Source organism: Microbacterium sp. NPDC078428 (assembly GCF_044542535.1).
In the GTDB taxonomy this organism is placed as follows: Bacteria; Actinomycetota; Actinomycetes; order Actinomycetales; family Microbacteriaceae; genus Microbacterium; species Microbacterium limosum.
In genome coordinates, this window is the sequence record NZ_JBITUP010000001.1 from 512,731 (window position 1) to 865,055 (window position 352,325).

Consider the following 352,325-nt stretch of genomic DNA (forward strand, 5'->3'; position numbering starts at 1 on the left):
CATCCAGGGCGCCGACCCGGCGTCGAGCTGGACGACGATGGCCGGCAACATCGAGGGCAAGATCGGCTGACCGGTCGGGTGGGGGATGCCGCGACAGGCGTCCCCCACCCGCCGGTCCGCGCGACCCGGAGCCACGATGACGACTCCCACTCTCGAGCACCCCAGCCCCCCTCAGCCGGCGCCCGACCGGGCCACTCTTCGTCGCCGCCGACGCGCCGAAGCCTGGGCGGAGGCCGCCGCGGCCGGATGGAAGGTCTGGCTGGTCAAGATCGTCGCGCTCGGCATCATCGACGCGCTCGCGATCTACGCCGTCCTCGTCCTGATCACGCAGCAGCAGTGGTTGATCGCTGCGCTCGTCGTGGTCGGCGCGGTCGCGATCAACGCCGTCTACCTCGTCCCCGGCCTCCTGCCGGCGAAGTACCTCACGCCGGGATTGGTGTTCCTGCTGATCTTCCAGGTGTTCGTCGTGATTTACACGGTCTACATCGCGTTCACCAACTACGGCTCCGGTCACATCTCGACCAAGGAGGATGCGGTCAGCTCGCTCCTGCAGCAGTCGCAGACGCGCGTGCCGGACTCGCCCGCCTATCCCGTCGACATCCTCGAGCAGGCGGGGCAGTTCTTCCTGCTCGTTCCCGACCCCGACACGGGCGAGCTCAGCGTCGGCGGCGCCGAGCTCCCGCTCGAGCCGCTCGACGACCCCGAGGGCTCTGGCTTCACGGTGCTGGACTTCCCGGCGATCATCGCGAACCAGGGCGAGATCGGCGCGCTCGCCGTTCCCCTCTCCGACGATCCGAACGACGGATACCTGCGCACGACCGACGGCTCCAATGCCTACGTCTTCACCTCCAGCCTGGAGTGGGACGAGGGGGCCGACACGATGACCGACACCACCACCGGCGTCGTCTACCGCGACATCGGCACGGGAGCCTTCACCGCCGACGACGGCACCGAGATCCTGCCCGGGTGGCAGGTGTGGGTGGGCGGCGACAACTTCGTTCGCGCCTTCGCGACGGAGTCGATCCGCGGGCCCTTCGTCGCCGTGCTCATCTGGACGTTCGTCTTCGCCGTGCTCTCGGTGGCCACAACCTTCGTCCTGGGACTCTTCCTCGCGATCGTGTTCAACGATCCGCGGATGAAGAGCAAGAAGTTCTACCGGACGATCCTGATCCTGCCCTACGCGTTCCCGGCGTTCCTGTCTGCGCTCGTCTGGGCCGGCATGTTCAACCAGGACTTCGGCTTCATCAACCAGGTGCTCCTGGGCGGTGCCCCTATACCCTGGCTGCTCGATCCGACGCTCGCGAAGGTGGCGATCCTCATCGTCAACCTGTGGCTGGGCTTCCCCTACATGTTCCTGGTCTGCACGGGTGCGCTGCAGTCCATCCCCGACGACATCCAGGAGGCGGGGCGCGTGGACGGGGCCGGTGTGTGGCAGATCTTCCGCCATATCAAGTTCCCGCTGCTGCTCGTGTCGGTGGCGCCCCTGCTGATCGCGTCGTTCGCGTTCAACTTCAACAACTTCAACCTCGTCTACATGCTCACCGGCGGCGGGCCGAGGTTCGCGGATGCCGCGATCAACGTCGGCTCGACCGACATCCTCATCTCGATGGTCTACAAGGTGGCCTTCGTCGGAGCCAACCGCGACTACGGGCTCGCGAGCGCGTTCTCGATCATCATCTTCGTGCTCGTCGCGGTGATCTCGTACGTGAGCTTCCGCCAGACCAAGGTGCTCGAGGAGCTGAACTGACATGGCAATGAACTCGACCCCGCTCACCGGAGCGCCCGCCCCCGTCGTGGCGGAGGCGATCGAGGATGCCGGGGCGCGGCCCGCCCCTCCCGCCCCGCAGCCGCGGCGGCCGTTCCCGCGCTACTTCCGCGAGACCGGCTGGCGCCACCTCGTCGGCATCGTCATGCTGCTGTTCGCGGCGTTCCCGCTCGCGTACGTGCTCTCGGCATCCCTCAACCCCGGCGGCACGCTGCTGACGGCGAACGCGCTCTTCCAGAGCGTGGACATCGGCAGCTACATCCGGCTCTTCGAGGACCCGCGGCAGCCCTTCGGCGCCTGGTTCGTCAACACCCTCTTCATCGGGCTCACGACGGCGGCGGGCACCGTCATCCTGGGGGCTCTCGCCGCCTACGCGTTCTCACGGATGCGGTTCACGGGGCGTCGGTTCGGGCTGCTGACGCTGCTGCTGGTGCAGATGTTCCCGCAGCTGCTGGCGTTCGTGGCGATCTTCCTGCTCATGTCGGCGATCGCCGATATCTTCCCGGTGCTGGGGCTGAACTCGCAGCTGGGGCTGATCATGGTCTACCTCGGCGGCGCGCTCGGCGTGAACACGTACCTGATGTACGGGTTCTTCAACACCGTGCCCTCGTCCATCGACGAGGCGGCGAAGATAGACGGCGCCGGGCACGCGCGCATCTTCTTCACGATCATCCTGCGGCTGGTCGCGCCCATCCTCGCCGTCATCGGGCTGCTGTCGTTCATCGCCAGCACCAGCGATTTCATCCTCGCATCGGTGATCCTCGTCGACCCCGACAAGCAGACACTCGCCGTGGGCCTCTACCAATTCGTCTCGCAGGAGACCGCGCGCAACTGGAGCGTCTTCGCTGCGGGGGCCGTACTCGCCGCGATCATCCCCGTCGCCCTGTTCCTCGCGCTGCAGCGCTACATCGTGGGCGGCCTGACGGCGGGGAGCGTGAAGTGAGCTTGCCTTCGTAGACTGGTCGGCGGCTACCCATCCCCGGAGGTGACATGCGGCCGCTGACCCGCGAAGACGTCCTCGCATCGTTCGTGAACGCGACACCGGAGGAACTGCGGCTGATCGAGCTGCCGCACGACTTCCTGCTCACCGACTGGGACCACCTGGACTTCTTCGCGTGGCGCGATCCGCACACGCGGGGTCTCGCCTACGTCATCACGGAGGAGGACGGTCGGGCCCGCGGCGTCATCATGCGTACCGCGTCGGCGACCTCTCGCGCGCGGTCGGCGATGTGCGACCTGTGCCACACGATGCAGCCGGCCGACCAGGTGAACCTGTTCACGGCCAAGAAGGCCGGTTCCGCGGGCTCGGCGGGCGACGCGGTGGGGTCGTACATCTGCGCCGACCTCTCCTGCCACGAGACCGTGAGGCTGGCGGCCCCGCTCGCCCCCTCCGAGATTCGCGCGAGCGTCGATCGTCGCATCGACGGCGTGAGACGACGCACGGAGCGGTTCGTCGAGCGCGTCCTTGCCGCGTGACCCGCGGCGCGACAGGATCGAGCTGGATAGGAAGGCTGCCATGAGCACCACACGCACGGTCGTCGTCGGCGACGCCCTCATCGACGAATTGCGCGACGACCGGGGGGTGCGGGAGTTCGTCGGTGGAGCCGCCCTGAACGTCGCGGTGGGTCTTTCGCGACTGGGAGTGCCGACCACGCTCATCGCGATGGTGGGCGACGACGAGGCGGGACAACGCATCCGCGCCTACCTCCGCGACTTCGATGTGGAGCTGCTGGCGTCGCCCTCGCCGCACGGGAGCTCGCGGGCGGTCAGCACGAGGGTCGGCGGAGCCGAGCCGCAGTACGTGTTCAACGAGGCGGCACAGGGCCGCCGCATCGTTTTCGGAGACGCCGAAAGGGCCGCGATCGCCGACGCGCCGTTCACGGTCGTCAGCTGCTTCCCGTTCGACGACGAGCCCCAGGCCGCGGAGTTCGCCGATGCGCTCGCCGCTTCGCAGACGCGACTGGTGATCGACCCCAACCCTCGGACGGGGATGATGCGCGATCTCGCGGCGTTCGTCGCCGGGTACGAGGCGCTCGTGCCGCGAGCCGACCTCGTGAAGCTGGGGGACGATGACGCGGCGCTGCTCTACGCCTCCCCTCTCAGCGAGGCGGTCGATGCCACTCGGGCGCTCGGTGCGCCGGTCGTGCTCTGCACTCGCGGCGGCGCCGGAGCGGGCATCGTCGCCGAGGGTGTCGACATCGCGGTGCCCATCGCGTCCATGCCCGGGCGCATCGTCGACACGATGGGGGCGGGGGATGCGAGCCTGGCGGCGACGGTCGCCGCGCTCGCCGGCGAGAACGTCCCGAGCAATGCCGCGTTGTGGGAGATGGCGCTCGAGGGGGCGATGCGGATCGCGGCCGCGACCTGCCGCTTCGAGGGGGCGCTGCTGCGCACCCCCGACGAGCTCGCCGACGTCGACGTGGACAGACTCAGCACCTGATTTCTACCGTGGCGGGGAGACCGGGTAAGATCGTTTCTTGCGCCTCCGGTCGTCTGAGGAAGTCGGACGGGCGCGCACTGGCGAGTTACCCAAGCGGCCAAAGGGATCTGACTGTAAATCAGCCGGCGTAGCCTTCGGGGGTTCGAATCCCTCACTCGCCACCGATGTGAACGGCCCGGTACGACTGAGCAAGCTCGGTCTCCGGGCCGTTCTGCGTTCCGGCAGAAGGCACGGGATCTCGACGCCCTGGAGAATCCCCGGTATCGCCTGAGACGCGCCGAGCTCGACCGAGGCCCGCGTGAAGGCGCCTCCTATACCGTCGAGCCCCGGACGATCAGGGTGCACTCCACGCGGTGCTCTCCCGGAGAAGCCTCGCCGGCGATGGCCTCCGTCAGGAGACGGGCGGCGACATCACCGACCTTCGTGAGGTTCATATCGATACTCGTGATGGGGGGTCGGCTCGCGAGCGTCATGATGTCCCAGTTGTCGAATCCGACGACCGCTACGTCATCGGGCACGGAGACCCCCGCCGACGAGAGCTCGTCGATCAGACCTCGAGCGATCTGATCGCTCGCACAGAACACACCGTCGAACTCGTCGCCGCGTCGCAGTAGCATCCGCGCCGCTTGGCGCCCGGCTTCTTCCTCCCATGACACGAAGAGCGGGGCGGTGGTGAGGTCGAGCCCCGCAGCGGCGAGAGCTTCGCGGAACCCTCTCAGACGAAGGTGCGATGCGGTGTAGCTGGCGGGACCGCCCACATAGGCCAGTCTCGTTCGCCCGACTTCCAGGAGGTGGTCGCCAGCGAGGCGACCACCCTGCGCATCATCCGGGACCACGGAAATATCGTCCGGTCGTTCCGAAGGCGAGTAGGCGTAGACCACGGGAACGGAAACGAGGTCGCTCAGTGAGGGCCGTGGATCGCTGCGCAACGACGTGACCAGGATGCCGTCGACGTTGCGAGCGGAGAGCGTGCGAATCCAATGGCGTTCGCGCACGGGATCCTCGCGGGCATCGCAGAACAGAATCGCCATCTGACCGGTGGCGAGTGAGTCCTCCGCGCCTAGCATGACAGGCACGCTGAATCGCCCGAGCTGGTCGGACGTGATGAGCCCCACGGTGTACGAGCGGCCGGAGACGAGCCCGAGCGCGGCGACGTTGGGCTCGTAGCCCAGCTTCTCCGCGGCGGCAAGCACACGTTCGCGTGTATCTCGGCGGAGGGCGCCGCGTCCGGTCAAGGCCTTGGACGCAGTGCCGGTCGAGACACCAGCAACGCGCGCGACATCGGCGAGCTTCGGCCGCGGAGTGTTCGTCATGTGTCCTCCTGATTGACACTGACCATAGCACTTTCGGAAACTTTCCTAAGTCCGCCCCGAATTTCCGGTTGAGATTGCACGCCCGGAGATTCGGATATCTCCGAAAATCGAAGAGAAATTCTCCATTGCGCAGGGGTAGGCATATGGGTAGCATCGAGGCAGTTTCCGAATGAGAAACCGTTTGCCTAACATGAAGGATGTCGATGCACGTCATGAATCTCGCGAAGGGTGACCTCACGGTTGCTCTTGTCGGACTACGGTTCGGCGCAGAGTTCGCTCCGATCTATCAGGCCCATCCCGACGTACGCGAAGTCGTGCTCTGCGATTCGGATCCGGAGCAGCTGGAGACCGTCGGCACTCGGTTCGGAATCAGCCGCCGGATGTCATCGCTGGAGGACGTCCTCGCTGCGCCCGACATTGACGCGGTGCATCTCGTCACACCGTTGACGTTGCACGGGAGCCAGTCCATCCAAGTGATGGAGTCGGGCAAGCACTGCGCAGTGACGATTCCTGCCGCACTCTCCATGGAGGAACTCGACAGCCTGGTCAACGTCGAGAAGCGGACCGGGATGCGGTACATGATGATGGAGACCGCCGTCTATACGCGCGAGTTCTTGTTCGTCCGCGAGATGTTCGAACGCGGCGAGTTCGGCGCGCTCTCATTCGCCCGTGGTGCGCACCTTCAGGACATGGAAGGTTGGCCGGCTTACTGGCGGGGCTTCCCGCCCATCGCACACATCACGCATGCACTTGCTCCGGTCCTCGCGCTTACCGGTACGGGAGCCGACCGGGTCCACTGTTTCGGATCCGGGCGGCTGAGCGACGAAATGGCAAGTGCGTACGGGAACCCCTTTCCCGTGGAGACCGCCATCTTCCGCCTCGACGACGTTGACATGGCGGTAGAGGTGACGCGGTCGATGTTCAGGACCGCCCGCCCGTACACCGAGAGTTTCGCCGTCTATGGCGACAAGCTGGGTTTCGAATGGCCGCAGCTGGAGGACGAGCAGCCGTTGCTCTTCGAGATGGGTGCCCTCTCGACCGAACGAGGGAGGCCGATCGACGTGAAGCGTCTCGATGTCCCCGACCGCGCCGACCTCCTTCCGGAAGAGATCCGCGCGTTCACGCGGGAATCCGTATATCAGGGCGGCGACCACTTGTCGTTCGTCCAGGGTGGCGGCCACGGCGGCTCCCATCCCCACCTCGTGCACGAATTCGTGCGTGCAGTGGTGGAAGATCGCCCGTCTGCCATCGACGCGGCCACGGCGGCCAATTGGACAGCGGCCGGCCTGGCGGCTCATGAGTCGGCGATGCAGCAAGGCGCTGTAGTGGCGATCCCACGGTTCGATCAACAACTGGTCGCTTGACGCTCCACCTCACCACCCACAAGAAGGACGTGCAATGAAGCTCGAAACTACTCACCAATCGTGGCGTGCCGCCGCCGCTGTCGGCATCGCCATCGGGGTCACGCTCTCGCTCGGGGCATGCTCCTCAGGTTCTGGGACATCCACTGACGAGGAGAAGCTGATCCTCTGGGACTACCAGCAGGAGCCTGGCGCGGAATACCTGAAACGACTGACCGATTACACCGCCGAGACGGGGATCGAAGTAGAGCGGGTAGCGATCAAGTACGAGGACTTCCTCGGAAAAATACTTCAGGCAGCGGCCGCGAACTCTCTTCCCGACGTCATCATGATCGACAATCCGTGGAACTCTGCCATGGCCGCCGAGGGTGTTCTCTTGGACCTGACGGATCGCGTGGAGGAGTGGGGGCAGTGGGACCAGTACTTCGACGGCCCCGCTGAGTCCGCGACCTGGGACGGGAAGATCTACGGGGTTCCCAACGAGAGCAACGATCTGATCATGTACTACGACAAGACGGTCTTCGACGAGGCGGGCCTCGCGGCTCCGACCACGTGGGAGGAGCTGAGAAGCGCCGCCGAGCAGCTGACCACAGCCGACCGGTACGGCTTCTCGACATCGATGATCAAGAGCGAGAATTCCGTCTTCGTCTTCGAGTCCTTGCTCTGGCAAGCCGGTGCCGACCTGGACTCGCTGGACTCTCCGGAGGCCCTCGAAGCAATGGAGTTCCTGAAGTCCCTCCAGGACAGCGGCGCGATGTCCAAAGAGGTGCTCAGCTGGGATCTCCGAGGAGGAGTGACCGAGTTGGTGAACGGCCGGTCAGCGATCGCATTCGGCGGCACCTGGGACGGCGGGTGGATCGAAGAGAACATGGACAATGAGCTCGGCATCGCCCTCCTGCCCGCCGGTCCTGCGGGCCAGGCTTCCAATCTCGGCGGCGAGAACTGGGCCATCACGGCAACGTCCAAGCATGCCGATGCGGCATGGGACCTGGTGACCTTCGCCGTTGATCCCGAGCAATCGCTGCCGTACCTCGTGGAATCGGGACAGCTGCCGTCACGTCGGGACATCGCTGAGGAGCAGGCGTTCACGCAGGAGCCCTTCGCAACCTACATCGAGCAGCTCGCCGTGGCTCGCGCGCGTGTGTACGGCCCCGAGTATCCCCGAATGGCAGACGCGCTCACGACGGCATTCCAGTCTGTCCTGAGCGGTCAGGAGGGATCTGAAGCGGCCCTGCAGGAGGCGGCCAACACCATTCAACCTCTGCTCGCAGAGTAGGCAGTGGGCGCCCGCTGCGACCGGCGGGCGCCCACTTTCGTTCGAGTCGAAGAGGAGATTGAACGAGTGTCAAGAATCACAACCGGTGCGAGCTTGCCCGGGACCGAAGCGGTTCCCGCAGAGGCGGCGGCTACGCGCGCTCCCGGCCCTGACCGGGACGGCGCGCATTCGGCCTCGGTTTCCACGCGCGGCCGAGCCAGTAGCGCGAGAACGCGGGGATATCTGCTCCTCGCAGCTCCCGCGATCCTGTTCCTCATCGTGTTCGCGGCGTACCCGATCGTCATCACGATCGTCAACAGCTTCCGAGACGTGACCGTGGTGGGGCTCGTCACCGGGATCATGCCCTTCGTCGGGCTCGACAACTACGTCGAGGTGCTGACCGATCCGCAATTCGCTCATTCCACGTGGCTGACGGTGGTCTTCACGGTATTCAGCGTGGCCTGCCAGTTCCTGCTCGGGCTCGGCATGGCGCTACTTCTCAATGGGCGCTTTCGGGGCAGGCGGGCACTCGCAGGGCTGCTCATGGTGCCGTGGGTGCTGCCCATCGTCGTCATCGCTGCGACATTCAAGTGGATGTTCCAGAGCGGCAACGGGCTGGTCAATACCGTGCTGCGCGCGATCAACCCCGATCTCGCTGTGGGATGGCTGGAGCAGGCCACCCCCGCGATGATCGCCATCATCATCGCGAACATCTGGTTCGGATTCCCCTTCGCGATGACCAACCTGCTGGCCGCGCTCCAGACGATTCCGACCGCAGTGACGGAGGCGGCGACCGTCGATGGAGCGAACGGTTTTCAACGCCTGACGAGAGTCACGCTTCCCATGATCCGAGGGCCGATCGCCATCCTTCTCACCCTGCAGCTGATCTACACCTTCAACGTCTTCGAGTTGATTCTCGTGATGACGGGCGGTGGGCCGGCAGGGGGAACTTCCGTCGTGACCTATTACGCCTACCAACTCGGCTTCGAGTTCTTCGACCTCGGCCCGGCAAGTTCCGTCACCGTTCTGATGCTGATTTTCCTGAGTCTCATCTCCGCGCTCTACATCCGCCTTTCGACTCGATCGGAGTCCCGACGGTGACCGCTCTGCAATCTCCGATGCTCTCGTCCCGTGGGCGGCCCCGTCGGGCCTGGCTCGGCGTCGCGGGCGCGTACACGGCGTCCGCCATCCTCGTCATCCCGATCTACTGGTTGCTGGTCACCTCCATCCGCCAGCCGGCCGAGCTGCAGTCGGCGACGACGCTGTGGCCGACCGAGCCGAACTTCGAGGGGTACGCCAGCGTCTTGGGCGATGCCGCCTTCGGGCAGAACCTCATCAACAGCCTCATCTACGGTGCGGGCGCGGCGGCGATGGCGGTCCTCCTTGGTGCCGGCCTCGCGTATGCGCTCGCGCGGTCCGAGGCTCGGTGGACTCGCTGGGTGCTGTTCGGCATGCTCGTGCTGCAGACGTTCCCGGGAATCATGCTGGCGATACCGCTCTTCGTCATGTTCTCGCAGCTACAGCTCATCGATTCCAGATGGGCCGTGGTCATCGCTCTTGCGACGAAGACCGTGCCGTTCACGGCATTGATGCTGAGACCGTACTTCCAAGCCATCCCGGTCGAGGTCGAGCACGCGGCCTGGCTCGATGGGGCGACAAGGCTCCAGACTCTAGTTCGAGTCGTGCTCCCTCTGACTCTGCCCGGACTGGTGACGGTCTCCGCGTTCAACTTCGTCGCCGGCTGGGGCGATCTGCTCTTCTCGATCACGCTCCTCACCGACCCGGCTCTGCAACCGATCAGCGTTGGTCTCTACCGATACATCGGCCAGTACGCGGTCGACTGGAATCAGCTCATGGCTGCCTCGGTGATCGCATCCATTCCGGCAGTTGCCGTCTTCTTCTTCGCGCAACGCTTCCTCGTCTCGGGAACGACGGCAGGGGCGACGAACGAGTAGTCCCGGTCAGTGCACGCGTACGTGACCGCGTTGTGGCGAGGATCGTTCGAGCTCCTGCGCGGACCAAGTCCGTCCGGCGGAAAGCTCCGTAGCCGTCCCATCAGGGCGGATGATCGCCTTAGGCGAGGTGGGGTAGCGGGCAGCGCCAGCTCCCACCTCGGCCGCGGCAGGGGGGTGCTCGGTGTATCCCAGCGCCGCGCCGACCGGCGCTCGCATTCGACTCGCAGATGAGCACGCGGGCGACCTCGGTCACCGCCGCCAGGTCGCCAAAGCTGGTACTGGTGATTGTGAGCCGACGCGCCTCTGCGTGCGGCGAGGGTCGTGGCGCTTGACAGTGCGTCCGCAAGACCATATTGTACGAACTAGTTAATACGTTATGGAGTCGACGGAGACATGCCACATTTGCTCATCCTGCACGGCCCGAACCTCGGGCTGCTCGGTTCGCGGGAGCCGAAGGTGTACGGGACGATGACGCAGGACGAGCTCATCCGCTCGGTCAGTGATCGCGCCGCGCACCTCGGGTGGGAATCCGACTTCATTCAAAGCAACCACGAGGGTGTGCTCATCGACGCGATCCTCGACGCGCCAGGGCGTTATGACGCCATCCTTCTCAACCCATCGGCCTTGACGCACACTTCTATCGCGCTCCGTGACGCGGTCGGTGCGGTGCCCGTCCCGGTGGTGGAGGTTCACCTGAGCAATGTGCATGCGCGAGAGCCATATCGCCGCGTGTCCTACGTCGCCGAGACTGCCGCCGCGACCGTGTCGGGTGCGGGACTCGACAGCTATCTCGCCGCGCTCACCATCCTCGAAAGTCGACACCGGGGAGTGAACGCGTGACTCTCGTCGGGCTCCTCGGAGAAGGAATCACCACTTCGCTCACTCCTCCGATGCATCGTCGCGAAAGCAGCCGGCTGGGTCTCGATTACGAGTATCGGATCATCGATACCGCGATCAGCCGGCGCCCGATGGCCGAGCTTCCTCGCATCATCGCCGAGGTCGCCGATGAAGGTTATGACGCTCTGAATGTGACACATCCGTTCAAACAGCGGATCATCCCGTATCTCGACGAGCTGACCCCGGATGCTGCAGAACTCGGTGCGGTCAACCTCGTCGTATACACCGACGGCCGCACGACGGGACACAACACGGATTGGACCGGATTCAGCTTTGCGCTGCGGGAAGGCCTCGGCTCCGTCCGCGGGGATCGGGTTCTGCAGGTCGGCGCCGGCGGGGCCGGTGCCGCGACATCCTTCGCTCTGCTTCGATCGGGCGTAGCCGCTCTTGCCATCATTGATCGCGACGATCAGCAAGCGAATCTGCTCGCGGCCCGCCTCAACGATCTCTTCCCCGGCACCGACGTGCTCGTCATATCGATGGGGGAGTTCGACCGCGCGATCCGCGGGGTCGACGGTGTGGTTCATGCGACACCCACCGGAATGCTCCACAACCCCGGTCTGCCGTTCTCCCTCGACGCGGTTCCACGGGACGCTTGGGTTTCGGACGTGGTCTATCTGCCGCTCGAGACGGCCCTGGTGCGCGGGGCGCGGGAGCGCGGTCACCGTGTGCTGGACGGAGGGTTGATGGCCGTGGGGCAGGCTGTCGACAGTATCCGCATCATCACCGGTCGTGAGCCCGACGCATCACGCATGCGTGCCGACTTCCTCCAGCTCGTCGAAGAGGAGATGGCGCCGTGAGAGCGACGTCCATCGCCACTGTGTGCCTGAGTGGCGCGCTAGACCAGAAGATCGACGCGATCGCGCGCGCGGGGTTCGACGGGATCGAACTTTTCGAACCGGATCTGATCGCCAGCTACTCCTCCCCTGAAGAGATCGCTCGGCGGGTTGCGGACGCCGGCCTGCGCATCGACCTGTATCAGCCGATCCGCGACGTCGAAGCGACGACACCCGACGCCTTCGCGCGCGCTCTACGACGAGCGAAGTCGAAGTTCGACGTGATGCGCCAACTCGGAGTCGACACCGCGCTGTTGTGTTCGAACGTGGCGACCGCCGCCACCGATGACGACGACGTGATGGCCGAGCAGCTGTATGAGCTGGCGCAAGCTGCCGCCGACAGCGGCGTCCGTGTCGCGTACGAGGCGCTCGCCTGGGGCCGCCATGTCTCCACGTACGATCACGCCTGGCGAATCGTCGAGAGCGTTGATCACCCCGCGCTCGGTGTGTGCCTCGACAGCTTCCACATCCTCGCCCGCGGCAGCGACCTTGACGGCATCGCCCGGATTCCTGGCGAGAAGATCTTCTACCTGCAGCTCGCCGACGCCCCCCGCATGAACCTCGACCCCCTCAGCTGGAGTCGCCATCACCGTCTCTTCCCGGGCGAAGGCGATTGGGATCTCGTGGACTTCACGGGGAGGGTGCTCGATGCCGGGTACTCCGGCCCGCTCTCGCTCGAGGTGTTTAACGATGTGTTTCGCCAGTCTCAGCCCGTGCTCACGGCTCGCGACGCGTGGCGCTCGCTGGCTCGCCTGGATATGCAGCTGGATGCGCGCACGGCCACGTCCGCGCCGAATCCCGCGGTGAGGGGAGTGAGCTTCGCTGAACTTCAGCCGGGCGACGTGGGACAGCTCGAGTTGCTGCTCAAGATGCTCGGGTTCGCCCGCCGCGGGGTCCACCGGCGTAAGGACCTTTCGCTATGGGTGCAGAATGAGGCCCGGGTCGTCGTGAACCGATCGCTGCTCGGTGCGACGACACGCATCGCCGCGATCGGGCTCGATGTCGCCGATGCGGAGGTGGTGCACCGGCGCGCGGCGGCGCTGCGCATCCCCCGAGCTCCGCGCGACCGTGCAAGCGACGAGGCGCCCCTGGACGGATATGTCGCCCCAGACGAGACGATCGTCTTCGCGGACGGGGATGTCGCGGGCTGGCTGGGCGAGTTCGAGCACCCGGCTCCTGTGGAGCCTGTCGGAATCACACGGATCGATCATGTCTCCCTTGTCATGCCGTGGCAGCGGGCCGCTGAAGCCCAACTCTTCTTCTCGTCACTGCTCGAGCTGCGACGCTCCGCGAGCGTTGATGTGTCGAGCGATAGGGGCTTGATGTCGAGCACCGCGCTGACACCCGCAGCTCCCGGCCCCGGCGTCATCATCAACGTTCCCCCAGCGCCGGGAATGGAGTCGATGTTCGTGAACCATCTGGCGTTCACGTGTACCGACATCCACAGCACGCTGGAGATCCTTCGCGCGCGCAACATCCGGACGCTGTCCGTACCCGACAACTACTACGACGATCTCCTCGCGCGCGGAGATCTGTCCGAGAAGGCCGTGGCACGTCTGCGTGCACTGGATCTGCTCTACGACCGGGACGACGACGGGGAGTTCTTCCATGCCTACCTCCCGGCCATGGACGGCGTCGAGTTCGAGCTTGTGCAACGCACGCACGGCCATCGAGGGTATGGCGCGGTCAACGCGCCCGTGCGTCTGGCGGCGCTTCGCGCCGAAGCCTCCCCTCACCGCTACGCCTGGCGGGAAGGGGTGCGCGCCGCGAACTGAGAATCCGATGACCCGTCGTGGAGCCGATTTGTGCCGCGATGGACAGCACCACACCACGTGCAAAACTGCACACGCACCAACACCTGAAAGGGAATCAAAGGTGAACCCTCGAATCCACAACACCCGCCGCCGCATGGCAGCGGCACTCGCCCTCGCCGCCGGCATTGCGCTCGTCGCGACCGGTTGCGCGTCCGCGGAACAGGGTGGCGGAGCGGCCGCCGACGACCAGATCGTTGTCGGTTACTCCGGCTACACGCTCACGAACCCGTACTTCGCCGGCCTGGTCAAGGGCCTGGAGGAGGGGGCGGAGGAACATGACTTCCGCCTGATCCAGACCAACTCCAATGGCGATAACAACACGCAGGCCAGCGACATCCAGAACCTGGTGAGCCAGGGAGCGGACTACATCGTGGTCAGCCCGGCGGATGCCTCTGCCATCGTCCCGGCAGTGGAGGCCGCCGCCCAGGCGGGTGTGACGATGATCGCCATCTCGGACACGATCGACTCGGAAGCGATCACATTCACCGTTGCCATGGACCACGTCACGATCGGTGAGCAGAGTGCCCAGGGCATGGTCGACTTCCTCATCGAGAAGTACGGCGAGCCGCGCGGCAAGGTCGTCGAGATGCAGGGCATCGCCGGAAGCGCCGCGGGCGCTGATCGCACCACCGGGTTCGACAACGTCATCAGCCAGTACCCCGAGATCGAGGTCGTCGCGCGCGCGGACGGCGGATTCGATACGGACAAGACCTTCCAGGCCATGTCGACGATCCTCCAGGCACACCCCGACGTCGACGCAGTCATGAACGCCAACGACAGCGAAGCCCAGGGCGCCACCAAGGCGATCGAGGCTGCTGGACTGTTCTTCCCCGTCGGCGACCCGAACCACATTTTCGTCACCGGGAACGACGCCCCGGCGCCGGCGATTGCCGACATCCGCGCGAACCGGCAGGACATGACGGTCGCCTCGAACCCGATCCAGCTCGCCGCCCTGGTCATGGACAACATCGCCGCGCTCGTCGCCGGAGAGACCGTCACCGGATTCATCGAATGGCCCGGTCAGATCATCACCCCGGCGAACATCGATTCGGACGAGGTGCGCGAGTACGGAATCTGGGCGGATGAAGTCGGCTGACATTGTTCGCGTCACCCTCGAGGGCGTTTCCAAGACCTACGGATCGAACACCGTTCTGAAGGATGTCGGATTCACCCTCGAGGGGGGCACGGTCACCGGACTCGTCGGCGAGAACGGCGCCGGTAAGTCCACGCTCATCCGCACCCTCTCGGGTGCCGTCGAGCCGACGGCAGGGCGCGTCAGCATCGATGGCGAACCGCTGCCTCGCTCGACCGGCGCCGTCATCGAAGCGGGTATCAGCGTCATCTATCAGGAGTTGACCGATATCCCTGATATGTCGCTTCTCGAGAACGTGCTGCTCGGAAACCTCACCTCACGCGTGGGCGTGAAGCGTCGGAGCGAGAACCTCAGACGTGCCCGCGCCGGCCTCGCTCGTGTCGGGCTCGACGGTCTCGACCTCGACACCCCGATCCGGAACCTCACGATCGCGCAGCGCCAGCTCGCGGAGATCGCGCGCTGCCTGATCCGCGACGCGCGCGTGCTGATCCTCGACGAGCCGACCTCGTCGCTTCCCGAGCATGACGTCGAGACTCTGCTGCGCGTGGTGACCGACCTGCGCGCGCAGGGGATCGCCGTGCTGTATGTGACGCACCACCTGGACGAGCTGTTCCGCATCTCGGATCGCCTCGTTGTGCTGCGAGACGGCGAGAAGGTCGCCGAGGGACCCACCTCCGAATGGGACGAGCGGAGGCTCGTTCGCGCGATGCTCGCCAAAGATCTGGAACAGGCCTACCCGTGGCGCGAGCGGGAGGTCGGCGATCGTGTGCTGCAGGTCGAGGACCTCACAGCGCCCGGCATTCGCGGGGTGTCGCTGAACGCACATGCGGGCGAGGTCGTCGGACTCGTCGGTCTCGCCGGCGCCGGCCGCACTGAGACGATGCGTGCCATAGCGGGCGCGACACCGGCCGAAGGCGGCACGATCACCATCGACGGCTCGGCCCTGCGCCGCCGCGCTCTGCGCAACGCGCTGCGGGCCGGAGTCATGTATGCGCCCGAGGACCGCAAGCGGGACGGTCTCGTTCTCGACGGAAGCATCGAGTCGAACCTCGTCTACGGCGATTACCGCACCGTCTCGAGGTGGGGAATCCTGATGCCCCGAGCGCTCGCGCGGAAGGCACGCGATGTCGCCACGCGCTACGACGTTCGGATGCATTCGCCCGGTCAGGCCGTGGGCGAGCTCTCGGGTGGCAATCAGCAGAAGATCGTCGTCGCTCGGATTTCTGAACGCGCGCCGCGAGTCGCCCTCTTCGACGACCCGACGCGAGGCGTCGATGTCGGCGCGAAGGCGGGCATCTACGACGAGATCTTCGCCCTTGCCGAAGCGGGCGCCGCCGTCATGGTGTGCAGCTCTGACACTGATGAGGTCCTCGCCGTCGCCGATCGCGTCTACGTGCTCGTCGCGGGATCGGTCGTGGCCGAGATACCCCGCGAGAGATTCGAACGAGAAGACATCCTCCACCTCTCCGCGGGTGGGAACGCAAGGAACGGAACGCCAGCCCCATGACCTCCCCCAACGCCGCTGCCACCGCGCGCAGCCCCTGGGCCGACCGCGGTCGCGCAGCCCTCAACAGCACCCTGCTGCCGATCGTCGCGGCGCTCGTCATCGTGTCCGTTGTGCTGTCGGTGCTCACGCCGACGTTCCTGACGGCGAGCAACCTCACCAACATCGTCACACAGAGCGCCGTCGTCGGCATCGCCGCCATCGGCGCCACCTTCGTCATCATCACGAGCGGGATCGATCTCTCGGTCGGCTCGAACATCGCCCTGTCCGGCATGATCGGTGCCATCGCCGCCCAGATGACGGGCAGTGGCCTGGTCGGCATCGCAGTCGTGCTCCTGGTCTCCTCCCTCGTCGGGGCGTTCAACGGCGCGTCCGTGGCCTGGCTGCGTCTCGCCCCCTTTATCGTCACGCTCGCGGTCATGGGGATGGCGCGAGGCCTGACCCTGCAGATCAGCCAGGGCCAGTCCGTGTACGGGCTTCCCGAGTCGCTGAACTGGCTGGGCGCATCCGCGATCTTCGACGTGAAGACATCGGCGCTGGTCACCGTGCTGCTGTTCGTCATCGCTCATCTGGTGCTCTCGCGCACGACCTTCGGCCACCGCATCTACGCGGTCGGCGGCAACGCCGAAGCGGCGCGTCTGGCGGGGATCAACGTGCGAGGCATCGTGTTCTCGACATACGTCATCGCGGGTGTCACGGCCGGCATCGCCGCCCTCATCTTGCTGGGCCGTCTAGACTCGGCGACGCCCAACGCCGCCACGGGCACCGAGCTCCAAGTCATCGCAGCCGTCGTGATCGGCGGAACGAGCCTCTTCGGTGGCAAGGGCAGCATGATTGGCACCTTCGTGGGTGTGCTCCTCATCGGCGTGATCAACAACGGCCTGACGCTGCTGAACGTCTCATCGTTCTGGGTGCAGTTCGTCCAAGGCGCGCTGATCTTCCTCGCGGTGCTGCTCGACTCGGTCAATACACGCCGCCGCTCGCGGCGTTCGCGATCCTGACCCGCAAGATGGAAGGCGTGGAACACCGCACCCTGGGACGAGAGCTCTCCAACTGGGGTCGGTGGGGCGAGGCTGACCAGCTCGGCACACTGAACCTGCTCACTCCGGAACGCCGCGTCGAAGCAGCTCGCAGCATCCATGTCGGCATCAGTATGGACCTCTCTCTACCACTCGACGAGCACGGTCCGCAGCTGACGACCGGCTCTCGAGGCAACCCGGTGCACGTGATGACCCGATTGCCGAGCGCTCCCGCGGACGTCGGCGGCTTCCACTACTTCGACGATGCGCTGTTCCTGCATCTGCAGGGCGCGACACAGCTCGACGCGCTCGCACATGTCGCCTACGACGGGCTGCTCTACAACGGGGTCGATCTCGGGGTGGTGACGACTTCGGGAGCTACGCGTCTCGGCGTCGAGAACCTCGTGGGGCGGATCTCGGGGCGCGGAGTGCTGCTCGACATCCCGCGCTCACAGGGCCGGGATTCGCTCGGGCCCGGTGAGCCGGTCACGGCAGCCGATCTCGACCGTGCCGAGATGCACGCGGGAGTCGCGGTGGGCCCGGGTGATCTGCTGCTCGTGCGCACCGGATGGCTCGCGACCTTCACGGAGCGAGGCGATCGTGAGCGCTTCTTCGCCGCCGAGCCGGGGCTCGATCTGAGCACAGCCCGCTGGCTGCATGAGCGAGATGTCGCGTTCGTCGCCTCCGACAACTGGGGCGTCGAAGTGTCGCCCTCCGCATCGGGCGATGCCATGCCGCTGCACTGCGTACTCGTGCGTGACATGGGCATGCCGCTGGGGGAGATGTTCGTACTCGACGATCTCGCTCGCACGGCAGCCTCACTGGGCGCCTCCACGTTTCACCTGTCGTGCGCGGGCCTGCGCGTGACGGGCGGGGTGGGCACACCCGTCAGCCCCGTCGTGACATTCTGATCTCGGCGGGCGGGAAGAGACCATGACGAACACCACCGACACGACGCGCAGGAAGCGCGACCCCGAGCAGACGAAGCGCGACATCCTCGAGGTTGCGACGACGGAGTTTGCAGCCCAAGGCCTTTCCGGTGCCCGCGTCGACGAGATAGCGGCGTCGACCCGCACTACCAAGCGGATGATCTACTACTACTTCGGCTCAAAAGAGGGTCTCTACCTCGCCGTCATGGAGTCGGCCTATCACGTGATCCGCCAGTTGGAGCGCAATCTCGATGTCGAGGCTCTCGCGCCGCTCGACGCGCTCCGATCGCTCGCCGAATCGACGTACGACCACCACACCAGCCACCGTGACTTCGTCCGCTTGGTCTCGATCGAGAACATCCATCGCGCCGAGATGATCTCGAAATCGGCCGTCATCCCCGATCTCAACCGGACGGCGATCGACACCCTCTCGAGGGTCCTGAGGCGCGGGGTCGAGGCCGGCGACTTCCGCACCGACATCGACGCTCTCGACCTGCACATGCTGATCAGCTCTTACGCTGTGTTCCACGTCGCAAACCGCTACACCTTCCGCACGCTCTTCGGTCGAGATCTGCTCGCCGATGAGCGTCATGCGCACTATCGGCGGCTCGCGGGCGACATCGTGGTGTCGACAATGAGAGCCTGAGCGCACAACTCGGCCGAGGCCGATCGAGGGCGAGATCTATACGCGCACTGCGACCATTCCGGGCGCGGGTGGGCTCGGGCGCCGCTGCTCCCCGATCGTATGTCCCGCTTCCTCCCAGGCGGGTGGGGTGAAGTGGTCGAGAACCACGAGGGGGACGGATGACGCGACGGGCTCCGGGGCGCACACGCCGGGTCGTCTTCGGCGCCGCCGCCGCGGGTGCGCTCGTCGTAGGTGGGGCGGTCGCCGCAGTTCAGGCGCTCGCCGCACCGGCGGAGCCCGTCATCCCGGTCGTCTGCGTCGACGGCGTTCCGCACGAAGACGCGTCCGTCGCCGGGTTCCGAGGCGAGCAGCTGCACAACGCAGTGGCGATCATGGCGGCGGGCCACGAGCTGGGCCTCGGCTTCGACACTCAGCGCCTCGGCGTGATGGCGGCGATGGGGGAATCGGGGCTGCGCAACATCGACTACGGCGACTGGGAGACCTCGGGCCAAGGCAACCCCGACGGCACGCCCACGTCGTCGATCGGCCTGTTCCAGCAGCAGGAGTGGTGGGGGAGCGCCGAGGAGCGGATGGACCCGCACACGGCCGCGTCCCGGTTCTATGCTCGCCTGGCGCAGACAGCGGGGTGGCAGCAGCTCGAGCCTTCCCACGCCATCCACCGGGTGCAGATCAACGACGACCCGAACCACTACTCGCGCTGGGAGCGCGCCTCGATCGATGTCGCGGCGGCGCTCACCGCGGGCGGCTGCCTGATCCCTTAGCGGGCCCGCGTCCGATCAGCGCGACTCGTCCCGCCACGAGTGACGCGGCTCGTACCCGAGTAGGCGCCGCGCCTTCGTGATGGAGAGCATCGTGTCGTGTGCGCCGAGGTCGCCGTGCACGGGGACGTCGGGGAAGACTTCGGCGACGAGCTCGGCGTTCGGCCGCGTCGTGACGGTGTCGGCCGCCGCGATGATGAAGCGGTCGAAGCCGGCCGGCGCGGCATCCAGGGTCCGCTCGATGGCCTGCGCGCCGTCGCGGGCGTCGATGTATCCCCAGAGGTTCCACTTGCGGTCGCGAGCGTCGTCGTCGTAGGGGAACGCGGCGTAGTCCTCGGGCACCATCACGTTGGAGAAGCGCAGCGCCGTGATCGAGAGGTCGGGGTGCCAGCGCACGAGCTCGGTCGCGAGCTGCTCCTCGAGGTGCTTGACGAGCGAATACACCGACTCGGGTCGCGCGGCGTACTCCTCGTCGACGGGGATGTAGGGCGGCGGCACGTCGAAGGGCAGGCCCAGCACGGTCTCGCTGGAGGCGTACACGATGCGCCGGATGCCGAGGCGTATCGCGGCCCAGAAGACGTTGAACGTCGCGGCGATGTTGTTGTGGAAGGTCGCGACGTCGGAGCGGATGCCCGGCGCGGGCACGGCGGCGAGGTGCACGAGCGCGTCGACTCCGTCGTGGGTGTCGTTTACTCCCGCGAGGGCGTCGATCACCTGGCCGTAGTCGGTCAGGTCCACCTGCACGAACCCCGGTTCGCGGACGCCGACGACGTCGAGTCCGATGACCTCATGGCCGGCGGCGCGCAGTTCGCGCACGACGACCGAGCCGAGCTTGCCGGACGAGCCGGTGAGTGCGATGCGCATGCCCCCAGGCTCGCACACGCACGTCGTGCCCGAGGCCGTGGCTACGCTGAAGCCCGAACCGGAGGAGAAATCGGATGTCGCAGCCGCCTGTCGCCCGCGCCGTCGGCGTGCGCGATGTCGCCGTTCGTGCCGGGGTGTCGACGCAGACCGTCTCGCGGGTACTCAACGCACACCCCCACATCCGCCCCGAGACGCGCCAGCGGGTGCTCGACGCCATCGAGGCGCTCGGCTACCGCGTCAACAACGCGGCCCGAGCGCTCGGCACGAGCGTGACGCGCACGATCGGCATCATCGCCTCCGACGCGAGCCTGTACGGGCCGTCGGTCGGCATCGCGGCGCTCGAGCGGGCCGCGCGCGCAGCGGGCCGGTGGGTGACGACGGCCTACGCCGACGCGGCCGACGAGGACTCGGTGCTGGCGGCGGCCGCCCACCTGCGCGAGCAGGGGGTGGACGCGATCGCCGTCGTGGCCGCGCACACCGGATCGTTCGCCGCGCTCGTGCGGCACGGCGGAGTCGCGATCGTCGCCCTGCACGGCGACGCGGCGGCGCACCGGCAGGGCGCGGCCCTGGCCGTGGCGCACCTCGCCGAGCTCGGCCACGAGCGCATCGCCCTGCTGGCCGGCCCCGACGACTGGACGGAGGCGGTCGCCCGCGAAAGAGGATTCGACGACGGGCTGGCAGCGCGAGGACTCGTGCGTGCCGGCCGGTGGCGGGGGGATTGGACGGCCTCCGCGGGCGCGGCCGCCGCGGACGAGATCGCGGGGCTGCTCGGCGCCCCCGGCGCCCCGACGGCCGTCTTCGCCTCGAACGACCAGATGGCGCTGGGGCTCGTCGCGGGCCTGCGGCGCGCGGGCGTCGACGTTCCGCGCCAGCTGAGCGTCGTCGGCTTCGACGACAACCCCGACGCCGCCTTCTACACCCCCGCGCTCACGACGGTGCGGCTGGACGTCGAGGCGGAGGCGCGGCGCTGCATCGCGGCGCTGCTCGGTTCGGCGGATGCCGAGGCATCCGCCCCCGCCGCGCCCGTCCTCGTCGTGCGGGAATCCGTCGGGCCACCCGACGCGTGACAGAAGACACCTGTTACCGGTAACATTCCGGGCATGAGCACTGCCGCCCAGACGACGCCGTCCGCCCCCGATCTCGAGGAGGCGATCCGCGCTACCCGCGCCGAGGTTGCCCGGTTGCATGGGGAGTTGGTGCGGTATGGCCTGGTGGTGTGGACGGGTGGGAATGTGTCGGGTCGTGTGCCGGGTGCTGATCTGTTCGTGATCAAGCCGTCGGGGGTCTCGTATGAGGATCTGGCGCCGGAGAACATGATCGTGTGCGATCTGGACGGGAACGTCATTGCGGGGACTCCGGGCAGTGAGCGGTCGCCGTCGAGTGACACGGCGGCGCACGCGTATGTGTATCGGAACATGCCGGATGTCGGGGGTGTGGTGCACACGCATTCGACGTATGCGGTGGCGTGGGCGGCGCGGGGTGAGGAGATTCCGTGTGTGATCACGGGGATGGCGGATGAGTTCGGGGGTCCGATTCCGGTGGGTCCGTTCGCGGTGATCGGGGATGACTCGATCGGGCGGGGGATCGTGGAGACGCTGACGGGTCACCGGTCGCGTGCGGTGTTGATGCAGAACCACGGCCCGTTCACGATCGGGGTGTCGGCGAAGGATGCGGTCAAGGCCGCGGTGATGTGCGAGGACGCGGCGCGGACGGTGCATATCGCGGCGCAGGCGGGCCCGTTGATCCCGATCCCGCAGGAGAAGATCGACGCGCTCTACAACCGGTACCAGAACGTCTACGGCCAAGCCACCGACGACCGCCGCGACGAGAGCGAGGACGCCCGGTGAGCGCCGACGCGATCCGCGCCGGTCGCACGGCGCTCGGCATCGAGTTCGGCTCGACCCGCATCAAGGCCTGCCTCGTCGACGCCGCCGACCCCGGCACCGTGCTCGCCGTCGGTTCGCACGAGTGGGAGAACCGGTTCGAGGACGACACCTGGACCTACGCGCTCGAGGACGTCTGGTCGGGCGTGCAGGATGCCGTCGCCGGCCTCCTCTCCGACGCCGAGCGTCGCCACGGCGAGCGCCCGGCCACCTTCGGGGCGATCGGCGTCTCGGCCATGATGCACGGCTACCTCGCGTTCGGCGCCGACGACGACCTCCTCGTGCCGTTCCGCACGTGGCGCAACACGTCCACGGGGCCGGCCGCCGCCGAGCTGACGGATCTGTTCGGTGTGAACATCCCGCTGCGGTGGTCGATCGCGCACCTGCACCAGGCGGTGCTCGGCGCGGAGGCGCACGTGCCCGGCATCCGCTTCGTCACGACCCTCGCCGGCTACGTGCACTGGCGCCTCACCGGGCGCCGTGTGCTCGGGGTGGGGGATGCCTCGGGCATGTTCCCGATCGATCCCGCGACCGGCGGCTACGACGCCGCCATGGTCGCGGCCTACGACGCGCACGTCGGCGAGGCGCTGCCCGGCGACCTGCTGTCGCTGCTGCCCGAGGTGCTCCCCGCCGGTGCGCCGGCCGGTGCGCTGACCGCCGAGGGTGCCACGCTGCTCGACCCGACCGGCGGGCTCGCCCCCGGCATCCCGTTCTGTCCGCCCGAGGGCGACGCCGGCACCGGAATGGTCGCTACGAACGCCGTCTCGCCGCGCACCGGGAACGTCAGCGCCGGCACGAGCATCTTCGCGATGGTCGTGCTCGAGCGGCCTCTGGCGCGCGTGCACCACGAACTCGACGTCGTGACCACGCCCGCCGGCGACCCGGTGGCGATGGTGCACTGCAACAACGGCGCGAGCGAGCTCGCCGCATGGGTGGGCGTCTTCGGGCGGTTCGCCGCGGCGGCGGGCACGCCCCTCGACGCCGACGCCGTGTACGAGGTGCTCTTCAGCGAAGCACTCGACGCCGAGGCGGACGCCGGCGGCATCCTCGCGTACAACCACCTGGCGGGGGAGCCCATCGCGGGGCTCGACGCGGGGCGTCCGCTCGTCGTCCGCACCCCCGATTCGCGCCTGACGCTCGGCAACGTCTTCCGCGCCCAGCTCTACGGCGTCTTCGGAACCCTGAGCCTCGGGATGCGGGTGCTCCGGGGTGAGGGCGTCGTGATCGAGACGATGTACGCGCACGGCGGCATGTTCCGCACCGCCGGCGTCGCGCAGCGCTTCCTCGCGGCCGCGATCGAAGCCCCCGTGGCGGTCGCCGCGACGGCGTCCGAGGGCGGGGCGTGGGGCATCGCCGTGCTCGCGGCCTACCTGGACGCGGCCGCGGAGCTGCCCCTGGACGCGTATCTCGCGCAGCGCGTGTTCGCGGACGAGGAGTTCGCCACCGCGACCCCCGACGCCGCGGATGCCGCGGGCTACGCCTCCTACCTCACCCGCTACGAGGCGGGGCTCGCGATCGAGCGCGCCGCCGTCGCCGCCCTCTGAACCGACCGAAGGAAGAACCCCATGACCCGCACCCCTCTGTCCACCTCGCTCGAGCCGTACGAGGTCTGGTTCGTCACCGGCAGCCAGAACCTCTATGGCGAGGAGACGCTGCGGCAGGTCGCCGACCAGTCCCGCGGCGTCGTCGCCGAGCTCGAGGGCAACGTGCCCGTGAAGGTGGTCTGGAAGCCCGTCCTGAAGGATGCCGACAGCATCCGCCGTCTCGCCCTCGAGGCGAACGCCGACGACAGCGTCATCGGTCTCATCGCGTGGATGCACACCTTCAGCCCCGCGAAGATGTGGATCGGCGGGCTCGATGCTCTGCAGAAGCCGCTCCTGCACCTGCACACGCAGGCGAACGTCGAGCTGCCGTGGGCCGACATCGACTTCGACTTCATGAACCTCAACCAGGCGGCGCACGGCGACCGTGAGTTCGGGTACATCCAGACCCGCCTCGGCGTCGCGCGCAAAACCGTCGTGGGGCACGCCTCCGACGCCCGTGTGCGCGGGGAGATCGCGTCGTGGCAGCGCGCCGCCGCGGGCTGGGCAGCCTCGCGGAGCCTCAAGCTCGCGCGCTTCGGCGACAACATGCGCTACGTCGCCGTGACCGAGGGCGACAAGACCGAGGCCGAGCTGCGCTTCGGCGTGCAGGTCAACACGTGGGGCGTCAACGAGCTGGCGGATGCCGTGGCCGCGGTGTCCGCGTCCGACATCGACGCCCTCGTGGCCCTATATGAAGAGGAGTACGACGTCGTGCCCGAGCTGCGCGCCGGGGGCGAGCGCCACGAGTCGCTCCGCGACGGCGCCGCGATCGAGCTCGGTCTGTGGTCGTTCCTCGAGGAGGGCGGATTCGGCGCCTTCACGACGAGCTTCGAGGACCTCGGCGCATTGAAGCAGCTGCCGGGCCTGGCGGTGCAGCGACTGATGGCCGAGGGTTACGGCTTCGGCGCCGAGGGCGACTGGAAGACGGCGATCCTCGTGCGTATCGCGAACGTCATGGGCGCGGGCCTGCCCGGCGGGGCGAGCCTCATGGAGGACTACACCTACGACCTCGTGCCCGGCAACGAAAGGATCCTCGGTGCGCACATGCTCGAGGTGTCGCCGTCGCTGTCGTCGGCGAAGGCGCGGCTCGAGATCCACCCGCTCGGCATCGGGGGCAAGGACGACCCCGTGCGCCTCGTGTTCACCGCCGACCCCGGCCCGGCGGTCGTCGTCGCGATGAGCGACATGCGCGACCGTTTCCGGCTCGTCGCGAACGTCGTCGAGAACGTCGAGGCTCCGGATCTCCCCAAGCTGCCGGTCGGCCGCGCGATCTGGAAGCCGCAGCCGGACTTCGCCACGAGTGCGGCGGCGTGGCTGACCGCCGGCGCCGCGCACCACACCGTCATGACGACGGCGGTCGGAATCGAGGTCTTCCGCGACTTCGCGGAGATCGCGAAGACCGAGCTGCTGGTGATCGACGACGACACGACGCTGCGGGACTTCCAGCGCGAGGTGCGCTGGAACCAGGCCTACTACCGCCTGGCGCAAGGGATCTAGGTCGCGCGCAGCGCACCGACGGGGTCGTCGAGGAGGGCCGTGAAGGCCGCCTCGGCGGCCCCGATCAGCAGGCGGTTCTCGCCCAGTGCGGCCGGGCGGATCTCCACCTCCTCCGCCGCGGCGGGCATCGCCTGATCGCGCACCGCGTCCAGCAGCTGATCGGTGGCGCCCTCGCCGAGGGTGGCGATCGTGGCGAGGAACCCGCCGAGCACGATCAGCCTCGGGTTCAGGACGTTGACGGCGTTGGCGAGGGCCGTCGCCAGGATTCGCCGCTGCCGGGCGATCTCCGCCGCGGCATCCGGCACGTCCCGCTCGGTGAGCGCGGCGGCGAGCGTCGGGTCGTCGGCGACGGTGAGCCGGGCGACGGCGAGCAGCCGAGCGCGGCTGACCTCGTCCTCGAGCACGCCGTCACCGGCGCGGCGGTCGGCGGTCGAGGGGATGCCGGGGCGGTTCTGCCCGAATTCTCCGGCGTACCCCGACAATCCCGACAGCAGCGAGCCGCCGACGATGACCCCGCCGCCGATGCCGCTCGCGCCGCCGTTGAGGTAGACGAGGTCGTCGATGCCGCGGCCGGCGCCGAAGAGATGCTCTGCGATGGCTCCGAGGGAGGCGTCGTTGCCGACGGCGACCGGCAGCCCCGTGGCGCTCTCCGCGAGCTCCCGCAGCGCGACATCGCGCCACCCCAGGTGTGGCGCGATGCGCACGGCGCCGTCGCTGGCGCGCACGAGGCCGGGCACCGCGAGACCCACCCCGATCGGCCGCGCCTCGCGCAGCTCGTCGGCGCGCCACTGGGCCATCGTGTCGACGACCATCCCGACCGCCTCTTCGGGGCTGAGCAGATGGTCGACCTCCACACGTCGTCGAACCACGACGGTGCCGTCGAGGCGCACGGCGCCCAGCGTGATCGCATCGACCTCGGGGTTGGCGGCGATCGCCACGATCGCAGGATCGGCCGCGACGACGGGAGAGGGTCGGCCGGCGCGCGTCGCGGGTGCGGGCGGGAGCTCGGCCACGACGCCCAGCGACACCAGCTCCGCGACGAGGTCGGCGATGGTCGATCGGTTGAGACCCGTGGCCGCGGTGAGGCGGGCGCGGGACTGCGGGCCCTCGAGGTGCACGATGCGCAGGAGCCGCGCGAGGTTCGTACGGCGCACGTCCTCGAACGTCCTCGCGCGATCGGTCACAGCTCCAGCGTAGGGGGTCGCGTGCGCGGTGCGCATGAGATAGGTTGTCACTACCAACTTTTCCGTTCATCGAGGAGCAGGACCATGCCCACACCCACCCCCGCCGACAAGTTCACCTTCGGCCTCTGGACCGTCGGCTACACCGGTGCCGACCCCTTCGGCGGCCCCACCCGGCCCGCCCTCGACGTCGTGCACACCGTCGAGAAGCTCGCCGAACTCGGCGCGTACGGCGTGACCTTCCACGACGACGACCTCTTCGCCTTCGGCTCGACCGACGCCGAGCGCCAGACGCAGATCGACCGCCTGAAGGGCGCGCTCGCAGACACCGGCCTCGCGGTCCCGATGGTGACCACCAACCTCTTCACCGCCCCCGTGTTCAAGGACGGCGGCTTCACCTCCAACGACCGCGGCGTGCGCCGGTTCGCGCTGCGCAAGGTGATCCGCAACATCGATCTGGCCGCCGAGCTCGGCGCCAAGACCTACGTCATGTGGGGTGGCCGCGAGGGCGCCGAGTACGACTCCGCGAAGGACATCCGTGCCGCGCTCGAGCGCTACCGCGAGGCCGTCAACCTGCTCGGTGACTACGTCACCGACAAGGGCTACGACATCCGCTTCGCCATCGAGCCCAAGCCCAACGAGCCGCGCGGCGACATCCTGCTGCCGACCCTGGGCCACGCCCTCGCGTTCATCAACTCCCTCGAGCGCCCCGAGCTCGTGGGCCTGAACCCCGAGGTCGGCCACGAGCAGATGGCGGGCCTGAACTTCGCCGCCGGCATCGCCCAGGCGCTGTACCACGGCAAGCTCTACCACATCGACCTCAACGGGCAGCGCGGCATCAAGTACGACCAGGACCTCGTGTTCGGCCACGGCGATCTGCACAACGCCTTCGCGCTCGTCGACCTGCTCGAGAACGGCGGACCCGGGGGCATCCCCGCGTACGACGGACCGCGTCACTTCGACTACAAGCCGAGCCGCACCGAGGACGAGGCCGGGGTCTGGGCCTCTGCCTCGGCGAACATGCGCACCTACCTGCTGCTCAAGGAGCGCGCGGCTGCGTTCCGCGCCGACCCCGAGGTGCAGGAGGCCCTCGAGGCCGCGCGCGTCGCGGAGCTGTCGGTGCCGACGCTCGGCGAGGGCGAGTCGTACGACGACCTGCTCGCCGACCGCACCGCGTTCGAGGAGTTCGACACCGGTGCGTACCTCGGCGGCAAGGGCTTCGGGTTCGTCCGCCTGCAGCAGCTCGCCACCGAGCACCTGCTCGGCGCACGCTGAACGGCATCGGCGTCATGACTCTCGTGGCGGGGGTCGATTCGTCGACCCAGTCGTGCAAGGTCGTGGTCGTGGATGCCGAGACGGGGCGGGTGGTGCGCGAAGGGCGTGCCGCCCACCCCGCCGGCACCGAGGTGCCTCCCGCCGCGTGGTGGGACGCCCTGACGGCGGCGATCGCGGACGCCGGCGGTATCGCCGACGTGGCCGCGGTCTCGGTCGGCGGTCAGCAGCACGGCATGGTCGCGCTGGATTCCGAGGGCCGCGTCATCCGCGATGCCCTGCTCTGGAACGACACCCGCTCCGCCCAGGCGGCGCGGGATCTCATCGCGGAGGTCGGCGCGGAGGAGTACGCGCGGCGCACCGGCGTCGTGCCCGTCGCGTCGTTCACCGCGACGAAGCTGCGCTGGCTGCGCGACGCCGAGCCGGAGAACGCCGCGCGCGTGGCCGCGGTCGCGTTGCCGCACGACTGGCTCACATGGCGCCTGCGGGGTTTCGGCCCCGACGATGAGTCCCCTCTGGGCCCCGTGCTCGAGGAGCTGACGACCGACCGGTCCGACGCCAGCGGCACGGCCTACTGGGGCGCCTCGGGCTACGACGTCGACCTCTTCGTGCGCGCTCTCGGGCACGACGCGGTGCGCCCGCGGGTGCTCGGGCCCGGCGAGTCCGCCGGGCGCACGCCCGAGGGTGTCCTCGTCGGCCCGGGCGCCGGCGACAACGCCGGGGCGGCGCTCGGCCTGGGCGCCGGCGAGGGCGACGTCGTCGTCTCGATCGGCACTTCGGGAACCGTCTTCGCCGTGACCGCCGATCCCGTGGCCGACGCCTCGGGCACCGTCGCCGGGTTCGCGGATGCCGCGGGAGGGTTCCTCCCGCTCATCGCGACCCTCAACGCCGCGCGCGTGCTCGACGCCGTCGCGGGGCTTCTCGGAGTCGACCACGACGAGCTCGGGCGCCTCGCGCTCGAGGTGGACGCCGAGGCATCCGTGCCCGTGCTCGTGCCCTATTTCGAGGGCGAGCGCACGCCGAACCTGCCCGAGGCGACCGCGACGCTGGCCGGCCTCACGCTCGCGTCGACGACGCGACCGGCCGTCGCGCGCGCCGCGATCGAGGGGATGCTCTGCGGTCTCGCCGACGGTCTCGACGCCATCCGCGCACTGGGCGTGCAGGCACGCCGCGTGATGCTCGTCGGCGGCGCCGCCCGCAACCCCGCGGTCTCGGCCATCGCCGCGCAGGTGTTCGATGTGCCGATCGTCGTCCCCGATCCCGGGGAGTACGTCGCGCTCGGCGCCGCCGCGCAGGCGGCCTGGGTGCACACGGGTGAGCGGCCGGGCTGGTCGCCCGAGTCGAGCGCCGAGTACGCATCCGACACGCGGCCGGCGATCCGTGCGCGATACCGCGTTGTTGCGGCAGGATACGACGAGTGATCGACGAACCTCGCCGCCCCGCGTCCGGAACCCAGCACATCCTCCGATCGGGCACTTACACCGCCGTCATCGCGAGCGTCGGCGCCTCGCTGCGCTGCCTCACGATCGAGGAGGAGGGCGGACCTCGCGACCTCGTGGTGCCGTTCGAGGCCGACGAGGTGCGCCCCGCCTATCGCGGCACGACCCTCGTGCCCTGGCCGAATCGGGTGGTGGACGGTCGATACCGCTTCGACGGCGTCGACTACGAGCTCGCGCTCACGGAGCCCTCGCGGGGCCACGCGCTGCACGGTCTCGGCGCGTGGCTCGACTACGACGCCATCGACAAGGGTGCCGACCACGTCACGCTCCAGGCGGAGATCGAGCCGCAGAGCGCCTACCCATGGCGTCTGTCCATCGAGACCACGTTCCGGCTCGGCCCCGACGGTCTCACCCAGACGGTGCGGGCGACCAACCTCGCGTCGTCGCGGGCGCCCTACGGCACCGGTCCGCACCCGTACCTCGTCGCCGGAGCGGGGAAGGTCGACGACTGGATCCTCGAGCTGCCCGCGGACGAGGTCCTGACCGTGACCGAGGACCGCCTGATACCCGTCGCGCTGGAGCCCGTCGACGCGTCGGACCCGCGCCGGTTCGACTACCGGACTCCCCGCCCGATCGCGGACGCCAGGATCGACCACGCGTACACGGGTCTGCACACGAGCGACGACGGCTCGGTGACCGTGACCGTGACGGATGCCCCAGGAAGCGGCGCGGGAATCGTGTGGGACGACGCCTGCAGCTGGGTTCAGATCCACACGGCCGACCGCCCCGGGGAGCCCGCGGATCGCGCAGGCCTGGCCGTCGAGCCCATGACGTGCCCGCCCGACGCATTCAACAGTGAGAAAGCTCTCATAGTGCTTGACCCGGGAGCCTCGGCGGAGGCTGAATGGACCATCTTCGCGATCGCGCGGAGGGCAGCCTGAGCTTTCTGCGTGTCCCCCGAAAAGGGGACACGCCAGTGTGCCCCGTGTGATCTAAACTATTCACAGCCCCTCCTGTTAGCGGCCGGAACGTCGTCCCCAGCGACGTGCACATCGATACCCCAAGCGGTGTTGCGCCCGGCCAGGGAGGATGCAGGGCCCCCTCGAGTCGTCCAGTCCCCAATGGGCCACCCGAGGGGGCCAATTCATTTCTCCGGCAGGCCGCCTCGGCTGTCCCGACGCGCTGTGTGTCGATAGCGTGGGACGGGTGACAGATCCTCTCGACCTCCAGTCGCTCGCCGTCGACATCGCCCGTGAGGCGGGTGCGCTCGCGGCTCGGCGCCGATCGGAGGGCGTCGCCATCGCCGCGACGAAGTCGACGCTCGCCGACATCGTCACCGAGGCCGACCGCGAGGTCGAGCAGTACATCCGCGGCCGCCTGCAGGCGGAGCGACCGGACGACGGCTTCCTGGGAGAGGAATCCGGCGCCGCCGAGAGCGGGTCCGGGCTGACGTGGGTCGTCGACCCGATCGACGGCACCGTCAACTACGCCTATGGCATCCCCGCCTATGCGGTCTCGATAGCCGCCGTGGCGGGGGAGCCCGACCCTGCACGGTGGGAGGCCCAGGCCGGGGCCGTCTTCAATCCCGCGACGGGCGAGATGTTCCGCGCCGCGCTCCATCACGGGGCGTGGATGAACGATCGACGGATCGAGGTGAGCGGCTCGCCCTCGCCAGCGGGGGCGCTGATCGCCACCGGCTTCTCCTACGACCCCGACCGGCGTACCAGCCAGCTGGCCATGCTCGCGCACGTGATGCCGCTCGCCCGCGATATCCGCCGCATCGGGGCGGGCTCGCTCGACCTCGCCTCGGTCGCCGCCGGCCGTGTCGACGCCTACTACGAGCGGGGACTATGGCCGTGGGATCTCGCGGCCGGGGCGTTGCTGGTGCGGGAGGCAGGGGGTCGCGTCGCCGGCGTGGGGGGTGCTCCGCTCGGTCGCGAGACGATGCTCGCGGGATCCGGGGAGTTCTTCGATCGCCTCGACGCGGTGCTCGCCCCGCTCGTGCGTGCGGAGTGACCGCACATGGCTTTCCCAGGTCGAAACGGCTAGTGTTTACCTATTCGTTATCTCCGCTTCGACGGCGAGATCGATAGCCCCCCGAAGAAACCGCGTCTTCCGACGCGCAGTCGAACGAGAGCTCTACCGCTTGCATTCCGAAGCCCCCCGGACGGATGCCGGCCTCACCCGCCGTGCTCGCCGTGCAGAAGCCGCTGCTCGATCGGCGACGCCCGCGAACCCGGGGGAGGGTGTACCCCAGCCGCATCGTTCGGCTCGTCTGGATGCCCCGTCGATGGTCATGCCGGAAGGCGTGGTCGAGGTAGGCCCGCTGGCTCCCGCCGGCCCGGCGCCGTCGGCCGCCGTCGCGCCCGCCGTCAGCGGGATCCCGACCTCCCGCCGCGCCGCGCGAACGGCCGCCACGGGCCCGCTCGCCGCTCCCTCCCTCGTGACGGACGAGGCGCCCGAGGCCGAGTCGCCGGCGACGGCGTCACCGGCGGCATCCGCGTTCGTGGCCGATCCGTTCGAGGCCGCGGCGCGCGTCTTCTCCTTCACGGGCGAGACGCCCGTCGTGAAGACGAAGGACAGCCCCGGCGAGAGCGCGCTACCCGTGGACGCCATGCCCGCAGAGCGGCGGCGCTTGCCGCTGAAGCGGCTGACCGCGGCATCCTTCTCCGTCGGCGTCATGGGTGTCGTCGGACTCATGACACTGTCGATGGGTGCGCCCGCCGAGGCTGTCGCGGCCGCGACGAAGGCCGAGGCCGTCACGAGCATCGAGGCCCCGGCCGAGACCGGGGGCGACGGCGCGGCAACCGAGATCCAGGCGTACACCGCTCCCGACACAGCCGACACCGACCTCAGCCGCGACGAGAAGTACACGACGACGACCTTCTCCGAGATCGCGGCCGCGACGGGCATCACCCGTCACACCAACTTCTTCGTCAACGACCCGGCCGCCCCCATCCAGTGGCCCTTCGCCGCGGGAGTGCCCATCTCGGACGGCTACGGCCCGCGCTGGGGATCGTTCCACTACGGCCTCGACTTCACGCCCGGCGAGGGCGCGCAAATCCAGTCGGTGGCGGCGGGTACCGTGCGCGTGGCGAGCGAGAGCGGCGGCGCGTTCGGCGTGCACGTCATCATCGATCACGAGATCGACGGCGAGGTCTTCTCGACGCACTACGCGCACATGCAGTACGGCTCGCTGCAGGTCAAAGCGGGAGACGTCGTCCCCGCCGGCACGTTCCTCGGCCTCACCGGCAACACGGGCCTGTCGTATGGCGCGCACCTGCACTTCGAAGTGTTCGTGAACAATCAGCGCATCGATCCTCTGGCCTGGCTGCGCGAGCACGCGGGCGGCTGACACGATTCTCGGGGGATGCCGTGGCTCTGGTATTCTCTTCTGGTTGCCTGCATGCAGGCAGCACGCCCCGATAGCTCAGTGGCAGAGCACTTCCATGGTAAGGAAGGGGTCGTCAGTTCAATCCTGACTCGGGGCTCGCAGCATCCGGTTTCGACCGTCGGGTGCGGTGCGGCAGGGTAGCTCAGTTGGTGAGAGCGCACGACTCATAATCGTGAGGTCGCGGGTTCAAGCCCCGCTCCTGCTACAGTCCGACTCCCCCGCAAATGCGGGGGTTTCGTTGTGTTCGGCCGGGCTCTGCTGAGCCCCGTCGACCTAGTGGGGCAGGTTCTGCGCAGTGGGGCAGGTTGTGTCGTGCCCCACTGCGCAGAACCTGCCCCGCAAGGAAGCCCATGGGGCGCGCGAGGAGGTGAGGGGCCCGGGCGGGCCCCCTCACCATCGTTCAGCCGTTGACGCGGCCCGTGATCGCCAGGTCGGTCATTTCGACCGTCGCGGTGTGGACGGGGGAGTACGGATACACGCGGATCCGCACCTCCTTGCCCTCCAGGCCGAGCCCGGTGGCGCTGAACGGAGTCAGCCTCGGGCGCTGCGTGGGCAGCGACTGCGTCAACACGGTCTTCGCGACGCCGTCGACCACCGCGACGACAACAAGGCCGCGCGGCTGCGCGTCTCCGCCGCGCGTGGCCTTGAACTGGATCGACTCGACCCTCACAGTCGACGACGGCGCGGATGCCGTGAGCACCGTCTCCACGTAGGCGGCGTCGATGCGGGGCGACGTCGTCGAGGGGTTCGTCTGGAGCACCTTGCGCCCGTAGGCCGGCGAGAAGTCGGCGAACTTGGGCGCCGTGCGGAAGCCGACTCCGGTGACGGGCGACACCGTGACCCCCGAACCGGTCGTGGTGGGCGCCGCGCTCGTGAGTGAGAACGACGCGAGGGTCTGCGTCGCGCCGGGCTTCGGCGCCATGGGCGCCGTAGGGGCCGACGCCGGCGCGGGCGCGGGAGTCGGTGTCACGACCGGGGCGGGCCCGACCTGCCGGGCGTCGGCGGACTTGGTCGAGGCGTACAGATTGCGGATCGCCTGGACGGCCGGCTTCTCTCGCGTGATCGTGCCCTGCGAGTCGTTCGCGAAGATGCCGAAGTGGGCTTCGAACCGGTCGGAGGACTTGCGGGAGGGAATGTCCTCGTCGGCGTAGACGAAGGCGTGGGTGATCCACGGAACCTCGTCGCGCAGGAACGACAGGACGCTCGTGATCCGCGTGGCCTGGCCGGCCTCGCTCTGCGCCGCCCGTCCGGCGGCGGCAGAGCCGTTGCCCTTCGCGCCGGGCACCGTGGTCGTGCCGAACTCGGTCAGCCACACCATCGCGGGCCAGTGCCCGTGCTGCTTCATCAGGCTCTCGAGGAAGTCGTACTTGGAGCGATCGCCCTGCGGGTCGTAATTGTGGAAGCTGACGCCGTCGGAGGCCTTCGCATAGCCGGCCTTGTAGACATCCTGCAACCAGGTCTTCCAGTTGGATGCGTAGACGTTCTCGCTCGCGCCGATGATCTTGAAGCCGGGGTCGACGGCCTTGAGCTTGGGGTAGGCGTTCTTCGCCGCGGCCGCGTAGTCGGCTCCGGAGACCAGGCCGTTGCTCTCATTGGGGTGCTCGAACACGACGTCGTCGGGGGTGAGGCCGTGTTTCGTCTTGACGTAGTGGGCGAGGTCGCGCACGAAGTCGCCGTACCGGGCCTGCTCGGCCGCGTTCAGCGGCACCTTCTTGTTGTAGACCGCGCCTCGGAACGATGCCCGCAGGAGCACCTTCATGCCGGCCTGGTGGATGGTACCGAGATACTCGTCGACGTTCTTGCGCCAGTCGCCGTCGCCGTTGAAGCCCACTCGAGCCCACACCGTGCCGGGCGACATCTCGGACAGCGTGCGGTAGTGCGCGGGCGACACGGGACCGGACAGCGCCTTGCCGTTCAGGGAGAACCCGAGGTCGGGGAGGGTCGAGGCCGTCGACGCCACGGCGGGGGCTGCCGGTTGCAGTGCCGAGCTGGCGGTCGGTGCGGTGAGCACCCCGGCGGTCAGTGCGAGCGAGGCGCCGGTGGCGAGGGCGGCGCCCATGGTTCTGAACAGAAGAGGGGGGATCTTCATGGGGGAGCGAGTCTCCAGTGATGAATGTGACACCCGAACCGATCGGGGCACAGGCTAGCGGGGGAAGATGACGGGCGTGTGTCGCACGCAAAGAGAATTGCGTCGCCGGCGTCCGGCGTCCATCCTGTGTGCCGTCAGCGGCGCGGGCTCCGATGAGCCGGGGATTCGCCCGCAACCCACCCACGTGTCACCCGAGCTCAGCGGGCTCTCCCGGACTCCGGGGCGCCCCGACCCGCGCCATCGTGACCTCACCGCCGGCCGTCGCACACGCCGGTCGAGCGCTGAGAGTGTCCCCGCTCACGCGAAAGGTCGCGCCGCGTCCAGGATGCGGCGCAGGCTCTCGACCGCGGTGAGATCGGTTGCCGCGTCCGCGGGATGCTCCTCCAGCCGGATCCGCAGGCTGGAGGCGTAGTCGGTCAGTATGCGGTCCGCGGTGTCCCTGGCCGCCGCGGCCCTGGGGTCGCCGATCGGCTGGGCGATGAAGCCGGCGGTCGCCCTGATCGCTTCCGCGAGGTCGTCGCGGTGGTCGGTTGCCAGGAGCGGAGACGCGCGCTCTTGCATGCGGGCGAGAACGTCGGCGAGGTCTCGGGTGAAGAACGCGATGCGCTCGATCGCCCGGAACCGGCGCGCGTTCTCGCGCTGTTCTTCGGCATGCCGCACGCCGCGCGGATTGCCGCGCTTGCTGAGATCTCCTTCGCTCACGTCCTCGGCGACGGAGGCGGCCATGTCGGCAAGGTGCGACATCTCTTGGGCGAGGCTCGCCTCGTCGAGGGAACCAGATTCCACGGCATCCGCCATCTCGCCCAGCTGCGACACGATCTCGTCGCGCAGCTGCGAGAGCCGGTCGCCTGCATGGCGAAGGTGCAGTGGGGGGACGATGACGAGATTGATGATGACGCCCACGACCGCGCCGAACGCCATCGTGACCAGGTACGTCAGCGAGAAGCCTCCCGTGTCGGCGTCGCCGATGAGCAGGACGATCAGGCCGGCGATCGCGATCCAGTCACGCCCCGCGCCCAGCACCCGGATGCCCCCGACGAGAACGCCGACGCCGACGACCAGGGACACCCCCACGAGTCCGGGCGCGCCCGCCCGGACGAGGGCGAGCGCGCCGATGCCGGCGCCGATGCCGAACGCCAGGCCCAGGAGCGCCTGCAGGCCCGATCGCGCCGATCCCGCCAGCGTGGGATACATGGACACGAGCACCCCGAGCGGCGCGTAATACGAGTACGAGTCGTCCGCGAGGGGGATGAGCGGCGCGAAATACCACGCGATGCCGGCGGCGAGAGCCGCCTTGCCCGCCAGCAGAAGGCGGCTCGCATCGAGTGCCTGCGCGACCGCGGCTCGCATCGGCCCCGGTGCAACTTTCGAAGGCTGCCTGTCCACAGGGGTATTTTCGCGTGGCGCGGGTCAGCCCGCCCCCAGAGTGCGGCTGCGGCGCTCGAGGAGTAGGGTGTCGCGCCATCGGCCGGCATGCGGGCCGACGACCGCGCGTGCGATGCGCTCCCGTCCCCCCCCACCCCTCGATCGCGCTGTCCGCGTCCTGCGCGACGAGACGAGGAGCCGGAACCTTCGTTTCGTCGAAGTGCTCCCATCCGGGAACGTCCGACTCGAATGTCGCATCGCCGTCGAGTATCCCCTCGGCGTAGATCCGCGCCACGGCCGGCCAGTCGGACTCCGCGAGCGGGCGCAACACGCTCACGAGCAGCAGCTTCCGCCCAGGTCGGTCGAGCACACGCCGGTCGCCGGCAGGGTCAGGCTGACCCGTGCCGCGGACTCGGTATCGCCCGCAAGCCACGCCGCCACCGATCGGACCTGCTCGTACCCGGTCGCGAGGAAGAACGTCGGCGCCCGCCCGTAGCTCTTCATTCCGACGACGAAGAAGCCGTCCTCGGGATGCTGGAGCTCCCGGAATCCGTGGGGCTCCACGGTGCCGCACGTGTGCACGTTCGGGTCGATCAGCGGCGCGAGCCGCCGCGGCGCCTCGACGATGTCGTCGAGGTCGAGGCGGATCTCCCGCAGCATGCCGAGGTCGGGTCGGAACCCCGTGGCGGCGACGACGACGTCGGCGTCGAGGCTGGCGCGCTCACCCCGTCGGCGACCGTGCAGGTGCACTCCCGACTCGGTGCGGTCGATGCGGTCGATCTCGAACCGGTCGACGAGGTCGATGACCCCCTTTGCGACGAGCGCCTCGACCCGCCCGCCGAGCTGTGCACGCTCGACGAGCTCGTCCTCGGACGACGAGGTGACGCGCACGGCGCGGGAGTTGCGCACCAGCCACGTGATGCGCGTGCCGGGTTCGGTGCGGGCGAGGTCGGCCAGGGCGAGGGGGGTGTTCGCCGCAGAGTGCCCGGCGCCCACGACGACGGTGTGCGCGCCTGCGAACCGAACGCGGTCGCGGCCCGACACGTCGGGGAGGGCGTGGGTGACGGATGCCGCGGCATCCTGCCAGCCGAGGGGATCGAGCCCGCCGGAGCCGAGAGGATTGGGGGAGGAATAGGTGCCCGACGCGTCGATCACGGCGCGGGCGCCGGCCTCGCGCACGGTGCCGTCCGCGTCGCGCAGGCGCAGGGCGAAGGGCGTTGCGGAGCGTCCTGCGCTGCGCGTACGGTCCATACCCTCGCGGGTGACCGCCTCGACCGTCACGCCGGTGTGCACGACCGAGCGGATCGCGTCGAGGCGCGAGAGCGGGTCGAGGTATCGGTCGACGAGCTCTGCACCCGAGGGGACCGCGTCTTCGGCGGGCATCGTCCAGCCCGACGCCTCGAGCAGCCGTCGCGCGGCGGGGTCGACGAGGTGTCGCCAGGGCGAGAACAGGCGGGTGTGGCCCCAGGCGCGCACGGCGGCGGCGACGGCCGTGCCCTTCTCGAGCACGACCACGTCGAGGCCGCGCTCGATCAGGTGGGCGGCGGCGGCGAGGCCGACGGGTCCCGCTCCGATGACGGCGACGGGCAGCGCCGCGAGGCGGTCGCGGGCGGCGGGGCGGGGGGACAGGCCGATGAGTGTCACTCGAACAACCTGCACCTTGTATCGATGGTTGTCAATATCGACTACGGTCGATGCATGACCATCGCCCACGTGCCGCTGCTCGCCGCCACCTGCTGTGCGCCGCTCGTGAAGGAGCCGCTGGATGCCGGTGCGGCCGACGACCTCGCGCGAACCCTCAAGGCCCTCGCCGACCCCGCGCGCCTGCGCCTGCTCTCGATCGTGGCGTCCTCGGTCGGCGCCGAGGCCTGCGTCTGCGACCTCATCGAACCGGTGGGGCTCAGTCAGCCGACCGTCTCGCACCACCTGAAGGTGCTGACCGAGGCGGGTTTCCTCACCCGCACCAAGCGCGGGACGTGGGCGTACTACGCCCTCGTGCCCGGGGTGCTCGAGGAGGTGGCGGGGTGGCTGAGCGCGCCGTGATGGCGCGGGCCCTCGTCGGTGAATTCCTCGGCAGCGCCCTGCTCGCCGTCGTCGTCGTGGGCTCGGGGATCGCCGCGGCATCCCTCTCGCCGAACGACGTGGGACTGCAGCTGCTCGAGAATGCCTTCGCCACGGCCCTCGGCCTGGCCGTGCTGATCCTCGTCTTCGCCTCCGTGTCGGGGGCGCATTTCAACCCCGTCGTCACGCTCGTCGACGCGGCGCTTCACGGTGCGCGCCCGTCGGCCGTCGCGTCATACATTCCGGTCCAGATCGTCGGCTGCGTCGCGGGCGCCGTACTGGCGAACGTGCTCTTCGACGTCTCGTTCGCCTGGAGCACGACCGACCGCGCGAGCGTGCCTCGCCTCGTGAGCGAGGTCGTCGCGACCTGGGGCCTCGTCCTGGTGATCTTCGCGCTCGTGCGCACGGGCCGATCGCACCTTGCGGCGCCGGCGGTCGGCGCCTACATCGGGGCCGCCTACTTCTTCACGTCCTCGACCAGCTTCGCCAACCCCGCCATCACCGTCGGCCGTGCTTTCAGCGACACCTTCGCGGGCATCGCGCCGGCATCCGTCCTCCCCTTCATTGGGGCTCAGCTTCTGGGCGGTGCGATCGGCTGGGCGACGGTGCGGCTGCTCTTCCCGCGCGTCCAGCCGGCGGTCGGCTGAGTCCTCGCGAGCGATCCCGGGCCGGAGCCGACGGCTGTGGGGCCTGTCGCACCGCGCACAAGAGGGTCCCCTCGCGTCGTCGTCTTCCCCAGTCGTCGACGCAAGGGGACCTGTCCTGTTTCCCCCCGAAGCTGTTGTCGTTCCCGCGCATGGCGAAGGAACACGGCGTTCAGTCCCCACTTCACACCGTCGGAATCGGGTCGTTTCGACGCTAGCGGAGCGATTGCCTTCGTGTCCACCGTTTGGGGGACATCTGTGGATAAGTAGTTAGTCTCGCCGCATCGGAGGGAGTGGCGGCGGGGCATCGGGGCGTCGCCGCCGGTGCACTCTAGAGTGCGGTTCATGACCGAGGAACGCTGGCAGGCGCTGACGAACTGGCCCCTCATCGTCGCGTCGCTGCTGTTCACCGTCGCCTACTCGTGGCAGGTCATCGCCGAGCTCAGCGGGCCCCCACGGATCGTGACCGGGGTCGTCATCGTCGCCACCTGGCTGCTCTTCGTGATCGACTACCTCGTGCGGCTGTGGATCGCGCCGCAGCGGAGTCGGTGGTTCCGGCGCAATCTCGGCACGCTCGCGATGGTCGCGATCCCCGCTCTCAGGCCCCTGCGACTGCTGCGGGTCCTGACGGTGCTCCACGTGATGCGCCGCACCGCCGGCGCCGCGCTGCGCAGCCGGATCATGATCTACGGCGCGGCGGCGGCCCTCCTGCTCATCTACCTCGCGGCGCTGAGCGTGCTGGAGGCCGAGCGCGCCTCACCCGAGGCGAACATCACGAGCTTCGGAGACGCGCTCTGGTGGGCGTTCGTGACCATCACCACGGTCGGCTACGGCGACTACACGCCCGTCACGGTCCCCGGACGACTCGTCGCGGTGGGACTCATGGTCGGCGGCGTCGCGGTACTGGGAACCGTCACGGCCACCCTGTCGTCGTGGGTGCTCGAGAGGGCCGCCGCGGGCCACGACGACGAGCAGCCCGCGACGAAGGCGCAGCTGCAGGGGATCTCGACGCAGCTCGAGCAGGTCGCACGGGGATTCGGTGCACCCGCACCCCTCCCGGCGCGCTCCGACGACGGGACGCCGCCTGCCGCTCCGATAGGGTGACTCGGGCGGTTCCACCCGGGAACCCCCGGGAAGGTGCCGCATGGGTCCCGCGAACGACGTGACCACACCCACGTGGGGGGTCTCGCGCGTGCTCGTGCACGTGGCGATCGGCCTGGCCGCCGGCATCCTCTCCGGCATGTTCGGCGTCGGCGGCGGAACGGTCATCGTCCCGCTTCTCGTCCTGCTGCTCGGATACCCGCAGCGCCTGGCCACGGGCACGTCCCTCGCCGCGATCGTGCCGACCGCGACCGTGGGGGTCATCTCGTACGGCGTCAGTGGCGATGTGGGGTGGGTGCAGGCACTCATCCTCGCCGCCGGAGCGGTCATCGGCGCCCAGGTCGGATCGTGGCTGCTGCCGCGCGTTCCCGTGCGCGCCCTGCAGTTCGGCTTCGCCGCGTTCCTCGTCGCCGTCATCGTGAGCCTGTTCTTCATCATCCCCACCCGTGGCGAGCCGTTCGAGCTCACGTGGTGGGCGGTGCTCGGTCTCGTGGGCCTCGGGCTCGTGACCGGTGTCCTCTCCGGGCTGCTGGGCGTCGGCGGCGGCATCGTGGTCGTTCCCGCGCTCATGCTCCTCTTCGGCACGAGCGACCTGATCGCGCGCGGCACGAGCCTGCTCATGATGATCCCCACCGCCGTCTCGGGCACGATCGGCAACATCCGGCGCGGCAACGTGAGCCTCCTCGGCGCCGCCATCGTCGGCTTGTCGGCGTGCACGACGACGGCGCTCGGCGCGTGGATCGCCAAGTCGATCGACCCCTTCACGGGCAACGTCGTCTTCGCGGTCTTCCTCGCCTTCATCGGCGGCCAGCTCGTGTGGCGGGCGGCGCGGCGCCGCTCGAAGTGAGACCTGCGGCGCTCGGTAGACTGACCGGGTGCCAGTGAACCCCGAGCTGGTCGGGCGTGTCTTCCCCCCGACCGATCCGTACCTCGTGGGCCGCGAGAAGGTGCGCGAGTTCGCGCGCGCCGTCTTCGCGACCGACCCGTCGCATACCGATCCCGAGGCCGCCCGTGCCCTCGGCTATGCCGACGTCGTGGCGCCTCCCACGTTCGCGATGGTCATCCAAGACCTCACGCTGCAGCAGCTGCTCGCGGAGCCCGACTCGGGCATCGCCCTCGAGCGCACCATCCACGCCGAGCAGCGCTTCCGCTACACGCGGCCGATCGTGGCGGGCGACGAGCTGCGGGCGAGCCTGTCGGTCGTCGGCGTGCGCGCCGTGGGCGGCAACGCGATGGTCACGAGCGAGGCCGAGATCACCGATGCCGCCGGCGAGCACGTGGTGACCGCGACATCCGTCCTGCTGATCGGAGCCGAGTCATGACGCGGGGGAGCGTCGAGGTCGGCACCGTCGTCGCCGACCTCACCGTGCATCTCACGCGCGAGTCGCTCGTGCGGTACGCGGGCGCCAGCGGCGATTTCAACCCCATCCACTACCGCGACGACGTCGCCGCCCGCGTGGGCCTGCCCGGCGTGCTCGCGCACGGCATGCTCACGATGGGGCTGGCCGGGGCGGCCGTCGTCCCGTGGCTCGGCGACGCCGCGCGCATCCTCGAGTACGGCGTGCGGTTCACGCGGCCGGTGGTCGTCGACGCCGACAGCGGAGCCGACGTGAGCGTGCGCGCGGTCATCGCGCAGGTGGATGCCGAGGCGGGCACCGCGCGAGTGGACCTCACCGTCACGCACGCCGACCAGACGGTGCTCGGCAAGGCGCAGCTGCGCGTGCGCCTGGACTGACATGCCCGCGATCGAACCCCTGCCGCTTGCGCGGCTGACCACCCTGCGGACGGGCGGGACACCCGAGCAGATGCTCGAGGCGCGCACCCGGGACGAGCTGATCGACGCCCTGCGCGAGACGTGGGACCGCCGCGAGCCCTGGCTGGTCGTGGGTGGCGGGTCGAACCTCTTCGTGGGCGACGACGAATACGACGGCACCGTCGTGCTCGTGCGCACGAGCGGCATCCAGCGCCTGCCCGCGCCCCGGCCGGGGCGCGCCCTCGTGCGCGTCGAGGCCGGGCACGACTGGGACGCGCTCGTCGCCTACACGGTCGCCGAGGGGCTCGCGGGGATCGAGGCGATGTCGGGCATCCCCGGAACGGTGGGGGCGGCCCCCGTGCAGAACATCGGCGCCTACGGCCAGGAGCTGGTGCAGACGCTCGTCGAGGTCGAGCTCATCGACGAGTCGACGGGAGAGGTGTCGGTCGTGCCCGCGGCCGAGCTGGGTCTCGGGTTCCGCACGTCGGTGCTGAAGGCGCATTACGGCTCGGTCGCCGCGCGCTCCGCCGTCATCCTCTCGGTGACTCTGGATCTCGCCGACGTCGGGCACGGCGAGTTCCCGGTGGCGGGCGAGCAGCTGCGCCGCGCGCTGGGGCTGGATGCCGCGGCGACCGTCTCGCTCGCCTGGGTGCGCGATCACGTGCTCGCGACGCGCGCCGCGAAGGGGATGGTGCTCGATGACGCCGACCCGGACACCCACAGCGCGGGCTCGTTCTTCCAGAACGCCATCGTGTCCGAATCGTTCGCCCGCACCCTTCCGCCCGAGTGCCCCCGTTGGCCCGTCGCGCCCGACATCGACCCCGTCACGGTCATCCCGCTCTCCGCGTACCACGGCGTCGTCCCGGCTCCGGTCGGGTCCTCGCCCGACGTCAAGATCAGCGCGGCCTGGCTGATCGAGCACGCCGGGCTCCGCCGCGGCTTCAGGCTGCCTCGCTCGAGGGCGGCGCTCTCGAGCAAGCACGCACTGGCCCTGACCAATCGCGGTGGCGCGAGCGCCGCCGAGCTCGCGGAGCTGGCCCGGTTCATCCAGGGCCGGGTCGCCTCCGAGTTCGGGCTCATCCTGCAGCCCGAGCCCGTGCTGGTGGGCGTCGAGCTCTAGCCGCGCCCACGCCGTAGCGCCGGGCGCACGGGGTGCGCCGCGCCCGGCGCGCTCAGGCGAACAGTCGCTGCAGGCGCTGGATGCCTTCGAGAAGTGCCTCGTCGCCGAGCGCGTAGGACAGGCGCAGGTAGCCGCTCGGGCCGAACGCCTCGCCGGGCACGACGGCGACCTCGGCCTGCTCCAGGATGAGGTCGGCGAGCTCGAGCGATGTCGTCGGCGTCGTGCCCGCCCACTCGCGACCGAGCAGGCCCGAGACGTCGGGGTAGACGTAGAAGGCGCCGAGCGGTGTGGGCACCGTGATCCCGTCGATCTTCGACAGCTCGGCGACGATGAGCGAGCGGCGCCGGTCGAAGGCGGTGCGGAACGCCTCCGGCTCGTCCTGCGGGCCGGTCAGTGCGGCGAGCGCCGCGCGCTGGGCGATGTTGTTGACGTTGCTCGAGAGGTGGGACTGCAGGTTCCCGGCCAGCTTCATCGCGTCCTTGGGTCCCGTCATCCAGCCCACCCGCCAGCCGGTCATCGCATAGGTCTTCGCGACGCCGTTGACGAGAAGGGTCTGGCCGGCGACCTCGGGAACCGCCTCCACGATCGACACGGCACGGGCGCCCTCGTAGACGAGGTTCTGGTAGATCTCGTCAGTGATCACCCAGATGCCGTGCGCCAGCGCCCATTCGCCGATCGCCTTCGTCTCCTCGGGCGTGTAGACCGCGCCGGTGGGGTTGGAGGGAGAGACGAAGACGAGCACGGTCGTGCGGTCGGTGCGGGCCGCCTCGAGCTGGTCGACCGTGACCTTGTACTCCTGGTCGGCGCCGGCGAACACCTCGACCGGCACGCCGTCGGCGAGGGCGATCGCCTCGGGATAGGTCGTCCAGTAGGGGGCGGGCAGCAGGACCTCGTCGCCGGGGTTCACGACGGTCTGGAACGCCTGGTAGACGGCCTGCTTGCCGCCGTTGGTCACGACGATCTGCGAGGGGTCGACCTCGAGACCGGAGTCGCGGAGGGTCTTGGCGGCGATCGCCTCGCGCAGCACGGGGAGCCCCGCTGCGGGGGTGTAGCGGTAGTTGGCCGGGTCGTGCAGGGCCTCGGCCGCGGCATCCACGATGAACTGCGGCGTCGCGAAGTCGGGTTCGCCCGCCGCGTAGGAGATGACCGGGCGCCCCGCCGCCTGCAGGGCCTTCGCCTTGGCGTCGACCTTGAGGGTCGCCGATTCGGCGATCGCGGACAGCTTGCGGGAGAGAGGAGCGCGTTCGGTCACGCAATGAAGCGTAGTCGGCCGCGTATGCCGCGGCGGTGGTACACCGCGCGCTCGCGCCGGCCCGGGAGCGCGGGCTGCGCCCGGCGCGCCGCACGAAACACCGCTTCTGCGGCGAAACCCCACGCGTCGCGTGGTGGCTCGCCGCAGAAGCGGTGTCTCGGTGCCCGGTCAGAGCTCGACGAGGTGCCGCGCGTAGGCCGTCAGCGTCAGGAAGGCGGGGAACTCCTCGCGGAGGGCCACCTCCCGGAAGATGTCGGCGGCGTCGTCGAACCGATCGCCCTCGGCGCGCGGCGCGGCATCCAGCACGTCGTCGATGAGCCCCTCGACGTACTCGCGGGTGATGCGCGTGCCGTCGGCGAGCTCGCGGTCCTGGTGGATCCACTGCCAGATCTGCGAGCGGGAGATCTCGGCCGTCGCGGCATCCTCCATGAGGTCGTCGATCGCGACGGCGCCCTGACCCCGCAGCCACGCCTCGAGGTAGCGGATCGCCACCGACACGTTGCCCCGCACGCCGGCCTCGGTGATGGGCAGGCCGATGTGCACGTCCAGGAGATCGGATGCCGTCACGGCGACGTCCTCGCGCCGGCGGTCGAGCTGGTTCGGGCGGTCGCCCAGCACCGCGTCGAACTCCGCCATCGCGGTGGGGATGAGGTCGGGGTGCGCGACCCAGGTGCCGTCGAACCCGTCGCCCGCCTCGCGCTTCTTGTCCGCGGCGACCTTCTCGAACGCCCGCGCCGTCACCTCCGGGTCGCGACGGTTCGGGATGAACGCGCTCATGCCGCCGATCGCGTGCGCGCCGCGGGCGTGGCATGTCTTCACCAGCAGCTCGGTGTACGCCCTCATGAAGGGCACGGTCATCGTCACCTCGCTGCGGTCCGGCATCACGAACCGGGCGCCGCGACCCCGGTAGTTCTTGATGATCGAGAAGATGTAGTCCCAGCGGCCGGCGTTCAGCCCCGCGCAGTGGTCGCGCAGCTCGAACAGGATCTCCTCCATCTCGAACGCGGCGGGCAGCGTCTCGATCAGCACCGTGGCCCGCACCGTGCCGTGGGGCAGGCCGACGTAGTCCTCGCTGAAGGTGAACACGTCGTCCCACAGCCCCGCCTCCTCGGACGATTCCAGCTTCGCCAGGTAGAAGTACGGTCCGCGCCCGGCATCCACGAGCGCGCGGGCGTTGTGGAAGAAGTACAGCCCGAAGTCCACGAGCGAACCGGATGCCGTCATCCGGCGACCGGCGCGGTCGGTGTACTCCATGTGGGCCTCGCTCAGGTGCCACCCGCGGGGGCGCATCACGATGGTCGGTGTGCGCTCGGCCGTGACCTCGTAGCGCTTGCCCTCGGGGCTCGTGAAGGCGAGCTGCCCGCGGATCGCGTCGCGCAGGGCGAGCTGGCCCCCGACGACGTTCCGCCAGGTGGGGCTCGTGGCATCCTCCTGATCGGCCAGCCACACCTTCGCACCCGAGTTCAGGGCGTTGATCGTCATCTTCGGGTCGGTCGGCCCGGTGATCTCGACCCGGCGGTCCTCGAGCCCGGGGCCGGCGCCGGCGACCCGCCACTGCGTGTCCTCGCGGATGTGGGCGGTGTCGTCGCGGAAGCCCGGGTCGCGGCCGTTGCCGATCTCGAACCGGCGCCGCATGCGGGCCGCGAGCCGGTCGTGGCGCCGACCGCCGAAGCGGGCGTGCAGCGCCGCGACGAAGGCGACGGCATCCGGGGTGAGGATCTCGTCGAAGCGCTCGTGCATGGTCCCGAGGATCTCGAACCCGGCGGGTGCCCCAGTGGTCGGGGTCGTCGGTGCGGTCGGGGGAGGGGCGATGAGGGTCATGGTCGTTTCCTGTCGAGTGGGAGGACGTCTGCACGGGCCGTGGTGCGGATGGCGACCCGCGGGAGCGGCGAGGCGCCGCGGCGTCGTGCAGACGTCCTCGATGAGTCGGATCAGTGGAACTGCTGGGCCTCGGTGGATCCCACGAGGGCGAGGGTCGCGCTGTCGGGGTTGAGCGCGGTGGAGACGACGTCGAAGTAGCCGGTCCCGGCCTCCCGCTGATGCCTGGTCGCGGTGTATCCGCGCGCCTCGGCGGCGAACTCGGCCTCCTGCAGCTCGACATAGGCGCTCATGGCGCGCTCGGCGTAGCCCTGGGCCAGGTCGAACATGGAGTAGTTCAACGCGTGGAAGCCGGCGAGGGTGATGAACTGGAACTTGTAGCCGAGGTCGGCCAGCTCCTGCTGGAACGTCGCGATCTGCGCGTCGTCGAGGTGCCGCTTCCAGTTGAAGCTCGGCGAGCAGTTGTAGGCCAGCAGCTTCCCGGGGTACTCCGCGTGGATCGCCGCGGCGAAGGCGCGGGCGAGCTCGATGTCGGGCTCTCCCGTCTCGACCCAGATCAGGTCGGCATAGGGCGCGAACGCCAGACCGCGGCTGATCACGGCATCCAGCCCGGGGCGCACGCGGTAGAAGCCCTCGCTCGTGCGCTCGCCGGTGGTGAACTCCCGGTCGCGCGGGTCGACGTCGCTCGTGAGGAGGTCGGCCGCGAGCGCATCGGTGCGGGCGATGATGACGGTGGGCACTCCCGCGACGTCGGCGGCCAGGCGCGCGGCGTTGAGGGTGCGGATGTGCTGCTGCGTCGGCACGAGCACCTTGCCGCCCAGGTGACCGCACTTCTTCTCGCTCGCGAGCTGGTCCTCCCAGTGGATGCCGGCGGCTCCGGAGGCGATGAGCGACTGCGCCAGCTCGAAGGCGTTGAGCGGTCCGCCGAAGCCGGCCTCGGCATCCGCGACGATGGGCGCCATCCAGTCCTGCGTGACCGAACCCTCGGCGTGCTCGAGCTGGTCCTGCCGCAGCAGGGCGTTGTTGATGCGGCGCACGACCGCGGGCACCGAGTTGGCGGGGTACAGCGACTGGTCGGGGTAGGTCTGGCCGGCCAGGTTGCCGTCGGCGGCGACCTGCCATCCGCTCAGGTAGATGGCCTTCAGCCCGGCCCTGACCTGCTGCACGGCCTGCCCGCCCGTGTATGCCCCGAGTGCGCGGATGTAGTCCTCCGTGTGGAGCAGGTTCCAGAGGCTCTCGGCTCCCCGGCGGGCCAGGGTCGCATCCTCGCGGACGGTGCCGCGGATGCGGATGACGTCGTCGGCCGAGTAGGTGCGCGAGACCCCGTCCCACCGCGGGTCGGTGTCCCACTCCTGCTGCAGCTCGGCGGCGGTCTGGGTCTGGTCTCCGGCGCGCAGCGGCGGGTTTCCGGGGGTGGCCTGGATCGACATTCGAGCTCTCCTTCGTTGGATGCGGGGGCGGTGAGGCTCCGCGCAGGTGGTCGTGAAGCCACTATCTGTGAAGTCGCGGGGCGAGAATGAAGATTCGAGGGGAGAAGTTTGCGCATTCTTCTTCGTCCGTGACAGAATCCCCGCCATGGCGATCGCAGAAGTCACCGAAGACGAGGATGCCGAGGCCGACGCGCTCACGATCGGTCGCCGCATCCGGCAGCTGCGCACTGCGCGCGGGATGACCCTGGAGTCGCTCGCCGGCGCCGTCGAGCGGGCCCCGAGCCAGCTGTCCATGATCGAGACCGGCAAGCGTGAGCCGAAGCTCACGCTGCTGCGGGCGATCGCGAAGGCGCTCGGGGTCAGCATCGACGCGCTGCTGGAGGCGGAGCCCCTCGATGAGCGCGCGTCGCTCGAGATCGCCCTCGAGCGCGCGATGAAGGGGCAGACGTTCCAGGCCCTCGGCATCCCGTCGTTCCGGATCGGCAAGGCGGTCCCCGACGACATGCTGCGGGCGATGCTCGCCCTGCAGGGGGAGATCGATCGCCTCCGCGACGAGCGGGCCGCGACACCGGAGGAGGCCCGGCGCGCGAACGTCGATCTGCGGCACCTGATGCGCAGGCAGGACAACTACTTCGCCGAGCTCGAGGAGCAGGCGGGGCGGATCCTCGAGGCGGTGGGCCACCCCGGCGGCCCGTTGACGCAGCGCACGGCGTCCGACATCGCCGCGCACCTGGGATTCACGCTGCACTACGTCCCGGATCTCCCGCAGACGACCAGAAGCGTCGCCGACCTCCGCCACGGGCGCCTGTACCTGTCGAGCAGGATCGCGGCGAAGGCCGACCCGCGCACGGCGGTGCTCCAGGCGCTCTCGAGCAGGATCCTCGGCCACTCCGAGCCGCGCAGCTACGCCGAGTTCCTGCGACAGCGGGTGGAGACGAACTACCTCACGGGCGCCCTGCTGATCCCCGAGGCGCACGCCGTGCCGTTCCTGGCCGAGGCCAAGGCCGCCAAGGCCATCTCGATCGAGGACCTCCGCGACGCCTACTCCGTGTCGTACGAGACGGCCGCCCACCGGTTCACGAATCTCGCGAGCGTGCACCTGGGCATCCCCGTGCACTTCCTGAAGGTGCACGAGTCGGGCACGATCACGAAGGCCTACGAGAACGACGACGTGAACTTCCCGACCGACCGGCTGGGATCGATCGAGGGGCAGATGTGCTGCCGCCGGTGGACGAGCCGCGTCGTGTTCGACGTCGACGACCGGTTCAACCCGTACTACCAGTACACCGACACCGGCAACGGCACCTACTGGTGCACGGCCCGCGTCGAGCACTCCAGCGAGGGCGCGCACTCCGTGAGCGTCGGCGTGCGCTTCGATGACACCAAGTGGTTCCTCGGGCGCGACACGAACAACCGCGGGGTCTCGAAGCACTCGGTCGAGGTGTGCTGCCGGCGGGCGCCCGCCGAGCTCGAGGCGGAGTGGCGCGATCAGGCCTGGCCCAACGTCCGCACGCCCCGCACCCTGCTGGCCACGCTGCCCACCGGCGCGTTCCCCGGCGTGGACACCACCGAGGTGTACGAGTTCCTGCGGTCGCACGCGCCGGCCTGAGGGCCGCCCCGGGCGGGCGGCGGTGGGGCGGTCGCCGTCACTCGAGCGCGCGCAGGTCGTTCCAGAGCTCGGCGCGCGCGGTGAACGAGGCGAGGTCGACGCCGAGCAGGCGCGACGCGAGCGCGACGTGGGCGCGGAGGGTGTGACGATGGATGCCGAGGGCCGCCGCGCTCGCCTGGCCGCTCCCGTCGTTCTCGAGCCACGCGCGCAGCGTACCCACGAGGTCGGTGCCGGCAGCCTCGTCATGATGCAGCACCGGGGCGAGCCGCGCGCGTGCGACCTCGCGGGCCGCGGTCCGATCGACGAGCGAGAGGATGCCGCCGCTGACGGCGTCGCCGAACCGCGCGACGCCGGTGCCGCTCACCCGCGCCCGGGCGATGCGCGCCTGTCCGAGGCCCGCCGCGAAGCGCTCCCACGGCACCGGATCGGACAGCCCGACGCTCAGCTCGTGCTCGGCCGCGGCATCCGCGATCGCCTGCTGCGCGGCGGTGTCGGCGGCGCCGCACGTGATGACCAGGCCGTCCTCGATCCTCCCGAAGAGCAGGCTGGGCCCCCCGTCTGCGCCCGCCCCCTCGAGGGTTTCGCGCAGGGCATCGCGACGCACGGGGGTCGTGTCCGTGAGTGCGACGACGACCGGGGCCGGGGGAAGGCCGCCCCAGAGCCCGCGCGCCACCCGCCGCGCGCCCGGGACGTGCCCCGCGATGAGCAGATGCATGAGGCTCGAGCGCAGCTGCGCCCGTGCACGGGACAGGTCTCGGCCCTGTTCGAGGGCCAGGTCCGCCATGGCGATCACCGCGGTGACGACGCCGCGGGCCTCCTGATCGAGGTCGCCCTCCACCGCGACGACGCCCCGCAGCTCGCCGCTGCGCCCCAGGGTCTGCAGGGTGAAGCCGCGCTCGCCGACGCGCAGGGTGGATGACGCGCGCGCGCCGCGCCGGAGCACACGCCGTGCCTCTTCCGCCACGTCGGGGGGCGCGGCGTCGTCGCTGTCGCCGTGCGATCGGCGCAGCTGCCCGGCGGCGTCGAAGAGCCCGACCCATGCGCCGATCTGGTGCGACAGCTCGGCGAGCGTCGCCCCGAGCCCGTCGCTGCGGAAGGCGGCGAGGGCGATGGCGTGCTGGGCGGACAGCGACCAGCTGCGTCGCGCGTACGCCTGCGCGGCGATGGCCTCGGCGTTCGCCCGCGCGATCGCGATGAACGGCGTGCGGTAGGGCACCTCGAACAGGGGGAGTCCCGCACTCTCGCACGCGGCGGCGAGCCGTTCGGGGATGCCCGCGCGCACGACCTCGGTGCCGAATCCCAGCGCGACGACGCCGCGCGCGGTGAGGCGCGTCACATAGGCGGCGTATCCGTTGTCCTCCTCGAAGTCGGCGAACTGCGTGCCCGTCGTGAGGAGGGCGAGGCCCTCGGAGAGGAAGGGAGTGGGGTCGGCCAGGTCGGAGCTGTGCACCCAGCGGATGGGGCGATCGAGCGAGTCGGGCGCCAGCGCGCTCGCCGGGATGGCGAGGCGCAGCGTCAACTCCGCACGCGACAGCAGCGCGCGAAGTGTCGGGGTGGGAGCATCCGTGGCCATGTTTCAGGTGTACACCCTGTACAGGTGTGGCGCGATATTCATACAGGATGGCGGATGCCGCGCGCGGTCGGTCGCCCTACGCTCGCGCTCATGAGCATCACCGACGCCCCCGTCACGGCCCCTGTCGGGGGCCCCTCTCTGCCTCAGGAGCGCCGGCTCGTCACCGGCCTTCCCGGCCCTCGATCGCGGGCCGTCCTGGATCGCAAGGCCGCCGCCGTCGCCGCGGGCGTCGGGCACACGGTGCCGATCGCGGCCGTCGCTGCGGGCGGCGGGGTGGTCGTCGACGCCGACGGCAATTCGCTCATCGACTTGGGGTCGGGCATCGCGGTCACGACGGCCGGGAACGCCAACCCGCGCGTCGTGGCGGCGGTGACCGAACAGGTCGCGCGGTTCACCCACACCTGTTTCATGGTGTCGCCCTACGAGTCGTACGTCGCCGTGGCGGAAGCCCTCAACAGGCTCACGCCGGGAGACCATGAGAAGCGCTCCGCCCTGTTCAACTCCGGCGCGGAAGCGGTCGAGAACGCCGTGAAGATCGCCCGCAAGCACACGGGGCGCCAGGCCGTCGTCGCCTTCGACCACGCCTACCACGGGCGCACCAACCTCACGATGGCGCTCACGGCCAAGAACATGCCCTACAAGCACGGCTTCGGCCCGTTCGCGGGGGAGGTCTACCGCGCGCCGCTTTCCTACCCGTTCCACGACCGGCTCACCGGGCCCGCCGCCGCGGCCCGCGCGATCACGCAGATCGAGAAGCAGGTGGGCGCCGAGAACGTGGCGGCGGTCATCATCGAGCCGATCCAGGGGGAGGGCGGGTTCATCGTGCCCGCCGACGGCTTCCTGAATGCGCTCGTGGACTGGTGCCGCGACAACGGGGTCGTCTTCATCGCCGACGAGGTGCAGACGGGCTTCGCCCGGACCGGCCGGTGGTTCGCGAGCGAGCACTTCGGCATCGTCCCCGACCTCGTCGTCACGGCGAAGGGCATCGCCGACGGCCTTCCGCTGTCGGCCGTCACGGGCCGCGCCGAGATCATGGATGCCGCCCACACCGGCGGCCTGGGCGGCACATACGGGGGCAACCCGCTCGCGTGCGTGGCGGCGCTCGCCGCGATCGAGACCTACGAGGAGGACGGCCTGCTCGAGCGCGCCGCCGAGATCGGCGCGCTGCTGACCTCGAGGCTGACCGCGCTCCAGGAGCGCGACCCCCGCGTCGGCGATGTGCGCGGGCACGGCGCCATGATCGCGGCGGAGTTCGTGGATCCGGCGACCGGCGAGCCCGACGGCGCCCTCACGGCCCGGGTCGCACGCGCATGCATCGCGGAAGGGGTCATCGTCCTGACGTGCGGCACGGACGGCAACGTCATCCGCTTCCTTCCTCCCCTCACCATCTCCGACGCCCTGCTGAACGAGGGGCTCGACGTGCTCGAGTCCGCCCTCGCCGCCGCTTGAGACAAGGGAGCGCGAACGCATGAACGAGATCACCCGTGACGTCGTCGTCATCGGGGCGGGCGCGGCGGGCCTGACGGCCGCGAACGACCTGCGCAAGGCCGGCCTCTCCGTCGCCGTGCTCGAGGCGCGCGACCGCATCGGCGGACGGCTGTGGACCGACGAGATCGACGGCGCGCTCCTGGAGATCGGCGGCCAGTGGGTCTCGCCGGATCAGGACGCCCTCATCGACACGATCGCCGAGCTGGGACTGGAGACCTACAGCCGGTTCCGCGAGGGCGACAGCGTGTACATCGGACCCGACGGCGTCGCGCGCCGCTTCCGCGGGGAGATGTTCCCCGTCGCGCCCGCGACCGAGCGCGTGATCGCCGAGATCACCGAGCGACTCGATGCGATGGTGGCCGAGATCGACCCCGACCGCCCCTGGGCGCACGAGAAGGCGGCGGAATGGGACCGGATCTCGTGGGACGCGTGGCTGCGCGCCCAGACCGACGACGACGAGGCCGTCCGCAACCTCGCCTTCGCGACCGGCTCGGCGATGCTGACCAAGCCCACGCACACGTTCTCCCTGCTGCAGTCCCTGCTCATGGCGGCCTCCGCCGGCTCGTACTCGCACCTCGTCGACGCCGACTTCATCCTCGACAAGCGGGTCGTCGGCGGCCTGCAGCAGGTGCCGCTCCTGCTGGCCGAGCGGCTCGGCGCCGACGTCTTCACCGGTCAGCCCGTGCGCACGCTGCAGACGACGGATGCCGGGGTCACCGCCATCGCCGACGGGATGACCGTCCGCGCGCGCTTCGCGATCCTGGCCCTCGCGCCCACCCTCTACGCGCGGATCTCCTTCGAGCCCCCGCTGCCGCGCCTGCAGCACCAGATGCACCAGCACCTGTCGATGGGCTTCGTCATCAAGGTGCACGCTGTCTACGAGACGCCGTTCTGGCGCGAGAAGGGGCTCTCGGGCACGGCGTTCAGCCCCTACGAGCTCGCGCACGAGGCGTACGACAACACCAACCACGGGGATTCCCGGGGAACGCTCGTCGGCTTCGTCTCGGACCAGACCGCCGACGATCTCTTCCGTCTGAGCGCCGAGGAGCGCCGCGAGCGCATCCTGGAGTCGCTCTCGCACTACTACGGCCCCGAGGCGAAGGACCCCGTCGTGTACTACGAGAGCGATTGGGGGGCGGAGGAGTGGACGCGGGGCGCCTACGCCGCGAGCTTCGACCTCGGCGGCCTCTCCCGTTACGGCGCGGACCTGCGCACGCCCGTCGGCCCCATCCACTTCGCGTGCAGCGATCTGGCCGGCGCGGGCTACCAGCACGTCGACGGTGCGATCCGCATGGGCCGCGAGGCGGCCGCCCACATCATCGAGGAGGCCCGCGCATGAGCGCACCCGTATTCGTCGTCGGCTACACGGCCACCGACGCCGGCCACGACGCCGCGCGGCTCGCCTTCCGCCTCGCCCGCGCGGCGGAAGGGCGGGTCGAGCTGGTCATGGTGCTGCCCGAGGAGGGACGGGGCGCGGTCGTGCCGCCCGACGCGGGGTACGACGCCTTCGTGCGCGAACAGGCCGCCCAGTGGCTCGCCGAGGCCTCGGCGCGGATCTCTGCCGGCATCGAGCACGGCACGCACCTGCGCTACGCCGAGTCGTTCGCGCAGGGTCTCGTGGATGCCGCGACCGACCTGCACGCCGACTACATCGTGGTGGGAGCCGCCCGCGGCACCCGCGGCGGACGGTTCGGCCTCGGCGCGGTCGCCAACGAGCTCCTGCACTCCTCGACGGTGCCGGTCGTGCTCGCGCCCGCGGGGGCCGCCGAGGTCGACGCCGCCGTCAGCCGCATCACGGCTGCGGTGGGCACGAAGCCCGGCGCCGACGCGCTGCTCGACGAGGCGGTGGCGCTGGCCGCCGCCACGGGGGCGCCCCTGCGCCTCGTCTCCCTCGTCGCGGTCGACATGCCCTCGGGCGTCGACACCGGCGTGATCCGGCTGGCGGGCACGGCGCACGCCGACCGCGTGCTGCAGCAGGCACGGGCGGAGCTTCCCGAGGGGGTGGATGCCACGGCATCCGTCGCCGCGGGCGAGAGCATCGAGGAGGCCGTCGCGAACCTCGACTGGGAGCCCGGCGAGATCGTGATGGTCGGCTCGAGCCGCCTCGCCCAGCCCCGGCGCCTGTTCCTCGGCTCGACGGCGGCGAAAATGCTGCGTGAGCTGCCCGTCCCGATGATCGTGGTCCCGCGCACCCGCACCCCCGAAGGAGCACACCGATGAGCACCACCGACAAGACGCCCCTGACGGGCGACCCGATCACCGGCGGGCTGTCGAAGAAGGGGCTGAGCGCCGGCGCCGTCGGACTCATCGGCGCGGTCGTCATCGGCATCTCGTGCATCGCCCCCGCCTACACCCTCACCGCGGCCCTCGGTCCGACGGTGTCGGAGGTGGGCTTCCAGGTGCCCGCCATCATCCTCATCGGCTTCATCCCGATGCTGCTCGTGGCGTTCGGGTATCGCGAGCTCAACCGGCAGATGCCCGACTCGGGCACCTCCTTCACCTGGGCATCGCGGGCCTTCGGGCCGTGGGTCGGGTGGATGGCCGGGTGGGGCCTGATCGCCGCGACGATCCTCGTGCTGTCGAACCTCGCGGGGATCGCCGTCGAGTTCTTCTTCCTGCTCATCGACCAGATCGCGCAGGCGGGAGGCTCCATCGCCGACCTCGCCTTCAACCCGGTCATCAACGTCGTGGTGTGCCTGCTGTTCATGCTGGGCGCGACGACGATCTCGTACCGCGACATGCAGACGACGCAGAAGTTGCAGTACTTCCTCGTGGGTTTCCAGGTGCTGGTGCTCGTGATCTTCGCGATCGCCGCCTTCGTGCACGTCGCGCAGGGCAACGCGTTCGACGCATCGCCGCCGAACCTCTCGTGGTTCGACCCGTTCGCCGTCGGCTCCTTCACCGCCGTCGTTGCGGGTCTGTCGCTGTCGATCTTCATCTTCTGGGGGTGGGATGTCACCCTCACGATGAACGAGGAGACGAAGGACCCGGAGAAGACCCCGGGCCGCGCCGCCACCCTCACCGTCATCACGATCGTCGTGCTGTACCTGCTCATCTCCATCTCGTTGCTCGCCTTCGCCGGGATCGGCGCGGGCGAGCTGGGCCTGGGCAACGAGGACATCCAGGCGAACGTGTTCTTCTTCCTCAGCGGCCCGATCCTCGGCCCGCTCGCGTTCCTCGTCTCGCTCGCGGTGCTCACGAGCTCCGTCTCGTCGCTGCAGTCGACGTTCGTCTCCCCGGCCCGCACGCTCCTGGCGATGGGACACTACGGAGCGCTGCCGAAGAGGTTCGCCGCGGTCAGCCCGCGCTTCTTCACGCCCGGCTACGCCACGATCGTCTCGGCCGTCATCGCGTCGGTCTTCTACGCGGTCATGCGGTTCGTCAACGAGAACGTGCTGTGGGACACGATCACGACGCTCGGCCTCATGATCTGCTTCTACTACGGCATCACGGCGTTCGCGTGCGTCTGGTACTTCCGCAAGCAGTGGTTCGACTCGACGCGCAGCGTCTTCTTCACGCTGCTCTTCCCGCTCGTGGGCGGGATCATCCTCGTCGCGCTGTTCGGCATCACCCTCGTCGAGAGCATGGACCCCGACTACGGCAGCGGCACGGAGTGGTTCGGCCTCGGCAGCGTCTTCGTGCTCGGTGTCGCCATCATCGGTCTCGGATTCGTGATCATGGTGATCCAGCGCTTCCGCAGTCCCGCCTTCTTCCGGGGCGAGACCCTGTCCCTCGATGCACCGATCAGCGCACGACGCGCACGCAAGGAGTCGATCCGATGATTTCCACCTCCCAGGCCGAAGCCGACCTGCTCGCCTCCGTCCCCTCGGGCCTGTTCATCGGAGGGGAATGGGTGGATGCCGCGGGCGGTCGCACGTTCGATGTCCGCGATCCCTCGACGAACGCCGTCGTGAAGACGATCGCCGACGCCGGTCCGGAGGACGGGATCCGCGCGCTCGATGCGGCGGTCGCGGCGCAGGAGGCGTGGGCGGCGACCGCGCCGCGCACGCGCAGCGACCTGCTCCGCCGCGCGTTCGACCTCGTCCGGGAGCGGGCCGACGACCTGGCTCTGCTGATGACGCTGGAGATGGGCAAGCCGCTCGCCGAGGCGCGGGGGGAGGTGACGTACGGGGGCGAGTTCCTGCGCTGGTTCAGCGAGGAGGCCGTCCGGATCAACGGCCGGTACGGACTCAATCCGGAGGGGACGGGCCGGATGGTCGTCTCGCAGCGGCCGGTCGGCCCCTCCTTCTTCATCACGCCGTGGAACTTCCCGCTCGCGATGGCGACGCGCAAGATCGCTCCCGCGCTCGCGGCCGGATGCACCGTGGTGATCAAGCCCGCGGAGCTGACGCCGCTGACGACGCTGCTGTTCGCGTCGATCCTGCAGGAGGCGGGGCTTCCCGCCGGCGTCGTCAACGTCATCACGACGACCGCGTCGGGGGACGTCTCGGCTCCGATCATCGCCGACCCGCGGCTGCGCAAGATGTCGTTCACGGGCTCGACCCCCGTGGGGCGCAAGCTGATCGCGCAGGCGGCCGAGGGCGTGCTGCGGGTGTCGATGGAGCTCGGAGGCAACGCGCCCTTCGTCGTCTTCGAGGACGCCGATCTCGACGAGGCCGTGGACGGGGCGATGGCGGCGAAGTTCCGCAACATCGGTCAGGCCTGCACCGCCGCCAACCGCTTCATCGTGCACGCGGACATCGCCGAGGCGTTCGCGGCGCGGGTCACGGAGCGCGTCGCGGCGATGCGCGTGGGCCGCGGTACCGAGGACGGGGTCCAGATCGGACCGCTCATCGACGAGAGGGCGGTGGTCAAGGCATCCGACCTCGTTGCCGACGCCGTCGACCGGGGCGCACGCGTGCTCACCGGCGGCGAGGCCATCGAGGGCGAGGGCACGTTCTTCGCCCCGACGGTCGTGTCGGACGTGGCGCCGGGGAGTGCGATCCTGCGGGAGGAGATCTTCGGGCCGGTGCTCGCGATCTCGACCTTCGAGACCGAGGAGGAGGCCGTCCGGCTCGCCAACGACACCGAATACGGGCTCGTCTCGTACGTCTTCACCCGGGATCTCGCCCGCGGCCACCGGATGATCGACCGTCTGGAGACGGGCATGATGGGCCTGAACGTCGGGGTCCTCTCCAACGCCGCGGCGCCCTTCGGGGGAGTGAAGCAGTCCGGGGTCGGCCGCGAGGGCGGCCTCGAAGGCATCCACGAGTACCTCTCGACCAAGTACACACTGATCCCCGTCGGCTGACGGCGATCGGGAACGGAGCGATCATGACCGACTACGCCGTCGTCAACCCGGCCACGGGGGAGACCCTGTCCACGTACCCGACGTTCACCGATGCGCAGGTCGAGGCGGCGGTCGGGGCCGCCGACGGGGCGTACCGCGGATGGGCGCGCGGGAGCGCCCCCGCCGAGCGCGCCGACCTGCTGCGACGGGTGGCCGAGCTGCACCGCGAGCGCCGCGACGACCTCGCCGCGATCATCGTGCGGGAGATGGGCAAGCCCCTCGCGGCGGCGGAGGGCGAGGTGGACTTCGCCGCCGACATCACGGAGTTCTACGCCGACAACATCGAGGCGATCACGGCCGACCAGCCGATCGACATCCTCGGGGAGGGGAGCGCGGTCATCCGCCGCTCGCCGCTCGGCGTGCTCCTGGGCATCATGCCCTGGAACTTCCCCTACTACCAGGTCGCCCGCTTCGCCGCACCGAACGTCGCCCTCGGCAACACGATCCTGCTCAAGCACGCCCCCCAGTGCCCCGAGTCGGCCGCGGCGATCGAGGCCATGTACCGGGATGCCGGATTCCCCGAGGGCGTGTACGTGAACCTCTACGTCACGAACGACCAGGCGGCGGCGATCATCGCCGACCCTCGCGTGCAGGGAGTGTCGGTGACCGGATCGGAGCGCGCGGGCTCGGCCGTGGCGGAGCAGGCCGGTCGCCACCTGAAGAAGGTCGCGCTCGAGCTCGGCGGGTCGGACCCGTTCATCCTGCTCGCCACCGACGATCTGGACGCGGCGGTGCGCGCCGCCGTCGATGCGCGCCTGGACAACAACGGGCAGTCGTGCAACGCGGCCAAGCGCTTCATCGTCGTCGACGGGCTCTACGACGCCTTCGTGGAGAAGTTCGCCGCGGCGATGGCCGCCTCGACGCTCGGCGACCCGTTCGCCGAGGACACCGTCCTCGGCCCCCTGTCGTCCCTCGCCGCCGCGGAGCGCCTCGACGAGCAGGTGCAGAGGGCCCTCGCGCAGGGGGCGGAGCTCGTGACCGGCGGCACCCGCGACGGGGCCTTCTATCCGGCGACGGTGCTCACGGGGGTGACCCCGGAGATGGATGCCTACCGGGAGGAGTTCTTCGGGCCCGTCGGGGTCGTCTACCGCGTCTCGGGCGAGGAGGAGGCCCTCGAGGTCGCCAACGGCACGCCCTTCGGGCTGGGATCGTACGTCTTCACGACCGACGAGGCGCAGGCCCAGCGCATGGCCGACCGGCTCGAGGCGGGGATGGTCTACGTCAACCTCGTCCTGGCCGACTCGCCGGAGCTGCCCTTCGGCGGCGTCAAGCGCAGCGGCACGTCGCGCGAGATGGGTCTGCTCGCGGCCGACGAGTTCGTCAACAAGAAGCTCGTGCGCGTCGGTCCGTAGTTTTTGCACGGCGCCGGGCGTAGCGGAGCCGCGGCATCCGCGCCACCATAGGGAGAGGAGGTCCGCCCATGGACGAGACGCAGGATGCCGTCGCCCGGCTCAACGACAAGGAGTGCTGGGAGCGGCTGCGCACGCAGCAGCTGGGCAGGCTCGTCACGAACGTCGGCGACGTGCTCGACATCTTCCCCGTCAACTACGTCGCGGACGCCGGGGCGCTGTACTTCCGCACGGCGGAGGGGAGCAAGCTCTTCGAGCTGACCGTCAACGACGAGGTGCTCTTCGAAGTCGACGACCATACCGACTCGGATGCCTGGAGCGTCGTCGTGCGAGGGTGGGCGAAGCGGCTCGACACCGCCGACGAGGTGGAGGCGGCCGGCGGCCTCGGGCTGCACCCGTGGGTCCCGACGCTGAAGTACAACTACGTGCGGATCACCCCCCACACCCTCACCGGGCGCGCCTTCGCGTTCGGGCCCGAGCCCGACCGCTACGGCATCGCCGAATACTGAGAGCGGTTCGCGACCGCGACGGGGCATGCCGTACACTGGAGCGTGCAGTGGAAAACTGCATTCTTTCGCCGTGCCCGGCGTTCGGGTCGATCCCTACTCCGTACGGCGGACGAGTGCGGGTCCGCGAGGTCGCAAGACCTCTAGGGCGGTAGCTCAATTGGCAGAGCAGCGGTCTCCAAAACCGCAGGTTGCAGGTTCGATTCCTGTCCGCCCTGCGCGTCAGCGTCGAGCTGACACACGAAAGGTATATCCAGGTGAGTGCAGTGGCCCAAGACGAGCCGAACGGCGAGATCGTCGCGGCGGGCGGGAAGTCGGCGGGCGGAAAGCGCCCGAACATCTTCTCGCGCATCGCGTTGTTCATCCGCCAGGTGTTCGCCGAGCTGCGAAAGGTCGTCACACCCACCCGTCAGGAGCTGCTGAAGTTCACGGCGGTCGTGCTCGCGTTCGTCGTGATCATGATGGCGGTGGTCTACGGACTCGACTTCGTCTTCTCCTGGATGGCCTCGGTCGTGTTCGGCGCCCCCGGCCAGCTGGTGGGCTCCTGAGACCTGGGTGCGACGCGCCCGATGAGACAGCGCGGTGGGCCGGTTGAACGGCGCCGCACGACGGAAGTGATCCTGTGACCGACAGACATCTCGACGACGCCGACTGGGCGACTGCCGCTGAGCAGTCCAGCGAGGACGACGAAGCCCAGGAAGGCTCGATCCTCGCCGACCAGGAGCGCTCGGTCGAGCCGGCCGAGCACGTCGCCCTCCACGTGGTCGACGAGGACGCCGAGCCCGAGAACGTCTCCGACGAGGATGACGTGGAAGTCAGCGACCCGGAGGCCGACGCGATCGTGAACGACGCTCTGAACATCGATGAGGCCGCCGAGGCCGAGGCCGCGGCCGAGGTCCTCACCGACGATCTGGCCGACGAGGCGGCCGAGCGCGACGCGGAGGCCGCCGACGAGGTGGCGCCCTACGACGGCCCCGAGCCCGAGGGCGACGTCGTCGCCGATGAGGAGCCCGAAGAGGTCGACCCGTACGAGGCGTTCCGCGCCGACCTGCGCGTCCTGCCGGGCAAGTGGTACGTCATCCACTCCTACGCCGGCTTCGAGCGCAAGGTGAAGGCCAACATCGAGCAGCGCAAGTCGACGCTCGAGGTCGAGGACGACATCTACCAGATCGAGGTCCCGATGGAGGACGTCGTCGAGATCAAGAACGGCCAGCGCAAGATGGTCACGCGCGTGCGCATCCCGGGTTACGTGCTCGTGCGCATGGATCTCAACGAGGACACCTGGTCGGTCGTGCGTCACACGCCGGGTGTCACCGGCTTCGTGGGCAACGCGCACAACCCCACGCCGCTGCGGTTCGAGGAGGCCTTCAACATGCTGAAGTCCCTCGTCGAGGTGAAGGACGTGCCCGCCGCCAAGTCGGGTGCCGCGAAGGGCTCGCCGACGCAGGCGCGCTCGATCCCGGCCGAGGTCGACTTCGAGGTCGGCGAGACGATCACGATCAAGGAGGGTTCGTTCGCGGGCCTTCCCGGCACGATCAGCGAGATCAAGCCCGAGAGCGGCAAGCTCACGGTCCTCGTCTCGCTGTTCGAACGAGAGACTCCGGTGGAACTGAGCTTCGATCAGGTGACGAAGCTCTAGTGCGCCGGTACCGCTGCCCGGAAAGGCCGGGTTCGCGGGAGACGCGGATGCCGCGGCATCCGTTTCGACGAAAGGAAAACACATGGCACCCAAGAAGAAGGTGACCGGCCTGATCAAGCTCCAGATCAAGGCCGGAGCCGCCAACCCGGCGCCGCCGATCGGGCCCGCGCTCGGTCAGCACGGCGTCAACATCATGGAGTTCTGCAAGGCGTACAACGCGGCGACCGAGGCCCAGCGCGGCAACGTCATCCCCGTCGAGATCACCGTCTACGAGGACCGCAGCTTCACGTTCATCCTCAAGACGCCCCCGGCAGCCGAGCTGATCAAGAAGGCCGCCGGCGTCGCCAAGGGCTCGCAGACGCCGCACACGACCAAGGTGGGCAAGCTCACCAAGGACCAGGTGCGCGAGATCGCCCAGACCAAGCAGCCCGACCTGAACGCGAATGACATCGAGGCCGCCTCGAAGATCATCGCCGGCACCGCCCGTTCCATTGGCATCACGGTTGAGGACTGAGGGGGATAACGACCATGGCTACCAAGTCCAAGGCCTACCGGGCCGCCGCGGCGAAGATCGCCGCTGACACGTTCTACACGCCCACCGATGCCGTCGCCCTGGCGAAGGAGACCGGTTCGGCGAAGTTCGACTCGACCGTCGAGGTCGCGCTCAAGCTCGCCGTCGACCCCCGCAAGGCCGACCAGATGGTGCGCGGCACCGTCATCCTGCCCCACGGCACCGGCAAGACCGCCCGTGTGATCGTCTTCGCGACCGGCCCCGCGGCCGAAGCGGCGATCGCTGCGGGCGCCGACGAGGTCGGCGGCGCCGAGCTCATCGAGAAGGTCGCGGGCGGCTACACGTCGTTCGACGCAGCCGTCGCCACGCCCGAGCTGATGGGCCAGGTCGGTCGTCTCGGAAAGGTGCTGGGCCCCCGTGGCCTCATGCCGAACCCGAAGACCGGCACCGTGACCCCCAACCCGGCCAAGGCCGTCGAGGAGATCAAGGGCGGAAAGATCGAGTTCCGCGTCGACAAGCACGCCAACGTCCACTTCGTGGTCGGCAAGGCCTCGTTCTCGGCCGAGCAGCTCGACGAGAACCTGAAGGCCGCGCTCGATGAGATCGTGCGCCTCAAGCCCTCGAGCTCGAAGGGCCGCTACATCCAGAAGGGTGCCGTGTCGACCACGTTCGGCCCCGGCATCCCGCTGGACGTCAACGCGCTCTGACGCATCGTCACGACAGGAAGGCCCTCGCTCCGGCGGGGGCCTTCCTGCGTGCGGGCGGTTCGCGCGAACGCCACCGTCCCCTGTCACGAACCGCCCGGGCCGCGGGACGCCGGGAGCGGTTCGTGACAGGGGAGCGGGACGCCGCGAGCGGTTCGTGACAGGGGAGCAGGGGTCAGGGGCGCCGCGAGCGTCAGGCGGGCCAGACGAGGCTGACGCCCAGGGCCACCATGACGACGGCGATGACGGCGTCGAGCGCACGCCACGCTGCGGGCGAGCGCAGGAGCGGCGCCAGCAGGCGGGCGCCGTAGGCGAGAGCGGTGAACCACAGCACGCTGCCGGCCACGGCCCCGACGGCGAACCACCACCGGTCGTCGCCGTGGGTGTTCGCGATCGACCCCAGCAGGAACACGGTGTCGAGATAGACGTGCGGGTTCAGCCAGGTCAGCGCCACGCACGAGAGGATCGCCGCCCTGCGCGTCTGCGGCGCCGTCCGTGTCGTTGCTGCGGGCGCGCCCGCCTGCGCCGCGGGCCGATAGGAGCGCTCGACCTCGGCCACGCCGGCATCCTCGCCGCGCCAGGCGCGTCGCGCCGCGAGGATGCCGTAGCCCACGAGGAAGAGCGCTCCCGCCCACCGCACGGCCGTGATCAGCCACGGCAGCTGGGCGAGGACGAGACCGATGCCGGCGACGCCCGCGATGATCAGCGCGGAATCGCTGGACATGCACACGAGCGCCACCGCGAGGGTGTGCTGCCGGCGCAGGCCCTGCCGCAGCACGAAGAGGTTCTGCGCGCCGATCGCGATGATGAGGGAGAGGCCCAGGCCGAGACCTGCGAGCGCCGAGGTGATCACGATGCGACGATACGGCGATCGCCCACTTCAGTGAAGCTCAGGTTACTTCATGTGCATTAGCGTGGCTTCATGAAGATTGCGCCGGATCTCGCCGCCACGGTGCTCGCCGTCGTGGACGAGGGATCCTTCGAGTCCGCCGCGCGCCGGCTGCACGTCACCCCGTCCGCCGTGAGCCAGCGGATACGGGCGCTGGAGGATGCCCTGGGTGCCGTCCTGCTCGTGCGCGCGAAGCCGCCGCGACCCACCGAGGCGGGGGCGACGATCGTCCGGCTGGCCCGGCAGCAGGCGTTGCTCGAGCAGGAGGCGCTCACGGAGCTCGGCGTCGAGGACCTGCTCGGCCGGGTGCGCCTGTCGGTGGCGGTGAACGCGGACTCGCTCGCCACGTGGTTCCTGGATCCGCTCGCGCGGCTCGCCGAGCGTCTGCCCGTCATGTTCGAGGTGCACCGCGACGACCAGGACTTCACCGCACGGCTTCTCTCCGACGGCACGGCGGTGGCCGCCGTCACCGCCCAGAGCGCGCCGGTAGCGGGCTGTTCGGTCTCCGCACTGGGGGCGATGGTCTACGAGGCCTACGCGACGCCCGCGTTCGTCCGGCGCTGGTTCCCCTCCGGCGCGACCGTCGAGGCGCTCGCGGACGCGCCCGTCGTCGACTTCGACCGCCGGGACGACCTGCAGACGCGCTGGATCCGGGAGCGGGGCGCGTCCGTCGCCTCCCCGCCGCGACACTTCATCCCGGCGTCGGCGGATTTCGCGACGGCGGTGCGCTCGGGGATCGGGTGGGGGATGCTGCCGGACGATCAGGCGCGAGACGCCGTCGCTGCCGGAGCGCTGCTGCCGCTCGGGGGCCCCGGCATCCGCGTGCCCCTGTACTGGCAGCAGTGGAACCTGCATTCGACGCTGCTGGCGGCGGTGGCGGACGAGGTCTCCCGGGCGGCGCGTTCGGCCCTCGCCCCGATCAGTCGTCGCTGACGCGGAGCACGATCTTCCCGCGGGTGTGCCCCGCCTCCAGCGCCCGGTGGGCGGCGGCGGCGTCATCCAGGTCGAAGACCTCGTCGATGTAGACCGCGACGGCGCCGGAGGAGAGCAGGCGCCCGATGGTGGCGAGCGCGCCGCCGTCGGGAATCACCTTGTACGTGCTCGCCCGCACGCTCGCGGCCGCGGCGTCTTCCGCGAAGGTGGGCCAGCTTCCGGTGGGGACGTTGATGATGAGTCCTCCCGGTCGCAGGACGCTCAGCGACCGCGATCCGACGCGGCCCGCCGCGTCGCCGACCAGGTCGATGACGACATCGACGTCGCCGACGACGTCTTCGAAGCGGGTCGTCGTGTAGTCGATGACGACCGCCGCGCCGAGCTCGCGCTGCCAGGCGGCGTTGCGCCCGGAGGCGGTGGTGGTGACGTGCGCGCCGAAGTACGCGGCGAACTGCACCGCGAAGTGCCCCACCCCGCCGCTGCCGGCGTGGATGAGGATGCGCTGGCCCTCGTGGGCGTGGGCCGTCTCCACCACCAGGCCCCAGGCGGTGAGGGCCGCCAGGGGCACCCCCGCCGCCTCGACGTGGGAGAGGGCGCTCGGCATCTTCGCGACCGAGAGCGAGGATGCCACGACATACTCCGCGTACGTGCCCGGTGTGCGGGGGAACGCGGCCATGCCGAACACGGCGGTGCCCGGCTGGAGCGGGTGGGTCTCGTACGGCGCCTTGACGACGACGCCGCTGAAGTCGAAGCCGGGCACGGTCGGGCCGGCGCCGAGCGCTGCGGCGACGCCCCGGCCCGCGCGCGTCTTGACGTCGATCGGATTCACGCCCGCCGCCACGACGCGGATGAGCAGCTCGCTGATGACGGGGGAGGGGGTGGCGACCCGCCCCGGACGCAGAACCGAGGCATCGCCCGGCTGATCGAAGATCGCGGCCCGCATCGTCTCCGGAACGGGCGGTGAGCCCGGCTCGATCGTGGCCATGCCCTGCGGCGGGTGGGAACCCATCGCCTCCCCCTTACTGCGCGACGTCGCGCGTGCCGCACGTTGCTGATGTGACACCAGTAAAGCCCGTCATTGTCTCCGCGGTGTTACGCCGGTGCTACCGCACCGTCAACGTCCCGGAGCCTCGCCGGATGTCAGCGCGTGGAGCAGGCGGGCGAGGGTGCGGATGTCGTCGACGTGCCAGTCCGCGAGCGTCGCCGCGAGCCCTCCGCCGTCGCGTGAGCGGGCGTCCTCGAGGCGGGCGATGCCCTCCGGCGTGGCGGAGATCAGGCTCGAGCGGCCGTCGCCGGGATCGGGGCGGCGCTCGACGAGGCCGAGGCTCTCGAGTTCCCGCACCGTGCGACTGACCTGCCCCTTGTCGGCCGTCAGGGCCTCGGCGAGGGCGGACGGGGTGAGGGGACCGTGGCGCACGATCGTGGTGAACGTCTTGTATGCGACCGGCAGCATCCCGGGGCTCAGGCGCTGCGCGCTGGCGTGGATGACCTTCCGGAATCGGGCGATCAGCTCGCCGAACTCGGATTCGAGAGCGCGCACCGCGTCGATCCGTTCGTCCGGCGAGCCGATTCCGTCCATGACCCACGACACTACCGGCGCGGGGGGCGAGCGGATGCCTCGGCATCCGTCGCGGCGATGCCCGCCGCCGAGCCCGCTGCGGCCTCGCCGGCCGCCTCGGTCGCAAGCCCCGCCTCGGACGCGGCCAGCCGCTCCTGGGTGGTCGCGCGGTGGAGGGACCTGTTGGGGAGGAACATCACCGCGATGAGGCTGATGACCGCGAGCGGCACGGCGATGAGGAACGAGTGGGAGATGCCCTGGGCGTAGATGTCCTCGACGATGACGCGCACCGAGGCGGGAAGCGTGTTCACCGCCGGCAGGGTTCCCGACGTCAGCTGCGCCGCCACGTCCGCGCCCCGCTCCCCGAGGCCCGCGATCGCCGCGCCGAGCCGCGCCTGGCTCGAGGCGAAGAGGTCGGTCACGCTCGCCGCGAGCGCCGCGCCCATCGCCGACACGCCGATCGTGCCGCCGAGGCTGCGGAAGAAGGTCACGCCGGAGCTGGCGGCGCCCATGTCCTGGGGGCGCGCGGTGTTCTGCACGATGAGAACGAGGTTCTGCATGGTCATGCCGACCCCCGCGCCGAGATGGAACATGTAGACGGACACGAGCACGAAGGGCGTGTCGTAGTGCAGGGTGGACAGCAGCGATGACCCGGCGATGAGCAGCACCGACCCGGCGACGAGGTAGGGCTTCCAGTGACCGTACCGCGTGATCAGCTGGCCGACGACGATCGAGGCGACGAGCAGGCCGCCGATCATCGGGAGGGTCATCAGGCCCGCCTCGGCGGGGCTCGCGCCGCGGGACATCTGCATGTACTGGCTGAGGAAGACCGAGGTGCCGAACATCGCCACGCCCGTCGCGATGGAGGCCACGACGGAGAGGGTGAAGGTGCGGTCGCGGAAGAGCGAGAGCGGGATGAGCGGCTCGCGGCTGCGGAGCTCGACGAGCACGAACAGCACCGCCCCGAGCAGCGCTCCGCCCACCATGAGCGCGGTCTCGACGCCCCACCAGGGGTAGGAGTCGCCGGCGCCCGTGATCCACACGAGCAGGAGGGACACGGATGCCGCGAGCAGCACGATGCCGACGTAGTCGATCGAGACCCGGTCGCGCCGGCGGCGCGGCAGGTGCAGCGTGCGCTGGAGGATGACGAGGGCGGCGATCGCGAACGGTATCGCGACGTAGAAGTTCCACCGCCAGCCGATGCTGTCGGTGATGAGACCGCCCAGAAGCGGGCCTCCGACGGTGGCCACCGCCATGACCGCGCCGAACAGGCCCATGTACCGGCCGCGCTCGCGTGGGCTCAGGATGTCGGCCATGATCACCTGGCTGAGCGCGGCGAGACCGCCGGCGCCCAGGCCCTGGACGGCGCGGAACGCGATGAGCGTTCCCGTGTCCTGCGCGAACCCGGCGGCCGCCGTCGCGAGCACGAAGATCACGAGCGCGAGCTGGATGAGCAGCTTCCGATCGACGAGGTCGGCGAGCTTGCCCCAGACGGGTGTCGAGATCGCCGTCGTGAGCAGGGTCGCCGTGACGACCCAGGTGAAGGCGGCCTGATCGCCCTCGAGGTCGTGGATGATGACGGGCAGCGACGTCGAGACGACGGTCGCGGCGAGCATCGAGACGAACATGCCCAGGAGCAGGCCCGACAGGGAGGGGAGCACGCCGCGTCGCGGAAGGGGCGCGGCGGAGGCGTCGGTGGCGGTGGTGCCGGAGGTCGTGGTCATGCGGGCCCTTCTTCACGTGTGCGGGGCGCGACGACGTCGGCGCGATGATTGATCCACGTCAAATATATGTGGATGTTTGACATGGATCAACAAGTTTCTCCGCGCGATGGCGCGCCGAACGGAGGCCGCTGCGCGCCGTGGCCACACGAGCGTCGCGATGCAGCCGCGACGCTCAGTCGGCGAGGGCGAGCGCGCGAAAGGCCTCTCGGGCGGGCGCCGGCTGCGGCATCCGTGCCCCCGTCGTCCGCCGATGCAGCTCGTTGATGAGAGAGGAGGCCAGGTGTACCAGTCGGTCGATCTCCCGCTCGTCGCGGTCGACCCACGCGCACCGGGGCTCGTCGCCGACCGGTACGAAGTCGGTGTGCTGCTCCCACGCGACGAGGGTTCGCTCCGCGCCAAGCACGTGCTGCTGCCACCACACCTGCCGGAGGTAGGAGCGGGGGATCGAGCGCCACGCCTTGTTGGTCGTCTTGATCTCCGCGAGCAGGATGCGGCCGTCGGTCGTCACGGCCACCCCATCGGGTGTCGCGAGGTGCCTCGGTTCGACCACCGCGTGGAAGAGCGCGCTCGACGGGCGGATGCCGTGGGTCGCCGCCACCCACGATGCGATCTCGGGCTCGCGGCGGCGTCCGTGGTCCGTGTACGCGTTGCCCGAGAACCGGGAGCCCAGGAGCTTCGCGTCGGCGGCCTTGCGGATCGCGTTCTCGCTCGTGAGCGTCGCCACGTCGGTGGCCGTGATGCCCCGCGACCGCGCCCGTACCCACGCGACCCGGTCGCGGCTGTCGGCCACGATCCGTGCGGCGAGTTCGGGGGTCACGCCCTCGACCCTAACCCCGCCCGCCGCGCGACGTCGGCCCGGCACGCGGGGCGCGGCGCGTGCCGGCGGGGGCGATCGTGGCGGGATTTGGCGGCGAGGCCGGCGGCGGGTAGAGTGGCCGAAGCCGAAGACCGCCGGTCGTCGGTGCGGACGAGAGTCCGCGCCGATCGAAGCACTGCACAGCAGGGGCCCGCGCAGGTGACACGAACGACATCCGATTCAGGATCGAAGCTCCGTGCGCTTGCGCTCGGAGCTTTTTTTGTGCGTGAGGGGGCCTCGGCCGGTGCCCCGCCATCGTGGGGCGCCTCGTACACACAAGGAGTGGCCATGGCGCAGAAGGATGCATCGGTCGCCGAGCTCTCGAAGAATTTCGAGGACTCGACCGCCGTACTGCTGACCGAGTACCGCGGCCTGACGGTTGCCGAGCTCAAGGAGCTCCGCAACAGCATTCGTCAGGACGCGGAGTACGCCGTGGTGAAGAACACGCTGACCAAGATCGCGGCGAACAAGGCCGGGATCTCGGAGCTGGATGACGAGCTGAAGGGCCCGTCCGCCATCGCCTTCGTCCACGGTGACCCCGTCGCCGTGGCCAAGGGCCTGCGCACCTTCGCCAAGGCACACCCTCACCTCGTGATCAAGGGCGGCTACTTCGACGGTGCCGCCCTGACCGCGGATGAGGTCAACAAGCTCGCCGACCTCGAGAGCCGTGAAGTCCTGCTGGCGAAGCTCGCCGGCGCGATGAAGGCCTCGCTGTTCGGCGCTGCCTATCTCTTCAACGCTCCGCTGTCGAAGGCCGTTCGCACGGTCGACGCGCTGCGTGAGAAGCAGGAGTCCGCGGCCTGAGGGCGCGCGGCGTGAACAAACCCCATATCAAGGAGACACATCATGGCAAAGCTCAGCACTGAGGAGCTGCTCGACGCGTTCAAGGAGCTCACGCTCATCGAGCTGTCCGAGTTCGTGAAGAAGTTCGAGGAGACCTTCGAGGTCACCGCTGCCGCTCCCGTCGCCGTGGCCGCCGGCCCCGCCGCCGGTGGCGCGGGTGGCGCCGAGGAGGCCGCCGAGGAGAAGGACTCGTTCGACGTCATCCTCGAGGCCGCCGGCGACAAGAAGATCCAGGTGATCAAGGTCGTCCGCGAGCTCACCTCGCTCGGCCTCGGCGAGGCCAAGGCCGTCGTCGACGGCGCCCCCAAGGCCGTGCTCGAGGGCGCGACCAAGGAGGCCGCCGAGAAGGCCAAGGCTTCCCTCGAGGAGGCCGGCGCGACGGTCACCCTGAAGTAATCAGGTTCCACGCGACGACGAAGGCCCCGGGCATCCGCTCGGGGCCTTCGTCGTCGGCGCATCACACCGCCGCAAGCGTGTGCGCGGGCGGAGCGGTCGACGCGCGCACGACGAGCCTGGCCGGGGCCGAATGGCGCACGGGCCGCGCGTCGGCGCCGGCGATCTGCTCGAGGAGCAGTCGCACGGCCTCCTCGCCCTGCGCGGCCGGATCCTGCTCGATGGTGGTGAGCGCGAACATGTCGGCGTAGTCGTGACCGTCCACCGCCACGACGCTGAGCTGAGCGGGCACCGCGATGCCGAGCCGGCGGGCCGCGATCATCGTCCCGATGCCGATCTCGTCGCAGGCGGCGACGATGCCGCTGGGCCGGCTCGTGCGGTCGGCCAGCAGAGATGCTGCGGCGGCGTAACCGTCGGGAAGCGTCAGCGTCGCGGGCTCCAGCCTCGCGCTCCCCGCGAGTCCCGCCTCCGTCATGGCGGCCAGATACCCCGCCGAGCGGTCGTCGACGTCGCGCGCCGAGGGCTCCGACGGCGGCGTCCGCCCGAGGAAGGCGATGTCGGTATGGCCGAGGGTGAGCAGATGCTCGGTCATCATCCGCCCGATCAAGAAGTTGTCGACCCCGAGCGTCGTGATTCCCGGCAGCTCGTTGCCGATGTGCAGGAAGGGCTTGCCGTAGTCCCGCAGGCGTTCGATGTCGTCGTCGTCCGGCTCGAGGGCGACGGCCAGGACGCCGTCGAACCGCTTGCGCGCGAGGAAATGGGCGTAGAGGCTCTCGCGGTCGCGGGAATCGGGTTCTGCGACGAAGAGGGTCAGGTCGAATCCGGCGCTGATCAGCGATCGCTCCACGCCCTCGATGACCGAGCCGAAGTACCAGCGATTGACGCGGGGAACGATGAGCGCAATGTTGTGCGTGCGGCCCGTGACGAGGCTCGCGGCGTTGGTCGATGCGACGTATCCGAGCCGCTCGGCGGCGTCCCGCACGCGCGAGCGGGTGTGCTCCGACACGTAGCCGCGGCCCGTGAGCGCCCGGCTGGCGGTCGACTTCGACACCCCGGCGGCGCGGGCGACGTCGGCGATCCCGCTCATCGCGCCTCCTTTGGCCGACTCCGACTGGTTGGGTATGGAAACGTTTCCATCCGATCGTGGCACCTCTTTGTGCCCTCTTGACGATCGAAGGTGACGTTAGCACGCGTGATTTCGTGCGGTTCCACGAGGTTATTAAGTTGTGATCTGCCGTCGTTGTGGCGGGCCAGAGCGCTCATCTACGGTGAGCATGGAATCGATTCCCTAACCGTGTCCTGCGGCAAGGTGATCCACAGCGCGAACAACACGCGTACTCGATGAGGAGGACCAGATGGCAAACATGCGACGGGGCAGGATCCTCGTTTCGGCGTCGGCACTCGCGGTGGGCGGACTCGTCCTCGCCGGGTGCACCGGCGGACCTGGCGCGTCCGACGGCGGCGGTGACGGCGGGGGAGGCGACAACGTCGTGACGATCTACGGCACGATCGTCGACACCGAGGCCGAGCTGCTCAACGAATCGTGGGCGGAGTGGGAGGAGGAGAACGGCATCGACATCGAGTACGAGGCCTCCCAGGAGTTCGAGGCCCAGATCGCGGTCCGCGCGCAGGGCGGCACCCCGCCCGACCTCGCGATCTTCCCTCAGCCGGGCCTCCTCGCCGACATGGCAGACCGCGGCTATCTCGTTCCCGCGCCCGAGGCGGTGGCCGACAACGTCGCGGAGTACTGGTCGGAGGACTGGGCGGCGTATGGCACGGTGGACGGCACCCTGTACGGAGCGCCGCTGATGGCGAGCGTCAAGGGATGGATCTGGTACTCGCCGTCGACCTTCGCCGAGAACGGCTGGGAGGTGCCGACGACCTGGCAGGGGCTGCTCGATCTCACCGCGCAGATCCAGCAGAGCACGGGGGCGCCGCCGTGGTGCGCCGGCTTCGGCTCGGACGCGGCGACCGGTTGGCCCGGCACCGACTGGATCGAGGACGTCGTCCTGCGCCAGTCCGGCACGGACGTCTACGACCAGTGGGTCGCGAACGAGGTTCCGTTCACCGACCCGCAGATCGCATCGGCGTTCGACGAGGTCGGCAAGATCCTGCTCGACCCGAACTACGTCAACGCCGGGTTCGGCGACGTCCAGTCGATCGGCACGACGCCCTTCGGCGACCCGGCCTCGGCGCTGGTGTCGGGCGACTGCCTCCTGCACCACCAGGCCTCGTTCTACGACGGCTTCATCACGGATGCCGGGGGCACCGTGGCCGAGGACGGCGACATCTGGGCCTTCCTGACCCCGCCCTTCGAGGAGGGTGCCGAGGGTGCTGTGGTCACCGGCGGTGGCGAGATCGTCGGTGCGTTCGACGACCGCGAGGCCGTCCAGATGGTGCAGGAGTACCTGTCCAGCCCCGAGTGGGCGAACAGCCGCGTGAGCCTCGGCGGCGTCATCTCGGCCAACAACGGACTCGACCCCGAGAACGCCTCGAGTGAGATCCTCTCGGCGGCCATCGCGATCCTTCAGGATCCCGAGACGACGTTCCGCTTCGACGCGTCCGACCTGATGCCCGGCGCCGTCGGCTCGGGAACGTTCTGGGCGGGCATGCGCGACTGGGTGGGCGGCACGCCCACAGCCACGGTGCTCGAGCAGATCGAGGCGGGCTGGCCTTCCAGCTGACCCGCGCGGCTCGTGGGGCCGCCCCTTTCCCGGGGCGGCCCCACTCCCTACCCTGGGGGCAGGCCGAGCACCTCTGCGCCGCCCCGAGTTCGACGAAGCACTCGAAAGGACCCTCGTGACCGCCTTCCTCCAGTGGCTGAGCACGATCTCGCCGTGGCTCGAGATCCCGATCATCATCGGTGCCTTCCTGATCGTGATCGCGCTGCTGCTCTTCTTCATCGAGATCGCCCCCCGCAAGGGGCGCATCTACACGGTCATCCGCCTCGCCGCCTGCGTCCTCATCCCCCTCGTTGTGCTGTGGGCGCTGCAGTCCTACGCGTGGGCGATCCTCGCCGCGGGGGTGATCGGTCTCCTCTTCTTCTGGCTCGATCTCCGGGCGAAGGAGGGTGCGGGGTACATGTTCCAGCTCGTCGGCTTCCTGAGCCCCGCGCTCGTCCTGCTCGTCATCGGGCTCGTGATCCCGTCCATCCAGACGGTCTTCCAGGCGTTCATGAACTCGCGCGGCACCGCCTTCGTCGGATTCGACAACTTCGCCTGGGTCTTCTCGACCCCGAGCGGCATCCGCACGATCATCAACACCATCGTGTGGGTGCTCATCGCGCCGGTCGTGTCGACCATCGCGGGCCTGGCGTACGCGTACTTCATCGACAAGACGCGCGGTGAGAAGTACTACAAGATCCTCGTCTTCCTCCCGATGGCGATTTCATTCGTGGGGGCGTCGATCATCTGGCGCTTCATGTACACGGCCCGTCCCAGCGATCAGAACCAGATCGGCTTCCTGAACCAGGTGATCGTGTGGCTGGGGGGCGAGCCGATCAACTTCCTCGCCGCGGAGCCGTGGAACACGCTGTTCCTCATCGTCGTGCTCATCTGGGTGCAGACCGGTTTCGCGATGGTCGTGCTGTCGGCGGCAATCAAGGGTGTGCCCACGGAACAGCTGGAGGCCGCCGAGCTCGACGGCACCAACGGGTGGCAGCGCTTCATCAACGTCGTCGTCCCCGCCATCCGGCCCTCCCTCATCGTCGTCCTGACCACGATCTCCATCGCCTCGCTGAAGGTCTTCGACATCGTCCGCACGATGACCGCCGGAGCGAACAACACCTCGGTCATCGCGAACGAGATGTACACGCAGTTCCGCAGCTTCGAGACCGGCCGGTCCGCGGCCTTCGCCGTGATCCTGTTCGTCCTCGTGATGCCGATCATCATCTACAACGCAAGACAGCTCTCCAAGCAGAGGGAGGTGCGCTGATGAGCGCAGTACAGCCCGTCGAGCTGCCCCTGGACAAAGACTCCCGCAGAGAGCTCGCCCGGGGCGAGAAGAAGGCCGAGCGGGAGGCGCTCGGTCGCACCAAGAAGCGCCTCACCTCGCGCTGGGCGACGCTCGCCGCGCTCGTCATCGCCGTCCTGTGGACGCTGCCGACGTTCGGCGTCTTCGTCTCCTCGTTCCGTCCTCGTGAGTTGATCCAGACCACCGGCTGGTGGACGATCTTCGAGAACTGGGGCTTCACGCTCGACAACTACGCGACCGCGCTGCAGTCGGGCAACAGCCAGCTGGACATGGCGGGCGCCTTCGTGAACTCGTTCGCGATCACGCTCCCCGCCACCGTCGTCCCGATCGTCATCGCCTCGCTCGCGGCGTACGCGTTCGCGTGGATGGACTTCAAGGGCAAGAACATCCTCTTCCTCTTCGTGTTCGCCCTGCAGATCGTGCCGATCCAGATGGCGCTGATCCCCCTGCTGCAGCTGTTCTCGCAGGGAACCATCTTCGGGGTGCCGGTGATCCAGGCGATCGGTGCGTCGGGCTACTCGCAGGTGTGGATCGCGCACACGATCTTCGCGCTTCCGTTGGCGATCTATCTACTGCACAACTTCACGTCGGAGGTCCCGGCCGACGTGATCGAGGCGGCCCGCGTCGACGGTGCGGGGCACGGGCAGATCTACTTCCGGATCGTGCTGCCGCTCACCGTTCCGGCGCTCGCGTCGATCGGCATCTTCCAGTTCCTGTGGGTGTGGAACGACCTGCTCGTGGCGTTGATCTTCGCCGACGGCAACGTCGCGCCCATCACGAAGCTCCTCGCCGAGATGACGGGCAACCGCGGTCAGGACTGGTACCTGCTCACGGCGGGCGCGTTCATCGCGATCCTGGTGCCGCTCATCGTCTTCCTGGCGCTCCAGAGATACTTCGTGCGGGGGCTGCTCGCAGGCTCGACGAAGGGGTGACACCCGCCGCGTCCGGCGGCTCGATGCAGGGGGGTGGCTCGCAGTCCGCCGGACGCGGAGGGTGCCGCATCAGTCGGCGCTGCACCCCAGGCGCTCGGATGCCGCGGCCATCGCGTCGATCTCGAAGCGCTGCGTGTCTTTCATGCCCTGTGCGACGTGGCGGACGCGGGGCTCGGAGCCGAGCTCCAGCACCGCGTCGACCATGTCGATCGCGCCCTCGTGGTGCGTCGTCATGAGATCCAGGAACATGCAGTCGGCGGCCGGCCCCGACGCCGCCTCGAATGCGGAGAGCTGCGCGTCAGTCGCCATGCCCATCTGCACGAGCAGGTCCTCTTCCCTCAGCGTCTCCCGGGCGGGCGCGCCGTGGCCGTGGCCCGAGGCATCCGTCATCCACGCCATCGTCGGACCCCCCGCCTGCGGGAGGCCCCACGAGACGAGCCAGGAATACATCTCGCCCTGCTGCGCCGACTGCGCCGTGGCGATGTCGTACGCCAGCGCCCGCAGCTGCGGGTCCTCCGTCTCCCGGTACAGCGTCATCGCCATGTCCACCGCCTGAGCGTGGTGCAGCTGCATGTCGCGCGCGAAGCCGGCCTCCGGCGACGTCGTGGTGGGGGAGGCGGCCTGGTCGAGGGCGCCGAAGGTCGTGAATCGGCCCGCCGCGAACGCCAGGGCGGCGACGGCGAGAGCGGCGAGCGTCGCCAGCAGCCACCGCGGCGGGCCGCTGCGGGTCGGCCGGGCGGCGGGGTCGGCCGTCACCTCAGACCCGGCTCTCGCCGTCGATCGCGCCGGTGCAGACCGCGTTCGGCTCGGGCGCCTGGTCGCTGCGCCAGTACTCCTCGAAGAACTGGGGGATGCGCTCGTCGTCGACCGAGTCGACCTTCAGCTGCGAGTTCCACCCGCTGAGGGTCACGGGGGAGTCCATCCCCTCGTACGGCGAGAGGATGTAGTAGCTGGAGGGCATGTAGGAGCGCAGCGTGTCGAGGTCCTCGCCCTGCACGAGCTCGGGGTCGTACGTCACCCAGATCGCGCCGTGCTCGAGGGAGTGCACCGCATACTCGTTCTGCTGCGGCTGGGAGTACTCGCCGCAGTTCAGCCAGTACTGGTTGTGCGGGCCGCCGGCGGGCGGCGACTGCTCGTAGTCGACGGTTCCCTCCACGTGGGAGGTGTCGTGCGAGAACGTCTCGACCCCCTCGATCTGCATCCCGGAGCCGACTCCCGCCTCGTAGGTCGGCCGCGGCGCCGGCTGGAAGACGATCGAGGCGACGACCACGCCCACGACGGCGAGCGCGGCGACGCCTCCGACGACCCACCACATGATGCCGGTGCGGCGCCGCTTGGCGACCTGCCGCTGGTATTCGGCGAGCTTCTCGGCCCGCTTGGCCTCACGCTGCTGCTTGACGGTCAGGGCCTGCTCGGCCTGCTTGGCGGGGTTGCCGCTGGGCTTCTTGGGGGACATGCTGCGGTGCTCTCGGCTCGACGGGTCGAAAGTGTGGCGCCGTGCGCCATCCCGCAAAGTCTATGTGCGCGCCTCGTGCCCAGCCTGGACGGCCGCTGCGAGCGCGCTAGACTGGGGATCGAATCGATTCGATCCGACTTTGGGATCAGGAGAACCTGCGTGCTCGATACCGCCAACGTCCCCGTCGTCCGTCCCGGTCAGGCGGCCGAGGCCGACCGGCGACCCCGCACGGATGCGATCCGGACCCTCGGATCCAATCCCGCCACCGCGCCGATCATGCTTCACCCGGGCGACAGCATCTCCGCGGGCCGCCGGCTCCTGTACGTCATCCTGCTCGGCGCCCTGACCGCCCTGGGCCCCTTCACGATCGACCTCTACCTGCCCGCGTTCCCCGTCCTGGAGACGGACTTCGACACCACCGCGGCAGCGATCCAGCTGACGCTGACCGGCACGATGCTCGGCTTCGGGCTCGGCCAGCTGCTGGTCGGGCCGCTGAGCGACAAGGTGGGGCGCCGCATCCCCCTCCTCGCGGTCACCGCGCTGCACGTCGTCTCGAGCGTCGCCGCGGCGCTCGCCCCGACGCTCGAGACGCTCGGCATCACTCGCGTGCTGATGGGCGCGGGCGCGGCGGCGGGCGGCGTCGTGGCGATGGCGATCGTGCGCGACCTCTTCGGGGGCCGGCGCCTCGTCGTCATGCTCTCGCGTCTTGCGCTCGTCTCCGGGGTCGCGCCCGTCGTCGCGCCTCTCATCGGCTCGGGACTTCTGCTGGTCATGCCGTGGCGCGGCCTGTTCGTGGTGCTCGCGATCTACGGCGCCGTCATGCTCGTGGCTGCGCTCATCTTCATACCCGAGACGCTGCCGCGCGAGCGCCGGTCCGAGCGAGGGACGACGACGGTGTGGCAGCGGTACGGCAGCGTCCTGACCGACCGGGTCTTCCTCGGCGTGCTCGTGATCGGCGGCATGACCTTCAGTGGTCTGTTCTCCTACTTGTCGGCCTCGTCGTTCCTCTTCCAAGAGAGCTTCGGCTTCGACGCGCAGCAGTACGGCCTCCTCTTCGCCGTCAACTCGATCGGGCTGGTGATCGGGGTGCAGGTCGCATCGCGGCTGGCGGCCCGCTTCGGTCCCCAGTGGGTGCTCGCGTATTCCACCGCGATGCTCTTCGTGTCGGCCGTGGCGATCATCGTCTTCGATCAGCTCGGTCTCGGCCTCTGGGGCATCCTGATCCCGCTGTTCGTCTTCATGGTGACGTGCGGTTTCACGTTCCCGTGCGCGCAGGTGCTCGCTCTCGACCGCCACGGCAAGGCGGCGGGAACGGCCGCCTCGCTCCTGGGCGCCGTCAACTTCGGCGTCGCGGGCCTGGTCTCGCCCGTCGTGGGTTGGTTGTCGGCCGATTCGGCGATCACCGGCACGACGATGGCAGCCGTGATGGCGGGCTGCGCCGTGATCGGTATCCTCGCCCTCTGGTTCGTCGTGCGGCCGCGCAGCGTCCAGGCGCTCACGCCGTGACCGGCGGCGGGCGTCCGCGCTGGCACAATGGCGCGATGGATGCCTCACACCTCGCCCGTATACGCACCTGGCTCGTCGTCGGCGCCGCGCTGGCCGTGCTCGGAATAGCGCTTGGCGCGTGGATCAGCATCGGGCGGGGCAACGATCCCTTCGCGGTGGACGCGGCGTGGTCCGCGTGGCTCGCGGCCGGTCGCACGGAGATCCTGCTCTCGTTCTCCTACGCCATGAACTTCCTCGGCGGCGGCTGGTTCGGCATCCTCGCCCTGCCGCTGGCGGTGGTCGCCGTCCTGCTCGTGCTGCGACGCCCGTGGGCGGCGGCGTACTTCCTCGTGGCATCCGCGGTGTCGGCGGGTCTCGTGCAGGTGTGCAAACACCTCTTCGGCCGCGCGCGGCCCGAGGAGATCATCGTCGTGTCCGACTTCGGATCGTTCCCCTCCGGTCACGTCGCCAACGCCGCGACGATCGCGGTCGCGCTCTTCGTCGTCTTCCCGGGTGTGTGGGTGGCCATCGCCGGAGCGGCATGGACGATGCTGATGGCGTTCTCCCGCACATACCTCGGCGCGCACTGGCTCAGCGACACTCTCGGTGGAGCCCTGCTCGGGGCGGGATCGGCGTTGCTGGTCGCGGTGCTCTTCGCGCGGCTGCTCGACAGCGAGTTCCGTCGGCGGGCGGGATCGCGCCCCGTCGCGGAGGTGGCGTCCTGAGCGCCCCGGGTTCACGGTCGGGCGCTGAGGGAGACCTGGCTCGGTCCCTATCGGCATAGGTAATCCGCCTCTCGGGGCGTACCATGGCCGCATGGCGACGAAGCCCCCCACCACAGACATCGACGAGTCCCGTCTCCACGTCACGCGACCCAAGAAGGTCGCCGTCGGCGTGCCCGCGGTGCTGCACGCCCTGCAGATCGCGAACGAGCAGATGGGCGTCACGCGCAGCATCCGCACGCTCATGCAGGTGAACCAGAAGGACGGGTTCGACTGCCCCGGGTGCGCCTGGCCGGAGGAGGACAAGCGCCACATCGCGGAGTTCTGCGAGAACGGCGCGAAGGCCGTCGCCGAGGAGGCGACGGTGCGCCGGGTGGGGCCCGATTTCTTCGCGACGCACTCCATGGAGGATCTGCGCGGCCACGACGACTGGTGGCTCGGGCAGCAGGGCCGGCTCACCCAGCCGATGATCCTCGACGAGGGCGCGACGCACTACCGCCCCATCTCGTGGGACGACGCGCTCGGCGAGATCGCGGCGAGCCTGCGCGGCCTCGACGACCCCGACGAGGCCGTCTTCTACACCTCGGGTCGCACCTCGAACGAGGCGGCGTTCCTCTACCAGCTGCTCGTGCGGGGCCTCGGCACGAATAACCTCCCCGACTGCTCCAACATGTGTCACGAGTCGAGCGGTTCGGCCCTCACCGAGACCATCGGGATCGGCAAGGGGACGGTGTCGATCGAAGACATCCACGAGGCCGATCTGCTCATCGTCGCCGGGCAGAACCCGGGAACGAACCACCCCCGCATGCTGAGCGCGCTCGAGAAGGCGAAGGCGCGCGGCGCCACGATCGTCGCGATCAACCCACTGCCCGAGGCGGGGCTGCTGCGGTTCGAGAACCCGCAGACGCCCAAGGGCGTCATCCTCGGCGGGACCAAGCTCGCGGATCAGTTCGTGCAGATCCGCCTCGGCGGCGATCAAGCGCTCTTCCAGGCGATCGGCAAGCACCTCCTCGAGGTGGAGGAGCGCGAGGGCGGCGTGCTCGACCGCGCCTTCATCGACACCCACACGGTGGGCTTCGACGAGTACGTCGACGAGATGAGCCGCGTCGCGTGGAGCGAGCTCGAGACCGCCACGGGCGTATCCGAGGCATCGCTGCGCCACGTCGCGGAGACGGTGCGCACCTCGAAGGCCACGATCGTCTGCTGGGCGATGGGGCTCACGCAGCACAAGCACTCCGTGCCGACGCTGCGGGACGTCGTGAACGTCCTTCTCCTGCAGGGGAACATCGGCCGGGCGGGGGCCGGTGTCTGCCCCGTGCGGGGCCACTCCAACGTGCAGGGCGACCGCACGATGGGCATCTACGAGAAGCCTTCCGAGGCGTTCCTCGAGGCGCTCGACCGGGAGTTCTCGTTCACCGCGCCCCGTGAGCACGGCTACGACACCGTCGAGGCCATCCGCGCGATGCGCGACGGCAAGGTGCGCGTCTTCCTCGGCATGGGCGGCAACTTCGTCAGCGCGACGCCCGACACGCGGGTCGTCGAAGACGGGATGTCGCGGTGCGATCTGACCGTGCACGTGTCGACCAAGCTCAACCGCTCGCATGTGGTCACCGGTCGGCGCGCGATCATCCTGCCGACCCTCGGACGCACGGATCGGGACGCACGGGCGGGGGGCGAGCAGCGCGTGACCGTCGAGGACTCGATGGGCGCGGTGCACGCGTCGCGCGGGCGGCTCGAGCCGCCGTCCTCCGACATGCTCAGCGAGGTCGCGATCATCGCCCGACTCTGCGCGCTCGTGTTCGCCGACGCGGCCACGGGGGTGAGCCCGCGGAACGCGGCGCCCGCCCACGACGGCGACGTCGACCGCGATCAGGTGGAGCGCACGGCCGCCGAGGAGGCGAGCGGCCCGGATCCCGCCGGCGTGGAAGCCGCGGCGAACATCCCGCGGGCCGACTGGGCGGCCCTGGAGGGCGACTACTCGCTCGTCCGCGCGCACATCGAGCGCGTCATCCCGGGCTTCGACGACTACGAGAAGCGCATCGCGAAGGGGCGCACGTTCTTCCTCCCGAACGGTCCCCGTGACGGGCGGCGGTTCGCCACGGCTTCGGGGCGGGCGCATTTCACGGCCAACCCGCTCGAGTACCCGCGCATCCCGGAGGGCCGCCTGCTGCTGCAGACCCTGCGCTCGCACGATCAGTACAACACCACGATCTACGGCAAGGACGACCGCTATCGCGGCATCCACGACGGACGCCGGGTGGTGCTCGTGAACGCGGAGGACATCGCCGCGCTGGGCTTCGCGGACGGCGACATCGTCGACCTCGTCTCCGAATGGCCGCGCACCGACGGATCGCTCGAGGAGCGGCGCGCGGAAGCGTTCCGCATCGTGGAGTACCGAACGCCTCGGGGCAACGCCGCGGCGTACTACCCGGAGACGAACGTGCTCGTGCCGCTGGATTCGACCGCCGACGTCTCGGGGACCCCCACCTCGAAGTCGGTGATCGTGCGCCTGGAGCGCCCCGCGGCATCCTGATCCCTCCGCGGGGACCCTCCCGCGTGCCGCGATGGACCGTGTCAAGCGGCTTGTCGGGGTCGGGGTCGGCGCGTACGGTTCGAGGCATGCTGGAGACATCCGCCCCCACGGGCCGCGAAGAGGCCCTGCGAGCCGCGCCGCGCGCGGACGGGGAGCAGCCGCGCGCGCTCGTGCTCGGCTCCACCGGGTACATCGGCGGCCGCCTCGTGCCGCGGCTGCTGGCCGCGGGCTATCGGGTGCGGGTGCTCGCCCGCGACCCGGCGCGCGTCGCGGCCTACCAGTGGGGCGACCGGGTCGAGATCGTCATCGGAGACGCGACGGACGTGGCGGCGGTCACCGAGGCCACCCGGGGCGCCGACGTGATCTACTACCTCGTGCACTCGATGGGCGGCGGGCGCTCGTTCGAGGAGACCGATCAGCGCGCGGCCCGGACGCTCGCGGATGCCGCGGCGGCCGCCCGGGCGGGGCGAATCGTCTACCTCGGCGGGCTCCATCCGGATGACGCGACGCTCTCACGCCACCTGCGCTCGCGCGTGGAGGTCGGCGAGATCTTGCTGGCCAGCGGCGTGCCCGCCCTCGTGCTGCAGGCGGGCGTCGTGATCGGCTCGGGGTCCGCATCGTTCGAGATGGTGCGCCATCTCACCGAGGTGCTGCCGTATATGCCCGCGCCGAGATGGGTGCGCAACCGCATTCAGCCGATCGCCGTACGAGACGTGCTGCACTACCTCCTGGGTGCCGCGAAGGTCGATGCCGACGTGAACCGCGCCGTGGACATCGGCGGGCCCGACGTGCTGCGGTACGGCCAGATGATGAACGGCTACGCCGTGCAGGCGGGCCTGCGCCAGCGACCCATCGCGGCGCTGCCGGTGCTGACGCCGGGACTGGCCTCGCACTGGGTCAACCTCGTCACCCCGATACCGCGGTCGATCGCCCGTCCGCTCGTGGAGTCGCTGCAGAACGAGTGCATCGTGAAGAACCGCGACGTCGACGCGCTCATCCCGCGCCCCGAGGGCGGGCTGACGCCCTATCGGCGGGCGGTGGCCCTCGCGCTCGGGCGCGAGCGGGCGGGCGGTGTCGAGACGAGCTGGCAGGATGCCGCCGTGCACGACGCCCCGAGCGACCCCCTGCCGGCAGACCCGGAGTGGGCGGGCCGGATGGTGTTCACAGACCTCCGCTCGGCGGACACCCGGGCGCCCGCCGAGGACCTGTGGGCCGTCATCGAGGGCATCGGGGGCACACGGGGCTGGTACTCGTGGCCCCTCGCATGGGCGGCGCGGGGATGGATGGACAAGATCGTCGGCGGCGTCGGGCTGCGGCGCGGCCGCCGGCATCCCGACCGCCTCGTCGTCGGGGACGCGCTCGATTTCTGGCGCGTCGAGCAGGTGGAGCGCGGCGGTGGCGAGCAGCCGTCGCAGCTGCGCCTGCGGGCGGAGATGAAGGTGCCGGGGCTCGCCTGGCTCGAGATGCGCGCGGTGCCCACGGCCGGCGGCGCCACCTACGAGCAGCGGGCCGTGTTCTTCCCCCGCGGCCTCGCGGGGCGGCTGTACTGGTTGGCGGTGCTGCCGTTCCACGGCTTCATCTTCGCCGGGATGGCCGCTCGCATCGTCGCCGCGGCCGAGGCTCGGGAGGATGCCGAGCAGGCCGACGCCGACCGCGCCGACGCGGCCTAGAGTGAGGGGGATGCATGCCCCTGACACCTCCGCGCCGTCCACCGCCGCGGTCATCACCGTCTCCGACCGCTCGGCCTCGGGCGAGCGGTCCGATCGCAGCGGCCCCCTCGCCGTCGCCGCTCTCCGGGACGCCGGGTGGGCGTGCGCGGAGCCGGCCGTCGTCGCCGACGGCGACGACAGCGTCGAGGCCGCGCTGCACGCCGCACTCGGGTCGGGCGCTCGCCTGATCGTCACGACGGGCGGCACGGGCGTCGGTCCCCGGGACCGGACGCCCGAGGCAACGGCGAGGGTGATCACGCGCGAGCTGCCCGGCATCGCCGAGGAACTGCGTCGTCGCGGAGCCGCGGAGAAGCCCGGCGGCATGCTCACGCGGGGCCTCGCCGGCGTCGTCGATCCCTCGGCGGCCCTCGTGGTCAACCTGCCGGGCTCCACCGCTGCGGTGGCCTCCGGGATGCCCGTCGTCCTCTCGGTCGCGCGGCACGTCGTCGATCAGCTCGCGGGCGGCGACCACTGATGGGCGGGGTGCGCCTGGCCCGGATCAGCGCCGATCCGCTCGATCTCGATGAGCACCTCCGCGCCGTCGACGACGCGGCGGCCGGTGCGCTGACGACCTTCGTCGGCCGCGTCCGCGACCACGATCCGGATGCCTCGGGTACGGTCGTCGCCCTCGAGTACACCGCCCATCCGGACGCCCCCGAGACCCTCGTGCGGCTCGCGGACGCCGCGATCGGCGACGGATCGGCGGTCGTCGCCGTCAGTCATCGCGTCGGCCGGCTGTCGGTCGGCGACGCCGCGGTGGTCATCGCCGTGGCCTCGCCGCATCGCGCCGAGGCCTTCGAGGTGTGCCGGGAGATCATCGAGACCATCAAGACCGACCTGCCGGTGTGGAAGCGTCAGATGGAGGCGGACGGCACGACCGCGTGGAAGGGGCTCGGCGGCTGAGGCTCACCCGCCGGCGAACGGCGGCAGCACGTCGACCGTGGCGTCGGCCGCGAGCGGTGCCGCGTCGTCCACCCGCGATCCGCCCACGAGCACGGCGCACCGGGGCAGGATGCCGGTGAGCGACGGGTACTCGGCGAGCAGCGCCGCCCGCAGGTCGCCGAGCGTCGTCTCGGGTCGGGACTCCTCGTCGCGACCCGTCGCCTCCTCGACGGCGGCGAAATAGCGCACCCGTGCCATCAGGACCCGTCCCGCTTCCACGCGGCGGCGAGGTCCACGACGGCGGCGACGGCCTCGCGCACCTGCTCCGGCGACCCGCCCGCGCGGCCGGCGACGAAGCCCGCGGCGAAGGCGCTGAAGGGAGCGGCGGGACGTGCGACGTCGTTGGCGACATCCCGCGCGAGGTCGAGCACGAGCGATACCGGCAGGTCGTCGCCGGTGAGGTCGAAGCGCTCGCGCAGGGCGGCGGCCCACGCGTCGAGGGCCTCGGGCGGAAGGGTGCGGGAATTCTCGCTGGACATGGTTCTCTCCGTCTCCGGCGCGGCCTGCGGCACCCCCTGGCGCCGCCGCGCCTCCTCCAGATCCTGCCACGTGTCCACGTCGAGGGCGCTCTCATCGGCGTCCTGAACATCCCTCACACGCAGGTCGGCCACGAGCGCCCGTACGGGCAGGTCGCGGCCGCCGTGGGGGAGCGCGGATGCCGCGGCCCGGAGCGCCTGCGCCCGGTAGATCGCCGTGAGGGGCTGCGCGCGGCCCCCGGCATCCACCATCCTGACGCCGTCGGGCCCCGGCCGCGCGGCCCGGAGGCGTGCGACCGCGTCGCGCGCGCGCGGAAGGTCTGCGGGCAGCACGAGGACCCAGGTCGCGTCGGTGTGAGGGAGCGCGGCGACGATCCCCGCCACGGGGCCGCCGAAGGGCGGGTCCTCCCGCACCCACCGCACGCGCGGGTCGTCCCGCAGCGGCGGCGCGGCGACGACGATGCGGCGCGCTCCGGCATCCGCGGCGGCATCGACCGCCAGGGTCAGCAGGGGGCGTCCGCCGACCTCGAGCAACGGCTTCGCGACGCCGCCGAGCCGCGAGGCCCGGCCGCCCGCAAGGATGATCGCGTCGAGCGAGCCGTCGATCATGCCGCTATGCGCCGGGCCGAGTCCAGGAGCCGGAGCGGCCGCCCTCCTTCGCGGTGATGCGCAGGTCCTCGATGGAGGTGGACTTGTCCATCCCCTTCACCATGTCGACGATCGCGAGGGCCGCGATGCTCACGGCGGTCAGCGCCTCCATCTCCACGCCGGTGCGATCGGCCGTGCGCACGGTCGCCTCGATCTCGACGCCGTCGTCGGTGATCGACAGATCGACCGCCGCACCGTGCACGCCGATGACGTGGGCGAGGGGCAGCAGGTCGGCGCACTTCTTGGCGCCCTGGATGCCGGCGATGCGCGCGACCGCGAGCACGTCGCCCTTGGGGGCCGTGCCGTCCCGGAGCGCGCCCACGACGTGGGCGGCGCAGCGCACGAAACCGCGGGCGGTCGCGGCGCGGACGGTGGGCTGCTTCTCGGTCACATCGACCATGCGGGCGTGGCCGGCGGCATCCAGGTGCGTGAAGCTCATGTGACCAGCATGACATCGACCATGTCGCCGACGTCGACGCCCTCGACGTCGGCCGCGACGATCGCGTAGGCCTCGGCGTGCGCGAGCCCGCCCGCCAGGTGCGAGCCGGAGCCCCCCGCGCTGGCCGGTGCGACCAGCCAGCGGGCGGGATCCGAGCGGTCGATGGCGGCGGGCAGGTACTGGCGCCGGCCGAGGGGAGTGCGCCACGCCGTCGCGGCCTGCAGGCGCAGGAGCGGGCGGTGCAGCGCGCGTCGCCCCTGAAGGGCCAGGAGCGCGGGCCGCACGAACGTCTCGAACGACACGGCGGAGCTGACGGGGTTGCCGGGAAGGCCGAAGAAGAGCTCCCCACCGCCGAGCACGCCGAAGGCCTGGGGCTTGCCGGGCTGCATCGCGACCTTGGCGAACTCGACCTCCCCTCCCCGCGAGAGCACCTTCTTGACGACCTCGTAGGCGCCTGCGCTCACACCGCCCGAGGTGATGACGACGTGCGCCCCGGCATCGCGGGCCCGCGAGAGGACGTCGAGGAAGGCGGCATCGCTGTCGTCGACGCTCTCCACCAGGACGACATCCGCGTCGGCGCCCCGCGCGAGGTGCTCGAGCAGGACGGAGTTGGACTCGGGGATCTGTCCGCGCCGCAGATCGGCCCCCGGGGGCGCGAGCTCCGTGCCGGTGGAGACGACGGCGACGCGCGGGCGCTCGTGGACCGTGACGGCCTCGACACCGGCGGCGGCAGCGGCGGACAGGGCGAAGGGGCCGAGCCGCTCGCCGGCGTCGATCACGACGTCTCCCGCGCGCAGATCCGTGCCGCGCCGGCGGATGTGGGCGCCGACGCCCCGCGGCGGGCGGACGACGGCGACGGGCTCCAGCCCGCCGCCCAGACCGGCCTCGGTGTCCTCGAAGGGGACGATCGCGTCGGCGTCGGCGGGGACGGGAGAGCCGGTCATGATGCGGGCGGCCTCCCCGGCCGCCAGCGCCGGGTCGAGCGCGGTGCCCGCGGGCAGGTCGGCGACGACGCGGAGGACGACGGGGCTGCCCGGCGCGGCGGCCGCGGCATCCGCGTATCGGACCGCGAAGCCGTCCATGGCGGAGTTGTCGAAGACGGGGATGTCGACGCGGGCGAGGACCGGCGCCGCGAGCGTCGAACCGGCGGCGTCGCGGAGCCGGCGCGACGATGCCGGAAGGGGGCTCGCCGCGGCGATGACCCGGCCCTGCTGATCCTCGACGCTTCGGAGCGCGGCCCCGCTCACGCTCGGATCCTCGTCCCCGTCAGCATCGCGGCCCACGCGTCCATCCCGCCGGTGAGGACGACGGCGTCGACCCCCGCGCCCCGCAGCGCCTCCGCCGCCCGGCGCGCGCGCATGCCCGCCTGGCAGATCACGATCGTCGGAGTGGTGCCGGAGGGGGGCGCCGCCGCCTCCGGGTCCGCGAGCACGGCGGCGAGGGGGACATGCCGGATGCCGTCGATCGTGCCGCGCGAGAGCTCGTGCTGCTCCCGGACGTCGAGCAGGTCCGGTCGCGCGTCGCCGGCGAGAGCGGCCCTCAGGGTCGCGGCGTCGATGTGCGGGGGAAGGGGCGGGGCGAGGGATGCCGCGGCATCGGCGCTCTCGCGCCCCGGGGCGGCGCCCACGAGCGGCACCTCGCGCTGCCGGGCCGCCAGCGCGTCGATCACGAGTACGCGTCCCAGCAGCGGCTCGCCGATGCCCGCGATGAGCTTGATCGCCTCCATCGCCAGCAGCGAGCCGACCTGCAGGCACAGGGCGCCCAGAACGCCGACGTCCGCGCACGTGGGGACGTCGCCCACCGAGCCCGGGGGGTAGAGGTCGCCGAGCACGACGGGGGAGGAGCCCGCGGGGGGCGCCGACCAGAACACCGTGACCTGCGCGTGCATCTCCTGCACGGTGCCCCATACCAGCGGCATGCCCGCCCGCTGCGTCGCCGCGGCGACGGCCTCGCGGGTGTCGAAGGTGTCGGTGCCGTCGATCACGAGGTCCGCGTCTGCGAGCAGGCGGGCGGCGTTCTCGGACGACAGGCGCTCGCACACCGCCACGACGCGCGTCTCCGGGGAGAGGCCGGAGACGGCCCTCGCGGCGCTGTCGACCTTGGGCCGGCCGACGTCGGCGTGGGCGTGGATGACCTGGCGCTGGAGGTTCGAGGGCTCCACGTCGTCGTCGTCGATGATCGTGAGCGTGCCGATCCCGGCCGCCGCGAGCGCGAGGACGACGGGGGAGCCGAGTCCCCCGGCGCCCACGACCGCGACGTGCGCGGCGGCGAGGCGCCGCTGACCGACATCGCCGAGGGCGAGCAGGCTCGTGTGTCGCGCGGTGCGCGCGCGCTCGGCGTCGCTGAGCGCGGCGACGGGCTCGACCAGCGGAGGCAGAGGCATCCCTCCAGGCTAGTCCGGCGCGCACGACGCGGCGCCGCTCGTGTTTCCGCGGATGCGGAGATAATCGCTCCTGAACCTTGCGGGCGCGGATATCATCGACGAGTGAGCGCGTTCAAGATCGCCGAGGCGGCCCGGCTGCTGGGTGTCAGCGACGACACGATGCGTCGCTGGGTGGACGCGGGCGTGCTGCCCACGACGGGGAGCTCACCCGCGCAGATCCCGGGCGACGCCCTCGCGGCGCGCGCCGTGGAGCTCGCCCGCGCGGCCGCCGACCCGGCCGACCGGCTCTCGAGCGCCCGCAACCGGTTCGTCGGGCTCGTGACGCGCCTGCAGGTGGACGGCGTGATGGCGCAGGTCGACATCCAGGCGGGGCCGCATCGGGTGGTCTCGCTGATGTCCGCCGAGGCGGTGCGCGAGCTCGGTCTCGAGGTCGGTGCGCTCGCCACCGCCGTGGTCAAGGCCACGACGGTGATCGTGGAGACGCCGAAGTGAGCCCTCCGCGTGCCCTCGGCGTCGTCGCCGCGCTCGCCGGCGTGGGCGTCGCGCTCGCCGCATGCGGGTCGGCCGGGGAGCCCCGGGCGGGGGGAGCGGATGCCGCGGCATCCGGAGCGCAGGTCGAGCTGACGGTCTTCGCCGCCGCGTCGCTGCAGGGCTCGTTCGACGAGATCGCCCGGCTCTTCGAGGCCGAGAACCCGGGTATCGACGTCCGGCCGATCGTCTACGACGGATCGAGCACGCTCGCGGCGCAGATCGTCGAGGGAGCGCCGGCCGACGTGTTCGCGGCGGCCGACGAGGCCACGATGGCCGGCATCGGCGACCTCGCGACGACGACCGACGTCTTCGCGACGAACACCCTCGTCGTCGCCGTTCCGGAGGGGAATCCCGGCGACGTGCAGAGCATCGGCGACCTGGGCGACCCGCAGCGCACCGTCGTGCTCTGCGCGCCGGAGGTGCCCTGCGGCGCCGCGGCCGAACGGCTCCTGGCGGGTGCCGGCGTCCGGGTGGACGCGGCCAGCTACGAGCAGAACGTCGCCGCCGTGCTGACCAAGGTGGCCACCGATGAGGCGGATGCCGGGCTCGTCTATGCGACGGACGTCGTGGGGCGGCCCGTCGAGAGCTTCGTCCCCGAGGGCGCCGCGGACGTCGTGAACCGCTATCCCATCGCGCCCCTCGAAGGATCCGCCGACCCCGCTGCCGCAGAGGCGTTCGTCGCGTTCGTCGTGTCCGGGCCGGGGCGTGCCGTGCTCGAGGACCGCGGGTTCGGAGCGCCGTGACCGATCCGTCGCACCGCCCCGCCGGGGGGACCCTCCCCTCGGTCCTCGTCGTCCCCGCGCTCCTCGGCCTCGCGCTGCTCGTCGTGCCGCTGGGAGCGCTCGTCGGCCGAGTGGAGTGGTCGACCCTCTGGGCGGACGTGGCCGCGCCGGCCTCCGTCGACGCCCTCGTCCTGTCCCTCGTGACGGGGCTGATCGCCACCGCCGTCTGCACGGTTCTGGGGGTGCCGCTCGCCCTCGTGATCGCCCGCGCCCGTCCGAGACTCGCCGGCGTGCTGCGGGTGCTCGTGACCGTGCCGCTGGTGCTGCCTCCCATGGTCGGCGGCGTGGCCCTGCTGTTCCTGTTCGGTCGCAGCAGCCCCGTGGGCGAGGCGCTGGCGCTGTGGGGCATCTCGCTGCCGTTCACGACGGCAGCGGTCGTCCTCGCCCAGGTCTTCGTCGCGCTGCCGTTCCTCGTCCTGGCGGTCGAGGGGTCGCTGCGCACGGCGGGGGTCGAGTACGAGCACACGGCCGCGACGCTCGGCGCGGGGCGGTGGCGCACCCTCTGGCGGGTCACGCTGCCGCTGGCCGCGCCCGGCCTGCTGGCGGGCGTCATCCTGTGCTTCGCGCGCGCGATCGGCGAGTTCGGTGCCACGGCGCTCTTCGCCGGCAATTCCCCGGGTCAGACCCAGACGATGCCGCTCGCGATATACACGGCGTTCAACGGCGCGGGGGTCGGGCAGGGCACCGCCGTGGCCCTGTCGCTGCTGCTGCTGGTGACCTCGCTCGTCGTGCTCCTGCTCGTGCGGGGCTGGCGACAGGGGGCGCCGCGATGACCGGCGCGACGCTCGATGCCGACGTCGTCGTGGCGCGCAGGGGCTTCCGGCTCGAGGCGCGTGTGACCGCGGGCGCGGGCGAGGTGATCGCCGTGATGGGACCGAGCGGCGCGGGCAAGTCGACGCTTCTCGCGGCGGTCGCGGGTCTTGCGCGGCTCACCGAGGGGCGGGTGCGGATCGGCGGGAAGGAGGTGGCCCGCGCGCCGCGACCGCGAGGCCGCGGGCGCGGGATGCACATGCGGCCCGCGCAGCGCGGGGCGGTGCTGCTCGGTCAGGAACCGCGGCTGTTCCCCCACATGAGCGCACGCGAGAACGTCGCCTTCGGTCCGCGGGCGCAGGGCATCGGTCGCAGCGTCGCCCTCGGGGAGGCCGACGACTGGCTGTGGCGCGTGGGGATGCCGGGGGCGGGGGACAAGCGCCCGGCACAGCTCTCCGGCGGCCAGCAGCAGCGGGTCGCGATCGCACGGGCGCTCGCGACCGCACCGCAGGTCCTGCTCCTCGACGAGCCCCTCACCTCGCTGGATCCGGAGACGGCGGCCGACATCCGCGCGATGATGCACGAGCAGCTGATGCTCACCCGCTCGACGGCGGTCATCGTCACGCACGACGCCGTGGATGCCGCGGGTCTCGCCTCGAGGCTCCTCCTCGTCGAGGAGGGCCGGGTGACGCAGGAGGGAACCGTGCGCGAGGTCCTGCGCGCCCCGGCGACCCGCTTCGCGTCGACGATCGCGGGACTCAACCGCGTCGTAGGCGTCGCCGACGGGCGCATGTGGCGCGCGGGGCGGGAGCCCGAGGTGCTGATCGAGGGGCCGGCGCCGTCCCCCGCCGTAGCCGACGGCGATGCCCTGGCCGCGGTGTTCCGTCCCGGCGCCGTGCGCCTCGAGCGGAGCCGGGAGGCGACGTGGACGGCGGCCGTGCGCGTGGCCGTCCGGGAATCGCCGAGACCCGGCGAATGGACGTCTCGGATCGTGCGGATCGAGCAGACGCCGGCCGGCGCCCGCGTGCACACCGCCGAGCCGCCCGTCGCCGTGGACGTGCCGGCCGATGTCGTCGCAGCGGAAGGGCTCACCGCAGGGGTGCCCGTGCGTCTGCGCGTCGCGCCGGCCGACGTCCGGCTGCAGCCCGTGCCCACCGGGTGATCCGCTGCCGGCACCGCGTCCTGACGGGCCGGGTCGGTCGACTCAGGTCCCTCGGACGATGCGGCCGCCCTCGAGTCGGACGACGCGGTCGACGGAGCCCGTCGGCGGGGCGACGTGCGAGATGAGCACGACCGCCCGATCGGGACCGACCGCGCCGAGCAGGTCGGTGAGCAACCGGTCGGACGCCTGCGGATCGACGCCGGCCGTCGGCTCGTCCAGGACGAGGACGGGGAATCCCCGCAGGAGGGCCCGTGCCAGCGAGATCCGTTGCGCCTGCCCGCCGGAGACGAGGGCACCGCGCTCGCCGACGCGTGCATCGAGACCGCCCCGCTCGGCGAGCCACGGGCCGAGGCCCACCCGCTCGAGGGCGGCGATCAGCTCGGCATCCGTGGCGCTCTCACGGGCGAACAGCAGGTTCTGGCGGATGTCCTCGTCGAAGAGCATCGGGTCCTGCTCGCAGAGCCCCACGGTGAGCCGCACGTCGTCGGAGGAGAGCTCCTGCACGGGGACGCCGCCGATCCGGTACTCCCCGCGCACGGCGAGGAAGCGCACGAGGACGTGCGCGAGGGTGGACTTGCCCGCGCCGCTGGAGCCGACCACGAGCAGGCGCTCGCCGGGTGCGACGTGGAGATCGACGTCGGACAGGGCGTCGTCGTCGGCGCCCGGCCAGCGCGCGGACGCGCCGCGCAGGCGCAGTCCCGCCTCGGTCCCCGTGCCCAGGGAGGGCGCCGCGCCGGTGGCGGGGACCGCGTCGCGGACGATCTCCTCCGGGACCCGGGCGGGCAGGGCCTCGGCGATCCGCGTCGCGCTCGCGTGCACCTGGCGCCACGCCGACGCCGCGAGCGGAACGGCGGCGAAGACCTCGAACACCGCGAGGGGGACGAGCACGACGACGGCCAGCGACGGCCCCGAGAGATCCTGGCCCTGCGTCGCGACGATCGCGAGGACGGATGCCGCTCCCGCCAGCAGCGAGACGAGGGCCGCCGAGCCCGCCTGGGCGGCGGCGCGGCGCACGACGGCGCGCCGCAGGAGCGCATCTGTCTCGCGGATGCGGGTGCGGCTCTGTTCCTCGGCGCCGTAGGCGACGAGGACGTCGAGGCTGCCGAGGTGGTCGAGCACCTGGTCGGCGAGGCGGGCCCGGAGGGGGGACAGGGAGCGCTCGGACCGTGCGCCGACCGCCCATCCCCACAGCAGGGCCGCAGCGGCCGCCGCGACGAGGCACGCGAGAAGGGTCAGCGCCGCAGGCCACGAGACCACCCCGACGAAGACGACGGCACCGAGGGCTACGAAGGCGGATGCCGCGAGGGGCTGCACGACGCGCAACGGGAGGTTCTGCAGGTCGTCGACGTCGTCGACGAGCGCGCCGAGCACGGAGCCCCGCCCGTGGCGCCCGAGGGCGTCGGGTGCCAGCGGGATGAGGCGGCGGACGAGGTCGGAGCGCGTCCGGGCGAGCCGCCGCAGGGCGGCGTCGTGACCCGCGAGCCGTTCCGTGTAGCGGAACACCGCTCGCGTGAGTGCGAACAGCCGGACGCCCACGACGGCGACCGAGATCGCGAGCAGGATCGGCTGCTCGCTCGCTCGGACGATGAGCCACGCGCTCACCGCCAGCAGCGCGACGGCCGAGGCCTCCGACAGGAAGCCCGATGCCGCGCCCGGCCAGAACCGGCGGGGTGGGGGCATCGCCGCGCGCAGCACCGACCCGGCGGTGACCGGCCCGGGCGCGGCGGCGGCTCCCGGGTGCACGGCGGGGTCGGCGCTCATGCGGCGACCTCCGCGTGGCGGAGCGAGACCACCCGGTCGGCGATGCCTCGCGCCGACGTGCGATGCGAGACGAGCAGGACGATCGCCCCGGCATCCGCCACCGTCCGCAGGTGCCGCCAGAGGCGGGCCTCCGTGTCGGCATCCAGCGCGGCGCTGGGCTCGTCGAGGGCGACGACGCGGGCGCGACCGCTCAAGTGACGGTAGAGCGCGCGCGCGACCGCGACGCGCTGCGCCTGGCCGCCCGAGAGCCCGCTTCCCTGGGTTCCGAGCGCGAGATCGGCCGGAATGCCGTCGGCGGCGGCGAGGCAGAGCGCGCGCGTGACGAGGGCGCGGTCGGGACGCGTGTCGCCGAGCGCCACGTTCGCCTCGACGGTTCCCGCGATCAGTCCCGGGCGCTGCCCGGCCCAGGCGAGCCAGTCGGCGGCCGCGAGGCCGCGCACGTCGTGGCCGGCCCACATCGCACGTCCCTCGAAGGCGGCGGCGCCGCGCAGTGCGGCGAGCACGCTCGTCTTGCCGGCCCCGCTGGCGCCGTCGATCACCACGACCTCGCCGGTGCTCGCGGACAGGTCGACGGGCGGCAGGATCCGGTCGCCGCGGCGCACCCGCACCCCCTCGAGCACGAGGGTCGCCTCGGGACCTGCGACCTCGACGCCGACACGATCCGCCGTCGGCGCCGCCCCCCGCGCGTCGACCGCGCCGCGCGCGGCCGCCGCCTCGTCCAGGACGGCGAACACGTCGTCGGTCGCGGCGACTCCCTCTGCCGCCGCGTGGAACTGCACGCCTACCTGGCGCAGCGGCAGGTACGCCTCGGGCGCCAGGAGCAGCACGAAGAGGCCGACGCCGAGCACCAGCACGCCGTCGAGCAGGCGGAATCCGATCGACACGGCGACGATCGCGACCGCGATGCTCGCGAGGAACTCGAGCGCGAAGCCCGAGAGGAACGACACCCGCAGCACCTTCATCGTCTCGCCGCGGTAGCGCTCGGTCACGCGGTCGATGGATGCCGCGGCGCGGTGCTGCCGGCCGAAGACCTTGAGCGTGGACAGGCCGTGCACGGTGTCGGCGAAGCGGGAGGCGAGCTGGCGCAGCGTGTCCCACTGGCGCTTCTGCACGGCGCGCGTGGCGAGACCGATGAGGATCATGAAGATCGGGATGAGGGGCAGTGTGAGCAGCACCGTCAGCCCGCTGATCCAGTCGGCCCACCACATGACGGCGAGGATGACGGGGGTCGCGATCACGGTCTGCACCAGTTGGGGCAGGTAGCGGCCGAAGTATGCATCGAGCGCCTCCAGGCCGCGCCCCGCCGTCACGGCCAGCGCCGCCGAGCTGCGCCGCTCGAGCCAGGCGGGCCCGAGACGGCCGACCGCGGCGACGAGTCCCTCGCGCAGCTGCGCCTGCGCCCTCGCGGCCGCGCGGGCGGCCGCCTGCTCCCGCAGCCAGATCAGGAGGGCCCGCACGAGCACAACGGCGGTGAGCGCGAGGAGCGTCTCCGCGAGGTCGGACCACGGGATGCCGTCGATCACCCCGGTGATCGCCCGGGTCAGCAGCGCCGCGAACGCGATGATGACGGCGGTCTGCGCGAGCGAGATGACCGCGAGGAGGGCGAAGAAGCCCCGCGCCGCCCGGGCGTAGCGCAGCAGGCGCGGGTCGACGGGGGGCGTGCGCCGCGGCCGCCGGGCCTCGCGCGGGGCGAGGGCGGCGGCATCCTTCGAATCAGTCACAGCACGTCGAGGCTATCGGCGCCTCGCATCAGTGCGCCTGCGCGGAGGCCTTCTCGATGTGCGACCGGGACACGCGCCGGCGGAACACCCAGTAGGTCCAGCCCTGGTAGGCCAGCACGAGGGGCAGGAAGATCAGCGCCGCCCACGACATGATCGTCAGCGTGTAGTCGGTGCTGGAGGCGTTCTCGATCGTCAGGCTGAAGGCGGGATCGGTCGACGACGGCATGACGAACGGATACAGCGCGAACCACAGCGTGCCCACGGCCGCGACGACCGTGACGGCGGCGAAGCCGAAGGCCCAGCCCTCGCGGTCCCGCAGGTTCGCGCCGACGGAGAGGATGAGGGCGAGCGCCGCGACGATCGCGAGCACCATGACGGGCAGTCCCGGGTGTGCGAGGACGGTCCAGAGCAGGAACACGGCCGCGACGGCGATGGTGAGGAACCCGGACCGCGCGGCCAGGCGGCGGGCGTCGTCGTGCACCTGTCCGTCGGTCTTGAGGGCGACGAAGCTCACCCCGTAGGTGAAGAAGAGCAGCAGCGTCGTGAGGCCGCCCAGGAGGGCGTAGGGGTTCAGGAGCGTCAGGAGCGTTCCCGTGAACTCGAAGTCCTGATCGATCGGCACACCCTGCACGATGTTGGCGAACGCGACGCCCCACAGCAGGGCGGGCACCGCGGAGCCGACGACGATCATCGTGTCGAAGCCCTTCTTCCACCGCAGGCTGTCGCGCTGGTGCCGGTACTCGAACGACACGCCACGGGCGATGAGCGCGAGCAGGATGAGGAGGAGGGGGAGATAGAAGCCGCTGAAGAGCGTCGCGTACCACTCCGGGAACGCGGCGAAGAGGGACGCGCCGGCGACGATCAGCCATGTCTCGTTCAGGTCCCACACGGGGCCGATCGTGTTGATGATCTGCCGGCGTCCGACGTCGTCCTTGCCGAGGAAGGGCAGCGACATCCCGACGCCGAAGTCGAATCCGTCGAGCACGAAGTACCCGATGAAGAGGAATCCGATGATCCAGAACCAGAGGTAGGCGAGATCCATGGCTGCTTCCTAGTAGACCGTCGAGGTGAGTCGGGTGCTGTCGTCGGCGTCGCCCTCGGGCGCGTTCGGATCGGGCAGCGGATCGGGACCCTTCTGCGCCGCCTTGAGGATCAGGCCGAATTCGACGACCGCGAGGCCGGCGTAGATGAGCGTGAACGCCACGAGGGAGATGAGCACCGTCCATCCGGGAACGCCCGGCGAGACGCCGTCCTCGGTCAGCATCAGGCTGAAGACGATCCAGGGCTGGCGGCCCATCTCGGTGAACACCCACCCCACGAGGCTGCCGAGCAGGGGCAGCGGCGCCGCCCAGATCGCGACCTTCCACATCCATCCGGCGACGGGACGGGTCGCCCTCTTGCGGGTCACCCACAGACCGGCGACGGCCACGAGCGCGGCGGCGCCGCCGAGGCCGATCATCCAGCGGAAGGACCAGTAGGTGACCCAGATGATCGGCATGTAGCTCACGCCCTCGCCGAACTGCTGCTCGTAGAGCGCCTGGAGGTCGTTGAGCCCCTCGACGCAGCCGTCCAACGAGTGGGTGGAGAGCAGGGAGAGCAGATACGGCACGCGCAGCGACCAGATCTCCTCCGTCCCGTCGGGGGTGCCGAGGGAGAAGATCGAGAAGGATGCATCGGCGCCGCATGCGCTGTCCCACATCGCCTCCGCCGCCGCCATCTTCATCGGCTGCGTCGCCACCATCACGAGGCTCAGCTGGTCGCCCGAGACGGCGACCCCGGCGAAGGAGACGATCATGAACCACAGGCCGAACCGCAGCGACGAGCGCATGGTCTCGAGGTGCTGGCCGCGGGAGAGGTGCCACGCGGAGACCGCGATCACGACGGCCGCCGCGAACATCCACGCGGCGAAGATGGTGTGGGGGAACGCCGCCAGGACGACGGGGTTGGTCAGCACCGCCCAGAAGTCGATCAGCTCGGCACGGCCGCCGTCCACCGCCATCTGATAGCCCACGGGGTTCTGCATGAAGGCGTTGGCGGCGAGGATGAAGTACGCCGAAAGAGTCGACCCCAGCACGACCATCCAGATCGAGGCCAGGTGCAGGATGCGGGGCAGCCGGTCCCACCCGAAGATCCACAGCCCGATGAAGGTCGCCTCGAAGAAGAACGCCATCAGTCCCTCGAAGGCCAACGGCGCTCCGAAGACGTCGCCCACGAACCGCGAGTAGGCCGACCAGTTCATGCCGAACTGGAACTCCTGCACGATGCCCGTCACGACGCCCATCGCGAAGTTGATGAGGAAGATCTTGCCGAACAGGCGGGTCAGGTGCAGCCACTTCACGTCGCCCGTGCGGTGCCACACCGTCTGGAAGATCGCGACCACGAGCGCGAGACCGAGCGTCAACGGCACGAAGAGGTAGTGGTACAGGGTGGTCAGCCCGAACTGCCAGCGGGCCAGCAACAGCGGGTCGAGGAGGTCCACGGGCGTTCTCCGATTCGCTCAGGCGGGGCGGTTGAGAGCATCGTAACCTGTGGTCAGACCACAGGGGAGCCGGGTCTCTCGATGACGAGATTCCTCCCTCTGTGCCGCTCTCGCGCGCACGCCGGCCGTGAAAAAGCGCGCCACCGGCCCGGTCGCGGCGGGCCCGCGGCTAGGCTCGATGGCATGCCCGCCGGAGTGAACGAAGGATCCGCATGAGTGCGGTTCCGGTCACGATCGGGGTGCGGGTACCCGCTCCCGGTCCGGTGGATGCCGCGGCATCCGGTCCTCTCGTCGACACGCACGGGCGCGTGCACCGAGATCTGCGCATCTCGCTCACCGACCGTTGCTCGCTGCGGTGCACGTACTGCATGCCGGAGCAGGGCAACGAGTGGCTCGCCCGCACGAGCATCCTGACGCTCGACGAGATCGAGCGCGCGGCGCGCGTCGCGGCCGCCGCGGGCGTCTCGACCTTCCGCCTCACGGGTGGCGAACCCCTGCTCCGGCGGGACATCGTCGACGTGGTGCGGCGTCTCGCCGCGATCGAGGGGCCGGACGGCCCCGTGCAGATCGCGATGACGACGAACGGCATCCGGCTGGGCGAGGTGCTGCCCGATCTCGTCGCGGCAGGTCTTCACCGCCTCAACATCAGCATCGACACGCTGCGGGCCGACCGGTTCCACGAGCTCACCCGCCGAGACCGCCTCGGGGAGGTGCTCGAGGGCATCGCGGCGGCCGCGGCATCCGGCCTGCGCCCCCTCAAGCTCAACGCCGTGGCGATGCGCGGGGTCAACGACGACGAGCTGGTCGACCTCGTCGCCTTCGCCGTCTCGCACGGGGCGCAGATGCGGTTCATCGAGCAGATGCCGCTGGATGCCGGCCACACGTGGGACCGCACGCAGATGGTCACGAGGGAGGAGATCCTCGATGCGCTCGCGGCGCGGTGGACGCTCGTGCCGATCCCGGGCAGGGCGGGTGCGCCGGCGGAGCGCTGGGCGCTCGACGGCGGCCCGCACTCGGTCGGCGTCATCGCGTCGGTGACGGCCCCCTTCTGCGGCGACTGCGACCGGCTGAGGCTCACGGCGGACGGCCAGCTGCGCAACTGCCTGTTCTCGACGACCGAATACGACCTCGTGCCCGCCCTCCGCTCCGGCGGCGACGATGCGGAGATCGAGTCGATCCTGCGCGCGTGCGTGCGGGGGAAGCTACCGGGCCACGCGATCAACGACCCCTCCTTCCTCCAGCCCGCACGCGGCATGAACGCGATCGGAGGCTGAGTCATGGGACGCATCACCGCCCGGCGACCCGTCACGCGGATATCCCTCGACGGGGCGAGCGTGCGCCGCTCGGACACCCTCGCCGTCGAGGAGCCGCTCGAGATCCGCGTCGCGGGCACCTCGCTCGCCATCACGATGCGCACACCGGGGCACGACGTCGAACTCGCCGCCGGGTTCCTCGTCTCGGAGGGCGTGATCGCCCGCGGATCCGATTTCCGTTCCGCGATCCACTGCGGCGGCCCCGGCACGGGGGGGCCCCTCGCGGGCAACACCGAGAACACCTACAACGTGCTGGATGTCTCGCTCGCGCCGGGAGTCGCGCCGCCCGACCCCGATCTCGCGCGCAACTTCTACACGACCTCCTCGTGCGGGCTGTGCGGCAAGGCGTCGATCGAGGCCGTCGAGACGGTCTCGAGCTACGACGTGTCGGTCGACGAGGCGTCGGTCGAGGCGGAGGCGCTCGCGGGGTACCCGGATCTGCTCCGGGCCCAGCAGGCCGTGTTCGACAAGACAGGCGGACTGCACGCGGCCGCCCTCTTCGACGCCGCGACGGGTGAGCTTCTCGTGCTGCGCGAGGACGTCGGGCGCCACAACGCCGTCGACAAGGTCGTCGGCTGGGCGATCCTGCACGACCGGCTGCCGCTGACCGGGACGGTTCTCATGGTGTCGGGCCGGGCGAGTTTCGAGCTCGTCCAGAAAGCGATCATGGCGGGCATCCCGATCCTCTCCGCCGTCTCGGCGCCCTCCTCGCTGGCCGTGGAGCTCGCCGCGGCGTCCGGGATGACACTCGTCGGGTTCCTTCGCGGTCGCACGATGAACGTCTACTCCCGGCCCGACCGCGTGCTCGTGCCCGAGGCGGGCGTGGGCTGAGCAGGCGGTTACGCGACCCGCACGTGCGTGTCAACCCCGGGCGCCGGCGCTCGCTGCCTGCCTAGCCTGGCGGGGACCGCGAGAGAAAGGCAGCCCACCATGGCACGCATCATCGAAACCATCGACGTCGACGTTCCCGTATCGTCCGCGTACAACCAGTGGACGCAGTTCGAGGACTTCCCTCGCTTCCTGAGCTTCGTCAAGTCGATCACCCAGACCGACGACACGCACACCCGATGGGTCGTGACGGTCGGCGGCGCGGAGCGCGAGTTCGACGCGGAGATCACCGAGCAGCACCCCGACGAGCGGGTCGCCTGGAACAGCATCGGCGGCGATGAGAACCACGCGGGCGTCGTGACGTTCCACAAGCTGTCGGATGCGGAGACCCGCGTCACCGTGCAGATCGACTGGGAGCCCTCGGGCCTGCTCGAGAAGGCGGGCGCGGCATTCGGTGTCGACGACCACGCCGTGAAGAAGGACCTGGCGAACTTCAAGGAGTTCATCGAGTCGCACCCGCGCGAGACGGGCGCCTGGCGCGGCGACGTCCAGAACTGAGCGGAGGGTCAGCGGGTCGTGAGCTGGACGACGCAGTCCTCCGGATTGCACGATGGGCGCATGCCGTCCACCAGCAGCGGCCCGCCGGCCTCCGTCAGCACCCCCTGCATGATCCCGAGGTGCACCGAGCACAGTGTGCCGCGATGATTTGCTTGCGCCGTCGCGTGCGGGCACGGAGAGAGATCGATCGTGAGGGCCGACTCGTCGATGAGGGGATCGAACCCCGATTCGCCCAAGTGGTCGATGATCGCGTCGAGCTGGTGGGTCGCGTCGGTTCCGAGATCTTCGGCACTGACGCCTGTCCACGGCATCACGCGGCGCATCAGGTCGCCGCGAGCGGCCGCCTCGCGAGCCTTCCGCCGGGCGATCGGGCTCGACGATTCCCCCTGTCCCGTGGCTGCGCTGTACAGAACACGCGGCCGGCCTCGGGTCATCCGGTGCTCCGTCTCCCGCACGATGTGCCCGGCATCCAGCAATCGCGCGAGATGCTCGCGGACAGTGTTCGGGTGCAGCCCCGTCGCTTCGGCGAGTTCGGCGACCGTTCGTCGGGGATGCGACTGGATGAGGTGCAGCACCTCGACCCTGCTGAAGCTGGAGATCGCGCTGTATCCGCCGCGTGTGCCGGCCATGCGCTCATTATCCACCCGGGCGCCCCGCATTCACCCGGCCGCCAGTCGGGTCGAGCGCGCTCAGCGCCGCTGCGCGAAGTGGACGGGGATCGCCAAGGCGAGCGAGACGAGGATGATTCCGCCGGCGAAGACGAGGGCCTCGAGACCCGCGACGTTGAAGGCCAGCCCGGTGAGCAGCATGCCTGCGACGAAGAGGATGAGGGCAATGATGAACATCGGGGCTCCTTACGGTGGGACGTATCAAGCCTACCGATTTCGCGCGGACCCTCCGATAAGCAAAGGTAGTAAGGCGAGCTAACTAGTCGCACATGATGACGATGGAGGATCGAGAGCGAGCGATGGCGACGGATGCAGTAGTTCTGGACGCGGCCCGATCGGTCGAGCGCCTGCGTTTGGCGGAATCGCAGCTCGCACGTCGCCGCCAGACGGCGTGCGGGCCGAGCGAGAACGCGCGCGCGGCGATGCGCCTGATTCTCGAGCGATCGGACGCCGGCGTCGACCTCACCCCGGGCGAGATCGCCGACCATCTTTCGATCTCACCGGCATCCGTGAGCGGCATCCTCGATCGCCTGCACACGGGCGGATTGATCACTTTCTCGCCGAACGAAAAAGATCGCCGAAGCAAACTGGTCAACCCGGTCGACCGGAGCGTCGACATCGAGGACATCGATCCCCTGACCGCGCGCATCCGCGACATGTCGGTGGGGCTCTCCGGCGACGACGTGCGGCTGATCGCGGAGTTCATCGAGGGCATCGCCGATGCCGTCGACGACGAGTGCCGCTGACGGGATCAGGCCTCGTCGGGCTCCGGTCCGACCGCAAGCCCGTTGGGGCTGCTCGCGTCGTCCATCAGGGTGTCGATCCATGCGCGGTTGATCGCGGGGGCGCGGCTGCCGAAGAAGTGCAGGGTCAGCGGAACGGCCGGGTGGATCCACACGCTGCGCGGGCCGGTTCCGTCGCCACCGCCGATGTGAAGGAAGAAGGGTTCCGAGCGGCGGAGCTTGTTGGAGAAGACGATGCGCAGGTGCGCGAGTGCCCTGTCCTCGACTTCGAACGACTGAGACTGAGCTCCATAAATCAAACGACCCACGGGAGAGAGCCTATCCCGCTCAGCGGCTAACTAGTGACGCAGCCGCGGCTCACTACTTCGCCTACGCTGCGGGAACGGCCCTCAGGGGGGCGGATGCCGCGGCATCCTCTTCGTGCCACGTCATGCTGATTCCGGCCGAAGAATTCGCGGAATGAGCGAGACGCTTCAGATATTCGGGATCGAGGGCCTCGGGTTCCGGGTTGTCGAAGACGAAGCGAAGCGGGATGGAGGGCTGCATCCACAGCGTGCTGCGGCCGGCGGGCTCGTCGTCGCCATGGCGCCACGACAGCGTGAAGCTCTCCCCCCGGCGCAGCTTGGTGGCAGTGACCACCTTCACGTGCGCGAGGACGCGGTCGGGGATGTCGATCGCCTGATCGAACGTTCCGTAATACAACTGGCCCATGAGATCTCTCCTGCCCGGTTGGTTGAGATCGAAAATGCGCGATCGCGCCGACCAGCATCCAGATTACTAGTTTGACTAGATATCGCAACTTCTAGTTTGTTACTCATGTGGTGCGAGCGCCCCCGGCGGCGCTGCGTACCGCTACCGGCGACAATCCGCAACCCGCGGGACGCGGCGGCGCCCGCCGAATATCTTCTTAGCCATGGTGTTCATGCTCGATGGAGGTCCGCGTGACGGACAGCTCGTCGACGACCTGCCCGTCGGGTACGAGCGCGCATCCCAGGGGAGGCGATCTCAGGTGGAGATCGTGGAGGGTCTCGTGGCCGAACGCGCGGGGTGGATCCCCCGGGACATGCGGGCGGTGTTCGGCCCGGATCTCTACGCGCTGCGTGACCGCACGTATCCCTTCCTGAAAGGCTCGGGGGCCTCCGACAGCCGATGAAGACGCCTACCATGGGCTGATGTCGGAGAGAGAGGCGTCATGCCGCAGGTGAGGGTCGCGGGCGTCGCGCTCGACCAGACCGGTCAGCACGTACTGCTCATCAAGCCGGTGGACGAGCTGCCGGGTTCCGGTTCGATGCTGCCGATCTGGATCGGCGAGCTGGAGGCGACCTCGATCCTCGTCGCGGTGCAGGGCGCGGTCGCTCCCCGCCCCCTCGCCCACGATCTGATGCGCTCGATCGTCGACGCGACGGCATCCCGCATCGAACGGGTGGAGATCACCCGGCTCGAAGAAGGCACCTACTACGCCGAGATCACCCTCGAGACGCCGGCGGGTCTTCGCGTGGTCGATGCGCGCCCGTCGGACGCCGTCGCGCTCGCCTCCCGCGTCGGGTGCCCGCTCTGGGTCTCGGACGCGGTGATGGAGGAGGCGGGGGTGCCCGATCTCACGGCGGACGAGGGCAGCACCGAGGAGAGCATCGACGAGTTCAAGCGCTTCCTCAACGACGTCGATCCCGAGGATTTCCGCGGCTGACGCCCGGTCAGGGTGGACAGTGACCCCGGGGACGGTCAGACCCGCGCGCCGCGCCACCCCAGGGCCGGCGCGACGTGCGTGGCGAACGACTCCACGATGCGGAGGTTGAACTCCACCCCGAGCTGGCTCGGGATCGTGAGCATGAGGGTGTCGGCGCTTCGGACCGCGGCGTCATCCAGCAACTGCTCGACGAGCACATCGGGTTCGGCGGCGTAGGTCTTGCCGAACGTCGAGCGCATGCCGTCGATGACGCCGATCTGGTCGCCGCCCTGGCTGCCGCCGAAGTACATCGCATCCTCGGCCGTCGTGATCGGGAAGATGCTGCGACTGACCGACACACGGGGGGTGCCGGGGTGGCCGGCCTCCCGCCACGCGGTCCGGAAGGCGTCGATCTGCTGCGCCTGCAGCTCGTCGAAGGGCGTGCCGTCGGCCTCGGTGAGGAGGGTGGAGGACATCAGGTTCACTCCGACGCGTCCGGCCCACTCCGCGGTGTCGCGGTTGCCGGCGCCCCACCACACGCGCGAGCGCAGCCCGGGGGAGTGGGGCTCGATCATCTGCTGACCGGTGCCGCCGCCGAAGGGGCTGTGGGGGTCGCGCTCGGCGAGGCCTTCGCCCTCGATGGCGCGGAGGAAGAGGTCGAAATGAGCGCGCGCGATGTCGGCCCCCCGCGGGTCCTGGCCGCCGGTGTAGCCGAACGTCTCGTATCCGCGCACGACGCTCTCGGGTGAGCCCCGGCTGACGCCGAGCGCGAGCCTGCCCCCGCTGATGAGGTCGACGGCGGCGGCCTCTTCCGCGAGGTAGAGCGGGTTCTCGTAGCGCATGTCGATGACGCCCGTGCCCATCTCGATGCGCTGGGTGCGGGCGGCGATGGCTGCCAGGAGCGGCATCGGCGATGACTGCTGCCGGGCGAAGTGATGCACGCGGAAATAGATGCCGTCCGCGCCCAGGTCATCCATCCCCTGTGCGAGGTCGATCGCCTGCAGCATCGAGTCGCCCGCGGTCAGGATGCGGCCGCCGCCGAGCGGGCCGTAGTGGCCGAACGAGAGGGTTCCGAAGCGTTCCATGTCGGCGACAACGCTACGCCCTCCCGTTCCATTCCGGTGAATGAAGTCGGGATGCCGGGGGCGGCGTGGGGGAGTGGCGGAGGATAGGGGATTCGAACCCCTGAGGGCTTGCACCCAACACGCTTTCCAAGCGTGCGCCATAGGCCACTAGGCGAATCCTCCAGGGCCCACGAGGGCCGCGGACCATCCTACCCTGCCGAGCGGCCGGCCCCTCGCGCCCTCGGCGACGCGGTGAACAGCGAGGCCGGCGCGAACGTCGCCGCGAAGCGTCCGCGGCTGTCCCCGCTCTCCCGGAGCGCGGCGCGGATCTCCTCCACCGCCGCGGCGAGGTCTTCCTCCTCGGCGGGGCCTCCCGCGGCGTAGCTCGCTCGCTCGATCGCCGCGACGATCCGCGACACGGGTGCCTCCGGCGCGCCGGCGTCGCGAAGCCGCACGCCGAAGGCGCGCGGGGTCTCACCCGTACCCGGGCGTATCCCGAGATCGGTGGCGGAATCCGACACCTCCGCCCAGGCCGCCGCGGCGTCCCCCTCCGCCGCGGCCCGCAGGCGGCTCCGCCGACGAATCACGCGGAAGAGGGCTGGGGCGATCAGCAGGGCAGCGACGGCGGCCACCAGACCCACGACCGGCGTCGTGTTGACGCGGGTGGCCGCGGCATCCGGTGCCGTCGTCTCATCGAGGGCCCCGGGGTCCTGAGCGTCCGGCGCCTCGCCCTCCTGTGGCGCGTTCTCGGGCAGGGGGCCCGTGTCGGTGCCTGCGGGGCCGCCGCTCGTGCTGGCCGCCGCGAACCCCGTCGGCACGCCCAGGCTGTTGGTCGGCTCGAACGGCACCCAGCCGATGCCCTCGAAGTGCACCTCGGGCCACGCGTGCAGCTGGGAGCTCACGACCGTGTGCACGGTCTGGTCGTCGACGCGCTCGTCCGAGGCGGCGCCGGGGAGGTAGCCGACGACGATCCTGGCAGGCATCTCGAGCGACCTCGCCATGATCGCGAAGGCGGACGCGAAGTGGACGCAGTAGCCGCTGCGCTCCTCGAGGAAGTCGGTGACCGCTTCCAGCCCGGAGCCGTCGAACCCGTCGGCGACGGGGGCGCTGAGCGAGTATTCGAAGCTCGTACCGCGGAACCAGCGCTGCAGTGCGACGAGTGTGTCGTAGTCGTTGCCCGCGTCGCCGGCGACCTCGACAGCCAGCTGGCGCACCTGTGCGACGAGGTCGTCGTCCCCGGGAAGCGCGAGCGTGCGCCGCGAGCCCTCGATCCACGCCTCGCTGCCGCGGATCTGCTCGAGCGTGGGGCGGGGCACCTCGTACGTCACCTCGTAGTCCTGGCCCTGCGGCGACGAGGACCGCGAGATCACGGTGCGGTTGTAGTCGTAGACCGACCACTCGCCGTCGAGCCCCTCGACCTCGGTCGCGGGCCCGGGGACCGGCAGCCACGGACTGACGAAGTTCAGGATGTCGATCGTCGCCGTGTACTCGTCGACCTCCACGTCTGCGCGGGTCGTCACGGGCTGCAGTCCCTGATCGAGCGGGCGGCGCGAGCCGCGATCGGCCTCCCAGTGCGCGCCGTCGAACGTCGAGAGGGTGACCGCGCGCAGATACGGAGGCGCCGGCGCGTCGCTGCGCAGGGTCAGCACGTCGACCTCCTGCGGGCGCCGCAGGTCCTGGCCGAGCTCGAGCGAGGGGTCGATCGAGTTGCCGCGCACGGCGACGACGGTCGACCCGGCGCCCGTCGGCGCGGGCAGCGCCGGTGTCACGACGAGCGCGGCGAGGATCGCGACCGTCGCGATGGCGGAGGGCGCAGCCGCCGACCCGCGGGGTCGCTCGGATGCGCCGGACACGGCCCGCCCGGGCACCCTGGATCGCTCGCGTGTCGCCGTCTCCACCGCCAGCAGCGCGAGGGCGCTGCCGGCGAACGCGGCGAAGCCGAGCGGGTCGATGGCGGAGGGAACGGCGATCGAGGGGATCAGATAGACCGCGACGAGCCCGACGATCGCGAGCATCGGCATCCGCGCGGTCACGGCGACGTGATCCATCGCGATGACGAGCAGGCCCGCCGCGCCGACGATCATCATGGCGAGGGGCTGCCCGACGTCGAGAGGCGCCGCCCCGTCGCGGATCTGGCCGAGCGCCGCGTCGACCGATACGGGCACCATGCGCAGCGTCTCCAGGCTCGGGATGACCCCGAGGATGGCGGTGCCGCCGGAGAAGAGCGCCGTCATCGCGACTGTCCAGAGGCCGACTTCGACGAGCGCGACCCCGTAGGCCGGGGCGCGCAGGCGGCGCGCGACGTAGCCGCCGGCCAGCACGAGGATCGCGATCCCCACGACCCCGCCGACCCAGCCGCCCGGCTCCACGACGCGGAGCAGGGGCAGGAGCGACGTGCACACCCCGAGGAAGACGGTCACGAGGAGCGCCGCCGACGGGGTCGGGCGCGCGGCGGGATCAGACCATGACATGACGGTTCCCGTGGTCGGCGAGCCCGGTCCACACCTCAGCGAGGTCGGTGTCCGGACCGATGGCGGCCGTGTGCCACCCCGCGTCGCGTGCGCGATCCAGCGCGCCGGCCTGCGGATGGGCCGAGAGCAGCACCGGGAGGGTCGAATGGTGCGCCGCGGGAGCGAGGGCGACGGCATCCGCGTCGTCGAGGTATCCCGTGATGACGGCGACGGGCCCCGTGGTGTCGCCGGTGAACAGGCTCGCGACACCCGTGAGCGTGTCGTCGCGGCGGGTGGTGAGGGTCGCGAAGCGCACGAGCATCGCCTCGATCTCCGCCGCCGCATCGGCGCCGGGCACAGGCTCGCACAGGGGGCGGCCGTCGCTGTCGCACACGTGCACGACGCAGCCGTCGTGGGCGAGGCGCAGCACGATCGACACGCACGCCGAGAGGGCGGCTTCGAAGGCCTCGGCCTCGCCGGGGGCGGAGCGCGCCGCGGCATCCCAGCGACGTGCGCTGAGGTCGATGAGCACGGTGGCGGCGGGGGTGGAGTCCTGCTCCTCCTGCCGCACCATGAGCTGGTCGCGGTGCGCGGTGGCCCGCCAGTGGATCCTCCGCATGGAGTCGCCCGGTGCGTAGGGGCGCGCGATGAGGTTGTCCGTGCCCTGGCCCAGCCTGTCTGACGCGCTCTGCTGCACCCCGCCGGACTCCGACACCGAGAGCGGTATCGCCGGCAGGGGGATCGTGGCGGGCACGGCGATGAGGCGCGTCGGCTCGCCGCCCGTGTGGCTGCGCCGGGTCAGGCCGAACGGGTCGCTGATCTGCACGGCGAAGGGGCCGAGGGAGTGGATGCCGCGGCGCTGCGCCGTCGCCTCGTAGCGCACGACCGACTCGCGTCCAGGGCCCGTGCGCGCGGCGGTGAGCTCGAGCGCGCCCTTCGACTCCCCGGACACGGCGGCGGGGAGTCGATCGCTCCACCGCGCGGCCGTCACGGGCATCGCCGCGCGGAGCGTCGTGTCTATGCGCACGTGGACGCTCTGGCCGACGGGGACGACGTCGGGGTGCAGCGAGCGGACGGCCCGGTCGAGGCGGGATCCGAGGCGAAGGGCGATCATGCCGGCCAAGAGCACCGCGAGGAGGAGGCAGCCGACGTACAGCAGCTCGACCGTGCCGAGCTCGCCCGCGAGCGCGAAGCAGGCGATGGCGAGCACGAGCGCGCCCGACCCCCGCGGGGTGAGGGGCCAGCGGCGTCTCATGAGCGCGGGGCGACCGGCACCCTGACGTGCGCGGCGAGGCGGTCGAGGACGGCGGTGACCGTGTCCGTGCCCCCGCGGGAGCGCGCTCCGGACACCGTCCGGGTGGGGATGAGGCGATGCGCCAGCACGGGGTGAAGGAGCGCGATCACGTCGTCGGGGATCACGAACGCCCGCCCCTCCAGCGCCGCCCACACCTTCGCGGCGCGCACGAGCTGCAGCGTCGCGCGGGGGCTGGCCCCGAGCCGGAGGTCGGGGTGAGAGCGGGTGGCCTGGGCGAGGGCGACGGCGTATTCCTCGACGGCGGGCGACACATGCACGGCGCGGGCGAACGCGATCAGCCGGGCGACCTCGTCCATGCTCACGACGGGGCGGATGTCGGCGAGGGGGTTCACGGCGTCGCGCTGGCGCAGCATGAGGGCCTCGGCGGCCGCATCGGGGTAGCCCATCGAGATCCGCATCATGAAGCGGTCGCGCTGGGCCTCGGGCAGCGCGTACGTGCCCTCCATCTCGAGCGGGTTCTGGGTCGCGACCACGAGGAAGGGCCGGGGGAGCGGATGCGAGTGCCCGTCCACCGTCACCTGCTGCTCCTCCATCGCCTCGAGCAGGGCGGACTGCGTCTTGGGGGAGGAGCGATTGATCTCGTCAGCGATCACGATGTGCGCGAAGATGGCGCCCGGCTTGAACTCGAACTCGCGGTGGACGGGGTTGAACACGGAGATGCCGGTGACATCGCTCGGGAGCAGGTCGGGAGTGAACTGGATGCGCCGGACCGTCGCATCGACGCTGGCGGCCAGGGCCTTCGCGAGCATCGTCTTGCCGACGCCCGGAACGTCCTCGATCAGCAGGTGGCCCTCGGCGAGGATCGCGACGAGAGCGGTGCGGACGGCATCGGGTTTGCCGTCGATGACGCCCGAGACGGACGAGAGGATGCCGCTGGTCGTCTCACGGAAGCGGTCCGCGTCCATGGCGGCCTGCGTCGCGTGACCGCCGGGGGCGTCCGACGCGCCCGCCACCGCTTCGTGCGTCGAAGCCTGGATGGTGCGTTCGTGCATGAGGCCCCCTGTCTCGACGGCCGGAGCTCGGGTCACCCTCGACGCCGTTATGCAATCGTAACCGCCGGGCGGCGTCCGGGGGCCGGGTCGCCTGACTGGGGCGTGGGAGCCGCTCGGGGTAGAGTGGAGGCAGCTCTCCGCGTGACGGCATCCAGGCCAACTCCCCCAGGACGGAAACGTAGCAAGGGTAACCGGGCTCTGCCGGGTGCGCGGAGAGTCTTACTTTTCCCCGGGGCGTGCGCCGCCGCGGCGGAGGGCGGACAGGAGATTCGCGGGCGATGGGGCCCGCGACGCGGCATCCGTCGACCTAGGCTGGACGATGTGGCGCAGAGCATCTTCATCACATCCGCGGAGGGCCATTCCGGAAAGTCCTCCATCGCCCTCGGGGTGCTCGACACACTGAGTCACGCGACCGCCCGGGTGGGCGTGTTCCGCGCGATCGCCCGGTCGACGAACGAGCGCGACTACGTGCTCGAGATGCTGCTCGCCCACGATGGCGTCGACCTCGCCTACGAGGACTGCCTGGGCGTCACCTACGACGATGTGCGGGCCGACCCCGAGGCAGCGCTCGCGACGATCGTGGAGCGCTACAAGGCGGTCGAGGCGCAATGCGACGCCGTCGTCATCCTCGGCAGCGACTACACCGACGTCGGCAGCCCGGCAGAGCTCGCGTACAACGCGCGCATCGCAGCGAACCTCGGCGCGCCCGTCCTGCTCGTCCTGGGCGGACGCGCAGGGCAAGGGCTGTCGGAGCAGCTCGGCTCGTCGACGCCGCGCACGCCGGCCGAGATGAGGCAGATCGCCGACCTCGCGCTCACCGAACTCGCGCACGGCCGCGCCGAGCTCTTCGCCGTCGTCGCCAACCGCGCCGATCCCCAGGCGCTCGAGGAGACGATCGCCGCCATCCGCTCCTCCGTCGCGGCCCACCGCCGCGGCTCCGTTCCGGTCTGGGCGGTTCCGGAAGACCTCTTCCTCGTCGCCCCGTCGATGCGCGGCATCATGCGCGCCGTCGGAGGCGCCCTGCTCAAGGGCGACCCGGAGTTCCTCACCCGCGAGGCCCTCGGCGTGGTCGTCGCGGCGATGAGCGTGCGCAACGTGCTCCCACGGCTGACGGAGGGCGCGGTCGTCGTGATCCCGGCCGACCGCACCGAGGTGCTCCTGGCGGTCCTTCTCGCGAATGCGTCGGGAAACTTCCCGTCGGTCTCCGGCATCGTCCTCAACGGCGGGTTCGAGATCCCCGACCCGATCCTCAAGCTGATCGACGGGCTCGGCTCGACCGTTCCGATCATCACCACCGACCTCGGCACGTACGAGACGGCCGTTCGGATCATGAACACGCGGGGGCGTCTGGCCGCCGACTCGCAGCGCCGCTACGACACGGCCCTCGCCCTGTTCGAGACCCACGTCGACACCGGCGAGCTGCAGAACGCGCTGGGCGTCGCGCGGGCCACCGTCGTCACGCCGCTCATGTTCGGCTACCAGCTCATCGAGCGCGCGCGGCGCGAGCGCAAGCACATCGTGCTCCCCGAGGGGGACGACGACCGCGTCCTCCGCGCGGCGGCGACCGTGCTCAAGCGCGGCATCGCCGACGTCACGATCCTCGGCGAGCCCTTCGAGGTGCACAACCGGGCGATCGAGCTCGGACTGGACATCCGCGCGGCTCAGATCGTGAGCCCCTTCGACGCCGTCCTCGTGCACCGCTTCGCCGACGAGTACGCCCGCCTGCGGGCGCACAAGGGGATGACCCCCATGCGCGCCGCCGACACCGTCACCGACGTGTCGTACTTCGGCACCATGATGGTGCACCTGGGGCTGGCCGACGGCATGGTCTCGGGTGCCGCGCACACGACCGCGCACACGATCCGGCCGGCCTTCGAGATCATCAAGACCAAGGAGGGCGTCTCGGTCGTCTCGAGCGTCTTCCTCATGGCGCTCGCCGACCGCGTCCTCGTCTACGGGGACTGCGCGGTCGTGCCCGACCCGACCGCCGAGCAGCTCGCCGACATCGCCGTCTCGTCGGCGGCCACCGCGCAGCAGTTCGGCATCGAGCCCCGCGTGGCCATGCTGTCGTACTCCACCGGCGAGTCGGGGGCGGGCGCCGACGTGGAGAAGGTCCGGGAGGCGACGGCGCTGGTGCGCACGCGCGCCCCCGAGCTGCTCGTGGAGGGCCCGATCCAGTACGACGCCGCCGCCGATGCCGCGGTGGCCGCGGCGAAGATGCCGGGATCGGATGTCGCGGGTCGCGCCACGGTCTTCGTCTTCCCCGACCTCAACACCGGCAACAACACCTACAAGGCCGTCCAGCGCTCCGCGGGCGCCGTCGCGATCGGGCCCGTGCTGCAGGGGCTGAACAAGCCCATCAACGACCTCTCACGGGGGGCGCTCGTCGACGACATCGTCAACACGATCGCGATCACCGCGATCCAGGCGCAGGACGCCTGACCATGGGTGCCGTCCTCGTCGTCAACAGCGGGTCATCGTCGTTCAAGTACCAGCTCATCGACGCCGACACCGAGCGCAGGCTCGCGTCGGGTCTCGTCGAGCGCATCGGCGAAGACATGGGGCACGCATCCCATACGGTGACCGGGGGCGGGGCGGACCAGGCCGGAGCGCCCGCCCTGCACGAGGCCACGTACGAGCGCGACCTGCCGATCCCCGATCACACCGCGGGGTTCCGCGTCATGCTCGAGGCGTTCGCGCAGGACGGCCCGTCGCTCGAAGCGCATCCGCCCGTCGCCGTCGGCCACCGCGTCGTGCACGGCGGGGCGCGCTTCTTCGAGCCGACCCTCATCACGGCCCTGGTCGAGATCAACATCGACGAGCTCTCGGTGCTCGCCCCTCTGCACAATCCGGCGAACCTGCAGGGCATCCGCGCCGCCAGGACGGCGTTCCCCGACATCCCGCATGTCGCGGTGTTCGACACCGCGTTCCATCAGACACTGTCGCCGGCGGCGTACACGTACGCCATCGACAAGGACCTCGCGGAGGCGCATCGCGTGCGCCGCTACGGGTTCCACGGCACGTCGCACAAGTTCGTCGGCGAGCAGGCGGCCGCCTACCTCGGCCGAGACCTCGAGGGGCTGCGCCAGATCGTCTTCCACCTCGGCAACGGCGCGTCGGTGACGGCGATCAAGGACGGCCGCTCGGTGGAGACCTCGATGGGGCTGACCCCCCTGGAGGGCCTCGTGATGGGCACGCGCTCGGGCGACCTCGATCCGGCGGTGCTCCTTCATCTCGCGCGCCGAGCCGATCTGTCCATCGCCGACCTCGACGCCCTGCTGAACAAGCGCAGCGGACTGCAGGGCCTGGCCGGGGTGAGCGACATGCGCGACATCGTGGCGGGTGTCGAGTCCGGAGAGGATGCCGCGACCCTCGCCTTCGACGTCTACATCCACCGGCTGCGGGCGTACGCGGGTGCCTACATCGCCCAGCTCGGCGGGGTCGACGTGATCTCCTTCACGGCGGGCGTCGGAGAGAACGCGCCGCGGGTGCGCGCGGAAGCGCTCGCGACGCTCGGCTTCGCCGGCATCGGCGTAGACCCCCGCCGCAACGCGGAGCGGGTCCGCGGCATCCGGCCGATCTCGCCCGAGGGCGCGCCCGTCGCGGTCCTCGTCGTGCCCACGGACGAGGAGCTCGAGATCGCGCGGCAGACGCTTCTCGTGACGGGATGAGGCCCTGCCGCCACGCGCGACACGTCCGCACGGGCGCACTACGCTTGCACCGAGGCGCGACGGGGAACCGCCCCGACTCACCGTGAATCGCCGCTCCCTGGAGACCCTGTGACCGCCGACGCCCTGCCCGACCTCGCGGCCTACGACGCCGTGCTCTTCGATCTCGACGGCGTTCTCACGCCCACCGCCGAGGTGCACATGCACGCGTGGAGGACGATGTTCGAGGACCTCTTCGCGGCATGGCAGATCACACCCCCGTACACCGATCGTGACTACTTCGATCATCTCGACGGCAAGAAGCGCTACGACGGCGTCGCGAGCCTGCTGCGCAGCCGCGACATCGAGGTGCCGTGGGGCGACCCGGCCGACCCTCCGACGGCGGACACCGTCTGCGGCATCGGCAACCGCAAGAACGAGGTGTTCTCGCGCGTCCTGCGCGCCGAGGGCATCGCCCCCTATCCGGGGTCGGTCGCGCTGCTCGACTACCTCGCCGAGCGGGGCACCCCCGTCGCCGTCGTCTCCAGCTCCAAGAACGCCGCCGAGGTGCTCGCCGTCGCCGGCCTGGCCTCGCGCTTCGATGTCGTCATGGACGGCGTGATCGCCGAACGCGACGGGCTCGCGTCCAAGCCGGCGCCCGATGTCTTCCTCGAGGCGGCGCGGATGCTGGGGGTCGACCCCGGCCGTTCGGCGGCCGTCGAGGATGCCATCTCCGGAGTGGAGTCCGCTGCCGCGGGCGGGTTCGCCCTCGTCGTCGGCGTCGATCGCGGCACCGGCGCCGACGAGCTGCGTGCCGCCGGCGCGCACGTCGTGGTGCACGACCTCGCCGAGCTCGTGCCGTGACCTCGGCATCCGTCTCCCCCGCCCCTTCTGTCTGACTCCGCCCCCCGAAGGAGACCGCCGACATGATCGATCGCGATCGCTTCCCCATCGACCCGTGGCGTCTGGTCGAGACGTCGTACTCCGAGGAGGACACGGGGGTCACCGAGACGCTCTTCGCCCTCGGCAACGGATACGTGGGCATGCGTGGCAACCACCCCGAGGGACGCCGGGCGTACGAGCACGGAACCTTCATCAACGGCCTCCACGAGACGTGGTCGATCCGTCACGCGGAGCAGGCCTACGGCTTCGCCGAGGTGGGCCAGACGATCGTCAACGCGCCCGATGCGAAGGTCATGCGGGTCTACATCGACGACGAGCCGCTGTCGCTCGACGTCGCCGACGTGAGGGAGTACCGTCGCGAGCTCGACATGAGGGAGGGCGTGCTGCGGCGCCACATCCTCTGGTGCACGCCGTCGGGCAAGCAGGTGGAGATCGACTTCGAGCGCCTCATCTCCTTCGAGGAGAAGCACCTCGCCGTCATGAAGCTCACGGTCACCGTGCTCAACTCCGACGCCCCCGTGGCGATCAACTGCCAGCTCATCAACCGGCAGGACGGCGAGGACGTCTACGGCGGCACCCCGAACGCGCCGCGCAGGGCGGGCTTCGACCCCCGCAAGGCCGAGCGCATCGCCGCCGAGCGCACGCTGCTGCCCCAGGAGTACTGGCAGGACGGCATCCGCTCCACGCTGAGCTACCAGGTCAACGCCTCGGGCATGACGGTCGCCGTCGTCGCCGATCACTTCATCGAGACCGACAACGAGCACGAACTGCGCACGCTCATCGAGCCCGACATCGCCAAGAACGTCTTCCGCGTTCAGGCCAAGGCGGGGGTGCCCACCACCGTGACGAAGATCGTGGCCTACCACTCCTCGCGCGGGGTGCCCGCGCGGGAGCTGGTCGACCGCTGCCGGCGCACGCTCGATCGGGCGGCGACCGAAGGGGTCGCGCACATCTACGAACGCCAGCGGAGCTGGATGGACGCGTTCTGGGAGCGCTCCGACGTGGTCATCGGCGGTCACGACGACCTGCAGCAGGCCACGCGCTGGTGCCTCTTCCAGCTGGCCCAGGCGGCGGCGCGCGCGGACGGGCAGGGCGTCCCGGCGAAGGGGGTCACGGGGTCGGGCTACAGCGGCCACTACTTCTGGGACACCGAGATCTACGTCCTGCCCTTCCTGGCCTACACGAGCCCGTTGTGGGGGCGCAACGCGCTGCGCATGCGGACGCTGATGCTCCCCGCCGCGCGCCGGCGGGCCTTCCAGCTCAACGAGGCCGGAGCCCTCTTCCCCTGGCGCACGATCAACGGCGAGGAGGCGTCCGCCTACTACGCGGCGGGCACCGCGCAGTACCACATCAACGCCGACGTCACGTATGCGCTGGCGAAGTACGTGCGCGCCACCGGCGACGTCGACTTCCTCCATCGCGAGGGCGTCGACATCGCGGTGGAGACGGCCCGGCTGTGGGCCACCCTCGGGTTCTGGCGGGAGGGCGACGAGCGTGCGACCTTCCACATCCACGGAGTCACCGGACCGGACGAGTACACGACCGTCGTCAACGACAACTTGTTCACCAACGTGATGGCTCGCTTCAACCTCCGCTTCGCCGCGCGGACGGTGCGGGAGATGCAGGATGACGATCCCGACGCGTACCGCCTCATGGTCGACCGGCTGGGTCTGGACCCCGCCGAGGCCGAGGGGTGGGACATGGCCGCGGAGGCGATGCACATTCCCTTCAGCGAGGCGCTCGGCATCCACCCGCAGGACTCGCTGTTCCTCGAGCGGGAGGTCTGGGACCTCGAGCACACCCCGGTCGAGCAGCGTCCGCTGCTGCTGCACTTCCACCCGCTCGTGATCTACCGCTTCCAGGTGCTCAAGCAGGCCGACGTCGTGCTCGCGCTGTTCCTCCAGGGCAACCACTTCACGCCCGAGGAGAAGCTCGCCGACTTCCAGTACTATGACCCGCTGACAACGGGCGACTCGACGCTCTCCGCGGTCGTGCAGTCGATCCTCGCGGCCGAGGTGGGGTATCAGGACCTGGCGCTGGACTACTTCGCGCAGTCGATCTTCGTCGACCTCGCCGACCTGCACCACAACGCCTCCGACGGGGTGCATGTGGCCTCGGCGGGCGGGGTCTGGACAGCCCTCGTCTCGGGATTCGGGGGGATGCGCGACCACTTCGGCGAACTGAGCTTCGACCCGCGTCTGCCGGCTTCCTGGCCGTCGCTGTCGTACTCGCTGCGGTGGCACGACGCCAAACTGGGCATCGTCATCACCGCCGACGCGTTCCGCCTGCGCGCCGACGACGCGGGGCCGGTGACGTTCTCGGTGCGCGGGGAGCAGTACACGGTCGAGGCGGGCGGCGAGCTCGTCATCCCCCTGAGCGATCAGGGGCCGGTGCTGGCGGGAAAGCCCACGCTGAAGCAGTTCGAGGACGTCCGCCGCGAGGACGGCACGCTGCTGTCGGCATCCGTTCCGACGGTCACGACGAGCCTGCCGCCTGTCACGGAGGCGATCCCGGTCGTCGTCGGCGGCGCGCCCGGCTCGGCGGACGATGCGGGGTACGGGGTGGACAGCTGAACCCGCCCGAGAGGAAGTCGGAGCCACGCCGTAGGCTGGGGGAGTGACCGCCGCCCTCTACCGCCGATATCGTCCCGAGACGTTCGGGCAGATGATCGGGCAGTCGCAGGTCACCGAGCCGCTCATGACGGCGCTGCGCAACGACCGGGTCGGCCACGCGTACCTCTTCTCGGGCCCGCGCGGCTGCGGCAAGACCACGTCGGCACGCGTCCTCGCGCGGTGCCTGAACTGCGCCCAGGGGCCGACCGACACGCCGTGCGGCACCTGCCCCAGCTGCGTCGAGCTCTCCCGCGCGGGTGGGGGCTCGCTCGACGTCGTCGAGATCGACGCGGCCAGCCACAACGGCGTCGACGACGCGCGTGATCTGCGCGAGCGCGCGATCTTCGCCCCCGCGCGGGACCGCTTCAAGATCTTCATCCTCGACGAGGCGCACATGGTCACGCAGCAGGGCTTCAACGCCCTGCTCAAACTCGTGGAGGAGCCGCCCGACCACGTCAAGTTCATCTTCGCGACCACCGAGCCCGAGAAGGTGCTCGGAACGATCCGCTCGCGCACGCACCACTACCCCTTCCGGCTCGTGCCGCCCGGGCCGATGCTCGAGTACGTGCAGCAGCTGTGCGGCGAGGAGGGCGTGGAGGTCGAGTCCGGGGTGCTTCCGCTCGTCGTCCGCGCCGGCGGGGGCTCGCCACGAGACACGCTGTCGCTGCTCGATCAGCTCATCGCCGGTTCCGACCAGGGTCGCGTCGTGTACGAGCGGGCGGTGGCGCTGCTCGGGTACACCCACGCCGAGCTTCTCGACGAGGTCGTCGACGCCCTCTCCGCGGGCGACGCGGCAGCGGCGTTCGGCGCGGTCGACAGGGTCGTGCAGACGGGCCAGGATCCGCGCCGCTTCGTGGACGACCTACTCGAGCGGCTGCGCGATCTCATCGTCGTCGAGGCGACAGGACCCGGCGCGTCCGCCGTGCTCCGCGGCATCCCGGCCGACGAGCTCGATCGCATGGGTCGCCAGGCGACCAACTTCGGGGGGACGCGGCTGTCCCGCGTGGCCGACCTCGTCAGTGCCACGCTCGATGACATGTCCGGCGCGACGTCGCCGCGCCTGCACCTCGAGCTCATGATCGCGCGCGTGCTGGCGGCGGATGCCGCGGCCGGCGCCGCACCGGCATCCTCCGCACCGGTCGAGCCGCGCGCGGACACCGTGCGCGCCCCGGCGCCCGCGACGCCTTCCGCGCGTCCCGTCGCGGAGCCCCCCGTGGTCCGGCCGGTGCCGTCGCACTCCGTGCGTCCCGAGATGCCCGCCGAGCCCGAGCCCGCGCCCGCCGAGCCCGCGCCCGCGGACGCCGCGCCCGCGCCCGCGCCCGCCGCGCCCGAGCCCGCCGACCCTCCCGCGAAGGCGGCGCTCCCCGAGGCCGTCGCGCCGGCCACCCCGGCCGCACCGGTGACGCACGCGCGCGTCAGGGATTCGTGGCCCGAGATCCTCGGAGTGCTCGAGACCATCAGCCGATCGTCCTGGCTGATCGCGAGCAACGCCCGCGTCGTCGCCTATGACGACGAAGTGCTCACGCTGGCGTTCCAGAGTCAGGGCGACGTCGCGAAGTTCCGCGAGCTGAAGGCGGGATCGGGCGCGAGCGAAGACCTCCGCCAGGCGATCGACCGCGTGCTCGGCGTGCGGGTGAAGTTCCTCGCGCGGGGCGAGGGCCCGTCGTCCCCTCCGCCGCCCGCCGACGATCCGCCGCCGGACGACGAGCCGCCGTACGACGACGAGCCCTCGCGTGATCGACGCTCCGGCGAACGGGCACCCCGCCAGGCGCCGCCCGCCGCGCCGCCGCCGCGCGCGTCGCGTCCGCCCCAGGGGAGCGCGGCACCCGCGGCCCCGGTGACGGAGTGGGCGGTCGCGACCATCCCCGCCGGAGAAGGGCCCGCGACGCCCGCCCCCTCCGCGGGCTACGCGCCGTTCCCCGTCGACGATGACCCGGAGGAGGCGGTCGCGGCGGCCGCCTTCGTCGCGACCATCCCCGCGGTCCGCGAGGGCGAGGTGCTCGCCGACGACGACGCGGCGGCGGTCGATGACGAGCCCGTCGACGACGTGGACACCCTCGGCCCCGCCGTCGCGGGCGGGAGCGCACCGGTGGCCACCGCCCCGACGCAGGCGCCCACCGCAGCCATGCGGGCGATGACGCCCGACGCGCGCCCGCAGCGCCCGGCGTCTGCGCTGCGCAGCGACGGCATCGACCGTTACGGCGAAGCCGTCGTGCGTCAGATCCTCGGCGCACGATTCGTGCGTGAAGAGCGCTACGAGCCCCCCGCGAGGTTCAGCTGATGTACGACGGCATCGTCCAAGACCTGATCGACGAGTTCGGCCGGCTTCCCGGCATCGGGCCGAAGTCGGCGCAGCGCATCACCTTCCACATCCTCCAGACGCCCGCTTTCGACGTGTCCCGCCTCTCGCAGCTGCTGGCGGAGGTGCGGGAGAAGGTGCGGTTCTGCGAGATCTGCGGCAACGTCTCCGAGCAGGACCGCTGCAGCATCTGCCGCGACCCGCGGCGCAACCCTCAGGTCATCTGTGTCGTCGAAGACGCGAAGGATGTCGCGGCCATCGAGCGCACCCGTGAGTTCCGGGGTCTGTATCACGTGCTGGGCGGGGCGATCAGCCCGATCGACGGCGTCGGCCCCGACGATCTCCGTGTCGCCGAGCTGATGACGCGTCTCGCGGACGGGACCGTGCAGGAGGTCATCATCGCCACCAACCCGAACCTCGAGGGCGAGGCGACCGCGACCTACCTCAGCCGCCTGCTGCTCAGCCTGCAGATCCGCGTCACCCGCCTCGCCTCGGGGCTGCCGGTCGGCGGCGACCTCGAGTACGCCGACGAGGTCACCCTCGGTCGTGCGTTCGAGGGTCGACGGACCCTGTAGCGTGTACCGCTCACGGGGTCCTCCCGGGGCATCCGATTCAGCGGAGGACTTCGACGAGCACGATCCAGGAGATCATCAACGCGACCGGGATCGCGACGATGGCCCCGACGGCTACCACCACGAGCCCCGCCGGCTCGCCCGCGATCAGCATCGCCGAACCCACGGCATAGATCGCGGCGGGCAGGAAGTTGATGGCCGCACGCGGCCCCTTGTAGCCGTTCTGCGGATCGGTGTTCTGGAGGATCGCACGCGCCGCGTGAGCGTTGAACATCATCGCGATCAGGGCCGATGCGAGCACCGCGACCCCGTAGGCGACCAAGGTGATCTCGGGGAACATGGCCAGGGCGGAGGCCGTGATCGCGAGCACGAGCGTCGCAATTCCGGCGCCCAGGCGCGCGGTCAGGGAACGCGACTTCACGATCTCCGCGATGTTGACGCTCGCCGCCACGATCACGAGGCCCGCCAGAGCCGCGGTCGCTCCGAGGATGCCGAGATTGAACTCGTTCCAGCCGAGATCTCCCACCATCATGCGCCGACGTTCGCGATCGATCGTTGCAGAGTCATGACCGCACCTTAGTGTGTGCGTCGGATGCGTCGCGTACCTCGACCTGACCGATGAGTCCTGTCGCCGGCTCGTCTTACGGGCGGTCAGCGCGTCCGGGCACGACCGAAGCCGCCCGCAACCGAGACGACCACGCCAGCCAGGAGAAGCGCGGCGGCGGACCAGAGAGCCGTGTGGTTGCCGTCGCTACCCGACCGCGCCAGCTCTCCGCGGGATACGGACGCGGCGGTGTCCGTCGGCGCGGCAGTGTCCGTCGGCGCGGGGGCGGGGGCGGGCTCGGAAACCCTCAGGGTGTAATCGGCGATTGTCGCGTTGCCGTACCGGTCCTCGGCCTCGACGCTGAATGCGAAGCTGCCGCCCGTGGTCGGGGCGCCCGTGAGCGACCCCGATGCCGTGTTCAGCACGATTCCCGGGGGGAGAGCGCCATTCATGACGGAGTAGGAGTACGGTGCCGTTCCCCCCTCCGCGAGGAGCTGAACGGAGTAGGCGGCCCCGGCATCCGCGTCCGGCAGGGTTGAAGGAGACAGCGTGATCGTCGCCGGAGTGACGATGAGCGTGTCCGCGGAGGTGGTGGCGCTCTCGGCCCCGGGCGACACCACCCTCGTGCTCACGGCTCCCGAGCGCAGGCTCGACGGCACGGTGGCGCTGATGAGCGTGTCCGACATGATCGTGAACGTCGTCGCCGGCTCCGAGCCGAAGAAGACGTCCGTGACGGCGCCGAAATTTTCTCCCGTGATGGTGACGGTGGGCGCACTGCCCTGCACGACGGTGGCGGGGGCCACGCTCGCCACGATCGGGCGCGGTACGTAGGTGAATGCAGCCACGGCGGGGAGGGTGACGCCGCCGGCCGTGGCGACCTCGATCGTCCGCGCGCCGGTGGGGAGGGGTGAGGCCTCGGGGACCGTGACGAGCAGTCGGGTGTCGGTCGAGGACGCCGCCGCCGCCGCTCGTCCGTCGATGTTCACCGTCGCATCGGCCAGGCCGCTTCCCTCGATGGCGAGCGACGAGCCGACGGCAGCGCTCGCGGGCGAGATGGAGGTCAGGTATGAGGTGTAGTAGATCGTGACGAACCCTCTTCCGAGGTTGTCGGCAGCCGCTCCGGTGAGCGAGCCGGCGAAGAACGACCCGCCGCCGCCTCCGCCTCCGCCATGGCCGTCTGCGTATCGTCCGCCGCCGCCTCCGCTGTACCCGCCGCCTCCGCCACCTCCCGTGGATCCTGTGCCGCCGCCGCCGCCGAAGCCGCCGGCGCCGCGCGTACCGACGAACGGCACGCTTCTGCCGGGGCCACCCGCCGCGCCCGCCGCAACGGACTGCCCGCCGCGGTTGCCTTCGACGCCGCTGCCGGTCAGTCCGCCGCCGCCTCCGCCGCCCGCAGATGGACCCTCGACGCCGCCCGCACCGTCAGTGCCGCCGGCGCCGCCTCCGTTGCCCCCGGTAGTGCCGGTGGTGGTGAGGCTCGCGGACAGACCTCCGCGGTCGGATCCGGCTCCGCCCCCGCCGCCAGCCGCGGCGAGGATGCCGTCCTCGTCGGGGGTCGTGTAGATGAAGGTTCCGCCACCCCCGCCGCCGCCGCGGACGTTCCGGACGCCGTTCTGGCCCTGGCTGCCGACGAGGATGTTGAGGGTCGCGCCGGGCACGACCGACAGTGTGCCTGTCAGCTGGGCACCTGCGCCGCGGTTGTCCGCCGCCCCGCCCTGTGCCCCTGCCAGGTGGACATAGATCTCGGTGACGCCATCGGGCACGGTCCAGGTCTGCACGGCTCCCGTGTCGGTGAAGGACTCAGACGTGTCCGCCGGCGCTGCGAAGGCCGGTGCGGGGACGAAGAGTGCGGCCATGGCTACAGCCCCGGCCATGCCGGCCGCGAAGCCGCGTGCTCGAAAGAGACTCATCAGGTGGGGAGCTTCCTGTGTGAGAACGGGGCAGCACGCTCGAGGGTGGTTGCTTTGCATTGAGCCCCGCCGTCTGCGGCCAGAGGTCCTCACGCTAGCGACGATGGTGAGCGCCGGGAGTATGGTCCAGCCACCATTTCTGGTGGTTGACATTTCGGGTGGTCGACGGTGCGCGCTCGACCACCCGCGCGACCCGGGCGGGACAGAACCTATCGGCGCAGCCGAGCGCGGGCGCGCACGACGCCGCCGAGGGAGGCGCGCACGGGCTGACCGAGGTAGATGCCCAGCGACGCCCCGACGGCGAGGCTCACACCGATGACCCCGGCGCCCGCGAGCGTGCCGAAGCCCTCGATCATGATCTGCGGGTCTTCGCCCGACTCGACGATCCCGAGCAGGCCGCGGAAGACGGCCGCACCGGGCACCATCGGCAGGATCGCCGCCGTCGTGATGGCGACCGCCGGCACGTGGAGCCGGTACGCGGCGATTACCCCGACGAAGCTTCCCGCGAACGCCCCGATGCCACTGGCGGCGGCGACTTCCAGACCCGCGCCGGACGCCGCGAGGAATCCGATCCAGGCGACCACGCTCAGGACGGTGCTCACGACGACGATGCGCAGCCCCGCGCCGTTGAAGACGGCGACGGCGACCGCGATGAGCGCGGCTCCCGCGAACTGCAGCGGCACGGGCCCGAGCGGCAGGGCCTCGCTCGGCGGTTCCATCGCGAGCCCGAGGACGCGCGCCGTCTGGAGACCGGCGAGGATGCCGAGCACGACGCCCAGTGTCTGAGTCGTCAGCTCGAGGATCCGCCCCGTCGCGGTCAGCGCGAAGCCGTCGATCGCGTCCTGGGCGGCACCCACGACGGTGAGTCCCGCGAGCATCAGGACGACGCCGGAGGCGACGATGACGGAGGGCCTGACGCTGTCGCCGCCCGGGATCGAGGTCATCGCGAGCAGCGGCGTGAGCGCCGCGACGAGGGTGAGCACGAGTGCGCCCGCGATCTGGCTGAAGAAGAAGGGCACCTTCGCGCGAGCGAGCAGGGCCTGGGTGACGGCGGCGGCACCCGCCGCGATGAACGCGACGGCGACGGCGAGGGGGCCGGCGCCGAACATCACGGCGACGCCCACCGCCAGCATCGCCTGGGCGACGATGACGATGCCCGGTCCGTAGCGGAACGGCGAGCGCCGGATCTCCCGCAGGCGCGTGCGTGCCCGTGAGAGATCGAGCCCCTGGCCGACATCCGCGACGAGGGACTGAAGGCGGCGCAGCTTGTCGTGGTCGGGGGCCGTCTGCCTCACGACGCGCAGGAGCGTGATCGGGCGGGGGGCACCGCCGCGGTGGTGCGACGCGGTGATCGAGTTGTAGGTGACGTCGACGTGCACCGGGTCGAGCCCGTAGGCCGCGCTCACCCGGACGATCGTGGCGGTGACGTCGCTGGCGGAGGCCCCCGTCGCGAGCATCGTCTGCCCGATGCGCACGGCGATATCGAGGATGCCGACGGCCATCCCGTCGTCGATCACCGGGATCGCCTCGGTCAGGGTGTCGGTGGACACCTCTGCTCGGACGAGCCCGCCGAGCGAGGCGAAGAGGCGACGGCGGCGCTGGTGCATGACCCCTCGATCGTAATCGCGGATGGCCCTTCCGTAAGATGGGACGTCGGGTGCGGCATCCGAGCGCCCTTCACCCCCGGGAGTTTCATCGTGGCTCTGATCGTGCAGAAGTACGGCGGTTCGTCGGTCGCCGACGCCGAGAGCATCAAGCGGGTGGCCAAGCGCATCGTCGACACCCGCCGCGCCGGCAACGACGTCGTGGTGGCCGTGAGCGCGATGGGCGACACGACCGACGAGCTGCTCGACCTCGCGGGGCAGGTCGCCCCCATCCCCGCACCCCGGGAGCTGGACATGCTGCTCTCGAGCGGCGAGCGCATCTCGATGGCCCTTCTCGCGATGGCCATCCACTCGATGGGCTTCGAGGCGCGCTCGTTCACGGGCAGCCAGGCGGGGATGATCACCGACTCCACCCACGGCGCCGCCCGCATCGTCGACGTCACCCCCGTGCGTCTTCGCGAGGCGCTCGACGAGGGGGCCATCGTGATCGTCGCGGGCTTCCAGGGCTTCAATCGCGACACGCGAGACATCACGACGCTCGGCCGTGGCGGGTCCGACACGACGGCCGTCGCGCTCGCGGCGGCCCTGAACGCCGACGTCTGCGAGATCTACAGCGACGTCGACGGCATCTTCACCGCCGACCCCCGCATCGTCCCGAAGGCGCACAAGCTCGACACCGTCTCCAGCGAGGAGATGCTCGAGCTTGCCGCCAACGGCGCGAAGGTCCTCTACATCCGCGCCGTCGAGTACGCCCGCCGTCACGGCGTGCTGATCCACGCGCGGTCCACGTTCAGCTCGGGCGAGGGCACCCTCGTCCTCGACGAGAAGCGCCGCGCGGCGCTCGCACAGCAGGGAGACGGCATGGAAGAGCCCATCGTCACGGGTGTCGCCACGGATGTGGGGCAGGCCAAGATCACCGTCATCGGCGTGCCCGATGTCCCGGGCAAAGCGGCCGAGATCTTCAACATCGTCGCGAAGTCGGGCGCGAATGTCGACATGATCGTCCAGAACGTCTCCGCTGCGGCGACGGGGCGCACCGACATCTCCTTCACGCTTCCCAAGGGGGATGCCGCCACCGCGCTCAAGGCGCTCGCCGGAGAGCAGACCTCGGTGGGCTTCGAGAGCCTCGTGCACGACGACCAGATCGGAAAGCTCTCGGTCGTCGGCGCCGGCATGCGCACCCACTCGGGCGTCTCGGCGACGCTCTTCGAGGCGCTCAGCGTGACCGGCGTCAACATCGAGATGATCTCGACCTCCGAGATCCGCATCTCGGTCGTCGTGCGAGCGAGCGACCTCGCCGAAGCGGCGCGGGTCGTGCACACGGCGTACGGCCTCGACGGCGACACCGACGCGACCGTCTACGCCGGGACGGGTCGCTGACACGACCGAGCGGCCCAGCCCGACGCAGGAGCTCGGCCGAGAACAGGACGGTCGTGGCCGGGCCCTCCTGTCCTCGTCGCATCGCCTGTCTTCGCATGGTCGGTAGAATCGACCGGATCCCCACTCAGAAAGCACCGTCATGACCCGTATCGCAGATTCCGGACTCTCCGTCGCCATCGTGGGCGCCACCGGCCAGGTGGGCACCGTGATGCGAGAGATCCTGATCGAGCGCTCGTTCCCGATCGGTGAGCTCCGGCTGTTCGCCACCGCGCGCTCGGCCGGCACGAGCGTCGAGTTCGGCGGCCACACGGTCGTGATCGAGGATGTCGCGACGGCGGACCCGGCCGGGATCGACATCGCGCTCTTCTCCGCCGGCGCGACCGGATCGCGCGCCCACGCGCCCCGCTTCGCGGAGGCGGGCGCCGTCGTGATCGACAACTCGAGCGCATGGCGGATGGATCCCGAGGTGCCGCTCGTCGTGAGCGAGGTCAACCCGCACGCGATCGCTCAGGCCGTCAAGGGCATCATCGCCAACCCCAACTGCACGACCATGGCGGCGATGCCGGTGCTGAAGCCGCTCGATGCCGAAGCGGGCCTGCAGCGCCTCATCGTCAGCACCTACCAGGCGGTCAGCGGATCGGGGCTCGCCGGAGCGAACGAGCTCCTCGGCCAGGTCGAGGGCGTGCTCGCGCAGCGCGACACGCTGCGTCTCGTGCACGACGGGTCGGCGGTCGACTTCCCGGCCCCGGAGAAGTACGTCGCGCCGATCGCCTTCGACGTCATCCCGTTCGCGGGCAATCTCGTCGACGACGGCGACAACGAGACCGACGAGGAGAAGAAGCTCCGCAACGAGAGCCGCAAGATCCTCGAACTGCCCGGCCTGAGGGTCGCCGGCACCTGCGTGCGCGTCCCGGTGTTCACCGGCCACTCGCTCTCGATCCACGCCGAGTTCGCGGGCGACATCACCCCGGAGAGGGCGCGCGAGATCCTCGCGGACGCGCCGGGTGTCGCGCTGGAGGAGGTTCCGACGCCGCTTCGGGCCGCCGGCAGCGACCCGAGCTTCGTCGGGCGGATCCGGGCCGACCAGTCGGCTCCGGAGGGCAAGGGCCTCGTGCTCTTCCTCAGCAACGACAATCTGCGCAAGGGGGCGGCGCTGAACGCCGTGCAGATCGCGGAGCTGGTCGCCGCTTCGCTGGGCGCCTCCACCGCCGCCTGAACACGCGGACGGGCCGCGCCCGCCACCGAAGGAGAATGAACTGGTGACCGAAACAGTCGATGTCGTGCTGATCGGTGGCGGAATCATGAGCGCCACGCTGGGCACGCTCATCTCCGAGCTGCAGCCCGACTGGAAGATCACCGTCTTCGAGCGTCTCGACGATGTCGCGATGGAGAGCTCCAACGCGTGGAACAACGCCGGGACGGGCCATGCCGCCCTGTGCGAGCTCAACTACATGCCGGAGGCGCCCGACGGAACCGTCGACCCCGCCAAGGCGATCGCGATCAACGAGCAGTTCCAGCAGAGCCGCCAGCTGTGGGCGTCGCTGGTGGAGCGAGGGGTGCTCGACGCTCCGTCGACCTTCATCAACGCGACGCCTCACATGACGTTCGTGCGCGGGGAGAAGGATGTCTCCTACCTCCGCAAGCGGTACGAGGCGCTCAAGGACGAGCCCCTGTTCGCCGGCATCGAGTACAGCGATGACTCCCGCGTCATCCACCAGTGGGCGCCCCTGCTGATGAAGAAGCGCCGGAAGAGCGACGAGCCGTTCGCCGCGACGCGTGTGCCCGCGGGCACCGATGTGGACTTCGGTGCCCTCACCCATCAGCTGTTCGACAATCTGCGTGAACGCGGCGCGAGGGTGCTCACCAACCGCGAGGTCAAGAAGCTGAAGAAGCAGTCGGACGGCTCGTGGCTCGTCACGTTCCGCGATTCGATCGGCCACACGCCCGGCCGCATCAACGCCCGGTTCGTCTTCGTCGGCGCCGGCGGGTGGGCGCTCAAGCTCCTCCAGCGCTCGGGCATCCCGGAGATCTCCGGTTACGGGGTCTTCCCGATCGGCGGCCAGTGGCTGAAGACCTCGAACCCGGCCCTCGTCGCTCAGCACCGGGCCAAGGTCTACTCCCAGGCATCCGTCGGTGCGCCGCCGATGTCCGTGCCTCACCTCGACACGCGCGTCGTCAACGGCGAGGCATCGCTGCTGTTCGGCCCGTTCGCGACGTTCAGCCCCAAGTTCCTGAAGAACGGGTCGATGCTCGACATCGTCACGCAGGTGCGGCCGGGCAACATCCTGCCGATGCTGAAGGTCGCGGTCGACAACCCCTCTCTCATCAGGTACCTCGTCGGTGAGCTTCTGAAGTCCCACAAGGACAAGGTCGAGAGCCTGCGCGAGTTCGTTCCCACCGCACGGGACGAGGACTGGGAGCTCCTCGACGCGGGACAGCGGGCCCAGGTCATGAAGAAGGACCCCGAGAAGGTGGGCGTCCTGCAGTTCGGGACAGAGGTCGTCGCGGCCGAGGACGGCTCGATCGCGGGGCTGCTCGGTGCCTCTCCGGGCGCATCGACCGCGGTGTCCATCATGCTCGGGCTGCTGCAGACCTGCTTCCCCGACCGAATCGAGGAGTGGGCGCCGCGCCTGCGGGAGCTGATCCCGAGCTACGGTCGCACGCTCAATCCGGATGAGGCCGCAGCGCGCACGGTGATCGAGGAGACCGCACGCGCCCTCGCCATCTCCCGCTAGGTCCCCGGCGTCATGGCGAAGCTCTACTTCCGCTACGGCGCGATGAACTCGGGCAAGTCGACGGCGCTGCTGCAGGCCGCGTACAACTACGAGGAGCGCGGGCAGAGCGTGCTGCTGGCCAAGCCCGAGATCGACACGAAGGGCGCGGCCCAGATCGAGTCCCGCCTCGGCGTGACCCGTCCGGTGGACTTCCTCATCGGAGCGAACGACGATGCCCGGGCTCTCTTCGCGGTCGAACGCGAGCGTGTGCGCCACGCCGGCGACGGCGCGCTCATCCCGGATGCCCGGCCCAGGGATGTGGCCTGCCTGCTGGTCGATGAGGCGCAGTTCCTCACACCGGCGCAGGTGGACGACCTGTTCCGCATCGCGGTGGAGGACGGCACTCCGGTGCTGGCATACGGCATCCGCACCGACTTCCTGACCGCGGCATTTCCGGGGTCGCGCCGCCTGCTCGAGATCGCCCACTCGCTCGAGGAGTTGAAGACCATCTGCCGCTGCGGGCGCAAGGCGGTCTTCAACGGTCGAGTCGTGGGTGGTCGGTTCGTCTTCGACGGCGACCAGGTGGCCATCGATGCCGCGGGCGCGGCAGTGCGCGACGACCACTTCTTGACGTATGAGTCGCTCTGCGGTACGTGTTACCTGCAGGAGTCCGGTGGCGTACTGGGCGAGGGGCGCGCGACCCACGATCAGTAGGCTAGGCGTATGCGAGTACTCCTTGCCGGCGGGGCCGGTTACATCGGCACGCACACCGCGGTGTCCCTGCTGGATGCCGGACACGACGTCGTGCTGCTCGACGACCTGTCCGGGACGCACGCCGTCGCGGCGGAGCGCGTCGAGACCATCACGGGCCGGGCCGCGCCGCTCGTCGTCGGCAATGCCGCCGACGACGCCGTCGTGACCGCCGCGTTCGATGAGCACGGGCCCTTCGACGCGATCATCCACTTCGCCGCGTTCAAGGCCGTGGGGGAGTCGACGCAGAAGCCGTTGGAGTACTACGCGAACAACCTGGACTCGACGTTCGCCCTCCTCCGCGTGGGACTCGAGCGCGGCATCCGCTCTTTCGTGTTCTCGAGCACGGGCACCGTCTACGCGGACCCGGACGACCTTCCCTTCACGGAGGAGTCGACGACGAGCGTGGACCTTTCGAACCCGTACTCGAAGTCCAAGCGGATGAACGAGGTCATCCTGGCCGACGTAGCCCGAGTGAACCCCGAGCTGAACGTCACGGTGCTGCGGTACTTCAACCCCGTCGGAGCCCACCGGAGCGGGCTCATCGGGGAGGACCCGGCCGGCATCCCGAACAACCTCATGCCCTTCGTCTCACGCGTCGCGATCGGTTCGCTCGAGCGCGTCGGGATATTCGGGGACGACTACGACACGCCGGACGGCACGGGGCTGCGCGACTACATCCACGTCGTGGATCTCGCCGACGGTCACGTCGCGGCCCTCCAGAAGGCCCAGCCCGGCTACGCCGTCTACAACCTCGGGACCGGGGTCCCCGTCAGCGTGCTCGAGCTCGTCGCCGCCTTCGAGGAGGCGGTGGGACGCGAGCTTCCCAAGCAGGTGCTCGCTCGTCGGCCCGGGGATGTCGCGGCCACCTATTGCGACCCGGGCAAGGCTCGCCGGGAGCTCGGCTGGTCCACCCGGCTCGGGATCGACGATGCCTGCCGGGACTACTGGCACTGGCAGCAGTCGAACCCGTCAGGATACGCGGGAGCCTGACCGCTCGCTGCGCGGGCTTGCGTGGTCTGACCACACGACCCTATCGTGGTCGGACCACAGAGCAGCGCGGAGGAGCATGCAGGAGAAATCGCCGGGCGCACCCAAGGCCTGGCAGGTCGTGCTCGAGCACATCGAGAGCGGTCTGATCGACGGACGCTTCGCGCCCGGCGATCGCCTCCCCGCCGAGCGCGAGCTCGCCGCGAGCCTCGGGGTGGGCAGATCCAGCGTCCGCGAGGCGATGCGGGTGCTGGAGGTGCTGGGGCTGGTCCGCACGGGCACGGGGTCGGGCCCCGCCGCGGGGGCGATCATCGTCGCCACCCCGCAGGGCGGCATGGCCGCACTCCTGCGGCTGCAGGTGGCCGCTCACGGATTCCCGCTGCACGACGTGGTGAAGACCCGCCTGATGCTGGAGACGGGCGTCGTCGAGACCCTCGCGTCGCTCCCCGACGCGCCTCTGGGCCCCGCGCGCGACGTCCTCGACGCGATGGAGCGGGACGATCTGAGCGCAGGGGAGTTCCTCGCCCTCGACGCCCAGTTCCACCTGTGCCTGGCGGAGGCATCGGGCAACGTCGTCGTCGCCGCCATGATGGCGGGCCTGCGCAGCTCGATAGAGTCGTACGTCCGCACGGGCGCGGGACGCATCGCCGACTGGGAGGCGACCGCCGCGCAGCTGCGCGCAGAGCACCGAGGCGTCTTGGAGGCGATCGAGCGCGGCGACGAAGACGACGCGCATCTGCGCATCCGGGAGCACATCACCGGGTATTACGCGGGGGCGGGCCTGGCCCGCGTCTGAACGCACCACACCTCGAGGGGGACACTCATGGTCACGCGGCAGCTGCCCAACCCGTCCGAACTGCGGGAGCTGATGCGCTTCAAGAAGCCCGATTTCAACGGGCGCAGGCGGCGTCTGGACTCTGCCCTGACGATCGCCGACCTGCGGAGGATCGCCCGGCGCCGCACGCCGAAGGCCGCCTTCGACTACACCGACGGCGCGGCAGAGGGGGAGCTCTCCCTGAACCGGGCCCGGCTGGCGTTCGAGGACATCGAATTCCATCCGTCGATCCTGCGGCCCGCGGTCGAGGTCGACACCTCCACGACGATCCTGGGCGGGCCCAGCGCGATGCCGTTCGGGATCGCCCCGACCGGTTTCACGCGCCTCATGCAGACCGAGGGGGAGGTGGCGGGCGCCTCGGCGGCGGGGGCGGCGGGTATCCCGTTCACCCTTTCGACGCTCGGAACCACATCGATCGAGGACGTCCGTGCGGCGAACCCCGCCGGACGCAACTGGTTCCAGCTCTACGTCATGCGTGACCGCGACATCTCCTACGGCCTGGCGAAGCGCGCCGCGGCAGCGGGCTTCGACACGCTCATGTTCACCGTCGACACCCCCGTGGCGGGCGCGCGGCTGCGCGACAAGCGCAACGGATTCTCGATCCCGCCGCGGTTGACGGTCGGGACCGTCGTCGACGCCATCCCGCGTCCATGGTGGTGGTTCGATTTCCTCACGACGCCCAAGCTCGAGTTCGCGTCGCTGTCGTCCACGGGCGGCACGGTGGGGGAGCTGCTGGATGCCGCGATGGACCCCACGATCAGCTACGACGACCTCGAGGTGATCCGCGGGCTATGGCCCGGGAGCATCGTCGTCAAGGGCGTGCAGAACATCGAGGACGCCGCGCGGCTGGTCGACCTGGGCGTCGACGGGATCGTCCTGTCCAACCACGGCGGGCGTCAGCTCGACCGCGCACCGATCCCGTTCCATCTGCTGCCCCATGTCGTGCGCGAGGTCGGGCGCGATGCCACCGTCATGATCGACACCGGGATCATGAACGGCGCCGACATCGTCGCCTCGGTCGCCCTCGGGGCGAAGTTCACCCTCGTCGGTCGCGCATACCTCTACGGCCTGATGGCCGGTGGTCGCGATGGGGTCGACCGCACGATCGCCATCCTGCGGGGCGAGATCGAGCGGACGATGCGGCTTCTCGGGGTCTCGGCCCTCGAGGAGCTCGAGCCGCGCCACGTGACGCAGCTGACGAGGCTCGTGCCGGTCTCCCCGGAGGTGGCGGGTGTGACCGCCGACTGATCAGCGGGCGGGGAGCGAGGGGATGAGCTCGTCGAGGTACCGAGCGGTCTCCTGCCAGCCCTCCACGGCCTGGCACGGCACACCCAGAGCGAGCACCGGATAGTCGTTGCCGCCCTCGTCGAGACGGTCGCCGATGAAGAGCATGTCGGAGAGAGGGATGCCGGTGTGCTCGGCAAGCCGCGTCATCCCGTACGCCTTGTCGATGCCGCGGTGCGTGATGTCGACCGATGTCGACCCTCCTGAGCGCACTTCGAGATCGGGGATGCGCGCGGCGACGGCATCGCGCAGCGACGCCTTCTTCGTACCCGCCGGATCCCAGGCCATCTTGGCGTCGAGCGGTGCGTGCTGGCCGAGGGCCGAGAAAGTGATCTGCGACCCCCGGTCCTCGAGGATGTCGCCCCAGGTCTCGCTCTCCCAGAACCCGAGCCGGCGCGCCTCCTCCTCGACGGCGGCCAGGGCACGGTCCTTCTCGTCCTGCGTGAGCGAGTGCGCATACACCGTGTCGAGCTCGCCGGACTCGGCGAAGCGGTAGTACTGGGTGCCGCATGTGGGCATGAGGTGTACTCGCGCGAGGGTGGATGCCGAGGCATCCGGCAGCCGCTCGACGACCTGCGAGCGGAACTGCTGGATCTGGCCGCCGGAGATGATGGCGACGTCGACGCGCTCGGCGAGGGCGAGCAGCAGGCGGCCGATGCGCTCCGGAATGGGGCTCTTGGAGGGAGCCAAGGTGTCGTCCAGGTCGAAGGCGACGAGTCGGGGCGCGATGGTCACGGTCTTCTTTCTCCATCGATGAGGGGATTCCGGTGGATATGGAAATGGGCCGACCTGCCGGTCGACCCAATTCCCGCTGTCGGGGTGACAGGATTTGAACCTGCGGCCTCGTCGTCCCGAACGACGCGCGCTACCAAGCTGCGCCACACCCCGTGGCAACCCTCCGAGTCTACCCGAACTCTTCCCTCGTGCCGAACCGGCCCGGCTCCGGCGCGCAGGGGGTCAGACGACGTCGGTGCGCGGGAGCAGGGTCAGGAGGGTGGTCTCGGGCGGGCAGGCGAATCGCACGGGCGCGTAGATCGAATGCCCCAGCCCCGCGCTGACATGAAGCGGCACGCGCCGGCCGCCGCGCTGCCATGTCGACAGACCGCGCACCTGGTCGAGGGGCAGATCGCAGTTCGCGACGAGCGCTCCGAGGCCGGGTACGCGCACCTGACCGCCGTGTGTGTGCCCCGCGAAGATCGCGTCGGCTCCGGCGTCGGTGAAGGCGTCCAGCACACGGCGATACGGCGCGTGCGTCACGCCGATCGTCAGGGCGGCGGGGGCGGACGGCTCCCGGCCGGGCGCCGCGAGCCCCGATGCCAGCTGGGGCACCAGGTCGAGCCTGTCGAGATCGTGGTGGGCGTCGTCCACCCCGAACGCGTCGATGCGTACGCCGGCGACCTCGAGGCGGGCCGAGGCGTTGTTCAGCCCGCTCCAGCCGAGGGTCTCGGTGAAGAACCGGTCCATCGTGTCGGTGTCGAGCTCGTCGACCTCGATACGGCGCCTGGAGGGGCCGAGGAAGTAGCGCATCGGGTTGCGCGGCTGCGGGGCGAAGAGATCGTTCGACCCGTGCACGTAGACACCCGGAATGCCGCGGAAGCCGGCGAATGCGGCTCGGATGCCGCGCAGTGCATCCGGGTGTCCCAGGTTGTCGCCGGTGTTGACGATCAGGTCGGGACGCAGCGAAGCGAGATGCGCGATCCACGCCTGCTTGCGGCTCTGCCACGGCGCCATGTGCACATCGGAGAGGTGCAGCACCCGCAGCGGAGTGGCGCCGGGAGGCAGCACCGCGAGCGTCGCATGCCGGACCGTGTAGAGATGGCGCTCGACGCCGATGCCCCATACGGCGGCGGACGCCGCGAGGGCCCCCAGCGCGACGAGCGCGCGGGGGCCCTTGGGCCTACGTGGCGACATCAGCACTCGCGGCGTTCGACGCTCAGCGTCACCGCGGTGTTGCGATTGGTCGAGGTCCCCTCGCCGGGCGAGACGCCCGTGACGCGGCCGTTCTCCGGTGCATCCTCGTTCTCGGTGCACTGGGCGCTGACGTTGCCGAACCCTGCCGAGCGGAGGGAGGATGCCGCGGCCTCCTGAGTCTGCCCCACGAGGCCTCCCGGAATGCTCGCGCCCTCGCCGTTGCTCGGGTAGATGGTCACGACCGTGGCGCCCGACACGCGACCCGCGCCCGGGTCCTGACGGACGATCGTGCCGGCGGACTCCGAGGCGTCGACGGCGTCGCCGACGTTCACGCTGAACCCTGCGGCCTGCAGAGTGGCACGGGCCTGATCGACGCTCTGGCCCACGACGCTCGGCAGGTCGATGAACACCTGGCGCGTGAGGTTCTGATCGGGGCGCGGGAAGTCGTCGCCGCCGTACTTGGCGTTCGCGGCGCGCTGCATGACGGGCCAGATCGAGTGGCGGATGGTCCACAGGGCGCGTCCGTTGGCCGAGTTGCGGTCGAGCCGGACCTCGCCCTTCACGTTGCCGACCCACACCACCGTGGCGACCTTCGAGCTCGCGCCATCCATCCACGTGTGGATCTGCTCGTGGATCCCCGTCTTGCCGAAGACGGGGACGCCGTCGTTGGTCCGCGACGACCCGGCCGAGCCGCCGTTGATGACGCCTTCGAGCGTGAAGGCGGCGGTCGCCGCCACCGATTCGTCGAGGACCCGGTTGCAGGTGGTCTGGGGGAGGGGAAGCTCGTTGCCGTCGGCGTCGATCACGCGGTCGATCGCCTTCGGCTCGCAGTAGATGCCCTTGTTCGCGATGGTCGCGTAGGCGCCCGCCATGTCGATCGGCGCGATGGCCTTGGAACCGAGGATGTCGTAGACGAAGTTCGTCTCGGTCACCGACCCGCCGTTGGCGAGCTCGACACCCATCCGCTCGGCGATCTTGTTGGTGTCGCAGACGCTGACCTTCTCGCTCATTGCCAGGAACCCGGTGTTGAGCGAGTCGGCGGTGAAGCGCATCGGGGTGCCGTTGTAGCCTCCGACGCCTTGGAAGTTCTTGATCTGGTTGGAGGTGATGCGCTGGGTTCCGCCGTCGCAGTCGGCCATGACGGTGAAGTTGCGCTGGCGTCCGTTCAGGACCTCGTTGACGGAGTGGCCGTGCTCGAGCCAGTTGAGGAGGGTGAACACCTTGTAGGTCGATCCCGGCAGGAAGCCGTTGGAGCCGCCGTTGATGTACGGGGTGTTGAAGTTCACCGACGTGAAGGCCGGGTCGTTCGCCGCCTTGTCGGCGTCCTGCGTGTAAGGGCGGTTCTGCACCATCGACAGCACTCGGCCGGTGGACACCTCGAGCTGAACTCCGGAGGAGCCGAGGTCGAGGTTCGGGTGCGTGGCCGGGACGATCGAGATCGCATCCTCGGCGGCCTTCTGCAGGTCGAGATCGATCGTCGTATAGATCTTGAGCCCGCCCCGGCGCAGCGCTGCCTGACGCTCCTCGGGTGTCTCGCCGAAGGCCTCGTCGGTCTCGACGATCGTGCGCACGTAGTCGCAGAAGAACGCCGAACCTCCCGCGTTCTCACAGCCCTGGGTGGAGGGGACGATGTTCGGGGCGATCGGCTCGGCGTACGCCGCGTCGTACTGCTCTTGGCTGATCTTGCCGTCGGCCAGCATCCGTCCGAGCACGTAGTTGCGACGATCGAGCGTCAGCTGGTAGCCGTTGGCGGCGCCGTTGGACTCGCTCTCGGGGCGGTCGATGCGGAACGTGTTGGGGTTCTGCACCATTCCCGCGAGCGTGGCCGCCTGGCCGAGCGAGAGGTTTGCGGACGAGGTGCCGAAGTAATACTGCGCGGCCGCCTCGACGCCGTAGTTCGTTCCGCCGAAGTTGGCGATGTTGAGGTAGCCGAGCAGGATCTCGTTCTTCGAGTAGCGCTGCTCCATCGCGATCGCGTAGCGCATCTCCTGCAGCTTGCGCTCGATGCCGTCCATGCCCGAGGCCGTGGTCGCCTCGACCCAGCACGCCTGGAGGTCCTCGGTCGTCGGCGCGTCCCGCTCGCAGCGCTGAACGAGCACGTTCTTGACGTACTGCTGGCTGATGGAGGAGCCGCCCTGCGTCGCGCCGCCCTGCACGTTGCTGATGACGGCGCGCGAGGTGCCGATGAGGTCGACCCCGCCGTGGTCGTAGTAGCGCGGGTCCTCGCTGGAGAGGATCGCGTCGTATACCACGGGGTTGATCTGCTCGTAGGTGACCGGGAGGCGGTTCTGGTCGTAGAACCGCGCGAGCTGCACCTCGGTGCCGTCGCTCGCGGTCGCGTAGATCTCGGTCGGCAGCATGAGCTCGTCGATCTCGAGATAGCTCGGCATGTTGTCGAACATCGTGATGGCGCTCGAGGCCGCGGCGCCGGACACGGCGATCGCCGGCGTGACGGTTGCGGTCACCAGAACACCCGCGACAGCGGAGAGGCCCACGAGGCCGGCGAGACCGCCGAGCACACCCGTAGCCGTCTTTTTCGAACCAGGCATAGGGTGAATGCTAAGGGAGTTCCCTGAGGGAAGCCCCAACACGGCCGCATGAAGGCCCTGACCCGAGCCCTGATCCGAGGAGATCGATGACCACCTGGGAGTACTTGACGACCCCGCTGCTGATCCACAACACGGCGGCGATCCTGAACAACTGGGGGAAGCAGGGGTGGGAGCTCGTCCAGGTGGTCCCGGGCCCCGAGGGAGGGCTCGTGGCCTACTTCAAGCGCCCCTCGGGTGGCGACCAGGGCCGGGGCAACGCCGGGCTCGCCGCGGCCGCCGAGGCATCCCGCCAGTTCGAGGGGCAGTGACGATGACCGTCTCCGCGCGCCTGGCCGAGCTCGGCATCGAACTGCCCGCCGTCGTCCCGCCCGTCGCGGCGTACGTGCCCGCCAAGGCGCACGGCGACCTCGTCTACACCGCCGGTCAGCTGCCCATCGTCGCGGGCTCGCTGCCGGCGACGGGCAAGGTCGGCGACGGCCCGGGCCTCGTCGCTCCGACGGATGCCGCGGCCTACGCGCGCCGGTGCGCCCTGAACGCGATCGCCGCCGCCGCAGCGGCCGTGGGCGGCCCCGACCGGCTCACCGGCGTTCTCAAGGTCACGGGCTTCGTCGCGTCCCCGCCCGACTTCACCGGTCAGCCGGGCGTCGTCAACGGCGCGAGCGAGCTGCTCGGCGAGGTCTTCGGCGAGGCGGGACGCCACGCCCGCTCGGCGGTCGGCGTGCCCGTGCTGCCCCTGGATTCGCCCGTCGAGGTCGAGGTCGTCTTCACCTGGGAGTGATCACCGCACCTGCGCGCTGATGACGCTCATCACCGCCGTGTCCGCCAGCGTCGTCGTGTCGCCGACCTCGCGGCCCTCGGCCACGTCGCGCAGCAGCCGCCGCATGATCTTGCCGGATCGCGTCTTGGGCAGCTCGCCGACGATGTAGACGTCGCGGGGGCGGGCGATGGGTCCGATCTGCTCGCTCACCCACGCGCGCAGCGCCTGCGCGAGCCCGTCGGGGGAGTGCTTGTCGAGGTAGCTCTGCTTGATGATGACGAAGGCGACCACCGCCTGGCCCGTCGTCTCGTCCGACGCCCCCACCACGGCCGCCTCCGCCGTCGCCTCGTGAGCGACGAGGGCCGACTCGATCTCGGCCGTCGAGAGCCGGTGACCCGACACGTTCATGACGTCGTCGACCCGGCCGAGGAGCCAGATGTCGCCGTCCTCGTCGCGCCGCGCGCCGTCGCCGGCGAAGTAGAAGCCCTTGTCCGAGAACTTCTCCCAGTAGGTCTCGACGAAACGCTCCGGGTCGCCCCAGATCCCGCGCAGCATGCTGGGCCACGGCTCGGTGACGACGAGCAGCCCGCCCGCGTCGTTTCCGACGTGGGCTCCCGCGTCATCCACGACATCCACGGTGATTCCGGGAAGCGGCACCTGTGCGCTGCCGGGCTTCGTCTCGGTCACGCCGGGGAGCGCCGAGATCATGATCGCGCCGGTCTCGGTCTGCCACCACGTGTCGACGATCGGAGTGCTGCCGCCCCCGATGACCTCGCGGTACCAGACCCACGCCTCCGGATTGATGGGCTCCCCGACGGACCCCAGCAGGCGCAGGCTCGACAGGTCGAAGCCCTGGGGCACCTGCCGCCCGATCTTCATGAACGACCGGATCGCCGTCGGCGCCGTGTAGAAGATCGTCACGCCATACTTCTGGATGATCTCCCACCAGCGCCCGGCATGCGGGGTGTCAGGCGTGCCCTCGTAGAGCACCTGCGTCGCGCCGTTGGCGAGCGGGCCGTACGTCACGTACGTGTGCCCCGTGATCCAGCCGACGTCCGCCGTGCACCAGTACACGTCGGTCTCGGGGTGCAGGTCGAACACATTCCGGTGCGTGTATGCGGCCTGGGTGAGGTATCCGCCGGAGGTGTGCTGGATGCCCTTGGGCTTCCCGGTGGTGCCGGAGGTGTAGAGGATGAAGAGCGGGTTCTCGGCGTCGAAGGCCTGCGCGGTGTGCTCGGCGGATGCCGCGGGCACGGCCTCGTGCCACCAGATGTCGCGGCCGGGGGTCCACTCCACCTCATTTTGGCCGCGGCGTACCACGAGCACGTGCTCGACCGTCGCCTGCGGCCCCTGGCCGCCGCGGTCGGCGAGTGCCATGTCGACGGCGGGCTTGAGGGGAGAGACCTTGCCCTTGCGGTATCCGCCGTCGGCCGTGATGACCACCTTGGCGCCCGCGTCGTCGATGCGCGCACGGAGGCTGTCGGCGGAGAAGCCGCCGAAGACGACGGAGTGGATCGCGCCCAGGCGCGCGACGGCGAGCATAGCGGCGATCGCCTCGGGGATCATCGGCAGGTAGACGGCCACGCGATCCCCGGCATCCACGCCCAGCTCGGTGAGCACGTTGGCGACTCGCTTGACCTCGTCCGTCAGCTCCGCGTAGGTCACGGCGCGGGAGTCGCCGGGCTCGCCCTCCCACAGCAGCGCGACGCGGTCGCCGTTGCCCGCCTCGACGTGCCGATCGAGGCAGTTGTACGCGACATTGAGGCGACCGTCGGCGAACCAGCGCGCGAACGGCGGGTTGGACCAGTCGAGCACCTCGGAGAAGGGTTCCGCCCACGTCAGCAGGTCGTTCGCCTGCCGGCCCCAGAACGCCTCCCGATCGGCGGCCGCATCGTCGTACAGATCGGCCTGCGCGACGGCGCCGCGCGCGAACTCCTCGGGGGGAGCGAAGCGGCGGTTCTCGGACAGCAGGTGGTCGATCTGGCTCGTCATGTCGGGTGCGCTCCCTTGTGCGTGTCGACGTTGCGGGCGGCGGTGCCACGCCCCGGCGGGCGTCGCCGGGTACGCACGAGAATCTACGGGAGCGCGGGCTCGGGGACTACCTCCGAAAGTCGGTGTCAGCTATCCGGACCCTCCTGTCCGATATACCGCTGCGACATGTCTGTCAGTGCTTTTGTCGGTGTATTCCCATTGCGTATGCTCAGGGGCGGCCGAACATTCGATTCTGGCATCGCGGCACCCCGCACCCCCCTGCAAGGGGTCGCCGCGAGGCGGCATCCCATTCCCCCCATGGGATGCCGCCTTCTTCTCGTCCGGCGGTGCGCGGGTCCCGGCGCCGGCGTGCTGCCGCTCCTTCACAGCGTCGCGGCCGCGGGATCGTCCACCGTCGGCGGGCGGGTGAGTCGGGAGACGGTGGCGAGCACGTAGCGTCGCGGCATGCCGAACCCGTTCGTCGCCTACCCGAGTGCGGGCTCCGTGTCGGCCGTGCGACCCGGCGAAGCGGCCGCCGCGCCAGCCGACGCGAACGCTGGGCCCGGCGTCGCCTCTGCGGGGACGTCCGTGTCCGTGCCGTCCGCGCCCGAGCTCGCGCCGATCGCCGGACACCTCGCCGACCCCGCCGTGACCGACCTCTTCATCAACGGGGCGGCGGGTCTGTGGTGCGACCGGGGAGAGGGCGCCGTCCGCGACCCGCTATGGAGCGCCGACGAGGCCACCGTGCGCGACTTGGCCGTCACGCTCATCGGCCTGGGCGGTCGCCACCTGGACGAGGCCAGCCCCGCCGTCGATGTTCGGCTGGAGGGCGGCATGCGCATCCACGCGGTCCTGCCACCCGTTTCCACGGGCGGTACCACGCTGTCGGTCCGTATCCCGCGGGTCCGTCGCCCCACCCTCGACGACCTCGTCGCTCGCGGTACGTTCGAGGATCCCCGTGCGGCGGACTGGCTGAAGAGCATCGTCTCCGCGCGGGTGAACGTGCTCGTGACGGGGGGCGCGGGAAGCGGCAAGACCACTCTCCTGGCGGCGATGCTCTCCGCCGCCCCGCCGACCGAGCGGATCGTGACGATCGAGGACGTCGCGGAGCTGACGATCGCGCACCCTCATCACGTCGCCCTCGAGGCGCGACAGGCGAATCTGGAGGGCGCGGGCGGCATAGGGCTGGCGCGGCTCGTGCGGGAGGCGTTGCGGATGCGCCCCGATCGGCTCGTTCTCGGCGAATGCCGAGGCGAAGAGGTGCGAGAGCTTCTCGCCGCGCTCAACACCGGACACGACGGCGGTGCGGGCACCGTGCACGCCAGCCGCATCGCCGACGTTCCGGCGCGCCTGGAAGCTCTCGGAGCGCTGGCGGGCCTGAACGATGCGGCGCTCGCCCGGCAGGCGGTGGGCGCGATCCATTTCGTCCTTCACATGGAGCGGGACGCGCGGGGGACGCGGCGCCTGACCGGCGCCGGCGTCCTGCGCCTCGACACGGGGCGTCTGGGGGTGAGCGAGTGCGCACCCTGGGCGTGATGCGCGGTCGTCGGCGCGGGGCGGACGCGGGTGAGGACGCGCCGGCCGACGCGGTGCACGCACTGGCGGTGCTGTTGCGCGCAGGTCTGCACCCGGGCTCGGCGTGGGCGTACCTCGCCGAGCAATCGCCCATCGTGGCCCCGATCGCCGCTGCCATCGCCTCTGGGCGACCGATACCCGCCGCCATCGAGGATGCCGGTGGGGACTGGGCGGACGTGGGCCGGGCGTGGCGGGTCGCCGCTCAGGTGGGCGCTCCGCTCGCCGAGACGCTGCAGGGGTTCGCGGAGGGCCTGCGCGACGCCGCAGACGCGCGGGACGACGTGCGGGTCGCGCTCGCCGAACCGACCGGTACCGCGCGGCTGATGCTCTGGTTGCCGGCCGCGGGGGCCGCCTTGGGCGCGGCACTGGGATTCGATGTCGTCGGCGCCGTTCTCGGCGACGTGCGAGGGGCGCTCTGCGTGATCGCCGGCATCGCCCTGATCGTCGCCGCGCGTGTGTGGACCGCGCGTCTGGTCGCCCGGGCTCAGCCTCCCGCCGAGACGCCCGGACTCGAGGCATCCCTCTTCGCGATCGCTCTCACGGGCGGTGTATCCCTGGACCGAGCCGCCCATATCGCGAGTGGGGGCGCCGTCCCCGATCGGGTACGCGCGATACTCGAGCTGTCGCGCCGTGCGGGAGTGCCCGCCGTCGAGCTCCTGCGGGCGGAGGCCAGCAGGGCACGGCATCGGGCGCGTGTCGCCGGCCGCACCGCAGCCGCGCAGCTCGCCACGCGGCTGCTCCTGCCGCTCGGCGTGTGCACCCTGCCGTCGTTCCTTCTGCTCGCGGTCGCGCCACTCGTGCTGTCCGTCCTCGATTCCGCGGTCCTTCCCGCGCTCTGACCCCGCCACACACTCGCCCACCCACCGGAACCATCGAAGAGAGGACCAGTCATGACCGACCCCTTCACCCCTCGTGCGCAGCGCAGGCTTCGCCGCCGATTGCTCGACGACGATTCGGGTGCCGCGACCGCCGAATACGCGATCGCGACAATGGCCGCGGTGGCCTTCGCCGGGCTGCTCGTCGTCATCATGCGCAGCGATGAGGTGCGCGGCATCCTCACCGACCTGGTGCGACGCGCCCTCACCGTCGGATGAGCGCGGCGGTGCGGCGGCGGGATGACGGCGGGTCCGTCTCGGCCGAGTTCGCCGTCGCACTGCCCGCGATCGTGGTCATGGTTCTGCTGTCGGCGGGTGCCCTGACCGGTGCGGCTGCGGCGGTGCGGGCACAGGATGCCGCTGCGGACGCCGCCCGCCTCGTCGCGCGCGGCGAGGACGTGGGTGCGGCGACGTCCGTCGTGGCGCGCAGCGCCGGGCCGGCGCGCGTGCAGGTGCACCGCCGCGGCGAGCTCGTGTGCGCCGACGTGACGATCGACATCCGCGTCGCCGGGGTCGCCTTCCCCGTCACCGGCCGCTCGTGTGCGCTGGAGGGCGGTCTCTGATGCCCGGCACGCTGCTCGCGGCCGGAATCGTGGCGACGACGACCCTGCTCGCGGCAGGTCTGGCCGCCGCGGGCGGCGCATCGATCGCCTCGCAGCGGGCCGCCGGGGCCGCCGACGCCGCCGCGCTCGCCGCGGCGGACGCGGCCTCGGGGGCGGTCACGGGAGAGCCCTGCACCCGGGCCGCGGAGCTGGCGGCCGCGGCCGGCGCGCATATAGAGAGGTGCGAGATCGAGGGGCTCTACGCCGTCGTCGACGTGTCCGTCCCCTACGCCGGACTCGCCGCGACGGCGCGAGCCCGAGCAGGACCTGCGCCCGGCTCACAGTGACCGGTGTGTATGGTGTGCAACGACGAAAGGACGCCGTTGGCCACCAGCAAGAAGCTCGTCATCGTTGAGTCTCCGACGAAGATGAAGTCGATCCAGTCGTACCTGGGGGATGACTACGAGGTGCTCTCGTCGGTCGGACACATCCGTGACCTCGCCGACAAGAAGGACATCCCCGCCGACCTGAAGAAGACCTCGGTCGGTCGCTACTCGATCGACATCGAGAACGACTTCGAGCCCTATTACGTCGAGTCCGAGCGCGGTCGCAAGACCGTGGCCGAACTCAAGCGCGCCCTCAAGCAGGCCGACGAACTCCTGCTCGCCACCGATGAAGACCGCGAGGGCGAAGCCATCGCGTGGCACCTGCTCGAGACGCTCAAGCCTAAGGTCCCCGTCAAGCGCATGGTGTTCCACGAGATCACCGAGGACGCCATCCGCGCCGCCGTGGAGCGCACCCGCGAGCTCGACCACGACCTCGTCGACGCGCAGGAGACCCGCCGCATCCTCGACCGCCTGTACGGATGGGACGTCTCTCCCGTGCTCTGGCGCAAGGTGGGGACGGGCCGCGACGGAGCGGCCCTCTCCGCCGGCCGCGTGCAGTCCGCGGCGACGCGTCTCGTCGTCGATCGCGAGCGCGAGCGCATCGCCTTCGTGTCGGCGTCGTACTGGGACATCGAAGCGATGGCGAGCCGGGATGCCGAGGCGTTCCGCGTCAAGCTCGTACGCCTCGACGGGGCGACCATTGCCCGTGGTGCGGACTTCGACGAGGCCGGTGCCCTCAAGCGGGCCGTGGTCGTGCTCGACGAGGCGCAGGCTGGCGAACTCGCCGCCGCGGTCGCGGGCGTCGGCGCGGCATCCGTCACCAAGGTCGAGGCCAAGCCGGGCACGCGCAGCCCCTACGCTCCGTTCACGACGTCGACGATGCAGCAGGAGGCCGGCCGCAAGCTCTCGATGAGCGCCAAGCACGCCATGAGCGTCGCGCAGCGCCTCTACGAGAAGGGCTACATCACCTACATGCGCACCGACTCGCAGTCGCTGTCGACACAGGCGATCGAGGCGGCGCGCACGCAGGCCGTGGAGCTCTACGGCAAGGATGCGGTGCCGCTGAAGCCGCGCGTGTACAAGAGCAAGAGCAAGAACGCACAGGAGGCGCACGAGGCGATCCGTCCCTCGGGCGAGACCTTCCGCACTCCCTCGTCCGTGGCGAGCGGGCTCGACCGCGACGAGCTGCGGCTCTACGACCTGATCTGGAAGCGCACCGTCGCGAGCCAGATGGCCGACGCGAAGTACGAGACCACCACCGTGACCCTCGAGGTCGCAGCGGGAGAGCGGCGGGCCGAGTTCACGGCATCCGGCACCGTCTACACCTTCAAGGGCTTCCTCGAGGCCTACGAGGAGGGCACCGACGAGAAGCGGGGCGACGCCGACAAGGGCGAGAACCAGTCGCTGCCCCAGTTGACCGCCGGCGACGAGGTCGCGATGGCCGACGTGGAGCCGAAGGGCCACCACACCACGCCCAAGCCGCGCTACACCGAGGCATCCCTGGTCAAGGCGCTTGAGGAGAAGGGGATCGGTCGTCCCTCGACGTTCGCGAGCATCATCGACACGATCCTCGACCGCGGGTACGTCACCAAGCGCGGTCAGGCGCTCGTGCCGAGCTGGATCGCGTTCAGCGTCGTGCGACTGCTCGAGGAGAACTTCCCCGACCTCGTCGACTACGACTTCACCGCGGCCCTCGAGGACGATCTCGACGCCATCGCGCGGGGCGAGCAGCACCGCGTCGAGTGGCTGCGCGCCTTCTACTTCGGCGACGAGGGCCACGTCGGCCTCCGCAACGTCGTCGACAACCTGGGCGAGATCGACGCGCGCGAGCTGAACTCGCGTCCCGTGAGCGAGAACGTCACGCTGCGCATCGGCAAATACGGTCCGTACCTCGAGGTCGTCGACCCCGAGAAGCCCGACGCCGACCCCCGCCGGGTCAACATCCCCGAGGACCTGGCTCCCGACGAGCTCACGCCCGCCAAGGCGCAGGAGCTCATCGACGCGCCGGTCGCGGGAGACCGCGTGCTCGGAGAGCACCCCGAGACGGGCAAGCTCATCGTCGTCAAGGACGGCCGGTTCGGCCCGTACATCCAAGAGGTCGAGCCCGTCGACCCCGACGCCGTCGACGAGGCCACGGGTGAGGTCGTCGAGCCGCCGAAGAAGCGCGGGGCCAAGAAGGAAGCGGCGCCCAAGCCGCGGACGGCGTCGCTGTTCAAGAGCATGTCGGTCGACACGATCGACCTCGACACTGCCCTGCGGCTGCTGGAGCTGCCCCGCACCGTGGGCACCGACCCCGAGTCGGGCGAGGCCATCACGGCGCAGAACGGCCGGTACGGCCCGTACCTGAAGAAGGGCACCGACTCGCGGTCGCTGGAGAGCGAGCAGCAGATCTTCGACATCGACCTCGAGGGCGCGCTCGCGATCTACGCGCAGCCGAAGTACGGGGCCCGTCGTGCGTCGAGCGCGCTCAAGGAGTTCGATGCAGACCCCGTGAGCGGCAAGCCGATCCGCATCCGCGACGGCCGATTCGGGGCGTACGTCACCGACGGCGAGACGAATGCGACCATCCCGCGCGGCGAGACGGTCGAGGACGTCGACTTCGAACGCGCGAAGCAGCTGCTCGCCGACAAGCGCGCGAAGGGCCCGGCCCCCAAGCGCACGACCAAGCGGACGAGCACGCGCAAGGCGCCGGCGAAGAAGTCATGACGGATGCCGCCGCCCGCGGACTCTGGATCACCCTCGAGGGCGGTGACGGAGCGGGCAAGACCACGCAGGCGGGTCTGCTCGAGTCGTGGCTGCGGGAGCGTGGACGCGAAGTCGTCCGCACCCGCGAGCCGGGCGGCACCGAGGTGGGGACGCTGATCCGCGACATCGTGCTGCACCACCGCGGGGACGTCGCGCCCCGCGCGGAGGCCCTGCTGTACGCCGCGGATCGCGCGCACCACGTGGCGACGCTCGTGCGCCCGGCGCTCGCGCGCGGCCAGGTCGTGGTGCAGGACCGCTACCTCGACTCGTCCGTGGCGTATCAGGGTGCCGGGCGCGTGCTCGATGCGGCCGAGGTGCGCGAGCTGTCGCTATGGGCGACGGAGGGGGCCCTGCCCGACCTGACGGTGCTGCTCGACCTCGACCCCGCGGAGGCGCGCGCCCGCCTGGACGCCGCCGACAAGCCGTTCGACCGCCTCGAGGCGGAACGCGAGGAATTCCACGTGCGGGTGCGGGAGGCCTTCCGCGCTCTCGCGGACGCCGAGCCCCAGCGTTTCCTCGTGCTCGAGGCGTCGAGTCCGGCGGCCGAGCTCGCCGCCGCTGTCCGGGAACGCGTGACCGCTCTTCTCTGACGGCGTGCGCGCCGACCGGACAACATTCCGGAAGGATGCCGCTCTGCGGCTGTGGCTGAGGGACTGCGGATCCCTCGGGGACCATCGATCCGGAGTGTTGTCCCCTTCCCGGGTTGGACGGGCCCGCCCTGCTGCCGGCGCAGGAGCGGATGTCGGGCCTGCGGATAGGCTGAGGCGGTGCCCTCGACTGCCGATACGACCGCCCTCCCGTGGGGGAGTGTCTGGGGGCAGGAGTCCGCGGTCGACTCGCTGAGGGCAGCCGCATCCGACGTTCAGGGCATGACGCACGCCTGGCTCATCACGGGGCCCCCGGGGTCGGGCCGCTCGACTCTCGCGTACGCGTTCGCCGCCGCCCTCATCGCCGCCGACGAGCGTGACGAGCCGACCATGCGGCAGGTGCTCGCGGGCACCCACCCCGACCTCACGGCGCTGCGGACCGAGCGCGTGATCATCACGATCGACGAGGCGCGGCGGCTCGTGGAGCGAGCGGCGTTCTCGCCCTCCCTCGGTCGGCACCGCGTGATCGTCGTCGAGGATGCCGACCGCATGACCGAGCGCACCTCGAACGTCCTGCTGAAGTCGCTCGAGGAGCCGCCCGAGCGCACGGTGTGGGTGCTGTGCGCCCCGAGCGACGCCGATCTTCTGCCGACCATCCGCTCGCGTGTGCGCACGCTGCGGCTGCGCGAGCCCGAGGTCGGCGATGTCGCCGCCCTCGTGCGGTCCCGCACGGGCGTGTCCGCGGAGATCGCCGAACAGGCCGCACGGCACGCGCAACGCCACATCGGCATGGCCCAGCGCCTCGCGACGGATGCCGCGGCCCGCGAGCGCCGTGACGAGACGCTCCGCTCGGTGCTCCGAGTGCGGGGCGTGGGCGATGCCGTGCAGGTGGCGGCGCGCATCGTCGAGGTGGCGACCGACGACGCCAAGGCCCTGACCGCCGAGCGCGACGCGGAGGAGCGGGCGACGCTGCTGCGCACGATCGGCGTCTCCGAGGGGCAGGGCGTGCCGCCCGCCGTGCGCTCGCAGCTCTCGGCCCTCGAGGACGACCAGAAGCGCCGCGCGACACGCAGTCTCCGCGACGGGATCGACCGCGTGCTCACCGACCTGCAATCGCTGTTCCGCGACGTCGTGATGCTGCAGTTCGGCCGCGCGGAGGGACTGGTCAACACCGAGCTCTCATCGGATCTGCGCGCGCTGGCAGGTGCCTGGGAGCCCGTGCGCACGCTCGCCGTGCTCGATCAGCTGCAGACGACGCGGCGTAATCTGGAGCAGAACGCCGCTCCCGCTCTCGCTCTCGAGAGCTTGCTCGTGACGGTGATCAGCGGGAGGACCACCACGTGATCAGCACCCTTCGGCGGCGCGCTCGCCGCGCAACCGCCGCGCTCGCCGCGCTCGCCGCGGCGTCCCTCGCGCTGACGGCGTGCCTCTACGCGGCGATCCCGGAGGAGGACGCTGCCGTCGGGCCGCAGGCGCCGGCCGATATCCCGGCCGATCTGGAGGGCTTCTACAGCCAGGAGCCGCAGTGGACGTCGTGCGGCGACGGGTTCGAGTGCGCGATCGTCGCTTCCCCGCTCGATTGGGACGACCCGGCGTTCGGCGTCATCGAGCTCTCGGTCGTCCGTCACGCGGCCGGTGGCGGCGCGCCCATCGGTTCGCTCCTGACCAACCCCGGCGGACCGGGCGCCAGCGGGGTCGATCTCGTGCGGGACTCGCTCGACTTCGCCGTCGGCCAGTCGGTCATCGACACCTACGACGTCGTCGGCTTCGATCCCCGCGGGGTCGGCGAATCGACGGCCGTCGCCTGCCTGGACCCGGCCGAGATGGACGCCTACCTGTACGACATCCCGGCCGCGCCGCGAGGATCGGCCGAGTGGGAGGCAGAGCTGGAGGAGCGCAATCGCGCCTTCGCCGACGCCTGCGAGGCGAACAGCGACGGCATCCTGCCCTTCATCACGACCGAGAACTCCGCGCGTGACATGGACCTGCTGCGGGCCGTCCTGGGGGACGACAAGCTCAACTTCCTCGGGTACTCCTACGGCACGTTCCTCGGCGCCACCTACGCGGAGCTCTACCCCGAGAACGTCGGGCGACTCGTGCTCGACGGCGCGATCGACCCGGCGGTGTCGGGGTTGGATGTCGGCACGATCCAGGGCGTCGGATTCGAGAACGCGCTGCGCGCCTTCATGGCGGACTGCCTCGACATGGCGGAGTGCCCGTTCCGGGGAAGCGTCGACCAGGCGATGTCCGATCTCGGTGCGCTGCTGGCGAGCGTCGATCGCTCCCCGCTTCCCGCAGCCGACGGGCGGATGCTGGGGGCCGACAGCCTGCTGACGGCGATCATCGCCGCGCTGTACTCCGAGGGCAACTGGCCGTACCTCACCACCGCGCTCTCCGACGCGTTGCAGGGAGACCCCGAGGTCGCCTTCCAGCTCGCGGACTTCTACAACGGGCGCCAGGCGGGGGAGTACCTCGACAATTCGACCGAGGCGTTCCGGGCCTATAACTGCATGGACTACCCGAACGACATCACCGACGAGGAGGAAGCGGCGGCCGAAGCGCTGCTCGCGGCGGAGGCGCCGACCGTCGCTCCGTACTGGTCGGGTCCCGACCCGTGCGAGGTCTGGCCGTACGATCCGACCGGCACCCGCGGTGAGATCGCGGCGGAGGGCGCCGCGCCGATCGTCGTCGTCGGCACCACGGGAGACCCGGCGACGCCGTACGAGTGGTCGGTCGCCCTCGCGGAGCAGCTCGCATCGGGCGTCCTCGTGACCAACGTCGGTGAGGGGCACACGGGCTACAACAAGGGCAACGCGTGCGTGGATGACGCGGTGGAGGCCTACCTCGTCGACGGTGTCGTGCCCGCCGAGGGGCTGTGCGGCTGAGCGGGAGCGTGCCCCCGCCGCGGCGCCTGGCCCGCGCGTTCGCGGCGGCACCGGCGACGCTGTAAGATCGTTGCTTGTGCACGCGCGAGCGGGCACGCGCCACCTTAGCTCAGACGGCAGAGCGATTCACTCGTAATGAATAGGTCAAGGGTTCGATTCCCTTAGGTGGCTCCGACGTATTCGACTCCGAGATCCGCTTTGGCATCGGGGCACCGCGCAGGTCACGCACCGAGCAGGGCCAGGCCGTGGTAGATCGCGTAGGCGGGCCACACCATCGCCTGCAGCAGGCCGAGCACTACGGCCCAGAATGATCCGTCCGAGTGCGAGATGAAGTAGATCGCCGCGCCGACATACGCGAGCAGGAAAAACACCCCCCAAGTGCCGTTGCTCTCCACCACCTGGACTCTGCGTCGGCTCTCGGCCATCTTCCTCACCCTCCACGTCGCGCTCCTCGCGTTCTCAGATTCGTCGGTCGCCGCTTTCTCGGGCAGGCCGAACGTCCCGACAGCCTGTACACCGGTGCCGGGTGCGTGTCACGCGGTCGAGATCCTTCGAAGTTGCGCGCGTCCGCGCGGAAGCGCTCGTGTCCCCTTCGCGGAGCGGGCGAGCACGCGGCGATAGAGGCGCTCGTACGCGCGGGTCATGACCGAGACGTCGAAGTGCTGCTCGACACGCCGCCGCGCGTCGACGGGTCGGAGGTGCTCGAGCGCATCGATCGCGGCGGGGAATCCCGAGATGTCATCGAGGACATACCCGGTGCGGCCGTGATCGACGATCTCCGGCACGCTCCCGCGTCGCAGGGCGATGACCGGCGTGCCCGTGGCCATGGCTTCGATCATGACCATGCCGAACGGCTCGGCCCAACGGATTGGGAACAGCAGCGCTGACGCAGCCGCCAACATCTCCGTCTTCTGCGACCCCCCGACTTCGCCGACGACCTCGGTGTCGGGTCCCAGACGTGGTCTGATCACCTCGTCGAAGTATCGATGCTCCAGGGGGTCGCGCCGTTTGCCTGCGAGGACGATCGTACGTCCCGCCGCGCGAGCGGCGTCGATCGCCAGGTCGGGTCCCTTCTCGGCGCAGTAACGCCCCAGCCACAGCAGGTATCCGTCTTTCCGCTCGCGGAACGGGAACCGGGAGACGTCCACCGCGTTGTGGACGACACCGACCCAGTTCAGGGGGCGCTGCCGTCGCTGGGAATGAGAGATCGCGACGACGCCCACCGTGTCGCGCAGCGACTGGAAGTAGTCGCCGATCGCGCCCCCCGCTTCCCCGTGCATCGTGACGAGAGTCGGTGTGTCCCGGCCTCGGGCGAGGAGCGGTCCCGCCAGTGAATGATCGTGCACGATGTCGACCGACATCCCCGCGAGGATGCGCGCGGCCTCGGCCGCCGAGAAGAGCTCCGGGACCGATCGGCCGAGCTCGTCGCTCGGCGGCTGCGCGTACACGCGGTGGAAGGAGCTCGCCCTGGTCCGTGCACGCCCGGACGCGATCAGCGCGACATGATGTCCGCGCGAGGCGAGGCCGTCGATCAGCGACGCGACGACTGATTCCGTCCCGCCGTAGAGCGAGGGTGGCACCTCGAACCACGGGGGTGCGATCATGGCGATCCGCAGCGGCCGAGTAGCGGAGACCAGCGCCGCCGGCACCCGTCTCGTAGGTGTGGGTGTCGACGGCGGGATGACGGTGCCCATCGTTCCTCCTTCGTATCGACGGGTCTCGCGTGCAGGGACTTTCGGTTCAGCTCGCGGAACCCTACGAAGCGCTGTTCACGGGGCGTGCGCCCACCCGTCCGGGCCAGGTGGAGCCGACGCTCATCGTCGAACGCCATCGGTTCGTCGGCAGTGGCATGCGCGAAGACATCAGGATCCGCAACTTCGCGTCCGAGGCCGCAGGAATCGACATCCAGATCATCGTCGACGCGGATTTTGCGGACCTGTTCGAGGTCAAGGCGAATCGTCCGCCTCGTCGCCGATCCGTGTCGCATGACGCGGTGGGGGACAGGCTCGGCTTCTCGGCGAGGGAGGCGAGCCTCGATCGCGGCGTTCGCGTCGTGGCACCCGGAGCGAGAGCCTCGGAACGCATGCTCTCGGTGTCCGCGATGGTGCCGGCACACGGCGAGTGGTCGACGTCGATCGAGGTCGGCGGCTCGGACGCCGGCCAAGACTCACCCCTGGGATTCCCGATCGGGATGGCCGTGAACCACGCGGAGCCCGCTCGCCGGATGCAGAGCTGGCGCGACTCCGTTCCGAACATCACCGTGTCGGATCCCTCGCTCGCTCACGCTCTGGAACGCAGCGAGGAAGATCTGGGGGCCCTGCGCATCGTCGATCCCGAGCATCCCGAGGACGCCGTCATCGCTGCGGGGGCGCCGTGGTTCATGGCGTTGTTCGGGCGGGACTCCCTCCTCACCGCGTGGATGACGCTTCCCTTCGCCCCGGATCTCGCTCTGGGAACGCTCCGCGTACTGGCGCGGCACCAGGGCCGCAAGAGCGAGCCCCGCACCGAGGAGCAGCCGGGCAGGATCCTCCACGAGGTGCGACTGGGGCCGAACGTCTCGCTTGCGCCGGGTGGCGAGGAAGCCTACTTCGGGTCCGTTGACGCCACCCCGCTCTTCGTGATGCTCGTCGGCGAGGCCCTCCGATGGGGCGTGCCGATGTCCGACATCGAACCGCTCCTCCCCGCCGTCGAAGCCGCGGTGCGCTGGATTCTCGATTACGGCGATCGCGACGGCGACGGGTTCATCGAGTACGAGCGGATGTCGGATCGCGGTCTGCTCAACCAGGGCTGGAAGGACAGCCAGGACGCGATCTGCGGGCGTGAAGGGCTTGCGGCGCACGGACCCATCGCGCTCGCCGAGGTCCAGGGCTATGCATTCGCCGCGTTCGAGGCGAAGGCGGAGATCGATCAGCGAAGGGGAAGAGATGCCGACGCGGCGACGTGGCGGGAGCACGCCCACACGCTGAAACGGCGGTTCCACGAGCACTTCTGGATGCCGGAGCAGAGGTACTACGCGTTGGCTCTCGACGGCCGGAAGCGTCAGGTCGACGCCATCGCCTCCAACGCGGGACAGTGCCTCTGGACGGGGATCGTGGAGGAGGAGCACGCCGCAGCCGTTGTGGAGCGCCTCCTCTCGCCCGAGTTGTTCACGGGGTTCGGCATCCGGACGCTGGGCGTGAACAACGCGCGCTACAACCCGGTGAGCTACCACAATGGATCCGTCTGGCCCCATGACACGGTTCTGGCCGCGGCGGGCATCGCCCACTACGGGCACGACGAGGAGGCGCGCACCGTGATCGACGGATTGCTGGACGCGGCCGCCGCGTATGACGGACGCCTTCCCGAGCTCTTCAGCGGCTTCGACCGCACGGACAAGCTCGAGCCTGTGCCGTATCCCGCATCCTGCTCGCCGCAGGCGTGGGCCTCTGCGACTCCGATAGAGATCCTCAGGATCGCGTTGGGCCTTCGCCCTGATCGGGATCGACACGAACTCATCGTCAAGCCCGCCGCCGTACGTCTCGGGGATGTGCGGATCGCCAACCTCCCGTTCGATCGGCGGCAGTTCCTGCTCACCTCTGAACGAGGCGGGATCGCGGTCATCGCGGAGAGCGACACCGATCACCCCTGGGCGGGCGGCGAGGGACACGATCCTCTCTGAGACGGATCGCGGGACCTTCGACCCGTCTCCCGATCCTCGCCGCGCCGTACCGTCGAGGGGAGGAGCGGCAGGCGCGATGGAACGCATCACACTCGGCTATGACGGCACCCGCGACGCGCGGTCGGGGCTCGACTGGGTCATCGACAGGTGCTGCACGCGCGACGCGCAGGTCACGATCGCCGAGGTGTCTGCTCCCGGGTACGAGGCCGACGCGTCCGGCGGAGGTCTCGACGACGCGGCACGGTCTGTCCGGGAGCGGGCGCCCGGGACGCGCGCGATCACCGCGCGGGTGCGGGGCGATATCGCGATCGAACTCGCGGACATCGGCGTGGGAGCCGACTTGATCGTGCTGGGCGTGCATCCCGATGCGCGGTTGCGGGCGCTGATGTCGCGGATGCTCCCGCTTCGTCTCACCGCGCGCTCCCGGCTGCCGGTGGTGCTCGTCCCCCACGGATGGCAGCCCAGACGAGGAACGGTCGTCGTCGGCATCGACGACGACGATTCCTCGAGCCCCGCTGTGGATTTCGCTCTTCGCGAGGCGATCGCGGTCGGCTCGCCCCTGCACCTCGTGCACGCGTGGCTCGCGGGTCTTCCCCCTTCCCGCCTGCGAAGGGATCGCACCGACTCATCCACAACGGCGCTCGAGGTGCACCGGCGCATCCTCGCGCGGGCAGCTCGTTACGCGCGCGACAAGGAGCCCGGCCTCGACGTCGCCGAGAGGCTCGTGCGCGACAATCCCGTCTCCGCGCTTTCGCACCGTGCGCACGAGGCGACGATGGTGGTGATCGGCAGCCACGGACGCGGGCCCGTCGCGGGGGCGCTTCTGGGGTCGGTGGGTTGGGATCTGCTCGGGAACATCTCGACCACGCTCTGCGTCGTGCCGCGCCAGCGGTGACCCGCCGTCACGACGGCGGGTCCGAGCGCGACTCCGGCGCGCCATCAGGGCGTCGACGCTCGCCCCCGCTCAGCTGGAATATGGCCGCTTGCGTCCGCGATTGCATCCCGAGCTTCGTGAGCAGCGACGAGACGTAGTTCTTCACCGTCTTCTCGGCGAGGCCCAGATGTTCGCCGATCTGTCGATTCGTCAACCCGTCGGCGATGTGCAGCAGGACCTGTCGTTCCCGAAGCCCCAGTGAGCCCAGCCTCGGGTCGGCGAGGGATGTCTCGCGCATCCGCGAGGCTGCGCTGGCGACCGCGTCGGCGCTCAAGAGGACTCGGCCGTTCCGCACCGCGCGGATGGCCTCCAGCAGAGACGGCGTATCTACGCTCTTCAGCGCGTACCCGGCGGCACCGGCGAGCACCGACGCGTACGTGGCGGCATCGTCATCGTGGGCGGTCAGCATGAGGCACGCGACGTTCGGGATGCGCGAGCGGATGTCGCGGCACAGGTCGACGCCGCTGCCGTCGGGCAGCCGCACGTCCAGGATCGCGACATCCGGCACGAGGGCCTCGATCCGTCCGAGGGCATGACGCACGGTGGCCGACTCGCCGACGACCTCCATGTCGGACGACTGGTCGATGACATCGGCCAGACCGCGCCGGACGATCTCGTGATCGTCGACGAGGAAGACGCGGATCATGAGCGTGACTCCTGCCGGTCCGGCAGGGGGACCTGCCACACGGCGTGCGTGCCCTCGGCGGTGCTGCGGACCTCGAACGATCCACCGCGGGAACCGGCTCGCTCCGCGAGGTTGCGAAGGCCGCTGCGCCGATCGCCGGCGATCCCGCCCCCGTTGTCCCGGACCGTCACGATGAGCGCCCACTCGTTCACGGCCACCTCCAGCCTGATGTCGTCCGCCTCGGAGTGCCGGATGCTGTTCGTCACCAGCTCCCGCGCGACGGCCACGGCGTCCTCGGCCAGCGCACCCGCCACGAGGTGGTCGACGGCACCCTTGAATCGCACGGTCGGCGGCCGCTCCACGAGGGACGACAGCTCCGCGACGACATCGATCATCTTGTGTCGGACGGAGAGCCCTTCGCGGTCGGACAGCGCGAATATCACGGTCCTGATCTGGGCTATCGCGTCGTCCATCTGGTGCGCGACGGCAGTCAGGCGCTCCTGATCGGCGCGGATGCTCATCCCCCCCGCCACCGCCTGCAGGGTGAGCCCGGCGGCGAACAGCTGCTGGATGACGTGGTCGTGCAGGTCGTGGGCGATGCGCGAACGCTCATCGGAGAGCACCCGACGCTGCTGCTCAGCGCGGGCGTGGGCGAGTTCCAGAGCGATGCTGACCTGCGAGGCGAGCCCGTTCGCAGCCGATGCTTCCAGACCGGTGTATTCGGGCTCGGTCGGTCGACGCGCGAGCGTCAGGACGCCCCATATCCGTTGCCGAGACCGCAACGGCACCGCCAGGGCCGGGCCGGCGTGTCCGTCCACCTCGATGCGGCTGGGATCCGACCACGCCCCGCCGCTCGTGCGCCCCATCTGCGCGCCCTTGCCGGCCACTGCGGCCAGCAACTCCTCACTGGGATGTTCGACGGTCGCGCCGAGAAGGTCTTCGTCGTCCAGGCCTCGGACCGCGGCGATCCGGAAGCGGTGCGAGGCGTCGATCGGCGTGAGGATCGCCACGCGAGACGAGTCGGCGACATCGAAGACCCGCACGGCGATCAGATCGAGGGACTCGTCGAGGGGGGTCGACAGGAGCGCAGAGGACAGCGCCGCGGACGCACTCGTCCACGCCTCTCTCAATCGCGCCTCCTCGAACAGACGCGCGTTCTGAATGGCGACGCCCGCCGTGGATGCGAGCGCCTCCACCAATTGCTCATCCTCCGCGGAGAAGTCGCCCCGCTTTCGATTCGTCAGATAGAGGTTTCCGAAAACCTCACCGCGGACACGGATGGGCACGCCCAGGAAGCTTTCCATGGGCGGGTGGTGGTCGGGGAAGCCGACGGCGCGGGAATCCTGCCCGATGTGAGGTATCCGGATGTGACGCTGTTCGGAGATGAGGGCCCCGAGGAGACCCGCGCCCCGGGGCGGACCACCGATCCGCTGCGCCGACGACTCCTCGAGGCCGGCGAAGATGAACTGGTCCAGCTCGCTCCCATCCGTGCCGATCACGCCCAGCGCGCCGTAATCCGCCTGAACGAGGTCGACGGCAGCCTCGACGACGTTGCGCAGGACACCGCGCAGCTCCAGCTCGCCGAAGACCTGCTGGACGCCCCGAAGCAGCGCCAGGAGCCGGCCCTGCGAGATCTGCACCCGCTCGACCTGCGTGATCAATTCGGCCAGCGCGGCGTCCAGCTCGCCCCGAAGACCATCCGGGAAGGCCAGGTACTCCTCGCTCGCCACACGAAGCCCCTCTCGCAAACGAGGCCCCTCTTGCGGTGAAGCCTCTGTCGCTGTCCGTCAATCTACGACCGGTCAGGCCCCCGCGCCAGGCCACCTCTCCAGGACCAACGGCCCGCGGGGCGGCGGCCGAATGGGGTGGACTGCCGGTGGAAGGAGGGACGGTGACGAGTGAATTCGAGGACAGAAGGGATGCCGGGCGGCAACTGGCCGCACGGCTGAAGGAGTTGCGGGGGGATGACGTCGTCGTGCTCGGGCTGCCACGCGGCGGGGTGCCCGTCGCCGCGGAGGTCGCTGCTGCCCTCGGAGCTCCGCTGGATGTGATCCTCGTCCGCAAGCTCGGTGTCCCGTCTGCGCCCGAGGTTGCGATGGGGGCGATCGGAGAAGACGGTGAGCGGGTGCTGGACCACCACCTGATCGCTGCGGCGGGCGTGACCGCGGCGCAGGTTCGGGCCGCCGAGCAGAGGGAGCGGCACGCGCTCGCCGCGCGCGCGGCCGCGCTCCGCCCGCATTCCGTCCGCGTCGAGCTGTCCGGTCGCACCGCGATCATCGTCGACGACGGGATCGCCACGGGCGCGACGGCCTCCGCGGCCTGCGGGGTCGCTCGGGCACGGGGTGCGACTCGCGTGCTCGTCGCAGTCCCCGTAGGCAGCGCGGACGCGGGCCGACGGGTGCACGGCGCGGACGACGTCATCTGCCTTCGCCAACCGCGGGTCTTCCGTGCCGTGGGTGAGCACTACCGCCGATTCGCTCAGACGTCCGATGCGGAGGTGGTCGAGCTTCTCGTCGAAGCTCGTGAACGATGGGTCGGTCGGTCGGATGACTCGGACGAGTGAGCAACCGACCACTATGACCGCATGGTGTACGGACGCGGCTCCCGGCGTGCTCGAGCCGACCACGCGGAGCATCCCGGAGCCCGCCGCCGAGGAGGTGCTGATCGAGGTCGAGGCGTGCGGCGTCTGTCGCACCGATCTGCACGTCATCGACCAGGAACTGCCCGTGCACCGCCCGGGGGTGATACCCGGTCATCAGGTCGTTGGAATCGTCCGCGCAGCCGGGGCGGCGGTCCGGCGACTGAAGGTGGGACATCGCGTCGGTGTGGCGTGGCTGCGCGGCACCTGCGGCTCGTGCCGGTGGTGCCGGGAGGGACGCGAGAACCTGTGTCCTTCCTCCCGCTACACCGGGTGGGATGCGGACGGCGGTTACGCGCCCTTCACAACGGCGCCCGAGTCGTTCGTCTACCCGCTGCCTTCGCACGGCGATCCCGCCGAGATCGCACCCCTTCTCTGTGCGGGAATCATCGGGTATCGCGCGCTCCGCCGGGCGAACCTGCGGCCGGGCGGGCGGCTCGGACTCTACGGGTTCGGATCCAGCGCGCATATCACGGCCCAGCTGGCGAGCGCCGCGGGCGCGGAGGTGTACGCGATGACCCGGGGTGCCGCCAATCGTGCACTCGCCGCGCGACTGGGCGTGGCGTTCGTCGGTGACGAGACGGCGACCCCTCCGGTGCCGCTGGACGCGGCGATCGTCTTCGCGCCGGTGGGCGACTTGGTCCTGGTGGCGCTGCAGGCCACGGAGAGGGGCGGCACGGTGGTGCTGGCCGGCATCCACATGTCCGACATACCCGTCATGGGGTACGGGCAGAACCTGTTCGGGGAGAGGGACCTGCGCACGGTGACGGCGAACACACGGGCAGACGGGGATGCGTTTCTGCGCTTGGCGCACGCCCTCCACCTGTCAGCGGCTGTCACGACCTATCCGATGGCCCGGGCGGGCGACGCCGTTCGCGATCTCCGCGCCGGCGCGTCCTCAGGTTCGCTGGTACTCACCGCCGGCTGAGGGCCCTGTTCGAACCGCCGTCTCCGGTGGGCCTTTGGTCCTGCAACGCCGCAGCGGTGGGGACGTACCCTGGCGCCGCGGGGTCGCGCTCGATGGCCGGGGCCGGATGGCAGGGGTGGCATTCTGGGGAGAGCGCCGCCCCTGTTGCACGCATCGGCGAAACGCAATCTTCTCGGGCGGAAACACGAGCGCATTCCGTTCGTAGCCACACCGAAACAGGACGTCCGTCTACTGGAGTCATGACTCCCGGACCGGCTGCTGCGACACCCACCGCGACCCACGTCTCGACCCGCGTCTCGACCCGCGTCGACATCGCGTTGCTCGGTGTCCGAAGCGATGCGCCGGTGCGGAGGGCGGGTGGTGCCGGACCCAGCGACGACGGGCACTTCATCGTAAACGGCGAGGGCGCCGCCATCCCCCTCAACCCGGCCAGCCCGTACGTCGTCACCTCCAGCGGGCGGTTGACCCTCGACGGCGCCGACCTCGGCTTCGACGTGGCGCCCGTGGTGCGACCCGCGTTCTACGACCTCGAGACGGCCGACGGCATCAATTACGAGAAGATCGCCAAGCTCCACGGCAAGAACGTGCTGGCGACCACCGTCGTGCAGACCTGCGTGCGCTACGACGAGAGCGAGCGGTGCCGGTTCTGCGCCATCGAGGCGTCGCTGGATGCCGGACTCACCATCGCCGTGAAGACCCCGGCGATGCTGGCCGAGGTCGCCGAGGCGGCCGTTCGACTCGACGGCATCACCAGCATGGTCATGACGACGGGGACGTCGAACGGCTGGGATCGTGGAGCGAAGCACCTCGCCCGGTGCGTCCGAGCCGTCAAGCGCGCGGTGCCAGACCTCGAGATCCAGGTGCAGTGCGAGCCGCCCGCGGATCTGCGGGCGATCACGGACCTGTACGAGGCCGGCGCGCGATCGATCGGCATCCACGTGGAGTCGATGGACGAGGATGTGCGCAGGCGCTGGATGCCCGGAAAGTCGCGCGTGAGCATGGACGAGTACCGCGCCGCGTGGCGAGAGGCCGTTCGTGTGTTCGGATTCAACCAGGTCTCGACGTACCTGCTGGTCGGGATGGGGGAGGACCCCGACGAGCTGGTGGAGGGCGCCCGGGAGCTCATCGAGATGGGCGTGTACCCGTTCGTCGTCCCGTTCCGCCCCCTCAAGGGAACCCTCGCCACCGATGTCGACAAGGTTCCGGCTCCCCACCGTTCCGTGCTTGACTCCGTCACCAGCCGCGTGGCCGCCATGCTGCAGGCGGCCGGCATGCGCGGCGAAGACCAGCGGGCGGGCTGCGTGGCCTGCGGTGCGTGCAGCGCGCTCAAGACGGCAGGCGCCTGACGTGCTCGACGTGCCGGTCATCACCGGGACTTCGCTTCGCACACGGGTCGACCGGGCGGCGTGGACGATCGAGCGCGCCACGCGGGGGCAGGTCGAGGCCTACCGAGCGATCAGGCGCGACGTGTTCGTGGCGGAACAGGGCATCTTCGAGCGCGACGACACCGATCGCATCGACGAGGATCCACGGACGATCGTGCTGGTCTGCGTCGACTCCGGGGGCGCGGTCCTCGGGGGCGTGCGCCTCGCCCCGGCTGTCGAGGGCCGGGACATCGGGTGGTGGACCGGGAGCCGACTCGTGGTCCGACGTGACGCGCGGGGGTCGGCCGGCATCGGCTCGGCGCTCGTGCGCGAGGCGTGCGCCACCGCGCTCGCGAACGGCGTGCTGAGGTTCGAGGCGACGGTCCAGGAGCGCAACGCCCCGCTGTTCCGGCATCTCGGCTGGGAGCAATGGGGTACCACCGCCATCGGCGGCGCCGCCCACGTGCGGATGCGGTGGCCGATCGATCGCATCGAGCGACTTCTGCGGTCGACCAAGGGCGTCCTCGGCGATCTCCTCGCGGACCTCCGGGGCGACGACCCGCGCGCCCTCGGCGGACCGCGCTTCGTCGGCGACGACGGAGCGCCCCTGCCCGGCAGCGATGTCGTCGCGGCCTGCGACGCGATCCTTCCCGCCATGATCGAGAGGGATCCCGAATGGGCCGGCTGGTGCGCGGTGCTGGTCAACCTGAACGACCTCTCGGCCATGGGCGCGAAGCCGATCGGGCTGCTCGATGCCGTGGCGGCACCGACCGCCTCGTTCGCGCGGCGGATCCTGGGCGGGCTCCGCAGTGGCGCGGATGCCTGGGGCGTGCCGATCCTCGGCGGCCATACGCAGCTCGGGGCCGCCCCCGCGCTGTCGGTGACGGCATTGGGGCGCACGAAGCGGCCCGTGCCCGGCGGGGGCGGGCGGGCCGGCGACGACCTCAGCCTGACCGTGGACCTGCGCGGGCGTTGGCGGCGCGGTTTCGAGGGCAGGCAGTGGGACACGACGTCGGCGCGGACGCGAGCCGAGCTTCGTGAGCTCGGCGCCATCGTGCGACGTGCCCGTCCCGCGGCGGCGAAGGACGTGAGCATGGGCGGAATCGTCGGCAGCGCCGCGATGCTCGCCGAGGCATCCGGCACGGGCCTGTCGATCGACGTGGCGGCGATCCCCGCACCCGAAGATGTCGCCTTCGGCGACTGGATCACCTGTTTCCCCGGTTTCGGGATGCTCACGGCCGACCGTCCGGGTCGCTCGCGGGCCGCCTCGCCCCTCGCCGAGACCGCCGTCATCGGACGGCTCGACGACGACCCCGACGTCCGGCTGCGCTGGCCGGACGGAGTGACGACGATCGCCTGTCCGGCGCCCGCCACGGGCCTCGGAGCATCCGGTTCGTAACGCGACCTCATTCCGGATGAAACCACACCGAAACACCCACTTGGGAGTGTGAATGCACGTTCCCATCGGCTCCATCTTCCGCTCGACGCCCCCGTTCCATCCCGTGCTCCACCTCACGAAAGAGATGAACCATGCCTGAAGACATCGACGCCCAGATCGCCGAGAACATCGCCACCTCGCTCGGCGAGATCCCGCACCCCTCGCTGCCGAAGGGCACGAACCTCTACGGATCGACCAAGATCTTCCCCGATTTCCAGGCCGAGGATGGCGAGACCTACTTCACGCTGATCCACGGCATCCCGCACGAGTCCTCGGTCAGCTTCGTCGCGATCCTCCAGGCGACCCGCGCGCTGCGCAAGGGCTTCGAGTCGGCGATCTACTTCTACGGCCCCGGCACGCTCGCCTGTACGGCCAATCGCGGCTTCCCCACGACGGGCGACGCCGGTTTCCCGGGCGAGCTCAACATGAACGGCTCGCTCGAGACCTTCATCAAGGAGGGCGGCACGGTCTACTGCTGCCGCTTCGGGATGGCGCTTCACGGCATGCGCGAAGAGGACCTCATCGAGGGCGTCATCCCCGCGCACCCCCTCGACGTCCAGGACGCCCTCATCTACTACGCGCGCAAGGGCGCGATCATCAACTCCACCTACAACCTCTAGGTCGATTCATGACACTCACCGTCGCGTCGGTCTCGGCGAACTTCACGCGGGACCTGGACCAGAACTACGCGCTCATCGAGCAGCTGCTGCAGGATGCGCGCGCTCGGGATGCTCGGCTCGTCGCCTTCCCCGAGGCGGCGATCGGGGGGTACCTCTCGTCGCTGGGCAACCATGGAGACACGGTGCAGAACACCACGCGCTCGCTTCCCCCGGCCATCCGGCTGGACGGGCCCGAGATCCGCCGTGTGCAGGAACTCGCGGGCGACACGATCGTCACGATCGGGTTCTGCGAGCTCGACGACGACGGGTCGACCCGCTACAACGCGGCGGTCTGCCTCGACGGCGGGCAGATCTACGGGTCGTATCGCAAGGTGCATCAGCCTCTCGGCGAGAACATGTCGTACTCGGCGGGGTCCGAGTACACCGCGTTCGACACCCCGCTCGCGCGCATCGGGATGCAGATCTGCTATGACAAGGCCTTCCCCGAGGCGGCGCGGATGCTGGCGCTCGACGGCGCGGAGATCGTCGTGAGCATGTCGGCCTGGCCGGCGGCGCGGACGGCGACGGCCGAGAACCTGCAGGACGACCGCTGGACCTATCGGTTCAACCAGTTGGACATCGCTCGGGCGCTCGACAACCAGGTCTTCTGGATGGCGTCGAACCAGTCCGGGACGTTCGGCTCGCTGCGCTATGTCGGCAACGCCAAGGTGGTCGATCCGGGCGGCAACATCCTCGCGACCACGTTGCTCGGTGCCGGTCTCGCCGTCGCCGAGATCGACGTCGACGAGACGTTCCGGGCGATGCGCGGCGGCATGTTCCACCTGCGCGACAGGCGACCGGACGTCTACGGCCCGGTCACCTCGACCGAGAGCGCCAGCGCGACCCGGTGGACGGAGCTCGCGCATGCCTGAGATGACATTCGCCGTGCGCTGGCCCGACGGCCGCGAGAGCACCCACTACTCGCCGAGCCTGGTCATGCATGACTTCCTCACGGTGGGGGAGAGGTACCCGGTGTCGGACTTCGTCGGACGCACGAGCGAGGCGCTGGCCCTTGCCAGCGAGCGGGTGCGCGCCAAGTTCGGATTCGCATGCACCTCGGCGATGCAGTCGGAGCAGACGATCATGACGGCCGCCTCCTCGTACCCGGACGGTCACGTCGAGGTGGTCGCGATGGAACCGCCGCTGGACGGAGGGACCGCATGATCCCCGTCGACCTGAGCGACGGGGATCACTTCGATGCCGTGATCGTGGGCGGGGGTCAGGCGGGGCTCGCCCTCAGCTGGCATCTGGTCCAGCGGGGCATCCGCCACGTCGTCATCGAACGCGACACGGTCGCGCACGAGTGGCGCGACGGCCGCTGGGACAACTTCACCCTTGTGACGCCGAACTGGCATTGCGCGCTTCCCGGGTATGCCTATGACGGGCCGGAGCCCGACGGATTCATGACCCGCGACGAGGTGTACGCCTGGGCGCGGCGGTACGCGGACACCTTCCCGGCACCGGTCGCCGAGCACACATCGGTCTCGCTCGTCGAGCAGCGCCCCGGCGGCGGCTTCCTCGTCCACACGAGCGCGGGCATGATCACGGCGGAGACCGTCACCTCGGCGACGGGCGGCTACCACCTGCCCGTCACCCCCGCCTGGTCGGACGACATCCCCGAGCACGTCTTCCAGCTGCACTCCCACGAGTACCGCAACGCCTCTCAGCTTCCCGGCGGACCCGTCCTCGTGGTGGGTTCGGGACAGTCCGGAACCCAGATCGCCGAGGACCTGCTGCTCGAGGGGCGTGACGTGCACCTGGCCCTGGGCCGCGCGCCGCGCGTCGCGAGGTTCTATCGCGGACGCGACTGCATGACCTGGCTCGCCGACATGGGCGTCTACGACGTGCCCGTCTCCACGCGGGGGCTGGCCAAACGCGAGTCGACCAACCACTACGTCACGGGTCGCGACGGGGGACGCGACATCGACCTTCGCGAGTTCGCTCTGCGGGGGATGGCGCTCTACGGCCGGGCGATCGGGATGATGGGCGGAGACTTCCTCTTCGACGACACCCTGGCCGACAACCTCGACTACGCGGACTCCGTCGCCGAGTCGATCAAGAACGACATCGACCGCTACATCGAACGCGAGCGGATCGATGCGCCGCACGAAGACCGATATGAGGCCGTCTGGCGCCCCGAGGACGTTCCGTCGAGGCTCCCCGCACGGGATGTCTCGTCGGTCGTCTGGTCGATCGGCTTCCGCGCGGACTGGTCGTGGCTCGGCAGCCTCGACGTGCTGGATCACGAGAGGCATCCCGCCCACTCGAGAGGTGCGACGAACGTGCCCGGGTTCCAGTTCATCGGGCTGCCGTGGATGCACACCTGGGGATCCGGACGATTCCATGCCATCGCGCGCGACGCCGAGCACGTCGCGGGGCTCGTCGCCGAGGGAGCGGAGCGGCGCATCCCCGTCGCCTGAGGCGCCCGGATATCGCGCTATACCCTGAGGAAATGGTCACGGTCACGATGGCGGGGGTCGCAGCGCACTTCGGGCGAGACGTGGATCGGACCCTCGCCAAACTGCCCGGGATCATCGCTCACGCGCGGGAGAGGGGCGTCGATCTGCTCGTCCTGCCGGACGCGACGATCGGCGGGTATCTGTTCGACCTGCAGCATCCCTCCGACGAGGGAGACAGCGCGCCCCGCTCGGTCGACCTGGATGGGCCGGAGATCGCTGCGGTCATCGCGCTCGCCGGCGACATGACCGTCTGCTTCGGCGTCGCCGAGCGTGCGCGCGCCGACGGTGCGGAGGTTCGCTACAACACGGCCGTGTGCGTGACGGGCGACGGCATCCTCGGAACCCATCGGAAGGTGCACCTGCCGCTCGGCGAATCCGACGTCTACCGCGCGGGTGACGCGTTCTCGGCCTTCGACACCCCGGTCGGCCGCCTGGGAATGATGATCGACTTCGACAAGACGTTCCCGGAATCGGCGCGGTCGCTGGCGCTGGACGGGGCCGAGATCCTCGCGTGCCTGAGCGCGTGGCCGGCGAGCGTGACCGACCGCTCCGACCGCATCCGCAACGACCGTCAGGCCCATCTGTTCGACCTGTACGACTGCGCGCGGGCGGCGGAGAACCAGGTGTATCTCGTCTCGTCCAACCAGACCGGCGTCATGGGCGGGCTGCGCTTCCTCGGGCAGGCGAAGATCGTCGATCCCGCGGGAGAGATCATCGCCAAGACCTGGGCCAAGGGCGGGCTCGCGATCGCGGAGGCCGATGTGAGGGCCTCCCGGGCCCGGGCGCGACGGAGCCTGAACCACATCGAGCAGCGCGCCGAGCACGCGTACCGATTCACCCTGTCGTGAGCCGGAGCCGCTGCCCCGGAGGAGGAGTCGTGTGAAGATCGCACAGGTCACGTACTCGACGAGGCCGCGCGGCGGCGTCGTCCATACGCTCGCCCTGTCGGAGGCGCTCGCGGCGCAGGGGCACGAGGTCGAGATCTGGACGCTCGGTCGGGGCGACGACACCGCCTTCTTCCGCGACGTCGATCCGGCCGTCGCCGTTCGCGTCGTCCCCTTCGAAGCGCGCGAGGGGGAGGGCGTCGGCGATCGGATCGAGCGGTCCATCACCACGATGGCGTCGGCTTTCTCGACCGACGCGGACGTGGTGCACGCGCAGGACTGCATCTCGGCGAACGCCGTCATCTCCGCCGGTCACGCCTGCGTACGCACGATCCATCACCTCGACGCCTTCACGACGCCGCGCCTGATCGAGTGCCACGAGACGGCGATCCACCGGCCCGCGGGGCGCATCTGCGTGTCTCGGGCAGTCGCCGCGGAGGTCGAGGCGGAATACGGATACACGCCGACCGTGATCCCGAACGGCGTCGACGCCGATCGCTTCGCGGCCGCCGCCGGACCCGCCGGCGACGGCCAGCGCACCCGGTGGCGCTCGCGGCTCGGCGACTACGTGCTCGCGCTCGGCGGGATCGAGCCGCGCAAGGGCTCGATCGATCTGCTCGAGGCGTTCGCCGCGGTCCGTGCCGAGCATCCGGATCTGCGGCTGGTGTTCGGGGGCGGCGAGACGCTGTTCGACTACCGGCCCTACCGCGAAGAGTTCGATCGGCGGGCGGACGAACTGCATATCCAGCCGACGGTTCTCGGCGCGGTGCCCGATGACGGCCTTCCCGCTCTCGTCGCCGCGGCGACGACGCTCGGCTTCGTCTCGACGAAGGAGGGCTTCGGGCTCGCCGCGATGGAGGCGCTCGCCGCGGGGGTGCCCGTCGTCGCGAGGGACCTTCCCGTCCTCCGCGAGGTGTTCGGAGGGGCCGTCCTCTACGCGTCGGATGTCCCGGGCATCGCCGAGGCCCTGAGCGCCTCGATCGACCCGCTCTCGCGCGCCGATCCCGCCGACGGGCAGCGCCTGGCGCGCTCCTACAGCTGGAGCGCCGCCGCCCGGGCTCACGACCACTTCTACCGCTCGTTCCTCGCACGCGAGGGCGGATGATGCGACAGTCGATCTCCTCGATCATCGCCGACAGGGCGCGCGCCGCTCCGAACGATGTCGTCGTCGTCGACGAGCGCGGCGGGCTCACGGCATCCGACCTCGATGATTCGGCGACGCGTCTGGCGCACGCCCTGCGCGGTCGTGGTGTGGAGACGGATGACCTCGTGACGATCTCGCTGCCCAACGGTCGCGATTTCGTCATCGCCACCGTTGCCGTCTGGAAGGCGGGTGCGACCCCGCAGCCCGTGTCGACGAGGCTCACGGATGCAGAGCGCGCCGCCGTCGAGGAGGTGTCCGGGCCGGCCGCCGCGATCGGTCTTCGCCCCCAGGACCGGTCGACCCCGTGGTTCGTCTCGGTCGATGCGCCCGTTGTGGCCGAGCCGCTCCCGGACCTGGCGGCGTCGTCCTGGAAGGCGCCCACGACATCCGGGTCGACCGGTCGCCCCAAGGTGGTCAAGGCGAACGCCCCGGCGCTGCTGGACCCGACCACGCCCGTCGCCGACTTCCTGCCCTTGCGCGCGACGCAGCTGGTGGCGGGGCCGATGACGCACTCGGCGACGTTCACGTACGCCTTCCGGGGCCTTCTCACGGGCCATCGCCTCGTCATCCTGCCGCGCTTCGACGAACGAGGGTGGCTCGACGCGGTCGAAGAGCACGCCGTCACGTGGGGCCTCATCGTGCCGACGATGATGCATCGGCTGCTCCGTCTGCCCGAGGCCGAGCGTCATCCCGATCGTGTGCGCAGCATCGAGTCGCTGCTGCACATGGGAGCCCCGTGCTCGATCCCGCTCAAGCGCGCGTTCCTCGAGTGGGTCGGCGCGGAGCGGGTCGTCGAGGTGTACGCCGGATCCGAGTCGAACGGGCTGACGATGATCGGCGGCGACGAATGGCTCACCCGCGAGGGCAGCGTCGGAAGGGCCGTCGGTGGAACCGAGATCCGGATCCGTGCCGCGGACGGCGATACCGTGCCGATCGGGACGACCGGCACGGTATGGATGCGTCGAGGCCCGCGGCCCGCCTACGAATACGTCGGCGCGACCTCCCGCAGGGACCCCGAAGGGTGGGACACGCTCGGTGACGTCGGCAGGCTGGACGACGACGGCTACCTCTACCTCCTCGATCGCCTGGACGATGTCATCAACCGCGGCGGGGAGAAGATCTATCCCGTCGAGATCGAGCGCGTGATGGAGCAGCATCCCGCCGTTCGCGGTGCGCTCGCCTTCGGGCTGCCGGATCCCGCGCTCGGCGAGCGCGTCGCGGCCGTCGCGGACGTCGCCGGCGCGCAGATCGGCGCGGACGAGCTGCTGGCATGGTCGAGGGAGCGGCTCGGAGCGCGGGCGCCCGCCTCGATCGTCGTGGTCGATGAGCCCGTGCGCGATGATGCGGGCAAAGCGTCTCGTCGTCGGTGGGCGGAAGGAGCCGCGCGATCATGACGCCGGGCGCGACGTACCGTGCGCGCGGCGGAATAGGACACCGCATCCGGTCGTTGTGGCTCACCCGGACCGTCATCCGCGGTCCGGCCCCCTCGAAAGGACGCACCCGTGGACCTGTTCTCCCCGCTCACCCTCGGTGATCTCGATCTCCCCAACCGGGTGATCATGGCCCCCCTCACCCGTATGCGAGCGGACGCGGAAGGTGTCCCCGGTGCGCTGATCGCCGAGCACTACGCCCAGCGCGCGAGCCTCGGCATGATCATCACCGAGGGCGTGTACCCGAGCCACGAGTCGCGTGCCTACCCCGGCCAGCCGGGGATCGTCACCGACGAGCAGGCTGCGGGATGGCGTAGCGTCGCAGACGCGGTGCATGCCGAGGGCGGGCGGATCGTGATGCAGCTCATGCACGGCGGCCGCGTCTCCCACACCGACATCACGGGAACCGACCGCATCGTCGCTCCCAGCGCGGTCGCGATCGACGGCGACGTGCACACCCCCGGCGGGAAGAAGCCCTTCCCGGTTCCGCACGCCCTGTCGACCGACGAGCTCGCGCAGGTGCGGGAAGAGTTCGTCGCCGCGGCGCGGCGCGCGATCGATGCCGGTCTCGACGGCGTCGAGGTGCACGGCGCGAACGGCTACCTCCTCCACCAGTTCCTCTCGCCGGTCTCCAACCAGCGCACCGACGCCTACGGCGGGTCCCCGGAAGGACGCGCCGCGTTCGTGATCGAGGTCACGACGGCGATCGCCGAGGCGGTGGGTGCGGGACGCGTCGGCATCCGCCTCTCCCCGGCGCACAACATCCAGGATGTCGCGGAGACGGACGAGGCGGACGTCCGCGCCACCTACACGGCGCTCGTGGAGGGCATCGCGCCCCTCGGCCTCGCCTACCTCAGCGTGCTGCACGCCGAGCCCGAGGGGGAGCTGGTGCAGGGCCTGCGCGCGCGCTTCGGCGGCGCGTTCGTCGCCAACAGCGGATTCGGGCGCCTGACCACGAAGGAGGAGGCGGTCGACATCGTCGCGCGGGGCAAGGCCGACGCCGTCGCCGTGGGTCGCCTCGCGCTCGCCAATCCCGACCTCGTCGAGCGGTGGGTGGGCGGCCACCCCGAGAACGAGCCGAACCCGGCCACGTTCTACGCGCAAGGCGCCGTCGGCTACACCGACTACCCGCGCCTGAGCGCCTAGAACGGTCGGCCGTTGCCGGGTGCCGGGTGGCACTCACCCGCCACTCGGCAACGGCGCACCCGCGGCGACCCCCCGAGAGCGCCATGACTGCGAGGATGGCACCATGACGGGCACCCGCGAGGACAGAGCGAACGAGCGCCGACGCGACGGAGCCAATGAGGGTCCCGTCGAAGAGGAGATGGAGATCGAGTTCGACGAGGTCGTCGGCGAGGGGGCGGAGCGGCTGCACCGCACTCTCCGCGCCACCCTCGTGACCGGCTTCCTCGGCGGGGTCGAGGTGGGCGTCGGCGTGCTCGCCTACATCGGCGTCCTGCACGCCACGGGTGACCAGCTGCTGGCGGGCCTCGCGTTCAGCGTCGGTCTCATCGCCCTCCTGCTCGCGCACAGCGAGCTCTTCACCGAGAACTTCCTCATGCCGATCGCGGCGCTCGTCGCGCGAGAGGGGACTGCGCTCCAGCTCGCGAAGCTGTGGGGCGGCACGCTCGTGGCCAATCTGCTCGGCGGCTGGGTGATCATGGGCCTGGTCGTGCTGGCCTTCCCCGACTGGCATGACACGCTGGAAGAGACCGCGCGCCACTTCATCGAGGCAGGTCTCTCGCTCGAGTTCGTCGCGCTGGCGCTTCTCGGCGGGGCCGTCATCACCCTCATGACCCGCATGCAGACCGGCACGGAGTCGGAGCCGGCCAAGATCGCCGCAGCCGTCATGGGAGGGTTCATCCTCGCCGGATTCCAGCTCTTCCACTCGATCCTCGACTCGCTCTTCGCTTTCGGCGCGATCTTGAGCGGAGCCCCCATCACCTATCTGGACTGGCTGCTGTGGTTCCTTCCGGTGCTGGCGCTGAACCTGATCGGTGGGCTCGTGCTCGTGACCGCCCTGCGGATCGTGCGGACGGGGGAGCTGTTCGTGCTTCGTCGCCGCAACAACGAAGAACGCGCCGCGCGGAAGGCGTCGTCGGCGTCGCCCTGAACGGCCTCGGGCCCTGTCGTCCCGGGCGGGCGAGGGGTGCGGCGAGCCCGCGAGGGCGACGACCGGCCCTCGTCACCATCCGTGCGTGTTGAACCAGGCGGCTCGGGCGGATGCCTCGGCACCCGTCTCAGCGCCACGGAAGGCGTCGTGCGTGGCGAGGCGCGCGTCTCGGGTGAGCGCCACGAAACCGGTGCAGACGGGGCAGAGAGCCCTTCCGCCGGGGAAGCCGCCGGGGAGTGCCGGTGCCGGCTCCGCGGGAATGCGCGAGCCGGCGCAACGAGGGGGATCGGCGTCGCGGTCCGCCCACATGGCGCCCGTCCCGCGGCGGTTGTGCAGCCCCGCGTGGCCGGGGGGCCGGCTGCAGATCACGCCCCCACGTCGGCTGAAGCACCAGATCCGCGGCGAATCCGTCATCTGACCACCGTAAGGGCCGCCCGGGGACACGGCCCTTCTTCCCCACGGCGTGCGTACGATGGAACCCATGAGCACCACGCCCGAGAACAGCAGCCCCATGCAGGTCCTGACCCCCGTCACGGATGAGCAGAACCTCCTGAAGAACCAGGATGCCGCGCCCTCGTGCTGCGGCGGCGCCTGCTGCTCGAGCTGACACCCCCGCAGCCGCGAGGACGCGGCATCCGTGGGTCATGCGATCCGGTCAGGCGTGCTGACCGGAGTGCTTGCCTTCGGCGATCTCCTCGATCACCTTCGCGTTGAAGGCGGGGAGGTCATCCGGTGTGCGGCTCGTGACGAAGCCCTGGTCGACGACCACCTCCTCGTCCACCCATTCGGCTCCGGCGTTGCGGAGATCGGTCTTCAGGCTCGGGTAGCTCGTCAGCGTGCGTCCCTTCACCACACCGGCCTCGATCAGCGTCCACGCCGCGTGGCAGATCGCGGCGACGGGCTTGGATGCCTCGAAGAACGCCTTCGAGAACGCGACGGCCTTCTCATCCATTCGCAGGTGGTCGGCGTTGACGACGCCGCCCGGCAGCACGAGTGCGTCGTAATCCGCCGCATCCGCGGCATCCGTCGTGAGGTCGACGGGCTGCGAATGGCCGTTCTTGCCCTCGATCGAGCCGTCCTCGGGTGCGATCAGCACCGCCGTCGCACCGGCTGCCGTAACGGCCTCCCACGGGGAGGTCAGTTCGCTGTCTTCGTATCCGTCGGTCGCGACGAACGCGATCTTCTTTCCACTCAGATCGGTCATGACAGCGACGTTACGCCGCCCCGGGGCCCGAGCGCCGGGGGTTGACAGGCGCCCGGCGCGCTCACTCCGTCGGGGCGGGCGCCTCGGGGGTGGGTGCGGCCGCAGTCGGCGTCGGTGCGCCGGCCCGGGTGGTCGCGTCCGCGAACGCCTCGCCGACCGCGCGGCCCTGGATGATGGCCGTCAGATCGATCCCGGTCGCCGCGCGAACGGCCTCGAACGAGGCGCGAAGGCCCGATGCCGACTCCGTCGCGAGGTGGCCGCTCGCCCCGTCGCCGCCCAGCACGGTGATCGAGCCGACCTTGTCGTAGCCCTTCGCGAACTCGGTCATCATGGGCACGAGAGCCTCGAGCGCGCGCTGCGCGAGCAGCGCCTCCTGGTTGTGCGAGAGCGCCTCGCCCTCGGCCCGGAGCGCGCCGGCCCGAGCCTCACCGGCCAGGCGCACGGCCTCGGCGTCGGCCTCGGCCTTCAGGCGCACGGCCGTCGCCTCCTGCTCGGCGATCTTCGCCCGGGCCTCGGCCGCCTTGACCTGTGCGTACGCGTCGGCATCGGCGTCCTTCTGTCGCTGGTACAGGTTCGCGTCGGCGACGCGGCTGACCTCGGACTCCAGCCGGGCCTGCGTGTTCTCGGCCTCCTGGATGAGCACGGCCTGCTGGCGCTCCGCCCGCGCCAGGGCCTCGGCCTGCTCGGCCTCGGCGTTGGCCCGGCCGACCTCGGCCTTCGCGGCCGCGCTGTTCTTGTCGAGCGCGGTCTGCTCGATCAGGTTGGCCTCGTCCGTCGCGATCTGCCGGGCGCGGATCTCGCGGTCGGCGTTGATCTTCGCCACTTCTGCATCGCGCTTGACCCGCTCGACCTCGGTCGCACCGAGCGCCGAGATGTAGCCGTTGCTGTCGGTGATGCCCTGGATCTGGAAGGAATCGAGGATCAGGCCCTGGGAGGAGAGGTCGCTCTTGATACCCTCGGCGATCTGATCGGCGAGGCGCTGGCGGTCGCGCATGAGCTCTTCGACCGTCAGGGTCGCGACGACACCGCGCAGGGCGCCCTCGAGCTGCTCGGTCGTGAACTGCTCGATCGCGACGTCCTGCGACGCGAAGCGCTCCGCGGCGCGGCGCACGGACTCGGGGTCCGACCCGATCTTCACCAGTGCGACGCCGTTGACGTTCACCGTCACGCCGTTCGACGACTGCGCGGTGGGCTCCATCTTGATCTGGCGGGCCCGCAGCGAGATCATCTCCGCGCGCTGCGTGAGCGGGTTCACGATCGCACCGCCGCCCGTGATCACGGTGATGCGCGATGACTCGCCGTCCGCCCCGCGCTGCTTCTTGCCGACGATGACGAGGGCCTCGTCGGCGCGTGCCACGCGATACCACGCCCGGATGAGGATGAGCAGGACGATGAGGGCGATGACCGCCACTCCCGCGCCGATGAGGACGAGCAATCCGATTCCGCCGAGCGCGGCAATCTCCATGGGGTTCCTCCATTGTGCGTCGCGCGCGAAGGCGCGTCGGTGTGCCGGGGGTTCCCCTCCAACCTAACCCGCAGGCTCTACCGCTCCCTCCCCCGCGAGGGGGAGATGGGACCGGATCGCGCGCGGGCGGATGGGCGACGAGGTGCGCAGGGTCAGTGCGCGACGGGCATGTCGACCGAGTCGGCCGGCTTGCGGATGAAGAACGAGAACACCACCGTCGGCGTGGCGATGATCGCCGCCAGGACGAACGCGGCCTGGGTGCCGGCGGCCTCGCCGGTGACCTCGCTGCCGCCTCCCGCGACGATGCCGGCCGCGATCGCCGACATGACGGTGATGAGCAGCGCGATGCCGGCGGCGCCGGCCACCTGCTGCACGGTCGAGACGATTGCGCTGCCGTGCGAGTAGAAGCGGCGCTCGAGCGAACCCAGCGAGGCCGTGAACAGCGGCGTGAACGACAGGGCCAGGCCGATCGAGAGCAGCGTCTGCGCGACGGCGATCACCCACACCGGGGTGGAGGCGCCGAGCGTCGTGTAGAACCACAGCAGGGCGCTCGCGATGATCGATCCCGGCACGAGGAGCACGCGCGGGCCGTGCTTGTCGTAGATGCGGCCGATAGCCGGGCCCAGGAGGCCCATCGCGAGCGCGCCGGGCAGCACGACGAGGCCGGTCTCGAGTGCCGAGACGCCGAGCACGCGCTGCATGTAGAGGGGCACGACGGTGATCGCGCCGAAGAAGGCCATCGAGATGAGCAGGAACTGCAGGACCGACAGCGAGAAGTTGAGCGACCGGAAGACGCGCAGGGCGAGCAGTGCGTCGTCGCGGCGCTGGAGGCGCAGCTGGCGCCCGACGAAGACGGCCAGGGACGCCACTCCCACGGAGAGAGCGATGACGAGGGCCGCCGTCGAAGCAGATGACGCGGCGGCTGCGTCGGCACCGCCGCCGTGGCTGGCCGCTCCGCCGATCTGGCTGAGCCCGAAGACCACACCGCCGAAGCCCAGCGCCGACAGGATCACCGAGAGGACGTCGAGCGGCGCCTCCTTGCTCTCCCCGACGTTGACCATCCAGCGGGCGCCCGCCACGAGGGCGACGAGCGCGATCGGGAGGACGAGCCCGAAGATCCAGCGCCATCCCACCGTGTCCAGCAGCACTCCCGAGACGGTCGGCCCGATCGCGGGCGCGAGGGAGATGACCACGCTGACGCGGCCCATCATGCGCCCGCGGGCGTGGGGCGGAACGAGATTCATGATCGTCGTCATGAGCAGCGGCATCATGATGGCCGTGCCGGACGCCTGTACGACGCGCGCCACGACGAGCATGGGGAACCCGGGGGAGAGGAACGCCAGCAGTGTGCCGAAGGAGAACAGCGAGATCGCGATGAGGAACGCGGCGCGCGTCGTGAGCCGCTGGAGAAGGAAGCCGGTGGTCGGGATGACCACGGCCATCGTGAGCATGAACGCCGTCGTCAGCCACTGCGCATCGAGGGCCGTGATGCCGAGATCGGTGATGAGGTGGGGAATCGCCACACCCATCGTCGTCTCGTTCAGGATGGCGACGAAGGCGGCCGCGAGCAGGAGCCAGATGACGCGATTCTCGCGGGCGGCGAGCACGCCGCCCTGCTGCCCGGATGCCGGGACCGTCGGTACGGGTGAGGTGCTGGTCGCGGACATCCTGGTCTCCTCAGGCTCGGGTCGGCATGCTCGAATGGCCACCCGAGGATGGCGATCACGGGGTGTAACGGTGCCGCCGCGCGCACCTATTCCCGTGCGGCCCGCTTTCGTCGATCGCGAGGTCGGGACCGGATGCGCTCAGTCGGAGGAGTCGTCCCACTCCTCCGAGCCGATCGGGTCCGTGGGCTCCGGGCGCAGCTCGCGCTGCAGGATGCTCTCCTCGGGGGCGACGAGTTCGTCTTCCGACTCGCTCTCGAGCTGCTCCAGCTCGTCGTCGCCGTCGGGGGTAGGGATGCCGGGCGTCGAGGTCATGGTGCCACCCTAGACCCGGCCGGCGACACGCGCCCACGTCGATTTATGCATGTAATGTGACAACTAATGACCGCGATACCACCGTCTCACGCGCCCCGGTGCCGGCGCTCTCGCCTAGGCTCGGCCGCGTGAGCATCGGTCGCGGCGGGGGTGGGGGGAGCCTCACGCGCAACATCGATCCCGACGCGCTGCGGGCTCAGAATGCGCTCGCTCCGCACATCCCCGATCTCGGGCGTCGCATCGTCGCGCTGTTCGCGCCGTATCGTGCGCGCCTTGCCGCGACCGCCGTCCTGGTCGTCGTCAGCGCGGCCATCGCGGTGGTGCCCGCCCTCCTGATCGAGCGCATCTTCGACTCGGCGCTGTTCCCGTCCGGCGGGGGCGGGCCCGACCTGGCCCTGCTGGCGGAGCTCGTGGGGCTCATGATCGTGCTGTTCGTGGCATCGGCGGGCCTGAACGTCGTGCAGACCTGGCTCACGTCATCCGTCGGGAACCGGGTGACGGGCGATCTGCGCGTGAAGCTCTTCTCGCATCTGCAGCGCATGGATCTGGCGTTCTTCACGCGCACCAAGACGGGGGTCATCCAGTCCCGGCTGCAGAACGATGTGGGCGGAGTGGCGGGGGTGCTCACCAACGCGATGACGAGCATCCTCGGCAACGCCGTCACGGTCGTCGCGTCCCTCGTGGCGATGGTGGTGATCGACTGGCGGCTCACGCTCATCGCCGTCGTGCTGCTGCCCGCGCTCGTGTGGGTGCAGCGCAAGGTGGGTCAGGTGCGCGCTCGCATCCAGGGCGAGACGCAGGAATCCCTCGCCCAGCTGAGCGCCATCACCCAGGAGACCCTGTCGGTCTCCGGAATCCTGCTCGCGAAGGCCTTCAATCGCCAGGAGTCGGAGACGCAGCGCTACACCCGGGAGACCGTGACGCAGGTGGGGCTGCAGGTGCGCCTCGCGATGACCGGTCAGTGGTTCTTCGGCCTCGTCAACGTGATCATGTCGTCGGTGCCCGCGATCATCTACCTCGTCGCGGGCTTCCTCCTCGTGGGCGGTTCCGACGACATCTCGGCGGGCGTCGTCGTCGCCTTCACCACCGTGCAGGCACGGCTGCTCTTCCCGCTGATGGCCCTGCTTCGCGTCTCGCTCGAGCTGCAGACATCCAAGGCCCTCTTCGCCCGCATCTTCGAGTACCTCGACCTCACCCCGGCCATCCGCGACCGCGTCCCGGCGATGCCCGTCGAGAGCGCACCGGGCCCCCTCGGCAGCATCGACTTCGAGGACGTCGTGTTCCGCTACCCCGACGCCGCGCCCGATTCGCGGCCGACGCTCGACGGGGTCAGCTTCCGCGCCGAGCCGGGGCAGCACATCGCCTTCGTCGGCCCGAGCGGCGCCGGCAAGACCACCATCCTCTATCTCGCCCCGCGGCTGTACGAGGCGACCGCCGGCCGGGTGCTGTTCGCCGGCGAGGACGTGCGGGAGCTCGACCGCCACAGCGTCATCGATCACATCGGCATCGTCTCCCAGGAGACCTACCTCTTCCACGCCTCCGTGCGGGACAACCTGCGCTACGCCAGGCCGGACGCGACCGACGCCGAGCTCGAGGCGGCCTGCCGCTCCGCCAACATCCACCACGTCATCGAGAGCTTCGCCGACGGCTACGACACCATCGTGGGAGAGCGCGGCTACCGCCTCTCGGGGGGAGAGAAGCAGCGCATCGCGATCGCCCGGGTCCTGCTGAAGGACCCGCCGGTCCTGCTTCTCGACGAGGCGACGAGCGCCCTCGACACGGTGTCCGAGCGCGTCGTGCAGGAGGCGCTGGATGCCGCGGCCCGCGGTCGCACGACGCTCTCGATCGCCCACCGCCTCTCGACCGTGGTGGGAGCCGACGTCATCCACGTCGTCGAGGCGGGGCGCATCGTGGAGTCGGGGACGCATGCAGAGCTTCTCGCGGCCGGTGGTCTCTATGCCGCGCTCGCCGCGCAGCAGGTGCAGGCGTCCGCCGGGCTGGCGACGCAGGACTGACGCGGCTACGCGCGGGGCGCGACGGCGGCCACCGACGCGGCGACGGCGTCGGCGACGGCATCCAGCGGGGATTCCAGATCGCGGGGGAGCGTGAAGCGCACCGCCGTCTGGGCCACCGCGGGATCCGTGCCGATCGCTACGAGAACGTGAGAGGGCTCGTCGCTTCCGGCCGCGCACGCCGAGCCGCTGGAGGAGACCACGCCGCGTCGCTCGAGCTCCAGCAGCACCGCTTCACCCGAGGTCCCGGCGAAGGTGAAGCTCGCCGTGCCCGGCAGGCGGTGCTCGGGGTGCCCCGTGAGGCGTGCCGAGGGGACCAGGCCGAGCACGCGCGCGATGAAGGCGTCCCGCAGGGCGGCGACCCGCGCGGCCCTCTGCTCGCGGTCGGCCTCCGCGGCCCGCAGGGCGGTCGCCAGCGCCACGGCGCCGGCGACGCTCTCGGTGCCGCTGCGGCGGCCCCGCTCCTGCCCGCCGCCGTGCAGGAGCGGCTCGAGCGGCACGCGGCCCCTGACCGCCAGCGCTCCCGTGCCCTTCGGCGCGCCCAGCTTGTGGCCCGCGATCGAGATGGCATCGATGCCGAGGTCTGCGGCGGAGAGATCGAGCCAGCCGGCGGCCTGCACCGCATCGATGTGGATCGGCACCGCATGCGCACGGGCGACGGCGGCGAGGGCGGCGACATCCTGGACCGTGCCGATCTCGTTGTTCGCGTAGCCGATCGTCACGAGCGCTGTCATCTCGCGCAGCGCCTGGTCGAGATCGCCCGGATCGATGAGGCCGTACCGGTCGACGGGCAGCTCTGTGACGACGAACCCGTGCACCCGCTGGAGATACCGCACCGACTCCAGGACGGACTCGTGCTCGATCGGCGACGTCACGATATGTCCGGCGTCGCGTTGCAGCTGCGCCGCGATCGCGATCCCCTTGATCGCGAGGTTGTTCGACTCCGTCCCGCCCGAGGTGAAGACCACGTCGCCCCGACGCATCCCGAGCGCGCGGGCGACGACGCCGCGAGCGTCCGCGAGAGCGGCCGACGCGCGTTCGCCGACGGTGTGGTGGCTCGAGGGGTTGCCGAACTCGCTCGTGAGATACGGCATCATCGCCTCGAGCACATCGGGGCGCACGGGCGTCGTCGCCGCGTTGTCGAGGTAGAGCATCGTTCCTCTAGTGTGCCGCCTGGAGCCCGGAGTCATCCAGTGAGATGTCCAGTCCGAGATCCAGCGACGGCGCCGAGTGCGTCAGGGCGCCGACCGAGATGACGTCGACCCCCGTCTCGGCGATCCGCCGCACGGTGTCCAGTCGCACGCCGCCGCTGGCCTCGACCGTGGCGCGACCCGCGATGTGCTCGACTCCGCGGCGGAGGTCCTCCATCGTGAAGTTGTCGAGCATGATCGTGCCGACGCCGGCCGCGAGCACCGCGTCGATCTGGTCGAGTCGGTCGACCTCGACCTCGACGTGCGTCGTGTGCGGCAGACGCGCGATCGCGCCTTGCAGCGCGGCCGTGACCGAGAGCCCCCGGCCCGTCAGCACGGCGAGGTGGTTGTCCTTGACCAGGACGGCGTCCGAGAGGGAGTGCCGGTGGTTGTGCCCACCGCCGCTGACGACGGCGTGGCGCTCGAAGGCGCGCAGGAGCGGTGTGGTCTTGCGCGTGTCGGCGATGCGCGCGCCCGTGTGGGCGACCTCGGCGACGTAGCGCGCGGTGAGCGTGGCGATGCCCGACATGCGCTGGACGAAGTTCAGCCCGATGCGCTCCGCCCGGAGGACCGCTCGCGCGGGACCCTCCACGACGGCGAGCGTCGCCCCCCGCTCGAAGCGCTCCCCGTCCTCGATCATCAGCACGACGGCGATACGCGGATCGGTCAGGCGGAAGGCGGCCTCGAACACCTCGCCGCCGCTGAAGACCCCCGGCTCCCGGGCGACGAGCTCGGCCCGCGCGGAGGCCTCGAGCGGGATGAGCGCCTCTCCGGTCAGGTCTCCCCACGGGGCGTCCTCGTCGAGGGCGGCGGCGACGGTCCGGTCGATCTGGGTGCGGGTCAGCATGCGAGGGCTCCGGTCAGTGTGCGGGATGCCGCGGCATCCGGGGCGAGGCGGGGGGTGCCCGTCGGAGCCGCCGCGGGCGTGTCGATGCGGTGGTGTGCGCCGACCGACTCCGTCCGGGCGCGCGCCGCACGGATCGTGGCCGCCGCGACGTCGAGCAGGTTCTCGTCCTCGAGCTCGTGCACCGACTGCGGCGTCCGCTCGTGCGCGCGCCAGCCGGCGACGAGGGCCGCGGCCGAGTTCAGCCCCGCGCCCGTGCGTTCGAGACCGGCGTGGTCCCACATCAGGCGCTGAAGCGCGGAGCGGCTGAACGGAACCGCGGCGTGCTCGACGATGCCGCCCGCCTCTGCGGCGTGCACTGCCGCGGCGAGGGGAGCGGGGAGCGCGCGGGGACCGCGCCACGGGGAGGACCCGGATGCCCCCGCCGATGCCAGCGCGGCGGCAGCGCGGGCGGCGAAGACGGCGCCCTCCAGGAGCGAGTTCGACGCCAGCCGGTTCGCGCCGTGCACGCCGGTGCGCGCGACCTCGCCCACGGCGTACAGGCCCGGCATGCTCGTGCGGCCGTCGAGGTCGGTGACGATCCCGCCCATGAGGTAGTGGGCGGCGGGGGTGACGGGGATCGGCTCGCGCGACCAGTCGAGCCCCCGCTCGCGCACGGCCGCATCGATCGTCGGGAATCGCCGCGCGAGGAACGCCTCGGCCGTCTCGGGTCCCGCCGCCCCGCCCCCGATCGCCGTCGCGTCCAGCCGAACGGGGCGACCGCCCTGCGCGGCCATGCGGGCAGCGATCGCCCGCGCGACGACGTCGCGCGGGGCCAGCTCGGCGTCGGGGTGCACGTCGAGCATGAATCGGCGGCCCGAGTCGTCGACCAGCACACCCCCCTCGCCGCGAACCGCCTCGGAGACGAGGAAGGGCTCGCCGACCGCGAGCACGGTCGGATGGAACTGGACGAACTCGAGGTCGGCGACCTCGGCACCCGCCCGCAGGGCGGCCGCGATGCCGTCTCCCGTGGCCACGGCGGGGTTCGTCGTGCGGTTGTAGAGCTGCCCCGCGCCGCCGGTCGCGAGCACGACGGCGTCGGCGCTCAGGACGACGCGGTCCCGGCCCGCCTCGAGCAGCTCGACGCCGCGGACCGCCCCGTCCTCCACGATGAGATCGACGAGGAACGCGTGCTCGATGATCGCGATGCGCGCGTCGCGCACGGCCGACACGAGGGCGCGCTCGATCTCGGTGCCCGTCGCATCGCCGCCGGCGTGCAGGATGCGGGGGTAGGAGTGCGCCGCCTCCAGGCCCCGCACGAGTTCTCCGCCGTCGTCGCGGTCGAACCCGACGCCGAGGGAGATCAGCTCGCGGATGCGCTCGGGCCCCTCCTCGGCGAGAACGCGCACGGCCGCGGGGTCGGAGAGCCCCGCGCCCGCGACGATCGTGTCGTGCACGTGGTCCTCGACCCGGTCGTCGGCGAACATCACCCCGGCGATGCCGCCCTGCGCGTAGCGGGTGTTCGCGTGCTCGAGTTCGTCCTTCGTGACGAGGGTGACGTCGACCCCCGCCCGCGCCGCGTGCAGCGCGGTCATCAGCCCCGCGATGCCGCTGCCGACGACGACGGCGTGCGTCACGGCGCGACCTGAGGGGACGGCCGTGCCGACAGCATCCGCTCGAGGGCCACGCGGGCGGGGTCGGCCACATCCGCCGGGACCGTGATGCGGTTGCGCACCTCGCCCGCGACGAGGCCCTCGAGCACCCACGCGAGGTAGCCGGGGTGGATCCGGTACATCGTCGAGCACGGGCAGACGACGGGGTCGAGGCAGAAGATGGTGTGCTGGGGATGCTCGGCGGCCAGACGCTGCACGAGGTTGATCTCCGTGCCGATCGCGAAGGTGGTCGGCTCGGTCGCGGCCTGGATGGCCTTGCGGATGTAGTCGGTCGACCCCGCCTCGTCCGCGGCGTCGACGACGTCCATCGGGCATTCGGGGTGCACGATCACCCGCACGCCGGGGTGCTCGAGGCGAGCCCTGTCGATCTGATCGACGCTGAAACGGCGATGCACGCTGCAGAAGCCGTGCCACAGGATGACGCGGGCGTCCTCGAGCGCCGCGTCGTCGTTGCCGCCCATCGGGCGCCGCGGGTTCCACAGTGGCATCCGATCGAGCGGCACGCCCATCGCCTTGGCGGTGTTGCGACCGAGGTGCTGGTCGGGGAAGAAGAGCACGCGGCGGCCGCGCGCGAACGCCCACTCCAGCACGGTCCGGGCGTTCGAGGACGTGCAGACGATGCCGCCGTGGCGACCGACGAAGCCCTTGATCGCGGCGGAGGAGTTCATGTACGTCACCGGCACGACGGGGACGAGGCCCTCGGCATCCGCCCGGTCCATCGGCCCGTACAGCTCCTCGAGCTGCTCCCAGCACTCCTCGACCTGGTCGATGTCGGCCATGTCGGCCATCGAGCAGCCGGCCGCGAGGTTGGGGAGGATGACCGCCTGGTCGGGACCGGAGAGGAGGTCTGCCGTCTCGGCCATGAAGTGCACGCCGCAGAAGACGATCGCCTCGGCCTCCGGGTGGGCCTTCGCGGCGCCGGCGAGCTGGAAGGAGTCGCCCACGTAGTCGGCGTGCGCGACGACCTCTTCCCGCTGGTAGAAGTGGCCCAGCACGACGACGCGGTCGCCGAGCGTGTGCTTGGCGGCGATGATGCGAGCGTGCAGCTCCTCCTCGCTCGCCTCGCGGTACTCCCGGGGCAGCTCGCCCTGACGCGGGGAACCCGTGGGGATGACATCGCCCATGGAGGACCCGGGGCCGTAGCCGGGCCGGGAGTCGAAGTCCCAGGGGCCCGCGGCGAGATCGGTCGTGCAGGTCTGCGAGAGCGACGAACCGGTGACGATGGCCTGGATCTCGTGGTCGACCGATGCATCGATCGGGCGGGGCTGCAGGGTGAGGGACGTGGCGGGCATGACTACCTCGATTCAGCGGATGCCGCGGGCTGTACGAGCCGCGCGAGGGGACCCCGGTCGGCGAGTTCGACATCCTGGTTGTAGCGGTACAGACGCGCCGGGCGATGGCTGCCCGTGCGGAACGATTCGGTGGGGATGAGGGTGCCGGACCCCTCGACCTGGCGGCGGAAGTTGGCCGGGTCGAGGCGACGGCCGAGGATCGCCTCGTACGCCTCTCGGAGATCGGCGAGCGTGAACTCGTCGGGCAGCAGCCCGTGCGCGATGCGGCTGTAGCCCACCTTGTTGCGCAGGCGCCACAGGGCGTAGTCGACGATCGCGTTGTGGTCGAAGGCGAGTTCCGGGAGCTCCGCGGCCGCGAACCATTCGACGTTCTCGGGCGCGTCGCCGTCGGCGGCGTGCACCGCGACCTGCGCGTCCACCTCGTCGGCGCGAAGGAGCGCCCAGTACACGATCGACACGACCCGCGTGGGGGAGCGATCGACGTCGCCGAAGGCGTAGAGCTGCTCGAGATAGCTGGGCGTGAGGCCCGTCGTCTCGGCGAGGGTGCGGGAGGCGGTGGCATCCAGGCCTTCCCGCGCGTCGAGCCACCCGCCGGGGAGCGCCCACAGGCCCTCGAACGGGTCGCGCGTGCGGCGGACGAGGGGCAGCACGATGGCGGGCCGGTCCTGTTCGGGATGACGTCGCAGCGTGAAGATCACGGTCGACACGGCGACACGCGCCTGCTCCTCGTCGGCGGCGTGGGTGCCGTCGGCGAGGGGGGCGGGTGGGGGGTTCGTGGTTCGTGTCGTCATGACCTTTACTTCCATAGACCATATTAGTGTCACCGTGACCTCAAGGGCAACCGGGCCGCGCCGCGCCCATGCCGTGTGTTCCCAGGCAGGGCGACGTAGGCTTCCCGCGAGATCTTTGCGAGGAGGAGACGTGCTCGTCGTCGACATCGTGCTGATCGCGGCACTCATCCTCGCGCTCATCATCGGCATCCAGCGCGGCCTCTTCGCGAGCCTCGGCACCCTCGTGGGTCTTGCGGGCGGAGGCGTCGCCGCCTTCTGGCTCGTGCCGATCGTCAACAACGCCGTCCCCTGGCCCCAGTGGCGCGGGCTGATCGTGCTCGTCGTCGCCGTGCTGCTGCTCGCGGTGGGTGCCGGCATCGGCGGTGGGATCGGGATGGCGGTGCGGCGCGGGGCCGACCGCATCAAGCTCAAGGGCATCGAGCGGCTGCTCGGCGGGGCCGTGAGCGTCATCGTCGCCGCCCTGGCGATCTCGCTCGTGGGGCAGAGCGTCTCGGCGACCGGGATGCCGGTGGTCTCGCAGGCGCTCGCGTCCTCGCAGGTGCTGCGCACGATCGAGCAGCTGACGCCCCGCCCGGTGCAGTCCACCCTCGCCCAGCTGCGCGGGACCGTGCTCGATGAGGGCCTGCCGACGCTCGGCACGCTGCTGGACGGTGCCGTCTCGCCCGGGACGCCCGACGTCTCGCTCGACGGCCCCGCGCTGACCAGCGCCGCGCAATCCGTCGGTCGTGTGTCGGGCGTGGCGTACGCGTGCGGCACGAGCGCGACCGGGTCCGGATTCGTCATCGCACCCGACCGGGTCGTGACGAACGCGCACGTCGTCGCGGGCGTCGAGACGCCCGTCGTGGAACTGCCGGGAGAGGCGGCGCGCGAGGGTCGGATCGTCTACTTCGACCCCGTCGACGACCTCGCGGTGATCGCGGTCACCGGCCTCGGCGCGGACCCCCTCCCGGTCGTGCCCACCCTCGGCGCAGGCGCATCGGCGGTCGTGCAGGGATACCCGTACGGCGGACCCTTCGAGATGGTCGGCGCCGAGGTGATCTCCGTCGGCGCCGCCGCCGTACCCGACATCTACGACTCCTCGGCGGCCCAGCGCGAGGTGTACGCGCTTGCCACGACGGTGCGACCCGGCAACTCCGGGGGGCCCCTGCTGACCCCCGCGGGCGAGGTCGCGGGGGTGGTGTTCGCGCGCGCCGAGAACGACGACGACCTCGGATACGCGATGACGACGACCGAGCTCGGCCCCGTGCTCGCGCAGGCCGAGGCGCTCGACGCCCCCGTGTCCTCGGGCAGCTGCACCGGCTGACCCGCGGCATCCGGCGTTTCGGGGGGTGTGGTCCGCCGCCGCCGCGCGTATGCTGACCGCCACAACCGCATACGGCCTCACCTCGAGCGGGAGAGCCCCGGAGCCGCCACGGTCCGGGCACCGAAGGAGCAAGCCTCCCCGCCAATCTCTCAGGTACGCGTACCGCCCGAGTCGGCCACTCTGAAAAGCGATCGTCCCTCGAGGCGGTCCGCCGACGGTGAAAGCCCCGCGCCCGTGCGCCGGGCGAAGCTCTCAGGCCCATGACAGAGGGGGAGTTCACCGGATGCCGCTCGGCACCCGGCCCGCACGACACCGGGAGAGCTCCATGCCAGACCCCGTCGACCCCGTGGCTCCGGCGCCGCGCGCGTCCCCCCTGCACGCCGTCCATAAGGCCCTGGGAGCCTCCTTCACGGACTTCGGCGGATGGCTCATGCCCGTGCGCTACACCTCCGACCTGGCCGAGCACCACGCCGTGCGCCGGGCCGCCGGCCTCTTCGACATCTCGCACATGGCCGAGTTCGTCGTCACGGGGCCGGATGCCGCGCCGTTCCTCGGCCACGCACTCGCGGGCCCCCTCGCGGCGCTCGCCGTGGGGCGGGCGAAGTACACGCTGCTGCTGAACGAGAGCGGCGGCATCCTCGACGACCTGATCGTCTACCGGCTCGCGGCCGATCGCTACCTCGTCATCGCGAACGCCGGTAACCGCGCCGTCGTCGCCGAAGCCCTCGAGGATCGGGCGCAGCGGTGGCCGACCGTCGCGACGCTCGCGGGCGGCGACCGTCCGGCGGGTGGGTCGTTCGCGCTCGTGCGGGGTTCGCGCCCGGTGCGGGTCGATGACGTCTCGGACTCCTACGCCCTGCTCGCGCTGCAGGGCCCGCGGTCGTCGCAGATCCTCTCCGCCGTTCGCGGGCTCGAGGCGACCGGCGCCGATCCGGCCGCGCTGTCGTCGTACGCGTGGGCCGAGGCCTCCTTCGACGGCGTGCCGGTGCTCGTGCTGCGAACGGGCTACACCGGCGAGGACGGCTACGAGCTGCTGCTGCCCGCGGATCGGGCCGCGGGGCTGTGGGCCGCGCTGCAGGAGGCCGGTGAGGGGCTCGGGCTCATCCCGGCGGGCCTCGCCGCGCGCGACACGCTGCGCCTCGAGGCGGGCATGCCCCTCTACGGGCACGAGCTGTCCGCCGACGTGCGCCCCGGTCAGGTGGGGCTCGCGCGCGTCGTCGGGTCGGGCGCGTCCGGCCCGCCCGGATTCGTGGGCGGCGACGCCCTCGCCCGGCCGCGGGACGCCGGGGCGCCCGTGCTCGTCGGGCTCGTCTCCGAGGGGCGCCGCGCGGCGCGGTCGGGATACCCCGTGCGGCTCGGCGACAGCGTCGTGGGAAACGTGACGAGCGGCGCCCTCAGCCCCACCCTCGGCCACCCCATCGCCATGGCGTTCGTGCGACCCGACCTCGCCGCGCCGGGAACCGCGCTCGACCTCGACGTGCGCGGCACGCGCATCCCCGCCACCGTCACCGCCCTGCCCTTCTATCGGAGGAAGAAATGACCGACCTGACCAGCCTGAAGTACACCGCCGAGCACGAGTGGATCGCCCTCGACGGCGATATCGCCACCGTCGGGATCACCGATTTCGCCGCCGACAAGCTCGGCGATGTCGTCTTCGCCGACCTGCCCCCCGTCGGCTCGCCCGTCCTGGCCGGCGAGGTCTGCGGCGAGATCGAGTCCACGAAGTCGGTCGGCGAGCTCTACGCGCCCCTCACCGGCGAGGTCGTGGCCGTCAACGAGGCCGTCGTCGACGACCCGTCCCTCGTCAACTCGTCGCCGTTCGACGACGGCTGGCTGCTGAAGATCCGGGTGGATGCCCCGGCATCCGCCGACCTGCTCGATCGTCAGGCGTACCTCGGCCTCACGGGGGCCGCGCAGTGACGGCGACGACCGCCGCGGAACGCTTCGTCGAACGGCACATCGGCACCGACGCCGGCGCCCGGGCCACGATGCTCGCCGCCCTCGGGTACTCCTCGACGGCCGAGCTCATGCGGGCGGCCGTGCCCGCCGCGATCCTCGCCGAGCGCGGCGATGACGGCGTCATCCCGCCGGCGGCGACCGAGGCCGAGGCGCTCGCCGAGCTGCGTGCGCTCGCGGGGCGCAACCGCCCGGCGCGGTCGATGATCGGGCTCGGGTACTACGACACGTTCACGCCCGCCGTCATCGCGCGCGGCGTCTTCGAGAATCCGTCGTGGTACACGGCGTACACGCCCTACCAGCCCGAGATCTCGCAGGGCAGGCTCGAGGCGCTGCTGAACTTCCAGACGATGGTCGCCGACCTCACCGGACTCGCCACCGCAAACGCGTCGATGCTCGACGAGGCCACCGCGGTCGTCGAGGGGATGCTGCTGGCCCGGCGCGCCTCGCAGAGCCGCTCGAACGTCTTCCTGGTCGACCCCGATGCGCTGCCCCAGACCCGCGCCGTGCTCGCGCACCGGGCGGAGGCGCTCGGCATCGAGCTGCGCGAATGGGGCGGGAGCGGGGCAGCGGAGGCCGAGGCGTTCGGGGTCTTCGTGCAGTACCCGGGAGCCTCGGGGCGCGTGGCCGACCCGACCGCGCTCATCGCCGCCGTGCACGCGTCGGGCGGACTCGCCGTCGTGGCGGCCGACCTGCTCGCGCTGACCCTGCTCGCCTCCCCCGGCTCGCTCGGCGCCGACATCGCCGTCGGCACGACGCAGCGCTTCGGCGTCCCGATGGGCTTCGGGGGTCCGCACGCGGGCTATCTCGCCGTGCGCGCGGGCCTCGAGCGCCAGCTGCCCGGGCGACTGGTCGGGGTGTCTCAGGATGCCGACGGTGCGCCCGCCTATCGGCTCTCGCTGCAGACTCGCGAGCAGCACATCCGCCGGGAGAAGGCGACGTCGAACATCTGCACCGCCCAGGTTCTGCTGGCCGTCATGGCGGCCATGTACGCCGTCTACCACGGGCCCGACGGGCTCCGGGCGATCGCCGAGCGCGTGCACGGGCACACCGTCGCGCTCGCTGCCGCGCTGCGGGCGTCCGGCTGCGAGCTCGTGTCGGACAGCGCCTTCGACACCGTGCGTGTGCGGGTGCCGGATGCCGCGGCGGTCGTGGGCCGCGCGCGCGAGCGCGGCTACCAGCTGCTGCAGGTCGACGGGACGACCGTCGGGATCTCGGTGGACGAGACGACGACGGCGGCCGATGTCGCCGCCGTCGCCGAGGCGTTCGCCGAGGTGGTCGGCGGGGGGTTCGCCACTGGCGAGGGAGAACGTCCCGCTCGGGCGGACGCCCCGGGCGTGGGCCTGCCGGAGGGGCTGCGGCGCGCGGACGGCTACCTGCGGCATCCGGTCTTCCGCACGCATCGCTCCGAGACGGCCATGATGCGCTACCTCAAGACGCTCGCCGACCGCGACTACGCCCTGGACCGGGGCATGATCCCGCTCGGGTCGTGCACGATGAAGCTCAACGCGGCGAGCGAGCTGGCGGCCGCATCGTGGCCCGAGTTCGCCCGGGTGCACCCCTTCGCGCCGGCCGAGGATGTCGAGGGATACCTTGCGCTCATCGAGCAGCTGGAGACGTGGCTCGCCGAGATGACCGGATACGACACCGTCTCGCTGCAGCCGAACGCGGGGTCCCAGGGCGAGCTCGCGGGTCTGCTCGCGATCCGCGGCTATCACCGCTCGCGGGGCGACGACGCGCGCGACGTGTGCCTCATCCCCGCCTCGGCGCACGGAACCAACGCGGCCTCCGCGGTGCTCGCCGGCATGCGGGTCGTCGTCGTGGCGTGCGACGCGGCGGGCAACGTCGACCTCGGCGACCTGCGCGCGAGGATCGCGGCGCACGCCGAGACGCTCTCGGCCCTGATGATCACCTACCCGTCCACGCACGGGGTGTACGAGCACGACGTGCTCGAGATCACCGCCGCGGTGCACGACGCCGGCGGACAGGTGTACATCGACGGCGCCAACCTCAACGCCCTGCTCGGGTACGCGCGCTTCGGCGACCTCGGCGGCGACGTCTCGCACCTGAACCTGCACAAGACGTTCGCGATCCCGCACGGCGGGGGCGGGCCGGGCGTCGGTCCCGTCGCGGCGAAGTCGCACCTCGCGCCGTTCCTCCCCTCGCATCCGCGCACGCGGGGCGGCGACGCGCACGGCCGGGCGGGAGGCCCCGTGGCGGCGGCGCCCTTCGGGTCGGCGTCGATCCTGCCGATCTCGTGGGCGTACGTGCGCATGATGGGGGCGCGCGGGCTGGCGGATGCCACGGCATCCGCGGTGCTCGCCGCCAACTACATCGCCACCCGGCTGCGCGCGCACTTCCCCGTGCTGTACACGGGCGAGGGCGGGCTCGTCGCGCACGAGTGCATCCTCGACCTGCGCCCGCTGCGGGGGCGCACCGGGGTGAGCGTGGACGACGTCGCCAAGCGGCTGATCGACTACGGTTTCCACGCGCCGACGATGTCCTTCCCGGTGGCGGGGACGCTCATGGTGGAGCCGACCGAGAGCGAGGATCTCGCCGAGCTCGACCGCTTCTGCGACGCGATGATCGCGATCCACGACGAGGCCGAGCGCGTCGGGGCGGGGGAGTGGCCGGCCGACGACAATCCCCTCGTCAACGCCCCGCACACGGCGGAGTCGCTCGTGGACGCGCACTGGCGGCATCCTTACTCCCGCGAGCGGGCCGTGTTCCCGGTGCGCTCGCTCGTGCGAGCCAAGTACTGGCCGCCCGTGCGCCGGGTCGACCAGGCCTGGGGCGACCGCAACCTCGCGTGCGCCTGCCCCCCGGTAGAGGCCTTCGCGTAGCCCCGCCCCGCCCGCGCCCCCGCCCCCGCGCCGCCCCGCGAAACACCAGATGTGCGCCGAGACCCCATCCGGCGGCCGGGGTCTGGCCTCGGATGTGGTGTTTCGTGTCAGCGACGCGCGCCGCGGAGGGTCGCGAGCATCGCGCGGTCGGGTGCGCCGACCTGCGGCAGCCCCGCGCCGAGCAGCTTGTCGAGCAGCGGCTGCACGCGGTGCGTGTCGCCCCAATCCCATCTGGTGAAGCTGCGGCAGCGGCGTCGGAGGCGATCCTCGCGCAGCTTCTCCTTCACGACCCCGCGTACCGCGGCTTCCGCCGTCGCCGCGCGGTACTTTCCGTAGCCGTCCGACTCGCCGATGGTCGAGTAGTCGGGCCACCAGAAGTCGGGCCGGTCTTCGTGACCGTCGGTGAAGAACGTCCGCTGCAGGATCGGGACGGGCAAGCCCAGCCACGAGATGACGGCGCGGCTCACGGATTCCCCCGTCGACTCCGCACGCGCGTCAGCGAAGTCCCACACCCACGCGAGCATTCGTTCGTGGCGCCGATTCGGGTCCGACAGGCTGTGTGCCCGGATCGACTCCCGGTGAAGACCTCTCGACCGCGCCGTGTCGGCGACGGCGAGCGCGTACGCCGGTGGGAGATGCCGCGCGGTGTCCACGACCGTCGTGATGAGGTCGGTCGCGAGCGCTCCGGCGACGTGGGTGACGACGCGCGGCCGCTCCGATGCCTGAACCACGACGTCGCCGAAGCGTCGCGTCGAGCGCCGGTCGGGATCGAAGAAGTGGATGTCGCGCGGTTCCCCGAAGGCGGGCAGCCCGTGCGCGACGGCCGCCGATTCCCGCATCAGCGCGGCATCCGGGAAGACGAGCACGGCCGCCGCGACGCGCTCGCGATAGCGTTCGTGCGGCGGGAGCGCGGCCCACCAGTCCGCCGGCGCGTAAACGCCGGGCCGCACGCGCGCGAGCTCCCCCGACCGCACCCGGCGATAGAGCCCCTGCGGCATCCGTCGGTCGTCAGCGGAGAGCAGCAGGCTCCCGCCTGCGTCGGGTGTGAGCATGCGACCACCCTCGCGCGATCGTCCCCGGGTGGCCGGTCGCGCGCCCATCGTCCGTGGAGCGCTCGCCGGGTGGCGAGATGGGGAGAAGCGTGCGCGGTGGGCGACACACCGGATTTGCGCCGAAACACCAGCCGAGGACCGATGTGTCGGCGCAGACGTGGTGTCTCGCGGGCGGGGCGGGGCGGGGCGGGGTCAGGGCGAGGGGGTCGGCGTCGGGGTGCCCGACGGCGCGGGGACGGGGCCGAAGACCCCCGGCCAGAGCGCAGCCGCAAGCGGATACCCGACGAACGCGATGACGTCGATGAGGGTGTGCGCGATCACGAGCGGCATGACCCGCCCCCACCGCTTGTAGCACCAGCCGAAGACGATCCCCATCACGAAGTTGCCGATGATCGGGCCGAAGCCCTGGTATGCGTGGTAGGCCGCGCGAAGCGTCGCCGACGCGATGATGATCGGCCACCACCCCCACCCCAACCGGCGCAGGCGGTCGAAGAGGTAGCCGAGTATGATGACCTCTTCGAGCAGCCCCGCGCGCAGTGCGGAGAGCACCAGCAGCGGCACTGCCCACCACGCGGCATCCAGCGGCGAGGCCTGCACCGCCACCGTCGCGCCGAGCGCCCGTCCCGCGGCGTAGAGCCCGAGGCCCGGCACCCCGATGAGGAGGATGAGGAGGATGCCGCGGCCCGCGTCGCCTCCGAAGCGGGTGAAGTCCAGCCCGATCCGCCGCAGCGCGTTCGATCCCGGCTCCCACAGCAGGTAGACCACCAGCGCGACCAGCGCCAGGTCGAAGAACACCGACAGGAACTGGTACAGCGCATCCCAGAGGGCCGCGTCGTCGCGGGAGGGATTGAGGGCGGTCTGCTGCTGTCCGAGGGGCACCGAGATCGTCAGCCGTCGCACGAGCGTGAGCACGGAATACAACGCCGACTGGCCGAGCGTGACGGCGAGAACGATACCCAGTTCCCAACGCAGCCGGACCCGGTTCAACGGCGGATTCACAGCGGGATGGGGAGTCACCTCGTCAGATTGCCATATCCGCACGGCACTGAGTAAAGGCTATGTAACGGTTCTGACGATGATTTGGAGCAATCGGATCAGCGTGCCTAAGGTTTCCCCATCCCGCTCGGCTCACCTCCGTGACGCCTGGGCGAAAACAACCTTTCTTCATGGAGGAACAGTGAAGCGCAACAGAATCGCCCTCTCCGGGCTCGCGCTGCTGGGCGTCGGCGGGCTCACGCTCGCAGGCTGCGCCAGCGGCGGCACCGATGAAGGCACCGACGGGGGCGCGAGCGCCGCGATCATCACGACCAACGGCTCGGAGCCCGAGAACCCGTTGATCCCCACCGCCACCAACGAGGTCGGCGGAGGCAAGATCCTCGACGCGATCTTCGCGGGTCTGGTCTCGTACGAGGCCGACGGCACCCCCGTCAACGACATGGCCGAGGAGATCGTCGTCGACGACCCTCAGAACATCACCGTGAAGATCAAGGAGGGCCAGTTCTTCACCGACGGTGAAGAGGTCACGGCCGACAACTTCATCAACGCCTGGAACTACGGCGCTCTGCTGTCGAACGAGCAGTACAACAGCTACTTCTTCGAGGACATCGAGGGCTTCAGCTACGACGAGGACTCGGAGCTCACCGGCCTCGAGCAGGTGGACGAGTACACGTTCACGATCGCGCTGAACAAGCCGGCCTCGGACTTCCCGCTGCGCCTGGGCTACTCGGCCTACTACCCGCTTCCCGACGCCGCATTCGAGGACATGGATGCGTTCGGCGAGAGCCCGATCGGCAACGGTCCGTACATGCTCGCCAGCGAGGACGCGTGGCAGCACGACGTGCAGATCGACCTCGTCAAGAACGAGGAGTACCAGGGTGTGCGCCAGGCGGCCAACGGCGGCCTGACCATCAACTTCTACGCGACGCAGGATGCCGCGTACGCCGACCTGCTGGGCGGCGAGGTCGACGTGATCGACGCGATCCCGCCGTCGTCGCTGGCCTCCTTCGAGTCGGACCTGGGCGACCGCGCGGTCAACCAGCCGGCCGCGGTGTTCCAGTCCTTCACGATCCACTCCGAGCTGCCGCACTTCTCCGGCGAGGAAGGCGAGCTCCGCCGCGCCGCCATCTCGATGGCGATCAACCGCGAGGAGATCACCGACACGATCTTCCAGGGCAGCCGCACCCCCGCGAGCGACTTCACGTCGCCCGTCATCGACGGCTGGACCGACTCGCTCGAGGGCGCCGATGTCCTGGAGTACAACCCCGAGGAGGCCCAGGCCCTGTGGGCGGAGGCCGACGCCATCTCCCCGTGGGAGGGCACCTTCCAGATCGCGTACAACGCCGACGGCGGCCACGACCAGTGGGTCGACGCCGTGTCGAACTCGATCCAGAACACCCTCGGCATCGACGCGTCGGGCGCGGCCTACCCCACCTTCGCCGAGCTGCGCGAGCTGGTGAACTCCCGCACCATCACGACGGCGTTCCGCACCGGCTGGCAGGCCGACTACCCGGGTCTGTACAACTTCCTCGGGCCGCTCTACGCGACCAATGCGGGCTCCAACGACGGCGACTACTCGAACCCCGAGTTCGACGCCCTGCTCGCCGAGGGAATCTCGACGGATGACCAGGAGGCCGCCAACGAGCTGTTCCAGCAGGCGCAGGAGATCCTCCTCGCCGATCTGCCGGCCATCCCGCTCTGGTACTCGAACGTGACCGGCGGATACGCCGACACCGTCGAGAACGTGGAGTTCGGCTGGAACTCGGTTCCGCTCTACCACGAGATCACGAAGGGCGAATAGGCTCGATCTCACCTCGCGAGGCGGTGACGACCACGTCACCGCCTCGCGACATGTTTCCCCGGGGTATCGCGCGTCGCACCCGAGGCGGCACGATGCTCTCAGGGCGCCCACGTGAATCCCGCGTGCGCGCCCGATGATCTCGGAGGGAGAAGAGGGTGGCCAGCTACATCCTCAGGCGACTGCTGCAGGTGATCCCGGTCTTCTTCGGGGCCACGCTGCTCATCTATTTCATGGTCTTCGCCATGCCGGGGGACCCGATCCTCGCCCTCTTCGGCGACCGGACCCCCAACCCGAACCTGCTCGAGCAGATCCGGGAGCAGTACCACCTGAACGACCCGTTCATCGTGCAGTACTTCTACTACATCCTGGGCGTGTTCCAGGGCGACTTCGGCGTGAGCTTCTCAGGCCAGCCGGTCGCCGACGTCCTCGCGCGCACGTTCCCGGTGACGCTGCGCCTCGCGGTCATGGCCATCGCGATCGAGCTCGTGCTGGCGGTCATCATCGGCACCATCTCGGGCATCCGCAAGGGCAAGGTCTTCGACAACACCTCGCTCGTCATCGCCCTGATCTTCGTCGCGGTGCCGATCTTCGTGCTCGCATTCCTCGCGCAGTACTTCCTCGCGATCCAGCTCGGCTGGTTCCGCCCCACCGTCGGGGCGCAGAACGACTGGGGCGACCTCTGGCTCCCGGCGATCGTGCTGGGCCTGAGCCTCTACGCCACGAGCATGCGGCTCACGCGCGCCTCCGTCATCGACACCCTCAATCAGGACTGGGTGCGCACCGCCTACAGCAAGGGACTGCCGCGCCGCCGCGTCGTCCCCGTGCACGTGTTGCGCAACTCCCTCCTGCCGGTCATCACCAACTCGGCCACCAACTTCGGTGTGCTCATGGTCGGCGCGACCGTCACGGAGGGCATCTTCAACGTCCCGGGCGTCGGCCAGACCCTGTACTCCGCCGTCACCCGGCAGGAGGGGCCGACCGTGGTGTCCTTCGTCACGGTGTTCGTGATCTTTTACGTGCTGGTCAACCTCGTGGTCGACCTGCTCTACGGCCTGCTCGACCCGAGGATCCGCTATGCCAAGTGATCAGCTCTCGCCGAACCACTACGTCGCCCCGGCCAAGAGCGCCGAGGTCACGGTGGACGCCGTGCGCGTCGACGCCAAGCCCAGCAGCCTGTGGCGGGATGCCTGGACCGACATCCGCCGCCGCCCGACGTTCTGGGTGACCAGCGTCGTCGTGGTGGTCGTCGTGCTCATGGCGATCTTCCCGACCCTGTTCACGCAGGTGCCGCCCGATCGCGAGTGCTTCCTGAGCAATTCCAACGGCGGACCCGCGCCGGGGCATCCCCTCGGCTTCACCTTCCAGGGCTGCGACATCTGGTCGCGCCTCGTGTGGGGTGCGCGCACGTCGCTCGTCGTGGGTCTGCTCGCGACCCTGATCGGGACCGTGATCGGAACGGTGATGGGCGCCCTCGCCGGTTTCTACGGCGGGTGGCTCGACTCGATCCTCTCGCGGATCGGCGACATCTTCTTCGCGATCCCCTACATCCTCGCGGCGATCGTCGTGATGAGCGTCTTCTCGCAGAACCGCACGCCGCTCGTGCTGGCCTTCGCGATCGGCGGTTTCGCATGGGCGTCGACCGCGCGCGTCGTGCGAGCGGAGGTGCTGCGGGTGCGTCAGGCCGACTTCGTGATGGCCTCGCGCGCGCTCGGCCTCTCGCGTTTCCGCACTCTGGTCTCGCACGTGCTCCCGAACGCCTTCGCCCCCGTGCTCGTCATCGCGACGATCACGCTCGGTGCGGCGATCTCGGCCGAAGCGACCCTGTCGTTCCTGGGTGTCGGTCTCGGCAGCGACACGATGTCGTGGGGACTGGACATCAGCCAGGCGCAGTCGTCGCTGCGCGTGGCGCCGATGGCCCTCATCTACCCCTCGATCGCCCTCACCGTGACGATCCTGGCATTCATCATCCTGGGCGAACTGCTCCGAGACGCCCTCGACCCGAAGGCGAGGGCCCGCCGATGAGCGTCGACTCCCAGACCCCGCTGCTGTCCATCCGCGAGCTGACCGTCGCCTTCGACGCGGGCAAGACGTCGCGTCAGGTGCTGCACGGCGTGAGCCTCGACATCCACCCCGGCGAGACGGTGGCGATCGTCGGCGAGTCCGGCTCAGGCAAGTCGACGACCGCGTCGGCCATCATCAACCTGCTCCCGGGCACGGGGCACGTCACGGGAGGCTCGATAACCCTGGAAGGGCGTGAGCTGACCGAGCTGTCGCTGTCGCAGATGGAGAAGGTGCGCGGGCGCGAGATCGGCTACGTGCCGCAGGACCCGATGTCGAACCTCAACCCCGTGTGGAGCATCGGCTTCCAGGTCAAGGAGGCGATCCGTGCGAACGGCATCGCCACGGGCCGCCGCGAGGTCGAGCAGCGCGCCATCGAGGTTCTGAAGCAGGCCGGACTGAAGGATGCCGAGCGCCGGCTCCACCAGTTCCCGCATCAGTTCTCGGGCGGCATGCGTCAGCGGGCCCTGATCGGCATCGGCCTCGCCGCCGATCCCAAGCTGCTCATCGCCGACGAGCCGACCTCGGCGCTCGACGTCACGGTGCAGCGGGTCATCCTCGACCACATGGCCTCGCTCACCCGCGAGCGCGGCACCGCCGTGCTTCTCATCACGCACGATCTGGGTCTTGCCGCCGAGCGCGCCGACACGATCATCGTGATGAACCAGGGCGAGATCGTCGAGTCGGGGCCGAGCCGGGAGATCCTCGAGGACCCGCGGCATCCCTACACGCAGCGCCTCGTCGCGGCGGCCCCGAGCCTCGCCTCCCAGCGGATCCAGGCCACCGTCGAGGACCGGGGGCCGGCGCGCGGCGTCGACGCCGCCGAGCCTCCCGCCGTCGTCGTGACCGACCTGGTCAAGGAGTACAAGATCCGTCGCGGCGGGTTCCGCAGCGAGCCGTTCCGCGCCGTCGACGGCGTCTCGTTCGAGATCCCGCGGGGCAAGACCCTCGCCCTCGTGGGCGAGTCCGGGTCCGGGAAGTCCACGATCGCGAAGATGGTCCTCGGGCTCGAGGATCCCACCTCGGGCTCGATCACGATCGACGGTGAGCGGACCGACGCGCTCTCCGGCCGGGAGTTCTTCGCGCTCCGCCGGCGCATGCAGCCGGTGTTCCAGGACCCGTACGGCTCCCTCGACCCGCTGCGCAACATCGGCAACACGATCTCCGAGCCGCTGCATATCCACGGGGTGGGCGACGCGGCCTCTCGGCGCGCCCGGGTGAAGGAGCTGCTCGAGCAGGTCGCCCTGCCGCAGGAACTCGCCTCGCGCTATCCGAACGAGCTCTCCGGCGGTCAGCGCCAGCGCGTGGCGATCGCGCGGGCGCTCGCCCTCAAGCCCGACATCGTCGTGCTGGACGAGGCGGTGTCGGCGCTCGACGTGCTCGTGCAGGACCAGATCCTGCAGCTGCTGGCCGACCTGCAGTCCGAGCTAGCGCTGACCTACCTGTTCATCACGCACGACCTCGCCGTCGTCCGGGTCGCTGCCGACCTGGTATGCGTGATGGAGCATGGGAAGCTCGTGGAGCAGGGAACGGTGGACCAGATCTTCGCCGCTCCGGCCGAGGAGTACACGCGGCGCTTGCTCGACGCGATCCCCGGCGCATCCATCCCTCTCGGCGGCCGATGAGGCGCGCGACTCCGACTCCCGACGGACGGGTCTTCCGATCGCCGTCGGGAGTCGTCGCGTTCGTCGTGGCGGCCGCGGTCGCTGTGCTCCTGCTGGGGGATGCCGCGGTGCGTGCGGGGGTGGGGGAGATGCTCCTGCTGGCCCCCTGGATCCTGCTCCTGCTCTGGGGTGCATACGTCTTCGTCTATGCACCCCGCGTGCGCATCGACCGCGACGGCATCCGGCTCCACAACATCCTCCGGATCGTCGACGTGCCGTGGGCGCTGGTGCGCGGCATCGACGTGCGGTGGCAGCTGGAGCTGACGCTTCAGGACGGCCGGGTCCTGCGCGCCTACGGCGGACCCGTGGCGGGGAGGCCGGGGCGACCCGCGCTCCGGCGATCGCCGGGGGAAGCCGAGCGGGTGCCCCCCGCGATCCGCGATCTCGCACTGATCCGCGAGCAGTGGCAGGACGCCCTCGAGCAGGGAACCGACTCGGCGGCCCCGGAGATCCGACGCGGCTGGGACGTTCCGGGGCTCGTCGCGCTGGCCGCGATCCTCGCGTGGGGGGTCATCGCTCTGCTGATCTCCGGCGGAACAAGCTGAGCGCTCTGCCTGAGCGGCGTGTGTCGATCCGTGCATTTCGAGCGGCGTGTCACAATGTTACGGTCGTGAGAAACACTCCCGGATTCATGCACCGACGCTGATATGCCGGGTTAGGGTCGACGAATCGGAGGAACCTCCGACGCGAGATTCCGCCCCGCGATTCGAGATCCGGACCGCGCCGCCTGAGAGACCGACGATGACGTTCCATTGGCCGACCGCACGATCCGACGCACGCGCACCACGCGCCGGGACCGCGCAGTGACGCTGTACATCGTCCGCCGGTTCGTCCACTACGCGATCCTGAGCCTCATCGCGACGTGCCTGGCATATGTGCTCGCGAGCGTGCTGCTCAAGCCCGCGGAGCGCTACTACGGCATGAACCCGAGGCCGCCCCAGACCTCGATCGAGGCGAGCCTCGATGCGATGGGTGTGAACCCCGCGGTACCGGTGCTCGTGCGGCTGTGGGACTGGCTCGTCGGCCTGTTCACCCGCTTCTCGCTCGGGGAGACCATCGGCGGCGCTCAGGTGACCGCGGAGATCGCGGCGCGCGCCGGCGCGAGTCTGCGCCTCCTGCTCATCGGCTCGATCATCGGCGCGATCCTGGGCGTGCTGCTCGGGGTCTGGGGGGCCGTGCGCCAGTACCGCGCGAGCGATCAGGCGGTGACCTACTCGTCGTACATCGTCTTCGCCACTCCCACCTTCGTCATCGGAGTGCTGTTGATGATCGCGGCGACGGGCCTGAACAACGCGGTCGTGACGCAGGTCATCCGCTTCACGGGGGAGTACACCGCCGGGATCTCGGGGGGCTGGTGGGACATCGCGCTCGACCGCGCGGTCCACCTGCTGCTGCCGACGATCGCCCTCGTCCTCATCGGCGCCGCATCCTATTCGCGCTACCAGCGCAGCGTCATGCTCGACGTGCTGGGCGCCGACTACATCCGCACGGCCCGGGCGAAGGGCCTTCCGCGCACCAAGGCCCTCTACCGGCACGGCGTGCGCATCGCCCTCATCCCGATGAGCACCTTCTTCGCGTACAGCTTCGGAACGCTCATCGCGGGATCCGCGATGCTCGAGATCGTCTTCTCCTGGCGCGGCATGGGCGAGTTCCAGCTGGACGCCGTGCTGCAGAACGACATCAACGCCGTCGCGGGATCGACCCTGTTCGTCGCCGTGCTCGTGCTGATGTCCTCGACGCTGTCCGAGGTGCTCTACGCCGCGCTCGACCCGAGGGTGAGGAGCTGACATGACCCTGCAGCAGGAGGCCATCGAGACGCCGCTCGACGCGACCGAGCCCGTCACCCAGACGCGCAGGCCCGTCTCGCGCCTGGCCCTGATCGGGCGGCGCCTGAGCCGGATGCCGCGGTTCTGGATCGGCCTCGGCGTGTTCGTCTTCATGGTGCTCTGGGCGGTCGTCGGCCCGCTCGCCTACCCGTACTCGCCGACGCAGCGCGACGCCCTGAACATGGGGATGGGCCCCACCCAGCTGCACTGGTTCGGGACGAACGCGATCGGGCAGGACATCTACGCCCAGACGCTCGCGGGGCTGCAGAAATCTCTTCTCATCGGGCTCATCGCGGGTGTCTCGGCAACGCTCATCGCGGCTTTCGTCGGCTCGCTCGCCGGATACCTCGGCGGCACGGCCGACAAGGTCATCGGCTGGGTCATCCACCTGCTCCTGGTGATCCCGTCGTTCTTCATCCTCGTGCTGCTGAGCCCGCTGACCCGCGGGCTGTCGTGGCTCGCGCTCACGTTCTTCCTCGCGATCTTCAGCTGGATGATCATGGCGCAGGTGGTGCGCAACCAGACGCGGTCGCTGCGCAATCGCGACTTCGTGCGGGCCGCCCGGTTCATGGGGATGCCCACGCGCAAGATCCTCAGCCGCCACATCATCCCGAACGTCGCATCGCTGCTCATCATCGATGCGACCCTCGGCATCGTCACGGCGATCATGGCCGAGACCTCGCTGTCGTACTTCGGCTTCGGAGTGCAGACGCCGGACGTATCCCTCGGCACGCTGCTTGCCGACGGCACATCGGCGGCCGTGACCCGGCCCTGGCTGTTCGTCTTCCCCGCCGGCGTGCTGATCCTCCTCCTGTTCGCGATCAGCCTCGTGGGCGACGCCCTGCGCGATGCCATCGACCCCACCTCGGAGGTGAACCGTGCGTGACGCCGCCTTCGCCGCCGACCCGTTCGCCGCCGCAATCGACCGCCGCATGCCGCTGCTCTCGGTCCGGGACCTCAGCGTCAGCTTCGCCCCCCGCGGCTCCGAGCCGGTGCGCGCCGTGCGAGGCATCTCGTACGACGTGCACCCCGGGGAGTTCCTCGGCATCGTCGGCGAGTCCGGTTCGGGCAAGTCCGTGTCCTCCCTCGCCGTCATGGGGCTGCTCCCGTCGACGGCGCGGATATCCGGCGAGATCGAGTTCGACGGCCGGTCCCTGCTGGGCATGGACGATGCCGGGCTCTCGCGCATTCGCGGGTCCGAGCTGGCGATGGTGTTCCAGGACCCGCTCTCGGCGCTCACGCCGGTGTACACCGTGGGCGACCAGATCGCGGAGGGCCTGCGACTGCACGATCGCTCCCTCTCGGCACCCGCCGCGGCCGCCCGCGCCGTCGAGCTGCTGAGGATCGTGGGGATCCCGGATGCCGAGCGCCGCGCCCGCGCGTTCCCGCACGAGTACTCGGGTGGGATGCGCCAGCGCGCGATGATCGCCATGGCGATCGCGAACGACCCGAAGATGATCATCGCCGACGAGCCCACGACGGCCCTCGACGTGACGATCCAGGCCCAGATCCTGGACGTGCTCGAGAAGGCCCGCGAGCTCACGGGCGCCGCCCTCGTGCTCATCACGCACGACCTCGGCGTCGTCGCGGGTCACGCCGATCGCGTGGGCGTCATGTACGCCGGCAAGCTCGTGGAGATGGGCACCACCGAAGAGGTCTTCCACGCGCCCCACATGCCGTACACGATCGGGCTGCTGCGCTCGGTGCCGAACATGCTGACGGCCGGCTCGCAGCGCCTCGTGCCCCTCGAAGGACGACCGCCGTCGCTGTCCGACCTGCCGCCGGGCTGCCCGTTCGCGGCGCGCTGCCCCGTCGCGCTGCCGGAGTGCCGGGACGTCGAGCCGGTCCTTCTCGACCACGACCCCGGCGCGGAGCCCCCGCACGTGGCTGCCTGCATCCGCTCCGGCGAGATCGCCCGGGGCGAGCTCGACCGCGCCGAGGTCTTCCCCCGCCCCGAGCCGCTGCCCGCCCCCGCCGCATCCGAGGACACCGCCGCCGCGGTCGTCGAGGTCGAGGACCTCGTGCGCCACTTCCCACTCATGAAGGGCTCGATCTTCCCGCGTCGCATCGGCACCGTGCGTGCCGTCGACGGGGTGTCCTTCTCCCTGCGTCCCGGGCGAACGCTCGGCCTGGTGGGGGAGTCGGGGTGCGGGAAGACCACGACGATCCTCGAGATCATGGAGATGGTCCGGCCGCAGTCGGGGTCGGTGCGCATCGCCGGCACCGACATCGCCGAGGCGGGCAAGCGCGAGAAGAACGAGCTGCGCCGCGACATCCAGATCGTCTTCCAGGACCCGATGGGCGCGATCGATCCCCGCCTTCCGGTCGGCGAGGTCATCACGGAGCAGCTGTGGGTGCAGGGCGCCCCCAAAGCGGAGCGCGACGCGCGCGTGACCGAGCTGCTGGAGCTCGTGGGGCTCGACCCCTCGATGGCCGACCGCTACCCCCACGAGTTCTCGGGCGGCCAGCGTCAGCGCATCGGGATCGCCCGGGCGCTCGCGACCAACCCGTCCGTCATCGTCCTCGACGAGCCGGTCTCCGCCCTCGACGTGTCGATCCAGGCGGGCGTGATCAACCTGCTCGAGGACCTCAAGGTGCGCCTGGGGCTGTCGTACATCTTCGTCGCGCACGACCTCGCCGTCGTGCGGCAGATCGCCGACGACGTGGCGGTGATGTACCTCGGCCGGATCGTCGAGCAGGGGCCGATCGCGGAGGTGTTCGACACGCCGCGGCATCCGTACACCAAGGCTCTCATCTCGGCGGCGCCGATCCCCGACCCGCGCATCGAGCGGACCCGCACGCGCATCCTGCTGGAGGGGGATCTGCCGAGCCCCACGCGCGAGATCACGGGATGCCGCTTCCGCACCCGCTGTCCGCTGTATGCCCTCCTCGACGACGCGGCGCAGCAGCATTGCCGCACGCTCGATCCCGCCCTCGCGCCGCACGGGCGCGCCCGCGTCGCGTGCCACCACGCCGGCCGCTCCGGCATGGTCGACGAGGCCGCCCTCGCGACGGCCACCTGATCGTCCCGGGGTGCGGGCACCATCTCGCCCCGGGTCTTCCCCCGAAAAAACCGAGAGGAAATCACATGAGAATGCGCAACGCGAAGGCGTTCGGATCCCTCGCGATGCTGGGCGCCACCGCGCTCATCGTCGCGGGCTGCACCGCCGGCAACACCACCGCCCCGACCGACGCGGCGACCGATTCGACGCAGCTTCCTTCGACGGACTGGGTGCGCGCCGACGCCTCCGAGGTGCAGGACGGCGGCAGCGTCACGCTCGCCGTGAGCGCCCTGCCGGTCAACTTCAACATCTACCAGATCGACGGCAACGAGTCCGACACCAACGACATCGTCGAGACGACGCTCGGCGGCCCCATCAAGATCGACGAATCCGGCAGTCCCGTCCTCAACGAGGACTACGCGTCATCCGCGGAGATCACGAGCGAGGACCCGCAGGTCGTGGAGGTCCGACTCAACCCCGAGGCGGTCTGGGAGGACGGCACGCCCATCACCGTCGCCGACTACGTCGCGACCTGGCAGGCCAACAACGGCTCGAACGCGGAGTTCATCAACGTCTCCACCGCAGGGTGGGACCAGATCGAGTCGATCGAGGAGGGCGATGACGAATACCACGTCGTCGTGACCTTCTCATCGGTCTATGCCGACTGGCAGAGTCTGTTCACGAGCGTCCTCAAGGAGAGCGTCGCGAGCGATCCGGCGGCGTTCAACGAGGGCTTCCTCACCTCCGCCATGCCTTCTTCGGGGCCCTTCGTCATCACGAACGTGGACACGACGGGCCAGATCGTCACCGCCGAGCGCAACCCGCTGTGGTGGGGCGAGACACCCAAGCTCGACCGCATCCTGTTCCAGGCCGTGAGCCAGGATCAGCAGGGCTCGTCGTTCGCCAACGGCGAGATCGACGCCCTGTACATCTCCTCCAACGCCGACCTCTACGAGAGCGCCCAGGGCGTCGACGGGGCCGACATCCAGGCGACGAACGGCCTCACGTGGACCCACGTGACCATGAACGCCTCGGACGGTCCGCTCGCCGACGTCAACGTCCGCAAGGCCGTCGCCTCGATCGTGAACCGCGAGCAGATCGCCGCCGCGGCCAACACGCCCGTCGGGGTGCCGGCCGTCACGCAGGGCGACTACATCTTCATGGCGGGCCAGGAGGGCTACGAGGATGCCGCGCTGCCCTACGACCCCGAAGCGGGCGCCGCCTTCCTCGAGGAGGCCGGCTACACGCAGGAGGGCGAGGAGTGGGTCAGGGACGGCGAGACGCTCGAGCTGACCGTCACCGTACCCGCCGACACCGCCACGAACATCCAGCGCGCCGAGCAGGTGCAGGCCGACCTCGGCGAGTTCGGCATCCCCGTCGAACTCGTCACGGTCCCCGTCGCGGGCTACTTCAGCGACTACGTCATCCCCGGCGACTTCGAGATGGTCTCCTTCTCGTGGGTGGGCACGGCGTTCCCGATCTCGACGGCGGAGCCGCTGTTCTACCCGCTCGACTCGGAGCAGAACTTCACCGGCACGACGGAGGAGGCGCTCGGGGACCTGTGGGACCGGGCGAACAGCGAGCTCGATCCGCAGGCCCGCATCGAGATCGCGAACGAGATCAACGAGGCGATCTGGGACTACGTGCCGATGTTCCCGATCGCACCGCTGCCCGAGGTGTGGGCGGTCGCCGATGGTCTGGTCAACTACGGTGCGACGCAGTTCGAGACGATCGACTGGACCCTCGTGGGCTGGGCCGCCGAGTAATCCGCGGCATCCGCTCGTCGAACGGGGCGGGATCCTTCACCGGGTCCCGCCCCGTTCGACGTCTTCCCGGTCGTCGGCAGCCTCTCGGGAGGCCTGCGGTAGTCTGGAACGGCCGGAATTCCGGACATCTCCCTCCACGCAAGGACCACCGTCATGGCGCGCGCCCTCCGATCCGACCTCCGCAACGTTGCGATCGTCGCCCACGTCGACCACGGCAAGACGACCCTCGTCGACGCCATGCTCCGCCAGACGGGCTCCTTCGGCGAGCACTCGCACGTCGAAGAGCGCGCGATGGACTCGAACGACCTCGAGCGGGAGAAGGGCATCACGATCCTCGCCAAGAACACGGCGATCACGTACAACGGCGCACACACCGAGTCGCCCGTGACGATCAACGTCATCGACACCCCGGGCCACGCCGACTTCGGCGGCGAGGTCGAGCGCGGCCTGTCGATGGTCGACGGTGTCGTGCTGCTGGTGGATGCCTCGGAGGGCCCCCTGCCGCAGACCCGCTTCGTGCTGCGCAAGGCGCTCGAGGCGAAGCTCCCCGTCATCCTGCTGGTGAACAAGACCGACCGCCCCGACGCGCGCATCGTCGAGGTCGAGGAGGAGAGCCACGACCTGCTGCTGGGCCTCGCCTCCGACCTCGTCGACGACGTGCCCGACCTCGATGTCGACGCACTGCTCGACGTGCCGGTCGTCTACGCCTCGGGTCGCGCGGGCGCGGCCTCGCGCAACCGCCCCGACAACGGCGCCCTTCCCGACAACGACGACCTCGAGCCCCTCTTCGAGGCGATCCTCGAGCACGTGCCCGCGCCCTCCTACGACGACGAGGCGCCCCTGCAGGCGTGGGTCACGAACCTCGACTCCAGCCCGTTCCTCGGCCGCCTCGCCCTCCTCCGGGTCTTCAACGGCACGCTCAAGAAGGGGCAGACGGTCGCGTGGGTGCGCTCCGATGGCACCACGAGCAACGCCCGCATCACCGAGCTGCTCAAGACGCGGGCGCTCGAGCGCTACCCCGCGGATGACGCGGGTCCGGGAGACATCGTCGCCATCGCGGGCTTCGAGGACATCACGATCGGCGAGACGATCGCCGACCCCGAGGACGTCCGTCCCCTCCCCGCCATCACGGTCGACGACCCCGCCATCTCGATGACGATCGGCACCAACACGTCGCCCCTCGTCGGCAAGGTCAAGGGCCACAAGCTCACCGCGCGCATGGTCAAGGACCGCCTCGACCGCGAGCTGATCGGCAACGTCTCGCTCAAGGTCGTCGACATCGGACGCCCGGACACATGGGAGGTGCAGGGTCGCGGTGAGCTGGCCCTCGCGATCCTGGTCGAGAACATGCGTCGTGAGGGATTCGAGCTGACCGTGGGCAAGCCGCAGGTCGTCACCAAGCAGATCGACGGCAAGACGTACGAGCCCTTCGAGCACCTGACGATCGACGCCCCGGAGGAGTACCTCGGCGCGATCACGCAGCTGCTCGCCGCGCGCAAGGGTCGCATGGACAACATGACCAACCACGGCACCGGCTGGGTGCGGATGGAGTTCGTCGTCCCCTCGCGCGGTCTGATCGGCTTCCGCACCGAGTTCCTGACGACCACCCGCGGCACCGGAATCGCGAACGCGATCTCGCACGGCTACGAGCCCTGGGCAGGTCCGATCGTCACGCGCCAGAACGGCTCGATCGTCGCCGACCGCTCGGGAGTCGTCACGCCCTTCGCGATCATCGGCCTGCAGGAGCGCATGTCGTTCTTCGTGCAGCCGACGCAGGAGGTCTACGAGGGCATGGTCATCGGCGAGAACTCGCGCGCCGACGACATGGACGTCAACATCACGAAGGAGAAGAAGCTCACGAACATGCGAGCTTCGACCTCCGACTCCTTCGAATCGATGACCCCGCCGCGCCAGCTCTCGCTCGAGGAGAGCCTCGAGTTCGCGCGCGAGGACGAGTGCGTCGAGGTCACGCCCGAGATCGTCCGCATCCGCAAGGTCAACCTGGACGCGAACGAGCGCGCCCGCGCGACGGCCCGCCTCAAGCGCCAGGGCTGAGCGCCGCCGCGCCCGTCAGGGCGCCTCGAGCACCAGCTCTTCGAGGTCCTCGAGCAGGTGGGCGGGCAGATCGCCGTCCTCGCCCGTCGCGTTGAGCAGGATCGCCACGGCGGTCTCGCTCTCCGCGTGGTACATCGCGAGGGCCTGGTAGCCGAGGCCGTTGCCGGTGTGCCCGATCCAGTCGCCGATGCGTCCGATCCCGAGGCCGTACTCGTCGTACTCGGGGCTCTGCGGATCGGATGCCGTGGGCCCGAACGCCGAGAGGCGGGTCTCGAACGTCTCGTCCTCCAGCAGCGCGCCCGTCCCGAGCGCCTGCGCCCACGCGGCGAGGTCGCCGGCCGTGCCGAACAGTCCGCCCGCGGCCGAGAACGCGCTCGCACGGACGGCGGGGAGCGGCTCGGCCGCGCCGTCCGTGAGCTGGAACGGTGTGGCCGCGGCATCCGGTGCAGCGCCGTCGCCGGGGTAGACGACGCTCTCGAGCCCGAGGGGCTCGGTCACGAGCTCCGCGACCGCCTGCGACCATGTGTCCATCGAAGCGTCGGCGACGAGCTCGCCGACGAGCAGCGTGTTCGTGTTGGAGTACTCGTACGACGTGCCGGGCGCGAACGACTCGGGAAGGCCCCGCACGAGGTCGAAGAGGTCGTCGTCCTCCCAGGCTCGCTCGGGGTCCGCGGTGATCTCCTCGATGAGGCCGGGCTGCGCGGAGTAGTTCGGTGTGCCCGCCGTCATGGCCGCGAGCTCCCACGGCGTCGCGTCGGCGGGTGACACGCCCTCCTCGGGGGCGGTCGTGGGAACGATGAGGTCGACCAGGCCCTCCTCGGCAAGGCGGAGCAGCACCGTCACGACGAACGACTTCGTGACGCTCCGGTAGCCGAAGACCGTCTCCTCCGTGACGGGGGTGCCCTCGTCGTCGGCGTCTCCGTGGGCGATGACCTCGGTGTCCTCGCCCCGCCGGATCGCGAGCGCGCCTCCCGGCACGCCCCGGGCGTCGATCAGCCCGGCGAACGCCTCCTCGAGGGTCGGCGGCTCGGTGGGCGCGGGTACGGGGGGTTCCGGTTCCGCGGTGCAGCCGGCCACCGCGGCCATCGCGGCGAGCGCGGCGACGGCCGCGCCGATGCGGACGGATCGGGAGGGAACCGGCATGGCCCCAGCGTAACGCGGCCGGTCCACGGGACTTCGGGTGGCCGGCGGGTGCGGCGGTGCGGGCCCGGTACGCTCGAACGAGTGAGCCCCGCCGACACCTCCCCCGTGGGCGCCGCGGACCCCCACGCGAGGCGGGCGTGGCGCCAGGCCCTGAGCGTCGCCCTGGCGACGAGCGCGTACGGCGTCTCGTTCGGGGCGCTGGCCGTGGCATCCGGCCTCGACGTCTGGCAGACGTGCGTGCTGAGCCTGCTGATGTTTACGGGCGGATCGCAGTACGCGTTCGTCGGCGTGATCGGCGCGGGCGGCATCGCCGCAGCACCCGCCGCGATCGCCTCGGCGGGGCTGCTCGGCGTGCGCAACGTGGCCTACGGCATGAGGATGTCTCCCGTCATCGGTCCCGGCGCCCTGCGACGCGCGGCCGCGGCCCACGTCACGATCGACGAGTCGACGGCCGTCTCGCTCGCCCAGACCACGCCCCGCGCCCGCACCCTGGGCTTCTGGCTCACGGGCTTCGCCATCTACATCGGGTGGAACCTGACGACCCTCGTGGGGGCGCTTCTCGGCGACGTGCTCGGCGATCCGCGCGCGTGGGGCCTGGATGCCGCGGCGGCCGCCGCCTTCCTGGCGCTGCTGTGGCCCCGCCTGCGCGGACGGCAGGCGATCGCGGTCGGCGCCGCCGCGGCGGTCGTGGCGACCGTGCTGACCCCTGGGCTCATGCCGGGCCTGCCCGTGCTCATCGCGGCCGTCGTGGCGATCGCGGTGGGCTGGGCGAACTGGCTCGGCGACGCGACGCCCCCGGGCGAGCCCGAAGACGTTCCCGAGCGGGAGGGTCTGCCGTGACGCTGTGGACCGCCGTGCTGCTCGCCTCCGTCATCTGCGTCGCCCTCAAGGCGGTCGGCTACCTCCTGCCGACCTCGTGGGTGGAGGCGCCTCGGCCCGCGCGCATCGCCGACCTGCTCACGGTGGCGTTGCTGTCCGCGCTCGTGGCCGTCCAGACGCTCGGGGCGGGGCAGGCGATCGCGGTGGATGCCCGGGTCCCCGCCCTCTTCGTCGCGGCCGGTCTGCTCATGATCCGCGCGCCTTTCCTCGTCGTCGTCGCTGCCGCGGCCGTGACGGCGGCGCTCCTGCGCCTGGCCGGGTGGGCGGCGTGAGCGGCGTAGGCTCGGGGGCGTGAAGCCCTCCCTCCCCGCACGCCTGGGCATGTGGGCGATCGCCGCCGTCGCAGGGGCGGTCTACGGGGTCGTCGGAACGGTCGCGCACGCGTCGGCCCTCGGCATCCTGCCGGTGGGGCTCGTGCTTTCGCTGATCGGCGCCGGATCGCTCGTGCTCGCGGTGCGCCTGCTCACCGACCGCCGCGCCGCGATCGCGACGACCGCGGGCATGACGCTGGCGATCGTCGTCTTCTCGGGGGAGGGGCCGGGAGGCTCGGTCATCGCGCCCGCCGGTCTTCCCGCCACGATCTGGACCATCCTGTGCCCGCTCGTCGCGGTGATGGTCGTGGCCTTTCCGCAGCTGCCCTCCGCCGCCCCGCGCTCGACCCCCTCGTCCTGACTCGCGATTGCCCTGTGTGTCGTCGCGGGGCGACTGCTGCGGCCGGGCACGTAGACTGCTCGTGTGACGTATGTGATCGCCCTCCCCTGTGTCGATGTGAAAGACCGGGCCTGCATCGACGAGTGTCCCGTCGACTGCATCTACGAGGGTGAACGCTCGCTGTACATCCACCCCGACGAGTGCGTCGACTGCGGCGCGTGCGAGCCGGTGTGCCCCGTCGAGGCGATCTACTACGAGGACGATCTGCCCGACGAGTGGTCCGACTACTACAAGGCCAACGTCGAGTTCTTCGACGACGTGGGCTCGCCGGGCGGCGCCGCGAAGGTCGGCGTGATCCACAAGGACCACCCGGTGATCGAGGCGCTGCCGCCGCAGGAACACTGACCGTGGGGGTCACCGGCCTTCCCGACTACCCGTGGGAGCAGGTCGCGCCCTACGCAGAGAGGGCGCGCGCGCACGCCGGCGGCATCGTCGACCTCTCGATCGGCTCGCCGGTCGACCCGACGCCCGCGCTCATCCGCCGTGCGCTCGCCGAGGCGACCGATGCGCACGCCTATCCGCAGACGATCGGCACGACGCCCCTTCGGGAGGCGATCGCCGCGTGGTTCTCCCGCCGCCGAGGCGTACCCGGTCTCGAAGCGCGTCACGTGCTGCCGACGATCGGCTCCAAGGAGCTCGTGGCGCTGCTGCCGCTGCTGCTGGGCGTGGGCGAGGGTGACGCCGTCGTGCACCCCCGCGCCGCCTACCCCACCTACGAGATCGGCGCGCGCGTCGCGGGCGCCGTGGCCGTGGCCGAGGATGACCCCGCGCGCTGGCCGGCGAACACGCGCCTCGTGTGGCTGAACTCCCCGGGCAACCCCGACGGGCGCGTGCTGGGCACCGGCGAGCTGCGGGCCGCCGTGCGGCGCGCACGCGAGCTCGGTGCGGTCGTCGCGAGCGACGAGTGCTATGCCGAGCTCGGGTGGGACGGGCCGTGGGCGAGCGAGCCGGTTCCGAGCGTGCTCGACCCGCGGGTGACCGGCGGAGACCTCGGCGGCCTGCTGGCGGTGTACTCGCTCAGCAAGCAGTCGAACCTCGCGGGCTATCGTGCCGCGTTCCTCGCCGGCGACGCCGACCTCGTCGCGACGATGGCGAACGTCCGCAAGCATCTGGGGCTCATGCTTCCCGCGCCGGTGCAGCACGCGATGACCCTCGCGCTCGGCGACGACGACCACGTCGCGCAGCAGAAGGAGCTGTACCGCGCGCGGCGCGACGCGCTACGCCCCGCGGTCGAGGCCGCGGGGTTCCGCATCGATCGCAGCGAGGCGGGGCTCTACCTCTGGGTCACCGAGGGCCGCGACGCGTGGGACAGCATGGCGCGCCTCGCCGATCTCGGCATCCTCGCGGGCCCCGGTCACTTCTACGGAGAGCACCACCCGCAGCACGTCCGGCTGTCGCTGACCGCCACCGACGAGCGGGTCGCGGCGGCGGCGCAGCGCCTGCGCGCGGCCGTTTCGTAGATATCCACCATCGATCGGTCGCAGGCTTGGCGGGTGCGTGAGTAGGCCGATCCTGAGGATAGGCTGTAGGAGCGCGGATGTCGCGGGGCCACCACCTGCAGCATCCGGACCCGAAGCCTGGGCGCACGATCGCCGGGTGCGGAGGGTCGGCCGCCCGTCCCGCGGCGGTGACACCCCGACGACGACAAATCGCAAGGAGGCGCCGTGAGCGATGCGGTCTCGCAGCCCGAGAAGGCAACCCTGACCCTCGGCGGCAAGACCGCCGAGTTCCCGGTGCTCCAGGGCACAGATGGCGTCCCGAGCGTCGACATCTCGACCTTCACGAAGCAGACCGGTCACACGACCCTGGACTACGGCTTCGTCAACACCTCGGCGACGAAGTCCGCCGTCACGTTCATCGACGGCGACCAGGGCATCCTGCGCTACCGCGGATACCCGATCGAGCAGTTGGCGACGCATTCGAGCTACCTCGAGGTGGCGTGGCTGCTCATCTACGGGGAACTCCCGACCGCCGACGAGCTGGCCGCGTTCGATGACCGCATCCGCCATCACACGCTGCTGCACGAAGACCTCAAGCGCTTCTTCTCGGCGCTGCCGCTGACCGCCCACCCCATGTCGGTGCTGTCGGCCGCGACCGCCGCGCTCTCGACCTACTACGAGGGCGAGTCCGACCCCAACAACCCCGAGCACGTCGAGCTCAACACGATCCGGCTGCTCGCGAAGCTCCCCGTCATCGCCGCGTACGCGCATAAGAAGAGCGTCGGGCAGGCCTTCCTCTACCCCGACAACTCGTTGAGCTTCGTCGACAACTTCCTCAAGCTCAACTTCGGTGTGCTGAGCGAGATCTACGACGTCAACCCCGTCATGACGCGGGCGCTCGAGCGTCTGCTCATCCTGCACGAGGACCACGAGCAGAACGCCTCGACGTCGACCGTGCGGCTCGTCGGCTCGACGGGGGCGAACCAGTTCTCCTCCATCTCGGCGGGCATCAACGCGCTCTACGGGCCCCTCCACGGCGGCGCCAACGAGGCGGTGCTCGCCATGCTGGCGCGCATCCGCGACTCCGGCGAGAGCGTCGAGCGCTTCGTGGAGCGCGTCAAGAACAAGGAGGACGGTGTCAAGCTCATGGGCTTCGGGCACCGCGTCTACAAGAACTACGATCCTCGCGCCAAGCTCGTCAAGGAGTCGGCCGACGAGGTGCTCGAGGCGCTCGGTGTGAGCGATCCGCTGCTCGACCTCGCGAAGCAGCTCGAGGAGATCGCCCTCAGCGACGACTACTTCAAGGAGCGTCGTCTGTACCCCAACGTCGACTTCTACACCGGCGTCATCTACAAGGCGATGGGGTTCCCGACCCGCATGTTCACGGTGCTGTTCGCGATCGGCCGGCTGCCCGGCTGGCTCGCGCACTGGCGCGAGATGCAGCAGGATCCGCAGACCAAGATCGGCCGCCCGCAGCAGCTCTACACGGGGGCGACGGAGCGCCGGTACCCGGGCGCCTGAGCCCACGGAAGATGCGAGAGGGGATGCCGCCGCGGCATCCCCTCTTCGCCTTCCTGGTGCGTGCGCGGGCTTTCGTCGTCGTGCGACGCACGTGCCATCCCGACGCTCCGGTGCCGTGCACCCGCTTGGGTGCCGTGCAGCCGCTTCGGTGCCGTGCAGTGTTCTCGCGTCGTCTGAGCGAGCGCGACTCCGTCGATCTGGACCGCGCGCACGTTTCGCGGTCGCGTCAGAACGGTGGTGGTTCGCCGTGCGCGTTCGCATGATGATCGTCGGGGGTGAATCGTACGTGTGGTGGTGTGGGTGGTTGGTCGGTGTAGGTGAGTCCGCCGGGTGAGGTCCATTCGAGCACGCCCCCGCCGTGTTGGGTGACTTTCCAGGCCGTTTCGCCTTTCAACGTGTGGTGTCTTCGGCACAGGTGGGCAAGATTCCCGGTGCAGGTTTGCCCGCCGTGGGCGTAGTCGATCGAGTGGTCGAGGTCGCATCGGTGGGCGGGCTGGCGGCAGCCGGGGAAGCGGCAGTGTCGGTCGCGGGCGCGGAGGTACCGTTTCATCTCCGCCGTGGGCGTGTATCGGTCGACGGCCATGACGCTTCCGGTGATGGGGTCGGTGAGGATGCGGTCCCATCCGGGTGCTCGGGCGGCCAGTTCCCGGGCGGTGTCGGCGTCGATGGGTGTTTTCCCGACCAGGTCGCCGGGTTCGGTGGTGACCCCGGCGAGGGTGAGGGCGGGGACGGTGACGTTGACGATCGCGGTGATCGCCCCGAGCCCGCCGTATCCGTCGGCCAGTCCTTCCCCGGTTTCGACGTTGGGGGTGGAGGTGAGGAGCATGTCGGCGGCGAGGTCGGCGCGGATCTGGTCGAGGGTGCGGGTGTCGGTGGGGTCGAGGTTCTTCACGGCTCGGGCTTGTTGGGTGAGCCGGTCGTGGATGCCGTCCACGAGCACCGCCGGGTGCACGATCGTGAGGGATCCCATGCCGTCTTCGAGCAGGGTCGTCCACACGCCCCGTCGTTCCCGGGCGGCCCGGTGCCGCTCGGTCAGCGAACCGGGTTGCAGGTCTTCCGCCACCGGCGCCAACGAGGCCCGAAGTCGCCGGGGCGTCATACCTTCGGCCTGTCGGACGGCTTCCGTCTCGAACGCCGCCCGCGCCTCCACATCCACGAGTGGTGTTCCGAGTTCGGTGATCACCCTTACGTGCCGGGCCCCGATCCGTCCCTCGCCCCACGCGGTCATCGCCGCCGGGAACTCCCGCACCACCACGGCCGCTTCGCCCATCTGTCGTTGCACCGCCCCGTCGGGCTCCCGCGCCGCGACCGCCAGCTCCGCCGCCACCGCCCGCACCGGAAGTTCGGCGTCCTTCGCCGACGCCCGGGGCAGCACTGCCACCCGCGACGCCGCCAGCTCGGCCGCCTCCGCCAGCACCCGCGCCACCGCGGCCTGAGCCACCGCTTCCGCCCGCCTTGCCGCGACGTAGCGTTCCGCGAGTTCCCGCGCGGCGAGATCCACGTCGTCGCCCCACGGGGTGGACGCCGACACCGGGTTCGAATGCATGTTCGAAACTATAGAACCAGCCTCCGACATCGCACCCGCGGCCGCTGCGCCCCGACGGGCCGGGGCCTCAGGCGTGCAGGGCCTCGTTCAGCGTCACCCCGACGCCCGAGCGACGCACGGCCTCCACGGCACCGGTCAGCGAGTTGCGCCGGAACAACAGGCCGGACACGCCCGACAGCTCGGCGCCCTTCACCACGCGGGGGCTGCCGTCGGCGGTGGCGGGCTCGTCGGCGAGGAGGATCTTCGAGCCGGCCGTCACGTAGAGCCCGGCCTCCACGACGCAGTCGTCGCCGAGAGAGATGCCGATGCCGGCGTTCGCGCCGAGCAGCGTGCGAGCGCCGATCGAGACGCGATGCGTGCCCCCGCCCGAGAGCGTGCCCATGATCGAGGCGCCGCCGCCGATGTCGCTGCCGTCTCCGACGACGACGCCCTGCGAGATGCGCCCCTCCACCATCGACGCGCCGAGGGTTCCGGCGTTGAAGTTCACGAAGCCCTCGTGCATGACCGTCGTGCCGGGGGAGAGGTAGGCCCCGAGGCGCACGCGGGAGGCGTCGGCGATGCGCACCCCGGGCGGCGTGACGTAGTCGGTGAGGCGGGGGAACTTGTCCACGCCCTGGATCTGGATGCCGTCGCGCATCAGCAGCGGTCGCAGGCGCGTCGCGTCATCCGGGTGCATGGGGCCCGCGTTCGTCCAGGCGACGTTCGGCAGGTGCCCGAAGACGCCCTCCAGGTTCACGTCGTTGGGCGTCACGAGCCGGTGCGAGAGCGCGTGGAGCCGAAGGTAGGCGTCGGACGTGGATGCCGGGGCCTCGTCGAGCGAGATCTCCACCGTCACCGCCTCGATCGACACCGCACGGCGGTCATCCGGCGCGGCGAGCCGGTCCAGCTCGTCGGAGACGATCGAGGCGTCGCGCCCCTGGGGCACGCGTCCGATGCGCGGACTGGGGAACCAGGTGTCGAGCACCGTCCCGTTCTCGGAGATCGTCGCGAGGCCTTCGCCCCACACGTGCCGTTCATCGCTCATACGTCAAGGCTAGCGGGGCGTCGCTTCTAGACTTGCCGCATGAGCCCGCTCGATCTGTCCCTGTCCTCGCTCGAGCTCACACGGACGATCTGCAACATCCCGAGCGTCTCCGGAGACGAGACCACGCTCGCCGATGCGATCCACGACGCCGTCTCGGCCCTCGACCACCTCGACGTCTACCGCGACGGCGACACGATCGTGGCGCGCACGATGCTGGGCCGCGCCCAGCGGGTCGCGATCGCCGGACACATCGACACGGTCCCGATCAACCGCAACCTGCCCACGCGCGACATCGTCGAGGACGATGTGCCGATGCTGTGGGGGCGCGGCACGGTGGACATGAAGGCGGGCGTCGCGGTGCAGCTGCGTCTGGCCGCCGAGCTCGTCTCGCCCCGGGCCGACATCACCTGGATGTGGTACGACCACGAAGAGGTCGACGCCGACCTGAACGGGCTCACCCGGCTCGGCCGCACGCGCCCCGATCTGTTCGTGGCCGACTTCGCGATCCTCGGCGAGCCCTCCGGCGGCGAGGTGGAGGGCGGCTGCAACGGGAACCTGCGAGCCATCGCCCGCACGCGCGGTGTGCGCGCGCACTCCGCCCGCTCCTGGATCGGGGAGAACGCGATCCACGCCGCCGCGCCGATCCTCGCGCGGCTCGCCGAGTACCGTCCGCAGACCATCACCGTGGACGGGCTGGACTACCGCGAAGGCCTGAACGCGGTGCGGATCGGCGGGGGCATCGCCGGCAACGTCATCCCAGACCTCTGCGAGGTGGAGGTGAACTTCCGCTTCGCCCCGAGCCGTACGCCCGAGCAGGCCGAGAAGCATCTGCGCGACGTGCTCGCCGGCTTCGATCTCGAGGTCGTGGACCGCGCCGCCGGCGCGCGCCCGGGCCTCGACGCGCCGCTCGCGCAGGAGTTCGTCTCCGCCGTGGGTGCCGTGCCGCGCCCCAAGTACGGCTGGACGGATGTCGCGCGGTTCTCGGCGCTGGGCGTGCCCGCCGTCAACTACGGTCCCGGCGACCCGCACCTCGCGCACCACGACGACGAGCGGGTCCCGGTCGCGCAGATCGAGGCCGTCGAGCGCGGCCTGCGGGCGTGGCTGAGCGCGGCCTGACCGACACGGGCGCGACCGCGTCCGCGTCGGGGGCCACCCTCGCGGGCGCCCTCGCGCGACCCGCGGTCCGGGTCGCCATCGTCTACCTCGCCGCGCGGGTGCTCACGTCGGGCTTCCTGATGCTCGCCTCGATGCTCTCGCCCGAGGGCTCACGGTTCGGCAGGGGAGCGGACCTCGCGACCTACGTGCTCGCGTGGGATGCGCAGTGGTACTGGCTCATCGCCGTGGAGGGCTACCCGACCGATCTCCCGCGCGACGACAACGGGGATGTCGTGCAGAACGCGTGGGCGTTCATGCCCGTCTTCCCCGTCCTGGCCCGCCTCGTGGGCGCCCCCTTCGGCAGCTGGGCCGTGGGCGCGTTCCTCATCGCCCTCGTCGCGGGATATCTCTGCTGTCTCGTGCTGTACCGCATGTTCGCCGAGCGCCTGGGCGGCACCGCCGCGACCTGGTCGGTCGTGTTCGTCGCCGCGGGGCCGCTCGCGCTGCTGTTCCAAGTCGGATACGCGGAGTCGCTGTTCCTGCTGCTCATCCTCCTCGGCATCCGGCTGCTCGAGCGGCGCCGGTACCTCCCCCTCTATCCGGTCGTGCTCGCGATGGCATACGTGCGCCCGGGGGTGCTCGCCTTCGCCCTCCTGCTGGGGCTCGTCGGGCTCTGGCGATGGTTCTCGCGTTCGCGCGACCCGTTGTCCGCGGGAGAGATCGCGCACATCCTGGGTGTCGGGGCGCTCGCCACGGCGGCCGGTCTGTCCTGGCCCCTCATCGCCGGTGCGGTCACGGGGGACCCCACGGGCTACCTGGAGACGGAGCTGTCGTGGCGGCGCCTCTGGGTGGGGGATGCCGGCGCCTTCGTGCCGTTCGAGGGCTGGATCCAGGCCGCGCAGTTCTGGTTCGGCGCGACGTGGCGGGTGGGCGAGATATGGGGCTACGTGGCCCTGGCGGCGATCGTCGCCGGAAGCGCCGCGCTGCTGCTGTTCGAACCGCATGTGCGTCGTCTCGGCGTCGTGCCGCGCCTGTGGGCCGCGTCCTACCTCCTCTATCTCTTCGCCGTGTTCTTCCCCCAGTCGAGCGTGTTCCGGCTGCTCTTCCCGCTGGCCCCGCTCTACGGCGCGCTCGCCGTGCCTCACAGCACCGCGTGGCGTCTCGCCGTGCTCGGCGCCTGTCTCCTCGGGCAGTGGTGGTGGATCTGGAACATGTACGGAATCGGGAGCAACTTCTGGCAGATTCCCTGACGGCGGTATACCGGTGGGAGGGCAGGATAAACTAAGTCAGCTAGATTTCGCGACGAAAGGGGCCCGAGATGGCAGCCATGAAGCCGAGGACCGGCGACGGACCGATGGAGGCCGTGAAGGAGGGGCGCCTCATCATCGTGCGCGTGCCGCTGGAAGGGGGCGGCCGCCTGGTCGTCTCGGTCAACGACGCCGAGGCCAAGGAGCTTCACGACGTGCTCTCAGGAGTGGTGGGCCCGGCCTAGGGTTCACGACAGGCATAAGGGCCGGTTACGCCAGTGGCGGACCGGCCCTTCTCGGTGGAGAGTGCGGCCGGCTTCTACTCGGTGAGCTTCGTCAGCTGCAGCAGGCCGTCGCCCACGATGGAGAGCGCCGGCAGCACCGCCTGCGATCCCTGCGTCTCCTGGATGAGCGAACGGAACGCCGTCGTGACGGCGTCGCGCTGCACCGGGTCGGCCACACGACCCCCGTGGAGGACGCGGGGCACGAGCACCGTCCCGCCCACGCGCACGAGCCGCAGGCCGTGCTCGACGTACTCGAGCACGCGCTCCGTGTCGGCGTCGATCATGACGATGTCGTATGCCGACTCATTCATGCGCGGCAGCACATCGGCGGCGCGACCCGTGATGAATCGCGCCCGCGCCGACGGGATCTTCGCGTCCTGGAACGACGAGCGCGCCGCGGCGAGGTGCTCGGGTTCTGCATCGATCGTCGTGAGGATGCCGCGCGGTGCGCCGTGCAGGAGCCACAGGCCCGAGACCCCGGCGCCCGTGCCGATCTCGACGAGATTGAGCGAGCCGCTCGCGGCGGCCAGTACCGCCGCCTGCGCTCCGACGGCGGCATCGACGGGCGTGATGCCGAGTTCGAGCGATGCGGCGCGGGCGCGCGCGATCGTGTCAGGCTCGACGACCTGTTCGGTCGCGTACCGCCAGTTCGCTTCCTGTCCGCTCACGCATGCCTCCGACCCATAGCGTAGGGCCCGATCCGTGCCCGCGGCCGGAGGCGCGGCGGTACCCTGAGGAGATGTTCTTCGGCCTGACGATCGAGAAGCTCTTGCTGATCGGCGTCCTCGCCGCGCTCATCATCGGGCCCGAGCGGCTTCCCCGGTACGCCGAGGGTCTGGCGCACCTCCTCGGGCGCCTGCGGGAGTTCCTGCGGGGCGCGAAGATGCGTGTCCGCGACGAGATGGGCTCCGATTTCGATGACGTGGACTGGCGCAAGCTCGACCCTCGCCAGTACGATCCCCGGCGCATCATCCGCGAGGCGCTGCTGGATGACCCGCCGATCCCCGCGGTCAAGCCCGTGTCCGCCAACCCCGCTGCGGCGGTCGCGCCCGTCGCGCCGGTGGCCGCGGTGCGAGCCCAGGCGCAGCCCGCGCGTGAGCCGGGGACCCCGCCGCCGTTCGACAGCGAGGCCACCTGACCGCGCGACGCGCTCAGGTGAACGAGAGCACCTCGTCGCCCCATGCCTCACGCAGGTGGGCATCGAGGTCGGGCTCGACCCGATCGGTCTTGTCGATCACGAGCGTTTCGCGCCGATCACGCGTGTATGCGGGCCAGGGAGCCTGGTCCTCTCCGGCGTGCGGCTGCGTCTGGGTCGCGAACCCGATCCAGCGCGCCTGGATGCGGGCGGAGAGCACGCGGCCCGTCCGCAGGCCGCCGAGCGTGAAGGTGATGTCCTTCCGACCACCGACCAGGTTGCCCCAGAGGTAGGGCAGCTCGGTCCCGTGCGTCGCGCCGATGCCGAGCAGGTGCAGCATCGGTGTGGCCCAGTCGAACCGGTAGAGGAACGTCGGGGCGACGGGTGCGTGCCCCTCCACGACCCACAGGGTCGGCATGCGGAAACCGAGGTCGCGTGAGATCGCCGGACCCCGCTGTTTCGAGCGCAGCCCCGAGTAGGCCGCCTGGATCTCGGCGTCGGTCGGTATGTCGCTCAGTTCGGGGCGCTCGGCGCGCAGGTGGGCGGTCATCTCCTGGATCGCCGCGGGGCTGACGGGCATGAGCGGCGACTTCATCATCGTGAACAGGGCGGTCTCGTCGCGGTTCGTGCCGATCAGCAAGGGAACCGGGTTCGCGCCGCCGCGGGCGAAGACGTCGACGGGATGCTCGGGGATGAGGTCACCGTCGACGATGGGTGTGAAGGCCAACGTGCCCGGGTCCGACGCCGGCGTCGAGGCGAACACGCTCATCGCCGCCGCCGTCAGGGTCTCCGCCGGCATGTCACGCAGACGGCCGATGTCGGTGGGGGAGAGGTGCAGTTCGTCGAGCACATGGCGAGTGACGCGCTCGGCGCGATCCTGATCGTAGACACTCGTGGCGGGGGAGCTCTCCGCGATCACCCGGTGGAAGAGACCGCGGGCCGAGGGGGCCGTCATGAGGGTCGTGACGATTCCGCCCCCCGCCGATTCCCCGGCGAGCGTCACGGCATCCGGGTCGCCGCCGAAGGCCGCGATGTTGTGCTGCACCCAGCGCAGCGCCGCGACGATGTCGTGCAGGCCGACGTTGGGCTCGAACGACTCGTCGGCGTCGGCGAAGCGCGACAGGTCGAGGAAGCCCATCGCGCCGACGCGGTAGCCGATCGTCACCAGCACGATCTCGCCGGTGGCCGCGAGGGAGCGCCCGTCGTACAGGGGCTGCGACGTGCTCCCGAACATGTAGGCGCCGCCGTGGACCCAGACGACGACGGGGCGGCGCTCGCCGGGGGCGATGCTCTCGCCCGCCCAGACGTTGAGCGTGAGGCAGTCCTCGCTGAGGGAGACGTCCTCCGGGAGGCGTATGGCCGGGGTGTGCGCCTGCACGGGCGCCGGCCCGAAGGCCGTCGCGTCGGCGGGCTCCGTCCATGCCGCCGGCGGCTGCGGGCGCCGCCACCGCAGCGGGCCCACGGGGGCGGCTGCGTAACGGATGCCCTTCCACCACCGCACCTGCCCGTCGCCGCCGCCTCGCACGGGCCCGTGGGTCGTCTGCACGGTGTCGGTCATCTACGCACGCCTTTCGGGTGGGCCCGGCGCTCAGCCGGTCGTGAAGGGGAGGGAGCGTCCGGCGAGCCCGCGGGGGGAGACCAGCGATGCGGCCGCGTCGAGGATCGTCACGGAGGCGGGGTCGGCGGGATCGGCCACGACGACGGGCGCGCCCTCGTCTCCGCCCGTGCGCAGGGCGGGGCTGAGCGGCACCGAGGCGAGCAGGGCAACGGGCTCCGACTCGGTCGAGAGCGCCTCGGCGACGGCCGCGCCTCCGCCCGAGCCGAACAGGTCCAGGCTCCCGCCGCCGGGCAGCGACATGGCGGCCATGTTCTCGATGACGCCGACGACGCGCTGCCCCGTCTGACGCGCGACGAGGCCGCTGCGGATCGCGACGTCGGCCGCCGCGGGCTGCGGAGTCGTGACGACCACGACCTCGGCGTGCGGCAGCAGCTGCCCGACGGAGATCGCGACATCCCCCGTGCCCGGCGGCATGTCCAGCAGCAGCACGTCGAGGTCGCCGAAGTGCACGTCGGTGAGGAACTGCGACACGGTGCGGTGCAGCATCGGTCCGCGCCAGGCCACGGCCTGCCCCTCGTCGCCCTCCCGGAGGAACATCCCGATCGAGATGACCTTCACGCCGTAGGCGACGGGCGGCACGATGAGGTCGTCGATCCGGGTCGGGCGCGCGGTGCGGCCCGCGGCATCCACGAGGCCCAGCAGTCCCGGGATCGAGAAGCCGTGCACGTCGGCATCGACGAGTCCCACCGACAGTCCGCGCGCGGCGAGGGCGACGGCGAGGTTGGCCGTGAGCGTCGACTTGCCGACGCCTCCCTTTCCGCTCGTGACGGCGATGACGCGCGTGAGGGAGTCGGCGGTGAACGGGATGCCGCGGGGGCGCCCCGCGCGCAGCTGTTCGGTCAGCGCGGCGCGTTCGGGCGGGGTCATCACCCCGAGCGAGACCTCGGCCGCCGAAACGCCGTCGACCGCGAGCGCCGCCTCGCGCACCTCGCGCTCGATCCGGTCCGATGCCGGGCAACCCACGATCGTAAGGGCGATCCCGACGCGCGCGATGCCCTCCTCGACCCTGATGTCGCGGAGCATCCCGAGCTCGGCGAGCGAGCGGCGCAGTTCGGGGTCGAGAACGCCCCCGACGGCGCGCCGGACGGCCTCCGTCGGCGCTCCCGCGGCCTGCTCAGATGTCACGTGAGCCTCGGTCGGCACGGTCGCGGCGCTCGGCCTTGGCCCGGCGCTCCTCGCGTTCGGCGGCCGCCTCCGGGTCGTCCTGCGAGTCGTCGAGGTCGGCGAGCAGGTCCTTCAGCTCGGCGCGCAGCACGTCGCGCGTGACGATGTCGTCGGTCATGTCCCGCAGCGCCAGGCGCAGGGCCACGATCTCGCGCGCGAGGTATTCGGTGTCGGCGAGATTGCGTTCGGCTCGCTGGCGATCCTGTTCGATCTGCACGCGGTCGCGGTCGTCCTGACGGTTCTGCGCGAGCAGGATGAGGGGCGCGGCGTACGACGCCTGCAGCGACAGCACGAGGGTGAGGGCCGTGAATCCGAAGGCCGCCGAGTCGAAGCGCAGGTGCTCGGGCGCGATCGTGTTCCAGAGGATCCAGCCCGCGCAGAAGGCCGACAGCCCCACGAGGAACCAGGGGGTGCCCATGTTGCGAGCCACCCACTCGGTGGCGCGGCCGAAGCGGTCGCGCGAGGGCTGCGGCGCGCGCGAGCGCAGCCCGGCGCGGCCGAGGGGCGCGTCGAGGCTCTCGCGGCGGGGAGTGCGGGCCATCAGCGGCGCCTCGTTCCCGCGGCGCGCGCCACCGGGACGGCCGGTGGCTCGTCGGCGTCGTTCGTGCGCCAGTCGTCGGGGAGCAGGTGATCGAGCACGTCGTCGACGCTCACGACACCCACGAGGCGGTGGGCCTGGTCGATGACCGGAAGCGAGACGAGGTTGTAGCTGGCGAGAAGCCGGGCCACCTCCGCCGCGGGCGCCGACGCCGAGACGGGCTCGATGGAGTCGTCGATGATCGTGCCGAGCCGCTCGTGCGGCGGATAGCGGAGCATGCGCTGGAAGTGCACGACGCCGAGGAGGCGTCCCGTGGGCGTCTCGTACGGGGGCAGGGTGACGAAGACGGCCGCGGCGAGGGCGGGGTGCAGCTCGTGGCGCCGGATCAGCGCCAGGGCCTCGGCGACGGTCGCCTCGGCCGAGAGGATGATCGGCTCGGGCGTCATCAACCCGCCCGCCGTATCGGGGCCGTACGCCAGCAGCGCGCGCACGTCCTGCGCCTCCTCCGGCTCCATGAGCTCGAGGAGCGCCTCGGAGCGGCTCTCCGGCAGCTGCGCCAGCAGATCGGCCGCGTCATCCGGCTCCATCGCGTCGAGGATGTCGGCGGCGCGCTCGTCGCCCAGCCGCTCGAGGATGTGCGCCTGCTCGTCCTCGGGCATCTCCTCGAGCGCGTCGGCGAGCCGGTCGTCCGGGAGCTGGTCCGCGACCTCGATCATGCGCTCCTCGGGCAGGTCGAGCAGCGTCGTCGCGAGGTCGGCCGCGTGCAGCTCGGAATAGGTGGCGACGAGCTGCTCCGCCGACTGGACGCCCCCCGGCTCCTGGTCCTCGCGGACGTCCTTCCACCCGGCGAAGGTCGTGGGGCCCTTCGCGAACGGCGATGCCGAGGTCTTGGGCCTGCGCAGGAAGAGCTGACCGATCGCCCACTCGCCGATGCGGTTGCGCTCGATCGCGACGTCTTCGATCTCGGCGCTCCCGCTGCCGTCGCGCAGGAAGACCTTGCGCCCGAGGAGCTCGGCGACCACGCGCACCTCGCCGCCGCGCTGCTGGAATCGACGGACGTTGATGAGCCCCGTCGTGATGACCTGACCCGTCGCGATGGTCGTGACGCGGCCGATGGAGAGGAACACGTGGCGCCGGCCGGGGATCTCCACGACCAGCCCGACCACGCGGGGCGGATCGTCCTTGCGGAAGACGACGACGACGTCGCGGACGCGGCCGAGGCGGTCGCCCGCGGGGTCGAAGACGGCGCAGCCGACCAGCCGCGCGACGAAGACCCTCTGCGTGCTCACGCCCCCAGCGTAGCCCGCTCATCGGATCCTCCCCGGGGTGGCGTGGGACAATGGCCGAATGAGCATGTTGGGTCCGAAAGCAGGCGGCAAGCGCGCCGACCAGGTGGGGGAGACCGTCGCGAGCTTCCCCACGTACGAGGGAGCCCAGAAGGCGGTGTCCCAGCTCATCGCGGGCGAGGTCCCCGCGCGGCAGATCGCGATCGTCGGGCTCGGTCTGCGCTCCATCGAGCGCATCACCGGGCGACTCGGCTACGCCGCCGCCGCACGATCGGGCGCCATCAACGGGCTGTTGATCGGCCTGCTGTTCTCGCTCATCTTCGTCGTCGGAGCCCCCACGGTCTCCCTGCAGGCGTTCGTGGGAGTGCTCTTCGTGGGAATCGCGATCGGCATGCTGATGAGCCTCATCACCTACTCGTTCGTGCGCCGCCGCCGCGATTACGCCTCGGTCATGCAGGTCGTCGCCGACCACTACGAGGTCACGGTCGAGGCCGAGGGGCTCGCCAAGGCGCGCCAGGTTCTCGGCCGTGCGTCCGAGTCCCCGGCTGCGCCCGCCGCGCCCGCCCCGGGGGCCGCCGCCCCGCCCGCACCGCCCCTGCCCCCGGCGACCCCGCCCGCCGACCCGCCCCGCTACGGCGAGCGCACGACAGAGCCGCCCCGGTACGGAGAGCGGATCGAGCAGCCTCGCCGCTCCGACGACGACGGGGATGCCGGGGCATCCGGCACAGGCGACGACGAGAACCGGTGAAGATCGCCGTCGCCCTTCCGCGCGACACCGTGGAGATCTCGGCCGTGCTCGAGGGTCCGGCCGACCCGTGGGCGGCCATCGTCCTGGCGCACGGCGCCGGGTCGGGGATGGAGCACCCGTTCCTCGTGGGGCTCGCGGGCGCGCTGAACGGCGCCGGGATCGCGACGCTGCGCTTCACGTTCCCGTACCGGGAGGCCGGACGCCGCTTGCCCGGCCCCGCGGCGCACGCGATCGCGACATGGCGGGCCGTGCGCGACCGCGCCGCCGATCTCGTCGACGCGCCTCTCTGGGCGGCGGGGAAGTCGTACGGCGGACGCATGGCGTCGATGGCGGCCGCCGAGGACGGGTTCGCTGTGAAGGGCCTCGTGTACCTGGGCTACCCCTTTCATCCGCCGGGGCAGCCCGAGAAGACCCGGGGCGTGCACCTGGCGGCCATCCAGGAGCCGCAGCTGTTCCTCTCGGGCGCGGACGACCCCTTCATCCAGCCGCGTGCGGACTTCGAGCGGGTCGTGGCGGGCTGCCCCGCCGGCCACCTCCACGAGCTCCCGGGCGCGGGGCACTCGTTCGAGGTGAAGGGCGCCCGGCGCCCCGCCGACGAGATCGGCGCGTCGCTCGCGCCGGTGCTGACCGACTTCGTGCGCGCTCGCTCCTGAGCGGCAGCTAGCGCGAGAGCCGCGTCATCCACGCCTCGACGTCGTCGGCCGTGCGCGGGATGTCGGCGGAGAGGTTCACGGGTCCGTCCCCGGTCATGAGGATGTCGTCCTCGATGCGAACGCCGATTCCCCGGTACTCCTCGGGCACGGTCACGTCGTCGATCTGGAAGTAGAGGCCCGGCTCGATCGTGAAGACCATCCCCGGTTCCAGGATGCCGTCGTAGTACATCTCGCGGCGGGCCTGCGCGCAGTCGTGCACGTCGATGCCGAGGTGGTGGCTCGTGCCGTGCACCATGTAGCGACGGTGGTGCCCGCCGCGATCGGCGTCGAGGGCCTCCTCGGCGCTCACCGGGAGCAGGCCCCACTCAGCCACGAGGGCAGCGATGACGGTCATCGCCGCCTCGTGCACCTCGCGGAATCGCGCGCCCGGACGGGCGGCGGCGAAGGCCGCGTCGGCCGCCTCTCGCACCGCCTCGTACACGCGGCGCTGCACGGGGGTGAAGCGGCCGGACACGGGGAGCGTGCGGGTGATGTCGGCGGTGTAGAACGTGTCGACCTCGACGCCGGCGTCGACGAGGATGAGGTCACCCGGCACGACTTCTCCGTCGTTGCGGGTCCAGTGCAGGTAGCACGCGTGCGGTCCGGAGGCGGCGATCGTGTCGTAGCCCTCCCCGTTGCCGTCGCTGCGCGCACGCTGGTGGAACACGCCCTCCACGACGCGCTCGCCGCGGGCGTGCGCGGTGGCGCGGGGCAGCTCGCGGATGATGTCGTCGAAGCCGTCGGCCGTGACGCGCACCGCGAGACGGAGCTGCTCGATCTCGAACGCGTCCTTGACCAGGCGCAGCTCGGAGACGAACCGCGTGAGGTCGTCGTCGACGCCGACCGTGAGGTCGTCGTCCGTGGCGGTGAACGCGTCGATGTGGGCCGTGGCCAGGCCAAGGTCCGCGGCGACCGCGCCGAGCGAGGGGCGCGGTCCGATCCAGAACTCGCCGATCGCGGCGTCCGCGTAGAACTCCGGCGTCGTGCGGTCGGCCCGCTCGCGGAAGTACAGCGTCGCGGTGTGCGCGGAGCCGTCGGGGTCGAGCACGAGCACGGAACCCGGCTCGCTGTCGTTCTCCCAGCCGGTCAGGTGCGCGAACGCCGAGTGCGGGCGGAACGGATAGTCGGTGTCGTTGCTGCGCTGCTTCAGCGACCCCGCCGGCACGACGATGCGGCGCCCCGGGAACGCGGCGGAGACGGCGCGGCGCCGGTCGGCGGCGAAGGCGGCCTGGGGGCGCTGCGAGGCGGCGTCGTCGGGGCGCTCGGCCCACCCGCCCGAGATGGAGTCGAGGAAGCCCTGCCCGAAGCGCTGCCGGCGATTCGCGACCCCCTGCGGCTGTGCGGCCGCGGCATCCTGAGGGACGGTCTCGATCGTGCCGGTCTCACCTGTTGCACTCATCGCACCAGTGTCCCACGCCGCGGCCGGCATAGCTCAGGAGGTCGGCTCGAGCTGCACCACGAGGGGGCGGTGATCGCTGCCTGCGCCATCGAGCGAGTGGAGCACCACGGATCCGGTGGTGCGCCATCCCGAGGAGTGCAGGACGTGGTCGATGGGTGCCCCGACGAGCGCGGGCACGTCGGTGCTCCAGGTTCCGACGCCGCCGTTCCCGGAGTCGGCCGCGGCGTCGTGGCATGCCCCCAGCACCCCGCCGTCGACCCCGAACCGCGCCATGTGGTCGATCGTGGCGTTGAAATCGCCCGCCATGATGACGTTGTCGCCGGCGCACTGGTCGGCCAGCCACCGGAGGTCGTCGCGCCACTTCTGCATGTACGCCGGCCGAGGCGCCACCGCGTGCACTGCGACGACGATGGGGCCCTCCCCATCGACGGGCATCGCCACGGCCGAGGGCAGCACGCCGGTGTTGCTCGAGCCGTCCGCGGAGGACTGGATGACGGCGTAGTCGCCGAGATCGGGGGTGATCAGCAGCGTCGTGGAGCCGGCGTCCCACGAGTCCTCGCCGAATTCGACGTGGTGGGCCCACATGGGGCTGCCGAGCTCGCGCATCGCGATCGCGACCTGCTCGCCCGTCTCGATCGTCGTCTCGGGGAGCGAGACGATCTGGGCGCCCATCGCGACGGCGGTCTGGGCCACCAGCGCCGGGTCGGTGGCCTCGCCGGCGGTGTTCCACGTCATGACGCGCACGCTGTCGTCGGTCGCGGCGGGCAGCTCCGCCGTCCCGAGGCCGCGAGAGGCGACGACGGCGGCGTTGGCGGCGCCGGCGGCAGCGAGCACGACGACCATCGACAGCGCGAACGCGCGCACGGGGCGGGCCGCGGCGAGGAGGAGGAATACGACCGCCGCGACGCCGAACCCCACCGCGAGAAGCGGCCGGAAGGAGATGATCTGGGCGACGGGGAACGTCTGGTCCAGGCGGAAGAAGGCCGGAAAGGTCAGCACCGCCGCCGCGATCGCGGTCAGCACGGTGAGAAGGACCCCCGACGCGCGCAACACGGCGCCGACTCTATGCGCCGCGGCTGGGAGAAGGACGCGAACGGCGGGGGAGGATGCCGAGCGCGGGCTACGATCGGTGGGTGGTCGGAGGGCATCGGGGTTTCGCAGGTCCGACCGACCTGCACCTGCACTCCGCCCGGTCGGACGGCACCGAGACGCCCGCGGGCGTCGTGCGGGCGGCGTACGACCACGGGCTGCGGACGATGGCGCTGACGGACCACGACACCACGGCGGGCTGGCACGAGGCGGCGCAGGCGGCGGCATCCCTCGGGATGACCTTCGTGCCCGGCATCGAGCTCAGCGCGAAGCACGAATGGCGGAGCGTCCATCTGCTCGCCTACCTCTTCGATCCCGGCGACGAAGGCCTGCGCGCCGAGACGGAGCGCATCCGGACCGACCGCCGCGGACGCGCCGAGCGGATCGTCGACCGCATCGGCCGGGACTTCGATCTCACGTGGGACGACGTGCTCGCCCAGACCTCCGACGGGGCGACGGTGGGGCGCCCGCACATCGCCGATGCGCTCGTCGCACGCGGCCTGGCGGGCGATCGCTCCGAGGCCTTCGCCGGCATCCTGCATCCCCGCGAGGGGTACTACGTGCCGCACTACGCCCCCGATCCGTTCACGGCGGTGCGGCTCGTCGTCGCCGCGGGAGGCGTGCCGGTGATCGCGCACCCGGCTCCATCCGGCCGCGACCGCATGATGCCCGAGCCGGTGATCGAGGAGCTCGTCCGTCTGGGGCTGGCCGGGTTCGAGATCGATCATCGCGAGAACACGCCGGCGGGCAAACGCGAGCTGCACCGGATCGCGGCGGCGCACGACCTCATCGTCACGGGCTCCAGCGATTACCACGGCTCGGGCAAGCCCAACCTGCCGGGTGAGAACACCACGAGCGACGAGATGCTCGCGCGCATCCTCGAGCGCGGCACCGGTTCGGCGCCCACCGGGCCTTGACCGTCCCGGGCGCGGGCGGCGTCAGGGGGCGAGCGCCTTCGCGTCCGTCGACACCGGGATGCCGGAGCGCATCCCGGTCCGCGCCCGCACCCGCCCGCGCGAGGGGAGCTCAGGCGCCGGTAGCGCCCGTCGGACGCCGCCGACGCCGCCGCCGGCGTGCGGGAGCCGGGTGTCCATCGTGGTGCTCGGCACCGCCGCCGTCGTGGGTTCCGCCGCCCTCGGCGCGCTTCTCCTCGGTCTGGACCGTCGCGTCGCCGGGCGCCGCACCGCCCTCGCCGCCGCCCGAGCGTGAGCGCCGGCGACGACGACCCTTCGCGTCGTCGGATGCCGCGGCATCCGAGCCGCGGCCCGAGGGCTGGGTCTTGACCGACTGCGTCTTCGGAGCCGTCACGAGGCGGCCCTTGGTGCCCTCGGGGATGCCGAGGTCGGAGTAGAGGTGGGGGCTCGACGAGTACGTCTCGGTCGGCTCGGGCTGACCGAACTCCAGCGCGCGGTTGATCAACGCCCACTTGTGCAGGTCGTCCCAGTCGACGAACGTGACGGCGATGCCCGTCTTGCCCGCGCGGCCCGTGCGGCCCGCGCGGTGCAGGTAGGTCTTCTCGTCGTCGGGGATCGTGTGGTTGATGACGTGCGTGACGTCGTCGACGTCGATGCCGCGCGCCGCGACGTCTGTGGCGATGAGCACGTCGCGCTTGCCGGCCTTGAACGCGGCCATCGAGCGCTCGCGGGACTCCTGGCTCATGTCGCCGTGCACGGCCGCCGCGTTGAAGCCGCGGTCGCCGAGCTCGTCCACGAGCTTCTGCGCCGCGCGCTTGGTGCGCGTGAAGATGACGCTCTTGCCGCGCCCCTCGGCCTGGAGGATGCGGGCGATGACCTCGTCCTTGTCGAGCGAGTGGGCGCGATAGACCAGGTGGCGGATGTTCGCCTGCGTGAGGCCCTCGTCGGGGTCGTTCGCCCGGATGTGGATGGGGTTCGACATGAACCGGCGCGCGAGCGTGACGATCGGCCCCGGCATCGTGGCGCTGAACAGCTGCGTGTGCCGCACCGCCGGCACCTTCTGGAAGATCTTCTCGATGTCGGGCAGGAAGCCGAGGTCGAGCATCTTGTCGGCCTCGTCGAGCACGACCTCGGTGGCGTTCGAGAGGTCGAGCAGGCGCTGACCCGCGAGGTCGATGAGGCGACCGGGGGTGCCGACGACGATCTGCGCGCCCGCCTTGAGCTGCTCGATCTGGCCCTCGTAGGCCTTTCCGCCGTAGATCGCCACGACGCTCGTCGGGCGGTTCGCGGTCAGCATGTCCATGTCTTCGAACACCTGGACCGCGAGCTCGCGGGTGGGAACGACGATGAGCGCCTTCACGCCCGGGGCGGGGTCGAAGCCCAGCCGCTGGACGACGGGGATGCCGAAGCCGAACGTCTTGCCCGTTCCCGTCTTGGCCTGGCCGATGATGTCCTGGCCCGGAAGGCCGAGGGGGATCGTCTGCTCCTGGATGGGGAACGAGTCGACGATGCCGCGCGCGGCGAGGGCGTCGACGATGTCCTGATCTACTCCGAGATCGGCGAAAGTCGTCACGGTGAGAGTGCCTGTCCGGCAGTGAGATGCTGCCTGTGTGTGCAGCGCCCGGGGGCGCGAGGGGTGGATCCACGCCCTCCACTCATCCGCAGGCGCGGGGCCCCGATCCATCGCCGGGGCTGCTCCAGCCTACCCGAGGCGCGCTGCGGGCCTCACGGGGGCGCCACACCGTGCGCATTAGGCTGGGGCGGTGCTGAAATGGTTCCGGCGCCGGCGCACGCCCGGTCGCGTGCTCACCCTCCGTTCGCGGGGGGAGTCCTCGGACGCGACGCGTGTGGACTTCGCCGAGCTCGCCCCCGACGTGGACACGTTCCTCGGGCAGGCGGCGTACCTGCAGCTCGGATACTTCGAGACGCTCAGCCAGCTCATCACCGCAACGCCCGACCTGGCGGGCAAGGAGTCACTCTCGCGGGCGGCGGGGGCCGCGCTGATCAAGCATCGCGACCTCGTGGCGCTCATCCGCGATCGCGGCGACGACCCCACCACGGTCATGCTGCCCTTCCGCGAGCAGCTCGAGCAGTTCCGGCGCACGACGCGCGGCGAGCGGTCGATGGAGACCCTGCTCAGCGTGCACGTCACGGCGGGCATCCTCGACGACTTCTACCACGCGCTCGCTTCCAGCTACGGCGAGACGGGCCGCCGCGTCTCCCGCATCCTCGAAGCGGACGACGACCGCGGCGCCATCGTCGACATCATCGGCGAGGCGATCGAGGGAGACGGAGAATGGCGATCGATCCTCTCGCTGTGGGGGAGGCGCCTGGTGGGCGACACGCTGCTCGTGGCGCGCGCGGCCCTGTCGACGCAGGACGCGCTCGATCTCGCGGCCGAGAAGCGGGTGGAGCCCGTCTTCACCGAGCTGATGGCCGCGCACTCGCGGCGAATGGATGCCATGGGGCTGAACGCCTGAGCCGCCCGGCCCTCGGGCCGGGCGGAACGATCAGCCGATGCCCAGACGCGCCCGCTCGCGCGCGTCGTGCGCCGAGCGCACGCGGGTGAGCGCCGCGACGAAGGCGACGGTGAGCGACGCCGGGACGGCCAGGCCGATCAGCCAGAGGAGGAGGTCGGCCTCCGAGAGCCCCGCCCAGGTGAGGGCCGTCCACACGACGCCCGCGACGCCGGCGGCGAAGAGCGGCGCGACGGCCGCCCCGCGCAGGTCGCGGCCGGGCATCCCCCAATGCAGCGCGAAGCCGATCGCCGCGGCGACGACGAGGGCGAGGACGATGAACACGTCAGCCGACGAAGCCGACGCGGCGCTGCTCCTCCGTGCCGATCTCGACGTAGGCGAGACCCGCGGAGGGGACGATGTACGAGTTGCCCTTCTCGTCGCTGAAGGAGATGTGCGACGAGCCCGCGTCGAGCGCGCTGATGACCGAGGCGCGCACGGTGTCGGCGGACTCCGCGCTCTGGAAGTTCAGCTCGCGGCCGGTGTTGGCGATGCCGATGCGAATCTCCACGGGTGACTGCCTTTCCTCGGGATGCGCGGCGCCCTCGCGCCGCCACGTCCGAGCCTATGACACCCGTTCGCGCTCGCCGCTCGCCCGCATCACGCTCACGGCGAACGCGGCGGGAGTGGAGATGTCGGATGCGGCGGCTACCGTCTTTTCCGTGCCCGATTCCCTCCCGACCCGCGCCGGCGGACGCATCGACGAGCCCGACGAGCCCGACGAGCTCGACCCGCCCGCCCTCCCCGGTCTGGACGAGCACCAGGAGCGCGTCGTCGGGCTCGAGGCATCCGCGTCGGGCGTCGTCGTCGGCGGCCCCGGAAGCGGCAAGACGGCCGCGCTGATCGCGCGCGTCTCCGCGCTGCTGCGGTCGGATGCCGTGGATCCCGACCAGATCCTCGTGCTCACGCCCACGCGCGCGAGCGCCACCTCCCTGCGCGACCGCCTGCAGGTCGCCGCGGATCGGCCCACGGCCGGTCCGCTTGCGCGGTCGGTGGCCGCCTTCGCCTTCCAGATCGTGCGAGCACAGGCGGTGCACGCGGGCGAGGAGCCGCCCCAGCTGCTGACCGGCGCCGACGAGGACCAGATAATCCAGGATCTCCTGGCCGGCGACGCCGAGGACGCCGCGGACGGCAACGACCGGTGGCCGGCGTGGCTGCCTCCCGATGTGCGCGAGACCCGTGCCTTCCGCACCGAGGTGCGCACCTTCCTCGCCGAGTGCGCCGCGCTCGGGATCGATGACGGCGCCGTCGCGCGCCTGGCCCGCGCGGGTGGCCGCGAGGCGTGGGAGGCGATGGCGTCGTTCCTCGGCGAATACCGCGAGGTGCGTCGGTCGATGCGCGGCGCGCATCGCGACGCGGCGGGTCTCGTGAGGGAGGCGGCCGCGATCACGACGATGGCGGCGTCGCACGATGCTGCGCTGGGTGCCGCGTCGGCCCTGCGTGTCATCCTCGTCGACGACGCGCAGGAGCTCACCGTCGCGGGCGTGCACCTGCTCGAGGCCTGGCGTCGGCGCGGGGTCGCCGTGCTGGCCTTCGGCGATCCCGACGTCGGCTCGGGGGCGTTCCGCGGGGCATCGCCCGCGCACTTCGCCCGTTTGGCGGCATCCCTCGGCTCCGTGCACGTCCTGCACGGCACGCATCGCGGCACCCCGGCGATGATCGCCCTCGCGCGGCGCGTGACGGCGCGCATCGGCACGTCCGGAATCGCCGCGCACCGCGCCGCGCCGGTCCCGCCCGCGGCCGACGACACCTCGGTGCGCGTGCTCACGGCGCGTTCGGCCTCGGAGGAGCTGGATCGCATCGCGCGTCTGCTGCGTGAACGCCACGTCTTCGACGGGGTGCCCTGGCACGACTGCGCCGTCATCTCACACGACTCGGCGCAGGTGCGGGTGCTCGAGGCCGAGCTCGCGGCTCGGGAGGTGCCCACGCGGGCTGCCGGACCCGGCACGCCGCTGGGCAGCCGCTCACCGGTGCGCGACCTCCTGGGGGTCATCGCACTCGCCGCGCGCGAGCCCGCATCGTGGACGGCCGAGGATGTCGAGGGGGTTCTCTCGGGTTCGATCTGCGGGCTCGACCCCATCGGTCTCCGAAGGCTCCGCCTCGCGATGCGCCACGCCGACCTCGCCTCGGGAGGATCGACGCCCCCGCGCGAGCTGCTGCGCTCCGCGCTCGCGAATCCGCTCGAGTTCTCGTTCGTCGACACGCGGGAGGCTCACCGCGCCGCCCGTGCCGCCCACACGCTGCGCCGGGTGCGCGAGGGGCTCGCGCGCCGCGAGACCCCCCACGAGCTGCTCTGGAGCGTGTGGGAGGAGAGCGGTCTCGAGCGCTCCTGGGCCACGGCATCCCGTGGACACGGTCCGTTGGCGGCGCAGGCGGATCGTGACCTCGACGCCGTCGTGGCGCTTTTCGAGGCCGCCAAGAGGTTCGTCGAGCGCACCCCGGACGAGGACGCGATGGTCTTCGTCCGGCACGTGCTCGACTCGGACGTGGCCGAGGATTCCCTCACGGCGCCCACCGTCGCCCCCGCCGTGCGCGTGCTGACGCCCGCGGCCGCGCTCGGCGAGCACTTCGACACCGTCGTGGTGGCGGGGGTCCAGGAGGGTGTGTGGCCCAACACGCGCCTCCGCGGCGGACTGCTCGAGACCTGGCGTCTGGCCGATGCGATCGTCTCCGGCGGCGCGCACGAGCCCGACGTGCTCGACCGTCGCAGAGAGGCGCTGCACGACGAGCTGCGGCTGTTCGTGCGCGCGGTCACGCGGGCGCGGGCGATGCTGGCCGTCTCCGCCGTCGACGACGACGACACCGGTCCCAGCATCCTGTTCGACCTCTTGCCGGCGCCGTCGGTTCCGCCGGCGGTCATTGAGCACCCCCTGTCGCTGCGCGGGCTGGTCGCCCGCCACCGGCGCACGCTCACGAGCGGCCGGGCGGACGATCCCCGCGCCGCCGGCGAGCTCGTGCTGCTGGCGCAGGAGGGCGTCGCCGGCGCTGCGCCCGGTGAATGGTACGGGATGCTGCCGCCGACGTCGACGGCCGCCCTCCGCTCGCCCGACGAGCAGGTGCGCGTGTCGCCCTCGCGGGTGCACACGCTCGAGGAATGCGAGCTGAACTGGGTCATCGCCGAGCTCGGAGGAGAGACCGCCAGCGCCGCGGCGGGGCTGGGGACGATCCTTCATTCGGCGCTGGAGACCGCCGGGGCAACCGACGAGGAGTCCCTGTGGCGCGTCGTCGAGGACCGCTGGGGGGAGCTCGAGTTCGAGGCCCCGTGGCGGGAGCGCGCGGAGCGGCACCGCGCGCGGGATCTCGTGCGACGCCTGCACCGCTACCTCGTCTCCTTCGAGCGAGAGGGAGGACGGCTGCTGGACGCCGAGCCGCACTTCGAGATCCCGCTCACCCCGGGTGACGAGCGCCGGGGCGAGGTCGTGCTGAGCGGTTACATCGACCGCGTCGAGGTCACCGGTGCGGGAGAGGTGGTCATCGTCGACCTGAAGACGGGTAAGAGGGAGCCGCAGACCGACGCGAAGGTGGTCGACAACCCCCAGCTCGCCGCGTACCAGCTGGCTCTCGAGCACGGGCTCATCCCGGGCGTCGACGGACTGCGTCCCGGCGGAGCGAAGCTGCTCGTCCTCGTGCCGACCGCCACGCGCCGGGACTGGGCCGAGCCGCGGCAGGCGCCGCTCGACGACGCCGCCCGCGCCGCGTTCCTGTCGCGCATCGACACGGCCGCCGCGACGATGGCGGGCGCCGCTTTCCGCGCACCCTTCGACGAGCACTGCCGGAAGGACCACTCGTACGGCCTCTGCCGCATCCACACGATCGGCGCGGTGAGCGCGCCGTGACCTCCCCCACGCAGGGTGGGCCGCGGGTGTCGGCTCACGCGATCGCCGCCGCGCTCGGCCAGTTCCCGCCCACCGACGAGCAGGCGGAGGTCATCGAGTCTCCGCTGCGCCCCGCCCTCATCGTGGCGGGTGCGGGCAGCGGCAAGACGGAGACGATGGCCTCGCGGGTCGTCTGGCTCGCGGCCAACGGGCTCGTCCGTCGAGACGAGGTTCTCGGGCTGACCTTCACGCGGAAGGCCGCGGGGGAGCTCGGCGAGCGGATCCGCCGGCGGCTCGAGCGGTTGTCCGAGTTCGAGGAGCGCGGCCTCCTGGCGCGCCTCGGCGCGTTGCACACGGAGGGCGCGCTGGAGGAGTTCGCGCGCATCGAACGCCGCGCGGAGCAGGAGCGCGACGCGGCGTCCCGCGCCGGCCGCGACACCGCGCCGATCGAGCTCCGGGCGCGGGCGGCGCGGACGGCGGCGCTGGATCGTCTCGCGCCGGTCGCCGACCGCGTGGAGGGAGGGGATCTGCTGCAGCGGCCCACCGTCGCGACGTACAACAGCTTCGCCGATCAGATCGTGCGGGAGAACGCGGTGCTGCTCGGGCGCGACGCCGATGCGGCCGTGCTCTCGGAGTCCGCCGCGTGGCTGCTGATGCGCCGCGTCGTGCTCTCGAGCGACGACGAGCGTCTCGAGCACCGCACGGAGGCGATGTCGACGATCATCGACGGCGCGCTTCGCGTCGCGCGCGACGCCGTCGACAATCTCGTCGAGACCGATCGCCTCCGCACGATGGCCGCGGAGTTCGCGGACGTGCTCGAACGCCCGAGCGAAAAGCGTCTGCCCGACGGGGTGTACCGCGACGTGCGGGTCGCTGCGGAGAAGGTGTCGGGGCTCGCGGTGCTCGCCGACCTCGCCGACGCGTATGCGGCCGAGAAAGCGCGACGCGGGGTGCTCGACTTCTCCGATCAGGTCGCGGGGGCGCTGCGCATCGTGCGGGCCCACGCGGCCGTGGGGCACGAGCTGCGGCGCCGCTACCGCGTCGTCCTGCTCGACGAGTATCAGGACACGTCCGTCGTGCAGACGCTGCTGCTGTCCGAGCTCTTCGGCGGCGAGGCGGTCATGGCCGTCGGCGACCCTCATCAGTCGATCTACGGGTGGCGGGGCGCGAGCGCCGGGAACCTCGGCGGCTTCGCGCGCGCCTTCGGTCGCGGGGGATCGACGGGGGAGCACGCCCTCATGACCAGCTGGCGCAACAGCGATGTCGTGCTGCGCGCCGCCAACGCCGTCCTCGCGCCGCTCGCCGCCTCCAGCCCCGTGCCCGTCCGTCCCCTCCGGCCCCGTCCGGGGGTCACGGCGGGGCGCCTGGAGGTCGCCTTCGAGAACGACGTGGACGCCGAGGCGGATGCCGTCGCCGCATGGTTCGAGGCGGTGCGCGCCGAGCGCACCGCGCAGGGGCGCTCCACGCGCGGCGCGATCCTCTTCCGCGGGAAGAAGCACATGCAGCGGTTCGCGGATGCCCTGGCCGCGCGCGGCATCCCGCGTCACATCCTCGGCCTCGGCGGGCTGCTCTCCACGCCCGAGGTGGTGGATGTCGTGAGCGTCCTGCGCGTCGTCGACGACCCGACCGCGGGATCGGCGCTCATCCGCGTCCTCTCCGGCCCGAGGTTCGCGGTGGGGCTCGCCGACCTGCGGCTGCTCGAGAAGCTCGCGCGACGCCTGGCGAGCCACGACCACACGCTCGCGCCGCTCGAGCCGGCCGTCGCGGACGCGGTCCGCGCGGGTGCGGGCGCGGATCAGCCCGGGTCGATCGTCGAGGCGCTCGACTTCGTCGGGCGCGCGCGCGACGACCACGGCTGGCTGCGGGATTTCTCACCCGCGGCGCGCGAACGCCTGCGCGAGGCTGCGGCGATGTTCCGGGGACTCCGCCAGGCCGCGGCTCTGCCGATCCCCGAACTCGTGCGGATGATCGAGCTCGAACTGCGGCTCGACATCGAACTCGCCGCGAACGAGGCCCACGGGCCGGCGCGGATCGCCTCGGCGCAGCTTCGCGCCTTCACCGACGAGGTGCACGCGTTCCTCGCCGCCGATGACCGGGGCACGGTGCGCAGCCTGATCGCCTGGCTCGACCACGCCGAGCAGCTGGACGAGTTCGCGCCGCGCACCGAACCCCCCGAGGACGACGTGGTGCAGCTGCTCACGATCCACGGTTCGAAGGGGCTGGAGTGGGATGCCGTCGCCGTCGCCCGCGTCGTCGAGGGCGAGCTCCCGGTCGCACCCCGCGACACGAAGGCCTGGCTCGGCTTCGGGGTGCTGCCCTACGACTTCCGCGGCGACGCGGAGTGGCTGCCGCGCCTGGCGTGGCGTGCGCACGACGCCCCGACGCAGCAGGCGCTGAACGCCGCGATCGCCGAGTTCGTCGAGGCGGGAAGGACCCGCCAGCGCGACGAGGAACGGCGCCTCGCCTACGTCGCGATCACGAGGGCGCGGGAGCACCTGCTGCTGTCGGGCTCCTCCTGGGCGGGTGGGCAGAAGCCGAGGGAGCCCGCCCCCTACCTGGCGGAGATCGCCGCGGCCCTGGGCGTCGATCATGTGCGGCCCGAGCCGGGCGAGAACCCCTTCGAGGGCGACCGACGCATCATCACGTGGCCGATGGACCCCCTCGGCGAGGCTCCCCGCACGCGTCGCCCGCGCGTGGCGGCGGCGGCGGCGGCGGTCGCGGCGGCGGCGGAACGGCCGCCGATCGAGGCGTCCCGCGACCTCGCGCTCCTCCTCGCAGAGCGTCGCTCCCGCGGAGGGGATGCGCCGGAGCCGCCCGTCAGGGTACCGGCGTCCCGATTCAAGGACTGGGTCGGCGACTACGAAGGGACGCTGCGGCGCATCGCGCGTCCGATGCCCGAGCGCCCCTACCGCCAGACCCGGATCGGCACGCTCTTCCACGCATGGGTGGAGCAGCGTTCGGGTGCGGGCGGACGCGGGCCTTCGTTGGACGACGCCCTGTGGGAGCTCGACGACGACGAGGCCGAGGCCTCCTCGGCCTCTGACGACGATGCTGCGCGGCTCGACGCGCTCAAGGGCGTCTTCGAAGCGTCCGAATGGGGGCCGCTCGCCCCCGTCGAGGTCGAGTCGGAGATCGACTTCGTTCTCCGCGGCACCCGGGGCGCAGCGCACGTCGTGATCTGCAAGCTCGACGCCGTCTACCGGCGCGATGGCCGGTACGAGATCGTCGACTGGAAGACCGGACGCCCGCCCGCATCCGATGCCGAGCGGGAGGAGCGGATGCTGCAGCTCGCGCTGTACCGCCTGGCCTACCACCGGGCGCGCGGCGTCCCCCTCGAGGAGATCGACGTGGCGCTCTACTACATCGCCGACGACCTCGTGATCCGCGGGGAGGGCTCCTACTCGGAGGAGGACCTGGCCCAGCGCTGGAATGCGGCGCGGGAGGCCCGCTGAGCCTCGCGGACCTCGTCGCTGTCATCGTGGCCGGGCGCGGCGGAGCGCTCGCCCGCCGCTGCGCCGTCGGCGCCCGACTCGGCGGCGCCGGGGTCGGAGCGCCAGCCGGCCAGATCGATCGGGTCGATCGGGGCCGTGTCGGCGCCGGCATCCTGTCGCTCGTCCGGCCCGTCGTCGCCCCGCACGGTCGAGGGGCGGGAGAGGCCGGGCGGAGCCTCGGCATCCTCGTGCTCGAGCTCCTTTGCGACGAACAGCGACATCATGCGGGGGTCGTACGCATCGGTCTGCATCGCCGTGGACGGCTCCTCCGGCAGCGCGGCGGCGGGCGTCCCCTCGTCGAGCAGGCGCATCGCCTCGTCCACGCCCGCGGCCGAGGCGGCGTCCAGGCGCGACCTCGACGATCCGAGGCCGTCCACCAGGGCGTCCAGGAGGGCGACGGCATCGTCGACGATGTCGGGGCGCTGCTGCTCGTGACCGTGCAGGAGCCACTTGGCGAACTCGAGTTCGGCATAGAGGCGGGCGCGGGTGCGCAGGTTGGCGTCGGGCGAGCGCGGGCCGGTCTCGGCGTACGCGGTGTACACGTCGTCGATCGCCTCGGGAGCGCCGGCCAGCCAGTGCAGGTCGACGGCGGGGTCCCCGACGCCGAAACGGTGCCACCCGAGCACGCCGACGACGGTCGGTGCGTCGCCGCGGTCCTCGAACAGGAAGGATGCCGCGCCGGTCTCACCGAGGATGACGGTGGACTCGAACCGCCACAGCTCCTCGTCGTCGATCGCCGAGCGCCACCGGGTCGCGAGGGCCGCGTGCAGCCGGCGGGTCGCCGCCGTTCGCTCGATCAGAGTCTCCACGGTGCGGCGGACGTCGGCGGGCGTGCGCAGGGGAAGCCCCTCGGCGCGCACGACGGAGGCGGGCAGCGCGTGCACGGCCGCCAGAGCGGCGCCGATGGATGACGCGGCGCCGGGTCCGGAGGGGATGTGGGGCGGCTCGATCCGGTACCCCGGGAGGAAGTCGGCGACGACGACGCGGTCGTCGCCGAGGGTCGCCTCCCCCCGCACCTCGGGCACGCGGAAGGGCAGCAGGGCGCGGGCGCCCGGCGTCAGCGCGCGCAGCGCGAGCACCTCCGCCGCCAGGTCGCTCGCAGCGGATTCGTCCGTGGGAACGCGCACGACGACGCGCGTGCCGTCGTCGAGCCCGAGCAGTGCCGCATCGTAGCGACCCGACTGCCCGGTCGAGAGCGTCGACGTGGTGACGGCCCCGACGCCCGGCAGGGCGGCGCTCGCCGCCGCGGCTAGAGTGAGGGGGGAGCGTGCCATGTCCCCAGGGTAGGTCGGCGCTCCGCCTCAGGATCTGCGCCACGCCCGCGAAAGAGGTCATCCATGACGCTGCAGCGCGCCGCCGGAGCGGTGCCCGCGCCGCGGGTCCCGCTCTCACGGGTGGCCGAGGAACGCGCCGAGCCGGACGTGATCGCGCGAGCCCTGCGCTCTCCCGGAACGCGGGTCCTCCGATTGCGCGAGGGGAAGGCCGACGTCGGCGCGGGCGACGCTCTCGTGCTGGTGGGCCCCGGCGAGATCGCGCCGGGGGACGCCGTCGCGCTCCTCGGCCGCGGCGAGGACGGCGGGATGATTCTGCTCGCGCTCGAGGAGGGCCACGCTCCCGAGGGCTGGGCCGAGCTGCGGGCCCTGGGCGGGGCGCTCCCCGCCGCAGACACCGCCCTGCTGACCGAGGCGCGCGCCCTGGGCCGCTGGATCTCCGAGTCCCGATACTGTCCGGCGTGCGGCGCGGAGACCGAGCTGCGCCAGGCCGGCTGGGCGCGGCACTGCCCCGGCTGCTCGCGGGAGCACTTCCCCCGCACGGATCCCGCCGTCATCGTCGCCGTCACCGACGGCGAGCGGCTCCTGCTGGGCTCGAACGCGGCGTGGGGGCCGGGACGCTACTCGTGCTTCGCCGGATTCGTCGAGGCGGGGGAGTCGGCCGAGGAGGCGCTGGTACGCGAGATCGAGGAGGAATCCGGCATCCTCGTCAGCGACATCGAGTACGTCGGCTCGCAGGCGTGGCCTTACCCGCGCTCGCTCATGCTCGGCTTCCTCGCCCGGACCGACGACGCCGGGACCGCGCGTCCCGACGGCACCGAGATCGTGGACGTGCGCTGGTTCACCGCCGACCAGATCGGGCTCGCGCTCGCCGGGGAGGGGGAGATCGGCCTGCCCGGACCGGCGTCCATCTCCCGCGGTCTCATCGAGCGCTGGCACGCACGGGCGAGCGCCGACGCATGACCGCCGGCGTGACCGGCCCGGACGGACCCGATCGCGCGCTGTCCGGACTCGACGAACGCCAGCGCGAAGCGGCCGTCGCCCTCCGCGGTCCCGTGCGGGTGCTCGCGGGAGCCGGCACGGGCAAGACCCGCGTCATCACGCACCGCATCGCCCACGGCGTCGACACGGGGGCGTTCTCGCCGCAGCGCGTCATGGCGCTCACCTTCACGACGCGCGCCGCGGGGGAGATGCGAGGGCGCCTGCGGGCTCTCGGTATCGACGGGGTGCAGGCGCGCACCTTCCACTCCGCCGCCCTCGCTCAGGTGAACTACTTCTGGCCCGTCGTCGCGGGCGGCGAGAGCGCGCCGCCGATCGTGCCGAACAAGGTGCGCGTCCTGGCCGATGCGGCGGTCGCCGCCCGCCGCGACCTCGACACGGCCACGCTTCGCGACCTCGCCGCCGACATCGAGTGGCGGAAGGTCGCGATGATCTCCATCGAGGCGTACGCGCGGCTGGGTCGCCCGGGGATCGGCCGCCTGGGCGGCGACGACGTCGTCGAGCTGCACGCCGCGTACGAGCGACTGAAGGACGAGCGCCGTCAGCTCGATTTCGAAGACATCCTGCTCGTCTGCGCGGGGATGATGGAGTCCGAGCCGCGCGTCGCGCGCGCCGTGCACGAGCAGTACCGGCACTTCACCGTCGACGAGTACCAGGATGTCTCGCCCCTCCAGCAGCGACTGCTCGAACTGTGGCTCGGATCGCGCGACGACATCTGCGTCGTCGGCGACGCGAGCCAGACGATCTACTCGTTCGCGGGCGCCGACCCCCGGTTCCTGCTCGAGTTCGAGCGGCGCCATCCCGACGCGACCCTCGTGCGGCTCGAGCGGAACCATCGCTCGAGCGACGACGTGCTCGGCGCCGCCAACACGCTCATGCGCGGGCGTCCGGGCGCTCTCTCGCTCGTGGCGGCGGGCGCCGAAGCGCCGGCGCGGATGGATGCCGAGGGCATCGCCGTCTCGGTGCACCCGACGGACGAGGCCGAGGCGCGCGACGTCGCGCGCTCGATCCGCACCGCGATCGACCGCGGCGCGCGGGCCGACCAGTTCGCCGTGCTCTACCGCCTGCACGCCCAGTCGGCGATGCTGCAGACCGCGCTTGCGGCGGAGGGCGTTCCCACGACGGTGCTGGGAGGGCGCCGGTTCTTCGACCTGCCGGAAGTGCGCGAGGCGGTGATGATGCTGCGCGGTGAGTCGGTGGCGCGCCCCCGGGGCGACCTCGTCGACGCGGTGCGCGACGTGCTGCGCTCGCTCGGACAGTCTCCCGAGCCGCCCGACGCGGCGGGTGCCCTCCGTGACGCGTGGGAGGCGCGCGCGGCGATCGCGCGCCTCGCCGAGGCGGCGCCGCCCGAGACGACGCTCCGTGCCTTCACCGACGACCTGGCGGCACGGGCGAAGGACCAGCACGAGCCGGAACGGCAGACGGTCACGCTCGCGACGCTCCACGCCGCGAAGGGCCTGGAATGGGACCACGTGCGCATCGTCGGCCTCGCCGAGGGCCTGTTGCCGATCTCCTACGCGAGGGGTATCGAACAGGCGGATGAGGAGCGCCGCCTGCTGTACGTCGGGCTCACGCGGGCACGGCGAACCGCTTCACTGTCGTGGTCGCTCCGGGGAGAGCGCGGGGAACGGGAGCCGTCGCGGTTCCTGGCAGAGCTCGGCACCCGCACTGCGCGTGCGGCGGGTGCACCCGGGTCTGCGTCGTCCCGTCCCTCCGCAGCTCGCTCGCACGCGCGGGGCCCCCGCCCGCCGCGCTGATCAGGCGCACCGTCTCGGCGGCGGCCTCGTGCGCGAGATCGGCGGGCACCGGCACGGGCGGAGCGTCGAGCAGCTGGGCGGCCAGCGCGGGCCAGTCCTCGTCGGCGTCGCGCCGCGCGAGATCGAGGCACGTTCCGCACGGAGTGACGCCGGGAACGATGAGCGGACCCACCGTCACACCCGTCCCCGTGGCGACGACGGGGAGATGCGTGCGGTCCGCGGCGAGGTGCGCTCGGGCGGTGCCGGGGTCGAGGACGTGATCGGCGAGCAGCACGACCGCATCGCACGCTGAAGACGGGGGATAGGGGGCGTCGTCGCCGTCGCGCCGTCGCTCCCACACGCCGACGCGCGCGCCCGTGCCCTCCAGGGCCGTGATGACGGCGCGGGCCAGCACGCCCCGCGCCGCGCCTCGGGGCGTCTCGACGAAGAGGCGCGGGATGACGGCGGCCCGCTCGGTGTCGGAGCGGAGCACGGCCCGACCCAGCCGGTCGAGGAACGCGCGCACCTCGCGCGAGTGGATGCGGGACAGGTCGGCCCAGACGTCGAGCCCCGACTCAGGGAACCCCCGCTGGAGTTCGCGCAGCAGCCGTCCCTGCCAGGGCTCGACATCCTGCAGGACGGCGTGCGCGTGGGCTCCGAACTGCAGGGTCGTGGCGTCGCGCCAGAGCGGGACGAGGGCGGGGTCCAGGCGAAGCATCACCGTCATCCCGCGATTGTGGCGGGGGATGCGCCGCCGAATCCCGCTATCCACACCGACCCCAAAGCCGGGAGCGGCGCGACGAGGTGTGGAGGAGGATCAGCGACCGGGCGTCGGCTCCCCGCCGGGCCCGTCGTCGTCCGCGCCCGCCGCGTCCGCGTCGTCGCCGGTCGCCGCGTCGTCCGCCGGATCCGACGGCTCCTCGCCCGCGAGGATGCGGGCGATCGCGTCGTCCACCTCGTCGGCCGCGTCGGCGGCGACGCCGCCCTCGCGGGATCGGATCCGCGCCACGAGCGCGTCGGGGTCGTCGATGTCGGACGCGCCGGGCATGAAGTCCGGGTAGTCCCAGAGCGCGTCGCGCGAGGCGACGCCCACGGCATCCGTCACGACGCGCCACATCATCGCGGCCTCCCGCAGCCGGCGCGGACGAAGCTCGAGCCCCACGAGCGAGGCGAGCGCCTGCTCGGCGGGCCCGCCGGCCGCGCGGCGGCGCCGCACGGTCTCGGCGATCGCGTCGGCGCGGGGCAGGCGCGCCGTGGCATCCGCCGTCACGACATCGACCCAGCCCTCGATGACGGCGAGCAGGTTCTCCAGCCGTGAGAGCGCCTCTCGCTGAGCCTCGGTGTGCTGCGGGAGCAGGGCACCGCTCTCGAGCGCCTGGCGCAGCTCCTCGGGACGCTGCGGGTCGAAGCGGCCCGCCAGATCCTCCAGGGCATCGGTGTCGATGTCGATCCCGCGCGCGAACTCGGTCACCTGGCTGATGACGTGCAGACGCAGCCACTTCGCGTGCCGGAAGAGGCGCGCATGGGCGAGCTCCCGCACCGCGACGGCGATCGCCAACTGGTCCTCGCCGATGTCGAGCCCGCTGCCGAAGTCGGCGAAGTTCTGCGGCAGGATCGCGGCGTCACCGGCCGGCATCACGGGGATGCCGACATCGCCGCCCGAGATGACCTCGGTCGAGAGACGGCCGACGACCTGGCCCAGCTGCGTCGCGAAGAGCGATCCGCCCACCTGGCGCATGAGCTTGCCGGCGCCCTGCAGCATCGCGCGCATCTCCTCCGGCGCCTGCTCTTCGAGCGTGCGGGTGAGTGCGTCGGCGATGCTCGTCGCAACGGGCTCGGAGAGCTCCCGCCACACGGGCATGCTCGCACGCACCCACTCGGCGCGCGTCATCACCTGCGGCGAGCGGGCGAGGCCGGAGATCGTCGTGGCCTCGCCCAGCCACAGCTCGGCGAGACCGAGGGCCGTGTCGAGTTCGACGCGCTGGCCGTCGGTCACGCTCAGGCCGCCGGCCTCCGACAGCTGCATCGCCTGTCGCTCCGCAAGCTCCCACGGGATGCCGTCGGCTCCGGACTCGAACATGCCGCGCATCTGCTGCATCGCCTGCGCCATCATGGCCGGGTCCACGCGCATGCCGGTCAGCCGCTCGATCTCGTCGGGGTCGATCTGGCCGCCGCCCATCATGCGCCGCAGGATCTCGGAGAAATCCTCGGGTCCGGGCTCGTCAGGATCCACTTCAGCCGCCTCCCAGCGTGTCTGCCAACGGTGGTTCTACGCTAGTCGCAGCACCCCGCGCCCTGGCGGCCGGGCTCCTCCTCAGCGTACGCCGACCGCGAACGCCCCATCCCGCCTGGACGGCGAAGAAAGGTTGTGCCGTGGCGCTGTTCGACGAGAACGTCACCGTCGCGCCCGCCCGGCGACCGCCCCTCCGTCGCGGCGTCCGCGCCGGATACACGGCCCTCGCGGTGGCCCTCGTGATCCTGGCGACGCTGTCGTTCCTGCCCACCGGCTACGTCATCCAGCAGCCCGGACCGGTCTACAACACCCTGGGGGTGACGACCGGCGCCGACGGCGAGGAGATCCCCCTCATCCAGGTGGAGGGCGCGGAGACCTTCGAGACGACGGGCGCCCTCCATCTGACGACGGTGCAGGTGGTGGGCAACCGCGAGCGCACGCCCTCCTGGCTCGAGCTCGTGGGTGCGTGGTTCGACTCCTCCCGCGCGGTCGTTCCCCTCGACTCCGTCTTCCCGGCGGGCCAGAGCACGCAGCAGCGCAGCGAGCAGAACGCGGCGCTGATGGTGGATTCGCAGCAGGAGGCCACGGCGGCCGCCCTCTCGCAGCTCGGGTTCGACATCGATTCGCGGGTGCAGGTGTACTCCGTGCCGGAGGGGTCTCCCGCCGAGGGCATCCTGGAGCCCGACGACGTGCTCCTCGCCGCGGACGGCGAGCCGCTGGTCGACGTGGACGAGCTGCGCGAGGCCATCCAGCGCGCCGAGGGCGAGCCCGTCTCCCTCACCGTGGACCGGGGCGGCGAGCGGCGCGAGGTCGAGGTCACGCCGACCTACAGCGATGCGGACCAGACCTGGCAGATCGGCGTGACGATCATCTCGGACTACGACTTCCCGATCGACGTCACGATCCAGCTCGACAACGTCGGCGGCCCGAGCGCCGGCATGATGTTCGCGCTCGGCATCATCGACACCCTCACGCCCGACGATCTGACCGGCGGCGAGGCCGTCGCGGGCACCGGCACGATCACGGCCGACGGCGATGTGGGGCCGATCGGCGGCATCCGTCAGAAGCTCCACGGCGCGCGGGATGCCGGGGCCGACGTCTTCCTCGCCCCGATCGAGAACTGCGACGAGGTCGTGGGGCACGTGCCGTCGGGGCTGCGGGTCTTCGCCGTCGACACCCTCGACGACTCCCTCGCGGCCCTCGACGCCCTGCGGGAGGGCGGGGACCACGACGCCCTGCCCTCGTGCGAGACGCCCTGAGGCCCGCTCCCGGCGGCCCCACCGCGCGCGCCGCCGTCCCGGTTCCTCGCGGCACGCTCGTGGCTCGCGTACAGACCGGCGCGCCTAGGATGGAATGGTGACCACGACTTCTGCGCCGAAGCCGGCGGCCCCTCGCACCTCCCGACGCGTCGTGGCGATATCGCTCGCGATCGTCGCCGCCCTGCTCATCGGGTTCTTCCTTTTCGCGTCGCTGTACTCGGATTGGCTCTGGTACCGCCAGCTCGGTTTCGACTCGGTGCTGGTGACGCAGTGGATCGCCGGCGCGTCCATGTTCCTCATCGGGTTCTTCGCGATGGCGGTCCCCGTCTGGCTGACCATCCAGCTCGCCTACCGTCTGAGGCCCGTCTACGCCCGGCTGTCGAGCCAGTTGGACCGCTACCAGGAGGTCGTCGAGCCCCTCCGACGCCTCGCCATGTGGGGCATCCCGGTCTTCTTCGGCTTCTTCGCCGGCTTCACCGCCTCCACCCAGTGGGAGACCGCGTGGCTGTGGGTCAACGGCGTGACGACCGACATGGCCGACCCGGAGTTCGGCCTCGACACCGGCTTCTACCTGTTCGCGATGCCCTTCTACAGCGCCCTGCTCGGCTTCGTCTCGGCGGTCCTGCTGATCTGCCTCCTGCTCACCGGCGTCGTGTCGTACCTCTACGGCTCGGTGCGCGCGGGTGCGCGCGACGGCGGTCGCTGGGAGCTGCGCATCTCGAAGGCCGCGCGCATCCAGCTCGCCGTGCTCGCGGGCGTGTATCTCCTGGTCCAGGCCGCCAGCCTCTGGCTCGACCGCTACAAGACGCTCACCGAGACGGGCGACCTCATCACCGGCCCCGGGTACACGGGCGTCAACGCCGTCATCCCCGGGCAGGCCATCCTCGCCGGCATCGCCGCCCTCGTGGCGCTGCTGTTCTTCGTGACGGCGGTCATCGGCCGGTGGCGGTTCCCCCTCATCGGGACGGCGCTCCTCGTCGTCTCGGCGATCGTCGTCGGAGTGGGCTACCCGTGGGTCGTCGACCGCTTCCAGGTCGCGCCGAACCAGTTCACCCTCGAGAGCCAGTACATCGAGCGCAACCTCGAGATGACCAAGAACGCCTACGGCATCGACGGCCTCGAGAAGACCGAGACCACGGCCGTCACCGACGCCACGCCGGGCGCCCTGCGTGCGGACGCGGAGACCACGGCATCCATCCGCATCATGGACCCGGCGATCATCGGCCCCACGGTGCGCCAGCTCGAGCAGTTCCGCGCCTACTACCAGTTCACCGAGGTGCTCGACGTCGACCGGTACGAGATCGACGGCCAGTCCCAGGACACCGTGGTCTCGGTGCGCGAGCTCGACCTCGAGGCGCTCGGCGACGCGGCGACGTGGCAGAACCGCACCGTCGTCTACACCCACGGCTACGGCCTGGTCGTCGCGGCGGGCAACCAGCGCACGACCGACGGGAACCCCGTCTTCCTCGAGCAGGGGATCCCCACCACGGGCTTCCTGAGCGAGAACCCCGACTTCCAGCCCCGGGTGTACTTCGGCGAGAACTCGCCGCTGTACTCGATCGTGGGCGCCCCCGAGGGCTCCGAGCCGGTCGAGCTCGACTACCCGCGCGGGGAGGAGGGCGCGAACGAGACCAAGACGACCTTCACGGGCGACGGCGGGCCGAAGATCGGCAACCTCTTCCACCAGCTGATCTACGCGATGAAGTTCCAGTCGACCGACATCCTGCTCTCGGACTACGTCAACCCCGACTCGCAGATCCTCTACGACCGCGACCCGTACACCCGGGTGTCCAAGGTCGCCCCGTACCTGGACCTCGACGCCGATCCGTATCCGACGGTCGTCGACGGCCGGATCGTCTGGGTCCTCGACGGATACACGACGGCCTCGACGTTCCCGTATTCGCGCACCGTCAGCCTCTCGCAGGCGATCGCGGATTCCGCGAACCCGTCGCCGACGTTCGCGATCGACGACATCAACTACATCCGCAACTCGGTCAAGGCCACCGTGGACGCGTACGACGGGTCCGTCACGCTCTACGCGTGGGACCCCGAGGACCCGGTGCTCCAGGCGTGGCAGAACATCTACCCGGCGACGATCGAGCCGATCAGCGAGATGTCGGGCGAGCTCATGAGCCACGTCCGCTATCCCACCGACCTGTTCAAGGTGCAGCGGGCGATGCTCGGCCAGTACCACGTCGACGACGCGCGCTCGTTCTACCAGCGCGACAACGCATGGGCCACGCCGAACGACCCGCAGGACTCCTCGCGCCTGCAGCCGCCGTACTACCTCTCCATGCAGATGCCGGGACAGGAGGAGCCGACCTTCTCGATGTTCACGACCTTCATCCCGCCGGGAACCGGAACGGCCTCGCGCAACATCCTCACCGGCTATCTCGCCGTGGACTCCGACGCCGGCGGCGACGCGGGGACGGTCGCGGAGGACTATGGGAAGCTGCGGATGCTCGAGATCAGCGCCGACACGACGGTGCCGGGTCCCGGCCAGGTGCAGAACACCTTCGACGCCGATCCGGTGATCTCCGGCCAGATCAACCTGCTGCGTCAAGGACAGTCGGAGGTGCTCAACGGCAACCTGCTCACGCTCCCGGTGGGAGGCGGCTTCCTGTACGTCCAGCCGGTCTTCGTGCAGTCCTCGGGCGGCACGCAGCTGCCCACGCTGCAGAAGGTGCTCGTCGCGTTCGGTGACGAGATCGCCTTCGAGGACACCCTCGACGAGGCCCTCAACACCCTCTTCGGCGGCGACTCGGGCGCCGACGCCGGCGACGGCGAGGTCGAGCCGACGCCCGGGGAGACCGCGGCGCCCGGCGACGGGGACGCGGGCGACGGCGGCACCGGCGGCGGCACCGTCAATGTCGAGATCGACGCGCTCCTGCAGGAGGCCAATGCGGCGATGATGCAGCGCCAGGCGGCGCTGCAGGCGGGCGACTGGACCGCGTACGGCGAGGCCGATGCCCGCCTGACCGCGGCGCTCGAGCGCCTGATCGCGCTGACCGACTCGCAGTAGGGCGCGGCGCCCGCGGCATCCGGGCAGGTTTCGCGCCGTGGGGCAGGGAAGAACCCGCCCCACGGTGCAGGACCTGCCCCGTTTCCGCGTGCGGATGCCGCGGCTCGACCGGCGGCGGCAGGCATCGCGGATGCCGCGGCTCACGCCGTGAGGATCCACCACCAGATCAGCAGGAGCGTCACCCCGAAGCCGGCGAGCTGATTGAGCCACAGGAAGGCCCGCCACCCGCGCGTCGCGGCGTCCGCCGACGCATCGGGGATGCTGCGGTAGGGCCAGACCGCGACGAGATAGGGCACGACGAGCAGCCCCGCGAGCGGACCGGGCCACGTCGCGGCCAGCATGACGAGGCCGGCGGCGGCGTAGCAGACGAGGGCGAACCGGACCGTCCACGCGGCGCCGCGTGCGGTCGCGATCGAGGCGATCCCCGCCTCGCGGTCGGCGACGACGTCCTGCACGGCGCCGAAGGCGTGCGAGGCGACGCCCCACAGCGCGAACGCCGCGACGATCGCGACCAGCTGGGGCGTCCAGGCGGCGCCGGCGAGCACCAGGCCGTACACCGCGGGGGAGAAGAAGTGGATGCTGCTCGTGATCGAATCGGCGAAGGGCCGCTCCTTCAGCCGCAGCGGCGGCGCGGAGTAGAAGACGACGAAGAACAGGCTGGCCGCCAGCACGATCCACGACGCCGGCGGGCCGACGACCGTGAGGAAGACGACGAACGGCGCGCAGGTCAGTCCCGCCGCCCACAGCGTGATGCGGTGCATCCGCCGGTCGAGCACGGCGCCGTGGGCGCCGCCCTTGCGCGGATTGCGCAGGTCCGATTCGTAGTCGAAGACGTCGTTGATGCCGTACATCGCGAGGTTGTAGGGCACGAGGAAGAACAGGAATCCGACGACGAGGACGAGATCGATCTCGCGCACCGTGAGCAGGTAGGCGGCCGCGAAGGGGTACGCCGTGTTGATCCACGACACGGGGCGGGAGGAGACGACGAGCTCCCGCAGGATCCGTCCCGCGGTCAGGGGAGCGGGGGGTGTCACGGGGCCTCCTCGCGGCCGGAGAGCAGCGTCCACACGGCGGGCACGAGGAATGCCGCCGCGAGCGGGTAGGAGAAGTCCTCGAGGGGGGCGAGCCCGATCCGGAGGCCGCTGAGATGCTCGGCGGGGTAGGTGAAGAGGCCGACGGCGATCATGACGTTGTCGAACACGGCGGTCAGGGCCAGCAGGAGGACGGCGGCGATCGCGGAGGCTCCCATGCGCCGGCCGAAGTGCGGCCGACGGATCGTCGCGAGCGTCACCGCTGCCGCGACGAGGAGGAACGGCAGGACGATGAGCGGATAGGTCACGGGCCCTCCCCGCCCCGCCCCCGGCGGCGTCGCGAGCCCTCCTGCACGCGCCGGCCCGCCGCCCACGCGACCAGGGCCAGATAGCAGAGGAAGGCGAGGAAGAAGACCTCCTCCAGCGGAAGCTCCGGCGCGATCGTCACGCCTGCGTAGAGGGGGCTGTCGCCCTTGACGAAGACGCCGGTGAGGATGCCCACGGCATCCCAGGCGAGGAAGAACGCCACGCCGATGCCCGTGACGGCCAGGGCCCGCCGGGGCGCGCGCCGGACGACGAGCCCGGCGCGCAGATCGATCAGCAGGATGCCGACGAAGGAGACGAGGATCGCGAGCAGATACCCTCCCGGCACGCTATCCCCGCTCCGTCGCGGGCGCGGGCGCGGGCTCCGGCAGGCGCGCCGCGGACACGTCCCCCGACAGGCGCTTCGCCACGAGCTCGGCCGAGATGAGGCACATCGGCAGGCCGATGCCGGGGAGCACGTCGGCGCCGGCGTAGTAGAGCCCGGAGACCTTGCGCGAGGCGTTCTTCGGGCGGAACAGGGCGCTCTGCGCGAGCGTGTGCGAGAGGCCGAGCGCGTTGCCCCGCCACGTGCGGAGGTCGGCGGCGAAGTCGCCGGGGGCGATCGTGCGACGCACGACGATGCGCTCGGCCAGGTCGTGCGCGCCGCTCCAGGCCGCGATCTGCGCGATCATGCGATCGGCCGCGCGCTCGACGGCGGGGTCGCCCGCCCCGTCGACGCCGCCACGCCCGATCCGGGCGTCGGCGGGCATCGGGACGAGCACGAAGAGGTTCTCGTGCCCCTCGGGGGCGACGGTGGAGTCGGTGGCGCTCGGGCGGCACACGTACACGGAGGCCGGGTCGGGCACCCGGGGGCTGTCGGAGAAGATCGCACCGAAGTTGCCGCGCCAATCATCGGCGAACAGGAGCGTGTGGTGCGCGAGCTCGGGCAGCTCGCCGCGCACGCCGAGGAGGATCAGGAGCGCGCCGGGGCTCGGGGTGCGTCTTCTCCACCATCGCTCGGGATAGGTCTGCAGGGCTTCGGGGAGCAGCGCGGTCTCGGTGTGGTGCAGGTCGCCCGCGCCGACCACGACGTCCGCCTCGTGCACCGAGGCGGTGCCCGCGGCATCCCGCACCCGCACCCCCGTCGCCACGGCGCCCTCGGTCTCTATCGCGACGACCTCGGCCCCCGTGCGGATGACGACGCCGCGCTCGCGGGCCAGGGCGGCGATGCGCTCGATGAGCACGGTGAAGCCCCCCTGCGGATACAGCACGCGATCGCCGAGGTCGAGGTGGCTCATGAGGTGGTAGAGGCTCGGCACCTCGAACGGCGAGCCGCCGAGGAAGACGGCGGGATACCCCAGCAGGCGCTGCAGCCGGGGGTCGCGGAAGCGGCGACGGATGTGCGTGTGGAGCGGGCGCGTGAGCAGGCCCGCGAGCCGCGGAAGGCGTCGCAGCAGGTCGCGATGGGTCAACCCCCGCAGGTTCTCATACGGGTCGTAGAGGAATCGGGAGACGGCGAGGTCGTAGGCGTCGCGGGCCGAGTCGAGGTAGGCGCGCAGGCGCCGCCCCGACCCCGGCTCGACGCTCTCGAAGAGGGATGCCGCGGCATCCGTGCCGCTGTGCACGTCGAGGCCGTCGGGGTCGCCCTCGGTGTACATGCGGTACGCGGGATCCAGGCGCACGAGATCGAGCTGCTCCGCCATGCTGGTGCCCAGGAGCCGGAAGTAGTGCTCGAACACCTCGGGCATGAGGAACCAGCTGGGGCCGGTGTCGAAGCGGAAGCCCTCGTGCTGCCACGAGCCCGCCCGCCCTCCGACCTCGTCACGGGCCTCGAAGACGGTGACCTCGTCGCCGCGGTGCGCCAGCAGCGCCGCCGTCGCGAGTCCCGCGACGCCGCCGCCGATGACGGCCACGCGGCGGGTCACGACCGGCCTCCCGCCATGCGCGCCGGTGCCATGCCGAGACCGGCTCGGGCGAACAGCGCGACCTTCACGGCATCCGGCACGCGCACGCGTCCGTCCTCGGGACGGGCCCTGCGCAGCCGCGCGCTCAGCTCCGCGAACAGATCGTGCGCCGCCGTCACGGCGCGCCTGCAGTCGGGCGGGAGGAGCGGGATGACGTCGGCCGCGGCATCCAGATCGGAGTCGATGCGATCCAGCACGGCGGCACGGCCCGCGGCGCCCCGGATGCCGAGGTAGTCGCGACCGAGGTCGCCGCGGTCGGCGCCCTCGTCGCGCAGGAAGTTCACGTCCTGGAAGGCGGCTCCCAGGCGCCGGGCGCCCGTGACGAGCCGTTGCGGCGCGGGGCCCGGCCGGGGGGAGTCGGCGTTGACGAAGGCCTGCAGGCACATCAGGCCCACCACCTCCGCGGATCCGTAGACGTAGGCCTCGTGGGAGTCGGCATCGTGGGTCCTCACCTCGAGGTCCGTGCGCATGGACGCGAAGAAGGGGCGCACGAGCTCCTCGCCGATCGCGCAGGCGCGCGCCGTGCGGGCGAAGGCGTGGACGACGAGGTTCGAGCTGAAGCCCGAGGCGATGGCCGCGAGCGTCTGCTCCTCGAGGGCGTCGAGCTCCCGGCGCTCCTGCTCGGGATCGAGGCCGGCGTCGCGGGCCGGCCCGTCGACGACCTCGTCGGCGATGCGCACGAGCGCGTACACGGCGCGCACGTGGCCGCGCACCCGGGGTCCGAGCAGGCGGCTCGCGAGCCCGAACGAGGTGGAGTAGCGGGCGATGACCGTCTCGGCGGCGGCCGCCGCCGTGCGGTCGTACAGGTCCAGTCCGGTACGGCCCGTGCGGGAGCGGGACGGTGTCGGGGTGTTCACGGGACGCGGGCCTCCACGGCATCGGCGAGGGCGCCGAGAAGATCACGGGCGGGAAGGGGGAGCTCCGCGTCGCGCAGCACGGCGCGGGCGTCGGAGAGGGACTGCTGGACGAGCTGCTCGAGGGCCGCGCGCGCACCGCTGGCGTCCAGGGCCGACTGGGCGCGCCGGACCGCGATGGGACCCGTGTGCGCCTCCGCGAGGGCCGTCCGCACGTCGGGCCACGCGGTCGTCGCCCGAGCGAGCGCGATGAGAGCGGTCTGCTTCGCCTCGCGCAGGTCGGCGCCCTCCGGCTTCCCGGCCTGCTCGGACGTGCCGAACGCTCCGATGAGATCGTCCACCAGCTGGAACGCGAGGCCCAGCCGGCTGCCGTAGCGGGCGAGGTCGGACTCGGTGCTCTCGTCGGCGCCCGCGAGCACCGCGCCAGCTCGCAGCGGCGCCGCGAACGAGTAGACCGCGGTCTTGTCGTGGGTCGCGGCGAGGATGGCGGCCGCCTCGGGCGCGTCCTCGCGGAGCGAGTTCGCGATGTCGGCGAGCTCGCCGGCCGCCGAGACGAGAACCGCCTCGTCGAGCAGGTTCAGCAGGCGCTCCCTCGCCCCCTCCGGCGTGGGGGCGAGGGCGATCAGCCGCTGGGACTCGTGCAGGAGCAGGTCTCCCGCGAGCAGGCCGGCGGCGTCGCCGAGCAGCGCCGAGCCCGCGGCATCCGCGCCGTGGTCCTCGGCATAGGCGCGGAACTCGCCCGAGACGTTCGGGACGCCGCGGCGGAGCGTGTCGTGATCGAGGATGTCGTCGTGCATGAGGAACGCCGCGTGCAGCAGCTCGAACGAGGCGGCGACGGGGTAGAGCGCGGGGGCGTCGGCCTCGACGCCGCCGAGCGCGTCGAAGGTCGCCACGACGAGGGTCGGCCGGAAGCGCTTGCCGCCCTTCGTGGCGCGGCGCATCGCGGCGCCGAGGTCGGCGAAGGCGCCCCCGAAAGGCTGCATGCGCCGCTCGATGCGGGCCACGGCGAGGTCGACCGCGCCGTCGACCTCCGCACGACGCGAGCCGAGGAAGGAGGGTGAGAGGGGGGTCATGATGCGCGTCGCCCCGCGAGCGCGGGAGGGGAGCGGAAGAGCTCGAGCTGCTGGGCCTGCAGCACCAGCCACGGGCTGAAGGCCCACGGGGTGGCCCGCAGCGACGCGGCGAGATCGCCCGGATCCACCCACGTGGCGTCGAGCACCTCGCGGGGATCGGGTCGGAGCTCGTCCCGCGTGCGGGCGGTGTACACGGGGCAGATCTCGTGCTCCACGATGCCGCCGGCATCCGTCGCGCGATAGCGGAAAAGCGGCAGTGCGAGCTCGATGTCCTCGACGGAGATGCCCAGCTCCTGCTCGGCGCGGCGCCGCACCGCGTGGAGGAGGGGCTCCGCCGGGCGGGGGTGCCCGCAGAAGGAATTGGTCCACACGCCGGGCCATGCCCGCTTCTCCAACGCTCGGCGCGTGACGAGGATCCGTCCCGCGTCGTCCTGGACGTGGCACGAGAATGCGAGGTGCAGCGCCGTGTCCGTTCCGTGCACACTGGACTTCGGAGCGGTGCCGATCTCGTTGCCTTCGTCGTCGAGAAGGACGACCAGTTCGAGGTCCGCCATGGTGTCCGCTCCATCCCGTTTGCTAGTTTAGCTAGCTAATTCGTGTTGCCGATGATACACATGAGGGCAGGGGGTGTCCACGCGACCGTGAGAGAGCGCGACGAGAGCATTCTCGCGGTCCTGCGCGCCCTCCGGGGGCTGGGCGACGCGCTCGATCGGATGCACGGAGCCATGGGCGAGGGCATGGACATGAACCAGACCGACCTCCGCGCGCTGCGGATGATGGTCGAGCGGGAGTCGCGCGGGGAGATCGTGAGCCCGCACGACCTCGCACGGCACCTGCGCATCTCGACCGCGTCGACGTCGAAGCTGCTGGACAGGCTCGAGCTCGCCGGCCACGTCGAGCGCCGGCCGCACCCGAGCGACGGCCGGGCGCGCATCGTCGTCCTGACGGAGCACTCCCGGCGAACCTTCTTCACGCACTTCGGCGAGCACCTGGAGACGATGGGACGCATCGCGCGTGAGTACAGCAAGCCGGAGCTGGCGACGATCGCGAAATTCCTCCGCGACATGGCCGGGGCGCTCGATCCGCGCTGAGCGCGATCGCACCCACGGCCGCTCCGGCCGCGGATTCGATGTCCGCGCGCGACACGCGGCGCAATCCTCGAAGATATGTCCGGTCGGGCGTACGCTCCTTCACATGGGATAGGAGAGGGTGCTCTCCCCGGTGCATCCCGCGTCCGTCGGCAATGTCGGAGGCCGGATCTAGCGTGGGGAACCCACTCACCCAACGCCTTGTCGAACGGCGGCGGATCGCTCGATCCGCGGGCGACGACAGCCTGCAGGCGACCGGAATGCGAGATCAGAAGGAGCACCCCATGCCCACACCCGCCGACCGCGAGAAGGCCCTCGAATCGGCCCTCGCTCAGATCGACCGGCAGTTCGGGAAGGGCTCGGTCATGCGGCTGGGCAGCGACGATCGGGCACCCGTGGAGGTCATCCAGACCGGCTCCATCGCCCTGGACGTCGCGCTCGGCGTGGGCGGCCTGCCCCGAGGGCGCATCATCGAGATCTACGGTCCGGAGTCGTCGGGCAAGACGACCCTGACGCTGCACGCCATCGCCAATGCGCAGCGTGCCGGCGGCATCGCCGCGTTCATCGACGCCGAGCACGCGCTCGACCCGGAGTACGCACGCAAGCTCGGCGTCGACATCGACCAGCTGCTGGTCTCCCAGCCCGATACCGGTGAGCAGGCGCTCGAGATCGCCGACATGCTCATCCGCTCGGGCTCGATCGACCTCATCGTGATCGACTCCGTGGCCGCCCTCGTGCCGCGGGCCGAGATCGAGGGCGAGATGGGCGACTCCCACGTGGGTCTGCAGGCGCGACTGATGTCGCAGGCGCTGCGCAAGCTCACCGGTGGGCTCAACCAGACCGGCACCACGATGATCTTCATCAACCAGCTCCGCGAGAAGATCGGCGTGTTCTTCGGCTCCCCCGAGACCACGGCCGGCGGTAAGGCGCTCAAGTTCTACGCGTCCGTCCGCCTCGACATCCGTCGCATCGAGACGCTGAAGGACGGATCGGATGCCGTGGGCAACCGCACGCGCGTCAAGGTCGTCAAGAACAAGATGGCCCCGCCGTTCAAGCAGGCCGAGTTCGACATCCTCTACGGCACCGGTATCTCGCGCGAGGGCAGCCTCATCGACTTCGGCGTAGAGCACGCGATCGTGAAGAAGTCGGGCGCCTGGTACACGTACGACGGCGAGCAGCTCGGGCAGGGCAAGGAGAACGCGCGCAACTTCCTGCTCAAGAACACCGACGTCGCCGCCGACATCGAGCAGAAGATCAAGCAGAAGCTCGGCATCGGCGTGCCCAAGGCGCTCGCCCCCGTCGACGCCGACGTGCCGGTCAAGCGCCCGGCCTGATGGCGGTCCGCTTCTCCGACGGGGGCGGGGAGAGTCTCGCCCCCGTCGTCCCGCTCTTCCCCCGCGCCGTTCGCCCCTCGGGGGAGGAGCCCGGGCGCCCCGGGTCCGGGAGCACGGCGTGGCACGAGGAGGAGGGCGACCCCGACGCGCATGCGGCGCCAGTGACCCCGGCATGGCCGGCCTGGAACGCCGTGTCGGATGAAGAGACGCCGGTACCCGCCGCCGAGCGGATCGATGCGGCCGAGCAGCTGCTGCTGAAGAGGCTGCGCGGGCGTCAGCTCTCCGTCGAGGAGGCGCGCTCGCTCCTGACGGAGCGCGAGCTCGACGCCGACGAGGCGGAGGGGATCGTCGGCGACTTCGAGCGCCGGGGCTATCTCGACGATGCACGACTGGCCGACCAGCTCGTGCACGGGGCCCTCTCCCGCAAGGCCCAGGGTGCGCGCGCGATCGCGCAGGCGCTGACCGCTCGGGGCATCTCCCGTGAGGTGGTCGATGCCGTGATGGCAGACCTGCCCGACGACGAGGCCGAGCGAGCGCTCGAGTTCGCGCGGCAGAAGGTCCGCGCCATGCGCTCGCTCGAACGCGACGCCGCACTGAGACGGCTGCACGGGCAGCTCGCCCGGCGCGGCTTCGGAGGACCGGTCGCGATGACGGCGGCGCGCACCGCCCTCGACGAGGCGGGCATCGGAGCGTCGGGCCCCCGATTCCGCTGAGCCGGCCCGTCGCCGACGACCGCCCCGCACCGGCAGGCGGCACACGCTCGTAGAATCGATGGATCATGTCCTCTCCCTCCTCCGCCCCGACGCTCATCGCGCCCTCGCCCGCCGCGCACGCCCCCGATGGAGCGGTGCGCACGTACGAGGTGCGTACGTTCGGGTGCCAGATGAACGTCCACGACTCTGAGCGCCTCTCCGGCTCGCTCGAGAGCGCGGGGTACGTGCGCGCCGAGGCGGGAACCGACGCCGACGTCGTGATCATCAACACGTGCGCCGTGCGCGACAACGCCGCCGGCAAGCTCTACGGCACGCTTGGCCACCTCAAGTCGCGCAAGGACAAGCGCGAAGGCATGCAGATCGCGGTCGGCGGATGCCTCGCGCAGATGGACAAGCAGACGGTGCTCGAGAAGGCGCCGTGGGTCGACGTCGTCTTCGGCACGCACAACATGGGGTCGCTGCCGAACCTCCTCGAGCGCGCGCGCCACAACGACGAGGCGCAGCTCGAGATCCTCGAGTCCCTCGAGGTCTTCCCCTCGACCCTTCCCACCAAGCGCGACGCGGTGCACAGCGGGTGGGTGTCGATCTCCGTCGGGTGCAACAACACCTGCACGTTCTGCATCGTGCCGAGCCTGCGCGGCAAGGAGCGCGACAGACGGCCCGGCGACATCCTCAGCGAGATCAAGCTCCTCGTCGACGACGGCGCGATCGAGGTGACGTTGCTCGGCCAGAACGTCAACTCCTACGGCGTGGAGTTCGGCGACCGCCACGCCTTCGGCAAGCTACTGCGCGCCGCGGGCGAGATCGACGGCCTCGAGCGCATCCGCTTCACGAGCCCCCATCCGGCGGCGTTCACCGACGACGTCATCGACGCGATGGCGGAGACCCCCGCGGTCATGCCGCAGCTGCACATGCCGCTCCAGTCCGGCAGCGACCGCGTGCTGAGGGCGATGCGCCGCTCGTACCGCAGCGAGCGATTCCTCGGCATCCTCGACCGCGTGCGCTCGAAGATCCCGCACGCGGCGATCTCCACCGACATCATCGTCGGCTTCCCCGGAGAGAGCGACGAGGACTTCGAAGACACCCTGCGCGTCGTGGAGAAGGCGCGTTTCGCCAGCGCGTTCACGTTCCAGTACTCCATCCGCGAGGGCACCCCCGCGGCGACGATGCCGGATCAGGTTCCGAAGGCCGTCGTCCAGGAGCGCTACGAGCGACTCGTGGCGCTGCAGGAGCGCATCAGCCTGGAGGAGAACGCCGCGCAGGTCGGCCGTGAGGTGCAGGTGCTGGTCTCCACCGGAGAGGGCAAGAAGGATGCCGCGACCCACCGCCTGACGGGCCGCGCCGAAGACAGCCGACTCGTGCACTTCGAGGTGCCGCCGGGATCCGAGACGCCGCGTCCCGGCGACGTCGTGACGGCGATCGTCACGCACGCGGCCCCGTTCCACCTCCTGGCCGACTCCCCGGACGCCGCGCCGCTGCGCATCCGCCGCACGCGCGCGGGGGACGCCTGGGACCGCTCGCAGAGCGAGTCGTGCGCGGTGCCCGCGCCCTCGGCATCCGGCGCCCCGCGTGCCGTCTCGCTCGGTCTGCCCGCCCTGCGTCCCCGCGCGTGATCGCACATCCCGCCGCCGCACCCTCACTCTGGGCCGTCGTCGGGGCCACCGGCACGGGCAAGAGCGAGCTCTCGCTCGATCTCGCCGAGGCGTTCGCCGCCCGGGGCGAGGCGGCGGAGATCGTCAACGCCGACGCGATGCAGCTCTACCGCGGGATGGACATCGGCACGGCGAAGCTCCCGGTGCACGAGCGGCGCGGCATCCCGCATCATCTTCTCGACGTGCTGGAGGTGAGCGAGGACGCCGCGGTCGCGGCGTATCAGGCAGCGGCCCGGGAGGCGATCTCGGGCATCCTCTCGCGCGGGGCGCACGCGATACTCGTCGGCGGCTCGGGGCTGTACGTCTCCAGCGTGCTGTTCGACTTCTCGTTCCCGCCGCGCGACGAGCGGCGGCGCGGCGAGCTCGAGGCCGAACTCGCTGAGCGCGGCCCCGGCCCCCTGTTCGCCCGACTGCGGGAGCTCGACCCGGCCACGGCGGCGCGGATCGACGCGCGCAACGGCCGGAGGATCGTGCGTGCGCTCGAGGTTCTCGCCCAGGGCGCCCGGACGCACGGCGCCGCGCTTCCCGAGCAGCCGCGCGCGTGGCGGCCGGCGAGGATCGTGGGCCTGCACGAGGAGCGGGCGACCCTCGTCCAGCGGTTGGACGCGCGGGTCGAGCGGATGTGGGAGCAGGGGCTGCCCGCCGAGGTGGACGCACTCCGCGCCGCCGGCCTCGAACGGGGAACGACGGCTCGGCGGGCGATTGGCTACGCGCAGGCCCTCGCCCAGCGGGAGGGCGAGCTGACGGAGGCCGAGGCGATCGCCCAGACGCAGGCCCTCACCCGCAGATACGCTCGTCGGCAGGTGTCGTGGTTCCGCCGCTACGAGGCGGTGCGGTGGATGCCCGCGGGCGGCGCCGATGCGGCATCCCTGGTCGCCGCGGGCTCATCCGGGGGCGGATGACGGCGGCCGCGCCGAACTAGGCTGGGAGCATGCCCACCATCGCGTTCACGAAGGGTCACGGGACGGGGAACGACTTCGTCATCGTCGCCGACCCCGACGGCCAGCTGGACTTCTCCGACGCCCAGGTCGCCGCGCTGTGCGACCGCCGCTTCGGCATCGGGGCCGACGGGATGCTGCGCGTGGTGCGATCGGCCGCGCTCGCGGAGGGGGCGGATGCCGCGGCATCCGGCGCCGAGTGGTTCATGGACTACCGCAACGCCGACGGCTCCGCGGCCGAGATGTGCGGCAACGGCATCCGCGTCTACGCGCGCTACCTCGCCGACGCGGGCCTCGCGGTGATCGACGGCGAAGGCACCCTCATCGGCACGCGCGCGGGAACCAAGCTCGTCACGCGCGTCGAGTCCGGTTTCGAGGTCGATCTCGGCACGTGGACCGTGGACGAGGACGGACCGCTGGTCCGGGCGCGCGGGCTGGTCGTCGCCCGCCCCGGGCTCGGCATCGACGTCGGGAATCCTCACGTGATCGTGGCGCTGCCGGGCGACGACGAGCTCGACGGGCTCGATCTGTCGTGGCGGCCGGTGCTCGACCCGGAGCCCCCGGCCGGCGCGAACGTGGAGTTTGCGGTACCCGCCGACCCGCTCGTGCAGGCGGGCGTCGGCGTCATCCGGATGCGGGTGTTCGAGCGGGGCGTCGGCGAAACCCTGAGCTGCGGGACCGGCGTCGCCGCCGCGGCGCTCGCCGTGCGTCACTGGGCGGGGGCCGGTGCGCCCGACGTGTGGCGCGTCACGGTCCCGGGCGGCGAGCTGGGCGTGCGGATCCAGGCGCACGACGGGGGCGCGCACGTGCTGCTGTCGGGCCCCGCGACGCTGGTGTACTCGGGGGAGGTCGCCCTCGCCTGACGGCCGGGGCGGTTCGCCCGCCGGAGCGAGGGCGGGTGGTCAGCCGACGATGTCCACCGGCGCGGTGGGCGGGGTGCCGTGCCGGCGCACCTTCAGCACCCGGTAGCCACGACCCGTCGCGGCTCGGTGCACGCTGAAGCCCTTCTCGAACGTCGCGGCGAGCCAGCGCTGCAGCGAATCCGATCCGAGGTTCCGCTGCACCACGAGCCATGCGTCGCTGCGTTCGTCCAGCCGGGGTATCCACCGCTCGAGCAGTCCGTGCAGTTCGTTCTTGCCGACCCGGATGGGCGGGTTCGAGCGGATGGAGCGGAAGCGCACGTCGTCGGGAACATCCTCGGGCAGCCGGGCGTTGACATTGTCGAGGCCCAACTCGGCGGCGTTGCGTCGGACGAGATCCAGGGCCCTCTCGTTCACGTCCACGGCCCAGATCGTCGCGTGCGGCGACTGCAGGGCGAGGGTCAGCGCCACGGGGCCCCAGCCGCAGCCGAGGTCCAGGAGATTCCCGCCGGGAGGGGCGGGGGGAGTGTTGGCCAGCAGCACGGCGGTCCCGGCATCCAGGCGGTCGGGACTGAAGACCCCGCCGGCGGTGGTCACCTCCCTCTCTCGACCATGGAGGGGAACACGGATGCGACGGAGCTTCTCGGCGCTGGCGGGGGACGCAGAGAAGTAGTGGTCGCTCGCCATGGGAGCGAGCGTAGCGGGTCTGCCGCCCGACGCGGGAGACTAGAGTGCACAGACGCCGCGGAGGGGCACTGCCCCGCGGCGACGACGAGTGCGCGGCACGGCCGCGCACCGAGAGGATATAGATGACGGACAACACCCCACAGACCCCCGAGACCCCGGAGCTCGCCGACGACGCCGTCGCGCGTGTGCTGGCACGCGCCGACGCGCGCGCGGGGGTGCGGGTCTTCGGCGGCGCGCAGGCGCTGCAGGGTACCCGGACCACCGATCGAGGCGGCGACGACGGCGACCAGTGGGACCTCGAGGACCGGCAGGCGCTGCGCCGCGTCCCGGGTCTTTCCACGGAGCTCGAGGACGTCACCGAGGTCGAGTACCGGCAGCTGCGCCTGGAGAACGTCGTTCTGGCGGGGGTCTATCCGCAGGGCGAGCAGGAGGATGCCGAGAACTCGCTTCGCGAGCTCGCGGCGCTGTGCGAGACCGCGGGGGCGATCGTCCTCGACGGCGTGCTGCAGCGGCGACCGCATCCGGACCCCGCGACGTACCTCGGCCGGGGCAAGGCCGAGGAGCTGCGCGACCTCGTCGCGGCGGTCGGCGCCGACACGATCGTCGTGGACACGGAGCTCGCGCCGAGCCAGCGCCGCGCCCTCGAGGACGTGGCGAAGGTGAAGGTCATCGACCGCACGACCGTCATCCTCGACATCTTCAGCCAGCACGCCAAGAGCCGGGAGGGCAAGGCGCAGGTCGAGCTCGCGCAGCTCGAGTACCTCCTCCCGCGTCTGCGCGGATGGGGTGAGTCCATGAGCCGTCAGGCCGGTGGCCAGGTCGGTGCAGGCGGCGCGGGCATGGGCTCGCGCGGTCCCGGTGAGACGAAGATCGAGCTCGATCGGCGCCGCATCCGCACCCGCATGGCTCAGCTGCGTCGTCAGATCCGCGACTTCGCGCCGGCGCGCGATGCCAAGCGGGCCGAGCGCAAGCGCAACACGATCCCGTCCGTCGCGATCGCCGGATACACCAACGCGGGCAAGTCGAGTCTTCTCAACCGCCTCACCCGCGCGGGAGTGCTCGTCGAGAACGCGCTCTTCGCGACGCTGGATGCGACCGTACGCCGCTCGGAGACGGCCGATGGCCGTGTCTACACGCTCACCGACACCGTCGGCTTCGTGCGGAACCTGCCTCATCAGCTCGTGGAGGCGTTCCGTTCGACGCTCGAGGAGGTCGCCGGATCCGACGTCATCCTCCACGTCGTCGACGCGGCGCATCCCGACCCCGCCGGCCAGCTTGCGACGGTGCGGGACGTCATGGGGGATGTCGGGGCCCGCGGCATCCGCGAGATCGTCGTCTTCAACAAGGCCGATCTTCTCGACGACGACGAGCGCCTCGTGCTGCGGGGCCTGGAGCCGGGGGCCCACTTCGTCTCCTCCCGCACGGGCGAGGGCATCCCCGAGCTGCGGGCCGCGGTGGAGGAGGCGCTGCCGCTGCCCGCCGTCGAGGTGCACGCGCTCGTGCCGTACGACCGCGGTGATCTCGTGTCTGCGGCGCACGACTCCGGGCTGATCGTGTCGGAGCGTCATGAAGAGGGCGGCACCGCGCTGCACGCGCACGTCTCGGCACGCCTGGCGGTGGAGTTCGCCCCGTTCCTGCGGTGACCCGCGCCGCCGCTCAGTGCAGCGGGAGCGTCGGGACGCCGGGCGTTTCGAACCCGAAGACCTGACCGAGGAAGCTCAGTTCGCTCTCGAGCGCCGTCACGATCGTCTCGGCGCGACGGAAGCCGTGGGACTCGCCCTCGAACACCACGAGGGCGTGCGGGATGCCGCGGGCGGCCAGCGCGTCGCGCACGGCTTCGGACTGCGCCGGCGGCACGACGGGGTCGTCCGCGCCCTGCAGCAGCAGGACCGGTGCCGTGAGCCGATCCGTGCGGCTCAGCGGGGAGCGTTCGATGTAGACGCTCTCGGCCTCGGGCAGGGGGCCCACGAGCCCGTCGAGGTAGCGCGCCTCGAAGTCATGCGTATCGGCGGCGAGGGCGCGCAGGTCCGCGACGCCGTAGCGGCTGATGCCGGCTGAGAACGCGTCGCTGGTCGTCAGCGCCGACAACACGGTCCATCCGCCGGCGGATCCGCCCTTGATCGCGAGGCGATCGGGGTCGGCGAGACCGGCCTCGGCCAGCCCGCGCGCCGCGGCGACGACGTCGTCCACGTCGACGACGCCCCACTGACCGAGCAGCCGCTCACGATAGGCGCGCCCGTAGCCGCTCGACCCGCCGTAGTTCACGTCGAGGACGCCGATGCCACGGCTCGTGAAGTACGCGACGGCGGGGGATGCCTCGCCCGCGACGTGCGCGGTCGGTCCGCCGTGCACGGTGACGACATAGGGCGGCCGCTCGTCCTCCGGGGCGGCGACGCCGGGGTTGGTGGGCGGATAGACGAAGGCGTGCACGGGGCCGTGCGGACCCTCGACGGTGAGCTCCCGTGCCCGCGGGTACCAGGCCGGGTCGCGCCCGAGGTCGCCGCCGCGCACCCGCACGGGGGCCGATGCGCCTGCGGAGGCGTCGACGAGCCAGAGGCCGGCGGGGACCTCCGCGCCGGCCCCGGTGACGAGGAGCCGGTCGCCGTCGGCGTCGCGCACGAGAATCTGTGCGCTGAGCGGCGTCGCGAGGGGGCGGGCGCCCTCGTCGTCGATGACGATGAGCTCGTCGCGACCCTGCGTGCGGGCGGCCACGATACGACCCGGGCCCGTCGGTGTGAACCACCGTGCCCCGAGGTTCCAGAGCGGGCCGCCGGTGTCGGCGTCGCCGTGCGTCAGCACGGTCGCCTCTCCCGAGCCCACATCGTGCCGGACGAGCTGCCAGCGGCCGGAGGAGTCGGTGGTGTAGAGGAGCGTGTCGTCGTCGATCCATGCCGGCTGCAGGACGGATTCGCCGGGGCCGCCCGCGAGGACGCGCTCCGTGCCGCCCTCGGCGACGACGAGGGTCGTGGCGTCCCACGGCATGGACGGGTGGGACCACGCGATGAAGGCCAGGCGGTCGCCCCGTGGCGACAACGCGGGCGCGGCGAAGAAGTCGTGCCCCGCCGCGAGGACCACCAGGCGGCCGGAGTCCTCCGCCGCGGAACCGTCGAGCGGGACCTCCATGATCGCGCGCTCCGGCACGCGGGCCTCGCCGTGCCGCTCGCTCACGGCGAGCAGACGGCCGCCCGCGATGGTCAGGTCGGCGAAGCGCAGGCCGTCACCCGCGGGGGTCAGCGCACGGGGGGCCGCTCCGGCGCCGGGGGACAGCCGGTATATCCGCTGGTCGGAATGCTCGACGAAGACGAGGTCGTCGCCGAGCGCCGCCCACGCGCCGCCGCCGTACTCGTGCACCCGGGATCGCGCGCTCCAGGGCGCGGGAAGCACCACTTCCGGTTCATCGCCCGGCCTGGTTCCCGGCACGCTCAGGATCGCCGTCCGGCCGCGCTCGGCCGGCAGCGATTCGCTCCACCAGATGCGATCGGCGACGAAGCGGGCGCCGTCGATGCGCGGCGCACCGCGGGTGACCTCGTGGGCATCCAACGGCGAGGGCCAGGACCCGAAGGGCAGTGTCGTGGTCATTCCTTCAGGCTACGCGTGCCCGGTGCGCCGGCCCCGGGGGGTCAGACCGCACGGAGCACCGCGACGACCTTGCCGAGCACGCTCGCGTGGTCACCGAGGATCGGCTCGAAAGCGGAGTTGCGGGGCAGCAGCCACGTGTGGCCGTCGCGGCGGCGGAACGTCTTGACGGTGGCCTCGTCGTCGAGCATCGCCGCGACGATATCGCCGTTCTCGGCATCCGCCTGGGAGCGCACGACGACCCAGTCGCCGTCGCAGATCGCGGCGTCGATCATGGAATCGCCGCTGACCTTGAGCATGAAGAGGTCGCCCTTGCCCACGAGCTGACGGGGGAGCGGGAAGATCTCCTCGACCTGCTGATCGGCGGTGATCGGGACGCCGGCGGCGATGCGTCCTACGAGGGGGACGAGCGCGGCATCCCCCAGCGACGGGGCCACGTCGGCGGGATTCTCGCCGCTGAGGCCCGGAAGATCGATCAGCACCTCGATGGCGCGCGTCTTCCCGGAGTCGCGGCGGAGGTAGCCCGACAGCTCCAACTGGTTGAGCTGGTGCGTGACGCTCGAGAGTGAGCGCAGGCCGACGGCGTCGCCGATCTCGCGCATGCTGGGTGGATATCCCTGCCGCTGGATGGCGCGCTGGATGACCTCGAGGATCGCGATCTGCTTGTCGCTCAGGCTCTTGCGGCGCCGGGTGCGGCGCCGTTCCGGGCTGTCCTCGCCGAGCTCCGCGTCGGGCTGGTCGGTGGTCATCGGGCTCTCCTTCATGCCGCGCGGCTCCAATGTCGGTGGCCCCTGGTGGACTGTGCGCACATCGGCCGCCACGGTCGAAAGGTTATCCGACAGCGATGGCGGATCGGCACATTCGTTCGAGCGTGTCGACCGATCATCCCCACACATGTTCGAAGGGGGTGTTGACGAATGAGTGTATTCGAAGATAGATTCGGAACACAGATTCGCACCCGCACCGCTCGCCGTACGAAGGAGGAGCCCATGACGACAGCGACCATCACCACCGGGTCCCTGGGCGCACCGACGATGGGCGTCGCGCCGCGCACGCGACTGCGTCTGACCGACCGCGGCCGCCGAGTCGTGGCGGGCCTCCTGGCGGGTCCCGTCGCCGCGGCGATCCTGTTCGGCTCGCTCGCCGCGGGCGAGGCGCTGGCGTCGCGTGAGACGACAGCGTCGGCGGGCTCCTTCGAGACGGTCACGGTCGAGCCGGGCCAGTCGCTCTGGGCCATCGCGGCCGACGTGGCGCCGAGCGCCGATCCCCGCGACGTGGTCGACGAGATCGTCCGCCTCAACGCGCTGGAGTCCTCCACCGTGCGAGCCGGCCAGCAGATCGCGATCCCGACCTCGTACGCGCCGTAGCATGGGAGGGGTGAGTCCCCGCCTCGACGACCTGCCCCTCAGAGACGACCTCCGCGGAAAGACGCCGTACGGCGCACCGCAGGAGAGCGTTCCCGTCGCGCTGAACGTCAATGAGAACACCCATCCCGTTCCGCAGGAGGTCGCGGACGACATCCTCGACTCGGTCGCCGTCGCCCTCCGCGAGGTGAACCGCTATCCCGACCGGGAATTCGTCGAGCTGCGCGAGGCCTTCGCCGACTATCTCGGCCACGGCCTCGTGCGAGACCAGCTGTGGGCGGCGAACGGCTCCAATGAGGTGCTGCAGCACGTCATGCAGGCCTTCGGCGGGCCGGGACGCACCGTCTTCGGGTTCGCCCCCACGTACTCGATGTACCCCCTGCTGGCCTCGGCGACGGGGGCGACGTGGGTCGCGGGGGAGCGCGCCCACGACTTCACGCTCACCCCGCAGTCGGCCGCCGAGCAGGTGGCCGAGGCCGATCCCGACATCGTGCTGCTCTGTTCCCCGAATAACCCGACGGGGACGCCCCTGCCGATCGACGTCATCGACGCCGTCTACGAGGCCTCACGAGGCGTCGTGATCGTCGATGAGGCCTACTGGGAGTTCGCGCCTCGCGATCAGCGGTCCGCCCTCACGCTGCTGCACGAGCGACCGCGGTTGGCGGTCTCGCGCACGATGAGCAAGGCCTTCGCGTTCGCGGGCGCCCGTGTGGGATACCTCGCCGCCGACCCCGTGTTCATCGACGCCCTGCGGCTCGTCCGCCTGCCGTACCACCTCAGCTCGCTGACGCAGGCCGCGGCGCTCGGCGCGCTGCGGCACGCCGACACGATGCTCGCGATGGTCGACGACATCGTGGCGCAGCGCGACCGCATCGGGGCGACGCTCTCGGCGCTCGGATACGAGCCCTACGAGTCCTGGTCCAACTTCGTGCTGTTCGGTGGCGTCGCCGACCCCCAGGCCACATGGCGTGCGCTGCTCGAGCGGGGGGTGCTGATCCGCGACGTGGGCCTGCCGGGAACGCTGCGCGTGAGCGCGGGCACGGAGGAGGAGACCACGAGCTTTCTCGACTCCCTCGCCTCGCTAGGATCGCAGTCATGAGCACGCGCACGGCGACCCGCACCCGTCGCACCAGCGAATCGACGGTCGAACTCGAACTCGACCTCGACGGGACCGGGCGCAGCCGCATCGACACCTCCGTCCCGTTCTTCGACCACATGCTGACGGCGTTCGCCAAGCACTCGCTGACCGATCTCACGGTGCGGGCATCGGGCGACACCGATATCGACGCCCACCACACGGTCGAGGACATCTCGATCGTGCTCGGCCAGGCGATCCGCGACGCGCTCGGGGACAAGTCGGGCATCTCGCGGTACGGCGACGCGCTCGTGCCGCTCGACGAGGCGCTCGCGCAGGCCGTCGTCGACATCTCGGGCCGGCCTTACCTCGTGCACACGGGAGAGCCCGCGGGCTTCGAGCACCACCTCATCGGGGGGCACTTCACGGGCTCGCTCGTCAGGCACACCTTCGAGGCGATCACCTTCAACGCCGGCCTCACGGTGCACGTCCGCGTGCTCGGGGGCCGCGACCCGCACCACATCGCCGAGGCCGAGTACAAGGCCTTCGCTCGTGCGTTCCGGCAGGCGAAGGCCCTCGATCCCCTCGTCGAGGGCATTCCCAGCACCAAGGGTGCTCTGTGACCGAGGCCGAGGCATCCGGGCCCGAGCCTTCGTCCCCGCGCCCTCTCGTCGCGGTGCTCGACTACGGGTCGGGCAATGTCCACTCCGCGGTGAAGGCCCTCGAGGCGGCGGGTGCCGACACGCGCCTCACCGACGACCCCGGACTCGTCCGCGACGCGGACGGGCTCGTCGTCCCCGGCGTCGGGGCGTTCCAGGCGGTGATGGCCGCCCTCCTCGAATCCGGCGGCGACCGCATGATCGAGCGCCGCCTCGCCGGCGGCCGGCCGGTCCTCGGCATCTGCGTGGGGATGCAGGTGATGTTCGAGCACGGCGTCGAACGAGGGGTGGACACCCCCGGCCTCGGCGAGTGGCCGGGCGCGGTCACCGAGCTCGACGCACCCGTCCTGCCCCACATCGGCTGGAACACCGTGCGCCCGGACGAGGGCTCGCGGCTCTTCGCCGGGCTCGAGCAGGAGCGGTTCTACTTCGTGCACTCCTACGGCGTGCAGAGGTGGACGCTCGAGGTCACCAAGCCGTTCCCGTCGCCCGCGCTGACGTGGACCGAGTACGGTGCCCCGTTCCTCGCGGCCGTTGAGAACGGGCCCCTCTCGGCCACGCAGTTCCACCCCGAGAAGTCCGGCGCCGCCGGCATCCGGCTGCTGCGGAATTGGATCGACGGGCTGCCGCTTACTAGGATCTAGGCTTCGTGCCCATCGGCTTCACTCCAGGGCCATCCCGACTCATCCGCCCATCGGGCAGCCGTCATCGCACGAGGATTCATGAACGACTTCAACGCCACACCCGAACTGGTTCTCCTGCCCGCCGTCGACGTCTCCGGGGGCAAGGCGGTGCGCCTGACCCAGGGCGAGGCCGGCACCGAGACGTTCCACGGGGATCCCGTGGACGCCGCGATGGACTTCGCCCGCCAGGGCGCCCAGTGGGTGCACCTGGTGGATCTCGACGCGGCCTTCGGGCGCGGCAGCAACGCCGCCGTGCTGCGCAAGGTGATCAAGCAGGTGCGGGGCGTGCAGGTCGAGCTCTCGGGCGGCATCCGGGACGACCGCACGCTGGAGGCCGCGCTCGACAGCGGCGCGGCGCGCATCAACCTCGGCACGGCGGCGCTCGAGAACCCCGAGTGGGCGGCGGATGTCATCGCGCGGTACGGCGAGGCCATCGCCGTCGGGCTCGACGTGCGGGGGACGACCCTCGCCGCGCGCGGATGGACGAAGGAGGGCGGCGACCTCTGGACGGTGCTCGATCGGCTCGAGGCCGCGGGCTGCAGCCGGTACGTCGTCACCGACGTGACGAAGGACGGCACGCTGCGCGGCCCGAACATCGAGCTGCTGCGGGAGATCACCTCCCGCACGCCGAAGCCCGTCATCGCCTCGGGCGGGGTCTCGAGCCTCGACGACATCGCCGCCCTGCGCGAGCTGGTTCCGCTCGGCGTCGAGGGCGCCATCGTGGGTCGGGCGCTCTACGCGGGTCAGTTCACGCTCGCCGAGGCGCTGGATGTCGCAGCCGGCTGACGGAGACTCGCCGTCCGGCGATGCGTGCCACACGCCGTCGGACTCGGCGGGCGTGCCCTGGGAGGGGCGCGCGTTCCGTGAGAACGCGCACTCCGACGATGACGGCAGCGCCCCGCTGGACTTCCTCGCTGCCATCGCCTCCTTCCGGGCGGGCGAGGCCGGGCCCGACGCCGTCGTCGACGCCCTCCGCGGTGTGCGGCTGCTCACGCCGCTCGTCGCCGAGCGCGGCGAGGAGGGGCTCTCGTCGCGGGGTCACGTCGTCGACAAGACACAGGAGCTCTCGATCGTCACGGTCGCCGCGCCGGATGGCCGCACCGTCATGCCCGTCTTCAGCAGCGTGACCGCGATGTCCTCGTGGGATGCCGGGGCGCGCCCCATCCCCACCCCCGCCGTGCGCGTCGCTCAGGCGGCCGTGGGCGAGGGCACAGACCTGATCGTCGTCGATCCCGGCTCGGAGACCGAGTTCGTCGTGCGGCGGCCCGCGGTGTGGGCGCTCGCGCGCGGCGAGGACTGGATGCCGCCGCACGCGTCGCCCGCGGTGCGTCAGGCGTTTCTCGAGTCCATCGCCTCGGAACTGGCCGCGATCGATGTGGAGCTCTCCGCGGGCGATCCGCAGGCGCACCTGCGCGGTCCCGAGACGATCGTGCGCCTGCGGCTGCTCGACGGTCTCGACCGCCGCGAGCTCGACGCGGTGCTCGGCCGTCTCGCGCAGCGGTGGGCGGCCGACGACCGGATCGCGACGCTCGTCGACTCGCTCACCGTCAAACTGGAGCGAGGCGCGGCATCCTGACCGCGCGTCCGCTCAGGTGACGGGGCCGGTGTACTTCTCGCCGGGGCCCTGACCGATCGGGTCGGGTACGAGCGACGCCTCTCGGAAGGCCAGCTGCACGCTGCGCAGGCCGTCGCGCAGCGAACGGGCGTGCATGTCGCTGATCTCGGGGGCGCCGGCGGTGATCAGGCCCGCGAGGGCGTTGATGAGCTTGCGCGCCTCGTCGAGGTCGGTCTGCGTCTGCGGGTCGTCGGCGAGGCCGACCTTGACGGCTGCGGCGCTCAGGAGGTGCACGGCGGTCGTGGTGATGACCTCGACGGCGGGCACGTCGGCGATGTCGCGGCCGGCGCTCTGCGACGCGGCGCGGTCCTGCTCCTCCCACCGGGAGTGTCGGGGATCGTCGTGGCGGTCGGGGGTGGGATCGGGAATCGTGGTCACGCGGAACTCTCTGCTAAGCTATGGCGGGCTCCGGGGCATCTGTCCCGGTTCGTAAAGAGGATTCGCATCCCACCCGCGTCGGCCGCTCCAGGCTACCGGGTCTCCACGCTCCGTCGGTCCCTCGCTCGCGAGGTCCGGCAGCCAGGGCGTGACACCGGCGGACAACGCACACGTGCGCCGGGTGGAGTGCGGCATCCCCTTCACCCGGATCCGATCCCTCGTGTCCGGGTGGCCCCGCACAGCACCGTGCGACCCACCTCACGACAAGGAGTTCCGCATCAGCGATCCCCGCACCAATGACCGCATCCGCGTCCCGGAGGTCCGACTCGTCGGCCCCGCGGGAGAGCAGATCGGTGTCGTCCGCATCGAGGTTGCGATGCGCCTGGCGCAAGAAGCCGACCTCGACCTGGTCGAGGTGGCTCCCAACTCGAAGCCACCCGTGGTCAAGATCATGGACTACGGGAAGTTCAAGTACGAGGCGGCGCAGAAGGCCAAGGAGGCCCGGCGCAATCAGGCGAACACGATCCTCAAGGAGGTTCGCTTCCGCCTGAAGATCGAGGCGCACGACTACATCACCAAGCTCAAGCGCGCCGAGGGCTTCCTCAAGGAGGGCGACAAGGTCAAGGCCATGATCCTCTTCCGTGGCCGCGAGCAGTCCCGTCCCGAGCAGGGCGTGCGGCTGCTGCGCAAGTTCGCGGAGGACGTCGCCGAGTTCGGCACGGTCGAGTCGAGCCCGACGATCGACGGCCGCAACATGACGATGGTGGTCGCGCCGCACAAGAACAAGTCCGAGGTCAAGACGGAGCAGAACGAGAAGCGGGCCGCCAACAAGCAGGCCGCGCGCGAAGCCCGCGGCGGCCGCCCGGACGATGCCGAGCAGTCCGAGACGGCCGCCGAGTAACCACCGACTCCCGCCCCGCGGGTGACCCACACAAGAAGGAAACGACAATGCCGAAGCAGAAGACCCACTCGGGCAGCAAGAAGCGCTTCAAGATCACCGGCAGCGGCAAGCTCAAGAAGCAGCAGGCCGGTATGCGCCACAACCTCGAGGGCAAGTCGAGCCGGCGTACGCGTCGCCTGAACCAGGACCAGGTCCTGTCCAAGGCCGACACCAAGGTCGCCAAGAAGCTTCTCGGCCGCTGAGCGCGCCGCACACGATAGGAAACCAGAGAAATGGCTAGAGTCAAGCGCGCCGTCAACGCGCACAAGAAGCGTCGCGTCATCCTCGAGCGCGCGTCCGGTTACCGTGGACAGCGCTCGCGCCTGTACCGCAAGGCGAAGGAGCAGGTCACCCACTCGCTCGTCTACGCGTACCGCGACCGCCGCAAGCGCAAGGGCGACTTCCGTCGCCTGTGGATCCAGCGCATCAATGCCGCGTCCCGCCAGAACGGCCTCACCTACAACCGCTTCATCCAGGGCCTCGGCCTCGCGGGCGTGCAGGTCGACCGTCGCATGCTCGCCGAGCTCGCCGTGAACGAGCCGGCCGTCTTCGCTTCGCTCGTGCAGACCGCCAAGGCGGCCCTGCCGGCCGACAACAACGCGGCGAAGTCGGCGTAAGCCGTCTCCCACGAAAGCCCCGGTCCTCCTCGAAGGGCCGGGGCTTTCCGCTGCTCCCGGCCCGTGCGCCCTCGGGCGGACCTATCGTCTGAGCGCCCTCTCCGGTTCGACGCGGGCCGCTAGACTGGATCCCGTGCTGGAGAATCCGCGGTCGCCGCGCGTGCGGGCCGTCGCCAAGCTCAGCAAGCGCAGCGCGCGAGTCGAGACGGGTCTGTTCCTGCTCGAGGGCCCTCAGGCCGTTCGCGAAGCGCTGGCCTATCGCCCCGAGGGGATCACCGATCTGTTCGCGACGCCCTCCGCGTGGGAGAAGCACGCCGATGTGCGCGAGGCCGCGCAGGCCGAGGGCGCCGCGGTGACCTTCACGACCGAGGGCGTGCTCGACGCGATGGCCGACACGGTCACGCCCCAGGGCCTCGTCGCGGTCGCGAGACAGTTCCCGGCATCGGTGCGCGACGTGTTCGCGGCATCCCCCCGCCTCGTCGCGATCTGCGAGGAGGTGCGCGATCCCGGCAACCTCGGCACGATCATCCGCGCCGCCGACGCCGCGGGAGCGGATGCCGTGGTGCTCACGGGCCGCACCGTCGATCCCTACAACCCCAAGGTCGTGCGCGCGACGACGGGCTCGCTGTTCCACCTGCCGATCTCGCTCGGCGGGGAGCTCGAGGGGGTGCTGACGCGGGCCCGCCAGGCGGGACTGCGCGTCGTCGCGGCCGATGTGAAGGGCGGCGACCTGCTCGAGGCCCGATCGAGCGGCCTTCTCGCGGAGCCGACGGCGTGGCTCTTCGGCAACGAGGCGCGCGGGCTCGACGACGACGCCCTCGCGCTCGCCGACGCGTCGCTGAAGCTGCCGATCTACGGTCGTGCCGAATCGCTCAACCTCGCAACGGCCGCGAGCGTGTGCCTGTACGAGAGCGCCTTCGCGCAGCGCTCGGCCCTGGCCTGACCCCTCCGCGCCCGGATTACGGTCCGGTAAAGGTCGTGTCACGCTGCCGGTCGTCGGCTGAACCTGAGCATAGGCTGACCGTCATGGTCGGTCAGAGCGATGTGCAGCCCCGGACGTCGAACATCTCCGCACGACGCGGGGAGCCGCTCGTCGTCGTTGAGCACGTTGACAAGCACTTCGGCGACCTGCACGTCCTCCGCGACATCAACACCGTCGTCAATCGAGGCGAGGTCGTCGTCGTCATCGGACCGTCGGGCAGCGGCAAGTCCACCCTCTGCCGCGCGATCAACCGCCTGGAGACCATCGACTCGGGGGTCATCACGATCGACGGCGCGAAGCTCCCCGAGGAGGGCTCGGGTCTGGCCAGGCTGCGCGCCGACGTCGGTATGGTCTTCCAGTCCTTCAACCTCTTCGCGCACAAGACGGTGCTGGAGAACGTCACCCTCGGACCGATCAAGGTGCGCGGGATGAAGAAGAAGGCGGCCGAGGAGAAGGCGATGGCCCTCCTGGACCGCGTGGGCGTGGCCAACCAGGCGAAGAAGATGCCCAATCAGCTCTCGGGCGGTCAGCAGCAGCGCGTCGCGATCGCGCGCTCCCTGGCGATGGATCCCAAGGTGATCCTCATGGACGAGCCGACGAGCGCGCTCGACCCCGAGATGATCAACGAGGTGCTCGATGTCATGGTCGGCCTCGCGGCCGACGGCATGACGATGATCGTCGTGACGCACGAGATGGGGTTCGCCCGCAAGGCGGCCGACCGGGTGCTGTTCATGGCCGACGGCGCGATCGTCGAGGAGGCCACGCCCGAGCGGTTCTTCACCCACCCGAAGAGCGAGCGCGCGAAGGATTTCCTCTCCAAGATCCTCGATCACTGAGAAGACTTGGCCGCCACAGCGGCCGGGACCCTACGAGATGGCCGCCACCCCGCGGCCCCCACAGCAAAGGACAGGTAGGACATGAAGCGATCAAGACTCTCCCTGATCGGCCTCGCGGCCGCGGGAGCACTGGCACTGACGGCGTGCGCGGGCGGCGCCGAGACGGGTGGCGAGACCACGGTCGAGCCCGAAGAGGCGCCCTCGTTCGAGGCCGGGACGACGATGGCCGAGCTCGCCGAGGCGGGCACCATCACGATCGGCACGAAGTTCGACCAGCCGCTGTTCGGTCTGATGGGCCCGTCGGGCGTGCCCGAGGGCTTCGACGTCGAGATCGGCAAGATCATCGCCGCCGAGCTCGGCATCGCGCCCGAGGACATCGACTGGGTCGAGACGGTCTCGGCCAACCGCGAGCCGTTCATCGAGAACGGCCAGGTCGACATCGTCATCGCGACCTACACGATCAACGACACCCGCAAGGAGGTCGTCTCGTTCGCCGGTCCGTACTACATGGCCGGCCAGTCGATCCTGACCCTCGCCGACAACGAGGACATCGAGAGCGAAGAGGACCTCGTCGGCCAGCCCGTGTGCTCGGTGACGGGTTCGACGCCCGCCGCCAACCTCGAGGCCCTCGGCGCCGAGGTGCTGCTCACCGACACCTACTCGAACTGCCTCGAGCCGCTGCGCAGCGGCGCCGTCGTCGCCGTCTCGACCGACAACGTGATCCTCGCGGGCCTCGCCGCCCAGAACGAGGGCGAGTTCAAGGTCGTCGGCGAGCCGTTCACCGACGAGCCCTACGGCATCGGCCTGGCGCTGGACGACACCGAGTTCCGCATGTGGATCAACGACGTGCTCGAGGCCTCGTACGAGGACGGCCGCTACGAGGACGCGTGGAACGCGACCGCCGGCACCATCCTGCCGTTCGTGGACCCGCCCACGCCCGACCGCTACTGAGCGACCCGGGATGCCTCGGGGCGGCCGATCACGTCGACCCGAGGCATCCCCGTCCTGTGCTTCAAGGAAGGAGGGGTAGTGGACCAGCTGATCTCGCTCGCTCCCGTGTTCTGGGAGGGCTTCAGGGTCACCCTGCTGCTGCTCGCCGTCTCGGGAGCGCTCGCGCTGGTGCTCGGCACCGTCATCGCCGCGATGCGCATCTCGCCCGTGGCCTCGCTGCGCATCTTCGCGTCGGTATGGACCGAGGTCGCGCGCAATACGCCGTTGACACTGGTCTTCTTCTTCTTCGCTTTCATCGTCCCGTTCCTGGGGCTCCGGCTTCCCTACGTCGTGCTCGCGATCTTCGCGCTGACCTACTACACCTCTCCGTTCGTGGCGGAGGCGCTGCGCTCGGGGATCAACGGCGTTCCCGTCGGCCAGGCCGAGGCCGCGCGCAGCATCGGCCTCGGTTTCGGCCAGAGCGTCTCGCTCGTCGTGCTGCCCCAGGCGTTCCGCATGACGATCCCGCCGCTGATCAACGTCTTCATCGCGCTGACCAAGAACACGTCCGTCGCCGGGGGATTCTTCGTGGCGGAGTTGTTCGCGTCCACCCGTGAGCTGACCAACGCCAACGGAAACATCGTCATCCCGATCCTGCTCGTCACGGCGGGGCTCTATCTCGTCGTCACCGTGCCACTCGGCCTGGTCGCCGGGGCCCTCGAACGAAAGCTGGTGGTGCGGCGATGAGCGGCTCGAGCGTACTCTTCGATGCGCCGGGTCCCCGGGCCCGCCGCATCTCGCTGATCCTCTCCCTCATCGGCCTCGTGCTGATCGCAGGGCTCGTCGCCTGGGTCGTGGTGATCCTCGCCGCTCCTCGCACCTCGGGCGGCATCGTCGTGCCCGGCATGTTCTCGCCGACGCGCTGGGACATCTTCACCGACCCGCAGGTGTGGAGCTTCATCGGCCAGGGTGTGCTGGGAACGCTGCGGGCCGCGGCGGTCGCCGCGGTCGGCGCGATCGTGCTCGGCATCGCCCTCTCGCTCATGCGCAGCTCCACGATCGCGTGGGTGCGCATCCCGACGGCCGTCTTCATCGAGTTCTTCCGCGGCATGCCCGTCCTGCTGATGATGCTGTTCATCCTGCTCGTCGCCTCGACGGGCGCCTTCTGGGCAGTGGTCATCGCCCTCATCCTCTACAACGGCACGCTGATCGGCGAGGCCCTGCGCGCGGGCCTGGCCGCGCTCCCGCGGGGACAGCGCGAAGCCGCGCTGTCGGTGGGCATGCGCGAGTTCCAGTCCAAGATCCTCGTGGAGTTTCCGCAGGCCTTCCGCCAGATGCTGCCGATCATCGTCGCTCAGCTCGTGGTTCTGCTCAAGGACACCTCGCTCGGGTACATCGTCGGCTATAACGAGCTGATCCGCACGACGATGAACAACCTGGCGTCGTTCTACGGCAACCGCTACCTGTTCTCGCTCTTCGTCGTGACGCTGGTCATCTACCTCGCGATCAACCTGTCGCTGTCGTGGTTCGCGCGCTGGCTCTCGCGCCGGACGGCGAGCGGCGGCACGCGCGCCAAGAAGGGCAGGGGCGGCGAAGACGTCGATCCCGACCAGGCGATCATGCTGGCGCAGGCGTCGGCGGCGGCGCGCACATCGGGGCGCACGGGCGGCGCTCTCTGACTTCTGCGGGCGCGGGAGGCGGCATCCACCCCCGGTAGACTCGCCTCTCGTGTCTGACACTCCCGAGATCACGCCCCAGGCGGTCCAGGATGCCGTGGATGCCGCGCTCGCGGCCATCGCCGCGGCAGCCGACACCGCAGAGCTCAAGGCCGCCCGCTCCGCCCACCAGGGCGACGGGTCGCCGCTTGCCGCGCTCAACGCGCGCATGCGCGATGTGCCGAAGGAGCACAAGGCCGAGTTCGGCAAGCTCGTCGGGCAGGCGCGCGGCGCCGTGACGCAGGCGCTCGCCGCGAGAGAGGCGGAGCTGGCCGAGGCCGAGACGGCGGCGCGGCTCGAGGCGGAGCGGATCGACATCACGGCGGTGCCCTCCCGCACGCGCGTCGGGGCTCGGCATCCGCTGTCCCTCCTTCAGGAGCAGATCAGCGACATCTTCGTCGGCATGGGGTGGGAGATCGCGGAGGGGCCCGAGCTCGAGCACGAGTGGTTCAACTTCGACGCCCTCAACTTCGACGTCGACCACCCCGCACGCCAGATGCAGGACACGTTCTTCGTCGACCCGGTCGACCGCCACCTCGTGATGCGTACGCACACCAGCCCGGTGCAGGTGCGCTCCATGCTCGAGCGAGAGCTGCCCATCTACGTGCTGTGCCCGGGGAGGGTCTACCGCACCGACGAGTTCGACGCGACCCACCTGCCGGTCTTCACGCAGTTCGAGGGCCTCGTCATCGACAAGGGCATCACGATGGCGCACCTCAAGGGCACGCTCGACCACGCCGCGCGCGTGCTGTTCGGCCCGGAGGCGAAGACCCGCTTCCGCGCCAACTATTTCCCCTTCACCGAGCCGTCGGCCGAGCTCGACCTCTGGCACCCGACCTTCAAGGGCGGCGCGCGCTGGATCGAGTGGGGCGGCTGCGGAATGGTCAACCCCAACGTCCTCCGCGCCGCGGGCATCGACCCCGACGTCTACTCGGGCTTCGCCTTCGGGATGGGCATCGAGCGGACGCTGATGTTCCGAAGCGACGTGCAGGACATGCGCGACATGGCCGAGGGCGATGTCCGCTTCAGCGAGCAGTTCGGGATGGTGGTCTGATGCGCGTTCCGCTGTCGTGGCTGCGGGAGTACGTCGAGGTGCCGGCGGATGCCGCGCCCGAGGACGTGCTCGAGGCCCTCGTGTCGGTGGGCTTCGAGGAGGAGGACGTGCACGGCTTCGGCCTCCAGGGGCCGATCGTCGTGGGCCGAGTGCTCTCGTTCGAGGCCGAGCCGCAGTCCAACGGGAAGACGATCCGGTGGTGCCAGGTCGATGTCGGCGAGGGCGAGCCCCGCGGGATCGTGTGCGGCGCCGGCAACTTCCTCGAGGGCGACAAGGTCGTCGTGACCCTGCCGGGGGCCGTGCTGCCCGGACCCTTCCCGATCGCGGCGCGCAAGACCTACGGCCACGTCTCGGACGGCATGATCGCCTCGGCGAAGGAGCTGGGCCTCGGCCAGGAGCACTCCGGCATCCTGCGCCTCGGCGAGCTGGGCCTGGACCCCGAGGTGGGCACCGATGCGATCGCGCTGCTCGGGCTCGACGACGTGGCGGTGGAGATCAACGTCACGCCCGACCGCGGCTACGCCCTGTCGATCCGCGGCGTCGCGCGCGAGTACTCGCACGCGACCGGCGCGGCGTTCACCGACCCGGGCCTGCGCGAGGTCGACGCCCCGGGTACGGGCTTCCCTCTCCTCATCGACGACCGGGCGCCGATCCGCGGCCGCGTCGGGGCGAGCGAGTTCATCGCACGCGTCGTGCGCGGGGTGGATGCCTCGGCGCCGACCCCGCCGTGGATGATCGCGCGCCTGGCCCTCGCCGGCATCCGCTCGCTCGGCGTGCTGATCGACATCACCAACTACGTCATGCTCGAGCTCGGCAACCCGATCCACGGCTACGACCTCGACAAGCTCTCCGGCGGCATCACGGTGCGCCGCGCGGAGCCGGGGGAGAAGCTCGAGACGCTCGACGGCCAGGTGCGCACGCTGCACCCCGAGGACCTGCTGATCACCGACGAGTCGGGCCCGGTCGGCCTCGCGGGGGTCATGGGCGGCGGCACGACCGAGATGAGCGACACGACGACGAACGTCCTCGTCGAGGCCGCCGTGTTCGACCCGGTGTCGATCGCCCGCACCGCCCGGCGGCACAAGCTGCCCTCCGAGGCATCCCGCCGCTTCGAGCGCGGCGTCGACCCGCTCGTCGCCGTCGTCGCGGCGCAGCGTGTCGTCGACCTCATGGTCCAGCTCGCCGGGGGCACGGCGGACGCACTCGGGGGGGCGCTGCAGCCCGAGCACGTGATCGAGGGGATCGAGCTGCCCGCCGGCTTCGTCCAGGGGCTCATCGGCGTGGACTACATGGCGGTCGAGGTCGAGGACGCCCTCCGCATGATCGGCTGCGACGTGCACGAGGCCACCGCCGGATGGAACGTCATCCCGCCCTCGTGGCGCCCCGACCTGACCGACAAGTGGACCCTCGCGGAAGAGGTCGCCCGCATCAGCGGGTACGACCGCATCCCCTCGGTGCTGCCGACGCCCCCCTCGGGGCGCGGCCTCACGCCCGCCCAGCAGGGTCGCCGGCGCGTGTCCAACGCGCTGGCCGCCGCCGGCTTCGTCGAGACGCCGGCGTTCCCCTTCACCACCGAGGAGGCGAACGATCTGCACGGGTCGGCCTCGGGCTCGCACCTGCCGAGCATCAAGCTCGCGAATCCGCTCGACGGCCAGGCGCCCTTCCTGCGGCGCTCGCTCGTGCCGGGCCTGCTCCAGACCGCCCACCGCAACCTCTCCCGCGGGCTCACCGACCTGGCCCTGTTCGAGGTCGGCACGACCTTCGTGCCCGAGCCGGGCGTCGTCTACGGCACAGAGAGCGTGCCGCCGCTGGCCGTGCGGCCGGATGCCGCGACCCTCGCGGCTCTCGACGCCTCGATCCCGCCGCAGCCGCGCCTCGTGGCGGTGCTGCTGGCGGGCAACGTCGCGCCGAAGCAGCCGGGGCGCGCGCCCGAGCCGGCGGGGCTCGCCGAGGCCCTCGACGCCGTGCGCGTCGTCGCCGCCGCCACGGGGGTGACGATCGACGTCGCGCAGGGCGCGCGCGCCGCGCTCCACCCCGGGCGCACGGGCGTGCTCTCCGTCGCGGGCACGGAGGTCGGCTACGTCGGCGAGCTGCTGCCCGCCGTCGCCGAGGCATCCGATCTGCCCGGTCGCGTGGTCGTCGCAGAGCTCGACCTCGACCTCGTGCTCTCGATCGCGGGGGAGAAGGTCGTGGCCGCCTCGCTGTCGACCTACCCCGCGGCGACGCAGGACGTCTCGCTCGTCGTGGGAGCCGACGTGCCCGCCGCCGCCGTGCGGGAGGCCGTCGCTGAGGGCGCCGGCGAGCTGCTGGAGTCGCTGCGCCTCGTGGACGACTACCGCGGGCAGGGCGTGCCGGAGGGATCGAAGAGCCTCACGTTCGCGCTTCGCTTCCGCGCCCCGGATCGCACGCTGACCGCCGCCGAGGCGACCGACGCGAAGCTCGCGGGCGTCGCCGTGGCGGCCGAGCGCTTCGGCGCCAGCATCCGCGACTGACGCGGGAGCCGCGGCGAGCTGCCGACGACAGGCGATCCGACGGACGCAGGACAATGCGCTCGGGATCGTCCTGCGTCGGCACGATCTCCTGTCTCGGTGCACGGGTGTCGACGTGCAGCGGGGCGCGATTCTGAGAGAGTGGTCCCGACGGGGGATATGGGGGGCTTCGGGCGTGGCCCGAGAAAGAGGGAGTCGTCGGAGATGTCCTCCGTTCTGTACCGCATCGGCCGCTTCTGCGCGCGTCGCCGCTGGTGGGTCGTCGCGGTCTGGCTCGTCCTCGCCGTCGGCGGGGGAGCCGCGGCCGGTGCGCTCGGCAATCACCTGCAGTCGTCCTTCGATATCCCGGGCACCCAGGCGCAGACCGCGCTGGATGCGCTGGAGCAGCGGTTCCCGCAGCTGAGCGGGGCGAGCGGCCGCATCGTCGTCGTCGCGCCGGAGGGGGCCACGATCGCCGGCGACGCGGATGCCATCGCCACGGCGTGCGAGGGCGTCGCGGCCGTGGCCGAGGTCACCGCGGTCGGCTGCCCCTATCCGATGTCGGCGAGCGGTTCGACACCCGCCGGCGCGGGGGCGCCCGCGCAGATCTCCGCGGACGGCCGGATGGTCTTCCTCTCGGTGCAGCTCTCGGTCGCCGCCGAGGACGTCCCGGGCACGCTCGTCGACGCGATCGATCAGGCGACGTCGCCCCTGAGCGACGCCGGGCTGCAGGTCGCCGTGTCGGGGATCACGGCCGCCGCCTCCTCCGGTGTCGACTGGACCGAGATCGTGGGCATGGCCGTCGCCTTCCTCGTGCTGGCGGTGACGTTCGGCTCGCTCCTGGCCGCGGGGATGCCGCTCATCACCGCCGCGATCGGCGTCGGCGTCGCGACGAGCTCGATCACGATCGTCGCCGCCTTCGCGCCGGTGCAGGCCACCGCTCCGGTGCTCGCGACGATGCTGGGTCTCGCGGTGGGCATCGACTACGCGCTGCTGATCACGTCGCGGCATCGCGACAACCTCCGGCAGGGCATGGCGGTCGCCGAATCCGTCGCCGTCGCGATTGCGACGGCGGGCACGGCGGTCGTCTTCGCGGGTCTGACCGTCATGATCGCGCTGCTGGGGCTCGCGGTCGCGGGCATCCCCTTCCTGACGGTCATGGGGCTCGGCGCCGCGGCTGCCGTGCTCTGCGCGCTGGCGGTCGCCGTCACGCTCCTCCCGGCGATCCTGACGCTGTGCGGCCGGCGACTCATCCCGAAGCCGCCGCGCCGGAAGCGCGCGCCGAAGGCGGCGGTGCCGGATGCGCGGAGGCCTGGCCCCGCGTGGGTACGGATAGCGACGCGCGCACCGCTCGCCACCGCGGCGATCGTCGTCGTCGCGCTGCTGGCTCTGGCGGTGCCCGCCGCGGGGATGCGCCTGACTCTTCCCGACGCGGGATACGACCCGGCGGGTTCGCCGGCGCGCGTCGCCTACGACCTGCTGAACGAGGGGTTCGGCCCGGGATTCAACGGTCCGCTGCTCATCACCGCGGACATCTCCCGCACGCTCGATGTCGAGCAGGCGCTCGACGCCCTCGACGGGGAGTTCGGATCGGTCGAGGGCGTCGCCGCGACCTCGCAGGCGTTCCCCAACGAGGCGCTCGACCTCGCTGTGCTGACGATCACCCCCACCAGCGCGCCGAGTTCGGCCGAGACGGGCGACCTCGTGCAGCGGCTGCGCGACCTGGCCCCGGCCTTCGAGTCCGCGCACGGGTTCGGGTTCCAGGTCACGGGCCAGACGGCCCTCGCCATCGACATCTCCGACCGGCTGGGCGCGGCGCTCCTGCCGTTCGCGCTGGTCGTCGTCGGGCTGTGCCTGCTGCTGCTGATGATCATGTTCCGCTCGATCGCGGTTCCCGTGACCGCGACGTTCGGCTACCTGCTGACGGTGGGTGCCGCGCTCGGCGTGTCGACGGCCGTCTTCGAGTGGGGGTGGGCGGCCGATCTCCTGGGCGTCGGGAAGGTGGGCCCCGTGATCAGCTTCATGCCGATCCTCGTGATGGCGGTGCTGTTCGGCCTCGCGATGGACTACCACGTCTTCCTCGTCTCGCGGATGCGTGAACGCTACGCAGCGACCGGCGACGCGCGCGTGTCCGTCCGGGAGGGTTTCTCCGCATCCGCGCGGGTCGTCACGGCCGCCGCGCTCATCATGTTCTCGGTCTTCTTCTCCTTCGTCCCGGGCGGCAGCGCGATCATCCAGCCCATCGCGCTCGCGCTCGCCGTGGGCGTGCTCATCGACGCCTTCGTCGTGCGGATGACCCTCGTCCCCGCCCTCATGACGCTGCTCGGCGACCGCGCGTGGTGGTTGCCGCGGGGTCTCGCCCGGGTGCTCCCTGACGCGGATATCGAGGGCGAGGCGGTGCAGCGGATGCTCGCGCAGCGACGGTGGCGCGACGAAGTCGCCGACCGCCGAGCGGGGCTGCACGCACGGGATGCCGTCGTCGGAGACTCCCGCGCGGCGTCCTTCACCGTGCCGGACCGCGGCGTGCTGCTCGTGCGCGGCGACCGCGCCGACGACCTCTGTGCGGCGCTCGCCGGTCGCTCGGCCGATATCGGGGGCGACGTCGCGGTGCGCGGACATGTGCTCCCGTTCGAGCGGGCTGCGGTGGCGTCGGCGACGGCCTACGTGGGGGCGGTGCCCCCGCCGGCCGACGCCGAGTCGGTGGGCGACTACCTCGGGGGGATGCTGCGGCTGAACGGTATTCCCCGACGCGACCTGGCCGCACGGACGCACGTCGCAGCAGGGGTCTTCGACGCGCTCGTCGACGCGATGGGTGCGTCCGGGGTGCCGACGGGCGAGACCGGTCCGGACACCCCCGTCGCGCGCCTGGACGAGTCAGGACGGTGGGCGCTCGCCGCAGCCGTCGCCCTGGCAAGTGGCCTGCCGCTCGTCGTCGCCGACCTGCGCGGCAGGGCCGCGCCCGTCGTGGCGACGGTGCTGGGCCGGCTCGACCCGTCGGCGACCGCCGTGTTCGCCGTCGACGACGCCGTTCAGCCGCTCACGGATCGCAGCATCGTCTCGGTGCGAGCCGACGCCACCGCACACGAGAGGAGCCGCCCATGAACCGCTTCTGGAGCCTCGTGCCCGCACCCGCCCGGTCGCGGCGGCGCACGGTCGCGGTCATCGTGCTGGCGGTGATCGCACCGCTCCTCGTCCTCCTCGCGCTGCTTCCTCACCGCAGCGTGGAGACGGTGTCCGCCGCGGTCGTCAATCTCGATGCGCCGCTGGAGGCGGACGGCGCCCCTGTCGCCGTGGGCAAGCTCCTCACCGAGAACCTGCTGACGGGTGATGACGGGGTGACCTGGACGCTCACCGACGCGGCCACGGCCGATGCAGGGCTCGCCGACGGCGGGTTCCAGGCGGTCGTGACGATCCCCGCCGAATTCTCGAAGGACGTCGCCACGATCGGTTCGGACGCGCCGACGGTCGCCCAGCTGCAGGTGCGCACGAGCACGCGCCACGGATATGTCGAGGGGATGGTCGCGGATGCGCTCGCGGCCGGGCTGCCCCGCGGCGTCGCGGCGGAACTGACCTCGGGCTACGTCGCGGGGACCCTGAGCGCGTTCGCGGACCTCTCCGAAGCCCTCGGCCAGGCGTCCTCCGGCGCTCGGGACCTGACCGCCGGCATCCAGGGCGCCGGTGAGGGAGCGGGCGCGATCGAGGCGGGAGCGGCTGACCTCGCATCGGGCATCGGTGAGATCGCGCGCATCCTCGACGCCCTGCCCGAGGGGGCGCGGGACCTCGGCGCGCTCAGCGCGGCGGCGTCCGCCGACACCGCGGCCCTCGCGGTCTCCCTCGCCGAAGAAGCGCTCGTCGCCGAGGAGCTCGCTCTGGCTCAGGACGTCGGCGTCATCGGGCTCGATGAGATCGCCGCGCTCATCGCTCTCGACCCGGCGCAGCCGGCGGGCGCGCTGGTGGACGAGATCGAGGCGCTGCGACAGGGCGCGGCGGGCATCGCGGCGCGCATGCAGACGCAGGCCGGCGCGCTGGCGGGCGATTCGCTGGATGCCGCGGCCGTCGCCCTCGGCACAGGGGTCGTCGCCGACGTCGCCGCCCCGGTCGCCGACGGGCTGGGCCTGCTCGCATCGGCCGAGGCGGCCGCGGGGGAGGGGGCCCGCGAGCTGGCCGTTGGCGTGGGCGACCTGCGCGCGGGGCTCGGGGAGCTCGCGACCGGGTCGGGCGCGCTGGCGTCCGGCCTCGACACGGCGGCCGCCGACATCCCCTCCTACACTTCGGATCAGCAGAGGACGATCGCCGGCGTCGTGGCCGACCCGATCGGCGTGGAGACCGCCTCGTCGGGTGGTCCGACGACCGCGAGGGCCGCGGCGGTCGCGGCGCTCGTTCCCGTCGCGCTCTGGCTGGGCGCGCTGGCGACGTCGCTGGTCGTCGCGCCGTTCTCCCGGGCCGCCCTCTCCACGTCCGCCTCCGCCCGACGTATCGCGGGGCAGGCCGCGCTCGTCGCCGTCGCGGTCGGCGTCGTCCAGGCCGTGCTCGTGTGGATCGGGGTCGCCGTCCTGGGTGTCGCTGCGGAGCGCATCGCCGTGGCGTTCGGCCTGACCGTGGCGATGTCGGTGTGCTTCGCGCTCGTCCATCAGGCGTTGTGCGGGCTGCTCGGTCGCGCCGGTCTCGTCGTCTCGGTGATCGCTCTGGGCGTGCAGGTCGTCGCCGCGGGAACCCTCGGTCCCGTGCCTGAGGGGTCGATCGCGGCGGGCCCGCTCGCGCTACTTCCACTCAGCACCGGTCTGCAGGGCACCCAGGCCCTCCTCGGTGGCTCGCTCCACGCCGTCCTGCAGTCGGCGATCGGCCTGCTGCTGTGGGCGGGGGTCGCCGCGCTCGGTGCCGTCGCGGCGGTCGCGCGGGCACGCGCGTCCGTGGCGCCCGCGGCGGCCTGACGATCGCGCATCGACGAAGGGGCGCGGTCCGTGCGGACAACACGCCGGTGACACCGGTGACTTGGCGCCGGCCCCGCCCGGAACGACGGGCCTTCGGCCGGCGTACGGGCGTACTTCGCCGGAGTGTTGTCCGAGCGAACGAGGATGGGTCCGCCGCCGCGGCCCAGCCGGGTGCGACTTCTGTGGGATGGATGGATGACGAACGGGCTGATCCTGGGCGGCACCGGCTGGCTGAGCGGGGCGATCGCGGGGGCGGCGCTTCACTGGACGTACGTCTCGTCGGTCCCGGTCTACGCCGCCGACGACGAGGACGGCGCAGGGTGTCGCGCCGTGGATGGGTCCGCGCTCGCTGCCGCTGTGGCTGCCGGCCGGGATGCCGGGATTCATGACCCGCTCGAACGCCGCGTATCGCGCCGCCGGGGGACGGCCGAGACCTCCGCGAGACGCTGGAGCGCACGCTCGCCGACGAGCGCTCCCGCGGTCTCGACCGGGAACGGCGCGCGGGGCTCACACGCGCCAAGGAGCGGGAACTGCTCGCCGCACTGGGGGCCTGACCACCCGTCCCACGAACGCCGGAGATTTGCGGATGCCGCGGCACGGCCGCTATCGTCGGCGCATGCCTTCGGCCGCCACCGCCCTCGAGACGCCCTCCGTGCGCCTCGCCGGTGCGCGCCGACGTCTGGGCGGCCGCCGACTGTAGGCGACCCCGCACGCCCCGCCCCGTGGGCGCGGCAGCGGCGTCGCCGTCGACATCCTTCTCCGCGCCACCGCGCGGGGGCGAGACCTCCCAGACCCTAAGGTTGACACCATGCCCTATCAGGTAGCCGTCTCCGGCGCCTCCGGATACGCCGGCGGGGAACTGCTCCGGCTGCTCGCGGCGCACCCGGATGTCGAGATCCGCACGGTGACCGCGCACTCGAACGCCGGCCAGCCGCTCGCCCTGCACCAGCCGCACCTCCGCTCGCTCGCTCACCTCACTCTGCAGGACACGACGCCCGAGACCCTCGCGGGGCACGACATCGTCTTCCTCGCCCTGCCGCACGGTCAGTCGGGGCAGTACACCGAGGCGCTCGCCGAGACGCCGCTCGTGATCGACTGCGGCGCGGACCACCGGCTCGAGTCCGTCTCGGCGTGGGACCACTTCTACGGCGGCGAGTTCCACGAGCCGTGGGCCTACGGCGTGCCCGAGCTCCTGGTCGGAGGCGGCGCCAAGCAGCGCTCCCGCCTGGCCGGGGCATCCCGGATAGCAGCGCCCGGCTGCAATGCATCGACCGTGAGTCTGAGTCTCGTCCCCGGCGTCGCTGCCGGGGTGATCGACACCCGCGACATCGTGAGTGTCCTCGCCGTCGGGCCGAGCGGCGCCGGCAAGAGCCTCAAGACGAACCTCCTCGCGAGCGAGATCCTCGGCTCCGCCAACCCGTATGCCGTCGGCGGCACGCACCGGCACATCCCTGAGATACGCCAGGCGCTCGCCGCCGCGTTGCCGGTGGCGGACTCGGCGAGCGAGCCCGAAGACCGGGTATGGACATCGCTCACCGACGCCATCCGCATCTCGTTCACGCCCGTCATCGTGCCGATGGCGCGCGGCATCCTCGCCACCAGCTCGGCCCCGATCGCGCCGGACGCGTCCGACGCCGACATCCGCGGCGCGTGGGAGGCGGCCTACGGGGATGAGACGTTCGTGCACCTGCTGCCGGCAGGGGAGTTCCCCCGCACGGCCGACGTGCTCGGCGCGAACACCGCGCTGATGGGGCTTGCGATCGACCGTGCCGCGAACCGGGTCGTCGTCGTCACCGCCCTCGACAACCTCGCCAAGGGCACGGCGGGCGCGGCGATCCAGTCGATGAACATCGCCCTCGGCCTCCCCGAGGCCACGGGCCTGACCGTGAACGGAGTGGCGCCGTGAGCGTGACCGCACCCCAGGGCTTCGCGGCGGCGGGTGTCGCCGCGGGGCTGAAGTCGACGGGAAAGCCGGATGTCGCGGTCGTCGTCAACCGCGGGCCGCTCAAGGCGGGCGCGGCGGTCTTCACGAGCAATCGCGCCAAGGCCAACCCGATCCTGTGGTCGGAGGTGGCGGTGAGGGACGGCGTCGTCGAGGCGGTCGTGCTCAACTCCGGCGGCGCCAACTGCTTCACGGGCAGTTTCGGGTTCCAGACGACGCACCAGACCGCCGAGAGGGCCGCCGAACTGCTCGGCGTGAGCGCCGGCGACGTCCTCGTGTGCTCCACCGGCTTGATCGGCACGGGCGACGAGGTCTTCCGCGCCAAGGTGCTGGAGGGCACGACCCGCGCGATCGCGGGGCTGACGCCCGACGGCGGCGAGGCCGCGTCGCTCGCGATCATGACGACCGACTCCCGCCCGAAGCGCACCGTCGTGCACGGCGACGGCTGGTCGATCGGCGGCATGGCGAAGGGTGCCGGGATGCTCGCGCCCGGCCTCGCGACGATGCTCGTCGTCCTCACGACCGACGCCGTGCTCACCGCCGAGGAGGCCGACGCTCACCTGCGCGCCGCGACCCGCGTGAGCTTCGACCGGCTCGACTCCGACGGGTGCATGTCCACGAACGACCAGGTGACGCTCATGGTCAGCGGCGCGTCGGGCGTCACCCCCGACCCGGATGCCTTCGCGAAGGCCCTCCGCGAGGCCTGCACGAGCCTCGCGACGCAGCTGCAGGGCGACGCCGAGGGCGCCAGCCACGACATCACGATCGAGGTGACCGGCGCGGCATCCGAGGAGGACGCCGTCGAGGTCGGCCGCTCCGTCGCCCGGAACAACCTCTTCAAGGCGGCGGTCTTCGGGAACGACCCCAACTGGGGCCGCGTGCTCGCCGCGATCGGCACGACGCATGCCGCGTTCGATCCGTACGACGTCGACGTGAGCATGAACGGCGTCCGCGTCTGCACGAAGGGCGGACCCGACCGGCCGCGGGAAGAGGTCGATCTCACGCCGCGCGCGACGCACGTCGGCATCGATCTGAAGGCGGGCGACGCCTGCGCCACGATCTGGACCAACGATCTGACGCACGACTACGTCCACGAGAACAGCGCGTACAGCTCATGACCGACATCCAGGACACCAGCCCGGAGGAGGCGGCCGAGAAGGCCGCCGTGCTCATCGAGTCGCTGCCGTGGCTCAAGCGCTTCCGCGACCAGATCATCGTCATCAAGTACGGCGGCAACGCGATGGTCTCCGACGAGCTGCAGCAGAGCTTCGCCGAGGACATCGCCTATCTGCGCTTCGTCGGGGTCAAGCCCGTCGTCGTCCACGGCGGGGGCCCGCAGATCTCGGCGATGCTCGATCGGCTCTCGATCCCGAGCGAGTTCAAGGGCGGATACCGCGTCACCTCGACCGAGGCGATCGGCGTCGTGCGCATGGTGCTGACGGGCCAGATCAATCCGCAGCTGGTGGGCCGCATCAACGCGCACGGGCCGCTCGCGAGCGGAGTGAGCGGCGAGGACGCCGGCCTGTTCGGCGGACGCCGCCGGGGAGTCGTCATCGACGGCGAGGAGCACGACCTCGGCAACGTCGGCGATGTCGTCAGCGTCGATCCGACGACGGTGCACGACCACCTCGAGGCGGGACGCATCCCCGTCGTCTCCTCGATCGCGCCCGACCTCGACAGGCCGGGGCAGAGCCTGAACGTCAACGCGGATGCCGCGGCATCCGCCCTGGCCACGGCGCTCGGCGCCGCGAAGCTCATCGTGCTCACCGACGTCCCCGGTCTCTACGCCGACTGGCCCGACCGGGACTCGCTCGTGTCGCACCTGACCGCGACGGAGCTGCGCGCCATGCTGCCGAGCCTGGAATCGGGCATGATCCCGAAGATGCAGGCGTGCCTGGACGCGGTCGACGGCGGCGTCGACTCGGCGGCGATCATCGACGGACGGGTGCCGCATTCGGTGCTCGTCGAGGTCTTCACGAACAAGGGAATCGGCACGGAGGTGGTCGCGGGATGAGCTGGCAGGACGACGCGGGGCGGGATCTGGTGCGCAGCTTCGGCGAACGCATGGCGATGTTCGTCCGCGGCGAGGGCGCGTATCTGTGGGACGACGCCGGCCGCCGCTACCTGGACTTCCTCGGCGGCATCGCCGTCAACTCCCTCGGCCACGCGCACCCCGTGTTCGTCGAGGCGCTCGCGCGGCAGGCGGCGACGCTCACCCACGTCTCGAACTACTTCGCCACGCCCCCGCAGCTGCAGCTCGCGGCGACGCTGAAGCGGCTCGCCGGCACGGGGGAGCGGGGCCGGGTGTACTTCGGCAACTCCGGCGCCGAGGCGAACGAGGCGGCGTTCAAGCTCGCCCGGCTGCACGGACGCGAGAGCGGCCGCCCCCGCATCCTCACGCTCGAGAACGCCTTCCACGGTCGCACGATGGGAACCCTCGCGCTGACGGGCAAGCCCGCGATGCAGGAGCCGTTCTCGCCGATGGTGCCGGGGGTGGAGCACATCCCCGTCACGATCGAGGCGCTCGAGGCCGCGCTCGATGACACCGTCGCGGCGCTCGTCGTGGAGCCCATCCAGGGCGAGGCGGGCGTGGTCGAGCTTCCGGAGGGCTATCTCGCGGCAGCGCGGGAGCTGACCTCGGCGCACGGCGCGCTCCTCATCGTCGACGAGATCCAGACCGGCGCAGGCCGCACCGGCGCGTGGTTCGGGTTCCAGCACGCCGGGATCACGCCCGACGCCATCACGGTGGCCAAGGGCATCGGCGGCGGCTTCCCGATCGGCGCGCTCATCACGTTCGGCGACGCGAGCGAGCTGTTCTTCCCCGGCTCCCACGGCTCCACGTTCGGCGGCAACGCGCTCGGCACCGCCGTGGCGGGAGCCGTGCTCGGCGAGATCGAGCGCGCCGGACTCGTGGCGAACGCCGCGGCGCGCGGTGCGCAGATCCGCGACGCGATCGCGGGCATCCATTCGCCGCTGGTGACGGGATGCCGCGGCCAGGGCCTGCTCATCGGCATCGCGCTCGCGCGGCCGGTCGCCGGTGCGGTCGTCGCCGCGGCGCAGACCCACGGGCTCATCGTGAACGCCGCGAATCCCTCGACGGTGCGCATCGCCCCGCCCCTGACGATCGGCGACGACGAGATCGCCGAGTTCGTCGACCTCTTCCAGGCCTCGCTGGCCACCGCAACCGAAGCCCTGCTTCTCGACGACGCGGCCGACGCCGCTCCCGCAAAGGTGAACGCATGACCCGCCACTTCCTCCGCGACGACGACATCACCCCCGCCGAGCAGTCCGAGATCCTCGATCTCGCGCTCGAGCTGAAGAAGGACCGCTGGGCGCACAAGCCGCTCGCCGGTCCGCAGACCGTCGCCGTCATCTTCGACAAGTCCTCCACCCGCACGCGCGTCTCCTTCGCCGTCGGCATCGCCGACCTCGGCGGCTCGCCGCTGGTCATCTCCACCGCCAACAGCCAGCTGGGCGGCAAGGAGACCCCGGCGGACACGGCCCGGGTGCTCGAGCGGCAGGTCGCGGCGATCGTGTGGCGCACCTACGCGCAGGCCGGGCTCGAGCAGATGGCCCAGGGCACGCGGGTGCCCGTCGTCAACGCGCTCTCCGACGACTTCCACCCCTGCCAGCTGCTGGCCGACCTGCTCACGATCCGCGAGCACAAGGGGGAGCTGAAGGGGCTGACGCTGACGTTCTTCGGCGACGGCATGAGCAACATGGCCCACTCCTACGTGCTGGCCGGCGCGACGGCGGGGATGCACGTGCGCGTCGCCTCGCCCGAGGACTACGCCCCCCGCGAGGATGTCGTCGCGGATGCCGACCGGATCGCCGAGGGCACCGGTGGCTCGGTCACGCTGTTCACCGACCCGCTCGAGGCCGCGGCGGGGGCCGACATCGTCGTCACCGACACGTGGGTGTCCATGGGCAAGGAGGAGGAGAAGATCGCGCGTCTTCGCGACCTCGGCGCCTACAAGGTCACGAACGAGACGATGACGCTGGCCAAGGCCGACGCGATCTTCATCCACTGCCTCCCGGCCGACCGCGGCTACGAGGTGGACGCGGAGGTCATCGACGGACCCCAGTCGGTGGTGTGGGACGAGGCCGAGAACCGTCTGCACGCGCAGAAGGCCCTGCTGGTGTGGCTGCTGGCGCAGAGCTGACGACCGGCCGACCGGGCAGGCTCGCCGCGAACTGGCGGGGCCTGAACGGTCCCGCGCGCCTGGCGGGCGTCGATCTCGCCCGGGGGCTCGCCGTCATCGGCATGCTCGCGGCCCATCTGCTCGTCACCGACGACCTCGTCTGGACCGATCCCGCCACGTGGACCGGCATCGTCGACGGGCGCTCCTCGATCCTCTTCGCCACCCTCGCGGGCATCTCGATCGGTCTGCTCACCGGCGGTCGCGCGCCGGTGCGCGGCGAGCGCCTCGCGCGCGCGGCGACCGGCCTGGCGGTGCGCGCCCTGATCATCTGGGTGCTCGGCATCCTGCTGATCGCCACCGGCGTGCCGGTGTACGTCATCCTGCCCGCCTACGCGATCCTGTTCCTCCTCGTCCTCCCGCTGCTCACGCTGCGCCCCGTCGTCCTGTTCGGGATCGCGGTGGGACTGGGGCTGGTGACCCCCTGGGTCTACGCGGCGATCATGACGCTTCCCGTGTGGCGGACGCCGGGAGTGGAGGATGCGAGCCTGCTGATCGGGTGGCAGTACCCGTTCGTGGTGTGGAGCACGTTCATCGTGGCGGGGCTCGGCGTCGGGCGGCTCGATCTGCGCTCCGGGAGCGTGCAGACGGCGCTCGTGCTCTTCGGCGCGGGGGTCGCCGCGATCGCCTACGGGCTCGCCCCGCCGGAGGGGCGGCGGGATGCCGCGGCATCGGCGTCGCTCGTGGATGCCGTGTGGACGGCCGAGCCGCACTCGAGCGGCGTGCTCGAGGTGTTCGGTTCGGGCGGCTTCGCGCTCGCCGTCGTCGGCCTGTGCCTCCTGGTGTGCCGGCCCTGGTGGCGAGGGGGCGTCGTCGGTCCGCTCGGATGGGCGGCGCTCCCGCTGCGGGCGCTCGGCTCCATGCCGCTCACCGCCTACGCGGGGCAGATCCTCGCGTGGGCGATCGCGGCCACCATCCTGCTCGGCAGCCCCTCCGACCTGTCCGGGTTCCGCGCGCTGCACCCGTTCGGGAGCTTCGTGTTCTGGAGCATCGTGGGCTGCACGGCGTGGGCGCTCCTGATGGGGCGGGGACCGCTCGAGGCGGTGGTGGCCGCAGCGGTGCGCCGCACGGCATCCCGCATCGTGCGCTGACGGCCCGACGGGCGCGGCACCCGAGGCTGGATAGGGTGGAGCGGTGAGCACCGAGAAGACCGAGGGAACGAACGAGGGCGCCCTGTGGGGGGCGCGATTCGCCAGCGGACCCGCGCCCGAGCTGGCCGCGCTGAGCCGGTCGACGCACTTCGACTGGGTGCTCGCGCCCTACGACATCGCGGGGTCGAAGGCCCACGCCGAGGCGCTCGCCGCGGCGGGCTACCTCGAGGCCGAGGAGCTGACGGCGATGCACGCCGCGCTCGACGAGCTCGCGGCCGACGTCGCGTCGGGCCGCTTCGTCGCCGATCCCGGCGACGAGGACGTGCACGGAGCGCTGGAGCGCGGCCTGATCGAGCGAGCGGGAGCAGAGCTGGGCGGACGCCTGCGTGCCGGCCGCAGCCGCAACGACCAGATCGCGACCCTGGTGCGGCTCTACCTCCTCGACCACGCGGGGGTCATCGCGCGCGATGTGCTGCGCGTCGTCGACGCCCTCGTCGCGCAGGCGGATGCCGCGGGGGACGCGATCATGCCCGGGCGCACCCACCTGCAGCACGCCCAGCCGATCCTGCTCGCGCACCACCTGCAGGCGCACGCCTGGCCTCTCGTGCGCGACCTCGAGCGGCTGCGCGACTGGCGGGAGCGCGCGAGGGTCTCGCCCTACGGCGGCGGAGCGCTCGCCGGATCGAGCCTCGGGCTCGACCCCGCCCTGGTGGCCGAGCGCCTGGGCATGTCCCGGCCCTCCGAGAACTCGCTCGACGGCACGGCGGCCCGCGACATCGTGGCCGAGTTCGCTTTCATCACCGCGATGATCGGCGTCGACGTGTCGCGGCTGGCCGAGGAGATCATCCTGTGGAACACGCGGGAGTTCGGGTTCGTCACGCTCGATGACGCCTACTCCACCGGCTCCAGCATCATGCCGCAGAAGAAGAACCCCGACATCGCCGAGCTCGCGCGGGGGAAGTCGGGACGCCTGATCGGGAACCTGACGGGACTGCTGGCCACGCTCAAGGCCCTGCCGCTGGCGTACAACCGCGACCTCCAGGAGGACAAGGAGCCGGTGTTCGACTCCGTCGCGACGCTCGAGGTGCTGCTGCCCGCCGTGGCCGGGATGATCGCGACGCTGCGTTTCGATACCGCGCGGATGGCCGAGCTCGCCCCGCAGGGCTTCTCCCTCGCGACCGACGTGGCGGATTGGCTCGTGCGTCGCCGGGTTCCCTTCCGGGAGGCGCACGAGATCTCCGGTGCTCTCGTGCGCATGTGCGAGCAGCACGGCATCGAGCTTCACGAGGCCGGCGACGAGATGCTGGCAGCCGTCTCCGTCCACCTCGAGCCGTCTGTGCGGGAGGTGCTGACGATCGAGGGATCCGTCCGGAGCCGCAGCGCGGCGGGCGGAACCGCTCCCGAGCGGGTGTCCGAGCAGCGGGCGGAGCTGATCGCACGGGCGCAGAGCGCGGGGCACGACCTCGGGCTATAGGTCTTATTTTCTGCATAAATAAGCTTTATGCTTATTCCATGGCGATATCGGTGCTCGCAGACATCGTGGGCTCGCGACGACTCGACGACCGGTCGAGCGCCCAGCGCACGATCGAGGCGGCGATCGACCGTGTGCACGGCGACCTGCCGGTGGCCGTGCAGCCCCTCGCGCCCACGGTCGGAGACGAGTTCCAGGGCGTCTTCGGAGAGCTCGAGCACGCCCTCGCCTCGGTGCTGCTCCTGCGCCTCGCGCTCCCCGACGGACTGGAGTGCCGGTTCGGCGTGGGCGTCGGCGACATCCGCACGGTCCCCTCGGCGGCGGGGGCGATTCCCGAAGGGCCGGGGTGGTGGGCCGCGCGGGAGGCGATCGAGGTCGTGCACGCGCGCCAGCAGCGCGCCGTCCCCGCGCTGCGCACGTGGGTTGTCGGGGGCGGGGAGGAGGATGCCCTCATGCACCGGCAGATCTCCCTCGCCAACGCCTACCTCCTCAGCCGCGACCAGGTGGTGGGCGCCATGGCGGAGCGAACGCGACGCCTCGTGTACGGCCGATGCCTCGGTCGCACGCAGAAGCAGCTCGCCGAGGGCGAGGGGATCACGCAGTCCGCGGTGTCGCAGGCGCTGACCTCGTCGGGTGCGGCAGGGGTCGTCGAGGGCTACCGCCTCCTGATCCGGGCGGGTGCCGCGTGATCGCCGCGGGCCTCGTGCTCCTCGCCCTCGGCCTCGCCGATCTCGCGCGCCAGGCGGTGCACCGCCACCGGTGGGTCGCGCTCGCCGCCGTCCTGATCGTCGTGCTGGCCCTGGGCGTGGTCGTGGATGCCGTGCCCGCCGCCGCGATGGCGCTCGCCGTCACGACGGGGTGGGTGTGGCTGATGCCCGTGGGGGCGCCCGCGCGGGCGGGCGTCTGGCCCGCCGTGGCCGTCTTCGGCCTCGCCACCGCGAGCGTGGCGTGGATCGCGCCGCGCAGCGAGCCGGGACTGATCGGCCCCGTCTGGCGGATGCCGGTCCCCGGCGGAGAGCTGACCCCCGACCACGCCGTGCTCGTGATCGGGGCGGCGGTCTTCCTCCTCGAGAGCGCGAACGTCGTGGTGCGGGCGGCGCTCGGCACGCACGCCCTCCCCGCGCGCACGGGCGGGGAGCGGACGCCCCGGAGCGCCGAGCCCCGGCATCCCCCTCCCGTCAGCGACGGCTTCGTCATCCCGCCGCGCCCGCCGCTGCCCGGCGCCCCGGCGCGCGACGAACCGCCCGAGCCGGAGGGCGGGTCGGCCGACGACGCCGTGCCGCTGCCCGAGCGGCCCTCGCTCAAGGGCGGTCGCCTCATCGGTCCCCTGGAGCGGATCCTCGTCTTCGCGCTGACGCTCGCGGGTGCCTACGCGCTGCTGGCGGCGGCGCTCGCGGCCAAGGGCATCGTGCGCTTCCCGGAGATCTCCCGAGACGACGCCGGCGACCGCGCCGAGTACTTCCTCGTCGGCAGCCTCGTCAGCTGGGTGCTCGCGCTCGCCTCGGCCTTCCTCGTCTGGTGGGGGTTCGGCCACGCGCGTTGAGCCCTCGGGCGACCGAGGCGCGGGGATGCCGCTGGTAGCCTCGAAGACGTGCCCACCGACCCCTCCGATGCCGTGCTGCGCGCCGTGACCCCCGCCAACGATCCGTCGTTCGACAACGTCTGGGACGAACTGGTCTGGCGCGGTCTGGTCCACGTCTCCACCGACGAGGAGGCCCTTCGCACGCTGCTCGGCGGCGCCCCGATCGTGTTCTACTGCGGGTTCGACCCCACCGCGCCGAGCCTTCATCTGGGCAACCTCGTGCAGCTGCTGGTCATGCGGCGGCTGCAGCTGGCGGGTCACCTGCCGCTCGGTCTCGTGGGGGGCTCGACCGGCCTCATCGGAGATCCGCGGCCCACCGCCGAGCGCACCCTCAACACGCCCGAGACGGTGCAGGAGTGGGTCGCGAAGCTGCGGGCGCAGATCGAGCGCTTCCTGAGCTTCGAGGGCACCGGGGCCGCGCGCGTGGTCAACAATCTCGACTGGACCGCCCCGCTGTCGGCGATCGACTTCCTTCGCGACATCGGAAAGCACTATCGCGTCGGCACGATGCTGAAGAAGGACGCGGTCGCCGCCCGCCTGAACTCCGACGCAGGGATCAGCTACACCGAGTTCAGCTACCAGATCCTGCAGGGCATGGACTACCTGGAGCTGTACCGCACCTACGGCTGCGTGCTGCAGACCGGCGGCAGCGACCAGTGGGGCAACCTCACCAGCGGAACCGACCTGATCCACCGCGTCGAGGGCGTCTCGGCCCACGCGATCGGCACTCCGCTGATCACCAACAGCGACGGCACCAAGTTCGGCAAGAGCGAGGGCAACGCCATCTGGCTGGATGCCGCGATGTGCAGCCCCTACCGGATGTACCAGTTCTGGCTCAACACCGACGACGCCGACGTCATCGAGCGCCTCAAGATCTTCACGTTCCTCACGCGCGAGGAGATCGAGCACTACGCGCGGCTGGTGGAGAGCGAACCGTTCCGCAGGGCTGCGCAGAAGCGCCTGGCCCACGAGGTGACGGCGCTCGTGCACGGGACGGATGCCGCGGCATCCGTCATCGCCGCCTCCGAGGCGCTGTTCGGACAGGGCGACCTGCGCGCGCTCGACGCCCAGACTCTTGCGACCGCGCTGCGGGAGCTGCCCCACGCGGAGGTCGAGGCCGGCACGGGCGTCGTGCACGCGCTCGTGGAGACCGGGCTCGTGCAGAGCCTCTCTGAGGCACGGCGCGCGATCGCGCAGGGCGGGGTGTCGCTCGACGGCGAGAAGGTCGCCGATGACACCGCCGTCGTCGCCGGCTCCCTGCCCGGGGGCGTATCGGTGCTGCGGCGGGGGAAGAAGACGCTCGCCGGGCTGTTCCTGCGGAACTGATCCGTGCCGTTCACGCCGAGCCATGCGGTCGTCGCGCTGCCGTTCGTGCGCACGCCGCTGGTACCGGCCGCGATCGCCGTGGGGGCGATGACCCCCGATCTGCCGATCTTCACTCGCGGGTACCTCCTGCGGTACTCCGCCACCCACGACCTCGCGTGGCTGCCGGCGACGCTCCTGCTCGCCCTCGTCCTGCTGCTCGTGTGGCGCTGCGTCCTGCGACCGGCCGCGCGGGAGCTCTCGCCGTCATGGCTCGCGGCTCGGCTGCCGAGCGAATGGGACCGCGGGGCCGGGCGTGCGCTGGCGGAGACGCTCGGCGGGGGCGTGCGGGGCATCCTGCTGCTCGTCGCCTCCCTCGCGATCGGCGTGGTCTCCCACATCGTCTGGGACCTGTTCACCCACCACGGGCGCTGGGGCGTGCGGCTCCTGCCGGCTCTCGACACCGGCTGGGCGGGCCAGCCGCTCTACGCCTGGCTGCAGGATGCGTCGTCGGCGCTCGGGCTGGGGATCCTCGCCGTCGCCGGGGTGCTGTGGCTGCGACGCCGCCCGGCGTCGCCCCCCGTCCGGCGGTTCCCGCGGCTCGTCCGGTGGACGTGGTGGGTTTCCCTGCCCGTCGTGCTCGCGGCGGCCGCGGTGCGGGGCTACGCGGTCTTCGGGCCCTTCCGCCCCGGATTCGGCATCGAGCATCTCGCGTATCTCGTGCTGCCCCCGGCCGCCGCGCTCTGGGGCGTCGCGACGCTCGTGCTGGCCGTCGCCGTCGCGCCGTCGCGCCGTCGCGTCGACGCTGAGCGCGGCCGGGGAGGGGGTCACGCCCATCTCGGCTCGTCCCGTCCCCAGGGCCGCGGCGGGTCGAAGCGTGTCGGACAGCCCGGGTAGCGCAGCGCCGGGGCGGCGGTGGTCACGGCAGTCCCGTCGACGACGAAATCCTGCAGGTGCGGGGTGGGGTCAGGCTCGGCGCTCCGTGGCCGGTGCGGAAGCCGCGGCATCCCGAGCAGCTCGGCGGCCATGCGGCGCAGCGACGTCTGCACGAGCCAGGAGCCGCCCTCGTCGCGACGGCGGGCGAGGGCGCGCATGACGCCGGCCGCGAGCAGATAGCCCGCCGAGTGGTCGAGGGCCTGCACGGGGAGCGCGCCGGGGCGGACGCCGTCGTCGGATTCGACCCGCGCGATGCCGGAGGCCGCCTGCACGATGCTGTCGAACCCGCGGCGGGAGCGCGCCGATCGCTCGAAGCCCCACGCGGAGAGCCGCGCGACGACGATGCCGGGATGGCGGGCGGCGAGGGTGCGAGGATCGAGACCCCAGCGAGCCGCGGAGTCGGGGCGGTAGCCGTAGACCACGACATCCGCGCGGCCGAGCAGCTCGTGCAGGCGGGAGGCGGCCGCGGCCTCCCGCAGGTCGAGGAGGGCGGAGCGCTTGCCGTGCCCCGTGTCGAGGTGCTGCCACGGCGCCTCGGGGTGGGTGACGGGGTCGATGCGCAGCACGTTGGCGCCGGAGAGGGCGAGGGTGCGCGTCGCGATCGGGCCGGCGATGACGCGCGTCAGATCGAGCACGCGTATCCCTCGCAGCGGCGCCGACGGGGTGGGGCCGGGCAGTGGATGCCGCGGGTGCGCGCCCAGGCGCCGGGTCGCGACGAGCGGGCAGTCGCGAAGCGCGGCGTCCCGGACGGGGACTTCCTCCCGCACCCGTGCGGCGACCCCGCCCGCCCGGACGATCAGCTGCTCCGCCGCGAGGGCGCTCATACGGGAGAGGGCGGCCGCCAGCTGTGTCGCGTCCGCGTCGGGGGGAAGGAGCAGGGCACGGGTGAGCGCGAGCGCGTGGTGCGCGTAGTTGCCGTGGGTGCGCAGCCAGCCGCTCCGTGTGGGGAAGAACCCGGAGAGGGCGCTCCAGATATCCGGCCGCTCGCCGTGGACGCGGAGATGGCGTTCGCTCGCATAGGCCACCGCCACGCGGTCCGGATCCGGGTGGGGGAGCGCGGCGTCGGCCTCCGTCAGGCGCGCCATCGCGAGCGACGCGTCCCGCACCGCGCGGAGAGCCAGCTCCGGCACCGCTGTCCGAGCGGGGAGCGGAGGCAGCGACTCGGGCGAGGATGCCGTGTGGTCGTGCGGGGGCATGCAGGGAGGCTAGACGCTGCACACCCCGGGGCGCGAGGTCCGATCCGCCGGCGGTGGCACGACCGCTCCGTACCGCGGAAACACGGGCGACACGCCCGGGATGCCAGGCTGATTTGCCCAACCGGAAACCTCCGCGTAACTTATTACTTGTTCGCCCCACAGGGAAGCGGAAAGGCCCGAGAGCCTCACCCCCCTCAAGCGGAGAACCACCCCCTTTCGAACGGACCTTCACTTGAGGGTCCAGACCCCTGGGTCTAGAATGGGGTTCCTGCTCACTCGAGCACCGTCTCTTCAGGCTGGCCGGATCGAATCCGACGAAAACGCCGATTTGACAAGCCGAGCGAAACGGATAAGATAGAGAAGTTGCCCTGCGGAGCAGCCGAGAGGCCAGAACGCAGGAGCATCCGATCCTTGAGAACTCAACAGCGTGCACTTGTCAAATGCCAAAAAACCTCGCGGTCAGCTTAGCTGATCGATGAGATTCTTTTGAGATTAAACGGATATGTCAGTAATGACATCCGATCGTCAGATCAAACTCGCTGCCGCCGAACCCATTCCGGTCCGGCTGTAGCAAAAATTCTTTACGGAGAGTTTGATCCTGGCTCAGGATGAACGCTGGCGGCGTGCTTAACACATGCAAGTCGAACGGTGAAGCAGAGCTTGCTCTGTGGATCAGTGGCGAACGGGTGAGTAACACGTGAGCAACCTGCCCCGGACTCTGGGATAAGCGCTGGAAACGGCGTCTAATACCGGATACGAGCTGCGAAGGCATCTTCAGCAGCTGGAAAGAATTTCGGTCCGGGATGGGCTCGCGGCCTATCAGCTTGTTGGTGAGGTAATGGCTCACCAAGGCGTCGACGGGTAGCCGGCCTGAGAGGGTGACCGGCCACACTGGGACTGAGACACGGCCCAGACTCCTACGGGAGGCAGCAGTGGGGAATATTGCACAATGGGCGAAAGCCTGATGCAGCAACGCCGCGTGAGGGACGACGGCCTTCGGGTTGTAAACCTCTTTTAGCAGGGAAGAAGCGAAAGTGACGGTACCTGCAGAAAAAGCGCCGGCTAACTACGTGCCAGCAGCCGCGGTAATACGTAGGGCGCAAGCGTTATCCGGAATTATTGGGCGTAAAGAGCTCGTAGGCGGTCTGTCGCGTCTGCTGTGAAAACCCGAGGCTCAACCTCGGGCCTGCAGTGGGTACGGGCAGACTAGAGTGCGGTAGGGGAGATTGGAATTCCTGGTGTAGCGGTGGAATGCGCAGATATCAGGAGGAACACCGATGGCGAAGGCAGATCTCTGGGCCGTAACTGACGCTGAGGAGCGAAAGGGTGGGGAGCAAACAGGCTTAGATACCCTGGTAGTCCACCCCGTAAACGTTGGGAACTAGTTGTGGGGACCATTCCACGGTTTCCGTGACGCAGCTAACGCATTAAGTTCCCCGCCTGGGGAGTACGGCCGCAAGGCTAAAACTCAAAGGAATTGACGGGGACCCGCACAAGCGGCGGAGCATGCGGATTAATTCGATGCAACGCGAAGAACCTTACCAAGGCTTGACATATACGAGAACGGGCCAGAAATGGTCAACTCTTTGGACACTCGTAAACAGGTGGTGCATGGTTGTCGTCAGCTCGTGTCGTGAGATGTTGGGTTAAGTCCCGCAACGAGCGCAACCCTCGTTCTATGTTGCCAGCACGTAATGGTGGGAACTCATGGGATACTGCCGGGGTCAACTCGGAGGAAGGTGGGGATGACGTCAAATCATCATGCCCCTTATGTCTTGGGCTTCACGCATGCTACAATGGCCGGTACAAAGGGCTGCAATACCGCAAGGTGGAGCGAATCCCAAAAAGCCGGTCCCAGTTCGGATTGAGGTCTGCAACTCGACCTCATGAAGTCGGAGTCGCTAGTAATCGCAGATCAGCAACGCTGCGGTGAATACGTTCCCGGGTCTTGTACACACCGCCCGTCAAGTCATGAAAGTCGGTAACACCTGAAGCCGGTGGCCCAACCCTTGTGGAGGGAGCCGTCGAAGGTGGGATCGGTAATTAGGACTAAGTCGTAACAAGGTAGCCGTACCGGAAGGTGCGGCTGGATCACCTCCTTTCTAAGGAGCATCTGGAACTCCTCGGAGTTCCCAGAGCCCGCTCGAGGCGAATGTCTTCGAGGGGTCAGCTCATGGGTGGAACATTTGACGAGGTGCCGTTCGCAGATCTCGAACTCAGTACGCCGCTTGCGGCTGGAACGGTTCTGGTGATGCGGCCGGCACATGCACGCTGTTGGGTCCTGAGGGACCGGATGCCTCTTCGGAGGCGACCAACCTCAGGGCCTTTCTGGCTGTCCGAAGGACAAGCGGGAAGGTACCGCCCGTACTTTGAGAACTACACAGTGGACGCGAGCATCTTTGAGATGATCTCGTCATCAGACGAACCGGCTTGCCCGGGGAGTCCGATGAGGAGTCATTTCACATAGATGATCTTTATAGATCATTAGTCAATTTCAAACCGGATTTCGATCCGGGCCGAAGAGACGAACTCATGTGATTTTCAAGTCTTTAAGAGCAAACGGTGGATGCCTTGGCATCTGGAGCCGAAGAAGGACGTAGCAATCTGCGATAAGCCTCGGGGAGTTGATAAGCAAACTTTGATCCGAGGGTGTCCGAATGGGGAAACCCCGCTGGGCGGCGTGCCGACCCAGTGACTCCCGCCTGAATATATAGGGCGGGTAGAGGGAACGTGGGGAAGTGAAACATCTCAGTACCCACAGGAAGAGAAAGCAACCGCGATTCCGTTAGTAGTGGCGAGCGAAACCGGAACAGGCTAAACCGAGTACGTGTGATATCCGGCAGGAGTTGCGTATTCGGGGTTGTGGGACTTTTCATGCTGCTCTGCCGAGCAGCGAGCGTGATGCGACGATATAGACGAATAACCTTGAAAGGTTAGCCACAGTGGGTGCCAGCCCCGTAGTCGAAATGTCTGTCACAGCGCGAAGAGTATCCCAAGTAGCACGGGGCCCGAGAAATCCCGTGTGAATCTGTCAGGACCACCTGATAAGCCTAAATACTCCCAGATGACCGATAGCGGACAAGTACCGTGAGGGAAAGGTGAAAAGTACCCCGGGAGGGGAGTGAAATAGTACCTGAAACCGTTTGCTTACAAACCGTTGGAGCAGCCCTAGCAGCTGTGACAGCGTGCCTTTTGAAGAATGAGCCTGCGAGTTAGCGATATGTGGCGAGGTTAACCCGAGTGGGGTAGCCGTAGCGAAAGCGAGTCTGAATAGGGCGATTCAGTCGCATGTCCTAGACCCGAAGCGAAGTGATCTATCCATGGCCAGGCTGAAGCGACGGTAAGACGTCGTGGAGGGCCGAACCCACTTAGGTTGAAAACTGAGGGGATGAGCTGTGGATAGGGGTGAAAGGCCAATCAAACTTCGTGATAGCTGGTTCTCTCCGAAATGCATTTAGGTGCAGCGTTGCGTGTTTCTTGCCGGAGGTAGAGCTACTGGATGGCCGATGGGCCCCAAAAGGTTACTGACGTCAGCCAAACTCCGAATGCCGGTAAGTGAGAGCGCAGCAGTGAGACTGTGGGGGATAAGCTTCATAGTCGAGAGGGAAACAACCCAGACCACCAACTAAGGTCCCTAAGCGCGTGCTAAGTGGGAAAGGATGTGGAGTTGCCTTGACAACCAGGAGGTTGGCTTAGAAGCAGCCACCCTTGAAAGAGTGCGTAATAGCTCACTGGTCAAGTGATTCCGCGCCGACAATGTAACGGGGCTCAAGCACGCCACCGAAGTTGTGGCATTGACATTATTGGTAGGCCTTCGTGGTCCAGCCGTGTTGATGGGTAGGAGAGCGTCGTGTGGCCAGCGAAGCGGCGGTGTGAACCAGCCGTGGAGGCTACACGAGTGAGAATGCAGGCATGAGTAGCGAAAGACATGTGAGAAACATGTCCTCCGAAAGACCAAGGGTTCCAGGGTCAAGCTAATCTTCCCTGGGTAAGTCGGGACCTAAGGCGAGGCCGACAGGCGTAGTCGATGGACAACGGGTTGATATTCCCGTACCCGCGAAGAACCGCCCAAGCTAATCCAGTGGTGCTAAGAGTCCTAGCTCGGAATGTTCGGATCCCTTCGGGGTGATGACGTCCTTGTGAACGCTCGACCCCATGCTGGTGCGGCTAGCGTATTAACAGGTGTGACGCAGGAAGGTAGCCGGTCCTGGGCGATGGTAGTCCCAGGCCAAGTGTGTAGGCCGAGAGATAGGCAAATCCGTCTCTCACATAGGCTGAGACACGAAGGGGAGCTGTAACAGGCAAGATCCGGTGATCCTATGCTGCCAAGAAAAGCATCGACGCGAGGTTCAAGCGGCCCGTACCCCAAACCGACTCAGGTGGTCAGGTAGAGAATACCAAGGAGATCGAGAGAATCGTGGTTAAGGAACTCGGCAAAATGCCCCCGTAACTTCGGGAGAAGGGGGGCCTTCGACGTATAAGGACTTGCTCCGAAAGCGTTTGGAGGCCGCAGAGACTAGTGGGTAGCGACTGTTTACTAAAAACACAGGTCCGTGCCAAGTCGCAAGACGATGTATACGGACTGACGCCTGCCCGGTGCTGGAAGGTTAAGAGGACCGGTTAGCCGCAAGGCGAAGCTGAGAATTTAAGCCCCAGTAAACGGCGGTGGTAACTATAACCATCCTAAGGTAGCGAAATTCCTTGTCGGGTAAGTTCCGACCTGCACGAATGGCGTAACGACTTCCCAACTGTCTCAACCGCGAACTCGGCGAAATTGCACTACGAGTAAAGATGCTCGTTACGCGCAGCAGGACGGAAAGACCCCGTGACCTTTACTACAGCTTGGTATTGGTGTTCGGTGTGGCTTGTGTAGGATAGGTGGGAGACTTTGAAGCATGGACGCCAGTTCATGTGGAGTCATTGTTGAAATACCACTCTGGTCACTCTGGATATCTAACTTAGAACCGTAATCCGGTTCAGGGACAGTGCCTGGTGGGTAGTTTAACTGGGGCGGTTGCCTCCCAAAAAGTAACGGAGGCGCCCAAAGGTTCCCTCAACCTGGTTGGCAATCAGGTGTCGAGTGTAAGTGCACAAGGGAGCTTGACTGTGAGACTGACAGGTCGAGCAGGGACGAAAGTCGGGACTAGTGATCCGGCAGTGGCTTGTGGAAGCGCTGTCGCTCAACGGATAAAAGGTACCTCGGGGATAACAGGCTGATCTTGCCCAAGAGTCCATATCGACGGCATGGTTTGGCACCTCGATGTCGGCTCGTCGCATCCTGGGGCTGGAGTAGGTCCCAAGGGTTGGGCTGTTCGCCCATTAAAGCGGTACGCGAGCTGGGTTTAGAACGTCGTGAGACAGTTCGGTCCCTATCCGCTGCGCGCGTAGGAAGTTTGAGAGGATCTGACCCTAGTACGAGAGGACCGGGTTGGACGAACCTCTGGTGTGTCAGTTGTTCTGCCAAGAGCACCGCTGATTAGCTACGTTCGGGATGGATAACCGCTGAAAGCATCTAAGCGGGAAGCCGGCCTCAAGATGAGACTTCCATGCCTTCGGGCGAGAGGCTCCCAGCCAGACTACTGGGTTGATAGGCCGGATGTGGAAGCGTGGCAACACGTGAAGCTGACCGGTACTAATAAGCCGATGACTTGATAATCACCTTCCTAGGTGCTTGCGTCCACTGAGTGGTTCTCGATGTACGGTCGGGAACCGCATGACAATGACTTTTGTTGTGCAGACTGAAACATCAATAGTGTTTCGGCGGCCATAGCGAGAGGGAAACGCCCGGTCCCATTCCGAACCCGGAAGCTAAGCCTCTCAGCGCCGATGGTACTGCGGGGGGGACCCCGTGGGAGAGTAGGACACCGCCGGACTTCTTTCGAGAAATGGCCACCCAGAGCTGGGTGGCCATTTCGCGTTAACGGGCAAATCTGCCGAGAGGACGACCCATGACCGACGAGGAAAGCGACCGCTCCGAGCACGAGCGCCGTCCGAGGTCGGGATCCTTCCGTGACGCCGGACAGGGCGATCGTGCTCCTCGCCGCAGCAGTGAGGGCTCGGAACGACGTCCGTACGCCAAGCGCGAGGGTGCGAGGCCCGCTGCTCAGCGCGGCGGCGCTGCCCGTAAGCCCTCGGTCAAGCGCGACGATGCGGACCGTAAGCCGTACGCAAGGCGCGACGGCGAGACGCGCAAGCCGTACGAGAAGCGCGACGATTCCGGGCGCAAGCCGTTCGTGCGTCGCGACGACGCCGGCCGTAAGCCGTACGTGAAGCGCGACGATTCCGAGCGCAAGCCGTTCGTGAAGCGCGATGACGCCGGCCGTAAGCCGTACGTGAAGCGCGATGACGCCGGCCGTAAGCCGTATGCGCGTCGCGATGACGGCGACCGCAAGCCGTACGGCGCGCGGGGCGCGGGTGCCGGCAGACCGTACCGTACCCGCGACGATTCGGGACGCTCCGGCTTCCCTCGTCGCGACGGCGATCGTCCCTCGCGTCCACGACAGATCGATCGCGCCGACAGGCCCATGGACCCGGAGATCCCCGAAGAGGTCACCGCCCGGGACCTCGGCGGCGCGCGGAACGAGCTGAAGACGCTCAGCAAGGAGAACGCGGACACCGTCGCGCGTCATCTCGCGATGGCGGCTCGTCTCATCGACGACGACCCGTCGGCGGCGCACGAGCACGCGCTGGCGGCATCCCGTCGAGCGGGCCGCGTTGCTCTCGTGCGCGAGACCGTGGCCATCACCGCGTACGCGGTGGGAGACTTCGCGCTCGCGCTGCGGGAGCTGCGCACCTACCGCCGGCTCACCGGGCGCGACGATCAGATCGCGCTGATCGTCGACAGCGAGCGGGGGGTCGGTCGCCCGGACCGCGCCCTCGAGGAGGGCCGCGGTGTCGACCGTGCGAGCCTTCCGACCGAGACGCGCGTGCACCTGGCCATCGCGATGTCGGGCGCCCGGCTCGACCTCGGCGACGCGGTGCGGGCGCTCAGCGAACTGGACATCCCCGAACTCGATCCCGACCGCGCCTTCGCGTGGAGCCCGGCCCTGTTCGATGCGCGGGCGGAGGTGCTCGACGAACTGGGTCGCTCCGACGAGGCCGCCCGGTGGCGGACCCGCGCCCGCATCGCCGAGGAGGCGCTCGGCGGGGGAGCGGGCGACGTCGTCGAGGTCGTGGACATCGACGAAGAGGGCGGCGACGCAACCGATCTCGAAATCGAGGACGGTGTCGCATCCGATCCGGTCCGAGAGGATGCCGCGGCATCCGACGCCGACGCCGTCGCAGACTCCGCGACAGAGGGCGGCGACGAGGAGCGGTCGTGATGCGACTGTTCGCCGGCGCCCGAGAGACGACTCCCCTCGACGGCACCGACGCGGTGCTGGCCGACCTCGACGGGGTCGTCTATGCGGGTCACCGCGCCCTGCCGCACGCGGTGGAGTCGCTCGTGCGCGCGGCCGACGGCCGCCGCCTCGGCTACATCACGAACAACGCCTCCCGCACGGACGAGACGGTCGCCGCACAGCTGCGCGAGCTGGGGCTCCCGGCGCAGAAGGACGACGTGATCACGAGCCCGCAGGCGGCGATGCGCCTGCTGCGCGATCGGGTGCCCGCGGGCTCCCGCATCCTCGTCGTCGGAGGCGAGGGGCTCGTGGTCGAGGTGGAGAAGGCCGGGTTCATCGTCACGCGCAGCGCCGACGACGACCCCGCGGCCGTCGTCCAGGGGTTCTCGCCCGAGGTGGGCTGGTCGCAGCTCGCCGAGGCGGCATACGCGCTGGCGCTTCCGGAGGAGGAGGGCGGCATCCCCTGGATCGCCACCAATACCGACTGGACGATCCCGCAGGCACGCGGCGTGGCCCCCGGCAACGGCACGCTCGTCTCGGCTGTCCACACGGCCGTCGGCCGGTTGGCGACCGTCGCGGGCAAGCCCGAGACCCCGATCTTCGAAGAGGCGGTCGCGCGCTTCGGCGCGCAGAGGGCGCTCTTCATCGGCGACCGCCTCGACACCGACATCCTCGGGGCCGTGCGCGCGGGGATCGCCTCCGTGCTCGTGCTCACCGGCATCGACCGGCCCAAGCATGTGCTCGCCGCTCCTCCCGGGTCGCGCCCCGACTTCATCCTCGCCGACCTGCGAGAGCTGCACGAGCCGTATCCCGCGACCAAGGTGCGCGGAAAGGACGGGGCGGTGACGGTCGGAGCCGCCACGGTGCGCGTCGCGGGGGCCGACGTACAGATCCTGTCGGCGGGTGATCGGCCGATCGACCTGCTTCGTGCCGGCGCACGTGCCATCTGGGACTCCGGCAGCGCGATCTTCGGTCTCCGCGTCCCCGAAGCGCTCTACGCCGATCCGTTCCGCGTCCGCTGACGGCGCGTGCCCTCCGAAGGGTCGGAGCGCGCGCGTATCCTGGAGCAATGTCCGAGCAGAGCCCGCGTCCCGACCTCCTGTCGGCCATCGAGGTGATCGAGGATCAGCCGCTCGCTTCGCGAGCCGATGCGTACGCGGGTCTGCACGAGGAACTCACCCGCCTGCTCGACGGTGCCGGGGGCATCGGCGAGACGCGTCGCGACCGTCCATGACGCCCCGCCTGGACGCGGCCCTCGCGGCCCGGGGGCTCGCCCGCTCGCGCACCCACGCGGCGACGCTGATCGCGCAGGGGCTCGTGAACGTCGACGGGCGCACCGTCGTGAAGTCCTCGACCCAGGTCTCCGACGACGCCGGCCTCGAGGTGGCGGCCGCCGATCACTACGTCAGCCGCGCAGCGCACAAGCTGATCGCGGCCCTCGACACCTTCGGCATCGACGTCGCGGGGCGAATCTCCCTGGATGTCGGGGCGTCCACGGGCGGATTCACGCAGGTGCTGCGCGAGCGCGGCGCGGCCCCCGTCGTGGCCCTCGACGTCGGCCACGACCAGCTCGCGGACACCGTCCGCGCCGACCCGCAGGTGATCTGCGTCGAGGGCTTCAACGTGCGGGAGCTGAGCGCCGGCGCGTTCGCCGATGTCAGCGGGCTCACGGCACCGCCGAGCGTCGTGACCGGAGACCTCTCCTTCATCTCGCTCGCGCTCGTCCTTCCCGCCCTGGCGGCCACGGCGGCCTACGACGCCGACTTCCTGCTGCTGGTCAAACCGCAGTTCGAGGTGGGACGCACGGCCGTCAAGGGCGGCCTGGTCACCTCCGCCGCGCTGCGCGCGGACGCCGTCAACGGCGTGCTCTGGCGGGCGTGGGACGCGGGTCTCGGCACGCGCGGCGTGATCGCCTCACCGCTCGTGGGCACTCACGGCAACGCCGAGTACGTCGCCTGGTTCCGGCGGGGCGAGGGCGGGACTCCGGCAGAATGGTCGGGCACGGTCGACCGACTGACGGGAGTGGCATGAGCGCTGCGCGCAACATCCTGGTCGTCGCGCATGCCCTGCGCGAGGAGACGGTCAACGCGGCCCGCCGCGTCGCCGAGGCGCTCGAGGCATCCGGCGCCCGTCCCGTCTTCGCCGCCGGAGACCGCGCCGAACTCGACAGCGCCCTCGACCACGTGCCCGGCATCGCGACCCTCGGCGAGGACGTCGACGTGTCGGAGCTGGAGCTCGCGATCGTCCTCGGCGGCGACGGCACGATCCTGCGCGCCGCGGAGCTCGTCCGTGGCGGCACCGCCCCCGTGCTCGGCATCAACATGGGCCATGTCGGATTCCTCGCCGAGATCGAGCGGGACGACATGGACGAGGCCGTCCGTCGAGCGATCACGGGCGAGTACGCCGTGGAGGAGCGCCTGGCGCTGGCCGTGACGGTCGTGGATGCCGCGGGTCGCGCGATCTACCAGACCTGGGCGCTCAACGAGGCGACCATCGAGAAGGCCAGCCGCGAGCGGATGCTCGAGGTGGTCGTCGAGATCGACGGGCGTCCGCTGTCGACCTTCGGGTGCGACGGCATGGTCATCGCGACTCCGACGGGCTCGACCGCGTACAACTTCTCGGCGGGGGGACCCGTCGTCTGGCCGACCGTCGCGGCCATGGTCGTCGTGCCGCTGTCGGCGCACGCGCTCTTCGCCAAGCCGCTCGTCGTGGGGCCCGAGGCCTCGGTCGCGATCGAGGTGCTCGAGCGCACGAACGGCACCGGTATCCTGTGGTGCGACGGTCGCCGGTCCCACGAGCTTCCTCCCGGCGCCCGCGTCGTCGTGCACGCCTCGCCGGAGCCCGTGCGCCTGGCCCGGCTGCACCCCGCCGCGTTCACCGACCGACTCGTGCGCAAGTTCCGGCTTCCCGTCGAGGGATGGCGGGGGCCCGCGGCGGCGCCGGAGGCGTCGGCGTGATCGAGGAGATGCGTCTGCGGTCGCTCGGCGTCATCGCGGAGGCGACGCTGCCGCTCGGGCCGGGCTTCACCGCCGTCACCGGGGAGACCGGGGCGGGGAAGACGATGGTCGTGACGGGCCTGGGCCTGCTGCTCGGCCAGCGCGCCGACTCCGGGGTGGTGCGCGCCGGCGCCGCCGCCGCGGAGGTCACCGGCATCTGGGTCGTGCCCGACGAGGGCGGTGTCGTCGAGCGCGTGCGCGAGGCGGGCGGAGACGTGGAGCCTGCCGGGGCCGGCGCCGCGGAGCTGTACATCGGGCGCACCGTGACGGCCGAGGGCCGCAGCCGCGCGTCGGTGGGCGGCCGGGCCGCCCCGGCCGGCGTGCTCGCCGACCTCGCCGATCAGCTCGTCGTCGTGCACGGGCAGTCCGAGCAGCTGCGGCTGCGCTCGCATTCGGCGCAGCGGGAGGCGCTGGACCGCTTCGGCGGCGAGAGCGTCCGCGCGGCGCTCGAGTCGTACCGCTCGGCCTGGTCGGCCTGGCGCTCGCTCGACCGCGAGCTGGAGGAGCTCGTCACGAGCCACGACGCGCGGATGGCCGAGGCGCAGGCCCTGCGGGAGGACCTGGCCGAGATCGAGGCCGTCGCGCCCGTCGCGGGCGAGGACGCCGAGCTGGCCGCGCGGACGGAACGGCTGACGCACGTGGAGGAGCTGCGCATCGCGGCTGCGACGGCGCGCGAGGCGCTCTCGTCGGAGGCGGGCGGTGTCGACGTGTCGAGCCTCGCGGGGGAGGCGCGGCGCGCGCTCGAGCGCGCGGGCGAGGCGGACGCCGTGCTCGGGGAGTACGCCGAGCAGGCCGCGGAGGTGTCGTTCCGCGCGAGCGAGCTCGCGATGGCCCTCTCGAGCTACCTCGCCGATCTCGACGAGACCGGACCGCAGGAGCTCGACGCCCTGCAGGAGCGCCGCGCGGCGCTCGCCGCCCTCGTGCGGCGTCACGGCGGGACGCTCGACGACGTGCTCGCGCTCGCCGCGACGGGCGGGGCCCGGCTCGCGGAGATCGAGGGCGACGACGACCGCATCGACCAGCTGCGCGCAGAGCGGGATGCCGCGGCATCCGCCCTCGACGACGCCGCCGCGACCCTCACGGAGCGTCGCACGTCGGCGGCCGAGCGCCTGGGCGCCGCGGTGACCGACGAGCTGCACGCGCTCGCGATGCCCGACGCGCGCCTGAGCGTGCGGGTCGCCCCCGGCGCCCCGTCGGCGGAGGGCCGCGACGAGGTGGCGCTGCTGCTCGCCCCGCACCCCGGAGCCGATCCCCGGCCGGTGGCGCGGAGCGCGTCGGGCGGCGAGCTCTCGCGTGTCATGCTCGCGATCGAGGTCGTCATCGCGGGCACCGACCCGGTGCCGACGTTCGTGTTCGACGAGGTCGACGCGGGCATCGGCGGCGCGGCCGCAATCGAGGTCGGCCGGCGGCTCGCGCGCCTCGCCGAGACCTCGCAGGTCATCGCCGTGACCCACCTCGCCCAGGTGGCGGCCTTCGCCGGCAACCACCTCACCGTCGTCAAGGAGAACGACGGCTCCGTGACAGCCTCCAGCGTGCGCCGGCTCGAGGGCGCCGCTCGCGAGGCGGAGATGGCGCGCCTGCTCTCGGGGCTCGCCGACTCCTCCGCCGCCCTCGAACACGCGCGCGAGCTGCTCGAGCTCTCGCCCGCACGCGACTGATAGGATAAAAGCCCGTGGCGGAATCTGCATCGGGACCATCGAACGACATCACCAGACACATCTTCGTGACGGGTGGTGTCGTCTCTTCGTTGGGCAAGGGCCTCACCGCCGCGAGTCTGGGCAATCTCCTCACGGCGCGCGGTCTGCGCGTCGTGATGCAGAAGCTGGATCCGTACCTGAACGTCGATCCGGGGACGATGAACCCGTTCCAGCACGGCGAGGTCTTCGTGACCGACGACGGCGCCGAGACCGACCTCGACATCGGGCATTACGAGCGCTTCCTCGACATCGACCTGGCGCAGTCGGCGAACGTGACGACGGGTCAGGTGTACTCGCAGGTCATCGCGCGCGAACGCCGCGGCGAGTACCTCGGCGACACCGTGCAGGTCATCCCGCACATCACCGACGAGATCAAGCGGCGCATGCGCCTGCAGGCCGATGAGGACCCCAAGCCCGACGTCATCATCACCGAGATCGGCGGCACGGTGGGCGACATCGAGTCGCAGCCGTTCATCGAGTCGGCGCGCCAGATCCGCCACGAGCTCGGTCGCGGCAACGTCTTCTTCGTCCACGTCTCGCTCGTGCCGTTCATGGGTGCCTCGGGGGAGCAGAAGACCAAGCCGACGCAGCACTCCGTCGCGGCGCTGCGCTCGATCGGTATCCAGCCCGACGCCCTCGTGCTGCGCAGCGACCGCCCCGTCACGGAGTCGAACAAGCGCAAGATCGCGCTCATGTGCGACGTCGACGAGGATGCCGTGGTCAACGCCGTCGACGTGCCGAGCATCTACGACATCCCCACGATGCTCCACGAGCAGGGCCTGGACGAGTACCTCGTGCGGGCGCTCGGACTGGGCCACGCGAACGACGTGGACTGGAGCCGGTGGGACCGCGTCCTCAAGGCCGTGCACAACCCGAAGCACGAGGTCACGATCGGCCTCGTCGGCAAGTACATCGACCTGCCGGATGCGTACCTGTCGGTGACCGAGGCGATCAAGGCCGGCGGCTTCGCCCACGAGACGCACGTGAGCATCCGCTGGATCCCCTCCGACCTGTGCGAGACGCCCGAGGGCGCCGCGAAGGCGCTCGCGGACGTGGACGGGATCTGCGTGCCGGGCGGCTTCGGCATCCGGGGCATCGAGGGCAAGCTCGGCGCCCTGACGTTCGCGCGCGAGCAGGGCATCCCCACGCTGGGGCTGTGCCTGGGCCTGCAATGCATGGTGATCGAGTACGCCCGCAACAAGGCCGACCTCGCGGGTGCGTCCTCGAGCGAGTTCGACCCCGACACCCGGTTCCCCGTCATCGCGACGATGGCCGAGCAGGTCGAGATCATCGCCGGCGGCGACCTCGGCGGCACGATGCGGCTGGGGCTGTACCCGGCCGACCTGCGCGAGGGGTCGGTGGCCGCCGAGGCGTACGGCGCGACGCGCGTGTCCGAGCGCCACCGCCACCGCTACGAGGTCAACAACGCCTACCGCGACCGCCTGGCCGAGGCCGGTCTGGTCTTCTCGGGGCTCTCGCCCGACCGTAACCTCGTCGAGTACGTCGAGCTGCCGCGCGAGGTGCACCCGTACTACATCGCCACCCAGGCGCACCCCGAGCTGCGGTCGCGCCCGACCGAGCCGCACCCGCTGTTCCGCGGGCTCGTCGGGGCGGCGCTCGATCGCCACCGCGCGAGCGAGCTGTTCGACGTCGAGCAGGATGCCGATGCCTGATCCCGGCGAGACCGGCGTCTCCCGCGGGGCCGACCTGCGGGACGAGCCGCTCGACGTCGAGATCGTCGAGAGCGACGTCGTTTTCGACGGCCGCGTGTGGGACGTGCGGCACGACACCTTCCTCTACAACGGCGAGCGGGTCGCCCGCGACTACGTCGACCACACCGGCGCCGTCGCGATCGTCGCGCTCGACGACGAGGACCGCGTGCTGCTGCTGCAGCAGTACCGGCATCCGATCCGCTCCCGCGACTGGGAGATCCCGGCGGGGCTGCTCGACATCGCGGGGGAGGAGCCCCGCGAGACGGCGCGGCGCGAGCTCGCGGAGGAGACCGACCTCGTCGCCCGCGACTGGTCGCCGCTGCTGAGCATCCACACGACGCCCGGCGGCAGCGACGAGGTCGTGCACATCTTCCTCGCCCGAGGCCTCGCCGACGCCCCCGAGGTGCACGCGCGCGAGGAGGAGGAGGCCGACATCCGCCTGGCATGGGTGCCGCTGGATGACGCGGTCGACGCCGTGCTCGCCGGGCGGATGCGCAACGGCATCCTCGCCTCCGGCGTGCTCGCCACGGCGGCTCTGCTGCGGCGGGACGAGCGCGCGAGCCGCTGACATGCGGGCGGATCGGGCCCTCTCCGCATACCTGCGGCACGTCACGATCGAGCGCGGGCTCTCGGCCCACACGGTCGCGGCGTACCGGCGCGACCTCGAGGACTACGTCGCCTGGCTGGCGGCGCGCGGCATCGACGACACCGCGCAGATCGATGCGTCGGTCGTCGCCGCCTTCGTCGCCGAACGCGCATCGGCGAAGCCGCGGCCCGCGGCATCCTCGCTGGCACGCCTGCAGTCCTCCGTGCGCGGGTGGCACCGCTTCCTCGCGCGGGAGGGCATCGAGAGCGTGGATGCCGCGGCTCGGCTGCGCCCGCCCAAGGCGCCGCTGCGGCTTCCCAAGGCGCTGACGATCGACCAGGTCGAGGCCCTGCTGCAGGCCCCCTCGCCCGAGGACCCCGTCGGGATGCGCGATCGCGCGCTGCTGGAGCTGCTGTACGCGACGGGCGCCCGGGTCTCGGAGGCCGTCGGCCTCGACGTCGACGACGTCACGCGCGACGAGGGTCTCGTGCTGCTGCGCGGCAAGGGCGGCAAGGAGCGCATCGTGCCCGTCGGATCGTTCGCGCGCGACGCCGTGTCGGCCTACCTCACGCGCGTGCGGCCGGGCTTCGCTGCGCGCGGCCGGGCGAACGCCCGGCTCTTCCTCGGCGTGCGGGGCGCGCCGCTGTCGCGTCAGAGCGCGTGGCTCGTGCTGCAGCGCGCCGCCGAGGGCGCGGGGCTCTCGGCGCACGTGTCTCCGCACACGCTCCGGCACTCGTTCGCGACGCACCTGCTGCAGGGCGGCGCCGACGTCCGCGTCGTGCAGGAGCTGCTGGGGCATGCGTCGGTCGCGACCACGCAGATCTACACGCACGTCACGGTCGATGCCCTGCGCGACGTGTACGCCGGGGCTCACCCGCGCGCACGCTGAGGACCGATGCGCGCCGGTGCGCCCCCGGCATCCGCCGTGCACGGCATGCCGACCCGGCTCGGGCGGCGAGGGGCGGCTAGAATCGACCGACGGTACGGCAAGGTCAGGAGAATCGGTGGCGGGCAGCGCGCGGGGCACGAAGAAGCCCTCCGAGACAGGCGACGCGCCCGTCGGCCCCACCGGCCGCCCGTACCACGGCTTCCCCACCCCCGCCCCGCTCGACGGCCACGGTCCCGCACGCATCATCGCGCTCTGCAACCAGAAGGGCGGCGTGGGCAAGACCACGACGACCATCAACCTCGCGGCCTCACTCGCCAGCTACGGGCGGCGCGTGCTCGCGGTCGACTTCGACCCGCAGGGTGCGCTCTCGGCCGGCCTCGGCATTGCGACCCACGACGTGCCGACGGTCTACGACCTGCTGCTGGACACCAAGCGCGAGCCGCGCGATGTCATCGTCTCCTCGAACGTCGAAGGACTCGACGTGCTGCCGGCCAACATCGACCTGTCGGCGGCCGAGGTGCACCTCGTCAACGAGGTCGCGCGCGAGACGATCCTCTCCCGGGTGCTGCGCAAGGTCGCCGGCGACTACGACGTCATCCTCATCGACTGCCAGCCCTCGCTCGGCCTGCTGACGGTCAACGCCCTCACGGCGAGCCACGGCGTCATCATCCCGCTCGAGTGCGAGTTCTTCGCGCTGCGCGGCGTCGCGCTCCTCATCGAGACGATCGACAAGGTGCGCGATCGCCTCAACCCCGCGATCGAGCTCGACGGGGTGCTCGCGACGATGTACGACCCGCGCACGCTGCACTCCCGCGAGGTGCTCGAGCGGGTCGTCGAGGCCTTCGGCGACGATGTGTTCGAGACGGTCATCGGGCGCACGGTGAAGTTCCCGGACGCCTCGGTGTCGGGCGTCCCGATCACCGACTTCGCGCCCGAGCACTCCGCAGCGCAGGCCTATCTGAGGCTCGCGCGGGAGCTGGTCGCCCGTGGCGACGTCGCCTGAGGGCTCGGCCGGGCAGGCTCCCTCCGACGAGGGCGAGGGCGGATTCCGCGTCTCGCTGGCGAACTTCGACGGCCCGTTCGACCTGCTGCTGAGCCTCATCTCCAAGCACGAGCTCGACATCACCGAGGTGTCGCTCAGCCGCGTCACCGACGAGTTCATCGCATACCTGCGTCAGCTCGGCCCCGACGAGGAGCTCGACCAGGCCAGCGAGTTCCTCGTGGTGGCGGCGACCCTGCTCGACATGAAGGTCGCCGGGCTGCTGCCGCAGGGCGAGCTCGTCGACTCGGAGTCCGTCGCGCTCCTCGAGGCCCGCGACCTGCTCTTCGCGCGCCTGCTGCAGTACCGCGCGTTCAAGGAGGTCTCGGGCTGGTTCGGGGCGCGTCTGCAGGCGGAGGACACGCGGCACGCCCGCACCGTGCGGCTGGACGAGAAGCATCGCGCGCGTGTTCCGGAGCCCGTGTGGACGCTCACGCTCGACGACTTCGTCGCGCTCGCGCTGCTGGCGTTCGCGCCGAAGGAGATCCCGCACGTGCGCCTGGATCACCTGCACGCGCCCCTCGTGAGCATCCGCGAGCAGGCCGCGATCGTCGTGACGCTGCTGCGCGGCCGCGAGCAGCTGACCTTCCGCGAGCTGATCGCCGGGGTGGATGCCCCGGGCATCGTCGTGGCGCGCTTCCTGTCCATCCTGGAGCTGTACCGCCACGCGGCGCTCACCTTCGAGCAGCTCGAGCCGCTCGGCGAGCTGACGCTGCGCTGGAGCGCGGAGACCTGGTCCGACGAGAAACTGGCGACGCTGGGAGCCGACTATGACCGATGAGAGGGAGGCCGCGGCATCCGTCGCACGGCGCCTCGAGGCGATCCTCATGATCGTCGAGGAGCCGCAGAGCCTCGTGAACCTCGCGACCGCGGTGGGCGCGCCCGTCGCGGCCGTGCGTCAGGCGATCGAAGGCCTCGCCGCCGACTACGACGGCGAGGCAGGCGGGCCCGTGCGCGGCTTCGAGCTGCGCGAGGTGGGCGGGGGCTGGCGGCTCTACGTGCGCGCCGAGTTCGACGACCTCGTCAGCGACTTCGTGACGACGCAGGCCCCCTCCCGCCTCTCGCAGGCGGCGCTCGAGACCCTCGCCGTGATCGCGTACAAGCAGCCCGTGACCCGCGGTCAGGTCGCTGCGATCCGCGCCGTGAACGTCGACTCGGTCGTGCGCACGCTGCTGGCGCGGGGGCTCATCACCGAGGTGTTCACCGACGGCGACACCGGCGCCATCCACTACGGCACGACCGACGCGCTGCTGGTGAACCTGGGCATCAACTCGCTCGACGAGCTGCCGCCCATCTCGCCGCTGCTCGACGACGGCGCCGACGGATTCGACGACACGGTCCCCCGATGAGGGCGGACGATGCGGGAGGAGAGCCGATGAGCGAGCGTGAGACGACGGGGCAGGATGCCGCGGCCGACGGCGTGCGGCTGCAGAAGGTGCTCGCGCAGGCGGGCGTCGCGTCACGGCGCGTGAGCGAGCAGCTGATCGTGGAGGGGCGGGTGCGCGTGAACGGCGAGGTGGTCACGGAGCTGGGATCGCGCATCCGCCCCGAGACCGATCTCGTCGACGTCGACGGCGTCGCGGTGCAGCTGGATGCGAGCAAGCGCTACGTCATGCTCAACAAGCCCACCGGCGTCGTCAGCTCGATGCGCGACGACCGCGGGCGCGACGACCTGCGCCGGTTCACGCAGGACTATCCGGAGCGGCTCTTCAACGTCGGCCGGCTCGACGCCGACACGAGCGGCCTGCTCATCCTCACCAACGACGGCGACCTCGCGCACGTGCTCGCGCACCCGAGCTTCGGGGTGACGAAGGTCTACATCGCCAAGGTCGACGGCATCGTCACGGCGCAGACGATCGCGCGGCTCAAGCGCGGCGTCGAGCTCGAGGACGGCCCGATCGCCGCCGACAAGGCGCGTCTGCTGGATGCCTCGGGCCCCCGCACGGGAGGCACGAGCCTCGTCGAGCTGACCCTGCACTCGGGGCGCAACCGCATCGTCCGTCGGATGATGGCGGAGGTCGGCCACCCCGTGCTCGAGCTGGTGCGCCGCCAGTTCGGCCCCCTCCACCTGGGAACGCTTCCGGTCGGGCGCTCACGCGAGTTGACTAAGGTGGAACGCGGCGCGCTGCTCACCCTCGCGCGCCGCGACGCCGCCGACGAGAGCGCAGCAGATGCGCCGCCGCCCGCGTCGCCCCAGTCAGGAGACCCGACGTGACCGATTCCGCCTTAACCCGTGCGTCCGCGACCTCCGTCGCCGCGCGCACGACGGGCACCGTCCGCGTCGTCGGGGCCGGGCTGCTGGGCGCGAGCGTGGGGCACGCGCTGCGGGCCGCCGGCGTCGACGTCGTGCTCGATGACACCTCGCCCGCGCAGCTGCGCCTCGCGATCGACTACGGGGCGGGGCGCGCCGCGCGGGACGACGACCGTCCGACGCTCGTCGTGGTCGCCGTGCCGCCGGATGTCACCGCCGACGTCGTCGCGCGGGAGCTCGCCGCCCACCCCGGCGCCGTCGTCACCGACGTCGCGAGCGTCAAGCTCGAGCCCTACCTGGCCCTCCGCCGTCGCGGAGTGGACCTCACGCGGTACATCGGCTCCCATCCGCTCGCCGGGCGCGAGCGGGGCGGCGCGATAGCGGCCCGGTCCGACCTCTTCGTCGGCCGGCCGTGGGTCGTCTGCCGCGACGAGGAGACCTCCCGCGAAGACCTCGCGCTCGTCGAGGGCCTCGCGCTGGATCTCGGCGCGACCCCCGTGGAGATGACCCCGGAGGAGCACGACCGCTCCGTCGCGGTGGTCTCGCACGTTCCCCAGATCGTCGCGAGCGTCCTGGCCGCCCGCCTGCGGGAGGCGCCCGACGCCGCGCTCGGGCTCGCGGGGCAGGGCGTGCGCGACACGACCCGCATCGCGGCATCCGCCCCCGAGCTGTGGGTGCAGATCCTCGGCGCCAACGCGGGCCCCGTCGTCGACGTGCTCGACGCGCTCGCCGGCGACCTGCGGGGCGTGACCGAGGCGCTGCGCGCACCGGATGCCGCGGGCTCGCGCCGCGCCGTGGCCGACACGATCCGCCGCGGCAACGAGGGCGTCGAAAGACTCCCCGGCAAGCACGGCCAGAACCGCCGCTTCGAGCAGGTGGTCGTCATGGTCGACGACCGGCCCGGTCAGCTCGGCCGCCTCTTCGGCGAGCTCGGCGAGCTCGAGGTCAACGTCGAGGACCTGCGCCTCGAGCATTCTCCCGGGGCCCAGTTCGGCCTCGCCGAGATCAGCGTCGTACCGTCGGCCGTCGGCCGCGCGGTGGAAGGACTCACGGAGCGGGGATGGCGGATTGCGAGCACCAGCAATGACGGGTGACCAGGTGAACCCCGGCGCCGGCGCGGCCCCGGTCGTCGTCGCGATCGACGGCCCGGCCGGCAGCGGCAAGTCGAGCGTGTCGAAGGCCGCGGCATCCCGCCTCGGCTACGACTATCTCGACACCGGCGCGGCCTACCGGGCGCTCGCGTGGCACGTGCTGGCCCGCGGCGCCGACACGAGCGACGCCGCCGACGTGCTCGACGCCACCGGCGACTTCGACTTCTGGATCTCGACCGACCCGGCCGCCTACGCCGTGCGGGTGGGGCAGGCCGACGTGACCGACGCGATCCGCGAACCGCGGGTCTCGGACGCCGTCAGCGGCGTCGCCCGCGTGCCCGCCGTGCGCGAGGCCGTCACGGCGATGTTCCGGCGCATCATGGCCGGCGCGCCGCGCGGGATCGTCGTCGAGGGACGGGACATCACCACGGTGGTCGCGCCCGACGCGCCCGTGCGGATCCTGCTCACGGCGGCCCCCGAGGTGCGCGCAGGGCGGCGCAGCGCCGAGCTGAGCGGCGAGGATGCCGCGGCCGTCGCCGCAGCGCTCACGCGCCGCGACGCGTCGGACTCCGCCGTCGTGGACTTCCTCAGCGCCGCGCCCGGCGTCGAGGTCGTCGATTCCACCGAGCTCGATTTCGAACAGACCGTCGACGCGGTGCTCGCCGTCGTCGCGGAGAAGGCAGGGGTGCGCCATGGCCGGTGACGAGGAGTACGAAGGCGGTCCCGACCGCCTCGCCGAGCGGCTCGCGGAGCTGGACGAGACGCTCGTCGAGCAGCGCGCCGAGACGCTGCGTGCGTCGCTGACCGATTACGACCTCGACGACGAGGACGCCGCGCTCCTCGAGGGGCTCGGGATCGGGGAGGACGGGATCCAGTACTCGCCCGCCCTACCGGTCGTGGCGATCGTGGGTCGACCCAACGTCGGCAAGTCGGCGCTCGTCAACCGCATCCTCGGCCGCCGCGAGGCCGTCGTCGAAGACACCCCCGGTGTGACTCGCGACCGCGTGACGTACAAGGCCGAGTGGCTCGACCGACGGTTCTCGCTCGTGGACACCGGCGGGTGGGAGCCCGATGCGAAGGGCATCGACGCGTCGGTCGCCGCGCAGGCCGAGGTCGCGATCGACCTGTCGGATGTCGTGCTGTTCGTCGTCGACGCCATGGTGGGGGCCACCTCCACCGACGAGAGCGTCGTGAGGCTGCTGCGCAAGAGCGGCAAGCCCGTCTTCCTCGTGGCGAACAAGATCGACGACGCCCGGCAGGAGCCCGAGGCCGCCGCGCTGTGGAACCTGGGGCTCGGCGAGCCGCACCCCGTCTCGGCGATCCACGGGCGCGGCGTCGCCGACCTGCTCGATGAGGTCGTGAAGGTCATGCCCGACGTCTCGGCGGTGGCCAAGGCCGAGATCGGCGGCCCGCGCCGGGTCGCGATCCTCGGCCGGCCGAATGTCGGGAAGTCCTCGCTGCTGAACAAGGCCGCGGGGGAGGAGCGGGTCGTCGTCAACGAGCTCGCCGGCACCACCCGCGACCCGGTCGACGAGATCGTCGAGCTCGGCGGCAAGCTGTGGCGCCTGGTCGACACCGCCGGCATCCGGCGCCGCGTGCACCTGCAGCAGGGCGCCGACTTCTACGCGTCGCTGCGCACCTCTGCCGCGCTGGAGAAGGCCGAGGTCGCCGTCGTCGTGCTGGATGTGTCGGAGACGCTCAGCGAGCAGGACGTGCGCATCATCGACATGGTGCTGGAGTCGGGCCGCGCGCTCGTGCTCGCCTTCAACAAGTGGGACCGCCTGAACGACGACGACATGGAGAACCAGGACCGTCGCCGCTACCTCGAGCGGGAGATCGAGCAGGATCTGGCCCACGTGGCGTGGGCCCCGCGCGTGAACATCTCGGCACGCACCGGGCGGCACCTCGACAAGCTCGTCCCGGCGCTGGAGACCGCGCTGGAGTCGTGGGATCAGCGCATCCCGACGGGCAAGTTCAACGCCTTCCTGTCCGAGCTCGTCGCCGAGCACCCGCACCCCGTGCGGGGCGGCAAGCAGCCGCGCATCCTCTTCGGCACGCAGGCGTCGACGCGTCCGCCGACCTTCGTGCTGTTCACCACCGGATTCCTCGACCCGGGCTACCGCCGGTTCATCCAGCGGCGCCTGCGCGAGCTGTTCGGGTTCGAGGGCACGCCGATCGTCGTCAACATGCGCGTGCGGGAGCGTCGCCAGCGCTGATCGCCGACCGCTGGGCGAGGCCGGGCCGCGGCCGGGCGAGCGTCCGCACGCCGGGTGCCTCGGGGTGTGCGAGGCTGTGGTGATGACGATCCAGCCGCCCCTCCCGGGTGAGCCGCGCCGTCCGCACGGGCCCCGAGACCCCGGCGATGCGTGGGTGATCGCCGACACCGGCGAACGGTACTGGGGACGCTTCGGCGCGGCGGGGCTGCTCGCCGTGGACGCCGACCGCGGCATCCTGCTGCAGCACCGCGTGGCGTGGAGCCACTTCGGCGGCACGTGGGGTCTGCCGGGCGGCGCCCGGCACGAGGGCGAATCGGCGATCGACGGCGCGCTGCGCGAGTCGGGGGAGGAGGCCGGTGTGCCGGAGGGCGCGGTGGCGCCCCGGTTCACGCACCTGCTCGACCTCGGCATCTGGACGTACACGACGCTCATCGCCGACGCGGTGACGTCCTTCGAGCCCGTCATCAGCGACCCCGAGAGCGTCGCACTGGAGTGGGTCGCCCTCGACGAGGTGGACGACCGCCCGCTCCACCCCGGCTTCGCGGCGGCGTGGCCGTCGCTGAAGGCGGGCCTCTCGCACCGCCCGGCGATCGTCGTCGACGGCGCCAACGTGGTGGGCTCGGTGCCCGACGGCTGGTGGCGCGACCGCGCTGGGGCGGCCGGCAGGCTGCGCGACCGGCTGGAGGCCCTGGTGTCGGAGGGCGTGCGTGGGGCCGACCTGGGGCTGCCGCACGAGAGATGGTTCCCGGAGACGACGCTCGTGGTGGAGGGGAAGGCCCGGGGGCTGGATGACGCGGCCGGCGCGCTCGTCCGCACCGTGCGCGCGCCCGGCGAGGGCGACGACACGATCGCCGCCGAAGCCCTGCGCCTGGCGGGCGAGGGCTACGACGTGGCGGTCGTGACGAGCGACCGCGCTCTCGCGGCCCGCGCGCAGGATGCCGGGGCGCACGTGCGCGGGGCCGGCTGGCTGCTCGGCATCCTCGACCGCGCCTGAGTTCCGCGCGGGGGTGCGCTCTCGGGGTGGGGCCCCCGCCCCCGAGTGGGGCAGGTTCTGCGCAACGGGGCAGGCTACAACCTGCCCCGTTGCACGCAACCTGCCCCGTAGCTATCGGGCGTCGATCAGGGAATCGTCATCGATCGCCCGGACGGGTTCTCGCACCGCGACTTCCTTCACCTGTGCGCCGACGGCGCGCCGCTCACTCGCCACGTGCTCCGCGCAGCTTGTCGATCTCGCGGCGCTCGCGCTTGGTGGGGCGACCGGCGCCCCGGTCGCGCACGGGCACGCTCGCGACCATCTCGCGTGGGGGCGGGGGAGGGGTGCGGTCTTCGAAGGCCGCGGCCGCGACGGCCGCTCCCACGCGCTTGGCGATCGGCTGACGCACCACGAGGATGCGGTCGAAGCCCTGGATCCGCACTCGGAGCTCGTCGCCGGGGCGCACCGGCTGCGCGGCCTTCGCGCGCTCGCCGCCGACCCTGACGTGTCCGGCGCGGCAGGCCGTCGTCGCCGCCGAGCGGGTCTTGTAGACGCGGATGGCCCACAGCCACGAGTCCACACGCACGGATGCCGAAGGGGTGCTCTCGCTCGACGTCGGCATGCTTTCGAGGGTAGCCCGAGGTGCACGCGCACCGCCCCCGCCCGCCGACGCGGAGCGGTTCGCAGGCGCATGCGCGAGCAGGTAGGATGGTGGAGTTGTCCACGCGCGAGCGGGGACTTCGGGATGTGGCGCAGCTTGGTAGCGCACTTGACTGGGGGTCAAGGGGTCGCAGGTTCAAATCCTGTCATCCCGACCAATACAGGCTTATTCAAACCTTTGGACTGAGTAAGCGGGTATGGGTCCGAGAGAGAGTCTTCCGCAGGAATGCGGGAGGCTCTCTTTTCTTTGGTCGGTGTGTGGGCTGTCGCGCTGAGGTGGTGCTGGGCGCGCCAGTCGTGCAGGCCGGCGTTGAGTTCGGTGCGTTCGACGCCGATACTCACCTCTCGGTCGGTGACCTGGACGTCGAGTCGCGTGAAGAACGCGGTGAGGAGCTCGCGGCGGACGTTGTCGGGCAGCTGCCTATAGAGCGCGGCGGGATCTTCGAGGAGATCGACGAACGCGAAGGCCTTGTCCACGCCGTGACGGATACGTTCGACCGTCCGGGTGAGCTTCTCGGTGATCGCGCCCTTCTGGAGCGTCACGTACTCGAGGCGTTGGCGCAGTTTCTCGACGGCGATCGTTCCATCGGCGGCGAGTTCAATGAGCCGCTCTTCCTGGCCTTCGAGCTTCTTCAGCTGCTTGCGGAGAGCGTCCTTCTCCTCCTGGTCCGCGGCTTGGAGTTCGACGAGGGCGCGTCGAACTTCCTCACGAACGGACGCGATGTCCTCACCATCGAAGCGTTCAGCCGCGACCCGTCGCGCCACTTCGTCTTCGAGTTCGTCGAGTCGCGCCGACGGCATCGAGCAGTGTCCACGCTGCTTCGCGGTGCAAACGTAGTACTCATACGTGCCGCCATGCCCCTTGTTCTGGCTATAGACGAGTCGACTCGTGCGCCCCTCCGACTTGCATTCGGCGCAGTACAGCAGGCCGCGCAGGAAGTGGAAGTGGACCCGGTCGCGGTCTCCCTTGCGGTTGCGTCCATCGAGGATCTTCTGAACCGCGAGGAACAGCTCCTTCGAGATGAGGGGCGTGTGCCTGCCCGGGTGGAGCTTCCCCTTGTAGCGGATGACTCCGGTGTAATACGGGTCGCGCAGGATCATGGCGAGCTGGCTGCTCGACAGCGGCTTGGCGGCCCGCTTGCTCGACTGCCGCGTGGTCAGGCCCTGGTCTTCCAGCATCATTTGGAGCTGCGTGATCGAGAACTGGTTCGTCGCATACTGCTCAAAGGCCCAGACGATGAGTGACTCGCCCCGGCGTGTCCGGAGACATGATTCCTTGGAAGGATCTGTCTCATGGGACGTCCCAGTAAGTATCCGCGCGAGCTTCGTGAGCGCGCTGTCCGCATGGTCGCCGAAGTGCGGTCCGATTACCCGAGCGAGTACGCCGCGATCACTGCGGTGGCGCAGATGCTCGGGATCGGGTCTCCCGAGACCATCCGGACATGGATCCGACGGCAGCAGGTCGATGCCGGCGACCGGCCCGGCGTCACGACTGACGCGGCCGAGGAGATCAAGCGACTCAAGCGGGAGAACGCCGAGCTGCGGCGCGCGAACGAGAGATGGCGGCTTCGGCTTTCTTCGCGGCCGAACTCGACCGGCCACTGAAGCGATAGTCGCGTTCATCGAGGACCACAAGGACCGCCGTGATGGTGGGTTGCGGTGGGGTGTCGAGTCGATTTGCGCCGTGCTCACCCAGCACGGCTGCAAGATCGCCCCATCGACCTACTACGACGCCCGCGGGCGGGGACCGTCCTCACGGGAGTTGTCCGATGAGCGGTGGAAGCCGATCGTCCTCGCGACCTGGCAGGGCCAGCGGAAGGTGCTCGGCGCCCGCAAACTCTGGCTCCGGCTCCGCCGCGACGGGCACGAGATCGCTCGCTGCACGGTCGAACGCCTCATGCGAGACCTCGGTATCGCCGGCGTCGTGCGTGGGAAGCGGAAGCGGCCGATCGACACGGATCTGCGGGAGACCAGGCCCGCCGACCTCGTCGACCGGCACTTCGCCCGGTTCCGCACGAACCAGCTCTGGGTGGCCGACTTCACCTACGTCTGGACGTGGTCGGGGTGGGTCTACGTCGCGTTCGTGTTCGACGCGCACTCCCGTCGCATCCTCGGCTGGCGCGCCGCGACGAGCATGACCACACCGCTCGTGCTGGACTGCCTCGAAATGGCCCTCTGGACCCGGCGGCGTGAAGGCGTCGCCGGGTTCGGCGGCCTCACGCATCACACCGACGCGGGCAGTGTCTACACGTCGATCGCGTTCACCGACCGGCTCGTCGAGGAAGGAATCGACCTCTCGGTCGGGTCCGTGGGCGACGCGTACGACAACTCGCTCGCGGAGTCGCAGATCGGGCTCTACAAGTCCGAGCTCATCCATCACGAAGGCCCCTGGCGAGACGTCGACGAGGTCGAAGCGGCGACCGCGTCCTGGGTGCTGTGGTTCAACACCGAGCGCACCCACGGCTCGATCGACGACCTCACACCGCTCGAGGTCGAGCAGCTCGACTACGCTCGCAACGAACCGGTCGGAAGAGCCGGCTGACACCAGCAAAACGCTCTCCGGACATGCCGGGGCGAGTCAGTGCCGCCCGCGGATTGGCGCGGGGAGCTGCAGACCGGGCTTCATTGTGACGACGACATCGGCGGTCGCCAGATCCGTCTCCGTCACCAGCCGTGGACGCGCTGCGGAGGTGTCTGCACCCACTTCCTGAAGCGATTGTGCGACGACCGGGTTGATCTCGTCTGCGGGCTTGAGACCCGCGCTGGTCGCGTGAAACTCGCCTGGCGCGATGACATCGAGCAAGTGCGCTCCGAGCTGCGAGCGGCCGGCGTTGTGCTGGCAGATGAAGAGAACGGTGGGAGGGGCGGTCATGCGGGGACTCCGAGGGGGAGGTGCGTTCGGGACCATGCCTGGGTCGCCGTCTGCACGGCGTCCCAGGGCGATCCGAGGGGCGGGGTGTACGAGAGGTCAAGGTCGCTGACCTGGTCGATGGTGAGGCCGGCGAACAGCGCCGTCGCGTACGTGTCGACGCGCTTCGCGGTTTCGGTGCCGAGCCGCCCGACCAGCTGTGCGCCGAGGAGCCTGCCGGTGTCGCGGTCGCCGGTGATGCGGAAGCTGATCGGCTGTGCACCTGGGTAGTACCGCTTGTGGTCGTCCGCCGCGGACTGCGTAGTGGCGGGCGCATATCCGGCGACAGCTGCCTCGTGCTCACGGAGCCCGGTGCGCGCCGCGACGATGTCGAAGACCTTGACGACCTGGGTGCCGACGGATCCGGCGAACCGTGCGTCGCCACCTAGCGCGTTCTCGCCGGCGATGCGGCCCTGCTTGTGCGCGGTGGTTCCGAGCGGCAGATATGTGACGCCGAGCAGGCGGTGGTGGGTGACGACGCCGTCGCCCGCGGCGAAGACGTGAGGGATGCCGGTGCGCATCTGCTCGTCGACGACCACCGCACGGCCCGCGCCGAGCTGCGCTCCCGCATCTTCGAGCAAGGCCGTATTGGGGCGAACGCCGACGACCGCGAGAACCAGATCCGCGCTGTGCGACACCGGCTCGCCGAGGTGCTCGGCTTGGACCACGAGCCCGGAGTCGGTCTTCTCGACGGCCGTCACGGTGGTGTTCGTGTGCACGTCCACGCCGTGCTCGATGAGCTCGTCATGGACCAAGGCCGCGAGTTCGGGGTCCAGCGTCGAGAGCACCTCGGGGCCGCGCTGCAGCTGGGTCACCCGCATCCCGCGCGCCCGGAACCCCTCCGCCATCTCCAGGCCGACATAGCCGGCGCCGACGATCACCGCGCTGCTGGGCGCACGGCTGGCAAGGTCGGCATCCAGCGCGAAGGTGTCGCCCATCGAGTGGATCACGTGGACGCCGTCCTCGGGGCCGAGATCGCCCAGGCCTGCGATCCCGGCGAAGGAGGGCAGCGCGCCGGTGCCGACGATGAGCTCGTCGTAGGAGATGTCGGATTCCCCGTCACCATCGCGGACCGTCAGGCGGCGCCGCGCGGCGTCGATCCGCGTCGCCAGTGTGTTGAGCCGCAGCCCCATGCCCGTCGCTTCGAGGTCGCCGTGGGTGCGGTGCGCGAGCGACTGCCACGGCTTCACATCGCCGGAGAAGTAGTACGGGATGCCGCAGATCGAGTAGTTCGGATACCCGTCGGCGACTACCACGGTCACGTCGATGGTGGGGTCGAGTTCTCGGGCGCGGAGCGCGGCGGAGATCCCCGCGTCGCTGCCGCCGATGGCGACGATATGCATGTCTGAAGTCCTTCGGATTGTGCGGGGCGGTCAGCCGAGGCTGGCGAGTTCGTCCTGCGCGGTGTCGGTCTGCTCGTCCGTGAGCGGGACGAACAGCGAGGACTGAGCGATCGCGTCGGCATTGTCGACGTAGTAGTCCACGAACGCCTTCACCGCCGCCTCATCCGCGTAGGAGTCGTTGTTGACGTAGATGAACAGCGGCCGGCCGAGCGGCGCGTACGTGCCGTCCTGCACGGTCTCGACGGACGGGGCGACGCAGCCGTCGCCGCCGTCGACCTCGAGGCCCTTGACGACATCCGCGTTCTCTTCGAGGTAGGTGAACCCGAAGTAGCCCAGCGCGCCCTCGTCTGCCTTGACGCCCTGAACCGTGACGTCGTCATCCTCGGAGCCGGTGTAGTCGCTACGGCTGCTTCCCTCCTCACCGTTGATCGCTTCGGTGAAGTAGTCGAACGTGCCCGAATCCGCACCCGGACCGAAGAGGGCGAGCGGGACCTCCGGGAAGGACGGGTCGACCTGGTTCCAGCTCGTCACCGTGCCCTCGGCATCCGGCGCCCAGATCTTCCTCAGCTGGTCGACAGTGATGCAGTCCACCCAGTCGTTCTCGGGATTGACAACGACGGAGATTCCGTCGTTGGCGATCACGATCTCCGTGAACTCGACACCCGCAGCCTCGCACTTCGCTGCCTCATCGTCGTCGATCGGGCGAGAGGCGTTGGAGATGTCTGTTTCGCCCGAGCAGAACGAACGGAACCCGCCACCGGTGCCGGTGATCTGGACCGTCACCGCCACGTCCGGCTGGACCCCGGCGAACTGGATCGATGCCGCCTTCGTAAGCGGGCCGACCGTGGAGGACCCGTCGCTGACGACGGTCCCGCTCACGGTTTCGCCGGAGTCGCCGACTGACTCAGCGGCGCATGCGGTCAACGCCAGCGCGGCGAGGATCGTCGCCGCGGCGAGCGGCGCCGTCCGGTTCATGGCTGCGCCACCCGTTCCGAGAGCAGGTCGTCGATCAGCGCCTCGATGCGGCGGCGGATCTCGTCACGGATCGGACGCACGGCTTCGATGCCCTGTCCGGCCGGGTCGTCAAGCTCCCAGTCCTCGTAGCGTTTGCCCGGGAAGATCGGGCATGCGTCGCCGCAGCCCATCGTGATGACGACATCCGATTCCTTCACAGCGTCGACGGTCAGCACCTTCGGGGTGTTCCCGGCGATGTCGATGCCTTCCTCGGCCATCGCCTCGACCGCGACCGGGTTGATGACGTCCTTGGGCGCGGACCCCGCGGAGAGCACCTCGACGTCGTCGCCTCCGAGTGCACGAAGGTAACCGGCAGCCATCTGCGAACGGCCCGCGTTGTGCACGCATACGAACAGGACTGTGGGCTTGTCGCTCATGGCGGTCTCGCTTTCTCTCACCAGAAAGCATAGACCGTGATCTATCTGTTTATCGAGTCGATGCAGATGAACTTTCGGGGAACAGCTCATCGAGCAGCCTGCGGACGCGCCCTTCGATGTCGTCCCTGATCGCACGAACTTGCTCGGGTGACTTGCCGACCGGGTCCTCGAGTTCCCAGTCCAGGTAGCGGCGGCCGGGGTAGACCGGGCAGGCGTCGCCGCAGCCCATCGTGACGACGACGTCGGCCGCGCGGACGGCGTCATCGGTGAGCGGCTTCGGGAACTCGCCGCCCAGTGAGACGCCGATCTCGTTCAGCGCGGCAACGATGCTCTGGCGCACATCGCTGACCGGCTCCGAGCCGGCCGTTCGCACCGTCACTCGGTCGCCCGCGAGCTGTCGGAGGATTCCGGCGGCGATCTGCGAGCGACCGGCGTTCTGCACGCAGACGAAGAGCACCGTGGGCACGGTCGGGGTGGGTGCCTGGTCACGCTGGAGGGCCTCCAGCCGTGTGGCGGCGAACGTCGCCGTGCGGCTGGCCAGCATCGGGGACTGCGAGTGACCGGCCAGGAGCTGGTGGCTGGCCAAGACGATCGCACGGACGGTCTCACGGCTGAGCACGCCGTGGAAGCGCACGGAAAGGTCGTCGGCGATGCGCTCCAGATCCGGCTCGTCCCCGGGCTCTGGGCCGCCGAGGATCGAGTCGACAAGATCAGCGTGGACAGGGGCGATGGAGTACCAGACGCGGCGCCCGTCCGGCTCGCGTACGACGATGCCGTCGTCGTGCAGCGCCTTCATATGGTGGCTGACTGTCGGCTGTCGCAGCTCCGAAATGTTTGCCAGCGCCCCGACGAGGGCCCGCCCATCCTGCGAGTCGCGGATCAGTCGGAGGATGCGCACACGCGTCGGATCCCCCAATGAGGTGATGCTCACCGCAGGATTCATAGACGAAAGTCTATCGACGACGGATGTCGGCGTCACACGAGCGCGGACGCCAGATCACGGGCATGGAGCCCAAGGCTCGTCACCCTCCACTCCCCGTCCGAGCGCTCAATCCAGTGCATGCTCGCCAGCTGCCAGAGGATCTGGCCGGCGATCCGCGGGAGCCGGCGGGCATGTGCCGAGGTGAGAGCAGTCCGGCGCTCAGCCCACGCCCGCGCGACATCGTCGCCGTCGCGAGCTCCACCGCCGTTCACGATGTCGAGCATCTCTCAGGCGAGACCCGCTGAGGTAACGCCGGATGGTCGCGTCATCCATACTCAGTCGGGCTCCACCGCGGCGCTGCGACGCTCGATGAGCAGGGTGTCCCGCCAGCAGCCGGCGTGCGGGCCGGCCCCTGACCGCGCGATGCGCTCACGCCGCCCCACGACACGGAACCCCGCGGCCTCATGGAGTCGGAGGCTCGCCGCGTTCTCCGGGAAAATGCTCGACTGGATGGTCCAGATCCTCGCGTCCTCCGCGGCGTCGATGAACACGTCGAGAAGCAGGCGACCGATGCCGTGACCGCGGGCGCTGCGATCGATGTAGACCGAGTGCTCGACCACGCCGCGGTACGCCGGACGAGAGGACACCGGGGAAGCGGCGATCCAGCCGACGAGAGCGCCGCGCTCGTTGACGGCGACGAACCGCAGTGCGGGCAGCTTCCCCGCATCGAACGCCTGCCAGCTGGGGGTGGTCACCTCGAAGGTCGCCTCCCCGTCCTCGATCCCCTGCGCGTAGATCCTCTCGACCGCCGGCCAGTCAGCCTCGGCCATCGCGCGTACGTCCGCCATCAGCAGCAGCCACCGCCATCGCCGGCATCGGTCGAGCAGACGCCGGTCGCGGGAAGCACGAGCTCAACGTTCGACGCGGAGGTGGCGTCGCCGGCAAGCCACGCCGTTACCGAGCGCACCTGCTCGTAGCCGGTGGCGAGCAGGAATGTCGGCGCGCGCCCGTAGGACTTCATCCCGACGATGAAGAATCCCTGCTCCGGGTGGGTCAGCTCGCGGAAGCCATGGGGCTCGACGGTGCCACAGGAGTGCACGTTCGGGTCGATCAGCGGCGCGAGACGCTTGGGAGCCTCCACGATCTCGTCCAACTCGAGACGGATCTCGCGCAGGATGTCGAGGTTCGGCCGGAACCCGGTGGCATTGACCACGATGTCGGTCTCGTGGGCGACCACCTCGCCGTGGCGGTGGCCGACCAGCTCGACTGCCTCGCCGGCGCGGCGGGCGCGGATGATCTCGAAGCCGTCGACGAGCGCAATCTCGCCACGCTCCACCGCCCGGTCGACACGGCTGCCGAGGTTCGCCCGACCGATCAGCTCATCGTCGGGCGAGGACGACACCCGCACCGCCTTGGCATTGCGGATCAGCCAGGTCACCGTCGTGCCGGCCTCCTCGCGGGCGAGCTTCACGAGGGCCAGCAAGGTGTTGGCCGCGGAGTGCCCGGCGCCGACGACTGTGATCCGTCGACCGGCGAACGCGACACGATCCCTGCCGAGCACATCGGGAAGCGCGGGAGTGACACGGTCAGCGATGTCTGCCACCCCCAACAGCTCCAACCCACTCGACGAGAGCGAGTTCGGTGAGAGGTAGGTGCCGGATGCGTCGATCACAGCGCGCGCGGTGATGTCCTCCACGTCCCCGTTCGCCGTCCGGATGCGTACAACGAAGGGAGTGGCGGCGCGGCGGGCGGTGCGAGTGCGGTCCATCCCTTCGCGGGTGACGCCGATCACTTCGACGCCGGTGCGGACATGCGGGGCGATCTCCTCGAGGGCAGCCAGCGGTGAGATGTACGCCTCGACCAGTTCCGTCCCCGAAGGCGCGCGCTCAGCGTCGGGCAGCTCCCAGCCGTGCTCCTCCAGCAGCCGGCGCGACGCCGGGTCGACGAGGTGCTTCCACGGCGAGAACAGGCGCGTGTGCCCCCACGCTCGAACACTGGCCGCCACCTCATCGCCCGCCTCGAACACGACGAAGCCGATCCTACGCTCGACCAAATTGGCCGCAGCCGCCAGCCCGATCGGGCCAGCGCCGATGATCGCAACGGGTAGCGTCGACAGTGGGCTGGCTTCAACGACTCGGGGGGTCAGGTCGAGCAGGGTCACAACGCCCTCCAACGGATATTGATGAACTTCGATACCTCGATTCTGAACCCATCTATCGACATCTGTCAATATCGACTAGTCTCGATGCATGACCACGATGCTCGACGTGACGGATGTCATCGCCGGCGTTTGCTGCACGCCCCTCGTCCGCGAGCCACTCACCGCCGAAGAGGCCGACCAACTCGCCACGACCATGAAGGCCCTGGCTGATCCGACACGCCTCCGGCTGTTGTCGATCGTCGCCGCCTCCGAAGACTCCGAGGCGTGCGTGTGCGATCTCATCGAGCCGGTCGGACTCAGCCAGCCCACGGTGTCGCATCACCTGAAGATCCTCACCACTGCGGGTTTCCTCACCCGCAGCAAGCGCGGCACCTGGGCGTACTTCAAGCTCGTTCCCGGCGCGTTGGACCGCGTCTCGCAGCTCCTCGTCGCCTCGTGAGCACGACGGTTCGCTCCGTTGCTGGGGAGTCTCTCGGCAGCGCTGGTCTCGCGGCGGTCGTGGTCGGCTCCGGCATTGCCGCGCAGCGACTCTCTCCGGGGGATGTTGGCCTGCAGCTGTTCGAGAACGCGTTTGCGACCGCCCTGGGACTTGCGGTCTTGATCCTGGTCTTCGCGTCCGTTTCCGGCGCCCACTTCAACCCGGTCGTGACACTGACCGATGTCCTTCTGCACCGTAGAAAGTGGTCGATCGTCGGCTTGTACCTGCCCGCGCAGGTGCTCGGATGTATCGGGGGAGCGGTGCTCGCCAACGTGATGTTCGGCGCGCCGGCTGTGTCGTGGAGCACGACCGACCGCAACGGATTCCCGCTTCTCCTTAGTGAGGTCATCGCGACCGCCGGCCTCATCCTGGTGATCTTCGCGTTGGTCCGTACCGGCCGCTCGCAGCTGGCCGCCCCCGCGGTGGGCGCGTACATCGGGGCGGCGTACTTCTTCACCTCGTCGACGAGCTTCGCGAACCCGGCGATCACCATTGGCCGCATGTTCAGCGACACCTTCGCCGGCATCGCGCCCGCGTCCGCGCTGCCGTTCATCACCGCGCAACTGGTCGGCGCAGGCCTGGGGTGGCTTCTCGTGCGCGCCCTGTTCCCGGTCCCGTCGCCACAGCCGACCACAGTCTGAGTGCAGTGGCCCCGCAGCTGCGACCGCGCCTGGGACTCCCGGCCCTCGCCGTGTCACAGGTCGTCGCGTGGGGTGTGCTGTACTACGCCATCATGGTGGCTGCGCCCGCGATCGCCGCCGACACCGGCTGGGGAGAAGAGATGATCTTCCTCATCGTCACCGCGGCGCTCCTCACCTCGGCCGCATGCGCCTTGATAGGTCGCAACGGCGCGTGGGCCGAGGCCAGTTGTGAGTGGTGCGCAACCCCGGGTGCCATTTAGTACATCACAGAATGTATAGTCAGTTTGTGCTGACTATTGCCGATCGACTCGACGTGATGAACCGGCTCGGGCGAGCTATGGCCGACCCGACCCGCTCTCGCATCCTCCTGACTCTCCTGGCCGGCCCGAGCTACCCGGCGGTGCTGTCTCGCGATTTGGGGTTGTCCCGCTCGAACGTGTCGAACCATCTGACATGTCTACGCGGGTGCGGGATCGTGGTGGCCGAGCCCGAGGGCCGTCAGACCCGGTATGAGGTCGCGGACCCGCACCTGGCCCGCGCCCTGACGGCGCTGGTTGATGTGACGCTCGCGGTCGACGAGAGCGTGCCGTGCATGGACCCCGACTGTGGAGTTGAGGGCTGCGTGGCGGGGGAGGTGCGGGCGTGAGCGCGATCACGGGTTCGCAGGTCGAGCACGTCGACCTCGATGACGACGATGACGACGATGACCGGCCGTGGTATCGGAGCCCCAGCGTTCTGATCCCGATCGCCTCCGGTGTCGCGTTCACCGCCGGACTGGTGTGCGAGTGGGCCGGCGCGGAGACCGCGGGCCTGGTGCTGTTCTGGATCGGTCTACTGCTGGGCGCGTACACGTTCGTGCCGGGCGCGCTGCGCAAGCTGTTCACCAAGGGCAAGCTCGGAATCGGGCTGTTGATGACGATCAGCGCCACGGGCGCGGTGATCCTCGGCTACGTCGAGGAGGCCGCCGCGCTGGCGTTTCTTTACTCGATCGCGGAGGCGTTGGAAGATAAGGCGATGGACCGCGCCCGCGCCGGGTTGCGTGCGTTGTTGAAGCTCGTGCCCGACACCGCGCTCGTCAAGCGCGGCGACGCCACTACCGAGGTCGAGGCAAAGGAGCTGCGCGTCGGGGATGTGCTCCTGGTCCGGCCGGGTGAACGGATCGCGACCGACGGCATCGTGCGCGCCGGGCGGAGCAGCCTGGACACGTCCGCGATCACGGGCGAGTCGATCCCGGTCGAGGTCGAGCCAGGCATCGACGTGTCGGCCGGGTCGATCAACACCACAGGCGTCCTCGAAGTCGAGGCCACCGCCGCTGGCACCGATAACTCGCTCACGACCATCGTGGAGTTGGTTGAGCATGCCCAAGCTGAGAAGGGCGACCGCGCCCGCCTGGCCGACCGGATCGCCCGCCCCCTCGTGCCCGGCGTGATGATCCTCGCCGTGCTGGTCGGCGTGCTCGGGTCTCTACTGAGCGGCGACCCCGAGCTGTGGATCACCCGTGCCCTGGTCGTGCTCGTCGCCGCCTCACCGTGCGCCCTGGCGATCGCCGTCCCCGTCACTGTCGTGTCCGCGATCGGCGCTGCCTCCAAGTTCGGGGTGGTCGTGAAGTCCGGGGCCGCGTTCGAGCGGTTCGGCGGCATCCGCCACCTCGCCGTCGACAAGACCGGCACCCTGACCCGCAACGAGCCCACCGTGACCCGCGTCGTCACCGCCGCGGGCGCGACCGAAGATGAGGTGCTGGCATGGGCGGCGAGTCTGGAATGCCACAGCACTCACCCGCTGGCCGCCGCGATCAACAACGCGGTTCCCAACGCTCTGATCGCCGCAGACGTCAGCGAGACCGCCGGGCACGGCATCTCCGGCACCCTCGACGGCGCTCGTCTCGCAGTGGGAAGCCCGCGCTGGTTGGCCGCCGGCACGCTGGCCCACGACGTGGAGGCGATGGAGTCCGGGGGGATGACCGTCGTCATCGTCCACCGCAACGATCAGCCCGCCGGAGCGATCGGGGTGCGGGACGAGCTGCGCCCCGAAGTGCCCGAGGTCATCGCGACGCTGAACCGGCGCGGGGTCGGCGTGACGATGCTCACCGGCGACAACGCCCGCACCGCCGCAGCCCTCGCAGCGCAGGCCGGCATCAGCGACGTGCGCGCCGAGCTACGCCCCGAGGACAAGGCCACCGCCGTCGCGGAACTGTCGAAGTCGCAGCCCACGGCCATGATCGGAGACGGCATCAACGACGCCCCTGCTCTCGCGGCCGCAGACCTGGGGATCGCGATGGGAGCGAAGGGCGCGGACGCCGCGATCGAATCCGCCGACGTCGCGTTCACCGGCAATGATCTCCGCCTCATTCCGCAGGCACTCGCCCACGCCCGCCGCGGCCGAAGCATCATCAACCAAAACGTCGTGCTCTCGATCGCGATCATCGTGGTACTGCTGCCGCTGTCGGTCGCCGGTATCCTCGGGCTCGCGGCGGTCGTGCTGGTGCACGAAGTCGCGGAGGTCATCGTCATCCTCAACGGCCTTCGTGCAGCTCGGCGCACGCGCGATTGACGGCGAGAACCCGGCAGTCGCGGTGTCTATGCCGCAGCGATCGCGGGCCGCCTGTTCGGGATGAGCCGTGGAATGAGGCGGACGAACGCGACCATGACGACGAGCTCGACGAGGGTTTGAGTGACCACGACGAGCGGGGCGAGGTTGAAGGCGACCGGGAGCGCCAGGACGAGCGGGAGGACGACGAGGGAGTTGCGGGTCGCGCCGCTGAACACGACCGCTCTGCGTCCGGGAACGTCTAGCCGGGCGACGCTGCCGGAGAGAGCACCGATCGGAATCATGAGGGCGGCGAAGAGCACGTAAACGGGGATCGTGAGCAGCAGTGATGCGATCTGCTGGCTCACGCCGGCGATCTGCGAGGCGACGACGACGGTCAGGGTGAGCATCATCAGCGGCACCATCGCCCCGAGTATTGCGTCCTGCAGCCGCGCGCCCCAACGGGTGCGGGCGGCGAGTTGCGTAAGTCCCGCCGCGATGAGCGGCAGCACGATGAGGAGCAGGAACGCCTCGACGAACGGAGCGAGGTCGACGCTTGAGACGAACTCGGCACCGACGAAGAGCCAGAGGTAGAACGGCAACAGCAGCATCTGGGCGATCATCAACAGCGGCGCGGCCGCGAGCAGGCGGTCCTTCGCGCCACCGGCGATCCCGGTGAACACGATCACGTAGTCCACGCAGGGAGTGAGCAGCACGAACAGCACGCCGACGAGCACCACTTGATCGTGGGCGACGATCCGCGACAGCAGCCAGACCACCACCGGGACGAGGACGAAGTTGACGATCATGACCGTGGTGAGGAATCGCCAGTCACGGAAAGCGGCGCCGATCTTCTCGAACGGCACGCCGAGGAAGGTGGCGTAGAGCAGCAGGCCCAGCACGGGGTTGATCGCGAGCTCGGCCGGGTGCGCGACCGCGGGTATCAGCAGCCCGACCGCAGCGCCAAGGGCGAGGGCGCCGAGATAGAGCAGGATCTGGTGTCGTTCCATCCACCCGGCGCTCGCTCGCATCGTCCCATTGTCCCGGACGGCGGAGCCGGGTCTCAGCAGGCGCAGTTCCCGTCGCCGCACCCGGATCCGCCGGCTGCGGCGAGTCTCTTCGCGATCTGGCGTCGGCGCAGCCACCACATTCCGAGGGCGAGCGCGGCCAGTCCTGCAGCGGCCGCGATGAGCGTCTGCTGCAGGGCCGCGGCGCCGGCGCCCGTGATGATGCCCGCGATGATCAGGTACGGCAGTGCGCAGCAGCCCACGCAGGCGAGCAGGGCGAGCACTCCGGCCACCTTCGTGCGCGTCGGCGCCCCCGCCTCCGTCAGAGCTTTGCGCGCGCAGGTCGCCTTGGCGTCGGTGGTGGTCATGCGTTTGCTCCTTCAGGGCGCGCGATGTCGGCGTAAGGGATCGGGCAGTCGGCGCAGGTGCAGCCGGTCAGACTGGCGCAGCGGGCGTCGACGACCTGCTGAAGGGAGGCGCGGATCGCGGTGAGGTCTGCCAGCTTCTGTTCGATCTCGTCGACCTTCTCGAGCGCGCGTACCCGGAGGTCCGGCGTGGGGTGGCCGCGCCGCCCGGTGTCGAGCAGCTCGGCGACTTCTTCCAGGGTGAACCCGAGCCGTTGGGCGGACTTGATCACGCGCAGCAGCGCGACGGTGTCTTCGGAGTAGGTGCGGTGCCCGCCGAGACTGCGTGATGGCGCTGCGATCAGCCCGCGGCGTTCGTAGTAGCGGAGCGTCTCGATGTTCACGCCGGCGCGCTCGGCGATCTGGCCGCTTCGCAGCATCGTCGTCATCGCGCCGGGCCGGCGAGGCTCGTCAGAGCGCTGAGGACGTCGGCGTACTGCTCGGGAACGTCGATGGTCATCACGATGCTGTCCTCTAGGGGTGCGGTCGTGAATGTGAAGAACGAGCAGCACGCCGTCTCGCGCGCCGCGAGGTCTCTCGCCGTCGCCAGTGACTCCAGCGGAAGGGTCACCACCGCCCGAGTCGGCGAGGAGCGGATGACGGTCTCCGTCGCGGTCGCGAAGAGCTCGGCGAACTCGGAGACGCGCAGCGGACGATCCACCGTAGGCAACGTGCATGCTTCGGGAGCCTGCTCGATGAGTTCCAGAAAATCGGTCATGCACCAACGGTAAACCCGTACCCAAGTACGGAATACAACCCCTGCCGACCAAGACCGCTCGGCCGGGATGAAGGTTCTCCATAGGAGTTGCAGAGTCCGCGCGCTCTTTCGATCAAGTTGCGAACTTGAACTTAGACGGGGCGCACCGGTGCTCGGAACGGCCGCGAATCAAGGGAAGTGACGGAGCGAGAGTTGTGAGTTCCAGGTGAAGATGATGTTGCCCAAGGGCCGACGGAACCTGGCTCAGAGTGGCGCTTGGGTGGGCAGAGTATGCTGTTGGCGATGGTCTCTTCGGCCCGGACTCCGCGCTCCGTGACGCTGAATGAGCAATTGTTGATAATGAGGCTCATTACCAGCGTCGGTTTGGCATTGCTGCTGATGCTGGGTCTGGCAGCGACGGCTCACACAGAGACGGACGGTTCGACTCCTGTTCCGCTGGTGATATCTGGGTTGCTGGACCCGCATGTCGAGCCCGTGGCAGACGCCCCAGTCGAGCATGAGGCAGTCGCCGGTGGCGGCGACTCTGGGTCGAACGCGTTGGTGGGCGCTGCGCTGTGCATGCTGGGCGTGTTGTGCGGGCTGACGTTCATGGTGGTGCTGCGGGGGTTGTGGCGGCGGCGGATGCCTCCGGTTCTCGGTGACGGACCACGAATGCCTTCGCTGCTTCCGGCGCCGGCCGCCCGTGCTCACCCGATTGTCTTTTCGCTGACGCAGTTGGGTCTTTCCCGAACCTGACATCTGGCACGCCGCCCTTTCGGGTGGCGCTTCGTCCCGGGCTGCGTGCCCGGGTTCTGTCCTGTGCCGTGTCTTGGTTTGGAGTACCCGATGAAAACCCCTGTGAAGGCGACACTCGTCACCATTGCCGTTGTGGTGGTGATGGTGATCGCCGCGTTGATCTACGTCCTTGTCAATCAAAGCCAGACAGCTCCACCTTCATCTGGGGGCGGTGACGCATCCCCGCAGGTGGTGCGGGAGAGCTCGCATGTCCTCGACGACGGCGGGGAGGGCGCTGTCACCCTGGTGGAGTTCCTCGACTTCGAGTGCGAGGCGTGTGGTGCGTTCTTCCCGATCGTGGAGGATCTGCGGGAGCAATTCGCGGGGGAGATCACGTATGTGGTCCGCTACTTCCCGCTGCCGGGCCATTTCAACTCCAAGAACGCGGCGGTCGCAGCGGAAGCGGCCGCGCAACAGGACCGGTTCGAGGACATGTATGTCCGGCTGTTCGAGACGCAGCCGGAGTGGGGTGAGGCGCAGGAATCTCGCGCCGACCTGTTCCGTGGCTTCGCGGAGGAGATCGGTCTGGACATGGCCGCCTATGACGCCGCCGTGGCAGACCCGGGCACGACGGAGCGGGTGGAGCTGGACTTCGAGGAGGGCCAGGCGCTCGGCGTGAGCAGCACACCGACGTTCTTCCTCGACGGTGAACTGCTCGAGCTGCAGGCGTGGGACGACCTCGAGAACGCCATCCAGGCTGCGGTTAACGGTGGCCGGTGATGCGGGCGGGTTTGACGCATCGGCGGGCGATCATCGTCGGCGCCGGGCAGTCCGGGCTCGCGGTTGCCGCGGCTCTGGCCGCGGAAGGGCTGCGGCCGCAGCACGAGTTCGTGGTGATCGACGCTGCCAGCACGGGGCAGCGTTCCTGGTCCTCACGGTGGCATTCGATGGAGCTTCTCAGCGACGCCCGGCACAGCGCGCTGTCTCCGCGGCGGCTGCTGGGTGACCAGCGCCGGCATCCGCGAGTGGACGAGATGGCGGACTACCTCACCTTCGTGGAAGCCGGGCTGGGTGTGGAGACGGTCTGGGGCATCCAGGCGACCGGGGTGGAGCACCGCGGGAACGGCTCGACCCTGCTGCTGTCGACGACGGCAGGGGAGGTGCAGACCCGCAACGTGATCTGCGCGACTGGCGCGGCCGCGCACCCGCGGATCCCGGAGTGGGCGTCTCTGCTGACGGTGCCCGGGGTGGTGCTGCACAGCAGCGAGTACCTGTACCCGAAGCAGATCCCCGCCGGTGACGTGCTGGTCGTGGGCGGCGGGAACAGCGGTGTGCAGCTGGCCCGCGAACTGTCCGCGTCGCACACCGTGACGCTGTCCGTGAGAACCCGGCGGCAGCATCGCCCCGCGATGAGCTATCCCGCCGCAGCCGGGGAGAGGGTGCCGCTGTTCTCGCGGGAGCGTCGCCCCGAGCCGGTCTTCGGCGACAGCTATGAGCAGCTGCGCCGCGCCGGGGTCACGATCGCAGCTGCGGTGCAGGACGCGGCCGGCGCCGTGGTGACCTTCGCTGACGGCACGCATGCATCCCCCCGCTCGGTGATCCTCGCCACCGGCTACACCCCAGGCGACGACTGGCTCCCGGAACCGGCCCGCGTCGACCGGCCGCGGCGCACCCTGACCGGCCTGCCCGGGCTGTTCGTGGCGGGGATGCCGCAGTACGGCGGCCGCGGCTCCGACACCCTCACCGGGGTGTGGAAAGACGCGACGACGATCGCCCAGCACATCATCAACCGGCCCTGAAAGGACCATCGCCTTGACCACGGTCACCGACCACGAACACCCGCACCGATCCGGCTCACGGAGACGCGTCTTCCTCCTACCCGCTCTGACGACGCTGCTGCTGGCCGCCGGGCTCCTGTTCGCCCCCGCGGCGCCCGCAGCCGCGCACGATGAGATCGTCTCCTCCTCCCCGGAGTCCGGATCCACGGTCAGCGTGGTCCCGGAGGAGATCTCGCTGACGTTCAGCGGCGAGATCCTCACCGATTTCAGCGCCGTGATTATCGAGGTGGTCGCCCCGGACGGGCAGAACATCGCATCGGGGGATCCGGTCATCGACGGGACCACGGTCACCCAGGCGGTGACGCCCGGTCAGGCGGGCGTGTACACGGTGCGGTGGCGGGTCGTGTCCAGCGACGGGCACCCGATCAGCAACGAGTACCAGTACACCGTCGAAGCGATCACCGTCCCCACCAGCGCCCCCACCCCCGAAGCGACCGAGGAGCAGACACCCGACCCGTCTCCGACGTCCACCGACACCACCGGGAACCCCGGTCACGGTGAGCCCTCCGGGGGCGGGGAGCTTCTGCCGATCTTGGCCGTCGCCAGCGGCGTGATCGTGCTGGGCGGCGCGCTGGTGGTCGTGCTCATGGTGGCCAGAGAGCGTCGTCGCCGCGACCGAGTAGCCGCAGCCGCAGCCACCGCGGATGGTGGACCCGCCGACGACCAGCAACAGAAGGAGAACCCCTCATGAAATGTCCGGTCGACGGGACCGCCCTGCTGATCACGGAACGCTCCGGGGTCGAGATCGACTACTGCCCGCAGTGCCGGGGCGTCTGGCTGGACCGTGGCGAGCTCGACAAGATCATCGACCGTGCCGCCGACCTCGCCGGCGGGGGCCGGCAAACCAGCACCGCCCCCTATCCGCGGGAGGGCGACCACCGTTCTGACCGCGACAGGGATCATCACGGTCGCTCCGGGCGTCGGCGGAAGGAAGGGTTCCTCGGTGACCTCTTCGACTTCTGACACCAAAGGTCTCTTCTTGATAGCCGGTCTGATGGCCGGGGTATCAGCGGCCCCCGCGAACGCAGGAGGAGCCGCTGATGGTTCGTGAGCAGACCCGGCGGTTCGCGGTCGCGTGCCTGGCCGCCGCTGTGGTGGTCCTTGTCGACCAGGCGACGAAGGCGGCCGCACTGGGAGGGTTGAGTCAGGAGGAGCGGATTCCGCTGCTGGGGGATCTGCTCGGGCTGCAACTCGCGTTCAACCCCGGCGCGATCCTCTCCCTCGGAGCCGGGGTCACCGGGCTGCTCACTCTCCTCGGGGTCGGTGCCGTGGTGCTGCTGGTCGTCGCCGCCGCGCGGGCGCGGACTGGAGGGTGGGCGATGGGGATCGGCCTGATCCTGGGAGGCGCGATCGGGAACCTGATCGACCGGCTGTTCTCCCCCCCTGGGTTCGGGGTCGGGCATGTCACCGACTTCCTCGCTTACGGGAACCTGTTCATCGGCAACCTCGCCGACGTCGCCCTCGGCGCCGGCGTCATCGTCCTCGGCCTGAGCTTGTGGACCCGACACCGCCGCTCCCGCGTCAGCGCGGACAGCGCGGCGCCTGCGACGGGCTCCGTGGTGAGCGGGTCATGATGGCGAAGCAGCGGACCCCGTCCGTATACCAGCGCAATGCGTTTGCGCCGGGGCTGCTCGCGGCGGCGGTGCTGTTCCTCGCGCCGGTACTGATGGGCGGGGACTGGTTCACCGTGGTGTTGTTCGTCGCCGCGATCTTCGCTGTCATCGTGGGGTGGTTCGCGATCCAGGCGCGGCAGTGGTGGTGGTTGCCGGTGTTCGTCGTGATCGCCGTGATTTGGAACCCGGTGTTCCCGTTCCCGTTTTCCGGCCCGGTGTGGACTGCGGCGCAGCCGGTCGCCGCGGTTGTGTTCCTGGTGGCCGGCGCCCTGATCAAGGTCAAGCGCGCATGATCCGCTGCCGCGTCCTTGCCGCCGTGACGCTGGTCGCGGCGCTGTTGCTGGCCGGGTGCACGTCCAGCGACTCGCTGGCGCAGCAGTACCGGGACGGGAACGAGAAGGGCTACATCGCCGGCGACTTCCAGATCGTCGAGATCCCGGATCCCGACCGCGGGGAGCCGGTGGTGTTCGAAGGCGTCACCGAGACCGGCGAGGCGGTCTCCAGCGACGACTACCGCGGCGGGGTGCTGGTGGTGAACTTCTGGTACGCCGCGTGCGGGCCGTGCATCGTCGAGGCGCCGCTGCTCGAGGAGGTTTGGCAGGAGTACCAGGAGCAGGGTGTCGCGTTCCTCGGGGTCAACATCTACGACCAGCCCGCGACGGCACTGTCGTTCGCTCGTGACAACAACGTCACCTACCCGAGTGTGATCGACGTGAACGACGGACGGGTCAAGCTCGCGTTCGCGCAGGTCACCCCGATCCAGGCCACCCCCACCACCTTGGTGATCGACCGGGAGGGGCGGGTCGCCGCGCGGATCATCGGGCAGCTGGCCAGCGCGTCGATCCTGTCCACCCTGGTCGCCGACACCCTCGCCGAGGACAGCTCGTGAACCCGGGAGCGGTGATCGTCGACGGTGCCCTGTGGGTCGCGATACCGGTCGCGATCCTCGCCGGGCTGGTCTCCTTCGTGTCCCCGTGCGTTCTCCCACTGGTCCCCGGTTACCTCGGCTACCTCGGCAGCACCACCACGACGACAACATCTCCCACCGTGAACGGCGGGCGCACTGCCACCGCGGAGCGCGCCCGGCTGCTGCTGGGCGTGACGCTCTTCATCGCCGGGTTCACGGTCGTCTTCGTCGCCGTCACGATCCTCGGGGGCACCTTCGGATACCTGCTGCTGCAATACGCGGGCATCCTCACCCGGGTGTTCGGGATCATCATCATCGCCCTCGGGCTTGTGTTCCTCGGGTTCTTCGGCATCGCGCAACGCACCCTCCGCCCCCGCGCCCAGGGCAGGGCCGGGCTGATCGGGGCGCCGCTTCTCGGGTTCGCGCTCGGCGTCGGCTGGACCCCCTGTATCGGCCCGACGCTCGCGGCGATCATCTCGATGTCGTGGAACCTCGGCGACCCCGCCCGCGCCGGCCTGCTCGGGCTGGCGTACTCGCTGGGCCTGGGCATCCCGTTCCTGATCCTCGCGGCCGGGTGGGGGTGGGCGTCCCGATCGGTCACGTTCCTGCGCCGCCACATCCGGGCGCTGAACATCATCGGCGGGGCCATGCTCATCGCCCTCGGCCTGCTGATGGTGACGGGACTGTGGACGGTGCTGATGTCGCAGCTGCAACAGGTGGTGATCAATGTCCCCCTCCCGCTCTGACACCGGCACCGACGTCACCGCCGACCCGCTACGCCCCGGCGACCACGCCGACACCGACGTCGATACAGCAACCGAGATCACCCAGCCGGCGCTGGGCATCACGGGGTGGTTGCGGTGGGCGTGGCGGCAGCTGACCAGCATGCGCACCGCATTGGTCCTGCTGCTGTTCCTCGCGATCGCCGCCGTGCCCGGGTCGCTGTTCCCGCAGCGCAGCGCCGACCCCAACGGGGTCATCCAGTGGGAGCGAAACAACCCCGACGTGTTCCCCCTGGCGGACGCGGTCGGCTTGTTCGACGTGTACCTGTCGCCGTGGTTCTCCGCGATCTATCTGCTGCTGTTCACCTCCCTGATCGGCTGCGTGATTCCACGCGCGAAGCACCACTACAAAGCGCTTCGCACTCGCCCGCCGCGCACCCCAGCGCGACTATCGCGCCTGTCCGAGTACCGGGAGCTCACCATCCCGGCGGGGGCCGCGCAGCCCGACGCGGCCGCGCACGCGGTCGACGTCGCGGCAGAGCAATTGCGCAAGTCCGGGTACCGGGTGGAACGCTACGACGCCCGCAGCGCTGCGTCGGTGTCTGCGGAACGCGGCTACCTGCGCGAGACCGGCAACCTGATCTTCCACGTCGCCCTCGTCGGCGTGCTCGTCTCGGTCGCGATCGGCGGGTCGTTCGCGTACACCGGGCAACGAGTCGTGGTGGAAGGCACCACGTTCGTGAACGCGCTCAGCGACTACTCCTCGTTCAACCCCGGCCGTTTCGTCGACGGCACGGGCCTTGCCCCCTATTCGCTCACCCTCGACGACTTCCAGGTCTCCTATCGGCTGCCCGGCACACCCGGCGCAGGCCAGGCCGGCGACTTCTCCGCCGACATCACCATCCGCCAGCCCGGGCAGGACGACCGGGCACAGAGCGTGATCGTGAACTACCCGATCACCGTCGACGGCGACCGGATCTACCTGCTCGGCAACGGCTACGCCCCCACCCTCACGATCCGCGACGCCGCCGGCGAGGTGGTGTACAGCGAGTCGCAGCCGTTCCTGCCGCAGGACTCCAACATGACCTCGCTCGGGATCATCAAGGTCCCGGACGGGCTGCCCGAACAGGTCGGGCTGGTCGGGTTCTTCTACCCCACCCAGGGGGTGCTGCCCTCCGGCGCGTTCACCTCCGTCTACCCGGACGTGGTCAATCCGGTGCTGACTCTCAACGTGTTCAGCGGCGATCTTGGCATCGACGACGGTACCCCCAGGTCGGTGTACACGCTCGATGTCGCGGGGCTCACCCAACACACCGGGGGCGACACCGCCGCCGACTCCCTCGAGCTCACCCCCGGCGCCACCGTCGACCTGCCGAACGGGTGGGGCACGATTACGTGGGAGGAGGTCACGCCGGAGGAACCGGTGAAGCGGTTCGCGTCGCTGCAGATCCAACGCGACCCCAGCAGCGGCTGGGTGCTCGCGTTCTCCGTGCTCGCCACCCTCGGCCTGTTCGCCGGCCTGTTCGTGCCCCGCCGCCGGCTCTGGGTGAAAGCGCACACCACCCCGGATGGTGTGCACGTCGAATACGCGGGACTGGCCCGCGGCGAAGATCCCGCTTTGGCGCGCGCCGTCGACGAGCTCGCGACCCGCCACGCGCACGCCCTCGGCGTAGACCAACCTGCGAAGGACACGCCGTGACGACCGTGTGGATCCCGGACGCCCCGCCGACCCTCGGCGGGTTCCTCACCCCGGCCCCGCTTCCGGCCCCGCTGCTGCCGCTCCTCGCGGGACTCCTCGCGGTCGCCTACCTGGCTGGCGCGATCCGGATGTGGGTCCGCGGCCGCGGCTGGCCGGTGTGGCGGACGGTCAGCTTTCTGCTCGGCTGCGTCGCCCTCGCCGCGGTCACAGGTCTGGCGGTGGAGAACTACGGGTACGCCCTGTTCTCGGTGTTCATGTTCCAGCAGCTCACCCTGATGATGGCGATCCCGCCGCTGCTGGTCCTCGGCTCTCCCGGCACCCTGCTGCTACGCGCTACCCCGCACCACGGCCCAGGTCTCCTGGTGCTCCGCGCCGCGCATGCCGGGCTACGCAGTCGCACCGCACGGTGGCTTCTCAGCCCGTGGCTGGCGGTGCCGCTATACCTGGCCGCGTTTTACGGTCTGTACCTGGCGAACTTCGCTGACCCGATCCTGTCCACCGTCACCGGCCATACCCTCCTCGAGGTCGGGTTCCTGGTCGCCGGGATGGTGTTCACCATCCCGATCCTGTCGTCGGACCCGCTGCCGGTGCGGATGAGTCACGGCGGCCGCGCCCTGGACGTGTTCGCCGAGGCCGCCCTGCACGCCTTCTTCGGCGTCTTCCTGATGATGGCCACCACTACCCTCATCGACGGGTTCGCCGGGCCGACGAGCGCGCTGGGCATCGACCCGATCGAAGACCAGCGCCTCGCCGGCGGGCTGGCCTGGTCCTACGGCGAGGCCCCCACGCTGCTGATGCTCATCTACGTCATGCACCGCTGGTTCCGCGACGACACCGCCCAAGCGGTCGCCGCCGACCGTCGCGCCGATGCACACGGCGACCCTGAGCTCGACGCGTACAACGACTACCTCACCCGACTCCACCAGAAAGACACCTGACCGATGCGCGCCACCTTGCCGACACCCGCCCCGGCCGCCGCGCCGGAGCAGGAGACGCCGCGCCGCACCGTGGCGGCATGGTCGCTGCCGGTGTGGGCGGCGGTGCTGGCATCCGCGGCCGCCGGCCTGCTGCTGGATTTCGCCTCCGCACCGGTGGGGTGGTGGCCGTTGACGTTCGTGAGTGTCACGGTCGCCCTGGTGGCCCTGATGGGCCGCAGCATCGCCGGGGCGTTGCTGGTCGGCACTGTGTTCGGCGCCGTGTTCTACATGACCCATCTGGTGTGGGTGGGGGAGTTCCTCGGCCCGGTGCCGTGGCTTGCCCTCGCCGGGCTGGAAGCGGTTCTGTTCGGCGCGGGCGCGGTGCCGATCGCCCTCGCCTACCGGTGGACCGCCCGCTATCCGGCCCGCGTCCTCGTGCAGCTGCTCGCGGTGCCGCCGCTGATCGCGGTTCTGTGGACGGCCCGTGAGGTGGTGATGGGTGCGTGGCCGTACTCCGGGTTCCCGTGGGCACGCCTCGGGATGACCCAGGTCGGCGGCCCGCTCGCCGAGGTCGCGTCGTGGACGAGCGTGACCGGCCTGTCGCTGCTGATCGTCATTCTGTGCGCCTCGGTGGTGCAGTGGATCCGCGCCGGCGGCATCCGGTTCATGCTCGGGCTGCATCCTGCCGTGAGCGTCGCTGTTCTCCTGGTCGTGACTCCGCAGTTCCCCACCGCGCCGGCCGGGGATTTCCGCGTGGGATGGGTGCAGGGCAACGGCCCCACCGGGTACTTCGACGACAAGGCGCCCGGCGAAGTCCTGGCCGCGCAGACCGCCGCCACGGTGCCGCTGTACGGGCAGCCTATGGATCTGCTGGCCTGGCCGGAGGGCGGCGTCGACGCCGACCCGCTCAGTGATCCCGCCGCCGCCAAGGCGTTGGACCGGGTCGTGCGCTCGGCCGGGGCGCCGTTGCTGATGAACGCCGCCACCACCCGCGGCGACGATGTCTTCAACACGTCCTTGCTGTGGACCGCGGATCCCACGGGCCGGCAGTGGCACGACAAGGTCAACCCGGTCCCGTTCGGGGAGTACGTGCCGGACCGGTGGTTCTACGAGCTGATCGTCCCCGACCTGGTCGGACTGATCCAACGCGAGTACACCCCGGGCACCAACCCGCCCATCGTGCAGGTCGGCGACGTCGGGGTGGGGTTGGCGATCTGCTTCGACGTGATCTACGACGCCGTGATCTGGGACGGCGCCCGCGCCGGCGCAGAGGTGTTCGTGTTCCAGACCAACAACGCCGACTTCCGCGGCACCGACGAGAACCTGCAGCAGCTCGCGTTCGCCCGGATGCGCGCCATCGAAACCGGCCGCGCGGTCGTCAACGTCTCCACGGTGGGCACCAGCCAGGTCATCACCCCGGACGGCACCACCGTCGACAGCATTGGCGTCGACACCGCTGACGCGTCGATCAGCACCGTCCCGCTGCGCACCGGACTCACCCCGGCGGTGATCCTCGGTCCCTGGCTCACCGCTCTCATCGTCCTCGCTGCCGCCGGCGCTCTCACCGCGGCGGGGTTCTCCCACCGTGCCCGCACGCGTGCGGTCGCCGCAGATCGTTCGACTGATCCGGGGAGGCACCCATGAACAGGCCACGGGTGAGGCCTGCCGGAGGTCGACTGGCCGGTTCGCTGCGAACGCTGGCGACGGGCAGCGATCTCACCCTTCTCAGTGACCCGACGGCAGAGGAGTGCGGGTGTGCGCCCACGCCCGCGGAGAGCCGCGCATTCCGGGCCGGGGTGAGCCGGCGCACTCTGCTGACGGCGGGAACATTGAGCGCGGCCGCCGTCCTGGTTGCCGGCCCGCTGCTGCCGGCAGCGTTCGCGGCGACCTATCCGTCCTGGGAGGACGTGCAGTCCGCGAAAGCGAACGAGGCCACCAAGGCTGCCGAGGTGCAGCGGATCCAGGGTCTCATCCAAAGTCTGACCGGCGAGGTGGTGCGCACCCGCACCGCCGCCGAGCAGGCCGCCGGCGCGTTCTACACCGCCCAGCAGGAGTACTTCGACGCATCCATCCGCGCCGACACGTTGCAGTCCCAAGCCGAAGTGGAAGCGCAGGACGCGACCGACGCGGCGAACAAGGCCGGCCGCATCGCCGCGCAGTTGTACCGCGACGGGGGCGACACCACCTCCCTCGAGCTGTTCCTCTCCGGGTCGGCCGCGACCGCGGACGATCTCCTGTCCCGGCTGGGAGTGATGGACAAGCTGCTGGAACGCAACCAGGCCGTCTACGCTGCGGCGCTCACCGCCCGCGATGCCGCGCAGAGCCTGACCGATCAGGCGGTGGTGGCCCGGGATGAGCGCGACCGGCTGCAGCAGGTCGCCGAGCAGAAGATGCTCGAGTCGCAGCAGGCCGCCGATGCTGCGCAGGCCGCGCTGGACGCGCAGACCCTCCACCTCGGCGAACTGCAGGCCCAGCTCGCCGCCCTCGAGGACACCACCGCGAAGACCATCGCCGACTATCAGGCCGGGGCGGAGGCTGCCCGCATCGCCGAGGAGCAGCGGCGAGCGGCGGAGCGCGCCGAAGCGGAACGGCTCGCCGCCTCGGGCGGCGGTGGTGAGGGTGTGGTCAGCTCCGGGTGGGCACGGCCGACCTCCGGGCACCGCACCTCGGGGTTCGGGCCGCGCAGCTCCCAATGCGGCAATGGGTACTGCTCGACCAGCTACCACTACGGCGTCGACCTCAGCGGCGGATGCGGCGCGGGGATCTACGCCGCCGCGGCCGGCACCGTCGTCTACGCCGGGTACAACGGCGGCTACGGCAACTACATCAAGATCGACCACGGCGGCGAGATCGGCACCGGATACGCCCACATCCGCCCCGGCGGCTTCTACGTCGGATACGGCCAACGCGTGAACGCCGGCGACCTGATCGGCAGCGAAGGCAACACCGGCAACGCGTTCGGCTGCAACCTGCACTTCGAGGCCTACGTGAACGGCTCTCCGGTCAACCCCATCACCTTCCTCGCCGACCGCGGCGTGTCCATCTGACCCGAAACGAACCAGGACATCATGACTGACCAGACCACCCCACCAGGCGGCGGCGACCAGCCCCAGACGCCGCCCACGCGCCGCAGCCTCCGCCGCTCCGCCACGTCACCAGCCACCAGCCACCAGCATCATCACCACCACCCGCCCCCCAGGGCGCCCGCCCGCAGAAACGTCCGCCCGTGGTCGGGTAATCGCGCTGCGCCCAGTGCGCTCCCTGGCGGTCCTCACGGTGGTCACCGGCCTGATCGCCACGTTCGCCCTCCCCGCGTATGCCGCCTGGCAGCCGGCGGACCTCGAGATCCCGACACTGCAGCAAGTCGCGTCCGAGGACGCGCAATCCTTGATCGTCGCCTCCGACGCGACTGGGACGCAGCTCACACGGGAGAGCTACTCGGCCACCACCCAGGCGGAGATCGACCAGAAGAAGGCGGCAGAAGCAGCCGCAGAACGTGCCCGCGCCTCCGCACAACTCGCCTCGGTGCCCTTCGACTACAGCATCGTGCCCCAAGGCAGCGGAGCCGTGCGGTGGCCGGTGGGCGGCCCGTTCACCGTGACCGACCGCTTCGGTGCTCGAGGCGGCGCGCATATGGGCACCGACATGGTCGCTGCCGGCGGAACCCCTTCTACGCGTCCGTCGACGGCGTCGTGCGGATCTCGCAGGACAGCTACGGCGGCTACGGGGTGACCGTCGTGGTGGAATCCGTGCTGAACGGGCAACAGGTGAGCACGGTGTACCCGCACATGCAGACCGGAAGCCGGCAGGTCGCCGCCGGGCAGACCGTCACGGCCGGGCAACTGGTCGGACTCGTCGGCAGCACGGGACGCTCCACCGCGAACCATCTGCACTTCGAGGTCTACCTCGACGGAACCGCCGTGGACTCGCTGGCCTGGCTGGAAGCGAACGCGGGCTGACCCATGTGCACGGATCTACCGCGCCACCCCGCTCGCGGGCACCCCCTGACCGCAACGACGAAGAGGACGACCCTGCCATGACCGGAACCGACGCGCTCTCCCTCGACGGCATCTCACTGCTGCTGGTGTGGACGGCGATCGCCACCTACCTGCTCGCGTTCATCGCGTACACCATCGACCTGGCCGGGCGCTCCGTCCCCGCCAGCGTCCCGCAGCGGGAGCCGGCCCTGGCTGGCGCTGCCGCACGGGCGGGCCAGCAGACGGACAACGCCCAGAGTGGGTCGGTGGACAGTGTTCGCACGCCGCCCGCGCAGCGGCAACGGCTGCTGTGGGCGCGGATCGGGACGTCGCTGACGGTCCTCGCGTTCCTGTTCCACCTGGCCGGCACCATCCTGCGCGGGATCGCCGCGGAGCGGGTGCCGTGGGCGAACATGTACGAGTTCGCGCTGACCGGCACCGTCCTCATCGTCGCCGTTTACCTGCTGGTGCTGCGCCGCTACGACCTCCGCTTCCTCGGTGCGTTCCTGATCGGCATGGTGGTGCTGCTGCTGGGCGGCGCGACGATCTCGTTCTACGTCGAGGTCGTTCCGCTGATGGATCCGCTCAAGAGCGTGTGGCTGGTCATCCACGTCTTCGTCGCCTCCCTGGCCACCGCCCTGTTCGCGATCGCCTGCGGCATCTCCATCACCCAGCTCCTGCAGATCCGCCGGGAGCGCCGCGCCCGAGCATCCTCGGACAGTACCCGCGCCGCCGGTCCCGGGTTCCTGCGCACTCTACCCACCGCCGACGTGCTCGAGTCCCTCGCGTACCGGTTCGCGATCGTGGGGTTCGTGTTCTGGACGTTCACCCTGATCGCCGGCGCGATCTGGGCCAACGACTCCTGGGGTCGCTACTGGGGCTTCGATGTCAAGGAGGTGTGGACGTTCGTGATCTGGGTGCTCTACGCCGGCTACATCCACGCCCGCGCGACCCGCGGCTGGCGCGGTACCCGCTCCGCCTGGCTGTCCATCATCGGGTTCGTCGCGGTGCTGTTCAACTTCACGATCGTGAACATGTTCTTCCAGGGCCTGCACTCCTACTCCGGGCTCACCTGACCCCGCACCCCTGCTCCGACCGCTTGCCCGAGCCGAAAGCACGCACATGACCCCGATACCCTCGATTCCCGCCACCACGCGTGCGGATACCACTGAACGCGGACAGCGGTCACTCCGACCGCGACAGGAATGACTCCTCGCGTCTTGTGGGTCGCAGGGCCTGCGATCCTCGGCGCGGTCGCACTCATCGCCTTGGTCGGCGCGTTGTGGTTTGGTGGGGGTGTTGCGCCGATCCCGCTCGGCGACGCCGGCCCTGTTGTGCGCTGGGGTCTTCCGGTCGCGAAACTGGTCGTGAACCTCGCGGCCGCGGGCATGGTCGGTGTGCTCGTGACCGCGTTGTTCACGCTGCGGGCCGGTGAGGGCGAGTTCGACGTCGCCCTCGATACCGCGTCGATCTCTGCTGCCCTGTTCACCGTGGCCGCGGGCGCGACCGGGTTCCTCACGTTTCTCAGCGTGTTCAACCCGGCCATCGACGCAGGCCCCCAGTTCGGTGCCCAGCTCGGCCGGTTCCTCATCGAGCTCGAGGTCGGCAGGACATGGCTGATCACGACGGTCGCCGGCGCCGCCCTCACCGTCCTGACCTTCGCCGTGCGGTCCTGGGTCGGGACGCTTCTGGTCGCCCTGGTGGCGGTGGCATCGCTCGTGCCGATGGGCACGCAGGGGCACTCCGGCGACGACGCCTTCCACCACGAGGCGATGATGGCGCTCATCCTGCACATCATCGGCGCCGCGGTGTGGCTCGGGGGGCTCCTGCTGCTCATCGCCGTCCGTCCAGTCCTCGACCGTCGCCGCATCCCCGATGTCGTCGCCCGCTACTCGAGCATCGCTCTGGCCGCGTTCGTGCTCGTCGCCGTGTCCGGCACGGTGCGCGCAGCGATCGGCCTGCAGGAGTGGTCCGATCTGCTCTCGCCCTATGGCGCGATCCTAGGCGTCAAGGTCGTCGCACTCGTCGGCCTCGGCCTCTTCGGGGCGTGGTACCGCACCCGCCTGATCGGCAGGATGCGCAGCTCCGACGCGGCATCCCGGCCCTTCTGGATGCTCATCGCGTTCGAGCTGGCGCTGATGGGTGTGGCCAGCGGCGCCGCCGCGGCGCTGGCCCGCACCCCGCCACCGAGCCCGGCCCCGCTTCCCGAGATCCCCTCGCCGGCAGAGCGCCTCACCGGTGCCCCGCTGCCCCCGGAGCTCACGATCGAACGGTGGGTCACCGCGTGGAACGTGGACATGTTGTGGGCGGTGCTCGCTGGGTTCACGATCTTCTTCTACCTCGCTGGGGTGTGGCGGCTGCGCCGTCGCGGCGACGCGTGGCCGGTGTATCGGACGATCATGTGGGTCGCCGGCATGGTGCTGCTGGTCTGGGTCACCGGCGGCGTCGTCAACGTCTACCAGGACTACCTGTTCAGCATGCACATGGTGGGGCACATGCTGCTCACGATGGCGATCCCGGTGCTGTTGGTCGCCGGCGCCCCGGTGACGCTCGCCGCCCGGGCGATCCGCAAACGCGACGACGGCACCCGCGGCGGGCGCGAGTGGATCCTGTGGGCGGTGCACAGCCCGCTCGCCCGCATCCTGACGAACCCGTTCGTCGCGGCCGCCCTGTTCATCGGCTCACTGTGGGTGTTCTACTACACCGACCTGTTCCGCTGGTCGCTATACGACCACCTCGGCCACCAGTGGATGATCGCGCACTTCCTCATCACCGGCTACCTGTTCGCGCTCTCCCTGATCGGCATCGACCCGGTGCCGTGGCGGCTTCCCTACGCCGGCAGGCTGCTGCTGCTCATCGGTGTGATGGCGATGCACGCGTTCTTCGGCATCGCCATCATGATGCAGTCGGGGCTGATGGTCGCCGACTGGTTCGGGTCGATGGGTCGCACCTGGGGTGCCACACCGCTCGAGGATCAGTACACCGGCGGCGGTATCGCGTGGTCGATCGGCGAGATCCCCACCCTGATCCTCGCGATCACCGTAGCGATCCAGTGGAGCCGCAGCGACGACCGCGAGACCAAGCGGCGAGACCGGCACGCCGACCGCACCGGCGAAGCCGAACTTGAGGCCTACAACGCACGCCTCACCGAGCTCGCCGACCGCGATGCTCGCAGCCGCAGATAGGGCGCACAACGTGACGACGAAAGAGGAGCTCGCCGACCGCTACGGTCGCGCCCCGCGGCCCATCCGCCGCCGCGTGTTCTGGATCACCGTCGCGACGGTGGCCGTGCTGTCCATCGTGGGACTGGCGTGGCTGACTGTCTCGAACTCGCTTGACGACGTCGGATTCGACGAGACGGGTTACGAGCTGGTCGATGCGCGCACCGTGACGGTGTCGTTCCAAGCCACCCCGCCCGCTGGTACGTCGTTCGCATGCGCGGTGCAGGCATTGGATGAGGACTTCGGCATCGTCGGTTGGCGTGTCATCGAGTACCCCGCGTCCGAGGAGATCACACGAGCACTCGTGGAAACCATCCCGACCGTCGCGCAGGCAACGACCGGCACCGTGCAATCCTGCTGGGCCACATAGCCGCGCAAGGGAGGCCGTCGCCTGCGCCGGCTGAGTCTCTCAAGCGGTGGGCCTGTCTTCGTGGTCGATACCGTGATGCTCTTTGCCGCGCTCGAAGTTGAGTAGGCGGAGTGCGTTGCCGACGACGATCAGGGTGGAGCCTTCGTGGATGAGCACGACCGCGCCGATGTTCAGGCCGAGGAAGGTGGCGAGGATGAGGAACGCGACGATCGCGAGGCTGGCGATGAGGTTCTGCCGGATGATGCGGCTGGTGGCGCGGCTGAGCCGCACCGCGAACGGGACGCGGCCGAGGTCGTCGCTCATCAGCGCGATGTCGCAGGTTTCCAACGCGACGGTGGAGCCGGCGGCGCCCATCGCGATGCCGACGTCGGCGCGCGCCATCGCGGGGGCGTCGTTGACGCCGTCGCCGACCATCGCGATCGGCCGGTGGGTTTCGGCGAGGCGGGTGATCTGAGCGACTTTGTCCTCGGGGAGCAGCTCGCCGATCGCGGTGTCGACGCCGACTTCCCGGCCGACCGCGTCGGCGACACGCTGGTTGTCGCCGGAGATCATCACGAGCTGCCCCACGTTCGCGCCCCGGAGTGCACGGATCACCTGGGCGGACTCCGCGCGGGACGCATCCATCACGCCGACGATGCCGAGGAACCGGTCGCCACGGCGAACGATCATCAGCGTCTGCCCGGAATCCCTCGCCTGCGTGTACGCGTCGGCCAACGTGCCGGTCAGCGCGAGCTGCTGCTCGTCGAACATGCGCAGGTTGCCGACATCGACCCGCTCGCCGTCGATCGTCGCCGTGACGCCACGCCCGACGACCGCGTTCAGGTCCGTCGCGGTGAGGCGATCGGGCTGGGGAACACGAGGCTCGAGGTCGCGGACGATCGCCTCGGCCAGCGGGTGGTCGCTAAGCGCTTCGACAGCGACCAGAGTGCGGATCAGCTCGGACTCGGGCACGTCGCCAGCAGGCGTGACGGACGTCACCCGGGGGGCACCCCAGGTCAGGGTGCCGGTCTTGTCGAACGCCATCGCCTTGACCCTCCCGAGCGTCTCAAGCGGGGCGCCGCCCTTGACGAGCACGCCCGCACGCGCAGCACGGGCCACGCCCGCCAAGACGGCGGCCGGGGTTGCGATCGCGAGCGCGCAGGGGCTTGCGGCGACGAGCACCGTCATGGCGAGGTAGAACGCGTCGGGGAACGGTTGCGCGAACGCGAGCCAGGGGATCAGGAGCGTGACCGCGACCCCAAGGATCACCGCGGGCACGTACCAACGCTGGAAACGGTCGATGAACTGCTGTGTGGGGGAGGCGGCCTGGTCGGCGGAGCGGACGAGCTCGACGACCTTGCTGAGCGTCGAGTCCGCCGCGGTCGCAGTAACCTCGACCTCGAGCACGCCGGACCCGTTCACCGTGCCGGCGAACACCCGGTTGGCGGCGGGCAGGGTGTCGACGGTGCGCATCGCCCGCTCCGGGTCGGCCACCGGCTCCTTCTCCACCGGAATCGACTCGCCGGTGACCGCGGACTGATCCACTGCGGACACCCCGGAGATCACGAACCCGTCTGAGGGAATACGGGAGTTCGGGCGGATGACGACGATGTCCCCAACGACGATCTCCTCCACAGGCACCTCCACCGGCTCGTCCCCGCTGCGGCGCACCAAGGCACTGCGGGGAGCGAGCTCGGCGAGCGCTTCGATGGACTTGCTGGCACGGCTGAGGGCGTACTCCTCGAGCGCGTGGCCGAGGCTGAACAGGAACAGCAGCACCGCCCCTTCCGCCCACCGGCCGATGAGCGCGGCGCCGATCGCGGCCACCAGCATGAGGAAGTCGACCTCGAACTTCCCTCGCATCGTCGAGGCGATCGCGGTGCGGAACGTGAAGAACCCACCGAAGAAGTAGGTGGCGAGGAAGAACACCAACGGCCACCCGACCATCGGCAGCCCCAACGCGAACTCTGCGATCATCCCGCCGGCGTAGGTCACGCCCGCGGCGATCGCGAACCACAGCTCCCACCGGGCCGAACCGTGGGAATGGTCGGGCGTCTCCGCAGCGGGCGCGGTAGTCGTCGGGGAAGAAGCAGTCATGCGACCAGAATACATCACAAGATCATGATATATTGTAGTTGTGAATGATGATCGTGATCGGACGGCACAATGGTGAGTATGGCTGTTACGGATCGAGGAACTGGGCCGCTGTCTGTTGCGGATGCTGAGCGGCTCGCCGAGATCATGCAGGCGCTGGCCTCACCTGTGCGGCTGCGCATTCTAAGCGCGCTGAGTGTTCAGCCGAGCACCGTGACCGAACTCAGCGAACAGTTGCACATCGGACAGACGACCACATCGAACCATCTGCGGCTACTGCGGCATCTAAGCCTGGTCATCGGCACGCGCGACGGCCGCCACATCCACTACTCGCTCTTCGATGACCACGTCTCCGAACTGCTCGAGGAAGCCATCGGTCACCTCGAACACCTGCCGCACGGAGGGTGATGTAGTGAGTGAACGTGAAGCGGTAACAGGAGGAGGAACTCCCGGACACGGGCATCGCCTCTGGTGACGAGACGAGCGGTTGGCGTAGCCGGCGTCAGACTTCGTTGCGGGCGCAGCGGTACTCGATCCGCACGGTGTCGCGCCAGTGGCAGGAGTGCGGGCCGAGCTGCGAGCCGGCGATCCGCTGCCGGCGGCCGACGACGCGGAACCCGGCCCGCTCGTGCAGGCGCGATGGAGCGACCTGCCGTCGCCAGCGTCTTCGACAAGTGTCGGAACGTCAATTGCTTGTCGTCTGTCCGTGGGGACCGCTATGGCCACGCGGAACCTACTATCACGCAGGGCAGCCGCAACGCGTCGGTCGAACACCGAAGAACTGGCGCTGAAACTGACCGCGGTCGTGCCGGACGGACACGGCTCAGGCGCTCGGGTGGCTCGTCTTCGCTCCGGTTGCTTCCGAACGGTGGGGCGACGTCGTGCGCACCTACTGGGTACGAACACACCGCGATAGCTCGCTTCTTCACTGATTCGATCATCACGCCGAAAGGGTCACTGCGGCGCAAGTTGTTGTGCCAGCCAGGTGAGTGCCGGGATTCCGATGACGAGGTTGAGGGGGAAGGTGATGCCGATGCTGGCGGTGAGGGACAGGGCGGTGTTCGCGTCGGGCAAGGCGAGGCGGACGGCAGCGGGTGCAGCGATGTAGGACGCGCTGGCGCAGAGAATGCCGAGGACGACCGCACCTCCGACGTCCATCCCGATGAGTGCCGCGGCGGCAACTCCGAGCGCTCCGGCGGCGGGGGGGAAGACCAGCGCGAAGGCGATCAGTCCGGCCCCGCCTTCTCTGATGGTGCCCAGGCGGTGTCCGACTTCCAGGCCGAGGGCGAGGAGGAACAGCACCAGCAGTCCGCGGAACGCGTCGGTGAACACCGGTTCGATGGGCGCGTACCCGGCGGGACCGGCGATGAGGCCGATGGCCAGGCCGCCAACCAGCAGGAGCACGGACTTCCCGGTGAGAACTTCGTGCAGGGTCGGCGACCATCCGGCGGTCTTGGCGAGGTGCCTTCGGGCCAGCAGGATGCCGATGAGGATGCCGGGCACTTCGAGAACGGCGAGCAGGGTGGCCGCGTAGCCGGGGTAGGCGATGCCGGCGCTGTCCAGGAACACCAGCGCCGCGGTGAAGGTGACGAGGGAAGTGGACCCGTAGTGCGCGGCGATCGCGCCGCGGTCGACCCGGCTCAGGCGAGTCACCACGCGCAAGGCGCCATAGGCCGCGGCAGGGATGATCACCCCGAGGGCCAGGGAAAGTGCGACTGGGCCGAGCACTGCGGCAGCGGTCTCACCGCGCAGCGCCACTCCGCCCTTCAGACCGATCGCCAACAGCAGGTAGATGGACAGCGCCCGCATCATCGCGTCCGGAACCTTCAGGTCAGACTTCATGGCGGCGGCGAGCACGCCGAGTCCGAAGGCGAGGACGGGGGGTGAGAGCAGGTTGGTCAGGGCTGCGTCGAACAAGAGGGTCCCCCATCGTGATTGGTGAAGCAAACTTCTGCCATCGCAGAATAGCGGAAGTTCTCTTCACCAAATGACAGGGATGTTTGGCAGGATGGGGGAATGGCGCAGTGGACCTTTCTCACACATCACGCGCATGTACTCCTGGCGGTCGCGCAGAACAACGACGCCGCCGTCCGGGACATCGCCGCGGTGGTCGGGGTGACGCCGCGGTCAGCTCTGACGATCCTCAACGACTTGGAGTCGGCGGGGTACCTGGAGCGGGAGAAGCGGGGCCGACGCAACCATTACGTGCTACACGCAGACCGCCCGTTGCGTCATCCGTCCAACGCCGCGCACACCGTCGACGACCTGATCCGCGCCCTCCTCGATATCACGTAGCCCCTCCGCCGAACGATCATCCAGCACCGCGGCGAGAAGACATTCGCTCGCTTCCGCTAGACGGTATGTAGTGACCGCCTTCGGGTGAGGGGGTCGCGGGACGGGGCCTCGCTCACAAAACTCGTGGGTTACCGGGTGGAGGTGGTCCGCCCGGCCTATCCGACATTTGTGGGAGGCCCCGTGTTCACTGAGCGTACGAGTTCACCCTTGCGAAATGTCTATCTGGGGTCCATGATCTTGGCCAGAACGAGCTTTGACTCGCCCCGGCGTGTCCGGAGACATGATTCCTTGGAAGGATCTGTCTCATGGGACGTCCCAGTAAGTATCCGCGCGAGCTTCGTGAGCGCGCTGTCCGCATGGTCGCCGAAGTGCGGTCCCATCGCCGAGCGGGGTTTGCCGATGACGGCGGCAATGCCGGCAAGCGTGGTCGCTCGTAATCCCAGGCGCGCGATCTCCGTAGCGGCGGCGCCGAGGATCTGAGAGTGGGTCTCAGATCTCGACAATGAGGCACCGAGGGCGTGTCGCGGGCACTTTAGGTGAGCCTCGTCGGGCCCCGGAGTGCCTCAAGTCAAGGTGCCCGCGAAAGTTGTTCGGTGCCTCATCTGAGAATGCCCGCGAAACGGGTTAGCTGGCGCGGCGGAGTTTGACG

321 protein-coding genes, 8 tRNA genes, 3 rRNA genes, 1 other RNA gene, 2 pseudogenes and 2 riboswitches (1 of these 337 running past the window's edge) are annotated in these 352,325 nt (G+C 70.6%); of the genes and pseudogenes, 233 read left to right on the forward strand and 102 right to left on the reverse strand.

The annotated features are described in order from the left end of the window. The 6 genes from ACIGCK_RS02430 to ACIGCK_RS02455 form a co-directional block, all read left to right on the forward strand. Positions 1–70, forward strand: partial view of an extracellular solute-binding protein gene (locus tag ACIGCK_RS02430; protein WP_396663499.1) — the 3' end only. 1,163 nt of this gene lie to the left of the window's left edge; the window shows 70 of its 1,233 coding nt (coding positions 1,164–1,233); the start codon falls outside the window, past its left edge; the stop codon is at positions 68–70. Between the two features lie 66 nt (positions 71–136). Then, entirely contained in the window at positions 137–1,747 is a 1,611-nt protein-coding gene (locus ACIGCK_RS02435; protein WP_396663501.1) for an ABC transporter permease subunit, read from the forward strand. Position 1,748: 1 nt separating this feature from the next. Continuing rightward, complete coding sequence (locus tag ACIGCK_RS02440; protein ID WP_396663503.1) at positions 1,749–2,708, forward strand: sugar ABC transporter permease; 960 nt, start codon at positions 1,749–1,751, stop codon at positions 2,706–2,708. Between the two features lie 47 nt (positions 2,709–2,755). After that, a complete protein-coding gene (locus ACIGCK_RS02445) occupies positions 2,756–3,241 on the forward strand; it encodes an FBP domain-containing protein (RefSeq protein WP_396663505.1) in 486 nt (161 codons plus the stop codon). A gap of 40 nt (positions 3,242–3,281) precedes the next feature. Next, the gene (locus ACIGCK_RS02450; protein WP_396663507.1) at positions 3,282–4,205 is read left to right on the forward strand and encodes a PfkB family carbohydrate kinase; all 924 of its coding nucleotides are present in this window, start codon (positions 3,282–3,284) and stop codon (positions 4,203–4,205) included. Positions 4,206–4,284: 79 nt separating this feature from the next. After that, positions 4,285–4,366: transfer RNA gene (locus ACIGCK_RS02455), tRNA-Tyr, on the forward strand. A gap of 150 nt (positions 4,367–4,516) precedes the next feature. On the opposite strand, the gene ACIGCK_RS02460 is transcribed toward ACIGCK_RS02455, so the two are convergent. Then, positions 4,517–5,518, reverse strand: a complete 1,002-nt coding sequence (locus tag ACIGCK_RS02460; protein WP_396663509.1) for a LacI family DNA-binding transcriptional regulator — start codon at positions 5,516–5,518, stop codon at positions 4,517–4,519. Positions 5,519–5,715: 197 nt separating this feature from the next. On the opposite strand from ACIGCK_RS02460, the gene ACIGCK_RS02465 reads away from it, so the two are divergent. From ACIGCK_RS02465 to ACIGCK_RS02525, 13 genes are all read left to right on the forward strand, one after another. Continuing rightward, entirely contained in the window at positions 5,716–6,882 is a 1,167-nt protein-coding gene (locus ACIGCK_RS02465; protein ID WP_396663511.1) for a Gfo/Idh/MocA family protein, read from the forward strand. A 34-nt stretch (positions 6,883–6,916) separates the two neighbouring features. After that, positions 6,917–8,155: an ABC transporter substrate-binding protein gene (locus ACIGCK_RS02470; protein ID WP_396663512.1), complete on the forward strand. Its 1,239-nt coding sequence runs from the start codon at positions 6,917–6,919 to the stop codon at positions 8,153–8,155. 3 nt (positions 8,156–8,158) lie between these two features. After that, positions 8,159–9,235, forward strand: coding sequence for a carbohydrate ABC transporter permease (locus ACIGCK_RS02475; RefSeq protein ID WP_396663514.1), 1,077 nt, complete (start codon positions 8,159–8,161; stop codon positions 9,233–9,235). Next, positions 9,232–10,089: a carbohydrate ABC transporter permease gene (locus ACIGCK_RS02480; protein ID WP_396663515.1), complete on the forward strand. Its 858-nt coding sequence runs from the start codon at positions 9,232–9,234 to the stop codon at positions 10,087–10,089. Before ACIGCK_RS02475 ends, ACIGCK_RS02480 begins: the two co-directional genes overlap by 4 nt. Before the next feature lie 393 nt (positions 10,090–10,482). Beyond that, the gene (locus ACIGCK_RS02485; protein WP_396663517.1) at positions 10,483–10,929 is read left to right on the forward strand and encodes a type II 3-dehydroquinate dehydratase; all 447 of its coding nucleotides are present in this window, start codon (positions 10,483–10,485) and stop codon (positions 10,927–10,929) included. After that, positions 10,926–11,786: a shikimate dehydrogenase gene (locus ACIGCK_RS02490; RefSeq protein WP_396663518.1), complete on the forward strand. Its 861-nt coding sequence runs from the start codon at positions 10,926–10,928 to the stop codon at positions 11,784–11,786. The genes ACIGCK_RS02485 and ACIGCK_RS02490 overlap by 4 nt, the downstream gene beginning before the upstream one ends. Beyond that, positions 11,783–13,597 (forward strand): TIM barrel protein, encoded by a 1,815-nt coding sequence (locus tag ACIGCK_RS02495; RefSeq protein ID WP_396663520.1) that lies wholly within the window; start codon positions 11,783–11,785, stop codon positions 13,595–13,597. The genes ACIGCK_RS02490 and ACIGCK_RS02495 overlap by 4 nt, the downstream gene beginning before the upstream one ends. 7 nt (positions 13,598–13,604) lie before the next feature. Then, positions 13,605–14,732 carry a sugar ABC transporter substrate-binding protein gene (locus ACIGCK_RS02500; RefSeq protein WP_396663522.1) on the forward strand — a complete coding sequence of 376 codons (1,128 nt, stop codon included), beginning with the start codon at positions 13,605–13,607 and terminating at the stop codon, positions 14,730–14,732. Beyond that, the gene (locus ACIGCK_RS02505) at positions 14,719–16,236 is read left to right on the forward strand and encodes a sugar ABC transporter ATP-binding protein (RefSeq protein WP_396663524.1); all 1,518 of its coding nucleotides are present in this window, start codon (positions 14,719–14,721) and stop codon (positions 16,234–16,236) included. The genes ACIGCK_RS02500 and ACIGCK_RS02505 overlap by 14 nt, the downstream gene beginning before the upstream one ends. Continuing rightward, positions 16,233–17,234: an ABC transporter permease gene (locus ACIGCK_RS02510; RefSeq protein WP_396663526.1), complete on the forward strand. Its 1,002-nt coding sequence runs from the start codon at positions 16,233–16,235 to the stop codon at positions 17,232–17,234. The genes ACIGCK_RS02505 and ACIGCK_RS02510 overlap by 4 nt, the downstream gene beginning before the upstream one ends. A 17-nt stretch (positions 17,235–17,251) precedes the next feature. Further along, entirely contained in the window at positions 17,252–18,163 is a 912-nt protein-coding gene (locus ACIGCK_RS02515) for a cyclase family protein (protein WP_396663528.1), read from the forward strand. Between the two features lie 22 nt (positions 18,164–18,185). After that, positions 18,186–18,827 (forward strand): TetR/AcrR family transcriptional regulator, encoded by a 642-nt coding sequence (locus ACIGCK_RS02520; protein ID WP_396663529.1) that lies wholly within the window; start codon positions 18,186–18,188, stop codon positions 18,825–18,827. 158 nt (positions 18,828–18,985) lie between these two features. Beyond that, a complete protein-coding gene (locus tag ACIGCK_RS02525; RefSeq protein WP_396663530.1) occupies positions 18,986–19,588 on the forward strand; it encodes a hypothetical protein in 603 nt (200 codons plus the stop codon). Positions 19,589–19,603: 15 nt separating this feature from the next. Here the strand turns inward: ACIGCK_RS02525 and ACIGCK_RS02530 are convergent, their stop codons facing one another. Continuing rightward, entirely contained in the window at positions 19,604–20,449 is an 846-nt protein-coding gene (locus tag ACIGCK_RS02530; protein WP_396663532.1) for an NAD-dependent epimerase/dehydratase family protein, read from the reverse strand. Positions 20,450–20,523: 74 nt separating this feature from the next. Here ACIGCK_RS02530 and ACIGCK_RS02535 point away from each other — a divergent pair, with 74 nt between their 5' ends. The 4 genes from ACIGCK_RS02535 to araA are packed head-to-tail and all read left to right on the forward strand — an operon-like array spanning position 20,524 to position 25,412. Further along, a complete protein-coding gene (locus ACIGCK_RS02535) occupies positions 20,524–21,516 on the forward strand; it encodes a LacI family DNA-binding transcriptional regulator (RefSeq protein ID WP_396663534.1) in 993 nt (330 codons plus the stop codon). Positions 21,517–21,549: 33 nt separating this feature from the next. Beyond that, complete coding sequence (locus ACIGCK_RS02540) at positions 21,550–22,296, forward strand: L-ribulose-5-phosphate 4-epimerase (protein ID WP_396663536.1); 747 nt, start codon at positions 21,550–21,552, stop codon at positions 22,294–22,296. Continuing rightward, on the forward strand, positions 22,293–23,876 hold the full coding sequence (locus ACIGCK_RS02545) for a xylulokinase (protein WP_396663538.1): 1,584 nt from the start codon (positions 22,293–22,295) through the stop codon (positions 23,874–23,876). Before ACIGCK_RS02540 ends, ACIGCK_RS02545 begins: the two co-directional genes overlap by 4 nt. Before the next feature lie 21 nt (positions 23,877–23,897). Then, a complete protein-coding gene (gene araA, locus ACIGCK_RS02550) occupies positions 23,898–25,412 on the forward strand; it encodes an L-arabinose isomerase (protein WP_396663540.1) in 1,515 nt (504 codons plus the stop codon). Here araA and ACIGCK_RS02555 read toward each other — a convergent pair. Further along, positions 25,409–26,596 carry an ROK family protein gene (locus ACIGCK_RS02555; protein ID WP_396663542.1) on the reverse strand — a complete coding sequence of 396 codons (1,188 nt, stop codon included), beginning with the start codon at positions 26,594–26,596 and terminating at the stop codon, positions 25,409–25,411. The genes araA and ACIGCK_RS02555 overlap by 4 nt on opposite strands. Before the next feature lie 84 nt (positions 26,597–26,680). On the opposite strand from ACIGCK_RS02555, the gene xylA reads away from it, so the two are divergent. The 7 genes from xylA to ACIGCK_RS02590 all read left to right on the forward strand — a co-directional run bounded on the left by xylA (position 26,681) and on the right by ACIGCK_RS02590 (position 32,903). Further along, positions 26,681–27,868 (forward strand): xylose isomerase, encoded by a 1,188-nt coding sequence (xylA, locus tag ACIGCK_RS02560; protein WP_396663544.1) that lies wholly within the window; start codon positions 26,681–26,683, stop codon positions 27,866–27,868. A 14-nt stretch (positions 27,869–27,882) separates the two neighbouring features. Further along, positions 27,883–29,286 (forward strand): xylulokinase, encoded by a 1,404-nt coding sequence (locus ACIGCK_RS02565; RefSeq protein WP_396663546.1) that lies wholly within the window; start codon positions 27,883–27,885, stop codon positions 29,284–29,286. Beyond that, entirely contained in the window at positions 29,283–30,245 is a 963-nt protein-coding gene (locus tag ACIGCK_RS02570) for an aldose 1-epimerase family protein (protein WP_396663548.1), read from the forward strand. The genes ACIGCK_RS02565 and ACIGCK_RS02570 overlap by 4 nt, the downstream gene beginning before the upstream one ends. 265 nt (positions 30,246–30,510) lie before the next feature. After that, on the forward strand, positions 30,511–31,320 hold the full coding sequence (locus tag ACIGCK_RS02575) for an inositol monophosphatase family protein (protein WP_396663549.1): 810 nt from the start codon (positions 30,511–30,513) through the stop codon (positions 31,318–31,320). A 274-nt stretch (positions 31,321–31,594) separates the two neighbouring features. Continuing rightward, positions 31,595–32,659 (forward strand): M23 family metallopeptidase, encoded by a 1,065-nt coding sequence (locus ACIGCK_RS02580; protein ID WP_396663551.1) that lies wholly within the window; start codon positions 31,595–31,597, stop codon positions 32,657–32,659. A gap of 64 nt (positions 32,660–32,723) precedes the next feature. Then, positions 32,724–32,795, forward strand: a tRNA-Thr gene (locus ACIGCK_RS02585). A gap of 34 nt (positions 32,796–32,829) precedes the next feature. Further along, positions 32,830–32,903 (forward strand) — tRNA-Met (locus tag ACIGCK_RS02590). Between the two features lie 195 nt (positions 32,904–33,098). On the opposite strand, the gene ACIGCK_RS02595 is transcribed toward ACIGCK_RS02590, so the two are convergent. The 3 genes from ACIGCK_RS02595 to ACIGCK_RS02605 form a co-directional block, all read right to left on the reverse strand. Continuing rightward, positions 33,099–34,787: a glycosyl hydrolase gene (locus tag ACIGCK_RS02595; protein ID WP_396663553.1), complete on the reverse strand. Its 1,689-nt coding sequence runs from the start codon at positions 34,785–34,787 to the stop codon at positions 33,099–33,101. A gap of 297 nt (positions 34,788–35,084) precedes the next feature. Then, positions 35,085–36,137: an FUSC family protein gene (locus ACIGCK_RS02600; RefSeq protein ID WP_396663555.1), complete on the reverse strand. Its 1,053-nt coding sequence runs from the start codon at positions 36,135–36,137 to the stop codon at positions 35,085–35,087. Positions 36,138–36,485: 348 nt separating this feature from the next. Continuing rightward, positions 36,486–37,796 (reverse strand): NAD(P)-binding domain-containing protein, encoded by a 1,311-nt coding sequence (locus tag ACIGCK_RS02605; RefSeq protein ID WP_396663556.1) that lies wholly within the window; start codon positions 37,794–37,796, stop codon positions 36,486–36,488. Between the two features lie 54 nt (positions 37,797–37,850). On the opposite strand from ACIGCK_RS02605, the gene ACIGCK_RS02610 reads away from it, so the two are divergent. The 7 genes from ACIGCK_RS02610 (at position 37,851) to ACIGCK_RS02640 (ending at position 42,831) form a co-directional block, all read left to right on the forward strand. Beyond that, positions 37,851–38,195, forward strand: coding sequence for an ArsR/SmtB family transcription factor (locus ACIGCK_RS02610; protein ID WP_396663558.1), 345 nt, complete (start codon positions 37,851–37,853; stop codon positions 38,193–38,195). Then, positions 38,195–38,860 carry an MIP/aquaporin family protein gene (locus tag ACIGCK_RS02615; protein ID WP_330171966.1) on the forward strand — a complete coding sequence of 222 codons (666 nt, stop codon included), beginning with the start codon at positions 38,195–38,197 and terminating at the stop codon, positions 38,858–38,860. Before ACIGCK_RS02610 ends, ACIGCK_RS02615 begins: the two co-directional genes overlap by 1 nt. 342 nt (positions 38,861–39,202) lie before the next feature. Beyond that, on the forward strand, positions 39,203–39,961 hold the full coding sequence (locus ACIGCK_RS02620) for a potassium channel family protein (RefSeq protein WP_396663559.1): 759 nt from the start codon (positions 39,203–39,205) through the stop codon (positions 39,959–39,961). A gap of 40 nt (positions 39,962–40,001) precedes the next feature. Then, the gene (locus ACIGCK_RS02625; protein WP_396663561.1) at positions 40,002–40,805 is read left to right on the forward strand and encodes a sulfite exporter TauE/SafE family protein; all 804 of its coding nucleotides are present in this window, start codon (positions 40,002–40,004) and stop codon (positions 40,803–40,805) included. Positions 40,806–40,833: 28 nt separating this feature from the next. Beyond that, positions 40,834–41,280 (forward strand): MaoC family dehydratase N-terminal domain-containing protein, encoded by a 447-nt coding sequence (locus ACIGCK_RS02630; protein WP_330171248.1) that lies wholly within the window; start codon positions 40,834–40,836, stop codon positions 41,278–41,280. Beyond that, complete coding sequence (locus ACIGCK_RS02635; protein ID WP_396663562.1) at positions 41,277–41,693, forward strand: MaoC/PaaZ C-terminal domain-containing protein; 417 nt, start codon at positions 41,277–41,279, stop codon at positions 41,691–41,693. The genes ACIGCK_RS02630 and ACIGCK_RS02635 overlap by 4 nt, the downstream gene beginning before the upstream one ends. A 1-nt stretch (position 41,694) precedes the next feature. After that, positions 41,695–42,831 carry a UDP-N-acetylmuramate dehydrogenase gene (locus ACIGCK_RS02640; RefSeq protein WP_396663564.1) on the forward strand — a complete coding sequence of 379 codons (1,137 nt, stop codon included), beginning with the start codon at positions 41,695–41,697 and terminating at the stop codon, positions 42,829–42,831. A gap of 52 nt (positions 42,832–42,883) precedes the next feature. Here ACIGCK_RS02640 and ACIGCK_RS02645 read toward each other — a convergent pair whose 3' ends face one another. The 3 genes from ACIGCK_RS02645 to aceA all read right to left on the reverse strand — a co-directional run bounded on the left by ACIGCK_RS02645 (position 42,884) and on the right by aceA (position 47,331). Then, positions 42,884–44,083, reverse strand: coding sequence for a pyridoxal phosphate-dependent aminotransferase (locus ACIGCK_RS02645; protein ID WP_396663565.1), 1,200 nt, complete (start codon positions 44,081–44,083; stop codon positions 42,884–42,886). A 168-nt stretch (positions 44,084–44,251) separates the two neighbouring features. Further along, positions 44,252–45,904 (reverse strand): malate synthase A, encoded by a 1,653-nt coding sequence (gene aceB / locus ACIGCK_RS02650; protein WP_396663566.1) that lies wholly within the window; start codon positions 45,902–45,904, stop codon positions 44,252–44,254. A gap of 110 nt (positions 45,905–46,014) precedes the next feature. Beyond that, on the reverse strand, positions 46,015–47,331 hold the full coding sequence (gene aceA, locus ACIGCK_RS02655) for an isocitrate lyase (RefSeq protein WP_396663568.1): 1,317 nt from the start codon (positions 47,329–47,331) through the stop codon (positions 46,015–46,017). Between the two features lie 145 nt (positions 47,332–47,476). On the opposite strand from aceA, the gene ACIGCK_RS02660 reads away from it, so the two are divergent. Further along, complete coding sequence (locus ACIGCK_RS02660; RefSeq protein ID WP_396663570.1) at positions 47,477–48,940, forward strand: helix-turn-helix domain-containing protein; 1,464 nt, start codon at positions 47,477–47,479, stop codon at positions 48,938–48,940. 37 nt (positions 48,941–48,977) lie between these two features. Here the strand turns inward: ACIGCK_RS02660 and ACIGCK_RS02665 are convergent, their stop codons facing one another. Next, positions 48,978–50,513 (reverse strand): PucR family transcriptional regulator, encoded by a 1,536-nt coding sequence (locus ACIGCK_RS02665; protein WP_396663572.1) that lies wholly within the window; start codon positions 50,511–50,513, stop codon positions 48,978–48,980. A gap of 90 nt (positions 50,514–50,603) precedes the next feature. Between ACIGCK_RS02665 and gabT the strand changes: the two genes are divergently transcribed. From gabT to rplA, 12 genes are all read left to right on the forward strand, one after another. Continuing rightward, positions 50,604–51,962: a 4-aminobutyrate--2-oxoglutarate transaminase gene (gene gabT, locus ACIGCK_RS02670; protein ID WP_396663573.1), complete on the forward strand. Its 1,359-nt coding sequence runs from the start codon at positions 50,604–50,606 to the stop codon at positions 51,960–51,962. 19 nt (positions 51,963–51,981) lie between these two features. After that, entirely contained in the window at positions 51,982–53,340 is a 1,359-nt protein-coding gene (locus tag ACIGCK_RS02675) for a flavin monoamine oxidase family protein (RefSeq protein WP_396663574.1), read from the forward strand. Further along, on the forward strand, positions 53,337–54,221 hold the full coding sequence (locus ACIGCK_RS02680; RefSeq protein ID WP_396663576.1) for a universal stress protein: 885 nt from the start codon (positions 53,337–53,339) through the stop codon (positions 54,219–54,221). Before ACIGCK_RS02675 ends, ACIGCK_RS02680 begins: the two co-directional genes overlap by 4 nt. Next, positions 54,218–55,783, forward strand: coding sequence for an APC family permease (locus tag ACIGCK_RS02685; RefSeq protein ID WP_396663577.1), 1,566 nt, complete (start codon positions 54,218–54,220; stop codon positions 55,781–55,783). The genes ACIGCK_RS02680 and ACIGCK_RS02685 overlap by 4 nt, the downstream gene beginning before the upstream one ends. Then, the gene (locus ACIGCK_RS02690) at positions 55,780–57,252 is read left to right on the forward strand and encodes an NAD-dependent succinate-semialdehyde dehydrogenase (protein WP_396663578.1); all 1,473 of its coding nucleotides are present in this window, start codon (positions 55,780–55,782) and stop codon (positions 57,250–57,252) included. Before ACIGCK_RS02685 ends, ACIGCK_RS02690 begins: the two co-directional genes overlap by 4 nt. A 23-nt stretch (positions 57,253–57,275) precedes the next feature. After that, a complete protein-coding gene (locus ACIGCK_RS02695; protein WP_396663580.1) occupies positions 57,276–58,643 on the forward strand; it encodes an NAD-dependent succinate-semialdehyde dehydrogenase in 1,368 nt (455 codons plus the stop codon). Between the two features lie 68 nt (positions 58,644–58,711). Beyond that, positions 58,712–59,149 carry a pyridoxamine 5'-phosphate oxidase family protein gene (locus ACIGCK_RS02700; RefSeq protein WP_396663582.1) on the forward strand — a complete coding sequence of 146 codons (438 nt, stop codon included), beginning with the start codon at positions 58,712–58,714 and terminating at the stop codon, positions 59,147–59,149. Between the two features lie 142 nt (positions 59,150–59,291). Then, positions 59,292–59,364 (forward strand) — tRNA-Trp (locus tag ACIGCK_RS02705). Positions 59,365–59,412: 48 nt separating this feature from the next. Next, positions 59,413–59,694, forward strand: coding sequence for a preprotein translocase subunit SecE (gene secE / locus ACIGCK_RS02710; protein ID WP_330171967.1), 282 nt, complete (start codon positions 59,413–59,415; stop codon positions 59,692–59,694). Between the two features lie 74 nt (positions 59,695–59,768). After that, on the forward strand, positions 59,769–60,785 hold the full coding sequence (nusG, locus tag ACIGCK_RS02715) for a transcription termination/antitermination protein NusG (protein ID WP_396663584.1): 1,017 nt from the start codon (positions 59,769–59,771) through the stop codon (positions 60,783–60,785). Between the two features lie 82 nt (positions 60,786–60,867). Further along, positions 60,868–61,299: a 50S ribosomal protein L11 gene (gene rplK, locus ACIGCK_RS02720; protein WP_396663586.1), complete on the forward strand. Its 432-nt coding sequence runs from the start codon at positions 60,868–60,870 to the stop codon at positions 61,297–61,299. Between the two features lie 14 nt (positions 61,300–61,313). Next, positions 61,314–62,003 (forward strand): 50S ribosomal protein L1, encoded by a 690-nt coding sequence (gene rplA / locus ACIGCK_RS02725; RefSeq protein WP_330171262.1) that lies wholly within the window; start codon positions 61,314–61,316, stop codon positions 62,001–62,003. Between the two features lie 190 nt (positions 62,004–62,193). On the opposite strand, the gene ACIGCK_RS02730 is transcribed toward rplA, so the two are convergent. Beyond that, positions 62,194–62,853, reverse strand: a complete 660-nt coding sequence (locus ACIGCK_RS02730) for a LysE/ArgO family amino acid transporter (RefSeq protein ID WP_396663588.1) — start codon at positions 62,851–62,853, stop codon at positions 62,194–62,196. A gap of 69 nt (positions 62,854–62,922) precedes the next feature. Between ACIGCK_RS02730 and ACIGCK_RS02735 the strand changes: the two genes are divergently transcribed. Continuing rightward, a complete protein-coding gene (locus ACIGCK_RS02735; protein ID WP_396663590.1) occupies positions 62,923–63,822 on the forward strand; it encodes a LysR family transcriptional regulator ArgP in 900 nt (299 codons plus the stop codon). Here ACIGCK_RS02735 and ACIGCK_RS02740 read toward each other — a convergent pair. The 4 genes from ACIGCK_RS02740 to ACIGCK_RS02755 form a co-directional block, all read right to left on the reverse strand. Then, complete coding sequence (locus tag ACIGCK_RS02740) at positions 63,809–64,831, reverse strand: NADP-dependent oxidoreductase (protein WP_396663592.1); 1,023 nt, start codon at positions 64,829–64,831, stop codon at positions 63,809–63,811. The two genes, ACIGCK_RS02735 and ACIGCK_RS02740, sit on opposite strands and share 14 nt — an antisense overlap. A 105-nt stretch (positions 64,832–64,936) precedes the next feature. After that, the gene (locus ACIGCK_RS02745; RefSeq protein WP_396663594.1) at positions 64,937–65,401 is read right to left on the reverse strand and encodes a MarR family winged helix-turn-helix transcriptional regulator; all 465 of its coding nucleotides are present in this window, start codon (positions 65,399–65,401) and stop codon (positions 64,937–64,939) included. A gap of 11 nt (positions 65,402–65,412) precedes the next feature. Further along, on the reverse strand, positions 65,413–67,104 hold the full coding sequence (locus ACIGCK_RS02750; RefSeq protein ID WP_396663596.1) for an MDR family MFS transporter: 1,692 nt from the start codon (positions 67,102–67,104) through the stop codon (positions 65,413–65,415). A gap of 172 nt (positions 67,105–67,276) precedes the next feature. Continuing rightward, positions 67,277–67,921 carry a YqaJ viral recombinase family protein gene (locus ACIGCK_RS02755; protein ID WP_396663598.1) on the reverse strand — a complete coding sequence of 215 codons (645 nt, stop codon included), beginning with the start codon at positions 67,919–67,921 and terminating at the stop codon, positions 67,277–67,279. Between the two features lie 327 nt (positions 67,922–68,248). Here ACIGCK_RS02755 and rplJ point away from each other — a divergent pair, with 327 nt between their 5' ends. Both rplJ and rplL read left to right on the forward strand, forming a co-directional pair. Next, complete coding sequence (rplJ, locus tag ACIGCK_RS02760) at positions 68,249–68,764, forward strand: 50S ribosomal protein L10 (RefSeq protein ID WP_396663599.1); 516 nt, start codon at positions 68,249–68,251, stop codon at positions 68,762–68,764. Between the two features lie 42 nt (positions 68,765–68,806). Continuing rightward, positions 68,807–69,199: a 50S ribosomal protein L7/L12 gene (gene rplL / locus ACIGCK_RS02765; protein ID WP_330171268.1), complete on the forward strand. Its 393-nt coding sequence runs from the start codon at positions 68,807–68,809 to the stop codon at positions 69,197–69,199. A gap of 61 nt (positions 69,200–69,260) precedes the next feature. Here rplL and ACIGCK_RS02770 read toward each other — a convergent pair whose 3' ends face one another. Beyond that, the gene (locus ACIGCK_RS02770; RefSeq protein ID WP_396663600.1) at positions 69,261–70,283 is read right to left on the reverse strand and encodes a LacI family DNA-binding transcriptional regulator; all 1,023 of its coding nucleotides are present in this window, start codon (positions 70,281–70,283) and stop codon (positions 69,261–69,263) included. Positions 70,284–70,551: 268 nt separating this feature from the next. Here ACIGCK_RS02770 and ACIGCK_RS02775 point away from each other — a divergent pair, with 268 nt between their 5' ends. The 3 genes from ACIGCK_RS02775 to ACIGCK_RS02785 all read left to right on the forward strand — a co-directional run bounded on the left by ACIGCK_RS02775 (position 70,552) and on the right by ACIGCK_RS02785 (position 74,100). Next, positions 70,552–71,880 carry an ABC transporter substrate-binding protein gene (locus tag ACIGCK_RS02775; protein WP_396663601.1) on the forward strand — a complete coding sequence of 443 codons (1,329 nt, stop codon included), beginning with the start codon at positions 70,552–70,554 and terminating at the stop codon, positions 71,878–71,880. A 115-nt stretch (positions 71,881–71,995) separates the two neighbouring features. Next, on the forward strand, positions 71,996–73,129 hold the full coding sequence (locus tag ACIGCK_RS02780) for a sugar ABC transporter permease (RefSeq protein WP_330171270.1): 1,134 nt from the start codon (positions 71,996–71,998) through the stop codon (positions 73,127–73,129). Next, positions 73,129–74,100 carry a carbohydrate ABC transporter permease gene (locus ACIGCK_RS02785; protein ID WP_330171271.1) on the forward strand — a complete coding sequence of 324 codons (972 nt, stop codon included), beginning with the start codon at positions 73,129–73,131 and terminating at the stop codon, positions 74,098–74,100. The genes ACIGCK_RS02780 and ACIGCK_RS02785 overlap by 1 nt, the downstream gene beginning before the upstream one ends. 69 nt (positions 74,101–74,169) lie before the next feature. Here ACIGCK_RS02785 and ACIGCK_RS02790 read toward each other — a convergent pair whose 3' ends face one another. Further along, positions 74,170–74,856, reverse strand: a complete 687-nt coding sequence (locus ACIGCK_RS02790; RefSeq protein ID WP_396663602.1) for a DUF305 domain-containing protein — start codon at positions 74,854–74,856, stop codon at positions 74,170–74,172. Between the two features lies 1 nt (position 74,857). Then, positions 74,858–75,556 (reverse strand): DUF3105 domain-containing protein, encoded by a 699-nt coding sequence (locus tag ACIGCK_RS02795; RefSeq protein ID WP_396663603.1) that lies wholly within the window; start codon positions 75,554–75,556, stop codon positions 74,858–74,860. 159 nt (positions 75,557–75,715) lie between these two features. On the opposite strand from ACIGCK_RS02795, the gene ACIGCK_RS02800 reads away from it, so the two are divergent. From ACIGCK_RS02800 to ACIGCK_RS02825, 6 genes are all read left to right on the forward strand, one after another. Further along, positions 75,716–77,062: a multidrug effflux MFS transporter gene (locus ACIGCK_RS02800; protein ID WP_396663604.1), complete on the forward strand. Its 1,347-nt coding sequence runs from the start codon at positions 75,716–75,718 to the stop codon at positions 77,060–77,062. A 35-nt stretch (positions 77,063–77,097) separates the two neighbouring features. Beyond that, entirely contained in the window at positions 77,098–77,766 is a 669-nt protein-coding gene (locus ACIGCK_RS02805; protein WP_396663606.1) for a phosphatase PAP2 family protein, read from the forward strand. Positions 77,767–77,857: 91 nt separating this feature from the next. Further along, positions 77,858–80,296 (forward strand): FdhF/YdeP family oxidoreductase, encoded by a 2,439-nt coding sequence (locus tag ACIGCK_RS02810; protein WP_396663607.1) that lies wholly within the window; start codon positions 77,858–77,860, stop codon positions 80,294–80,296. 86 nt (positions 80,297–80,382) lie between these two features. Beyond that, positions 80,383–81,966, forward strand: coding sequence for an SDR family oxidoreductase (locus ACIGCK_RS02815; RefSeq protein WP_396663608.1), 1,584 nt, complete (start codon positions 80,383–80,385; stop codon positions 81,964–81,966). 10 nt (positions 81,967–81,976) lie between these two features. Continuing rightward, positions 81,977–82,480: a molybdenum cofactor biosynthesis protein B gene (locus ACIGCK_RS02820; protein WP_396663610.1), complete on the forward strand. Its 504-nt coding sequence runs from the start codon at positions 81,977–81,979 to the stop codon at positions 82,478–82,480. Beyond that, positions 82,480–82,908, forward strand: coding sequence for a molybdenum cofactor biosynthesis protein MoaE (locus ACIGCK_RS02825; RefSeq protein ID WP_396663611.1), 429 nt, complete (start codon positions 82,480–82,482; stop codon positions 82,906–82,908). The genes ACIGCK_RS02820 and ACIGCK_RS02825 overlap by 1 nt, the downstream gene beginning before the upstream one ends. A 3-nt stretch (positions 82,909–82,911) precedes the next feature. Here the strand turns inward: ACIGCK_RS02825 and ACIGCK_RS02830 are convergent, their stop codons facing one another. Genes ACIGCK_RS02830 through ACIGCK_RS02850 form a run of 5 tightly spaced genes read right to left on the reverse strand, consistent with a single transcriptional unit; the run spans position 82,912 to position 86,893 of the window. Then, positions 82,912–83,145: a MoaD/ThiS family protein gene (locus ACIGCK_RS02830; RefSeq protein WP_396663612.1), complete on the reverse strand. Its 234-nt coding sequence runs from the start codon at positions 83,143–83,145 to the stop codon at positions 82,912–82,914. Then, on the reverse strand, positions 83,145–84,032 hold the full coding sequence (locus tag ACIGCK_RS02835; RefSeq protein WP_396663614.1) for an NTP transferase domain-containing protein: 888 nt from the start codon (positions 84,030–84,032) through the stop codon (positions 83,145–83,147). Before ACIGCK_RS02835 ends, ACIGCK_RS02830 begins: the two co-directional genes overlap by 1 nt. 4 nt (positions 84,033–84,036) lie before the next feature. After that, positions 84,037–84,510, reverse strand: coding sequence for a cyclic pyranopterin monophosphate synthase MoaC (gene moaC / locus ACIGCK_RS02840; protein WP_396663616.1), 474 nt, complete (start codon positions 84,508–84,510; stop codon positions 84,037–84,039). Beyond that, a complete protein-coding gene (glp, locus tag ACIGCK_RS02845; protein ID WP_396663618.1) occupies positions 84,507–85,757 on the reverse strand; it encodes a gephyrin-like molybdotransferase Glp in 1,251 nt (416 codons plus the stop codon). The genes moaC and glp overlap by 4 nt, the downstream gene beginning before the upstream one ends. After that, positions 85,754–86,893, reverse strand: coding sequence for a ThiF family adenylyltransferase (locus ACIGCK_RS02850; protein ID WP_396663620.1), 1,140 nt, complete (start codon positions 86,891–86,893; stop codon positions 85,754–85,756). The genes glp and ACIGCK_RS02850 overlap by 4 nt, the downstream gene beginning before the upstream one ends. A 102-nt stretch (positions 86,894–86,995) precedes the next feature. Here ACIGCK_RS02850 and ACIGCK_RS02855 point away from each other — a divergent pair, with 102 nt between their 5' ends. Genes ACIGCK_RS02855 through ACIGCK_RS02870 form a run of 4 tightly spaced genes read left to right on the forward strand, consistent with a single transcriptional unit; the run spans position 86,996 to position 90,118 of the window. After that, complete coding sequence (locus tag ACIGCK_RS02855; RefSeq protein ID WP_396663621.1) at positions 86,996–87,385, forward strand: molybdopterin-binding protein; 390 nt, start codon at positions 86,996–86,998, stop codon at positions 87,383–87,385. Then, the gene (gene modA, locus ACIGCK_RS02860) at positions 87,382–88,167 is read left to right on the forward strand and encodes a molybdate ABC transporter substrate-binding protein (RefSeq protein ID WP_396663622.1); all 786 of its coding nucleotides are present in this window, start codon (positions 87,382–87,384) and stop codon (positions 88,165–88,167) included. Before ACIGCK_RS02855 ends, modA begins: the two co-directional genes overlap by 4 nt. After that, positions 88,164–88,979, forward strand: coding sequence for an ABC transporter permease (locus tag ACIGCK_RS02865; protein WP_396663624.1), 816 nt, complete (start codon positions 88,164–88,166; stop codon positions 88,977–88,979). The genes modA and ACIGCK_RS02865 overlap by 4 nt, the downstream gene beginning before the upstream one ends. Next, the gene (locus ACIGCK_RS02870; RefSeq protein ID WP_396663625.1) at positions 88,976–90,118 is read left to right on the forward strand and encodes an ABC transporter ATP-binding protein; all 1,143 of its coding nucleotides are present in this window, start codon (positions 88,976–88,978) and stop codon (positions 90,116–90,118) included. Before ACIGCK_RS02865 ends, ACIGCK_RS02870 begins: the two co-directional genes overlap by 4 nt. A 42-nt stretch (positions 90,119–90,160) precedes the next feature. Here the strand turns inward: ACIGCK_RS02870 and cydC are convergent, their stop codons facing one another. From cydC to ACIGCK_RS02890, 4 genes are read right to left on the reverse strand one after another with little or no spacing between them, the layout of a single operon-like run. Then, a complete protein-coding gene (gene cydC / locus ACIGCK_RS02875) occupies positions 90,161–91,879 on the reverse strand; it encodes a thiol reductant ABC exporter subunit CydC (protein WP_396663627.1) in 1,719 nt (572 codons plus the stop codon). Continuing rightward, entirely contained in the window at positions 91,876–93,600 is a 1,725-nt protein-coding gene (cydD, locus tag ACIGCK_RS02880) for a thiol reductant ABC exporter subunit CydD (protein ID WP_396663629.1), read from the reverse strand. The genes cydC and cydD overlap by 4 nt, the downstream gene beginning before the upstream one ends. A gap of 28 nt (positions 93,601–93,628) precedes the next feature. After that, positions 93,629–94,642 (reverse strand): cytochrome d ubiquinol oxidase subunit II, encoded by a 1,014-nt coding sequence (cydB, locus tag ACIGCK_RS02885; RefSeq protein WP_396663631.1) that lies wholly within the window; start codon positions 94,640–94,642, stop codon positions 93,629–93,631. 9 nt (positions 94,643–94,651) lie between these two features. Continuing rightward, positions 94,652–96,079: a cytochrome ubiquinol oxidase subunit I gene (locus ACIGCK_RS02890; RefSeq protein WP_396663633.1), complete on the reverse strand. Its 1,428-nt coding sequence runs from the start codon at positions 96,077–96,079 to the stop codon at positions 94,652–94,654. A 212-nt stretch (positions 96,080–96,291) separates the two neighbouring features. Between ACIGCK_RS02890 and moaA the strand changes: the two genes are divergently transcribed. The 3 genes from moaA (at position 96,292) to ACIGCK_RS02905 (ending at position 98,778) form a co-directional block, all read left to right on the forward strand. Beyond that, on the forward strand, positions 96,292–97,353 hold the full coding sequence (moaA, locus tag ACIGCK_RS02895; RefSeq protein WP_396663635.1) for a GTP 3',8-cyclase MoaA: 1,062 nt from the start codon (positions 96,292–96,294) through the stop codon (positions 97,351–97,353). Positions 97,354–97,356: 3 nt separating this feature from the next. Beyond that, positions 97,357–98,223, forward strand: coding sequence for a formate dehydrogenase accessory sulfurtransferase FdhD (gene fdhD / locus ACIGCK_RS02900; protein WP_396663637.1), 867 nt, complete (start codon positions 97,357–97,359; stop codon positions 98,221–98,223). 99 nt (positions 98,224–98,322) lie between these two features. Next, positions 98,323–98,778 (forward strand): SRPBCC family protein, encoded by a 456-nt coding sequence (locus ACIGCK_RS02905; RefSeq protein WP_396663638.1) that lies wholly within the window; start codon positions 98,323–98,325, stop codon positions 98,776–98,778. Positions 98,779–98,786: 8 nt separating this feature from the next. On the opposite strand, the gene ACIGCK_RS02910 is transcribed toward ACIGCK_RS02905, so the two are convergent. Together ACIGCK_RS02910 and ACIGCK_RS02915 are read right to left on the reverse strand one after the other, a co-directional pair. Continuing rightward, on the reverse strand, positions 98,787–99,407 hold the full coding sequence (locus tag ACIGCK_RS02910; RefSeq protein ID WP_396663640.1) for a helix-turn-helix transcriptional regulator: 621 nt from the start codon (positions 99,405–99,407) through the stop codon (positions 98,787–98,789). 60 nt (positions 99,408–99,467) lie between these two features. After that, positions 99,468–99,623 carry a hypothetical protein gene (locus ACIGCK_RS02915; protein ID WP_396663642.1) on the reverse strand — a complete coding sequence of 52 codons (156 nt, stop codon included), beginning with the start codon at positions 99,621–99,623 and terminating at the stop codon, positions 99,468–99,470. A gap of 92 nt (positions 99,624–99,715) precedes the next feature. On the opposite strand from ACIGCK_RS02915, the gene ACIGCK_RS02920 reads away from it, so the two are divergent. Continuing rightward, positions 99,716–100,192: a MarR family transcriptional regulator gene (locus ACIGCK_RS02920; protein WP_396663644.1), complete on the forward strand. Its 477-nt coding sequence runs from the start codon at positions 99,716–99,718 to the stop codon at positions 100,190–100,192. 5 nt (positions 100,193–100,197) lie between these two features. On the opposite strand, the gene ACIGCK_RS02925 is transcribed toward ACIGCK_RS02920, so the two are convergent. Together ACIGCK_RS02925 and ACIGCK_RS02930 are read right to left on the reverse strand one after the other, a co-directional pair. Beyond that, positions 100,198–100,497, reverse strand: a complete 300-nt coding sequence (locus ACIGCK_RS02925) for an ATP-dependent DNA ligase (RefSeq protein WP_396663646.1) — start codon at positions 100,495–100,497, stop codon at positions 100,198–100,200. Between the two features lie 61 nt (positions 100,498–100,558). Next, complete coding sequence (locus ACIGCK_RS02930) at positions 100,559–100,900, reverse strand: hypothetical protein (protein ID WP_396663648.1); 342 nt, start codon at positions 100,898–100,900, stop codon at positions 100,559–100,561. Positions 100,901–101,102: 202 nt separating this feature from the next. Here ACIGCK_RS02930 and ACIGCK_RS02935 point away from each other — a divergent pair, with 202 nt between their 5' ends. Together ACIGCK_RS02935 and ACIGCK_RS02940 are read left to right on the forward strand one after the other, a co-directional pair. Next, on the forward strand, positions 101,103–101,342 hold the full coding sequence (locus ACIGCK_RS02935; RefSeq protein WP_396663649.1) for a hypothetical protein: 240 nt from the start codon (positions 101,103–101,105) through the stop codon (positions 101,340–101,342). Positions 101,343–101,381: 39 nt separating this feature from the next. Beyond that, on the forward strand, positions 101,382–101,876 hold the full coding sequence (locus tag ACIGCK_RS02940; RefSeq protein WP_396663650.1) for a bifunctional nuclease family protein: 495 nt from the start codon (positions 101,382–101,384) through the stop codon (positions 101,874–101,876). A gap of 35 nt (positions 101,877–101,911) precedes the next feature. Here ACIGCK_RS02940 and ACIGCK_RS02945 read toward each other — a convergent pair whose 3' ends face one another. The 5 genes from ACIGCK_RS02945 to ACIGCK_RS02965 form a co-directional block, all read right to left on the reverse strand. Then, complete coding sequence (locus tag ACIGCK_RS02945) at positions 101,912–102,940, reverse strand: LLM class flavin-dependent oxidoreductase (RefSeq protein WP_396663652.1); 1,029 nt, start codon at positions 102,938–102,940, stop codon at positions 101,912–101,914. Positions 102,941–103,014: 74 nt separating this feature from the next. After that, positions 103,015–103,102 (reverse strand) — tRNA-Ser (locus tag ACIGCK_RS02950). Between the two features lie 26 nt (positions 103,103–103,128). Further along, a complete protein-coding gene (locus tag ACIGCK_RS02955) occupies positions 103,129–105,390 on the reverse strand; it encodes a DUF3488 and DUF4129 domain-containing transglutaminase family protein (RefSeq protein WP_396663654.1) in 2,262 nt (753 codons plus the stop codon). Next, positions 105,377–106,624 carry a DUF58 domain-containing protein gene (locus ACIGCK_RS02960; protein ID WP_396663655.1) on the reverse strand — a complete coding sequence of 416 codons (1,248 nt, stop codon included), beginning with the start codon at positions 106,622–106,624 and terminating at the stop codon, positions 105,377–105,379. The genes ACIGCK_RS02955 and ACIGCK_RS02960 overlap by 14 nt, the downstream gene beginning before the upstream one ends. Beyond that, positions 106,621–107,589, reverse strand: coding sequence for an AAA family ATPase (locus ACIGCK_RS02965; protein WP_396664000.1), 969 nt, complete (start codon positions 107,587–107,589; stop codon positions 106,621–106,623). Before ACIGCK_RS02965 ends, ACIGCK_RS02960 begins: the two co-directional genes overlap by 4 nt. Before the next feature lie 215 nt (positions 107,590–107,804). Here ACIGCK_RS02965 and ffs point away from each other — a divergent pair. The 7 genes from ffs to recR all read left to right on the forward strand — a co-directional run bounded on the left by ffs (position 107,805) and on the right by recR (position 117,712). Then, positions 107,805–107,901: signal recognition particle sRNA small type (gene ffs, locus ACIGCK_RS02970), an RNA gene on the forward strand. Between the two features lie 96 nt (positions 107,902–107,997). Continuing rightward, positions 107,998–110,118 carry a phosphate acetyltransferase gene (gene pta, locus ACIGCK_RS02975; RefSeq protein ID WP_396663657.1) on the forward strand — a complete coding sequence of 707 codons (2,121 nt, stop codon included), beginning with the start codon at positions 107,998–108,000 and terminating at the stop codon, positions 110,116–110,118. Positions 110,119–110,120: 2 nt separating this feature from the next. Further along, positions 110,121–111,347 (forward strand): acetate/propionate family kinase, encoded by a 1,227-nt coding sequence (locus tag ACIGCK_RS02980; protein ID WP_396663658.1) that lies wholly within the window; start codon positions 110,121–110,123, stop codon positions 111,345–111,347. Between the two features lie 108 nt (positions 111,348–111,455). Further along, on the forward strand, positions 111,456–112,187 hold the full coding sequence (locus ACIGCK_RS02985) for an HAD family hydrolase (protein ID WP_396663659.1): 732 nt from the start codon (positions 111,456–111,458) through the stop codon (positions 112,185–112,187). Positions 112,188–112,249: 62 nt separating this feature from the next. Continuing rightward, positions 112,250–114,799: a glycoside hydrolase family 65 protein gene (locus tag ACIGCK_RS02990; protein ID WP_396663661.1), complete on the forward strand. Its 2,550-nt coding sequence runs from the start codon at positions 112,250–112,252 to the stop codon at positions 114,797–114,799. Positions 114,800–114,842: 43 nt separating this feature from the next. Further along, positions 114,843–117,119 carry a DNA polymerase III subunit gamma and tau gene (locus tag ACIGCK_RS02995; RefSeq protein ID WP_396663663.1) on the forward strand — a complete coding sequence of 759 codons (2,277 nt, stop codon included), beginning with the start codon at positions 114,843–114,845 and terminating at the stop codon, positions 117,117–117,119. Next, entirely contained in the window at positions 117,119–117,712 is a 594-nt protein-coding gene (gene recR, locus ACIGCK_RS03000; protein ID WP_330171310.1) for a recombination mediator RecR, read from the forward strand. The genes ACIGCK_RS02995 and recR overlap by 1 nt, the downstream gene beginning before the upstream one ends. Positions 117,713–117,749: 37 nt before the next feature. On the opposite strand, the gene ACIGCK_RS03005 is transcribed toward recR, so the two are convergent. The 3 genes from ACIGCK_RS03005 to ACIGCK_RS03015 all read right to left on the reverse strand — a co-directional run bounded on the left by ACIGCK_RS03005 (position 117,750) and on the right by ACIGCK_RS03015 (position 121,770). Then, the gene (locus ACIGCK_RS03005; RefSeq protein ID WP_396663665.1) at positions 117,750–118,241 is read right to left on the reverse strand and encodes a hypothetical protein; all 492 of its coding nucleotides are present in this window, start codon (positions 118,239–118,241) and stop codon (positions 117,750–117,752) included. Between the two features lie 119 nt (positions 118,242–118,360). Further along, positions 118,361–120,109, reverse strand: a complete 1,749-nt coding sequence (locus ACIGCK_RS03010) for a putative Ig domain-containing protein (protein ID WP_396663667.1) — start codon at positions 120,107–120,109, stop codon at positions 118,361–118,363. Positions 120,110–120,372: 263 nt separating this feature from the next. Continuing rightward, positions 120,373–121,770 (reverse strand): threonine/serine exporter ThrE family protein, encoded by a 1,398-nt coding sequence (locus tag ACIGCK_RS03015; RefSeq protein ID WP_396663669.1) that lies wholly within the window; start codon positions 121,768–121,770, stop codon positions 120,373–120,375. Between the two features lie 90 nt (positions 121,771–121,860). On the opposite strand from ACIGCK_RS03015, the gene ACIGCK_RS03020 reads away from it, so the two are divergent. The 7 genes from ACIGCK_RS03020 to ACIGCK_RS03050 all read left to right on the forward strand — a co-directional run bounded on the left by ACIGCK_RS03020 (position 121,861) and on the right by ACIGCK_RS03050 (position 129,684). After that, the gene (locus ACIGCK_RS03020; RefSeq protein WP_396663671.1) at positions 121,861–123,147 is read left to right on the forward strand and encodes an aspartate kinase; all 1,287 of its coding nucleotides are present in this window, start codon (positions 121,861–121,863) and stop codon (positions 123,145–123,147) included. A gap of 139 nt (positions 123,148–123,286) precedes the next feature. After that, entirely contained in the window at positions 123,287–124,363 is a 1,077-nt protein-coding gene (locus ACIGCK_RS03025; RefSeq protein WP_396663673.1) for an aspartate-semialdehyde dehydrogenase, read from the forward strand. A 43-nt stretch (positions 124,364–124,406) separates the two neighbouring features. Further along, positions 124,407–125,882, forward strand: a complete 1,476-nt coding sequence (locus tag ACIGCK_RS03030) for a malate:quinone oxidoreductase (RefSeq protein WP_396663674.1) — start codon at positions 124,407–124,409, stop codon at positions 125,880–125,882. A gap of 12 nt (positions 125,883–125,894) precedes the next feature. Further along, a complete protein-coding gene (locus ACIGCK_RS03035) occupies positions 125,895–126,575 on the forward strand; it encodes a thymidine kinase (RefSeq protein ID WP_396663676.1) in 681 nt (226 codons plus the stop codon). Between the two features lie 9 nt (positions 126,576–126,584). Further along, the gene (gene galE, locus ACIGCK_RS03040) at positions 126,585–127,604 is read left to right on the forward strand and encodes a UDP-glucose 4-epimerase GalE (RefSeq protein ID WP_396663677.1); all 1,020 of its coding nucleotides are present in this window, start codon (positions 126,585–126,587) and stop codon (positions 127,602–127,604) included. 76 nt (positions 127,605–127,680) lie between these two features. Continuing rightward, on the forward strand, positions 127,681–128,397 hold the full coding sequence (locus ACIGCK_RS03045) for a FadR/GntR family transcriptional regulator (protein ID WP_396663679.1): 717 nt from the start codon (positions 127,681–127,683) through the stop codon (positions 128,395–128,397). A 27-nt stretch (positions 128,398–128,424) separates the two neighbouring features. Continuing rightward, positions 128,425–129,684, forward strand: coding sequence for an alpha-hydroxy-acid oxidizing protein (locus tag ACIGCK_RS03050; protein ID WP_396663680.1), 1,260 nt, complete (start codon positions 128,425–128,427; stop codon positions 129,682–129,684). Here ACIGCK_RS03050 and ACIGCK_RS03055 read toward each other — a convergent pair whose 3' ends face one another. The 4 genes from ACIGCK_RS03055 to ACIGCK_RS03070 all read right to left on the reverse strand — a co-directional run bounded on the left by ACIGCK_RS03055 (position 129,685) and on the right by ACIGCK_RS03070 (position 134,180). Then, complete coding sequence (locus ACIGCK_RS03055) at positions 129,685–130,455, reverse strand: HAD-IIB family hydrolase (protein WP_396663682.1); 771 nt, start codon at positions 130,453–130,455, stop codon at positions 129,685–129,687. Between the two features lie 79 nt (positions 130,456–130,534). Continuing rightward, positions 130,535–130,608, reverse strand: a tRNA-Pro gene (locus tag ACIGCK_RS03060). 69 nt (positions 130,609–130,677) lie between these two features. Next, positions 130,678–131,631 (reverse strand): metallophosphoesterase, encoded by a 954-nt coding sequence (locus tag ACIGCK_RS03065; protein WP_396663683.1) that lies wholly within the window; start codon positions 131,629–131,631, stop codon positions 130,678–130,680. Beyond that, positions 131,631–134,180, reverse strand: coding sequence for a transglycosylase domain-containing protein (locus ACIGCK_RS03070; protein WP_396663685.1), 2,550 nt, complete (start codon positions 134,178–134,180; stop codon positions 131,631–131,633). The genes ACIGCK_RS03065 and ACIGCK_RS03070 overlap by 1 nt, the downstream gene beginning before the upstream one ends. Positions 134,181–134,266: 86 nt before the next feature. Between ACIGCK_RS03070 and ACIGCK_RS03075 the strand changes: the two genes are divergently transcribed. Both ACIGCK_RS03075 and ACIGCK_RS03080 read left to right on the forward strand, forming a co-directional pair. Further along, positions 134,267–134,488: a hypothetical protein gene (locus ACIGCK_RS03075; RefSeq protein ID WP_330171324.1), complete on the forward strand. Its 222-nt coding sequence runs from the start codon at positions 134,267–134,269 to the stop codon at positions 134,486–134,488. Positions 134,489–134,490: 2 nt separating this feature from the next. Continuing rightward, positions 134,491–134,958 (forward strand): RidA family protein, encoded by a 468-nt coding sequence (locus ACIGCK_RS03080; protein ID WP_396663687.1) that lies wholly within the window; start codon positions 134,491–134,493, stop codon positions 134,956–134,958. Here ACIGCK_RS03080 and acs read toward each other — a convergent pair whose 3' ends face one another. Beyond that, on the reverse strand, positions 134,959–136,929 hold the full coding sequence (gene acs / locus ACIGCK_RS03085; protein WP_396663688.1) for an acetate--CoA ligase: 1,971 nt from the start codon (positions 136,927–136,929) through the stop codon (positions 134,959–134,961). 444 nt (positions 136,930–137,373) lie between these two features. On the opposite strand from acs, the gene ACIGCK_RS03090 reads away from it, so the two are divergent. The 10 genes from ACIGCK_RS03090 (at position 137,374) to ACIGCK_RS03135 (ending at position 146,674) form a co-directional block, all read left to right on the forward strand. Continuing rightward, positions 137,374–138,444, forward strand: a complete 1,071-nt coding sequence (locus ACIGCK_RS03090; RefSeq protein WP_396663689.1) for a TadA family conjugal transfer-associated ATPase — start codon at positions 137,374–137,376, stop codon at positions 138,442–138,444. Beyond that, complete coding sequence (locus ACIGCK_RS03095) at positions 138,444–139,322, forward strand: type II secretion system F family protein (RefSeq protein WP_330171328.1); 879 nt, start codon at positions 138,444–138,446, stop codon at positions 139,320–139,322. Before ACIGCK_RS03090 ends, ACIGCK_RS03095 begins: the two co-directional genes overlap by 1 nt. 51 nt (positions 139,323–139,373) lie before the next feature. Further along, positions 139,374–139,577 carry a DUF4244 domain-containing protein gene (locus ACIGCK_RS03100; RefSeq protein WP_330171329.1) on the forward strand — a complete coding sequence of 68 codons (204 nt, stop codon included), beginning with the start codon at positions 139,374–139,376 and terminating at the stop codon, positions 139,575–139,577. Positions 139,578–139,585: 8 nt separating this feature from the next. Then, on the forward strand, positions 139,586–139,921 hold the full coding sequence (locus ACIGCK_RS03105; protein WP_396663691.1) for a TadE family type IV pilus minor pilin: 336 nt from the start codon (positions 139,586–139,588) through the stop codon (positions 139,919–139,921). Further along, positions 139,921–140,247 carry an Rv3654c family TadE-like protein gene (locus ACIGCK_RS03110; RefSeq protein ID WP_396663693.1) on the forward strand — a complete coding sequence of 109 codons (327 nt, stop codon included), beginning with the start codon at positions 139,921–139,923 and terminating at the stop codon, positions 140,245–140,247. The genes ACIGCK_RS03105 and ACIGCK_RS03110 overlap by 1 nt, the downstream gene beginning before the upstream one ends. A gap of 36 nt (positions 140,248–140,283) precedes the next feature. After that, entirely contained in the window at positions 140,284–142,992 is a 2,709-nt protein-coding gene (gene topA, locus ACIGCK_RS03115; protein WP_396663695.1) for a type I DNA topoisomerase, read from the forward strand. Further along, positions 142,989–143,621 (forward strand): dTMP kinase, encoded by a 633-nt coding sequence (gene tmk, locus ACIGCK_RS03120; protein WP_396663697.1) that lies wholly within the window; start codon positions 142,989–142,991, stop codon positions 143,619–143,621. Before topA ends, tmk begins: the two co-directional genes overlap by 4 nt. 177 nt (positions 143,622–143,798) lie before the next feature. Beyond that, positions 143,799–144,962 carry a DNA polymerase III subunit delta' gene (locus ACIGCK_RS03125; RefSeq protein WP_396663698.1) on the forward strand — a complete coding sequence of 388 codons (1,164 nt, stop codon included), beginning with the start codon at positions 143,799–143,801 and terminating at the stop codon, positions 144,960–144,962. Beyond that, entirely contained in the window at positions 144,959–146,503 is a 1,545-nt protein-coding gene (locus ACIGCK_RS03130; RefSeq protein WP_396663700.1) for an alpha/beta hydrolase, read from the forward strand. The genes ACIGCK_RS03125 and ACIGCK_RS03130 overlap by 4 nt, the downstream gene beginning before the upstream one ends. A gap of 98 nt (positions 146,504–146,601) precedes the next feature. Further along, positions 146,602–146,674, forward strand: a tRNA-Thr gene (locus ACIGCK_RS03135). Between the two features lie 50 nt (positions 146,675–146,724). Here ACIGCK_RS03135 and ACIGCK_RS03140 read toward each other — a convergent pair. Both ACIGCK_RS03140 and ACIGCK_RS03145 read right to left on the reverse strand, forming a co-directional pair. Next, entirely contained in the window at positions 146,725–146,928 is a 204-nt protein-coding gene (locus tag ACIGCK_RS03140) for a hypothetical protein (protein WP_396663702.1), read from the reverse strand. Between the two features lie 108 nt (positions 146,929–147,036). After that, entirely contained in the window at positions 147,037–148,107 is a 1,071-nt protein-coding gene (locus tag ACIGCK_RS03145) for a glycosyltransferase family 4 protein (RefSeq protein WP_396663704.1), read from the reverse strand. A 104-nt stretch (positions 148,108–148,211) separates the two neighbouring features. On the opposite strand from ACIGCK_RS03145, the gene ACIGCK_RS03150 reads away from it, so the two are divergent. Both ACIGCK_RS03150 and ACIGCK_RS03155 read left to right on the forward strand, forming a co-directional pair. After that, on the forward strand, positions 148,212–150,161 hold the full coding sequence (locus tag ACIGCK_RS03150; protein ID WP_396664002.1) for a glycogen debranching N-terminal domain-containing protein: 1,950 nt from the start codon (positions 148,212–148,214) through the stop codon (positions 150,159–150,161). A gap of 76 nt (positions 150,162–150,237) precedes the next feature. Further along, positions 150,238–151,056: a universal stress protein gene (locus ACIGCK_RS03155; RefSeq protein WP_396663706.1), complete on the forward strand. Its 819-nt coding sequence runs from the start codon at positions 150,238–150,240 to the stop codon at positions 151,054–151,056. A 7-nt stretch (positions 151,057–151,063) separates the two neighbouring features. Here the strand turns inward: ACIGCK_RS03155 and ACIGCK_RS03160 are convergent, their stop codons facing one another. Both ACIGCK_RS03160 and ACIGCK_RS03165 read right to left on the reverse strand, forming a co-directional pair. Next, the gene (locus tag ACIGCK_RS03160) at positions 151,064–151,741 is read right to left on the reverse strand and encodes a response regulator (protein ID WP_396663708.1); all 678 of its coding nucleotides are present in this window, start codon (positions 151,739–151,741) and stop codon (positions 151,064–151,066) included. Further along, the gene (locus tag ACIGCK_RS03165; RefSeq protein ID WP_396663710.1) at positions 151,738–153,450 is read right to left on the reverse strand and encodes a GAF domain-containing protein; all 1,713 of its coding nucleotides are present in this window, start codon (positions 153,448–153,450) and stop codon (positions 151,738–151,740) included. The genes ACIGCK_RS03160 and ACIGCK_RS03165 overlap by 4 nt, the downstream gene beginning before the upstream one ends. A gap of 161 nt (positions 153,451–153,611) precedes the next feature. Between ACIGCK_RS03165 and ACIGCK_RS03170 the strand changes: the two genes are divergently transcribed. The 13 genes from ACIGCK_RS03170 to ACIGCK_RS03230 all read left to right on the forward strand — a co-directional run bounded on the left by ACIGCK_RS03170 (position 153,612) and on the right by ACIGCK_RS03230 (position 166,777). Beyond that, positions 153,612–154,283 (forward strand): phosphoribosyltransferase, encoded by a 672-nt coding sequence (locus ACIGCK_RS03170; RefSeq protein WP_396663712.1) that lies wholly within the window; start codon positions 153,612–153,614, stop codon positions 154,281–154,283. Positions 154,284–154,329: 46 nt separating this feature from the next. Continuing rightward, positions 154,330–155,286 (forward strand): zinc-dependent alcohol dehydrogenase family protein, encoded by a 957-nt coding sequence (locus ACIGCK_RS03175; protein WP_396663714.1) that lies wholly within the window; start codon positions 154,330–154,332, stop codon positions 155,284–155,286. A 239-nt stretch (positions 155,287–155,525) separates the two neighbouring features. Next, complete coding sequence (locus ACIGCK_RS03180; protein WP_396663715.1) at positions 155,526–156,632, forward strand: MSMEG_0568 family radical SAM protein; 1,107 nt, start codon at positions 155,526–155,528, stop codon at positions 156,630–156,632. A 1-nt stretch (position 156,633) separates the two neighbouring features. Then, positions 156,634–158,049, forward strand: coding sequence for an MSMEG_0567/sll0787 family protein (locus tag ACIGCK_RS03185; RefSeq protein ID WP_396663716.1), 1,416 nt, complete (start codon positions 156,634–156,636; stop codon positions 158,047–158,049). 131 nt (positions 158,050–158,180) lie between these two features. Continuing rightward, positions 158,181–158,708 carry an MSMEG_0572/Sll0783 family nitrogen starvation response protein gene (locus ACIGCK_RS03190; protein ID WP_396663718.1) on the forward strand — a complete coding sequence of 176 codons (528 nt, stop codon included), beginning with the start codon at positions 158,181–158,183 and terminating at the stop codon, positions 158,706–158,708. Positions 158,709–158,716: 8 nt separating this feature from the next. Continuing rightward, positions 158,717–159,619 (forward strand): carbon-nitrogen hydrolase family protein, encoded by a 903-nt coding sequence (locus ACIGCK_RS03195; protein WP_396663719.1) that lies wholly within the window; start codon positions 158,717–158,719, stop codon positions 159,617–159,619. Next, positions 159,612–159,911 (forward strand): MSMEG_0570 family nitrogen starvation response protein, encoded by a 300-nt coding sequence (locus ACIGCK_RS03200; RefSeq protein WP_330171340.1) that lies wholly within the window; start codon positions 159,612–159,614, stop codon positions 159,909–159,911. The genes ACIGCK_RS03195 and ACIGCK_RS03200 overlap by 8 nt, the downstream gene beginning before the upstream one ends. Then, entirely contained in the window at positions 159,908–161,167 is a 1,260-nt protein-coding gene (locus tag ACIGCK_RS03205) for an MSMEG_0569 family flavin-dependent oxidoreductase (protein WP_396663721.1), read from the forward strand. Before ACIGCK_RS03200 ends, ACIGCK_RS03205 begins: the two co-directional genes overlap by 4 nt. A gap of 32 nt (positions 161,168–161,199) precedes the next feature. After that, positions 161,200–162,054, forward strand: coding sequence for a carbon-nitrogen hydrolase family protein (locus ACIGCK_RS03210; RefSeq protein ID WP_396663722.1), 855 nt, complete (start codon positions 161,200–161,202; stop codon positions 162,052–162,054). A 31-nt stretch (positions 162,055–162,085) separates the two neighbouring features. Next, positions 162,086–163,195: an MSMEG_0565 family glycosyltransferase gene (locus ACIGCK_RS03215; RefSeq protein ID WP_396663724.1), complete on the forward strand. Its 1,110-nt coding sequence runs from the start codon at positions 162,086–162,088 to the stop codon at positions 163,193–163,195. Further along, the gene (locus tag ACIGCK_RS03220) at positions 163,192–164,628 is read left to right on the forward strand and encodes an AMP-binding protein (protein ID WP_396663726.1); all 1,437 of its coding nucleotides are present in this window, start codon (positions 163,192–163,194) and stop codon (positions 164,626–164,628) included. Before ACIGCK_RS03215 ends, ACIGCK_RS03220 begins: the two co-directional genes overlap by 4 nt. 108 nt (positions 164,629–164,736) lie before the next feature. Then, on the forward strand, positions 164,737–165,810 hold the full coding sequence (locus ACIGCK_RS03225) for an alkene reductase (protein WP_396663728.1): 1,074 nt from the start codon (positions 164,737–164,739) through the stop codon (positions 165,808–165,810). Positions 165,811–165,913: 103 nt separating this feature from the next. Beyond that, a complete protein-coding gene (locus tag ACIGCK_RS03230) occupies positions 165,914–166,777 on the forward strand; it encodes a formate/nitrite transporter family protein (protein ID WP_396663730.1) in 864 nt (287 codons plus the stop codon). 72 nt (positions 166,778–166,849) lie between these two features. Here ACIGCK_RS03230 and ACIGCK_RS03235 read toward each other — a convergent pair whose 3' ends face one another. Beyond that, on the reverse strand, positions 166,850–167,191 hold the full coding sequence (locus tag ACIGCK_RS03235) for a hypothetical protein (protein WP_396663731.1): 342 nt from the start codon (positions 167,189–167,191) through the stop codon (positions 166,850–166,852). A gap of 67 nt (positions 167,192–167,258) precedes the next feature. Here ACIGCK_RS03235 and ACIGCK_RS03240 point away from each other — a divergent pair, with 67 nt between their 5' ends. Further along, positions 167,259–167,384, forward strand: a complete 126-nt coding sequence (locus ACIGCK_RS03240; RefSeq protein ID WP_396663733.1) for a hypothetical protein — start codon at positions 167,259–167,261, stop codon at positions 167,382–167,384. Positions 167,385–167,432: 48 nt separating this feature from the next. Here ACIGCK_RS03240 and ACIGCK_RS03245 read toward each other — a convergent pair whose 3' ends face one another. The 4 genes from ACIGCK_RS03245 to ACIGCK_RS03260 all read right to left on the reverse strand — a co-directional run bounded on the left by ACIGCK_RS03245 (position 167,433) and on the right by ACIGCK_RS03260 (position 171,425). Continuing rightward, complete coding sequence (locus ACIGCK_RS03245; protein WP_396663734.1) at positions 167,433–167,981, reverse strand: type 1 glutamine amidotransferase domain-containing protein; 549 nt, start codon at positions 167,979–167,981, stop codon at positions 167,433–167,435. A gap of 61 nt (positions 167,982–168,042) precedes the next feature. Then, entirely contained in the window at positions 168,043–169,446 is a 1,404-nt protein-coding gene (locus tag ACIGCK_RS03250) for an SPFH domain-containing protein (protein WP_396663736.1), read from the reverse strand. 152 nt (positions 169,447–169,598) lie between these two features. Continuing rightward, the gene (locus ACIGCK_RS03255) at positions 169,599–171,113 is read right to left on the reverse strand and encodes a DHA2 family efflux MFS transporter permease subunit (protein ID WP_396663737.1); all 1,515 of its coding nucleotides are present in this window, start codon (positions 171,111–171,113) and stop codon (positions 169,599–169,601) included. 138 nt (positions 171,114–171,251) lie between these two features. After that, complete coding sequence (locus ACIGCK_RS03260; protein ID WP_396663739.1) at positions 171,252–171,425, reverse strand: hypothetical protein; 174 nt, start codon at positions 171,423–171,425, stop codon at positions 171,252–171,254. 134 nt (positions 171,426–171,559) lie between these two features. Between ACIGCK_RS03260 and ACIGCK_RS03265 the strand changes: the two genes are divergently transcribed. Then, positions 171,560–173,440, forward strand: a complete 1,881-nt coding sequence (locus ACIGCK_RS03265; protein ID WP_396664004.1) for an ABC transporter ATP-binding protein — start codon at positions 171,560–171,562, stop codon at positions 173,438–173,440. A 5-nt stretch (positions 173,441–173,445) separates the two neighbouring features. Here the strand turns inward: ACIGCK_RS03265 and ACIGCK_RS03270 are convergent, their stop codons facing one another. The 5 genes from ACIGCK_RS03270 to ACIGCK_RS03290 are packed head-to-tail and all read right to left on the reverse strand — an operon-like array spanning position 173,446 to position 179,122. Further along, positions 173,446–174,591 carry a cysteine desulfurase family protein gene (locus ACIGCK_RS03270; RefSeq protein ID WP_396663741.1) on the reverse strand — a complete coding sequence of 382 codons (1,146 nt, stop codon included), beginning with the start codon at positions 174,589–174,591 and terminating at the stop codon, positions 173,446–173,448. A 7-nt stretch (positions 174,592–174,598) separates the two neighbouring features. Beyond that, on the reverse strand, positions 174,599–175,474 hold the full coding sequence (nadC, locus tag ACIGCK_RS03275) for a carboxylating nicotinate-nucleotide diphosphorylase (RefSeq protein ID WP_330171354.1): 876 nt from the start codon (positions 175,472–175,474) through the stop codon (positions 174,599–174,601). Beyond that, positions 175,468–177,087: an L-aspartate oxidase gene (gene nadB, locus ACIGCK_RS03280; RefSeq protein ID WP_396663743.1), complete on the reverse strand. Its 1,620-nt coding sequence runs from the start codon at positions 177,085–177,087 to the stop codon at positions 175,468–175,470. Before nadB ends, nadC begins: the two co-directional genes overlap by 7 nt. Then, the gene (nadA, locus tag ACIGCK_RS03285; RefSeq protein ID WP_396663745.1) at positions 177,084–178,415 is read right to left on the reverse strand and encodes a quinolinate synthase NadA; all 1,332 of its coding nucleotides are present in this window, start codon (positions 178,413–178,415) and stop codon (positions 177,084–177,086) included. The genes nadB and nadA overlap by 4 nt, the downstream gene beginning before the upstream one ends. Before the next feature lie 2 nt (positions 178,416–178,417). Further along, positions 178,418–179,122: an NrtR DNA-binding winged helix domain-containing protein gene (locus ACIGCK_RS03290; RefSeq protein WP_396664006.1), complete on the reverse strand. Its 705-nt coding sequence runs from the start codon at positions 179,120–179,122 to the stop codon at positions 178,418–178,420. Positions 179,123–179,336: 214 nt separating this feature from the next. On the opposite strand from ACIGCK_RS03290, the gene ACIGCK_RS03295 reads away from it, so the two are divergent. The 4 genes from ACIGCK_RS03295 (at position 179,337) to gcvP (ending at position 185,308) form a co-directional block, all read left to right on the forward strand. Further along, on the forward strand, positions 179,337–180,509 hold the full coding sequence (locus tag ACIGCK_RS03295) for a MarP family serine protease (RefSeq protein ID WP_396663747.1): 1,173 nt from the start codon (positions 179,337–179,339) through the stop codon (positions 180,507–180,509). Between the two features lie 77 nt (positions 180,510–180,586). Further along, positions 180,587–180,684, forward strand: a riboswitch (glycine riboswitch). Next, a riboswitch (glycine riboswitch) is annotated at positions 180,685–180,783 on the forward strand. It abuts the riboswitch before it with no gap. A gap of 51 nt (positions 180,784–180,834) precedes the next feature. Further along, positions 180,835–182,049 carry an aminomethyltransferase family protein gene (locus ACIGCK_RS03300; protein ID WP_396663749.1) on the forward strand — a complete coding sequence of 405 codons (1,215 nt, stop codon included), beginning with the start codon at positions 180,835–180,837 and terminating at the stop codon, positions 182,047–182,049. Then, positions 182,046–182,429 carry a glycine cleavage system protein GcvH gene (gcvH, locus tag ACIGCK_RS03305; RefSeq protein WP_396663751.1) on the forward strand — a complete coding sequence of 128 codons (384 nt, stop codon included), beginning with the start codon at positions 182,046–182,048 and terminating at the stop codon, positions 182,427–182,429. The genes ACIGCK_RS03300 and gcvH overlap by 4 nt, the downstream gene beginning before the upstream one ends. A 68-nt stretch (positions 182,430–182,497) precedes the next feature. Then, complete coding sequence (gene gcvP / locus ACIGCK_RS03310) at positions 182,498–185,308, forward strand: aminomethyl-transferring glycine dehydrogenase (protein WP_396664007.1); 2,811 nt, start codon at positions 182,498–182,500, stop codon at positions 185,306–185,308. A gap of 107 nt (positions 185,309–185,415) precedes the next feature. On the opposite strand, the gene ACIGCK_RS03315 is transcribed toward gcvP, so the two are convergent. After that, positions 185,416–186,360 carry a hypothetical protein gene (locus tag ACIGCK_RS03315; RefSeq protein ID WP_396663753.1) on the reverse strand — a complete coding sequence of 315 codons (945 nt, stop codon included), beginning with the start codon at positions 186,358–186,360 and terminating at the stop codon, positions 185,416–185,418. A 192-nt stretch (positions 186,361–186,552) separates the two neighbouring features. Next, entirely contained in the window at positions 186,553–187,347 is a 795-nt protein-coding gene (locus ACIGCK_RS03320) for a CPBP family intramembrane glutamic endopeptidase (RefSeq protein ID WP_396663755.1), read from the reverse strand. Positions 187,348–187,537: 190 nt separating this feature from the next. Between ACIGCK_RS03320 and ACIGCK_RS03325 the strand changes: the two genes are divergently transcribed. From ACIGCK_RS03325 to typA, 10 genes are all read left to right on the forward strand, one after another. After that, positions 187,538–189,157, forward strand: a complete 1,620-nt coding sequence (locus ACIGCK_RS03325) for an ABC transporter substrate-binding protein (RefSeq protein WP_396663756.1) — start codon at positions 187,538–187,540, stop codon at positions 189,155–189,157. A gap of 155 nt (positions 189,158–189,312) precedes the next feature. Further along, positions 189,313–190,242, forward strand: coding sequence for an ABC transporter permease (locus ACIGCK_RS03330; RefSeq protein WP_396663757.1), 930 nt, complete (start codon positions 189,313–189,315; stop codon positions 190,240–190,242). Continuing rightward, positions 190,232–191,179, forward strand: coding sequence for an ABC transporter permease (locus ACIGCK_RS03335; RefSeq protein ID WP_396663759.1), 948 nt, complete (start codon positions 190,232–190,234; stop codon positions 191,177–191,179). The genes ACIGCK_RS03330 and ACIGCK_RS03335 overlap by 11 nt, the downstream gene beginning before the upstream one ends. Further along, a complete protein-coding gene (locus ACIGCK_RS03340) occupies positions 191,176–192,840 on the forward strand; it encodes an ABC transporter ATP-binding protein (RefSeq protein ID WP_396663761.1) in 1,665 nt (554 codons plus the stop codon). Before ACIGCK_RS03335 ends, ACIGCK_RS03340 begins: the two co-directional genes overlap by 4 nt. Then, entirely contained in the window at positions 192,837–193,424 is a 588-nt protein-coding gene (locus tag ACIGCK_RS03345; RefSeq protein ID WP_396663763.1) for a PH domain-containing protein, read from the forward strand. The genes ACIGCK_RS03340 and ACIGCK_RS03345 overlap by 4 nt, the downstream gene beginning before the upstream one ends. Positions 193,425–193,682: 258 nt before the next feature. Beyond that, entirely contained in the window at positions 193,683–194,666 is a 984-nt protein-coding gene (locus tag ACIGCK_RS03350) for an ABC transporter permease (protein ID WP_396664009.1), read from the forward strand. A gap of 1 nt (position 194,667) precedes the next feature. After that, the gene (locus tag ACIGCK_RS03355) at positions 194,668–195,591 is read left to right on the forward strand and encodes an ABC transporter permease (RefSeq protein WP_396663765.1); all 924 of its coding nucleotides are present in this window, start codon (positions 194,668–194,670) and stop codon (positions 195,589–195,591) included. A gap of 46 nt (positions 195,592–195,637) precedes the next feature. Then, on the forward strand, positions 195,638–197,728 hold the full coding sequence (locus ACIGCK_RS03360; protein WP_396664011.1) for a dipeptide ABC transporter ATP-binding protein: 2,091 nt from the start codon (positions 195,638–195,640) through the stop codon (positions 197,726–197,728). 65 nt (positions 197,729–197,793) lie between these two features. Next, on the forward strand, positions 197,794–199,473 hold the full coding sequence (locus ACIGCK_RS03365; protein ID WP_396663766.1) for an ABC transporter family substrate-binding protein: 1,680 nt from the start codon (positions 197,794–197,796) through the stop codon (positions 199,471–199,473). Positions 199,474–199,626: 153 nt separating this feature from the next. Next, positions 199,627–201,528 carry a translational GTPase TypA gene (typA, locus tag ACIGCK_RS03370; RefSeq protein ID WP_330171369.1) on the forward strand — a complete coding sequence of 634 codons (1,902 nt, stop codon included), beginning with the start codon at positions 199,627–199,629 and terminating at the stop codon, positions 201,526–201,528. Between the two features lie 15 nt (positions 201,529–201,543). Here the strand turns inward: typA and ACIGCK_RS03375 are convergent, their stop codons facing one another. Beyond that, positions 201,544–202,671, reverse strand: coding sequence for a serine hydrolase domain-containing protein (locus ACIGCK_RS03375; RefSeq protein ID WP_396663768.1), 1,128 nt, complete (start codon positions 202,669–202,671; stop codon positions 201,544–201,546). An 81-nt stretch (positions 202,672–202,752) separates the two neighbouring features. Between ACIGCK_RS03375 and ACIGCK_RS03380 the strand changes: the two genes are divergently transcribed. The 6 genes from ACIGCK_RS03380 (at position 202,753) to ACIGCK_RS03405 (ending at position 207,221) form a co-directional block, all read left to right on the forward strand. Continuing rightward, positions 202,753–203,511, forward strand: a complete 759-nt coding sequence (locus ACIGCK_RS03380) for an AzlC family ABC transporter permease (protein ID WP_396663770.1) — start codon at positions 202,753–202,755, stop codon at positions 203,509–203,511. Then, the gene (locus ACIGCK_RS03385) at positions 203,508–203,822 is read left to right on the forward strand and encodes an AzlD domain-containing protein (RefSeq protein WP_330171372.1); all 315 of its coding nucleotides are present in this window, start codon (positions 203,508–203,510) and stop codon (positions 203,820–203,822) included. The genes ACIGCK_RS03380 and ACIGCK_RS03385 overlap by 4 nt, the downstream gene beginning before the upstream one ends. Before the next feature lie 19 nt (positions 203,823–203,841). Next, positions 203,842–204,222, forward strand: a complete 381-nt coding sequence (locus tag ACIGCK_RS03390; RefSeq protein ID WP_396663773.1) for a DUF6113 family protein — start codon at positions 203,842–203,844, stop codon at positions 204,220–204,222. Positions 204,223–204,285: 63 nt separating this feature from the next. After that, on the forward strand, positions 204,286–204,606 hold the full coding sequence (gene fdxA, locus ACIGCK_RS03395) for a ferredoxin (RefSeq protein WP_330171374.1): 321 nt from the start codon (positions 204,286–204,288) through the stop codon (positions 204,604–204,606). 2 nt (positions 204,607–204,608) lie between these two features. Then, the gene (dapC, locus tag ACIGCK_RS03400) at positions 204,609–205,721 is read left to right on the forward strand and encodes a succinyldiaminopimelate transaminase (RefSeq protein ID WP_396663775.1); all 1,113 of its coding nucleotides are present in this window, start codon (positions 204,609–204,611) and stop codon (positions 205,719–205,721) included. A 204-nt stretch (positions 205,722–205,925) separates the two neighbouring features. Beyond that, the gene (locus tag ACIGCK_RS03405; RefSeq protein WP_396663777.1) at positions 205,926–207,221 is read left to right on the forward strand and encodes a citrate synthase; all 1,296 of its coding nucleotides are present in this window, start codon (positions 205,926–205,928) and stop codon (positions 207,219–207,221) included. Positions 207,222–207,447: 226 nt separating this feature from the next. On the opposite strand, the gene ACIGCK_RS03410 is transcribed toward ACIGCK_RS03405, so the two are convergent. Next, positions 207,448–208,767 (reverse strand): DUF222 domain-containing protein, encoded by a 1,320-nt coding sequence (locus ACIGCK_RS03410; RefSeq protein WP_396663779.1) that lies wholly within the window; start codon positions 208,765–208,767, stop codon positions 207,448–207,450. A gap of 67 nt (positions 208,768–208,834) precedes the next feature. Next, positions 208,835–209,791, reverse strand: coding sequence for a 2,3,4,5-tetrahydropyridine-2,6-dicarboxylate N-succinyltransferase (dapD, locus tag ACIGCK_RS03415; RefSeq protein WP_330171378.1), 957 nt, complete (start codon positions 209,789–209,791; stop codon positions 208,835–208,837). A gap of 39 nt (positions 209,792–209,830) precedes the next feature. Between dapD and dapE the strand changes: the two genes are divergently transcribed. The 3 genes from dapE (at position 209,831) to ACIGCK_RS03430 (ending at position 212,378) form a co-directional block, all read left to right on the forward strand. After that, positions 209,831–210,907, forward strand: a complete 1,077-nt coding sequence (dapE, locus tag ACIGCK_RS03420) for a succinyl-diaminopimelate desuccinylase (protein ID WP_396663781.1) — start codon at positions 209,831–209,833, stop codon at positions 210,905–210,907. Then, complete coding sequence (locus tag ACIGCK_RS03425; RefSeq protein ID WP_396663783.1) at positions 210,889–212,136, forward strand: hypothetical protein; 1,248 nt, start codon at positions 210,889–210,891, stop codon at positions 212,134–212,136. Before dapE ends, ACIGCK_RS03425 begins: the two co-directional genes overlap by 19 nt. Positions 212,137–212,204: 68 nt before the next feature. Next, positions 212,205–212,378 (forward strand): DUF3117 domain-containing protein, encoded by a 174-nt coding sequence (locus tag ACIGCK_RS03430; protein ID WP_330171381.1) that lies wholly within the window; start codon positions 212,205–212,207, stop codon positions 212,376–212,378. A gap of 74 nt (positions 212,379–212,452) precedes the next feature. Here ACIGCK_RS03430 and ACIGCK_RS03435 read toward each other — a convergent pair whose 3' ends face one another. Then, the gene (locus ACIGCK_RS03435; RefSeq protein ID WP_330171382.1) at positions 212,453–213,085 is read right to left on the reverse strand and encodes a class I SAM-dependent methyltransferase; all 633 of its coding nucleotides are present in this window, start codon (positions 213,083–213,085) and stop codon (positions 212,453–212,455) included. A 71-nt stretch (positions 213,086–213,156) separates the two neighbouring features. Here ACIGCK_RS03435 and ACIGCK_RS03440 point away from each other — a divergent pair, with 71 nt between their 5' ends. Beyond that, positions 213,157–213,555 (forward strand): Sec-independent protein translocase TatB, encoded by a 399-nt coding sequence (locus tag ACIGCK_RS03440; protein WP_396663785.1) that lies wholly within the window; start codon positions 213,157–213,159, stop codon positions 213,553–213,555. A gap of 13 nt (positions 213,556–213,568) precedes the next feature. On the opposite strand, the gene ACIGCK_RS03445 is transcribed toward ACIGCK_RS03440, so the two are convergent. Genes ACIGCK_RS03445 through ACIGCK_RS03460 form a run of 4 tightly spaced genes read right to left on the reverse strand, consistent with a single transcriptional unit; the run spans position 213,569 to position 218,161 of the window. Beyond that, on the reverse strand, positions 213,569–215,110 hold the full coding sequence (locus ACIGCK_RS03445) for a carboxylesterase/lipase family protein (RefSeq protein WP_396663787.1): 1,542 nt from the start codon (positions 215,108–215,110) through the stop codon (positions 213,569–213,571). A 30-nt stretch (positions 215,111–215,140) separates the two neighbouring features. Next, on the reverse strand, positions 215,141–216,295 hold the full coding sequence (locus ACIGCK_RS03450; RefSeq protein ID WP_396663789.1) for an Mrp/NBP35 family ATP-binding protein: 1,155 nt from the start codon (positions 216,293–216,295) through the stop codon (positions 215,141–215,143). Then, entirely contained in the window at positions 216,285–216,875 is a 591-nt protein-coding gene (locus ACIGCK_RS03455; protein WP_396663791.1) for a DUF1003 domain-containing protein, read from the reverse strand. Before ACIGCK_RS03455 ends, ACIGCK_RS03450 begins: the two co-directional genes overlap by 11 nt. After that, on the reverse strand, positions 216,875–218,161 hold the full coding sequence (locus ACIGCK_RS03460; RefSeq protein ID WP_330171386.1) for a magnesium transporter MgtE N-terminal domain-containing protein: 1,287 nt from the start codon (positions 218,159–218,161) through the stop codon (positions 216,875–216,877). The genes ACIGCK_RS03455 and ACIGCK_RS03460 overlap by 1 nt, the downstream gene beginning before the upstream one ends. Positions 218,162–218,219: 58 nt before the next feature. Between ACIGCK_RS03460 and ACIGCK_RS03465 the strand changes: the two genes are divergently transcribed. Beyond that, complete coding sequence (locus ACIGCK_RS03465; protein ID WP_396663793.1) at positions 218,220–218,906, forward strand: general stress protein; 687 nt, start codon at positions 218,220–218,222, stop codon at positions 218,904–218,906. After that, on the forward strand, positions 218,903–219,559 hold the full coding sequence (locus ACIGCK_RS03470; protein ID WP_396663794.1) for an alpha/beta family hydrolase: 657 nt from the start codon (positions 218,903–218,905) through the stop codon (positions 219,557–219,559). The genes ACIGCK_RS03465 and ACIGCK_RS03470 overlap by 4 nt, the downstream gene beginning before the upstream one ends. A 7-nt stretch (positions 219,560–219,566) precedes the next feature. On the opposite strand, the gene ACIGCK_RS03475 is transcribed toward ACIGCK_RS03470, so the two are convergent. Next, the gene (locus ACIGCK_RS03475; protein WP_396663795.1) at positions 219,567–220,997 is read right to left on the reverse strand and encodes an aminopeptidase P family protein; all 1,431 of its coding nucleotides are present in this window, start codon (positions 220,995–220,997) and stop codon (positions 219,567–219,569) included. A 33-nt stretch (positions 220,998–221,030) separates the two neighbouring features. Beyond that, the gene (locus ACIGCK_RS03480) at positions 221,031–222,050 is read right to left on the reverse strand and encodes an endonuclease/exonuclease/phosphatase family protein (protein WP_396663797.1); all 1,020 of its coding nucleotides are present in this window, start codon (positions 222,048–222,050) and stop codon (positions 221,031–221,033) included. Positions 222,051–222,103: 53 nt separating this feature from the next. On the opposite strand from ACIGCK_RS03480, the gene ACIGCK_RS03485 reads away from it, so the two are divergent. Then, positions 222,104–223,003 (forward strand): PHP domain-containing protein, encoded by a 900-nt coding sequence (locus ACIGCK_RS03485; protein WP_396663798.1) that lies wholly within the window; start codon positions 222,104–222,106, stop codon positions 223,001–223,003. 109 nt (positions 223,004–223,112) lie between these two features. On the opposite strand, the gene ACIGCK_RS03490 is transcribed toward ACIGCK_RS03485, so the two are convergent. Further along, positions 223,113–224,573: a DEAD/DEAH box helicase gene (locus ACIGCK_RS03490; RefSeq protein ID WP_396663799.1), complete on the reverse strand. Its 1,461-nt coding sequence runs from the start codon at positions 224,571–224,573 to the stop codon at positions 223,113–223,115. 190 nt (positions 224,574–224,763) lie between these two features. Between ACIGCK_RS03490 and ACIGCK_RS03495 the strand changes: the two genes are divergently transcribed. Then, positions 224,764–225,480, forward strand: a complete 717-nt coding sequence (locus ACIGCK_RS03495) for a ferritin-like fold-containing protein (protein WP_396663801.1) — start codon at positions 224,764–224,766, stop codon at positions 225,478–225,480. Positions 225,481–225,510: 30 nt separating this feature from the next. On the opposite strand, the gene ACIGCK_RS03500 is transcribed toward ACIGCK_RS03495, so the two are convergent. Further along, positions 225,511–225,801: a hypothetical protein gene (locus ACIGCK_RS03500; protein WP_396663803.1), complete on the reverse strand. Its 291-nt coding sequence runs from the start codon at positions 225,799–225,801 to the stop codon at positions 225,511–225,513. Between the two features lies 1 nt (position 225,802). Next, a complete protein-coding gene (locus ACIGCK_RS03505; protein ID WP_330171395.1) occupies positions 225,803–226,027 on the reverse strand; it encodes a DUF3107 domain-containing protein in 225 nt (74 codons plus the stop codon). 151 nt (positions 226,028–226,178) lie between these two features. Here ACIGCK_RS03505 and ACIGCK_RS03510 point away from each other — a divergent pair, with 151 nt between their 5' ends. Further along, entirely contained in the window at positions 226,179–229,352 is a 3,174-nt protein-coding gene (locus tag ACIGCK_RS03510) for an ATP-dependent helicase (RefSeq protein ID WP_396663805.1), read from the forward strand. Further along, positions 229,349–232,783 (forward strand): ATP-dependent DNA helicase, encoded by a 3,435-nt coding sequence (locus tag ACIGCK_RS03515; protein ID WP_396663807.1) that lies wholly within the window; start codon positions 229,349–229,351, stop codon positions 232,781–232,783. The genes ACIGCK_RS03510 and ACIGCK_RS03515 overlap by 4 nt, the downstream gene beginning before the upstream one ends. Here ACIGCK_RS03515 and ACIGCK_RS03520 read toward each other — a convergent pair. Beyond that, positions 232,729–234,096 carry a phosphotransferase gene (locus tag ACIGCK_RS03520; RefSeq protein ID WP_396663809.1) on the reverse strand — a complete coding sequence of 456 codons (1,368 nt, stop codon included), beginning with the start codon at positions 234,094–234,096 and terminating at the stop codon, positions 232,729–232,731. The genes ACIGCK_RS03515 and ACIGCK_RS03520 overlap by 55 nt on opposite strands. A 63-nt stretch (positions 234,097–234,159) precedes the next feature. Here ACIGCK_RS03520 and nudC point away from each other — a divergent pair, with 63 nt between their 5' ends. After that, positions 234,160–235,056: an NAD(+) diphosphatase gene (gene nudC / locus ACIGCK_RS03525; RefSeq protein WP_396663811.1), complete on the forward strand. Its 897-nt coding sequence runs from the start codon at positions 234,160–234,162 to the stop codon at positions 235,054–235,056. Beyond that, positions 235,053–236,849: an ATP-dependent helicase gene (locus ACIGCK_RS03530; protein ID WP_330171400.1), complete on the forward strand. Its 1,797-nt coding sequence runs from the start codon at positions 235,053–235,055 to the stop codon at positions 236,847–236,849. The genes nudC and ACIGCK_RS03530 overlap by 4 nt, the downstream gene beginning before the upstream one ends. Before the next feature lie 796 nt (positions 236,850–237,645). Here the strand turns inward: ACIGCK_RS03530 and ACIGCK_RS03535 are convergent. Next, positions 237,646–239,010 carry a zinc-dependent metalloprotease gene (locus tag ACIGCK_RS03535; protein ID WP_330171976.1) on the reverse strand — a complete coding sequence of 455 codons (1,365 nt, stop codon included), beginning with the start codon at positions 239,008–239,010 and terminating at the stop codon, positions 237,646–237,648. 191 nt (positions 239,011–239,201) lie between these two features. Here ACIGCK_RS03535 and ACIGCK_RS03540 point away from each other — a divergent pair, with 191 nt between their 5' ends. Together ACIGCK_RS03540 and ACIGCK_RS03545 are read left to right on the forward strand one after the other, a co-directional pair. Further along, on the forward strand, positions 239,202–240,320 hold the full coding sequence (locus ACIGCK_RS03540; RefSeq protein WP_396663813.1) for a PDZ domain-containing protein: 1,119 nt from the start codon (positions 239,202–239,204) through the stop codon (positions 240,318–240,320). Between the two features lie 94 nt (positions 240,321–240,414). Further along, positions 240,415–243,342 (forward strand): UPF0182 family protein, encoded by a 2,928-nt coding sequence (locus ACIGCK_RS03545; RefSeq protein ID WP_396663815.1) that lies wholly within the window; start codon positions 240,415–240,417, stop codon positions 243,340–243,342. Between the two features lie 140 nt (positions 243,343–243,482). Here the strand turns inward: ACIGCK_RS03545 and ACIGCK_RS03550 are convergent, their stop codons facing one another. Genes ACIGCK_RS03550 through idi form a run of 7 tightly spaced genes read right to left on the reverse strand, consistent with a single transcriptional unit; the run spans position 243,483 to position 249,121 of the window. Continuing rightward, complete coding sequence (locus ACIGCK_RS03550) at positions 243,483–244,376, reverse strand: prenyltransferase (RefSeq protein ID WP_330171403.1); 894 nt, start codon at positions 244,374–244,376, stop codon at positions 243,483–243,485. Next, a complete protein-coding gene (locus tag ACIGCK_RS03555) occupies positions 244,373–244,681 on the reverse strand; it encodes a lycopene cyclase domain-containing protein (protein ID WP_330171404.1) in 309 nt (102 codons plus the stop codon). The genes ACIGCK_RS03550 and ACIGCK_RS03555 overlap by 4 nt, the downstream gene beginning before the upstream one ends. Further along, on the reverse strand, positions 244,678–245,025 hold the full coding sequence (locus ACIGCK_RS03560; protein WP_396663817.1) for a lycopene cyclase domain-containing protein: 348 nt from the start codon (positions 245,023–245,025) through the stop codon (positions 244,678–244,680). Before ACIGCK_RS03560 ends, ACIGCK_RS03555 begins: the two co-directional genes overlap by 4 nt. Position 245,026: 1 nt before the next feature. Further along, entirely contained in the window at positions 245,027–246,601 is a 1,575-nt protein-coding gene (crtI, locus tag ACIGCK_RS03565; protein WP_396663819.1) for a phytoene desaturase family protein, read from the reverse strand. Continuing rightward, positions 246,598–247,497 carry a phytoene/squalene synthase family protein gene (locus ACIGCK_RS03570; RefSeq protein ID WP_396663821.1) on the reverse strand — a complete coding sequence of 300 codons (900 nt, stop codon included), beginning with the start codon at positions 247,495–247,497 and terminating at the stop codon, positions 246,598–246,600. Before ACIGCK_RS03570 ends, crtI begins: the two co-directional genes overlap by 4 nt. Further along, a complete protein-coding gene (locus ACIGCK_RS03575; protein WP_396663823.1) occupies positions 247,494–248,567 on the reverse strand; it encodes a polyprenyl synthetase family protein in 1,074 nt (357 codons plus the stop codon). Before ACIGCK_RS03575 ends, ACIGCK_RS03570 begins: the two co-directional genes overlap by 4 nt. Next, positions 248,564–249,121 (reverse strand): isopentenyl-diphosphate Delta-isomerase, encoded by a 558-nt coding sequence (gene idi / locus ACIGCK_RS03580; RefSeq protein WP_330171409.1) that lies wholly within the window; start codon positions 249,119–249,121, stop codon positions 248,564–248,566. The genes ACIGCK_RS03575 and idi overlap by 4 nt, the downstream gene beginning before the upstream one ends. Positions 249,122–249,181: 60 nt before the next feature. Between idi and ACIGCK_RS03585 the strand changes: the two genes are divergently transcribed. From ACIGCK_RS03585 to dapF, 6 genes are all read left to right on the forward strand, one after another. Further along, entirely contained in the window at positions 249,182–249,658 is a 477-nt protein-coding gene (locus ACIGCK_RS03585; protein WP_396663825.1) for a MarR family winged helix-turn-helix transcriptional regulator, read from the forward strand. Positions 249,659–249,939: 281 nt separating this feature from the next. Beyond that, positions 249,940–250,989 carry a recombinase RecA gene (gene recA / locus ACIGCK_RS03590; RefSeq protein ID WP_330171411.1) on the forward strand — a complete coding sequence of 350 codons (1,050 nt, stop codon included), beginning with the start codon at positions 249,940–249,942 and terminating at the stop codon, positions 250,987–250,989. Continuing rightward, on the forward strand, positions 250,989–251,702 hold the full coding sequence (locus ACIGCK_RS03595) for a regulatory protein RecX (RefSeq protein WP_396663827.1): 714 nt from the start codon (positions 250,989–250,991) through the stop codon (positions 251,700–251,702). The genes recA and ACIGCK_RS03595 overlap by 1 nt, the downstream gene beginning before the upstream one ends. A 65-nt stretch (positions 251,703–251,767) precedes the next feature. Further along, positions 251,768–253,315 (forward strand): tRNA (N6-isopentenyl adenosine(37)-C2)-methylthiotransferase MiaB, encoded by a 1,548-nt coding sequence (miaB, locus tag ACIGCK_RS03600; protein WP_330171413.1) that lies wholly within the window; start codon positions 251,768–251,770, stop codon positions 253,313–253,315. Further along, entirely contained in the window at positions 253,315–254,256 is a 942-nt protein-coding gene (miaA, locus tag ACIGCK_RS03605) for a tRNA (adenosine(37)-N6)-dimethylallyltransferase MiaA (RefSeq protein WP_396664013.1), read from the forward strand. Before miaB ends, miaA begins: the two co-directional genes overlap by 1 nt. Positions 254,257–254,285: 29 nt before the next feature. Further along, positions 254,286–255,155 carry a diaminopimelate epimerase gene (gene dapF, locus ACIGCK_RS03610; RefSeq protein WP_396663829.1) on the forward strand — a complete coding sequence of 290 codons (870 nt, stop codon included), beginning with the start codon at positions 254,286–254,288 and terminating at the stop codon, positions 255,153–255,155. Between the two features lie 39 nt (positions 255,156–255,194). On the opposite strand, the gene ACIGCK_RS03615 is transcribed toward dapF, so the two are convergent. Continuing rightward, complete coding sequence (locus tag ACIGCK_RS03615) at positions 255,195–255,839, reverse strand: methyltransferase (RefSeq protein WP_330171415.1); 645 nt, start codon at positions 255,837–255,839, stop codon at positions 255,195–255,197. Between the two features lie 122 nt (positions 255,840–255,961). On the opposite strand from ACIGCK_RS03615, the gene hflX reads away from it, so the two are divergent. After that, positions 255,962–257,482, forward strand: coding sequence for a GTPase HflX (gene hflX, locus ACIGCK_RS03620; RefSeq protein WP_330171416.1), 1,521 nt, complete (start codon positions 255,962–255,964; stop codon positions 257,480–257,482). A gap of 13 nt (positions 257,483–257,495) precedes the next feature. Here the strand turns inward: hflX and ACIGCK_RS03625 are convergent, their stop codons facing one another. After that, a complete protein-coding gene (locus tag ACIGCK_RS03625; RefSeq protein ID WP_396663831.1) occupies positions 257,496–259,418 on the reverse strand; it encodes a S9 family peptidase in 1,923 nt (640 codons plus the stop codon). A 41-nt stretch (positions 259,419–259,459) separates the two neighbouring features. Next, positions 259,460–260,164: a transcriptional repressor LexA gene (gene lexA, locus ACIGCK_RS03630; protein WP_330171418.1), complete on the reverse strand. Its 705-nt coding sequence runs from the start codon at positions 260,162–260,164 to the stop codon at positions 259,460–259,462. 240 nt (positions 260,165–260,404) lie between these two features. Here lexA and ACIGCK_RS03635 point away from each other — a divergent pair, with 240 nt between their 5' ends. The 6 genes from ACIGCK_RS03635 (at position 260,405) to ACIGCK_RS03660 (ending at position 264,772) form a co-directional block, all read left to right on the forward strand. Then, entirely contained in the window at positions 260,405–260,782 is a 378-nt protein-coding gene (locus tag ACIGCK_RS03635; RefSeq protein ID WP_330171419.1) for a LysM peptidoglycan-binding domain-containing protein, read from the forward strand. Between the two features lies 1 nt (position 260,783). Beyond that, positions 260,784–261,878 carry a histidinol-phosphate transaminase gene (locus tag ACIGCK_RS03640; RefSeq protein ID WP_330171420.1) on the forward strand — a complete coding sequence of 365 codons (1,095 nt, stop codon included), beginning with the start codon at positions 260,784–260,786 and terminating at the stop codon, positions 261,876–261,878. Beyond that, the gene (hisB, locus tag ACIGCK_RS03645) at positions 261,875–262,477 is read left to right on the forward strand and encodes an imidazoleglycerol-phosphate dehydratase HisB (RefSeq protein ID WP_396663834.1); all 603 of its coding nucleotides are present in this window, start codon (positions 261,875–261,877) and stop codon (positions 262,475–262,477) included. The genes ACIGCK_RS03640 and hisB overlap by 4 nt, the downstream gene beginning before the upstream one ends. Further along, a complete protein-coding gene (hisH, locus tag ACIGCK_RS03650; RefSeq protein ID WP_330171422.1) occupies positions 262,474–263,157 on the forward strand; it encodes an imidazole glycerol phosphate synthase subunit HisH in 684 nt (227 codons plus the stop codon). Before hisB ends, hisH begins: the two co-directional genes overlap by 4 nt. Positions 263,158–263,235: 78 nt before the next feature. Next, positions 263,236–263,982: a bifunctional 1-(5-phosphoribosyl)-5-((5-phosphoribosylamino)methylideneamino)imidazole-4-carboxamide isomerase/phosphoribosylanthranilate isomerase PriA gene (gene priA, locus ACIGCK_RS03655; protein WP_330171423.1), complete on the forward strand. Its 747-nt coding sequence runs from the start codon at positions 263,236–263,238 to the stop codon at positions 263,980–263,982. After that, complete coding sequence (locus ACIGCK_RS03660) at positions 263,966–264,772, forward strand: SseB family protein (RefSeq protein ID WP_396663835.1); 807 nt, start codon at positions 263,966–263,968, stop codon at positions 264,770–264,772. The genes priA and ACIGCK_RS03660 overlap by 17 nt, the downstream gene beginning before the upstream one ends. A gap of 12 nt (positions 264,773–264,784) precedes the next feature. Here ACIGCK_RS03660 and ACIGCK_RS03665 read toward each other — a convergent pair whose 3' ends face one another. Beyond that, entirely contained in the window at positions 264,785–265,189 is a 405-nt protein-coding gene (locus tag ACIGCK_RS03665; RefSeq protein WP_330171425.1) for a DUF1844 domain-containing protein, read from the reverse strand. A gap of 277 nt (positions 265,190–265,466) precedes the next feature. Here ACIGCK_RS03665 and infC point away from each other — a divergent pair, with 277 nt between their 5' ends. The 24 genes and pseudogenes from infC to ACIGCK_RS03785 all read left to right on the forward strand — a co-directional run bounded on the left by infC (position 265,467) and on the right by ACIGCK_RS03785 (position 292,146). Next, positions 265,467–266,090, forward strand: coding sequence for a translation initiation factor IF-3 (gene infC / locus ACIGCK_RS03670; RefSeq protein WP_396664015.1), 624 nt, complete (start codon positions 265,467–265,469; stop codon positions 266,088–266,090). A gap of 47 nt (positions 266,091–266,137) precedes the next feature. After that, a complete protein-coding gene (gene rpmI / locus ACIGCK_RS03675; RefSeq protein WP_330171426.1) occupies positions 266,138–266,332 on the forward strand; it encodes a 50S ribosomal protein L35 in 195 nt (64 codons plus the stop codon). A gap of 30 nt (positions 266,333–266,362) precedes the next feature. Further along, positions 266,363–266,746 carry a 50S ribosomal protein L20 gene (rplT, locus tag ACIGCK_RS03680; protein WP_330171427.1) on the forward strand — a complete coding sequence of 128 codons (384 nt, stop codon included), beginning with the start codon at positions 266,363–266,365 and terminating at the stop codon, positions 266,744–266,746. A 133-nt stretch (positions 266,747–266,879) separates the two neighbouring features. Next, on the forward strand, positions 266,880–267,689 hold the full coding sequence (locus ACIGCK_RS03685) for a TrmH family RNA methyltransferase (protein WP_396663838.1): 810 nt from the start codon (positions 266,880–266,882) through the stop codon (positions 267,687–267,689). Between the two features lie 83 nt (positions 267,690–267,772). After that, positions 267,773–268,564: an amino acid ABC transporter ATP-binding protein gene (locus ACIGCK_RS03690; RefSeq protein WP_396663839.1), complete on the forward strand. Its 792-nt coding sequence runs from the start codon at positions 267,773–267,775 to the stop codon at positions 268,562–268,564. Positions 268,565–268,645: 81 nt separating this feature from the next. Next, positions 268,646–269,515: a glutamate ABC transporter substrate-binding protein gene (locus ACIGCK_RS03695; protein ID WP_330171430.1), complete on the forward strand. Its 870-nt coding sequence runs from the start codon at positions 268,646–268,648 to the stop codon at positions 269,513–269,515. A gap of 78 nt (positions 269,516–269,593) precedes the next feature. Next, positions 269,594–270,241: an amino acid ABC transporter permease gene (locus tag ACIGCK_RS03700; RefSeq protein WP_396663841.1), complete on the forward strand. Its 648-nt coding sequence runs from the start codon at positions 269,594–269,596 to the stop codon at positions 270,239–270,241. After that, the gene (locus ACIGCK_RS03705; RefSeq protein WP_396663842.1) at positions 270,238–271,173 is read left to right on the forward strand and encodes an amino acid ABC transporter permease; all 936 of its coding nucleotides are present in this window, start codon (positions 270,238–270,240) and stop codon (positions 271,171–271,173) included. Before ACIGCK_RS03700 ends, ACIGCK_RS03705 begins: the two co-directional genes overlap by 4 nt. A gap of 49 nt (positions 271,174–271,222) precedes the next feature. Then, positions 271,223–272,263: a phenylalanine--tRNA ligase subunit alpha gene (pheS, locus tag ACIGCK_RS03710; protein ID WP_396663844.1), complete on the forward strand. Its 1,041-nt coding sequence runs from the start codon at positions 271,223–271,225 to the stop codon at positions 272,261–272,263. Continuing rightward, complete coding sequence (gene pheT, locus ACIGCK_RS03715) at positions 272,263–274,755, forward strand: phenylalanine--tRNA ligase subunit beta (RefSeq protein ID WP_396663846.1); 2,493 nt, start codon at positions 272,263–272,265, stop codon at positions 274,753–274,755. Before pheS ends, pheT begins: the two co-directional genes overlap by 1 nt. Before the next feature lie 201 nt (positions 274,756–274,956). Continuing rightward, positions 274,957–277,833 (forward strand): MMPL family transporter, encoded by a 2,877-nt coding sequence (locus ACIGCK_RS03720; RefSeq protein WP_396663847.1) that lies wholly within the window; start codon positions 274,957–274,959, stop codon positions 277,831–277,833. After that, positions 277,830–279,662, forward strand: a complete 1,833-nt coding sequence (locus tag ACIGCK_RS03725) for a YhgE/Pip domain-containing protein (protein WP_396663849.1) — start codon at positions 277,830–277,832, stop codon at positions 279,660–279,662. Before ACIGCK_RS03720 ends, ACIGCK_RS03725 begins: the two co-directional genes overlap by 4 nt. A 319-nt stretch (positions 279,663–279,981) precedes the next feature. Next, positions 279,982–280,216: pseudogene (locus ACIGCK_RS03730) on the forward strand (reductase); the annotation flags it as partial. A gap of 254 nt (positions 280,217–280,470) precedes the next feature. Then, positions 280,471–281,568 (forward strand): N-acetyl-gamma-glutamyl-phosphate reductase, encoded by a 1,098-nt coding sequence (gene argC, locus ACIGCK_RS03735; protein WP_396663850.1) that lies wholly within the window; start codon positions 280,471–280,473, stop codon positions 281,566–281,568. Further along, positions 281,565–282,722, forward strand: a complete 1,158-nt coding sequence (argJ, locus tag ACIGCK_RS03740) for a bifunctional glutamate N-acetyltransferase/amino-acid acetyltransferase ArgJ (protein ID WP_396663852.1) — start codon at positions 281,565–281,567, stop codon at positions 282,720–282,722. Before argC ends, argJ begins: the two co-directional genes overlap by 4 nt. Further along, positions 282,719–283,618 carry an acetylglutamate kinase gene (gene argB / locus ACIGCK_RS03745; protein WP_396663853.1) on the forward strand — a complete coding sequence of 300 codons (900 nt, stop codon included), beginning with the start codon at positions 282,719–282,721 and terminating at the stop codon, positions 283,616–283,618. The genes argJ and argB overlap by 4 nt, the downstream gene beginning before the upstream one ends. Further along, on the forward strand, positions 283,615–284,847 hold the full coding sequence (locus ACIGCK_RS03750) for an acetylornithine transaminase (protein WP_396663854.1): 1,233 nt from the start codon (positions 283,615–283,617) through the stop codon (positions 284,845–284,847). The genes argB and ACIGCK_RS03750 overlap by 4 nt, the downstream gene beginning before the upstream one ends. Next, positions 284,844–285,767, forward strand: coding sequence for an ornithine carbamoyltransferase (argF, locus tag ACIGCK_RS03755; RefSeq protein WP_396663856.1), 924 nt, complete (start codon positions 284,844–284,846; stop codon positions 285,765–285,767). Before ACIGCK_RS03750 ends, argF begins: the two co-directional genes overlap by 4 nt. Then, positions 285,746–286,894 carry a heparan-alpha-glucosaminide N-acetyltransferase domain-containing protein gene (locus ACIGCK_RS03760; protein WP_396663857.1) on the forward strand — a complete coding sequence of 383 codons (1,149 nt, stop codon included), beginning with the start codon at positions 285,746–285,748 and terminating at the stop codon, positions 286,892–286,894. The genes argF and ACIGCK_RS03760 overlap by 22 nt, the downstream gene beginning before the upstream one ends. Positions 286,895–286,937: 43 nt before the next feature. Beyond that, a complete protein-coding gene (argH, locus tag ACIGCK_RS03765) occupies positions 286,938–288,368 on the forward strand; it encodes an argininosuccinate lyase (protein ID WP_396663859.1) in 1,431 nt (476 codons plus the stop codon). A gap of 38 nt (positions 288,369–288,406) precedes the next feature. Continuing rightward, positions 288,407–289,054, forward strand: coding sequence for a SatD family protein (locus tag ACIGCK_RS03770; RefSeq protein ID WP_396663861.1), 648 nt, complete (start codon positions 288,407–288,409; stop codon positions 289,052–289,054). Then, positions 289,051–289,908, forward strand: a complete 858-nt coding sequence (locus tag ACIGCK_RS03775; RefSeq protein ID WP_396663863.1) for a hypothetical protein — start codon at positions 289,051–289,053, stop codon at positions 289,906–289,908. The genes ACIGCK_RS03770 and ACIGCK_RS03775 overlap by 4 nt, the downstream gene beginning before the upstream one ends. A 48-nt stretch (positions 289,909–289,956) precedes the next feature. Then, positions 289,957–291,273, forward strand: coding sequence for a tyrosine--tRNA ligase (gene tyrS / locus ACIGCK_RS03780; RefSeq protein WP_396663865.1), 1,317 nt, complete (start codon positions 289,957–289,959; stop codon positions 291,271–291,273). 3 nt (positions 291,274–291,276) lie between these two features. Then, positions 291,277–292,146, forward strand: a complete 870-nt coding sequence (locus ACIGCK_RS03785) for a DUF4184 family protein (RefSeq protein WP_396663867.1) — start codon at positions 291,277–291,279, stop codon at positions 292,144–292,146. Here the strand turns inward: ACIGCK_RS03785 and ACIGCK_RS03790 are convergent. Beyond that, positions 292,077–293,381: a CoA transferase gene (locus tag ACIGCK_RS03790; protein ID WP_396663868.1), complete on the reverse strand. Its 1,305-nt coding sequence runs from the start codon at positions 293,379–293,381 to the stop codon at positions 292,077–292,079. The genes ACIGCK_RS03785 and ACIGCK_RS03790 overlap by 70 nt on opposite strands. 580 nt (positions 293,382–293,961) lie before the next feature. Between ACIGCK_RS03790 and ACIGCK_RS03795 the strand changes: the two genes are divergently transcribed. From ACIGCK_RS03795 to ACIGCK_RS03890, 20 genes are all read left to right on the forward strand, one after another. Continuing rightward, positions 293,962–295,483 (forward strand): 16S ribosomal RNA (locus ACIGCK_RS03795). Between the two features lie 437 nt (positions 295,484–295,920). Continuing rightward, a 23S ribosomal RNA gene (locus tag ACIGCK_RS03800) occupies positions 295,921–299,037 on the forward strand. A gap of 100 nt (positions 299,038–299,137) precedes the next feature. Beyond that, positions 299,138–299,254, forward strand: a 5S ribosomal RNA gene (rrf, locus tag ACIGCK_RS03805). Together the 16S, 23S and 5S rRNA genes form the textbook arrangement of a ribosomal RNA operon. A 75-nt stretch (positions 299,255–299,329) precedes the next feature. Beyond that, the gene (locus tag ACIGCK_RS03810) at positions 299,330–300,703 is read left to right on the forward strand and encodes a primosomal protein (protein WP_396663870.1); all 1,374 of its coding nucleotides are present in this window, start codon (positions 299,330–299,332) and stop codon (positions 300,701–300,703) included. Beyond that, entirely contained in the window at positions 300,703–301,743 is a 1,041-nt protein-coding gene (locus tag ACIGCK_RS03815) for an HAD-IIA family hydrolase (protein ID WP_396664017.1), read from the forward strand. Before ACIGCK_RS03810 ends, ACIGCK_RS03815 begins: the two co-directional genes overlap by 1 nt. Before the next feature lie 47 nt (positions 301,744–301,790). After that, positions 301,791–301,955 carry a hypothetical protein gene (locus ACIGCK_RS03820; protein ID WP_330171451.1) on the forward strand — a complete coding sequence of 55 codons (165 nt, stop codon included), beginning with the start codon at positions 301,791–301,793 and terminating at the stop codon, positions 301,953–301,955. Next, the gene (locus tag ACIGCK_RS03825) at positions 301,952–302,752 is read left to right on the forward strand and encodes a TlyA family RNA methyltransferase (protein WP_396663873.1); all 801 of its coding nucleotides are present in this window, start codon (positions 301,952–301,954) and stop codon (positions 302,750–302,752) included. The genes ACIGCK_RS03820 and ACIGCK_RS03825 overlap by 4 nt, the downstream gene beginning before the upstream one ends. Beyond that, positions 302,749–303,678: an NAD kinase gene (locus tag ACIGCK_RS03830; protein WP_396663875.1), complete on the forward strand. Its 930-nt coding sequence runs from the start codon at positions 302,749–302,751 to the stop codon at positions 303,676–303,678. Before ACIGCK_RS03825 ends, ACIGCK_RS03830 begins: the two co-directional genes overlap by 4 nt. Further along, positions 303,675–305,375 (forward strand): DNA repair protein RecN, encoded by a 1,701-nt coding sequence (gene recN / locus ACIGCK_RS03835; RefSeq protein ID WP_396664019.1) that lies wholly within the window; start codon positions 303,675–303,677, stop codon positions 305,373–305,375. The genes ACIGCK_RS03830 and recN overlap by 4 nt, the downstream gene beginning before the upstream one ends. 14 nt (positions 305,376–305,389) lie before the next feature. Further along, positions 305,390–307,087, forward strand: a complete 1,698-nt coding sequence (locus tag ACIGCK_RS03840; RefSeq protein WP_396663876.1) for a CTP synthase — start codon at positions 305,390–305,392, stop codon at positions 307,085–307,087. Then, positions 307,080–307,694, forward strand: a complete 615-nt coding sequence (locus ACIGCK_RS03845) for an NUDIX domain-containing protein (protein ID WP_396663878.1) — start codon at positions 307,080–307,082, stop codon at positions 307,692–307,694. Before ACIGCK_RS03840 ends, ACIGCK_RS03845 begins: the two co-directional genes overlap by 8 nt. A gap of 1 nt (position 307,695) precedes the next feature. Continuing rightward, positions 307,696–308,601 (forward strand): site-specific tyrosine recombinase XerD, encoded by a 906-nt coding sequence (gene xerD / locus ACIGCK_RS03850; protein ID WP_396663879.1) that lies wholly within the window; start codon positions 307,696–307,698, stop codon positions 308,599–308,601. A gap of 115 nt (positions 308,602–308,716) precedes the next feature. Further along, on the forward strand, positions 308,717–309,604 hold the full coding sequence (locus tag ACIGCK_RS03855; protein WP_396663881.1) for a ParA family protein: 888 nt from the start codon (positions 308,717–308,719) through the stop codon (positions 309,602–309,604). Next, positions 309,588–310,421 (forward strand): segregation and condensation protein A, encoded by an 834-nt coding sequence (locus ACIGCK_RS03860; RefSeq protein WP_396663882.1) that lies wholly within the window; start codon positions 309,588–309,590, stop codon positions 310,419–310,421. Before ACIGCK_RS03855 ends, ACIGCK_RS03860 begins: the two co-directional genes overlap by 17 nt. After that, entirely contained in the window at positions 310,411–310,989 is a 579-nt protein-coding gene (gene scpB / locus ACIGCK_RS03865) for an SMC-Scp complex subunit ScpB (protein WP_396663884.1), read from the forward strand. The genes ACIGCK_RS03860 and scpB overlap by 11 nt, the downstream gene beginning before the upstream one ends. 26 nt (positions 310,990–311,015) lie before the next feature. Then, positions 311,016–311,855, forward strand: coding sequence for a pseudouridine synthase (locus tag ACIGCK_RS03870; protein WP_330171460.1), 840 nt, complete (start codon positions 311,016–311,018; stop codon positions 311,853–311,855). Further along, on the forward strand, positions 311,852–312,985 hold the full coding sequence (locus ACIGCK_RS03875) for a prephenate dehydrogenase (protein ID WP_396663886.1): 1,134 nt from the start codon (positions 311,852–311,854) through the stop codon (positions 312,983–312,985). Before ACIGCK_RS03870 ends, ACIGCK_RS03875 begins: the two co-directional genes overlap by 4 nt. Next, a complete protein-coding gene (gene cmk / locus ACIGCK_RS03880; protein WP_396663888.1) occupies positions 312,975–313,685 on the forward strand; it encodes a (d)CMP kinase in 711 nt (236 codons plus the stop codon). Before ACIGCK_RS03875 ends, cmk begins: the two co-directional genes overlap by 11 nt. After that, positions 313,675–315,198 carry a ribosome biogenesis GTPase Der gene (gene der, locus ACIGCK_RS03885; protein ID WP_396663890.1) on the forward strand — a complete coding sequence of 508 codons (1,524 nt, stop codon included), beginning with the start codon at positions 313,675–313,677 and terminating at the stop codon, positions 315,196–315,198. Before cmk ends, der begins: the two co-directional genes overlap by 11 nt. Positions 315,199–315,280: 82 nt before the next feature. After that, positions 315,281–316,192 carry an NUDIX domain-containing protein gene (locus ACIGCK_RS03890; protein ID WP_396663891.1) on the forward strand — a complete coding sequence of 304 codons (912 nt, stop codon included), beginning with the start codon at positions 315,281–315,283 and terminating at the stop codon, positions 316,190–316,192. Positions 316,193–316,394: 202 nt separating this feature from the next. On the opposite strand, the gene ACIGCK_RS03895 is transcribed toward ACIGCK_RS03890, so the two are convergent. After that, positions 316,395–316,793, reverse strand: a complete 399-nt coding sequence (locus ACIGCK_RS03895; RefSeq protein WP_396663892.1) for an RNA-binding S4 domain-containing protein — start codon at positions 316,791–316,793, stop codon at positions 316,395–316,397. A 119-nt stretch (positions 316,794–316,912) separates the two neighbouring features. Here ACIGCK_RS03895 and ACIGCK_RS03900 point away from each other — a divergent pair. After that, positions 316,913–316,989: transfer RNA gene (locus tag ACIGCK_RS03900), tRNA-Pro, on the forward strand. On the opposite strand, the gene ACIGCK_RS03905 is transcribed toward ACIGCK_RS03900, so the two are convergent. Next, positions 316,952–318,238 (reverse strand): recombinase family protein, encoded by a 1,287-nt coding sequence (locus ACIGCK_RS03905; protein ID WP_396664021.1) that lies wholly within the window; start codon positions 318,236–318,238, stop codon positions 316,952–316,954. The two genes, ACIGCK_RS03900 and ACIGCK_RS03905, sit on opposite strands and share 38 nt — an antisense overlap. Between ACIGCK_RS03905 and ACIGCK_RS03910 the strand changes: the two are divergent. Next, positions 318,125–319,373 (forward strand): annotated as a pseudogene (locus tag ACIGCK_RS03910) (IS3 family transposase). The gene ACIGCK_RS03905 and the pseudogene ACIGCK_RS03910 overlap by 114 nt on opposite strands. A 36-nt stretch (positions 319,374–319,409) precedes the next feature. Here the strand turns inward: ACIGCK_RS03910 and ACIGCK_RS03915 are convergent. The 7 genes from ACIGCK_RS03915 to ACIGCK_RS03945 form a co-directional block, all read right to left on the reverse strand. Beyond that, positions 319,410–319,703, reverse strand: a complete 294-nt coding sequence (locus ACIGCK_RS03915) for a low molecular weight phosphatase family protein (protein ID WP_396663894.1) — start codon at positions 319,701–319,703, stop codon at positions 319,410–319,412. Next, on the reverse strand, positions 319,700–321,082 hold the full coding sequence (locus ACIGCK_RS03920) for an FAD-dependent oxidoreductase (RefSeq protein ID WP_396663896.1): 1,383 nt from the start codon (positions 321,080–321,082) through the stop codon (positions 319,700–319,702). Before ACIGCK_RS03920 ends, ACIGCK_RS03915 begins: the two co-directional genes overlap by 4 nt. A gap of 30 nt (positions 321,083–321,112) precedes the next feature. Continuing rightward, positions 321,113–322,057 (reverse strand): PstS family phosphate ABC transporter substrate-binding protein, encoded by a 945-nt coding sequence (locus ACIGCK_RS03925; protein WP_396663897.1) that lies wholly within the window; start codon positions 322,055–322,057, stop codon positions 321,113–321,115. Continuing rightward, the gene (locus ACIGCK_RS03930) at positions 322,054–322,473 is read right to left on the reverse strand and encodes an arsenate reductase ArsC (RefSeq protein WP_396663899.1); all 420 of its coding nucleotides are present in this window, start codon (positions 322,471–322,473) and stop codon (positions 322,054–322,056) included. Before ACIGCK_RS03930 ends, ACIGCK_RS03925 begins: the two co-directional genes overlap by 4 nt. Positions 322,474–322,522: 49 nt before the next feature. After that, complete coding sequence (locus tag ACIGCK_RS03935) at positions 322,523–323,416, reverse strand: metalloregulator ArsR/SmtB family transcription factor (RefSeq protein WP_396663901.1); 894 nt, start codon at positions 323,414–323,416, stop codon at positions 322,523–322,525. A 314-nt stretch (positions 323,417–323,730) separates the two neighbouring features. Continuing rightward, positions 323,731–324,243, reverse strand: a complete 513-nt coding sequence (locus ACIGCK_RS03940; RefSeq protein ID WP_396663903.1) for a GNAT family N-acetyltransferase — start codon at positions 324,241–324,243, stop codon at positions 323,731–323,733. Further along, the gene (locus ACIGCK_RS03945; protein WP_396663904.1) at positions 324,243–325,556 is read right to left on the reverse strand and encodes an NAD(P)-binding domain-containing protein; all 1,314 of its coding nucleotides are present in this window, start codon (positions 325,554–325,556) and stop codon (positions 324,243–324,245) included. The genes ACIGCK_RS03940 and ACIGCK_RS03945 overlap by 1 nt, the downstream gene beginning before the upstream one ends. 88 nt (positions 325,557–325,644) lie before the next feature. Between ACIGCK_RS03945 and ACIGCK_RS03950 the strand changes: the two genes are divergently transcribed. Genes ACIGCK_RS03950 through ACIGCK_RS03970 form a run of 5 tightly spaced genes read left to right on the forward strand, consistent with a single transcriptional unit; the run spans position 325,645 to position 329,225 of the window. Next, positions 325,645–325,995 carry a metalloregulator ArsR/SmtB family transcription factor gene (locus tag ACIGCK_RS03950; RefSeq protein ID WP_396663906.1) on the forward strand — a complete coding sequence of 117 codons (351 nt, stop codon included), beginning with the start codon at positions 325,645–325,647 and terminating at the stop codon, positions 325,993–325,995. Then, positions 325,992–326,675 carry an aquaporin gene (locus ACIGCK_RS03955; protein WP_396663908.1) on the forward strand — a complete coding sequence of 228 codons (684 nt, stop codon included), beginning with the start codon at positions 325,992–325,994 and terminating at the stop codon, positions 326,673–326,675. The genes ACIGCK_RS03950 and ACIGCK_RS03955 overlap by 4 nt, the downstream gene beginning before the upstream one ends. Positions 326,676–326,680: 5 nt before the next feature. Continuing rightward, positions 326,681–326,935: a hypothetical protein gene (locus tag ACIGCK_RS03960; RefSeq protein ID WP_396663910.1), complete on the forward strand. Its 255-nt coding sequence runs from the start codon at positions 326,681–326,683 to the stop codon at positions 326,933–326,935. A gap of 26 nt (positions 326,936–326,961) precedes the next feature. Beyond that, positions 326,962–327,321, forward strand: coding sequence for a helix-turn-helix transcriptional regulator (locus ACIGCK_RS03965; RefSeq protein ID WP_229935213.1), 360 nt, complete (start codon positions 326,962–326,964; stop codon positions 327,319–327,321). Continuing rightward, complete coding sequence (locus ACIGCK_RS03970; RefSeq protein WP_396663912.1) at positions 327,318–329,225, forward strand: heavy metal translocating P-type ATPase; 1,908 nt, start codon at positions 327,318–327,320, stop codon at positions 329,223–329,225. The genes ACIGCK_RS03965 and ACIGCK_RS03970 overlap by 4 nt, the downstream gene beginning before the upstream one ends. Before the next feature lie 26 nt (positions 329,226–329,251). Here the strand turns inward: ACIGCK_RS03970 and ACIGCK_RS03975 are convergent, their stop codons facing one another. Genes ACIGCK_RS03975 through ACIGCK_RS03990 form a run of 4 tightly spaced genes read right to left on the reverse strand, consistent with a single transcriptional unit; the run spans position 329,252 to position 331,330 of the window. Continuing rightward, entirely contained in the window at positions 329,252–330,232 is a 981-nt protein-coding gene (locus tag ACIGCK_RS03975; protein WP_396663914.1) for an arsenic resistance protein, read from the reverse strand. 32 nt (positions 330,233–330,264) lie between these two features. Next, positions 330,265–330,576 carry a hypothetical protein gene (locus ACIGCK_RS03980; protein WP_396663915.1) on the reverse strand — a complete coding sequence of 104 codons (312 nt, stop codon included), beginning with the start codon at positions 330,574–330,576 and terminating at the stop codon, positions 330,265–330,267. After that, positions 330,573–331,001 (reverse strand): MerR family transcriptional regulator, encoded by a 429-nt coding sequence (locus ACIGCK_RS03985; RefSeq protein WP_396663917.1) that lies wholly within the window; start codon positions 330,999–331,001, stop codon positions 330,573–330,575. Before ACIGCK_RS03985 ends, ACIGCK_RS03980 begins: the two co-directional genes overlap by 4 nt. Further along, positions 330,998–331,330: a hypothetical protein gene (locus ACIGCK_RS03990; protein ID WP_396663918.1), complete on the reverse strand. Its 333-nt coding sequence runs from the start codon at positions 331,328–331,330 to the stop codon at positions 330,998–331,000. Before ACIGCK_RS03990 ends, ACIGCK_RS03985 begins: the two co-directional genes overlap by 4 nt. A 312-nt stretch (positions 331,331–331,642) precedes the next feature. Between ACIGCK_RS03990 and ACIGCK_RS03995 the strand changes: the two genes are divergently transcribed. From ACIGCK_RS03995 to ACIGCK_RS04080, 18 genes are all read left to right on the forward strand, one after another. Next, on the forward strand, positions 331,643–332,065 hold the full coding sequence (locus ACIGCK_RS03995) for a hypothetical protein (RefSeq protein WP_396663920.1): 423 nt from the start codon (positions 331,643–331,645) through the stop codon (positions 332,063–332,065). 90 nt (positions 332,066–332,155) lie between these two features. After that, positions 332,156–332,824 (forward strand): DsbA family protein, encoded by a 669-nt coding sequence (locus ACIGCK_RS04000; RefSeq protein ID WP_396663922.1) that lies wholly within the window; start codon positions 332,156–332,158, stop codon positions 332,822–332,824. Positions 332,825–332,835: 11 nt separating this feature from the next. Beyond that, on the forward strand, positions 332,836–333,843 hold the full coding sequence (locus ACIGCK_RS04005; protein WP_396663924.1) for an NAD(P)-binding domain-containing protein: 1,008 nt from the start codon (positions 332,836–332,838) through the stop codon (positions 333,841–333,843). Between the two features lie 13 nt (positions 333,844–333,856). Continuing rightward, entirely contained in the window at positions 333,857–334,573 is a 717-nt protein-coding gene (locus ACIGCK_RS04010) for a copper resistance protein CopC (RefSeq protein WP_396663926.1), read from the forward strand. Continuing rightward, the gene (locus ACIGCK_RS04015) at positions 334,570–334,845 is read left to right on the forward strand and encodes a zf-TFIIB domain-containing protein (protein WP_045246902.1); all 276 of its coding nucleotides are present in this window, start codon (positions 334,570–334,572) and stop codon (positions 334,843–334,845) included. The genes ACIGCK_RS04010 and ACIGCK_RS04015 overlap by 4 nt, the downstream gene beginning before the upstream one ends. A 77-nt stretch (positions 334,846–334,922) precedes the next feature. Beyond that, positions 334,923–335,456 carry a signal peptidase II gene (locus ACIGCK_RS04020; RefSeq protein WP_396663928.1) on the forward strand — a complete coding sequence of 178 codons (534 nt, stop codon included), beginning with the start codon at positions 334,923–334,925 and terminating at the stop codon, positions 335,454–335,456. Further along, positions 335,453–335,788: a DUF6804 family protein gene (locus ACIGCK_RS04025; RefSeq protein ID WP_396663930.1), complete on the forward strand. Its 336-nt coding sequence runs from the start codon at positions 335,453–335,455 to the stop codon at positions 335,786–335,788. The genes ACIGCK_RS04020 and ACIGCK_RS04025 overlap by 4 nt, the downstream gene beginning before the upstream one ends. Continuing rightward, positions 335,785–336,384 (forward strand): TlpA family protein disulfide reductase, encoded by a 600-nt coding sequence (locus ACIGCK_RS04030; RefSeq protein ID WP_396663932.1) that lies wholly within the window; start codon positions 335,785–335,787, stop codon positions 336,382–336,384. The genes ACIGCK_RS04025 and ACIGCK_RS04030 overlap by 4 nt, the downstream gene beginning before the upstream one ends. After that, complete coding sequence (locus tag ACIGCK_RS04035) at positions 336,381–337,148, forward strand: cytochrome c biogenesis CcdA family protein (RefSeq protein WP_396663934.1); 768 nt, start codon at positions 336,381–336,383, stop codon at positions 337,146–337,148. The genes ACIGCK_RS04030 and ACIGCK_RS04035 overlap by 4 nt, the downstream gene beginning before the upstream one ends. After that, positions 337,129–338,823, forward strand: a complete 1,695-nt coding sequence (locus ACIGCK_RS04040) for a cytochrome c biogenesis protein ResB (protein ID WP_396663936.1) — start codon at positions 337,129–337,131, stop codon at positions 338,821–338,823. The genes ACIGCK_RS04035 and ACIGCK_RS04040 overlap by 20 nt, the downstream gene beginning before the upstream one ends. Further along, positions 338,820–339,761 carry a cytochrome c oxidase assembly protein gene (locus ACIGCK_RS04045; protein WP_396663937.1) on the forward strand — a complete coding sequence of 314 codons (942 nt, stop codon included), beginning with the start codon at positions 338,820–338,822 and terminating at the stop codon, positions 339,759–339,761. The genes ACIGCK_RS04040 and ACIGCK_RS04045 overlap by 4 nt, the downstream gene beginning before the upstream one ends. Before the next feature lie 3 nt (positions 339,762–339,764). Next, on the forward strand, positions 339,765–341,384 hold the full coding sequence (gene lnt, locus ACIGCK_RS04050) for an apolipoprotein N-acyltransferase (RefSeq protein WP_396663939.1): 1,620 nt from the start codon (positions 339,765–339,767) through the stop codon (positions 341,382–341,384). Continuing rightward, positions 341,381–342,787 carry a M23 family metallopeptidase gene (locus tag ACIGCK_RS04055; RefSeq protein ID WP_396663940.1) on the forward strand — a complete coding sequence of 469 codons (1,407 nt, stop codon included), beginning with the start codon at positions 341,381–341,383 and terminating at the stop codon, positions 342,785–342,787. Before lnt ends, ACIGCK_RS04055 begins: the two co-directional genes overlap by 4 nt. A 205-nt stretch (positions 342,788–342,992) precedes the next feature. Further along, on the forward strand, positions 342,993–343,472 hold the full coding sequence (locus tag ACIGCK_RS04060; RefSeq protein WP_396663942.1) for a hypothetical protein: 480 nt from the start codon (positions 342,993–342,995) through the stop codon (positions 343,470–343,472). Further along, positions 343,433–343,699 (forward strand): M23 family metallopeptidase, encoded by a 267-nt coding sequence (locus ACIGCK_RS04065; protein ID WP_396663944.1) that lies wholly within the window; start codon positions 343,433–343,435, stop codon positions 343,697–343,699. Before ACIGCK_RS04060 ends, ACIGCK_RS04065 begins: the two co-directional genes overlap by 40 nt. Before the next feature lie 77 nt (positions 343,700–343,776). Then, positions 343,777–344,793: a c-type cytochrome biogenesis protein CcsB gene (ccsB, locus tag ACIGCK_RS04070; RefSeq protein WP_396663946.1), complete on the forward strand. Its 1,017-nt coding sequence runs from the start codon at positions 343,777–343,779 to the stop codon at positions 344,791–344,793. Between the two features lie 129 nt (positions 344,794–344,922). Next, positions 344,923–346,902: a cytochrome c oxidase assembly protein gene (locus ACIGCK_RS04075; RefSeq protein WP_396663948.1), complete on the forward strand. Its 1,980-nt coding sequence runs from the start codon at positions 344,923–344,925 to the stop codon at positions 346,900–346,902. Positions 346,903–346,912: 10 nt separating this feature from the next. Further along, a complete protein-coding gene (locus tag ACIGCK_RS04080) occupies positions 346,913–347,308 on the forward strand; it encodes a DUF4307 domain-containing protein (protein ID WP_396663950.1) in 396 nt (131 codons plus the stop codon). Between the two features lie 39 nt (positions 347,309–347,347). Here ACIGCK_RS04080 and ACIGCK_RS04085 read toward each other — a convergent pair whose 3' ends face one another. Continuing rightward, complete coding sequence (locus ACIGCK_RS04085; RefSeq protein WP_396663952.1) at positions 347,348–349,384, reverse strand: heavy metal translocating P-type ATPase; 2,037 nt, start codon at positions 349,382–349,384, stop codon at positions 347,348–347,350. Between the two features lie 78 nt (positions 349,385–349,462). On the opposite strand from ACIGCK_RS04085, the gene ACIGCK_RS04090 reads away from it, so the two are divergent. Beyond that, entirely contained in the window at positions 349,463–349,789 is a 327-nt protein-coding gene (locus ACIGCK_RS04090) for an ArsR/SmtB family transcription factor (RefSeq protein WP_396663953.1), read from the forward strand. Between the two features lie 546 nt (positions 349,790–350,335). Here the strand turns inward: ACIGCK_RS04090 and ACIGCK_RS04095 are convergent. After that, positions 350,336–351,328, reverse strand: coding sequence for a sodium-dependent bicarbonate transport family permease (locus ACIGCK_RS04095; protein ID WP_396663955.1), 993 nt, complete (start codon positions 351,326–351,328; stop codon positions 350,336–350,338). Between the two features lie 69 nt (positions 351,329–351,397). On the opposite strand from ACIGCK_RS04095, the gene ACIGCK_RS04100 reads away from it, so the two are divergent. Further along, on the forward strand, positions 351,398–351,676 hold the full coding sequence (locus ACIGCK_RS04100; RefSeq protein WP_396663956.1) for a helix-turn-helix transcriptional regulator: 279 nt from the start codon (positions 351,398–351,400) through the stop codon (positions 351,674–351,676). Positions 351,677–352,325 lie beyond the last annotated feature (649 nt).

Coding starts and splice junctions, on each gene's coding strand:
- ACIGCK_RS03100 (WP_330171329.1), top strand. CDS start 139,374: ATGACCGACCCCTTCACCCCTCGTGCGCAGCGCAGGCTTCGCCGCCGA.
- ACIGCK_RS03340 (WP_396663761.1), top strand. CDS start 191,176: ATGAGCGTCGACTCCCAGACCCCGCTGCTGTCCATCCGCGAGCTGACC.
- ACIGCK_RS03925 (WP_396663897.1), bottom strand. CDS start 322,057: ATGAACCGGACGGCGCCGCTCGCCGCGGCGACGATCCTCGCCGCGCTG.
- ACIGCK_RS03375 (WP_396663768.1), bottom strand. CDS start 202,671: ATGCCGGTTCCCTCCCGATCCGTCCGCATCGGCGCGGCCGTCGCCGCG.
- ACIGCK_RS02740 (WP_396663592.1), bottom strand. CDS start 64,831: ATGGGTTCCCACCCGCCGCAGGGCATGGCCACGATCGAGCCGGGCTCA.
- ACIGCK_RS02580 (WP_396663551.1), top strand. CDS start 31,595: ATGGTCATGCCGGAAGGCGTGGTCGAGGTAGGCCCGCTGGCTCCCGCC.
- ACIGCK_RS02815 (WP_396663608.1), top strand. CDS start 80,383: ATGCTGGAGACATCCGCCCCCACGGGCCGCGAAGAGGCCCTGCGAGCC.
- ACIGCK_RS02825 (WP_396663611.1), top strand. CDS start 82,480: ATGGGCGGGGTGCGCCTGGCCCGGATCAGCGCCGATCCGCTCGATCTC.
- argF (WP_396663856.1), top strand. CDS start 284,844: ATGACCCGCCACTTCCTCCGCGACGACGACATCACCCCCGCCGAGCAG.
- ACIGCK_RS03455 (WP_396663791.1), bottom strand. CDS start 216,875: ATGGCCCGCACTCCCCGCCGCGAGAGCCTCGACGCGCCCCTCGGCCGC.
- ACIGCK_RS03520 (WP_396663809.1), bottom strand. CDS start 234,096: ATGGCACGCTCCCCCCTCACTCTAGCCGCGGCGGCGAGCGCCGCCCTG.
- der (WP_396663890.1), top strand. CDS start 313,675: ATGGCCGGTGACGAGGAGTACGAAGGCGGTCCCGACCGCCTCGCCGAG.
- ACIGCK_RS02945 (WP_396663652.1), bottom strand. CDS start 102,940: ATGGAACGCTTCGGAACCCTCTCGTTCGGCCACTACGGCCCGCTCGGC.
- ACIGCK_RS03950 (WP_396663906.1), top strand. CDS start 325,645: ATGACCACGATGCTCGACGTGACGGATGTCATCGCCGGCGTTTGCTGC.
- ACIGCK_RS02745 (WP_396663594.1), bottom strand. CDS start 65,401: ATGGACGGAATCGGCTCGCCGGACGAACGGATCGACGCGGTGCGCGCT.
- ACIGCK_RS03065 (WP_396663683.1), bottom strand. CDS start 131,631: ATGTCGCCACGTAGGCCCAAGGGCCCCCGCGCGCTCGTCGCGCTGGGG.
- araA (WP_396663540.1), top strand. CDS start 23,898: ATGACCCGCACCCCTCTGTCCACCTCGCTCGAGCCGTACGAGGTCTGG.
- ACIGCK_RS02685 (WP_396663577.1), top strand. CDS start 54,218: ATGAGCACCACCGACAAGACGCCCCTGACGGGCGACCCGATCACCGGC.
- ACIGCK_RS02640 (WP_396663564.1), top strand. CDS start 41,695: ATGCCCGCGATCGAACCCCTGCCGCTTGCGCGGCTGACCACCCTGCGG.
- ACIGCK_RS03360 (WP_396664011.1), top strand. CDS start 195,638: ATGCCGCTGCTCTCGGTCCGGGACCTCAGCGTCAGCTTCGCCCCCCGC.
- dapF (WP_396663829.1), top strand. CDS start 254,286: ATGCCCACCATCGCGTTCACGAAGGGTCACGGGACGGGGAACGACTTC.
- ACIGCK_RS02485 (WP_396663517.1), top strand. CDS start 10,483: ATGCCACATTTGCTCATCCTGCACGGCCCGAACCTCGGGCTGCTCGGT.
- ACIGCK_RS03210 (WP_396663722.1), top strand. CDS start 161,200: ATGGTCACGGTCACGATGGCGGGGGTCGCAGCGCACTTCGGGCGAGAC.
- ACIGCK_RS02775 (WP_396663601.1), top strand. CDS start 70,552: ATGGCAAACATGCGACGGGGCAGGATCCTCGTTTCGGCGTCGGCACTC.
- recR (WP_330171310.1), top strand. CDS start 117,119: ATGTACGACGGCATCGTCCAAGACCTGATCGACGAGTTCGGCCGGCTT.
- lnt (WP_396663939.1), top strand. CDS start 339,765: ATGCGCGCCACCTTGCCGACACCCGCCCCGGCCGCCGCGCCGGAGCAG.
- ACIGCK_RS03890 (WP_396663891.1), top strand. CDS start 315,281: ATGACGATCCAGCCGCCCCTCCCGGGTGAGCCGCGCCGTCCGCACGGG.
- pheT (WP_396663846.1), top strand. CDS start 272,263: ATGCGCGTTCCGCTGTCGTGGCTGCGGGAGTACGTCGAGGTGCCGGCG.
- ACIGCK_RS03770 (WP_396663861.1), top strand. CDS start 288,407: ATGGCGATATCGGTGCTCGCAGACATCGTGGGCTCGCGACGACTCGAC.
- ACIGCK_RS03640 (WP_330171420.1), top strand. CDS start 260,784: ATGGGAGGGGTGAGTCCCCGCCTCGACGACCTGCCCCTCAGAGACGAC.
- typA (WP_330171369.1), top strand. CDS start 199,627: ATGGCGCGCGCCCTCCGATCCGACCTCCGCAACGTTGCGATCGTCGCC.
- ACIGCK_RS04055 (WP_396663940.1), top strand. CDS start 341,381: ATGAACAGGCCACGGGTGAGGCCTGCCGGAGGTCGACTGGCCGGTTCG.
- ACIGCK_RS02935 (WP_396663649.1), top strand. CDS start 101,103: ATGGTGTTCATGCTCGATGGAGGTCCGCGTGACGGACAGCTCGTCGAC.
- ACIGCK_RS03230 (WP_396663730.1), top strand. CDS start 165,914: ATGACGGGCACCCGCGAGGACAGAGCGAACGAGCGCCGACGCGACGGA.
- ACIGCK_RS03315 (WP_396663753.1), bottom strand. CDS start 186,360: ATGCTCACACCCGACGCAGGCGGGAGCCTGCTGCTCTCCGCTGACGAC.
- idi (WP_330171409.1), bottom strand. CDS start 249,121: ATGGCGGACCTCGAACTGGTCGTCCTTCTCGACGACGAAGGCAACGAG.
- ACIGCK_RS04090 (WP_396663953.1), top strand. CDS start 349,463: ATGGCTGTTACGGATCGAGGAACTGGGCCGCTGTCTGTTGCGGATGCT.
- ACIGCK_RS03240 (WP_396663733.1), top strand. CDS start 167,259: ATGAGCACCACGCCCGAGAACAGCAGCCCCATGCAGGTCCTGACCCCC.
- ACIGCK_RS03980 (WP_396663915.1), bottom strand. CDS start 330,576: ATGACCACCACCGACGCCAAGGCGACCTGCGCGCGCAAAGCTCTGACG.
- argB (WP_396663853.1), top strand. CDS start 282,719: ATGACCGACATCCAGGACACCAGCCCGGAGGAGGCGGCCGAGAAGGCC.
- ACIGCK_RS02795 (WP_396663603.1), bottom strand. CDS start 75,556: ATGTCCCCCAAGAAGCCCAGCGGCAACCCCGCCAAGCAGGCCGAGCAG.
- ACIGCK_RS02535 (WP_396663534.1), top strand. CDS start 20,524: ATGTCGCAGCCGCCTGTCGCCCGCGCCGTCGGCGTGCGCGATGTCGCC.
- ACIGCK_RS03535 (WP_330171976.1), bottom strand. CDS start 239,010: ATGATGGGCGGCGGCCAGATCGACCCCGACGAGATCGAGCGGCTGACC.
- ACIGCK_RS03615 (WP_330171415.1), bottom strand. CDS start 255,839: ATGGCGAGCGACCACTACTTCTCTGCGTCCCCCGCCAGCGCCGAGAAG.
- ACIGCK_RS03725 (WP_396663849.1), top strand. CDS start 277,830: ATGAACCGCTTCTGGAGCCTCGTGCCCGCACCCGCCCGGTCGCGGCGG.
- ACIGCK_RS02785 (WP_330171271.1), top strand. CDS start 73,129: ATGAGCGCAGTACAGCCCGTCGAGCTGCCCCTGGACAAAGACTCCCGC.
- ACIGCK_RS02920 (WP_396663644.1), top strand. CDS start 99,716: ATGATGACGATGGAGGATCGAGAGCGAGCGATGGCGACGGATGCAGTA.
- ACIGCK_RS03790 (WP_396663868.1), bottom strand. CDS start 293,381: ATGCCCCCGCACGACCACACGGCATCCTCGCCCGAGTCGCTGCCTCCG.
- ACIGCK_RS04030 (WP_396663932.1), top strand. CDS start 335,785: ATGATCCGCTGCCGCGTCCTTGCCGCCGTGACGCTGGTCGCGGCGCTG.
- ACIGCK_RS03935 (WP_396663901.1), bottom strand. CDS start 323,416: ATGAATCCTGCGGTGAGCATCACCTCATTGGGGGATCCGACGCGTGTG.
- ACIGCK_RS03990 (WP_396663918.1), bottom strand. CDS start 331,330: ATGACCGATTTTCTGGAACTCATCGAGCAGGCTCCCGAAGCATGCACG.
- ACIGCK_RS03365 (WP_396663766.1), top strand. CDS start 197,794: ATGAGAATGCGCAACGCGAAGGCGTTCGGATCCCTCGCGATGCTGGGC.
- ACIGCK_RS03915 (WP_396663894.1), bottom strand. CDS start 319,703: ATGACCGCCCCTCCCACCGTTCTCTTCATCTGCCAGCACAACGCCGGC.
- ACIGCK_RS03155 (WP_396663706.1), top strand. CDS start 150,238: ATGGAACGCATCACACTCGGCTATGACGGCACCCGCGACGCGCGGTCG.
- ACIGCK_RS03050 (WP_396663680.1), top strand. CDS start 128,425: ATGGTCACGCGGCAGCTGCCCAACCCGTCCGAACTGCGGGAGCTGATG.
- ACIGCK_RS02835 (WP_396663614.1), bottom strand. CDS start 84,032: ATGATCGACGGCTCGCTCGACGCGATCATCCTTGCGGGCGGCCGGGCC.
- ACIGCK_RS04100 (WP_396663956.1), top strand. CDS start 351,398: ATGGCGCAGTGGACCTTTCTCACACATCACGCGCATGTACTCCTGGCG.
- ACIGCK_RS03270 (WP_396663741.1), bottom strand. CDS start 174,591: ATGCTCTACCTCGACAACGCGGCGACGACGCCCGTGCGCCCCGATGTG.
- ACIGCK_RS03080 (WP_396663687.1), top strand. CDS start 134,491: ATGACCGTCTCCGCGCGCCTGGCCGAGCTCGGCATCGAACTGCCCGCC.
- ACIGCK_RS04025 (WP_396663930.1), top strand. CDS start 335,453: ATGATGGCGAAGCAGCGGACCCCGTCCGTATACCAGCGCAATGCGTTT.
- scpB (WP_396663884.1), top strand. CDS start 310,411: ATGACCGATGAGAGGGAGGCCGCGGCATCCGTCGCACGGCGCCTCGAG.
- hflX (WP_330171416.1), top strand. CDS start 255,962: ATGACGGACAACACCCCACAGACCCCCGAGACCCCGGAGCTCGCCGAC.
- moaC (WP_396663616.1), bottom strand. CDS start 84,510: ATGAGCTTCACGCACCTGGATGCCGCCGGCCACGCCCGCATGGTCGAT.
- ACIGCK_RS04020 (WP_396663928.1), top strand. CDS start 334,923: ATGGTTCGTGAGCAGACCCGGCGGTTCGCGGTCGCGTGCCTGGCCGCC.
- ACIGCK_RS02635 (WP_396663562.1), top strand. CDS start 41,277: ATGACGCGGGGGAGCGTCGAGGTCGGCACCGTCGTCGCCGACCTCACC.
- ACIGCK_RS04015 (WP_045246902.1), top strand. CDS start 334,570: ATGAAATGTCCGGTCGACGGGACCGCCCTGCTGATCACGGAACGCTCC.
- ACIGCK_RS03475 (WP_396663795.1), bottom strand. CDS start 220,997: ATGAGTGCAACAGGTGAGACCGGCACGATCGAGACCGTCCCTCAGGAT.
- ACIGCK_RS02620 (WP_396663559.1), top strand. CDS start 39,203: ATGACCGAGGAACGCTGGCAGGCGCTGACGAACTGGCCCCTCATCGTC.
- ACIGCK_RS03830 (WP_396663875.1), top strand. CDS start 302,749: ATGAGCGCTGCGCGCAACATCCTGGTCGTCGCGCATGCCCTGCGCGAG.
- ACIGCK_RS03430 (WP_330171381.1), top strand. CDS start 212,205: ATGGCAGCCATGAAGCCGAGGACCGGCGACGGACCGATGGAGGCCGTG.
- ACIGCK_RS03335 (WP_396663759.1), top strand. CDS start 190,232: ATGCCAAGTGATCAGCTCTCGCCGAACCACTACGTCGCCCCGGCCAAG.
- ACIGCK_RS02520 (WP_396663529.1), top strand. CDS start 18,186: ATGACGAACACCACCGACACGACGCGCAGGAAGCGCGACCCCGAGCAG.
- ACIGCK_RS03345 (WP_396663763.1), top strand. CDS start 192,837: ATGAGGCGCGCGACTCCGACTCCCGACGGACGGGTCTTCCGATCGCCG.
- ACIGCK_RS02870 (WP_396663625.1), top strand. CDS start 88,976: ATGACCGGCGCGACGCTCGATGCCGACGTCGTCGTGGCGCGCAGGGGC.
- ACIGCK_RS03410 (WP_396663779.1), bottom strand. CDS start 208,767: ATGCATTCGAACCCGGTGTCGGCGTCCACCCCGTGGGGCGACGACGTG.
- ACIGCK_RS02960 (WP_396663655.1), bottom strand. CDS start 106,624: ATGAGACGCCGCTGGCCCCTCACCCCGCGGGGGTCGGGCGCGCTCGTG.
- ACIGCK_RS03045 (WP_396663679.1), top strand. CDS start 127,681: ATGCAGGAGAAATCGCCGGGCGCACCCAAGGCCTGGCAGGTCGTGCTC.
- ACIGCK_RS03070 (WP_396663685.1), bottom strand. CDS start 134,180: ATGCCTGGTTCGAAAAAGACGGCTACGGGTGTGCTCGGCGGTCTCGCC.
- ACIGCK_RS03820 (WP_330171451.1), top strand. CDS start 301,791: ATGTCCGAGCAGAGCCCGCGTCCCGACCTCCTGTCGGCCATCGAGGTG.
- ACIGCK_RS02625 (WP_396663561.1), top strand. CDS start 40,002: ATGGGTCCCGCGAACGACGTGACCACACCCACGTGGGGGGTCTCGCGC.
- ACIGCK_RS03720 (WP_396663847.1), top strand. CDS start 274,957: ATGTCCTCCGTTCTGTACCGCATCGGCCGCTTCTGCGCGCGTCGCCGC.
- rplK (WP_396663586.1), top strand. CDS start 60,868: ATGGCACCCAAGAAGAAGGTGACCGGCCTGATCAAGCTCCAGATCAAG.
- ACIGCK_RS04040 (WP_396663936.1), top strand. CDS start 337,129: ATGTCCCCCTCCCGCTCTGACACCGGCACCGACGTCACCGCCGACCCG.
- argC (WP_396663850.1), top strand. CDS start 280,471: ATGCCCTATCAGGTAGCCGTCTCCGGCGCCTCCGGATACGCCGGCGGG.
- ACIGCK_RS03245 (WP_396663734.1), bottom strand. CDS start 167,981: ATGACCGATCTGAGTGGAAAGAAGATCGCGTTCGTCGCGACCGACGGA.
- dapD (WP_330171378.1), bottom strand. CDS start 209,791: ATGAGCGATGAACGGCACGTGTGGGGCGAAGGCCTCGCGACGATCTCC.
- ACIGCK_RS02525 (WP_396663530.1), top strand. CDS start 18,986: ATGACGCGACGGGCTCCGGGGCGCACACGCCGGGTCGTCTTCGGCGCC.
- ACIGCK_RS03090 (WP_396663689.1), top strand. CDS start 137,374: ATGCCGAACCCGTTCGTCGCCTACCCGAGTGCGGGCTCCGTGTCGGCC.
- ACIGCK_RS03075 (WP_330171324.1), top strand. CDS start 134,267: ATGACCACCTGGGAGTACTTGACGACCCCGCTGCTGATCCACAACACG.
- ACIGCK_RS03940 (WP_396663903.1), bottom strand. CDS start 324,243: ATGGCGGACGTACGCGCGATGGCCGAGGCTGACTGGCCGGCGGTCGAG.
- ACIGCK_RS03975 (WP_396663914.1), bottom strand. CDS start 330,232: ATGCGAGCGAGCGCCGGGTGGATGGAACGACACCAGATCCTGCTCTAT.
- ACIGCK_RS03025 (WP_396663673.1), top strand. CDS start 123,287: ATGACCCGTATCGCAGATTCCGGACTCTCCGTCGCCATCGTGGGCGCC.
- xylA (WP_396663544.1), top strand. CDS start 26,681: ATGCCCACACCCACCCCCGCCGACAAGTTCACCTTCGGCCTCTGGACC.
- ACIGCK_RS03810 (WP_396663870.1), top strand. CDS start 299,330: ATGACCGACGAGGAAAGCGACCGCTCCGAGCACGAGCGCCGTCCGAGG.
- ACIGCK_RS02700 (WP_396663582.1), top strand. CDS start 58,712: ATGGACGAGACGCAGGATGCCGTCGCCCGGCTCAACGACAAGGAGTGC.
- ACIGCK_RS02435 (WP_396663501.1), top strand. CDS start 137: ATGACGACTCCCACTCTCGAGCACCCCAGCCCCCCTCAGCCGGCGCCC.
- ACIGCK_RS03180 (WP_396663715.1), top strand. CDS start 155,526: ATGACTCCCGGACCGGCTGCTGCGACACCCACCGCGACCCACGTCTCG.
- ACIGCK_RS02540 (WP_396663536.1), top strand. CDS start 21,550: ATGAGCACTGCCGCCCAGACGACGCCGTCCGCCCCCGATCTCGAGGAG.
- recA (WP_330171411.1), top strand. CDS start 249,940: ATGCCCACACCCGCCGACCGCGAGAAGGCCCTCGAATCGGCCCTCGCT.
- ACIGCK_RS03205 (WP_396663721.1), top strand. CDS start 159,908: ATGATCCCCGTCGACCTGAGCGACGGGGATCACTTCGATGCCGTGATC.
- ACIGCK_RS02905 (WP_396663638.1), top strand. CDS start 98,323: ATGGCACGCATCATCGAAACCATCGACGTCGACGTTCCCGTATCGTCC.
- fdhD (WP_396663637.1), top strand. CDS start 97,357: ATGGGACGCATCACCGCCCGGCGACCCGTCACGCGGATATCCCTCGAC.
- rplT (WP_330171427.1), top strand. CDS start 266,363: ATGGCTAGAGTCAAGCGCGCCGTCAACGCGCACAAGAAGCGTCGCGTC.
- ACIGCK_RS02690 (WP_396663578.1), top strand. CDS start 55,780: ATGATTTCCACCTCCCAGGCCGAAGCCGACCTGCTCGCCTCCGTCCCC.
- ACIGCK_RS03825 (WP_396663873.1), top strand. CDS start 301,952: ATGACGCCCCGCCTGGACGCGGCCCTCGCGGCCCGGGGGCTCGCCCGC.
- ACIGCK_RS03595 (WP_396663827.1), top strand. CDS start 250,989: ATGGCGGTCCGCTTCTCCGACGGGGGCGGGGAGAGTCTCGCCCCCGTC.
- ACIGCK_RS03845 (WP_396663878.1), top strand. CDS start 307,080: ATGCCTGATCCCGGCGAGACCGGCGTCTCCCGCGGGGCCGACCTGCGG.
- ACIGCK_RS02805 (WP_396663606.1), top strand. CDS start 77,098: ATGGATGCCTCACACCTCGCCCGTATACGCACCTGGCTCGTCGTCGGC.
- ACIGCK_RS04085 (WP_396663952.1), bottom strand. CDS start 349,384: ATGACTGCTTCTTCCCCGACGACTACCGCGCCCGCTGCGGAGACGCCC.
- ACIGCK_RS03035 (WP_396663676.1), top strand. CDS start 125,895: ATGGCGAAGCTCTACTTCCGCTACGGCGCGATGAACTCGGGCAAGTCG.
- ACIGCK_RS03140 (WP_396663702.1), bottom strand. CDS start 146,928: ATGGCCGAGAGCCGACGCAGAGTCCAGGTGGTGGAGAGCAACGGCACT.
- cmk (WP_396663888.1), top strand. CDS start 312,975: ATGACGGGTGACCAGGTGAACCCCGGCGCCGGCGCGGCCCCGGTCGTC.
- ACIGCK_RS03145 (WP_396663704.1), bottom strand. CDS start 148,107: ATGATCGCACCCCCGTGGTTCGAGGTGCCACCCTCGCTCTACGGCGGG.
- ACIGCK_RS02530 (WP_396663532.1), bottom strand. CDS start 20,449: ATGCGCATCGCACTCACCGGCTCGTCCGGCAAGCTCGGCTCGGTCGTC.
- ACIGCK_RS02470 (WP_396663512.1), top strand. CDS start 6,917: ATGAAGCTCGAAACTACTCACCAATCGTGGCGTGCCGCCGCCGCTGTC.
- ACIGCK_RS02450 (WP_396663507.1), top strand. CDS start 3,282: ATGAGCACCACACGCACGGTCGTCGTCGGCGACGCCCTCATCGACGAA.
- ACIGCK_RS03895 (WP_396663892.1), bottom strand. CDS start 316,793: ATGCCGACGTCGAGCGAGAGCACCCCTTCGGCATCCGTGCGTGTGGAC.
- ACIGCK_RS02565 (WP_396663546.1), top strand. CDS start 27,883: ATGACTCTCGTGGCGGGGGTCGATTCGTCGACCCAGTCGTGCAAGGTC.
- ACIGCK_RS02615 (WP_330171966.1), top strand. CDS start 38,195: ATGGCGCGGGCCCTCGTCGGTGAATTCCTCGGCAGCGCCCTGCTCGCC.
- ACIGCK_RS03005 (WP_396663665.1), bottom strand. CDS start 118,241: ATGATGGTGGGAGATCTCGGCTGGAACGAGTTCAATCTCGGCATCCTC.
- ACIGCK_RS02505 (WP_396663524.1), top strand. CDS start 14,719: ATGAAGTCGGCTGACATTGTTCGCGTCACCCTCGAGGGCGTTTCCAAG.
- ACIGCK_RS02440 (WP_396663503.1), top strand. CDS start 1,749: ATGGCAATGAACTCGACCCCGCTCACCGGAGCGCCCGCCCCCGTCGTG.
- ACIGCK_RS03250 (WP_396663736.1), bottom strand. CDS start 169,446: ATGGAGATTGCCGCGCTCGGCGGAATCGGATTGCTCGTCCTCATCGGC.
- ACIGCK_RS02990 (WP_396663661.1), top strand. CDS start 112,250: ATGATCGATCGCGATCGCTTCCCCATCGACCCGTGGCGTCTGGTCGAG.
- ACIGCK_RS03220 (WP_396663726.1), top strand. CDS start 163,192: ATGATGCGACAGTCGATCTCCTCGATCATCGCCGACAGGGCGCGCGCC.
- rplJ (WP_396663599.1), top strand. CDS start 68,249: ATGGCGCAGAAGGATGCATCGGTCGCCGAGCTCTCGAAGAATTTCGAG.
- ACIGCK_RS03585 (WP_396663825.1), top strand. CDS start 249,182: ATGAGGGCAGGGGGTGTCCACGCGACCGTGAGAGAGCGCGACGAGAGC.
- miaB (WP_330171413.1), top strand. CDS start 251,768: ATGTCCTCTCCCTCCTCCGCCCCGACGCTCATCGCGCCCTCGCCCGCC.
- ACIGCK_RS02510 (WP_396663526.1), top strand. CDS start 16,233: ATGACCTCCCCCAACGCCGCTGCCACCGCGCGCAGCCCCTGGGCCGAC.
- ACIGCK_RS03870 (WP_330171460.1), top strand. CDS start 311,016: ATGAGCGAGCGTGAGACGACGGGGCAGGATGCCGCGGCCGACGGCGTG.
- ACIGCK_RS03355 (WP_396663765.1), top strand. CDS start 194,668: ATGACCCTGCAGCAGGAGGCCATCGAGACGCCGCTCGACGCGACCGAG.
- ACIGCK_RS03985 (WP_396663917.1), bottom strand. CDS start 331,001: ATGACGACGATGCTGCGAAGCGGCCAGATCGCCGAGCGCGCCGGCGTG.
- ACIGCK_RS03545 (WP_396663815.1), top strand. CDS start 240,415: ATGGTGACCACGACTTCTGCGCCGAAGCCGGCGGCCCCTCGCACCTCC.
- ACIGCK_RS02465 (WP_396663511.1), top strand. CDS start 5,716: ATGTCGATGCACGTCATGAATCTCGCGAAGGGTGACCTCACGGTTGCT.
- ACIGCK_RS03255 (WP_396663737.1), bottom strand. CDS start 171,113: ATGTCCGCGACCAGCACCTCACCCGTACCGACGGTCCCGGCATCCGGG.
- ACIGCK_RS03160 (WP_396663708.1), bottom strand. CDS start 151,741: ATGATCCGCGTCTTCCTCGTCGACGATCACGAGATCGTCCGGCGCGGT.
- ACIGCK_RS02460 (WP_396663509.1), bottom strand. CDS start 5,518: ATGACGAACACTCCGCGGCCGAAGCTCGCCGATGTCGCGCGCGTTGCT.
- ACIGCK_RS03015 (WP_396663669.1), bottom strand. CDS start 121,770: ATGCACCAGCGCCGCCGTCGCCTCTTCGCCTCGCTCGGCGGGCTCGTC.
- ACIGCK_RS03625 (WP_396663831.1), bottom strand. CDS start 259,418: ATGACCACGACACTGCCCTTCGGGTCCTGGCCCTCGCCGTTGGATGCC.
- galE (WP_396663677.1), top strand. CDS start 126,585: ATGCGAGTACTCCTTGCCGGCGGGGCCGGTTACATCGGCACGCACACC.
- moaA (WP_396663635.1), top strand. CDS start 96,292: ATGAGTGCGGTTCCGGTCACGATCGGGGTGCGGGTACCCGCTCCCGGT.
- nudC (WP_396663811.1), top strand. CDS start 234,160: ATGACGCTGCAGCGCGCCGCCGGAGCGGTGCCCGCGCCGCGGGTCCCG.
- ACIGCK_RS03815 (WP_396664017.1), top strand. CDS start 300,703: ATGCGACTGTTCGCCGGCGCCCGAGAGACGACTCCCCTCGACGGCACC.
- hisB (WP_396663834.1), top strand. CDS start 261,875: ATGAGCACGCGCACGGCGACCCGCACCCGTCGCACCAGCGAATCGACG.
- ACIGCK_RS02940 (WP_396663650.1), top strand. CDS start 101,382: ATGCCGCAGGTGAGGGTCGCGGGCGTCGCGCTCGACCAGACCGGTCAG.
- ACIGCK_RS02600 (WP_396663555.1), bottom strand. CDS start 36,137: ATGCGAGCCGCGGTCGCGCAGGCACTCGATGCGAGCCGCCTTCTGCTG.
- ACIGCK_RS02500 (WP_396663522.1), top strand. CDS start 13,605: ATGACCCGTCGTGGAGCCGATTTGTGCCGCGATGGACAGCACCACACC.
- ACIGCK_RS03440 (WP_396663785.1), top strand. CDS start 213,157: ATGTTCTTCGGCCTGACGATCGAGAAGCTCTTGCTGATCGGCGTCCTC.
- ACIGCK_RS02955 (WP_396663654.1), bottom strand. CDS start 105,390: ATGTCATGGTCTGATCCCGCCGCGCGCCCGACCCCGTCGGCGGCGCTC.
- ACIGCK_RS02610 (WP_396663558.1), top strand. CDS start 37,851: ATGACCATCGCCCACGTGCCGCTGCTCGCCGCCACCTGCTGTGCGCCG.
- aceB (WP_396663566.1), bottom strand. CDS start 45,904: ATGACCCTCATCGCCCCTCCCCCGACCGCACCGACGACCCCGACCACT.
- ACIGCK_RS03705 (WP_396663842.1), top strand. CDS start 270,238: ATGAGCGGCTCGAGCGTACTCTTCGATGCGCCGGGTCCCCGGGCCCGC.
- ACIGCK_RS03195 (WP_396663719.1), top strand. CDS start 158,717: ATGACACTCACCGTCGCGTCGGTCTCGGCGAACTTCACGCGGGACCTG.
- ACIGCK_RS03465 (WP_396663793.1), top strand. CDS start 218,220: ATGAGCATGTTGGGTCCGAAAGCAGGCGGCAAGCGCGCCGACCAGGTG.
- ACIGCK_RS02965 (WP_396664000.1), bottom strand. CDS start 107,589: ATGGACGCGGACCGCTTCCGTGAGACGACCAGCGGCATCCTCTCGTCC.
- ACIGCK_RS03200 (WP_330171340.1), top strand. CDS start 159,612: ATGCCTGAGATGACATTCGCCGTGCGCTGGCCCGACGGCCGCGAGAGC.
- ACIGCK_RS03530 (WP_330171400.1), top strand. CDS start 235,053: ATGACCGCCGGCGTGACCGGCCCGGACGGACCCGATCGCGCGCTGTCC.
- ACIGCK_RS02915 (WP_396663642.1), bottom strand. CDS start 99,623: ATGTTCATCATTGCCCTCATCCTCTTCGTCGCAGGCATGCTGCTCACC.
- ACIGCK_RS03445 (WP_396663787.1), bottom strand. CDS start 215,110: ATGACCGACACCGTGCAGACGACCCACGGGCCCGTGCGAGGCGGCGGC.
- ccsB (WP_396663946.1), top strand. CDS start 343,777: ATGACCGGAACCGACGCGCTCTCCCTCGACGGCATCTCACTGCTGCTG.
- ACIGCK_RS04075 (WP_396663948.1), top strand. CDS start 344,923: ATGACTCCTCGCGTCTTGTGGGTCGCAGGGCCTGCGATCCTCGGCGCG.
- ACIGCK_RS03095 (WP_330171328.1), top strand. CDS start 138,444: ATGCGCGGTCGTCGGCGCGGGGCGGACGCGGGTGAGGACGCGCCGGCC.
- cydB (WP_396663631.1), bottom strand. CDS start 94,642: ATGGATCTCGCCTACCTCTGGTTCTGGATCATCGGATTCCTCTTCATC.
- ACIGCK_RS03110 (WP_396663693.1), top strand. CDS start 139,921: ATGCCCGGCACGCTGCTCGCGGCCGGAATCGTGGCGACGACGACCCTG.
- ACIGCK_RS04000 (WP_396663922.1), top strand. CDS start 332,156: ATGAAAACCCCTGTGAAGGCGACACTCGTCACCATTGCCGTTGTGGTG.
- ACIGCK_RS03190 (WP_396663718.1), top strand. CDS start 158,181: ATGCCTGAAGACATCGACGCCCAGATCGCCGAGAACATCGCCACCTCG.
- ACIGCK_RS02770 (WP_396663600.1), bottom strand. CDS start 70,283: ATGAGCGGGATCGCCGACGTCGCCCGCGCCGCCGGGGTGTCGAAGTCG.
- ACIGCK_RS02665 (WP_396663572.1), bottom strand. CDS start 50,513: ATGGCCACGGATGCTCCCACCCCGACACTTCGCGCGCTGCTGTCGCGT.
- ACIGCK_RS02445 (WP_396663505.1), top strand. CDS start 2,756: ATGCGGCCGCTGACCCGCGAAGACGTCCTCGCATCGTTCGTGAACGCG.
- ACIGCK_RS03635 (WP_330171419.1), top strand. CDS start 260,405: ATGACGACAGCGACCATCACCACCGGGTCCCTGGGCGCACCGACGATG.
- cydC (WP_396663627.1), bottom strand. CDS start 91,879: ATGAGCGCCGACCCCGCCGTGCACCCGGGAGCCGCCGCCGCGCCCGGG.
- ACIGCK_RS02910 (WP_396663640.1), bottom strand. CDS start 99,407: ATGGCCGGCACACGCGGCGGATACAGCGCGATCTCCAGCTTCAGCAGG.
- ACIGCK_RS02675 (WP_396663574.1), top strand. CDS start 51,982: ATGAACGAGATCACCCGTGACGTCGTCGTCATCGGGGCGGGCGCGGCG.
- gcvP (WP_396664007.1), top strand. CDS start 182,498: ATGCTCGCCGCCCTCGGGTACTCCTCGACGGCCGAGCTCATGCGGGCG.
- nadC (WP_330171354.1), bottom strand. CDS start 175,474: ATGCTGACCCGCACCCAGATCGACCGGACCGTCGCCGCCGCCCTCGAC.
- dapE (WP_396663781.1), top strand. CDS start 209,831: ATGAGCCCGCTCGATCTGTCCCTGTCCTCGCTCGAGCTCACACGGACG.
- gcvH (WP_396663751.1), top strand. CDS start 182,046: ATGACCGACCTGACCAGCCTGAAGTACACCGCCGAGCACGAGTGGATC.
- ACIGCK_RS02695 (WP_396663580.1), top strand. CDS start 57,276: ATGACCGACTACGCCGTCGTCAACCCGGCCACGGGGGAGACCCTGTCC.
- aceA (WP_396663568.1), bottom strand. CDS start 47,331: ATGTCGATCCAGGCCACCCCCGGAAACCCGCCGCTGCGCGCCGGAGAC.
- ACIGCK_RS03930 (WP_396663899.1), bottom strand. CDS start 322,473: ATGAGCGACAAGCCCACAGTCCTGTTCGTATGCGTGCACAACGCGGGC.
- ACIGCK_RS02595 (WP_396663553.1), bottom strand. CDS start 34,787: ATGAAGATCCCCCCTCTTCTGTTCAGAACCATGGGCGCCGCCCTCGCC.
- ACIGCK_RS03660 (WP_396663835.1), top strand. CDS start 263,966: ATGTCGCAGCCGGCTGACGGAGACTCGCCGTCCGGCGATGCGTGCCAC.
- ACIGCK_RS02810 (WP_396663607.1), top strand. CDS start 77,858: ATGGCGACGAAGCCCCCCACCACAGACATCGACGAGTCCCGTCTCCAC.
- ACIGCK_RS02930 (WP_396663648.1), bottom strand. CDS start 100,900: ATGGGCCAGTTGTATTACGGAACGTTCGATCAGGCGATCGACATCCCC.
- ACIGCK_RS03920 (WP_396663896.1), bottom strand. CDS start 321,082: ATGCATATCGTCGCCATCGGCGGCAGCGACGCGGGGATCTCCGCCGCG.
- ACIGCK_RS02980 (WP_396663658.1), top strand. CDS start 110,121: ATGGGTGCCGTCCTCGTCGTCAACAGCGGGTCATCGTCGTTCAAGTAC.
- ACIGCK_RS02820 (WP_396663610.1), top strand. CDS start 81,977: ATGCATGCCCCTGACACCTCCGCGCCGTCCACCGCCGCGGTCATCACC.
- xerD (WP_396663879.1), top strand. CDS start 307,696: ATGCGGGCGGATCGGGCCCTCTCCGCATACCTGCGGCACGTCACGATC.
- rpmI (WP_330171426.1), top strand. CDS start 266,138: ATGCCGAAGCAGAAGACCCACTCGGGCAGCAAGAAGCGCTTCAAGATC.
- ACIGCK_RS03575 (WP_396663823.1), bottom strand. CDS start 248,567: ATGACCCCCCTCTCACCCTCCTTCCTCGGCTCGCGTCGTGCGGAGGTC.
- ACIGCK_RS02680 (WP_396663576.1), top strand. CDS start 53,337: ATGAGCGCACCCGTATTCGTCGTCGGCTACACGGCCACCGACGCCGGC.
- gabT (WP_396663573.1), top strand. CDS start 50,604: ATGAGCATCACCGACGCCCCCGTCACGGCCCCTGTCGGGGGCCCCTCT.
- ACIGCK_RS02660 (WP_396663570.1), top strand. CDS start 47,477: ATGGCGATCGCAGAAGTCACCGAAGACGAGGATGCCGAGGCCGACGCG.
- ACIGCK_RS03485 (WP_396663798.1), top strand. CDS start 222,104: ATGCCGAGCGCGGGCTACGATCGGTGGGTGGTCGGAGGGCATCGGGGT.
- lexA (WP_330171418.1), bottom strand. CDS start 260,164: ATGACCACCGACCAGCCCGACGCGGAGCTCGGCGAGGACAGCCCGGAA.
- ACIGCK_RS02750 (WP_396663596.1), bottom strand. CDS start 67,104: ATGACCACGACCTCCGGCACCACCGCCACCGACGCCTCCGCCGCGCCC.
- ACIGCK_RS03260 (WP_396663739.1), bottom strand. CDS start 171,425: ATGACCTCGACGCCCGGCATCCCTACCCCCGACGGCGACGACGAGCTG.
- ACIGCK_RS03010 (WP_396663667.1), bottom strand. CDS start 120,109: ATGGCCGCACTCTTCGTCCCCGCACCGGCCTTCGCAGCGCCGGCGGAC.
- ACIGCK_RS03695 (WP_330171430.1), top strand. CDS start 268,646: ATGAAGCGATCAAGACTCTCCCTGATCGGCCTCGCGGCCGCGGGAGCA.
- ACIGCK_RS03690 (WP_396663839.1), top strand. CDS start 267,773: ATGGTCGGTCAGAGCGATGTGCAGCCCCGGACGTCGAACATCTCCGCA.
- priA (WP_330171423.1), top strand. CDS start 263,236: ATGAACGACTTCAACGCCACACCCGAACTGGTTCTCCTGCCCGCCGTC.
- acs (WP_396663688.1), bottom strand. CDS start 136,929: ATGACGAGCCAGATCGACCACCTGCTGTCCGAGAACCGCCGCTTCGCT.
- rplL (WP_330171268.1), top strand. CDS start 68,807: ATGGCAAAGCTCAGCACTGAGGAGCTGCTCGACGCGTTCAAGGAGCTC.
- nadA (WP_396663745.1), bottom strand. CDS start 178,415: ATGCCCGCCACGTCCCTCACCCTGCAGCCCCGCCCGATCGATGCATCG.
- rplA (WP_330171262.1), top strand. CDS start 61,314: ATGGCTACCAAGTCCAAGGCCTACCGGGCCGCCGCGGCGAAGATCGCC.
- ACIGCK_RS03235 (WP_396663731.1), bottom strand. CDS start 167,191: ATGACGGATTCGCCGCGGATCTGGTGCTTCAGCCGACGTGGGGGCGTG.
- ACIGCK_RS03300 (WP_396663749.1), top strand. CDS start 180,835: ATGCCAGACCCCGTCGACCCCGTGGCTCCGGCGCCGCGCGCGTCCCCC.
- ACIGCK_RS02830 (WP_396663612.1), bottom strand. CDS start 83,145: ATGGCACGGGTGCGCTATTTCGCCGCCGTCGAGGAGGCGACGGGTCGC.
- tmk (WP_396663697.1), top strand. CDS start 142,989: ATGACGGATGCCGCCGCCCGCGGACTCTGGATCACCCTCGAGGGCGGT.
- ACIGCK_RS03750 (WP_396663854.1), top strand. CDS start 283,615: ATGAGCTGGCAGGACGACGCGGGGCGGGATCTGGTGCGCAGCTTCGGC.
- ACIGCK_RS02850 (WP_396663620.1), bottom strand. CDS start 86,893: ATGCCTCTGCCTCCGCTGGTCGAGCCCGTCGCCGCGCTCAGCGACGCC.
- ACIGCK_RS02735 (WP_396663590.1), top strand. CDS start 62,923: ATGAAGATTGCGCCGGATCTCGCCGCCACGGTGCTCGCCGTCGTGGAC.